At 36.1% G+C, this 461,373-nt stretch carries 464 protein-coding genes, 10 tRNA genes and 8 pseudogenes (2 of these 482 running past the window's edge); 208 read left to right on the forward strand and 274 right to left on the reverse strand.

Going from position 1 to position 461,373, the window contains the following annotated elements:
- The 7 genes from uvrB to E4N80_RS03545 all read right to left on the reverse strand — a co-directional run.
- On the reverse strand, window positions 1-487 hold the beginning of the coding sequence (uvrB, locus tag E4N80_RS03515) for an excinuclease ABC subunit UvrB (RefSeq protein WP_253700491.1). Its footprint begins 1,502 nt before the window's first position; only the first 487 of its 1,989 coding nucleotides appear in the window; its start codon is at window positions 485-487; its stop codon lies off the left edge, out of view.
- A gap of 1 nt (window position 488) precedes the next feature.
- Entirely contained in the window at window positions 489-1,958 is a 1,470-nt protein-coding gene (locus E4N80_RS03520; protein ID WP_253700493.1) for an NAD(P)H-hydrate dehydratase, read from the reverse strand.
- Window positions 1,959-1,971: 13 nt separating this feature from the next.
- Complete coding sequence (locus tag E4N80_RS03525) at window positions 1,972-3,843, reverse strand: ribonuclease catalytic domain-containing protein (protein WP_253700495.1); 1,872 nt, start codon at window positions 3,841-3,843, stop codon at window positions 1,972-1,974.
- A gap of 63 nt (window positions 3,844-3,906) precedes the next feature.
- A complete protein-coding gene (locus E4N80_RS03530) occupies window positions 3,907-5,778 on the reverse strand; it encodes a hypothetical protein (protein WP_253700497.1) in 1,872 nt (623 codons plus the stop codon).
- A 77-nt stretch (window positions 5,779-5,855) separates the two neighbouring features.
- A complete protein-coding gene (locus E4N80_RS03535; protein ID WP_253700499.1) occupies window positions 5,856-6,518 on the reverse strand; it encodes an HD domain-containing protein in 663 nt (220 codons plus the stop codon).
- 12 nt (window positions 6,519-6,530) lie between these two features.
- The gene (locus tag E4N80_RS03540) at window positions 6,531-6,803 is read right to left on the reverse strand and encodes a BrnA antitoxin family protein (protein ID WP_253700501.1); all 273 of its coding nucleotides are present in this window, start codon (window positions 6,801-6,803) and stop codon (window positions 6,531-6,533) included.
- Window positions 6,775-7,092, reverse strand: a complete 318-nt coding sequence (locus E4N80_RS03545) for a BrnT family toxin (RefSeq protein ID WP_253700503.1) — start codon at window positions 7,090-7,092, stop codon at window positions 6,775-6,777. Before E4N80_RS03545 ends, E4N80_RS03540 begins: the two co-directional genes overlap by 29 nt.
- A gap of 132 nt (window positions 7,093-7,224) precedes the next feature.
- On the opposite strand from E4N80_RS03545, the gene E4N80_RS03550 reads away from it, so the two are divergent.
- The 5 genes from E4N80_RS03550 (at window position 7,225) to E4N80_RS03570 (ending at window position 9,233) form a co-directional block, all read left to right on the forward strand.
- Window positions 7,225-7,509, forward strand: coding sequence for a type II toxin-antitoxin system Phd/YefM family antitoxin (locus E4N80_RS03550; protein WP_253700504.1), 285 nt, complete (start codon window positions 7,225-7,227; stop codon window positions 7,507-7,509).
- Window positions 7,499-7,840 carry a type II toxin-antitoxin system RelE/ParE family toxin gene (locus tag E4N80_RS03555; RefSeq protein WP_253700505.1) on the forward strand — a complete coding sequence of 114 codons (342 nt, stop codon included), beginning with the start codon at window positions 7,499-7,501 and terminating at the stop codon, window positions 7,838-7,840. The genes E4N80_RS03550 and E4N80_RS03555 overlap by 11 nt, the downstream gene beginning before the upstream one ends.
- A 149-nt stretch (window positions 7,841-7,989) precedes the next feature.
- Window positions 7,990-8,472: a pantetheine-phosphate adenylyltransferase gene (gene coaD, locus E4N80_RS03560; RefSeq protein ID WP_253697688.1), complete on the forward strand. Its 483-nt coding sequence runs from the start codon at window positions 7,990-7,992 to the stop codon at window positions 8,470-8,472.
- A 187-nt stretch (window positions 8,473-8,659) separates the two neighbouring features.
- Window positions 8,660-8,869, forward strand: coding sequence for a hypothetical protein (locus E4N80_RS03565; protein ID WP_253700506.1), 210 nt, complete (start codon window positions 8,660-8,662; stop codon window positions 8,867-8,869).
- On the forward strand, window positions 8,856-9,233 hold the full coding sequence (locus E4N80_RS03570) for a type II toxin-antitoxin system VapC family toxin (protein ID WP_253700507.1): 378 nt from the start codon (window positions 8,856-8,858) through the stop codon (window positions 9,231-9,233). The genes E4N80_RS03565 and E4N80_RS03570 overlap by 14 nt, the downstream gene beginning before the upstream one ends.
- An 8-nt stretch (window positions 9,234-9,241) precedes the next feature.
- Here E4N80_RS03570 and E4N80_RS03575 read toward each other — a convergent pair whose 3' ends face one another.
- The 3 genes from E4N80_RS03575 to E4N80_RS03585 form a co-directional block, all read right to left on the reverse strand.
- The gene (locus E4N80_RS03575) at window positions 9,242-9,889 is read right to left on the reverse strand and encodes a YoaK family protein (RefSeq protein WP_253700508.1); all 648 of its coding nucleotides are present in this window, start codon (window positions 9,887-9,889) and stop codon (window positions 9,242-9,244) included.
- A 74-nt stretch (window positions 9,890-9,963) separates the two neighbouring features.
- Window positions 9,964-10,515, reverse strand: a complete 552-nt coding sequence (locus E4N80_RS03580; RefSeq protein WP_253700509.1) for a hypothetical protein — start codon at window positions 10,513-10,515, stop codon at window positions 9,964-9,966.
- Between the two features lie 3 nt (window positions 10,516-10,518).
- Window positions 10,519-11,136, reverse strand: a complete 618-nt coding sequence (locus E4N80_RS03585; protein ID WP_253700510.1) for a V-type ATP synthase subunit E — start codon at window positions 11,134-11,136, stop codon at window positions 10,519-10,521.
- A 144-nt stretch (window positions 11,137-11,280) separates the two neighbouring features.
- Between E4N80_RS03585 and E4N80_RS03590 the strand changes: the two genes are divergently transcribed.
- Both E4N80_RS03590 and E4N80_RS03595 read left to right on the forward strand, forming a co-directional pair.
- Window positions 11,281-11,634 carry an ArsR/SmtB family transcription factor gene (locus tag E4N80_RS03590; protein ID WP_002668756.1) on the forward strand — a complete coding sequence of 118 codons (354 nt, stop codon included), beginning with the start codon at window positions 11,281-11,283 and terminating at the stop codon, window positions 11,632-11,634.
- The gene (locus tag E4N80_RS03595) at window positions 11,635-14,013 is read left to right on the forward strand and encodes a heavy metal translocating P-type ATPase (RefSeq protein WP_253700511.1); all 2,379 of its coding nucleotides are present in this window, start codon (window positions 11,635-11,637) and stop codon (window positions 14,011-14,013) included.
- 37 nt (window positions 14,014-14,050) lie between these two features.
- Here E4N80_RS03595 and E4N80_RS03600 read toward each other — a convergent pair whose 3' ends face one another.
- Window positions 14,051-14,995, reverse strand: a complete 945-nt coding sequence (locus E4N80_RS03600) for a pseudouridine synthase (RefSeq protein ID WP_253700512.1) — start codon at window positions 14,993-14,995, stop codon at window positions 14,051-14,053.
- A 61-nt stretch (window positions 14,996-15,056) separates the two neighbouring features.
- On the opposite strand from E4N80_RS03600, the gene E4N80_RS03605 reads away from it, so the two are divergent.
- The 14 genes from E4N80_RS03605 (at window position 15,057) to E4N80_RS03670 (ending at window position 30,301) form a co-directional block, all read left to right on the forward strand.
- Entirely contained in the window at window positions 15,057-15,545 is a 489-nt protein-coding gene (locus tag E4N80_RS03605) for a divergent PAP2 family protein (protein WP_253700513.1), read from the forward strand.
- Window positions 15,546-15,550: 5 nt separating this feature from the next.
- Window positions 15,551-17,008 (forward strand): hypothetical protein, encoded by a 1,458-nt coding sequence (locus E4N80_RS03610; protein ID WP_264306370.1) that lies wholly within the window; start codon window positions 15,551-15,553, stop codon window positions 17,006-17,008.
- On the forward strand, window positions 17,005-18,291 hold the full coding sequence (locus E4N80_RS03615) for an SLBB domain-containing protein (RefSeq protein ID WP_253700515.1): 1,287 nt from the start codon (window positions 17,005-17,007) through the stop codon (window positions 18,289-18,291). Before E4N80_RS03610 ends, E4N80_RS03615 begins: the two co-directional genes overlap by 4 nt.
- Complete coding sequence (locus tag E4N80_RS03620) at window positions 18,288-19,322, forward strand: RnfABCDGE type electron transport complex subunit D (protein WP_253700516.1); 1,035 nt, start codon at window positions 18,288-18,290, stop codon at window positions 19,320-19,322. The genes E4N80_RS03615 and E4N80_RS03620 overlap by 4 nt, the downstream gene beginning before the upstream one ends.
- Complete coding sequence (locus tag E4N80_RS03625; RefSeq protein WP_253700517.1) at window positions 19,315-19,806, forward strand: hypothetical protein; 492 nt, start codon at window positions 19,315-19,317, stop codon at window positions 19,804-19,806. Before E4N80_RS03620 ends, E4N80_RS03625 begins: the two co-directional genes overlap by 8 nt.
- On the forward strand, window positions 19,807-20,400 hold the full coding sequence (locus E4N80_RS03630; protein ID WP_253700518.1) for a hypothetical protein: 594 nt from the start codon (window positions 19,807-19,809) through the stop codon (window positions 20,398-20,400).
- A complete protein-coding gene (locus E4N80_RS03635) occupies window positions 20,397-20,936 on the forward strand; it encodes a hypothetical protein (RefSeq protein WP_253700519.1) in 540 nt (179 codons plus the stop codon). The genes E4N80_RS03630 and E4N80_RS03635 overlap by 4 nt, the downstream gene beginning before the upstream one ends.
- A 91-nt stretch (window positions 20,937-21,027) precedes the next feature.
- Entirely contained in the window at window positions 21,028-22,911 is a 1,884-nt protein-coding gene (locus E4N80_RS03640; protein WP_253700520.1) for an alpha-amylase/4-alpha-glucanotransferase domain-containing protein, read from the forward strand.
- Between the two features lie 50 nt (window positions 22,912-22,961).
- On the forward strand, window positions 22,962-23,360 hold the full coding sequence (locus E4N80_RS03645; RefSeq protein WP_253700521.1) for a hypothetical protein: 399 nt from the start codon (window positions 22,962-22,964) through the stop codon (window positions 23,358-23,360).
- A complete protein-coding gene (locus tag E4N80_RS03650; protein ID WP_253700522.1) occupies window positions 23,351-24,493 on the forward strand; it encodes a nucleotide-binding protein in 1,143 nt (380 codons plus the stop codon). The genes E4N80_RS03645 and E4N80_RS03650 overlap by 10 nt, the downstream gene beginning before the upstream one ends.
- Window positions 24,494-24,504: 11 nt before the next feature.
- Complete coding sequence (locus E4N80_RS03655) at window positions 24,505-26,691, forward strand: FapA family protein (RefSeq protein WP_253700523.1); 2,187 nt, start codon at window positions 24,505-24,507, stop codon at window positions 26,689-26,691.
- Between the two features lie 14 nt (window positions 26,692-26,705).
- Entirely contained in the window at window positions 26,706-27,722 is a 1,017-nt protein-coding gene (lgt, locus tag E4N80_RS03660) for a prolipoprotein diacylglyceryl transferase (protein ID WP_253700524.1), read from the forward strand.
- Entirely contained in the window at window positions 27,715-29,667 is a 1,953-nt protein-coding gene (locus E4N80_RS03665; protein ID WP_253700525.1) for an NAD(+) synthase, read from the forward strand. Before lgt ends, E4N80_RS03665 begins: the two co-directional genes overlap by 8 nt.
- Window positions 29,668-29,677: 10 nt before the next feature.
- Window positions 29,678-30,301: a DedA family protein gene (locus E4N80_RS03670; RefSeq protein ID WP_253700526.1), complete on the forward strand. Its 624-nt coding sequence runs from the start codon at window positions 29,678-29,680 to the stop codon at window positions 30,299-30,301.
- Window positions 30,302-30,314: 13 nt separating this feature from the next.
- On the opposite strand, the gene E4N80_RS03675 is transcribed toward E4N80_RS03670, so the two are convergent.
- Genes E4N80_RS03675 through E4N80_RS03695 form a run of 5 tightly spaced genes read right to left on the reverse strand, consistent with a single transcriptional unit; the run spans window position 30,315 to window position 36,486 of the window.
- Window positions 30,315-32,318 carry an ABC-F family ATP-binding cassette domain-containing protein gene (locus tag E4N80_RS03675; protein WP_253700527.1) on the reverse strand — a complete coding sequence of 668 codons (2,004 nt, stop codon included), beginning with the start codon at window positions 32,316-32,318 and terminating at the stop codon, window positions 30,315-30,317.
- 4 nt (window positions 32,319-32,322) lie between these two features.
- Window positions 32,323-33,642 carry an SH3 domain-containing protein gene (locus E4N80_RS03680; protein WP_253700528.1) on the reverse strand — a complete coding sequence of 440 codons (1,320 nt, stop codon included), beginning with the start codon at window positions 33,640-33,642 and terminating at the stop codon, window positions 32,323-32,325.
- Between the two features lie 33 nt (window positions 33,643-33,675).
- Window positions 33,676-34,491 carry a phosphoribosylformylglycinamidine synthase I gene (purQ, locus tag E4N80_RS03685; RefSeq protein ID WP_253700529.1) on the reverse strand — a complete coding sequence of 272 codons (816 nt, stop codon included), beginning with the start codon at window positions 34,489-34,491 and terminating at the stop codon, window positions 33,676-33,678.
- Window positions 34,491-35,192, reverse strand: a complete 702-nt coding sequence (locus E4N80_RS03690) for a late competence development ComFB family protein (protein ID WP_253700530.1) — start codon at window positions 35,190-35,192, stop codon at window positions 34,491-34,493. Before E4N80_RS03690 ends, purQ begins: the two co-directional genes overlap by 1 nt.
- A gap of 55 nt (window positions 35,193-35,247) precedes the next feature.
- The gene (locus E4N80_RS03695) at window positions 35,248-36,486 is read right to left on the reverse strand and encodes an HD domain-containing protein (protein WP_253700531.1); all 1,239 of its coding nucleotides are present in this window, start codon (window positions 36,484-36,486) and stop codon (window positions 35,248-35,250) included.
- A 205-nt stretch (window positions 36,487-36,691) separates the two neighbouring features.
- Here E4N80_RS03695 and E4N80_RS03700 point away from each other — a divergent pair, with 205 nt between their 5' ends.
- The gene (locus E4N80_RS03700) at window positions 36,692-37,411 is read left to right on the forward strand and encodes a flagellar filament outer layer protein FlaA (protein ID WP_253700532.1); all 720 of its coding nucleotides are present in this window, start codon (window positions 36,692-36,694) and stop codon (window positions 37,409-37,411) included.
- A gap of 15 nt (window positions 37,412-37,426) precedes the next feature.
- On the forward strand, window positions 37,427-38,173 hold the full coding sequence (locus tag E4N80_RS03705; RefSeq protein ID WP_253700533.1) for a flagellar filament outer layer protein FlaA: 747 nt from the start codon (window positions 37,427-37,429) through the stop codon (window positions 38,171-38,173).
- Between the two features lie 86 nt (window positions 38,174-38,259).
- On the opposite strand, the gene E4N80_RS03710 is transcribed toward E4N80_RS03705, so the two are convergent.
- Together E4N80_RS03710 and E4N80_RS03715 are read right to left on the reverse strand one after the other, a co-directional pair.
- Window positions 38,260-38,925 carry a DUF8091 domain-containing protein gene (locus tag E4N80_RS03710; protein WP_253700534.1) on the reverse strand — a complete coding sequence of 222 codons (666 nt, stop codon included), beginning with the start codon at window positions 38,923-38,925 and terminating at the stop codon, window positions 38,260-38,262.
- 24 nt (window positions 38,926-38,949) lie between these two features.
- Window positions 38,950-39,189: a hypothetical protein gene (locus tag E4N80_RS03715; protein ID WP_253700535.1), complete on the reverse strand. Its 240-nt coding sequence runs from the start codon at window positions 39,187-39,189 to the stop codon at window positions 38,950-38,952.
- Window positions 39,190-39,339: 150 nt separating this feature from the next.
- On the opposite strand from E4N80_RS03715, the gene E4N80_RS03720 reads away from it, so the two are divergent.
- From E4N80_RS03720 to E4N80_RS03930, 43 genes are all read left to right on the forward strand, one after another.
- Window positions 39,340-41,064: a cation:proton antiporter domain-containing protein gene (locus E4N80_RS03720; RefSeq protein ID WP_253700536.1), complete on the forward strand. Its 1,725-nt coding sequence runs from the start codon at window positions 39,340-39,342 to the stop codon at window positions 41,062-41,064.
- A 380-nt stretch (window positions 41,065-41,444) separates the two neighbouring features.
- Entirely contained in the window at window positions 41,445-41,612 is a 168-nt protein-coding gene (locus E4N80_RS03725) for a nucleotidyltransferase domain-containing protein (RefSeq protein WP_253700537.1), read from the forward strand.
- A gap of 48 nt (window positions 41,613-41,660) precedes the next feature.
- Window positions 41,661-42,068: a type VII toxin-antitoxin system MntA family adenylyltransferase antitoxin gene (gene mntA, locus E4N80_RS03730; RefSeq protein ID WP_253700538.1), complete on the forward strand. Its 408-nt coding sequence runs from the start codon at window positions 41,661-41,663 to the stop codon at window positions 42,066-42,068.
- A 19-nt stretch (window positions 42,069-42,087) separates the two neighbouring features.
- Entirely contained in the window at window positions 42,088-42,507 is a 420-nt protein-coding gene (gene hepT, locus E4N80_RS03735; RefSeq protein WP_253700539.1) for a type VII toxin-antitoxin system HepT family RNase toxin, read from the forward strand.
- Window positions 42,508-42,528: 21 nt separating this feature from the next.
- Window positions 42,529-42,948 carry a nucleotidyltransferase substrate binding protein gene (locus E4N80_RS03740; RefSeq protein ID WP_253700540.1) on the forward strand — a complete coding sequence of 140 codons (420 nt, stop codon included), beginning with the start codon at window positions 42,529-42,531 and terminating at the stop codon, window positions 42,946-42,948.
- 29 nt (window positions 42,949-42,977) lie between these two features.
- A complete protein-coding gene (locus E4N80_RS03745) occupies window positions 42,978-43,280 on the forward strand; it encodes a nucleotidyltransferase domain-containing protein (RefSeq protein ID WP_253700541.1) in 303 nt (100 codons plus the stop codon).
- Between the two features lie 26 nt (window positions 43,281-43,306).
- On the forward strand, window positions 43,307-43,597 hold the full coding sequence (locus E4N80_RS03750; protein WP_253700542.1) for a hypothetical protein: 291 nt from the start codon (window positions 43,307-43,309) through the stop codon (window positions 43,595-43,597).
- Window positions 43,588-44,175 carry a sulfatase-like hydrolase/transferase gene (locus tag E4N80_RS03755; protein ID WP_253700543.1) on the forward strand — a complete coding sequence of 196 codons (588 nt, stop codon included), beginning with the start codon at window positions 43,588-43,590 and terminating at the stop codon, window positions 44,173-44,175. Before E4N80_RS03750 ends, E4N80_RS03755 begins: the two co-directional genes overlap by 10 nt.
- A 131-nt stretch (window positions 44,176-44,306) precedes the next feature.
- Window positions 44,307-45,158: an ABC transporter permease gene (locus tag E4N80_RS03760; RefSeq protein ID WP_366797283.1), complete on the forward strand. Its 852-nt coding sequence runs from the start codon at window positions 44,307-44,309 to the stop codon at window positions 45,156-45,158.
- A 269-nt stretch (window positions 45,159-45,427) separates the two neighbouring features.
- Window positions 45,428-46,699: an ABC transporter ATP-binding protein gene (locus E4N80_RS03765; RefSeq protein WP_253700545.1), complete on the forward strand. Its 1,272-nt coding sequence runs from the start codon at window positions 45,428-45,430 to the stop codon at window positions 46,697-46,699.
- Entirely contained in the window at window positions 46,681-47,607 is a 927-nt protein-coding gene (locus tag E4N80_RS03770; protein WP_253700546.1) for a glycosyltransferase, read from the forward strand. Before E4N80_RS03765 ends, E4N80_RS03770 begins: the two co-directional genes overlap by 19 nt.
- The gene (locus E4N80_RS03775; RefSeq protein WP_301338672.1) at window positions 47,594-48,628 is read left to right on the forward strand and encodes a polysaccharide biosynthesis protein; all 1,035 of its coding nucleotides are present in this window, start codon (window positions 47,594-47,596) and stop codon (window positions 48,626-48,628) included. The genes E4N80_RS03770 and E4N80_RS03775 overlap by 14 nt, the downstream gene beginning before the upstream one ends.
- 6 nt (window positions 48,629-48,634) lie before the next feature.
- Window positions 48,635-49,729: a DegT/DnrJ/EryC1/StrS family aminotransferase gene (locus E4N80_RS03780; RefSeq protein WP_253700547.1), complete on the forward strand. Its 1,095-nt coding sequence runs from the start codon at window positions 48,635-48,637 to the stop codon at window positions 49,727-49,729.
- Window positions 49,730-50,812 carry an aminotransferase class V-fold PLP-dependent enzyme gene (locus E4N80_RS03785; RefSeq protein WP_253700548.1) on the forward strand — a complete coding sequence of 361 codons (1,083 nt, stop codon included), beginning with the start codon at window positions 49,730-49,732 and terminating at the stop codon, window positions 50,810-50,812. It begins immediately after the preceding gene.
- Window positions 50,796-52,055, forward strand: coding sequence for a glycosyltransferase family 2 protein (locus E4N80_RS03790; RefSeq protein WP_253700549.1), 1,260 nt, complete (start codon window positions 50,796-50,798; stop codon window positions 52,053-52,055). Before E4N80_RS03785 ends, E4N80_RS03790 begins: the two co-directional genes overlap by 17 nt.
- Before the next feature lie 14 nt (window positions 52,056-52,069).
- Window positions 52,070-53,047, forward strand: coding sequence for an ATP-grasp domain-containing protein (locus E4N80_RS03795; protein ID WP_253700550.1), 978 nt, complete (start codon window positions 52,070-52,072; stop codon window positions 53,045-53,047).
- A 203-nt stretch (window positions 53,048-53,250) separates the two neighbouring features.
- Entirely contained in the window at window positions 53,251-54,375 is a 1,125-nt protein-coding gene (locus E4N80_RS03800; protein ID WP_253700551.1) for an AAA family ATPase, read from the forward strand.
- A 3-nt stretch (window positions 54,376-54,378) separates the two neighbouring features.
- On the forward strand, window positions 54,379-55,071 hold the full coding sequence (locus tag E4N80_RS03805) for a DUF4276 family protein (protein ID WP_253700552.1): 693 nt from the start codon (window positions 54,379-54,381) through the stop codon (window positions 55,069-55,071).
- Entirely contained in the window at window positions 55,064-56,047 is a 984-nt protein-coding gene (locus E4N80_RS03810) for an ATP-grasp fold amidoligase family protein (RefSeq protein ID WP_253700553.1), read from the forward strand. The genes E4N80_RS03805 and E4N80_RS03810 overlap by 8 nt, the downstream gene beginning before the upstream one ends.
- On the forward strand, window positions 56,044-57,075 hold the full coding sequence (locus tag E4N80_RS03815; RefSeq protein ID WP_253700554.1) for a glycosyltransferase family 2 protein: 1,032 nt from the start codon (window positions 56,044-56,046) through the stop codon (window positions 57,073-57,075). Before E4N80_RS03810 ends, E4N80_RS03815 begins: the two co-directional genes overlap by 4 nt.
- Window position 57,076: 1 nt before the next feature.
- Complete coding sequence (locus E4N80_RS03820; protein WP_366797178.1) at window positions 57,077-58,438, forward strand: sulfotransferase family protein; 1,362 nt, start codon at window positions 57,077-57,079, stop codon at window positions 58,436-58,438.
- Between the two features lie 20 nt (window positions 58,439-58,458).
- Entirely contained in the window at window positions 58,459-59,706 is a 1,248-nt protein-coding gene (locus E4N80_RS03825) for a nucleotide sugar dehydrogenase (protein WP_253700556.1), read from the forward strand.
- Between the two features lie 8 nt (window positions 59,707-59,714).
- Window positions 59,715-60,740 (forward strand): glycosyltransferase, encoded by a 1,026-nt coding sequence (locus E4N80_RS03830; RefSeq protein WP_253700557.1) that lies wholly within the window; start codon window positions 59,715-59,717, stop codon window positions 60,738-60,740.
- Window positions 60,741-60,755: 15 nt separating this feature from the next.
- On the forward strand, window positions 60,756-61,106 hold the full coding sequence (locus E4N80_RS03835) for a WxcM-like domain-containing protein (protein WP_253700558.1): 351 nt from the start codon (window positions 60,756-60,758) through the stop codon (window positions 61,104-61,106).
- Window positions 61,107-61,505: a sugar 3,4-ketoisomerase gene (locus E4N80_RS03840; RefSeq protein WP_253700559.1), complete on the forward strand. Its 399-nt coding sequence runs from the start codon at window positions 61,107-61,109 to the stop codon at window positions 61,503-61,505.
- Window positions 61,506-61,530: 25 nt separating this feature from the next.
- Window positions 61,531-62,529 carry a GNAT family N-acetyltransferase gene (locus E4N80_RS03845; protein ID WP_253700560.1) on the forward strand — a complete coding sequence of 333 codons (999 nt, stop codon included), beginning with the start codon at window positions 61,531-61,533 and terminating at the stop codon, window positions 62,527-62,529.
- Between the two features lie 221 nt (window positions 62,530-62,750).
- Window positions 62,751-63,176 (forward strand): HI0074 family nucleotidyltransferase substrate-binding subunit, encoded by a 426-nt coding sequence (locus E4N80_RS03850; RefSeq protein WP_253700561.1) that lies wholly within the window; start codon window positions 62,751-62,753, stop codon window positions 63,174-63,176.
- On the forward strand, window positions 63,154-63,486 hold the full coding sequence (locus tag E4N80_RS03855; protein WP_253700562.1) for a nucleotidyltransferase family protein: 333 nt from the start codon (window positions 63,154-63,156) through the stop codon (window positions 63,484-63,486). Before E4N80_RS03850 ends, E4N80_RS03855 begins: the two co-directional genes overlap by 23 nt.
- A gap of 62 nt (window positions 63,487-63,548) precedes the next feature.
- Complete coding sequence (locus tag E4N80_RS03860; RefSeq protein WP_253700563.1) at window positions 63,549-64,655, forward strand: DegT/DnrJ/EryC1/StrS family aminotransferase; 1,107 nt, start codon at window positions 63,549-63,551, stop codon at window positions 64,653-64,655.
- Window positions 64,643-66,058 (forward strand): glycosyltransferase, encoded by a 1,416-nt coding sequence (locus tag E4N80_RS03865; protein WP_253700564.1) that lies wholly within the window; start codon window positions 64,643-64,645, stop codon window positions 66,056-66,058. Before E4N80_RS03860 ends, E4N80_RS03865 begins: the two co-directional genes overlap by 13 nt.
- Window positions 66,045-66,368 (forward strand): nucleotidyltransferase family protein, encoded by a 324-nt coding sequence (locus E4N80_RS03870; protein WP_253700565.1) that lies wholly within the window; start codon window positions 66,045-66,047, stop codon window positions 66,366-66,368. Before E4N80_RS03865 ends, E4N80_RS03870 begins: the two co-directional genes overlap by 14 nt.
- Window positions 66,358-66,699, forward strand: coding sequence for a HepT-like ribonuclease domain-containing protein (locus tag E4N80_RS03875; RefSeq protein ID WP_253700566.1), 342 nt, complete (start codon window positions 66,358-66,360; stop codon window positions 66,697-66,699). The genes E4N80_RS03870 and E4N80_RS03875 overlap by 11 nt, the downstream gene beginning before the upstream one ends.
- 33 nt (window positions 66,700-66,732) lie before the next feature.
- The gene (locus E4N80_RS03880; RefSeq protein ID WP_253700567.1) at window positions 66,733-68,061 is read left to right on the forward strand and encodes a hypothetical protein; all 1,329 of its coding nucleotides are present in this window, start codon (window positions 66,733-66,735) and stop codon (window positions 68,059-68,061) included.
- A gap of 12 nt (window positions 68,062-68,073) precedes the next feature.
- The gene (locus E4N80_RS03885; protein WP_253700568.1) at window positions 68,074-69,063 is read left to right on the forward strand and encodes a glycosyltransferase family 2 protein; all 990 of its coding nucleotides are present in this window, start codon (window positions 68,074-68,076) and stop codon (window positions 69,061-69,063) included.
- A 2-nt stretch (window positions 69,064-69,065) separates the two neighbouring features.
- Entirely contained in the window at window positions 69,066-70,082 is a 1,017-nt protein-coding gene (locus tag E4N80_RS03890) for a glycosyltransferase family 2 protein (protein WP_253700569.1), read from the forward strand.
- Between the two features lie 25 nt (window positions 70,083-70,107).
- Entirely contained in the window at window positions 70,108-71,094 is a 987-nt protein-coding gene (locus E4N80_RS03895; RefSeq protein WP_253700570.1) for a glycosyltransferase family 2 protein, read from the forward strand.
- 40 nt (window positions 71,095-71,134) lie between these two features.
- Window positions 71,135-72,553 (forward strand): glycosyltransferase, encoded by a 1,419-nt coding sequence (locus E4N80_RS03900; protein WP_253700571.1) that lies wholly within the window; start codon window positions 71,135-71,137, stop codon window positions 72,551-72,553.
- A gap of 3 nt (window positions 72,554-72,556) precedes the next feature.
- Window positions 72,557-73,876, forward strand: a complete 1,320-nt coding sequence (locus E4N80_RS03905; protein WP_253700572.1) for a sulfotransferase family protein — start codon at window positions 72,557-72,559, stop codon at window positions 73,874-73,876.
- A gap of 2 nt (window positions 73,877-73,878) precedes the next feature.
- On the forward strand, window positions 73,879-74,874 hold the full coding sequence (locus tag E4N80_RS03910; protein ID WP_253700573.1) for a glycosyltransferase family 2 protein: 996 nt from the start codon (window positions 73,879-73,881) through the stop codon (window positions 74,872-74,874).
- A complete protein-coding gene (locus E4N80_RS03915) occupies window positions 74,868-77,576 on the forward strand; it encodes a YidC/Oxa1 family membrane protein insertase (protein ID WP_253700574.1) in 2,709 nt (902 codons plus the stop codon). Before E4N80_RS03910 ends, E4N80_RS03915 begins: the two co-directional genes overlap by 7 nt.
- Before the next feature lie 15 nt (window positions 77,577-77,591).
- Window positions 77,592-78,809, forward strand: coding sequence for a CDP-glycerol glycerophosphotransferase family protein (locus E4N80_RS03920; RefSeq protein ID WP_253700575.1), 1,218 nt, complete (start codon window positions 77,592-77,594; stop codon window positions 78,807-78,809).
- Window positions 78,803-81,517, forward strand: a complete 2,715-nt coding sequence (locus tag E4N80_RS03925; protein WP_253700576.1) for a YidC/Oxa1 family membrane protein insertase — start codon at window positions 78,803-78,805, stop codon at window positions 81,515-81,517. Before E4N80_RS03920 ends, E4N80_RS03925 begins: the two co-directional genes overlap by 7 nt.
- A gap of 60 nt (window positions 81,518-81,577) precedes the next feature.
- On the forward strand, window positions 81,578-82,552 hold the full coding sequence (locus E4N80_RS03930; RefSeq protein WP_253700577.1) for a glycosyltransferase family 2 protein: 975 nt from the start codon (window positions 81,578-81,580) through the stop codon (window positions 82,550-82,552).
- Between the two features lie 14 nt (window positions 82,553-82,566).
- Here the strand turns inward: E4N80_RS03930 and wbaP are convergent, their stop codons facing one another.
- Together wbaP and E4N80_RS03940 are read right to left on the reverse strand one after the other, a co-directional pair.
- Window positions 82,567-84,006 carry an undecaprenyl-phosphate galactose phosphotransferase WbaP gene (gene wbaP / locus E4N80_RS03935; RefSeq protein WP_253700578.1) on the reverse strand — a complete coding sequence of 480 codons (1,440 nt, stop codon included), beginning with the start codon at window positions 84,004-84,006 and terminating at the stop codon, window positions 82,567-82,569.
- Window positions 84,007-84,027: 21 nt separating this feature from the next.
- Window positions 84,028-85,185, reverse strand: a complete 1,158-nt coding sequence (locus tag E4N80_RS03940; protein WP_253700579.1) for a glycosyltransferase family 1 protein — start codon at window positions 85,183-85,185, stop codon at window positions 84,028-84,030.
- 260 nt (window positions 85,186-85,445) lie between these two features.
- On the opposite strand from E4N80_RS03940, the gene rfbA reads away from it, so the two are divergent.
- The 3 genes from rfbA to hisS all read left to right on the forward strand — a co-directional run bounded on the left by rfbA (window position 85,446) and on the right by hisS (window position 88,854).
- Window positions 85,446-86,321: a glucose-1-phosphate thymidylyltransferase RfbA gene (gene rfbA / locus E4N80_RS03945; RefSeq protein ID WP_253700580.1), complete on the forward strand. Its 876-nt coding sequence runs from the start codon at window positions 85,446-85,448 to the stop codon at window positions 86,319-86,321.
- A gap of 18 nt (window positions 86,322-86,339) precedes the next feature.
- Window positions 86,340-87,428: a dTDP-glucose 4,6-dehydratase gene (gene rfbB, locus E4N80_RS03950; protein ID WP_253700581.1), complete on the forward strand. Its 1,089-nt coding sequence runs from the start codon at window positions 86,340-86,342 to the stop codon at window positions 87,426-87,428.
- Between the two features lie 79 nt (window positions 87,429-87,507).
- The gene (gene hisS, locus E4N80_RS03955) at window positions 87,508-88,854 is read left to right on the forward strand and encodes a histidine--tRNA ligase (RefSeq protein ID WP_253700582.1); all 1,347 of its coding nucleotides are present in this window, start codon (window positions 87,508-87,510) and stop codon (window positions 88,852-88,854) included.
- Here hisS and rlmB read toward each other — a convergent pair.
- From rlmB to E4N80_RS03970, 3 genes are all read right to left on the reverse strand, one after another.
- Complete coding sequence (gene rlmB / locus E4N80_RS03960) at window positions 88,851-89,627, reverse strand: 23S rRNA (guanosine(2251)-2'-O)-methyltransferase RlmB (RefSeq protein ID WP_253700583.1); 777 nt, start codon at window positions 89,625-89,627, stop codon at window positions 88,851-88,853. The two genes, hisS and rlmB, sit on opposite strands and share 4 nt — an antisense overlap.
- A gap of 5 nt (window positions 89,628-89,632) precedes the next feature.
- The gene (locus tag E4N80_RS03965; protein ID WP_253700584.1) at window positions 89,633-91,045 is read right to left on the reverse strand and encodes an MBL fold metallo-hydrolase RNA specificity domain-containing protein; all 1,413 of its coding nucleotides are present in this window, start codon (window positions 91,043-91,045) and stop codon (window positions 89,633-89,635) included.
- Window positions 91,046-91,122: 77 nt separating this feature from the next.
- Complete coding sequence (locus E4N80_RS03970; RefSeq protein WP_253700585.1) at window positions 91,123-91,971, reverse strand: hypothetical protein; 849 nt, start codon at window positions 91,969-91,971, stop codon at window positions 91,123-91,125.
- A 92-nt stretch (window positions 91,972-92,063) separates the two neighbouring features.
- Here E4N80_RS03970 and E4N80_RS03975 point away from each other — a divergent pair, with 92 nt between their 5' ends.
- The 5 genes from E4N80_RS03975 to E4N80_RS03995 all read left to right on the forward strand — a co-directional run bounded on the left by E4N80_RS03975 (window position 92,064) and on the right by E4N80_RS03995 (window position 98,121).
- Complete coding sequence (locus E4N80_RS03975) at window positions 92,064-92,693, forward strand: hypothetical protein (protein WP_253700586.1); 630 nt, start codon at window positions 92,064-92,066, stop codon at window positions 92,691-92,693.
- Between the two features lie 12 nt (window positions 92,694-92,705).
- Window positions 92,706-93,602, forward strand: coding sequence for a tRNA (adenosine(37)-N6)-dimethylallyltransferase MiaA (gene miaA / locus E4N80_RS03980; RefSeq protein ID WP_253700587.1), 897 nt, complete (start codon window positions 92,706-92,708; stop codon window positions 93,600-93,602).
- 27 nt (window positions 93,603-93,629) lie between these two features.
- Entirely contained in the window at window positions 93,630-94,445 is an 816-nt protein-coding gene (gene murI / locus E4N80_RS03985; RefSeq protein ID WP_253700588.1) for a glutamate racemase, read from the forward strand.
- A 92-nt stretch (window positions 94,446-94,537) separates the two neighbouring features.
- Window positions 94,538-95,485 (forward strand): ribosome small subunit-dependent GTPase A, encoded by a 948-nt coding sequence (rsgA, locus tag E4N80_RS03990; protein WP_253700589.1) that lies wholly within the window; start codon window positions 94,538-94,540, stop codon window positions 95,483-95,485.
- 179 nt (window positions 95,486-95,664) lie between these two features.
- Entirely contained in the window at window positions 95,665-98,121 is a 2,457-nt protein-coding gene (locus E4N80_RS03995) for an endonuclease MutS2 (RefSeq protein WP_253700590.1), read from the forward strand.
- A 32-nt stretch (window positions 98,122-98,153) separates the two neighbouring features.
- On the opposite strand, the gene E4N80_RS04000 is transcribed toward E4N80_RS03995, so the two are convergent.
- Window positions 98,154-99,353 (reverse strand): transglutaminase-like domain-containing protein, encoded by a 1,200-nt coding sequence (locus tag E4N80_RS04000; protein ID WP_253700591.1) that lies wholly within the window; start codon window positions 99,351-99,353, stop codon window positions 98,154-98,156.
- A gap of 112 nt (window positions 99,354-99,465) precedes the next feature.
- Here E4N80_RS04000 and E4N80_RS04005 point away from each other — a divergent pair, with 112 nt between their 5' ends.
- The 6 genes from E4N80_RS04005 (at window position 99,466) to E4N80_RS04030 (ending at window position 105,630) form a co-directional block, all read left to right on the forward strand.
- Window positions 99,466-101,790, forward strand: coding sequence for an alpha-galactosidase (locus tag E4N80_RS04005; protein ID WP_253700592.1), 2,325 nt, complete (start codon window positions 99,466-99,468; stop codon window positions 101,788-101,790).
- A gap of 1 nt (window position 101,791) precedes the next feature.
- A complete protein-coding gene (locus tag E4N80_RS04010) occupies window positions 101,792-103,156 on the forward strand; it encodes a glycoside-pentoside-hexuronide (GPH):cation symporter (protein ID WP_253700593.1) in 1,365 nt (454 codons plus the stop codon).
- A gap of 68 nt (window positions 103,157-103,224) precedes the next feature.
- Entirely contained in the window at window positions 103,225-103,497 is a 273-nt protein-coding gene (locus E4N80_RS04015; protein WP_301338732.1) for a DUF4258 domain-containing protein, read from the forward strand.
- Window positions 103,498-103,500: 3 nt separating this feature from the next.
- Complete coding sequence (locus E4N80_RS04020) at window positions 103,501-103,737, forward strand: type II toxin-antitoxin system MqsA family antitoxin (RefSeq protein ID WP_002689351.1); 237 nt, start codon at window positions 103,501-103,503, stop codon at window positions 103,735-103,737.
- A gap of 143 nt (window positions 103,738-103,880) precedes the next feature.
- A complete protein-coding gene (locus E4N80_RS04025) occupies window positions 103,881-104,495 on the forward strand; it encodes a response regulator transcription factor (protein WP_253700595.1) in 615 nt (204 codons plus the stop codon).
- Window position 104,496: 1 nt separating this feature from the next.
- On the forward strand, window positions 104,497-105,630 hold the full coding sequence (locus tag E4N80_RS04030) for a sensor histidine kinase (RefSeq protein WP_253700596.1): 1,134 nt from the start codon (window positions 104,497-104,499) through the stop codon (window positions 105,628-105,630).
- 3 nt (window positions 105,631-105,633) lie between these two features.
- On the opposite strand, the gene E4N80_RS04035 is transcribed toward E4N80_RS04030, so the two are convergent.
- The 7 genes from E4N80_RS04035 to E4N80_RS04065 form a co-directional block, all read right to left on the reverse strand.
- Window positions 105,634-108,231: an ABC transporter permease gene (locus E4N80_RS04035; protein ID WP_253700597.1), complete on the reverse strand. Its 2,598-nt coding sequence runs from the start codon at window positions 108,229-108,231 to the stop codon at window positions 105,634-105,636.
- Window positions 108,228-108,923: an ABC transporter ATP-binding protein gene (locus tag E4N80_RS04040; RefSeq protein WP_253700598.1), complete on the reverse strand. Its 696-nt coding sequence runs from the start codon at window positions 108,921-108,923 to the stop codon at window positions 108,228-108,230. Before E4N80_RS04040 ends, E4N80_RS04035 begins: the two co-directional genes overlap by 4 nt.
- A gap of 193 nt (window positions 108,924-109,116) precedes the next feature.
- Complete coding sequence (locus tag E4N80_RS04045; protein ID WP_253700599.1) at window positions 109,117-110,547, reverse strand: diguanylate cyclase domain-containing protein; 1,431 nt, start codon at window positions 110,545-110,547, stop codon at window positions 109,117-109,119.
- Window positions 110,547-112,070 carry a motility associated factor glycosyltransferase family protein gene (locus E4N80_RS04050; RefSeq protein WP_253700600.1) on the reverse strand — a complete coding sequence of 508 codons (1,524 nt, stop codon included), beginning with the start codon at window positions 112,068-112,070 and terminating at the stop codon, window positions 110,547-110,549. The genes E4N80_RS04045 and E4N80_RS04050 overlap by 1 nt, the downstream gene beginning before the upstream one ends.
- Window positions 112,067-113,602: a 6-hydroxymethylpterin diphosphokinase MptE-like protein gene (locus E4N80_RS04055; RefSeq protein ID WP_253700601.1), complete on the reverse strand. Its 1,536-nt coding sequence runs from the start codon at window positions 113,600-113,602 to the stop codon at window positions 112,067-112,069. Before E4N80_RS04055 ends, E4N80_RS04050 begins: the two co-directional genes overlap by 4 nt.
- Window positions 113,586-114,521 carry a hypothetical protein gene (locus E4N80_RS04060; protein WP_253700602.1) on the reverse strand — a complete coding sequence of 312 codons (936 nt, stop codon included), beginning with the start codon at window positions 114,519-114,521 and terminating at the stop codon, window positions 113,586-113,588. Before E4N80_RS04060 ends, E4N80_RS04055 begins: the two co-directional genes overlap by 17 nt.
- The gene (locus E4N80_RS04065) at window positions 114,521-116,914 is read right to left on the reverse strand and encodes a midas domain-containing protein (protein ID WP_253700603.1); all 2,394 of its coding nucleotides are present in this window, start codon (window positions 116,912-116,914) and stop codon (window positions 114,521-114,523) included. Before E4N80_RS04065 ends, E4N80_RS04060 begins: the two co-directional genes overlap by 1 nt.
- A gap of 139 nt (window positions 116,915-117,053) precedes the next feature.
- Between E4N80_RS04065 and E4N80_RS04070 the strand changes: the two genes are divergently transcribed.
- Both E4N80_RS04070 and E4N80_RS04075 read left to right on the forward strand, forming a co-directional pair.
- Window positions 117,054-117,503 (forward strand): septum formation initiator family protein, encoded by a 450-nt coding sequence (locus E4N80_RS04070; protein WP_253700604.1) that lies wholly within the window; start codon window positions 117,054-117,056, stop codon window positions 117,501-117,503.
- Window positions 117,478-118,032: an L-threonylcarbamoyladenylate synthase gene (locus E4N80_RS04075; protein WP_253700605.1), complete on the forward strand. Its 555-nt coding sequence runs from the start codon at window positions 117,478-117,480 to the stop codon at window positions 118,030-118,032. Before E4N80_RS04070 ends, E4N80_RS04075 begins: the two co-directional genes overlap by 26 nt.
- Here E4N80_RS04075 and E4N80_RS04080 read toward each other — a convergent pair.
- Both E4N80_RS04080 and smpB read right to left on the reverse strand, forming a co-directional pair.
- The gene (locus tag E4N80_RS04080; protein ID WP_253700606.1) at window positions 118,029-118,895 is read right to left on the reverse strand and encodes a TP0183 family DNA metabolism protein; all 867 of its coding nucleotides are present in this window, start codon (window positions 118,893-118,895) and stop codon (window positions 118,029-118,031) included. The genes E4N80_RS04075 and E4N80_RS04080 overlap by 4 nt on opposite strands.
- Window positions 118,895-119,359 (reverse strand): SsrA-binding protein SmpB, encoded by a 465-nt coding sequence (smpB, locus tag E4N80_RS04085; RefSeq protein ID WP_253700607.1) that lies wholly within the window; start codon window positions 119,357-119,359, stop codon window positions 118,895-118,897. Before smpB ends, E4N80_RS04080 begins: the two co-directional genes overlap by 1 nt.
- A 73-nt stretch (window positions 119,360-119,432) precedes the next feature.
- On the opposite strand from smpB, the gene lepB reads away from it, so the two are divergent.
- Together lepB and hemW are read left to right on the forward strand one after the other, a co-directional pair.
- On the forward strand, window positions 119,433-120,134 hold the full coding sequence (lepB, locus tag E4N80_RS04090) for a signal peptidase I (protein WP_253700608.1): 702 nt from the start codon (window positions 119,433-119,435) through the stop codon (window positions 120,132-120,134).
- Window positions 120,134-121,330, forward strand: coding sequence for a radical SAM family heme chaperone HemW (hemW, locus tag E4N80_RS04095; RefSeq protein ID WP_253700609.1), 1,197 nt, complete (start codon window positions 120,134-120,136; stop codon window positions 121,328-121,330). Before lepB ends, hemW begins: the two co-directional genes overlap by 1 nt.
- Before the next feature lie 3 nt (window positions 121,331-121,333).
- Here the strand turns inward: hemW and E4N80_RS04100 are convergent, their stop codons facing one another.
- From E4N80_RS04100 to E4N80_RS04155, 12 genes are all read right to left on the reverse strand, one after another.
- Window positions 121,334-122,494 carry an HD-GYP domain-containing protein gene (locus E4N80_RS04100; RefSeq protein WP_253700610.1) on the reverse strand — a complete coding sequence of 387 codons (1,161 nt, stop codon included), beginning with the start codon at window positions 122,492-122,494 and terminating at the stop codon, window positions 121,334-121,336.
- A gap of 28 nt (window positions 122,495-122,522) precedes the next feature.
- On the reverse strand, window positions 122,523-123,179 hold the full coding sequence (gene tsaB / locus E4N80_RS04105) for a tRNA (adenosine(37)-N6)-threonylcarbamoyltransferase complex dimerization subunit type 1 TsaB (RefSeq protein WP_253700611.1): 657 nt from the start codon (window positions 123,177-123,179) through the stop codon (window positions 122,523-122,525).
- On the reverse strand, window positions 123,176-123,607 hold the full coding sequence (gene tsaE, locus E4N80_RS04110) for a tRNA (adenosine(37)-N6)-threonylcarbamoyltransferase complex ATPase subunit type 1 TsaE (RefSeq protein WP_253700612.1): 432 nt from the start codon (window positions 123,605-123,607) through the stop codon (window positions 123,176-123,178). Before tsaE ends, tsaB begins: the two co-directional genes overlap by 4 nt.
- On the reverse strand, window positions 123,607-123,867 hold the full coding sequence (locus tag E4N80_RS04115) for a DUF4822 domain-containing protein (RefSeq protein WP_253700613.1): 261 nt from the start codon (window positions 123,865-123,867) through the stop codon (window positions 123,607-123,609). Before E4N80_RS04115 ends, tsaE begins: the two co-directional genes overlap by 1 nt.
- A gap of 4 nt (window positions 123,868-123,871) precedes the next feature.
- Window positions 123,872-124,474, reverse strand: a complete 603-nt coding sequence (locus E4N80_RS04120) for a DUF8042 domain-containing protein (RefSeq protein WP_253700614.1) — start codon at window positions 124,472-124,474, stop codon at window positions 123,872-123,874.
- Entirely contained in the window at window positions 124,474-126,441 is a 1,968-nt protein-coding gene (gene fliD, locus E4N80_RS04125; protein ID WP_253700615.1) for a flagellar filament capping protein FliD, read from the reverse strand. Before fliD ends, E4N80_RS04120 begins: the two co-directional genes overlap by 1 nt.
- Window positions 126,442-126,488: 47 nt before the next feature.
- Entirely contained in the window at window positions 126,489-126,860 is a 372-nt protein-coding gene (locus E4N80_RS04130) for a flagellar protein FlaG (protein ID WP_253700616.1), read from the reverse strand.
- A 208-nt stretch (window positions 126,861-127,068) separates the two neighbouring features.
- Window positions 127,069-127,926 carry a flagellin N-terminal helical domain-containing protein gene (locus E4N80_RS04135; protein WP_253700617.1) on the reverse strand — a complete coding sequence of 286 codons (858 nt, stop codon included), beginning with the start codon at window positions 127,924-127,926 and terminating at the stop codon, window positions 127,069-127,071.
- Window positions 127,927-128,206: 280 nt separating this feature from the next.
- Window positions 128,207-129,067, reverse strand: coding sequence for a flagellin N-terminal helical domain-containing protein (locus tag E4N80_RS04140; protein WP_253700618.1), 861 nt, complete (start codon window positions 129,065-129,067; stop codon window positions 128,207-128,209).
- A 140-nt stretch (window positions 129,068-129,207) separates the two neighbouring features.
- Entirely contained in the window at window positions 129,208-129,750 is a 543-nt protein-coding gene (locus E4N80_RS04145) for a hypothetical protein (RefSeq protein WP_253700619.1), read from the reverse strand.
- A gap of 73 nt (window positions 129,751-129,823) precedes the next feature.
- The gene (locus tag E4N80_RS04150; protein WP_253700620.1) at window positions 129,824-130,825 is read right to left on the reverse strand and encodes a DHH family phosphoesterase; all 1,002 of its coding nucleotides are present in this window, start codon (window positions 130,823-130,825) and stop codon (window positions 129,824-129,826) included.
- A 71-nt stretch (window positions 130,826-130,896) separates the two neighbouring features.
- The gene (locus E4N80_RS04155; protein ID WP_253700621.1) at window positions 130,897-131,316 is read right to left on the reverse strand and encodes a hypothetical protein; all 420 of its coding nucleotides are present in this window, start codon (window positions 131,314-131,316) and stop codon (window positions 130,897-130,899) included.
- 127 nt (window positions 131,317-131,443) lie between these two features.
- Between E4N80_RS04155 and E4N80_RS04160 the strand changes: the two genes are divergently transcribed.
- From E4N80_RS04160 to E4N80_RS04175, 4 genes are all read left to right on the forward strand, one after another.
- Window positions 131,444-132,580, forward strand: a complete 1,137-nt coding sequence (locus E4N80_RS04160) for a GNAT family N-acetyltransferase (RefSeq protein WP_253700622.1) — start codon at window positions 131,444-131,446, stop codon at window positions 132,578-132,580.
- 102 nt (window positions 132,581-132,682) lie between these two features.
- Window positions 132,683-134,440, forward strand: coding sequence for an aminopeptidase P family protein (locus tag E4N80_RS04165; protein WP_253700623.1), 1,758 nt, complete (start codon window positions 132,683-132,685; stop codon window positions 134,438-134,440).
- A gap of 108 nt (window positions 134,441-134,548) precedes the next feature.
- On the forward strand, window positions 134,549-134,773 hold the full coding sequence (locus E4N80_RS04170; protein ID WP_253700624.1) for a hypothetical protein: 225 nt from the start codon (window positions 134,549-134,551) through the stop codon (window positions 134,771-134,773).
- A gap of 124 nt (window positions 134,774-134,897) precedes the next feature.
- The gene (locus E4N80_RS04175; protein WP_002668967.1) at window positions 134,898-135,641 is read left to right on the forward strand and encodes a YebC/PmpR family DNA-binding transcriptional regulator; all 744 of its coding nucleotides are present in this window, start codon (window positions 134,898-134,900) and stop codon (window positions 135,639-135,641) included.
- A 105-nt stretch (window positions 135,642-135,746) separates the two neighbouring features.
- Here E4N80_RS04175 and gap read toward each other — a convergent pair whose 3' ends face one another.
- The 3 genes from gap to E4N80_RS04190 all read right to left on the reverse strand — a co-directional run bounded on the left by gap (window position 135,747) and on the right by E4N80_RS04190 (window position 138,872).
- Window positions 135,747-136,796 (reverse strand): type I glyceraldehyde-3-phosphate dehydrogenase, encoded by a 1,050-nt coding sequence (gap, locus tag E4N80_RS04180; protein WP_253700625.1) that lies wholly within the window; start codon window positions 136,794-136,796, stop codon window positions 135,747-135,749.
- A gap of 76 nt (window positions 136,797-136,872) precedes the next feature.
- Window positions 136,873-137,715, reverse strand: coding sequence for a hypothetical protein (locus E4N80_RS04185; protein ID WP_253700626.1), 843 nt, complete (start codon window positions 137,713-137,715; stop codon window positions 136,873-136,875).
- Window positions 137,715-138,872, reverse strand: coding sequence for a hypothetical protein (locus E4N80_RS04190; protein WP_253700627.1), 1,158 nt, complete (start codon window positions 138,870-138,872; stop codon window positions 137,715-137,717). The genes E4N80_RS04185 and E4N80_RS04190 overlap by 1 nt, the downstream gene beginning before the upstream one ends.
- Window positions 138,873-139,001: 129 nt before the next feature.
- Between E4N80_RS04190 and E4N80_RS04195 the strand changes: the two genes are divergently transcribed.
- Genes E4N80_RS04195 through E4N80_RS04210 form a run of 4 tightly spaced genes read left to right on the forward strand, consistent with a single transcriptional unit; the run spans window position 139,002 to window position 143,705 of the window.
- Window positions 139,002-141,401 (forward strand): chemotaxis protein CheA, encoded by a 2,400-nt coding sequence (locus E4N80_RS04195; RefSeq protein WP_253700628.1) that lies wholly within the window; start codon window positions 139,002-139,004, stop codon window positions 141,399-141,401.
- A gap of 16 nt (window positions 141,402-141,417) precedes the next feature.
- Window positions 141,418-142,755 (forward strand): CheR family methyltransferase, encoded by a 1,338-nt coding sequence (locus E4N80_RS04200; protein WP_253700629.1) that lies wholly within the window; start codon window positions 141,418-141,420, stop codon window positions 142,753-142,755.
- A 23-nt stretch (window positions 142,756-142,778) separates the two neighbouring features.
- Window positions 142,779-143,243: a chemotaxis protein CheX gene (locus E4N80_RS04205; RefSeq protein ID WP_253700630.1), complete on the forward strand. Its 465-nt coding sequence runs from the start codon at window positions 142,779-142,781 to the stop codon at window positions 143,241-143,243.
- 21 nt (window positions 143,244-143,264) lie between these two features.
- Window positions 143,265-143,705, forward strand: coding sequence for a response regulator (locus tag E4N80_RS04210; protein ID WP_002668975.1), 441 nt, complete (start codon window positions 143,265-143,267; stop codon window positions 143,703-143,705).
- Window positions 143,706-143,732: 27 nt separating this feature from the next.
- Here the strand turns inward: E4N80_RS04210 and E4N80_RS04215 are convergent, their stop codons facing one another.
- A complete protein-coding gene (locus E4N80_RS04215; protein WP_253700631.1) occupies window positions 143,733-144,353 on the reverse strand; it encodes a helix-turn-helix domain-containing protein in 621 nt (206 codons plus the stop codon).
- Between the two features lie 118 nt (window positions 144,354-144,471).
- Here E4N80_RS04215 and E4N80_RS04220 point away from each other — a divergent pair, with 118 nt between their 5' ends.
- From E4N80_RS04220 to E4N80_RS04240, 5 genes are all read left to right on the forward strand, one after another.
- Complete coding sequence (locus tag E4N80_RS04220) at window positions 144,472-147,417, forward strand: AAA family ATPase (RefSeq protein ID WP_253700632.1); 2,946 nt, start codon at window positions 144,472-144,474, stop codon at window positions 147,415-147,417.
- 76 nt (window positions 147,418-147,493) lie between these two features.
- Window positions 147,494-147,814 (forward strand): hypothetical protein, encoded by a 321-nt coding sequence (locus tag E4N80_RS04225; RefSeq protein ID WP_253700633.1) that lies wholly within the window; start codon window positions 147,494-147,496, stop codon window positions 147,812-147,814.
- A complete protein-coding gene (locus E4N80_RS04230; protein WP_253700634.1) occupies window positions 147,811-149,400 on the forward strand; it encodes a DUF8523 domain-containing protein in 1,590 nt (529 codons plus the stop codon). Before E4N80_RS04225 ends, E4N80_RS04230 begins: the two co-directional genes overlap by 4 nt.
- Window positions 149,401-149,446: 46 nt before the next feature.
- A complete protein-coding gene (locus E4N80_RS04235; RefSeq protein WP_253700635.1) occupies window positions 149,447-151,069 on the forward strand; it encodes a leucine-rich repeat protein in 1,623 nt (540 codons plus the stop codon).
- 80 nt (window positions 151,070-151,149) lie between these two features.
- The gene (locus E4N80_RS04240) at window positions 151,150-152,592 is read left to right on the forward strand and encodes a lyase family protein (RefSeq protein WP_253700636.1); all 1,443 of its coding nucleotides are present in this window, start codon (window positions 151,150-151,152) and stop codon (window positions 152,590-152,592) included.
- A 4-nt stretch (window positions 152,593-152,596) separates the two neighbouring features.
- On the opposite strand, the gene E4N80_RS04245 is transcribed toward E4N80_RS04240, so the two are convergent.
- Complete coding sequence (locus E4N80_RS04245) at window positions 152,597-153,829, reverse strand: CapA family protein (protein ID WP_253700637.1); 1,233 nt, start codon at window positions 153,827-153,829, stop codon at window positions 152,597-152,599.
- Between the two features lie 95 nt (window positions 153,830-153,924).
- Between E4N80_RS04245 and ppdK the strand changes: the two genes are divergently transcribed.
- The 6 genes and pseudogenes from ppdK to E4N80_RS04275 all read left to right on the forward strand — a co-directional run bounded on the left by ppdK (window position 153,925) and on the right by E4N80_RS04275 (window position 159,969).
- Window positions 153,925-156,729: a pyruvate, phosphate dikinase gene (gene ppdK, locus E4N80_RS04250; RefSeq protein WP_253700638.1), complete on the forward strand. Its 2,805-nt coding sequence runs from the start codon at window positions 153,925-153,927 to the stop codon at window positions 156,727-156,729.
- 67 nt (window positions 156,730-156,796) lie between these two features.
- On the forward strand, window positions 156,797-157,177 hold the full coding sequence (gene aroH, locus E4N80_RS04255) for a chorismate mutase (RefSeq protein WP_253700639.1): 381 nt from the start codon (window positions 156,797-156,799) through the stop codon (window positions 157,175-157,177).
- A 141-nt stretch (window positions 157,178-157,318) separates the two neighbouring features.
- Window positions 157,319-157,390: transfer RNA gene (locus E4N80_RS04260), tRNA-Glu, on the forward strand.
- A gap of 568 nt (window positions 157,391-157,958) precedes the next feature.
- A pseudogene (gene rho, locus E4N80_RS04265) lies at window positions 157,959-159,224 on the forward strand (transcription termination factor Rho); the annotation flags it as partial.
- 36 nt (window positions 159,225-159,260) lie between these two features.
- A complete protein-coding gene (gene rpmE / locus E4N80_RS04270; RefSeq protein WP_253700641.1) occupies window positions 159,261-159,464 on the forward strand; it encodes a 50S ribosomal protein L31 in 204 nt (67 codons plus the stop codon).
- A 61-nt stretch (window positions 159,465-159,525) separates the two neighbouring features.
- Entirely contained in the window at window positions 159,526-159,969 is a 444-nt protein-coding gene (locus E4N80_RS04275) for an NfeD family protein (protein ID WP_253700642.1), read from the forward strand.
- Between the two features lie 42 nt (window positions 159,970-160,011).
- On the opposite strand, the gene sdaAA is transcribed toward E4N80_RS04275, so the two are convergent.
- Both sdaAA and sdaAB read right to left on the reverse strand, forming a co-directional pair.
- Window positions 160,012-160,902: an L-serine ammonia-lyase, iron-sulfur-dependent, subunit alpha gene (sdaAA, locus tag E4N80_RS04280; RefSeq protein ID WP_253700643.1), complete on the reverse strand. Its 891-nt coding sequence runs from the start codon at window positions 160,900-160,902 to the stop codon at window positions 160,012-160,014.
- Between the two features lie 19 nt (window positions 160,903-160,921).
- Entirely contained in the window at window positions 160,922-161,584 is a 663-nt protein-coding gene (sdaAB, locus tag E4N80_RS04285; protein WP_253700644.1) for an L-serine ammonia-lyase, iron-sulfur-dependent subunit beta, read from the reverse strand.
- 298 nt (window positions 161,585-161,882) lie between these two features.
- Between sdaAB and E4N80_RS04290 the strand changes: the two genes are divergently transcribed.
- The 18 genes from E4N80_RS04290 to E4N80_RS04375 all read left to right on the forward strand — a co-directional run bounded on the left by E4N80_RS04290 (window position 161,883) and on the right by E4N80_RS04375 (window position 178,820).
- On the forward strand, window positions 161,883-162,278 hold the full coding sequence (locus E4N80_RS04290; RefSeq protein WP_253700645.1) for a DUF4418 family protein: 396 nt from the start codon (window positions 161,883-161,885) through the stop codon (window positions 162,276-162,278).
- 34 nt (window positions 162,279-162,312) lie between these two features.
- Window positions 162,313-162,978, forward strand: a complete 666-nt coding sequence (locus E4N80_RS04295) for an ABC transporter ATP-binding protein (protein ID WP_253700646.1) — start codon at window positions 162,313-162,315, stop codon at window positions 162,976-162,978.
- Between the two features lie 126 nt (window positions 162,979-163,104).
- Entirely contained in the window at window positions 163,105-164,367 is a 1,263-nt protein-coding gene (locus tag E4N80_RS04300) for an FTR1 family iron permease (protein ID WP_253700647.1), read from the forward strand.
- Window positions 164,368-164,411: 44 nt separating this feature from the next.
- Window positions 164,412-165,035, forward strand: coding sequence for an iron transporter (locus tag E4N80_RS04305; protein ID WP_253700648.1), 624 nt, complete (start codon window positions 164,412-164,414; stop codon window positions 165,033-165,035).
- Window positions 165,036-165,123: 88 nt separating this feature from the next.
- Window positions 165,124-166,392 carry a Fe-S-containing protein gene (locus E4N80_RS04310; RefSeq protein WP_253701044.1) on the forward strand — a complete coding sequence of 423 codons (1,269 nt, stop codon included), beginning with the start codon at window positions 165,124-165,126 and terminating at the stop codon, window positions 166,390-166,392.
- A 24-nt stretch (window positions 166,393-166,416) separates the two neighbouring features.
- Window positions 166,417-167,694: an ABC transporter permease gene (locus E4N80_RS04315; RefSeq protein WP_253700649.1), complete on the forward strand. Its 1,278-nt coding sequence runs from the start codon at window positions 166,417-166,419 to the stop codon at window positions 167,692-167,694.
- 33 nt (window positions 167,695-167,727) lie between these two features.
- Window positions 167,728-168,864 carry an ABC transporter permease gene (locus tag E4N80_RS04320; protein ID WP_253700650.1) on the forward strand — a complete coding sequence of 379 codons (1,137 nt, stop codon included), beginning with the start codon at window positions 167,728-167,730 and terminating at the stop codon, window positions 168,862-168,864.
- Window positions 168,865-168,892: 28 nt separating this feature from the next.
- On the forward strand, window positions 168,893-169,585 hold the full coding sequence (locus E4N80_RS04325) for an ABC transporter ATP-binding protein (protein ID WP_253700651.1): 693 nt from the start codon (window positions 168,893-168,895) through the stop codon (window positions 169,583-169,585).
- Complete coding sequence (locus tag E4N80_RS04330) at window positions 169,582-170,019, forward strand: FMN-binding protein (protein ID WP_253700652.1); 438 nt, start codon at window positions 169,582-169,584, stop codon at window positions 170,017-170,019. The genes E4N80_RS04325 and E4N80_RS04330 overlap by 4 nt, the downstream gene beginning before the upstream one ends.
- A gap of 18 nt (window positions 170,020-170,037) precedes the next feature.
- A complete protein-coding gene (locus E4N80_RS04335) occupies window positions 170,038-171,249 on the forward strand; it encodes an ABC transporter permease (RefSeq protein WP_253700653.1) in 1,212 nt (403 codons plus the stop codon).
- Window positions 171,250-171,350: 101 nt separating this feature from the next.
- Window positions 171,351-172,022: a DUF2259 domain-containing protein gene (locus E4N80_RS04340; protein ID WP_253700654.1), complete on the forward strand. Its 672-nt coding sequence runs from the start codon at window positions 171,351-171,353 to the stop codon at window positions 172,020-172,022.
- Window positions 172,023-172,103: 81 nt separating this feature from the next.
- Complete coding sequence (locus tag E4N80_RS04345) at window positions 172,104-172,949, forward strand: fumarate hydratase (protein WP_002671202.1); 846 nt, start codon at window positions 172,104-172,106, stop codon at window positions 172,947-172,949.
- Window positions 172,950-172,963: 14 nt separating this feature from the next.
- Complete coding sequence (locus E4N80_RS04350; protein ID WP_002669045.1) at window positions 172,964-173,527, forward strand: Fe-S-containing hydro-lyase; 564 nt, start codon at window positions 172,964-172,966, stop codon at window positions 173,525-173,527.
- Window positions 173,528-173,534: 7 nt separating this feature from the next.
- Window positions 173,535-174,563 (forward strand): nucleotidyl transferase family protein, encoded by a 1,029-nt coding sequence (locus tag E4N80_RS04355; RefSeq protein ID WP_253700655.1) that lies wholly within the window; start codon window positions 173,535-173,537, stop codon window positions 174,561-174,563.
- A 17-nt stretch (window positions 174,564-174,580) separates the two neighbouring features.
- Window positions 174,581-175,876, forward strand: coding sequence for a citrate lyase holo-[acyl-carrier protein] synthase (gene citX, locus E4N80_RS04360; protein ID WP_253700656.1), 1,296 nt, complete (start codon window positions 174,581-174,583; stop codon window positions 175,874-175,876).
- A 79-nt stretch (window positions 175,877-175,955) separates the two neighbouring features.
- Window positions 175,956-176,144, forward strand: coding sequence for a hypothetical protein (locus E4N80_RS04365; RefSeq protein ID WP_253700657.1), 189 nt, complete (start codon window positions 175,956-175,958; stop codon window positions 176,142-176,144).
- A 24-nt stretch (window positions 176,145-176,168) separates the two neighbouring features.
- Window positions 176,169-177,233 carry a hypothetical protein gene (locus E4N80_RS04370; protein ID WP_253700658.1) on the forward strand — a complete coding sequence of 355 codons (1,065 nt, stop codon included), beginning with the start codon at window positions 176,169-176,171 and terminating at the stop codon, window positions 177,231-177,233.
- Window positions 177,234-177,344: 111 nt separating this feature from the next.
- Window positions 177,345-178,820 carry a DUF8515 domain-containing protein gene (locus tag E4N80_RS04375; protein ID WP_366797209.1) on the forward strand — a complete coding sequence of 492 codons (1,476 nt, stop codon included), beginning with the start codon at window positions 177,345-177,347 and terminating at the stop codon, window positions 178,818-178,820.
- Between the two features lie 36 nt (window positions 178,821-178,856).
- Here E4N80_RS04375 and E4N80_RS04380 read toward each other — a convergent pair whose 3' ends face one another.
- Genes E4N80_RS04380 through E4N80_RS04395 form a run of 4 tightly spaced genes read right to left on the reverse strand, consistent with a single transcriptional unit; the run spans window position 178,857 to window position 181,696 of the window.
- Window positions 178,857-179,345 (reverse strand): SoxR reducing system RseC family protein, encoded by a 489-nt coding sequence (locus tag E4N80_RS04380; RefSeq protein WP_253700660.1) that lies wholly within the window; start codon window positions 179,343-179,345, stop codon window positions 178,857-178,859.
- On the reverse strand, window positions 179,327-180,130 hold the full coding sequence (locus tag E4N80_RS04385; protein ID WP_002679190.1) for a TIGR00282 family metallophosphoesterase: 804 nt from the start codon (window positions 180,128-180,130) through the stop codon (window positions 179,327-179,329). Before E4N80_RS04385 ends, E4N80_RS04380 begins: the two co-directional genes overlap by 19 nt.
- Before the next feature lie 3 nt (window positions 180,131-180,133).
- A complete protein-coding gene (locus E4N80_RS04390; RefSeq protein WP_002671188.1) occupies window positions 180,134-180,658 on the reverse strand; it encodes a tetratricopeptide repeat protein in 525 nt (174 codons plus the stop codon).
- A gap of 3 nt (window positions 180,659-180,661) precedes the next feature.
- On the reverse strand, window positions 180,662-181,696 hold the full coding sequence (locus E4N80_RS04395) for a polyprenyl synthetase family protein (protein ID WP_253700661.1): 1,035 nt from the start codon (window positions 181,694-181,696) through the stop codon (window positions 180,662-180,664).
- A 111-nt stretch (window positions 181,697-181,807) separates the two neighbouring features.
- Between E4N80_RS04395 and ligA the strand changes: the two genes are divergently transcribed.
- The 15 genes from ligA (at window position 181,808) to E4N80_RS04470 (ending at window position 194,682) form a co-directional block, all read left to right on the forward strand.
- On the forward strand, window positions 181,808-183,751 hold the full coding sequence (gene ligA, locus E4N80_RS04400; RefSeq protein ID WP_253700662.1) for an NAD-dependent DNA ligase LigA: 1,944 nt from the start codon (window positions 181,808-181,810) through the stop codon (window positions 183,749-183,751).
- 2 nt (window positions 183,752-183,753) lie between these two features.
- Window positions 183,754-184,356, forward strand: coding sequence for a hypothetical protein (locus E4N80_RS04405; RefSeq protein WP_253700663.1), 603 nt, complete (start codon window positions 183,754-183,756; stop codon window positions 184,354-184,356).
- A 77-nt stretch (window positions 184,357-184,433) separates the two neighbouring features.
- Window positions 184,434-184,508: transfer RNA gene (locus E4N80_RS04410), tRNA-Thr, on the forward strand.
- 6 nt (window positions 184,509-184,514) lie between these two features.
- A tRNA-Tyr gene (locus E4N80_RS04415) sits at window positions 184,515-184,596 on the forward strand.
- Between the two features lie 74 nt (window positions 184,597-184,670).
- Window positions 184,671-185,117: a YkgJ family cysteine cluster protein gene (locus E4N80_RS04420; RefSeq protein WP_253700664.1), complete on the forward strand. Its 447-nt coding sequence runs from the start codon at window positions 184,671-184,673 to the stop codon at window positions 185,115-185,117.
- 29 nt (window positions 185,118-185,146) lie between these two features.
- Complete coding sequence (locus E4N80_RS04425) at window positions 185,147-186,109, forward strand: MBL fold metallo-hydrolase (RefSeq protein ID WP_253700665.1); 963 nt, start codon at window positions 185,147-185,149, stop codon at window positions 186,107-186,109.
- On the forward strand, window positions 186,106-186,297 hold the full coding sequence (locus E4N80_RS04430; RefSeq protein WP_010697328.1) for a hypothetical protein: 192 nt from the start codon (window positions 186,106-186,108) through the stop codon (window positions 186,295-186,297). The genes E4N80_RS04425 and E4N80_RS04430 overlap by 4 nt, the downstream gene beginning before the upstream one ends.
- Before the next feature lie 20 nt (window positions 186,298-186,317).
- Window positions 186,318-187,340, forward strand: coding sequence for an endolytic transglycosylase MltG (gene mltG / locus E4N80_RS04435; RefSeq protein WP_253700666.1), 1,023 nt, complete (start codon window positions 186,318-186,320; stop codon window positions 187,338-187,340).
- A 65-nt stretch (window positions 187,341-187,405) separates the two neighbouring features.
- Window positions 187,406-188,518, forward strand: a complete 1,113-nt coding sequence (locus tag E4N80_RS04440; RefSeq protein WP_253700667.1) for a glycosyltransferase family 4 protein — start codon at window positions 187,406-187,408, stop codon at window positions 188,516-188,518.
- A gap of 63 nt (window positions 188,519-188,581) precedes the next feature.
- Window positions 188,582-189,184: a phosphoribosyltransferase gene (locus tag E4N80_RS04445; protein WP_253700668.1), complete on the forward strand. Its 603-nt coding sequence runs from the start codon at window positions 188,582-188,584 to the stop codon at window positions 189,182-189,184.
- Complete coding sequence (locus E4N80_RS04450) at window positions 189,181-191,376, forward strand: chitobiase/beta-hexosaminidase C-terminal domain-containing protein (protein ID WP_253700669.1); 2,196 nt, start codon at window positions 189,181-189,183, stop codon at window positions 191,374-191,376. The genes E4N80_RS04445 and E4N80_RS04450 overlap by 4 nt, the downstream gene beginning before the upstream one ends.
- Window positions 191,376-191,972 carry a ribonuclease HII gene (gene rnhB / locus E4N80_RS04455; protein WP_253700670.1) on the forward strand — a complete coding sequence of 199 codons (597 nt, stop codon included), beginning with the start codon at window positions 191,376-191,378 and terminating at the stop codon, window positions 191,970-191,972. Before E4N80_RS04450 ends, rnhB begins: the two co-directional genes overlap by 1 nt.
- 97 nt (window positions 191,973-192,069) lie before the next feature.
- Entirely contained in the window at window positions 192,070-192,375 is a 306-nt protein-coding gene (locus E4N80_RS04460; RefSeq protein WP_253700671.1) for a YbaB/EbfC family nucleoid-associated protein, read from the forward strand.
- 17 nt (window positions 192,376-192,392) lie between these two features.
- Entirely contained in the window at window positions 192,393-192,980 is a 588-nt protein-coding gene (gene recR, locus E4N80_RS04465; protein ID WP_253700672.1) for a recombination mediator RecR, read from the forward strand.
- Window positions 192,981-192,999: 19 nt separating this feature from the next.
- Complete coding sequence (locus tag E4N80_RS04470; RefSeq protein ID WP_253700673.1) at window positions 193,000-194,682, forward strand: diphosphate--fructose-6-phosphate 1-phosphotransferase; 1,683 nt, start codon at window positions 193,000-193,002, stop codon at window positions 194,680-194,682.
- Between the two features lie 59 nt (window positions 194,683-194,741).
- Here the strand turns inward: E4N80_RS04470 and lplA are convergent, their stop codons facing one another.
- On the reverse strand, window positions 194,742-195,737 hold the full coding sequence (lplA, locus tag E4N80_RS04475; protein ID WP_010697342.1) for a lipoate--protein ligase: 996 nt from the start codon (window positions 195,735-195,737) through the stop codon (window positions 194,742-194,744).
- A 331-nt stretch (window positions 195,738-196,068) separates the two neighbouring features.
- On the opposite strand from lplA, the gene E4N80_RS04480 reads away from it, so the two are divergent.
- From E4N80_RS04480 to E4N80_RS04510, 7 genes are all read left to right on the forward strand, one after another.
- Window positions 196,069-196,386, forward strand: coding sequence for a hypothetical protein (locus E4N80_RS04480; protein ID WP_253700674.1), 318 nt, complete (start codon window positions 196,069-196,071; stop codon window positions 196,384-196,386).
- Window positions 196,387-196,513: 127 nt separating this feature from the next.
- Window positions 196,514-197,257: a hypothetical protein gene (locus E4N80_RS04485; protein ID WP_253700675.1), complete on the forward strand. Its 744-nt coding sequence runs from the start codon at window positions 196,514-196,516 to the stop codon at window positions 197,255-197,257.
- Window positions 197,258-197,723: 466 nt separating this feature from the next.
- Complete coding sequence (locus E4N80_RS04490; RefSeq protein WP_010697351.1) at window positions 197,724-198,167, forward strand: hypothetical protein; 444 nt, start codon at window positions 197,724-197,726, stop codon at window positions 198,165-198,167.
- Window positions 198,168-198,272: 105 nt separating this feature from the next.
- Window positions 198,273-199,460, forward strand: coding sequence for an RHS repeat-associated core domain-containing protein (locus E4N80_RS04495; RefSeq protein ID WP_253700676.1), 1,188 nt, complete (start codon window positions 198,273-198,275; stop codon window positions 199,458-199,460).
- A gap of 1 nt (window position 199,461) precedes the next feature.
- Window positions 199,462-200,352, forward strand: a complete 891-nt coding sequence (locus E4N80_RS04500) for a hypothetical protein (RefSeq protein ID WP_253700677.1) — start codon at window positions 199,462-199,464, stop codon at window positions 200,350-200,352.
- Window positions 200,353-200,581: 229 nt separating this feature from the next.
- Complete coding sequence (locus E4N80_RS04505; RefSeq protein ID WP_245608893.1) at window positions 200,582-200,950, forward strand: hypothetical protein; 369 nt, start codon at window positions 200,582-200,584, stop codon at window positions 200,948-200,950.
- A 222-nt stretch (window positions 200,951-201,172) separates the two neighbouring features.
- Window positions 201,173-201,742 carry a hypothetical protein gene (locus E4N80_RS04510; RefSeq protein WP_253700678.1) on the forward strand — a complete coding sequence of 190 codons (570 nt, stop codon included), beginning with the start codon at window positions 201,173-201,175 and terminating at the stop codon, window positions 201,740-201,742.
- A 58-nt stretch (window positions 201,743-201,800) separates the two neighbouring features.
- Here E4N80_RS04510 and E4N80_RS04515 read toward each other — a convergent pair whose 3' ends face one another.
- Window positions 201,801-202,058 (reverse strand): type II toxin-antitoxin system RelB/DinJ family antitoxin, encoded by a 258-nt coding sequence (locus E4N80_RS04515; RefSeq protein ID WP_010697354.1) that lies wholly within the window; start codon window positions 202,056-202,058, stop codon window positions 201,801-201,803.
- Window positions 202,059-202,239: 181 nt separating this feature from the next.
- Here E4N80_RS04515 and lipA point away from each other — a divergent pair, with 181 nt between their 5' ends.
- The 5 genes from lipA to E4N80_RS04540 all read left to right on the forward strand — a co-directional run bounded on the left by lipA (window position 202,240) and on the right by E4N80_RS04540 (window position 207,127).
- Window positions 202,240-203,091 carry a lipoyl synthase gene (gene lipA, locus E4N80_RS04520; protein WP_002682974.1) on the forward strand — a complete coding sequence of 284 codons (852 nt, stop codon included), beginning with the start codon at window positions 202,240-202,242 and terminating at the stop codon, window positions 203,089-203,091.
- A gap of 2 nt (window positions 203,092-203,093) precedes the next feature.
- Entirely contained in the window at window positions 203,094-204,449 is a 1,356-nt protein-coding gene (miaB, locus tag E4N80_RS04525; protein ID WP_253700679.1) for a tRNA (N6-isopentenyl adenosine(37)-C2)-methylthiotransferase MiaB, read from the forward strand.
- A 21-nt stretch (window positions 204,450-204,470) separates the two neighbouring features.
- A complete protein-coding gene (locus tag E4N80_RS04530) occupies window positions 204,471-205,328 on the forward strand; it encodes a hypothetical protein (RefSeq protein WP_253700680.1) in 858 nt (285 codons plus the stop codon).
- A gap of 284 nt (window positions 205,329-205,612) precedes the next feature.
- Window positions 205,613-206,464, forward strand: coding sequence for a hypothetical protein (locus E4N80_RS04535; RefSeq protein WP_253700681.1), 852 nt, complete (start codon window positions 205,613-205,615; stop codon window positions 206,462-206,464).
- 3 nt (window positions 206,465-206,467) lie between these two features.
- Entirely contained in the window at window positions 206,468-207,127 is a 660-nt protein-coding gene (locus tag E4N80_RS04540; RefSeq protein ID WP_253700682.1) for a metallophosphoesterase, read from the forward strand.
- Here the strand turns inward: E4N80_RS04540 and E4N80_RS04545 are convergent.
- The 4 genes from E4N80_RS04545 to glgA are packed head-to-tail and all read right to left on the reverse strand — an operon-like array spanning window position 207,122 to window position 212,819.
- Window positions 207,122-208,537 carry an NFACT RNA binding domain-containing protein gene (locus E4N80_RS04545; RefSeq protein ID WP_253700683.1) on the reverse strand — a complete coding sequence of 472 codons (1,416 nt, stop codon included), beginning with the start codon at window positions 208,535-208,537 and terminating at the stop codon, window positions 207,122-207,124. The two genes, E4N80_RS04540 and E4N80_RS04545, sit on opposite strands and share 6 nt — an antisense overlap.
- Window positions 208,537-210,786 carry a TIGR03545 family protein gene (locus tag E4N80_RS04550; protein WP_253700684.1) on the reverse strand — a complete coding sequence of 750 codons (2,250 nt, stop codon included), beginning with the start codon at window positions 210,784-210,786 and terminating at the stop codon, window positions 208,537-208,539. Before E4N80_RS04550 ends, E4N80_RS04545 begins: the two co-directional genes overlap by 1 nt.
- Window position 210,787: 1 nt before the next feature.
- Window positions 210,788-211,306: a DUF2062 domain-containing protein gene (locus E4N80_RS04555; protein WP_253700685.1), complete on the reverse strand. Its 519-nt coding sequence runs from the start codon at window positions 211,304-211,306 to the stop codon at window positions 210,788-210,790.
- Window positions 211,307-211,343: 37 nt separating this feature from the next.
- A complete protein-coding gene (glgA, locus tag E4N80_RS04560) occupies window positions 211,344-212,819 on the reverse strand; it encodes a glycogen synthase GlgA (protein WP_253700686.1) in 1,476 nt (491 codons plus the stop codon).
- Window positions 212,820-212,989: 170 nt separating this feature from the next.
- Between glgA and E4N80_RS04565 the strand changes: the two genes are divergently transcribed.
- Window positions 212,990-213,739, forward strand: coding sequence for an SIMPL domain-containing protein (locus E4N80_RS04565; protein ID WP_253700687.1), 750 nt, complete (start codon window positions 212,990-212,992; stop codon window positions 213,737-213,739).
- 109 nt (window positions 213,740-213,848) lie between these two features.
- On the opposite strand, the gene E4N80_RS04570 is transcribed toward E4N80_RS04565, so the two are convergent.
- Together E4N80_RS04570 and E4N80_RS04575 are read right to left on the reverse strand one after the other, a co-directional pair.
- Complete coding sequence (locus E4N80_RS04570; RefSeq protein ID WP_253700688.1) at window positions 213,849-214,316, reverse strand: hypothetical protein; 468 nt, start codon at window positions 214,314-214,316, stop codon at window positions 213,849-213,851.
- Window positions 214,317-214,355: 39 nt separating this feature from the next.
- Window positions 214,356-214,838: a hypothetical protein gene (locus E4N80_RS04575; RefSeq protein WP_253700689.1), complete on the reverse strand. Its 483-nt coding sequence runs from the start codon at window positions 214,836-214,838 to the stop codon at window positions 214,356-214,358.
- A 157-nt stretch (window positions 214,839-214,995) separates the two neighbouring features.
- Between E4N80_RS04575 and aspS the strand changes: the two genes are divergently transcribed.
- The 6 genes from aspS (at window position 214,996) to E4N80_RS04605 (ending at window position 222,096) form a co-directional block, all read left to right on the forward strand.
- On the forward strand, window positions 214,996-216,759 hold the full coding sequence (gene aspS / locus E4N80_RS04580) for an aspartate--tRNA ligase (RefSeq protein WP_253701045.1): 1,764 nt from the start codon (window positions 214,996-214,998) through the stop codon (window positions 216,757-216,759).
- A 7-nt stretch (window positions 216,760-216,766) separates the two neighbouring features.
- A complete protein-coding gene (trpS, locus tag E4N80_RS04585; RefSeq protein ID WP_253700690.1) occupies window positions 216,767-217,840 on the forward strand; it encodes a tryptophan--tRNA ligase in 1,074 nt (357 codons plus the stop codon).
- Window positions 217,841-217,957: 117 nt separating this feature from the next.
- Window positions 217,958-218,464, forward strand: coding sequence for a chemotaxis protein CheW (locus E4N80_RS04590; RefSeq protein WP_002669135.1), 507 nt, complete (start codon window positions 217,958-217,960; stop codon window positions 218,462-218,464).
- A 5-nt stretch (window positions 218,465-218,469) separates the two neighbouring features.
- Window positions 218,470-219,495: a DegT/DnrJ/EryC1/StrS family aminotransferase gene (locus E4N80_RS04595; RefSeq protein ID WP_253700691.1), complete on the forward strand. Its 1,026-nt coding sequence runs from the start codon at window positions 218,470-218,472 to the stop codon at window positions 219,493-219,495.
- Window positions 219,496-219,536: 41 nt separating this feature from the next.
- Window positions 219,537-220,406 (forward strand): NAD(+)/NADH kinase, encoded by an 870-nt coding sequence (locus tag E4N80_RS04600; protein WP_253700692.1) that lies wholly within the window; start codon window positions 219,537-219,539, stop codon window positions 220,404-220,406.
- A 37-nt stretch (window positions 220,407-220,443) separates the two neighbouring features.
- Window positions 220,444-222,096, forward strand: a complete 1,653-nt coding sequence (locus E4N80_RS04605; RefSeq protein WP_253700693.1) for an ABC-F family ATP-binding cassette domain-containing protein — start codon at window positions 220,444-220,446, stop codon at window positions 222,094-222,096.
- Between the two features lie 15 nt (window positions 222,097-222,111).
- On the opposite strand, the gene E4N80_RS04610 is transcribed toward E4N80_RS04605, so the two are convergent.
- The 3 genes from E4N80_RS04610 to cbiD form a co-directional block, all read right to left on the reverse strand.
- A complete protein-coding gene (locus E4N80_RS04610; protein WP_253700694.1) occupies window positions 222,112-223,902 on the reverse strand; it encodes a [FeFe] hydrogenase, group A in 1,791 nt (596 codons plus the stop codon).
- A complete protein-coding gene (locus E4N80_RS04615) occupies window positions 223,896-225,725 on the reverse strand; it encodes an NAD(P)-binding protein (RefSeq protein WP_253700695.1) in 1,830 nt (609 codons plus the stop codon). The genes E4N80_RS04610 and E4N80_RS04615 overlap by 7 nt, the downstream gene beginning before the upstream one ends.
- A gap of 126 nt (window positions 225,726-225,851) precedes the next feature.
- Window positions 225,852-226,943 carry a cobalt-precorrin-5B (C(1))-methyltransferase CbiD gene (gene cbiD / locus E4N80_RS04620; RefSeq protein WP_253700696.1) on the reverse strand — a complete coding sequence of 364 codons (1,092 nt, stop codon included), beginning with the start codon at window positions 226,941-226,943 and terminating at the stop codon, window positions 225,852-225,854.
- Between the two features lie 183 nt (window positions 226,944-227,126).
- On the opposite strand from cbiD, the gene E4N80_RS04625 reads away from it, so the two are divergent.
- From E4N80_RS04625 to E4N80_RS04645, 5 genes are all read left to right on the forward strand, one after another.
- Window positions 227,127-227,846, forward strand: coding sequence for a class I SAM-dependent methyltransferase (locus tag E4N80_RS04625; protein ID WP_253700697.1), 720 nt, complete (start codon window positions 227,127-227,129; stop codon window positions 227,844-227,846).
- A 36-nt stretch (window positions 227,847-227,882) separates the two neighbouring features.
- Window positions 227,883-228,704 (forward strand): glycoside hydrolase family 191 protein, encoded by an 822-nt coding sequence (locus E4N80_RS04630; protein WP_253700698.1) that lies wholly within the window; start codon window positions 227,883-227,885, stop codon window positions 228,702-228,704.
- A 31-nt stretch (window positions 228,705-228,735) separates the two neighbouring features.
- Window positions 228,736-229,398: a uracil-DNA glycosylase family protein gene (locus E4N80_RS04635; protein WP_253700699.1), complete on the forward strand. Its 663-nt coding sequence runs from the start codon at window positions 228,736-228,738 to the stop codon at window positions 229,396-229,398.
- A 261-nt stretch (window positions 229,399-229,659) separates the two neighbouring features.
- Window positions 229,660-230,721 carry a uracil phosphoribosyltransferase gene (locus tag E4N80_RS04640; RefSeq protein ID WP_253700700.1) on the forward strand — a complete coding sequence of 354 codons (1,062 nt, stop codon included), beginning with the start codon at window positions 229,660-229,662 and terminating at the stop codon, window positions 230,719-230,721.
- Between the two features lie 23 nt (window positions 230,722-230,744).
- A complete protein-coding gene (locus tag E4N80_RS04645) occupies window positions 230,745-231,383 on the forward strand; it encodes a tetratricopeptide repeat protein (protein ID WP_253700701.1) in 639 nt (212 codons plus the stop codon).
- A gap of 5 nt (window positions 231,384-231,388) precedes the next feature.
- Here the strand turns inward: E4N80_RS04645 and E4N80_RS04650 are convergent, their stop codons facing one another.
- The 5 genes from E4N80_RS04650 to E4N80_RS04670 form a co-directional block, all read right to left on the reverse strand.
- Window positions 231,389-232,375 (reverse strand): SPOR domain-containing protein, encoded by a 987-nt coding sequence (locus E4N80_RS04650; RefSeq protein ID WP_253700702.1) that lies wholly within the window; start codon window positions 232,373-232,375, stop codon window positions 231,389-231,391.
- A 20-nt stretch (window positions 232,376-232,395) separates the two neighbouring features.
- Entirely contained in the window at window positions 232,396-232,749 is a 354-nt protein-coding gene (locus E4N80_RS04655; protein ID WP_366797285.1) for a hypothetical protein, read from the reverse strand.
- Between the two features lie 94 nt (window positions 232,750-232,843).
- Window positions 232,844-233,812 carry a D-2-hydroxyacid dehydrogenase gene (locus E4N80_RS04660; protein WP_253700704.1) on the reverse strand — a complete coding sequence of 323 codons (969 nt, stop codon included), beginning with the start codon at window positions 233,810-233,812 and terminating at the stop codon, window positions 232,844-232,846.
- Between the two features lie 45 nt (window positions 233,813-233,857).
- Window positions 233,858-234,355: a PIN domain-containing protein gene (locus E4N80_RS04665; RefSeq protein WP_253700705.1), complete on the reverse strand. Its 498-nt coding sequence runs from the start codon at window positions 234,353-234,355 to the stop codon at window positions 233,858-233,860.
- A 4-nt stretch (window positions 234,356-234,359) separates the two neighbouring features.
- Window positions 234,360-234,509, reverse strand: a complete 150-nt coding sequence (locus tag E4N80_RS04670) for a hypothetical protein (protein ID WP_253700706.1) — start codon at window positions 234,507-234,509, stop codon at window positions 234,360-234,362.
- Window positions 234,510-234,846: 337 nt separating this feature from the next.
- Here E4N80_RS04670 and E4N80_RS04675 point away from each other — a divergent pair, with 337 nt between their 5' ends.
- Both E4N80_RS04675 and E4N80_RS04680 read left to right on the forward strand, forming a co-directional pair.
- Window positions 234,847-235,683, forward strand: coding sequence for a hypothetical protein (locus tag E4N80_RS04675; protein WP_253700707.1), 837 nt, complete (start codon window positions 234,847-234,849; stop codon window positions 235,681-235,683).
- Window positions 235,676-236,065, forward strand: a complete 390-nt coding sequence (locus E4N80_RS04680) for a hypothetical protein (protein WP_253694765.1) — start codon at window positions 235,676-235,678, stop codon at window positions 236,063-236,065. Before E4N80_RS04675 ends, E4N80_RS04680 begins: the two co-directional genes overlap by 8 nt.
- 234 nt (window positions 236,066-236,299) lie before the next feature.
- On the opposite strand, the gene E4N80_RS04685 is transcribed toward E4N80_RS04680, so the two are convergent.
- The 19 genes and pseudogenes from E4N80_RS04685 to E4N80_RS04775 form a co-directional block, all read right to left on the reverse strand.
- Window positions 236,300-236,569, reverse strand: a complete 270-nt coding sequence (locus E4N80_RS04685) for a radical SAM protein (RefSeq protein WP_253700708.1) — start codon at window positions 236,567-236,569, stop codon at window positions 236,300-236,302.
- A gap of 9 nt (window positions 236,570-236,578) precedes the next feature.
- The gene (locus tag E4N80_RS04690) at window positions 236,579-237,100 is read right to left on the reverse strand and encodes a nitroreductase family protein (RefSeq protein WP_253700709.1); all 522 of its coding nucleotides are present in this window, start codon (window positions 237,098-237,100) and stop codon (window positions 236,579-236,581) included.
- Window positions 237,101-237,249: 149 nt separating this feature from the next.
- The gene (locus tag E4N80_RS04695) at window positions 237,250-237,525 is read right to left on the reverse strand and encodes an ArsR/SmtB family transcription factor (protein ID WP_002678328.1); all 276 of its coding nucleotides are present in this window, start codon (window positions 237,523-237,525) and stop codon (window positions 237,250-237,252) included.
- 272 nt (window positions 237,526-237,797) lie between these two features.
- Window positions 237,798-238,199 carry a type IIL restriction-modification enzyme MmeI gene (locus tag E4N80_RS04700; RefSeq protein WP_253700710.1) on the reverse strand — a complete coding sequence of 134 codons (402 nt, stop codon included), beginning with the start codon at window positions 238,197-238,199 and terminating at the stop codon, window positions 237,798-237,800.
- 166 nt (window positions 238,200-238,365) lie between these two features.
- Window positions 238,366-239,814, reverse strand: a complete 1,449-nt coding sequence (gcvPB, locus tag E4N80_RS04705; RefSeq protein WP_253700711.1) for an aminomethyl-transferring glycine dehydrogenase subunit GcvPB — start codon at window positions 239,812-239,814, stop codon at window positions 238,366-238,368.
- On the reverse strand, window positions 239,814-241,118 hold the full coding sequence (gene gcvPA, locus E4N80_RS04710; RefSeq protein ID WP_253700712.1) for an aminomethyl-transferring glycine dehydrogenase subunit GcvPA: 1,305 nt from the start codon (window positions 241,116-241,118) through the stop codon (window positions 239,814-239,816). Before gcvPA ends, gcvPB begins: the two co-directional genes overlap by 1 nt.
- Window positions 241,119-241,304: 186 nt before the next feature.
- Window positions 241,305-241,673, reverse strand: coding sequence for a glycine cleavage system protein GcvH (gcvH, locus tag E4N80_RS04715; RefSeq protein ID WP_253700713.1), 369 nt, complete (start codon window positions 241,671-241,673; stop codon window positions 241,305-241,307).
- A gap of 58 nt (window positions 241,674-241,731) precedes the next feature.
- Window positions 241,732-242,805 carry a glycine cleavage system aminomethyltransferase GcvT gene (gene gcvT / locus E4N80_RS04720; protein WP_253700714.1) on the reverse strand — a complete coding sequence of 358 codons (1,074 nt, stop codon included), beginning with the start codon at window positions 242,803-242,805 and terminating at the stop codon, window positions 241,732-241,734.
- Between the two features lie 68 nt (window positions 242,806-242,873).
- Window positions 242,874-243,278 (reverse strand): PH domain-containing protein, encoded by a 405-nt coding sequence (locus E4N80_RS04725; protein WP_253700715.1) that lies wholly within the window; start codon window positions 243,276-243,278, stop codon window positions 242,874-242,876.
- Between the two features lie 130 nt (window positions 243,279-243,408).
- Window positions 243,409-244,770 carry a dihydrolipoyl dehydrogenase gene (lpdA, locus tag E4N80_RS04730; protein ID WP_253700716.1) on the reverse strand — a complete coding sequence of 454 codons (1,362 nt, stop codon included), beginning with the start codon at window positions 244,768-244,770 and terminating at the stop codon, window positions 243,409-243,411.
- A 103-nt stretch (window positions 244,771-244,873) separates the two neighbouring features.
- Window positions 244,874-245,149, reverse strand: a complete 276-nt coding sequence (locus E4N80_RS04735) for a helix-turn-helix domain-containing protein (protein WP_253684379.1) — start codon at window positions 245,147-245,149, stop codon at window positions 244,874-244,876.
- Window positions 245,142-245,498 (reverse strand): type II toxin-antitoxin system RelE/ParE family toxin, encoded by a 357-nt coding sequence (locus tag E4N80_RS04740; protein WP_253700717.1) that lies wholly within the window; start codon window positions 245,496-245,498, stop codon window positions 245,142-245,144. Before E4N80_RS04740 ends, E4N80_RS04735 begins: the two co-directional genes overlap by 8 nt.
- A 186-nt stretch (window positions 245,499-245,684) precedes the next feature.
- Window positions 245,685-245,757, reverse strand: a tRNA-Thr gene (locus E4N80_RS04745).
- A gap of 65 nt (window positions 245,758-245,822) precedes the next feature.
- Complete coding sequence (gene citF / locus E4N80_RS04750; RefSeq protein WP_253700718.1) at window positions 245,823-247,319, reverse strand: citrate lyase subunit alpha; 1,497 nt, start codon at window positions 247,317-247,319, stop codon at window positions 245,823-245,825.
- Window positions 247,320-247,330: 11 nt separating this feature from the next.
- A complete protein-coding gene (locus E4N80_RS04755; protein ID WP_002683023.1) occupies window positions 247,331-248,200 on the reverse strand; it encodes an HpcH/HpaI aldolase/citrate lyase family protein in 870 nt (289 codons plus the stop codon).
- On the reverse strand, window positions 248,190-248,453 hold the full coding sequence (gene citD / locus E4N80_RS04760; protein ID WP_253694748.1) for a citrate lyase acyl carrier protein: 264 nt from the start codon (window positions 248,451-248,453) through the stop codon (window positions 248,190-248,192). Before citD ends, E4N80_RS04755 begins: the two co-directional genes overlap by 11 nt.
- Window positions 248,454-248,546: 93 nt before the next feature.
- Window positions 248,547-248,825 carry a BrnA antitoxin family protein gene (locus E4N80_RS04765; protein ID WP_002679318.1) on the reverse strand — a complete coding sequence of 93 codons (279 nt, stop codon included), beginning with the start codon at window positions 248,823-248,825 and terminating at the stop codon, window positions 248,547-248,549.
- Complete coding sequence (locus E4N80_RS04770; protein WP_010697402.1) at window positions 248,794-249,006, reverse strand: BrnT family toxin; 213 nt, start codon at window positions 249,004-249,006, stop codon at window positions 248,794-248,796. Before E4N80_RS04770 ends, E4N80_RS04765 begins: the two co-directional genes overlap by 32 nt.
- 198 nt (window positions 249,007-249,204) lie before the next feature.
- Window positions 249,205-251,601: pseudogene (locus tag E4N80_RS04775) on the reverse strand (hypothetical protein).
- A gap of 154 nt (window positions 251,602-251,755) precedes the next feature.
- Between E4N80_RS04775 and polA the strand changes: the two are divergent.
- From polA to rpiA, 5 genes are all read left to right on the forward strand, one after another.
- Window positions 251,756-254,587, forward strand: coding sequence for a DNA polymerase I (gene polA / locus E4N80_RS04780; protein ID WP_253700719.1), 2,832 nt, complete (start codon window positions 251,756-251,758; stop codon window positions 254,585-254,587).
- The gene (gene coaE / locus E4N80_RS04785) at window positions 254,587-255,258 is read left to right on the forward strand and encodes a dephospho-CoA kinase (RefSeq protein WP_253700720.1); all 672 of its coding nucleotides are present in this window, start codon (window positions 254,587-254,589) and stop codon (window positions 255,256-255,258) included. The genes polA and coaE overlap by 1 nt, the downstream gene beginning before the upstream one ends.
- Window positions 255,259-255,267: 9 nt before the next feature.
- On the forward strand, window positions 255,268-256,104 hold the full coding sequence (locus tag E4N80_RS04790) for an SPOR domain-containing protein (protein WP_253700721.1): 837 nt from the start codon (window positions 255,268-255,270) through the stop codon (window positions 256,102-256,104).
- A 2-nt stretch (window positions 256,105-256,106) separates the two neighbouring features.
- The gene (locus tag E4N80_RS04795) at window positions 256,107-257,585 is read left to right on the forward strand and encodes a type I 3-dehydroquinate dehydratase (RefSeq protein ID WP_253700722.1); all 1,479 of its coding nucleotides are present in this window, start codon (window positions 256,107-256,109) and stop codon (window positions 257,583-257,585) included.
- 162 nt (window positions 257,586-257,747) lie between these two features.
- A complete protein-coding gene (gene rpiA / locus E4N80_RS04800) occupies window positions 257,748-258,467 on the forward strand; it encodes a ribose-5-phosphate isomerase RpiA (protein ID WP_253700723.1) in 720 nt (239 codons plus the stop codon).
- 49 nt (window positions 258,468-258,516) lie between these two features.
- Here the strand turns inward: rpiA and E4N80_RS04805 are convergent, their stop codons facing one another.
- The 11 genes from E4N80_RS04805 to E4N80_RS04855 all read right to left on the reverse strand — a co-directional run bounded on the left by E4N80_RS04805 (window position 258,517) and on the right by E4N80_RS04855 (window position 267,965).
- On the reverse strand, window positions 258,517-259,233 hold the full coding sequence (locus E4N80_RS04805) for a hypothetical protein (protein ID WP_253700724.1): 717 nt from the start codon (window positions 259,231-259,233) through the stop codon (window positions 258,517-258,519).
- Window positions 259,234-259,304: 71 nt separating this feature from the next.
- Complete coding sequence (locus E4N80_RS04810) at window positions 259,305-260,297, reverse strand: PASTA domain-containing protein (protein ID WP_253700725.1); 993 nt, start codon at window positions 260,295-260,297, stop codon at window positions 259,305-259,307.
- A gap of 26 nt (window positions 260,298-260,323) precedes the next feature.
- Window positions 260,324-261,292 carry a methionyl-tRNA formyltransferase gene (gene fmt / locus E4N80_RS04815; protein ID WP_253700726.1) on the reverse strand — a complete coding sequence of 323 codons (969 nt, stop codon included), beginning with the start codon at window positions 261,290-261,292 and terminating at the stop codon, window positions 260,324-260,326.
- Window positions 261,289-261,798 carry a peptide deformylase gene (gene def / locus E4N80_RS04820; protein WP_253700727.1) on the reverse strand — a complete coding sequence of 170 codons (510 nt, stop codon included), beginning with the start codon at window positions 261,796-261,798 and terminating at the stop codon, window positions 261,289-261,291. The genes fmt and def overlap by 4 nt, the downstream gene beginning before the upstream one ends.
- 102 nt (window positions 261,799-261,900) lie before the next feature.
- Entirely contained in the window at window positions 261,901-262,248 is a 348-nt protein-coding gene (locus E4N80_RS04825; protein WP_002669261.1) for a helix-turn-helix domain-containing protein, read from the reverse strand.
- Complete coding sequence (locus E4N80_RS04830; protein WP_002669263.1) at window positions 262,232-262,486, reverse strand: type II toxin-antitoxin system RelE family toxin; 255 nt, start codon at window positions 262,484-262,486, stop codon at window positions 262,232-262,234. The genes E4N80_RS04825 and E4N80_RS04830 overlap by 17 nt, the downstream gene beginning before the upstream one ends.
- Window positions 262,487-262,535: 49 nt before the next feature.
- Window positions 262,536-263,132 (reverse strand): CbiQ family ECF transporter T component, encoded by a 597-nt coding sequence (locus E4N80_RS04835; RefSeq protein ID WP_253700728.1) that lies wholly within the window; start codon window positions 263,130-263,132, stop codon window positions 262,536-262,538.
- Window positions 263,123-263,863 carry an energy-coupling factor ABC transporter ATP-binding protein gene (locus E4N80_RS04840; protein WP_253700729.1) on the reverse strand — a complete coding sequence of 247 codons (741 nt, stop codon included), beginning with the start codon at window positions 263,861-263,863 and terminating at the stop codon, window positions 263,123-263,125. The genes E4N80_RS04835 and E4N80_RS04840 overlap by 10 nt, the downstream gene beginning before the upstream one ends.
- A 3-nt stretch (window positions 263,864-263,866) precedes the next feature.
- Window positions 263,867-264,478: a biotin transporter BioY gene (locus tag E4N80_RS04845; protein ID WP_253700730.1), complete on the reverse strand. Its 612-nt coding sequence runs from the start codon at window positions 264,476-264,478 to the stop codon at window positions 263,867-263,869.
- 126 nt (window positions 264,479-264,604) lie between these two features.
- Window positions 264,605-266,272 (reverse strand): ATP-binding cassette domain-containing protein, encoded by a 1,668-nt coding sequence (locus tag E4N80_RS04850; protein WP_253700731.1) that lies wholly within the window; start codon window positions 266,270-266,272, stop codon window positions 264,605-264,607.
- Entirely contained in the window at window positions 266,259-267,965 is a 1,707-nt protein-coding gene (locus E4N80_RS04855) for an ABC transporter ATP-binding protein (RefSeq protein WP_253700732.1), read from the reverse strand. Before E4N80_RS04855 ends, E4N80_RS04850 begins: the two co-directional genes overlap by 14 nt.
- A 114-nt stretch (window positions 267,966-268,079) precedes the next feature.
- Here E4N80_RS04855 and E4N80_RS04860 point away from each other — a divergent pair, with 114 nt between their 5' ends.
- The 3 genes from E4N80_RS04860 (at window position 268,080) to E4N80_RS04870 (ending at window position 273,048) form a co-directional block, all read left to right on the forward strand.
- Complete coding sequence (locus E4N80_RS04860) at window positions 268,080-269,699, forward strand: ATP-binding protein (RefSeq protein ID WP_253700733.1); 1,620 nt, start codon at window positions 268,080-268,082, stop codon at window positions 269,697-269,699.
- Window positions 269,700-269,747: 48 nt separating this feature from the next.
- Window positions 269,748-272,285, forward strand: a complete 2,538-nt coding sequence (locus tag E4N80_RS04865; RefSeq protein ID WP_253700734.1) for a helicase-related protein — start codon at window positions 269,748-269,750, stop codon at window positions 272,283-272,285.
- 232 nt (window positions 272,286-272,517) lie between these two features.
- Window positions 272,518-273,048 (forward strand): putative signal transducing protein, encoded by a 531-nt coding sequence (locus E4N80_RS04870; RefSeq protein WP_002679344.1) that lies wholly within the window; start codon window positions 272,518-272,520, stop codon window positions 273,046-273,048.
- A 20-nt stretch (window positions 273,049-273,068) separates the two neighbouring features.
- Here the strand turns inward: E4N80_RS04870 and E4N80_RS04875 are convergent, their stop codons facing one another.
- The 14 genes and pseudogenes from E4N80_RS04875 to E4N80_RS04935 form a co-directional block, all read right to left on the reverse strand.
- Entirely contained in the window at window positions 273,069-274,730 is a 1,662-nt protein-coding gene (locus E4N80_RS04875) for a tetratricopeptide repeat protein (protein ID WP_253700735.1), read from the reverse strand.
- Between the two features lie 9 nt (window positions 274,731-274,739).
- Window positions 274,740-275,156, reverse strand: a complete 417-nt coding sequence (gene nusB / locus E4N80_RS04880; protein WP_253700736.1) for a transcription antitermination factor NusB — start codon at window positions 275,154-275,156, stop codon at window positions 274,740-274,742.
- Between the two features lie 14 nt (window positions 275,157-275,170).
- The gene (locus tag E4N80_RS04885) at window positions 275,171-276,247 is read right to left on the reverse strand and encodes an MOSP complex formation periplasmic protein, TDE1658 family (RefSeq protein WP_253700737.1); all 1,077 of its coding nucleotides are present in this window, start codon (window positions 276,245-276,247) and stop codon (window positions 275,171-275,173) included.
- Window positions 276,248-276,346: 99 nt separating this feature from the next.
- Window positions 276,347-278,149, reverse strand: a complete 1,803-nt coding sequence (locus E4N80_RS04890; RefSeq protein WP_253700738.1) for an alanine--tRNA ligase — start codon at window positions 278,147-278,149, stop codon at window positions 276,347-276,349.
- A gap of 178 nt (window positions 278,150-278,327) precedes the next feature.
- Window positions 278,328-278,477 (reverse strand): hypothetical protein, encoded by a 150-nt coding sequence (locus E4N80_RS13070; protein WP_495574015.1) that lies wholly within the window; start codon window positions 278,475-278,477, stop codon window positions 278,328-278,330.
- Between the two features lie 21 nt (window positions 278,478-278,498).
- Window positions 278,499-278,663: pseudogene (locus E4N80_RS13075) on the reverse strand (hypothetical protein); the annotation flags it as partial.
- Window positions 278,664-278,672: 9 nt separating this feature from the next.
- Complete coding sequence (locus tag E4N80_RS04900; RefSeq protein ID WP_253700740.1) at window positions 278,673-279,167, reverse strand: tetratricopeptide repeat protein; 495 nt, start codon at window positions 279,165-279,167, stop codon at window positions 278,673-278,675.
- A 44-nt stretch (window positions 279,168-279,211) separates the two neighbouring features.
- Complete coding sequence (locus E4N80_RS04905; RefSeq protein WP_253700741.1) at window positions 279,212-279,637, reverse strand: hypothetical protein; 426 nt, start codon at window positions 279,635-279,637, stop codon at window positions 279,212-279,214.
- Between the two features lie 20 nt (window positions 279,638-279,657).
- Window positions 279,658-279,927, reverse strand: coding sequence for a hypothetical protein (locus tag E4N80_RS04910; protein ID WP_253700742.1), 270 nt, complete (start codon window positions 279,925-279,927; stop codon window positions 279,658-279,660).
- Between the two features lie 97 nt (window positions 279,928-280,024).
- The gene (locus E4N80_RS04915) at window positions 280,025-280,690 is read right to left on the reverse strand and encodes a DUF2628 domain-containing protein (RefSeq protein WP_253700743.1); all 666 of its coding nucleotides are present in this window, start codon (window positions 280,688-280,690) and stop codon (window positions 280,025-280,027) included.
- Window position 280,691: 1 nt separating this feature from the next.
- Window positions 280,692-281,426, reverse strand: a complete 735-nt coding sequence (locus E4N80_RS04920) for a zinc ribbon domain-containing protein (protein ID WP_253700744.1) — start codon at window positions 281,424-281,426, stop codon at window positions 280,692-280,694.
- A 17-nt stretch (window positions 281,427-281,443) separates the two neighbouring features.
- Window positions 281,444-281,905: a hypothetical protein gene (locus E4N80_RS04925; RefSeq protein WP_253700745.1), complete on the reverse strand. Its 462-nt coding sequence runs from the start codon at window positions 281,903-281,905 to the stop codon at window positions 281,444-281,446.
- Window positions 281,902-282,615 (reverse strand): zinc ribbon domain-containing protein, encoded by a 714-nt coding sequence (locus tag E4N80_RS04930; protein ID WP_253700746.1) that lies wholly within the window; start codon window positions 282,613-282,615, stop codon window positions 281,902-281,904. The genes E4N80_RS04925 and E4N80_RS04930 overlap by 4 nt, the downstream gene beginning before the upstream one ends.
- Window positions 282,616-282,628: 13 nt before the next feature.
- Window positions 282,629-283,354 (reverse strand): RipA family octameric membrane protein, encoded by a 726-nt coding sequence (locus tag E4N80_RS04935; RefSeq protein ID WP_253700747.1) that lies wholly within the window; start codon window positions 283,352-283,354, stop codon window positions 282,629-282,631.
- Window positions 283,355-283,925: 571 nt separating this feature from the next.
- On the opposite strand from E4N80_RS04935, the gene E4N80_RS04940 reads away from it, so the two are divergent.
- The 5 genes from E4N80_RS04940 to E4N80_RS04960 all read left to right on the forward strand — a co-directional run bounded on the left by E4N80_RS04940 (window position 283,926) and on the right by E4N80_RS04960 (window position 288,288).
- Window positions 283,926-284,354 carry a DUF2141 domain-containing protein gene (locus E4N80_RS04940; protein WP_002669308.1) on the forward strand — a complete coding sequence of 143 codons (429 nt, stop codon included), beginning with the start codon at window positions 283,926-283,928 and terminating at the stop codon, window positions 284,352-284,354.
- Between the two features lie 67 nt (window positions 284,355-284,421).
- Window positions 284,422-285,759, forward strand: coding sequence for a replicative DNA helicase (gene dnaB / locus E4N80_RS04945; RefSeq protein WP_002669313.1), 1,338 nt, complete (start codon window positions 284,422-284,424; stop codon window positions 285,757-285,759).
- A gap of 71 nt (window positions 285,760-285,830) precedes the next feature.
- A complete protein-coding gene (locus E4N80_RS04950; protein WP_253700748.1) occupies window positions 285,831-286,334 on the forward strand; it encodes an OmpA family protein in 504 nt (167 codons plus the stop codon).
- Between the two features lie 39 nt (window positions 286,335-286,373).
- Window positions 286,374-287,414, forward strand: a complete 1,041-nt coding sequence (locus tag E4N80_RS04955; RefSeq protein ID WP_253700749.1) for an OmpL47-type beta-barrel domain-containing protein — start codon at window positions 286,374-286,376, stop codon at window positions 287,412-287,414.
- A gap of 136 nt (window positions 287,415-287,550) precedes the next feature.
- Window positions 287,551-288,288 (forward strand): hypothetical protein, encoded by a 738-nt coding sequence (locus E4N80_RS04960; protein ID WP_253700750.1) that lies wholly within the window; start codon window positions 287,551-287,553, stop codon window positions 288,286-288,288.
- 295 nt (window positions 288,289-288,583) lie between these two features.
- On the opposite strand, the gene E4N80_RS04965 is transcribed toward E4N80_RS04960, so the two are convergent.
- On the reverse strand, window positions 288,584-289,678 hold the full coding sequence (locus E4N80_RS04965) for a s-methyl-5-thioribose-1-phosphate isomerase (protein WP_253700751.1): 1,095 nt from the start codon (window positions 289,676-289,678) through the stop codon (window positions 288,584-288,586).
- Between the two features lie 179 nt (window positions 289,679-289,857).
- Between E4N80_RS04965 and E4N80_RS04970 the strand changes: the two genes are divergently transcribed.
- From E4N80_RS04970 to clpX, 5 genes are all read left to right on the forward strand, one after another.
- Window positions 289,858-289,937, forward strand: a tRNA-Leu gene (locus E4N80_RS04970).
- A gap of 32 nt (window positions 289,938-289,969) precedes the next feature.
- Window positions 289,970-290,041, forward strand: a tRNA-Gly gene (locus E4N80_RS04975).
- An 86-nt stretch (window positions 290,042-290,127) separates the two neighbouring features.
- Entirely contained in the window at window positions 290,128-291,483 is a 1,356-nt protein-coding gene (gene tig / locus E4N80_RS04980) for a trigger factor (protein WP_253700752.1), read from the forward strand.
- Window positions 291,484-291,507: 24 nt separating this feature from the next.
- Entirely contained in the window at window positions 291,508-292,101 is a 594-nt protein-coding gene (gene clpP, locus E4N80_RS04985) for an ATP-dependent Clp endopeptidase proteolytic subunit ClpP (RefSeq protein WP_253700753.1), read from the forward strand.
- Window positions 292,094-293,341: an ATP-dependent Clp protease ATP-binding subunit ClpX gene (gene clpX / locus E4N80_RS04990; RefSeq protein WP_253700754.1), complete on the forward strand. Its 1,248-nt coding sequence runs from the start codon at window positions 292,094-292,096 to the stop codon at window positions 293,339-293,341. Before clpP ends, clpX begins: the two co-directional genes overlap by 8 nt.
- A gap of 71 nt (window positions 293,342-293,412) precedes the next feature.
- On the opposite strand, the gene E4N80_RS04995 is transcribed toward clpX, so the two are convergent.
- The 24 genes from E4N80_RS04995 to E4N80_RS05110 form a co-directional block, all read right to left on the reverse strand.
- Window positions 293,413-293,772 (reverse strand): hypothetical protein, encoded by a 360-nt coding sequence (locus E4N80_RS04995; protein WP_253700755.1) that lies wholly within the window; start codon window positions 293,770-293,772, stop codon window positions 293,413-293,415.
- A gap of 51 nt (window positions 293,773-293,823) precedes the next feature.
- Window positions 293,824-294,423: a 50S ribosomal protein L9 gene (gene rplI, locus E4N80_RS05000; RefSeq protein ID WP_253700756.1), complete on the reverse strand. Its 600-nt coding sequence runs from the start codon at window positions 294,421-294,423 to the stop codon at window positions 293,824-293,826.
- Window positions 294,424-294,546: 123 nt separating this feature from the next.
- Entirely contained in the window at window positions 294,547-294,816 is a 270-nt protein-coding gene (gene rpsR / locus E4N80_RS05005) for a 30S ribosomal protein S18 (protein WP_080641254.1), read from the reverse strand.
- A 40-nt stretch (window positions 294,817-294,856) separates the two neighbouring features.
- A complete protein-coding gene (gene ssb / locus E4N80_RS05010; RefSeq protein ID WP_253700757.1) occupies window positions 294,857-295,363 on the reverse strand; it encodes a single-stranded DNA-binding protein in 507 nt (168 codons plus the stop codon).
- A 12-nt stretch (window positions 295,364-295,375) separates the two neighbouring features.
- The gene (gene rpsF / locus E4N80_RS05015; protein WP_002669351.1) at window positions 295,376-295,657 is read right to left on the reverse strand and encodes a 30S ribosomal protein S6; all 282 of its coding nucleotides are present in this window, start codon (window positions 295,655-295,657) and stop codon (window positions 295,376-295,378) included.
- A 144-nt stretch (window positions 295,658-295,801) separates the two neighbouring features.
- The gene (locus E4N80_RS05020; protein WP_002669353.1) at window positions 295,802-296,224 is read right to left on the reverse strand and encodes an ATP synthase subunit C-like protein; all 423 of its coding nucleotides are present in this window, start codon (window positions 296,222-296,224) and stop codon (window positions 295,802-295,804) included.
- A gap of 15 nt (window positions 296,225-296,239) precedes the next feature.
- Entirely contained in the window at window positions 296,240-298,102 is a 1,863-nt protein-coding gene (locus E4N80_RS05025) for a V-type ATPase 116kDa subunit family protein (RefSeq protein ID WP_366797230.1), read from the reverse strand.
- Window positions 298,099-298,713: a V-type ATP synthase subunit D gene (locus tag E4N80_RS05030; protein ID WP_253700759.1), complete on the reverse strand. Its 615-nt coding sequence runs from the start codon at window positions 298,711-298,713 to the stop codon at window positions 298,099-298,101. Before E4N80_RS05030 ends, E4N80_RS05025 begins: the two co-directional genes overlap by 4 nt.
- Before the next feature lie 10 nt (window positions 298,714-298,723).
- Entirely contained in the window at window positions 298,724-300,019 is a 1,296-nt protein-coding gene (locus E4N80_RS05035) for a V-type ATP synthase subunit B (protein WP_253694711.1), read from the reverse strand.
- A gap of 1 nt (window position 300,020) precedes the next feature.
- Entirely contained in the window at window positions 300,021-301,790 is a 1,770-nt protein-coding gene (locus E4N80_RS05040) for a V-type ATP synthase subunit A (protein ID WP_253700760.1), read from the reverse strand.
- A gap of 141 nt (window positions 301,791-301,931) precedes the next feature.
- Window positions 301,932-302,468: an adenine phosphoribosyltransferase gene (locus E4N80_RS05045; RefSeq protein ID WP_253700761.1), complete on the reverse strand. Its 537-nt coding sequence runs from the start codon at window positions 302,466-302,468 to the stop codon at window positions 301,932-301,934.
- A 61-nt stretch (window positions 302,469-302,529) separates the two neighbouring features.
- Window positions 302,530-305,493, reverse strand: a complete 2,964-nt coding sequence (locus E4N80_RS05050) for a ligand-binding sensor domain-containing protein (protein ID WP_366797286.1) — start codon at window positions 305,491-305,493, stop codon at window positions 302,530-302,532.
- 57 nt (window positions 305,494-305,550) lie between these two features.
- Entirely contained in the window at window positions 305,551-306,900 is a 1,350-nt protein-coding gene (gene aroA, locus E4N80_RS05055) for a 3-phosphoshikimate 1-carboxyvinyltransferase (protein ID WP_253700763.1), read from the reverse strand.
- Window positions 306,897-309,179, reverse strand: coding sequence for a tetratricopeptide repeat protein (locus E4N80_RS05060; protein WP_253700764.1), 2,283 nt, complete (start codon window positions 309,177-309,179; stop codon window positions 306,897-306,899). Before E4N80_RS05060 ends, aroA begins: the two co-directional genes overlap by 4 nt.
- Before the next feature lie 48 nt (window positions 309,180-309,227).
- Window positions 309,228-310,928: a hypothetical protein gene (locus E4N80_RS05065; protein WP_253700765.1), complete on the reverse strand. Its 1,701-nt coding sequence runs from the start codon at window positions 310,926-310,928 to the stop codon at window positions 309,228-309,230.
- A 15-nt stretch (window positions 310,929-310,943) separates the two neighbouring features.
- On the reverse strand, window positions 310,944-311,702 hold the full coding sequence (locus E4N80_RS05070) for an ABC transporter ATP-binding protein (protein WP_253700766.1): 759 nt from the start codon (window positions 311,700-311,702) through the stop codon (window positions 310,944-310,946).
- A 16-nt stretch (window positions 311,703-311,718) separates the two neighbouring features.
- Window positions 311,719-312,303 (reverse strand): hypothetical protein, encoded by a 585-nt coding sequence (locus E4N80_RS05075; protein ID WP_002669375.1) that lies wholly within the window; start codon window positions 312,301-312,303, stop codon window positions 311,719-311,721.
- A gap of 153 nt (window positions 312,304-312,456) precedes the next feature.
- Window positions 312,457-313,437 carry a formylglycine-generating enzyme family protein gene (locus E4N80_RS05080; protein WP_253700767.1) on the reverse strand — a complete coding sequence of 327 codons (981 nt, stop codon included), beginning with the start codon at window positions 313,435-313,437 and terminating at the stop codon, window positions 312,457-312,459.
- Between the two features lie 232 nt (window positions 313,438-313,669).
- Window positions 313,670-314,458: a hypothetical protein gene (locus E4N80_RS05085; protein WP_253700768.1), complete on the reverse strand. Its 789-nt coding sequence runs from the start codon at window positions 314,456-314,458 to the stop codon at window positions 313,670-313,672.
- Window positions 314,459-314,731: 273 nt separating this feature from the next.
- Window positions 314,732-319,234, reverse strand: a complete 4,503-nt coding sequence (locus E4N80_RS05090; RefSeq protein ID WP_253700769.1) for a 2-hydroxyacyl-CoA dehydratase — start codon at window positions 319,232-319,234, stop codon at window positions 314,732-314,734.
- A gap of 19 nt (window positions 319,235-319,253) precedes the next feature.
- Complete coding sequence (locus E4N80_RS05095) at window positions 319,254-320,735, reverse strand: M81 family metallopeptidase (RefSeq protein ID WP_253700770.1); 1,482 nt, start codon at window positions 320,733-320,735, stop codon at window positions 319,254-319,256.
- A gap of 14 nt (window positions 320,736-320,749) precedes the next feature.
- Window positions 320,750-321,493, reverse strand: coding sequence for a 2,3-diphosphoglycerate-dependent phosphoglycerate mutase (gpmA, locus tag E4N80_RS05100; RefSeq protein ID WP_253700771.1), 744 nt, complete (start codon window positions 321,491-321,493; stop codon window positions 320,750-320,752).
- Between the two features lie 177 nt (window positions 321,494-321,670).
- Entirely contained in the window at window positions 321,671-322,513 is an 843-nt protein-coding gene (locus E4N80_RS05105) for a metallophosphoesterase family protein (RefSeq protein ID WP_253700772.1), read from the reverse strand.
- Between the two features lies 1 nt (window position 322,514).
- On the reverse strand, window positions 322,515-323,198 hold the full coding sequence (locus tag E4N80_RS05110; RefSeq protein WP_253700773.1) for a hypothetical protein: 684 nt from the start codon (window positions 323,196-323,198) through the stop codon (window positions 322,515-322,517).
- Window positions 323,199-323,529: 331 nt separating this feature from the next.
- On the opposite strand from E4N80_RS05110, the gene E4N80_RS05115 reads away from it, so the two are divergent.
- The 3 genes from E4N80_RS05115 (at window position 323,530) to E4N80_RS05125 (ending at window position 326,856) form a co-directional block, all read left to right on the forward strand.
- Window positions 323,530-324,864, forward strand: coding sequence for a hypothetical protein (locus E4N80_RS05115; RefSeq protein ID WP_253700774.1), 1,335 nt, complete (start codon window positions 323,530-323,532; stop codon window positions 324,862-324,864).
- Between the two features lie 88 nt (window positions 324,865-324,952).
- On the forward strand, window positions 324,953-325,891 hold the full coding sequence (locus E4N80_RS05120) for an NADase-type glycan-binding domain-containing protein (protein WP_253700775.1): 939 nt from the start codon (window positions 324,953-324,955) through the stop codon (window positions 325,889-325,891).
- Window positions 325,892-325,917: 26 nt separating this feature from the next.
- Window positions 325,918-326,856, forward strand: a complete 939-nt coding sequence (locus E4N80_RS05125) for an NADase-type glycan-binding domain-containing protein (protein WP_253700776.1) — start codon at window positions 325,918-325,920, stop codon at window positions 326,854-326,856.
- Between the two features lie 49 nt (window positions 326,857-326,905).
- Here E4N80_RS05125 and E4N80_RS05130 read toward each other — a convergent pair whose 3' ends face one another.
- The 11 genes from E4N80_RS05130 to E4N80_RS05180 all read right to left on the reverse strand — a co-directional run bounded on the left by E4N80_RS05130 (window position 326,906) and on the right by E4N80_RS05180 (window position 336,021).
- A complete protein-coding gene (locus E4N80_RS05130) occupies window positions 326,906-327,502 on the reverse strand; it encodes a CinA family protein (RefSeq protein ID WP_253700777.1) in 597 nt (198 codons plus the stop codon).
- A gap of 22 nt (window positions 327,503-327,524) precedes the next feature.
- Window positions 327,525-327,941, reverse strand: coding sequence for a bactofilin family protein (locus E4N80_RS05135; protein WP_253700778.1), 417 nt, complete (start codon window positions 327,939-327,941; stop codon window positions 327,525-327,527).
- Window positions 327,938-329,572, reverse strand: a complete 1,635-nt coding sequence (gene lnt / locus E4N80_RS05140; RefSeq protein WP_253700779.1) for an apolipoprotein N-acyltransferase — start codon at window positions 329,570-329,572, stop codon at window positions 327,938-327,940. The genes E4N80_RS05135 and lnt overlap by 4 nt, the downstream gene beginning before the upstream one ends.
- A complete protein-coding gene (locus tag E4N80_RS05145; protein WP_253700780.1) occupies window positions 329,569-329,889 on the reverse strand; it encodes an HU family DNA-binding protein in 321 nt (106 codons plus the stop codon). The genes lnt and E4N80_RS05145 overlap by 4 nt, the downstream gene beginning before the upstream one ends.
- A 69-nt stretch (window positions 329,890-329,958) precedes the next feature.
- Complete coding sequence (gene rpsT, locus E4N80_RS05150; protein ID WP_253700781.1) at window positions 329,959-330,228, reverse strand: 30S ribosomal protein S20; 270 nt, start codon at window positions 330,226-330,228, stop codon at window positions 329,959-329,961.
- A gap of 66 nt (window positions 330,229-330,294) precedes the next feature.
- The gene (locus E4N80_RS05155) at window positions 330,295-331,527 is read right to left on the reverse strand and encodes a RelA/SpoT-related domain-containing protein (protein ID WP_253700782.1); all 1,233 of its coding nucleotides are present in this window, start codon (window positions 331,525-331,527) and stop codon (window positions 330,295-330,297) included.
- 82 nt (window positions 331,528-331,609) lie between these two features.
- Complete coding sequence (locus E4N80_RS05160; RefSeq protein ID WP_253700783.1) at window positions 331,610-332,659, reverse strand: flagellar filament outer layer protein FlaA; 1,050 nt, start codon at window positions 332,657-332,659, stop codon at window positions 331,610-331,612.
- 94 nt (window positions 332,660-332,753) lie between these two features.
- Window positions 332,754-333,212, reverse strand: coding sequence for a GerMN domain-containing protein (locus E4N80_RS05165; protein ID WP_253700784.1), 459 nt, complete (start codon window positions 333,210-333,212; stop codon window positions 332,754-332,756).
- Between the two features lie 14 nt (window positions 333,213-333,226).
- Window positions 333,227-334,240: an N-acetylmuramoyl-L-alanine amidase gene (locus tag E4N80_RS05170; RefSeq protein WP_253700785.1), complete on the reverse strand. Its 1,014-nt coding sequence runs from the start codon at window positions 334,238-334,240 to the stop codon at window positions 333,227-333,229.
- Window positions 334,241-334,246: 6 nt separating this feature from the next.
- Window positions 334,247-335,506: a phosphoglycerate kinase gene (locus E4N80_RS05175; RefSeq protein WP_253700786.1), complete on the reverse strand. Its 1,260-nt coding sequence runs from the start codon at window positions 335,504-335,506 to the stop codon at window positions 334,247-334,249.
- Window positions 335,507-335,643: 137 nt separating this feature from the next.
- On the reverse strand, window positions 335,644-336,021 hold the full coding sequence (locus E4N80_RS05180) for a VOC family protein (protein ID WP_253700787.1): 378 nt from the start codon (window positions 336,019-336,021) through the stop codon (window positions 335,644-335,646).
- Window positions 336,022-336,175: 154 nt separating this feature from the next.
- On the opposite strand from E4N80_RS05180, the gene nagA reads away from it, so the two are divergent.
- From nagA to E4N80_RS05200, 4 genes are all read left to right on the forward strand, one after another.
- Entirely contained in the window at window positions 336,176-337,348 is a 1,173-nt protein-coding gene (gene nagA / locus E4N80_RS05185) for an N-acetylglucosamine-6-phosphate deacetylase (RefSeq protein WP_253700788.1), read from the forward strand.
- Window positions 337,349-337,424: 76 nt separating this feature from the next.
- Complete coding sequence (guaA, locus tag E4N80_RS05190) at window positions 337,425-338,960, forward strand: glutamine-hydrolyzing GMP synthase (RefSeq protein WP_253700789.1); 1,536 nt, start codon at window positions 337,425-337,427, stop codon at window positions 338,958-338,960.
- Window positions 338,961-338,992: 32 nt separating this feature from the next.
- Window positions 338,993-340,072 (forward strand): family 20 glycosylhydrolase, encoded by a 1,080-nt coding sequence (locus E4N80_RS05195; protein ID WP_253700790.1) that lies wholly within the window; start codon window positions 338,993-338,995, stop codon window positions 340,070-340,072.
- 275 nt (window positions 340,073-340,347) lie between these two features.
- Window positions 340,348-341,646, forward strand: coding sequence for an RNA-binding domain-containing protein (locus E4N80_RS05200; RefSeq protein ID WP_253700791.1), 1,299 nt, complete (start codon window positions 340,348-340,350; stop codon window positions 341,644-341,646).
- Between the two features lie 6 nt (window positions 341,647-341,652).
- Here the strand turns inward: E4N80_RS05200 and E4N80_RS05205 are convergent, their stop codons facing one another.
- Window positions 341,653-342,684, reverse strand: coding sequence for a hypothetical protein (locus E4N80_RS05205; protein ID WP_253700792.1), 1,032 nt, complete (start codon window positions 342,682-342,684; stop codon window positions 341,653-341,655).
- A 172-nt stretch (window positions 342,685-342,856) separates the two neighbouring features.
- Here E4N80_RS05205 and pcnB point away from each other — a divergent pair, with 172 nt between their 5' ends.
- The gene (gene pcnB / locus E4N80_RS05210) at window positions 342,857-343,999 is read left to right on the forward strand and encodes a polynucleotide adenylyltransferase PcnB (RefSeq protein ID WP_253700793.1); all 1,143 of its coding nucleotides are present in this window, start codon (window positions 342,857-342,859) and stop codon (window positions 343,997-343,999) included.
- 39 nt (window positions 344,000-344,038) lie between these two features.
- Here the strand turns inward: pcnB and E4N80_RS05215 are convergent, their stop codons facing one another.
- The 7 genes from E4N80_RS05215 to E4N80_RS05245 all read right to left on the reverse strand — a co-directional run bounded on the left by E4N80_RS05215 (window position 344,039) and on the right by E4N80_RS05245 (window position 351,664).
- Window positions 344,039-344,455 carry an OsmC family protein gene (locus E4N80_RS05215; protein ID WP_253684311.1) on the reverse strand — a complete coding sequence of 139 codons (417 nt, stop codon included), beginning with the start codon at window positions 344,453-344,455 and terminating at the stop codon, window positions 344,039-344,041.
- Between the two features lie 14 nt (window positions 344,456-344,469).
- Window positions 344,470-346,497, reverse strand: coding sequence for a S1 family peptidase (locus E4N80_RS05220; RefSeq protein ID WP_253700794.1), 2,028 nt, complete (start codon window positions 346,495-346,497; stop codon window positions 344,470-344,472).
- Window positions 346,498-346,616: 119 nt separating this feature from the next.
- On the reverse strand, window positions 346,617-347,543 hold the full coding sequence (locus E4N80_RS05225) for a DUF5692 family protein (RefSeq protein ID WP_253700795.1): 927 nt from the start codon (window positions 347,541-347,543) through the stop codon (window positions 346,617-346,619).
- A 22-nt stretch (window positions 347,544-347,565) separates the two neighbouring features.
- A complete protein-coding gene (locus E4N80_RS05230; protein WP_253700796.1) occupies window positions 347,566-348,729 on the reverse strand; it encodes an iron-sulfur cluster-binding domain-containing protein in 1,164 nt (387 codons plus the stop codon).
- Window positions 348,722-350,263 (reverse strand): phytoene desaturase family protein, encoded by a 1,542-nt coding sequence (locus E4N80_RS05235; protein WP_253700797.1) that lies wholly within the window; start codon window positions 350,261-350,263, stop codon window positions 348,722-348,724. Before E4N80_RS05235 ends, E4N80_RS05230 begins: the two co-directional genes overlap by 8 nt.
- A gap of 6 nt (window positions 350,264-350,269) precedes the next feature.
- Complete coding sequence (locus E4N80_RS05240; RefSeq protein WP_253700798.1) at window positions 350,270-351,103, reverse strand: DUF5692 family protein; 834 nt, start codon at window positions 351,101-351,103, stop codon at window positions 350,270-350,272.
- Between the two features lie 93 nt (window positions 351,104-351,196).
- The gene (locus E4N80_RS05245; RefSeq protein ID WP_253684307.1) at window positions 351,197-351,664 is read right to left on the reverse strand and encodes a glutathione peroxidase; all 468 of its coding nucleotides are present in this window, start codon (window positions 351,662-351,664) and stop codon (window positions 351,197-351,199) included.
- 152 nt (window positions 351,665-351,816) lie between these two features.
- Here E4N80_RS05245 and E4N80_RS05250 point away from each other — a divergent pair, with 152 nt between their 5' ends.
- From E4N80_RS05250 to E4N80_RS05295, 10 genes are all read left to right on the forward strand, one after another.
- Complete coding sequence (locus E4N80_RS05250) at window positions 351,817-352,653, forward strand: DnaJ domain-containing protein (RefSeq protein ID WP_253700799.1); 837 nt, start codon at window positions 351,817-351,819, stop codon at window positions 352,651-352,653.
- On the forward strand, window positions 352,640-353,386 hold the full coding sequence (gene map / locus E4N80_RS05255; protein WP_253700800.1) for a type I methionyl aminopeptidase: 747 nt from the start codon (window positions 352,640-352,642) through the stop codon (window positions 353,384-353,386). Before E4N80_RS05250 ends, map begins: the two co-directional genes overlap by 14 nt.
- A gap of 13 nt (window positions 353,387-353,399) precedes the next feature.
- Entirely contained in the window at window positions 353,400-354,170 is a 771-nt protein-coding gene (locus E4N80_RS05260; protein WP_253700802.1) for an exodeoxyribonuclease III, read from the forward strand.
- Between the two features lie 105 nt (window positions 354,171-354,275).
- Window positions 354,276-354,348: transfer RNA gene (locus E4N80_RS05265), tRNA-Phe, on the forward strand.
- A 337-nt stretch (window positions 354,349-354,685) separates the two neighbouring features.
- Window positions 354,686-354,856, forward strand: coding sequence for a 4Fe-4S ferredoxin (gene fdxA, locus E4N80_RS05270; protein WP_002670897.1), 171 nt, complete (start codon window positions 354,686-354,688; stop codon window positions 354,854-354,856).
- Between the two features lie 50 nt (window positions 354,857-354,906).
- Window positions 354,907-355,323, forward strand: a complete 417-nt coding sequence (locus E4N80_RS05275) for a hypothetical protein (protein ID WP_253700803.1) — start codon at window positions 354,907-354,909, stop codon at window positions 355,321-355,323.
- Window positions 355,310-356,224: a LysM peptidoglycan-binding domain-containing M23 family metallopeptidase gene (locus E4N80_RS05280; protein ID WP_253700805.1), complete on the forward strand. Its 915-nt coding sequence runs from the start codon at window positions 355,310-355,312 to the stop codon at window positions 356,222-356,224. Before E4N80_RS05275 ends, E4N80_RS05280 begins: the two co-directional genes overlap by 14 nt.
- 10 nt (window positions 356,225-356,234) lie before the next feature.
- Window positions 356,235-357,299 (forward strand): lipid II:glycine glycyltransferase FemX, encoded by a 1,065-nt coding sequence (locus tag E4N80_RS05285; RefSeq protein ID WP_253700807.1) that lies wholly within the window; start codon window positions 356,235-356,237, stop codon window positions 357,297-357,299.
- A gap of 216 nt (window positions 357,300-357,515) precedes the next feature.
- Complete coding sequence (locus tag E4N80_RS05290; protein WP_253700809.1) at window positions 357,516-360,056, forward strand: penicillin-binding protein 1A; 2,541 nt, start codon at window positions 357,516-357,518, stop codon at window positions 360,054-360,056.
- 69 nt (window positions 360,057-360,125) lie between these two features.
- A tRNA-Leu gene (locus tag E4N80_RS05295) sits at window positions 360,126-360,208 on the forward strand.
- A 120-nt stretch (window positions 360,209-360,328) separates the two neighbouring features.
- Here E4N80_RS05295 and E4N80_RS05300 read toward each other — a convergent pair.
- From E4N80_RS05300 to E4N80_RS05370, 15 genes are all read right to left on the reverse strand, one after another.
- The gene (locus E4N80_RS05300; RefSeq protein WP_301338731.1) at window positions 360,329-362,254 is read right to left on the reverse strand and encodes an AMP-dependent synthetase/ligase; all 1,926 of its coding nucleotides are present in this window, start codon (window positions 362,252-362,254) and stop codon (window positions 360,329-360,331) included.
- 245 nt (window positions 362,255-362,499) lie between these two features.
- Window positions 362,500-362,573, reverse strand: a tRNA-Pro gene (locus tag E4N80_RS05305).
- Between the two features lie 48 nt (window positions 362,574-362,621).
- A complete protein-coding gene (locus E4N80_RS05310) occupies window positions 362,622-363,185 on the reverse strand; it encodes a chromate transporter (RefSeq protein WP_253700811.1) in 564 nt (187 codons plus the stop codon).
- The gene (locus tag E4N80_RS05315; protein WP_253700812.1) at window positions 363,185-363,772 is read right to left on the reverse strand and encodes a chromate transporter; all 588 of its coding nucleotides are present in this window, start codon (window positions 363,770-363,772) and stop codon (window positions 363,185-363,187) included. The genes E4N80_RS05310 and E4N80_RS05315 overlap by 1 nt, the downstream gene beginning before the upstream one ends.
- 24 nt (window positions 363,773-363,796) lie before the next feature.
- Window positions 363,797-364,156: a ribosome silencing factor gene (rsfS, locus tag E4N80_RS05320; RefSeq protein ID WP_253700814.1), complete on the reverse strand. Its 360-nt coding sequence runs from the start codon at window positions 364,154-364,156 to the stop codon at window positions 363,797-363,799.
- Window positions 364,156-365,391 (reverse strand): LCP family protein, encoded by a 1,236-nt coding sequence (locus tag E4N80_RS05325; RefSeq protein ID WP_253700815.1) that lies wholly within the window; start codon window positions 365,389-365,391, stop codon window positions 364,156-364,158. Before E4N80_RS05325 ends, rsfS begins: the two co-directional genes overlap by 1 nt.
- The gene (locus E4N80_RS05330) at window positions 365,388-366,611 is read right to left on the reverse strand and encodes a nicotinate-nucleotide adenylyltransferase (RefSeq protein ID WP_253700817.1); all 1,224 of its coding nucleotides are present in this window, start codon (window positions 366,609-366,611) and stop codon (window positions 365,388-365,390) included. The genes E4N80_RS05325 and E4N80_RS05330 overlap by 4 nt, the downstream gene beginning before the upstream one ends.
- On the reverse strand, window positions 366,608-367,756 hold the full coding sequence (gene obgE / locus E4N80_RS05335) for a GTPase ObgE (RefSeq protein ID WP_253700819.1): 1,149 nt from the start codon (window positions 367,754-367,756) through the stop codon (window positions 366,608-366,610). Before obgE ends, E4N80_RS05330 begins: the two co-directional genes overlap by 4 nt.
- Before the next feature lie 76 nt (window positions 367,757-367,832).
- Entirely contained in the window at window positions 367,833-368,084 is a 252-nt protein-coding gene (rpmA, locus tag E4N80_RS05340; RefSeq protein WP_002669471.1) for a 50S ribosomal protein L27, read from the reverse strand.
- A gap of 29 nt (window positions 368,085-368,113) precedes the next feature.
- Window positions 368,114-368,503: a ribosomal-processing cysteine protease Prp gene (locus tag E4N80_RS05345; protein WP_253700820.1), complete on the reverse strand. Its 390-nt coding sequence runs from the start codon at window positions 368,501-368,503 to the stop codon at window positions 368,114-368,116.
- A gap of 5 nt (window positions 368,504-368,508) precedes the next feature.
- Window positions 368,509-368,820 carry a 50S ribosomal protein L21 gene (gene rplU / locus E4N80_RS05350; RefSeq protein ID WP_002669481.1) on the reverse strand — a complete coding sequence of 104 codons (312 nt, stop codon included), beginning with the start codon at window positions 368,818-368,820 and terminating at the stop codon, window positions 368,509-368,511.
- Between the two features lie 123 nt (window positions 368,821-368,943).
- Window positions 368,944-370,281 (reverse strand): HAD-IIIA family hydrolase, encoded by a 1,338-nt coding sequence (locus E4N80_RS05355; protein WP_253700821.1) that lies wholly within the window; start codon window positions 370,279-370,281, stop codon window positions 368,944-368,946.
- 1 nt (window position 370,282) lies between these two features.
- Entirely contained in the window at window positions 370,283-370,966 is a 684-nt protein-coding gene (locus tag E4N80_RS05360; RefSeq protein ID WP_253700823.1) for a hypothetical protein, read from the reverse strand.
- A 47-nt stretch (window positions 370,967-371,013) separates the two neighbouring features.
- The gene (gene galE / locus E4N80_RS05365; protein ID WP_253700825.1) at window positions 371,014-372,033 is read right to left on the reverse strand and encodes a UDP-glucose 4-epimerase GalE; all 1,020 of its coding nucleotides are present in this window, start codon (window positions 372,031-372,033) and stop codon (window positions 371,014-371,016) included.
- A 97-nt stretch (window positions 372,034-372,130) separates the two neighbouring features.
- A complete protein-coding gene (locus E4N80_RS05370; protein ID WP_253700827.1) occupies window positions 372,131-372,517 on the reverse strand; it encodes a desulfoferrodoxin family protein in 387 nt (128 codons plus the stop codon).
- 124 nt (window positions 372,518-372,641) lie between these two features.
- On the opposite strand from E4N80_RS05370, the gene E4N80_RS05375 reads away from it, so the two are divergent.
- Window positions 372,642-372,715, forward strand: a tRNA-Val gene (locus E4N80_RS05375).
- A gap of 158 nt (window positions 372,716-372,873) precedes the next feature.
- On the opposite strand, the gene E4N80_RS05380 is transcribed toward E4N80_RS05375, so the two are convergent.
- The 76 genes and pseudogenes from E4N80_RS05380 to E4N80_RS05765 form a co-directional block, all read right to left on the reverse strand.
- Window positions 372,874-373,539, reverse strand: a complete 666-nt coding sequence (locus E4N80_RS05380) for an HD domain-containing protein (RefSeq protein ID WP_253700829.1) — start codon at window positions 373,537-373,539, stop codon at window positions 372,874-372,876.
- Window positions 373,540-373,550: 11 nt separating this feature from the next.
- The gene (locus E4N80_RS05385; RefSeq protein WP_253700830.1) at window positions 373,551-373,841 is read right to left on the reverse strand and encodes a DUF2087 domain-containing protein; all 291 of its coding nucleotides are present in this window, start codon (window positions 373,839-373,841) and stop codon (window positions 373,551-373,553) included.
- 14 nt (window positions 373,842-373,855) lie between these two features.
- Window positions 373,856-374,575 (reverse strand): HAD family hydrolase, encoded by a 720-nt coding sequence (locus tag E4N80_RS05390; protein WP_253700832.1) that lies wholly within the window; start codon window positions 374,573-374,575, stop codon window positions 373,856-373,858.
- A gap of 19 nt (window positions 374,576-374,594) precedes the next feature.
- Window positions 374,595-375,386, reverse strand: a complete 792-nt coding sequence (locus tag E4N80_RS05395; RefSeq protein WP_253700833.1) for a class I SAM-dependent methyltransferase — start codon at window positions 375,384-375,386, stop codon at window positions 374,595-374,597.
- Window positions 375,387-375,407: 21 nt separating this feature from the next.
- A complete protein-coding gene (locus E4N80_RS05400; RefSeq protein WP_253700835.1) occupies window positions 375,408-375,974 on the reverse strand; it encodes a hypothetical protein in 567 nt (188 codons plus the stop codon).
- Between the two features lie 87 nt (window positions 375,975-376,061).
- A pseudogene (locus E4N80_RS05405) lies at window positions 376,062-376,702 on the reverse strand (transglycosylase domain-containing protein).
- Between the two features lie 190 nt (window positions 376,703-376,892).
- Entirely contained in the window at window positions 376,893-377,351 is a 459-nt protein-coding gene (locus E4N80_RS05410; protein WP_253700838.1) for a hypothetical protein, read from the reverse strand.
- A 286-nt stretch (window positions 377,352-377,637) separates the two neighbouring features.
- Window positions 377,638-378,030, reverse strand: coding sequence for a hypothetical protein (locus E4N80_RS05415; protein ID WP_253700840.1), 393 nt, complete (start codon window positions 378,028-378,030; stop codon window positions 377,638-377,640).
- 316 nt (window positions 378,031-378,346) lie between these two features.
- On the reverse strand, window positions 378,347-378,838 hold the full coding sequence (locus E4N80_RS05420) for a hypothetical protein (RefSeq protein WP_253700842.1): 492 nt from the start codon (window positions 378,836-378,838) through the stop codon (window positions 378,347-378,349).
- Between the two features lie 52 nt (window positions 378,839-378,890).
- Entirely contained in the window at window positions 378,891-379,415 is a 525-nt protein-coding gene (locus tag E4N80_RS05425; protein WP_253700844.1) for a DUF1697 domain-containing protein, read from the reverse strand.
- Between the two features lie 185 nt (window positions 379,416-379,600).
- A complete protein-coding gene (locus tag E4N80_RS05430) occupies window positions 379,601-381,163 on the reverse strand; it encodes an ATP-binding cassette domain-containing protein (RefSeq protein WP_253700846.1) in 1,563 nt (520 codons plus the stop codon).
- Window positions 381,164-381,171: 8 nt separating this feature from the next.
- Complete coding sequence (locus tag E4N80_RS05435) at window positions 381,172-382,851, reverse strand: ATP-binding cassette domain-containing protein (protein ID WP_253700847.1); 1,680 nt, start codon at window positions 382,849-382,851, stop codon at window positions 381,172-381,174.
- Window positions 382,852-383,036: 185 nt separating this feature from the next.
- On the reverse strand, window positions 383,037-383,591 hold the full coding sequence (locus E4N80_RS05440; protein WP_253700849.1) for a GNAT family N-acetyltransferase: 555 nt from the start codon (window positions 383,589-383,591) through the stop codon (window positions 383,037-383,039).
- A gap of 67 nt (window positions 383,592-383,658) precedes the next feature.
- On the reverse strand, window positions 383,659-383,949 hold the full coding sequence (locus E4N80_RS05445; RefSeq protein WP_253700850.1) for a BrnA antitoxin family protein: 291 nt from the start codon (window positions 383,947-383,949) through the stop codon (window positions 383,659-383,661).
- The gene (locus tag E4N80_RS05450; RefSeq protein WP_366797289.1) at window positions 383,891-384,136 is read right to left on the reverse strand and encodes a BrnT family toxin; all 246 of its coding nucleotides are present in this window, start codon (window positions 384,134-384,136) and stop codon (window positions 383,891-383,893) included. The genes E4N80_RS05445 and E4N80_RS05450 overlap by 59 nt, the downstream gene beginning before the upstream one ends.
- 282 nt (window positions 384,137-384,418) lie before the next feature.
- The gene (locus tag E4N80_RS05455; protein WP_253700852.1) at window positions 384,419-385,093 is read right to left on the reverse strand and encodes a cytochrome c oxidase assembly factor Coa1 family protein; all 675 of its coding nucleotides are present in this window, start codon (window positions 385,091-385,093) and stop codon (window positions 384,419-384,421) included.
- Between the two features lie 157 nt (window positions 385,094-385,250).
- Window positions 385,251-386,024, reverse strand: a complete 774-nt coding sequence (locus E4N80_RS05460) for a hypothetical protein (protein ID WP_253700853.1) — start codon at window positions 386,022-386,024, stop codon at window positions 385,251-385,253.
- Between the two features lie 251 nt (window positions 386,025-386,275).
- On the reverse strand, window positions 386,276-388,165 hold the full coding sequence (locus E4N80_RS05465) for a hypothetical protein (RefSeq protein WP_253700855.1): 1,890 nt from the start codon (window positions 388,163-388,165) through the stop codon (window positions 386,276-386,278).
- 167 nt (window positions 388,166-388,332) lie between these two features.
- Window positions 388,333-388,653 (reverse strand): annotated as a pseudogene (locus tag E4N80_RS05470) (type II toxin-antitoxin system RelE/ParE family toxin).
- On the reverse strand, window positions 388,653-388,898 hold the full coding sequence (locus tag E4N80_RS05475) for a type II toxin-antitoxin system prevent-host-death family antitoxin (RefSeq protein ID WP_253700857.1): 246 nt from the start codon (window positions 388,896-388,898) through the stop codon (window positions 388,653-388,655). Before E4N80_RS05475 ends, E4N80_RS05470 begins: the two are co-directional and overlap by 1 nt.
- Before the next feature lie 258 nt (window positions 388,899-389,156).
- Window positions 389,157-389,450, reverse strand: a complete 294-nt coding sequence (locus tag E4N80_RS05480) for a type II toxin-antitoxin system RelE/ParE family toxin (RefSeq protein WP_253700858.1) — start codon at window positions 389,448-389,450, stop codon at window positions 389,157-389,159.
- 10 nt (window positions 389,451-389,460) lie between these two features.
- On the reverse strand, window positions 389,461-389,721 hold the full coding sequence (locus E4N80_RS05485; RefSeq protein ID WP_156882499.1) for a type II toxin-antitoxin system Phd/YefM family antitoxin: 261 nt from the start codon (window positions 389,719-389,721) through the stop codon (window positions 389,461-389,463).
- Window positions 389,722-390,424: 703 nt separating this feature from the next.
- A complete protein-coding gene (locus E4N80_RS05490) occupies window positions 390,425-391,054 on the reverse strand; it encodes a DUF6710 family protein (RefSeq protein WP_253700860.1) in 630 nt (209 codons plus the stop codon).
- A 247-nt stretch (window positions 391,055-391,301) separates the two neighbouring features.
- Window positions 391,302-391,559, reverse strand: a complete 258-nt coding sequence (locus E4N80_RS05495; protein WP_002672992.1) for a hypothetical protein — start codon at window positions 391,557-391,559, stop codon at window positions 391,302-391,304.
- Window positions 391,552-391,839 carry a toxin gene (locus E4N80_RS05500; protein WP_253700861.1) on the reverse strand — a complete coding sequence of 96 codons (288 nt, stop codon included), beginning with the start codon at window positions 391,837-391,839 and terminating at the stop codon, window positions 391,552-391,554. Before E4N80_RS05500 ends, E4N80_RS05495 begins: the two co-directional genes overlap by 8 nt.
- Window positions 391,840-392,271: 432 nt before the next feature.
- Complete coding sequence (locus tag E4N80_RS05505) at window positions 392,272-393,021, reverse strand: SIMPL domain-containing protein (RefSeq protein ID WP_253700863.1); 750 nt, start codon at window positions 393,019-393,021, stop codon at window positions 392,272-392,274.
- A 422-nt stretch (window positions 393,022-393,443) separates the two neighbouring features.
- Window positions 393,444-393,938 (reverse strand): annotated as a pseudogene (locus E4N80_RS05510) (N-6 DNA methylase); the annotation flags it as partial.
- Between the two features lie 32 nt (window positions 393,939-393,970).
- On the reverse strand, window positions 393,971-394,477 hold the full coding sequence (locus E4N80_RS05515; protein ID WP_253700867.1) for an HIT family protein: 507 nt from the start codon (window positions 394,475-394,477) through the stop codon (window positions 393,971-393,973).
- Window positions 394,478-394,632: 155 nt separating this feature from the next.
- On the reverse strand, window positions 394,633-395,631 hold the full coding sequence (locus tag E4N80_RS05520; protein ID WP_253700869.1) for a hypothetical protein: 999 nt from the start codon (window positions 395,629-395,631) through the stop codon (window positions 394,633-394,635).
- A 96-nt stretch (window positions 395,632-395,727) separates the two neighbouring features.
- Window positions 395,728-397,704 carry a UvrD-helicase domain-containing protein gene (locus tag E4N80_RS05525; RefSeq protein ID WP_253700870.1) on the reverse strand — a complete coding sequence of 659 codons (1,977 nt, stop codon included), beginning with the start codon at window positions 397,702-397,704 and terminating at the stop codon, window positions 395,728-395,730.
- A gap of 411 nt (window positions 397,705-398,115) precedes the next feature.
- A complete protein-coding gene (locus E4N80_RS05530; RefSeq protein WP_253700872.1) occupies window positions 398,116-398,439 on the reverse strand; it encodes an HNH endonuclease signature motif containing protein in 324 nt (107 codons plus the stop codon).
- Between the two features lie 113 nt (window positions 398,440-398,552).
- Window positions 398,553-399,239 (reverse strand): hypothetical protein, encoded by a 687-nt coding sequence (locus E4N80_RS05535; RefSeq protein WP_253700874.1) that lies wholly within the window; start codon window positions 399,237-399,239, stop codon window positions 398,553-398,555.
- A gap of 86 nt (window positions 399,240-399,325) precedes the next feature.
- Entirely contained in the window at window positions 399,326-400,768 is a 1,443-nt protein-coding gene (locus E4N80_RS05540; RefSeq protein WP_253700876.1) for an SEFIR domain-containing protein, read from the reverse strand.
- Between the two features lie 87 nt (window positions 400,769-400,855).
- On the reverse strand, window positions 400,856-401,368 hold the full coding sequence (locus E4N80_RS05545; RefSeq protein WP_253700878.1) for a hypothetical protein: 513 nt from the start codon (window positions 401,366-401,368) through the stop codon (window positions 400,856-400,858).
- A gap of 128 nt (window positions 401,369-401,496) precedes the next feature.
- Window positions 401,497-401,862: a HepT-like ribonuclease domain-containing protein gene (locus E4N80_RS05550; RefSeq protein WP_253700880.1), complete on the reverse strand. Its 366-nt coding sequence runs from the start codon at window positions 401,860-401,862 to the stop codon at window positions 401,497-401,499.
- The gene (locus E4N80_RS05555; RefSeq protein ID WP_253700881.1) at window positions 401,846-402,154 is read right to left on the reverse strand and encodes a nucleotidyltransferase family protein; all 309 of its coding nucleotides are present in this window, start codon (window positions 402,152-402,154) and stop codon (window positions 401,846-401,848) included. Before E4N80_RS05555 ends, E4N80_RS05550 begins: the two co-directional genes overlap by 17 nt.
- Window positions 402,155-402,299: 145 nt before the next feature.
- Window positions 402,300-402,980: a hypothetical protein gene (locus E4N80_RS05560; RefSeq protein ID WP_253700883.1), complete on the reverse strand. Its 681-nt coding sequence runs from the start codon at window positions 402,978-402,980 to the stop codon at window positions 402,300-402,302.
- 202 nt (window positions 402,981-403,182) lie between these two features.
- Window positions 403,183-403,596 (reverse strand): hypothetical protein, encoded by a 414-nt coding sequence (locus E4N80_RS05565; RefSeq protein WP_253700884.1) that lies wholly within the window; start codon window positions 403,594-403,596, stop codon window positions 403,183-403,185.
- On the reverse strand, window positions 403,521-404,507 hold the full coding sequence (locus E4N80_RS05570) for a phospholipase D family protein (protein ID WP_253700885.1): 987 nt from the start codon (window positions 404,505-404,507) through the stop codon (window positions 403,521-403,523). The genes E4N80_RS05565 and E4N80_RS05570 overlap by 76 nt, the downstream gene beginning before the upstream one ends.
- Before the next feature lie 105 nt (window positions 404,508-404,612).
- Window positions 404,613-404,924 (reverse strand): hypothetical protein, encoded by a 312-nt coding sequence (locus E4N80_RS05575; protein ID WP_253700886.1) that lies wholly within the window; start codon window positions 404,922-404,924, stop codon window positions 404,613-404,615.
- A 47-nt stretch (window positions 404,925-404,971) separates the two neighbouring features.
- The gene (locus E4N80_RS05580; RefSeq protein ID WP_253700888.1) at window positions 404,972-405,802 is read right to left on the reverse strand and encodes a hypothetical protein; all 831 of its coding nucleotides are present in this window, start codon (window positions 405,800-405,802) and stop codon (window positions 404,972-404,974) included.
- Window positions 405,803-405,909: 107 nt separating this feature from the next.
- Window positions 405,910-406,890, reverse strand: a complete 981-nt coding sequence (locus E4N80_RS05585) for a restriction endonuclease (RefSeq protein ID WP_253700890.1) — start codon at window positions 406,888-406,890, stop codon at window positions 405,910-405,912.
- A 143-nt stretch (window positions 406,891-407,033) separates the two neighbouring features.
- Entirely contained in the window at window positions 407,034-407,174 is a 141-nt protein-coding gene (locus E4N80_RS05590) for a hypothetical protein (RefSeq protein ID WP_253700891.1), read from the reverse strand.
- 313 nt (window positions 407,175-407,487) lie between these two features.
- The gene (locus tag E4N80_RS05595; RefSeq protein WP_253700893.1) at window positions 407,488-408,132 is read right to left on the reverse strand and encodes a hypothetical protein; all 645 of its coding nucleotides are present in this window, start codon (window positions 408,130-408,132) and stop codon (window positions 407,488-407,490) included.
- Window positions 408,133-408,239: 107 nt separating this feature from the next.
- A complete protein-coding gene (locus E4N80_RS05600) occupies window positions 408,240-409,070 on the reverse strand; it encodes an LPO_1073/Vpar_1526 family protein (RefSeq protein ID WP_253700895.1) in 831 nt (276 codons plus the stop codon).
- Window positions 409,042-409,254 (reverse strand): hypothetical protein, encoded by a 213-nt coding sequence (locus E4N80_RS05605; protein ID WP_253700897.1) that lies wholly within the window; start codon window positions 409,252-409,254, stop codon window positions 409,042-409,044. Before E4N80_RS05605 ends, E4N80_RS05600 begins: the two co-directional genes overlap by 29 nt.
- Before the next feature lie 228 nt (window positions 409,255-409,482).
- Window positions 409,483-410,703, reverse strand: coding sequence for a transglutaminase-like domain-containing protein (locus tag E4N80_RS05610; protein ID WP_253700898.1), 1,221 nt, complete (start codon window positions 410,701-410,703; stop codon window positions 409,483-409,485).
- Between the two features lie 177 nt (window positions 410,704-410,880).
- Window positions 410,881-411,453 (reverse strand): SAP domain-containing protein, encoded by a 573-nt coding sequence (locus E4N80_RS05615; RefSeq protein ID WP_253700900.1) that lies wholly within the window; start codon window positions 411,451-411,453, stop codon window positions 410,881-410,883.
- A 91-nt stretch (window positions 411,454-411,544) separates the two neighbouring features.
- Entirely contained in the window at window positions 411,545-411,988 is a 444-nt protein-coding gene (locus tag E4N80_RS05620) for a plasmid fertility inhibition factor family protein (RefSeq protein ID WP_010957068.1), read from the reverse strand.
- Between the two features lie 85 nt (window positions 411,989-412,073).
- Complete coding sequence (locus E4N80_RS05625) at window positions 412,074-412,853, reverse strand: hypothetical protein (RefSeq protein WP_002678613.1); 780 nt, start codon at window positions 412,851-412,853, stop codon at window positions 412,074-412,076.
- 102 nt (window positions 412,854-412,955) lie between these two features.
- The gene (locus E4N80_RS05630; RefSeq protein WP_436411319.1) at window positions 412,956-413,219 is read right to left on the reverse strand and encodes a transglycosylase domain-containing protein; all 264 of its coding nucleotides are present in this window, start codon (window positions 413,217-413,219) and stop codon (window positions 412,956-412,958) included.
- 344 nt (window positions 413,220-413,563) lie between these two features.
- Window positions 413,564-413,737: a hypothetical protein gene (locus E4N80_RS05640; protein WP_002690304.1), complete on the reverse strand. Its 174-nt coding sequence runs from the start codon at window positions 413,735-413,737 to the stop codon at window positions 413,564-413,566.
- Window positions 413,738-413,831: 94 nt separating this feature from the next.
- Window positions 413,832-414,476 (reverse strand): hypothetical protein, encoded by a 645-nt coding sequence (locus E4N80_RS05645; RefSeq protein WP_253700893.1) that lies wholly within the window; start codon window positions 414,474-414,476, stop codon window positions 413,832-413,834.
- 98 nt (window positions 414,477-414,574) lie between these two features.
- The gene (locus E4N80_RS05650; protein WP_253700883.1) at window positions 414,575-415,255 is read right to left on the reverse strand and encodes a hypothetical protein; all 681 of its coding nucleotides are present in this window, start codon (window positions 415,253-415,255) and stop codon (window positions 414,575-414,577) included.
- Window positions 415,256-415,449: 194 nt separating this feature from the next.
- Complete coding sequence (locus E4N80_RS05655) at window positions 415,450-416,694, reverse strand: hypothetical protein (protein WP_253700903.1); 1,245 nt, start codon at window positions 416,692-416,694, stop codon at window positions 415,450-415,452.
- 184 nt (window positions 416,695-416,878) lie between these two features.
- Complete coding sequence (locus E4N80_RS05660) at window positions 416,879-417,133, reverse strand: DUF2752 domain-containing protein (protein ID WP_253700904.1); 255 nt, start codon at window positions 417,131-417,133, stop codon at window positions 416,879-416,881.
- A gap of 170 nt (window positions 417,134-417,303) precedes the next feature.
- Window positions 417,304-417,639 (reverse strand): TM2 domain-containing protein, encoded by a 336-nt coding sequence (locus tag E4N80_RS05665; RefSeq protein ID WP_253700905.1) that lies wholly within the window; start codon window positions 417,637-417,639, stop codon window positions 417,304-417,306.
- Between the two features lie 155 nt (window positions 417,640-417,794).
- Window positions 417,795-418,115 (reverse strand): annotated as a pseudogene (locus E4N80_RS05670) (type II toxin-antitoxin system RelE/ParE family toxin).
- Window positions 418,115-418,360: a type II toxin-antitoxin system prevent-host-death family antitoxin gene (locus E4N80_RS05675; RefSeq protein WP_253700906.1), complete on the reverse strand. Its 246-nt coding sequence runs from the start codon at window positions 418,358-418,360 to the stop codon at window positions 418,115-418,117. The pseudogene E4N80_RS05670 and the gene E4N80_RS05675 overlap by 1 nt, the downstream one beginning before the upstream one ends.
- A 133-nt stretch (window positions 418,361-418,493) precedes the next feature.
- Window positions 418,494-419,072 (reverse strand): prevent-host-death family protein, encoded by a 579-nt coding sequence (locus E4N80_RS05680; RefSeq protein WP_253700907.1) that lies wholly within the window; start codon window positions 419,070-419,072, stop codon window positions 418,494-418,496.
- A 102-nt stretch (window positions 419,073-419,174) separates the two neighbouring features.
- Complete coding sequence (locus E4N80_RS05685) at window positions 419,175-419,819, reverse strand: hypothetical protein (protein WP_253700908.1); 645 nt, start codon at window positions 419,817-419,819, stop codon at window positions 419,175-419,177.
- Between the two features lie 219 nt (window positions 419,820-420,038).
- Window positions 420,039-421,079 (reverse strand): S66 family peptidase, encoded by a 1,041-nt coding sequence (locus E4N80_RS05690; protein ID WP_253700909.1) that lies wholly within the window; start codon window positions 421,077-421,079, stop codon window positions 420,039-420,041.
- A gap of 95 nt (window positions 421,080-421,174) precedes the next feature.
- Window positions 421,175-421,981 carry a hypothetical protein gene (locus tag E4N80_RS05695; RefSeq protein ID WP_253700910.1) on the reverse strand — a complete coding sequence of 269 codons (807 nt, stop codon included), beginning with the start codon at window positions 421,979-421,981 and terminating at the stop codon, window positions 421,175-421,177.
- Window positions 421,982-422,083: 102 nt separating this feature from the next.
- Window positions 422,084-423,469, reverse strand: coding sequence for a phospholipase D-like domain-containing protein (locus E4N80_RS05700; protein WP_253700911.1), 1,386 nt, complete (start codon window positions 423,467-423,469; stop codon window positions 422,084-422,086).
- Between the two features lie 98 nt (window positions 423,470-423,567).
- Complete coding sequence (locus tag E4N80_RS05705) at window positions 423,568-423,888, reverse strand: type II toxin-antitoxin system RelE/ParE family toxin (RefSeq protein WP_253700912.1); 321 nt, start codon at window positions 423,886-423,888, stop codon at window positions 423,568-423,570.
- On the reverse strand, window positions 423,888-424,133 hold the full coding sequence (locus E4N80_RS05710) for a type II toxin-antitoxin system prevent-host-death family antitoxin (RefSeq protein ID WP_253700913.1): 246 nt from the start codon (window positions 424,131-424,133) through the stop codon (window positions 423,888-423,890). The genes E4N80_RS05705 and E4N80_RS05710 overlap by 1 nt, the downstream gene beginning before the upstream one ends.
- 385 nt (window positions 424,134-424,518) lie before the next feature.
- Window positions 424,519-426,092, reverse strand: a pseudogene (locus E4N80_RS05715) (DUF6119 family protein).
- Window positions 426,093-426,879: 787 nt separating this feature from the next.
- Window positions 426,880-427,353, reverse strand: coding sequence for a GNAT family N-acetyltransferase (locus E4N80_RS05725; RefSeq protein ID WP_253700915.1), 474 nt, complete (start codon window positions 427,351-427,353; stop codon window positions 426,880-426,882).
- Window positions 427,354-427,557: 204 nt separating this feature from the next.
- A complete protein-coding gene (locus tag E4N80_RS05730) occupies window positions 427,558-428,205 on the reverse strand; it encodes a Vat family streptogramin A O-acetyltransferase (RefSeq protein WP_253700916.1) in 648 nt (215 codons plus the stop codon).
- A 214-nt stretch (window positions 428,206-428,419) separates the two neighbouring features.
- A complete protein-coding gene (locus E4N80_RS05735; RefSeq protein ID WP_253700917.1) occupies window positions 428,420-429,190 on the reverse strand; it encodes an HAD family hydrolase in 771 nt (256 codons plus the stop codon).
- Window positions 429,191-429,290: 100 nt separating this feature from the next.
- Window positions 429,291-429,629: an endoribonuclease MazF gene (mazF, locus tag E4N80_RS05740; protein ID WP_010694033.1), complete on the reverse strand. Its 339-nt coding sequence runs from the start codon at window positions 429,627-429,629 to the stop codon at window positions 429,291-429,293.
- A complete protein-coding gene (locus E4N80_RS05745; protein WP_253700918.1) occupies window positions 429,623-429,856 on the reverse strand; it encodes an AbrB/MazE/SpoVT family DNA-binding domain-containing protein in 234 nt (77 codons plus the stop codon). The genes mazF and E4N80_RS05745 overlap by 7 nt, the downstream gene beginning before the upstream one ends.
- Before the next feature lie 627 nt (window positions 429,857-430,483).
- Window positions 430,484-430,693: a BrnA antitoxin family protein gene (locus E4N80_RS05750; RefSeq protein WP_253700919.1), complete on the reverse strand. Its 210-nt coding sequence runs from the start codon at window positions 430,691-430,693 to the stop codon at window positions 430,484-430,486.
- Between the two features lie 103 nt (window positions 430,694-430,796).
- The gene (locus E4N80_RS05755; RefSeq protein ID WP_253700920.1) at window positions 430,797-430,955 is read right to left on the reverse strand and encodes a hypothetical protein; all 159 of its coding nucleotides are present in this window, start codon (window positions 430,953-430,955) and stop codon (window positions 430,797-430,799) included.
- A gap of 61 nt (window positions 430,956-431,016) precedes the next feature.
- Window positions 431,017-431,322: a hypothetical protein gene (locus E4N80_RS05760; protein ID WP_253700921.1), complete on the reverse strand. Its 306-nt coding sequence runs from the start codon at window positions 431,320-431,322 to the stop codon at window positions 431,017-431,019.
- A gap of 2 nt (window positions 431,323-431,324) precedes the next feature.
- The gene (locus E4N80_RS05765) at window positions 431,325-431,621 is read right to left on the reverse strand and encodes a type II toxin-antitoxin system RelE/ParE family toxin (protein ID WP_253700922.1); all 297 of its coding nucleotides are present in this window, start codon (window positions 431,619-431,621) and stop codon (window positions 431,325-431,327) included.
- 407 nt (window positions 431,622-432,028) lie between these two features.
- Here E4N80_RS05765 and E4N80_RS05770 point away from each other — a divergent pair, with 407 nt between their 5' ends.
- A complete protein-coding gene (locus E4N80_RS05770) occupies window positions 432,029-432,298 on the forward strand; it encodes a hypothetical protein (protein ID WP_253700923.1) in 270 nt (89 codons plus the stop codon).
- A 68-nt stretch (window positions 432,299-432,366) separates the two neighbouring features.
- On the opposite strand, the gene E4N80_RS05775 is transcribed toward E4N80_RS05770, so the two are convergent.
- The 13 genes from E4N80_RS05775 to E4N80_RS05835 form a co-directional block, all read right to left on the reverse strand.
- Window positions 432,367-433,041 (reverse strand): adenylate/guanylate cyclase domain-containing protein, encoded by a 675-nt coding sequence (locus tag E4N80_RS05775; RefSeq protein ID WP_253700924.1) that lies wholly within the window; start codon window positions 433,039-433,041, stop codon window positions 432,367-432,369.
- Window positions 433,042-433,058: 17 nt separating this feature from the next.
- Entirely contained in the window at window positions 433,059-433,586 is a 528-nt protein-coding gene (locus E4N80_RS05780; protein ID WP_253700925.1) for a Pycsar system effector family protein, read from the reverse strand.
- 214 nt (window positions 433,587-433,800) lie between these two features.
- On the reverse strand, window positions 433,801-435,084 hold the full coding sequence (locus E4N80_RS05785; protein WP_253700926.1) for an integron integrase: 1,284 nt from the start codon (window positions 435,082-435,084) through the stop codon (window positions 433,801-433,803).
- 324 nt (window positions 435,085-435,408) lie between these two features.
- Window positions 435,409-435,777, reverse strand: a complete 369-nt coding sequence (locus tag E4N80_RS05790; protein WP_002669605.1) for a hypothetical protein — start codon at window positions 435,775-435,777, stop codon at window positions 435,409-435,411.
- Window positions 435,777-436,034, reverse strand: coding sequence for a hypothetical protein (locus E4N80_RS05795; protein ID WP_253700928.1), 258 nt, complete (start codon window positions 436,032-436,034; stop codon window positions 435,777-435,779). The genes E4N80_RS05790 and E4N80_RS05795 overlap by 1 nt, the downstream gene beginning before the upstream one ends.
- Before the next feature lie 215 nt (window positions 436,035-436,249).
- Complete coding sequence (locus E4N80_RS05800; protein ID WP_253700929.1) at window positions 436,250-437,716, reverse strand: hypothetical protein; 1,467 nt, start codon at window positions 437,714-437,716, stop codon at window positions 436,250-436,252.
- A gap of 1 nt (window position 437,717) precedes the next feature.
- Entirely contained in the window at window positions 437,718-438,485 is a 768-nt protein-coding gene (locus tag E4N80_RS05805) for an outer membrane lipoprotein-sorting protein (protein WP_253700930.1), read from the reverse strand.
- Between the two features lie 104 nt (window positions 438,486-438,589).
- Window positions 438,590-439,924: an ABC transporter permease gene (locus E4N80_RS05810; RefSeq protein WP_253700931.1), complete on the reverse strand. Its 1,335-nt coding sequence runs from the start codon at window positions 439,922-439,924 to the stop codon at window positions 438,590-438,592.
- A 14-nt stretch (window positions 439,925-439,938) separates the two neighbouring features.
- Entirely contained in the window at window positions 439,939-441,459 is a 1,521-nt protein-coding gene (locus E4N80_RS05815) for an ABC transporter permease (RefSeq protein WP_253700932.1), read from the reverse strand.
- Window positions 441,460-441,909, reverse strand: coding sequence for a hypothetical protein (locus tag E4N80_RS05820; RefSeq protein WP_253700933.1), 450 nt, complete (start codon window positions 441,907-441,909; stop codon window positions 441,460-441,462).
- Between the two features lie 31 nt (window positions 441,910-441,940).
- Window positions 441,941-442,693 (reverse strand): ABC transporter ATP-binding protein, encoded by a 753-nt coding sequence (locus E4N80_RS05825; protein ID WP_253700934.1) that lies wholly within the window; start codon window positions 442,691-442,693, stop codon window positions 441,941-441,943.
- A gap of 582 nt (window positions 442,694-443,275) precedes the next feature.
- A complete protein-coding gene (locus E4N80_RS05830) occupies window positions 443,276-443,575 on the reverse strand; it encodes a HigA family addiction module antitoxin (RefSeq protein WP_253700935.1) in 300 nt (99 codons plus the stop codon).
- Window positions 443,576-443,588: 13 nt separating this feature from the next.
- Window positions 443,589-443,870: a type II toxin-antitoxin system RelE/ParE family toxin gene (locus E4N80_RS05835; protein ID WP_253700936.1), complete on the reverse strand. Its 282-nt coding sequence runs from the start codon at window positions 443,868-443,870 to the stop codon at window positions 443,589-443,591.
- A 212-nt stretch (window positions 443,871-444,082) separates the two neighbouring features.
- On the opposite strand from E4N80_RS05835, the gene E4N80_RS05840 reads away from it, so the two are divergent.
- The 5 genes from E4N80_RS05840 (at window position 444,083) to E4N80_RS05860 (ending at window position 447,195) form a co-directional block, all read left to right on the forward strand.
- The gene (locus E4N80_RS05840; protein ID WP_253700937.1) at window positions 444,083-444,526 is read left to right on the forward strand and encodes a hypothetical protein; all 444 of its coding nucleotides are present in this window, start codon (window positions 444,083-444,085) and stop codon (window positions 444,524-444,526) included.
- Window positions 444,527-444,547: 21 nt separating this feature from the next.
- On the forward strand, window positions 444,548-445,087 hold the full coding sequence (gene rsmD, locus E4N80_RS05845) for a 16S rRNA (guanine(966)-N(2))-methyltransferase RsmD (RefSeq protein ID WP_253700938.1): 540 nt from the start codon (window positions 444,548-444,550) through the stop codon (window positions 445,085-445,087).
- 150 nt (window positions 445,088-445,237) lie between these two features.
- The gene (locus E4N80_RS05850) at window positions 445,238-446,521 is read left to right on the forward strand and encodes a glycoside hydrolase family 1 protein (RefSeq protein ID WP_253700939.1); all 1,284 of its coding nucleotides are present in this window, start codon (window positions 445,238-445,240) and stop codon (window positions 446,519-446,521) included.
- Window positions 446,522-446,575: 54 nt separating this feature from the next.
- Window positions 446,576-446,884, forward strand: coding sequence for a type II toxin-antitoxin system RelE/ParE family toxin (locus E4N80_RS05855; RefSeq protein ID WP_253700940.1), 309 nt, complete (start codon window positions 446,576-446,578; stop codon window positions 446,882-446,884).
- On the forward strand, window positions 446,881-447,195 hold the full coding sequence (locus E4N80_RS05860) for an addiction module antidote protein (RefSeq protein WP_253700941.1): 315 nt from the start codon (window positions 446,881-446,883) through the stop codon (window positions 447,193-447,195). Before E4N80_RS05855 ends, E4N80_RS05860 begins: the two co-directional genes overlap by 4 nt.
- Window positions 447,196-447,231: 36 nt before the next feature.
- Here E4N80_RS05860 and E4N80_RS05865 read toward each other — a convergent pair whose 3' ends face one another.
- The 6 genes from E4N80_RS05865 to brnQ form a co-directional block, all read right to left on the reverse strand.
- Window positions 447,232-448,173, reverse strand: a complete 942-nt coding sequence (locus E4N80_RS05865; protein ID WP_253700942.1) for a DMT family transporter — start codon at window positions 448,171-448,173, stop codon at window positions 447,232-447,234.
- Between the two features lie 29 nt (window positions 448,174-448,202).
- Window positions 448,203-449,345, reverse strand: coding sequence for a PorV/PorQ family protein (locus E4N80_RS05870; protein WP_253700943.1), 1,143 nt, complete (start codon window positions 449,343-449,345; stop codon window positions 448,203-448,205).
- Between the two features lie 64 nt (window positions 449,346-449,409).
- Window positions 449,410-450,816 (reverse strand): tRNA (N(6)-L-threonylcarbamoyladenosine(37)-C(2))-methylthiotransferase MtaB, encoded by a 1,407-nt coding sequence (gene mtaB / locus E4N80_RS05875; RefSeq protein ID WP_253700944.1) that lies wholly within the window; start codon window positions 450,814-450,816, stop codon window positions 449,410-449,412.
- Between the two features lie 3 nt (window positions 450,817-450,819).
- Complete coding sequence (locus tag E4N80_RS05880; protein ID WP_253700945.1) at window positions 450,820-451,461, reverse strand: tetratricopeptide repeat protein; 642 nt, start codon at window positions 451,459-451,461, stop codon at window positions 450,820-450,822.
- Window positions 451,451-451,828, reverse strand: a complete 378-nt coding sequence (locus E4N80_RS05885) for a bactofilin family protein (protein ID WP_253700946.1) — start codon at window positions 451,826-451,828, stop codon at window positions 451,451-451,453. Before E4N80_RS05885 ends, E4N80_RS05880 begins: the two co-directional genes overlap by 11 nt.
- Complete coding sequence (brnQ, locus tag E4N80_RS05890) at window positions 451,828-453,216, reverse strand: branched-chain amino acid transport system II carrier protein (RefSeq protein ID WP_253700947.1); 1,389 nt, start codon at window positions 453,214-453,216, stop codon at window positions 451,828-451,830. The genes E4N80_RS05885 and brnQ overlap by 1 nt, the downstream gene beginning before the upstream one ends.
- Window positions 453,217-453,487: 271 nt before the next feature.
- On the opposite strand from brnQ, the gene E4N80_RS05895 reads away from it, so the two are divergent.
- Entirely contained in the window at window positions 453,488-454,252 is a 765-nt protein-coding gene (locus E4N80_RS05895; RefSeq protein ID WP_253700948.1) for an Rpn family recombination-promoting nuclease/putative transposase, read from the forward strand.
- A 211-nt stretch (window positions 454,253-454,463) separates the two neighbouring features.
- On the opposite strand, the gene lepA is transcribed toward E4N80_RS05895, so the two are convergent.
- A complete protein-coding gene (gene lepA / locus E4N80_RS05900; RefSeq protein ID WP_253700949.1) occupies window positions 454,464-456,269 on the reverse strand; it encodes a translation elongation factor 4 in 1,806 nt (601 codons plus the stop codon).
- 147 nt (window positions 456,270-456,416) lie between these two features.
- Here lepA and E4N80_RS05905 point away from each other — a divergent pair, with 147 nt between their 5' ends.
- Complete coding sequence (locus E4N80_RS05905) at window positions 456,417-457,265, forward strand: RnfABCDGE type electron transport complex subunit B (RefSeq protein ID WP_010697616.1); 849 nt, start codon at window positions 456,417-456,419, stop codon at window positions 457,263-457,265.
- A gap of 1 nt (window position 457,266) precedes the next feature.
- Window positions 457,267-458,151 (forward strand): GTPase Era, encoded by an 885-nt coding sequence (era, locus tag E4N80_RS05910; protein WP_253700950.1) that lies wholly within the window; start codon window positions 457,267-457,269, stop codon window positions 458,149-458,151.
- A gap of 6 nt (window positions 458,152-458,157) precedes the next feature.
- On the opposite strand, the gene purH is transcribed toward era, so the two are convergent.
- The 3 genes in view from purH to secA are tightly spaced (at most 19 nt apart) and all read right to left on the reverse strand, a layout consistent with a single transcriptional unit that may run on beyond the window.
- A complete protein-coding gene (gene purH / locus E4N80_RS05915; RefSeq protein WP_253700951.1) occupies window positions 458,158-459,759 on the reverse strand; it encodes a bifunctional phosphoribosylaminoimidazolecarboxamide formyltransferase/IMP cyclohydrolase in 1,602 nt (533 codons plus the stop codon).
- Between the two features lie 19 nt (window positions 459,760-459,778).
- A complete protein-coding gene (gene purN / locus E4N80_RS05920) occupies window positions 459,779-460,363 on the reverse strand; it encodes a phosphoribosylglycinamide formyltransferase (protein ID WP_002675271.1) in 585 nt (194 codons plus the stop codon).
- 13 nt (window positions 460,364-460,376) lie between these two features.
- Window positions 460,377-461,373: the end of a preprotein translocase subunit SecA gene (secA, locus tag E4N80_RS05925; RefSeq protein WP_253700952.1), read on the reverse strand. It continues 1,772 nt past the right edge of the window; 997 of the gene's 2,769 nt are visible here — the last part of the coding sequence; its start codon lies beyond the right edge, outside the window — the gene reads right to left on this strand; its stop codon occupies window positions 460,377-460,379.

Below are 461,373 nucleotides of genomic sequence, written 5' to 3' on the forward strand. Positions count from 1 at the left end.
CCTTTTCTATGGTTATGCGCAAGTCTCGCCACGATTCGGGAAGCCCCAAACCGTAAATACAGGAAACGGTGGAAACGACGATTACATCTCGGCGTTCCATAAGGCTGAAGGTTGCCGATAGGCGGAGGCGGTCGATCTCGTCATTTATTGAAGCGTCTTTTTCTATATAAAGGTCGCGTGCGGGAACATAAGCTTCAGGCTGATAGTAGTCGTAATATGAAACAAAGTATTCGACGGCATTTTCCGGAAAAAAGGTTTTAAATTCCCTATAAAGCTGGGCGGCAAGGGTTTTGTTGTGGCTTATGATTAGGGTCGGCTTTTGTACGGCTTGAATAATATTTGCCATTGTAAAAGTTTTTCCCGATCCCGTAACACCTTTGAGCGTTTGAAATTTGTCGCCTGCAATTATTCCGTCTGAAAGAGCTTTGATAGCTTCTCCCTGATCTCCTGAAGGTTTATAATCCGAAATAAGTTTAAACTGCTTCATATTATTTTACCTGCCATGCCGCTTCTAATTTTTCCAAATTTTTAATGAGCTTGCTTGCCGTTAAGCTATAGCTTGCTCCTGCATTTTGAGAAGCAAGGCTGTGGGCGAGGCTCCCCGTAATTGCAGCATCAAGAGGTTTATAGCCTTGGGCCAAGAGGGAGCATATAAGACCTGTCAGCACATCGCCTGAACCCGCCTTTGAAAGAGAGGAAGATCCTAAAGTATTGATAAATATTTTTCCGTTATGGGCTATTAAGGTATTAGCTCCCTTTAGCACAAGTACAAGCTTAGGAAATTTTTTTGAAAAACTTAAGGCCGATATAAAGCGTTTTTTTTGTATTTCTTCAATGCTTAAATTTTCCAAACCGGTGATATTTAAAAGTGAAGAAAATTCTTTTGGGTGAGGAGTTAAAACGGCAGCACTTAATTTGGGTAAGATTTTTTTTAGTTCGGCATAATAAAAGGTATCCGCATCTAAGACCATTGGCATTGATTGTGTTTCTTTCATTTTTATGATAGAAAAAAGTTCATCATTTTTTCTTCCAAGTCCTTGACCTATTGCGATGCTTGTAAATTTTTTAACATTGAATTTGCCGGCTTCGAATTTGCCGTCATACATAAAATCGGCTTTTAGGTTTTTAGGCCTTTCCCGATTTTTTCCTATCAAGGTTACAAGGCCTGCACCGAATTCCAAGACGGCAGAAGCTGCCAAAAGTGCTGCCCCGTTTTTTTCTCCTATAATTATTCCTGCATGACCGAAACTTCCCTTATGGGTGTTTTGTTTTTTTCTTGAAGGGAGAAGCATATCTTCTTTTTCGAGTAAAAAAACGTTGGGCTTTTCGTTTTGCTCATAGGAGGAGCGGGGGAGGCCTAGGTCTATAACCTCGATTTTTCCCGTAATATCTTTTGCCTCATCCGAATAAAAGGCCTGCTTTAAGGCTCCCATCGAAAAGGTCATGTTACATAGAACTGCATTGGGGCTTGCTTCTCCGTCAATGTTTAAGCCGCTCGGTATATCGCAGGCTATCTTAAATGCCTTGACCTTATTTATCTTCTCTATTGTTTTTTTATCCTCGGCTTTTAAAAGTCCTTTTAAGCCGGTGCCCAAAAATGCATCAAAAAGAATATCCGATTCGGGCAAGATGTTTTTGGCCGTCCTTATATTTAAGGCCTTTAATCTTTCGTATTGTAGTTTACATAATTCCGACTTCGGCTCTTTTAAAATTATGACATGAATATTAAAATCGTCGGATAAGATTCTTGCAAGGGCGAGCCCGTCTCCGCCGTTGTCGCCCGAACCGCAGACAATCTGTAGAGTTTTTTTTGCATCGCCTTTTTTTAAAGGAAAAAGATTTTTAATTTTTTCTGCTGAACCGCGGGCTGCGTTTTCCATTAAGATTCCGTTTTTTAAATTAAAATCTTCTTCGGCTCTTTTATCCAATTCCCTTAAAGAATAAAAAACATTTTGCATAAGTTCTTTCCCTTTACACCTGCACAAATCTTACAGTCAGATTCGGAATATCTATATCCTCGGCTTTTACATTTATGCGTTCGTTAATCGATAATTCTTTTTTTAATCTCATTTCGGTTTCATATCCGATAGACGGAATGGAAATGCGAGCAGTATTTTTTATTGTTTCTAAGATTACGGCTTCTCCTTGCCAGTCAGGGTTTTGTAATAGATAGATCAGAGTCCAATGTTGACGCGAGGCTCTTTCAGCATAGGAACAATTTTTGCCTGCAATGTCTCCCGCCGCTATCCTCATAAGAAGGTCATCGGTTTTCATCACCTCGTTTCCGTCGATAAATTTTAAAAGCTGTTGATGGGCAACCAAGTCTCCATAGCGGCGGAGGGGGCTTGTAATTTGACTGTACATTGCCATTCCGAGGGCTGAGTGCATTGCAGGAATTGTACCCACATTTCTCGGCCTCATAGCTTTTCTTTTTCGGTATTCGCCCGCAAGTCCTTCGGGAAGTTTTTTCGGTAATTCGGGAGCTTCCTGACTTACATACTGAAACGGAATATTATTTTTAAAAGCAAAGCGGGCGGCGGCCTCTCCTGCAAGGAGCATCATTTCCTTTATCATCAAAAAAGATTCCGTAAAATTATACGGGCTTATAAAAACTTTTTGGCTGTCATTGTCGGTTTCTACCTTGATTTGAACTTCCGGCATGTCTATCGAAACCGCTCCTGCCGCTTCCCGTTTTTTTCTGTTTTTTTCTGCTATTTCAAAAAGAGGTTTTAGGTTTGCACTTGTCTTTTCTTCATCGGCCTTTTCAAAACTTATACAGCTTACTTTTATTTTGGTACGCAAAATATCTACATCGAGAATTTCAGCCGAGTCATTTAGCTTAAGTTTAAACGACAGGGCATAAGAGTCATCATGCAGGCCGAGAGCAAAGGCATCGACTGCCGATTCTCCCAACATTCGGGATACGCCTTCAGGAATGTAAAGGGTCGCCCCCCGTTTCCTTGCATCCATATCGCTTTTGGAATCGGGTGTAATTATGTCGGCAGGGTTTGCAATGTGAATCCATAAGTTTTCTCCGTCAAAGCATACGGCATCGTCCGGATCGGTGCTGCCTTCGTTGTCGATTGCATAGGAGGTAAGATGAGTAAGGTCTTCGTATTTTTTGTTATGCTCGATAGGAGGCAATTCCAGCTTCGGAGAATTTAACGGATGCTTAAAGCGGGTGGGGTAGGGATTTTTTTCTATCTTCCAATAGCCCGTACTAATTAAAATCTTATGGGCCGATTCAGGAGTTTCTTTTAAGTGAGCCTCATTTAAAAGTTTTGACTTGTCGGTTTTTTCCAAGGCAAGAGCTTCTATTTCCTGCAAAAAGTGAGAATATTTTTTTAAGTCGAAATTTTCTTCCTTTTTTTCTTTTATAAATTTTGATAAGCTGCTTATAAATTCTTTCCGCTCTTGCTCTTCCGCTTGTTTTTCGGTTTCTTTTTTTAGTGCTGCAGCAGCTATGGACTCAGCTTCTTCTTTTGTTCTTATCTTAATCGGAAGGTCAGGGCTTTCTGCAATAAAAAGAGGGGAGGCCGATACTAAAAGCCAAGCCGCCCACATTTGTTCCGGATTTAAATTTTCCCAAACCAATTCGCTTATTTCAGAGAAGAGGGCTGTTCCTTCTTCAAAAAAGTCGGCGGCTTCATTAAAGTCAGGTTCGGGACAAGCTGCGGTCAAAATGTTTTTTAGCGATGAGGAGTTACTTGGAGCCAAAACGGAAAAATCTTTTTCGCGCACCTTTTTGATGCCCGTTTCCGTTTCTATTTCAAATTTTCCGTCAGCCTGTCCTTTTATAAGAGCCGGACGGTTTTTATATAAGACGATTGCATTTGTATTCATTTTTGTTCCTCAAAATAAGCCGCTTAGAATAAGCATGTTTAAAATAAGCTGCTTACAATAATTTTACAATTCAAGTTTTGTTATGGATATTTGCCTTATAAATCCGTTTAAATATAAAACCTGAATTTTGTTCGATTTATAAAAATAGTTTTCACAATCTCCTGCCGTATAAATCGGTTTACCGAAAAAACTTTCAAAAGATTTTTTTGTTTCTCCTACCCGTAAATCATTCGGTAATGATAAATTGGAATCTGCAAAAATCGAAATTTTTTCTATGTTATTGTTTGTTGCAGTTGAAATTGAAACCTCGGCATTTAAAAAATCGTAATACCACTTTTCAGAAAAATAATTATATTTTATTCCTGAAGGTTTACCCCAATATTCGATTAAATCATCTGTGGTATCTTCAAGCTTAATCTTTTTTAAAATTATAGGGTTGTATTTTTCCATAGAGAAAATTAAACTGCGTAATTGTTCGCGAGCCTTTAAGGCCTTTTCCGATTCACCTAAACCGAAAAGCATTCTTGCATAATTAAAGATAATAATTCTTTTATCTATTATAGTTCCTGAAATTAAAAAGAGCGGATCATTTTTTGTGATTGAATTATCTTTTATTAAAGATTCTAAAATGAGTTTTGCTTTTGTATAATCTTTTTGCGAAAGGTAGAGGAGGGAAGCATAATTTGTATTTGCAATAAGGCTTCCTGTTCCGCTCTCGCTCAAATATGCTTTTTCCGCAAGAGAAAGAGCTTGAGCCTTATCATTTATATTGGGAGAATAAAATAGGAGCATTGCATAGGAGGATTCCATTCCGGATTCTTGAATTGAATTTAGATAGTTTTTATAAGCTCGTACGGCTTCATCATAATCGTTTATATTTCCCGGAATCGATTCCGTTTCTTCGTTTTTTTGATCTATCAAAAGACTTTTGGGATCGAAATTTAAAATCTCATAATTTTGTTTCGCCGTTTTTGAATCTTGTGCACCTGCAGGATAGGCGGTTAAAAGTCCTTTATTTGAAATACCTGATTCCCATTTTTTATGTGCTGTTATGGCTGCCAATCTTTTAAAATACATATTGTTGGGATAGGCAGTCCGCAAGGCCGAAACTCTTTGCTTTGCATCTTCGATAGCATTTTCATCATCACTTCTGACTGCATCAAGCACATAGAAAATTTCATCGGCAACGGCTTCTGCCTCATCTTTATTTTTAAGTAAATTGCTTATACGCTGTTGCGGTGAAAAGTTATCGGTAAAAAAACTTTCAAATTTTTTTGCGTAATTAGGGTCGGCTTGGATTCTTTTTAGGTCTTCAAGATGACTGTAAAAAAGGTTTGAATCGTAACCTGCAAGTTTTAAAAGAATTAAGGTAAAGCTGTCGGCAGTTAAATTATATGATTTTAAAAGTTCGCTGTTTTTTTCTCCGCTTCTTCTTGGGTCCGAAAAATAGACCAGCTTATTGTCAAGGGCAAAAGATGCCGCTGCATGAGCTAAAAAGGCTGAAAGCATTTTTTCCCTTTCAATGTTTAAATTTTTTATTCTTCGCGGAGAAGCAACTAGATTTTCTGCAATTTTTGCTTCAATGTAGTCGAAAAGGCCTGTACTTAGCAAAATAGTTCCATCAGGATAAATTCCGCATTTTATTATTTGACTTTCTTCAATTATAAGACGCATCCTGCCCCGATAAAGCTCGTTATTTCTTATGAGCATAAAAAGCGAGGCATTAAGCACTTCCTGCCAAACTCCTAAATTTTCGCCGGATATTTCATTGATTGAGGCCGCCGAGATTTCGTTTCGATAAAAATCCATGGCCTCGGTTCGTATTTCTTTAATTGACTTGTCATTTTCTTGGGCAAAACCTTGAGTATAGCCTTTAAAAAGCGTTAAAACGAGAGTAAAACAACAAAGTTTCTGTATAAATTTTCTTTTCATCATTTGCATATAATAGCACAATATCGGATTTTTAGCAAGATTTTCGCATCGGGTTTTGTATCAATGGCAATACATATCGATTAAAACACATCCTCGCTTATTTTTAATTGCTCTTTTAGTTTTTCGTAAAACTCAATGTAAAATACCAGCCTTTCTTTCCATATTTCTTGTGCTGATTTTGTTCCCAGTTCCATGTTTAACAATTTATAAAGCTCATTGAGTCTCTTTTCAACATAATCTTTTTTGAGTGAAATATCCATATCTTTAAAATTATTTTTATGCAGAGTTTCATAAATCCTATACACATCGAATCTGTCAAGATTATCAGCGTCTCCTACCGTTAAGGCAAATGGAGTGCGCTCTCCGTCAAAATCGGCTTTATCGTCTACATGGATTGCTATTCCGTAGCATATATCGCTAATTCTATCGTCCGGCAATCCCAATTTTTTAAGAAAAGGTCGGGCAATTTTTGCCGCATTCCGTCCATGATTCAGCCAACCCTCTTTGCCGCAGAATTCTTCGCAGTAAGAAACATCATGGAGAAGACAGGCAATTATCATTTCCGTAACGGAAAAATCTTCTTTTTCTGCAATCGCTTTGCCGATATTTGCGACGCGGTAAGAATGTTCAAGCCTGTATGCTTTTTCTTCGGGATGTCCGCTTAAGTATTTACTCTCATCGAATTTTCTTTTTAGAAAAGCTTTTGTTTTTTCGATTAATATATTATTTATTTTACATTTCATGTAAGTGTTAGATTAATAATCTCCTGTAGTAATAGCTTTCCTTAAAATACTGTTTATTCTTGTCTGATAGCCTTTACCTAAAGACTGAAGTACTGCAAGAATATCGGCATCTATTTTTATCGAAATTGTTTTTTTAATCGGCGTTACATTCCAATATGCCTCATGTGCCGGTTTGAGCCTTGCAATTTGTTCTTTTGTCAGTTTTGGACTATCCTCATCATACGATATAGGATAATTTTTTATTTCTTCCAATCTTTCAGCTGTTAATTTTTTTGAAGTAATCATAATATTCCTCCCTCAAGTCTTTATCTGCTTGCCGTGCAGATATTAACCGTATTCTGTTTTTTTTCTCGGTAAAAAAGACCAACACTATCAATATTCCGTTCAAATTTCCAATTCCGTAATATCTATCTTCTTTTTCAGAATGTTCAAAATCATATCCTGTTAAAAAGGCTGGATCATCAAATACTTCCAATATTTCTTCAAAGTCTATTCCATGCTTTTCAATATTAGCAAGATTTTTCTCTTCATCCCATTCAAAACGATTATCATCACTTATAATTGTTTTCCCCATAAGTCAAATATATATTAATGAGGATATATTGTCAAGTATATTCTATCTTTCACGGCTTTCGGCAATTATTCTGCTTTCTTCTACTTGAAAAGTCAGTCTAAATATGGTAATATTAAAAGACTGGAGGCTTGTATGATCACAAATGTTCAAGAATGTATAAAACCGATTTCATATATAAAGACAAATGCCGCTGATATGATGAATTTTGTGAATGACAGAAAAGAACCGCTTATAATCACGCAAAATGGGGAATCACGGGCAGTTTTGATTGATGTTGAATCGTACCAAGAAATGAAAAACGCGTTCAATTTGTTGAAAATAATTCAACTTTCTGAAAAGGATGTAAAAGCCGGAAAAACTAAATCTGCTTCGGAAGTTTTTGGGAATTTGAGAAGGCTGTACAATATTGGAAAGTAAAGAAGTTATTGTCTCTCAATTTGCAGAAGATGATTTGAATGAAATTATAGGGTATTATTTTTCTTTAAGTCCGAATTATGTAGAGAAAATAGTTTCTGAATTTGAAACAAATGTAATGTCCTTACAGCAGTATCCAAAACGAGGAAGAATGGTGCCTGAATTGGAGCGGCAGGGAATTTTACAATATAGAGAATTAATTCAAGGGTGCTATAGAATTGTGTATGAAATTTCGGAAGATAAAGTAATAGTTCATACAATTATTGATGGCCGGAGAAATTTTGAAGATATAATAATCTCAAAATTGTCTCGTTATTATGGAAATAAAACCTAAAGCTCGCTTCAACCCGGCAAGTTAAATTATACCTTGGAAGATTCAACAATCAACATCAACAAATACACCTTGATTTTTCCTCATAAGTACGATTAAAATATTCTTTTGTCTGCTTGATTAAAGGTGCTATAATATGTTAGATTAGGTCAATGGTAAAAGCTGTTTTTGCAGGGTCCTTTGATCCGCCCACCTTCGGGCATTTAAATGTAATTGAAAGAGCTCAAAAGATATTCACCGAGGTACATGTAGTAATTGCCGTAAATAATAACAAAAACTATTTATTTTCGGGCGAAGAGCGTAAACATATGATGGAAGAACTTACCCAAAAATGGGATAATGTTTTTGTAAATACTTGGAATTCGCTGATAGTAAACTATGCCGAAAAAATCGGTGCCAATGTTTTAATCCGCGGAGTACGGAATGTTTCCGATTTTTCCTATGAATTCGATCTTGCCGTTATGAATAAGGGCTTAAACCAAAAGATAGAAACCGTATTTATGGTTCCCGACACAAAGTACTTTGTGTTGCGTTCAAGCTCCATAAAAGAATTGGCAGCCTTCAAGGGCAATCTTTCCGGCATGGTTCCTCCCATAGTCGAAAAGGCCTTAAAGGAAAAAATAGAGGAAATATAAAACCGTTTATGTTGATAAGTCTTTTTGCTCAAAAGGGTGGTTTTGGACTTCTTAATAATACCGGAAAATTAAACGGAATTAAGATAATTTAAGAGACTAAAAAATGCTCATATTTATTTGACAAAACATGGAAAAATACTAAGATTTTTGTTATAATAAAATATATAGTTCCAATAAGGAGGCAAGTATGATCTATGAAACAATATTTGAACAGATAAAATCTGTTCCTGATGAATGTCTTGCAGATATTGAGGCGTATATTGGTTATTTGCTATACCGTCACAAAAAAAATATGTATGAGACTAAACATAATGATTTATCTAAATATTTTGGAAGTATAAAAATAAATAAAGATGCTCTTGAAATACAGAAGGAAATGCGTAATGAATGGAATTGATTACATAGCAGATACAAATGCTATTATTTATCTGCTTTCAGGTAATCTATGCATGAAGCCGTATATTTCAAACAGGCTGGGTATCTCAATTATTTCGGAAATGGAAATACTTTCTTTTTCCAGTATGACAGATGCTGATGAAAAATGTATAAGGTCTTTTATAAATGATTGTATTGTTTTAGAATTATCGGAAAAAATAAAAAATCATGCGATTATGTTACGCCGCATTTGTAAAATCAAACTTCCCGATGCTATCGTTGCAGCTACAGCAATAGCGTATAGTCTTCCCCTAATTACTGCAGATAAAAGTTTTAGACAGATTTCCGGCCTTAATTTGATACTCATTGAACCGGTTTTGTTATAGAGATTTTTTTATTTTCTTTTTTTCCTCATCATAAAATAGTAAAGGCCAGCGATAAGATAAAGACAGGCAGAACTTATAAAAAATGATCCGATTTTGATAAGGCCTGCTGTAATTCCTCCGGCTAAGAAAAAAAGAATGTTGAGGCTGTAAAATAAAAAAAATCGGAATTTGTCTTTTTTGCCCCTAAGGCACATAGCTAGGGCAAAGGCTGCATCTGTAAGGTAGCCTGTTATGTGGGTGGTTCTTACAAGGATGTCTCCATAGAAGATAAACATGGCGTTTTGAACTCCGGCTGCGAAGCTTAGGGCAGATACTTTGAGGATTTGGGGTGTTTTAAACAATGCCAAACTTAAAAATATCATAGCCAGCCCCATCAGCAAAATGCCGTATCTTTTCTTTAATCCGAATTTTCTTTGGTGGAATAAAAGTCCCGAAAAAAAAGCTCCTGCAAAAAAGGCAAGAATTGCCGAAGCAATTATAAAAACTTCTGTTATGTTTTTGTGTGCAATTGAAAGGGCAAGATGACTTACATTCCCCGTATGGTGACTTATAGGCAAAGAAAAGCTGCGGATTGCTCCTACGTTTATAAAACCCGATAAGAAGGTTAAAAAGGCTATCCAGATTTTAAATCGCCGGTCTTTTAAGGTATCGGTCATAATCAACCTATCGGCATAAAATCCGGCAGCTTGTTTTAAGTACCGGATTTATAATCAGCTTATAAATAAGCGGCTTATTTTTTTTCATCGAGGATAGAGTTATATATCGAAGAATATTCTTCTTTTCCTTTTTCCATTTCGAATCTGGAGGCTCTCTCCCTCAAAAGGAGCTTAACAGCGTAGGCAAAAATTCCATCGGAAGAGAAATTTTCTGCCCCTCTTACCGTATCGGCAGCCTGAAACCTTGCATTATCCAAAAAAGTTTCGGCCTCAAGAGGATTTTGAATTGAAGCTGCTGTTCTTGCAATTTGTACTGGTGTAAAAGCCGAAGAAAGCAAAACTCTTTCGTCATAGGAAATAGGTGCTTCCCATTTTAGCTTTGCCGAGCGTACCTGTTCAAGGGCTATTCTAAGAGAACGCTCAAACTCATACCACTTATCCAAATAAGCGGAACCTGTGCTTTTTTCTTCTCTTGGAGGCTCAAGGGATAGATTTTCCAAAATTTGAGCATCTTTTTTTGAAAGAGAACGCAAAGCCAGTTCTTTAAAGGCTTTAAAGCTCATAGGAGGCTGTAGATTAGGAAAAATTGAAGGCAATTGAGCCGTCAAATAATAGTAGGAGGCCACCTTTTAAAGCTCCTTTGCCGCATTCTTTAAAATTTCGGCTGTTTTGGGGCTTAGATATGACGAAAATAAATCTGCAACGGCTTCTGCCGAGAAGTCATAATAAGCCGCTCCGTCTTTAGTACCGATTCTAAATCCTCCTGCTATCTTGCTGTCGGCTTTAAGTTCCATGCCCTTAGCAATATGATCTTTTAAGGCTGCACTTAAAGAGGATTCAAGCTCTTTAAGGTCCTTGTCTGCAAGAATTACGGATAAATTCTCGGTATTGCCGGTTTTTACCCAGCCCTTGACTGCTTCGGGAATCAGATTTTTTAGAACTGCTGAATCGTAATTTTTGGCTGTTTCAGCCTTTATAATGGCATTAAGTTCATTTAAAAGACCTTGTCTGAATGAAATAAGAGTATTTCTGCCGGCTTGATCTATTGAAGATTCGGCAGCTTTTTGGAATCTGAGAGCTTCAGCTTCAGCTTTTTTTACGCTTTCTTGTGCTTCAGCTTCGGCTTTTTCGATAATATTTTTTGCTTTTTCTTCTGCTGCTCTGATAATTTCGGCAGCTTTTTCATCGGCAGCGGCAACTCCGTCTTTTTTTATCTTATCAACAAGCTCTTGTAATTGAACTTCCATATATGTCTCCTTAACAAAGTTATGCTTTCAACATTGTAACAGAAAAACTAATTCTTAGCAAGATAGGGCTTGACAATTTTTTTAAATTTATTATAATTATAAATGAACATATGAGCATTTGTTCATATGAATAGGTGATGAAATATGATAGAAGATGATGAAATAGGTGTTTCTAATGAAGAAACTGTAGCTCATGCAAGGGCTAAGATGCCCGATGAGCAGACAATGAGCGACTTGGGAGATTTTTTTAAAAACTTTGGAGATTCTACGAGGATTAAGATTGTTTCCGCTCTTATTTCAGGGGAGCTCTGTGTAGCCGATCTTGCAGAAGTTTTGGAAATGTCGGCTTCGGCCGTTTCTCATCAGCTTAGAATTTTAAGGCAGGCTAAGATAGTAAAAAGCCGCCGAAACGGAAAACAGGTTTATTATACAATAGATGACAACCATGTCGGAATCCTATATTCCGTCGGTTTGGAACACATTAGGGAGGGCAGGTAAATGGATTTAAAAAAAGAAAACGAACACAAGCATGGACACAGTTATGAAGAACATCATGACCACCATGATCACAGCCATGATGAACATCAAGAACATGATCATCACGGACACGATCATCACGACCATCACAAACATGACCACCATGAGCATGAACATCACGAACATAGCCACGATGAACATTGCTCTTGTGGGCATGAACACCATGAACACCATGACCACCATGAGCATGAACATCACGAACATAGCCACGATGAACATTGCTCTTGTGGGCATGAACACCATGAACACCATGACCACCATGAACATGATCATCATGGACACGGCCATCACGATCATCACGAACATAACCACGATGAACATTGTTCCTGTGGACATGACCACCACGACCATCACGGGCACGATCATTCAGGCTGCGGGTGCGAACATCATCACGGCTCCTCAAAAGAGATGGTAGTGCAATTCGGTATTTCAGCCTTGTTTTTTGCCGGAGGTATTTTTGCCCGGATTTTTTTTGATGAAGCCGGAATACAAATTAAGAATTTTTATGCAGCTTTTTCGACGGTTTTATTTGTCATAGCTTGGCTGACAGCAGGCTACAAGGTCTTGTTAACTTCGGTAAAAAATATTTTAAAGGGTCAAGTTTTTGATGAAAATTTTTTGATGTCTGTTGCAACAATCGGAGCCTTTATTTTAGGCGACTGGACCGAGGGTGCAGCGGTTATGCTCTTTTACAATTTAGGCGAGGTGGTACAGCACTCGGCCGTCGAAAAATCGAGGCGCTCAATCATAGATCTTATGGACCTCCGCCCGGACTTTGCCCGCCTTTATGATTCCGATTCTAAAGAAAAACTTGTAGATCCTGCAAGCGTAAAAATCGGTTCCTTGGTTCTTGTAAAAGCAGGTGAAAAAATCCCCTTGGACGGCGTAATTTATGAAGGAAGTGCCGAACTTGATACCTCATCTATGACGGGAGAAAGCCTTCCGCGTACTGCAGAAAAAGGCAGCCCCGTACTTGCAGGTTTTGTAAACTTAACGGGGGTTATAACGGTAAAGACAACAGCTTCCTTAGAAAATACCGCTGCCTCAAAGATGCTTGAGCTGATTGAGTCTGCACAAAACAGAAAGGCTAGGGTAGAACGGTTTATTACTTCTTTTGCAAAGGTTTACACTCCGATAGTTACGATAGGAGCTGTCCTTCTTTCGGTTTTACCGCCTCTTTTAAGTGCGCTTATTTTTTCATCGCCTATTAACGGCTGGGAAAGTTTTGCTCCGTGGATTTCACGCGGCCTTGTATTTTTGGTAATTTCCTGTCCTTGTGCCTTTGTTATTTCGGTTCCGCTGGGTTATTTCGGCGGAATAGGAGGAGCTGCAAAACGGGGTATATTGATTAAAGGTGCCGATTACATAGATGCTCTTTCAAAGGCCGATGCCGTCGTCTTCGACAAAACGGGAACTCTTACCAAGGGAGTTCTAAAGGTTATGGCCTTGATGCCTGCAGAAAATGTAGAAAAATATGAGTTTTTAAGATTGGCCGCCCTTGCCGAATTTAATTCTCATCATCCTATAGCTAAAGCCGTTCAAGATTGTGCCCTAGTTAATTTGTCCGAAGAGGTAACAAAGACTTTTCCAAATGCCGAACTTACAGACTATTACGAAAAGGCTGGAAAAGGTATCTCGGTAAATTACAAGGGAAAGAGCCTTTTAGCCGGAAAAAATTCCTTTATAAGCGAAAATATAGGAAAGGAAATTCCTTTATACGGAGATGAGATAGGCGGAACTCAAGTTTATGCCGCTTATGATGGCAAGTACATCGGCTGCTTGATTTTAACCGATACGCTTAAAAATGAAGCTAGGGAAGCTATATCCGATTTAAATAAATTGGGGCTTTCAAGGGTAGAAATACTTACCGGCGATAATGAAAAATCGGCTAAAAAGATTGCAGAAGATTTGGGCATAAAAAATTACACCTCAATGCTTTTACCCCATGAAAAGGTTTCAAGGTTCGAGGAAATTTCCGATGAAGTAAAAGCAAAAAATAAAAAAGCTTCTGTTATATTTGTAGGAGACGGTATAAACGATGCTCCCGTATTGGCACGCTCGGATGCAGGTATAGCTATGGGAGGCATAGGAAGCGATGCTGCCATTGAGGCGGCTGATGTTGTTCTTATGAACGATAATCCCCGTCTTGTTGCTTCCGCCATAAGGCAGGCAAGGTTTACCAGAAAAATCGTTTGGCAAAATATAGCCTTGGCCTTCGGTATAAAAATCGGCTTTTTAACATTGGGCGCACTCGGTCTTGCAAACCTTTGGGCAGCTGTCTTTGCCGATGTCGGAGTTGCCTTATTGGCCGTCTTTAACTCTTTAAGAGCAAAAAGATAGATAGGAGAGATATGGAGCTGCACAAACCGAATCACAACTAAGTTTTTAAGTTTGTAAAATCTAAAAATCCAACAAGGTTTTTAGAGGTACCCTTAAATAAACTTTTGACCGCCCTCTTAAAGTTTTCGGGAAGGGGGGCGGTAATCTCCTTTGGCAAGTCGTCTAAAAACGGTTCCGAAAATATTAACTTATAGGCATGTAAAAAATATGTAGTTTTTTTTGACAAATCTTCAGAAAATGCTTTTTTTTGTTTTGAGCCGTATTTTTTATCGTTTAAAAGGGGAGTGCCGAACTGTGAGCATTGTATTCTTATTTGGTGTTTCCTTCCGGTTATAAGCTTAAAAAGCACAAGGCTCAAATTTTCTTTTTTTGAAAAATCAAGGATTTTTATGTGGCAAAGACATTCTTTTCCGTCGATTGTGCTTTTAAATTCGGTTAAAGAAGGACGCCCCTCAGTTATTCCTATGTAGAATTTACCTATCTTTCCTTCCTGCAGGGCTTTTGAAAAGCCTTGGGCTCCTTTTAAACTTTGAGAAAAGGCTAGAATTCCGCTTGTATCCTTATCCAGTCTATGCAGGGCTCCTACTTTAAAGGAAAGACTTTTTTCTTTTGGCGAAAAATATTTTAAAACAGCCTCACAAAGACTTTTTTTTCCATGTACAAGCTCTCCCGGCTTTTTGTTTATAAAGAGTAAATCATCGGTTTTTAATAGAACATCGGGTTTTGAAATTGAAGAATTTGTTTGGTCTTCGGAGGCGGGGGCAGTTAAGCTGAATAGGCTTGAGTCTATTGCAATTTCATCACCTTTTTGAGTCAGATAGGCTCCGTTTTCCTTTTTGCCGTTTACTTTTATCTTTCCTCTGCGTATTGCCGAATATACGCCCGAAAGAGGTATCTTTCCTAAAAATTTCCGTATTACACGGTCCAATCTCCTGCCTGAATCATCTTCGCCTATATAAAAAATCTTATTTTCTTTACTCATTTATACATTATATACCATTTACAGACTTGACAAAAGAGCTATTTTGTAGAGAATTAGAGATATGTTGGAAACGATGTATAAAACGCAGTGGATTATGTTTTTTTCCAGTCCGATTTTTTTGTCCGCTATAACAAGCTGGATGATGAGTCAGATTATAAAGACTATTTTTGCATTATTTAATGCCTCAATAAAAACCCCCATTGACTTTGTAGAGCTGGTGTTTTGGCGTACCGGCGGAATGCCTTCGAGCCATTCCGCTCTTGTAGCTTCATTAACGGTAAGTATAGGTATAAGGCAGGGGTTTGATTCGGATCTTTTTATTTTTGCGTGTTTTATGGCTCTTATAGTTATAAGAGATGCTGTGGGAGTAAGAAGGTCCAGCGGTTTGCAGGCTAAGGCGCTAAATGATCTCGGTGCAAAGTTTGCCGAAAAGAATGAGACTTATCATTTTAGGGCTGTGAGGGAAATTCAAGGCCACAAGCCCGTTGAAGCTGTTGCCGGAATTATTCTTGGTATAATTACATCAATATTGTTTGCTTATTTTGGATAAGAGCTATGAATCAGCCTAAAAAATACATCTTCTGTTTTGATATTATTGCAGGTTTTTTATTGATTTTCTCTTTTTTCTTATTAATATTTGTCCCGATGAGTTCAATGTCTACATTGTGGAAGGACTATCGTGTTCTTTTTTTGCCTATGGAAGTAGATGAGCCTGCTGTTTTACAGGCAGCAGAGGAAAGCGGAATTACAGGCATTATCTCCTCTCAAACAATAGAAAACCGTTTTTCGGATTTGGAAGAACAAGGTTATACCGGTTATCCTTTTACCGATAAGGAGCGTTATACCCAGTGGTTTATAAATGATCAGGAAAATATAAGATATATGTATATTCCTTCCGATAGACACATAACTAAGAGCTTTTTTAGATTTTTAAAGAAAAATACGGGATATTTTTTTATAGAAAACGATTCTTCTTTTTCGGTGTTTCAGTTTTTTATTGCTTTAATATTTTTTGCAGTATCTTTTTTTTATACAAGCCGTAAAAAAAACTATTTTTCTGCCGCCTTTCCATTTGTTATTTATGCAGCCTTTCAGCGGGGAATTTTAGCTCTTTCTTCCTCAATTCTAATAATGTATGCTCTTGCATTTTGGATGGAAGCTATAGGTTCTTCTTTAAAATTTACAAAGGAACAGCTTGTGTCCAGAATCAAAAAAAATCCTCTTTTAGTTTTTTTTCCCTTTGTTGCTCTGATAATTGCAAAATTTAACAGTAATATTTCGCTTGTTCTTTTTGCCTTTGCCGTATCGGCTTCAGCCTCTTTAACATACATCATTGAAAGGTTTAGTTTTTTTGTTGAAGAGAGGATTGATACACAAAAAATTCATAAAACAATACGGGCCTATGTAATGAACCCCGAATCGGTTGCAAAATTTTGGCATACAAAACATTTGTTCGCCGTCTCTTCTTGTGCCCTTTTTTTTATTGTCTTTTCAGCCTTGTTTTTATATTTCAGTTTTAATAAAACCATAAAGGCGTATCAAAATACCCTATACCTGCCTATGCCGGAAGCCTCGGTTGGAATTTCAGGCTTTTCAAAAAAAGCCTTTGATGAATTAAAAAAAATAAGGACAGGAGATGACCTTCCTGATCTTGGAAACCTTATTTCGGATACATGGAATGCAAAGGTTATTCCCTTTACCCGTCTAGGTCTTTCTCCTCAAGAAAATGACAGGGTTAGTTTTAACGATTTTTCCGTAGATGAAAACGGTGTAGTTACGGAACAAGACGGCCTTGTATTCAATTTTGATGATGAGTTTATAAAAAGCGTTATTTCTTTTAGGATAAGCCCTTCTATCGAAGACCTGCTTTACAGTCAGGGAAGGTTTATTACGGCTTCTTATGCACCTAAGAAATTTCCGCTTAACCGTTATAATAGTGCAGCATTGCTTGTTGCTCTTGTTTCGGCTATAATGCCGTTAATGATTATATTATTGAGAGTGTTTGAAAAATGACGGAATTTTTAAGATTTAAACGGGGTAAAGAAGTTTTAGAATACCCTAAGCTGCCGGCTTCGTTTGAGGGCAATGCCTTTTTACCTCAAAGAGCCTTTATACCTATAGCTTTTGATTCTAAAAAGCATCCTGAAACCCTTGTTATGAAAGGAGAGACCGTAAAAGAAGGTCAAATTATAGCCCGTACCGAGGAGCCTTTTTCGGTCGCTATATACTCTTCTATTCCCGGAATTTTATATGATTTTATTGATTTTACCCTTCCTGACGGAAAGCACATTCATGCTGCAGCCGTAAAACTTGAAGGGTCTTTTGATATTCTAGGCCGGCCCTCTGCCGATTATCCATGGAGGACGTCTTCTAATTCCGAAATCGTTAGAGCAATAGGTTATTCCGGAATTTTAAATACGGCTGATCTTTCAACAGTACCCCTTATTTATCAAGTAAGAAATGCTTTAAAAAAAGGAGAAGCCGATATCTATATAAACCTCTTCGATAAAGATCCTTCTTCAGGTATTGATTCAATCTTGTTTGATCATTTTTTTGAAGATGTTGCAGAAGGCCTAGGTATAATGGCAAAAGTCCTCAATGCATCTTCTGTAACCTGTATTCATAAGTTAGCTAAAAAAGATCTTTACAAATTAGAAAAAATTTCAGAAACTTGTGAGCCTTTTTGTAAGGTAAAGTTTATAAATGCATCAAATGATTATCCCTTTGTTCAAAAAAATTATTTTGTGAATAAGGAAAATTCTCTTTTAATAGATATTCCTACAGCTATGTATACATATGAAGTTGTAAGAACAAATAATCCTATTACTTCCGTTTATGTTCTTGTAACGGGTAAGGCTATCAATGAACCCAAGGTTTTAAAGGTTAAGATCGGGACGCCTATAGGAAATCTTATAGAAGAGTGCGGAGGCTTTAAAACCATGCCGGCTCAAATTATATTGAATGGGCTTATCGGCGGGATCTCTGCCGATACTTTGGATATACCTGTAACGAGTACCTTAAAATCGATTCATATTCCGGGGAAGGATAGTATAAAAAAACACTCTATAGAAAAGTGTATAAATTGCGGTTTATGTTTTAATTCTTGTCCGCTTTATTTGGAACCTAAAAAAATAGCCGAATCCATTGAAGCTGATGACTTAAACGAGGACATTTTAAAACAAATAAATATTTGCAGCGGTTGTGCTTGTTGTTCCGCCTGTTGCCCTTCAAGGATCCCACTGTGTTCCATTATTTTAGAGATGTCGCAAAAAATTAAAAAAGGAAATCTTTTATGAAATCTTATTCTAATCTGTCTTTGACGGCTGCTCCATTTGTGTATACACGTCTTCCCATTTTTAAAATTAATATTGTCGTTTTATCTCTTTTAGGTATCCAAATTTTGATTTTGGCGCTGAGTGCCGACCTTTATGCTCTGTTAAATATTGTTATTTCCGTTATGGGCGTATTATTTGTAGAAAATTTACTTAGATATTTGGCTTCCTCAAAATTCGGTTTATCCATCGAAATGATAATTTCAGGTCTGCTGATAGGTTTTTTTATGCCTACGGGTATAGGGTTTATTTTTGTTTTTATTTTAAGTGCTTTTTCGGTGTTTATTGTGAAAACCGTGTTCGGCGGAACAGGACGAAATTGGCTGAACCCTGTTGCTTTTGCAGTATGTGCTGCATATATTTCCCGTCCCGAGGCCTTTCCGCCGTTGATTTCAGACTTTTCACTCTTAACTGAAAAAGGCAGCTTTTTTGCCGTGATGGAGGCAAACGGCCTTTTAAAACTTAAAACTGATTTTACCGTTACCTCTGCTCTTAATTCCATTTTATTACACGGTGTAGGTGTAACCCTTCCTGAAGGCTATATAAGCCTCTTTTTAAATTCTACATCGTCAATACCAGCTTTTCGTTACAACATAGTTACATTGGTGTCGTCGATAATACTGTTTTCTATAAGAGCCGCAGATTATATTCTTCCGGCGTTTTTTTTGACAACCTATGCTATTTTAGTTTGGATTTTTGGAATGGTCCCTGTTTCAAATATTTATTTTACGGGAGATATACTGTCGGCTGTTTTAACGGGCGGCGTTTTATTTGCAGCCTTCTTTGTTATGACGGAGCCTGCATCTTCTCCTAAAACCAAATACGGAAAGGCTATGAGCGGATTTTTTACAGGAGTTTTTGCCTTTTTTATATGTGCTCATGGAGCATCGCCTGCGGGAATTTTCTTTGCCATAATCCTCGGCAATATAATATCGCCTCTTATCGAGAAACTTGAGATAAAAATACAGGCTAAAAAAAGGAGCCGTTATGAATAATTCGAGTGTGGAAAAAATAAAAAAATATCTCATCCTTTTTGTTTTCTTTATTGCATCGGGATTTATATTGTGGGGAAGCGGTTATATAATTTCAGGACTCAAAAACGATGCTTATTTACAGGATGCAGAGTATATTTTAAAAAACTCTCCGCTTTGTTCAAAATATCAAGGCTTAGAATTTATAAAAGCTTTAAATCCCTCCTCGTTAAATATGAATTTTTGTAATGCGGTTTTTGAAGTGAAGATGAAAGAAAAAAAAGGCTATGCTGCCTTTATAAATATGAGCGGAAAATACGGAATGTATCAAGGAATGTTTCTTTACTTTAAAGAGGGAAAACAATGCTTTTTTTGCGGTTTAGGAGGGGGAATTGCCGATAAACCGGCTATGTATTACGGCGTAATTCCTCTGACTATAAGTATTTCCGAACAAAAATTGGAATCTGCTTTTAAAGGTCTTGAAATAAACCGTAGGGGGGAAAAATAAATGGCTGCAAATAAAAAGTTGATCGTCTTTCTTTTCGGACTATGTCCCATAATTCCTGCTGCTTCAAATTTTGCATATGGAATTGTTTTAACCGTTTCATTGTGGGTTATCTTCTTTTTGGGAATTTTAGGAAACTATGCCGTAAAGGTGATAGATATTAACCGTTTTAACTATGTATTTGTAAGTATATTTATGATTACGGGTACGGCCTTGGTTAATGCCTTGCTGGAAGGTATATTACCTATAATACACGGTCCTCTTCAAGTATATACGTATATATTAACCTTTTCGTACATTATCTTTTTGGGACTAAAACAGTATTATGAAGACTCTGAATCGTTGGATGTGCCTATATGGTATTCGGTCTTGATTTTGAGTTTATCTGCTTTAAGGGAATTTTTTGCTTTCGGCTCGCTTTCTTTTCCTGTTTCATCCGGTTTTTTATCGCTTCGGCTGCCTTATTTTTCAAATCACCCTCTATTCCGTTTTTTAGGAACCACAGCCGGAGCCTTTATTATCCTCGGGCTTATAATATGGATTTATTTTTCCGTTACAAAAGAATTACCGACTGTTAGGATGGGAGAGGAAGAATGAACCTGATTATATTTTATGCCTTTGTATCTTCGATTGTTTTTGTATATGGAATAGGCTTGGAATGCCTTTATATCTATCTTGAAAGCCCAAAAAAAGTATACTCATTTTTTATTAAAAATGTCATAGTAGTTTTGATATCGGTCAGTCCGGTTTGGGCTTTATGCCGCTATATTTTAAATCCGCTTGGGGCCGGTTTTTTGCTTCCTGTTTTGACTATAAGTTTTTTAGAGGCATTGAATTTGATTTTTAAGCTTGTATGGCCTAAGTTTAACGGTTTAAAACCTGAAGAAAAAATTTTTAGCTGGGGACTCGTATTTTTTTGCCTTTATCAGGCTTCTACATATCGAGAATGTCTTGCTTTGATTTTTTCGGGTTTTTTTAGTCTTTGTGTGTTTTTGTTTGTTCTAAATGCAATAAAACAAAAAACAACAGATAATGAAGCTTTTACCGAATGGAAAAAAGCGTCTCTATTTTTGATAAGCATGGGGCTGGTGTTGTCGGCTTTTTATCTTACTGATTTATCGCCTTTTTTCTAATTTTTAACCGTTTTTGAAAAGCGGTGAAGGATTGACAAGGCTTTACTTATAATTTATAATTGAAACATTGTAAAAGTGTAAAGGGGTTTTTGTGGAAAAAAACAGTAAAAAAAAGTTGGAGATATGTTTTGCCGTTCACGCAGATTATAACGTAATTGATGAATTTTCAAAGGAAGATTATACTCAAGACTATAAAGATTTTTTTTCAAACTTATATGCTTCTCCTTCTATTCCCTTTACCCTTGTCTTTAGCGGTAGATTTTTGGAATGGATACAGCGTAAAAATACCTCATTTTTTAATGTTATTTACGAAATGCACAATAGGAAACAAGTCGAAATTTTGGGAAATGCCTTTTATGAACCCTTTATTTCGATGATTCCTTCATCTGACCTCATAGGTCAGATCGAGTACATGACGGATACTTTGCGTAAACATTCTTACAAGAGGCCCCGCGGCATGTATCTCCCTTATTTTGCATGGAATCCCAATATTATTTCGAATTTACAAAAATGCGGAATGGAGTATTGCCTTCTTGATTTCCGTTTTTTTATTAAGGCCGGCTTAAATGCCTTTGCTCCGGTTTGTATGGAAGATGGCGGAAAAATATTATTCGGTATTCCTTCCACTTATGAATTTGAAAATACCGATTTAGACCCTGCTGCTTTTTATGATTTTTTATGCAATTATGCAAGCGTAGTTACCGAAACAAGTGTTGTCGTATTTTTATCGAGAGAAACGGCGGTCCGATTTTTAGATAAATCAAAGGGCCAAAAGTCATGGATGGAAGAATTTTTTGAACGTATTTCTTCTCCTGACTCCGTTATTTCACTCACTCATACCGGACAAATAATTAAAAATAAGAGGATATATCAAAAGGGCTTTATATCCTCAAATGCAATATTTTCAAATCAGCTTGTAAACAGCTCCGTGAAACAGCTTTTGGCCAATAACCTAAATATCTATGCTATGTATGCAAAGATGATTTATGTTCATGGTCTTGTAAATCAGGTCCGGGGCGATAAGGCCCGCAAAAATAATTCCTTGTTGGATTTATGGAAGGCTGAAAGCGGAATACTTTTTAATTTGGATTGTAAAAATAAAAAATATAACAGAGATTTAAGGCAGTACTGCTACAGAAATCTGCTTTTAGCCGAAAAGCAGACTAGGATTCCCGGCATTTTTGCAGATTCTTTAACCAGCTTGGATTTTGATTTGGATGGTGTTAAGGAGTTTATATCCCAGCGGGAGCATCTTAATCTGTATATTCACGCTATGGGCGGGAAGATCTTTGAGATAGATGTATTTTCCGCCTATAAAAACTATGCAGACATCTGTTCCGAAGAGACCGGTTTATTTATAGATCATCTTATATCTTCTGATGAACTTGAAGCAATTAAAAGGGGAGATTTTAAGTCTGCTGTTGTCAAACCGGTTTTTTGTGAAAATCTTTATCAAGAGCTGAAATTAGACAGGGTTAAATTTGAGCTTTTAATGAAAACCGAAGGAAGTTTCCGTAGTTTTAATCAATTAGTATCCTTGCGTAAACAATACAGCTTTAATGATCATGGTGTTCAAGTTCAATATATTTTAAAAAATGAAAGTCCTTTTAATCTTTCGGCTTATTTTATGGTGGAAATAGACCTATCTGTAAGCCCTATTGAAAAAAAACTTCCGAATGTTTCCGTTTATGCAGATGATCAAAAATATGAGGCTTCTAAAGAAAAAAATATCTTTTCAAAGGTGTCTTGGATTCAAATAAACGAACCGGAAGGGAAAACTGTCTTTACGATAGAATCCAATGAGGCGGCAGAGTGTATTATTCTTCCCATATATGAAAAAATCTCTGAGGCAAAAAATCCTATTGTGGGAATAAGAAATCTGTTTTTTTGGAAGGTCGATTTAAATTCAGGATTTGAAACGGAAAAGCTTCTTTTCTTTAAAGTAGATGCAAAAAAATCGGGAAAAGAAAAATAAAGCCCTCTATCCCTCTTGACCGCAAGGCTTTACTTACGTAAACTGTAAGTATGGGACGTGTTTTGTCTTATATGCTTTATATATTGGCATTGGCAATAGAAATAGTTAGAGTTCTCTTGTTTACTTATATTGAAAAGGCTCAGCCTTGGCCGTTAAGTATTGTTGATTGGGTTGCCTTTGCTTTTTTATGTATGCCGGCAGTGTTTTTCTTTTTATTATTACATCAAGAAAAAGATTTTCACCAGCTTTTAAGGATGATTGCCGTCATTAAATTTTTGTCCATTATTGCGGCTTGGTTTTTTTTGATAAAAACTGCGAGTTTTGTAAGTCTGACTGATTGGACTGCCGATGCGTTTACTTTACAGACACGGGTAACAAGGTCGTTTTTGTATATTGATACTGTGATATTAATTTTATGCTTAAAAAGGGAGAGGTCTTTATGCAAATAATTCCTATTGCCAGCGGAAAGGGCGGTGTAGGTAAAAGTCTTATAGCTGCAAATCTTGCTATCGCATTGGGGCAGGCCGGTAAGAGGGTAGTGTTGGCCGACCTTGATTTGGGAGCGTCAAACCTGCACTTAGTTTTAGGTGTTCAAGGACGCAAAAACGGCATAGGCACTTTTTTAACAAAAGCTGCCGAATTTAAAGATATAATAATCGATACGGATTATGAAAATGTCAGGTTTGTTCCGGGAGATTCCGAAATTCCCGGTTTTGCCGCTTTAAAAATATATCAGCGTAACTCTTTGGTAAAAGAGCTTTTAAAACTCGAAGCCGACTTTTTGATTTTGGACTTAGGTGCCGGAACTCATTTGGGCATCTTAGACTTTTTTTTACTGTCCCCTCAAGGAATAATAATAACCTCTCCTTCGGTAACCTCAACTCTTGATGCCTATGTTTTTTTAAAGAATATTGTGTTTAGGATGATGTGCTCTTCATTTCCTGCAAAGTCTAAGGGCGGTATATTTTTTGAAAAATTAAAAAATGATGTTCCCGGAATGCAGCGTCTTTATATCCCGACAATAACGCAAGAGTTGATGACTCTTGACCCTGACAATACCAAAAAGTTTTTAAGCAAATTTTCTCATTTTAAGCCCCGCATTATAATGAACATGATGGATGATCCAAAGGATGCTGAAAAGGCTATGAAGATACGCCGTTCTACAAAGCAGTATTTAAATGTTGATCTGGAGCATCTGGGGGTAATATATACGGATGCGGTTCAGGATAAAGCTCTTGCTTCAAGGCTTCCGGTAATCAGGTATAAACCTCAGTCTATGATTTCTCAGGCTATATACCGCATAGCCGATAAACTTATTCAGTCTGAAGCCGAAAATTATAGTGGAGAAGATTTTCAAGAATTCTCCGATTATTCTTTTGTGTCGGCTGAAGCCGAAGCAGAAACGGACTTTAAGTCTAAGATGGAGTATTTGGATGATTTGATAGGAGGAGAGGTCTTGTCTTCGGGCGAAATGAGCGAAATTATAAAATCCCAGCAATTTGAAATAAATGTGCTTAGGAATGAAAATTTACTGTTAAAAACAAAAATAGCAAAGGCTCTTAAGCAGGGCTTTAAAGTATAGGAAAAAAGTTTATGGAAAAGGCATGGACATTAAAGAAAAATAACAGCGGAAAGTGGTTTTTAACCTTTACAGCCTTACTTGAGCCTGAAAATTGCCCCTCAGCCGATGAGATTCTTCTTGAGGCAAAAAGAAAGGGAATAAAAAGTTCATCTCTGGTAAGTAAAAAAACTATTGAAGACTATTTAAAAAAACATACCGGCTCCGGTATAGAACCCGTTTCATTGCCGCTTGAGCTTGATCCCAACTTTGATGCAAGAATTACAACAAATAACGACAAAACAGCGGCCTATCTCTATGTAAGAAAGGCTGCCGATTCCGCTAACGAAGTGGACATGTCTACTATAAACAGACTTCTCCAAAGAAGTAATATTGCAAATATCGATACGGAAAAGGTAAAAGAGGGTTTAAACGATTTTATAAATTCTTCCGATATGGAATTCTCGATGCAGATTGCCGAAGGTTCTCCCCCAAAACGAGGACCCGATAAAAAACTCATCACTCATTTTGAGCAAATACCTGACCATGAGGTACAGCGTTTGGCAGACCGTTTAAAGAGACCCGATTTACGCACTGCAGATGTAGAAAATCCTACAACAGACCAAGATTATCCTCTTTCCGAGGCTGAAACCCTTACGGTTGTCGAAAAAGGCGACCTTATCTATGAGGTTGAAGATGCCGGATTGGGAGAGGCCGGTGTTGATGTATACGGTCAATCTATTCCCGGTCTTCCGGGCAATGACCCTTTTTTCTTGGATTTACGGAATATAGTACAAAACCATTCCGAGCTGCGTGCGGGAGAAACCGGTCTTCTTTTAATTGCAAATACCGAACGAGGGTTAAAGATCCGTATAGTTCCATATAGGGATGCAAAGGTAAGAGCCGTAGTAAGCCGCGATAAGATGGAAGTTTCTCTTATTTTGCAGTCAGGGCTGGGAGCTGGAGAAAGACTTTCGGTAATAGGCGTAAAAACCGCATTAAATGAAGTCAATCTTCTCGACTCAATTTCGGATACAAAAATAAATGAAATTATAGAATCTGCAAGAAAGGTAAATGACGAATGCGAGTTTGTAATATTAAGCGGAACTCCTCCTGTCGCTCCCGAATCCTATAAACTTGAATGGTCGGTTAAATTTAATGAAGAACTTAGTACTGCAACTGTCGAGAAAGATGCCCTAATTTTAACTGCCCGTCTTTTACCTAAGGGAGAAAAGGGTAAAAATGTTTTTGGTGAGCCGATTGACCCTAAAAATGCCGAACCAACGGATTTACCCGCTAATGATGAAACGATAAAAGTTACTGAAGAAAAGCATGTTATTAAATTTTTTGCTGCAGAATCCGGAGAACTTTCTTTTTTTAACAATGCCCTTGTAATCTCTTCACTTAAAACCATCCAAAACGATATAGATACCAAATTCGGTGATATAAGTTTTCCGGGAAACCTGATTATTACCGGAGATATTAAAGATGACGTAAAGGTAAAATCAAAGGGAAAACTGACCATTACCGGTACCGTAGAAAAAGCTCTGATTTATTCTGAAGACTCTCTTATCTTAAACGGGGGTATTAACGGAAAGGGCAGGGGGACTGTTTGGGCTAAAGATAAAACCAATCTCCAATATGCGGAAAATGCAAGAGTTTTTTCGGGCGGCGATATAGAAATATCCTCGTACTGCTTTAAATGCTTGGTCAAAACAAATGGTACCGTTCATTTGACAGGCAACCCCGGTGTATTGCTAGGCGGAAGTATTCATGCCGCGAAGGGTGTTTCGGTACATGACTTGGGGGCCGAAAAAACCATAAGAACAATTATCTCATTCGGGCAGGATTACTTGATAAAAGATGAAATTGAAGTCCGTGAAAAAGAAATAGAGGATAATAATGCCGAACTTGCAAAGATCGAAAAAGAATTACAGACAAATCCTCCTGATGTAGATGCCTTAAGACAGAAAAAAGTTAAGCTTTTAAAAAGAAACAGTGCTCTTACGGTCCGCATATTTAATCTAAAAGAAAATTTTGAATTTCACATTCCTTCAAAAATAAAGGTGAAGGGTTCGGTTTATCCGGGCGTTGTTCTTGAAAGCCACGGACGCTATTTTGAAGTTATGGAAACACATCATAACGTATTTTTTGAGTTCGATGAAAAAAACGGACAAATTATATGTTCACCTATTAAAGAAGTAGAAGTTGAATTAGAATAATTAAGAGGTTTAAAATGCTTTTAGCTATACAATATCCTTCATGGCTTCATCCCGAAATTATTCCGGGTCTGCCTTTTTTACGTTGGTACGGCCTTATGTATCTTGTTGCCTTTGGAATAGCTTATTTTTTATTTTCTTATCAGGTAAAGCATGGCGAATTTGAACGATATTCCGGCAGTCAAAAGGCTATGACACAAGATGATATTTCAGACCTTTTTATCTGGGGAATTTTAGGGCTTATTTTGGGCGCGAGAATTTTCGGAACCCTGGTCTATAATCCTGAAACCTACTTAAAAGCCCCTTGGCTTATTTTTTGGCCCTTTGCAAGGGATGGAGCCGGAAATCTCACCTTTACGGGGTTTCAGGGGATGTCCTATCATGGAGGCTTTATAGGCGGCTTTTTAGGGGTCGTCCTCTGGACAAAAAAATCTAAATTTAAATTTGCGGCAGTTGCAGACCTTATGGCTGTTTCAATTCCTCTAGGCTATACCTTCGGCCGTTTCGGTAACTTTGCAAACGGAGAGCTTTACGGCCGCATAACGGCGAGCAATATAGGAATGATTTTTCCTCAAACTCCTATTTCAGACCGGTTTTATTTGGCCGAAAGCTGGGTAAGGGATTTTGCAGAAAAAGCAGGTATGCTTGTTCAGGAAGGTGCTTTAATGATAAATCTGCCCCGCCATCCGAGCCAGCTCTATGAGGCTTTTTTTGAAGGAATTATGCTTTGGCTTATCCTATGGCTCCTCCGTAAAAAAAAGCCCTTTGACGGTTTTTTGGTATGTGTTTATACATTAGGCTACGGCTTTTTTAGATTTTTTATCGAATATTTCCGCCAGCCGGATGCAAATAAGGGCTATCCAATATCCTTTGGAGCCGGAGCCTCCAATATTTATGTTTATGAATCGTGGAAAAACATATCTACAGGCCAGATTTTATGCACCTTAATGATTCTAGGTTCTCTTATTGCGATGTTAATTCTTTATTTAAAAGACAAAAATTTGCAAGACAAAAAAAGGAAAATCGATGGATAAAAAAAAAGGCTTTAATTTTTGTATTGAAGAACTCGGCTTTTACCGTATTGCGGTTTCGTCACCTAAAATTTCTCTTGCAGACATAGAAGAAAATGTAAATCTTCATCTTCAAGAGATAAAAAAAGCCGAAAAAGATGGTGCAAATCTGATTCTTTTTCCTCAACTTTCGATTACAGGGGCTTCCTTAGGTTCGGTTTTTAAACAGTCTCTTTTAATCGAAAAGGCCCTTGATGCGGTAAGACTGATAGCCGAAAAAACTAAGCAGTTTTCTATTTTGTCCGTTATCGGCCTTCCTTTTTTATATAGGGAGAGGCTTTATACCTGTTCGGCGGTAATAAGCAGCGGAAAACTTATAGCCCTTGTTCCGCATCTACCTTCAAAGTTTTTAAATTCCATTTTTTCAGATTTTGAAGATGCCCCCTGCCTGATTCCATTCTGCGGAGAAAATATTCCATTTGGAAAGGGTTTTAAATTTATCGTAAACTGTAAGGAGTCTTGCGGTTTTAATACAGGCTTTTCATTTTCTTTTGATTCTTCTTCTTGTGCAGACCTTATTTTAAATCCTCTTGCAGAGCCTTCAAAGCCTCTTGGAGCTTCTGCTATGAGACTGGAGTATAAGGCTCTTTCGGCCGCAAAAAAATCGGCCATTGCTTTTGCAAACTGCGGAATGGGAGAGTCGGTTTCGGATTATGTTTTTGCAGGCGAATGCGGTATATTTGAAAACGGAAAAGAACTTAAGTTTTCATCATTTGCAAAAGATTTTTACATATCTTCCGACATTGATACGGAATTTTTAAAAGGACAAAAATTGAACTCAAGGTTTTCGAAAACTCCTGATTCCGATTGGGAGATTTTAATCGAAAAAGAGCATTCCAATACCAAGAAGAGCTTAAACTATCATGTACAAAAAAATCCTTTTTTACCTGATTGTGATGAACTTCATAAAAAGTTTATCTATAAGAATTTCTTTTCGGAGCTTATTTTTTTTCAAAGCTCTGCCCTTGCAAGGCGGCTTCAGTTTATAGGCTGTTCAAAATGCGTTGTTGGTATTTCAGGAGGCTTGGATTCTTCTTTGGCCCTCCTTGCAAGTGCCTATGCCCTTAAACTTTTAAATATTGATTTTAAAAATCTCTATGCCGTTACCATGCCCGGTTTCGGCACAACCGAAAAAACAAAAAACAATGCTTCGGCTCTTGCAAAAACCTTAGGCTGTACACTTTTGGAAATCCTCATTGAAAAGGCTATGGTGCAGCACTTTTCAGACATAGGGCAAGATATAGATAATCATGATATTGCTTATGAAAATGCCCAAGCCCGTGAAAGGACTCAGATTTTGATGGATAAGGCAAACCAAATTGGAGGCATCATGGTGGGTTCAGGAGACCTCTCTGAGTCAGCCTTGGGATGGATGACCTACGGAGGGGATCAGATGTCGATGTACGAGGTCAACTCTTCAATTCCAAAGACCCTTCTAAAGGACTGTATACTTGCCTTTGCCGAAAATAAGATTTTTTTTGAAGATGAAAAGAAAAATTCCGCATTTTTTGAGCTTCTATCAAATATAATAAATACACCTGTAAGCCCGGAACTTCTTCCGCCTGAAAACGGAGAAATTTCTCAAAAAACCGAGGATATAATAGGGCCATACGAACTTCACGATTTTTTTATTTATCATGCAATAGGGAACGGTTTTTCGCCTAAAAAGGTTTATTTTCTTGCCCTTGAGGCCTTTAAGGATTCCCAATATTCCAAGACTGCAATTTTAAAATGGCTGAATCTCTTTTATAAAAGATTTTTCTCCCAGCAGTTTAAAAGATCATGCAGTCCCGAGGGGGCTTCAGTTACGGGATTTTCCCTTTCTCCTCGCGGAGAATGGCTTATGCCTTCCGAAATATCGGCAAAAATATGGCTGGCAGAGCTTGAATTTTTACTTAAAATAATGTAACATAACCTACATGTTGACGGCGTTTTTGAACTGGATAGGTAACTATATAACTTATTTTCCTCTTGTGGTTTTTATCGGTTTACTTCTTGGAGGTTTTAATATACCTATTTCGGAAGATATTCTTGTTGTAATGTCGGCTATTTTTTCTCAAGGCGAAAAGGCTTCTATCCCTCATTTTCTATCGGCTCTTTATGCCGGGGCGATTATAAGCGACTGTATGGTATATGGTTGGGGGAGGTTAATTGCTAAGGGGGCAATATCTATTGGGCTTTTTTCAAAAATTATAACAAAGGAAAATACCTACCGCCTTTTAAAAGCTCTTCAAAAACACGGCATTTTTACGTTTATAATTTGCCGTTTTATCCCCTTCGGAGTCCGCAATGTAGTATCGATGACGAGCGGCTTCGTAAAATATCCGTTCTATAAGTTTTTTATCTATGATTTAGTAGCTGCAATATGTAATATTACCGTCTTGTACAGCCTGGTTTACTTTTTCGGCAGGAAAGGCGGCGATTTTATGAAGGTATTTGGAATTGTAATGTTTGTCCTTTTCTTGGCTGCCGGTGCCTATCTTGTAACTTCGGGAAAACTCTTCCAATTTGCCGATAAAAAACTCGACCAAGAAAAAAAATAAAAATTATTCCGATTTAAACACTCGCTTCCAACTTTGAAGCCGCCTCTGCCCAGCTTTCCGAAAGCTCTTCAGCCCTTGCCCTTAGCTCCTCTATTTTTTTCTGAACGGCTCTGCTTTTTTCGCCGTTGGAGTATACTTCGGGGTCGGCGAGGAGGGCTTCATTTTCAGCTATTTCCGTTTCGCATTTTTCTATTTCGTTTAAAAGCCTTTCTTCTTCTTTTTCTAATTTTCTTCTTTCCGAGCGGAGGCGTTTTTGTTCCTCGTAGGATAGGTTGGCTGAAGTCTTTGAATGATTGGTGTTATCGGTTTTTCCTACAGCCCCGTTTTTATCTTCGGCCTCCTCTTGTTCGATTCGATAAAGATAATAATCATAGGTTCCCGGAAAATTCCTGATCCTTGAGGGATTTAAGCCTTCTTCGTCAGCCTTGAGCTCCAATACCCTTGTAGCAAGGTCTTGTATAAAGCCCTTATCGTGAGATACAAAAACTATAGTTCCGTCAAATCGTTTTAAGGCATCCAAGAGCACATCCTTTGAATGCAGGTCTAAATGGTTTGTGGGCTCATCCAAGATTAAAAGGTTCAATGGCTTTAAAAGAAGAAGGAGGAGGGCAAGCCTCGATTTTTCTCCTCCCGATAGGACAGAAAGGCTTTTATAAATATCGTCCCCTCGGAATAAAAAGGCTGCAAGCATATCGTAAAGCTTAGGAACAAGTTCGGTAGGAGCCGAGCGTTCGAGAAGGTCTATTATGCTTTCGCTCCCTGTAATGGTCTCAGATTCATCTTGCGAAAAATAGCCCATTCTAACTCCGGCTCCTTCTTTTAAGTTCCCTGTAAAGTTTTTATCCTCTCCTGCAAGGATACGCAGGAGGGTCGATTTTCCTGCTCCGTTTTTTCCTGCCAAAACAAGGCGTTCTCCTTTTTCGACGGTTAAATCCAAATTTTCGATTACCCTATGAAGGCCGCCGGTTTGGCTGTGGGTCGGGCTTACAGCCGGGCCGGAGGCCATGCTATACGCCTTGCTTATTCCTTCTGCCTGAAGGACTATTTTTCCCGAATGGGGTGCTGGAGGAAAGCTGAAGCGGATTTTTTTTAGGTGTTCGGGAAGCTCTATTCTTTCCATTTTTTCGAGCCGCCTTATTCTGTCTTGAACCAAGGCTGCACGGCTTTCCGTATATCTGAATTTACGGATAAAGTCTTCGGTTTTGGCTATTTCTTCCTGCTGCTGTTCATAGGCCTTTATAAGGCCTTCAACTTCTATAGCTCTTATCCTCTCATAATCGCTGTAGGTTCCCTTATATTTTTTTAAGGTTCCCTTAAAAAGCTCGTAAGTTTCGGTTACAGTTTGATCCAAAAAGTAGCGGTCATGGCTTACAAGCAAAAAGCCTCCCTTAAATTTTTTAAGCCAAAGCTCAAGCCAAGATCGGGCTTCGATATCGAGGTAGTTTGTGGGTTCGTCAAGAACAATTATGTCGGCATTTTGTAAAAGAACCTTTGCAAGGGCTATACGCATTTGCCAGCCGCCCGAAAATTCTTCCGTGTTTTTATTAAAATCCGCTGAAGAAAAGCCCAAGCCTCGTAAGGTTTCGTCAATAAGCCCCTTTTTTGAATTCCAGCCGGAATTGTCAAGCCTTGTCTGCAAGGCATGATAATCGTTTGCCAAGGCGATGAGTTTTTGTTCATCTTTTTCGGTTTTCATCTTTTCGCCTGTCTCGTCCATGGCCTTGATAATATCGTAGCCGTAGGCAAAGGCTGTTTCGGCCTCTTCCGCCAAGGTCTTGCCCTTGTGGACGATTCCCGATTGGGGAAGGTATGCTATTGACGTATCTTTTTCTGTGGCTATATCCCCTGAGTCACCCTTTATTTGACCGGCAACAATCTTCATTAAGGTAGACTTTCCGCAGCCGTTTGCTCCCGTAAGGGCGGCCTTTGTTCCGGCTGTTAAGATGAGGGTTATATCCTTTAGAATATCTCTGTCCCCATAGGCAAGAGAAATCTTTGAAAGCTGTATAAAGGGCATAGCTTTATTTTACTGCAAAGAATACGATTACCGGATCTAAACTACGGCGTGTTACAAGATTATCCTGTATGCTTGAAGCCTCTACTGCTTCAAGGCGGAGCCCTTTGGACGAAATACTGTACATAAATACAACCGGTTCAGATGTTTTTTCAAATTTAAAACTTAAAACACCATCATAGTCGCCTGAAAGTTTTTTGTCCAAGAAATGTTTTAAGCTTACTTTTCCCGAAGAACCTGCTCCCGAAGGTATAATAGATGGGGATAGTAGGTTATAACCGCTCCAAATAAATTGACCGTCAGGCAGTATTTTCAAAGAGCCGAAATTTTCCGATGTAAATTCGGATGAAGTTTTGGCGATTTTTTGGATTACAGCCTCTCTTCTTTTTATTTCGTTATTGATAATATTTTCAGGTGAGGCATTTAGGGTAATAAAGTTTTCCTGTCTGAGTTTTCCGTTAGTGTCGGAAAATTCAAGAGTGATAATATCCTCACCTCTTATCTGCATCGAAAGGTTGGCGCCTTCAAAAAGGTATTTGCTTCCGATTTTGATAATCTTTGTGTATGGAAAAGAAAGCCTTGTGTTTTGAAGTTCGACTCTTGCAATACCTGAACGCAAACCGGGAAAAAAGCCCCAAGTAAGGCTCATTTTATCGAGATCAACCTGCCTGTTGTTTATCATTTTTCGGTAATGTTCGGGATACCAAAATTCGTTTAGAATCGCCTCAAGCTCTGCATCTTTTTCTTGGGCTAAATTCGTGTTTTCGGAGGATTCGCTTTCTCTTTCATCATAGATGGTTAGATTATATGAAAAGCACCAGCCCCTTACTCCGTCCTCGGTTATAACCTCATACCATTGGCCGTCCATCGGTTTTCCGCCCTTTAAAACCGGAACTCCTTCTCCGAACCAAAGAATTTTTACAAGTTGTCCTAATTTTAGGCGGTAAACCTGATTTGAGGTATTGTCGGGGTTTGACCGCATAGGAAGACCATCCAACTTAACCCTTGCATAAGCATGTTTATGTTCGCTTAATCTTGCCTGAAACCTAACCGCATCTTTTTTTGATTCAAAAAAGGTAAGCTGCCATAACGGTATTTCAATCCTGACTGCCGTTTTTTCGTTGAGGCCTACAATGTAAACCTTTTCAATATTCGACTTGACATAAACCGGAATTACATCTCCTGCAGTAAGGTTGTATTCGGGAATTGACCAGTTTACTACACCGTACCCCAGCTTTTTTGAACATGAGCTAAAAAAAAGAGCTGATGACGCAGCAAACACTACGATAAAAATAAGCAGTTTTTGTTTTTGAAAAAAATTGTTCATGCAAATACCTCAAAATATTTCTTAAAATATTTTTTATAGAACGTAATTGACTCCGGCTTTCCACATATCAAGGCAGAGTTTTGTGCGTTCTTTTTCTTCTTCCGAATCCCTTTCTCTTATAACTACATTATTTTCGGGATGGGGCATGAGGCCAAGCACATTTCCCTTAGTATTGCATATGCCGGCTATATCTGCAAGTGACCCGTTAGGATTAAAAGGGTACTCTCCGTTTGCAGGAACTCCATTATCGGCCTCTTTTCCTCCGTAAAGGAGGGCAATCTGTCCTTTTTCAAACAAGTTATCAAGTGTTTTTTGAGAGTCGGTCAAAAAACGTCCTTCACCGTGGGCTATGGGGCAGTGTATATTGCCTCTTAGATCCTTTGTCCAAATACAGTTTGATTTTTGGGGAATCATAGTTGTAAAGCGGCACTCAAATCTGCCTTGTTTATTATAAGTTAGGGTAGCCTGTCTATTTTTATAGCCGTCCTTATTTAAAATTACCTTTCCGTCTTTTTCTTTTCCGGGGAGGATGCCTGATTTTACCAAAACCTGAAAGCCGTTACAAATACCTATGACCGGCTTACCTGCCGATACGAATTCGCTTACCTCGTCAAAAAAGTAATTGCTTAAATCGAGGGCAAAGAGTTTTCCTGCTCCCAGAGCATCCGCATAAGAAAAGCCGCCCGGAATTACAAGAATTGCATAGTCTTTCCAATTTTTTTCTTTTGATTTAAGCTTGTTTATATGTACAATTTCAGGTTCTGCTCCGGCAAGCTCTAAGGCTCTTGCTGCATCTCCATCCCTATTGGTTCCTGTTGCGTGTAATACTAGGGCTCTAGGTTTTATCATTAATCTTCCTCACTGTGTTCGCATAAGAATAAATTCTTAATTTTATAAAAATTTGAAGAATCCAAAGGAGACTTTATCATGTCTTCTGCCGTTAATTCAATATTGAATGAGAAATTAGTCGGATCGAAGCCTTCTTTTTCAGCTTTTAGGACAAAAATAAACTTTTCCGTATCTCCTGAGTTTTTTGCAGGAATTGCTTTTGGGCAAAACGTATAAGCTCCCGGTGTTTTTTCCGATATTGTATAAGGATTGTCCCAAAGTATACTGCTCTGTGGCATCAGTTCTCCGTTCATTTTAAGGCTTATTGTAACATCTTCCATAGGTTTAAAATTGCTTCCGTTTAAGATATTGCCTGTTATGGCCGGAAAGTTAAAAACGGGAGTGTTTTCTGTTTCAAATATGGGTTCATGGTCATGAGGCCTTTTTGTAGAAAGAACTTTGTGCATACCTTCAATTACCAAACTTGTAATATCAGCCATAATCTGTACTTTTTCCGTTTTTTCGAATTTTAAAAAGTGAGCGAGGCCTCTACCAGATTTTATATAGCGGGGTTTAACCCGATTGAGTACATAGCACATGGTGTCAACTCTGCATTGCATACAACTGCATGTAAGCCAGCTTTCTTGTTTTTCTTCGGCTTCATCAAATAGTTTGTTGACTTCATCATATACCAAGTCTTCCATAACATTATGAATGATCATAAATACTCTCCTTAGGTTAATCAGCATATCGGTGCCAACATATTTTACCCTATATTTAAAAAATCGGCAAGGTTGTTTGATGAAGATTTATGACTTTTTTATAAATTTTATCGGAAACAGCTATCCTTATTTTTCTTAAAGAAGGTACAAGAGTTTTTATAAATTCCTTTGAAAAGACGGTGGAGCTTTCGCTGAATACCTTCTTTTCATCTTCGATAAAAAGATCGGATTCAAAAGAAATACGTTCAGGTATATCTATAATAATATCTTCACTGCCTATTTTGCTTCCTGTTTTATTTGAAAAATATTCAGCTAAGGTTTCTTCTGCTGCTCGGCGTTTATGCAGGTCTTCTAAGTTTCCATGTTTGGGATTATCGCTTTGAAAGGCTTCCTCGGCTATTATGTGATATATTTTCCCCAACTTTAAGTCTTCTGCTAATTTTTTTTCGGGGTAATTGCTTTTTTCTAACAGTCTGAAAATGCCCTCATCATCTTGATGGTATAGGTCTTGAGGCGAGAATTCGGCTCTTTCCAGTCCTGTAAATATGGCTTTTTTCATCATAGCAGTTGCAATCCGCACATCTTTGTGCCAGTAAACCGATTTATACATAAGATATTTTGAAAACAGGATGCTTTCTACGCTTAAGATTGCCTTTGATTCTATTTTTATTCCGTTTTTTTTATCGGGGAGAAGCTGTGAAAGAATGAAATCCGTATCCTGAATGCCGTAAGGAACTCCGCAATAAAAGGCATCCCTATTAAGGTAATCCAATTTATCGGGATCTAAGACGCCTGAAAGAAGTTTTTGAAAAAAAACGGTTTCAGAGTCCTCCATACCTTTGCCTGTTATTATAGCGGCCGTCTGCTCAGGGTCTGCTCCTGTTTCGGCTGCTGCTGAACGCAGAGGTTCCTTTAAGATAAGCTCTCCCGTAAGTTCTTCATGCTCTTTTAGCTTTAATTCTTTAAGGGAGTGAGTAAAAGGAAAGTGCCCAAGGTCATGGAGCAGGGCTGCCGTTAAAAAGGACATAGCTCCTTCTTTTGAAACCCAAGAATCCGCTCCCTTTTTTAACAAAATATTGAGCATTTTTAGGGCTATGTTGTAAACTCCGATGCTGTGTCCGGCTCTTGTATGGCTGGCACCGGGATAAACAAGTTCGGCCGGGCCCAGCTGCTTTATATTATATAGACGCATAAACGGATCCGTCTTTGTTACGGCATATAATTCATCATTCATCCATATGTGTTTCCATATCGGATCTCGAATAGCTTTTGAAAAATTGTTTAATTCTGTCATAAGGTAATTGATATTTTAACATAAATTTGGTATAATGTCGATAACAGGGATTTTATATTTGAATACCCCTGTAGAAACGGATTGAATTTGCCGATACTCACTACGTGTACTTATTTTGTAAAAAATGTCGTTTTAGGTTTGACAAATAATGTTTTTTACAATATAATACAACACAGAGTTTGAAACGAAACAAAAGGAGTTATACATGAAACATGGCGGTTTAGTTTTTGCGGGCATTGCTTTAATGTTGTTGTTCGCATTTGCACCTTTAACGGCGCAGAGTAGTTCGATTAATTATCAAACTTATATGATCGATACATTTGATGATCCTGAGGGTCAAGATTGGGCATATCATGCAGTCGGCAGTAAATTTATTACTGATGGATATCCTGTTTTAAAGTATATTGACGGAATGCCTAATTCGCTTAAAGTAATGCAGGAAAATCCCGAAAAGGCTAAATTTCTTGGAATGCAAGTGAAATTTAACCGCAAAGGTGATAATTGGGTCGATATTATTCCGACAAAAAAAGGAGATAAAGGTTTAGAAGCCTATGAAATCCCCTTTAAAGGACGCATTCATCGATTGGATATGTGGGTTTGGGGGGCAGGATTTTATTACTATATAGAGATCCTCGTCCGTGACTGTGAAGGAAGGATACATGCATTACCTTTAGGCTATGTTAACTTTAAAGGTTGGCAGAATATGCATGTTACGGTGCCGACTAATATTCCTCAAGCCTCCAGGTATCTTGGAAATAAAAATAAATTGACTTTTGTCGCTTTTAGAATCAGAACATCGCCCGGTGAGAGAGTAGATGACTTTAAGATTTATTTTGATCAATTTAAAGCTTTAACTGATGCATATATTGACTCGTTTGACGGCTATGAATTGGGCGGAATCGATTTTGAAAAGCAGACTGAATAGAACGGAGGTTAAAGTATGAAAAAGCGTGTAGCTATAATTTTGTTTTTAGTAGGTTTAGTTTCGTTTTCCTTTGCTCAGCAGAATACAAATGAAAATGATTTTTCTACAATAGATGCTGCCGATCCGAATAAAGTCGGAGTTGATACGGCAGAGCAGAGGATTAAGGAAGTTTCAATTGACAAATTTGAAACCGAAGGTACTTGGTATGCAACAATGTCTGCCGATGAAGGTGTAGTACGTGCCAGACTTTTTGACGGTAATCCTCTGAACAAAAAACCGATTCCTGCTGAAGAAGGCCTTGAACTTAAAGATGATAAGGTTCTCGGCGTAAAAGTTTCTTTCTATCGACGCGGTTATAACTCGTTTGAAGTTCATGCAACAAAGGCTCTTCCTGTAGAAGGTATTGCAAAAACTGCGAGTGTTTGGGTTGTAGGCAGAAGTTATCCCCATGTAATGAAACTTCTTGTAGAAGACTTTTGGGGAAAAAGATTTGAACTTTATGTAGGAAAATTAAATCATTCCGGTTGGAAGCTGATGACTGTTGCCATTCCTCCGCAGAACTCTGCCGGAAAAACAGGTATTATCCAAAAGGATTACCACTATGGTACAAGCATGGGGCTTAAGATTGTAGGTTTCCGTGTTGAATGTGATCCGGAAGAGGCCTATGGTCATTATTACATCTACTTTGATGACCTTCGCGTTGTAAGCGACTTATATGAAGTTGATATGCGCGATAAGGACGATATGTTTGATAACTGGTAAAATTTTACCTGATAAAATTTAATTTTATTCTAAATAAAGGGTTAAAAATTTCTCAAAGAAGTTTTTTAGCCCTTTTTTTATTCTTTCTAAATCTTTTTATAAAGTTTAAACCTTCCTCTTTTGCCTTCAAAGCTCACCAGTCCCGCTTTGCTTAAAAACCAGCTGGTATAAGAGATATGGCTTTTTGCTCCGATATTTTTTATGTCTTGATTTGTAAATTCTGCGGGAAGAAGGTCTAAGACCTTTTTGCATATTACCCTCATGTTTTTATAGTCTTCAGTACTGTGGATTTCTATAAGCTTTTTATTTATTATTCCGGGGCGGAAAGATCTTCTTTTTTTAGGTCCTGTATCGGCTTTTATAACCTCGCAACTTATATATACAAGTTTAAAACTTAAGTTTTTATTATCTATCAGATGATAAAGGCCCGAAAGCTCTCTAAAAATTTGAAAAAAGGAGCCGTGTTTAGGGCTTTTTCTCCTATGTTTTGTTGAACCGTCTTGATTTATGACATGTATATAGGCATCGACAGCTATAGGGTAGATTATTAAAACCTTGTGAGAAGGTAAAAATTTTTCTAACTTTACTCTTAGAGCGCTTAGATTTGAGGTTTGTATCTCGATTACTTTTCCTGTATTGCAAAGAATATCGCAGATACTTCCTAAAAGAGGTTGTTCCGTTTTTCCATTTTTCGGGCAAAAGTGTTCTTTTAGACTTTTGTGCAAATCGCTTTCGTTATAGGTATTTATCATTATGATGTAAGTGGTTTTCGGTTTTTAAACATAGTCTAAAAGCTCTTGGGCATCAAGCTGCTCTACAACATAAATAATTTGGACTATCCCACGGTTTTCGATAGTGCGTTTACTTTGTACCTGATAAACTATCATCTTATTTGTAGGTAGTCTTTGAGGCAGTTCGTTTCCATTTATGTCTAAAAAGGTTCCTATAGATACGGGCCCCCCGATTTCTTGCTTTTCTCCGTCAGGGTAAACGATATAATATTCATACAGTGTCATAGAAGGATTTTACACTCTTTTTAAGTCCGTGTCAATTTAGCGAAAAGTTTTAATTAAATTTATCCGAGAAAAAACAAATATTAAAAAAATCGAGCTTTTCTTCCGTTATCTTATTTACATTTTTTTTTGAAAGGGATAATATTTATAATTATGAATAAATTGGCTGAATTCCTTCCCGCTTTTATGCACTTTTCACGGCTTGAAAATACAAATCTTATTTTACTTTTAGGCATAATATTGCTTTTAGGTGCCCTTGGAGGAACTGTTTTTAAAAAACTAAAGATTCCTCAGGTTGTAGGTTATATTGTAATCGGCATAATAATAGGGCAGTCCGGTTTTCAGATTTTGTCGGCACAAATAATTACTGCCTTGGATCCATTATCGAGTATAGCTTTAGCTCTTATCGGGTTTTTAATCGGAGGGGAGTTAAAAACAAAGGTAATCAAAAAGTACGGAACCCAGTTTGTCGGTATCTTGTTTTTTGAGTCCATAGTTCCTTTTATAACTGTCTCTATCGTAGTTTCCCTTGTTGCATACTTTGTTACAAGGGATTTTGCAGCATCAATTTCTTTAGGCTTGATTTTAGGTTCAATATCTTCTGCAACGGCTCCTGCGGCAACTACGGATGTTCTACGCGAAAACAGAACCAGAGGCCCATTAACAACGACGGTTCTAGGTATTGTTGCCATGGATGATGCCGTAGCTCTTGTGTTATATGCCTTTGCTTCTTCAATAGCGGCTTCTCTTTTGGGAGCTCAAACGGCGAGTTTCGGAAAACAGATTCTTTTGCTTCTTTATAATATTTTTGGCTCTATCTGTTTGGGAAGTATAATAGGCTTTTTGTTAAGTTTGATTATAAGAAATATGATGACTGATTCAGGCAGAATTTTAGGCTTTTCATTGGGCTGCCTTCTTCTTTCTACAGGTATTGCTTATCTTCTTAATCTGGATACTATCTTAGCTGCAATGGCTTTAGGCTTTTTTATGGTTAATTTTGCTCCTGCAAAAACCCGTTCCACTTTTACCTTAGTAGAAAATTTTACCCCTCCTATTTATGTACTTTTTTTTGTTTTGGTCGGGGCTAAATTGAACATTTGGAATGTAACTCCCTTTATCGGACTTTTGGCTCTTTTATATGTTATTTTACGCACATGCGGAAAGACAATAGGTGCTATTTTAGGTTCCATTCTTACAAAGGCGCCTGAAACTGTAAAGAAATACTTGCCGTTTTGTTTGTTAAGCCAGGCCGGGGTTGCAATCGGTCTTTCAATTTCGGCCGGCCATGATTTTTCCGATACGATCGGGCCTACAGTCCTGCTTATAGTTACGGCAACGACCTTTATAGTACAACTGGTCGGCCCTATTTTTGTAAAATACGGAGTAAAGAAATCCGGGGAGTGCGGGCTTGATGTTACCGAAGAGGATTTGATGGAAACATTATCGGTAGGGGATGTTGTCTTGAACGGAAAAACAATTTGTTCTCCAGATTCTCCTGCCGTTATTTCTGAAAATGTTCCCTTAAGTGCTATAATAGATTCCTTTAGCCGCAGTCCTAATTTAAATTATGCCGTTAAAAATAGTGACGGCGGTCTTGCCGGTATGATAAGTCTGGATCATTTAAAAGAAACATTGACAATGACAGCTATTTATGATTGTGTTTTTGCTATGGACATAATGCAGCCGGCTGATATTGTTTGCTCCGAAAAAACAGGCCTTAAAGAACTATATGAGCTTTATACCGAAAAAGATATCTATGCCATTCCTATAACGGGAAATAATGGAGAACCCTTAGGTATGGCTGAAAAAGATGCTGTAGATCATTTTTTGCACAGAAAAATAATAGAACTGCATAAAACGGTTTATGATGCAGACTAAGGCTGTTTTTTCAGTGTAACCTATTGAAAATCTTTCTTTTTTATTGTATTATCACGGCGTATTGAAGTTTTTCCGGCATTGGAATCTGTTTCGGCGATCTTTTGCAGGCAGCTGGTCATTTGTTTTAAGATGAGCTTTTTTATAAAAATTATAAAAAAGCAATGGTTTTCTATGCTCTTTTGAAAAAAAAGAGCTTTTTTTTATGTATAAAACCTTTTCAAGCTGACTGTAGAGATTTTTTTTAAATCAACAACCCCGACGCAGAGCATCGGGGTATGTTGTTCTCATAAGGAGGTTGCAGTCGGCTTTAATACCCTTTGTTACGACGCAGAGCGTCGGGGTATTAAACCCTCCGCACGAATAAATAATATAGAGTAGTTATGCGTTTAGATGAACTTTCGAAGAGTATTATAGTAAATACTATTTGTAATAATTTTTCTGAAGTTTTTAAGATAATTCTTTTCGGCTCCCGTGCTGATGACAATAAAAAAGGAGGAGATATAGACCTCTTGATTGAAACTCCTTTACCTTGTATCAGCCTCTTATAAAAAAAGCTGATGGTTTAATTAAAGACTGAGTTTATAATGAAGATTTATATGAATAAAGATATTCAAGAAAAGCTTAAAAACTTTTTTGACTCAAAACCTGAGATTATTCTTGCAATTATTTACGGCTCATATACTAGAGGAACTGAAGCTGAAACAAGCGATGTGGATATTGCTGTTGCTATGAGTGACGTTATGAATCTTGATGCTAGGTTGAGTCTTCAATTGGAGCTTTCAATTCTTTTAAAAAAAGAAATTGATCTTGTGGATATACGGAAAATTAAGGGTTTGATTCATTATAAGGTTTTTACCGAAGGCCTTTGTATAAAAAAGCACGAAAATGAGGGGCGGAGCTTTTTTCATAAAAATTTTATGACTGCCTTATATTGGTATGAGGATTATTACCCGCTCTATAAGCGCAGTCAAAAATATATTATCGAAAAAGCCTTTGCTCGTTAATCAACGAGGCAGGTTAAAAATGGCTGTAGATAAAAAGGTAATTAGTGAAAAACTTCAGTCCCTTGAACGCTGTTTGGAAAGAATAAAGCTGCACACTCCGCCAAGTGTTGAAATACTGAAAACAGATTTTGATAAGCAAGATCTTGTGTGTCTAAATCTTCAAAGGGCAGTTCAGATTTCTGTAGACATAGCTTCTCATATTTTGGCAGAGGAGCTTAACGAAAAAGCCTCGACAATGGCAGAGGTTTTTTTGATTCTTTCAGAAAAAGATATGATTGATAAAAATCTGGCCTTAAGCCTTGCCAAGTCTATCGGTTTTAGAAATATTGCCGTACACGAGTATGATTCTCTTGATATGGATATTGTATATGCAATTATAACAAAAAATTTAAATGTTTTTTATGATTTTGCAAAAACCGTATTAAAAATAATTAGGTAAATACTTTATAAAATTTATTCTATGATCAATACCCAAAATATCCGCTGGAAACAGCGATTCCAAAATTTTGAAAAAGCTTTTTTACTCTTAAAAGAAATTGTCGAATCGAAAGATGACTTATCCGAATATGAGGTCATTGTTCAAGAAGGTATTGTACAGCGGTTTGAATATACTTTTGAGCTCGCATGGAAAACTCTAAAGGATAAGATGGAGTTTGACGGAATTAGTTTTGAAAGAATATCGCCTAAGTATGTTTTTAAGGATGCTTATAAGAGTAAATACATAGATAATATTGATGTTTGGATTGAAATGACAAACAGTAGAAATCTTATGAGTTATACCTATGATTCTTTAAAACTTCCTGAAATATTAAAAAACATAAAAGAGTCTTTTTATCCTGAACTGTTGAAAGTTTACAATTATTTTAAGACTGAAGTGTAGTAGGGCTGCTATAAAGATCGGTATCTTTTATGAAGTTTGGATTAACGGAAGCTCAAGAAAAAATATTGACCGGTATTTTACAAAAATACATTAAAAGCGGAGAGGGAATAGTTTTCGGTTCCCGTGCAATGGGTACTAATACGGAAAGAAGCGATATAGATATAGCATTGAAAAATGTTGTTTTTTTTTCACCTTATTCGCTCGGTGATTTGATTGACGAAATAGCCGAATCGGATTTTCCTTATTTAGCCGATGTACTGATTTATGAGGATATTACAAACCCTGCTTTGAAGGAGAATATTGATATGGTAGGGAAGAGGTTGGTTATATAATTGTATACTTTGTTTTAGGTTGTTCATTGGTATGGTCAATGGCTTCTCTCTGTTGTACGCATTTAGGTATTCCGCTTACGCTTCCAATAGGTGTAAATAGTTATGAAAATACTACGCATTTTTTTAATGGTGCGTATGGATTAGGAGATTTATTAAAAGATAACGGTTATGTATTGTCTTTTGTAATGGGAGCTGATGCAGAATTTGGAGGTTTGCGTGCTTTGTTGAAAACGCATGGTAATTTTAAGATAAAGGACTTAAATTATTATCGTCAAAGTGGTAAAGTATCAAGAGATTATTTTGTGTGGTGGGAATAGAAGATAAAAAAATAATTGAATATTCAAAAGAAGAGTTAATAGAGCTTAGTAATGATGATAAACCATTTATGTTTTCTGTATTTTTAGAAGATACTCATTCTACAGGAGGATATATGGATGAGGATTGTGAAAAAAAGTATATAAATCAGATTCATAATGTGTTTGCATGTACCTCAAAAAGAGTAGCAAATTTTCTTGACTGGATTAAAGAGCAAAAATTTTATGATGATACTGTTATAATTATTTTAGGTGATCATCTTTATATGGGCGGTGATTTATATACTCAGAACAAATCCCATTATGAGAGACATGCTTATAATGTATTCATAAATACCGAAAAAAAAGCTGCTTTTAGCAAAAATAGAGCTTTTGCAACTTTTGATTTTTTTCCCACAATAGTTGAAGCTTTGGGAATTGAATATGATGGTGATGGTTTAGGAATTGGGATGTCGTTATTTTCAAATAAACCGACTTTACTTGAACAATATGGTGAAAAACAGTTAAATGAATTTATTAATTCTAAATCCTATTTTTATCGGAATGAGTTATTAAATAAGAAAAATACTCCATTGAAGTAAAAATAGGTGTATAAGCATATGCCATTTGTAATGGCATAAATATGTCGATGGTATTGGCATATAATACGGAATAGAAATCATGCCTGCATGGGAATATTTTGAATAATTTTTAAGGAACAATTTTTATGGCTATTGCAAAGACGGAAGAATCTTGGGATTTAATTATAGAACCAAAGCGTAAGCTTTTGGATATACCCATCCGTGAAGTAATAAGATATAGGGATCTGATAGCTCTTTTTATAAAGAGAGATTTTGTTACACAGTATAAGCAGACAATTTTGGGGCCCTTGTGGTACATTGTACAGCCTTTGGTGACTACGGTTATGTATACATTTGTGTTTGGAAGTCTTGCACAAATAGGAACAGACGGTGTTCCGTATCTGCTTTTTTATTTTGCCGGCACTATGTTGTGGACATATTTTACTGCATGCCTTAATAGTGCAGCGGGCTGCTTTGCCGCTAATTCTGGTATTTTTGGTAAGGTGTATTTTCCGCGTTTGACGGTACCTATTTCTACAACTGTTGGGCACATGATAAAACTAGGTATTCAGTTTGTAACCCTTATGATTTTTTATGTGTACTACATTGTTATAAAAGCACCTATACAGCCGTCGTGGTGGATTGCTGCACTGCCATTACTCGTTATTTGGGTGGGAACTGTTGGAACTGGTTTTGGAATGATTATATCGGCATTGACAACGAAGTACAGAGATTTAAATCAACTTTTGGGATTTGGTCTTTCACTTGCAATGTATGCAACGCCGATTGTCTATCCATTGTCCGAAGCACCGCAAAGGTTTTGGTGGGTCTTTTATATAAACCCCATGAGTGCTCCTATAGAGTTATTTCGTATATGGTTTTACGGTGCTGGTAACGTTCCTTCATTGATGATTATTATCAGTATTGCAGAAACAATTGTGTTTATGTTTTTGGGTCTTGTGCTGTTTAACCGCAACGAGAGGACTTTTGTGGATGTTATTTAATTCTTTTAAATTTTAACAACGCTTTGATTTGATGTGTGTGATTCATAGAATTCTAACATACAAGACTGAACTAAGAGTATATATGGAATTTTTAATAAAAAAAGATATAATTCAGGATTATACACAACTTACTCATTAAACATTTAACTATCTTTCCGCTCGATTGGTTTAGAAATTTAAAAATGATAGTAACTACGTAAGTTATCGGTATGATTTATGTGGATATAGAATTAAAGTAAAAAATGGAAATTCGCTAACGGGAAAATAACATGAGTGATATAGCAATAAAAGCTGAAAACCTTTCAAAATATTACAGGCTCGGAGTTATAAATAACGGCACATTGTTTCGAGATATTCAAACGTGGATCGCACTCAAACGAGGTAAACCAGACCCGCACTCAAAAATCGGTGAACATAAGTATGATGGAACTGATGACGGTTTTTGGGCATTAAAAGATTTAAACTTTGAAATTAAACAAGGCGACAGGGTTGGAATAATTGGAAAAAACGGTGCTGGAAAATCCACACTATTAAAAATTTTAAGCAGAATAACGGCTCCGACTGAAGGCTGTGTTAAAATACGTGGCAGGGTCGCTAGCCTTTTGGAAGTTGGGACTGGATTTCATGGAGAATTGACTGGTCGTGAGAATATCTATCTTAATGGTGCCATCCTAGGTATGAAAAAAAAGGAGGTAGATCGCAAAATAGAAGAGATTATCGACTTCAGCGGAATCAAGAAACACATAGATACTCCGGTAAAACGCTATTCAAGCGGAATGTATGTGCGGCTTGCCTTTGCTGTTGCTGCCCATTTGGATTCCGAAATTCTTATTGCTGATGAAGTGCTGGCTGTAGGTGATGCCGAATTCCAGAAAAAAGCCTTGGGAAAGATGAATGAGTTAAGCGCGGGACAAGGCAGAACGGTATTGTTTGTAAGCCATAATATGGCATCTGTCAAGAGTTTGTGTAATAAAGGAATAATACTAGAAGATGGAAAAATTAAATTTCAAAGTGCTAGTATTGATGAAGCGATAAAAAAGTATCAAAATATTAACCTAATCGAAAATAAAAAAGGCGAGTGGATAAATACTGGTGATATAAGTAATGTTTTTTTTAAACCGGAAAAAATATATATTCTTAATAAGGAAAATAAAAAAATTCAATCATTTACCAGAGATGATGAGAACATCCGATTGGTAATTGAAGCGGAAATACAAGAGATAAATCCATTAATGAATTTTGGTATTTCAATTATAAACAGCAGTAATCAATCAGTATTTACAACATGGGTACGGGATACCGAGATGATTTTTAACTTAGGTAAAAGTAAGTTCTCATTTACTATACCAAATCATTTAATGAATATAGGCAGCTATAGAGCACAAATGTCCGCTGGTATACATCATGTTTCCTATATTATACATCCGGGAAATGAACCGCTTATTAATTTTGATGTTACTGGTACAATCGGGACTAATTTTGGTGATGATGTTAGACATTGCTCTATATTACCCATTATAAAATGGAACAAGATAAAATGAAAAAAAAAACAGCGATAGTAACAGGCGGTACCGCAAATGATGTGCCTGCAATGGCTTGTCTTGTGATGAATATTAAGGATACTAATCCAAGTCTTGCAGATGAAATAGTAATTTATCATGATGGAATTTTAGAAAAAGATCAACAGTTAATTAATAGTATTTTTCCTACGCGATTTATCTTGTATGAATCACCGTTTAAAGAGGTGACAGATTTCGGTGATGTGGTAACAAAGTATTTTAGTCCAATGGTGTTTTGTAAATATGAATGTTTTAAGTTGCTTAATGATTATGAATGTGTCATTTGGAGTGATTATGATGTGGTAATAGTTGATGATATATCCGAATTAAAAATTAAAACAGTAAATGGAATTAGAATGGATATATCGAAGGGAAGTCTTGTATCAGAATCATTCAAAGGAGATATTAAATTAGTATTAGAAAATTATGACCTTACTAGGGAAGGAATAAGTATGGGAATATTTTGTCTATTCAATAATCTTTCCAATATACAAAATATTTACAATTTTTGTATTAAATACACTAAAAAATTGGCCTCTTATTTATTCTTACCTGAACAAGCAGTCATCAATTTGATGCTACAATACTTCAATATAGATGTTAGTTTGAACACTCCTCTTGGCAAGGAATATACGATACATCCAATACATGATAAAAATATAAGAGATGTTAAAATTTATCATTCATATGGACAACCAAAATTTTGGAATGGATTATACAACAAAACTTGGGAAACAAATTATAAAAGATGGAAAAGGATGGGCGGAACTCCTTATGAATACCGAACTATTAAATATAAAATAAAAGAAAAAATGTATAACTTATATTTATATAAATTATTGCGTAAGGCATATAAAAAATTAAAAGAGGTATACCATGGATGCATTTAAAGCAAATATCTATAAAGATAAGATACTTATGATTACAGGAGGGACAGGTTCTTTCGGTACCGAAGCTCTAAAACAGTTTCTTGATTCTGATTTAAAAGAAATTCGAATATTCAGCCGTGATGAAGAAAAACAAGATGAAATGCGTACTAATTACAAAAATCCAAAATTGAACTTTGTTATCGGAGATATTCGGGATTATCAAAGCATAGAACATGCTATGTATGATGTAAATTATATTTTTCATGCAGCAGCTTTAAAGGAGGTGCCTTCATGTGAGTTTCATCCTTATGAAGCAATCAAAACCAATATTCTTGGTTCAAAAAATGTATTGGATGCAGCTATCTCTCATGGTGTGGAAAATGTTGTCGTGTTAAGTACTGATAAAGCTGTATACCCTGTTAATACTATGGGTATGACAAAAGCCTTGATGGAAAAATTGGCTGTTTCAAAGGCTCGTGAAGCACAAGGACGAAAAAGCAAAACCGTTATAACTGCTACACGATATGGCAATGTTATGTGTTCGCGCGGTTCGGTTATCCCACTTTTTATTTCACAAATAAAGAAAGGAGTGCCTATCACAGTTACCGAAGGGGAGATGACACGTTTTATGATGTCGTTAACTGAAGCTATAAAACTTGTAATGTATGCATTTGAAAATGGTAAAGGTGGAGATACCTTTATTCAAAAGGCTCCGGCTGCTACTATTATGAGTCTCGCTATTGCACTTAAAGAGATATTTAGGGCTGATAATGAAATAAAGATTATAGGTTCACGGCATGCAGAAAAAATGCATGAAACCCTTTGTTCTAAAGAAGAGATGACTAAAGCCGAAGATTTGGGGGATTATTTTAGGATACCGGCTGATTTTAGAGATTTGAATTATACAATGTATCTCGATAAATATGGTGAGAAAATTTCTGAGCGGGAATATAATTCTAGTAATACAAAACGTCTTACAATACAAGAATTAAAAGATTTATTACTAAGCCTTGAATATGTACAAAAAGAATTAAAGGTCTGATGAATTATGACAACTATACCGTTAATAAAACCCTTTATCCCTCCTGCTGATATTCTTATGCCGGCTCTTGAAAAAGTTTTGTACAGCGGATATATTGCGGAAGGTGAAAGTGTTTATACATTTGAGAATTTATTTAGAAATTATATAGGCAACTTTAATACATTAGCCTGTTCTTCAGGTACGGCTGCTTTGCATATTGCATTAAAATTATGTAATGTACAAACCGGTGATGAAGTTATTTCTACGCCGCTAACTGCCGAACCGACAAACGTTGCGATCGCAATGACAGGTGCCAAAGTTGTTTGGGCGGACATAAATAAGAATACAGGACTTATAGATCTCGAATCTGTAGAATCGAAGATAACTGAAAGAACAAAAGCAATCATGCTGGTAGATTATGCCGGTATGGTTTGTGATTTAGAAAAATTTCAAAAAATTTCAAAAAAATATAATATTCCCATAATTGAAGATGCTGCACATGCGCTTGGCAGTAAATATAATAATAAGTTTATAGGAAATATATCTCATTATACTATTTTTTCACTGCAAGCGATAAAACATATGACAACTGTTGATGGCGGTTTTTTGTCTATGCAAAACATGTCTGATATGGAACGGGCTAGATGTTTACGATGGTTCGGCTTGGATAAACAAAAACCGCGTCTTGAAAATGATATAACCGAATGCGGTTATAAATATAATATGAATAATGTAAATGCAACTATTGGTATTGTGCAAATGAGATATATTGACAAAATTATTTCTTCATATATCGAGAATGGCCGTTTTTATGATACTGCTTTAAAAAATATCCATGGTGTAGAAATGATAGAATATACGGAAAAATCAGAACCTTCATATTGGTTGTATACTATAAAAGTTGAAAACCGTTGCGGTTTTATAAAACATATGGAGTCTTACGGGATAGCTGCGTCTCCGCTTCATTTACGTAATGATAGACATTCTATTTTTGCTGCCTCTAAAACAAATCTGCCTAACCTAGATTCATTTTACAGTAAAATGGTTCACATTCCATGCGGCTGGTGGGTTGATGAAGAAAAGAGAAATTATATTGCCGATGTAATAAAAAAAGGTTGGTAAATGATTCCGCTTTTTAAACCGTATATGCCGGAGCATATTTTAGAAGATTCCGAATTTAAAACTTTGATATATTCGGGAAGGTTAGTAAACGGTAGTTATAAAAAGCTTTTTACAGATGCCTTAGCTGAATTTATTGGAAACAAAAATATCATTCTTTGTTCTTCTTTTTTTGATGCACAGTCTATAATCATTAAAGTTCTCGGTTTAAAAGCCGGAGATGAGGTAATACTTTCTCCGCTTTCCTGTTTGCGCTCTTCAAGTCCATTTGTGTTTTATGGTTTGAAGGTTGTTTGGGCCGATATAGATCCAAATACAGGCACCCTTGATCCCAATTCAGTAGAGAAACTGATAACCAAACATACAAAATTGATAGTCCATAATCAACATTTGGGATATGTCGGTTATATTGATGAAATAAATGCGATAGGGAAAATACATGGTATTCCGGTGTTGGATGATTGTCTTGATGGTATCGGTGGAATTTATAAAGGAAAGAATATAGGAAATTGCGGAACAGATTTTACAATAGCATCTTTTGATCCGGCAAGATTGCCGAACGCAGTTAACGGTGCGTGCATTATTACCGAAAAAAAAGAAACTTATAACGAATGCTTAGCCGCTTCAGACTTATATATTGATCGCAGTGAATTCCGTTTAGATACGGGAGAAATAAATCCCGATTATGATATAACAAAAACAGGTTTATCGAGCTCTTTCAGTGAAGTACATGCTTATCTAGGGTATAAACAAATGCCTGATTTAAAACTGCTTTTGTCCAAGCGGTTAAAAAATGCACTGACATGGGATAAGTTCTTTCAAAATAATAAACGGTTTGGAGCTACTCCTATAGGGAATAAAGACGGTACTCCTAATTACTGGGTTTATGGTTTTAGAACAAAGGCAAAAGAACAAATATATTCGTATTTTAAACTTAAAGATTACGAAATATCTGGAATTCATTTTCCGAATCATAATTATTCAATTTTTAATAATAAGCCGGTTTTATCCGGTGTAGATGAGTTTTATAGAATATTTTTAGCATTACCATGCGGATGGTGGATAGAAAATGAAAAACAATCCTAAATATTCAATTATAATTCCGGTAAATAATGTTATTAACTATTTGCCGGGAGCTATTGAATCTATTATAAGTCAAGATTATAACAATTATGAGTTGATTATAAGTGATGACAGCTCGACCGACGGTACAGCTGAGTATGTTGATACGCTTTCTCACCATGCTATAAGAGTCATACATACTCCAAAACGTATGACTACATCGGAACATTTTGATTGGGCTTTGACACACGCAAAAGGTGAGTGGTGTATATTTGTTGGAGGCGATGACGGTTTACAGCCTTATTTTTTTATTCTTGCCGATAAACTTACGGATATAGCAACAACGAAAAATATAAGAGCAATTGTAAGCAGAAGAGCTTATTTTTTTTGGAATGGTTGTCAAGCAGAATACGGTGATAAAGCTGTTGTATATTCTGCAGAGCAAAAAGTTTATGTATGTAACTCAAAAAAAGAAGCTCTTAAAGCTTTATATGGGAAGAAAGATTATTTTGAATTACCCCAAATGTATACAACTTCGTTGTTTCATACTTCGCTTATTGATGATATACGCAAAAAGCAAGGCGGTAGGGTTTTGGCTTATGAAATAGCCGATGCCAATATGGTGGCTTTAAGCACTGTATATGAAAAACAATACTTACAATGTGAAATTCCTATAGGTTGGGTCGGTACTTCCCCAAAAACTATTTGCCGGAATGAAGATTTTGCAAATCTTGTAACAAAAAAATTGCCTAATATATGTGGTGATTATAGACTTGGTGCTCTTTCTCTTTATTTTTGGGGCGCTTTAAATAAAGTTTTTGAATTTTATCCTGAACGTACAACGTGTATCAACTCTGCACACTTTGTAAAAAAAATACTCCCCTATGTATACTTACATTTCTCAAAAGACAAGAATTTCATACAAACGGATAGGTATAGGTATTTTACCGAGGTACTTAAAATTAACAATCTTTCAATTAAGGATATTATAACTAGAGCTAAACTGATAACATTGTCTAATAACATTGTAAGATTCGCGATTACAGCTAGAAATATTCTAATTAAGATTTTATTTTTTCCATGGCGTTGTATCCGCTATATACTAAAGCGTATGCCTCTATTAAAAAAATATTTTATTCAAAAAAAATCCGGGGTATATATAGCCGTTACATGGAGTGAACAACCCGATATGACTTATGCTAAAGCACAACAGATTATACTTAAGCTGATCCATGAGAATATACATTTTGATGAAATAAAATTATAAAAAGGTGTGTAAAAATGTGGAAAAATACGATTGCAATTATTGGATCTAATGTAAACGCGGTCATATTCGCTACAAGGGCAAAAGCTTTAAATATTAAAACAATTTGTTTTGCATGGAATAATTGTCTTGATGCTAAAGATGTAGTCGATAAATTTTATTTAACTGATGTATTAGAACCGGATAAAGTAGTAGATATATGCAAAAAAGAAAATATACAAGGTGTACTCTGCGCTACTGAAAGTGCATTATATGACACGGCCTGTATTGCTTCAAGGTTAGGGCTGGTATGTAATTCTGTAGAAGTTGCAAAAAATGTAACAAATAAATTTTATGTTAGAAACAATACAAACGATTTACAGTTTATAAAAACTCCCAAGTATTTTATTGTATGTGATGACGATAATTTTGACATAGATCAAATAAAAAAATATCCTGTAATAATTAAACCGGTGCGCAGTACTGCTAAAAAAGGTATTACAGTAGTTTATTCCAATAATGAAGTTGAAGCTGCTTTAGATTATGCATGTTCATCAGTTACTAATAATGATGGGATCTTAGTAGAAGAATTTTTAGCTGATGGTGATGAATATTCCGTTGAAAGCCTTTCTTTTAATGGAAAACACCATGTGATACAGATAACCAATAAAATTTCAAGCGGACCGCCGCATTGCATTGAATTGGAGTACCACCAAGGTAATGTTTTGACTGACGATATGCACAAAAAAGTTGCGTTCGGTATTGACGAACTATTAACCAAACTCGGTATTACTTTTGGTCCATGCCATACAGAAATAAAGATTATTGGTGATAAAATCTACTTAATTGAATTAAATGCTCGCATGGGAGGGGGCGGAATTTCTTATCCATTAACGGAGCTTTCCACCGGTTATCCGTATATTAGTGCCATACTGCTATGTTCTTTGAATATTTTTTTACCGCCGCCCCAAAATAATTACAAAGGTAGTGAAAATATGCCGGAATATATTACGTAGTAAAACAAAATGAATATTTAAAAAGTATTTTAAATAATTGCGATAGAGAAGAATGGTTTTTCAAAAAAGAAGTCAATAATGCCCCATTAGTTGAAGTTACAACAAACTATGAACGTAAGAATTGGTTTATGTACTTAAGTGATCATAAAATTAAGTTTTGAGATGATTGGAATAATTAGTATATATTTTGAAGGATTAAATCTATGAGCAAAGGAAACTATTCCAAACTTACAAAAATTACCATTGCCGGTTATAAATCTATAGCGTATGATTTTCCGCAGGAAATCCCAATCGGTGATATAAACATTCTAATCGGTGCAAATGGTTCAGGCAAGAGTAATCTTATTTCTTTTTTTAGAATGCTTAATTATATGATGACAGGAGCATTGCAAACTTATATTGGTCAAAGCGGGTCAGCGGAAAATCTTTTGCACTTCGGTTCGAAAAAAACGCCGTTTATAAATGCCTCGCTTGAATTTACGAATGATAAAAATGTAAAAGATATCTACAATATGACACTGGTTAAAACCGTGCAGGATTCTTTTATTTTTTCTGAAGAAAGTATAAAATATAATGGTAAAATTTATAATTTAAACGAGGGACATAAAGAATCGTTTCTATTTACCGGTAAAGCTATGAACAAGGCCACGGAAATTATCGGATGCTTACTTTCGAAATGCAGAATATTTCAGTTTCATGATACATCAGTTTCTTCAAATATACGTACAAATTCTTTTCTTGATAACAATAAGTATTTATTCGGTAACGGCGGTAATTTAGCATCGGTTTTGTATCTTTTGAAAAATAAAGAAGTATATGAAAAGTATTATCGTAAGATAGTGTATTATATTCAAAATATTTTTCCACAATTTGATGATTTTGTGCTTGAGCCGTTACCGCTTAATCAAAATTACATTAAATTAAATTGGAAGCAAAAATCATCACTTGATTATATACTAGGAGTTGATCAACTTTCTGATGGAATAATACGTTTTATGGCTTTGGCTGTGTTACTTTTAACCCCGCCGGAACTTTTACCGAATATTATTGTTATCGATGAACCTGAATTAGGCTTGCATCCTCGAGCGATTGAAGCTCTTGCAGCTATGGTAAATGATGCGAGTCGTTATAGTCAAATTATATTAGCCACTCATTCGGAAAGGTTGCTTGATTGTTTAGATGCAAAAAATGTAATTACTGCGGATCAAGATAGATTGCATAATTGCAGTATATATAAACGGATTGATGAGGAAGCCTTACATGACTGGCTTGAGGAATATTCTCTTTCACAGCTTTGGAATAAAAATATACTGAGAGGGCAGCCTTAAATTATGACTACTATATATGTGATTTGTGAGGGGCAGACCGAAGCTGCTTTTGTAAGAAATATTCTCAATAAAGCACTTGGATACGATTGTAATACATGTATTGCTCCAATTGTTAATTCTGAAACCGATAAAAAAACAGGAAAAACTTATAAAGGTGGAATACAAAAATTCGTGAAGGTGGATAATGATATACAACATACACTAAGAAATATAAAGAAGCCTAAAGCTATCGTAACCACAATGTTTGATTACTATGCCTTACCTGCTGATTTTCCTGGTATGGTAGAAGCTGAACAAGCTGCTGATGTATATGAAAAAATTGAAATTATTGAAAGTGCACTGAAAACTTATTATTATGAAAAATATCCGTATATTAAATTTATTCCGTATATTCAGCTTCATGAATTTGAAACATTGCTTTTTACAAACATTGGAATCTTAGAAGAAGAATTTTTTGATCGAATTAATAAAAAAGAATTTGATAGTTTAGTAGATTTTGTAAACAATGAAGATAATATTGAACTTATAAATAGCGGTACTGATACGGCGCCGTCAAAACGAATAATAAAATGTATTCAATTTTATCATAAACCAATTGATGGAATGAAGATTTTGTCTAAAATAGATTTTTTAACAATTCGGGATAGATGTAAACATTTTAACGACTGGATAACAAAGCTGGAAAATAATGATTGATAAACACGGTAAACTTAAAGGAATAAAAACTATGAAAAAAAATATAAAACGAATCTTAAAGTTTGTATTAGGAAGACTGTATCGATGGTTGATGAAAGATAAAGTATGGTGGCGTAAATTTCTCTCTGTTGCTGCACCGGTATATGCAAGTAAAAGATTGTATGAGAAAGCACTCGGAAAAAAATTAAACTTAAAAAATCCTCAAACTTTAAATGAAAAATGTATGTGGCTTAAATTGAATACATATTATAGACACCCTCTTATAACGGAATGCTGCGATAAATATCGTGTGCGTGATTATGTAAAACGAATGGGCTGCGCAGAAATATTAAATGATTTGATCGGCGTATGGGACAATCCTGATAAAATTGATTTTGATAAATTACCGAATCAGTTTGTTTTAAAATGTAATCATGGAGCAGGATTTAATATAATATGCAGAGACAAAACAAAGCTGGATATTTCGAAAACGAAAAAACAATTAAAAAAATGGCTCAAAGAGGATTATTGGAAACTCTATGCCGAAACACAATATAAATTTATAAAAAAGAAAATTATTTGTGAAAAATTTCTCAATGCGGGACAGGAAAATATTCCAGTTGACTATAAGTTGTATATGATAAATGGAAATTTTCATGCTATAATGATTTGTCTTGATAGAGATAAGGATGTAAAATTTTATCATTTTGATAATAACCTACGTTATCGCCCAGATTATAATTCACCCACTTTATCGGTATTACCTACCCATTTAACGCTTATTCCTAGTGAAATTAATAAAATGATTGATTATGCTAAAATCTTATCTAAACCATTTCCTTTTGTTCGAGTTGATCTATATGGAATAAATGGCAAAATAATTTTTAGTGAATTAACCTTTCTTGTTTATGGAGGCGTCTTTTATACAAGATATGCCAATTTACCAAGTGATATTAAGTTTACTTCTATACCAAAGGAATATTTACTTACCAAATGATGAATAAACTCACAGTACTAATGCCTTCATATAACCGCTCACAATATATAAGCGAAGCGGTCAATTCCGTCTTAAACCAAAAAACTGATTTTGGTGTTAAACTTATTATAACGGACGATTGTTCGACAGACGGATCAATTGAAATAATAAAAGAACTACAAAGGCAATATCCCGAAAGAATTGAAATAATTTTATCCGAAAAAAACGAACGGCTTCTTGCTAACATTCTTAAAGCTCAAGTAAGGGTGCGGACTGAATATTTTTGTGTGCTCGACCCGGACGATTATTATACTGATGAGCTTTTTTTACAAAAAGCAGTTGATTTCCTTGATGCACATAAAGATTTTACAATTTATAGCTCTAATTGTATGATGTTGTATGAGAACAAAACCGAAAAGCCGTTTATTGAAAGTAATGTAAAAGAAGCTATATTTGATTTTAATGATTTATTGCAAGATAAAGTTATTATAACGCAAACTGCCGGAAGCATTTTTAGAAATATCGTGTATAATAATGGTATTCCCGAAATTATAAAAAATGCAATAGGAACATATAGTGAGTCTTCTTTTCGTGCAGATACGGAAAGATATATTTTTCATTTAGAAAAAGGAAAAGCTTTTTTTCAAAATGAAATAGTTGCCGTATATAGAATACATAAAGACGGTATATGGACAAAAGAAAATCAATTTCACCGTAACTTACTTGCTGCACAGGCTTATTATGATTATTTTCGATACTTCAACTATACTCATGCCGACTATTTTATACATTATTCATTGTTTTATACAAAAGAATGTTTTGAAGAATTAAAAAAAGCAATAGATAAAAACGAATTTACACAAACGATCGTTCAATCTGATATAGAGCAGCTGTTTGCCATAATAGTCGAAGATGAAAAATATTTTGACAAAATAGCTGAGGATAATGATAAACTGTATATAAAAAAATCTTTAACGGTAAGAAAACTAATCAAGTATCTGTTGCCCTACGGTTTTGTACGGCTGATTCAAAAAATAAGGAGACAATAATATGACTCCCCCCCCCCCCCCCCCCCCGATAATTATAGGTACTTCCAGTTTTGCACAATCAGGAGGTTCCGCTATTACAAATATTTTGGAAGAATTTTCTGCCTTTTCGGTTCTTAAGGGTGGAGCGGAATTTGAATGTAAATTTTTTACTGAAAATATATTTGCTTTGGAAACTGCTTTAAAAATAGGTAACGGTATAGATAAGGCTGTGAAAGCTTTTTTATATAATGCACTACAAGCTTCAAACGATATTGATTATAAAAATAATTTCGGCCCCGAATTTTTAAATTATACAATTGAGTATGTGAATTCCGTTACGGAAAATTATCTTGGAGCCTTTCATAAAGACTATGATTATGCCTTTCTTGATCCGGCTGAACATGCTATATTCTCAAAAGCGCAAAAGCTTTATAATTATAAATACGGTAAGCGCCCTTACGAGGCTTATGAACCATATCCTTGGAAGCCTGCTTATGCTCCTTTCGGTACTGTATATTATGGAAATTTTCCAAATGATTTTTATGATAAGACACAAAAATATATTGAAAAAGTATTTTCACCTCTTTATGAAAGTGGGAAAAGTTATTTACTTGCTGATTCTATTTATAGTGCCACTGAGATAACGCCACAAGAATTAATGTATTATAAAAATTCAAAGGCTCTGATTGCCAATAGGGATCCTCGTGATTTATATGTTATAAACAAGGAAATATACGGCGAGTGGTTTATTCCGACTTGGAATGTAGAAGGTTGGATTAAATATTATAAAAACAGACGACAAAGTATTAAACCTCAAAAAGAAAACAATAAAGATAGTATCTTACATCTTCAATTTGAAGAGCTTATTTACAATTATGAAGAAAGTTTAGCAAAAATTAAAGAATTTTTAAACTTAAAAGATTCGGAACATACAAAACAAGGACAAATCTTTATTCCGGAAAAATCACGAACTAATACACAAGTTTTTAGAAAGTATCCGCAGTATTTAAAAGATATTGAAAAAATAGAGAAGGAATTGCCAGAATTCTGTTATCCTTACTCCGAAACACAAATACGCCATTTTCTTCCCGAAGAAATAAAAGGTGAACACCGAGAAACTCTGGAAGATATACGTAAAACCGTTTGTATTTTTCAAAAAACCGGAAAATTGCCGTTTCCAAATAAAAAAGGAGCTTTTTTATTCTCTAAATTAAGAGATATAATAGAGAATTTTAAATATAGAAAAACATTGTTTTCAAAGATAAAAGGCATAATAAAGTTGGTCCTATTTTTTCCGTATTATCTGGTAGATTTTTATAAACAACTTAAGTTTCTTAATGAATATCAAACGAAAAACAAAGATAAGGTTGTGGAATTTAAATAAGGTTTATTAAATCAATAAATATGCCAAAGTACAATATTGCAGTAGCCGGAACCGGCTATGTCGGATTGAGTATTGCCGTTCTCCTTTCGCAAAATAATGAAGTTTATGCGGTAGATATAGTACCTGACAGGGTTAATCTTATAAATAATAAAAAATCTCCTATTCAGGATAAGGAGATCGAAGATTATCTTTTAACAAAGCCGCTTAATCTTAAAGCTACGCTTGATGCAGCTTATGCGTATTCTAATGCGGATTTTGTTATAATTGCGACACCTACTAATTATGATCCGCGAAAAAATTTTTTTGATACAAGTGCTGTTGAAGCCGTAATAAAACTTGTTATGCATTATAATCCTAATGCTGTTATGGTCATCAAGTCTACTATTCCGGTTGGCTTTACAAAAACGATACGTGAAAAAACCGGAAGCAAAAATATTTTATTCAGTCCTGAGTTTTTACGTGAAAGTAATGCTCTTTTTGATAATCTTCATCCAAGCAGAATTATTGTAGGCACGGATTTAGAAGATAAGAGGCTTACCGAGGCAGCTAAAGAATTTGCCAGATTATTGCAAGAAGGGGCTCTCAAAGAAAATATTGATACACTATTTATGGATTTTACTGAGGCAGAAGCTGTAAAGCTATTTGCAAATACCTATCTGGCTCTGCGAGTGAGCTTTTTTAATGAGCTTGATACTTATGCAGAACTGAAGGGACTGAATACTCAGTCTATAATAAACGGTGTTTGTCTTGATCCGAGAATAGGGGCTTTTTATAATAATCCCTCGTTTGGATACGGCGGTTATTGCCTTCCAAAAGATACAAAGCAGCTTTTAGCTAACTATCAGGATGTCCCGCAAAATCTTATTCAAGCAATTGTGGAGTCCAATAGAACGCGAAAAGATTTTATTGCCGATAGAATTTTGCAAAAAGCCGGATATTATGATTATTCCGATTCTGTTTCTTTTGATTTTTTCTCCGAAAAGAAAATAAGTATAGGTGTTTATCGTCTTATTATGAAATCAAATAGCGATAATTTCCGCCAAAGTTCAATTCAAGGTATTATGAAACGTATTAAAGCAAAAGGTGCTGGTGTTATCATATATGAACCTAATTTAAATGACGGGGAAACATTTTTCGGCAGTCTTGTTGTAAATGATCTTGAAAAATTTAAAAAAATGAGTGCAGTTATAATTGCAAACCGTTATGATCCTTTACTTGCCGATGTTCCAGAAAAAATATATACGCGGGATTTATTTGGAAGGGATTAGGATTTGATATGAATACGAAAATCACGGTAGTAATTCCTACATATAATAAAGCTGCTTATATTTCTCAAACAATCGAAAGTGTTTTAAGGCAAACCTATCAGGATTTTGAAATTATCATAATAGACGATTGCTCAAAAGATGATACTGAACTTGTTGTTCAAAAATACTTGTCGGAGAAAATTCGTTATTTTAAGCATGCTCAAAATTGGGGTCCCGGAGCAACTTTTAATGATGGAATAAAAAAAGCCCGAACCGAATATGTTACGCTTATTGCAAGTGATGATATTCTTCTTCCTGCTCATTTGGAACTTGTAATAAATGAATTTAAAAAAGATAAAAAAATAGAAACTGTTTTTTCAAAGTTACAGGTAATAGACGAAAACAATAATTATTTAAATAAAATCCAAGAGCCTCCTTATATTGATAAATACAAATTGTTAAACACCCTTTTTTATATTGAAAACAGAATTCCCTCGCCGGGAATAGCTTTTAAAAAAAGTTTATTTAATAAAACCGAAATGTTTAATCCGAACCTTATTCTCATGCATGATTATGATTTGAATATACGTTGTATGATGCATGGAGAAATTGCTGTTTTGCCTGAACCTACGGTTTTGTATCGGCGTTTTTCAGATAATTGCAATCTCAGCGGTGACAATAATTGGTATGCTTATTGCCACACTGCTGAAAATAAAATTATATTGGACAACTATTTAAATTTAACATATGCCGATATGATAAAAACATTTCCTGAATTGGAAAGCTGTTTGGAAAAAGATATAAAATTCAACTTTATTGCCGAAACATGCAGAAACAAACAAAAACGCTTAAGTGAATGGGCTTTCGAAAAACTAATTGAATATCTTAATGATTCCCCTGATTTTTTTTGCAGTAATGATTTGAATTTTCAATATAAGGATTATATAGATTTATATAAAGTTTATGCTGAAAAAAATATTATTAAATTAACTCATAAGCAAAAATTATTTAAGATGATAAAGAATACGGTTAAAAGACCGTTCGGAATAAAATAATTTACTACTTAAAGCATGAACATTATTAAATTGCCTAAAATTACCGATACAAGGGGTTCTCTCTCCTATTTGGAAAGCGGTAAACACGTTCCCTTTATAATCTCAACTATAAAGTTATTGACTGTTCAAAATAAAACCGAAAAGTATTTTTTTCTGAACAATAATGATTCCGAGTTTGCGTTAATTCCCTTGTGCGGCGGATTTAAATTAGCCGAAAAAGATGCTGAGGGCGAATACATTGTAAACGAGCCGGATAAGGGTATACATATAAGCGGAAAAAATTTTTTCGTTTTTGACTTCACAGAAAATACCGTTGTTTTGATTGTGTGTTCAAAACCGGATTTTAGTGCAAAACGAGAGTGTTAGATGATTGGCCCAACTGCAGATTGCAAAATAATCAATTTAACATCACAAAATAATATAACGCATCTCAATCATAAAAGTATCGTTCCATTTGAGATAAAGCGTATCTATTATCTTTACGGGGTTCCCGAAAACCAAGAACGTGGAGCGCATGCACATAAAGAGCTTTTACAGGTTTTGATTGCAGCTGCAGGTTCCTTTACGGTAGAATTAGATGATGGAAAAAATAAGAAAAAATTCTTTTTAAATAGTCCGTCTAAAGGTTTATTGATAGTTCCCGGTATTTGGAGAAATCTTACTGATTTTTCTTTCGGTTCAGTAGCATTGGTTCTCGCTTCCGAGTATTATACCGAAGATGATTATATTCGAAACTATTATGAGTTTTTAAAATACCGAAAATAAGTGAATATTAGGAATACAGTAAAAAATGTTTAAAATAGAACCTTATGAAAAAGAATACGAACAGCTTTGGGATGATTTTGTTTTAAATAAGTCGGTTAACGGAACTTTTTTACAAAGCCGAAGGTTTTTAAATTACCATCCTGAGGATAGATTTGAAGATTGTTCTCTTTTAATTTTTAATCAAAAGGACAACTTGGCTGCTGTAATTCCTGCTTGTAAGGATCCTAAGGATCCGGCTTGTTTTTTTTCTCATAAAGGTTCTACCTACGGCGGCATAATTATCGATAAAAAGCATTATTCAGGTAATAGCCTTTTGGAAATAATTGAAGTTTTTGAACAGTATTTAACGGAAAATAGATTTACTTCCGTTTATTTAAAAATAACACCGGATATTTTATCTATTGAAACTCCTGCACTTTTGGAATATCTTTTGTATTATAAAAAATATCAGCAATATTCTGAACTGAATACATATATTGATTTGGAAAATTATGATGAAGATATTCTTGCTAATTTTTCTCAAGGCAAAAGAACAAATATAAACAATTGCTTGAAGATGGAGCTGCAATGTAAAGAAATAGAATCAAATAATGAAATAAAAATATTACATGAACTTATAAGTTTAAATTTACGAAAATATGGAGTTTCCCCTGTTCATTCATTAAATGAGTTTATTGACTTAAAAGAAAAATGCATTATTGATAATATTTCCTTTTTTAAATGTGTATTAAATGATGATATAATTGGCGGCGCTGTAGTTTTTTATTTTCCAAAAACAAAAACGATACATACTCAATATTTATGTTCTAAAGAAGAATTTGCAAAATTAAGCCCGATGAGTTTTATGTATTATTCAATGATAGTTGAAGCAAAAAAAATAAATTATAAAAGAATTTCTTGGGGCGTTTCAACTGAAGATTTTGGTCATTATATTAATCAAGGTTTATTAAAAAATAAAGAATCCTACGGCAGTACTTATTCGATAAATAAAACTTTTTATAAAATGTTAGCACTGGATGTATAAATGCGAGATATAGAAAAATATGAAGCATCTTATGGATATCGGGTTTTTAACAAATGAAATCCTTGACGGTTTTTATTCCATGCAAAAATATATACCGAATCTCGGTTCCGAAATATTTGTCGAAATAAAAAGAGTATAGAGAATATGAAAAGAATTATTTTACCCGCCGACTGCGGTATCGATTACGCAGGTAGTTTCAAAAGATATGGAGAAATCATTATATGACTAATCCTATACGTTGGAAACAACGCTTCCAAAACTTTGAAAAAGCTCTTGTTGTGTTTCAAGATCGTTGTACGGATGTCGGTGAGAATCCTCATGGGTCAAAGTATTATGAAACTTGCAGAATGGCTTTAATTCAGGCATTTGAAATTATTCTCGAACTTTCATGGAAAACATTGAAGGATTATCTTGAAGCACAAGGTTATACGGAAGTACAGAATGGTAAGCGTGCAATTAGACAGGCCTTTCAAGATGGGCTGATAGATGATGGAGAACTTTGGTTAAAAGCACTTGATATTCGAAATATTACCAGTCATACCTACGATATGAATATGCTTGAGGATGGAATTGATTTTATTATTGTATCTTTCCAGCCTGCACTTATTTGTTTAAAAAATAAACTTGAAGCAGAATTGGATTCCTAACGCTATGCCCTACGGTCTTAAAGAGTATGAGATGAAAACTATTATTGAGTATCTTTCTAAATATTCAGAAATAGAAGAAGCTGTGTTGTTCGGTTCGCGGGCGGTCGGTTTATATAAAAAAGGCTCGGATGTTGATATCGCAATAAAAGGTATAAAAGTAACTCCTTTTATTGCTGCCGCTTTAAAGTCTGAATTAGAAGAAGATACGGTAATTCCATATTTTTTTGATATTGTTTCATATCCGCAATTAAGACATCATGAGTTTATACAGCATATTGATTCCCATGGAATTATTATTTATAAAAGATAGTATATGTACCATATATAAAGGTAGAATCTTAAATAAGTATAACATAACTATATAGGTTTCTTATGCATATCCCTTTTTTATCCTTACAAAAAATAACTGAAAGCTTTGAACCGTCTCTCTCGCAAAAAATAAGTGAAGTTGTAAAAAAGGGCTGGTATATTCACGGTGAGGAATGTACGGCTTTTGAAAAAAACTTTGCAGAATTTTGCGGAGTTAAGTATTGCATTGGTGTAGGAAACGGTCTTGAAGCTTTAAAATTGATTCTCCGTGCTTACAAGCTGCTTGGTGTTTTTGAAGAAGGTGATGAAATTATTGTTCCTGCAAATACTTTTATAGCTACCATTCTTGCAGTTAGTGCCGAAAATTTGACGCCTGTTTTTGTAGAACCGAATATAGATGATTATTTAATTGACATAAAAAAAATAGAAGAAAAAATAACAAAAAAAACGAAGGCTATTATGCCGGTGCATTTATACGGCAGACTTTGCAATATGGAGGAGATTACCGCCATTGCAAAGCAGCATAACTTAAAAGTGATTGAAGATGCGGCACAAGCACACGGTGCAAGCCAAGACGGAAAACGAAGCGGCTCCTTCAGCGATGCGGCCGGTTTTAGTTTTTATCCGGGTAAAAATTTGGGCTGCTTGGGAGACGGCGGCTGTGTTACAACTAATGACGACGAACTTGCAGATGTCATACGAAAGTTGGCAAATTACGGCTCAAGCGTAAAATATGTTCATGAATATAAGGGAGAGAATTCCCGTCTTGATGAAATACAGGCTGCCGTGCTTTCGGCAAAGCTGCGAAGACTTGATGAGGACAATGATCGCCGCCGTCAAATCGCAGCGATGTATAATGCCGGAATAAAAAATAAAGCTGTTATTTTACCCAAGCTGCACCAAAGAGAAGAACATGTGTGGCATATTTATTGTGTTCGGGTTCAAAACAGAAAAGCGTTTATTGACTATTTAAAAGATTGCGGAATAGAGACTGTTATTCATTATCCGACTCCGCCACATAAACAAAAAGCATATAAAGAGTTTTCTCATCTTCACTTACCGATAAGTGAAAAAATACATGCGGAAGTGGTTAGTCTTCCTATGAGTCCGTTATTAACCGATGAGGAAGTTAATTACGTAATTAAAAAAGTAAACGAATGGAAAAACTAAAAATTCTTTTTATTACTTATACTCATTCGAATGGAGGCGGAGCCGAAAAGGTTTTAACAACACTTGTTAATAATTTGGATGCGGAAAGGTACGATATTTCTATTTTTGAAATAGTAAAGTATGATGTCAAATGTGAGTCTGTAAATTCAAATATTAAATTGCTCCCATCGCTTTACCATTGTAATGATCGAGATTATAAAGTTAAGGTATTAGACTATATTCTTGAGCAAAAACCGGAAATTATCAGAGCTATGAATAATTCTGACGTATACGATGTCATAATTACGTGGAATTATCAATTACCATCATTTATGCTTCCCGCGTTTCCCGATAAAAAAACGATAGCTTGGTTTCACGGAGCTATTGATGATTTAGATATTTCAGATAATTTAACTGCTGTAAAACATAGATACGATCTGCAGAAAAACGCTTGGGGTTTTGCCGATAAAGTCGTTACGATTTCACGTAAATCGCTGCAGTCGCTGGAAACCGTTTTTCCGGAATATATGCACAAAGCGCAAATAATTCATAATGCGTTTGATGTAAAAATTTCAAAAATAAAAGCAAGCGAAAAAATTGAAGATATTTATGAAAACTGTTATTTGCCGATTATAGTTTGCGCAGGACGATTGGATAAAAATAAAAATTTTTCTCTTCTTGTAAAAACCGTTGCAAAATTGAAAAGAGAGAATATTGAATGTGTTTTATTTATCATCGGCGAAGGGCCAGAAAGAGAATCGCTTGTACGCTTAGCGGCTGAATCGGATATAACTGATTCAGTCTTTTTTTTAGGCTATAAACAAAATCCATTGCCCTATATAGGCCGGGCACAATTGTTATGTGTGTCATCACTGGCAGAAGGTTTCCCTACTGTTGTTCTGGAATCGATGGCCTTAGGTAAACCTTTTGTAACAACACCGGTAGCGGGGGCTTCTGAAGAATTGGCTGACGGTGGAAAATGCGGCTTGGTTGCCGAATGGGATATTGACGATTATGCTGAAAAGTTAAAGATACTATTAACCGATAAGACTCTTTACGATAGAATGTCGGAAAATTGTATTAAAAAAATACAAGAATTTTCTGTAGAAAATACCGTACGGCAATTTGACAATCTTATTGCCTCCTTACCGGAAAAACCGGATACAGGATCAGCCGGCATTCTTAGTAAAAAAGAAGCTTTCAAGAAAATGCGCTCTGTTTATGTTTGGTATCCCGACAAAATGCTTAACAACATAAAATTTTCGGTGGAGCGGTTTCAAACTACAAAAAAGATATACCATTTTATACTGCTTGGTTATCATATATTGCGATTTTTATTGTATATATTAACTGCTACTTGCAGAATAGTTACTGCAAAAAAACTCTTTATTTGTGCAAAGGATGGCTCTGATGAATGTATTTGAGAAATTAAGAAAAAATGGTATAAAGATTTCACAAGAAGATATTAAAATTATAGCGGAAAAATACAACATAAAAGAAATTTCCGTTTTCGGTTCTTCGATACGCGATGATTTTCATAGTGATAGTGATATAGATTTACTTATTGAATTTTATAATTCTGAAAATATTTCATTATATGATATTATTGATATTCAAGCGTATTTTGAAAAGCTCACGCAAAGAGCTGTAGATATTGTTGAGCCTGCAGGTTTGCGTAATCCGTATAGACGAAATACTATTTTAGCAACAAAGGAAATTTTATATGCAGCTTAATGAGCGTGATAAAAGTTATATATATGATATGATTGCCTATTCAGATGAAGTGATTGATATTATCAAGGATGAAAATCATGCCACATTTATCCAAAACAGAGTGAAGCGTTTAGCTGTTGAAAGGTTGATAGAAGTCATTGGTGAGGCAGCTAATCATGTCTCAGCAGAAGTTATTAAAGCAAATGATGATATTCCTTGGTCAAAAATTATTGGATTAAGAAATAAGATCGTACATGATTATGGTGAGATTCTCACTGACAGAATATGGCTTATTGCATCAAAGGCAATACCTGAATTGGTTGAGCAATTAAAATCAAAAAAATTTCTCTAATCAACATACCATAAATGTTTTTAAAGCGAAACTATGCATGAAGCACCTTTACCTATTATTTTAACGTCCACAGGATATGGTGATAGCGGAAGTTCTGCTGGAACCAACATCTTGGAAGAATTCTCTTCTGTCACAAGCTTTGGTAATAAATTCGAATGTACTTTTATTCATGAAGCGGACGGAATTTATGATCTGGAAAACGCGATTAATGAAGGACATCGCTTAAAGATCGATTTAGCTACTAAACGTTTTTTATCTCTTGCAAAGATTTTGGATCAGGATTCTGATTATCAAAAGTATTTTAATGGACAATTTTATAAGAAAACCGAAAAATATATTGAATCGATTACAGTATGCAAATGGGATGGTTCATGGCATCGTGCTTTTGAAACAAAAAAAACAGCCTTTGCAGAGAAACAGAGAATACGATTCGCCGAAGTGCTTTTTAATGCTTTGTATCGGAAAAGGCAATTCAACAGCTATGAGCCTGACGGTTGGCATCCTTCATATAACCCTATAATTGACTGTTATTATATCGATAAAAAATCTGATTTTTACGAAAAAACAAGAACATATATATCGGATCTGTTTTCCAATGACTTATATAAAAATAAATATGTTTTGGTAGACCAGCTTTTGCCGGCATATGATATCGGGAGATACTCCAACTATTTTGTTGATATCAAAACATTGGTTATCGATAAAGATCCCAGAGATTTATATGCGATGCAGATAGCTGAAAAAGGAGTCGGATATATTCCATGTGATAATGTAGATATATTTATAGACTGGTATAAGGCAACACGAGCACAACGATATAGACTTAATACGGAATGGAAGAATACAGCTCTTTTTATTCCGTTTGAAAGTTTAGTATATGAATATGAAAATTCATTAGAAAAAATAAAAGAGTTTACCGGCCTTAATACCGATGAGCATATATATAAAAAACAATTTTTTATTCCTGAAAAATCAATAGTAAACACACAGGTTTATAAACGCTACCCGCAGTTAAAAAAAGATATTGATAAAATAGAAAAAGAGCTGGAAGAGTATTGTTTTCATTTTGAAAAATATCCCCCGATACCGATTGATATCGTAAAGGATAACTATATTTTTATAAATGATATCTGTAAGGATGTAGAAAAGCTGCAATTAACCGGAAGATTATCAAAAGATTGTAGAGTAAGCCCTGTTCTGTTGATTTTTAATGTATGCAAATTACCTCTTTATATTAAAAGCTTTGGCGATAGAAAAACATTAAAATCGAAATTAAAGGGAATAGTAAAAATCGGCTTGTTCTCTGTATTGTTCCCGATTGAATTTTGCGTAAATGTGGTATTATTTTTGTTTGCAATATAAGGATACTAATATATGAAATTTTCAATCATCATGCCCGTTTACAATACAGAAAAATATTTGGAAAAATCTATTTTGTCCGTTGTAAATCAGTCTTATGCTGATTATGAGCTCATTTGTGTTAATGACGGTTCAACTGACGGCTCTACGCACATCTTGTCTGCATTTGCGGATAAAAAAGAAATAAAAATAATTCAACATGAATGCAATAAGGGCCTTTTTTGTGCCAGGAAAACAGGGGTACAAAAGGCTTCGGGTGATTATATTTTATTTTTGGATTCGGATGATTGGTTGGAATCTGATGCATTAAAAATATTGGCAAGCGAGTTAACTAACAGCAGCTCTGATTATATAGAATTTACTTATTATAAGGTTTCTGCTACTGGGCGAAAAAAAACATGGCGTTTCTCAAAAGAGGACAGGACAAAAGAAATTACTGATGTGTTATTATCAAAAGCTAATCATACATTGTGGAATAAATGTTATAATGCAAATATTATAAAACCAATTTATGATTCTTTACCGGATTTTTATGCTGTATTTAGCGAAGATTATTATCAGATGGTAATAATCGAATGTCATATTAAAACACGGAAAATTATTAATATTCCGCTCTACAATTATCGGATGACAACGGGAATAAGCAATATTCCGTATTTTGATAACCTTGAAAAAGTAAAGAATATCGATATAAGTCTTGCGAATGTCAGTCAAGAATTGTATTCTTTTTTTACAAAGACAAATAGAAGTGAATATATGCAATATGTTCGACGTTGTTTTAGCACAATTTATTTGGAAATTTTGGAGCGTACAACTTCAGGTGAGGTTATCAATATTATACAAAATCGGTTTGGTGTTGACGGTATGATAACATTGTTGATGCAGGAAATAAGTGTATTACACACAAAAATCATCAAAAATGAAGAAGAATATCGTCCGTTGCATATTTTTGCAGTGTTGCTTAGAAAGCCGTTTAACGGTCTAAAACGTTTGTTGGGAAGATGAGTATGCACGATTATTTATTTTCGATATGTATTCCTGTTTATAATACGGAACAATATTTGCCTCGTGCATTGGATTCTATAGTAAATCAAACCTTTGATGCAAAAAAAATAGAAACGGTTATTGTCAACGACGGTTCACCTCGTTCGGCGGAGTGCGATCAAATAATAACAGAATATTCAAGCCGCTTATCAATACAATATATCGTGAAAGATACAAACGAAGGGCTCTTTTTAGCCCGAAAAACTGCTATTGAGAAAGTCGAGGGAAAATATGTTTTATTTTTTGATGCAGATGATTCATTAGAAGTACATGCTTTGCAAATTTTGTCTGATAATCTTATTGATGAACCGGACTATGTGCAATTTAGGTTCTATGATGTGATTGATGGAGAGAAATTGCTGCATCATTGGATTTTGGAAGATGAAAGGGATAAGACTGTCGCTGATGTTTTACAAAATAAGACTATACATAATCTTTTCAATAAGTGCTATAACGCTCAAATGTTAAAGCGGATTTATGGACTGCTTCCCGATTCCTATGTGGTCTATGCGGAAGATTATTATCAATCAGCTGTTATAGAATATTTTTCAAATAAAAAAATATTTATTGATACCCCGCTTTATAATTATTTTAAGAATATAGGGGTTACGTCAAACAGTACTTTTAAAAATAAGAATAAAATTGTACAAATTATGAGCGGCTTCAGAACTATTGAACAAAATCTTGTTTTATTTTTTGAAAGGAATGGTGCTCCACAATATACACAATATGTAAAAAACTATATTAAAGAATTGTATATCAATTTTGCATATTGGGTTAATTCATTTCACATTATCATGTTTGTAATAAGAAAACTGCCTAATGAATATCATGCTATTAGATTAACGATATTCAAGAAATTCCTTATGCATAATATTAAAAAACTTATCAAAAATATATTACCGTATGGTTTGGTGCGTTTAATGCTTATACAAAAGAATAAAGGTTTTGCCATATTTTTGCGAAAGCAATATATGTAAATATGTAGGATAGAGAAAATTAATAATGAATGAATATGTGTTTTCGATATGTATTCCTGTTTATAATACGGAACAATATTTGCCTCGTGCATTGGATTCTATAGTAAATCAAACCTTTGATGCAAAAAAAATAGAAACGGTTATTGTAAATGATGGTTCACCTCGTTCGGCGGAGTGCGATCAAATAATAACAGAATATTCAAACCGCTTATCAATACAATATGTCGTGAAAAATACAAACGAAGGGCTCTTTTTAGCCCGCAAAACTGCTATTGAGAAAGCGGCGGCAAGATATATTTTATTTTTGGATGCCGATGATTCATTAGAAGTCCAGGCTTTGCAAATTTTGTCTGATAATCTTATTAATGAGCCGGATTATGTACAGTTTAGAATATATGATGTAATTGGCAGTGAAAAATTGCTGTATCATTCAGTTCTGGAAGATGAAAAGAATAAGACGATCGCTGATGTTTTGCAAAATAGTGCTCTACATAATCTTGTCAATAAATGTTATAACGCTCGAATGTTGAAGCAAATTTATGCATTAATGTCTCATCCTTATGCAGTCTATGCTGAAGATTATTATCAATCAGCTGTTATAGAATATTTTTCAAATAAAAAAATATTTATTGATATTCCGTTTTATAATTATTTTCGGCATATCGGTATTACATCGGATAATACTTTTAAAAGTCGAGAAAAATTAATTCGAATTATTGAAAGTTCTCATAATGTTGAAAAAAATCTGGTTTCATTCTTTGAAGAGAATGGTGAACAACAATATGCGCGGTATGTAAGAGACTATATTAGAGAGCTCTATATTAATTTTGCTTATAGAGTTCATTCAGTATGTATTATTATGTTTATAATAAGAAAACTGCCTAATGAATATCATGCTATTAGATTAACGATATTCAAGAAGTTTTTTTTGCATAATATTAAACAGCTTATCAAGAATATATTACCATATGGATTTGTGCGTTTAATAATTGCACGGAAGAATAAGATATAGTCGTACTAATTGATAAATTTAGCTACATTTCTTAATTAAAATGAATAACTCAAAGAAAATCAAACTCCTTTTTATTACATACACACATTCAAACGGCGGTGGTGCCGAGAAAGTTTTAACAACGCTTGTTAATAATTTGAATGCGGAAAAATATGAAATAGCTATACAGGAAATAGTCGGTTTTTATGTAAAACAAGAGCCTATTAGCAGTAATATTAAATTGCTTACGCCGCTTATAGATGGCACGCATGAGTCCCGTTTTAATAAACACTTTACTCAGTATTGTATTGAAAAATATCCCGTTTTAATACGTGCAATAAAGAGTTTCGATGAGTATGATATTGTTATTACATGGAATTACCAAATGCCTTCATTTATGATTCAGGCATTTCCTGATAAGAAGACGATAAGTTGGTTTCATACTGATATTTACGATTTGTCTCCAAAACTCATGTCTTTGAATGATAAATATAATTTAAAACTGCAAGATAGTGCATGGAACTATGCTGATAGGATAGTTACAATATCGAATAAATCATTACAATCATTAAAAGATATATTCCCTCAATATTTGAATAAAACAAAAATAATTTATAATGCATTTGATATAGAAAATGCAAAAATACAGGCATCAAAAGTAAACATCGATGAATGTGTGCGGTATACCTGTCCAATTTTGGCTTGCGTAGGGCGATTAGAAAAGCGTAAAAATTTCTCTCTTGTTATACAAGCTGCCGCAAAATTACAAAAAGAAAATGTATGTTGTCATGTGCTTATTATAGGAGATGGAGAAGAAAGAGGAGACTTAATACATTTAGTAAATGAGTTGCGTATGACGGAAGTTGTATCTTTTTTGGGCTACAAACAAAATCCTCTACCATATATACAGCGTGCGGATATTCTTTGCCTATCATCATTCGCGGAAGGATTTCCCACCGTTGTATTGGAATCTATGGCTTTAGAGAAACCATTTGTAACTACACCTGTTGCGGGTGCGTCCGAAGAATTGGCCGACGACGGAAATTGCGGCTTAGTAGCGGATTGGAATGCCGACGATTATGCAAAAAAAATAAAAACTTTACTAACCGATAAAGAACTATACGATAGGATGTCTACAAATTGTGTTGAAAAAGTCAAAGAGTTTTCTGTAGAGAATACAGTGCGGCAGTTTGATAATCTTATTACTTCTTTACCGGAAAAAAAGGAAACGGATTATCAGCATATTGATAAAACAGCAGCTATAAAAAAAATCCGTTCTGCTTATATCTGGTGTTCTGATTTTGCCATGCAGAGGTTACGATTTTCGATAAATACTTTTTTTGTAAAACCCACTATAAGGAATTTCGTTTTGGTCGGATACTATTTGCTCAGATTATTATTCTATATTCCTGCATTACCGATCCGTTTTTTTACACAACCGGCTCTCTTGTGGCAGCCGAAAGAACTATCAGAAGGCTAAAAAATGACTGAAATCATAACATGTACAGGTTACGGTACTACCGGAAGCTCTGCTGTAACGAACATTATTGAAGAGTTTGAAACTATAAAAAGCCTGAGCGCAGAATTTGAATGCACTTTTTTACATGAGGTAGATGGAATACGGGATTTGGAGAATGCATTGCGCGAAGGACATCGCTTAAAGTGCGATCTTGCAATAAAGCGTTTTCTTAGACTTGCGGATGTGTTGAATAAGCAGCGTCCATTCAAAAAATATTTCAACGGCAATTTTCTACGGCATTCCGAATCTTTTATCGATTCAATTTGTATTGCTCAATGGCGAGGAAATTGGCACCGAGGAACAGATACGATTAAACTTTCAAAAGAAGACTTGTTGTATTATAATTTGGCAAAACAAGTCTTTTTGAATGAGTATTCATATTCGCGGTACTCGCTCTTTGAACCGAATACATGGCATCCAACTTATCATAAAAGAAATAAATCTTATTATGCGCATTTTACCGATGCTTTTTATCATAAGGTGCAAGAATATGTTGCTAAACTGATTGCAGAAATAACGTTTCACATAAACAGCAAAAAAATTTTAATTGATCAGTTTTTCCCAGCCTCCGATATATCGGCATATTTTAACTATGCACCCGCTACAAAAGTTATCATTGTTGATAGAGATCCTCGCGATATGTATGTGTTAAATAAAAGTTCATGGGGTGAACCGTATATTCCGAGTGATGATGTTGATACCTTTATACGCTGGTATCGCGGAATCCGTTTTTCACAACAGAAAGAACGGCAAAATCAGAATGTTCTATTACTTCATTTTGAAGATCTTATTTTTAATTATGAAGCCTCATTGACCGAACTTAAACATTTTCTTAATTTTAACGATAAAGATCATGTAGAAAAACTGAAATGTTTTGATCCTGCTCAATCGATTAAAAACACTTACAAATTTAGAAATTATCCGCAATGGAAGGATGATGTTTTAAAAATAGAACATGAGTTGCCGGAGTATTGCTATCATTTCCCCGATGAGTTTACTAATAACAATGCAAACAATATAGATACAAATAAGCCGATGGAAGCTTTTGTAAAATCAGCAGATGCCGTTCAAAGTAAAAAAAACTTACCGCTTAAATATAACCACAAGTTGCCTGTATTTTTATTTGGTATAACAAATTTTGGAGAAGCATTCGAAAGTTTGGCGCATCGCAATACACTAAAAACAAAAATAAAAGGTCTTATTAAATGTGGAGTGTTTTTGTGTAGTTTTTTATTTGAGTATATGTATTCTGTATTTATATATTGTAAATACAAAAAAAGATAAAAATGAAATTCACTATTGTTATTCCCATATTTAACAGAGTACAGTACATCCCCGAAACTCTTGACAGTGTTATAAGGCAAACTTATACCGATCTGGAAATCATATGCGTTGACGATTGTTCTTCAGATAGAAGCCCAGTTCTTTTGCAAGACTATGCAAAAACTGATTTGCGTATTAAAGTACTGACTCACGCCAAAAATAAAGGGCTTTATTTGGCGCGTAAAACAGGCGTCCTGAATGCATCAGGTGATTATATTTTATTTTTAGATTGCGACGATGTATTGGCTCTTCATGCCGTCGAAGTTATTTATAATGCACTTTGTAAAAATTCCGTTGAAGTTCTTGAGTATGGATATCACTCTATTCACGCAAATGAAAACACTGTGCCCGATTCTGCCATAACGGTAGATAAACTTTTTAGCTCACTTGTGTATGATCGGTACCCCCGTGCAGGTACTGTTTGGAATAAAGCATATAAAACAGAATTGTTGAAAAATGCTTTTAGTAAAATGTCAGACTTTCATGCCGTGATGGGTGAGGATTTTTATGAATCTGTGATTATTGCATACTATGCAAAAAGTTATTCGTCGATAGACGATGTTCTTGTTATTTACAATGATGAAAGCGGTATATCAAATACACGTAAAAACCTTGCAAGTATACAAAAAGACTTGGATTCGGTTGTGGCTATTTTAAATGGTTTTAGATTTTTTTTTGAATCGTATGCCTCTGAACATAAAGCTGCTGTTTTAAACATAGAACGCTATTATATACATTATGTATATTACAATCTTATTTTACTGAGAACAAATAAAACTGACAGGCTGCCGGCAGTTCATTTATTGAAAGATTATTTTAGTGCTGAAGCGGTTGCTCCGTTTTTGAAGAAAACAAAGTCGATGGTAACACGTGATGCTGTGTTGTATAATATAAGGGCTGTAATAAAAAAGTTTATTCCCAAAATGCTTCGTGAAAGGATTAAAAAAATAGTATGCTGAATTTTTTATATATGATTTTTATTTATCCGGTATATATGTTTGTTGAATTTATATTCTTTCTAGCAAATAATATAACGGATGATTATATAGGTTTTTCTATTATCTTATTAAGCCTTACTGTAAACGTTATTTGTTTACCTATATATGATGTCGCCGAAAGATGGCAAGAAAAAGAACGTACTGTTCAAAAGAAATTAAAACCGAAAATTGCTGATATAAGAGCCGTGTTTTCAGGTGATGAACGGTATATGGTTTTGACAACATATTATCGGCAAAACCGGTATCATCCGCTCTATGCAATGCGGGGAATGTTTGCTCTGCTTATTCAAATTCCATTTTTCATCGCGGCATATAAGCTTTTGTCAGGTTTGCCGATGTTGAATAATGCTTCATTTTGGTTTTTAAAGGATTTAGGTAAACCTGACGGACTACTGTATGTTGCCGGCATGCATATAAATGCTTTGCCGATACTAATGACATTTATCAATATTATTGCTTCCGCAGTTTATTCAAAAGGTTTAACAATAAAAGAGAAACTTCAGTTGTATATTACGGCCGCTATTTTTCTTGTTTTGTTGTATAATTCACCTTCGGGTTTGGTGTTCTACTGGACACTCAATAATATATTCTCACTTTTTAAAAATATTTTTTATAGAATAAAATTAAGTAAAATTGTTTGGTATATTGTTACCGCATTGTTTTTTATTTCCCTCACAATTATCACTAGAAATCATACGGCGAAAGAGCGCCCGCGGGTTATTATAGAGTTTTTTACCATTATGGTAATATTTGTCCCTATTATATGGACGATTGTATCTAAATTCTTACTTAAAAATATTCGAAACGTTTTAGCTGACGCTCAAAGCCGTTTTTCACTTTTCTTACAAAGTTCTATAGCATTATTGCTGTTTTTAGGTTTAACTATTCCTGCAACTACTATAGCAAGTTCGCCGTTGGAATTTATAAACTTTGAAGATATTTTAAATCCTTTTACTATCCTGTTTTATACGGTAGTTCAAAGCCTCGGCTGTTTGTTCTGGTTTGTGTGTCTCTATAAGCTTTTCCGGGAAAATGTACAGAAAGCTTTTACATTTGCTTCTATAATAATCCTTGCGGTCGCACTGATCAATGTTTTTGTTTTTCAAGATGGTTATGGAAGTATAAATAATCTGCTTATGTTTTCGGATACGGGAAGGCTCCGTCATTCATTACATGAACTTATGGTGAATCTTGTTGTAATTGGAATGATTGCAGTTGTCATATTTGCGATTGTATATTCAAACCGGTTTATGAAATTTATCGAGGGGATTGTTAAGATTCTTATTTTGTCTTTTCTTGTTATTCCAGTTGTTTCTTCAGTTACCATTTACAAAGAATTCCATTCTATGAAATCCGTCGAAAATTCGGTTTCTGCTCCCAAAAAGGCCTATAGAATCAGTAAGACCGGTAAAAATATCTTTATATTTATGCTGGATCGGTCTATGAATTTTTTTATCGATCCTGTATTTGAAAATGCAGAGATTGTAAAAAAAGAATATACCGGATTTACGGTTTTTGAAAACAGCATTGCATTCGGTACGAGTACGAATTTCAGTACACCGTCCTTATTCGGCGGATACGAATATACACCGGAAAATATTGATAAACGTTCAAATGAATTGTTAGTAGATAAACATAATGAAGCCCTGAGTGTATTACCACGGCTTTTTAGCGAACATAACTGGAATGTCAGTTTTACAGACCCTTCCTGGCTCAATTATGCATGGATTCCCGATTTGTCGGTATTTGCAAAATATAATATGATTGCCAAAAACATAGACGGTAATGGACTGTATACGCAAGAATTTCTTATAAAAAAGAATGTGCAGTCTGTGCCACAATCGAAGATATACGGTATTCGCAGGAATATGCTGTATTTTTCGCTGTTTAAAATTTTGCCTATTGAAGTACGACGGATATTTTATGCAGAAGGGATGTATGGTGGTGTAGGTATTCCCATTTATTCGGCACCCTTTATGAATGCATATTCAGCCATAGAAAATCTTACGGAAGAAGTTGAATTTGTCGAAAGTAAGAATTGTATAAATATCATTGTAAATAACCTAACGCATGAGCCGCCTAAGAAAGAAACTATACAAATGATCGGGAAAGATTTTTTAATTCCATTAGCAAAAAAATATTGCCTTAATGAGACAACAGAAGAACATTTCTATGTAAATTATTTAGCTCATGAATCTTGTGCTAAATTCTTTAAATTCTTAAAGGACAACAATTGTTGGGATAATAGTAGAATAATAATTATAGGTGATCATGGTAGAGACCCCATGCGTACTAGAGATATGAAATTTATTGCCGATTTTGCTAATACCGGTTTTTCCCCTGATGCTTCGATCCCATTAATTATGATGAAAGATTTTAATTCGGAAGGGACATTAAAAAAAGATTATACATTTATGACGTTAGCTGATATTCCTGCGCTAACTACCAAAAATTTATCGTCGGAATTACAAAAAAATCCGTTTAGCGGTAGAGACTTTCTTGAAACCGAGAATAAGACTGTCGTAAAAATAATAACGGCAGGAAATTGGCACGCAAATCATCAATTAAAATCTACGCAGTTTGAAGATGCTGAGTGGGCGTTTGTAAAAGAAAATGTTTACAATCCGCATAATTGGAGTAGAATAAATTTTAATAATAATTAAGGAGGTTCAATTATTATGATCCCTTTACTATACATTGATCCGGGTACGGGAAGTATCCTTTTTTCTATTGTAATTGGTCTTATTACAACGTTGTATTTTGTGGCAAAAACGGCCTTTATAAAGCTAAAGGTCGCGGTGTATAAAGACAACGAAAAAGTTGCCGGTAAAAACAACAGTGTTGTTATTTATTCGGAAGGTACACGCTACTGGAATGTTTTTTTACCTATATGTAATGAGTTTGAAAAACATCGAGAAGAACTCGTATTTTATACTTCTTCGGAAGATGATCCTGTGTTCTCACAAAACTATACTTATATTAAAGCTGAGTATATCGGTAAGGGAAATAGAGCTTTTGCCCGGCTGAATATGCTTGAAGCCGATATTTGTTTGATGACAACGCCGGGGATGGATGTGTATCAGCTGAAACGTTCAAAGCATGTCAGGCATTACAGTCATATTCTTCATGCGCTTGATGATGCAACAAGTTATCGCCTTTTTGGACTTGATTACTTCGATTCTGTGCTTTTATCGGGTGAATATCAGATAAAAGGAATTCGCGAACTGGAAAGCCTACGTAATCTTCCACAAAAAGATTTACGTGTAGTCGGCTGTCCCTACCTTGATGTATTAAGCGAGAAAATAAAGGATTTGCCGAAAACAGATACCGGTTTTACTGTTTTAATTGCGCCTTCTTGGGGGGCAAATGGAATATTATCAAAATACGGTGAACAACTAATTACTCCGCTTGTAGAAACCGGTTGGAATATTATTATCCGCCCGCATCCTCAAAGCAAGACTTCAGAATCCGATATGCTTAAAAGATTGGAGGAAAAATATAAAGATGTCGCGAATTTTGTTTGGGATTATAATTCTGAAAACATCGATTCACTTTCAAAAGCTGATATTATGATTTCTGATTTTTCCAGTGTTATTTTTGATTATTGTTTTCTTTTTGATAAGCCATTCTTATACTGTAACAGCGAATTCGATCATCGCCCTTATGATTCAGGCGATTTAAAAGAGACTACGTGGAAGTTTTCCGTCTTAAAGGAAATAGGTGTGCAGCTTAACTCTAATAGCTTTGATCATATAAAAGAGATTATCTCTGAAACTTGTAAAAGTGAAACACTTAAAGAAAATAGATTGAAAGCTAAAGACACCGCATGGCAAAATAGAGGTCATGCAGGAGAAGCTGTTTATACATTTTTAACGGAGCTTAGAAAAACATGGTGAATTTTTTATATACAATTTTCATTTACCCCGTCTATATGTTTGTTGAATTTGTTTTTTTCGTAGCAAACATTATTGTGGATGGCAATATAAGTATGTCTATTGTGCTGTTGAGTATCGGTATTAATATGATTTGTCTTCCAATGTATAATGTTGCTGAACAATGGCAAGAAAAAGAGCGTGCTATTCAGAAAAAAATGAAAACAAAAATAGTTGACATAAAAGCTGTATTTAAAGGAGATGAGAGATATTTAATCTTATCTACATATTATCGTCAGAATAAGTATCATCCACTTTATGCGCTGCGAAGTATGTTTGCACTCTTTATTCAGATTCCCTTTTTTATTGCCGCATATAAACTTTTATCCGATTCACCCATTATGGATAAAACCTCGTTTTTGTTTTTTACCGATTTGGGTGCTCCCGATAAGTTACTGAGCTTAGGAAATATTTCAATAAACATTTTGCCTATTATAATGACGTTCGTAAATATAGCCGCATCTGCCGTTTACACTAGAGGGCTAATGCTCAAAGATAAGTTAATGCTTTACATTACAGCTCTTATTTTTTTACTTTTGCTTTATAACTCACCGTCTGGCTTGGTTTTTTATTGGACGCTTAACAATCTGTTTTCTCTATTAAAAAATATTTTTTATAAAGTAAAATTAAGTAACAAAACATGGTATATAATTGCCGTAATTGTTATGTCAATTTTAACGTGCATTACAACTGTAATGACGATTAGTGAAACTAAAAGACCTGCTGCTCTTTCAGGTCTTTTAACTGTTGCCATAGCAGTAATGCCGTTAATTAAAAAGTTATTTTGTTTTTTTGAAAAAAGGCGATTAGCATCTGTTTTTAATGACGATAAAAAATGTTTTTATGTCTTCTTATCCTCTGCTGCTGCGTTGTGTATTCTTATCGGGTTGGTTATTCCGTCAGCAACGATAGCAAGTTCGGCACAAGAATTTTCAAATTTTGGCGGCTTTAAACATCCCTTAACTGTTCTTTATTATCCGTTTACCCAAAGTTTAGGATGCTTGTTTTGGTTGTTATGTATATATAAACTATTTTCAAAAAGTGTACAAAAATATTTTGCATATACGGCGATATTGTTGCTTATGGCGGCACTTATAGATACATTCATTTTTACGGGTAATTACGGTGATATAAACAATATACTGATATTTGAGGATGCAACACGATTAGGTCATTCTATGCGGTATTTCGCTGTGAATGTATTGACAATAACTGCCGGAATAATTGTAATGACATTTTTTGTATACTCAAAATTTTCAAAATGGCTTCCCTCACTTCTTAATATTATAGTTTTAACTTTTTTGGTTATAACAGGTTTTTCTTGCATTTCAATTCAAAAATCTTACCGACGCATGCTGGCTGGAGAAATCACTGAAAAATACGATCATAAAGCATATAGGGTATCAAAAACAGGAAAAAATATTTTCATTTTGATGCTTGACCGTTCTATGAACTTTTTCATCGATCCGGTATTTGAAAATAATGATCTTGTAAGAAAAGAATATACGGGATTTACCGTTTTTGAAAACAGCATAGCTTTTGGTAGGAGTACCAATATGAGTACGCCTTCTCTTTTTGGCGGCTATGAATATACTCCTGAAAATATAAATAAGAGATCTGATGAATTGCTTGTCGATAAACATAATGAAGCGTTGAGTGTGCTGCCGCGACTGTTCAGCGAGTACAATTGGATGGTAAGTTTTACCGATCCTTCGTGGTTAAACTATTCATGGATCCCAGATTTATCTGTATTTAATAAATATAATATACGCTCGAAGAATATCGATGGAATTGGGAAATACAGTAGGGATTTTTCTAGCCTATATTTAGAAAAAACGAACGGGCAAACAAATCTTGTTGCACGTAACATGTTGTATTTTTCTTTTTTTAGAATTTTACCTTCAAAGGTAAGAAAAATATTTTATAATAACGGGGCCTATGCAAAGATTGAAAACCTCTATAATGTTCAAATGGCATTTATAGATGCTTATTCTGCTCTCGAAAATTTATATAAAGAAATTGAATTTGTATCTGATGGAGATTGTATTAATATTATTGTAAATAATACAACCCATGAACCGCCGAAAGATAGCGATATTCTGTTCATACGGCGTGGTGAGCTTATCCCTCTTGCAAAAAAATATTGCCTTAATGAATATACGGCCGAACATTTTTATGCAAACTATTTAGCACATGAATCTTGTGCGCGTTTTTTTCATTTTTTAAAAGATAATGGTTGTTGGGATAATAGCCGTATAATTATTGCCGGTGATCATGGACGGGCTTCGATGCATACAGTTGATATGAATTTCTTATCCGGCTTCGCTGGTACAGATATTTCTCCTGAAAGTCTCATACCATTGATTATGATGAAAGATTTTGACTCAGACGGGCCATTACGAAAAGATTATACCTTTATGACTTTAGCCGACATTCCGATTCTAACAACGGAAGGACTTGAGCCTGAAATGCAAAAAAATCCGTTTAGCGGTTTGCCGTTTAAATCTTCTCAAGATAAAACTGTTATAAAAGCAATGCATGGCGGTGATTGGCGTGCTAATCAACAGTTAAAACTTACGCAATTTAAAACTACGGAAGAGGATTGGGTTTACGTAAAAGAAAATGTATATGACCAAAAATGTTGGAGCAAAAAAACTTTCGTAAATGAATAGGGTATCTCTCATAGTCAAGTTTTTAGAGGTTGTCAATAGGTAAGAAGGGATTCAAAAATTATGAGCGATATATTACTTTCAATTGTTATTCCTGCATATAATGCAGAGCGATTTTTGCATGATTTACTTTCCGTTTTGGTAGAGCAAGTATTTGAATGTATTGAAAACAGTATCGAAGTTATCATTATAAATGACGGTTCTGTAGATACTACGGCAGATATAGCTCAATCTTTTTCTGAAAGGTATTCTTTTATTTCTTTGATTAATCAAGATAATAAAGGTGAATGCGGAGCTCGGAATACCGGAATAAAAAATGCAAAAGGACGTTATATTTATTTTTTGGACAGCGATGACGTTCTACCTGAGGGGACGCTGCTTTTCTTTCAGAATTTTTTATCTCAATCTAATGAATCCGATGTTTTTGCTTTTGGATATGAAGTACACCGAAATGGCATGGTATCAAAAACAGTTTTTTCTGAAAGTTTGAATAACCGTTCATTCCCTTCAGAGGTGATAAAAAAATTATTTCTTTCAAAAAAACTGCCTATTTGTATCTGTAGCATGATTTATAGAAATGCCTTCATTTCTGAAAATGCTTTGTTATTTCCTGTAGGGGTAAAAATAGGCGGTGATATGGTATTTATGGTAAATACCTTCGCAAAAGCATGTACGCTTCAGTATAGCAAACGGATATCCTTTATTTATCAAATACGCGATGATTCTGTGATGCAAGGATATAAAGGTTATAATACGGATAGGATAAAGTCATTTGCGTTTATCCGTGATGCGGTTCTAAAAAATTATGCCGACTATAGTTCTATTAAAAAAGAAGCAAATTTTTTTATTGCAAATTCATATTTATCCAATTTAGTGGCCTATTTAAAATCCAATCTTAAAGACAAGGAAATAAATAAGATTTTTCTTGACAATAAGTTTTTCTTGTATAGAAGCTTGCAAGGACGCTTTTTGAATACTGCCGCAATATATATTGCACGCTTTATGCCCCTTCGTATCTTATTTAAGCTTTTAAAATAATTGAATATTAAGTATTAATACGCACCTTTTCTAGTAACAACAACGATGAAGGTTTGTAAAATAATCCAAATATCCAGCCAGATTGACCAATTTTGAATATAAAAAGTATCCAGAAAAATTCTCTCATCATATCCTGTTGATGATCGGCCGGATATTTGCCACATGCCTGATAATCCTGGGGTGACGGAAAATATATATTTAAATGTATCGCCGTATTTTTCTTTTTCAGGTTCGGTAACAGGGCGTGGACCGACAAAACTCATTTGGCCAAGTAGAATATTAAAAAGCTGAGGCAATTCATCAAGGCTTGTTTTGCGTAAAAATTTTCCAATGGAGGTAATACGCGGATCATGCTCAAGCTTTTGATGTTCCTCCCATTCACGTTTCATTTCTGGGTTATTCTCCAGTAATTCTTTTAAACGTTTATCCGCATCAGTTACCATTGATCGAAATTTCCACACCTTAATTTGCTTACCGTTTTTGCCGATACGCTTATGTCCATAGAATATCTTTCCTTTTGAAGTACATTTTACAAGAATCGCTATGATGACTATAATCGGGAGTATTAACGGCGAAAACAAAAGTAATATGCCTAAATCGATACATCGTTTGATAAATAAATTGATGGGACGTGTCAAACGATTCGATGCGGAAAAACCTAAAATATCGCCGAAGTTTCTCACTGAAAGCGATACGAATTTTATATTTTGATAGTACGGTATTGCAATGATGTAGCGGTAATCGGAAAGAATTGAGTCCAATGGGGTATTTGCCGTATTACCTTCCGGCAATTCCATAACGATTGCTGTTGTAATATTACAGGCGTGAACACAATCTTCAATTTCTTGTGAATAAGGGAATACAGGGATTCCTTTGTATTCCTCGTAGTCTGTTGCATCGATATTGATGATTGCTGCCGGGCGGTAACTTAATGAAGGTTTATTTAATAGCCTGTCTGCTATTGTGTACTTATTTTCATTGCTTACATATATAACTACCGGAACGCCCCACCAGCTAAAGGAACTAAATGCAGTCCGTATTCCTTCCCTTAATAAGGGTAGAAACAGAGTTGCAAAAGGAGTTGCTAAAAGGAGGGCAATACTTAACATCTCTCTATCATCCGTTTCAACTGCTATGGAAAGGGCAATTCCCGTAAAACAAAAAAAAGAAGTAAGAGAGAATTTACGCACTTCGTCAGCCGGCTGAAGCATGATACCGGGATAAAGACGAGCCGCAAAAAATGCTGCAGCAAAGGCCGGAAGGTATATCCAGTAGTTTATAAAATCACGGAATACAATCAGTGAACGGTCTACTGCATTAATAGCAAAAAAGCTTCCTCCAAAGCATAGCATTATCCCGATACAGTCGAAGATCATAAATGTTAGACCGGTCGCAAAAGAACTTGTATGATTAAAATGGGTTTTAAACCAACTAGTAAATTCCGATGGCTGCATAGTGTTACACTATCATATTTTCTAAAAAGAATCAAGGAGGTCTTCGTACCAACAGCATAAATCGTCTGCTGCATGGCATATTTCAAAACCGGAATTCCGCAATAAATCCGGGTGAGGCATTTTTTGTGCATGTTCGTAGCTGAGAAGCTTTTTTGCCCATTCTTTTATGTCGGCGTGTAACGGAAAAAACTCCACCAAGGGCGTAATAGCAGTGTCTTTAGTAACAGTATCGCTCATTAGGCATGGCAAACCTACCGATTGAGCTTCTATACCCACTACCGGCAAACCTTCATAGCGGCTTGGCAAAAGAAAAACATCAAAGGCATTCAAAAAATCGGGAATGTCCCGCCGGATGCCGGTAAAAAAAACCGCTTTTTCTATATCAAGCTCTTTAACGAGAGTACGAATCTCAGCTTCCAATTCTCCCGTTCCGATTAATATCAGAGCTGCATTCTGGTTTTGCCGGTAAGCTTCGGCAAATATCCGTACAAGTAATTCATGATTCTTTTGGAATGCAAAACGGCCGATATGACCGACAATAAAACGATTCTCCAAGTTAAATTCTTTACGTATTCGGTTTCGAGCCTCTTCATTGGGTGAAAAGCATGCGGTATCGATTGCATTTTTTATGAGGCGTACTTTTCCTTTTTGTACCGTTTGCGAACCGAAAAGCCAGCGGGCAGTGTAATCGGCACATGCCGCATAATGAGTTGCAAAAGTTTTTGAAAACGGCCGTAATACCTGCTTCATAAGGTTGCGCTTCCATTCTCCGCGGCTCATTGTACTATGACTGTGTGCAATTCGTATTGGAACTTTTGCACGGAATGCTGCATAGAGAGGAAAACAACTGAGTGTGTTTAAGTGTGAATGGACAATTGTATATCCGCCTTCTGCAAAAGCGGCACGGCATTGCCGCATATTGGTTAGCATAGAGTTTTCATAAGGTTCAAGTTTGATGATACGGCCGCCCAAATCAAGAATTTCTTCATCGATGAGAGTTTTATCATAACCGTCCATAAAAAAATCAAATTGTATGCGGCTTCTGTCTATGTTACGGTAATAGTTCATTACCACTGAATCTACACCGCTGATAACGGCTTTTCCTATAACTTGCGCAACTCTAATAGGGGCTTTATGGTGAATGTTTTGTTGAATTGTTTTCTTATTTAATGGTTCCATAAAAATATTCCCGTTTTATAAAGATTGATAATATCTATATCGGTTATCGGAGATAATCGGCAAAGACTTTAAAAATAACGAGATTGCTTCTTGTATGGATATAAGTAGTTTTATTATTGCAATCTATAAATTCAGAGGCTTATTTTTATTGATTATTTTTATTTTTTTTGATATTATGCTTAGGCTTGAGTGTTTTTTGATGATGTAAATATCTTTCGGCTATAATAAGATTCAAGATCAATTTTTTGATAGAGGTTTTTATGAAGGCAATAATTTTAGCAGGAGGGGCGGGAACCCGTTTATATCCGCTTACTAAGGCTGTTTCAAAACAAATTTTACCCATGTATGATAAGCCTATGATTTATTATCCCTTGTCGGTTATGATGCTTGCCGGTATACGTGAAGTTTTAATTATATCTACACCGCGGGATATAGGCCTTTTTAAAGAGCTCTTCGGTGATGGAAATTGGCTGGGTATGAAATTTGAGTATGCCGTTCAAGATAAACCTCGAGGTCTTGCTGATGCCTTTATAGTGGGCGAAAAGTTCATCGGTGCTGATTCCTGTGCTTTGGTTTTGGGTGATAATATCTTTTATGGAAGAGGCTTCAGCAGCACTTTGACAGATGCGGTTTCATTCATAAAAAATAATGGAGGAGCTTTAATTTTCGGTTATTATGTTAAGGACCCAAGAGCTTACGGAGTGGTTGATTTTGATAATAAAGGAAATGTTTTGAGTATTGAGGAGAAGCCTCAAAATCCAAAATCAAATTATGCAATCCCCGGTTTGTATTTTTATGATAATGAAGTAATTCAAATTGCAAAATCGGTTAAACCTTCGGCCAGAGGTGAGATTGAAATTACATCCGTAAATAATGCTTATCTCACTATGGGCAAATTAAGAGTTGAAAAGCTTGGTCGCGGCATGGCATGGCTTGATACGGGAACTTATGACGGCCTTTTAGAAGCCTCAAATTTTATAGCAACAATTCAAAAAAGGCAGGGAATGTATGTTTCCTGTATAGAAGAAATAGCTTATTTACAAAAATGGATTTCAAAAACTCAGCTTTTAAATTTATCTTCTTCCTATAATAATGAATATGGCGATTATCTAAAATATATTGCGGAAAATTGTTAAATTAAGGAGTTAATCTAAATGCGAAGTTTACAAAATATACTTGTAACCGGCGGTGCGGGTTTTATCGGTTCCAATTTTATCAGAACCTTATTAAAAAAAGAAGACGCATTTACGGGTCGTATTATAAATCTTGATGCTCTTACTTATGCAGGTAATGCCGCAAGCCTTGCCGATATGGAATCCGAATTCGGCGGAAGCCGATACTTTTTTATTCATGGAAATATCTGCGATAAAGAAATTATAAATAGTATTTTTACGGAATATAATATAGACACGGTTGTTCATTTTGCAGCTGAAAGTCATGTTGACCGCTCTATTTTGGGTCCTGAGGTTTTTTTAAAGACAAATGTTTTGGGAACCTTTAACCTTTTGGAGACTGCAAAGCAATTTTGGAAAAAACCTGACGGAACAATGCGTGATGACGTTCTTTTTCACCATATCAGTACGGATGAGGTTTACGGTTCTTTGGGAACTGAAGGCTATTTTGAAGAAACTACAGCCTATGACCCTCGTTCTCCTTATTCTGCAAGCAAGGCATCAAGCGATCACTTGGTAAAAGCTTACTTCCATACCTATGGGCTGCCTGCTACTATTTCAAACTGTTCCAATAATTACGGGCCGTTTCAATTCCCTGAAAAATTGATTCCTCTTATGATTTTAAATATGCTTGAAGGTAAAAATCTTCCCGTTTACGGTGACGGTAAGCAAATTAGAGACTGGATACATGTTGAAGACCACAATGAAGCTGTAAGACTTATACTAAAAAACGGAAGAGCAGGGGAGACCTATAATATCGGCGGTGAAAATGAATGGGAAAATATAAAGCTTTTAAATAGGCTCATTCAAATTGTTTGTAAAAAGACAGGTCTTAATGAAGAAAATGTAAGAAAAACCATTACCCATGTAACAGACAGGTTAGGCCATGACCGCCGCTATGCTATTGACTGTACCAAGATAAAAAATGAACTTAATTGGAAACGTAGTTTTGATTTTGAGGCAGGACTTCAAAATACTGTCGACTGGTATCTCAATAATAAGAATTGGATAGAAAATGTCCGCTCCGGTGAGTACCGTAATTGGATAGAAAAAAACTATAATGAGAGATAGGTGTTGGCATAGTCAACATGACATAGTCAAGATTGACTTGACTCTTGCTCAATCTAAAAAAATATTGTAAAATGAGCCTATGAGTGATTTAATACAACCGAAAGTTTTAAAGGGATTTAGAGATTTTCTTCCGGCAGATGAGATTGAAAGAGCTCTTCTGATGGAACGACTGGTAAAGGTTTTTAGGGATTACGGCTTTGTGCCTATCGACACTCCTGCCTTGGAATATTCCGAAATTCTATTGAGAAAGAGCGGCGGGGAGACCGAAAAACAGGTTTTCCGGTTTAACGACAACGGCGGACGGGATGTTGCGATGCGCTTTGACTTAACCGTTCCCTTAGCCAGATTTGTTGCAGAACATAAAAGCGAAATATATTTTCCGTTTAAACGCTATCATCTGGGAAAAGTTTGGCGCGGTGAAAAGCCTCAGGCAGGCCGTTATCGGGAATTTTTGCAATGCGATTTCGATACATTGGGTTCCGATTCGGCTGCCGTTGATTTTGAAATTTTGCGTCTTATTAAAAAAGCTTTAAACGAATTAGGTGTTTCCAATTTTAAAATACACGTTTCCCATAGGGGGATTTTTAACCGTTTTTTAAAGTCTTTAAACCTATCGGAAGACAGTGAAGAAGTTTTGCGTATTGTAGATAAACTTGCTAAGATAGGGGAGGCCGAGGTTTTAAAACTCCTTACCGATATAAGCTCCGAAGAAAGTGCAAAAAAAATATTGGCTTATATTTCCGGTGTGAACAAGGAGTTAAAAAGTGAAGACTTTGAAAAAACTCTTTCTCACTTGGAAAACCTCGCAGGCGGCTCCGGCGAGGATACAAAACGCATGAGGGATATCTATGCCTTGGTAAAGGCTGTAGGTATTGAAGATTCAGTCGTCTTTGATCCTTCAATTACGCGAGGTTTGGATTATTATACCGGTGTTGTATTTGAGACCTTCTTAACCGATTTGCCATCGATAGGCTCTGTGTGTTCCGGCGGAAGGTATGATAACCTTACAGCTCTTTATATGAAGGAATCTATTACAGGAGTGGGGGCATCCATAGGGCTTGATAGGCTTTTAGCTGCCCTTGAACAGTTAGGTCATCAAAAAACAAAGGCCAGCTTTACCGATCTCCTTATTTTTTCTTTACCTGAAGATGATCAAGCTCTTTCATATAAGATAGTAAACTTTTTTGAAGCCGAAAAAATAAATGCTGAAGTATATCCTGAACCTAAAAAGATGAATCATCAGTATACCTATGCCGAAAAAAAAGACATAAGGTGGGGGCTTTTCTTAGGTAAAGATTCTTGTGTAGAAGAATTTGACAAGACCCCTCAAGGGTTTAAGATAAAATTAAAGGATATGACTAATAGAACTGAGGATGAAATACCTCTTAGCGAAGTTGTAAAAAAGATTATGGCCTCAAAAAATTAAACCTCTTTTTTCCGGCTTATTTCGTATAATAGAATACCTGCTGCGACGGAAACATTTAGGCTGTCAAGTTTTCCCTTGGTTGGGATTGACACTATTTCGTCGCAGGTTTCTTCTACAAGGCGGCTCATTCCCTTGCCTTCGCTTCCCATAATAAGGGCTGTCTTTTTTGGGAACGTTAGATCGGGAAGGGCCTTGCCTCCTGCATCTGCACCGTAAATCCAAAAACCTTCCTTTTTTAGCCTCTCTATAGTTCTTACCAAATTGGTTACTTCCACAAAGGGAACCCAGGCTAAAGCTCCTGCACTTACCTTGCTTATAATCTCAAAGCCTCCCGCACTTTTGTTTTCAGGAACTAGTATTCCGTCTATTCCGAATTGGTCTGCACTTCGTATAATGGAACCCGTATTGTGAGGATCCGTAACGGAATCAAGTATTACCACAAAGGCCGAGTCTTTTTCTGCAAGCCTTGCAAAAAACTCATCGACACTCATTCCTTTTTTTTGATTTTCAGCCTCCGTTACAAGAACAATACCCCTGTGATCCCTTAACTGTTCAGGCAAGGTTTTGGTGAGGGAATCAAGAAATTGATTGTCTTTTTTTTCAACTTTTAGATTTAATTTACGAGCCTCTTCCAAAATTTTTTTTACCCTTGGGCCTTCTTTAGAGTAAAAAATTTCAAGGTTCGGCTTCCGGTTCTTTTCTTTTTCTATTTTAAGTTTTTCTGCTCTTAAAATCTCGTCTATCGCATGAAAACCCGTAATTGTTTTTTTCATAATTTTTAGTCCAAGCTATAAATTTCACCGTATTTTACCGTTTTTACATCCTTGTAACCGTTTTCGTTTAAGTATTGGGTAAAATAAGTTTGAGCCTTAGGTTCTCCGTGAACCAAGAATATTCTTTTAAGTTTAGGATTTTCCAAGGAGTCGAGCCATTCTCTGGATTCAAAATAGTCGGCATGAGCACTGAAGGCATTTATCTGCAAAATTTCAGCTCGTACCTGATGCCATTCACCGAAGATTTTTACTTCCTGTTCTCTGTTTTGAAGTCTGCGGCCTAGGGTGTCTTCTGCCATAAAACCTACAAGCATTACCTTTGTCGACGGCTTTTCGATATTGTTTGCAAGATGGTGGGTAATTCGTCCGAATTCGCACATTCCGTCTGCACTGATTATAACCATGGGGCCGTCAATATTGTTCAATTCCTTAGACTCGGTTACACTCGTTATAAATTTAAGTGAGTTAAAGCCGAATGGATTTTTATGATGAGTTAAAAATGCCTCATGTGTTTCTGCATCATAACATTCGGGATGTACCTGAAAGATGCTCGTTGCGTTTACGGCCATGGGCGAATCTACATAAATCGGAATATTAGGAATTATTTTTTTATCTACTAAGAGATGAAAATAATAGACGATTTCCTGTGTCCTTTCAACTGCAAAGGCCGGAATAATCATCTTTCCCTTATTTTGTACAATTTCCTGTGTTTTTTCGGCAAGAAGTTTTAAAGCATTGTCGGTTTCCTCATGGCGCCGGTTTCCGTATGTGCTTTCAATAACTATATAATCTACAGGAGGAATAATATCCGGATCGCGGATAATAGCCTTATTTTTTCGGCCTAGGTCTCCTGTAAAGGCTATTTTTACCTCTTTCCCATCCGAGTCTTTGGCGGTAATTACAGCCATCGCTGAACCTAAAATATGCCCTGCATCATAGAATTCAAGCTGAACATTAGGACCTATCCATGCAGGCCTATGATATGAAATTGTTACAAACTGATTGACTGTTTGGATTACATCGGCTTCATCAAAAAGAGGCACCCATTTAAAGCTTTCTCCTTTTTTTGCAGCCTGTTTGGATAGATACTCCCTGTCCCTAGCTTGAATTCGTGCAGAATCCATCATAACAAGGTTTGCTATATCTCTGGTAGCAGGGGTTGCATATATATTGCCGTTAAATCCGTGTTTTCCCAGCAATGGTAATAGTCCGCAATGGTCATAATGGGCATGGGTTAAAATAACGGCTTCCAGCTCCTGAGTCGGAACATTAAAATCTCTATTTTTTTTGTCCGCTTCAGCTCTTTTTCCTTGAAAAGCTCCGCAGTCTATCAAATACTTGTGCCCGTCAACTTCAAGAATGTGTTTAGATCCGGTAACCTCTTGTGCAGCTCCGAGTGAGTAAAATTTAATTGCCATAGCTTAAGCATACATCATAATCGGCGAAAAATCAAGTACTGTTTTTACCTATTATATGGAGCTATCGGTATAAAGGTCTATTGCCATATGTGGTAGCTGTGTATGTATTTTATAAAGCTGAGATTTCCTAAAATAAAAAATGTAAGGCCTATACCCAGAAGGGTATAAGATGATGTGTACAAAAGAACCGAATAACCTATTAAGGCTCCCGTAAGCGAAAGGGCTGCAAATAAATATTCTTTTATGTTTTTTGTAATATAGACAAAAAAGTAATTTACACAGGCTAGAAGAGCGGCTATTAAAAATAGGTATATATATGAATGACCGGCCTTAATATCCGAAAGAAAATATCCGCTTATATGAAAATTATTTATAGGCATTGATAGACATATTAAAAAAGATATAAAAAAAAGGAAAAAGAAGACTGAAGATATCTTTCTCGTTACTATTTTATTGGCAAAGATGCCCGCCATAAAGATGGACATAATTCCGGCTAATCTGAAAAAATATACCAATCGGGATAGATTTGATATACTATCCAGCACTATATTGGAAAAACTATATAGGGGAAATACAAGCCTTATACTTTCAAAGCTTATGCATAAGGTAAACATAGCAAAAAAGGATATTTCGATTGCATGAGTTTTTTTAAATGTGAAATAGATGAAGATTAAAAAACCAAGTGATAAAAAAGGAAAGGCTAAGATACTTATTAATACTGCATAGCTGTTATAATTATTTCTTAAAAGGCTGAGTATAAATTCAGTAATTATAGAATTTCCTGCAGATTTTGTGCCTATTACCAAGGAATTATCAAGGTTTCCTTTAAGTACAATACATACAAAGGCTATTAAGGATAATACAAGAATTAAAGCTGCAATACATATGGCGACTAGGCGCGCTCTGTTTCTTCCCGCAATTGTCATATTAAAGCAGTATACCAGTAAAAAAAATATTTGTAAAGGCAATTACTCAAAAATACTTGATATATTGGTATTTTTATGGTAAAATATTGACTATGAATTTTGTTTTTATTTTAGTTTTGCCCTTGTTTTTTTTACTCTATGCCTCATTTTCAAATGAACAGGGCGGTAAGTTTGCAGCCTTTTTATTCGGTATTTTGGGCGGAATAGCGGCATTGATAGTTGTTTCGTTTTTCTCTTTTTCGAGTCTGCAAATTTCATCTTCACTTGCCGCTCATTTATGGCGCTTTTTCTTTCAGTACTTTTTCTTAAACGCTCTTTTCGGATTGGCTTTTTTCTTTTTGATTTCATTTTCTCTTTCTGAAGAAACCTTAAGCAATAGTTTATCGGCTCTTTTCGGTATTTTTAGTGCCGTCTTTGCCTATCTATTTTACAGGAATATCAATACGCCCGACTCAACCGAGCTTATTTTATTTCTTCTTATAATAGCAGGCACAATCCTTATTTTTGATTTTCTATACTATATTTTGTCGGCGAATTTAACAATTTCCATGGATTTTATGGTTTATGCGATAGCCTTTATTTCTTTTATAATTTTCAGCCTTTTGGGCTCGTATGCTCTTGCAAATTGGTATTTATCCGAATCTTTAAATATGCATATTTTTGTTTGCGGCGGTATGTTTTTGCTTGGAGTTGTTTTAAATATTATCCGAAACAGGTTATAAGTTTTTGATTTTATGAATCTCGATTTTTTGTCTTTATCGGATAAACATAATTCGGTTGTCGTTTTGGGAGCTACGGCGACGGGAAAAACCTCCTATGCCGTAGGCCTTGCAAAAGCGCTTGGCGGAGAAATCATTTCTGCGGATTCAAGGCAGGTTTATAAGGGGCTTGACCTAGGTACCGGAAAAGACTTAAAAGAGTACGGCGATGTACCCCATCACCTAATCGATATTTGTACCTTGGAAAGGGAGTACAATGTTTTTGATTTTCAAAATGATGCTTACAAGGCCTTTGAAGATATAAAGAGGAGAAAAAAGTTTCCCATTTTTGCGGGAGGAACGGGGCTGTATCTTGATGCTCTTATAAGGGAATACGAACTCATTCCTGTTCCGAAAAATGAAGAACTGAGGGCTTCTTTGGCCGATAAGGATTTGGCTGACTTGCAAAAAGCTTTTTTTGAATACAATGTTCCGATGCATAATAAAACCGACCTTGAAAATATGGATAGGCTTATGCGGGCTATTGAAATTGCGGAATATAAAAAGACCCATCCCGATGCAGCTGAAATCTTAAATGCAAACCGCCCCGATATCCGCCCCCTTATAATAGGCCTTAAATACCCGCGGGAAATTTTAAGGGCAAGAATAAGGCTTAGACTCTTAGAGCGCATAAAAGACGGAATGATAGAAGAAACCGAGAGCCTTCACAAGGAGGGCTTTTCTTGGGAAAGGCTTGAAAGTTTGGGGCTTGAATATAAATTTACCGCCCAATATCTTCAAGGCAAAATAAAATCTAGGGAAGAGTACGTTGATTCTCTTTACCGTGCCATTTGTCAATTTGCGAAACGGCAGGAAACTTGGTTTCGCCGTATGGAAAAAAACGGGGTAAAAATAAACTGGATATTGAAGTGAGTTTTTAATATAGTGTTGGAGGGAAATTTGACTTTAAAACAAAACATTCAATATGTTTTTATAGACTCAGGCATAGGGGGGCTGCCTTATTTAAGGCATTTAAAAGAATTGGAGCCTCAAAGTTCCTGTGCCTATGTCGCAGACACAAAACATTTTCCTTATGGAGAAAAAACACTCGAAGAGGTAATAGAATTTACCGAAGACCTTGTAAAAAAAATAATCGAAAAACTTAAACCCTCCGTTATAATAATAGCCTGTAATACGATGACGGTTTCGGCTCTTTCACACTTGCGTAAAAAATTTGAGATACCCTTTGTGGGCACCGTTCCTGCGATAAAACCTGCTGCCTTAACAAGTAAAAATAAAAAAATTGCCGTCCTTGCAACTGAAAGAACGGTAAACGATATCTATGTGCAAAATCTCATTGAGGAATTCGGAGCCGATTGTAAATTTTTTATGCGTGCCGATTCCGTTTTGGTCTCTAAAATAGAGAACACATTATTGTCAGGCTCTGAGGAGGACAAGAAGGCCGGAATCCGTCCTGCGGTTGAGTTTTTTAAATCGGCGGGAACGGATACTGCCGTCCTAGGCTGTACTCATTTTCTCCATCTAAGAGATGAGTTTAAATCCGAGTGTGAGCCGGATATAAAGATTGTGGACTCTTTGGATGGGGTTGTAAATCAGGCCTTAAAAATATCTCCTCCTCAAAAATCAAAGACGGATGAGAAATTAAATAATATTCAAAAAGATATTTTTTATATCACCTCGGAAAAAACTGAAGAGAGTACAAAAAAATATTCCGCTTATGCGGAGCTCTTTAATATGACTTTAGGTTACTTCTAAAAAACTTGTTGTTTTTTAGAAGTAACCTATAAATCTAAGGAAAACATCGAAAAGCTGAAGTTTTTCGATGTTCCCTTTAAGGTATTTATAAAATGAAAGGATTGGTTTTAAAAGGATCTAATAATATTTTTTATGTTGAATGTGAAGACGGAAAATTCAGAAGCTGCTCCATTAAGGGGAAGGTTCTAAAAGATTCTGCTCTTTACTATAATCCTCTTGCTGCCGGAGATTTTGTAAATCTTGAGCCCGATACTCATTCTGATGATGAAGGCTCAATAACGGGTTTGATAGAAAGAAAAAATTCTTTTTTACGTTTAAATCAAAAACTGAATATGCCTCAGCTTTTAGCTGCAAATATCGACCTGCTTGTTTGTGTTGTCTCTGCTGCTAATCCTCCCTTCCGCCCCCGATTTGTAGACAGGGTTTTAGTGCAAGCCGAGATTCAAAAGATTCAGGTTTTAATTGTTATAAATAAGTGTGATTTAAAAATCTCGGCTGATGTAAGAGCGCGAATAGAGGACTGGAAAAGATTGGGCTATAAAACCCTTGAAGTGTCGGCAAAGGAGGGTAGGGGAATGGATAACTTAATTGAAAACCTCTCGGCTAAAACTTCTGCCCTCGTAGGACAGTCAGGAGTAGGTAAAAGTACACTCTTAAATTTTATCGCCCCCGATTTAAATTTAAAAACTTCTGCAATTTCGGATAAGTATGACCGAGGCACCCACACGACAACACAAGGAGAGTATTTTAAAATAAAGGCTCTTACTTCAAAGGGGAAAGAACATTCGATAAACATAATTGATACGCCGGGTGTTAGGCATTTTGCCATTTACGGCATCGAGCCTGAAGATACGGCCCTATATTTTCCCGAAATGGAAAAACTTATAGGCTCATGTAAATTCGGCCTTTCCTGCACCCATACCCATGAACCCGGTTGTGCACTTTTGGAAGCTCTTAAAAAAGGAAATATTCATAAGGACAGGTATACGAGTTTTGAGCTTATACATAAAGAATTACAAGAAACGGTAAAGAAGTATTAATCGTAGGATAGGAGTATGATAAACAGTTCAGCAGGAATTCTGCCTCACTGTTTATCTGCCGAGTTTGCCTTTCGGCAAACGTCGCATTATTGTATGTAGTTTTGCATAAAGCAAAACTACTTGAAAAAACTTTTTTCGCAAATTAATATTTGCTGCAAAAAGTTTTTATGGGAGTAGATATGACAGAGCATACGCTGGAAGTTTTACAGTTTTCGAGGATAAGAGAAATTATTGCCTCCTATTGTGTAACTGATGAGGGAAAAGAATTTTGCTTAAAAAAGAATCCCGATACGGATATTAAAAAAATAGAAGAAGAAAAAAAATTAGGGATTGATTTTTTAAGTCTTTTAAGGGCATATAAGGCTCCTCCAATAAAGTACAGGCCCCCTGTTCTTCCCTTTCTTGAAGGCATAGAACTTGAAGGTGCTGCCCTTGATATTGAAGGCGTTTATTCGGTCGGGCTTTTAGCCTTGTCCGTTTTTTCTTTGCATGAATGGCTGAGTCCTTTTTTAGAAAATGAAGACCTAAATGAAAACTCGATTGTTTCCTTTGTAAAAAAAATACCCGATATGCTCCATCTAAAAAATCTTGTATTTTCTTTTATAGATGAAAACGGAGAATTGCAAGACCTTCCTTCTTTGAGGGCAATAAAAAATAAGATACGCTCTATCGAGGACGACATAGATAAAACTATGCGGAATTATTTTACAAACGATGCAACCCGTCAAATGCTTCAATCCAATCTTCCTACGGTCAAAGACGGAAGACAGGTTATAGCCGTAAGATCAAATTTTAAAGGAAGGATTCCGGGTATCATTCATGAGTATTCTCAATCGGGACAAACATTTTATCTTGAACCGGAAGAAATAGTTTTAAAGAATAATGACCTTATCGCCGCTCATGCCGAATACGAGCGTGAACTTTTAAGGCTATTGCAGGACTTGACTTCCCAAATTGCAGAGCATACCGAAAACATAAAAGAGGCCTGTGAAGCAATCACAAAATTGGATTGTGTTGCCGCCGCTTCCAGATGGGCTCATTCCAATAATTGTGTTTTTGCAGGCAGTATAGATTTAGGCTTAAGCCATTCAATAGACAAGGACGGCAGCCCTGATTCAAAAGGCTCTCCTCTTGCTTTTTATCTTCATCAAGCCCGCCATCCCCTTCTTGGAAAATCGGCGGTTCCTATAGACCTAAAATTATCTAAAGATGATAGGGTGCTTATCATAACGGGACCGAATACCGGAGGAAAAACCGTAAGCTTAAAAACGGCAGCTCTCTTTGCTCTGATAAACCAAACAGGCTGGCCCGTTCCTGCAGGCCCATTGACCCGTCTTCCTTACTTTGATTTTATAGCCTGCGACATAGGCGATGAGCAGTCTATGGATCAATCCCTTTCTACCTTTTCGGCTCACATGAAAAATGTTTCCGAAATTATAAGGAGGGCAGGGGATAAAAGTCTTATAATTCTTGATGAGCTTGGAAGCGGTACGGATCCTCAAGAAGGCTGTGCAATAGCAATGGCTGTTCTCGATGATCTTTTAGAAAAAAAAGCCTTTGTCTTTGTTACAACCCATCATGGTGCCTTAAAAAATTACGGCTATAGTAAGGACTCCTGTGTAAATGCTTCGGTCGAATTTAACCAAAACACATTGAGCCCCACCTATCGGATACTAATGGGCGTTCCCGGAGAAAGCCATGCCGTTGACATAGCCAAGCGGAACGGTCTTCCTGAACATATAATCGAAAAGGCTCACACCTATTTGGGAAATAACAGGGCCGATGTTTCCGATCTTATAAAGGGCCTTATTCAAAAACATGAAGACATGAACGAATTTGAACTTCAAAAAAAAGAAGAAGAATTAAAACTTAAAGAGGATAGGCGGCGTTCCGATTTAAAAGAACTTCAGTTAAAACAAAAAGAATTGGAGCTGAAGAAAGACGGAATAAAAAGGCTCGATCTCTTTTTTGAAGAAAAAAGAAAATTTCTTGAAAACCTTGTGCGGGAACTGAGAGAGGGAGAGCTAAGCCGAGAAAAAACTTTAAGCGTCAAAAAATGGATTGACGATTTTGAAAAAGACTTGGACAAAGAACATGAGACCCTTAAACTTGAACAAACAAAGATAGATGAAAGACTTCATACTTCAAAAGAAAAAAACAAGGCTCCTCAAAATCCTGACCTCCGCGAAGGCTCAAGGGTTATAATAAAAAGCCTCAACCGTAACGGAGAGCTTATCCGTGAAGAAAAAAAAGGAAAGTGGCTCGTTGCCGTCGATAACTTAAAACTTACTATTGCCGAGGACGACATTGAGGCTTGCGAAAATCAGGAAAAGCTTAAACTTTCCAAACCCATTGTCAGCATTATAAGCGATACAAGTGCTCCTTCTTCCCGCCCTTCTTTTGAGCTCCGCCTATTAGGAATGAGGGCTGAGGAAGCTCAAAAGGCCTTGCAGGATCAGATGGATATTGCCTTAGTACACGGTATCACCGAGTTTGCCATTATTCACGGAAAGGGTCATGGAATTCTTCAAGAACTTTCTCACGACTTTTTAAAGAGAAGTCCCTATGTAAAGGCTTTCCGCTTTGCAAAGCCGGAAGAAGGCGGATCGGGAAAGACGATAGTAAGCCTCGGTTAAGTCCATGCTGCAGCTAACGCTGCTAACGTAAGCTAATTTGATTCAAAATTTTCTATTACGTAAAAATCTACGGGGAACCAATTTTCAGGAGCCGCTATTTCATCGGCTATTTCTCCTATAGGTACATGGGCCGTAGTTTCACAGCCAAGGTAATCTCTGCCGTTGTGAGTAAAACAGGTTCCGCTTCCCGGACAGTCTACTGCAGCTATGGCATGGGACTTATTCGGAGAAACCAAAAGGACGGCATCTATGTTCATCTGTTTTAGCATTAGTACCATAAGAAGAGCCCTGCTGTCGCAGTCGCCCCTTTTTTCCGTAAGAGCTTGAGGCAAATTCATAAAATCGCTTCCTTTTCTGTCTCTTTCATAGTTAAAATTTTGAACTAAAAGAAGCAGTTCCTTTACCGCTTTTTCGGCAAATCCGTTTTGATTGTTTTCATCAAAGAGAGAAGTATATACGGCAAAGGAAGCTGGAGCTATGCGGTTCCATGCGTCCCTAAAAATTACCTTATAAAAACGCTGCCAAGCTGCGATTAAATTATCATGATTTAAATACATAGTCAAAACAGAAAATTCCCTGTCAATTACCGACTTGTTTGCTTCCGCATCGGATTCATCTATCGTAAAGGATATGTTTTTATTGTTAAAAGTATACTCGATATTTTTTTCTTTTGTTTTAGGATATAGGGCTGTTGTAACCGGCCCGGGCTCAAAATAAGACATTGTATCCGTATAAACCGTGTCAAGGGAAGAAATCATGAGGTTTTCGCATTCCTTTGCCTTATCCTTGTCGGTATAGGTAAGAAGAACCAGCCAGCCGGTTTTATTGGGCAGCTCAAGGCTTAAAACCCAGCCTGAAAGCTCCTTAGGTTTATATTTTTCGGAAGGCGAATATAAAAACGATACCGACGATAAAAGAGCTTCTTTATTTCTCCATACAAAAGGAACATCTTTATGAGTTATTTTTAACTGTTTAAAAACATGTTCAGCCGCTTCTTTTGCAGTCTTAAATTGAGGCTCTTCATACAAGGCAATTTGCAAATCAACCGGCAGAATAGCATGCTGAAAAAGATATCTTTCATTTCCTTCTCTATTGGCTAAAACAAAATCCTCAGGCAGGTCGAGTGCATAGCCCCATGAAGGGGAATACATTTGTTCCGCCGAAAGAGAAACACTTAAAAAAAAGAAACAGCTTAGAAATAAAAAAAATAATAAAACGTTTTTTTTCTTCATTTTTTCCCTCATATTACCTTATAATTATAACTTATTTTTAATAATAATACTATAGTTTTAACATGAAATTTACTTTGCATATCCTAAAAAATTATGTTATACTGTTTAAGATATGATTCAATTTGAAGATGATGTTTTCTATCTGGAAACCGAGAACTCAAGCTATTGGTTCCGTATAAGTCCTTACGGACACTTGGAAACCGTGCATTACGGTAAAAAGATGGAAAGAGGCGATATACAGGGACTCATTGTAAAAAGAACGGCACAGACAGGTTCTTCCGTTTGCTATGATGAAAAAGACCCCATCTATGTGCTTGATAATATCCCCTTGCAATGGTCGGGAAACGGCAGGGGGGATTACCGTTATTCTCCTTGCGAAATAAGAATGCCCGATTCTTCTTTTACGCACGATTTTGTTTATCAATCCCATAAGATAGAAAAAGGCTTGAAACCTATGCAGACTCTTCCTTACGCCATTGACGGAAATGAAGACGCCGAAACCCTTATCATAAATTTAAAAGATATAAACGATGTTAGTCTTGCACTCTACTATACGGTATTTCCGTCCTTTAATCTTATAACAAGGCGTGCTGTCTTGACAAATAATAATGAAAAAGCCTTGGAAATACGCCGCCTTATGAGTATGATGATAGATCTTCCGGACAGGGGCTTCAATATGTTCACCCTTGACGGGAGCTGGATTAAAGAAGCTCATCTCCACAAAAAAGAAATTTCCTATGGGATGTGGGTAAACGAGTCTACAACCGGAGCAAGCTCTAACCGTCACAATCCGGGCTTTCTTGTTGCAGCTCACGGAGCAGAGGAGGATAGGGGAGAGGTCTACGGGTTTAACCTTATCTACAGCGGCAATCATTTCGGCTTTGTTCAAAAAAGCCATTTGGACCTAATCCGCATCGGTATCGGGATAAGTCCTCATTGTTTTTCTTGGGATTTAAACAAAGGTGAAAGCTTTGAAACGCCTGAGGCTCTTCTTTCTTTTTCCGATAGGGGCTTTAACGGGCTTCGTTCAAATATACACGGCTTTATAAATAAGTGTATTGTAAGGGGTGAATGGAAAGAAAAAGAAAGGCCTGTTTTAATAAACAATTGGGAAGCCGATTTTTTTAAGTTTAATCGCCGAAGTCTTTTACGCTCTGCCCGTCAGGCAAAAAAGTTGGGGCTTGAGCTTTTTGTGCTTGATGACGGCTGGTTCGGAGACCGGAATAATGATAGTGCAGGTCTCGGCGACTATCGGGTAAATACAAAAAAACTTCCCGGGGGAATTAAAAAACTTGCCGATAAGGTGCGTAAAATCGGGCTTGATTTCGGGCTTTGGTTTGAGCCTGAAATGGTAAACGAGGACAGCGATCTATTCCGTTCTCATCCCGAATGGGCCTTAAAAGAGCCCTTCAGGGAGCCGGTTAGAGGAAGGCACCAGCTCGTCCTTGACCTTTGTCTTAAAGAAGTTAGAGATTATATAGTTGAAAATGTCTCACGGATTTTAGATGAGGAGGATGTCTCTTATGTAAAATGGGATATGAATCGCCACATATCGGCAGCTTTTTCTCCTTCTTTAAAAAATCAAGGAGAGTTTTATCACCGTTATATTTTAGGCCTTTATGAAGTCCTAACGAAGATTTTTTCTCCCCGTCCTCATATCCTGCTTGAAAGCTGTTCCTCAGGGGGAAACCGCTTTGATCTTGGAATGCTCTGCTTTTCTCCCCAGATATGGACTTCGGACAATACAGACCCTGTAGAAAGGCAGGAAATACAAAGCGCTTTAAGTCTCCTATATCCTCTTTCGGCTATGGGAGCCCATGTTTCGGCCTCGCCTCATCAGCAGACCCTAAGGCAAACTCCTTTAAGCACCCGCTTTAATACCGCCTGTTTCGGGGTATTAGGTTATGAATTGGATTTAAAATTTTTAACCCATGCCGAAAAAAAAGAAATAAAAGAACAAATTTCTTTTTATAAAAAATACAGAAAAATTTTTCAGTTCGGTTCTTTTTCGGTTATAGGTACTCATAAAGATAATCAGAGGCATTGGCAATGTTCTGACGGCAGGACTGCCGTATCAGGCCTTTTTCAGATGAAGGCACGGACTGCCGACGGGCACAGTATTTTAAAAGTTAAGGGAATGAAGGAAAATGCCTTATATGAGGTTGAAACAAAACCTCAAAGCCTCTATATAAAGCGTTTCGGAGGCTTGATTAAGCATGTGCTGCCTATTTCTTTAAACCCTGAGGGGCTTGTTTTAAGAACGGTAAACAAGTATTATGCTCTTTTAGATTGTGTAGAAAAATATCGAGCCTCAGGAAAGCTGTTGGACTACGGTATTCTTTTAAATAATCAGTTTATGGGCACTTATTATAATGATAAGACTCATCTTTGGGGAGATTTCGGCTCCTGTTTATTTGTAACAAAGGAGGTCATTTAAAATGAAACAAAACAGATGGACTTTCGGCCTTGGAACTATAGGCCGAGATATGGTGTACTCTTTGATAAGCATGTACCTTATTTTTTACATGACCGATGTAATTTATGTTCCTACAAATGTATTGTGGAGTATTACGGTTATTGTTCTTGCAGCCCGCATTTTTGATGCATGTAACGATCCGATTATGGGTCTGATAGTCGATAACACCAAAACCAAGTACGGAAAATTTAAGCCTTGGATAGCCTTCGGAGCCTTGACCTCAGGGATTTTTACGATCCTTCTTTTTACGGATTTTGGGATTAAGGGAGGTGCCTATGCAGCCTTCTTCGGCATTATCTATCTTTTATGGGGTGTCGCTTTTACCACAAACGATATAAGCTATTGGTCAATGCTTCCTTCTTTAAGTGTGGATCAAAAAGAAAGAGAAAAAATAGGATCTATTGCCCGTATTTGCGCAAATGTGGGGCTTTTCTTTGTTGTTGCCGGCATAGTTCCCATTACAACCGCATGGGGTAATAAAACGGGAAGCCTTGCAAAGGGTTATTTTTTCTTTGCAATTATGGTTACCCTAATTATGTGGCTCGGTCAAATTATAACCTTAATCGGCGTAAAAGAACCTAAAATAACAAAGCCACAAAAACATACATCCCTTAAAGAGCTCTTGAGCGTTATAGTAAAAAATGACCAGCTCCTTTTAACTGCTATAGCCATGACTCTTTTTATGATAGGCTATATGACCACGACGGGCTTTGGCCTTTACTTTTTTAAGTATGCCTATGGTGATGAAGGCATGTATTCAGTTTTTGCGATTATCCTGGGTCTTTCCCAAATTTCGGCCCTGATTATTTTTCCGGTTTTAAGTAAATTTTTTGTAAGACAAAAAATTTATACGGCTTCGACAATAATGGTTTTGGCCGGCTACACCATCTTCTTTTTTGCTCCTACAAATACCATGCTTTTTATCGGTATTTCGGGAGTTTTTCTCTTTGTGGGTCAGGCCTTTATTCAGCTTATGATGCTCATGTTCCTTGCCGACTGTGTTGACTACGGCCATTGGAAATTGGGCAAAAGGAATGACAGCATTTCGTTTTCGATTCAGCCCTTTATCAATAAACTTTCAGGAGCTATCGGAAACGGCATAGTAAGCGCAGTCGTCATCATTTCAGGAATCAAAGAAGCCTCATCCGCTGCCGAGGTTACAAAGGAAGGCCTTTTAATGATGAAGACAGCCATGCTCGTCTTTCCTCTTTTTTGTATAGTCGGCAGCTACATCCTATACCGCCTCCGCTATAAAATCGACGAAAAAACCTATGCTAACATCTTAACTGAACTTGAAGAGAGGGGCGAGCTGGTTAAAAATGAGTAAAGATTGATTTTTTTGTGTAGATGTGATAAAATATTCTCATAGTGAATTAAATTTGGACGGTGTTTTAGGTGGAATATTTCTTTTCGGGACATGTTTTTAAGAGAATGACAGAGCGAGGACTTTCTCCTGTTGTCATAAGATCTATTGTTGAAACAGGAACTATCATACAGGAATATCCAAATGATAAACCTTATCCAAGTCGGCTGATTCTTGGATTTTGTGAAAATCGTCCTATTCATGTTGTTGCGGCTTACGATGCTGATGAAGATAAGGAATATATAATTACGGCCTATGAACCGGATACAAAGTTATGGTCTGAAGGTTTTACTAAAAGGAGATAATAAATGAAGTGTCAGATTTGTAAATTTGGAAAGACTAGGGAAGGATATACTCAGGTTGTTCTTACGCGGAAAAATGCAACTGTAATTTTTCGCAATGTTCCGGCTAATATTTGTGATGATTGCGGAGAATATTATCTTGATGAAAAAACCGCAGAAGATGTATATGCTAGGGCTGAAACCTGTTTTTCTTTAGGTCAAGAGATTGCAATAATTGAATATAAGCAACCTGTTTCTGCATGAAAGACGCAGTTATTGAAATTTTATCATAATTATGATAAATTAAGTATGAGAGGTTTGCTATGAATATATTTGAAGACATTCAAAAGCTTATTAGTGAATAATGTATAAAATTGAATATCTACCGTTAGCTCTTGATGATTTATATGACCTTTCTTATAGTTGAAGACGATGAACAGATACGCAAAGAAATAAAAACCTTTTTTAAGGCGGATTTCGATATTGAGGAAGCCTCCTCGATAAAAGAAGCTCTACCTTATCTTGATTACGATATTGTACTCCTCGATTTGAATCTTGGCGGAGAATCATCTTTACCGCTTATTTGCAAAATAAAATCGGCTTGTATAGTTATTTCCGTTCAAGATGATGAGCAAACCATTGTCAAAGCTTTGGAAGATGGGGCTTGTGATTATGTAACAAAGCCTTTTAGTCTCAATGTATTAAAGGCTCGGATACATGCAATCTTACGCCGGAACAATAATCAAGATATTGATTTAAAACTAAAAAACGGAGAGCCAATAATCCTCATCGACAATAAAGAAATTATGTTGACAAAAAAAGAATATCAAATAATGAACCTTTTTTTAAATAATTCAAGTACGGTTTTAACCCGCGGCCTTATTTTGGAGCACATTTGGGACAAGGACGAAGTCTTTGTTGAAGATAATACTCTTACCGTTACGATGAGCCGCCTCAAAAACAAGATAGGCAGCTCAAGGATAGAAACTGTGAGAGGAATAGGATATAGGTGGAAGGGCTAACATGTACGGCTTAAAAATACGCTTTGCCGTCTATTTTTGCTTTTTGACGGCTCTCAGTTTTTTTGCTTACAAAAGTTATCAGACAAAATATACGCTCTCTCTTTCCGCCGTCTTACAGTATCTTCCCGATGAACAAAAAATTGAAGCCTTACAAAATATAAAGACGGGAAACATAAAAACCGACATCCTTGAAAAACTCGGTTATCGGGAAGACAACTCCTTTTTTTATTTTATGCTTTGTGCCGGTTTTGTTTTGGTTTTAAGTGCCTGTCTTTTGGAAAGTTTTTTTTACAGGCGGCGGCAAAAAAAAGAAATAGAAAACATATCTTCCTATCTTGATTCACTGGAAAAGGGAGCAGGGAAACTGATAACTAAAAACGGAACTTTGCTTCATGATAAGCTCTACAAACTTTATACCGAACTTCTTTGTGAACGGGAAAATGCTCAAGCCGAAAAGCTTAAATTTCAAAAAAATCTGGAAGATATAGCTCACCAAATAAAAACACCCATTACGGCGATGCTCCTCTCTTTGGAAAACTCAAGCCTTACCGCCGATAATTCTCCGAAACGGGGTACCTGTACGGATGCCTCAATGCTAAATGCGACGGTAAATTCGATCATAAAATCGCTGTACCGTTTAAATGAACTTACCGACAGGCTCCTCCATTCGGCAAGCCTTGAATCAGGAACTAAGCGGATGAAAAGAAATCCTCTTTCCGCCTATGAAGCCTGTTTGGAAGCCTATGAAGCTTGTGAAAATCTTTTTGAACAAAAAGGCATTGCCGTTCATATTGAGCATAACGATGCTCTTATAAGTGTCGACTATTACTGGATAACCGAAGCTTTTATGAACATTTTTAAAAATGCCGCCTACTATCTTTCAAAAGGAAACTCTGTAAATGTTTTTTTTAACGAAACGCCGTTGTACACGGAAATTGTTTTTAAAGATGACGGGAGAGGAATTCAAAAAGAAGCTCTGCACTCTGTCTTTAACCGCTTTTATAAAACTCCCGATTCCAATGGTTTCGGTTTAGGCTTACATATCGCAAAATCAATTGCCGAAAAAAACAACGGCACCCTTTGCGCCTACAACGAAAACGGCGCCGTATTTAAATTCACATTTTATAAAACTTAAATTTTACCCCCTTACTTCCTCCGCTATGTTCATGCCTTGAAAGCGTTTTGCTCCAAAGCGGAAAAAGAGGTAGACAGCAACTGCAATGAGGGCGATAATGGCAGTGAGTGCCGGGTAATTCATACCAAGCAAAAAGCGTTTAAATGTAAACGAAATGCTCAATGTCCCGTACCAGAGCGTTAAACTTGCGCAAAGCGGTACGGCATACAGCACCGAACGCAGCATAAAGTAAAAGTAGTCGCGCATAAGGAGAGCCTTTAATTCCGATTTCCGTATGCCGCATGATTTAAGCAAAAATATTTCGCGGCGTCGGCGCGCAAAAAACATATTTACCGCTGCGTATACGGTGGCAAGGGTAATCAGTACGCAGACGGCACAAATCGCATATAATAAAAGAGATAACGCATCGGAAGCCGATTTATTGACCGCACGCGACTTTTCACCGTTAACACTAAACCGCTCTTCTTCCTGTATGTAATTTTTTAAAAGATTGTTATAATAGTTTTCATCGGCAAGCTGCGTGTTTTTATGTTTTTCGGTGCGGATATTCATAAAATACTGAGTAAATGTATAATCGTATTCATTTTTCGGAGTAAAATTTTCATTCAAAATACGATCCAATTCTTCTGCCGGAAGAAAAACGGTCAAATCATAATCGCTTGCTATAACGTTTTTATCGTATAAAAAGCCTGAAGGAAGTTCCCTAATGTATTTTTCAACAGTGAATTCTTTTTCCGGCATATCGTCTTCGGTATTGCCCATTCCGTAAAGAGTTATGGGAAGACTTTTTACGCTTTCGTCAAAATAGGGAATATATTGAGCTTTGGAAAGCTCATCTTCAAGATTTTTTCGGACACAGTTAAGCACTACAATACCGCGGTAGTCGCTGTGTCCCGTTAGGGTTTTAAAATCTTCAGGCAAAAGGCCTGCAAAATATACCGAGATAACCGCCTTACCGTTTTCACGTTGAAAAAGTTTCCCTTCCGCCTTTTTATAAAATCCCTTTTTTTTGAATTCGCCCGACAAAAACGCTTCGGGATACATAAATGCATATTTTTGCGTGTAAATTAAATAATCCTTTTTGTTTAATTGTTCCGACACCCGCCGAAATGGTTCGGGAACGCCCGTCCTATGTGTACGCAAAAAAAGATGCAAATCGTACAACCGTTCGCTGTGCCAATAATTATGTTCTATGTGAAGTCCCGTTCCCATAAGCAAAATAAAAAAAATGATGGTAAAAGAAAAGGTAACGAGGGCGGTGCTCGCTTTAAAAACAACAAAGTTATTTTTGCGCAATTCCTCTTCAAAATTTTTCGCCTGTCGTCTCCGTTTATCTTTTTTAAGCTCAAAGCCGCCTTTCAGTGCTTCGATGATATCCATACGGGAAAGCTTACGTGCGGGAAGACTTGCAGAAAGTGCAACACAAATAAAAACAAAGGCTGCCGTAATAAGGTTCACCACTATGCTGAACCGATAGTCTGAAATTATTTTATAAGGAGCACTTCCCACAGTCTTTTTTATAAATTCGATAATAAGATATGAAAGTATGTTACCCGGAATAAGGCTGATAAGGGCGGCAGGCAGAGCTTGCCGCAATGCTTCTTTTACCACAAGTTTTCCAAGCTGCCTTCTTGAGCAGCCGATACTTTTATACATTGCAAATATCCGTATTTTATCAAATGCCCAAATGCTGTAAATATTTTTAAGCATCAGCACAAAGACAAGAACGCTCCCCAAGGCAAGATAAAGGGGAAAAAGCGTTACCGTAAGAATTTGATTAAGTGAAATTTCTTTGCGGTCAAAGGCTCCGTACATGGAAAGCAGCATATCGTTGACAAAAAAGATATCACGGTAGTCCTTAGTTTCCGATTCAATTAAGGAGGCAAGGTCTTTTACTGTGTCATGTCCCTTCCACTTATTCGCAAAAACAAGGGCTATGTTTGCGGCTTTTCCGTCCCGAAATGCATCACCTAAAACCCGTGTTTTAATAACAGGATTTGCCGGCGTAAATGCGCTGTTGGTTTTAAAAATACCGGTAACCGTAAAAGAGCGTTCTTCTTCAGGGCGGAACACTTCATCTTGTGCAGGATATTCACCTGCAGGAACAATCCGTTCATTGCCGTCTTCGGCGGCAGTTTTCCCTGAGGCTCCCTTAAGCTTAACAATGCGCTTTCCTGCGGTTATAGTCAATGTATCGCCCGTTGCAATGCCGAACCTTTCTTTAAATTCCAAAGAAATAATCAGTTCCGTGTTGTTTTGCGGAAAGCTCCCTTCAATCAGAACATCACGGGTAAGCATACTGCCTTCCGCTTCTTCAAGCGTACACAAAATGCCCCTATATTGAATCGAAATCAAATCACGAATAAGGTACGTTTCCTTGACATTTTTATGGGCGGCAATAAGACTGCGAACTTCCCGTGTAACGGTTTTGCGCGTAACTGCATCGTAAGGAAAGCGCTCTTTGATTGAAACAATTCTGCTTGTATAAGAAGAAAAAGCTATGTTTACAAATAGTGAAAAAAATATGCCGGTCATCGTAACGGCGAGGAGGACGGCTCCGTTTTTTTTCGTATCGTATTTTTTTAGACCGATTTTTTTCATACCGCTTCATCCTTTACAATTTTACCGTCCGACAATTCCACAATCCTTGAAGCGGAAAGGGCAAGGCGTTCGTCATGTGTTACCATCAAAATTGTTTGATTGTATGTTTTATGTGCATATTTAAGAAGGCTCATAATCTCGTCGGTGTTTTTACGATCAAGGTTTCCGGTAGGCTCGTCCGCCAAAAGGAGGGCGGGAGCATAAATCAAGCTTCGTGCAATTGCCGCTCTTTGCTGCTGTCCGCCTGAAAGCTCATGCGGAAAACTGTTTAGCTTATTTTTTATGCCTAGTTTTTCGGCAAGGTTCATAAGTTTATCCTTGTCGATTTTTTGCTTATTGAAGATAAGCGGCTTATCGAGGATAAGCGGTAAGCTTATGTTTTTTTCAATCGACAAGTTCGGAATAAGATTATAAAACTGATAGACAAGTCCGACCTTCCGCCGTCTGAAAAGAGCAAGCTCATCTTCCGTGTACTGTGAAATGTCTTCACCCTGAATAAAAATCTTCCCCGAATCGGGCGAATCCACCCCTCCTAAAATATGAAGGAGGGTACTTTTGCCGCTCCCTGAAGAACCGACAATTGCAACGAATTCGCCCTTGTTTACCGAAAGGCTAACATTGTCCAATGCTTTTACCAGTGTATCCTCTGAACCGTAGGCCTTATACACATTTTCAATACGTATAATTTCCATAAAACCTCACAATAAAAATAATAAGAATTTTTCTTTCCGGTGAACACCATAACATATAAACCTTACATTTATGTGACATTTCTAAAATATTCTGAAAAAGCCAGCGTATGTACTTTTCTATTTTGCACTGATGATTTGAGACTTTTTAAGTTCGTTTTAATTGTATTTTTGGTTACAGGTACCTGATTCCGACTTAATTATCCGAAATAAATTCCCTGTATTTTTCAGGATTTACCCTAAAGGCGACTATTGGATCTTCATTATTATTTATGGCACGGTTTACCGCTGCTTGAGCTTCTTCAATCATTCTTCCGGAAGAAATAAGACGGGAGGTTCTTGTTGTGATACCTATCGAAACCGGTTCAGAGATATCATATTCATTTAATATACTCTTAGTTCCTTTGTATATTTCCTCCGCTTTTTTCATAGCTTCATCTAAGTTGGTGTCTTGAAGAATAGCTGCGAATCCGTTTTCATCGAATTCAAAAATCATATCCCTAAATTTTATAAAATCGATCAAAAGGGCTGCAATCTTTTTTCCTATTAGACTTTCGAGAGTAAAATCCTTAAGCTTCATAATAACTAAGGCTATGTCCTGTTCGGATGATGCAGCTCTTCGGAGTTCCGATTCCAGATATTCAGGCAGATATTCCTGCCAGCTTATTCCTGTAATAGGGGAATAAAGGCCTCGAACTTTTTCTATGGCTTCTGCATTTACAGTGCCGAAAGACGATGTTTTAACATCATTGTACTCTTCCGAATCAGAACTTACATAGGCAATGCCTTTTTCTTCCTTTAGAGCGGTCTCTTTGCCTGCCTCATAAGGAAATTGTTGTGTAATTTTTAAATTATCCAGATCTTCAAGGCCGTAGATGTCCTCATCTTTGCCGCTCTTAATATCTTCGACTGGTTTTAAACGGGATTCATCTTCTTCTTTTGCTTCGGTATAGTCATGAGGATAGACTTCCTCTTCAGGCTCATAATATTTATTTTCTTTAGCGTATGTTTTGGGGGAGAAGCCTCCATCGTCTTTAAAATCGTCCTCAAAGGCTCTTTTATTTATATCTGCATATACTCTGTCTTGAGTATGAGTAAGACTTGTAGAAAGAATTATGATTACGGTTAAAATTGTTACAGCTAATATTATAAAAAATGCACTTCTGATTTTCAAATAGATTACTGCCGGCTTTAATGTTGGGATAGAGGTTGTCAATATAAGCTCGGTATCATAACTTTTCATTGTTTTTACATTTATTTTTCCGCTATGATTTTTTATAAATAAGGAGGCCGGTTTTATAATCAAACTACCGCCTTCATCATAGCTTATTAGGTTGGAATCCTTGGGCCAAGAAATTACAATACTTTTAGAAGGTTTGGAAATAACAAAGGCCTTGATTTCCAGCTCTTCGGCAAGTGAATATAATCTTTGATTATATTCACTTTGGGCAAAGTTTTCCTTTTCGGATGAGATTATAATCTGTTTTGCAAAATAAGCAAATGTAGATTTGGCTTCCTCCGCACCGGTATCGGAATCCTTTATAATCCCATATACAAACCATGAAAATGTTCCTACTATAATCAATAAAGCTATTGCGGCATATATGCCAATATACATCTTTTTCATTAACTTACAGTATACTCCAGAATTTGAGATAGTACAAGTTCTACATCGGCAAAATTCGAGATATTTTTAGATAATCTTTTACTTAAATATGTAAAATAAGGCAAAAGAGCCGTTGTTAGCATATTCTTATCTTTACAAGCCTGTTTTTTTAGATGACTTATAAATTCCTCATATGGAAAGATTGAAAAGTCTTCTTTTTTCCATACAGGAGAAGAGGCGTTAAGGCCGATTGCGGTTTTAAAAAAAGCTTTATATCCGTCTAAAAGAGCTGTAGTATAAGTTATTTTTCCGTTTTCTTGCATTTTTTTTACTTCCGTTCTAAACATAAGGTCACAGAATTTTGTTTCCAAAGGCGAAGTTTTGAAAGAGTTTTTTTCAAATTGTTTTGAAAGATATGTTCCTGCTGCATATGCCTTACCGTCTGTATAAGCAAAGTCCAAGCCGAAAAATTCCAAATCTTTAAATCCAAGGGAAAGGGCTGCCGATCTTGCCGCAAGGGCGACAGTTCCGCTTCCTGTTTCCATATAAGGAAAGGGGGAGAAAAAGGAAGCATATTGAGCAAAGGGATGGGCGCTTTTTGTAAAGAAAAAAGAGTTGCCGTTTTTTAAGAATTCCCTCGCAAGAATCGGGTTTGAGCAAAGGTCAAATATACCTACGGTGTTTTTTGTAAACGGTTTAAAACAATGGGCATAAGAAATATTTTGCGGGTCCATCGTAACAAAAAAATCGGCTTCTATGCCGGCAGATATTAAAACCGGAAAGGCCGTATCTGAAGCAAAAAGAACAATGGAGTCCCTGTATTTTTTTATATTTTCCAAGGCGGATTCAAGGCTTGGCCCGGCTCCCAAAATATAGGCTTTTTTACTAGGATCCGTTTTAGGAATAAACGGTCTTATTAGAGAAGCCGTTTTTAAATTCTGCATAATATTCCGCATCCATATTTTACCGAAGGCTGCCTGAGTTGAAACATCTGCCTGTATTTTTTCTAATGAGGCTTGAATTTTCTTTTCGAATTTTGAAATTTTCTCCTTGTAAAAGTCTTCCCAAGGCCTTAAAATTTTTATCTCAAAATTGCCGTGTATGGCCGGAATATAGCTATTGATAAATTCTTTTTCAAAGTTTTCAGATTCAAATGGCGGTAAAAAAGATAGGTTCTTATTTAGAATAAGATGGGAAAAGTCTATTATTTTAAATAAGCTTTTAAAATTTGAAAAACTTGCTTCGGTTACGGCACAGTACTTTGAGTCAAAATTATTTAAAAAAAACTCTATTTGAATACCTGCCCCCAATCCGCAAAAGAGAATAAAATTTTCGTTTCCTGTAAAAAATCTCGATGCTTCTTTTAATGGGTCATATTTAGAATGAAGGAGTTTGCCGTTTTTTAGTAAAGGAAGGTCAAGTCCTGTTTTAGAGCTTTCCTTATCGGAAGAGTAATCCGACTTATCATCGGAATTTATAATATCTTCGGCAAGTTTTAAATTTATTTTTTTTAATGCTTCTATATTCTTGTCAAAAAAATTCATGGTTTAAGCCTTCTAATTTGATTTTCTAAAAAGGAGCTTATTTCATCTTCAAGTTTTAGTTTAATTTCCGCTTCATTGGGAGTATCTTTTTCTTTTAAAAAGGTCATATAATTTTGAAAAGAAATAAATTCACATAATTCTTTTTCAGGACTGCTTAATTCTTTTTCCTTTGCACTTATTTTTATTTTATCAAAAAAAGTCTTGTTTTTTATTTCCTCTTTTATATTTCGGTAAATTTCGGAAAGCAGGGCTTTTTTTTCTTTAGGAGTTTTGTGTTCTATTTGCCTTACCTGAGTATTTTTTTTATTTGTGTTTTCTTGAGCGCTTACTTGAGCTTTAAAATCTTCCCCGGCTATTGATTTTATATTCCCTAAAGGCGGAAGGCTTTTTCCTATTCTAAAAAGCCTCTCAGCCCGCGGTACGGGTATTCGGCTAAACCATTTTTCGTAAGTTTTTAAGGAGCGCAGATCAAAATTAGATATAGCTGCAAAATTGGATAGCGGATCTAAGCGGTTTGCTTTAATTTCTTTTTGTATTTGACTTTCATGGGGAGAACAATGGGAAAAGCCCTTTGATTCCTTTAAATCCAAGCCTGCAATAAAGATTTTTCCCCCGGTCTTGTCTAAGAGAAGTTCTATTGCCGTGCCGGACACCGTTCCGTTTCTTTTTGCCGGAATTGGAGCAATACCTAAACTTGTAAAAAAAAGAGTTTCAAGGCTTGAGCCGTAGCTTAAAAAAAGACAATTATTGTTTTTTAGAATATGATAAGGAATTTTTGCTTCCAATGGGAAGGCTAGGGCAGTCTCTTTAAATTTTTCATCCTTTAAGTACTTTAAATGATTAGCCGCCCAAAATCCCCCGTCAGTCGATATACATAGATCAAGCTTTATATTTCGATTTCGGCTTAAGACTGCCGGCAGGGCTGAAGCAGCAGCCATGTTAAACATTCCGTTTATATTGTTAGAATAATTATCCAAGACCTCATCTAAACTGGGGCCTGCCCCTGCAAAAAAAGAATGCTCTTTATTTTCAATATTGTTTTCACCCAAAAAATCGAGCTTGACGGGATTTTCGGTAAAGATAAAGTTATCGCCCATGTTTTTAAGCCATCTTTTTCCAAAAAAACTTCTTGTCGCTATTAGGCTCTGTATTATTTTTACTGCTGCGGATATTTCCTTCCATACCCAAGTAGCCGAATCAGGCCAAACATTTTCTGCCGGCTTCCAAGGCAAAAACAAGGTAGACGATAAAAATTCATCCGGAATATTATTAACCAAAAAAAAAGACGGATTTCCTGAAGCCGGTCTCCAAGCCTTGTCCCAGAATTTATCCGACTCCAAAAAATAATTGTCCGTGTACCTCATGGCTATCAATTTAGCTTTAGGAAATTTTTTACGCAAAGCTGACGCAAGATAGGATTCTCCTGGTTCCGTGATAACGATAATTTTAGGATTTCCCTGTATTATATCGGAAAATCTTTCAGCTTCTTTTTGCGGGTTATATGAAGAGTGTAATTTAACTTGTTTTATCATTTATCACGGCCTTAAAAAAAGTTTTTATCTCGTTTATATCTTTTGAGGTTCCTGTGTAGTCCATCAAGATTTTAGAGCAGATGTCTTCTCCATAAATCTTGGATAAGCTTGCCGTTATTTTTTGTGTATAAATATCCATAGGCATGGTTTCTGATGAGAATATTGATGTATAAAGATAATTATCCATACCTAACATTGCCATATTGGATTTTCCTATCAGGCTAAGAATTTTATTTATTATCGAATAATAAAGTTCTAGAGTATTTAAATCGCTTTGCAGTGTTACCCTATCGGTAAAAACATGTAAAAACGAGATTGTCAGTAAATGGGCTGTATTATTAAGGTTTAAGGCCGATTTTATTTTAAGCATTATTGTGTCCGTACCATACTGAAAAGGGTATACAGGTCTTGCCGTTTCTATAATCTGTTTATATTGAGCATAGTAGGGCAAGAATTCTCTTACAAGTTTATCTGCTTTTTCAAAATCAAAGGCTTCTCTATAAACATCTTTTTGTGATTTTATTAAAAACAAAAAACTCCTATTTTCTTCAACCGGATATAAAATAAGATCGGTAATGCTTATATACTCCTGAGAAGAAAAGAAATTCTTTATCAAGCTTAAATCATTATTTGTAAGAGAATATCTGTTATTTTGTTTAACTTCAAACCCTTCTATAATGTTTGAAGGTATCATGCACCTATGAAAAGTAGTTATATCCACACCTGCAGCAAAACAGAGGTTATAAAAATCTTCATTAGTTTTTATCAAAAAACCGCCCTTTTCAATGTGGAGATTTTTAAGCAGGGCTTGAAAATTGTTTTTTGCAGCAAAAAAAGGTGAATGAGGCCTTTCAGTCGGTACTTTTGGAGACCGATAAGTTTTTATGCTTACGGTCTCCGCCTTCTGCCTCAATCCCATTAGGATATCCCCAGCTCATCAAAAAGTCTTTTATAAGTATCAAAGTATTCCGACTTTGCAAACTCTTCAATTTTTTCTTCAGGTAAGCTTTCCAAGAGCTGGTCCATATATGTTAGAACAGACTTGATCTCGTCTTTTAAATGAATCGGTAAGGTTTCGGTTTTTACTTTTTGCTCTTCTGCTGCACTCTCATCAAGCTCAAGCCTTGGAATATCTTTAGCGGCTTGATCAAGTTCTTCCGGTGAAAATACCGCATCTTCAAAGTCCGAAGTCTCGTCATGGACTTCTTCAATATTTTCCGTAATGGCTTCAAAACCGCTATATTCATCTCCCAGCGGAATACTTTGTCCGTCAGGCAGTTCAAGCTCTGTAATATTCATGTCAAAGTCATCAAGAATTCCGTCGTTATCAGCGGGGGAATCTTCCAAGTCATGATCTTCTAAAGCCGGTTCTTCAGGTATATCGTCAGAAAGGAAATCTTCAATTTCAATCTCCTCGATTTTTTCATCCGGTTCATCTTCAATGCTTAGGTTTACATCTTCATCAAGATAGCTTATATCGTCCGTTAAATCATTTATATGTTTAGGTTCTACAGAATTTAATAGGGCCTCGTCGACAAAAACTTCGGGCTTATCCTTAGTATCTTCCTCAACATTATCATCATCGAGGAAAGTTCCATCGATTTCATCCAATGTTTCGGGAATTGCGTAATCTTTTTCCGTGTTTTCTTCTGTGAAATCGGCAGTTATCAATATATTATTAAGCTCATCGCCTGTAAGGGCTATTGTTTCATCTCCGTCATCATCATTAAAGAATCCTGTTTTATCACTCTCTGCTACATCACTTAAAATGCTGTCGGTGATAGTATTTTCTTGAGATGATGAAATGTTTGACTCTTCCAATTTTTGTTGTGTTTGGGCCATTTCAGATTTCATATTTGAAAGTTCATTTTTGATGTTTACTAATTCGCTTGCAATTTGAGTTAAGATTTCGGTAGCCTTATCGTTTGCAAGAACATTGGATTTTTCTGTCGCCGTTTGTACCTCGTCATTTTTTTTGCTCGAGTGAATCATTGAAATATCTTCCGTAAATTCTTCCGGTATTTCTTGGTTTCCGGAGTCCAAAAGATCGTTTTCAAGGGCTTCAATATCGTCAAAAAACATATTACCGTTTTTTTCAACTGTATTTTCCTTTTCCGCCGGTTCTCCCATAATGCTGTCCAACATTGAGTCAAAATCATCGGCTGCTTCAGCTTCTTGTGTTTTTTCTTCCATATCTGACGTAGAAGAAGAGTCAGCCATAATTTTTTCATTTTCTTTTCGGATTTCGTCTATATTACCTGCTTCTATTATGGTGCTTTCTATTACCAAGCCGTCATCCTCTTTTTTGTCTTCTTCCGTATCTTTAAATTCTTCGGCGTCTTCAAATTCGGAAATGTCGCTGAATATTTCGACATCTTCCAAGTCATCATCCGTTCCCATAGTTTTTCCTGCGATAGAGCTTATATCCGAGTATTCATCTATGGTAATATTAAGAGGAATTTCATCCGATAGTTCTTCTACGTCTTCTGCATTACTTTCATCATTAACTTCGAGCTCGTCTAAAATTTCATCAAAGTCGGAAATATCGTCGATTTTCCTTTCAGGTAAATTTTCAATATCTGAAGTTTCTTTTTCTGCTGTGCTTTCACCTGCCTCAGGCTCATCTGAGGTTATTTCAAAGCTTTCGTTTCCTTCAAAATCTATAGCATCGCTTTCCTTTGTTTCCAAATAGTCTTCGTCAAAAGAAAGATCTAGTTTTATATTGTTATCGGGCTCAAGGCTTCCGTCTTCGTTTTTATCCTCATTTTCGTCAGTTGATTCAAGGGCTTCAGCATCGCTTAAGAAGTCATCTAAATCAAGAGTTTCAAAGTCATTTATATCGGATACTGTTTCCTCTTGTGTTTTCGGCATTACGTCAAGATCGGTATCGAAATCATCCTTTTCTTCTTCATCAATTACTACGGCATCAGCTTCATCAAAAATATCGAATTCATCTCCATAAATGTCATCCTCAGAAGTAATACTTAAATCTTCAGTAGGTTCATCAGTTTTGTTGTTATCTTCATTGTCTGTAGTTTCAAAATTATTCAATGTTGTTAATTCTTCAAACTCTAATGGCTCATCCGAATTATCTAAATTTATGACATCATGGTCATCAAATTCCAATATGTCATTTTCAAAAGGATCCTCAGCATTGTCATTTTCCATAGGCGACACACTTTCATAACTGTCTTTATGTTCGGGTCTTTTTTTAACCCATACACCATACATATCGAGATTTGAATCATCTTCAAGTTTTACCGGAAAAACCGAATCATCCGGTTCTTCAATTTTGTTAAAATCTAATGCCATGCTATTCTCCCGTATAACTTATATCTATAATTATACTATATATCGACAGAATTTGTAAATAACCTAAATTATTTATGTCTAAATAAATTGCCAAAAAATTCAAGAAAAAAACATAAAATGCCGTTATATATTTTAGACTATGAAAATCTATTTTAAAGTGCTTATTCCCATTTTTATTACTGTTTTTGCATACACTGTTTTGACCGTATTTTTAGGTCCCAAGGGAATATATGCACAGCGTTTTATAGAACTCCAGCGTGATACTCTTGTAAGCCATGTCCGTTCTCTTAGGCAAACCGGAGAGGATTTAGACAGTCTGATAAGAAATTTAACCTATGATCCTGAAACAATTGCTATTTATGCCCATGAACTGGGGTATATATATGATAATGAAGGAATAATTAAGCTTGTGAACTTTAATTCGGGGTTTGGGAAGGGTTTAAATCCCGGAACAATCTTAAAAATCGAAACTCCGTATTTTCTTTCAGATTACATATGTAAAACAATAGCTGCATCTTTAGGTATAATTGTTATCATTTTTCAGATGTTGGCGGTAAGAAAAGATGGTTATTTTAAAAAAAGATCCTAAATCTTTAGAAATAGCAGCTTCTGTTTTAAAAAAAGGCGAAATTATAATAGTTCCTACCGATACCGTTTACGGTTTTTCCGGTATAATGCCTTTTACAAAGGAAAAAATCATTAAAATTAAAAAAAGAGGGGCTGAAAAGAGTTTTATCAGCCTTATTGAAAAACCTCAAGACATTTATAAATATACGGATACTCCTATTCCTGAAATCTTATTAAAGCTATGGCCGGCTCCTTTGAGCATAATAGTAAGGGATAAGGAGGGCAGGGGAACTTCGGCATTTAGATGCCCTGATGATATCTGGCTTAGAAATTTAATAGGATTGACTGGTTTTCCGATTTATTCTACAAGCGTAAACTATTCCGGAGAGCCTGTTTTAAGTGACATTAGGGACATAATAAGCGAGTTTGAAGATAAGGTTTCGTTGATAGTTGACGGAGGAGAGCAAAAAGGCTTATCCTCCACGATTGTAAACTTAACCGATAAAGAGCCTTGTATAATCAGACAGGGTGCCTTAAAAATAAGTTTTTAGTTTTTTATCCAGCGTACTTTTTTTATAACTTCATTTACCGAAACAAGGGTATTTCCGTGATAGACTATTTCGATATCTATTTTTTCTCCGACTAAAATCTTATTGTCGGCAGAAACCAGAAATTTCCATGAGGGGGTTTTTCCCATCTCTGCAGCTTTTTTGGCTATTTCATCAGGTAAATTGATAAATTGTCTTGGCAGGGGCTTTCCCGACTGATTTACCGTCAAAAAGCCTTCATCTACTCTTACTTGAAGTAAGATAGTTACTCCGCTCGAAAGAAGGGCTATTCCTCTTCCACCCCTCATAAGTTCAACTCTTTCAAGCCCTTCTTCTCCATGCCATGAGCCTGAAAGTATATCGATATTTTTTACCTCTTCTACATCTGAATCATTCCTAGAATCTGAGTCCTCCAGATTATAGATAGCCGATAAATTGACCGATTTATCAAAAATATCCGATACAAGGACCCGCGAATCCAATAGGATTAAATTAACGCTTTGATAAATTTTTGATATCCGTCTTGTGATCTTATCCGATGAATTTTTCAACATGAGTTCAAGCTGTATTCCGTTTTCCAGACCTGTAATTTTACCTGCAAAAACATAATCGAAGCGTTGTTGAGCATCCGTTTCGGTAACCGGAGTAGAGCGCATATCTACAATATCGTATTTTTTTAATTCTTTTACAAAGCTGAAAATAGCATTACTGATTGTTGCCGTTGTTTGTTCCGTTATATTTTTAGATTCAAGTTTAAAAACACCTACAGTAGGTGATGCATACAACATGCTTCCGGCTCTGACAACCGGTATAGACAGCATTAAAAGCAAAAATATTAAAAATCCGTAAGACTTTTTTATCTTCATTATTTACCTCTTATTTTTATCTCCCTTTGCATATCTCTTTTTATGTCTCTATCTTTTATGTCTGCCCGCTTATCAAAGGTCTTTTTACCCTTACAAACACCTAAAAGTACCTTAACGATACCGTTTTTAAAGTAAAATTCCAAAGGAACTAGGGTATAACCTTTTTCCTCCACCTTTCGTTTTAATCTTTTTATTTCATCCTTTTTTAAAAGGAGTTTTTTAGGTCTTTCGGGATCATGATTAAAAATGGAAGAGTAAACATACTCCGAAATATGAAAATTTTTAACCCAGACCTCATTATCTTTAATTTCGGCAAAGGCATCGGGAAAAGATATCCTTCCTTCTCTGAGAGATTTGACTTCCGTACCCTTTAAGACTAGGCCGCATTCTATTTTTTCTTCAACGGTATAATTAAAAAAAGCCTTTTTGTTTTTTGCTATGATTTTTACAGGTGTTTTCTCCATATGCACATTATATTCATAGATTAGACACTTGTCAACGATAGCGGAAAATGATATTATGCATTGAGGGATAATAATGACTGCAAAATATCGAAATTTTTCATATACGGCAAAGAGGGAATACCAAAACAAAGTTTTTTTTATTGTTTTTTTGGTGGTTTTTACTTTTCTTTCATATATACTCATAACATCATATCTGTTAAAAACTTATAGATTACAGACCGACACTATGTTTCCTGAAATTTCTATGGGAGATATGGTTTTAGTGACTCCTATCTATACTACGGCTTCAGCTAAACGCGGTGACTTGGTTGTTATCGACGATACATTATCTCAAAATAAATCTTTTTTTAAATCGGTTGTAAATGCTATTACGGGCTTTTTTACATTTCAGCTTGTAAGGCCCTTTGATTTGCAGAGTGAAGACGCTTATTCCATACGAAGAGTTGTGGGTTTACCCGGAGATACCCTGTATATGGAAAATTTTGTATTGCATATAAAAACCAAGGATTCAAGTCATTTTTTGACCGAATTTGAGTTAGCCCAAAAAAATTATGATATTGAAGTTAAGGAGATGCCGGCTAATTGGGATTCATCATTACCTTTTTCAGGAGCATATCCGGAAACGGTTCTAAAAGAAGGCGAATATTTTGTATTATGCGATAATAGGATAATCACTGATGATTCCCGTCTTTGGGGATCTGTTGAAGGAGATAAAAAAATATGCGGCAAAATTATTCTAAAATATTGGCCGTTTAAAGAATTTAAATCCTATTAATGAAAAAGGCCGGCCTTTATATACACATACCTTTTTGTCTCCAAAAATGTAATTATTGCGATTTTTTTTCGGTTCGTGCCGGCCGGTTTAAGAACATCTTATCAGGTCATTTAAGTCCATTCATTTTAAGATTGGCTGAAGATATAAAAATACAAGCGGATAAGTATTCCATAAATGAATGGGATACCGTCTATATAGGCGGAGGAACTCCGTCTCTTCTATCGCCCAAAGACATCTACTTTCTTTCATCTCAAATACTGACTGCTCAAAGAAATCCGCCTAGGGAATTTACCGTCGAAATTAATCCCGAAGATTTAACTAAAGAATTTTTATCTGCTGCAGTCCGTGGGGGAATTAATAGGTTTTCTGTAGGAATTCAATCTTTTAATGATGAGGTTTTAAGTGCCTGTAAGAGGAGGGGATGCAGAAAAATGAGCCTTTCGGCCCTTGAGCTTTTACGCAGCCAAAAAGGTCTAAACCTTTCTTGTGATCTAATTGCAGGACTAAATAAGCAGACCTTAAGCATTTTAAAAGATGATATCCAAACCTTATTACATTTTAAACCGGAGCATTTTTCACTATACGCTCTCTGTTCAAATACAAATTTAACGCCTGAAAAAGATGATGACATAGCCGGCTTATGGAGCTATGGTAAGGATATTTTGGAGAAAAATAGCTATAATAAATATGAAGTGTCTAATTTTTCATACAAAAACTTATATAAAAGTATACATAATGAGAAATATTGGAGATTGCAAGACTATATAGGGGTAGGTCCGGGAGCTTTCGGTTCGATTTTTTTTGATAGAAATACCTTGTCTGCAACCATGCATACCGATACGCATGTTCAAACACATGCTAACGCATTGAGATTCTCTGCAATTAAAAATATAGAAAAATGGATGACCTTGAAAAATAGGGATGAGGTGTATGAGTACGAAACCATTGATGAAAAAGAATTTATTGAAGAAGCTTTTATGATGGGCTTAAGACTTACCGAGGGAATTGACAGGTCTTTTTTTAAATCTAGGTTTGGTAATGATATTTTGGTATTTGCAGGAAAAACCATTTCAAAATGGCTGGATAGGAACGAGGCTGTTTTAACGGAAAAAAGATTTTATTTAACCGAAGATGGGTTTCTTTACTTGAATTTGTTTTTGCAGGAACTATTTCAAGAAATTGATATGCTGTTTTAAAATTTATACAGCCTGATTTTGGTCCTTATTTTGTTCCCATATATAACTAAATTCTTTATCTATGGTTTTGAATACTTCAATTATGGTAGGGTCAAAATGGGATCCTGCTCCATTTATAATATGCTCGATACTTTCTTTATGAGATATACCTTCCTTATAAGATCTTCTCATTCTAAGGGCATCGTAAACATCGGCTATGGCCACTATACGTGCAGATAAGGGGATCATATCGCCGGCAAGCTTATAAGGATAGCCTTTTCCGTCCCAACGTTCATGATGGCTAAGGGTAATTTCTTTTGCCATAGGAATCGGATAGTTTGCAAGAATTAGTGTCCCGTTAATTGTGTGGTCTCTCATAACTGCCCATTCTAAATCATTGAGAGAACCTTTTTTTTGCAAGATATAATCAGGTGTTCCGATTTTTCCTATGTCATGGATGGCAGCCAGAGATGAAATATTATCTATAAAGTCCGCATCTATTTGCGGAAATGAATTTTCATTAAACAAGGCTTCAGCAAGGGCTTTTGAATAATAATTGAGCCTTTCATTATGAAAGCCGGTATCATTATCCTTCAGTTTTGAGGCATTTAATAGACTTTCCATCATACCCTTATACTGGTTTAAATAAGAAGTGCTTATATCTTCAAACATAACCCAGTATCCGCTGAGTTCATTATTGTCGAATAAAGGGAAGATATTTGTCTTTGTATACATTGTTTTGCGGTATCTTGTTTTATGTCTTAAAACTCCTGACCATGAGTGACCTCTATTAGGGCTTTTTAATTTTATTAAAAGGTCATCGAGGTCGTATTTTTCAAGTGTGCTGCCGAATATGTTAAAAAAAGGTTTTTTTTCTATATTGTGATAACCTTCAAAAAGATGGTTTACGGCATCGCTTATGTATAATATCAAAAAATTTTTATCCAAGAGCATTGAGCAAACAGTAGGTGTAGCAAGTAAGTTTACAGCTTTTTTTAAAACATGGGTTTCAATTTCAGTATTGTTAAAATTTATCGGATTGTTCGAATTATCATGATAAAGGTTTTCATGCATTTCTTCTAATTCTTCTTCGACTTCATCAAGCATTTCTACTTCATCGAGGGTTAGAAAGTTTTTTTCATTAATCTTTACTTTAGATTTATTTTTGTTTTTTCTTTTTTTCATAGGTTAAAATCCTTATAATTTCAAATACCTAATACTCTGCATCGCTCTTTCTGATATATACGGGTCCCTCATGATCTTCAACTTTTTTACAATTTTTGTTTGTAAGAAAACAGTCAAGCAAAATTTTTGAAAAGTTTTCTTTGCACGCTTCTATAAATGTAATATTATTCGGCTCAAAAGATGCTCCGGCTTCTTCACTAAATTTTTCAGTACCAAAGCCGCAAATAATAGTTTTTTTGTTTTTATCAATTAGCTTAAGTGCGTCTTCAGCACTTATATCAAAAGCTTCCGAGATCGGCTTTTTGTTTTCAAATGCCTGTACATAAAAACAGTCTCTTTTTGCATCAATAACCGATAAAAATTGATTTTTATCGCCATATTTAGAACAAAGAGCCTCCAAAATAGGGATACAAAAAAAACAAGCTTCAGTTTGCAGCTGAATCGCTTTTGCTGTTGAGTAAGCAAGCCTTAAACCGGTAAAACCTCCAGGCCCTTGAGGACATACTAAAACATCTGTTTCGTTTATAGAAAAACCTGCCTGTTTTACAGCAGTTTCTATTGCAGGAATTAGTATGGCAGAATGTCTGGCTTTAGCCGGTGTAAAAACGGATGTAAATGTACCGTCATTTCCTTGAGCCGTTATTGCAACAGAGGAAAAACTTGTATCGATACAAATTATGTTCATAAAGCCTCACAAAAGTCTTCGTTATTGATGATAATTTTTCTGGAATTATCATCATTTACCATTATGCCGATATAAATAGTGTTTTTAGGTAATGCTTGTTTTACCTTTTTACTCCATTCAATCACACAAACTCCATCTCCATATAACATTTCTTCAGTACCAAGGTCTAAAAAATCCTCAACGCCTTCAAGTCTGTATACATCCATATGATATAAATGCAGACGTCCTGAGTATTCCGATATTAGGGTAAAAGTAGGGCTTGTAATATCTTCTTCAATATCCAAGCCTTGGGCTATACCCTTTGTCAGATAGGTTTTTCCTGCTGCTAAAGAACCGTCAAGGGCTAGTACATCTCCTTTTTTTAATTTTTCTCCTATTTTTTTTCCAAAATTAATAGTATCTTCTTCGGTTTTTACTGTAAATTCCATTACGGTAATTTCCTTGATTCAATTAAACGTCGGACGCAGGATTTTAACTCCATCATTATCTGTAAAACAGGATAGTCTATCTTGTCTATCATCTGTACCTGTATTTCGGTTTCGCCCGTCGGTTTATGTTCTACAAAAAATTCTACCTTTCCGTTTTGTTCTTTACCCAATATTGTATATATTGCTGTTCCGATATATTTTTGTCTGTAATATATATGTGTATCTTCTTTTTCGATATTTTTTATTTCAGAAACAATCATTTTTTTATTCTCCGCCTGTTTTTATTGATAATAAACCATTTCCCAGCTTTTTTACAAGCGGTGCCAATTCGTATTCTGCAATATCTGAAATTTCTACCGTATCGGTATCTTCGATTGCATTAATAATAGCATCCAAATTAGAAGATATTTCTCTTTGGTATTCGCTGATGGTCATCTCTCCTAACTTTAGATCTTCATTAATCTCTGCAATATCAAACAGTTTAGCTGTTTCATAGAGTTTTGCCAGATTAATAGAGAAGGTTTCAATCGTTTTTATAACTTCAACATCACTTCCTGTTTGAACCTTAATAGGAATTTTTTCAATTTCTTCCGAATTTTTTATAAATTCATCACCAAGTCCTTTTAAGATTGTCCGTATATCCTCTCCGCTTGTTGTAAACAGCTCAATATTTATTTCCATTTGATGAGGATCCTGAAAAAGCTCATCAAGTTCCTTTAAAGTTAATTCTTTTCCATTCACAAAAACTTGAGTTATAGTACTTTTTTGATTTCGGCATTCTTGTTCTATACCCCCAAGAACATCACCTATTGTGATTTCGTTTTCCAATTTTAATTTAATTTCTTGTCCGTTTAATTTGATATTCATTATTCATCCTTATTACTTTTTTTAAGAGAATCCGTAAAATTCTTCATTGTCTGGGACTGTTTTTGTAAATTTTTTAAGGTCCCGTCCATTATTCCGTATTTCTTTTTAAGCGCCAGTTCCTTTTCGGCCAGTTTTTTATCGTAGTTTTCTATTCTTTTTTGGGAAGAGTCCATCTTTAATTTTAAAGAGTCGGTTTTTATACCGAAAATGCCGCCTCTTTGTGTATACGGGTTTATGTATTCATACATTGCATGGGCAAGGCCTGAATCTATTAGAATATCTCCATCGGAATCAAAACCGAAAAAAAGTTTTACCTCTTCCATATTGTTTTTTAAGGCTTCATCAAGTTTTTTTTCGTCGATTTCAAGATATCCGCGAAGGCGCGACATGTCTATTCCGCCTGAAGAGTCGGATTTTGTGGAAATACCAAGTTGAGCGAGCATAAAGATTTTGGAATCATTTGCAGGCTTATAGGCGGTATTTATTGTTTGCCTTAAATTGGATTTTAATGTTATTAGAGTAGAATCAGCATACATAAGCCCCAATTTTTTTTGAGCATCTTCAATTTCGGCTTCTGAAAGATATGTCAGCTCTTCTATGATTTCGGGCTTATTTTGCGTTAGTATGTTTATTTGAGCAAAAACACGGTTATATTTGGCTACCAATTCAATAATCGCATTTTTGACGGCTTCTACATCCGGTTTTATGGTAAGTTTTTCCTGCTTTTCAGAAGACTCATGAGCGTGAAGTGTTACACCGGGTATTAAATCATCGATATCGTTTTTTTCTCTTTTAATTTGAATGCCTTCAAAATTGATTATAGCATCTTGTGCCGTTGAAACCGGGTTTACAGGAACATAGTCTCCGGCTGCCTTAGGATCAAATATTTTAATATTTTCGATAAAAACAGCTTTGTCGGAATTATTATTGTTTATTGCAAGAGCCTTTACGTCTCCATATTCGGCCAAAGGAATCGTAATTGTCTGTTTTTCGGCATTTTCCGAAAGAGGGGGTAGGGGAATAAGTACGCCTCTTGTTGATTCCAAGGCTAAAATATTCATATCAACCTTTGGACCTGATACTTTATTAGTTTCCATTTTAGTTTTTTCAAGGCCGTCGTTTGAAGGTTCATTTTGTACCACAATACCTCTGTATGCGATTGAGCCTATTTGTTCATAAATTTTTTCACCCGGTTCTTCTTTTTTTTGTACAACTTCTTTTGACGGTTCCTTAATTGAAACTGTAAGTTCCATGACATATTGCCCCTTGGCTCTTACAGCTTCGGAAAAATCTATTTTTTGAGAGGTTTCAGGTTTAGTTTCAATGGAAGAAACTGAAGTTTTTATTGCAGATGTATCATTTTTTTTGATAAGTCCCATTTCAATGGCAAGGGGCAGGGCATCATCTGCAAACTCCAATCTGTTTTTTGCTCCTGTTATATTGGATGAAAAGAGTAAGGACTTTGTGTCCGGGGTTATTTTTATTTCGCTTATATTTAAAATTTCTTTTGCTTTGGAGTTTACAAGGTCTATAAAACCCTTATATTTTCCGCCCTTCCAGTTTACGGATACGCTTTTTTCTCCTATTTTAAATGTATATTTTCCTTTTGGTATTTGAAGGTCCTTATTGATTTCAGTACTTAAAAATTTATCGGCTTCTGCAACTTGGACTATATTAAGCTTTACGTTTTGATCCTTAGCTCCTCTGGAAGCTGTTGCGGTAAAGGATCTTTCATTTGAAGATTCTGCTATTTTTTCTACAAAGGGATTATTAAAAGAATATAGGTCTCTTGCAGCATTCCGTACTTCAAGAGAAAATTTATTAACCTGTCTCCAGGAATCATCCTCCAATTTTAGATGTTCAAGTTTTTCAGCTTCTCTGTCTCGAGGAATTCTTTCCTTTTTCATCAAAGCTTCAACTAGCTTTTCGTATGTACTGTTGACTCCCGGTATACTTAAATCGGACATTTAAACCCCTATTTTCTTCTAAATACCTAAAAAAGGGAAATTTCCGATTAGATTGATTCATCAAATAAAAGGCCGACTGTTTCAAGTATTCTTGCCTGCAGTCTTTGTATTGCTTCGGACGGTATTTCCCTTATTACCTTGTCGGTATTTGCATCTATTACCTTAACAACGATGCGGTTTGTTTCTTTATTTACTCTAAATTGTAATTTCCGATCACACATGTCACATAACTTTTGGATTTGTGCAACCGCTTTTGAGATTTCATTCGGGTCAACCAGCGTCTTTTGATTTTCGGCTTGTTCGGTAGCTTCCTTTTGTACTATTACATCCGATGCAGCTCTCATTGAGCCGTTAATCACTGTATCACGTTTTTGTTGTAATGTTGCTTGGTGCCCTATGCCGTTTATTTCTATACTCATAAAAAACCTCCTTGGCTTTAAATAGACATCATCCGTGACATCTAAATATAGTTACAACGTTTTAAGCATCAACTCTTAGCAGTAAAAAAAAGGAAGAAGAAGGGCGCATCTTCTTTCTTCCTAAAGATTCTAAAGGCCTTTAATTTTAAGAGATGACATCCGGTTATCTCTTTCCGTATCGGCCTTTACAAGATCAAGATCTGCTTTGTTATTGAAGAAGCCTAACAATAGCTTGAGGCTGAGCATTGGCTTGTGCCAACATAGCAGTTCCTGATTGGATCAAGATCTGGTTCTTTGTATAGTCTACAATCTCCTTAGCCATGTCTGCGTCTCGGATTCTTGATTCGGCAGCCTGCATATTTTCGGAAGCAATTGCTATACCGTTATATGCCATTTCAAACCTATTCTGATATGCACCTAGGTCTGCGCGCTGCTTGTTAATCTGCTTAAGAGCATTATCAAGGGCTCCCAATGCCATATTTGCACCATCTACTGAAGACATTGAAATCATCTTGTCTTCTCCGCCTTGCTGTGCTCCTATAATACCAAGTGCTGTAGCTGTCATTGTTCCTATATAGATCTTTTCTCTTTGATCCATATTCGCACCGACATGGAGTTGCATGGGGCCTGTTACGGAATCTTGAGCAAAACGGCCTGTTAGTATATTCATTCCGTTAAACTGAGCATGGCTTGCGATTCTGTCTACTTCATCAACAAGCTGTGATACTTCGACTTGAATCTGCATTCTGTCTTCGGCAGAATAAATTCCGTTTGAGGCCTGTATAGCCAACTCTCTTAATCTCTGAACTATATCTGTAGTTTCACCCAAGTAACCTTCCGTTGCTTGAATAAAAGAAACACCGTTTTGAATATTCTGTCCAGCTTGGTTTAAACCTCTGATCTGGCTTCGCATCTTTTCAGATACGGCTAAACCTGAAGCATCGTCTCCTGCGCGGTTGATTCTTTGCGCACTGGAAAGCTTTTCGATGTTTTTTGCGAGATGAAGTTCGTTGACTCCTCCCTGTCTCTGTGCAAACATTGCACTCATATTGTGATTAATAATCATATGACCCTCCCTGAAGTCCTATAGTTCAGCATCCTTTGCTGAAAAATACTCCTGTATTTTATAATTGCATAAAATTTTGCGCCTTTTATACAAATTATAAAGACAGTATTATTAACAATTTTATTCAAACTGCTAATAATACTGTAATACAGGGCTTCATAAGGGCCGCCCATAAAGGGCATCTTTTCAAAGATCATTAGGCGTGCAGGGGAATTTCCCCTGACGCCTAACACATTATACTCTTATAATCAAAAAAATACAAGAGTATTTTACAAATTTGTTACCTTAAAAGAGACATTACAAGCTGGCTGTTGTTATTAGCCTGAGCGAGCATTGCAATACCGGTATTCGACAAGATTTGGTTCTTGGTATATTCTACCATCTGTTTTGCCATATCTGCGTCACGGATTCTGGACTCGGCAGCTTGGAGGTTTTCCGAGGCTATATCGAGACCGACAACCGTCAACTCCATTCTGTTCTGGTAACCGCCAAGGTCAGCTCTTTGCTTGTTGATCTTTTTAAGACCCGCATCGATTGTTCCAATGCTCCTGTTTGCAGCATCGGCTGTTTCGATTGTCATGATTTTTTCGTCACCGATATCTCGGATACCGAGAGCTGCAGCTGACATTGTTCCAATGTAAACGCGCATTCTCTGATCCATGTTGGCACCGATGTGGAACCACATAGAACCGGTAACAACATTTTCACCGGTTTCGCGTGCAAAGCGGCCTGTAAGCATGTTCATACCGTTAAATTGAGCTGAACTTGCAATGCGGTCAACTTCGGCAACGAGCTGCGAAACTTCGACCTGTATCTGCATTCTGTCTTCGGCAGAATAGATACCGTTTGAAGCCTGAACAGCGAGTTCGCGGATTCTCTGCATGATGTCGGTTGTTTCCTGCAAGAAAGCTTCGGCTACTTGGATAAAGTTGATGCCGTTTGAAGCGTTTGCAGAAGCTTGGTTTAAACCTCGAATCTGGCTTCTCATTTTCTCGGAAACTGCAAGACCGGAAGCATCATCGCCTGCACGGTTAATGCGTAAACCGGATGAAAGTTTTTCGATGTCTTTACCAATGTGTACATTAGTAACACCCTGCGTTCTCTGTGCGAACATCGCACTCATGTTGTGATTAATAATCATAAGATATTCCTCCCTGGAATAATGTTTTTACAAAGCATCCTTGCTTTGTTTTGAGGATAGAGAATCCTCATTATCTATCTTCGGTTTTCTGTTTCTAAAACTTTAGGCTTTTTTTAAAAAAAATTAAAAAAAATGAGGTTTTATGCTTCATCGTCTATATCTGCCGGGTCTTTTAATATATTTGAATCAAAAAGACGGGAAAGCTCTCTTTCAGAATATCGTTTTGATATTGAAAAATTATCTCTTACAATTTCAATAGTTTCTTTATCAAGGATGAGCTTTTTTTCATCCCTAAGATATACCGCAAAATCTTCAAAAACGGAAAGAGGCAGCCAAGGGAAGGCTATTTCAAAAATATTAAACCATTGGCAATAGGGAAGGGTTGTCTCTCTATTTATAAGAATACCCTGATCTTTTAGTTTATCGCGTTCTTCAGGTTTCAGGGTGAACATTTTTTGATTTAGCAGTTCACAATACTCCTGAGTAGAAAAAAGGGCTCCTACCTTCCTTATCAAATCCATTTTATAAACTGAGGGTATATCTGCTAAAATAGATGCCGTTACTATGTTCATGCCTTCAGATACGATTTCAAAAGGTTTTTTGTTCTCATTAGAGGCAAGCTCCATTGTAGATTTGATATCACCTTTTTCTAATAGCGGAAACAAAATTTCATCATTATTCAAGACTATTCTCCCATAAAAACTTTAATTATAAAAAGTATTCTATCACATTATTAAAAAAAAAACAATATAAAATTTACATTTGAGCTCCAAAGGCTTCAACAAACCTTGGGATTAAATCATCAAATTTCCCTTCTATGTACAGGCCCGAAGCCTGCTTATGCCCTCCGCCTCCAAATGATGAGGCTATCTTACTTACATCAATCTTATCCAATGACCTAAAACCTACTGAACAGTGACTTGGAGAGTCTTGGCGTACAATACAGATTGCCTCAACCCCTTCTATCGACTGAATCAATTGATACAATATATCGGAATCCCTGCTTTCAAGGCCGAATTCCTGTAAATCATCATAAGTTTCATACGAAATAACAAGCCTTCCGTCATAATATGTCTTCATCCTGTTTAGAATTCGAGAAATCAGTAGACGGGATTCAAATTTTTTACCCCCGTTTATTTTCATAAAGGTTTGTTTTGGATTGGCTCCGGCTTCAATAAGACGGGATGCCCGGGTAAAAACTTCAGCACTTCTTTCATCCAAATGTCTAAAAAATCCCGTATCCGTACAAAGACCAAAAAACAGAGCATCTGCTTCTTCTTTTGTAAGTTTTTCTCCCATTTCTTCAATTACCGACTGAATTAAATAGGTCGTAGAAGGGGCTTCCGGCATTATAAGAGAAGTATCGGATTTTTCAGTATTGGTAGCATGATGGTCGATTATGATGTATTTAAAACCGCTGAGAAGTTCTGCTATTTCACCTACGCGGTCAAAGCCTGAACAGTCAAGGATTATCAGCCCTGTGGTTTTAGGATTTATCTTATCGGAAATTTCCAATTTATCCGTAAAAAGATGTTCATACTCTTTTATTTCGGTACGTTTAAAAGGCCCTGCCGACATTAAAATACAATTTTTATTTTTTCTCTTTAAAAAGAAAGACATTGCAAGGCAGCTTCCAATACAGTCCCCATCAGGTTCTTTATGACCTGCAATTATAAAATTCTCATATGCATTTAGAAATTCCGTCAATTTTTGGGGAATTAAAGGCTTCCCGATTGTTGAGCTGCTATTGTTATGCATGTATTCCTCATAAAATTCCTCTAAGGTGGGTTTACCTTAGAGGATATAAATAGCTTAGGTTGTTTTGGATGTTAAAATTTTAGTTCAAGACTTTCTATGCCGTCAAATTTGCCGTTATATTTATTCGGATCTTTTAATACACCCCATATAGGGCTTCTTAAATCTTTTGGACCCGCTATTTTTATACGATCAAATTTTCCGTCTTTAAGATAAAAAGATAAATACGGATTAACTCTGGTGTTTACCAATTCCATCCTAGCTCGTCCGTCTTTAGGGTCAAGCCAAGATTTTGGGATAAAAACTTCTGCATGTTTTAATCCGGCTCTTCGGTAAATAATATAATAACCATCTGAATGTGTAAATATTCTTAAAATTTGTACATTCACATAGTAAACGTCCGCCTCATCGATCTTTTGTGAAAAAGCCGGGGCAATCGTAAAAAGGGAAAAAATTAGAACTAAAAAGACCAAGCTTAATATTGATTTCTTCATATATTCCTCCAGTTACCACATTATACACATAAATTATGAATTTTGCAAGCGTAAACTTGTAAAATTCTTACAATATTGACAAAGACTTATAAAAAATGCTATTTTCTTCCATCTAGGAATATAAAATATGGATAAAATTATTTTACTTGAAGTTAATAATTCAAAATTATTAAATGAATTTGCTCTTCTACCTTTTGAGCTTTATAAAAATGATAGTTCATGGGTCCCGCCCATTATAAGCGAATACAAAAAGTACGTGTCCGGAGCCGATAATTCTTTATGCGATGTAGGGCCTCACATAAAACTGATTGCTAGGATTGATGGCAAAACGGTTGGGCGTATTTTGTACGGTATTGATGAAAAATTAAATGACTATAAAAAAATGAAGGTAGGTTATATTTCTCAATTTGAATGTATTGAAGACTATGTCGTTGCCGAAAAAATGCTTAATGCGGCAAAAGAATGGTTTTTACAACAGGGTATGGATAGAATTAAAGGGCCCCTTTCTCTTCCGGGAGGGGAAGATAACCGCGGATTTATAACCGATAATTTTGAAAACCGCACCTATATAATGAATACCTATAACAAAAAATATTATAACGATTTTTTTATAAAATTCGGTTTTGAAAAATATTGGGATTGTTATGCCTATCATGCCCGCTTTGATGATGTCGATGCAAGCCGCTATGTCCGTTTAGCCCCCTTGGTAGAAAAACGGTACGGTTTTCATGTTGATAATATCGATTTAAAAAAGAATGTTGAGCGGGATGCCGGCGATATTCATTCAATTCTCCTTAATTCCGAGCCGGAAGAATGGGAAGATTTTATGCCTATGACACGCAAAGAAATAGATATGGTCTTAAAACAGCTTATTTCGTTTGCAGATGAGGAATTAATTTTTATTGCAAGGAGCGATGAAGGCAAGCCCATCGGATTTAATGTTACTCTTCCGGACTATAACGATGTATTAAAACACCTTAAGGGAAAACTTTTCCCATTCGGTATCTTTAAATTTCTTTATTACAAGCGTAAAATGAAGCGGCTTAGAACCTTTGTTCTATTTGTCGATCCTAAATATCACAATAAGGGTGTTTCGGCAGCTATTTATTCCCGTCTTTACCAAGCGGCTATAAAAAAAGGCTATCTGGAAGGTGAAGGTTCCACTATTTGGGAGTATAATATTCCTATGATTACCGATATAGAAAAAACAGGGGCAAAAAGGGATATAGTTTATAGAATTTATCAATATCATTTAAACCGGTAATGTGTCATTGATATTGTTTGCTCTTTCTAACTGTAAACGGCTTTACATAAAATATAAATAGTATTATACTCAATAATAAAATAACTTTTTAGGATGGTTTATATGACTGTAAATGATAGAATTGCCGCTTTAAGGCAAAAAATGAAAGAGCATTCTTTAAGTGCTTATTTAATCCCGTCCTCTGATCCCCATCAGAGTGAATATTTACCTGAAAACTATAAAACACGGGAATTTATCTCCGGTTTTACAGGGTCGGCAGGAACCGTCCTTGTTACAAAGGATAAGGCTATTTTATGGACTGACGGCCGGTATTTTTTGCAGGCTGAAAAACAGCTTAAAGGTTCGGTTGTTGAGCTTTATAAAATGCTTGAACCCGGTGTTCCTACCGTAAACGAGTTTTTAAAATCCAACTTAAAATCGGGTGAAAAGTTCGGAATGGACGGTAAGGTTGTTTCCGTTTCAGGCTTTGATTCCATGAAAAAAGAACTTGAAGGTATAGAACTTGTTACTAATATCGACTTAATAGGCGAAATATGGGAAAACCGTCCTCAGGCAGTTTTAAGCAAGGCTTTTATACTTGATGAAAAATATACCGGAAAATCGGCAAAAGAAAAGATTGAAGAAGTCCGCTCAATGCTTGCCGAAAAAAAGGCAGATTCTACGGTTATCGGTGCCCTGGAGGACGTCTGTTACCTTTTTAATGTCCGAGGAAGAGATATAAGATGCAATCCCGTAGTTACTGCGTATGCGCTGGTAGATAAAACAAGAGCCGTTATTTTTATTTCAGAGAAGCAATTAACGGATGATGTAAAGTCATACTTTGCTTCACAAGGTATTACGGTAATGGGATATGAAGATATATTTGCAGAAGCCGCAAAACTTACAGGAAAAGTTTACATAGATCCTGCAAGAACAAATGTTTATCTATGCAACCAAATAAAGGCTACAACCGAAAAGGGATTAAACTTAACCTCAACTCTTAAAGCAATAAAAAATGAAGTCGAACTTAAAAACTTCGATTACGCTATGGAAAAAGACGGCGCTGCAATGGTAAAAATCCTAAAATGGGTAGAAGAAAATGCCGGAAAGGGTATTACCGAATGGGATGTAAGCGAACAGCTCTTAAAATTCCGTGCCGAAGGCAAGGATTTTTTGGAAGAAAGTTTTGAAACTATTTCAGGTTATGGACCGAACGGAGCTATTATTCACTATGCTCCTTCCCCTGAAAATTCTGCCAAACTTGAAGCTAAAAGTTTCTTGCTTTTGGACAGCGGCGGTCAGTATCTAAACGGTACAACCGATATTACTCGAACCATCAAGCTTGGAGAACTTTCAGAACAAGAGAAAATGGACTATACACTTGTTCTAAAGTCTCATATTTCTCTTGCCAGAGCTAAGTTTAAGGCCGGAACCACAGGCCATGCTATCGATACCATCCCCAGAGAGCATCTTTGGGCTTATGGAAGAGACTACAAGCACGGTACGGGTCATGGTGTAGGTTATGTTCTTGCGGTTCATGAAGGACCTCAGTCGATTTCAAGCCGTTTTTTAGATGTACCGATGAAGCTCGGTATGGTAACATCCAATGAACCCGGCCTTTATGTTGCCGGAAGCCATGGTATCCGAATTGAAAGCCTTGTTGTTACCACCGATTTTAAAACGACCGACGATGGAGAATTTTATCAGTTTAAAACGATAACTCTTTGTCCCATTGATACAAGACCCATTGTCCCCGGAATTCTTTCGGATGATGATATTAAATGGCTCAATGATTATCACAAAGAAGTTTGTGAAAGGCTTATGCCTTATTTGGATGAAGAGCATAAAACTTTCTTAAAAGAAAGAACAAAGGCAATTTAAATGATAAAAAATGCTTTAAAATTGAAAAAAATCGTTTTTTTACTCGACAAAGTATGAAAAATAAGTTACAATGATATATATTGATATAAACAAAGTAAGGAGTATATTATGAAGACATTAAACTGTGATATTTGTAGAAAAGAGCTGGTAAATCCTGTTACAGGAATGACTTACTGGCATATCCGCGAATATGACGTCTGCGAAGCTTGCAAAGATGCTATCGAGTTTAAATTAAAACCCGTTATCCGCAAACATTTTCCTTATTCTCAAGACTGGTATGAACATGAGTTCATGGCTCTGATTGAAAAAGGTGTTGCTGCAAGGCGCCCATAAGCTTTGCTTTTAAAGCCCGATATGTATTTCATATCGGGCTTTTTTATTTTCATACCATTGACATATTTTGTCTTTTTGTGTAATATTAAACTCTATTTTTTTAGAAAGAGAGTAAGGAGTTTTCATGTCAGGACATAGTAAATGGGCGACAATTAAACATGCCAAGGGCGCAGCTGATGCTAAAAGAGGTCAGCTGTTTACTAAATTTATCAAAGAAATTTCAATTGCTGCAAAGATGGGAGGCGGAGATCCGGCTACTAACCCAAGACTTAGAACGGCTGTTTTAAAAGCTCGTGCTGCAAACATGCCTAAAGACAACATAGAAAGAGCAATTAAGAAGGGTACAGGAGAGCTTGGAGCTGTAAATTATGAGGAGCTTTTGTATGAAGGTTACGGCCCCGGCGGGGTTGCCGTTTTAGTTGAAGTTTTAACGGACAACAAAAACAGAACAGCAGCCAGTGTTCGAAATATTTTTACAAAGAGCGGCGGAAACTTGGGTGCAACAGGTTCCGTAGCTTATATGTTTAACAGAAAAGGTGTTATAGAGTATGACGCCGAGGTGGTCAGTGAAGAAGCAATTATGGAAGCTGCTCTTGAGGCAGGAGCCGAAGATATTGCAACTGAAGACGGTGTTATTACCGTAACAACCGATCCAAACGACTTTGCTTCGGTTCTTGAAGCTTTACAGGAAAAAGGCTTTGAATCCGTATCTGCTGCCGTTTCAATGGTTCCGGATACCTATGTAGCCTTAGATGCCGATACAACTCAAAAAGCCTTAAAGATGATCGATAAGTTGGAAGAAGATGATGATGTTCAGACCGTTTCCTCAAATATCGAAATCCCCGAAGGTTTTGAGATGCCGGAATAATCTTTGAAAATCCTTTAGTCAGCCGCTTGTCTAAAAGAAAAGCCCTTGCAGCTTAAGCAAAAACTGTAAGGGCTTTTTTCTTTTACTTAAATTCTTAATGTAATTTTACTTTGTTATAAATTTAAGCAGATCGATTACTCTGTTGGAATAACCCCACTCATTATCATACCATGAAACAAGTTTAAAGAATCTCTTTTCGCCGGGAAGGTTGTTTTGTAAAGTTGCCTTGCTGTCATAGATTGAAGAATGAGGATCGTGAATAATATCGGTAGAAACTATTTCTTCATCACAATAGGCTAAAACACCCTTTAGATAGCTTTCCGAGGCTTTTTTAATTGCCTTATCGATTTCCTCAATGGAGGTATCTTTTTCGGTGCGGATTGTTAAGTCCACAACGGAGCCCGTGGGGGTAGGAACCCTAAAGGACATACCTGTCAGTTTTCCCTTTGTAGTCGGAAGAACTTCTCCTACAGCTTTTGCAGCGCCTGTGGTTGAGGGAATAATATTTACGGCTGCAGCTCGTCCGCCTCTCCAATCTTTGAGAGAAACACCGTCTACCGTCTTTTGAGTTGCCGTGTAGGCATGAATGGTCGTCATAAGCCCTGTTTCAATGCCGAATCCTTCTTTTAGAAGAACGTGCACAACAGGAGCCAAGCAGTTTGTGGTACAGCTTGCATTTGAAACCACATGATGCTCTGATGCCTTATATTCATTTTCATTTACACCCATAACAAAGGTTTTAATGGGCTTTGAAGGATCGCTGCTTTTTCCTGGAGCGGAAATAATAACCTTTTTTGCTCCGGCTTCAATATGTTCGTAGGCCTTTTCATTTGTATAAATACCGGTGCTTTCAATTACAACATCTATTCCAAGTTCCTTCCACGGTAATTGTGTGGGAGTTAATCCCTTTCCCGATATACATTTAATTTTATGACCGTTTACTACAAGGACATCATCTCCGTCAGTGCCTATTTTGGCGTCCATCTTGCCTTGAACCGAATCGTATTTTAATTGATAGGCAAAATACTTTGCATCCGTTGAAAGGTCAACAACTGCAACAACATCAAATTTGTCTTTTCCAAGCAAGTTTTGATTTACCAAGGCTTGAAAAACAAGTCTTCCGATTCTTCCGAATCCGTTGATAGCTACTTTCATAAAAACTCCTTATTTCTATTGTTTTTATATTAACCCATATTAGGTCATATGTCAACTTTATTTAAGCTCATGCCATTTAGTTAAAATTTAACACAATACCGGCTTCAGCATTGAAAAAAAACTTTTTAACCCGGCTTCCGGCATTTGTTAAAGAAAAAGAAAATACCGAAGCTCCGAAATTAACAAACCATTCAATATCGCTTGATACTGCATGATTTACCCCTGTTTCCAACACAATATCGGCTATTTTTTCATTTAGTGATCCTGTTTTTTGAAAATGGTTTACTCTATAAATTATATTTAAGGGGATTCTTATCCCGGAGGGTTTTGAATATGATACCGTATAAAATCCTATATCGGATATTGAAATATGTGTTTCTTCCGGATTTTCAACAATACTTTTGTTTTTTTGACTTAACTTTATGGATGCAATTATGTTTGGAAATCTCCAGCCCAAGTCAAAGTGCCCGTTTTGAAGATATACGTTTTTAGTTTTTACCGATGCTAATGGAATCGAAAAATTCGTATCCAATGATGTAAAAAAACCTATCGGTAATTTAAAGGATAAGGATGTTCCTAAACCGGGCTGAAAGATTGTGCTTACATTTTTATTGTCAAATCCTGCATTAAATACACTTAACGTTGGACCGATTGCGATATTTATCATATCGGTTGTATAAGCTATTCTTCCCCAAATTATGTTTCCTATACCTAAATGTCTTTCAATAGCTAATTTTCCGTTTACATTTTTACCAAGATCTTCATTTAAAATCAACTTAAATCCGAAGTCAGGTATTTTTCCTGTATAACCATTTGAGTTAAAAGGTGTGTTTCCCACAGTTATAGATGCCGTAACATCAAGAGAAAACAAAATCCTCACGCATGTAAAGAAAACTAAAATACCCAGTATCTTTTTCATTAATACACCGCCTTTATTGATATTTGTGCCGTTATCATTTTTGATATATCTTTATAAAGCAAGGGATTTACAGGTATACGAAAATCGACTGTAAAGCCGTTTGCTCTTATGGTATAAAAAGGACTGATTAAAAAAGAGAAGGGGGTTATCATTGTGGGTTTTAAGGGATTTACCGTTCCCATAAGATGGATCCCGCCTTCCATGTTTTTTGTTTCAAGATTTCCAAAGCCTACATCAGCACTTAAACCGGTAAAAAAAGAATCTTTTAATAAGGGATCATTGATGCTTTTGGGAAGTAAAAAAACAGGAGATACAAAACAAGCTATGCTTGATCTTATCAAATCTTTTTTTATTCTTGCTTCAAATGATGCATAGAAATTTGAAGTAAAGTTTTTAACATCAATATTTTCGATTTTTATTTCCGCTATACCTACCTCGGTAAAAAAGTCATAGCTGTCATCTGCCTGAAAAAGCATTGTAAGACCTGCCCTGATTTTTGTTTTTATCACATTTTTTGGAAAGGAAGCTCCCGCAAAAAAATCAAAGGTAAAAAAGTCAAAAGCTCCGCCCATTCTAAGATCCGATTTGATCTGAAGATTATCTCCCAATTTTTCATTCCAAGTCAGGTATGTTCCAAGGTAAAAACCGGAAAAAAAAGCTCCATAAATTCCTAATCCGGTTCCTTGTACAAAATTGCGCGGGCGGAAAGCCGAAGCGGGATGATAACGTCTGAATTCGGGATCAGGCATCTTTACTTTAAGGTGTTCCTGTAAAACGGAGTCTGAACCTAAGGTGTCATATATACCGGTAAAGACAGCAAAAGAGAGAGGTTGGTTTTGTATTTTAGGAAAATTAAGGGATGCTCCTAAAAAGCGGAAATTTCCATCGAATTTCGGATCTTGAGCCTGATAAAAAAAATCTATAAGCTTGTCAATGTTTGCATCAATATTCATATCAAAGTAAAACTTATTAGACGGTTCCATCCTAAGCTTGAGCTGTATTAGAGAATCGGCGGTTATGTATGGTTTGCCGGTTAAGCCGTAAAAAGTATTAGTGTTTTCAAAGTGAGGAATTGAAAATCCTTGGGAAAAAACAAGAGAAGTCTTTATTAAAAAGAAGAACAATAAAAGTTTTATTTTTTTGCCTTTGATACTCATATTCCAATATTTTACAATAAATTAAAAAAAAAATCTAGTTAAGTTTAAAAAAAAGCTCTTATAAATAAAAAAAGTGAAAAAAAGCAATTTTCTTCTTGACTAATATTGTAAATAGTATAGAATGTATGTATGAGTGATTATCTTGATATCAATAACGAAGAACTTTTAAAAGATTTTTTCAGTGAAGCTGAACAACAGGTCGAAATACTTGAAAGCAATGTTTTGGTTATAGAGCAAAATCCTGAGGATCGTAACGCAGTCGATGAGATATTCAGAGCTGCTCATACTTTAAAGGGCGGTTCTGCTACTGTAGAGATGACAGAGTTGTCTAAATTTACTCACGCAATGGAAGATCTTCTTGATGAGATTAGAAGCGGTTCGGTTAAGGTAACCGGAGAAACTGTAGATATGCTGCTGAAATCCATAGATATAATTAAGCTTATGTTGGATGCCAGGGCTTCAGGTTCAGTATACTCGGATGATGTGTCTGATATTGTAAATCAATTAAGATCGTTTATCCCTGCAAAGCCCGATAAAAAGAGCAGCAAGGCTTCGGCTCCTAAGGTCTCTTCCGTATCGGCTCCTCCTTCTGCACCGAAAGTTAAGGCTTCGGCTTCAAGTTTGGATGTCAAGGATTATTTTTCGGAATACGAAATTCTTGAATTGGCAGAGACTATCCAAAAAGGTGAGGACTTATATGCCGTTGTAGTAAAATTTGATGAATCCAATTTAATGAATTCCGTAGGCGGTATTCAGGTTTTTGCTGCATTAAAAGACTATGGCAGTGTTTTAAAAACAGTTCCTGATTTTGATGCCTTATATGAAGACGAATTCCATGAAACGGTAATTTACTTTTTATCTTCAGCATCGGACAGCAAAATATTGGAAAAGGCAGCCTTTATAGGAGATGTTACTCTTTCTGCAAGTGCCGAAAGACTTGAAATTAAAGAGGAAGCCCATGCGAGTTCCAAGCCTGTACAGCCTGCCCCGGCAAAGACTCCCGAAGCTGGTGTTCCTGAGGTAAAAGTTTCCGAAAAAGCGGAAGAAAAAACAGTTGAAGAATCCAAAGAACAGCCTTCTAAACCTGAAAAAAAACAGGCTCAAACAAATCCGCAGGGAAGCGGTCACTCATCATCAGGTTCCATATTGCGTGTAGATGCAAACAGAATAGATTATCTTTTGAACTTGGTAAGTGAGACCGTTATAACTAAGGCTTCTTTAAATCAAAGCACCATTGAATTTGCAGAGCTTTACGATAAGTTTCAAAATTCCAGCACAATTTATAAGGATAAAACGAGAAGACTATTGGACAAGATGCCCGAATATCTTGAAAAGATTCAGCAGGGTTATGATATCAATTCTATAAAGCAAGATGTTTTAAATGAATATTCAAGCCTATTGGAAGTTTTCGGAGATTTTGACTCTTCAATGAAGGCTGCCGTTACAAAGTTTAAGTCTTCATCTCAAAATTTGGGCCGTATTTCAGGTGAACTTCAAGAAGGGGTTATGAAAATACGAATGGTTCCCATCAGTCAGATTTTCAGCCGTTTTCCGCGTGTGGTTCGAGACCTTTCAAGAGACTTAAATAAAAACGTTCAGTTGGTAATTGAAGGTGAAGATACGGAACTTGATAAATCGGTTGTTGAAGACTTGCTTGATCCTATAATGCATTGCGTAAGAAACTCTCTTGATCATGGTGTAGAATCCCCTGATGTACGCAAAAAGCTTGGAAAATCGGAACAGGGAACTCTTCTTCTTAAAGCCAGTAACGAAGGCAATATGATTGTTATCGAAGTTGCCGATGACGGCCATGGAATTGATGTTGAAGCCGTAAAGCAAAAGGCCGTTGAAAGAGGAATTTTACACCCGAATAAAAGCCTTACCGATGTTGAGGCTTTCCAGTTGGTTTTTGCTCCCGGTTTTTCGACAAGCAAAACGATTTCGAGCGTATCGGGCCGAGGTGTAGGTCTTGATGTAGTTAAGACTCATATAGAAAAATTAAACGGAACCGTTATGGTCGAATCCGAGCCAAATGTCGGAACCCGCTTTATTATAAAACTTCCCTTGACGCTGGCCATTATACAGGGACTTTTGATCAGGGTAGGGGATGAGGTTTACTCGATTCCAATCACTTCGGTTATAGAAAGTCACAGGGTAAAACCTGATGAAATTAACCGCATAGATAATTATGAAGTTTTTAATGTCCGCGATGAGGTATATAGCCTTTTAAGGCTTAACCGCCTGTTCGGTATTACATCGGCAGAGACTGATGATGACGGCTATAATTATATAGTTGTTGTCGGAACAGAAGAGAAAAAAGTAGGTCTTATGGTAGACAGTCTGATTGGTGAAGAGGCTGTTGTAATAAAGCCCCTGAAGGACCAGTTTACTAATTCTCCGGGAATTGCCGGTGCTTCTATTTTAGGCGACGGCTCCGTTTCGTTGATTATAGATGTTGCACAGCTGCTTGAACTCGGCTTAAAACAGGAAATGCAGGCTAGGGAGCGCCGCGAGGCTTCAATTTGGTAGGTTAAGGAAAGACATTATGGAAGAAATGAAAGAACTAAAGGTAAATACGGGCGTAGGCATCGGAGATGCGGATTCTCTGCATGAGCAGATGATTGTTGTAGATTTTAAGATGGTAACATTTTCTCTTGCCGGTAAGGATTATGCAATAGATATTATGCGTGTTAAGGAAATAGCAAAGGCCGGAAATTTTACCTATGTGCCAAATACATCTCCCTTTGTTTTGGGAGTATACAACCTCCGCGGCGATATTATTCCGATAATTGATTTGCGTATTTTCTTTAATATTCCGGTACCGGCCCGCAAAAAAAATCAGCCTGAAAGCATGGTTATCATAAATGTGCAGGATCAGACCTTCGGTGTTGTAGTTGATTTTATTGATAAGGTAGTGGGTGTATCCAGCAGTACAATTCAGCCCCCGCATCCTATCTTCGGTGATATAAATATTAAGTATATTCACGGTGTTGTAGAAAACGGAGGTCACCTGTATATTCTTCTTGATGTAGATAAGATATTTGCTTCGCGTCAACAAAAAGAAGAAGTTAAGGAAGATTTGTCTACTGTTACAGCAAGTGTAATAAAGGAGCCTGTAAAGCTTCAAGCCGGCCAATCTTCGGAAAATTTGGATATAAAATTTATAGGCGATACATTATCCGCTATGGGTAAATTCTATATTTCTGCCGTTAATGAAAATTGGGTTAAAGATAGGTATTTAGAGTGGAAGGATATTCGTCCTTCGGGAAGTTTGCAAATTCAATCCGAAAAAGACGCCGGAGAATTTTTATCGTCTTTCTTGTCTCCTTTTACAAAGAGTTTTTGGAGTGAGGCCTATATAAATGCTTATTATAAAATACTTCCGGAGAATACTTCTTCCGTAATTAATGTTTGGTGTATAGGATGCGGCCAAGGATATGAAGCATACAGTCTTGCTGTTCTATTAAAGATGCGTTATCCTCGTGCTCATATAAAGATTTATGCAAATGATTCGGATTTGTTGGCTATTTCGAATGCTCCTATGCTTTCGGTTCCAGATGATATTGCTTCCGGTGTTTATGAGCCCTATATTACGAAGACTGCTTCAGGAAATTTGACCTTTTCAAAAGAGATAAAGGATATGATTCTTTTTGAGTACCATGATTGTACTCATCAAAATGCCGTTCCCGATGTAGATATAATTATTGCAAGGGATGTGCTTTCTTTCTTAAATCCCAATGTTCAGAGAACAATGATAGAAGAATTTAGGGAAAAACTGAAGGATTCCGGACTTATAATTCTGGGACATAATGAGGCAATGCCTAAGCAGGACGGCTGGCTGAGAAATAGTGCCGGTGATATTGTAATTTTTACAAAAGAATAAATATAAAGGATAAGGAGAAATAAATGCGTGTAGAGTATATTAATCCGTTTAGCGAAGCTGCTTACAATATCCTGTCACAAGTTTTAAGTGAGGATATAAAGCGCGGTGACTTGTACCTAAAATCGACTTGTATGCCGGTTATGGGTGTTGCAGCTATTGTAGGTCTTGCCGGGGATGTTGAGGGCCGGGTTATATTCGATATGACCTTGGACACAGCTTTAAAGATTGCCTCTGCAATGAATAACGAGGAATTGTCGGAATTTGATGAGCTTGCTCGTGCAACGATTACGGAATTGGCTAATCTTATTACGGCACAAGCTGTAACAAAGCTTCATGACTTGGGGTTTAAGTTTGACTTAACTCCTCCGGCTCTTTTTACGGGCGATAACATGAAGATATCCAATAACGACATTGAGGCATTAATCGTTCCGATGACTGCTCCTCAGGGTAAAGTAGAAATCAACGTCGCAATTCGTGACCGAGTATAAAAAAGTTAAAGGAGTTTTATTATGATATCGAAACAAGATTTTCCGAATATTAACGAGAGAGCCCCTGAAGGCAAAAAACCGGATGGAACGCCTTACAAGATTTTGGTTGTTGATGATTCCATATTTGTTACAAAGCAAATCGGACAGATATTGAATAGTGAAGGTTATGAGGTTGTTGCTACCGCTGTTGACGGATTTGAGGGCGTTGAGAAATATAAAGAATTATGTCCCAATGTTGACCTTGTAACGATGGATATTACGATGCCTAAAATGGATGGTCTGACTGCTTTGGAGCAGATAATGGCATTCGATAAAAACGCCAAGGTAGTTATGATAAGTGCTCTGGGAAAAGAAGAGCTTGTAAAAAAAGCTCTTTTGCTTGGAGCCAAGAACTATATCGTAAAGCCGCTTGACCGCAAAAAAGTTTTGGAGCGTGTTGCCGGTGTTCTAGGTATTTCCTAGTTTATAGAAGAGGCTTGGCTGTGATAGTTAAGCCTCTTTTTTTAGTTTTATAAGCCTGTAACGCTTGTTTGCTTTTAAAATAGTATATCTATTGCTAAAACTTTTTTTGAGAGATTTTTTTAAGTTGTAAACATGATTATAGATGCTGTTTTGTTTTGAAGGAATTTTTTCTCCCCAAAAAATTGTGCTTATATCTTCATCACTTAATCCTTTTTGTCTGTTTAGAATTAAGTGTTTTAGCAAGATTCCGGATTTTTTGGGCAGGCTGTAAATATAGTCCTTATTAAGATCCGGTCTTCTTTTACATTTTGAAAGAATTATTTTGAGGATTTTTTCATTTCCTTTTATGCTTTCAGGTATTCCTGAAGAGCTCACTATATTGATATTTTTTATATTATAGCAATCTTCATGAAAATAAGTACAAATTGTAATATCCTTGTATATCTTTTTTATCAATCGAGCCTCATTCAAACTATAATGGGCTAATTCTTTTGTTGCTACAATGATAGCATCCAATTCCGGATTCAAGTAATTACATATAAATTTACTGCCGTTTTCCGCAGCAATAGTTGTAATTCCATGATTTTCCAGTTTTTCACACAAAAAGGCGAGCGTTTCTATTTTTCTATCAAAAACCAACACTTTCATAATACCTTCTTATCGGAAAAACTATTCTATCCCTTAAAAACTTTTCAATTCCTAATGACAAACAAGCAAATAAATTGTATAATCTCTTATATGTATATGTTAAAAGGATGTTCGGGTTATGTTTCTTAAAAGTCTTGAAATTTTCGGATTTAAGTCCTTTCCCGATAGAGTAAAAATTGAATTTGCAGATGGTATAACAGCCCTCCTAGGTCCCAACGGCTGCGGGAAAAGTAACGTAGTGGATGCCGTAAAGTGGGTGTTGGGAGAGCAGTCGTCCCGTACTTTACGGGCCGACAAAATGGAAGACGTTATTTTTAACGGTACCGAAAAGAGAAATCAGCTTAATATTGCAGAAGTAACTTTGACTATAAGCAATGAAAAGGGCCTTTTGAGTTTAGATTTAAGCGAAATAGCCATAAAGAGGCGGCTTTATCGATCCGGGGAAAGCGAATATTTTATCAATAACCAGCCGGCAAAACTGCGTGAAATTAGAGAGCTTTTTTGGGACACAGGTGTCGGAAAGGCTGCATATTCCGTTATGGAGCAGGGAAAAATCGACCAGATTCTTTCAAGTAAACCTGAAGAAAGGCGTTATCTTTTTGAAGAAGCGGCCGGTATAACGAAATTTAAGGTAAAAAGGCAGGATGCGGAAAGAAAGCTGGAAAAAACTCAAGAAAATATGAAACAGATTGAAGCTGCTTTGGCCGAAGTCCGCAGATCTTATGATACCTTAAAAATTCAGTCTGAACAAACGATTAAATACCGTGAGTTAAAAGATGCAGTTTTTGAACATGAAAGGGATATTCAGCTTTTACGCTTAAAAAGTTTTGTAGACGGCCTTGCTGCAAAAAAACAAAGCTTAAAAGAAGCCTCCGAAAAAAGAGATTCCATACAGGAGCAAATTGACGGTATTCACGGACTTCTTTCCGAAAATATGGATATTGTAAATGGAATGGAAGAGAAGCTTAATGCTTACCGGACAAAGGTTCTAAACCTAGCCATAGAACAAAAAGGTAAGCAGGAGCAGGTTCAAATTTACAATAAACGCCGTTCCGAGCTTAAGCTAAAGCTTAACCAGCTGGAGGCTAAGACCTCTTCAACCAAGGAAAATATTGAAAGCCTTGAGGATGATATTTCAGAAAAAAATGCCGATGTTTTTGAGTTTAAAAAACAGGTTTCTGCAATAGAAAAAAATGCCGAAGACTTTGAAAAAAACATAGACTTGGCAAGCCATAAGATTACTTCAAATAAGGAAGAAGTAAAAAGACTTGAAGACGATATAAAAAGGCTTGACGATATGAGAGGAGATATGGAGCTTGAATTAAAGTCCATAACCGAAGATATCGTTACCGAACTTGATAAAAATTTAAGATCGGCAGGTTATTCCTCGGCAAATCGCTTGGAAGCCGAAAAAGACTTGGATGGGGCTTTAAACCGGTTAAAGGTTTTAATTACGGGAAAAAAAGCTATATTTTCCGACTTTGCCTCGATAGAAAATCACTCTGCAGATGATGTAAAAAAATTCGCAGAAGATTCCGTTCAAAGTTTTTCTTCACTTTTATCCATAAGCGATGAAATTCAAAATGCTCTTGAAAAATATAAAAAATCTTCGGCCGGCTTTATTGACGAGTTTTTGGCTCCTGAAGGTATTATTACCAAAAAAAGAGCCGTTGATGCCGCTATCTTGGAAAACAGGCAATCTATCGAAAATAACCGTACTAAAATTGCCGCTCTGATAGAAGAAAACAACGAGCTTTCAGTCAAGATAAACGACTATCGCAAAACCCTTGAAGACTTGCGTGTAAACAGGGCAAAGGTAGATGCTCAGGCAAAAAATGCCGAAGATCAGGTTAAGCTTTTAGAGCGGCAGCTTTCTTCAGAGAAAAAAATACTTCATGACCTTGAAAACGAATTTTTTACCGAAGAAAAACAATTAAAGCAAGCGGAAGAAGATATTTCGGAACTTGAAGGCGAGATAAATTCTTTGGAATATGAGGGAAGAAAGATAAGTGCCGAGCTTGAAAAACTTGAAAATGAAATTTCGATAAAAAACTCCGACCTTGCCAGTAAGAGGGGAAAGGTTGATAAGCTTACCGCAGAGCTTTCAAAGGCCAACTCTCTTTTGGAAAAATTCCATTTGGATCTAGCAGGGATTGAAGCCGACATACGTAACACAAAAGAAAATTTTAGAGAAAAACATTCCAGAGAGCTTATGGAATTTGAAGAGAGGATGTTTACTCTGACCTCGTCCGTAAGTGAACTTAGGGACAGTCTTTCTTCGATTAAGCAAAAGCTTGATTCTTTGGGACGGGTAAACTTTATGGCTCCCGAAGAATTTGAAAGCGTTAAAGAACGCTATGAATTTTTAACTAAACATATAAGCGATCTTGATAAGGCCCGTGCAGATTTGCAGAGGATTACGGACGAGATTACGGCCGAATCCACCGAGCTTTTTTTGGACACCTATAATAAAATTAAAAAGAATTTTCATAATATGTTTAGGAGACTTTTTGGAGGAGGAAGGGCAGAAATACGCTTAACCGATCCGAAAAATGTGCTTGAATCGGGAATTGAAATTTTTGCACAGCCCCCCGGAAAAAAACTTGAAAATATCAGTCTATTATCGGGCGGAGAAAAATCCATGACGGCGGTAGCTCTTTTATTTGCAACCTATATGGTAAAGCCTTCTCCGTTCTGTCTTCTCGACGAAATTGACGCCGCCCTTGATGAGCAAAATGTTACCCGCTTTGTTACTACTCTTCGTGAATTTGCAAATGTAAGCCAGTACATTGTTATCACTCATAATAAAAAGACCGTTTTGGGTGCAAATGCCATGCTGGGCGTTACCATGGAAGAATCGGGTGTTTCAAAGGTTATAGCCATAAGGCTGGATAATGAATCGGATCTGGAATCAAAAACTATGGACTTGGTCGATGAGCCCTTTGTAGAAGAAGATGTTGAGCCTGAGGAAGGAGTTTATATTCCGCCTCATCCGCCTAAAAGGATAAAAACCGTAAATGATGAGGAGGAAATTTCAGAAAACGATGATAGACCTCAAGAATAAGATAACTGATATTTTTAAAAACATTCGAGATTTCTTTTCTAATAACAGGAAGGCAGTTATTATAATTGTATGTATCTTGATTTTTATCCTAATTTTAAGCCTCTTGTTGATTTTAGTTTCACAAAAGAAAGATGATACATCACATTCCAAAACAAAACAAGCAGTTTTATCATCTAAAAATTCCGATTTTAAATCCGGTAAGGTAGATACCGATAAACTGCAAATTATAGATGAACCTCTTTATCTGCCGCCTATTCAGTTTTCACGGGAACAGCGTAAAATATGGGAGAAAGAAGAGGTTGACTATTGGTATGAGCCTCCTACGGAAGAGGATATGGAGGAACTGCATAAACAGAATAAAAAAATTGCCGATAAAATATTGGAGGCGGCTCCATGAAATTGTCAATACGTTTTATATTAATGTTATTTTTGATTTTTATCTTTTTGAATTCCTGTGCAAGTACCAAAAAAACTGCAGGCGAAAGTCTAGTCGAAGATAAAAAAACTGAGGATATTGCGGTCAATGAACCCAAACCTGAAACCGGTGAGGAATCCGATACTAAGACTCCCAAGGATTCTGAAAATGTTAAGGATTCCGAAAAGATTATAACCATGAAAGTACCTGAAGCCAAATCGGTAGAATCCGTTTCCGATCCTAAGCCTGTTGCCGATAAACCGGCATTGGAGCTTATAGTTGATACGGAGGATGAAAATGAGACTGCCCCGTCAAATAATGAAACTGTCCTATCGAATGAGACAAAACTAGATTTACCTTCTGTAATTAAACCTGCTCCTTTAGAACAGCCTGAAGAAAAAAAACCTCAGGATTCGGCGCCTTTAACATCTCATCAGTCCGTCACAAACAAGTCTGATAAAAAACAAATAATAAAGCCGGCTGATGATCCTAATAAGATTACTAAGCCTGAAATTAAAAAGGAATCTTCAGAAAAACCCGTAATAAGTTCCGATAAAGCTCCTACAGCTGCAGAAACAAAACCTTCTATTCCGGAAGTTTCCGGCATATCCAATGAAGATAATTCCAATACGGATAATTTAGATAAAAACCTTGTGAACGAAGAAAAAATTAAGGATAGTGAGCCTGCCCGCGTTTTTTCGGAATTTCCAAGTACCGAACCTGATGACTCAAAAGAAGAAAAAGCTTCCCGTTCTGTAAAGCTTTATACGGGGCAGAGGCTTGAAGTTGTATACCCCGGAGAGGGTTGGGTATACTTAGGTGAGTCCACTGCACAAAAAGGCATAAAGTATCAACAAAGAAAACTTCAAAGCGGTACATCTATTTTTCATTTTGGTACGGTAAATGAAGGCACATATATTCTTAACTTTTCATACTTTGATGTTTTTTCTGATAATTTTATTTCGGATTCTATTGCCGTTCATGTCGAAAAAGCAAAAACAAAACTGAGCGATATAGTTAAAGCACCCGATTATAAGGGGACTATAAACACTCAGAAGGAAAATAAGCCGGATTTAAAAAAGGAAAATAAATATGGTGAGGATAAAGGAAAGGTTAAGGCTGATACATCTTCATCTAACACATTAGATAGAGTTTCAGCCGGAACACCTTTAAAGGCTGAGTCTTCTACTAAAAAAAATGAGAATTCCAAGGTTTATGATTCCCCTGATATTTTAACCGTAACCGAAAAACCTGAATCAAAAACAGCCGGAAAAGATTTAAAATCGGCTTCAGAGATGCTGGATATGATAAAGGGCTATATTTCGGAAGGAAATGCAGCAAATGCTCTAAATTCGGCAGAGGATTTTTTTAAAAATTACTCGGTAAGTTTGGATGAAGCCTTATTTTTACGCGGTCAAGCATATGAGTTAAACGGACCGAATAAAAACGTAAAAAAAGCCTTGGAAGCCTATCAAACCTTGACTAAAGCCTATCCTGAAAGCAAATTTTGGGATAAAGCAGATGCAAGAATAAGGTACATTAAAAAATTCTATATCGATATAAAATAAAATGAATCAAACGAAGAAAAAAGTATTAGCTATTATAAAGATTCTTATGATGACAGCTGTATGTATGCTGCCGCTGTTATGTATAAGCCCGCTTACTGCAGAGGAAACTGATGAACTACGGACACTGCAGAAAGAGGCTGAAAAAGGACTTGCCGAATCACAAAACAAGCTAGCCGGTTTATATTATGAGGGTAAGGGCCTAACGAAAAATTACGAAACAGCGGCATACTGGTATCGTAAAGCCGCCAAACAAGGTCATATATTAGCTCAGAACAATCTTGCAGATATGTTTGTAGAAGGAAAAGGTGTAGAGCAAAGTTATAAGCAAGCCGTTTACTGGTACAAAAAATCAGCCGAACAGGGACATGCCTGGGCACAAAACAACCTTGGCTTTATGTATAAGGAAGGATTGGGTGTAGAGCAAAATTATAAACAAGCCGTTTACTGGTATAGTAAAGCAGCGGAACAGGGGCTTTCTGAGGCTCAGAATAATCTTGGTTTTATGTATAAAACAGGACGGGGGATAGAGCAAAGCTATGAGTCAGCTGTTTACTGGTATCGTAAGGCCGCTGAACAGGAACTTGCCGAAGCACAGTTTAACCTTGGAAATATGTACTTTGATGGTTTAAGCCTTGCAAAAAATCATGAACAGGCCGCAGAATGGTATTTCAAAGCAGCGGAACAAGGGCTGGCTAAGGCTCAGAATAAGCTCGGCTGGATGTACCACAATGGGATTGGAGTTGAGCAAAATGATGAAAAAGCCGTCTACTGGCATCGAAAAGCAGCGGAACAGGGAGATGCCGAAGGCCAGTTTAGTCTCGGCTGGCTGTATTATCAGGGAATAGGAGTAAAAAAGGATTATAAAAAAGCTTCCGAATGGTTTGGTAAAGCTGCGGATCAGGGGCTGACTGAGGCACAAGCAAAGCTTAAGGAATTAGAAGAACAGTTACAGAAAAACACAAAGCCCTTACTAATCATTGATAAAGACGGCACGCTCACCGGACTTACCGATAAAACAAAACTGCAAGGAAAACTTATACTTCCTGCAGAGGTTAAAAAAATAGGTGAGAATGCTTTTTACGACTGTAAGGGGTTAACTGAAATCGACTTTTCTGCCTGTACAAATCTTGTCGACATAGGCAGATGGGCTTTTTTTGGCTGTACCGGCTTAACTGAAGTCCGCTTACCTGCAAGTCTTACCAAAATCGGTTACTGGGCTTTTGACGAGTGTACAGGTTTAACTGAAGTCCGTTTACCTGCAAGGCTTACCGAAATCGGTAAAGGAGCTTTTGCAGCCTGCAGAAATTTACATAGGCTGGTAGTCGCCCCGGAAAACACAAGCTATTACAGTAAGGATAATGTGATATACACAAAGAATATGAAAAAACTTATATGTGCAGCCGGAGGTATTACACAAATTTCCATACCTGATACTGTTGCCCAAATCGAGGGATGGGCTTTTGACGGTTGTACCGGCTTAACTGAAGTCCGTCTGCCTGCTAGTCTTACCGAAATCGGTGAATGGGCTTTTTCAGGCTGTACCGGTTTAATAAAGTTGGATATTTCCGCTTGTAAAAATCTTACCGAAATCGGTGAGCAGGCTTTCTATGGATGTAAAAACTTAGAAGAGATTAAAAAACTGCTCAAAGACAGTACCGGGACTCCCTAGTTCTTATGATGAATGAAGCTTGTATAAGCCGGATTTTAAACCGCTTGACTAAACATCTTCTTTAGGTCATTATATCGGACATGGAAACAAGAAGTATTTTTAAAAATATATCGCCGATAGATCATCGTTATTCCCTTCCGCAAGGAGGTCTTTATGATGAACTGTCGGTTTTTTTATCGGAAGAAGCGGGCATCGTTTATTGTGCCATGGCCGAAATGGCCCTTGTAAAGGCTCATCTTAAAATCTCAGAAGAAAAAAAAGACTCTTTACTTCCCAAACTGAGCAGCGAGCTTGAAAAAACATTGGATGATATTGCATTAAATATCGATCCTTCCGAAGTTTATGAAGAAGAACATAAGACCCAGCACAATATAAGGGCCTTGGTAAATGTATTAAAGAAAAAAGTCCCCGAAAATACAGCTCCCTTGGTTCACCTTGGGGCTACCAGTGCCGACATTCTCGACACGGCCTTTTCTATGAGGATAAGGGATGCTGTCATAAAGGTAATAATTCCTCTTTTAAAGAAAACCGAGCTTTTGCTTTGCGATATAACTGAAAGAGAGGCTGAAACGCCTCAGGTCGGGCGTACTCACGGTCAGCATGCGGTTCCGATTACCTTCGGCTATGCCGTTTCCGAATATGTAGCCCGTCTGGGTAAGTCGATTTTAAAAATGGAAGAGCTTGTAAAAGATTTACGCGGAAAATTTGCCGGAGCCGTAGGGGCTTATAATGCAGCTTCTTTAATAGTTTCCGAGCCTATGAGGTTTGAAAAAATCTATCTTGATTATCTCGGCTTAAAGCCTTCCGAATATTCTCATCAGCTTGTGGAGCCCGAATACATGCTCCGCCTCCTTCTTGAAGCCAATATTGCCTTCGGCATAATTGCAAACCTTGCAGACGATTTACGCAATTTGCAAAGAACCGAGATAGGGGAGGTTTTTGAATATTTTAGTGCAACACAGGTAGGCTCTTCCACCATGCCTCAAAAGCGTAACCCATGGAACTCCGAGCATGTAAAAAGCTTGTGGAAGACCTTTTCTCCACGCGTGATGAGTTTTTATATGGACCAAATCTCGGAGCACCAAAGAGATTTATCCAACTCTGCAAGTCAGAGGTTTATAGCCGATTATCTGACAGGCCTTGCCTTGGCCTTTAACCGCATGAATTCAATCTTAAAGGGCTTGCAGGCCGATAGGGAAAACATGCTTAAAAACCTCTTACAGGGAGGTGGAAAGGTTAGGGGAGGCGTTATGGCTGAGCCTGCTTATATTCTTTTGGCGGAATGCGGTGTTTCCGATGCCCATGAGGTAATACGCAAGATTACCCTTGCTGCCGAAAATCAAAAGATAAGTTTTTATGAAGCCTTAAAAGCCGAAGAAAAGGTCTTTGCCCTTGTTACGGAAAGATTAAAAGAGCTTAACTTTGATAAGCCCGAAGAATTTTTTGCAAACCCCGAACGCTACCGAGGTCTTGCAAACGTAAAAGCAAAAGCTTTAGCCGAAAAGTATAAGGCCTTAATGTAAGTTTTTATTTTAGCTTAGGCAAGTAAGCCCTCATAAGCTCAAGCCTTTTAAGATAGTAGGCCCTTTCTTTTTCGGGAAGGGTCTCAATCCATTCTTGGGTAAACCGTTTTATTACGGGGGCATCTTTTTCATTATAGTTTGTAATTAAAACAGGGGCTGCCTCTATTTCAGGCTGCAAGATACCGTTTATTTTTTTTAAATGTAACTGCATTATTATTGAGTCTCCCGTATATTCCCTGTAATAGGCCGGATCGGCATAGTTCACCTTCCACCTTTGACCCGAAATAAAATTTCCCATAGAGTACATAAAAAAGGCATTTTTTTTAACCTTAGGCGGTTTTGCCGGCTGCTCCTTACCTTCTTTTTTATTTACATAAAAAATATCTTCCTCTGAATTTTCATTTAAAAGTTCCACTTCGGAAAGCTCCCAATCCTGTAAAACATGGGGATGATTAGCCCAGACTACATCTATTCCTGCTTGGGCCAAAGCCTTAAACCATGTCTTTTTACTATCTAAAACCTTAAGGCCGTATTCCGCCTCATTTAGATGAAGGGAAAGAATAAAAATATCGCAAGGATTTTCTTCCCTCATTTTTTTTATGGATAAAAGAAGTTTTTCCCTTCCTGCCTTTGTGGGTTCCGAGTAATAAAGCCTGTGCTTTGATTTGCCGTGAGAGTTGACAAGTTCCGTTATAGATAAAAATAAAATTTTCCAGCCTTTTTTTTCAATTAAGACAGGTTTAAAGTCTTCATCTTCTTTGTTTTTTAAACCGGAAGAAAAAAGCTCTTTATTTTTATATTCTTCTTTTAAAGCATTAAAGCTTTTAATTGTGCCGTCAATTCCCTGAATGCCTTGATCGTTGGTGTGATTATTGGCAAAGGAAAAGACATCGAATCCCCCATCTATTGCAGCTTTAAAATAATCTTTATGTATATTAAAACATGGAAAGCTTGAAAGCGGCCTTTCCTCACAGACCGGTGTTTCTACATTTCCAAAAGTTAAATCATCATTTAAAAGAATATCCCTGACATCATCATAAATTCGATTGTAGTCTTTCATTTTAAAATTGACATCATGAGCCATAATGTCGCCTGAGAAGCTTAAAACAAGTTCGCTTATATTGTTTCCTTTTTCAGGTAATTTTGATTCCGGAATTTCAGTTGAATTACAGGAATTTAAAACAAAAACCGCCGCTGTGATAAATAAAAATAAATAATAGTTAAGATTTTTTTTCATAATTATTATAATTATACATTGACAATTGATATTATACAAGATACAATATATAAATATATTGTAATAATTGTTCAATGTTCAAGGAGGACAATGCAATGGCAAAGTCAAAATATGTATATTTTTTTGGCGGAGGTAGCGCTGAAGGTAATGGTACGATGAAGGAAGTATTGGGAGGCAAGGGTGCCGGTTTGGCAGAAATGACGGCTATAGGTCTTCCCGTTCCTGCCGGATTTACTATTACAACCGAGGTTTGCGAAGAGTATTATAAAAATAACAGAAAGTATCCTGTTGAACTAAAAGCTCAAGTCGAATCTTATCTTTCAAAATTGGAAAAAATTACCGGAAAAAAACTTGGGGACAAAAAAGATCCTTTGTTGGTTTCCGTTCGATCGGGGGCTCCCGTTTCGATGCCCGGAATGATGGAGACAATTTTGAATTTAGGTCTAAATGACCAATCCGTTCAAGGCTTGGCCGAAAAGACCGGAAATTTAAGGTTTGCCCTGGATGCTTATCGTAGGTTTATTTTGATGTATGGTTCTACGGCAATGAACATTGAACGTGAAAAATTCGATAAAATTTTTGATGATGTAAAAGAAAAAAGAACAAAAAAGCGTCTTAATCTTGCACAATCTGCAAAAGTGTCGGATACCGATGTAAACGAACCTGAATTACAGGAAGTTATTGATAGATCTAAAAAACTTTATGAAAAAGAAATAAAAGCTCCCTTCCCCCAAGATCCTATAAAACAGCTTTGGGGTTCTATAGGGGCCGTATTCGGTTCTTGGATGTCCGATAAGGCCGTTACTTACAGAAGGGTTGAGAACATTGTAGGAATCCGCGGTACGGCTGTAAATGTTATGCAGATGGTATTTGGAAACAAAGGAGATAATTCGGGGACAGGAGTCTGCTTTACACGCGATCCGAATTCGGGTAAGAACGACTTTTACGGCGAGTATCTCTTTAATGCCCAAGGCGAGGATGTTGTTGCAGGAATCAGAACTCCTATTAAGCTCGATGTATTTGCAAAAAAAGATCCCGCCGCTTATAAAAAACTTTGCAATGCCCGCAAAATTCTTGAAAAGCATTATAAGGATATGCAGGATATGGAATTTACCGTTGAAGAAGGTGAATTGTACATGCTCCAGTGCCGAACCGGTAAGAGACTTCCTGCAGCTGCCTTCCAGATGGCTGTAGATATGGTGGAAGAAAAACTTATAACCAAGGAAGAAGCAGTTAGCCGTATTAAGGCTTCGGATATTGAAGGCGTATTCTACAAGGCCTTGGATTATTCGAAGGCTGCCGATTTAAAATCCGCCCATCTTGTAGACGGTATTCCTGCCGTTCCGGGAGCTGCCTGCGGTATAATCTGTCTTTCGGCAGAAGCTGCGGAAGCTGCTTCAAAGGACGGTAAAAAAGCAGTTTTAGTCCGCCATGAAACAAGTCCCGAAGATGTAGGCGGTATGCACGCTGCCGAGGGAATTTTAACCGCAACCGGCGGAAAAACCAGTCATGCAGCCGTAGTTGCCAGAGGCTGGGGAAAATGCTGTATAGTAGGCTGTGAAAATTTAAGAATCGATTACGAGAAAAAGGAAGTTTCTGCCAAGGGCATTGTTTTAAAAGAAGGCGATTATATAACCTTGGACGGTTCAAAGGGCGCTGTTTACAAGGGCGAGTTACCCTTAATTACTCCTAAGCCTCCTGCAGCCTATAAAAAAATCATGGAATGGGTTGATCAGATACGAAAAATAAAAGTAAGAACAAATGCCGATACGCCCGAAGATGCCAAGATAGCCGTAGGCCATGGAGCTCAAGGTATCGGTCTTTGCCGAACCGAGCACATGTTCTTTAGCGATGAAAACAGGATACAGGCAATACGTGAAATGATTATTGCAGAAAACAAGGAAGCAAGAGAAAAGGCTCTAAAAAAACTTCTTCCTTATCAGACAAAGGATTTTGAGGGTATCTTTAAGGCTATGAACGGTTATCCCGTAACTATCCGCTTGATAGACCCGCCCTTACACGAATTTGTTCCTCATGACAAAGAAGGTCAGCAAAAGTTGGCCGAAAAGCTTAATATAAGTTTTGCAAGTGTAAAAAACCGTGTAGACCAGCTGACCGAAGCAAACCCGATGTTGGGACACAGAGGCTGCCGCTTGAGCATTACCTATCCTGAAATTCTTGAGATGCAGGTTACTGCCATTATAAATGCAGCCTGCACGGTTCAAAAGAAAGGAATTGCCGTTTTACCCGAAATAATGATTCCTCTTACAATCGATGCAAAAGAATTTAAAATTTTGGAAAAGAGGATTCGAGCAGTAGCTGACGATATTATAGAGAAAAAGGCTAAGGATAAAAAGCTTAAGTACATGGTCGGTACTATGATTGAAACTCCAAGGGCTGCTCTTCTTGCAGACAAAATAGCAGAACATGCTGAATTTTTCTCATTCGGCACAAATGACCTTACGCAGATGACCATAGGTATAAGCCGAGATGATGCAGGTAAATTCCTTCCCGAATATGTAGATGAAAACAAGGCCGGCGTATTTAAGGCTGACCCCTTCCAGTCATTGGATCAAGAAGGTGTCGGTATCTTGGTAGCTTCCGCTATTCAAAAGGGAAGAGGAGTCAAAAAGAACTTGGAAATAGGTGTTTGCGGTGAACACGGAGGAGACTTAAATTCGGTTAAGTTTTTCTGCAGGGCAGGAATGGACTATGTTTCCGCTTCACCCTTACGGGTTCCTATAGCAAGGCTTGCCGCAGCTCAGGCTGAAGTTGAAGCTTCAAAAACTAAGGCCGGTGTAAAAAAGCCAGCCAAGGCTGCCGCTAAAACCTCAAAGGCTTCCGAAAAAACAAAGGCAAAAACCGCTAAGAAGCCGGCTAAGAAGCCTTCTAAAAAATAATTAATTTTGAAGTACTGCACCATTGTAATAAGCGAAGGTGCAGTACTTTAATTTAGACTTTGTAAAAATGAGCTTGATAAAAAAATTACGGGCTTTACGTGGGGCCGTATGTTGCGAAGATAGTGAAGCCGGTATATCTTCGGCAGTCGTGAATCTTTACAGCCGAATGTTAAGAGAAAATTCCCTACCTGAAAAGGATATAGTTTCAATACATTTTACGGTTACCTCCGATATAAAGGCTTTAAATCCTGCATCTGCTTTAAGAAGGAATGGTTTTGCGGAAAACACGGTCCTTTTTTGTGCTTTAGAGCCCTGTATGGAAGGCAGTTTACCAAAAACCATTAGAATCTTAATTTATTATTATTCTAGGAAAAAGCCGAGTCATATTTATATGGGCGGAGCTGAGGTTTTAAGACCTGATTTGATAAGCAAGACGGATAGCAAGTAAGTTTAAGGTAAACCTCTAAAAAACTGAAGTTTTTAGAGGTTCCTAAAAGATTTTTTGAAATTTTGCTTGACATAATTATAAAAATATGATATATTCCTTTCTTGTCAATGCAATGCGTTTCAACGCGATGTGTTTTACCATGTCTCCTTCGTCTAGTGGTTAGGACATCGGGTTTTCATCCCGACAACAGGGGTTCAATTCCCCTAGGAGATGGATACCCTCGATAAAATCGAGGGTATTTTTTTAGTATCTTAAAGCTAAAAAAAAGCTTTACTTGACAAAATAAAATAAATTTGTTAGACTAAAAATCTATTCAACAGTAACAATTCATTTTACATGTCTTTTTCGGTTCCTCAAGCCGAATACTGAATTTTGGAATGATATATTTAAGTTACGAACATAGGAGAAAAATCCGATGACAATAAGAAAAAGGAAAACTTTGCCGCAAACCTCTGAGGATACCTTGTTTAATGACGGTATTAACTCTGATGGAGACTTGAGTCTTAGTCCGGCCGGCTCACAGGCTGAAGATCGGTCTGCCTCATCAAGTGAGATTCAAGCTGTTGCAGAGCAGATTGAACAGGATGCAGTTGATGAAAATCTTGAAAAAAAAGTTGTTGTCCGTTCTCGAGGACGCAAAAAAACAGAAAGTTCTTCTGATGAAGCTGAAACTAAATCGTCAAAAAGAACTAATATAACTGCAAAAAAACGCATGCCTAAAGATGTTCAAGAAGAAAAAGAAGAAGTCCCGCCCGTATCGGATCCTTCTTTTAAAATCATTATAAACGATCTTACAAAGATGCGTATGCATGATTTAAGGGATATGGCCATAAAATACGGCGTACCGGAGGATGAACTTTCCTTAATGAAAAAACAGGATGTGATTTACCACATTCTTAAAAACCATACAAATCAGGGCGGCACAATCTTTGCTTCCGGTTCTTTAGAGACCCTTCCTGACGGATACGGTTTTTTACGCTCGCCTCAAAACAGCTATTTAACCGGAACTGATGATGTTTATGTTTCTCCCAGCCAGATAAGACTTTTTAATCTTAAAACGGGAGATACGGTTTACGGTCAAATCCGATCTCCAAAAGAGGGTGAAAGATATTTTGCTCTTTTAAGGGTTGAAACCGTCAACTTTGATGAGCCTGCAAAATCACAGCGACGTATTCCGTTTGATAACCTCACCCCCCTTTATCCTAAAGAAAAATTAAACCTTGAAACAACTACTCAAGAAATTTCTACCCGAATTATGAACTTGTTTTGTCCAATAGGAAAGGGTCAGAGAGGATTGATTGTTGCTCCTCCTCGTACGGGAAAAACGATAATGCTTCAAAAAATAGCCAATGCAATTACCGCCAATCATCCCGAAGTTTATCTTATAGTTCTTTTGATAGATGAACGTCCCGAAGAAGTTACCGATATGGAACGCACGGTAAATGCGGAAGTTATTTCTTCTACCTTTGATGAGCAAGCAACCCGCCATGTTCAGGTTGCTGAAATGGTGCTTGAAAAGGCAAAACGCCTTGTTGAGCACAAGAGGGATGTAGTTATTCTTTTGGATTCAATTACCCGTTTGGCAAGGGCTTATAACCAGACGATGCCTACTTCGGGTAAGGTCCTATCCGGAGGTGTGGATTCAAACTCTCTTCATAAGCCTAAACGCTTTTTCGGCGCCGCTAGAAATATCGAAGAAGGCGGAAGTTTAACGATAATAGCTACGGCTCTTATTGAAACAGGCAGCAAGATGGACGAGGTTATTTTTGAAGAATTTAAGGGAACCGGTAATATGGAAGTAAACCTAGACAGAAAGCTTTCAGACCGCCGCTTATTCCCCGCAATCAATATAAAACGTTCCGGAACTCGAAAAGAAGAGCTTTTATTAACGGAAGCAGAGATGCAGCTTATGTGGATATTACGCAAATTCATCAGCTCTATGGATGATGCCGATATCATCGAATTCTTAATAGATAAAATGAATAAGAGCAAGAATAATGAAGCGTTCTTAAAATCAATGAATGCCGGTCTTGCACAAAAAGAATAAATATTGTATATTATAACACTACCTTGGGAGGTTTGTATGAAAAAAGATATTCATCCGAAATATGAAGAAACAACCGTTACTTGTGCTTGCGGAAACGTAATAAATACGTGTTCTACAGCCAAAGATATCAAGGTTGAAATCTGCTCGCAGTGCCATCCTTTTTTTACAGGAAAACAAAAGCTTGTTGACACTGCAGGACGAATTGATCGCTTTAAGAAACGATACAATATTAAAGACTGATTGTCTTTATAGAGCTAAGCACGGGGTTTCTCGTGCTTATGCTTTTTCTAGGAGGTAGTTTATGGGATGGTGGTCTATCTGGCTTTTGGTTGGTGTTATTTGCATAGGCTTGGAGCTTATAATTCCCGGCCTTGTTATTATCTTCTTCGGCTTTGGGGCTGTTTTTACTTCCGTTTTTAGTTTAATTCCTTTTATTAATCAAGCTCTTTGGTTTCAAATAATAATCTTTGTTGTTTTTTCGGTTCTCTCCTTGATTTTTTTGCGTAAAAAATTTACTCCTGTTTTTAAGGGTACTATTTTTTATCCCGATAAAAAAAGCGGTAAAGAAGGAGACGAATTTGCCGATGTTATTGAAACGGTTTTTCATAACAAAGAAGGCAGAATAAAGTATCAGGGCACGACATGGAGTGCACGCTCTCTTTCGGAAGAAATTCCTGAAGGCTCAATGGTGAGGGTCCTAAGGCGGGAAGGGCTTACCTACATTGTTGAAAAGGCTGAAAAATAACTTTTAAGGTCCTTTAAAAATTCGGTTTTTAGAAGATTCCTTTTATAAAGTTTTTCCGAATATTTCTTTTTGAAGTCTTTTGCCTGTAGCTGTACAGGCGAGGCCCCCTTCGGCAGTTTCTCTCAAGGCTGAAGGCATAGAATCTCCGACTTTTTTCATGGCTATTATAACCTCGTCTACGGGGATAGCACTTTTGATTCCTGCTAATGCAAGCTCTGCCGCCGTAAAGGCAAGGCTTACGCCGGAAGCATTCCGTTTTACGCAAGGAACTTCAACCAAGCCTGCTACAGGGTCGCAAACAAGACCTAAGATACATTTAAGGGCAATAGCCGTTGCATGGCCTACCATTTCCGGGGTTCCTCCGCACATTTCTACTATAGCTCCTGCTGCCATGGCTGAGGCCGAGCCGCATTCGGCTTGACATCCGCCCTCAGCTCCCGAAATGGAAGCAGTGTTGGCTATAACCATGCCGATAGCTCCGGCAGTAAACAAGGACATAACTGCATCTTCTTTTTTTACATCCTTTGTTTTTAGAACGGCTCCGATTGCACCGGGGAGAATACCGCAAGAGCCGGCAGTGGGGGCTGCAACTATTTTTCCCATTGAAGCGTTTAATTCGGAAACGGCCATAGCCATTCTTATGCCGTTAGCAAGGAGGGGGCCGCAGAGGGCTTTTCCGTTTTCAGATCTTTCGTATATTTTATAAGCATCTCCGCCCGTAAGCCCGCTTGTAGAGCGTATATCAGGGTTTGTTCCCTTTTCAATCGCTTCAAGCATTACGTTTAAATGCTCCTGCATTCTTTCAAAGCACTGTTCCTTAGTTTCTTCTAGGGCGGATCTTTGGTCTTCTAAAATAATATCCGAAATTCTTAAAGAGTTTTCGGCTGCTTTTTGTATCAGGTCTTCTATTTTTTTATACTCTATTGTTTTCATAGTTTATACCCTTTTAAAATTATACCGGCTGAATCAGGATAACATTGTAGATGTGGTCTATTTGCAAAATGTCCTCCTTTAATTCCGGGCCGACGCTTAAACCGTCCATTTGAAGGCACATTGTGGCGGTTCCGCCGCGGTAATCTCTTCCGATATGAATTTGCGAAATATTTATCTTGTGTTTTGCCGTTACGCTTGTTATGGCGGCTATTCTTCCGGGGATATCTTGATATTCTACTACCAGTGTAGGGTTTTTACCGCTTAACTCTACAGGTTTTCCGTTTATTTTAGTAATCAGAATATTTCCGCCCCCTATGGAGGAGCCTTGCACGGAAATCTCTTTTCCGTCAATACCCGTCAGCTCAATCAATGCAGTGTTGGGATGGGCATTAGGAATATCTATAGACTCAAAGCTTATGTCCAAACCTTGCTCTTTTGCAAGGGTCAGGCTGTTTCTTATACGCTCGTTTTCGGGTTTCATTCCCATAATACCTGCAGCAATGGCCCTGTCGGTACCGTGCCCCTTATAGGTGTAGGCAAAAGAACCGTGCAAATAAACTCTTGCTTTTATAGCAGGTTCTGCAAGAAGAACCCTTGTTAAATATCCGATTCTGACGGCTCCTGCCGTATGCGAACTGGACGGCCCTATCATAATCGGACCTATAATATCGAAAACATCCATATTAATCGATATTATATAAAAAAAAATTGCTGAGGTCAATATGACGGGTATATAAAAACCTTGTTGGTTTTTATATACCCGTCGAGTTTTTCATAAGGCTTTATATATCAAGAATTTATGAAAAACATCGCAAGTTGGATTTAAGGAAAACCTCTAAAAACTGAAGTTTTTAGAGGTTACCATAAATTAAATTGCAAAAAATAACATTGTTTATGTAATATAGGGTTGACATTTTTTTTTGATGTGTCTATACTCAAGATTGTATTTTAAATTTTATAAATTAATAGGAAGGGAAAATATGAAAAGATACATATTCAGTGCACTCATTATTATAATCGGTTTATTGGTTTTATTTGCTCCGTTCGGCTTTGCCCATGTATGTCATCCTAAGGCTGACGGCAGTTTTATGAAATGTCATTGGATGGGAGAAGCTGTTAGGTTGTTAGGGGGGCTGATAGCCTTATCAGGACTTGCTTTTTTTATTTGTAAAAAATCGCGCTTCGGAATATCCGTCTACAATATTGGAACCGGACTAAGTCTTATTTTGCTTGAAACCCTTGTTATAGGTACCTGTAAGCACTCAAATATGAGCTGTAATGTTTATACAAAGCCTATAGTTATTTTATTGGCTATCGCTTTGATTGCATCAAGTCTTATTTATGTTTTTCTTTCGCGCAAAGAAAAAGTTGAGTAATTTATCGAATGACTAATCGATAAAAAGGCAGCTTATGCTTTTAAAAACAAAATCCCTTTGCAAATCTTTTGCCAGAGGTAAAAATTCTTTTTTTGCAGTAAAAAATGTTGAGTTTTCCATTTCGGCTTCCGATTTTGTATTCATTGTAGGGCGTTCGGGTTCGGGAAAAACAACCTTTCTTAATTTAATATCAGGTATTTTAGATCCTACGCAGGGGCAGGTCTTTTTTGAAGATGAGGATATTTTATCTATGAGCGATACCGCTAAGAGCTTTTACCGCAATGAGTCGATAGGCTTTGTTCCTCAGTCATTGGCTTATTTGCCGAATCTTTCGGTCTTTGATAATGTAAGAGTTCCGTTTTTTTTATTTAACAGGGACGGCGACAGTGAGGGTAGGGCTTTAAGCCTCTTGGAGCTTATGGATATAGCTCATTTAAAGAACGAGATGCCCCAAAATTTATCCGGCGGAGAAATAAAGCGAATGTTGATTGCAAGGGCTCTTATGAATTCTCCTAAATTACTTATTGCAGATGAACCTACGGCAAATCTTGACAAGGAAACTTCTGAAAAGGTTATGAATCTTATAAAAAGTGTTAATAAGCTAGGTACTGCCGTTTTAATTGTAACCCATGATTCTGAAATTTTAGATGAGAATAGTACTATATATAGAATGGATGCCGGTGAATTGAGTATTCGATGATTTTGATGCTGTTCTCATTAATTTAAAAAATTTAAAAAAATATGTAAGGGATCCTTGACATTGTTTTTTTGAGTTGGTATACTTGAAATAGATTTTGTAAGCTTTAACTACATAATTGGAGTTAATATGTTTAATAAGAGTTTTAAAAGATTTTTATCGATTTTTTTGATTTTCTTTGTTTTTTTGTTTTCTGTTTCAGCCGAAGAAAAAGAAGACTTGAGCACTTGGACTAAAATAGTCGAAAAAATGGAAATACATCTGAATAATGCATACGAATTGTATACACAGGGGAAAACCCGTGAAGCTTATGACGAAGTAAATGCCGCTTATTTTAGATATTACGAATCCAAGGGAATGGAAAAGATAACGATGAGCTATCTTTCCGGTGCACGCAAAACGGCTGTCGAAAATGCTTTTTATGAGTACAGAAAAAATGTAAAAAGCGATAAGGACAGCGAAATGATAAGAGCTCATAAGGATGCCCTTATAGCGATGCTCTACCATGATGCAGCCGAGCTTGACGGCACTTCCAATGATAAGGGCGGAAGCGGAAAATCGGCAGCTGTTGCTACCTTTATTTCCTGTTTTGTGCTTATACTGCGTGAAGGCTTGGAAGCTATTTTGGTTATAGCGGCTATTATAGCTTATCTTGTAAAAACAGGAAAAAAGAAGTACATATCTTCCGTTTACGTAGGAGCTCTTGCAGGTATTCTTGTAAGTATAGTTTTAGCCTTTTTATTCGGTTTGTTGGCTGGTGCACAAAGCGGTATAGCTCAAGAGATTTTTGAAGGTATCGGAATGTTTGTTGCCGTAATAGTTTTATTCTATGTGAGCAACTGGATGATTTCAAAGTCGGAAACGGAAGCATGGGAAAGATATATTCAAAAGAAGGTTGAATCTTCGGTATCTACCGGTAATAAATGGGTCTTGGTTTTTGCTGCCTTTATTGCTGTTGCAAGAGAAGGAGCCGAGCTTATTTTATTCTTCCAAGGTGTTCCCGTTCAAGGTGCAAGCGGTCAAAGAGCTATGATTTTAGCTATTGTGTTATCGGTTATTATTTTAGCCGGTGTTTTCCTTGCATTTAGATTTTTAAGCGTAAAACTGCCCCTAAAGCCGTTTTTTACAGTAACAAGTATTTTGATGTACATACTTTGTTTTTCGTTTACGGGAAAGGGCGTTTCGGAATTGCAGGCTGCAGGTGTAGTCGGAAAGACTATAATCCCGTGGATGCAAAGTTTTGAGTTGGATTTTTTAGGCATATATGCAACCTATGAAAGTTTGATACCTCAAATAATAGTTTTAATTACGATTATTGTGTTTTCAAGTTTATATGTCAAAAAAAATAAAAAGATTCTTGCCGAATTAAAAAAGAAAGAAGGCAAAGAATAATTAATTTAGGCCAAAAAAAATAAATATAAAAGGAGAGTTTTTAAATGAAAAAAACTTTATCTTGTATTTTTGCATTGCTTGCAATTGCTTTTGTAATTACATCATGCGAAAAAAATGAAGCAGGACAGGCTATGAAACCTGCTCCTGCTGACGAGAAAATGGCTGCCCCTAAACCCGAAGAGGAAGGAGCTGCCGGTTTTGACGAGTTCCCCATCGGTGATGAGCAAGATGCCGGAATCTTAACGGTTGCAGGTGTTTATTTTCAGCCTGTAGATATGGAACCTGCCGGTAACAGTTTGTCAAAGAACGAAGCTGACTGCCACATGGAAGCCGATATTGCCGCTAATGAAAAGGGCGCAACATTGGGTTATGGTGTAGGCGACTTTGTTCCTTACTTACATGTTAAGGCTTATATCCAAAAAGTAGGTTCTTCAAAGGTACAGGAAGTTGCATTTATGCCGATGAATGCCAGTGACGGACCTCACTATGGTGCTAATGTAAAATTTGAAGAAGGCTTAGGTAAGTACAATATCAAGTTTGAAATTAAGGCACCGGGAAATGACTATCTTATCCATGTTGACAAAGAAACAGGTGTTACCGGCCGTTTCTGGACGGAACCCATCGTTGTTGAATGGAAAGATTTTGAATGGACAGGACCTCAGTGGTAAACTTGTCCAATCGGTAGTAGTATAATTTAATACTAATTACTCATTCAATTTGTAACCGCCGAGGCTTTAGCTTGGGCGGTTACTTTTGATGTTTTGGGGGTGCACCATTTTAAAATTTTATATAAGGGTTATTGAAGCAGGCATAGGCTTTGCATTAGTCCTTGCAGTTGTTTTTGCTTCATTTAGAACTCAAAGACCCGAAAAAAAACGGTATGTTGTTTTTTTAGGTATACTCACAGGATTTATCGGCAGTATTGTTTCCGCAATATTAAGATCTATTCCTAATTACATAAATAGAACTAATTTTGCTTTTTGGTCGATGATTCCCGTCAGTATATTTTTCTTAATTTTAATTGTTCTTTTACTGTTTAAAACAAAAGCGAAAAAATCTTTATTGGACGAAAATATTTTCGGTACAACCGTTTTTTTATATACGGCTGCAACGATATTTTATTATCTTCCCGTTATAATAACTCTTTCTACAACCTTGGTTAATTACGGCGAAAGTGCGGTAAGCACCCTCGTTTTATATAGACTTATAGGCTACTTGCTCGGAATAGTTTTTATTATTCTTGCAAGTCTTTCAATTTATAAAACCTTGATAAAGTTATCCGATATCGAATTAAATATTACAGTAATAGCTTCTCTTTGTATTTTAGGGATAACTCAAATTGTAGTAATAATCCAGCGTTTATATTCTTTAAGAATAATTCCGCGGAATGATTTTATCTTTTGGTTTATTGCAAGCGTGGTAAATAACGGAAACTTTTTTATATTTGCCGTCATTGTGTTTATAATGTTTGCTCCGATTCTTTTATGGAAAAAAAATATTAAAATTACCGAAGCATATAATAATAATGCCGAATTAAGAAAAATAAAAGCAAAAAAGCGTAATGCAAAAAGATGGGCTCGATTTTCTTTAAGCCTTTTATTGATTTCGGTTTTTTCTTTATCTTTTTTGCGTTTTTATGTAGACAGAGAAGTTCCTTTGTCTCCGCCTGAAGATTATACAATCGAAGAGGGTCTGGCTGTTATTTCCTTAGAGCAATTGGAAGATGATAAACTTCACCGCTATGAATATATAACGGAACAAGGAATCAGTATGCGTTTTATTGCCATAAAAAAAAGTGAAAACTCTTACGGTGTAGGCCTTGATGCCTGCGATATATGCGGTCCAAGCGGTTATTTTGAACGGAATAATGAAGTAATCTGTAAACTTTGCGATGTAGTTATGAATAAGGCTACCATAGGTTTTCCCGGAGGATGCAATCCTGTTCCGATTCCTTATATTGTACATGACGGGAATATTAAAATAAAGATATCAGACCTTGAGTCCGAGGCTCATCGTTTTAAATAGTAAAAAGTTTTTATAGGGGAAGTTATGTTTTGGAGAATGATAGCAGGGTCACTTTTTAGACAAAAAGGAAAAATGGTAATGATAGCTTTTACCATTGCCCTAGGTGCAAGTCTTTCAACTTCTATGCTTAACACAATGCTTGGTGTAGGGGATAAGGTAAACCAAGAGCTTAAAACATACGGAGCCAATATCAATGTTGCTCATAAAGAATCTTCTCTTTTAGATGATATTTACGGAGAAGAATCCGGAAACACAAAAAAATTCTTAAAAGAAGATGAATTGTATAAAATTAAGACCATATTTTGGGCATACAATATTGTCGATTATGCGCCTTTTTTAAATGTGCAAGTAGATTATGACCGAGCGGATAAACCTGTCCGTATGTCGGGTACATGGTTCGATTTTAGAATAGACTTACATACGGGGCAGGAAGTTATAACCGGAATAAGAAGAATGCGTACATGGTGGGAAGTAAACGGAAACTGGGTTTCGGATGATGATAATTCTTCCTGTATGGTAGGAAGTCTTTTTGCAGGAAGGAATAACTTAAAGGTAGGGGACGAGATAAAACTTACAGGTGCTGCAGCCTCTAAAACATTAAAGATCTCTGCAATTTTTAATTCGGGAAGCAATGAAGATGATGTAATTTTTACTACATTGCATACAGCCCAAGAATTTTTAGGAAAGGCAAATGTTTGTGAAAGCATCGAGGTAAGTGCTTTGACAACTCCCGACAATGATTTGGCAAGAAAGGCCGCAAGAAGCCCTTTAAGTTTAACGATAAAAGAAATGGAAATATGGTATTGCACCGCCTATGTAAGCAGTATCTGTTATCAGATTCAGGAGGTTATGACGGATGCGGTTGCAAAGCCGATAAGACAGGTGGCCGAATCAGAAGGTGCTATCTTAAATAAGACAACCTTGTTAATGCTTTTAATTACCGTTTTAAGTTTGATCGCTTCAGCTCTAGGTATTTCAAACTTGGTAACGGCGAGCGTTATGGATAGAAGGGCTGAAATCGGTTTAAAAAAAGCGATCGGGGCAAGTAATACGGCCGTTACCGTTTCGGTTTTAACTGAGGTTATGGTAATAGGAATTATCGGCGGTGCCGCAGGATATTTTATAGGATTGGGTTTAACGCAGATAATAGGTCGAAGCGTTTTCGGTTCTGCAATTCCGCCGGCTCCCATGGTTATTCCCATTGTGGTTCTTATCATTTTTTTGATTACCCTTTTGGGAAGTTTTCCGTCGGTGAAATATTTATTAAAGCTAAACCCCACGGAAGTTTTGCACGGAAAATAAACGTTCCCGTTTAAGGTGTTAAGGATGTAAGATATGACTAAAAATAAGATGTATTTTAAAATGATAATGAGTTCTTTATTGCGGCGCCGTTCAAGAATGTTGGTAGCTTTACTGGCTATTGCAATCGGTTCAACCGTTTTATCGGGCTTATTAACTATTTACTACGACATTCCGCGGCAGATGGGAACAGTGTTCCGCTCATACGGGGCAAATATGATATTTCTTCCTTCCGAAAGCGATGCAAAAATAAAAAAAGAACAAATCGATAAAATTAAAAAAGAAATCGACTCAGGCAAACTTGTAGGTTTTGCTCCTTATATTTATAAACCTGCAAAGGTAAACGAGCAGCCCTATATGATAGCAGCTACCGATCTTATAAGTGCAAAGAACAATAGTCCATATTGGCTGGTGCGGGGACAATGGCCTAAAGAAAAAAAGGAAGTTTTAATCGGCCATGAAATAAGTAAGGCCATAGGTTTATCTCTAGGAGATAATTTTATTGTAAACACTCCGAAACCTGACGGAGATGTAACCGTAAACGAGTTTAAGGTTTCAGGCATAGTTACAACAGGTGGTGTCGAAGAAGAGTTTATCTTTATGAGCCTTGAGGATATAAAAAATATTATAGGCTATAATGATGCCTTCGATGTAATTGAGTGCAGTATTGACGGAAACAGGGACTATCTTAATTTAATTGCCGAAAAAGTTTTAAACGATGTAAAAGGTATTACCCCCCGTCTTGTAAAGCGTGTTACCGAATCTCAGGATACGGTTTTAAGTAAACTTCAGGCCCTTGTTTGGATTGTTACCATTATTGTTTTGTTTTTGACTATGATATGTGTAACTACTACCATGATGGCCGTAGTGGTGGAACGCCGAAAAGAAATAGGCTTAAAAAAAGCTTTAGGCGCTTCAAATAAAAGTGTTGTTATAGATTTTTTGGGAGAAGCGGTTATGCTTGGGCTCATGGGCGGTATTTTAGGAATAGGGCTCGGTTACTTATTTGCAAATAATGTAAGTATAAGTGTTTTTGCAAGAGAAGTTTCCTTTCCCATAAGACTGGCGCCTTTTACCGTAATTTCTTCTATTGTTATAACTATTGTTGCCTCCCTCTTTCCCGTAAGGGCAACTGTGGATGTGGACCCTGCTCTTGTTTTGCGCGGAGAGTAATCTTAAATTTTAAGGAGAATTTGAATTTATGAATATTTTAACCTTAACCGAAATTTCTAAAATATATGGAGATCTTAAAGCCCTCGATAAAATAAATTTAACGGTTGAAGAGGGAGAGTGGCTTTCTATAATGGGGCCTTCGGGTTCAGGTAAAACCACATTGATGAACATAATCGGCTGTATGGATAAGCCTTCTTTAGGAAAAATTGATTTGGCGGGTCAGGACATTTCAAAACTTTCTTCTAAAGAATTGACGATAGTCAGGCGGGATATGATAGGGTTGGTTTTTCAACAATTTCACCTTGTAAATTATCTTACAGCCCTTGAAAATGTTATGATGGCTCAGTACTATCACAGCCTCCCCGATGAAAAGGAAGCTCTTGAAGCCCTTGAAAGTGTGGGTTTAAAAGAAAGAGCCAAGCATCTGCCCAATCAATTATCGGGAGGAGAACAGCAGCGTGTCTGTATTGCCCGTGCCCTGATAAATCATCCCAAGCTCCTGCTTGCCGATGAACCTACGGGAAACCTTGACGAAAAGAACGAAAAACTTGTAATGGAAATTTTTGAAAAACTCCATAATGCGGGAAGTACAATCATAGTTGTAACCCATGATCCTGAGGTTGCAGATCAGGCTGAACGGATGGTTGTTCTTGAGCACGGTAAAATAGCAAGAATTGAAAAAATGAGCAGGGTGAGACCCTCAATAGGAGAGAATGTATGAAAAATTATAAAATTATTTTGGCTGCACTGTGTTTTATCTGTATTTTTTCTTGTTCAAAAACGGAAACAAAGAAGAGTGTAAAATACAAAGACGGCGTTTATAAGTCTTTTGCCAATATTAAAGACGATTGGGGCGGAACAGCCGAGGTTGAAATAAAAATTGAAGATGGTAAGATTGTTGAGTGTACATTTTTGTCTTACGAAAAAAACGGCAATCTAAAAGGGCCTGAATACGGAAAGGTTGACGGAGTTATAAAAAATATGGGGCTTTATAAAATTGCTCAAGCTTCCGTTTTAAGAGCTGCGGAGTACGGTCAAAAATTGATTGAAACTCAAAACATTGATGATGTCGATGTAATAGCCGGTGCTTCAATTTCTTATAAACTGTTTAAAGATGCGGTTGAAAATGCATTACAGGATGCAAAAGAAAATTAAGGAAACCTCTAAAAAACTATGGAAAATTTACAAATAAAAAAACTGACCGTATTTGAGCTTGCAAAATTAAATATCAAAAGAAAACCTTTTAGAACTGCAAGCCTAATTATTCTTACGGCTGTTTTAGCCTTTAGTCTTTTTGCAGGCAGTTTTTTGGTAAAAAGTTTAAGGGGCGGAATGTTGTCGCTTTCGAATCGTCTGGGTGCGGATATTATTGTCGTGCCCCAAGGTTATGACTCAAAGATTGAAAGTGCCTTATTGAGAGGGGAGCCTAATAGTTTTTATTTTGATACGGAAGTCGTAGAACGTATAAAAAAAATTGAAGGGGTTGAACTTGCATCTCCCCAGCTTTTTATTGCGACCCTCTCCGCGGGCTGCTGTTCTTTTCCTTTACAGATTATAGGTATCGATTTTGATTCAGATTTTAATGTAAAACCTTGGCTTAAAAAACAGATAAAACTTCCTCTTTTGGATAATCAAATTGTAGCCGGAAGTAATGTGTCCGGTGATTATAATTCTCAAGTAAAATTTTTTAATCAGCCCTTTGTAATTGCAGGCCGTTTGACTAAAACGGGAATGGGGTTTGATAATTCCATTTTTATGACAATAGAAAATGCAAGGAAGCTTGCAAAAGAGTATGAAAGAATTACGCAGCATCCTGTTGCAAAAAATGAAAATTTGATTTCAAGTGTTATGGTAAGGATTAATCCGAGATATGACGCAGGTGAGGTAGCTAAAAAGATAAGAGAAGAATTTAAGGGAGAAGAAATTTATCCTTTAATATCGAAGAGGATGATGACAAATATATCTTCAAGTATTTCAAGCTTAAATGTCTATGTTTATATCCTTATTGTGATCCTATGGATTCTTTCATTTATCGTGTTGGCTGTTTCTTTTTCTTCGATTTTTAATGAGCGTAAAGAAGAATTCGGAATGTTGAGGATAATAGGAAGTACCAAAAAGAAGTTATTTGAACTTGCGGTTTTAGAATCTCTTATGATAAGTATGTCGGGAGCAATTATAGGAACGGTTCTTTCATGTTTGATTATGTTTTTATTTAATCAGGCAATTGTTACAGGAATGAAGATGCCTTTTTTAAACCCTTCTTTTCTTTGGACTTTTGTTTGCTTCCTTTTGACCTTTGCCCTTATTTCGGTAATCGGCCCCCTTGCAGCCCTTAAAACTATGTATAGTTTTACAAAAGAAGAACCGGCTTTATCAAAATCTTAAAAGCCGGATTTATTGCATAAAAGTTTGGCTTTATCTCAATTTTAAAAAGGCTTTAGTTATTTTTTTAAAAACCGATATTTTAGACAGATGAGAGGTGTATTATGCGTAAAGCTATGATTTCTTTTTGTTTTATTTTTTGTTCTTTTTTTCTGTTTGCAGGCGATATTGCGACCTTTGTTAATTTAGGTTTTTCGGCTGACGGAAGTAAATTTGCTTTCGGACAATACGGGTTAACCGATCAAACCTATCGTGCCTATGCAGAAATTTATGGGGTAGATGTAGCAGAAAATAAGTTTTTACCTTCAGGACGCTTTATAACAAGTCCGACATCTGAAACAGCCGATAAAGACAGTAAAAATATATTTTTAAGCCTTTTGGATAGGGCTAATCCTTCTCTTTTAAAATGGAAGATAAGCGATAAAAATGAAGGAAGAGCTATTTATGCAGCTACGGATTCTACAATAAACGAAACCACCTTGATTTTTAAAGACTTTGAAACTAATGACGAGTATAAGGTAATGTTATACAAGGATAAAAAATCCAATTTAGAAGCTTCCTTTTATATTGAAGTTGAAATCATCAAACCTAACGGAAATAAGATAAAGAAAACAGTCGGTCAAAAAGGTAAAACCAGATCAGGTGTACGGGACTACGCAATAAAAAAAGTAATTATCGATAACACAAATACAAGCCTCATTGTTGTAATCGAAAAACATCAATATGATAAACTGGGAAACTCCATCCGCTACATGGTAGAAACTATTAAGCTGTAAGTCTACTTCTTATCAATTGACAGTAATCTTTTAATGTTCTATAATTACCCCCAAGAATAACTTTTGGGGGTATTTTTGAGTATGCACATTGTAGAAGCAAAAAAAATTACGGAAGAAGTTAAGAGGATGGCTATTGAAGCCGCTTATTATCTTCCGCAAGATGTATTGACAAGTTTAAAGATGTCGCGGGAAGCAGAGAAATGGAGCTTAGCCCGTGATACTCTCGATCAGATTATAGAAAACGCCGATATTGCAAAAAATACGAATTCGCCCATGTGCCAAGATACGGGAATGGCTGTAGTTTTTGTTACGATTGGGCAAGATGTTCACATTGAAGGCGGCTATATTGAAGATGCTATAAATGAGGGCGTAAGACAGGGCTATACGGAAGGTTATTTAAGAAAATCCGTTGTTGCCGATCCCGTTTACAACAGGGTAAACACAAAGGATAATACGCCTGCCGTAATCCATTATAATATCGTACCCGGCGATAAACTTCATATTATGTTTGCAGGCAAGGGTTTCGGTTCCGAGAACATGTCCCGCCTTGGAATGTTAAAACCCTCCGACGGTCTTGAGGGGGTAAAAAAATTCATATTGGAAACTGTAGAACTTGCAGGGCCTAACCCCTGTCCTCCCATAGTTGTAGGTGTCGGAATAGGCGGTACCGTAGATAAGGTAACCTTAATAGCAAAAAAAGCCTTGATGAGACCTATGGATAGTTATAATCCAGATCCTTTCTATGCTAACCTCGAAAAAGAAATGCTTGAGAAAGTCAACGCCTTAGGTATAGGCCCCCAAGGTTACGGAGGTAAGACTACGGCTTTAAGGGTTTTAATTGAAACCTATCCCACACATATTGCAGGTCTTCCTATTTGTGTAAATATAAACTGTCATGCAACACGCCATAAGGAAGTTACTTTATAAGGGAGGAAGGAAAAATGTCTGAGATGAAAAAACTTACAACACCATTTACAAGGGAAGATTTAAAAGATGTTAAGGCCGGAGATATTGTTTTATTGAACGGCTATATTTATACAGGAAGAGATGCAGCTCACAAACGCCTATGCGAACTTTTAGAAAAGGGAGAAAAACTCCCCATAGATGTAAAGGGGGCTGTCATGTACTATGTAGGGCCTAGCCCTGCAAAGCCCGGAGAGCCCATAGGTTCTGCAGGGCCTACAACCAGTTACAGAATGGATGCCTACACGCCTCAGCTTTTAGATGAGGGGCTTATGGCTATGGTCGGAAAAGGAAAAAGAAACGATGAGGTAGTTGCAAAAATAATCGAACATGGAGCTTGTTATTTTGCTGCCATCGGAGGAGCCGCTGCCTTGATTAAAAGCCGAATTAAATCGGCCGAAGTTATCTGCTATGAAGATTTGGGAGCTGAAGCTGTCCGGAAGCTCTATGTTGAAGATTTTCCTGTAACCTGCATAATCGATTCTAAGGGGAACAACCTTTATAAACTGGGACGCGAAGAATACTTAAAAAGCCTAAATTAAAAGGTAGATGACTAATTTACAAAAAATTAACCTAGAGCTTAAAAGTCAAAAAGAAAAATTTACAGCTCTTTTAAAAGAAAATGGCCTTATTGCGGACTCCCTTGAAAGTGTTTACGGCATTTTTGATGAAGCCGACAATTTGGCCGCCTGCGGAGGGCGGGAAAAAAATATCTTAAAATGCTTTGCCGTAAAAGATGAATTTAAGGGCATCGGTCTTACCGACGAGATTTTATCGGCCCTCTTAAAAGACGCTTACGGAGAAGGTTATAAGTTCTTTTTTATATTTACAAAAAGATCAAGCGTTTCTTTTTTTACGGGGGCAGGTTTTATAAACTTAGCCTCATCGGATGATTCTTCCTTATTATACAGGGGAGAAAAAACCGTAGAGGAGGTTTTAAAGAATGAGCTCTTTCCTTATTGCCCTGACGGTATACCTTACGGTATAAGCGATGAGGGAAATGCAGCCATAGTTATGAATGCAAATCCCTTTACCCTCGGCCACAGATATTTAATAGAAAAAGCCTTAGACTATTGCGGAAGCAAGAGCCGCCTTTTTGTTTTTGCCGTTGAGACAGACAAAAGTTTTTTTTCTTTTAATGACCGTTTTATGCTTATCAAAAAAAATACGGAAGACTTAAAAAATGTAGTAGTGCTTCCTTCATCTCAATTTTTAATAAGCGGAGCGACATTTCCGTCCTATTTTTTAAAAGAAAAAAGTTTAATAAGCAAAAATCAAACTCAGCTTGATGCAAGGATATTTTTAAAATATTTTGTACCTCTTTTTAATATTAAAATCCGCTTTTTGGGAGAAGAACCATTAGATCCGAGTACCGAAATATATAATCAAACTCTATTGAATGAGCTTCCTCCTCAATGTGAGGTAAAAATAATTGAGCGTAAAAAAACTCAAAATCAGCAAATCATTTCCGCAACGCAAGTTCGAAAGGCATTTCAAAATAATAGTCTTGAAGATGTCCGATCCTTTTTACCCGAAACTACTTATAATTTTTTAAGGTCTTTAAAACAAAAAGACTAATTGATACCGGAGAAAAGATGAGTTTATCCTTATTGGAAAAAAGAGAAAAAACCGACTCCTTTGAAAAAGAGCTTTTAAGCCGTTTTCCTTTTAAAACACTTGTAGTAATCAGGGCCAATATTCCGGGCGGAAAAAAGGGCTCAATCGAATCGAATTGGATTGTATACCGCATTTTTTTGGAATGTAAAAAAAAGATGGCCCCTATAAAAATTTTTCATTCCTATACTGATGAAGAAGGCTTAATCTTTTTTTTGATTGTAGATGCTCCGCCCTTGGAAGTAAAAGCCTTGAGCATAAAAATTGAAGATGATGAATCCCTTGGCCGTCTTGCCGATATTGATGTTTTAACTGCGGAAAAACTTTTTTCGCGTAATGATTTTCCCCAAAATAATAAGAGGCGGAAATGTTTTTTATGCGAAAAAGATGCCGTGATCTGTGCGAGAAGCCGTGCTCATTCCCAAAAAGAAATAATGAATTTTATCTTAAAAAAAGTTCATGAAGATTGGTCTAACAATGGGGATATTTTTGAGCTTTTGGGTAATTTAACCGAAAGCTCCCTACTTGCAGAGCTTTGCCGTCCATTGGGCTTCGGCTGTGTTACGGCTAATTCTCAAGGCTCCCACAAGGATATGGATTTTTTACTCATGCTTGAATGTATTCCCCTGATAGGGAATGCAATTAAAAATTTAAGCGAAAAAGATTGCGAATCCTTTGAGGCCTTGCGTGAGTATGGAAAAAAACAAGAAAAAAAACTGTTCGATTTAACGGGCGGGGTAAACACCTATAAGGGGGCCTTATTTTTGCTTCTTATCTTAAATGCCTGCACATTCCGTATAATAAAAGAAAAAAAAACTTTCACCGATTTAAGCAAAGAAATTGCAGACTTTTCTCTTCCCTTAAAAAAAGATTTTGAGCTTAGAGCCTGCTCCCCGTCTTCTTTACAAGCCTTTAATAATTTAGGGAGCGGGGGAGTGAGGGGCTTAGCCCTTTCAGGCTTTGCAGAACACTTTCAAAATTGGCTTCCCCTCTATAAAAAAACTTTTTCGGAAGGCGGGGACTTTGTAAAAATTATTGTTAAGATGATTGAAAGCACCTGCGACACTACAATTATAAAACGCAAGGGCGAAAAAGCCCTACTTGATGTACAAAAAAAAGCTCAAGAATTGCTTTGTATAAAGGATAAACCGGCCCAAGAAACTTCTATAAAGGAATTCTCGGCATGGTGCGAAAAAAACAATATCTCCACTGGCGGCACCGCCGATAAGATTATCATTTTGTATAATCTGGCACTGATAAGGGAGATTTTTGTTTGACATAGCTTATAAAAACGTATATAATAATCGATGTAATTTTGCTATCATTCGGTTTGAATGGGCTTTAAGGAGTTTTTAGATGAAAAAATATTTTTTTGGTTTGGCTGTATTTACAATTATTGTAAGTACTTTGTTTACAGGATGTGAGACCCTTGAAAGCGGGAAGGGAGAAAAACAACCTTATTTTAGCGAAAAAAATGAGCAAAAGTTTCTTAGACCGGAGCGGCAAATAGGGTTTACAACCGAGGGCCTTTCAGAGAAAATATAATTTACAAAAAACGGTAAAAGGCTTATGCTTCCCGTATCTTATCAAGAAGCCGAAAAAGTTTTTGACTTTGATGAAAAAGAAATTGAAGGGTTAAATTCAAATTCCGGTAACAAATTATGGTATCGAATGAATAAGGTCTTAAACGCAAATAAAAAACAATGGCCTTTTCAGGCTGCTGAGACTAATGATTGGGGAGGTAATGTTCTTTATATTTTATACCTTGCAGATTTTATCAATGTTTATGAAGATAAGGCTCCTTCAATGGTAGATATGACAAATGCACCGGACTGGTTTAAAGAAGTATTGGCATACCGCAAAACCGTTCCTAATTACGGTAAAACCGAAAAAGATTTTAGCATTAATACATTAAATGCAAAGGTAAGAGCCGGAAACAAGGAAGTCGTTGTTTCATGGACTACAAATAAATATTTAAAAGGTGTTATTATTGAATGGTATCATGATGAGTATATGAATCGTAAAAAAATAACAATTACTGACGGAAGTACTAAATATGTGTTTAAGGATTTGCAAAATCTTAGACCTTATAAGTTTAAAGTTAGTTTTGCAGATAATTCCGGCGAGATAATAAAAAAAACATATTGGATGAGGGCTACTCCTAGAAGCGGAGATATAAATAAGGACTATATTAAAGGAACTTCCGACTTTGTAAATGCAAAATATGAGCTTTTACTTCCTGAAGATTATCATATAAGTTGTTATGACTGGGGTAGTGATGTTAATAAAATTGCCTTTTCTAAAGACGGTAAAATGATATTGGTTCCCAATAAGTTTTTAAAAGCTGAAAATATTTTTGACTACACCAAGGAAGAGATGGGATATAAAGATATTTTTTGGACCAGAATGGAAAAAGTATTAAAAACTAAAGATAAACAAAGGAGTTTTTTTGCTTCAATAGCCGGTGAAAACGGTAACGTTCTATGGCTTCTTTATTGTGCAGATTTTTTAAATATCTATCAAAAAAAGCTCCCCGGCATGGTCGATTTATCGAATGCCCCCGACTGGTTTAAAACTTTAATGGAACAAAGAAAAAACTCACCCGATTCTTATGTAAAGGATGAGTACAAATAGATTTTAAAAATGCTTCTTTCCGCCTGTATTGACAGGCGGGAAGGGATGCGGCAGGCAATGTTTCCATATCCTTTCAAGTAAGTTAAGTTCCCTATCAATTTAACCGATACTATGAACATGGGCAGGTGTAACATAAACTTTAAAAAATATATTTTTATTTTGTTTTTTTCTCTTTCTTTTTTTTCCGTTTATTCTGATGATGATATTAAGGAGTCTTATGACAGCAAATTTTTAAAGGTTGATGATGGGCTGATTCCTCTGGTTCCTTTAGATAGAGTGCCCGATTCCGCTTTGGTTAGAAGGGATATTGCAAAATCATGGCTTTTAGCGGCTCCTGAAGAAATTGCCTCCCGGCATTTACACATTGACGCGGATTCGGCCGGAAACCTTTTTAAAATAAGATCGGTATATCTAAAAGAGAAAAAGCTTCTTGCCGTAGTTATAAGCCCCATCGATACCGAGTTTTCAAACCTCGAAAAGGTTCCGCAAGGGACATGGATTTTATACCGGAATTATGAAACGGGAGCACCCGAATGTATTAAGATTTATCCGCGTGAAAATCCTGAACTTTATTTAAGCATAAGGCCTTCATCATCAAAAAATAAATCTTTTATAAGTATTTGTCTTTTTAATACTTATGTCAGAAAAGATATTTCCGTAGGTATTCCTTTTGAAAATTTATATTATTTGCCTCTTTTAAAACTAAGGGACATTACAAAGGATATGCTTCCTTGGGACATCTTTAATCCGCCTATTTTTTATAACGGTGTTGAAGCGGCATCAGATACAATTCGGGAAAGGTTAAAGACCTTGGTTTATGTGGAAGACGGAGCCTTTGACGAATTCGGTAAGCCTGTCCATTTAATGGACGGAAGGCCTCAGACTGAAGATGATATTGTAAAAGCCATTCGGCCCGATCAAAGACTTAAAGACGTAAAGGGCGGCGTAAACTGTTCAGGTTTTGCCAAATGGATAGTGGACGGAATGATTCGGCCGATAGCAGGGCAGGGTATCTTTATTAAGAGCCTTAAAACCGAAACCGATGTGCCTGACACTTATTTTACCAAGCCTTACAAAGAAAGAGAACTCCATTTCGGCCTTGAGTGGATACGTAATCTTGCGGCTGCAGCTTTAAGTTTAAACGTAAAACGTACTGTAAAGCCCATAGGTTCCGGCGTTGATGTTACGATTGAACCCTTTGCTCTTGTGCCTCCCATAAAGCAAAAGAATATAAAAGAAGATTTTGCTTCATTTAAGGGATATGAAAAAACAGCGGGTTATCAGACTTCTTATTTACAAGCTCTCCTTTATTACCTTGCCATAAGCGAGCCGGGGCATTTTTATTTAGGAGCGGTAAGCCGGACTGTAAGCCAGGCTGCAAGCCCGGAAAAAGGAAGTCCGCCTCTTAGGCAATATCATCATATTGCGGCCTTTTTCCCTTATTTTGACGTTTTCGGTAATTTTCATATTGATGTTTACGAAAGCGGAAAAGAAACTTCAATAGAGCAATTTATGAGTTTGAACGCTGATGCCTTTACAGCCTTGGTCAGAATCAGGGCTCCCCAACCCGGAGTATTCAATCCTTAAGATAAGTCGTAATGGTCTAGTCTGCTGACAGGCTGTCTATAGGCTGCTTATTATTTGAGGCAGGGCCCTATCTCCCATTTTATTTTTTAATAAAAAGGCTAGGGCAGTTCCTGTTAAAAGCCCTAAAAAAAGCCCTCCTACAATGGCTTTTTCTGTGTAAAAAATAAGGTAGGAGCTCAAACTGAAAACAAAGGCTAAAAGTAAGGGAATAATAACAGAAGAGAGGGTTTGAATCCGTGTTTGGGTTTCCTTAATTTCTACAATAACGAAGTCTCCTTTTTTTAAATTTTTTCCGCTATTGTTTAAAGCAGTAATCTTATTTCCGCTGACTGCCAAAAGCCCCTTTTCCTTGTTTTTACCGGCAAAACCGCAGCCTCCGCAAGTTGCACAGCTTTTTACCGCATAACAATCTTTTTGTTTTATGGAGCAGGCATTTTCGGTCTTTGAATTATCCAAATCTATGTTTATCTTTTCTACATTGTTTTTATCAGTCCACACTGACGTAACTATTCCGTATCTTTGCAAAGTTCCGACTCCTCAAAAATTCTTTTTATTTCTATTGCGTTCCCCTCATCATCGGTTTTGATAAAAAGGCCTTGAAGGACGGGGCGTGCCCAAGCGTCTTTTCCGAAATCGGGAAGGCAGGTACGGTATTCCCTTATTTTATCTTCAATCGCATATCCGCCGACTGAATTAAGGCTTCCTGTTCTGCCTGCATCCGTTATGTAGGCGGTTTTATTTTCTAAAATACACTCATCGGCTGTCTGCACCCTTGTTCCCGATCCGATCAGGGCTGAAACCTTGCCTGAAAGCAAAAAGCCTAGGGCTTGTTTTTCGGCAGTTGCAAAAGAGGAAAAATCTACAAAGATGATATCCGCTTCTTCTTTTAATCTGGAAACAAGTTTTTCGGTTTCAGTAAAGGGGTTTTCAGCCATTATTTTGTGATGTCCTATTCTGCCGATGACTGAAACGACGGCTATTTTTTTGTTCGGTTTTAAATTAAAAATCTTCCATCCGTTGCCGGGAGATTCCGACGGCAAATTAAAGGGGCGTAGCACATGGGGCGTTTTAGGAAGGTCATCTACCAAGTCTTTTTTTTGAAAGATTAAATCTCCTGAAGTGATACAGTCGATACCGAGTTTTTTTAAGTAGACGGCATGCTGTTTTCCAAGCCCACCCGAGCCCGTAGCCGAATTTGCATTAGCAATAACAAAATCGGCCTTATATTTTTCTTTTAAATTTGAAAGTTGTGTTTTTACAAGCCATACACCGGCCTTGCCTGTAATTTCGGCAATATATAAAATATTCATTATTTATTCTTGATAATCCATTTCTTTTAAAATTTTATTGCATCTTTCAGCCAAATCATTCATTCCCAATTCAAGATAGGTATCACGCAAGTTAAAAACCGCATCCCCCATTTCAGGGTCAAGTGTAACGGCCGATTCAAAGGCTCTCCGTGCAGCCCTATAGTTTTCTTTATTAAATAAAACCGTTCCGTAATTATTCCAAACCCTTCCGTTTTCGGGCTCCAGTTTTATAGCGCTTTCAAAGGCTCTTTCTGCCTGATCGATGTCTCCCGTTTCAAATAAAACAAGCCCTAATGAATCCCAAGCGTCAGCCTCATAGGGATTGTATTTTAAGGACTGAAAAAGAGCAAACTTACTGTCGTTTTGTCTTTTAGCGGCATAGTAGCTCAAACCTAGGTTGAGCCACATCAGGCTGTTATCGGGTTCAAGGGCAAGCCCTTTTTTTAAGCAGGCTATAGCTTCATTGTGAAAGCCCTGCATAGACATGCTCACTCCCGTATCATTAAAAAATTGAGCCGATTCTTGCATTTTCTACCTCAATATCGTGTTAAACAAATCGAAGATAAGTTCTTTTGCTTCGTTTTGTTTGTAATTATTTTGAAGCTTTATCAATGAAGCTTCTACAATTTTTTTGCCGTAATCTTCTGCCCTTTTTACAGCCTTTGAAGAACAAATAGCCGAAATCGAGGCTTCGACTGCTGGAGATTCTATGCCTTCCTTTGCAGCCTGTTTAAATAAAAGCTTTATTTTTTCGGTACCTTCAGGATTTTCTTCAATATAAAAAATTAGAGGAAGGCTTTTTTTGCCTTCAACTATGTCATCGCCCCGCCTTTTACCGGCGTTGCCTTCGGTAATATTTTTTACATCGTCCAAGATCTGAAAACCTATACCCATATCGGTCATAAGTTTTCCGTATTCTATAACCTCATTTATAGGTTTACCGGCAGCTATAAAGCCTAATTCTCCTGCCAACTTTGCAAGAGAGCCCGTTTTTAGGCTTATCATAGTTATGTATTCGTCGACTGACGGAATTATATCGGGATTTGAATGCCAGCCTATGTCCATAGACTGCCCTAAATGAAGCCTTCTTAAATTTTGCGAGTAAAACGAGTATATTTCGGCCCTTACGGATTCTGAAACTTCATAATTTATCAGGGGATTAAGGGCTTCAAAATAAAGCCATGAGGCGGAATTTAAAGCCGTATCAAGCCCGTATTTTATGTGAGCCGCAGGAGCCCCTCTGCGGGTATCGGATTTATCCTCTATATCGTCATGGACGAGGCTTGCCGTATGACAAAATTCGATGAGGGGGGTAAGGGGGTAGGCTCTTTCGGGATCGCCTTCTGCAAGTTCGCATGAAAGAACGCATAGAAGGGGTCTCCACCTTTTTCCTCCGCGTTTTACCAAATCCCTTACAGGATTGATGATATTCAAAAAAAAGCCGTCCGGCAAGCCGTAAGCTAATTCGCCGAAACTTTGAGAAATCCAGGAAGAAGTTATTTTTTCAGGCAAAAAACAATCGAGAGTTTTTTCGATATGTTCAAGCCTATTTTTTAATTCCATCATCTTTTCACAATATATCACAAAAATGGAAAATTGACAATCTATATTTGGTAATTGCCCAAATTCTTCTTTTTTGGTAAAATAAGAATGCTATAAAAATTTTGGAGCAAAATTATGGCAAAAGAAAAAAGAATTTTAGACCTTGAAAAGATTATAAAAAAACATCAAGACCTTTATTATAATGCCCAACCTGAAATTTCGGATGCGGAATTCGATGCTCTTTGGGATGAATTAAAAGCACTGGATCCTCAAAATAAACTTTTTTTTACGGTTCCGCTGGAGTCTACCGACGGTTTTGCAAAGTCGGAGCATATTATTCCTATGGGAAGTCAAGAAAAGGCTGCCGATCCGCCTTCATTTGAAGCTTGGGCCTTAAAGATGCCATTTAAAGAATATATCGTGCAATATAAAATGGACGGGGCAAGCCTTGAGCTTCAATACGAAGAAGGACATTTTGTGCGTGCCGTTACAAGAGGTGACGGAAAAATCGGGGACGATATAACCGAGAATGTGCTTAAAATGAAAGGGCTGATAAAAGATATTACTGTAAATATGGGGCCTGCCGCAGCCGATGGGGCAAAACCCTTTTCAGGCGGAATAAGGTGCGAGGTTATAATGCTCCGTTCCATTCACAAAAAATACTTTAAGGATAAGGCTAATTGCCGAAATGCCGCCAACGGGCTTATGAAAAAAAAGAACGGGGAATTGTGTGAGCACTTAAACCTTTTTGCCTATGATGCCGTTCAAGGAAGTATAGGCAATCCATTTACGGGAGATGCCCCCTTTAAAAATGAGTCCGAAAAACTCGTCTGGCTTAAAGAAGCGGGCTTTAATTGTGTTGAAGTAAAATACTGTAAAAGCATTGATGAGGTAATAGAATATAGGGCTCATGTTATGGATATCCGCCCTTCATTGGACTATGACATAGACGGCCTCGTAATCAAAAACGATACAATCGATCCCGAGGACATGAAAAGAGCCCGCCCAGAAAAACAGATAGCTTTTAAGTTCAGCTTGGAAGAAGCGGTTACCGTCCTAAAAGAAATCGAATGGAGCGAGTCGGGGGCTACCTATACCCCCATAGCCCTTATCGAGCCTGTACGCCTTGCCGGTACTACGGTAAAAAGAGCAAGCCTTGCAAACCCGAACATAATCAAGGCTCTAAACTTAAAAATCGGAAGCAGGGTAGTGGTAACCAAGAGGGGGGAGATAATCCCTAAGATAGAAGCTCTTGCAGAAAATCCTCCTAATGTTAAAGAAATAGAATATCCTGATACATGTTCCGTATGCGGTACCCCTCTTACCAATGAGGGTACAAGGCTTTATTGCCCCAACATGAGCTGCCCTAAACTTATCCATCACCGAATCGAAAAATGGATAAGCGTTCTCGATATAAGGGATTTCGGTATAACCCTCATAAAAAGACTTTTTGAGATGGGGCGTATTAATTCAATCACCGACTTATATACTCTCACTGTTGAAGAATTAGCAGGCTTAGACCGTATGGGAAAGCTATCTGCCGAAAAGGTCTATAAGGCCCTCCATTCCAAAAAAGAAATAAGCTTAACCGAATTTATTGCCGGCTTCGATATTGAGGGAATCGGTGAAACAATGGTCGAAAAGCTTGAAGAAGCGGGTTTTGATGATTTGGATAAAATCCTTGCAGCCTCGGAAGCCGACTTTGCAAATGTTTATCAGTTCGGGCAGGTCCTATCCCGTACCTTAGTAACAAACCTTTCGGTCTTAAAAGATGAAATGACCGGATTGATAGATAAGGGTTATATAAAAATTAAAGCTCCCCTTACATCGGAAGAGGGGGCTGTTTTAAAGGGCTTAAGTTTTTGTTTTACAGGGGAACTTAACACGATGAAGAGGGCTCAAGCTGAGGCCTTGGTAAAAGAAAAAGGCGGAACGGTAAAATCTTCCGTTGTAAAGGGCTTAAGTTATCTTGTAACCAATACACCCGATTCGGGTTCATCTAAAAACAAAAAAGCCCAAGAATTGGGAATAGCAATCATAACCGAAGAGGCTTTTTTAAATCTTATTGGGAAGGTATAGCCTTGTTAAAGAGAAAAAAAAGAGTTTTAATTATTTTTTTATCCGTTTCTCTTTTGTTTTTTTTAATCTTTGGGGCAGTGGAACTTTATAATTATAAATTAGGTTCTATCAAACAAAAACTGTCTAAAACAAATTTAAGTATTTATAGTACAGGAACGATGATAAAAACATTCGGACAAAATACGGAAACGGTGAGCGCCGTTATTTCTTTTTTTACACCGAGCGGAAATCTTATAAACAGTTACGAAAGAGCCTGGCATGGCTGGGAGCTTAATCTTGAATGTATAGTTTTTACCTTTGAATCAGGCTCAATAGTATTTCCTTACCGCCTTTTTTCGAATGAGTCAAAGTACGGTACCGGCGTAAAACTTTTTGATTATTATAACCTAAATGACTATCCTGCAATTTATGATTACTCTTTTTTTTCAAAAGAAGAAAGAGAGCTTATAAAGGGCCTTTATGAATATGCAGTTTTTTCTCCATATCTTCTAAAAGTTTTTTCTTATGCAAGGATAAAAACCGTAAATTTACGAAACTTTAAACCCGATACGGAATATCTTTTATATGCCGGTTCTGATGGAGAAATAAGATTTATAAAAAATTAAGGAAAAATTATCTGAATTCTGAGTAAAACCTCTTGACAAAATCCGGCATATCGAGTAGACTCGCTTTTGTTGTCTATGCCAACTTAGCTCAGCTGGTCCAGAGCACGTGATTTGTAATCTCGGGGTCTAGGGTTCGAATCCCTAAGTTGGCTTTTTATGGGGAGTTTCCCGAGCGGTCAAAGGGGGCAGACTGTAAATCTGTTGGCTATGCCTTCCAAGGTCCGAATCCTTGACTCCCCATTTTTAGGGATTGTTTTAAGTCTTTTGATAAAAAGAGCTTGAAACAATCCCTTTTTTGTTTTATACTATTGACTATGGATAAGCAATTCTGGAAAAGCGGTTTAAATTTTTCATGTACAAGGTGTTCGGCCTGCTGCCGATTTGATCCGGGATTTGTGTTTTTATCCGAACATGATCTTTCGAGATTGTTGGAATGGGCAATTATGCCTAAAGATGAATTTATAAAAGTGTATTGCCGCTGGGTTCCTAAGGATGACGGTTTTGAGTACCTGTCCTTAAAAGAAAAGCTCAATTATGACTGTATACTTTGGGATGACGGATGTAAGGCCTATACTGCCAGACCCCGTCAATGCTCGGATTTTCCTTTTTGGAATTCGATTTTAAGTTCAAAGGATATGTGGGATATAAATGCCCAATATTGTCCCGGTATGGGAAAGGGCGAATTTTATTCTGCCGAAAAAATTGAAAAGATTCTTACAAGGAGAAAAGCTGAACCTTGTATTAAACGGAGAGTAGATTAAAATCTTAAGGAAGAATTTTTGGAGTATTTATGCTTGTAAAATTTTGGGGTGTTAGAGGGTCGCTTCCGGCTCCGCTTACACCGGCACAAGTTCAAAGTAAGATTGCTGCTGTAGTTCAAAGGATAACTCTAAAAGACATCGAAAGTCAGGACTCAAGGGAAAGGTTTTTAGCCTCTCTTCCTAAATGGCTCTTTGGTACAATAGGCTCCAATACCTCCTGTGTTGAAGTCGAAACCGATGACGGTGAGCACCTTATTTTTGATGCAGGAACAGGAATAAGGGAGTTAGGAATCGATTTGATGAAGAGGCCGGACTACGGAAAAAATACGACCTACCATTTATTTTTTTCACATTTTCATTGGGATCATATTCAAGGTCTTCCTTTTTTTAATCCCGCCTATGACCCCAAAAACAAGATAATTGTTTACAGTACCCGAAAAAAAGCAAAAGAATTTTTAGAAGATCAGATGAAGTACCCGTATTTTCCTATTTCGATGTTAGGCGAAGACGGATTCGGCGCTTCTTTTGAGTTTAAATATATCGAGCCCGATCAAAAATATGTTGAGATAGGCGATACTAAGATAGGCTGGCACCGAGTACGCCATCCGGGAGGATGTACGGCCTATTCGGTAATCGAAAAAGGAAAAAAAATAATTTATTCTACAGATACGGAGCTTCGTCCTAGGGATTTTGAAAGGAATGAACAAAATGCCGAATTTTATACCGATGCCGAGATGCTGATAATTGATGCACAGTATACCCTTACCGATTCAATTTTAAAAGAAGGGTGGGGGCACTCGACTTTTTCCGTAGCCATAGATTTTGCAGCCGGTTGGAATATAAAAAGTATTGCTCTTTTTCATCATGAGCCTACCTATCAGGATAAAAAAGTATTTTCGCTCAAACAAACAGCCGACTGGTACAGGGATTGTTCCCGTGCTCCCGACATCGAAATTTTTATTGCTCAAGAAGGCAGGTCATTTTTAATATGAGTGAAACCGAATCAGTATCATATTTGTTTTCCGATAACGAATTAAAACAGCTGGCTTTATACCTCAGAAAAAATGCCGACTCTATTCCCAGAGTTTTAGAACCCTTATCCGATTTCGCTGAATCATATGTTTATGGAAGGATGACTATAGGAGAAGCAGAGGCTTTTTTTGAACAAGCCGCCTTATAATGAAAAAAGGAATTTTTTATATGAAAAATAAATCAAAGATTGTCATAATAATATTGTGTATAGCTGGCTTTCTTGCCGGTATTACATTTTTTGTTTTGTCGCTTAATAATCCCCCTTTAGAATTTTCAGAGCCGATTGTAACATTTAAAATACCGCGCGGTACTGCTGCAAAAACGGTTATCGGTGAGTTAAAAGCTAAAAATCTTATACGCTCTGAGCTTTATGCTTATGCCTATCTTAGGCTTAAAAAACTTAATTTAAAAGCCGGAACCTATCAAATAAAGCCTGAAATGACCACCCATGATATTTTGCATAAACTCACCGAAGGTTCGCAAGCCCTTAAAAAACTTACAATCCCTGAGGGTTTAAGTCTAAAAAAAACGGCTCAAGTTTTTGAAAATGTAGGTCTTATAAAAGCTGAAGACTTTATTGCGATAACGTCCGATTCAGATTTTTTAGAAAAAAACGGAATTAAGGCAAAAACAGCCGAGGGCTTTTTATATCCCGATACCTATTTTTTCGGAGAAGAGGATACTCCTGAGATGATGGTAAAAATGATTATAAAAACTTTTTTTGAAAAAACTTCATCTATTCCGAATTTTCCTAAAGATTTTAACGAAATCTATAAAAAGGTGATTTTGGCCAGCATTATTGAAAGGGAGTATCAGCTTCCTGAAGAAGCTCCTATAATTTCAAGCGTTTTTACTAACCGCCTTAAAATAAATATGGGACTTCAATCATGTGCAACCGTTGAATACATAATTACCGAAATCAAAAATAAAAAGCATCCTACCAGACTTTTTTATGAAGACTTGGAAATTCAAAGTCCTTACAATACCTACATCCATGAAGGTCTTCCGCCGGGGCCTATTTCTAACCCCGGATTTACGGCCTTAAATGCTGCCTGTAATCCCGCAAATACGGATTATTTTTATTTTAGACTGATAGATCCGGATACGGGAAAACATGTGTTTACAAAAACCATAAGCGAGCATAATAAGGCCGGAGAAGGTCTTTTATTAAAAAAAGCTGCAGGCCAATAAAATAGGTACTTGTAGAATAAAATTATCATTTATGATATAATTATTCCCGTTCGGAGGAATTTGTTTTGAAAATTGGAGTTGATGCATTCGGATGTGATCACGGCCGCTCAGGCATAGGCTCTTATATACTGTCTATTGTAAAAAATTTGCCTAAAAATGATTACGAATTCGAGCTTTTCGGTCCCGAACTTGATAAGTATACATATACATCCGACATAGATTATGTTTCTTTTACAGGTATAGATATTTCCGATACAAAACTTTCGGAAAAAATTTGGCATTTTAAAAACTTAAACTCTTTTATAAAAAAACAAAGATATGATGCCGTAATTTACCCTGCAGGAGTAGAGCTTTTACCTCCTATTTTTACAGTGCCTTCTATTTTGGTTATTCAAAGTCTTTTGTCTGCAGACCTTGGAGCTATTGCAAAGATGGGCTTAAAACGTACGCTTAAAAATGCCTCAGGCCTTATAAGTCCTACAAAATATATTCAAAACGATTTATCACAGTTTGGGGTAAACTCATCAGATATAAAAGTAATATATAATGGTATTGACGGCTCTCTTTTTAAGCCTATTACAAATGATGAAGACAGGGTTTTAATACAGCCCTTTGCAATTCAAAGACCTTATATAATTTATGCCTCCCGAATGACTCATGAGCAAAAATGCCATGTAGAATTAATAAAGGCTTTTGCCATGTTTAAAAAACAAACAGGTTCTCCTCATCGTCTCGTTATTGCAGGCTCTGATGGAAATAATTCCGAAGCTGTTCATAATGCGGTAATACAATCAGGGTTTTCTTCGGATATTTTGCTTACAGGTTATTTTCCTCATGAAAGTCTTCCTCAACTTTATTCATCGGCAGACCTTTGCGTCTTTCCTTCGATGATAGAAGGGGTCGGCTTACCGGTTATTGAGGCCATGGCCTGCGGTGTTCCTGTTGCTTGTGCAAGGGCCGGAGCGCTTCCTGAAGTTGCAGGGGATTCGGCTCTGTTTTTTAATTCAAAAAAACCGGAGGAGATTGCAGAAGCTATTTCTTCTTTAGTCGATTGCGATAAAAATACGGCAAAAAGAAAAGAAATGATAGAAAAAGGTTTTGGCTGGGTAAAACAATATAATTGGGAGACCACAGCTCATAAAACTATCGAATACATAGATTCTTTGCTAAAAAAATAACCGAAAAATATATTGAAAAATATGCCGTAAAATGATATAATCTTCTAATATCACGAGGATTTTATGAAAGAATTTTTAAATTACAATACGGTAAGAGACAACGGACTTATTCTCGCCAGAAAGATGTATGATGAAGGATACGTTCCCGATGTTATTTATGCCTCTATGAGAGGGGGTGCCTATCTGGCAAACGTAATAAGTGAATTTTTTAAAATAGCTTATAAAAATGAAAAGAAAATTCTGTATTCAACAGTTGTTGCTCACTCGTATTCAGGTGTTCATAATAACTCGGAAATTGTATTGGACGGTTGGACGCTACAGCCAAGCAAACTACCCGCCGATGCTTCTGTTTTATTGGTCGATGATATTTTCGATTCCGGTGCTACAATAAATTATCTCGTCGATGAGTTAATTAAACAAGGGCTAAAAAGAGAAAACATAAAAATTGCCGTCCATGATTATAAATATTTTCATGATAAAAAAGAACAATATGAGCATCATCCCGATTATTGGTGCCGAAAGCATGATATTTATACCGAAAAAGATAATTTATGGATTCATTATATGAGCCATGAATTAGTCGGTCTTTCTAATGAAGAACTCGAAGAAAACTATTATTCGAAAAATCCTGTTTTGAAAAATGTATTTAAAGGAATAATAAATTGAAAAAACTTAAGATTTATAGCATTCTTAAAATAGGTTTCATTCTAGCAGCGTTTAGCTTGTTTGCTTTAGATTTAAATTGCTATGAATTGGATGAACTCGAAATAAAACAAGATTACAAAAAAGACGGTGTAAACCTTGATATAAAATATCCTGAAAGCGAAGAGTCTTACGTTTTTTATAGATCTTTTAATCCCAATACTAATCTGTATAAAGGCGGTAAACTAAAAAAAGGCGAAAAACCGTTTTTTGATTTTGGAACGGAGCTTTGTGTTTGGGTACAAACATCATCAGGCTCAATGAGCAGACCTTCTCATTTGATTATTGAGCCCTTGAAAGAAAAAAAACTTTTAAATGTTTTAAGTCCTCAAGAGGGTATTTGGAGTGAGACTCAAAAACTTATAATTCAACATCCTCCTAAAACACAAATTATATATTCCGTTGATGGAAGCGATCCCTCGGACTTCGGTCTTTTATATACGGAACCTATCAACCTTGAAAAAGAAGGAAAAATAGAGCTTAGAGTAAAAGCCGTATCCGAATCGGGGAATATTACAGAGAAGATAATAAACTATGAAGTATCTCCCTCAGGCCTTCCTTCCCCTAAAATACCTGAGCCCGCTTTAAATGAAGAGCCCGATAAAGATTTAGAGTACAATATTTTAAATTGGTATTTTTTGGAATTTAATTCCGATGTGCCTATTTATTATTTGACCAAAAAAACAAATGATGATTCAACAACAGATGTTGCCCAACTTGTAAATATTTATGACGGGCCTGTTTTTATTGATAGAACTCAAGATACCATATTTTACTGGGTAAAAGCAAAAGAAGAAAAGGTAAATAAAATATTTTTACCTAAAAAACCTGTTTTATCCTCGGTACCCAAGACAGCAGTAAATAGAAATATTGAGCTTAAATTTGATGATGGGCGCTATACTTATTTTTTTGAAACAGGTGACGGCAATACTTATATTTATCCCGATAAAAATTCTTCCCAATTTAAAAAAGATGCATCTTATATTTTTGATGTAGGAATAAAAGAAGAACGTTTTTTTGATGTTAAAATAAGAGCTTTCTATGAAGACTTCTTTCATGGCGAGTTTAAAACATCATTTACAATAGATAAGCTGCCTCCCGAAAAACCTGAAGTTTCTTTTACCCCTCCCATATCGCCTACAAATTCGGATGTAAAAATAAAAATTAAATCGGTTTCAGCTGAGACAATAGTGGAAATTGAACCTCCTATTTTTACTTCATCTTCAAAGGATGAAATTGTTTTAACCGGCTCTGTAGGAGAAAAAACGGTTTATTCCGTAAATATTTATAATAAGGATGAAGCCGGTAATAAGAGTGCAAATGTCAATAAAGAATTTATAATAGATAGAAATGCCGTATATGTAGATAATAATTATAAGATCAAAAATCCCGATGGAAATCCATCAAAACCTTTTTCCTCTATTTATGAAGCCGTTGATTATATAAATAAGGTATCTTTATTGCAACAAAATAAGATAAGTTCCGAAAAATGGAAAATATATGTAAGAGGTGATTGTATTTTAAATGAAGCTGTGCTTATTACAAGAAATATAAAAATTACCTCTGCAGGTCAAAAGACCTCAATTCATTTTTCTAAAAATTCAGGTTTTGTTGTAATAGGTGCGAATTTTGAAATTGAAAACTTTAAGATTTTTAGAAGGGAAAGGACTGAAGAACCGCGTGAGGTTCCGATAATTTATGCGGATAATGCAAGTATAAAACTTAATAATGTAAATCTTCAAGCTTTTGAAGGCGGCCCTATTTTAAATTCCGTTTATTCTCATTTGGATATATCCGATACTAAGATAATTTCGGAACAGACAAAGCACTGCCTTATATTTAACCTAAATAACTCTTCAGCCGTTTTTCAAAATACTGATTTTACAGGAAAAGGGTTTTCGGTTGCAGCGATTTCCGCTTCAAATTCGATTATTGAGCTTGATAATCTAAACGCCTCTCTTAGTCCGAATTTTACTGCAAGGTTTTTGGAGGCTTGGAATTCCGAAATATCTTTAGGAAGGCTTAACCTTATCCGTTTGCCTGAAGAGGCTGCAAATAAAGATACCGCTGTTTGGTATAATAAAAATTCAAAAATGGATATTAAATTCAAACCCATTGTCAGAGGTTTTTTAAATTCAATTGAGAGAGAACCATAATGTTATGCGGTATAGATGAAGCGGGAAGAGGTCCCCTTGCAGGCCCTGTTACGGCAGCTGCCGTTATCCTTCCGAGCAGCTTTGATTTTTCAATTTTAAAAGATTCAAAAAAACTGACAGAAAAAAAAAGAGAAGAAGTGCGTAAAACCATATATGCCGACCCAAATGTTCTTTGGTCTATCGGCTGGGCATCCAATTACGAAATAGATGAGATAAATATCTTGCAGGCAACTTTTTTGGCAATGGAAAGAGCTTATGAAGGCCTTTATTTAAAACTTCAAGAATTCTGTAAATTAAACAATGATAAATTTATAGAACCGGATATTATTGTTGACGGTAACTTTATTCCCAATATTAAAAATTGTTCTTCGATTAAGGCTCTCGTAAAGGCTGATGATTCCGTTTATGAGGTTATGGCGGCTTCTATTTTAGCAAAGACTGCAAGAGATAGAATGATGATACGCTACTCTTGGATTTATCCGGAATACGGATATGAAAAACACAAGGGGTATGGAACAAAAAAACATATAGAAGCAATTAGATTTAACGGCTATAGTCCGATTCAGCGCAGTTCTTTTTATGTAAAAAATTTGTAAAAATATTTATAAATAGCTTACTTGTATTATTTATAAAAAAATGTTAATCTTAGGTGAAGTTATTTACAATAAAAAAGTATTTATGAGGAGTAACAAATTGAATCCTTTTGATATTATGAAAAATGCAAAAGAAATTCAAGCAAAAATTGCTAATATTAAATCAGACCTTGATCAAGAAGTTGTTGAAGGTGTATCGGGCGGAGGTCTTGTAAAAATCCGTTTAAAAGGCAGTTTTGAAGTTGAATCTATCTTCCTTGATCCTATAGCTGTAGATAATCGTGATGTTCCTATGCTTCAGGATTTAGTCAGGGCTGCTCATAATGATGCAGTGGCAAAATTAAAAGAACTTTTACAAAATAAACTTGGGCCCCTTGCAAGTTTTGCAGGCGGTTTACCTTTTTAAAAGAGGTATTAAATTAGATGAATGCTATTGATTCCGTTATAGACTCATTTTCCCGCCTTCCCGGTATAGGTCATAAGAGTGCTGCCCGCATCGCCTATCATCTTCTAAAACAAGGGCCTGCGGATGCCTTGCGTTTAGCGGAAGCTGTTTCTACCTTACACGAGAAAATTCATCCTTGTACTATATGCGGTTCTTATACCGAAGATGAGACTTGTTCTATTTGTGCGGATGAAACAAGGGATAGGGCAACTATCTGTGTAGTAGGCTTTCCTCAGGATGTGAATACAATTTCTTCAATCCCTGAATATCGAGGTCTGTTTCATGTTCTGGGCGGACTTATAGCTCCCCTTGAAGGTATAGGCCCCGATCAATTACATATAAGCGAGCTTATCAGACGTATTCATGAAGGCGGAATTACAGAGGTTATTCTTGCAACCAACCCTACGATTGAAGGCGATACTACGGCCCTGTACATTCAAAAAATATTGCAGGACCTGCCTGTTAATATAACGAGGCTTGCCTCAGGCTTACCTGTCGGAGGCGATTTGGAATATGCCGATCGTTTAACCCTTGCAAGGAGTTTAAACGGCCGCATTAAATTTTAATTTTTATGGGAGAATAAAAATGAATGAATCCACAATGCAGAGATTGCGCTATAATTACGAACCGAAAATCCCAAAAGTATTTGCGGAACCTTTGAGTTTGATTAAGCCGGAAATAGGAGAGGCTACACACGCACAATCTAATCAGGCGGAATTAAAAGAAATATTCCCACATACTTACGGAATGCCCATTATAAGATTTGTAAAGGGAAAATCGGAACTAGAGCATAAGCCCTTAAAATTCGGTGTCATTCTTTCGGGGGGACAGGCTCCCGGAGGTCACAACGTAATTTCCGGTCTTTTTGATGCCCTAAAAAAAGGTAATGCAAATTCCAAACTTTACGGATTTTTAAGAGGCCCTGAAGGTTTGGTAAAAGGGCGTTATGTCGAAATAAAAAAAGCCTTAATCGATAAGTACAGAAATACGGGCGGCTTTGACATAATCGGGTCAGGAAGAACAAAGATAGAAACTGAGGAACAGATTGAAAGTTCTATTCAAAACGTAAAAAAATTAAAACTGGATGCCCTTATCATAATCGGAGGAGATGATTCGAATACAAATGCGGCTTTTTTGGCAAAATACTTTATTCAGGCAAAATTAGATACCAAGGTTATAGGCGTTCCAAAAACAATAGACGGCGACTTAAAAAATCAATACATCGAAACGTCCTTCGGTTTTGATACTGCAACAAAACTCTATTCGGAGTTAATCGGAAACATTTGCCGAGACGTAAATTCCGCACGTAAATATTGGCATTTTATAAAGCTCATGGGACGCTCTGCAAGCCACATAGCCCTTGAATGTGCTTTAAAAACCCAGCCCAATGTCTGCTTAATCGGTGAAGAACTGGCCGAAAAAAAGGTTACCTTACAGCAGGTTACGGATTACATTGTGGATATAATTGTAAAAAGATCCCAAAAAGGCGAAAACTTCGGGGTTGTTTTGGTTCCGGAAGGAATTATAGAATTTATCCCTGAAATGGATGAATTGATTGAAGAAATAAATGATATTATGGCTGAAAAGACTTCAGCCTTTTCAAAGCTAAAGACCTTTGCAGGAAAAAAATCTTGGCTTCAAAAACACTTGTCCAAAAAAGCCTTTGCTCTTTTTGACAACCTTCCCGAAAACATTTCTTTACAACTTTTAATGGATAGAGACCCCCACGGAAACGTTCAAGTTTCCCGCATTGAAACTGAAAAGCTTTTGATAGATTTGGTCACCAGAAAAATAACCGAGATGAAAAAGGAAGGTACATATAACGGAAAATTCAGTACCTATGCTCATTTTTTCGGATATGAGGGGCGCTCTGCCTTTCCTTCAAACTTTGATTCGGACTATTGTTATACCTTGGGCTTTACAGCCTTTTTATTGGCTCTTAACGGCTTTTCAGGTTATATAGCTTCGGTTAAAAACCTGACTGATGAGGTAGAACATTGGCTTCCTTGCGGCGTGCCTCTTTCCATGATGATGAATATGGAAAGAAGAAAGGGTAAGATGACTCCGGTTATAAAAAAATCCGTAGTCGATCTAAACGGTAAACCTTTTAAAACCTATGAAAAAAATAGGGATAAGTGGGCTGTCGAAACCCTTTACCGATTTCCCGGAGCAATTCAATATTTCGGAGACCTTGAAGTATGCGACATACCTACTAAAACCCTCTTACTCGAAAAAGGAAATTTAAAAGAAAAGAGAAAGAAAAAATAAATTGATTTTAAAAATAAAAGCACCGATTAAAAACCGGTGCTTTTTTAATTTGAAAGTTTTTACTTAAAAAACATTCCGATAAAATCTTTTTTTTCCAGATTTCCGAAGTAGGGTGTTAAATCAGTGTTTCTAAGTTTTTCTGTTAAAACATTTTCGGAATACTCGCAGCCGTTTAAAAGTTCTTCTAGTTCTGCCTTATCGGCTGTACCGAAAAAATCCCCGTGAATTTTTAAAGAATTTATTTTCATGTTTTCAACATTAAAAAATACTTCGATACTGCCTATTGGAAAACGCTCGTAGTGAGAATATTCTGCCTTTGGAGAGGCTCCGTAATTCCATTCTTTACGGGAAAATCTTTCCTCATAAATTTTCATAACGCCTTTAAGTTCTTCTTCCGAAAGTTTATATTCTACAGGCTCTTGGTTTTCAACTTCAAAGATTGCTTTTAAAAGTTCGTCTTTAAATTGGTCAACTGTAATATCGCGTTTTAAATATGGTTTTATATTTGTTACCCTTGAGCGGACACTTTTTACGCCTTTCGATTCAAGTTTTTCTTTTCGGACAGTCAAGGCTTTGGAAAGGGCTTCCATTTCCACATTAAAAAGAATGGAGCCGTCACTTAAAACCCGTCCCTGCCAAACCGACTGAGACGCCCCTATACATTTTTGCCCTTCAATCGTAACATCGTTTCTGCCTGAAAGCTCTGCATCAACTCCGATTTTTTTTAAAGCATTTACAATCGGAATATAATATTTTTTAAAATCAATCTTTTCGTTTCCCTTTGTTTTTGTAACAAAAGAAAAGTTTAAGTTTTCGAGGTCTTGATAGATGGCTCCTCCGCCCGTAATGCGTCTGACAACCTTTATACCATTTTCGTTTATATATTTTTCGTTTATTTCCTGATAGGTGTTTTGATTTTTACCTAAAAGAATAGTGGGGCTGTTACTCCATAAAAAAACATATTCCTCATTTTCCAAAGGAAGGTTCCTAAAGCAATACTCTTCAAAAGCCATATTATATTCGGGGTCATGCGAATTGTTAACTATGTATTTCATGGAAAGCTATTATAATAAAAAAATAATTTTATGCAAGAGCTTGACAACTCAATATTATGTATGGTAGAGTTTAAATGTAGATATTATCGGAAGCTATGCACTTGTAGGAGAAGAGGATGTTTATGTGTTGGATATATTCAAAGGAAAAAAGATATTTTATATAAATCGTAATTATGATAATACTGCAATTAAATATTTACTTTTTGATTTGAAAGAAAGTAAGTTTCTTGATAATGGAGATCTTGTAATTGCTTATTATAACTTGTCTATGGAAAAAGTATATGAATTAATAAATAAGAATGATTTTATGAGGTTTTGAAGGCGTAAGATTATGAAAAAATTTGGAATATGTATTATAATATTGACTATAATATTTGTAATTCTGGCTAGAACAGATAAATATTATGCTAGTAAGAATTTACTTTTTGATACAGCAGATATTATAAATGGTAATTATTATTTAACTACTAAAGAGAATATGGAAGATGTTCAGGTATCAGTTTTACGGTGGTACTATACTAACATGGTAGTTAGTATTTTATTAGTGTTATGGATTTTAACAGGCTTATTGTTTTTATATGTAATGGGCCGACATGTATTGCCTTATTTTTGGTATAAAAAATATGATCATATATTTGATGAAACTTGATTTTTGTGTGCTGTTAGAATAAACAGTTTGGCTATATATTATTGTAAATGATGGATGGAAAAGGGAATGCACAAGTTGAAGAGAATCTTAAAGATTTCCAGTAATACCAGTAAAATAGGTGGGGTGTATGCTTAAACTTGATATTGCAATTGTAGTAAGACATCCGATACTGCCTGCTCGTGATATAAAACTTATTTTTGATATTAAAGCAGCTGCTGAACACTCTGTTAATGAAGTACGAGTTTCAGCCTCCGGTAAAAAATGCGGAAATTTCAGGGAATCTTATGTTCGCTATGATGTTGTTCCTGAAATACTAAAGGGGAATAATCATGATATTATCATTCGTGATTTGAATACATATTTTAAATCGAAAGTGAAGGATAGACAAAAACTTGAATCATTTTTGCAAAGCGGCGGGAATGTAACCTATGAAGTTTATCTGGATAAAATACATAATGAAAATATATTTGAATTGTCTCCACGGATTTTAGATGAATGTGCTGATTTAGGTATACCATTATGTTTGAGTATGTTGATGGCGAGTGAAAATATAGTCTCTAAAAATACAGATTATAAGGCTCTGGATTTTATAACCGTTTCCATTGAACAGCCAATACCAAATAATGGGGTAGTTTATTATGCACATGAGTTCTCGTTAACTGAGGATACTTATTTAGAGAATGAAATTGATATGGCTATTAGTTTTTATAAAAGACATATTGTTGATATGTGTCTATCTATAAAAAAAGAAAAGGTACGGTGTAAAATAACATTATGTCTAAAGACTTATTATCATTACGCTTTTGAACTTTCTTCCGAGATATGTAAGATATGTGCTGAGTTGAATATTGGAGTCATGGTATGTTTTTAATTAATTTATGCGACAGGGAAAGCGGTATTAACTACCTGCGGAAAACTATGGACTTCTAAGTTAGAAAGTTATATGCTGTTTTGCCGACTCTTGCTTATTTTTATATTTTGTGTAATAATAAAAACTATAAGAAGGCTTCGGAATTCTTAAGGGCAAGATGTTCGCTCCGCCCTTTTAAACAGCGGTTTTGAAGACAGGAAGGGCATAGGGAAGGGGAACAACCAACAACGTTTCGAGGTAAAGAAACTTTTATCTGACAAAAGTGTCTTTCCTTCCCTTTAACTATGTGGATCCGGATGGAAAAAAACATTTGATGGTAGGTGTTGGGGAATTTTCTAATGATCCAATAACAGAAAATGCATTAAGGAGACAATTGTAGTATAATGAAAGGCTTACACATTGATAATAAAATATTTCTAAAAAAGATAATGCAACTATTTCTGTAATTAGTGAGTAATTGGTGAATATGAGTTGCAAGATAATTATTGAACGTGATGAAATAGTAAATGGTTACTCTAAACAGTTATTAAATATTGCAAAAATAAAACATATTAATTTAGATGTTTTTTTTCAAGCCTATAAAGGTATTGAGGGGATTGTAGTGGATAGAGAAAGTATTTACTCTAACTGTATTTGTGTAGATCAAAACCATAATATAAATAATAAATGTTATGGATTTGATGTAGGAATTCTTGATATTGATTATTATTCCTTTTCTTCAATATACAATGAGATAATTTTTTCCTCATATGATTTTTTTTATAAATACAAAGAGAATCTTAATAATTTTTTTCTTTTTCCGACATATTATGAGGCTTCTCAATTTTTAAACTTTCATAAGCAAATATATGAAGAAGGAAATGATGTTGAACATACGGATTTACTTAGTATTTATAGGATATTAAAATAAATTGTATAAATAGTTGAAATATGGTATTATGTGAGAAAATAAAAAACTTGAAGGAAAGAGTAACAAGTAATTGATAAAACCGTTGAGAGGAAAATAGATAAAATAATGAAAACAAAAACTTGTCTTTATCCACAGCCTAACTCTCTCATTCCCCGGACAGCGATTGAAAGGGAGCAAAAGCAATTTATACAAATTGCTTTTGCTGTACATCTTTCCGCAGCAATTTCTGCGGAAAGATACCGAAGCGACAGCGTAGCCCTGAAAAGAGCGGTGTTCAATTTTGTTTTCTTCGTAATGCTAAAAAACAAAATTGAGCAGTCCGCCAAAACAAAACTATTACTAAACAGCCCCACTGACATGCCTTTTGGAAATAGGTGGAGCAGATACAAGGAGCCTAGTAAAAATAAAGCGGAGGCGTATCGGGTATACGTCGAGCATTTATTTTTACGTAGCGACGCAGGAGATGCCCGCATATTTTCAAAAGAAGAGACGGGGTTGTACTATTACGGAGCGCGGTACCTTGATCCGAAATATTCGAGGTGGCTATCTGGAGATCCTGCGTTAAATGATTACATACCAAAAGCACCCATTGACGATGAGGCGAAGAAGCATAACGAGAATTTACCCGGAATGGGAGGAGTGTTTAATACTGTCAATCTTCACGTTTATCATTATGCAGGGAATAATCCGATTAAGTATACCGATCCTGATGGGGAATCTGTTGTAGTAGTTACTGCTGTTGTTGTTTGGGGTGTAAATGCTTTATTATTAATGATTGGCGTGCATCATGTTGCAAGTTCAAATAAAGGTGACAAATTATATCAGCAAATAGCAAATGGCAATACCAAAGAATTCTCATCAACAGACCTATATGATTTATATAAATCAGGAAGAGGTAGAAATGTTACGTTATCTCAAGTTGGTTTATCAAGTAAGATTCAAAAAGCTGTTGCATCGAATCCAGCACTTACAAAAAATAAGGGTAGTGTTCAATCAAGATTTATTAATCAGTTAAAGAGTGGGGGAGCCGATGAAAAATTTGAAAGAACTTATGATTTTGGATCGGTTGTATTTGCTATAGGAGGAGCAACGGTTAGCGGTCAATTCGATGGTACTGTTACAAAAAATGAGAATGGAACAACGCATATTGAAGGAACAATTACTTATTCGTTCCATGATACATTTACTGATCCATACGATACATTTAATGTTACAACAGGAGAATTTAATCCCGATGGAAAACCGTATGAAATAACTGAAACTTGGACTGTAAAAATTAATGGAGATTACTAGGATGACAAAAAAACAGATTGTGATTTGTCTCCTAGCAATTACTCTTGCTATGACGGCAAGTCATTTGGTTGAAATATTTTTTTTAACAGCTAAAATTGCCCATGGATATGAGGTGCATCAAAATATTTTATTAGATCGTTGTGACTTATATGGACAAGATAGAGGTTGTATTGTAAAGGGGGTCTTGGACTGGATTGTAAAAAGAGGATATATATATGGCTTTTGTGATGAGAAAGCAGCAAGGTGGTTTATATATAATACAAAAACAAAAAAGTTATGGTTGTTTAATGTTGAAGTCGATTTCAATAATAAGCTTAATGAATTGCATTTATCTTTTACAATGAGTGATACAAGGTGGATATATGATTATTCGAATGGCATATATCGGCATTTACATCTTGATGAACAAGAAGCTTTTCGTAAATTATCTGCTCACACCAAGATTCAAAAAATATTAGAAGAATATAGATATGACAATGGTGATTTTCCGCGGTTGTTTTTGTATGATTACGCAAATATTCTTACAGAAGATTTAGAAACCAATATACCGATATTATTTACATATCTTAATCAATTTGATATGTACCCTGTGACAGAAGCAGATCAAGGTTATAATATAATTGAATGGATATTATTTGATTATTTTTATATAAACGATGATTTATTAAACCAAGATGATTTAAATACATTTTGTACAATAACACAGCGGAAAATAGATGCATATTTAAAAAAATATAAAACGATTGATAAACGGATTATTTTAGCGGAGAAGCATATCAATAGTATAAAAAAAGGTAGGTTTAATACTTTGCAGAGTACACCGCAAATGCTGTATGAAAAATATACAGCATTAGGGTATAATGATTTAATTGTTGAACAAGATTCCGATTAGAGGTTATGACGGTATAGAAGGAAAAAAAAGTATTTTTTAGATGAGAATAAGAAATAATTGCCAGCATTTAAATAATTTTCTCCATTGGACAGCGATTAAAGCGGAAATCCTTTTTGTGGTGTGTTTAAGCAATTGCGTAAAGAATTAAAAGGTATGCGTATTTTGCTTAAAGAAGAGCCCAATACTTGATCGGTTCATATTTTATTATTTTGGAGGTGTATAAAATTATATGGAAGATTTTATGGGTAATTTTATATTATTTATGTTTATTTTTGTTATGGTGAATTTAGGATCGATTGCAAAATCGGCGCTTTTGCATAATGAATCTTGGAATGAAATAATAAGGACAAATATAATTCTAAGTATAATTATGATTTTATGGTATTGGCCTGCCGTATATGACATAGAACTGAATATTTTCTTATTTTTATTTTCTTGCTTTGTATTTGGTGTAATGATGATAGTACTATGTATTATTAAGAAAAAATATGAAAAACACCGAGAAGGAGTGAATGAAGATCTTTTTTTAGTTGGCGGTATATTTATCTTTACAATTGTAAAGTATATATTTAAAATAAAATTAGTTGATTGTTTTTAATAAATATATTATAAGTGGAATCATAAATGACTAGATGTATTAGATATTTTGATAAAATTTCTGAAGAATATGTAGGTATGTTAAGTAAATTTTTAAAGATAATATATTACCAAATCCTATTATTGAGGCTTGGTATAATGCTAGTGAAAAAACTGAGTCGATTAATGATTATGCAGCAAATTAGATAGAGCATTATTATAAAACAGGAGAAATTGAGTAAAAATGAAGAATTTTTTTTTAATTTTGTTTTTTATTTTAATAATTATGGAAGTTAATACAATGTTTTCTGGAATTATTTTTTGGGATATATCTATTAAAGATTCTGATATTAAAAAATTAGATAAGAATGATATTGTTATGTGTTTAAAAGAGAAAATAAATATAATTTATGCAATAGAGGAATCAAAAATATTATCATATTTTTATGATAAGCATTGCATAGAAGTTAATTGTGATGTTAACCTCGAAGATTTGAAAGCTAATATGAAGGGATTTAATGACTTATTATTTTCATTTGTTATTGATGATATGATTGTTTTTACTGGTATAAATAGAATTGGAAGACCACCATTAGCTGCAAAAAATATGTATGATGATGAATTTATTAAGTTATTTGAAGTTAGATATATAAATAAATATTATTTAGTTTTTTCTAATACTCCATATTCAGTATTATATAGTATTAAAAGTGTAGCTAATTCTGATAATGGTAAAATCAAAAAAGAATATGCTATATTATATAATTTTTTTATTAAGAGAAAAAAGTTAAGAATGAATTTTTCGGAAAATTAGTGCTAAAGTAAAAAATTATATTATTCAAATTTTATCTCAGAGTTTTTCTTAGGCAAAACTACACCTCAACAAGTTCACGAATTGAATGCTGCCCTGTTTCCATTTGAGTTTTAGAATGTTCCAAAGCTTTTATATTTTTTTCCGAATAAAAAGAATTATCTTGAACAATTTCAAATGGAATTTTACGCTGTATTAAAGTTTGTTTTAAAAATATACGTATTGCAGTTGTAGTATCCATTCCTATTGATTCAAAAAAAGCATCCGCATCCTGTTTTAGAGTTTTATCTATCCGTGTCTGTAAAACTGCTGTTTTCATATTTACCTCTTATTAGCAATATACTACAAAAGCAATAAAAAAGCAATACTTTTGCATAAATGCTTTTCATTAAAAAGTATAAAGAAATTTACTGTGATACTGTGAGAGTAATTATAATATCTAGACTTTTTTATGATTTTAATCTATAATCAATAAAATTATGAATTTTAAGGCTGGGTTTATGACTTGTAATCAAAGAAAACCTGATTGGTTAAAAATAAAACTTCCTACCGGAGAACTTTCACAGGAAGTATCGAATACAATAAAAATACATAAATTAAATACTATATGTACCAGCGGTAAATGTCCCAATCAGGGAGAATGTTGGAGGTGCGGAACTGCAACATTTATGATTTGCGGAAATATCTGTACGCGGGCATGTAAATTCTGCAATGTGCCTACCGGTTGCCCCTTGCCCCTAAATCCTAATGAGCCGATGGAAATAGCTCAATCGGTTGAAGCTTTAAAATTAAAACATGTAGTTTTAACCTCGGTAGATAGGGACGATATAAAAGATTTTGGAGCTTCCCACTGGGTAAAGGTTATAAGAGCCGTAAAACAAAAAACACCGAATGTTACAATGGAAGTTTTAATTCCCGATTTTCAAGGCCATGAAGATTTGGTATCGATGATTATTGAAGCAAAACCGGAGGTAATTTCTCATAATCTTGAAACGGTACGCAGGCTTTCTCCCCATGTCAGAAGCAGGGCTACGTATGACACCTCTCTCAAAGTTTTAAAACAAATTGCAGACTCCGGCTTGGTATGCAAATCCGGTATTATGTTGGGGCTTGGTGAAACAAGGGATGAAATTTTAGAAACGATGGACGATTTACGCAAAATAAACTGCAAAGTTATGACCATAGGCCAATACCTTAGACCCTCTGTAAAAAATATTGAGGTTAAAGAATATGTAAGGCCTGAAGTCTTTGAAGAATATAAACAAATAGGCTTGGAAAAAGGCTTTTCTTTTGTGGAAAGCGGTCCCCTTGTTCGTTCCAGTTATCATGCCGAAAAACATGTGTTGAGCTAAATATGACTTACTTTTTTGAAACATACGGCTGTCAGATGAATCAGGCTGAATCATCCTCAATGGAACAGATTCTGCTCGAAAAGGGGTGGACGAATTCCTCCGATGTCGAACACTGCGATTTACTTATAATAAATACTTGTTCCGTACGCATAACTGCCGAAAACAGGGTTCTCGGAAGGCTGGGGCATTTTTCAGGCTTGAAAAAAAAGCGGAAATTTTTTGTGCTTTTAATAGGCTGTATGGCTGAAAGGCTTTATACAGAAATACAAAAAGAATTCCCGCTCATCGATTATGTTGTCGGAATGTTTGAACGCAATCTTCTTCCTCAAATTTTTGATGAAATTAAAGCCCGCCTTAAAGATGATAATTATATGGCGGAGTTTACTCATAACAATATCGAAGAAAAACCAGTATCGGGTTATTATTTTGCGCCTCTTTCTCATTCGCCGAAGTCCTTTCAAAGCTATGTGCCCATTATGAACGGCTGCAATAATTTTTGCACTTATTGTATTGTGCCCTATGTTCGGGGCAGGGAAGTGTCGCGTCCCGTAAATGAAATATTGCAAGAAATTACCGAGCTTTCATCAAGGGGGGTAAGGGAAATTACCTTGCTCGGCCAAAATGTAAATTCCTATAAAGGAGAAGACGGGGAGGGGAGGGTAATCGATTTTCCAAAACTTTTAAGTCTTATAGCGAAAGAAGCGGATAAAACCGATATTATAAGATGGATACGCTTTATGTCGAGTCATCCTAAGGATATGTCCGATGCCTTAATCGACACAATCGCTGCCGAAAAAAGACTTTGCAAACTTGTTCATCTTCCGGTTCAGCACGGCTCCGATACAATTTTAAAAAGAATGAACAGGGTTTACACGGTTGAACATTATAAGAACAGAATAAAACGCCTAAAAGAAACCATACCCGATATAGCCTTGAGTACCGATATTCTGATGGGCTTCCCCGGTGAAACCGAAGATGATGTAAAGGCTACATTGGATTTGATGCAGGAAATAGAATTCGATTCGGCCTTTATGTATCATTATAATCCGCGTGAAGGAACAAAGGCTTTTAATTATCCTGACAGGATTCCTGAAGAAATAAAAATAGAAAGATTGGGCCGTGTAATCGACTTACAGCTAAAAATTACGGCAAAAAAAATGAAGGCTAAGCTCGGCAAAAAGGTAGACATCTTGGTTGAATCCCATTCGAGAAATGAAAAGTCTGAACTTTTCGGGCACACCGAACAAGGAGAGATGACCGTAATTCAGGGCAATCCTCCCGAATCCTTAATCGGAAATTTTGCCCATGCAGAACTAAAAGAACTAAAAGGAAAAACATTTAGAGCAAATCTTAGATAAAAAAAAGCATGGAGGTTAAATATGCGTAAATATTTTATATCGATTTTTTTTATTTTTTGTGTTTTTGGAATTTATTCTCAAAATTATTCTTTTGAAGTAGGCGATGACATAGTTGCTTTTACACAAAAAAATCCGCCGGAATATTTTATCAGTAGAGTTCAACTCATAAAAATGCCTGACGGTTTTCAAGAAATGATCGGCTATAAGGAAGTTATCACAAAAGAAGATACGAAATTTTTGGTATCGGGAAATAAGTTGGTAGGTGTTACCCAATATGTAAATGGAAAAGAAATCTGTCTATATGATATGGTAGGTGACGGAAAAATAGATATTATTTCTCCTTATCCAATTGTACCGGCTTGGGTAATCACGGATTCGGAATACAATAAAAAAAGTTCTAAAAATAACATTGATAAATATTTGGAAGAATTTTATAAGCTTTTTAACGGTAACGAAAACCCATACACAAGTAAAAAGCTAAACAAATTAATCGATAAAACAATGCAAGCAAGTACAGATATAAAAAATGAAAACAGGGATCTTATTTACGGAATATTTTTGTATTATGGACTTCAATCAATAAAAAATCCCTTTCTGGATTTTGCAAATATGAATATGGTTGAAAACACATATAAAGAACGCTTTAATAAGGGAGTGCATCCCTTAATTTACTTATGGATGATAGAAACTTTGATAAATGTTGGAGCTGATAAAAAAGACTTAGTGCTGCTGCTTAATGATGTCTTAAATTTATATCCTGATTTTATTCCTTTTCAAGTATATTCTTGGCAGCTGGAAAAGGATAAAAAAGTAAAAGAGAACAAATATAAAAACTTAAAAAATAAATATCCAAAGCATTGGATTGTAAAACAACTATAGAATTTTTATAAATATGTATACATTTTTATACTAAATTATTAAATAGTATAGAAATAATAATACATCTTAATAAAAAATATGGCTAACTCTCGACTAAATGGACTCACAAAACACCTCTATAAAACTTCCTATAATGTATGTTCTGTCTACTTATTCGGGGTTTTAATTGGATTGGGTGGATTTTAAAAGGTTTCATCTCCTCTTTTCTTTATCTTAAAATTTTGATATACTTTCTCATATTTATAAGCCCCTTTTCATTAAAAAGGAAAAATTGGAATTTTATTATGAAGAAAAAGCTTTTATTTTTTTTGATTTTTATAAGTATACCGTTCTCAACCTTTATTACTTCTTGCAGCAATGCTAAAGAAAAAGCAACCGTTTATGAAAAAATAAAACCTAAAAGGATTATAAAAAATAATATCCTCATTGTTCTTGGAAAAGATTATTATGAGCGGAAAGATATTTTAAAATATCTTGAAGATGAATATGCTCTTGGGAGTTCCGATTCTCATGTTCAAGTTTTACCCTATTCCGATATGGTAAAAGCGGCTAAACAACCTCGTCTTAGAATGATTAACGAAAAGATTGAAGAACAAAAAACCACAATACTTATTTCCATAGGTATACCTGAAGGCGGAGGCCGTTATCTGATTCAGGCTGCGGAGAATAATCCTAATCTTTCAATAATAAGCCTTTTGCCCATGGACGAAATTCTCCCATTGGAGGCATCCTCGGATATTGTAGTTGATTTTCAAATTCCTAAAGAGATAATGAATGAGGAAAAGGATTTTTTGATAAGCGATAATGAGGTTATGCTCTTACTTGTAGCGGCAATTTTTGCCGGTGAGGATATAAACGCTCATAACAAAAACATAAAGATTTTTCCGATAGAAGAATTTCAACAGGCTTTTTTTACGGCACAAACTATTTTAGGCAAGGAACTTTTTCCTAATCATTATACAATTAAACCGTATACTGATTCCGATACGGGACTTCAATCCCACAGATATCTTTTGATTTATAAGGATTTTGATGAAGGTCAGGAAACGGCGGATGATGATAAAGAAAACTCAGAAGAAAATGAAACGGAACATGACGGCATTATAAATCCGGATAAGCTTGAAGGAGGTGCTTAACCGGTGAACTCTTTGGAGTACTTTAATAAAGGGATTTTTGCATCTCCTGAAGCTCTTGAAAAACTAAAATCTGCCGAAAAAGCACGCCTTATTTTAATTTCGGACACACACGGTAATGTAGATACTATAATCGATATTTTGGGCCGCGAGGGAAAAAAATCCGATGCTGTTTTATTTTCAGGAGACGGCCTTGCAGATTTTTTAAATTATATAACGATTTCGCAATATGAAAAAGAGCTGATGGAATGTATGCCTCCTGTAGCAGCTCTCGTTATGGGAAATTGCGATTCAAAAAAATATGTTCTAAATTTAGATGCAAGAAAAACGGGAGCGGATTTCGGCTTTAAAAAAAATCCCGAACAGCATTTGGAATTTTTTGAATTTATCTTTTTAGAGGCTTGCCATAAAAAGATTCTTTTAACTCACGGGCATGAGTTCTATGTAGATTTTGAATTAAACACCCTTTTAAATTTTGCACGGCAGCAAGACTGCTCGCTTGCAGTTTTCGGCCATACCCACGTACCATTGATTAAAGAAGCAAACGGGATATTTTTGGTAAACCCCGGTTCGGTCTCAAGACCGCGAATGGGTTCAAATAAGAGTTATGGAATTTTAACGATGAGCAAAGATAAAAAGCCGTCAATGGAATTTAAAAATTTATAAGGCCGATATTTTTTCTTCTTCCAATTCTTTTAAGATTTTTTCATCCAGTTTTATTGAAAGATTTTTTTCGTGGGACGGAAGAACTGTTCCTTTGGGGGCGTTTTTTGCTCTGCGTAAATGTTTTACCTGAGTGGTATACAAATCTGCTTGTCCGTTTTTTCTCGCCTTTGAATAAAAGACTGCGAGGTTTCCGGCCTTAATCAAAACAGACAAAGGTATACTCTTCCCTGCCCTAGCCTTTATAAAAACATACCCGCCTGCATAATCCCTTGTGTGAAGCCAAAGGTCTGCACCCTTAACAAAATGACGCAGAAGCTCATCATTTTCGGCTGCCGTTCGGCCTACTAAAATAGTCCACCCTTCCGAAAAGAATTTTAAGCCCGGAGCGGTTTTCGTATTTTTTGCTTTTTGCTGAACCGGAATTTTTTCTTTTTGAAGAATTTTTTGAATTAAATAAGGGTTTTCTTCCGTTTTAATTTTTTCTATTTTTTCTTTTAGTTTTTCTATTTCTTTTTCGGCCGATATAATATCTTCTTCTAAAGCCTCTAAACCAGAAACGGCTTTTTTATATTTTTCGTAATAGAGATTTGCATTTTCTTGGGGTGTTTTTAGAGGATCCAAAGTAATATTTATTTTTGCACCGTTTTTTGTGTAATCTTCAAGTTCTATAAATTTCATTCCTTTTTTTATCAGATGAAGGTTTGAAAAAAGCAAATCCCCTGCATTTTTTAAACTTTGAGCATTTAAAAATTCTTCCCTTTTTGTTTTAAGTTTTGATAGAGCTTTTTCGATTTTTAATATTTTAGTTCCGTAAAGGTTTTCGGCTTCGTCCAGCAGGGCTTCTTTTGAAACCTTTGGAGCATTATTAATATACCATTCTTCTACAGCCTCATTAAAAGTTTTTGTTTTGTCATACTCGCGTACGCAATAATCTTGTTTTTTACTTTTTTGAGGTTCGGGAGTCAGCCAAGTTCCGCCTGATATTTCACCCTTCTTGGGCCGTCGGTAAAAAGCATCGATTATAAGGTTATTTTCATCGGTTAAAACTATGTTTGCAGCCCCGCTCCACAGCCTTAAATATAAAAAAAAGCCCCCTGCTCCGCTTGCAATATTAAGGCGTATAATTCTGTCTTCGTTGAGTTGTTCCGCTTTTAGGATTTTTCCGCCCTTGATTCTGGATTTTAAAAGCTCCATAAAACGCATAGGCTTATCGAATTTAGGAATTTTTTTATGTGTAGAATGAAGCCGGCATGCTCCGGCATCAAGAGAAATAAAAAGAGTAAGAGGCTTATCCTTATATAAATAAAAGACCAAGGCTGTATAAGAGGGCTGAATTATTTTTTGAATAAAATAGCCCTCTAATTTCAGCTCTTCAAGAATTAGATCTATTTCTTTATTGTTTAAGGACATTAAAACCCGAATCCTTTTAAAAGATCTTTTACCTTGTTTTCAGCTTCTTTTTTTACCTCGTTTTGTGCTTCTTTTATTTTTCCTGCGGCAATATCTTTTATACGTTTTTCGGCTTCAGCTTTCTTTTTGTCTAAGATTTTTTCATAATTTTTTACGTCATTAAGAAGTTTTTTAGCCTTATTTGCTGCCGACATAAAGGTGTCAATTTCTTTTTTATAAGTTTCTTTTTGCTCATCAAGCCATTTTTGTCCTTGCTTTAAAAGTTCTGCTTTTACTTTTTCAACTTGACGGGCAAATTCTTTTTTTAAGGCTGCCGCTATCTGATTATCTACATCCGTATCGATATCAAGTGTAAAATTTTCTCCCTTATTGATTGTAAGAGTTGTTTTTACGTTTATCTTTTTTATATCTGATAGAATGTTTTGGTAGATTTCAAAAACAAAGGCCGGTTCAAATTTTTGAACGGTAAGAACGCTTTTCATGATTTCCATATTTGCATTGATGACTACATCCTTATTTTTAGAAACCTTTACACCGCCTCCGGTTTTTAAGATACCTGTAAGAGAAGGAACGGCATCTGCCGGCGAAGGAATATCCATATCCAAGCCTTCAAATGTAAAATCGGTATCGACAAGCTCATTGGTATAGGAGCGTAAATCGATTATACCCTCTGCAGTTTCTTTTAATTTTCCGTGGGCTGCATTTAAATTAATTGTAAGAGGAATACCGAGTTTATCGTAATCATTAGTTATGGCCTTAGCTCTTCCTCCGATTTCAAAAACATCCTTTTCGGGATGATGACCTGAAAGAGAAATATTCCTTATTAAGAAAGTCGGAACCGAGTCTTTTCCGAAGATAAAGGTTTTTCCGGGAAGACGTTCCATAGCTTTCGATTTTTGAGCCAATGTAAGTTCCTTTTCTTGTTTAGGTTGTTTTTGAGAGTTTTGTAGAAGCTCCATTCCTTGAACAAAATAAGGATAATATGTACCAAGAGTATTTACTATAAAAGTGTTTATAAGATCGGCAACCAGTTTTTTACCGGTATCGATATTGATAGATTTTATTTGCCCTGCAATTTTGTTTAGGCGGTTTAAGTCACTTTTAATTGACTCGCCTGCTTCCCGTGCCAGCCGGTCAACATCATTTATATCGTTTTGAACATCATTAAAAAGACGGTTTGCCAAATCAAAATCATCCTGCCCTGTTTTAACTACTTTTTGAATAATTTCGATTAATTCTTGAAGTTGTTTTACATCATTAATATTATTTATGTCTATGGCCATTAGTTTTTGAACAGACTCAATGGTGTCTACAACCTGTTTTTCTACATCGTCCTTAGTCTTAATCCATTTTTGAGCCATCGGATCTACGGAATTTATAATTTTCTCTGTAATTTCCGGAGTTTTAAAAGCGGCTTTTTCGCGTTCAAGAATTTTTCGAGGATCTATTTGATCTTGAACGGCTTTTAAACCGCTGTCAACGGATACTTGGGATTGCACTTTTTTAAGTTCAGCATTGATAAGTTCCGTTATGGGGTTAGGCTTCTTGTTGGGATCTACAGGTTTTTGTTTTTTTGGAGGCAAGGCTCCGGAAGTTGTTCTTTCGGTATTCCATGTAAAACCTTCAATCGCCATATTTTCTGCAACAAATTTTCCTCGGCTTAATTCCAAAAGGTTAAAATAAAAGTCTATATTTTGGATCTCAAATAAATTACGCATGGGCTCTTTTTTATTTGCAACCTTATATCCTTGGATTCTAAACCTAGTGTTAAACAAGTCGAAGTCTACAAGGCTTACCTCACATTTTGCACCGAAGGCAGCTTCGGAGCCTCCGACTACAATTTTTTTTGCCAATACATTTCTAAAAATATATACAAAGAATAGAACGGCAAAAACGCAGGCTAAAGCACCCAGTACTGCCGGAAAATTTACCCTTCCCTTTTGTCTGCCTATTTCCAAAGCTATTTTGTTTATTCGTTTTAATTGGGTTTTATCGTTTATCTTTGTTTTATCGAATTCGAAATACTCTTTGTTTGTTTTTTCATCGATACTTGAAACTATAAAACCTTGGATAAAATCTTTATCTGCCGGTATGAAAATCTTTTTATAGATTTTTCGATTAAGAGATCTTTTTGTATAACGTTTTTTAAAAAGTTTTTTTACCTTTTCAAGTTTTTTAGCTTCTTTAGCGGCCCTTTTGGCTGCTTTTATTTCATCTTTTTGCAATGATTCGTTATTTTTATCCGTCATATTAAAAATTGTCCTTTATATCAGATATTTTTGTTAAGTGGCGAAGAAGCGGTATCTTACCTAAAAGGCCGACACCCTTTACATTTACAGCAGGCTGCATATATTTTCTATATTTTGCTACTATAATTCTTGTTAAGATGTATACAGGAGTATACAGTATAAGTCCCCAAATTATGCCTCCTAAGACCATTGTGTTTGAAAGCTTAAAAAGAGCTACAAAAGGAATGTTTTCTAAAGCGATAAAGATGGGGCGTAAAAATGGCAGTTGAACAGCCCAAAAACCTATATTGTTTATTAGTACATCCATAAATGGGGTTACAAACCCGAATAAAATAAAAGATATAAAAAAAGCTCCTTTATTTATGCGGATAAAAATAGACAAAAAAAACAAAAACGTAAATGTTAAATTATTTTTAGGTAATATTGCCAAAAAGAGGCCTAATGCAACGGCATGAGCTATATCACCCGGATGAGCATTTGCATTAATGGCTCTAAAAAATGAAGTTACATATTTTATCATAGAAATACGGTTTTAAACCTCCTCCTTTTCGTTTAGTCTATAACATGGAAGCTTTTTTTTCAATAGCATCGGCATATACTTTTAAATATTTTTCCGCGGCTATATTCCATCCGAATTTTTTACTCATGGCCTTGGTTCTCATCTTTTTTATATGATCTTTTTTATTATACCATGCATAAGCTGCCCAGCCTACAGTATCGTAAATACTTTGAGGACTTAAATAGTCAAGCACAAAACCCGTACCCTCGCCTGTTTCTTCATTATAGTTTTCTACCGTATCTGCGAGCCCTCCCGTCTTTCGGACTATGGGCAAGGTTCCGTAAAGGAGGGAATACATTTGGTTTAGACCGCATGGTTCATATCTTGACGGCATCAAGAAAAAGTCGCTTCCGGCTTCGATTAGATGGCTTAATTCTTCATTATACCCTATATAACATCTAAAATTAGGAAGCCTTTGTGAAAGAAAATTGAGTTCTTTTTCGCACCAAGATTCCCCCGCACCTAAAACAACCATTTGAAGCTTTATATCGGAACATATCTTAAAAGCCGAACCGTACATGGGCCCGAAAAGTTCTGAAATCCCCTTTTGATCAACCAATCGGCTTATCATGCCGAATACCGGAACTGAAGCATTTATTTCGAGACCGAATCTTTCCTGTAAAACAGCCTTATTTTTTTCTTTTTCTTCAAGGGTTTTAGAATTATATCGGTAAGGAATATACTCGTCTTTTGACGGATTCCATATTGAGGTATCTACCCCGTTTAAAATTCCTGTCAGTTCTTTTTCTCTGTAACGCAAAATACCGTCCATCCTAAAGCCGAATTCCGGGCGTTTAATTTCTTCCGCATAAGAAGGAGAAACGGTTGTAAGCATATCGGAGGAAGCAAGGGCTGCTTTTAAAAAGTTTATTCTATCCCAGTCTTCAAAGCCTGTAGCATAAAAGTCGTTCCAATCAAGGCCTGTGTCGGGAAAGGTATGCTTTGAATAAACACCTTGGTAACCCATATTATGAATGGTAAAAACACTTGCCGTATTTTTAAATTCAGTATTTTTTTCGGTAAAGCGTAAAAGTACGGGAACCAAGCCCGCAGCCCAATCATGCGCCTGTATAACATCGGGAATCCACGCCTGTTTTCGGCAAACTTGAAAAGCGGCATGGGCTAAAAGAGAAAATCTTTTCGTGTTATCGGAAAAATCAGGCTCAAAAGATGAACCGTAAACGCCATCCCTGCCGAAGGTTTGTTCATGGTCTATAAAATAAACCTTTACCTTTGAAGAAGGCAGGTTCGACTCATAAACGCCTACCCAGTGTTCATAAGGCCCCAGATGAACGGCCATAGCCCCCGGAATTTGTTTTAAGTTTTTTCGATCGATTTTATAATAGCGAGGTATTATGACTCTTACATCATGGCCTTTTTCTGCAAGAGCTATTGATAAAGCTGTAACGGCATCAGCCAAGCCTCCTACTTTTGCAAAAGGAACAAGTTCGCTTGTAACCATCATTATTTTCATAAGCTTCCCCTATAAAAACTTTTCCTATATATAATGATAACATAGTTTTATTGATTTTAAAAGACTATAACTAAAAAGTCGTAACTTTATAATATAAAATTTTGTTGTTTTACTGTACTTACAAATGCTTTTTCGGCTTTTGTAAGTGCTTGATTCTTTTGGAGGCTTTTATGAAAGATTCTATTATTAAGGGCATAAAACTTATCGGCGTTTTATGTATCGGTTTTGTTTTATTTGGAGCATGCAGTCCTCAAGCAAGTGAAAAGCGTTTTGTAAGCGTTACAGGACGATCTTCTATTTCCAAATCTCCTGATCAGGTTTCAATTTCGTTTTCGGTTTTTTCTAAGGATAGGGACTTATCTGCGGCAAAAAAGAAAAATGATGCTGCAATTTTAAAATTAAAAGAACTTTTTGAAAAATATAAAATCGAACAAAAAAATATAAGTATTGAACGCGTAAATATTACCCCTCGCTACAGATATAGAGACAACGGTGATGAATATTTTGACAGCTATGAAGTGGTACAAAACATAGCCGTTCTTCTTACAAAGATTGAAGACTACGAAGTCTTTTTAACCGACCTTTTAAATACTGGAGTCGATAGAATCTATAATGTAGGTTTTTCGGTTGCCGATATGAGAAAGCTTATGGACGAAGCAAGGGTAGAGGCCGTAAAAGCAGCTGAAGAAAAAGCTCTCCTTCTTTGTAAGGCAGCCCCCAACGGCGGAAAACCTCTTTCTTTGGGAAAAATAATCAGCATAAGCGAGGAACCTACAGGTATATTCCAACGAAACTATTATAATTATGCTGCCCAAAATATGAAAGAAGCCGCCGATTATGAGGCAGCAGGCGGAAATTTTTCTCCCATGGGACAGATTGAAGTTTCTGCAGAAATAAGCGTTGTCTTTGAATTGGAATAGTTATATGGGGAAGCTCTGTTGGAGCACAGCTATAAAATATCATCCCATGTCGGATGTATATATTTTTCTTCCGTGCTCATAACAAAGCTTCCCGTTTTGATCGGTATTTTTAGTTTATTGCTTCAAAAACATATCGTTCTTCGTTTGTATCAAAGCTGTAATTATAAGATTTTAAACCTTCTACGGTAATTTCCTGTTTGCTCGGACCATAAGTAGTCGTAACACTCCTATAAATAATACCGGGCCTCGTTTTAGTAAACGAAGATTCGACGATATGGGTTCCCGGTGTAACATAAAATCCGTTTGAAAGTTTTTCTGTAAAAAATAGCGGACGCTCTCCGTCAACGCTGTTGACGGTTATTTGCCGGGCAGCACTTGCCAGATAACCGGTTACCGAACTTGTTTTACCGATATACACTTTTACGGCATTGGGATGTTCATTCAGCCAGTTTGTAACCCGTTTCTTTTCATTCTTTGTTTTAAATATTGCAAAGGCAAAATAAGCAATTAAACCTATCGGGATAATGATAAAATAATAGATATGCGAAAAACTTGCATTACTCATGATTGTGTCCATATGTTTGCTCCTTTATGATTGTTCAATTTAGCCGGTTTATCAGCTGTTGTGTTTTTCCGTTGTATTTTCGGTATCGAGCTTGGCTACGGAATCTCCGGTAATGCCTAAGTTTTCCAAAAGCTTATTAAAATGAGAAATACCGATAAGTTCGCAATCAACCAGCACTTCCTCTTCTCCCGGTCTCGTAAGATACAGTGAACATTCCGTATCGCTTCCGGCAGAAGATCGCCCGTATGTCGAGGTAACGATTTTAGCCCTGATAGCTGTTGTCGCAATATCATATACGTCCGTTTTTTTACCTTTTTTTATGGTCAGCGTTTTATCATCAACCTCTATCGTAATGATATTATTGATAATTACAAGCCAAACATATCCTGCCAAAATGGCAATAAAAACAAGAGCTCTTACTATATTGCTCGGTATAAAAAAACCGACAATAAAGCTTACAATTACGGCAAGAGCTAATCCCATAGCAGCATTTACAAGGACTCTGTAAATCCTTGTCTTATAGGTGTGTTTCATATAAACTCCTAAAAATAAAAATATTTTGTAATTATAATTATTTACCGGCTTTTGTCAATCTTTTTTTTAGATGACATCCTTATTTTTTAAAGATAAAATCTCCACGCTCTATTGCATAGCTTTTGTATTTTAACTATAATATTTAATTATGGAAAAAATGCAAAGAACCGTAACCTGCGGCGGCTTAAATAAGGATTTTGCAGGAAAAACTGTTGTTTTAAACGGCTGGATTCACCGAAAAAGGGATCACGGCGGTATTACTTTTTTAAATTTACGCGACCGTTACGGTTTGACTCAAGTTGTTGTGGACGATGATGCAAGCGAAGAATTAAAAGCTCTTGCAGTAAGCCTCAAGCAGGAATTCTGTATTGCCGTTGAGGGGCTTGTAAGGCAGCGCCCCGATTCTATGATAAACAAAGAAATGGCAACCGGAGAAATCGAAGTTAAGGCCTTAAAGATTGAAGTGCTTTCAAAAAGTGAGGTGCTTCCTTTTCAGATTGACGAAAAAACAAATGCAAACGAAGATTTACGGCTTAAATACAGATATTTGGACTTACGCTCAAAGGCTATGCAGAACCATATTATGTTGCGCTCCAAGTTTACCTTTGCTGTCCGCGAATTTTTAACTTCAAAAGATTTTTTGGAAATTGAAACCCCGACCTTTATTAAGTCCACACCGGAAGGAGCCCGCGACTATCTGGTTCCCTCCCGACTTTATCCGGGAAAATTCTATGCCCTACCCCAATCTCCGCAGATTTATAAGCAGATTTTAATGGTCTCCGGTTTTGATAAATATTTTCAGATTGCACGCTGCTACCGCGACGAGGATGCCCGAGGCGACAGACAGCCCGAGTTTACTCAAATCGACCTTGAAATGAGCTTTGCTTCCCGCGAAGATGTTTTAAGCTTAACCGAAGGAATGATGCAGTATGCTTTTAAAAAGAGCATAAACGTAGACCTTCCGAAAACATTTGAACGCATAAGCTACGATGAAGCTATCGATGTCTACGGCACAGATAAGCCCGATCTCCGTTTTGAAATGAAGATGCAGGATGCAGCATTTATGGCCGAAATCGGAAACTTTGCAGTTTTCAAAGATGCTATTTCTTCAGGCGGAGCCGTCAAGGCCTTGGTTGTAAAAGGACAGGCTGAAGCCTATAGCCGCAAAAAAATTGAAGAGCTTGAAGCCGCAGCCAAAATATACAAGGCTAAGGGCTTGGCTTGGATTAAGGTAACGGAAGCCGGTGCAAAGCTTGAAGGCGGTATTTCCAAATTCTTTGAAGGAAAGGAAGCGGAAATTTGCTCAAAACTCGGAGCCGAAAAAGGCGACTTAATTCTTTTTGTAGCCGATAAGTACAAGATTGCCTGCACGGCCTTGGGAGCCGTCAGAGGCAAGCTCGGAAAGGACTTAGGCCTTTTAAACCCTGCCGAATTTAAATTTGCTTGGATTGTGGACTTCCCCCTCTTTGAATGGAATGAGGAAGAAAACAAATGGGATCCGGCTCATCACATGTTCTCGGCCCCTCAAGAAAAATATCTTGCAACAATGGAAGAAAATCCCGAACCCGTAAAAGGCGATCTTTACGACCTGGTCTTAAACGGATATGAGGTAGCCTCCGGCTCCATAAGAATCCACAATCCTGAACTGCAAAAGCGTATCTTTAAGATTGTCGGCTTTGACGAAAGCGAGGCAGAAAAGAAGTTCGGCTTTTTAACGGAAGCCTTTAAATACGGTGCCCCGCCCCACGGCGGCATTGCTCCGGGACTTGACCGCATAGTGATGATTATGGCAGGCGAAACCTCGATAAAAGAAGTAATCGCCTTCCCAAAAAACTCCTTTGCAGTAAGCCCCATGGACGACAGCCCCAGCGAAGTAGACCAAAAGCAGCTGGATGAACTCCATTTGGTTATTAAGGAATGAGGTTTAAATGAAAAACATTATTTTGACCGGGGATAGACCCACAGGAAAACTTCATATCGGGCACTATGTAGGCTCTTTAAAAAACAGGGTAGCTTTGCAGAATTCGGGTAAATACGACGAAATTTATATTATGATTGCCGATGCGCAGGCTACAACCGACAATGCGGATAATCTTGAAAAAGTGCGTGCAAGCGTTATCGAAGTGGCTTTGGATTATCTTGCCTGCGGAATAGACCCTCAAAAATCGACAATCCTCGTGCAGACTCAAATACCGGAACTTTGCGAGCTTACATTTTATTATATGAATCTCGTTACCCTGGCCCGTCTTGAACGGAACCCTACGGTAAAAAATGAGATTAAGCTGAGAGGCTTTAACACCGGTGCCAACGCCGGCGGAAACACCGGTATCCCTGTAGGATTTTTAACCTACCCTATAAGTCAGGCTGCCGATATTACGGCTTTTTTGGCAAATACGGTTCCTGTAGGCGAAGACCAGATGCCCATGATTGAGCAAACGCGCGAGATAGTCCGCTCCTTTAATTCTCTTTACGGGGAAACCTTGGTAGAGCCCAAGGAGCTTTTACCTGCAAACAAAACATGCGGACGGCTTCCCGGAACCGACGGAAAGGCTAAAATGAGTAAGTCGCTCGGCAACTGTATTTATATTTCGGACAGCCCCGAAGAAATCAAAAAGAAGGTAATGGGAATGTTTACGGACCCGAATCACCTCCGTGTTGAAGATCCGGGGAAGGTTGAAGGGAATCCGGTATTTACCTATCTTGATGCCTTTGCCCGAAATGAGCACTTCTCTGAGTTTTGGAGCGATTATTCATGCTTGAATGAGGTTAAGGAGCATTACCGAAAAGGCGGTCTAGGCGATGTAAAAATTAAAAAATTTTTGAACAATATTTTACAGGAAGAACTTAGGCCACTCAGGGAAAAAAGAGAGGCCTTTCAAAAAGACCTCCCTTCCGTTTATCAAATACTGATTGAAGGCACCAAAAAAGCAAGGGAAAAAGCCGCAGCTACGACTCATTCTGTCCGCTCTGCAATGAAAATAAACTATTTTGAAGGAATGTGACACATAAGCAAAGCTGATGACAAGTTTTAATTAAATAAAACTAAAACATCTCCATTTTCCCCTTGAATTTTATATGTTTGTATGATAATATCTTAAATATTGGAGGAAGGAAACTATATGGCAAATGCAGGAGGCCTTAATAAAAAGGCCAAGGTCGAAAATGATGACCTTTTAAAATTAGTTACATTCCAACTCGGAGAAGAACTTTACGGTGTAGAAATTATGGACGTTGACCAAATAGTCAGGGTTCAAGATGTAAGGCCTATTCCGAATGCTCCGTATTATGTTGAAGGAATTTTTAACCTACGAAGCGAAATTATTCCGGTAATAAGTCTTCACAAGAGATTTCACATAAAAAAGGCTTCTTTAGATGAAGGCGATGAGTTTTTGGGCGGTTTTATAATAATAAAGGTTGAAAACAACAAAATCGGTATTATAATCGATAGAGTAGCCCGTGTTGTTGATGTAAAAAAAGAAGAAATACAGCCTCCGCCCCAAATGATTGCAGGTATCGGGGCCGAGTACATTAACGGCGTTGTCCGCCGAGATCCCGGTTACCTAATAATTTTGGATATTCACAGGCTCTTTAATCCGAAAGAATTACAGAAAATTACGAATTTATAAAAATTATGAAAATACCCGTTTACAGTTCCACTATAAGACGCTCCGAAATGGATGCTGTTCTTACATGTATGGTCGAGGAAAAAATAGGCCCCGGCGAGATGAACCAAAAGCTTATCAAGCAGGTTTGCGAAACATTTCAAACAGCCGGAGCCGCTGCATTTAGAAGCCCGGCCATAGCTTTAAACTATGCTTTAAAAGCCTTAAACCTTGAAAACGGTTCATCGGTTATTATCTCAAGCCTTGCACCCTCGTGGCAATATGTAGAATTAAACCGCCAAGGGTATAAACCGATTGTGCTTGATGTAGAAGCAGATTCCGTTTTTCCTTCTTTTGAGAGCATTGAAAATGCGGTTCAAGCAGGCGGAAGAGTTCTTGTCTTACATGAAACCTTGGGCTTTTTACCTGATATCGAAAAGATATTAAGCTTAAACATTCCCGTAATAGAGGATATTTCTCAAAGTGCAGGAGCTGCCTACAAGGAAAAATATGCCGGCAGTATGGGAGTCTTTTCGATTTTGGGACTGGAAGAAAAGGATATTCTAACAGGCGGAGGAGGTGCCGTATTACTTGCTCCCGAAAGGCGGAATGCAATAGTTTTAAAAAAACTTTATGACGAATCCCCTCTTACAGACCAATTGCCCGACATAAATGCGTCCTTGGCCTTTGTTCAGTTGAAGCAGATGGCCAAAAACATGGAGCAGCGTAAGGAAATGCATGAGTCCTATATCCGCTCTTTAATGCAAGGAAAACATAAAACGATAGCTCAAAAAGAAGACACGGTAAATCCGGTTTATTCTTTCCCGGTTATTTTAAATTCGGGAGTTTCGGATGTGCAAAAATATGCGGCAAAAAAGGATATAGACATAGAGCTTGCTTTTAAAAATTCTACCGTCGAATACTTAAAAGAAAGTCAAGAAAGTTTTATAAATGCATCTTCTCTTTTATTAAGATGTGTTCTTTTTCCTCTTTATCCGCGATTAGGTGCAAAAAAGTCGTCAGAGATTGCAAGAGTTTTAGCTACCCTGCCCTAATTTCTTTTATAAAATTAGGCCCGAGCTTTTAAGGAGAAATTTTGAAAAAAGCCCTTATAGTTTTAAGTATCGAAAAACCCAATGCAAAAAAGATTTGTAAAGAAATCGAAGCTTTTTTATCGGCAAAGGGAATCGATTCTTTTGTATATAAATATGACGGCATCTCCCATTCTCCCGAATTAAATGAAGACTATGACCTTGCAATAAGCCTTGGCGGAGACGGTACGGTTTTATTTACTGCCCGTTACAGTGCTCCGCGGCAAATCCCCGTTTTTCCGATAAATTTAGGACGGTTCGGCTTTATAGCAAATATTGAACCTAAAGAATGGGAAGGAGAACTTTTACAGCTCTTAAACGGAGAACAAACCTTACATAAAAGGATGCTCCTTTCAGCTTCGATAAAACGGAAAAATAAAGAAATTGTAAAATATGAAGCTTTAAACGATGCCGTTGTTTCCGGTTCGGGCATGGCAAAGCTGATAAACTTGGATATTTCCTTTAACGGAATTTCTTTCGGTGTTTTTAGAGCTGACGGGGTAATCGTTTCGACTCCTACAGGTTCAACTGCCTACTCGGCAGCTTCAGGAGGGCCGATCTTAGATCCTGATGTATCTGCATTTGTTTTAACCCCTATTTCTCCTTTTTCCTTATCGAACCGCCCCTTGGTTCTTCCATCGTCGGGTCAAATGAAGATAAAAATTCTTCCTGCAAGAGTGAAAGATATTATAGTTTCAATTGACGGACAGGAGATGGTTTCTTTACAAGAAGATGATGAGATTATAATAAGCGAATCTCCCAATAAGGTAAAAATGGCAGGCTGTTCTCCCGATAATTTTTACAAGGCCCTGCGCTCAAAGCTCGGCTGGTCTGGTTCTTCATCGCCTGCTGATTTGATGCAAAAATTGAATTGATTGACATTTTATCCCCTTTATTGTATTATGACAGCTTATGATTACAGTAAGCGATTTAAGTTTAAAGTTCGGCGACAGGCCGCTTTTTAAGGATGTTAATTTAAAATTTACAAAAGGCAACTGCTACGGAATTATCGGTGCAAACGGAGCCGGAAAGTCTACTTTTTTAAAAGTGCTTTCGGGAGAATTGGAGCATGACTCAGGTGAGTTCAGTATTACCCCCGGAGAGCGAATGGCTGTTTTAAGGCAGGATCACTTTGCCTTTGACGAATACAGTGTAAAAGACACGGTTTTTATGGGCTATCCTAAGCTCTACAATATTAGAAATGAAAGAGAAGCCATTTATGCAAAAGAAAATTTTAGCGAAGAAGACGGAATAAGGGCTTCGGAATTGGAGGCCGAATTTGCAGATTTAAACGGCTGGGAAGCTGAAAATCAAATAGAGCAAATTCTTTCAGGTTTGGGCCTTGATGAAAACTACCATGACAGAATGATGAGCGAACTGGATGAGGGACAGAAGGTGCGGGTCTTGCTTGCTCAGGCTATCTTCGGCACCCCCGATATTCTTCTTTTAGACGAACCGACAAACGGTTTAGACCTTGAATCCATAGCATGGCTTGAAGAATTTTTAATCGACTTTCCCAATATTATAATTGTTGTTTCTCACGACAGGCATTTTTTAAATACGGTTTGTACCCATGTCTGCGACATTGACTACGGAAAAATCCGCATGTATTCCGGTAACTACGATTTCTGGTACCAGATGAGCAGGATTATGCAAAGGCAGGCTAAGGACCAACAAAAGAAGAGAGAAGAGAAGATGAAGGATTTGAGGGAGTTTATCCTACGCTTTGCCTCAAATGCTGCAAAGAGCCGTCAGGCAACCAGCCGAAAAAAAGTTTATGATAAACTGGCCTTGGAAGAAATTGAAGTTACGAGCCGTAAATTCCCTTATGTCCATTTTAAGCCCAATAGGGAAATCGGAAACAATGTTGTCCGCACCGAAAAAATTTCTTATAAAACCCCCGACACTGCGGAAGAAAAGGGCATTCAGCTTTTAAGCGATTTTTCGTTTACGGTAAACAGAACCGATAAGATAGCCTTTGTAGGCCAAGAGCATAATTCAAAAACAGCCCTCTTCGATATTTTAACCGGAAAATTAAGCCCCGATTCGGGAGATGTTTACTGGGGACAGACCGTATCCCATGCCTATCTTAATAAGGACAATGCCGAGTATTTTAATAACGATTTAAATATTACCGAATGGCTTAAACAATATTCCCCTGACCAAGATGATGCCTATGTAAGAGGCTTTTTAGGCCGAATGCTTTTTTCGGGTGATGAGTCATTAAAGCCCGTAAATGTTCTATCCGGAGGCGAAAAGGTACGCTGTATATTGAGTAAGCTCATGCTTTCGGGAGCAAATGTTTTAATATTGGATGAGCCGACAAACCATCTCGACCTTGAAGCTATCACAAGTTTAAACGATGCCCTTGTGGAATTCCCCGGTGTTATTCTTTTTAACTCTCACGACCATGAATTTATTTCTTCAATCGCAAATAGAATTATCGAAATTACTCCCAACGGCGTAATCGACAGGATGATGAATTTTGACGATTATATAAAAGACGAACACATCAAAAAGCTGCGTGAAGAACTATACGGCAACACCAAAAAGATGCAGATTTAAAAATCTGTGCTATAATTACGATTGAAATCTCTCGTTTATAACATAACCCTTTCGATCCCGCTTTGGACTTCTCGGCATTTCCCATATAAAATGGTCCGTATGTAAAAGACTGTGGGCCTTGTGACTGTTCGGCTTTTCAAAGAAGTTATTGTATAAATTCTTTATGTCCTCATTTTCATGCGAATATCTTAATTTTAAATTACTGTCGATAAAATAAAGATTTTGGCCGCGTTCAAAGGCCAATTCAAAGCCGTCATGTATGGGCTGACCTCCGCCTCCTACACAGCCTCCGGGGCAAGCCATAATTTCTACAAAATCATAATGCTTTTCGCCTGCTTCTATAGAATCTATAAGCCGCCTTGTATTGGCAAGTCCGCTGGCCACGGCAACACTCAAATTATTCTCTTTTAATGTAAAAGAAGCTTCAATAATACCCGACTCTTCTTGCGAAGAATGCCTTACAACTTTAAAAGCATCCGGCGGACAATTTTCTCCCATTATGGCATAATAGGCAGTACGCAAGGCCGCTTCCATAACACCGCCTGTAGCTCCGAAAATAATTCCCGCACCTGAAGCATCATGGAAAAGTTTATCAGGTTCCGTTTCTTTAAGGGTTTCGGGGAGAATATGAGCAGACTTAATCATCCTTACAAATTCCCGTGTAGTCAAAACACAGTCCATATCATGTCCTGCATACTCGCCGTAGAAAAGCTCCATGTTAATCTCGCCTTTTTTTGCAACACAGGGCATAATTGCAACGGAAAAAATATCCTCAGGTCTTTTTCCTATTGACTCAGCAAAATACGACTTCATAACCGCACCGAACATTTGCATGGGAGATTTTGCCGATGATAAATGAGAAACCAAATGAGGATATTGGCTTTTTATAAAACGAACCCACCCCGGACAACAGGAGGTAAACATCGGTTTATCTTTTAGCTCGCCCTTAGAAAAACGTTCAAGGAATTCGTAGGCTTCTTCCATTATGGTTAAGTCGGCCGAAAAACTTGTATCAAAAACATAGTCGGCCCCCATTCGTTTTAGGGCATCAAATATTTTGTTGACGGAAGCGTCTTTTAGATCAAGGCCTAAGTGTTCTCCCCAAGCCGTACGGATTGCAGGAGCCACTTGCACAACAACAACCTTATCAGGATCTGCAACTGCCCGCCAGAATTTTTCCGTGTCATCTCTTTCCCGTAAGGCACCCACGGGACAATGAGTTATGCACTGACCGCATAAAGAGCAGTCTGCTTCAGCTATAGTCCTTGAGCCTGAAACATTTATTGTAGTTCTGCCGCCTGTTCCTTCCATTTCCCATATATTAAGACCTTGAACTTTATCGCAAACCTGAATACAACGCATACATTTAATGCACTTTTTTGAATCCCGTATAAGAGGAAAATTTTTATCCCATGGCTGAAGCTCAAGCTGTTCTTCATATAATACATCTTGAATATTAAGATCGTTTGCAAGGGTTTGTAAAGCACAGTTTCCGCTTCGTACACAGGTTGCACACTTACAATCATGTTGAGACAAAATCATCTGAACGGTTCTTCTTCTGTCAAGCCTTACCTTCGGGCTATTAGTGTATACAACCATTCCTTCTTCAACGGAGTTGTTACAAGCGGTTATAAGTTTTTCCTTTCCTTCCAATTCAACAACACATACACGGCATGCTGCAATTTCATTGATTCCCTTTAAAAAACAAAGTTTTGGTATAGGAATACCGGCCTGTGCTGCAGCTTCCATAATTGTCATGTTTTTATCAACATTTATTTTTATATTATCTATTGTTAAGTTTACCATAATCTTTCACGCCCTCCCTTAAATATTCCAAAGCCGAAGTGATCGCATTTTAGACAACGGTTCGATTCCTGACAAGCCTCTTTTTTACTCATACAGAATTCTACACCTTCAAAATCCTTAATCCTTTCTGAGGCTTCTCTCTCTCCAAGCTCAACCCTTCCGCAGGCAAGGCGGTCATCTATATTAGGTATGGGGATTTCTATATCACAGCTTATAGTGTGGCTGTAACCTAAATATTCGTCTATATTTGCAGCCATAACCTTTCCGGCGGCAATAGCCTTTATAACTGTAGAAGGTCCTGAAGCACAATCCCCTCCTGAAAATAAGCCCGGCATTCCTTTAAAACTTGCGCTGGGCATCGTAAAAAGCTTGCCCCTATCAATCGGTATACCTGACTCTTCATAATGCTGAGTTTCGATATCCTGTCCTATTGCAACAACAAGCACTTCACACGGAATAAAAATATCAGGTTCCCCCGTAGATACAACGGAGGCTCGGCCGTCTTTTATTTTGGAAATCATCTGGGGAGTAACCCAAACGCCTGTGAGTTTTCCATTCTTTACTTCGAGTTTTGAAGGAGCTTTTAGGGTCATCATTTCTACCCCTTCGGCTAAGGCTCCTTCTATTTCGGCAGGAAGAGCCGTCATATCGGCTACACGCCTTCGATAAAGACAGGTAACTTTTTCCGATTTTAGGCGGACAGCAGTACGCACTGCATCCATGGCAACATTTCCGCCTCCTATTATTGCAGTTTTTTTACCTGTTAAATCCATGCCCTTATCCATTCCTACATCTCTAAGGAATTGAACGGCAGAGATAACGCCTTCGGCATCTTCTCCTTCAAGGCCTAGTTTTTTGTCGGTTGAGGCTCCAATTGCTATAATAGCTGCATCATTATCTTTTATAAGCTCATTGAGTTCTATGTCGGTTCCTATTTTTTTACCGTAAACAATCTTAACTCCGGTTTCGAGAATTGCATCTATATCTTCGTCCAATCTGTCCTTAGGAAGACGGTAATTAGGTATACCGTAACGGAGCATTCCTCCTAATTTGGGCAGCATTTCATATACGGTTGTCTGATGCCCCATGAGCTGTAAATAATAAGCCGCGGTGAGCCCTGCAGGACCGCCCCCGACTATGGCTATAGTCTTTCCTGTAGAAGGGGCAGATGGAGGGGGCGGAACTTTTCCGGAAAATTCAACGGCAACTCTTTTTAGTCCTCGTATATTTATGGCACTGTCTACCATGTTTCGCCGGCACCTATGTTCGCAAGGATGTTCACAGATAAAGGCACATGTAGAAGGAAAAGGATTGTCCTTTCTGATAAGCCGGACGGCATCAGCATACCTTTCATCCCTGACAAGGGCAATATAGCCCGGAATATCCACATTTGCAGGACAGAGAGCTACACAGGGTACGGGCTGAGTTGTTATACAGCCGCATCTTCCGTGTTTTATATGCTCTTCAAAGTCATCACGGCAATAGATTATGCTTTTATAAACCATATCGGCAGCTTCATACCCCAGTGCACAGTCAGCTGTCTCTCTTATCGACTTTGCAGTTTCTTCGATAAGTTTGATGGTTTCCATTTCAGCTTTTCCGTTTAGAACATCAGTTAAAATATGCTTTAACTGTAAAAGGCCGATACGGCACGGCACACATTTTCCGCAAGTTTGGGCATGACACATTTCGATAAAGGCACGTGTTATGTAAACGGGACAAAGTCCGGGAGGACTTGCTTCAATTCGATGTTGAAGATTCTCATACAGTTCTTCAATTATAATTTGAGACCGGTTTTGTGAAAATATCTCAAGTCGACTCATTTGCATACTCCTTATGTCATATATATTAACCTAAGTTGAATCCACTCTCATCTTTAATTGTACAATATGTTTATTAAAATAGCAAGTTTTAATTTGATAACTTTAGAATTTTTTTCTATAAATTGTTTATTCTACAAGGCCGTACTTCATCGAATATATTAAAACCCTTATCGAAAGGCTGTCATCCTTGAGGTATTTTTTGATTCTTTCTTCGGCTCCTCTTTCCATGGCTTTAAGAATCATTTCCATCTTGTTTTCAACAAGATAGTTGAAGACTTCTTCAGCCGTTAAAAAGGCATTTACCGTTTCGATTGTTTTTTTGTCTGCCCCATGCATGGCAAGGTAGTAGACAAAGGCTTCCATGCGCGTGTCGGCGGTGCGGTTATGGGTGTTAAAAATACCTATGGAAAGTTTGGCGAATTTACCTATGTGTCCGAGTAAGGTCATGGTTTTAAAGCCTTTAGAATAGGCATAGCTTAAACTATCCCCTATATAGTTTGAAATTTTTACGGTGGGAAGGTCTATTATAGTGTTTAGTTTTTCTTTAAGGCCTTCCCCGTAGTTTCCCGGCACCAAAAGTATTTCTTTTTTTTTCGAATTTTGTAATATTCCGTCTATTTCAAGATAGATGGTTTTTTTGATGGCATCTTCGCTCATAGGATAGACTATGCCCTTTGTGCCTATAATAGAGATGCCGCCTTCAACACCGATATTTTTATTAAAGGTTTTTTTGCCGATTTCGGCTCCTTGAGGACTGAAAATTTCTACATTGAAGCCCCTTTTTGAAACCTTTAAAACTTCTTTTTCTATCATTTGACGGGGTACGGGATTAATGGCAGCCTCCCCTACTTCTCCGAAAAGACCTTTTTTGGTAATTCTTCCTATACCCTCTCCACCGTCAATAAGAACCTTCCCATCGTTTCTATAAGAGACCCGAGCATGGATGTAAATGCCGTCGGTGCTGTCAGGGTCGTCCCCCGCATCTTTTTGAACGGCGGCCTCTCCAATAGCTGTTCCGTCTTTGTCTTTATAGGAGCGGCAATGCTCTACCGGAAGGTCAAGGACAAGTCCTGCAGGCGTATCGATTTTAACCGAGGTCATAGTTTCACCGCCTAAAATCAAAGCCGCCGCCTTAGCCGCCGCCGCCGCACAGCTTCCCGTCGTATATCCGCATCTTAGCTTTTGTCCGTCTTTGTCTATATATAAATCCAGTTTCATTTTATAGATAAGATTATAGCATTTAAAATGGGTTTAGAGAAGATGGCGCTACTAAACTCCATTTATGACAATGTTAATACTTAGAAACCCAAGATATGCCTGAATCTCTTATTAAACGTATTGCTTCTTTATTTCTTTTGTAGTATTCTTAATGGGTTTTCAGGGGTATTATAAGGAAAAACTATGAATGTATATGATTTAATTGCAGAACATTACAGCGACCTTTTTCCGCTTGAAACGGAAAAACTTGAATTTATACAACACCTTTGTCCGTTGCCGGGCAGATTGTGCGATGCAGGCTGTGCAACCGGTGAACTTGCAATGGGTTTATATCAAAAGGGATATAATATATGCGGACTCGACTTAAATGCAAAGATGATTGGAATTGCAGAAAAGAAAGCTTCGTGTATCCGCAAAACAGGTGAGCTTATGTTCTATCATGCAGATATCGCCGATATTATGCAGTTCGGTAAATTTAAGGGTGTGTTGTGTTTTGGTAATACACTTCCGCATTTGCATGATGAAGATATTCTACACCGTTTTTTTAGTTCCGTGTATCGGTCATTAGAGGAACACGGCATCTTTATTGTTGAAGTTCTCAATTATGACCGCATTCTTGCTGATAAAAGAATGGACTTTAAAGATAAAGAAACGAAAGATTTTATTTTTAAGAGGCACTATGATTTTTTACCTGACGGGAATATCAGATTTACTATAGAATTTACCGATAAGTTGTGCAGTACCGTCGGTTCGGATTTTACGGTATTACATCCTCTGAAGAAGCAAATGCTTTTAGCCTTATTTAAGCAGGCAGGATTCAAATCTGTTTCAGCCTATTCGGATTACAGCTTTACGGAAAGCCGTGCAGAAGATTATGCCGTAGTATATACAGCAAATAAATAGGAGATATAATATTCTCATTTTGATAAGGAGCAGTTTATGAAAAACATAAAATATCTTTACATGGTTTTGATTTTTTTTACTATTATTGTAATAAAAGGCATGGCGGCAGAAAACAACAAAGAGTATAAAGTACTGATAGGTATGGCCCCAGATAAAGCGGTAAATCTTAAAGGAATAAAAACACTGGTAATTGATGCCGAATTTTTTTCTAAAAAAGATATAGAACAGCTTCACAAAAACGGGAATGTTAATATAATTTCTTATTTAAACATCGGCTCTATCGAAACATTCCGCGATGATTATGAAGCATTTGAAGATCTAGCTTTAGGAGACTATGAAAATTGGGATGAAGAAAAATGGATAAATGTTGCGGACAAAAGATGGCAAAAAAGAATTAAGGACAAAGCACGGCTCTTATCTCAAAAAGGCATAGACGGTTTTTTTCTTGATAATGCTGACATATATTATCATTATCAAACGCCCGAAATATATCGAGGACTTATGAGTCTTTTGTACGAAATACATAAAGAAAATAAACCTATTATAATAAACGGCGGAGATACTTTTATAACTCAAGCAATGAAGGAAAATGCTCTTAAAGGAATCATAAACGGAATCAATCAGGAAAGCGTATTTACCGAAATAAATTTTAAGAATAATACATTTGGAGTAAAACCTATAGAAGATAGAGAGTATTTTATGGACTATCTGGATCAATGTAAAACCTATGGATTTACCGTCTATTTACTGGAATACGGCCCAAGCAAAAAAATTGAAAAAGACATAAAGACGTATTGTCAAAGCAACGGATTTATCTATTACATATCCCATTCATTGCAACTCGATAAACTTTTTTAATGCGGAAAAATTATATTTTAAGGAAAATTTTATGAACAACAAAAACAATTCTGCTTCAAATAGCAGCACAGAACATGTACATCCGTTTGAGCCCTTCGTCTCTAAAAACACAAAGACACTAATATTGGGTACCTTTCCGGGAAAAGATTTTACGGATCCTAATAAAGAGAATGACAAAGAAGATTGGTATTATGGCAATAAATGTAACGAATTTTGGGAATTAATAGAATATGCTTTAGACTGTAAAGAAAATTCATTAAGAAAAATAAAAGAAAAAAAGGAAGTATTGAAAAAACACAACATTGGTATAACAGACATTGTCAAAAAAGCAAAGCGAAAAGAGGATAATAACTCAGATGAAAATCTTGAAGTTATGGAAACTAACGATCTTAACTCCCTTCTTGATAAATATAAGGACATTGATACAATTGTACTTACTTCAAAAGATATGTACACACAATTTTTTAAAAAATATTATGTAAAAACTGACGATGCCATTTTAAAACAAGATAAAAACAAGAAAATGGAAACTCATGAAGAGCAAGGTAAAAAAATAAATATCTATTATTATACTTTTAAAGAAAGACCAATCCGTGTTGTTCCATTGCATACTCCCGCAAGAAAAAATGTAGCAAATATATCAATAGATATAAAAAAAGCACTATATAAATATATACTTAACGATACTAAGTAATCTTACCCTGCCAAAAATCGGACATGGATGTCCGATTTTTAGCGAACCCCTTGAATTTTTACAGATTTTCTTTTATACTTCCCTGATTGTAAATGAGGAGATTTGATAAACAGTTCGGCAGAAATTCAGCCTCACTGTTTATCTGTCGAGTTTGCCTTTCGGCAAACATCGCATTATTGTATGCAGTTTGTAAACAAACTGCGTGAAAAAACTTTTTTCGGAAGCTGAGGCTTCCTGCAAAAAGTTTTTCTGGGAGTAGATATGGGTAAGGTAGTTATGGGGGCAGAAGCTCTTGACGGGTATTTAACTGAAGACGATCTAAGGCATCTTAACGAAATGAATACTCTTTATCAGGAAGCTATTGAAAATTTTACCGTTTTAGAAAAGGAAAACGGCGAAAAAAAGAAAAAGGCCAAAGATGAGGTTATAAGACTTTATACCGAGATGGGGCATCTTATGCAAAATATATGCAAAGAAATACCTCAACTTAAAGTTTTTTCTTTTGATACTGAACATGAAAATCATGCTGAGGCTTCAAGGGTTATTGCAAAACTCCGCTCCATAAAAACCGAGCACAGCGAATTCTTATACTATACCCAGCGTTCCTTTGAAATGCTTTTTAAACTTGCTTATAAAGGACACCAAAAAGACAAGAAAAACTATCTTGTAGTAAAAACCCCTGTAAAGAATCCTGTTCAAAACTATGCCGTTCACAAGATAACCGACATTGACCATAAAATCGAAAATACGGTTATGTGTGTTATGTTGAGAGGCGCCCTCCTCCCCTCTATGATTCTTTCAAAAGAAATTGAAGAGTATTCTTCGCACGGCTATGTAACCCCCTTTGCCCTCTTTAAGATTAAAAGAGATGATTCCCGCAAGGAAGACGATATGCAGTACATCCTTGATTTGGATAAGTCTTATTTTAACCTAAAAGATTTAGACGGAAAGGACCTTATCTTTGCAGACCCTATGAATGCTACCGGAGGAAGCCTCGTAACCGTTGTAAAACACCTAAAAAAACTGGGCGTAAAGCCGAAATCGATAAGCTGTTTTCACGTAATTTCTGCCTTAAAGGGAGCTCTGCGAATTGTGCGTGCCTTAGATAACTGCACCCTATACACCCTTTGGATGGACCCTGCCCTAAATGCTTCGGCCTATATCATGCCGGGACTCGGCGATGCAGGAGACAGGATAAACGGAACCGATACCGATGAAACACCCAGAAACATTATTCAGCTCCTTGCAGACTACGGCTCAAATATTGCGGGGCTCTACCGCTCTCAGCTGCGGCAGATAGAAAAAACCGTTTTAGGAAATTAAAATTTTTTTATGGGAGAAAAAAGGTGAAAAAAAATATTTTTATAGTTTTTTGGGGACTCTTGTTTTTTCTTTGTTTTACAAAAGCTTTTGCAAAGGGAGCCGTTGAAGAAGACCTTGCAGGAGAGTATTTTTCAATTGCTCAAGGCTATACAGAGTTAAAAAACTATTCTAAGGCTGCAGATTATTATCTTAAAGCCGAAAAGTCTGAAAAATATAAAAATGCAGCTCAATATAATTTGGCACAAGTTTATGCCCTTCAAAATGAATGGGAAAGCTGCCTAAAATATATTGAACCCCTCTATAAAAAAGCTCCCGAAAACATAAAAATATCTACAGCCTACGCCTATGCTCTGGCCTCATCCGGAAAAGAAGAAAAAGCCCTTTTAATTTATGAAAAGATTTATTTGGAAGATAAAGAAACTCCCGAATATTTCTTTAACTATGTTAGAATTCTAATTATACTAAAAAAATACGAAAAAGCAAAAGAACTTCTTAACGAATCCAAAGAAAAATTTACACAAGAAGATGATAAAAAAACTATTAGTGAACTTGAAAAAGAAATAGAAAAGCTTTTAAATCCGCCTGAACTAAAAAAAGAAGATAAAACAACAGAAAAAAAAGATTCAACGCAAGATGATAAAAAGTCTGAAGAAAAAAAATAAGAAAGCTAATCAAAGATCGGAACGGCTTCATAGCCCTCGCTTTTTAGCCGGATAACCATATCTCCCTTGCCGTCATCCTTTACTAAAACAGAAAAGAAAGCATCCACCCCTCGCTCTTCTTTTTTTATTGTTACAGTAAAACCTTTCTTTTTAAGCTCATCTGCAAGTCCTTTTGCAAAATTTTCGGTTTTAAAAAAACCGGTTTGATAAAATTTTGCAGCCGGCAATTCATTATTTTGTGCTAAGGTTTCACCTTGGCTTAATAAAACGGATTCGGAAGCTGAATCTGCAAGAGATTCTTTAAATCCTCTATTTTGAGGCATTAAATACCAAAATGTTTTAGGGCTCAAAAAAGCCTCACCTCGGACAACGGCAGCCTCAATGCTGTTAGGGAATTTTTTTACGAGGGTGTTCTCAGCCTTCTTATCCCCATCGACCCACCAAAGAGTCAAAAGCATGGCAGGATGAAATTCTGCGAATTTTGAATCGGTAACATATTTTTTTATATTTTCAAGAGAAGCCTTTTCATCCGATTTTAATTTAAGCCATTCAAAAAGAACAAGAACTTTTATATCTTCTTTAGAAAATGGAGCTTCAACGATGGGCAGCAAGCGGTTGCGGCAAAGCTCGGAGGACTCGCTTATGTTATCGGCTAAAAGATATGCCCCAAGAGCCTTGGTTAAAAAAGTTTTTCTTCCGGTTTCGGGAGAAAGCTCCGCAGCTTCAAGATAGTGTCTTCCGGCTCGCAAAAATAAATCGAACCTTTCTTCATAGTCGGCCAAAACGGATAAAGCTATAATTTTTTCTTCATTTGAAGAAATCTTTTTTATTTCAGATTCAATAAAGGAAGAGGCCTCAAAAGGAGTTTTTTTTGTAAAACCGTTTTTGATAATCTTTTGAACATTCGGAGGCAAGGAATTTTGAGCAGTCAGGCTATGCAAAAAAAAGAGAGTCAATAAAAAAAATGATATTTTTTTTATCTTAAATTCCATAAACCTTTTTATCTCTTACCTCATTTGATCTCAGAATTACTTTCAGAAATTGAAGTCTTAGACTCTTTTTTACGCTTAAACCATGATTTTTTAGGTTTTTTTAAGTCCACAGTATCTATCCCGATGCCATCGCTTGCAGTAAATGTTTCTTTTTTTTCGTTTACAGGCTTATTTTTTTTCCTTTTATTTCCAAAGAAAAAAGGAATGGTTAAGATAAGTCCGATTAAAAACGAAAAAATATTGCTTACATAAACAGGTACGTTTTCAAATGTATAAAAAATTAAAGAAATATCGCAAGAATTTTTCATATTAAAGCCTGCAAACAAGCCTAAAAATAATACTATCAATAAAAAATAAATCAATTTCCAGTTCATATAGTTCCTTTTAAGAGCATTTCCAATACTCAAAAGAATAGTATACATAAAATGTAAAAAAGAACAACAGGGGTAATAAAATCTACTTAACCGCCTAATTAACCCTGTTTATTTCCTTTCCTGCGATAAAGGCTTTTACGTTAGCGGCGGCTATTTTTATAAGCCTCTCTCTGGCCTCAAAGGTTTGCCATGCCATGTGTGGCGTAATAATACAGTTAGGAGCTTTAAGCAAGGGATTATCCTTAGCCGGAGGTTCTACACTGAGAACATCGCAGGCAAGACCTGCAAGTCTTTTTTCCTTTAAAGCCTCTGCTGCATCCTTTTCGTTTATAAGAGGACCCCGTCCCGTATTGATTATGATAGAAGTTTTCTTTATTTTTTTTAAGGACTCGGCATTTATAATTTCTTTTGTTTCCGAAGTCAAAGGACAGTTTAAGCTTATTATATCGGAAGAAGAAAAAAGCTCATCTAAAGAAACTTGTTTTGCTTCTTCTAAACCCTTAATATTTTTTTTAGAGCGATTAAAATAGATTACCTTCATATTCATAGCAAGGGCAATTTTTGCAACGGCTTGGCCTATGTTCCCGAAACCGACTATACCCATCGTCTTATCGGAAAGCTCCCTTATATCAAAACTGTGATAGCAAAAGTGAGGAGAAGCCGACCATTTTCCGCCCATAACCTCATCGCTATGCTCTTTTACATGCCAATAAAAGTGAAAAATAAGGGCAAATACAAGTTGAGCCACGCTGTCGGTGCTGTAAGAGGGAATATTCGTTACGCAAATATTTTTAGCTCTTGCAGCTTCAATATCGACAACATTATATCCCGTAGCTAAAACTCCTATATATTTAAGACGCGGCAAAGAATCCATTATTTCTTTAGAAAAAACTACCTTATTGGTAAGAACGGCATCTGCCTCCTTACACCTTTCAAGAAGTTCATCTGCACTTGTTTTATCATATATTGTAAGATTTGAAACCGATTTTAACTCATTCCAAGAAAGGTCTCCGGGATTGGAAGTAAACCCGTCAAGAATAACCAAATTTAATTTTTTACTCATAAAAACACCTCTGAATATTTATCATTCCATATTTTTTTTAATTCGTCAAGGGGTCTTTTTGGCATAAGAATGTTGATTTATAATACCTTTAAAATCTAAAAGAGGAATATCCATAGAGCGGGCATAATCGCATAACTTGCTATCACCCGAGATAAGCAAATCACAATTTTTTGCCATGAGTAAAATTACAGAATCGGTAATGCCTAAGTCATAATAAGTATTCTGCTCAATAGATTCTATGGTTTTTATATAAACTTCTACACTTTTCTTATATATTTCTTTTGATAAATTAACATATTTTTCTTTGTAATAGCCTTGAAATGTATTATTTAAAAGATTATCAACTTCTGTAGTTATGTTGGGACAAATTATAAGTTCTAAATCAGAGCCAAAATTATTCATGGTAGCTATTAAAAACTCATAATCTTCAACAGTATAAATGGAAGTACGCTTATGAGTTTTTATTTTATGTGGAGCTATCATACCTATTAAATATAAGATAAAAACATTTGTATCCAAAATAATTTTTTTAGGAAAATGCATAGCTCTATTCTGCAAACATTCTCATTTGAGCTATTTTTCCTGCATTCATATTAAAATCAATTTTCTTATAAATGCGGGTATATGGTAAATTTAAAGCCGTTGCAGTAAATAAATTTTTAGGTTTTTCTTCAGGTATTAAGAATGAAACCGTCATAGGCTGAATATAAGAGCTTTCAAGAGGATATAGTTCTTCCAGACGAAAGTCATCGATTTTAAAACCATATTCATCACGTAATTCTTGCTCAACTATGGGTAAGATGTTTTTTTACAAAACCTCCTAATTGTAAGGATAATTATATCATAAAAAGGTAGATAAGGCTATGTGTTGGATGGAGAGCTTGTAAAGTTTTATAAGTATTTTGATGCTTGAAATTATGATTTATACCTCTTTTGAAGAGTGATAAAATACAAAAAATTAAATAATTATTTCATTAAATACCTTGACCTCTATAAAATATATTCGTATTTTGAAATATGAAAGGAGTATATCTATGTATAGAGCTTTTAATGTTAAAATAACAGAGAACGAAATAGATGATTTATTAAAAAACAGTAATCAGCTTTATGATAATTTTTTTGATATAGATATTTCTAATAAATTCAATATACAGCGATCATTGGAAAATTTTTTGCTACCTAATAATGCTATTGATGTACAAAGTCTTGAACAAGACTGGTTTCCAAGTGTTGATGCTCATGTTTTTATCTCACATTCACATAAGGATATTGGATTAGTGGAAAAGTTTGAACACTGGTTATATCAGCGATTCGGTATAAAAAGTTTTGTTGACTCAAGAGTATGGGGATACGCCAATGAATTATTAAAAAAAATTGACGATGAATACTGCATTAAACAAGATACGTACTACGGATTGATATATGATTATGAAAAAAGAAATATATCCACCAGCCATGTTCATATGATATTGGCGACAGCGCTTTTAAAAATGATAGATAAAATGGATTATGTTTTCTTTTTTAATACTCCCAATTCATTGTCTACAAATAATATTAGACAAATGACTTATTCTCCTTGGATATATTATGAATTATTATTACTAAATTTTATCAGAAAAAATAGCCCCAGAAAGCTTGTTGAAGGAGAAATGAGAAAATCGTTTTCTATAGAATCTAAGAAACTAACAATGGCTTTTCCTGTTGATATTAAAAATTTATATAAATTATCAATGACTGAGTTGTCTAGGTGGGAAATGGATGTGCCAAGTGACGAAAAATATCCGAATTCTGCATTAATGAAATTAAACCTCTTATTTCCAGATATAAAACTCACAGACAATTTATCAAAAAGAGGTAGAATTTATGGATAATAAGTTAAAACATTTAGAATTTATTCAAAATGTTATCGAACGAATGAATAATAATTCCATTCAGTTAAAGACATGGACAATTTTATTGGTTGTAGGTGTATTAGCTCTCGCTGGAAAACAAGAGAGTTGGTTCATTATGTTATGTGCAATGATGCCTACAGGATTATTTTGGCTTTTAAATATACATTTCTTAAAAATAGAACGAGCATATCGTGTGTTATATGATATTGTGCGAGAAAAAAATGAAAAAGACATAGATTTTTCAATGGATATTTCTAATATCAGAGTTCCAAAAAAAACTATGCCAACAATAAGTCATTTTTATTTACCAATTATGGCGGCTCTTTTGATTATATCCTGGTGGTTATATTTCTATTCATAAATACATTATTTTCCCCGCCACGGAAAATCGGGGAATATCCCCCTCTGCAGAAATAAAAGATGCCCATATAAAAGCTTTTTCTTACTATTTGTTATGGTATTTCACGAGGCTGCCTCGTGTAGTGCTGAAACATGTGCCCTATTGTAGCTGTAATAGGGCATCGATTGTAGTACTACACGAGACCGTCTAGTGTAGTGCTGAAACATGTGCCCTATTGTAGCCGTAATAGGGCATCTATTCTAGCCGAAAATCATTTGCGGGAATATTAAAGGCATCTCCGTCCTGCAAAAAGCAGGATTTAAAAAAACTTGCGCGTTCCCCGTAATAGGCAGCATATTTTTTTATATCGCCTATAACCTCTTCGGTAGAACGCACCGAAAAGCGCATCCCCTTATACAATCCGCAAAAAAAACATCTGTTCCAAGAACAGCCTCTTGTCAAACGCAACAAGAGGCTTTGATGTTCCGACGGCGGTCTTATAGGACCGAGTTCAACATCTATCATCTTGTTTTTCTAAAATGATGAGTATTGAACTATCATGTCCATCGGATTCCGCTCATTGTCATAACGGTTAGGAGATTTTGCCGCTTCTTTTCCGTAACCGATAACCAAAATGTTTACCGGAATCAAATCATCGGGGATATTGAATTCAGCACGCACTACATCAGGCTTAAAATAAGTAATCCAACAGCTTGAAAGCCCCATATCTTGAGCGCACATCATCATGTGGTCGGCTGCGATACTCGTATCAATATCTGTCATGCTTGCTTTGTCAAAGGGGCGAACCCACGCCGCTTTTTTGTTGGCGCATACCACAATGGCAAGCGGTGCCCCGTGCGGAGTACATGCTTTTTGCAGCTTACTCATCGCCGTATCGTCATTTAAAACAAGAAAACGGCAAGGCTGCATATTTGCCGCCGTAGGAGCAATACGCCCCGCTTCCAAAATACTGTTAAGCTTTTCCGCCTCAACAGCACGCTTTTCATAACTTCTCACCGAATGTCTGCTTTTGGCGAGTTCTAAAAATGTGTTCATACGACACCTCCTTATACATAGATATTTCTCTATGTATAACATACAAAACATATAGATATTTGTCAATATATATTTTTGCTTTTTTTAAAAGTTTTTCAGAAGTTAAATCAATACATGAAAAGGAGAGAGCGCGTTATTAGCTCGGTGCATTATTTTTTATCGGTTAAGGCGTTAATTTCTTTTTGAAATGTTTTAAGTTTTTTCTTGTCGAGAGAATAATTAATCCATTTGGATTCTTTTCGAGTGAGAACAAGACCGCAGTCGGTTAATATTTTCATGTGATACGAAAGGGTCGGCTGTGTAATTGAAAATTTTTCCAAAATCTTGCAGGCACATTTTTCCCCATCGTTTAACATCTGAATTATTTCCAAACGGGTACTGTCGCTCAATGCCCTGCACATCAAAGCTATATCTATAGAACTCATAACACATATTATACAAAAAATTTAAATATTTTCTATATGGCAGTGTTTTAGCCGCAAACTTCAACATCTCTCCCTATATAAAAGAATTTATGCTAACATTGTTATCAAAAATAAGAAGAAGTCAAGGGGGTAAAACTGTCTTATGCAAAAGTATTGCCTTTTATAGTATGAAGATAATTTTTTTATACAGGGCAGCATTCAATTCGTGAAGAGCATCTCTAATCATAAGTCCTTATGTATCAATGACTTATGAAAAACATCGCAAATTAAATTTAAGGAAACCCTCTAAAAACTGATGTTTTTAGAGGCTCCCAATAATCAAAATTGCAAAAATCGCAAATAGGAATTCCCTTAGGCATATCGGAATTACTTAGCGCATTGGCATAAGTCTTTGCCTGTTCAAAGGCTTTTTTTCTGTCCTTACCCGGTGTTTTCATTTCGATAAGAATGTAACCTTTCCAAAAAAGGTCTATGTAACCGTTTGAGCCGTCTTGCAGTTTTACCTTTTGTTCAAAAACGGCAATTTTACTCCTCGGAACACCGAAGATTGCAAAAAATTCGTTTTCAAATGTTTGGGCATCCGCCTCTTCCCGTGCTGTTGCAGCCTTATCTTTCCAATTCAGCACAAATCCTTGTGCCCTTAGTTTTATTTCGTTTAATGAAAGTACAGCCATCCATATATTTCCTTATTTATAGTCTACATTAAAATAGTATTTTGTCAAGTCAACATATTTATGTGTCAATGATTTATGTTCTCGTAACCTATTAGCGAAAAAAAATCCCCCTCTAAAAACATCAGTTCTTAGAGGGGGCGTTAAAGCTGTTCAAATTTAAAGCTGTTTATTTACAACAGCAGCAAGCCTTGTACCTTAAAACAGGTTCACGGGCAGCTTTTGTTTCATCTACTCGTCCGATTGGGCGTGTGTAGGGATAGCCGTGAAGCTTTTCGGGATTTGAATAAGCTTCTTTTTTGAGTTTGATCATAACTTCGGCAGTAAAGTCCAAGGTGGACTTGCTTTCCGTTTCCGTAGGCTCAAACATCAAGGCTTCGTGTACGATGAGCGGGAAGTACATCGTCGGCGGGTGGATACCGTCGTCGATTAAGCCCTTAGCTATGTCAAGAGCACTTACGCCTGTTTCTTCCTTGATCTTATCAAGGGTAAGAACAAATTCGTGCATACAGATTCTGTCAAAGGCAACATCATATTCTTTTTCAAGCTTTTTCTTTAGATAGTTTGCATTTAAGACAGCATAGCCTGAGCTTTCCCTTATGCCCTCGCTTCCGAGTGTAAGAATATAGGCATAGGCACGCAAGAAGACAAGGAAGTTTCCGTAGAAGTTTCTAACCCTTCCGATTGAATCCGGGCGGTTATAATCCAGCTTATAGCTTCCGTCCGAGCCTGTAACTACGGGAACAGGTAAGAATTCTTCAAGGAATTTTTTACAACCGATTGGGCCGCTTCCGGGACCGCCGCCTCCGTGAGGAGTCGAGAAGGTCTTGTGCAAGTTAAGGTGAACTATATCATAGCCCATATCTCCGGGTCTGAGTCTTCCCATAATGGCATTAAGGTTAGCACCGTCATAGTACAATAAGCCGCCTGCTTTGTGAACGATTTCGGCAATTTCTTTGATATGGGTTTCAAAGAGGCCGAGGGTGTTCGGGTTTGTAAGCATGAGGGCAGCAGTATCGTTTCCTACAGTCTTTTTTAATTCCTCAATATCTACATTTCCGTCTTTATCGGAAGGAATGTTTACGATTTCGCATCCGACCATTGCGGCACTGGCAGGGTTTGTACCGTGTGCCGAATCGGGAACCAAAATCTTGTTTCGGGCATGGTCGCCGCGTTTTTCGTGATAGGCTCTGATTACCAAAAGGGCTGTGAATTCTCCGTGAGCACCTGCTGATGGCTGGAGGGAGAAAGCATCCATTCCGGTAATTTCACCGAGTTTTTTACCTAAATCGCCCATAGCCTCGATACAACCTTTCATTGTATGTTCAGGCTGCAATGGGTGAATATTGGTAAAGTTCGGAAGAGCCGCAACTTCTTCGTTGAGTTTGGGATTGTACTTCATCGTACAAGAACCTAAAGGATAAAAACCGTTATCTACACCATGAGTACGCTTGCTCAATTCCATATAGTGGCGTACAAATTCAAGTTCCGAAACTTCAGGAAGTTTTGCATCGCTTGCTCTTAAATATTTTGAATCAAGTTTATATTCGGGTACTGTCAATTTTGCTTCTGCAAATTTGTGACCCTTTACGGATTTTTCAAAAATCAATTCGCTCATTACAATACCTCCTTAATGATTTTTACGGCCTTATCAAGGTCGCATTTGCAAAGAACATCGGTTGCACACCAAAGAATAGCATCATCACAAATCTTTAAACCGCCCAAAATGCCGTTTTTTTCAAGATTTGAAAGAATTGCATCGGCCTTTCCTTTTCCGTCAGTTACGAATTCATGGAAGAATTCTCCGTTATTTTTTACGGTTAAGCCGATCTTTTTAAGCTCATCTGCAAGATAATGTGCATTGCTTACGGAAACATTTGCAACGGTTTTTAAACCTTCCTTTCCGTAGGCTGTCATAAACATAGAAGCTCTTAATGCACAAAGAGCCTGGTTAGAACAGATACTGGAGCTGGCTTTTTCGCGCCTGATATGCTGTTCACGGGCTTGAAGAGTTAGAACAAAGGCTCTTCTGCCGTCATGGTCTGTTGATTGACCGATGATTCGTCCCGGGATTTTTCGCATATTGGCTTCAATTGTAGAAAGGAAGCCGAGATAGGGGCCGCCTGCACCTAGAGGAAGTCCTAATGCCTGGCCTTCGCCTAAGGCTATCGAAGCACCGCATTCTTTCGGTGTTTTTAAGATTGCCAAAGAAATAGGATTGCAGCTCATTACAAACTGAGTTTTGGTACCTTCTACCATTTTACCGACAGCTTCGCAGTCTTCGATTGTACCGAAACGGTTCGGCTGCTGCATAACAACGGCTCCGACGCTTTCATCTAAAAGGCCCTTAATCTTTGAAACATCAGTTTTATAGCCGTCACGGGGAATCATTACGAATTCTACACCGCTGTGCTTTAAATAGGTTTTAGCAATTTCGATTGAGCTGGGCTCAACACATTCCGAAATCAAAACCTTGTTTTGTTTTCGTCCTAAGGACATAACTATGGCATCTGCGACTGCCGTGCCTCCGTCATAAACGCTGGCATTGGAAACATCCATTCCCGTAAGCTCGCAAATCATTGACTGATATTCAAAACCTGCTTGGAGTTCGCCCTGATTCATTTCGGGCTGATAGGGTGTGTAGGCAGTTAAGAACTCCTCTCTGGAAGCCATGTGCCTTACAGCAGCAGGTGCATAGTGGTTATAAGCACCGGCACCTCTTAATATCGATTTAAAGACAGTGTTTTCACTGCTTAAATTTTGAAAAAACTTTTCAACTTGTGCTTGAGTTTTCCCCTCGCCTATATCGACTTTTTTACAGCCCTTGTTATCAAAGCCGTATAAATCATCAATCGATTTTACACCGATGAGATCAAGCATCTCTTTTGTTTCCTCAGCGGAATGAGGAATATAATTTGACATACTACCTCCAATAAAAATATTTTGCAGGAAACATCAGTTTCCGAAAAATATTTTTTCAAGCAGTTTTGCAAAAGCAAAACTGCATACAATAAAGCGACGTTTGCCGAAAGGCAAACTCGGCAGATAAACAGTGAGGCACCAACTGTGCCGAACTGTTTATCACACCTCCAATAAGCTTATTTTTAATTATTTGCAGAGACCTTTGTATTTACCTGCATCCATTAATTTTGAAGATTCTCCCTTAAGTTCTACCTTAAAGAACCAGGAACCGAAGGCATCTTCATTGATTTTTTCGGGAGCATCTAAGAGGTCTTCGTTTATTTCAACAACCTTTCCTGTCATGGGGCTGATGATTTCGAAAACGGCCTTTACAGATTCTACTGTAGCACAAGCCTTATCGGCTGTAACTTCATCGCCTACTTCAGGAAGCTCGATGAATACGACATCTCCCATTTCACCTTGAGCATAATCGCTGATTCCGATAATACCGATGTTTCCTTCTTTTTTGAACCATTCGTGTGATTCCAAGTATTTTACATCTTCTTTAATTTCCATATCTAACTCCTATATTTTATTTTTAAGTTTTTACCAAAAACTTATAAAACCTTTTTAATTAGCCCTTAATTTCTTTTAAGAAACTTGTGGGCACGATTTTAGCCTTGAGCTTTTTACCGCGTACTTCGATAAAGACTTCTTCATCTTTAATGCCTCTATCGATTCTCATATGTCCGATACCGACCTTTAATGAGGGTGAAGAAGTTCCGGTTGTAACATAACCGATTTCCTTGTCGCCTAAGAAAACTTTGTCATGATCTCGGGCGATGCCTCTGTCAATCATCTTAAAGCCTTTTCGGATTTTTTTGGCTTCGTTGGTTTCGAGAGCTTTTTTACCGATAAAGTCTTCTTTTTCAAGTTTGATAAAGGGCTTTAATGTTACTTCGGTTGCCAAGGTTTCTTCGGTCATTTCATGGCCGTACAAGGGCATTCCGGCTTCAAGACGCAAGGTGTCTCGGCAGCCTAAACCGCAAAGCTCTATTCCGAATTCTTCTCCTGCTTTCATAACTTGATTGAAAAGATCTAGAGCCCATTCTTTAGGGCAGTAGATTTCGTAACCGTCTTCACCGGTATAACCTGTTTGAGAAACGATTACCTCTCCCTTTGGGCACTGGAAGGTCTTAAAGGTGTAGTAAGCGGAGGGCATTGCAGAAGCATCAATAAACTTTTTTACCAAGGCGGGAGCATTGGGGCCTTGAATTGCAAGCTGGGCAATTTCAGGCGAGCGGTCTGTGAAGGTAACGCTCTTATCCAAATGTTTTTTTACCCAGTCATAGTCCTTGTCGTGGTTTCCGGCATTTACAACCAAAAGGAATTTCTTTTGATTATAGCGGTAAACAAGGAAGTCATCTACGATTCCGCCCTTTTCATTACACATAAGGGTGTAGCGTACATCTCCGTCAGCCATTCCGCGAATGTCGTTTGTAATAAGAGCATTTACGGCGGCTTCGGCATTGTCGCCTTCAATATAAAACTCTCCCATGTGCGAAACATCGAAAAGTCCTACATTATTGCGTACTGCAAGATGCTCCTTTAAGATACCGGCAAACTGAATGGGCATTTCATATCCGCCGAACTCAACAAACTTGCCGCCTTTAGCGAGCAAGGTTTCATAATAGGGTGTTCTTTTCATCTCATCCTCCTAAATTTATTTTAATTTGTAATGGATAATGTGTAATTTTTTTGATTACAAATTATTAATTATAAATTATCTTGCAGCTTATTATAAAGCTCTTCATTTTTTTCCTTGCCTAAGCCTATAAGAATTTTTTGTTCATCGGTTGTAACCAATATATAGGGAGCTTCATTTTTTAATATACATAATTTTACAGAGCCTAATTCGTTATATCTAAAATAGCCTATTTTAATTGGTCCAAGACCTATGCCGTTTACCCGCCTTACTCCTAAAGAAGGCAGGGTTTCAAGTTTTTTGACCTCTCTTATTTCGGAAATCGGTATGCTGACACCATAAATTCCTTTAACTTTTAATAATCCATCTTCTACGGATGCACCCGCAGTTTTTATAACAACAAAGACTCCGATAAAAATTAAGAGCAACAATCCTATTGTAAAAAACATTTTAAAACTGCTTTTTTGTTCTTTCAAAACATGCCTCCCAGTTAACCATATTGTACACCAGATATAAAAGAAAAGCAATAGCAAATAGATAAAAAAATATTGCTTTAATTATAAAATCAAAAACGGCAAAGCTAAAATAAGCCTTGCCGTTCCAATATTATTTTTTGTAGATCATGTGGGTAGCCGACTTTTCGACATCTTCTACAGCCTCATAAAAGGCTTCTACTACTGTGGGATGAGGATACATGGATTTTAAGATGTTTTCCCTCTTAGCTTTGTTTGTTACAAGAGTTCCTATGGCACCTATCATATCGGTAGCCGAATCGCACATCATCTGACAGCCTACAATCCTGTCTTCTTCATTAAACAGAACCTTAATAAAGCCTACATCCAAGCCTGAAAGCACCGATTTTCCGTTTGAACCCATTGGGACTTTTCCAATTTTTACGGTAATTCCCTTGGCTTCAGCTTCTTTTTCGGAAAGGCCGACTCCTGCAATCTCCGGTGTGGAATATACACAAGAAGGAATAACATCTTGTTTTTCGTGTTTAGTATTGTTTACAATGTTGTCAACGACCAGATGACCTTGGTTTTCGGCATTGTGGGCAAGCATTACATTTCCCTTTACTGCATCCCCAATGGCGTAAATACCTTCGACATTAGTCTTCATGCAGGCATCGGTAATTATGCCCCGTTTATCGTATTCGATTCCGGCAGAATCAAGACCGATATCCTTTATTTCGGCAATTCGGCCGATACAGACGATTACGGCATCGGCTGTAATGCTTTCTTCTTTTTCTTTAAGAGTAAAGGTACAGCCGGTTTTTTCGATTTTGGTTACCATGGCACCGTTTATTATCTTTACTCCCCTCTTTTTTAGAACGAGGGCCTGCTGCATTGCAATGTCCCTGTCAAAGGGAGGAAGAATTGTTTTTTCGAGTTCAACGATGGTTACTTCCTTACCTAAATTTGCATACACCGTGGCAAACTCAATACCTATAACACCGCCGCCTATGATGATAACGCTCTTAAAATCAACAGGCTCTTTTCCTAAAATATCGTCAGAGGTCATAGCAGTTTCGATTCCGGCTATCGGAGGAGCAAAAACAGAAGAACCGGTTGCGATGATGAGGTTTTTAAATTCAAGTTCTTTTCCATTTACACTTACGGAAGATTTTGAAGTGATTTTGCCTTCCCCGTTATAAAAATCAACTCCGGCGTTTTCAATGAGTTTTTCGATACCGCCTACAAGTTTATCCACAACAGCATTTTTTTTCTCGTAGATGGCATTAATGTTGTATTTTAAGTTTTCACCTGAAAGACCGAGATCGTTTTCGGCAAAGCTTCCGAAAACCTCGGCTGTGTGAAGAAGGTATTTTGTCGGAATACAGCCCTTGTTCAAACAAGTTCCTCCAAGCCTGTTTTTTTCGATAAGAGCGGTTTTTAGCCCTGCCCTTCCAGCTTTTATGGCCGCAACATAGCCGCCCGGGCCTCCGCCCAAAACGATTAAATCATACATACTAATCTCCTAAAAAACAGCTTAAAATTTTAAGCATTATAATGTTTATCTTGTAAAGTATACACGATGATCTTAATAAAAGCAAGGGGAGAAAATTGTATCTCTATAACATTGAAATTTTCAGCTGTCTTCCAAACACATTTGCTATTTTCTCTAATGTTGAGAGTCGAACATCTTCAGCATGATTCTCCATCCTAGAAATAACACTTTTTTTTGTTTCCAATTTTTCTGCCAACTGTTCCTGTGTCATTCCCTGTTCAAGTCTCATCTCTTTGATAATAGCACCTATTTTAAACCGCTCATATCCTATTTCAAAATCTTCAGCAAATTCGACATCTCTTTTTTTCCTTTCTGCAATATATTCTTCTAAATCACTCATACTTTACCCCTCTTTCAATCTGATCTGCCATTCTTTTATTACACAATTCTATTTCATTTTTAGGTGTTTTTTGTGTCTTCTTCTGAAATCCATTTGTCAATAAAAGAAAATAACCTTGATAAAACTGACCTAAAATTCTATATATATTCCCCCCAAATTCTATTCTGCATTCATATATTTTTGTACCACTCAAATTCTTAAAATAAGTTCTAGGCACCTTTTCTTGTGTTTCAATTAATCTTAAAACCCATGTTATTTTTTGAGCAATCTTTCCAGTCTGAGTATCTATAAATTCTTTTACAGGACATTTTCCATCCTTTGTTTTATAAAATTTTATTTCTCTTTTCACATATAAATGTTAGCATTAATGTTTACTTTTGTCAAGTCTTAATATTTTTTGCAATCACAATGCATCAAATCTTTTAAAAACTTCCTCCTCCTCTTTGCGCTTTCCGCGCCCCTTGCGGTTTATTTAAAATTTTCGATGATTTAGCTGATTGTTAATGAAAAGAAAAAACTATTTAGAAATAAAAAAAGCCAACTCTCGGACTTGAACCGAGTACCTGCACGTTACGAGGGTGCTGCTCTGCCGGGTGAGCTAAGTTGGCAAGTTGATTTTTGATAAAAAAACTTTATCAAAAATCAACAAAAAAGTCAATAGGAAGAATTTTGCTTAAACCTTATTTATGACATCCAAAACGGTGCCGTCACGGTAGGTGCTTATTCCCACCACTTCGCCGGAACGGGGCTTAACTTGAGGTTTTCCCGTAAAGGATTCTGCAATTTCTTTTAATTCTTCGATAGTTTTAATTTCAAGATTTGTTTCCGCCTTCAGCTTTTTGATTAAATCTGCATGGCGAGGATTAATTGCAATACCTCTGTCAGTAACAAAGACATCGATTGTTTCTCCCGGAGTTGTTACGGTGCGGACCTTATCGACGAGACAAGAAATGCGGGCATTGAAGAGCTTTGAAACGATTATCGAAAGTTTTGCTCCGGCTGCCGTATCGGCATGACCTCCCGAACCTCCCAATATAATCCCATCGGAACCGGTGGTTACGTTTACGTTATAGTCCAAATCTATTTCGCTTGCACCAAGGATAACGACGTCAAGCTTTCCTGCAACATGGTCGGGATTGTTAGGGTTTGCATAAAGGTCGGCTGAAATCTTGTGATGATTTGCATTTTTTTCGGTAGAATCTACGGCCGAAAGGTCAAAACACTGAACATCGTAAAGATCTTCAAAAAGGCCTTCTTCAAGCATCTTTACAAAATAGCCTGTAATTCCGCCGCAGCCGAAACTTCCCTTTATGTTTTTTTCTTTCATGGCTCTGTGCATTTCATCCGCAACAGCAAGAGAAATACCGCCTGCTCCGGTCTGCATACTAAAGCCGTTCTTAAAAAGACCTGAGTGCTCAATAAGAGTGCGGCAGTCGCGGGCTATTTTTAAGCCGATCGGATCTTTTGTAATCTGAGTTGTTCCGCTTACAATACCTGCCGGGTCTCCTATTTTATCTACCTCTACTACCATGTCTACAAAACGGCCTTCAATGTCTGCTCTTTTAACCTTTGAAACTCTTGTATCGGTAACGGCTATAGTTTTTTTTGCCATTTGAGCATCGGCTACGGCATAACCTAGGGAACCGCAAAATGACCTTCCTTCGGAGCCTGAAATATTTCCTTGATCGTCTACACAGGGCGAAGCTAAAAAGGCAGCGTCTATCGTAACCTCTTTTTCTAAAATCATTCTGGGTCGTCCGCCGTGGGTAGTCATAATTACGGGCTTTTTACACTTACCGTAACTTACAGCCTTTGCAACAGGCCCTGACATATAGGAGGTCATAAGTTGGGTAACCGTTCCGTCTTCCATAAGTTCAACCAAAATTTCATGGCAGGGGAAAATCGAAGAAGCCATTACGGTCAAATCTTTGATTCCTCTTTTTTTAATTTCCCTCATTACCATATCAAGAACATAGTCGCCGTTTCTAAGGTGATGATGAAAACTTATAACCATTCCGTCATGGAGTTTAAGCTCATCAAGGGCTTGGGATAAGGTTTTCCCGAAGGCGGGTTTTACATCTTTTGTAAGCTCATATTTTGCATTTTTTTTATTTACAAAGGCTCCCTTAAAAGGATTGTCCAAGCCTTCTCTTCCAAGTATGTTATTCATATCCTACCTCCCTATTTTATCAAGCCCCAGTTTTTGGCAGAATCATAAAGAGCTTGAGCCCTCTTGATAACCGGTAAGTCGACCATCTTTCCCTTAAAGCTGAATACGCCTAAGCCCTTTTGTTTTGCTTCTTCCGCAGCCTGTAAAATAGCCTCGGCTCTTTCAATTTCGGCACTTGAAGGAGAAAATATTTTATGAATCTCTTCGACCTGACGGGGATTGATAACCAAGCGGCCCGAAAATCCTATGCTCTTACTAAAGGCCGTATCGAGCCTTAGGCCATCAAAGTCTTCTACATCCGTAAAGGGTGTATCAAGGGAATCCAAACCGTATGCATGGGCGGCTGTCGTCAAACTAAAGCGAGCGTATTCCAGTTCTTTTGAAAGACGGGTACGCTGAATTCCCATATCGACCGAATAATCTTCGCCGCCTAAAAGAAGGCCTTGAATCAGCGATGAGGCCTTGGCTATCGAATTTACATCCATAATTCCGCGGGCCGATTCTACCAGCATAAGAAAGCTGAAATTCTTAGTGATATTGTGAGCCTTTTTTATCTCGTTTATTTTTTGCTCGACCGAGTGGACGGCATCGACCGAAGCCTTAGGAATTACGATTCCGTCGGGAAGAACGGGAATAATTGCCTCCAAGTCCTTTTCCCAATAAGGGGAGTCGATGGGGTTTATTCTTACAGTGATTTCGGAATGGGTAAACTTTAAAAAGGAAAGAGCATTCCGCACCAGAGTACGGGCCGAGTCTTTTTCATCAAGGGAGACGGCATCTTCCAAATCGTAAATGATGGAATCCGCTCCCAAAATATCGGCCGATACCAACATTCCCGGATTATTACCGGGCATAAAAAGCATACTTCTTCTATTCTTCATTTGCGCGCCTCAATGCTGTTTCTACACGGGCCTTGATTGTACAATCTAAGGCACCCTTGTCTTCGATAAAGAGCTTGGCATTTTTTACTTCAAACTCATCCAATACTTCCTGCACCGTTTTTTTAATTTGTGCACCGAATTCGTTTAAAACAGAGCTTTTTAAGTCAAGTTCAAGTTTTTCGGAAGGAACAATACGGACAAGGCAATCATTTGATTGGAGTGTTCCGCAAACCGCTTCTCGTTTTATTTGCATAGATACCCCTTAAAAATTTGATATGACAAGATTATATCAATATAAAAAGAATAAGTCAATCTTGGGGAAGGAAGACGGTTTTAATATAAAAAATCAGCCGAACGCGTAAGAGCGTAAAACAGCATTGATTTTTGTTTTATAGCCTTTACCTTGAGCTTTAAACCATTCCAATACATCAGCATCTATTTTAATACTGGTTTCACTTTTTTGATGCACTTCATACCATGGTCTGAATTTAGCAAGCTCCTCTTTAGATTGTTTGGGGCAGTCATCAGTAGGTATAGACTTTGCCTTTCGGATAGTTTGTTTTTCTTCTTCGGTGAGCGGAGTTTTCTTTAAATCATCTAATGTCATAGTTACTATAGTATTCATTAAGCACATCTTCAACAAGACCAATTGCATTCCAACGCTGTTCTTCAAGGGTTGAATGCTGCTCATCATATTTTTCTATACGCTTACTGTCAAGAAATACACGAGCAGCTATTTTGAATGAAATACCGTCATGCTTTTTTATGTTAGTTTCATTTTTGATCTCATCCCATTCAAAAATCACTTCTAAACTCCCTTATAATTTATAGTATATATGCTATTGTACACATAGTCAAGAATTAGAGGGCTTTTCTAAGAAAAAAACGAAACACTATAATTTCCTTATTTTAAAGGTCAAGAGTCGAGTTTAACAGCGGAGAACGCTAAGACCGCAATTTTTTATGCAGTCTTAGCTGAATTTACCTTTGCGGTTTAATTTTATTTACTCCCACTTAAAGCCATTTGTGGTATCATGGGTCAACTCCCGTGAAAATGTTGCATTGGTATCTTTAGGTGTAACGGTCCAATTAGTTGAAGTCGTGATGTCAAAACTCAAAACCTTATTTTTATTTTGAGCTTTATCATCGGCGTTGCTCGTATCCCCATAATAGCCGTCGGAGGCGATTATTAGTTTATTGGGAACCGTACCTATGAACCTGTATGGGGCGTAGCCGTCAGCACTCTGAGATGGAGTTATTTCTGTAAAGGTTTGACTATTTATAACAGTAGAAAGAGGTTTTGTTGTTTTATAGAATATCCCTTTACTTTGTACTTCATTAGTAGCCGGGTCTCTCATTTGCCCCTTATGCTTTGTTATAAGTATGTATAAAACATCATCTTGTATTCTCAAATCGTTAATTTCTTGATCTGTATAGTCATTACCATGTTCGTGCTGTTGATTATTTGCATAAGGCCAAAAACCTTCAGAAGACTCAATAATATTTTTATATTTAAAAACGTTTATTGTATATTTATTTGTATTATATTCTGTTTTTTGAGCGGCATAAATATTTTTTGAATCAGCAGAAATACTTGTAATAGTACTTGCTGTTGCATTAATAGCAATAGTTTGTGCAGATTTTATGTTTTTCAAATAAGCACCATCTTTAAAATTAGTATATTGCCAACTATTACATATGATATAAACGTCTTTATTATTGTGATTATAACTATAATACACATATCCCTTTTGGGTATCTGAAACATCAACAGCAATAGCTGTCGGTTTTTCAGAGGCAGAAAGTGGTGTACTTCCGGAATTATTCACCATCTTTTGTTGATTGTCTTTTGTGTTATCCGTACTGTAATTGTTAGCTTTTTCATACCTTCTTACATAATAACTTGGAGTATCAAACCAAACTACATAGAGGTTCCCTTCTTGGTCATAGCAAAAAACATCTGTCGGGTAATCGGGGCCGTTATCTTGAAGAAAAGCAGTACTTGGTAATGAAGCGCTAATATTATTTTCATCAACAAGATAAAATTTAAAACCTTCAGCGCCGGAATCAGTATTCTTCTGCCACAATAAGACCTTGCCCGTACCGGGGTATTCCTTAAACCATTTATTTTCGGTTGCGTAAGAATAAAGGCTCTTGGTTGAGGTATTAAACGAGAATACTCGGTTTACGTTTTTGTCGATTCTTACACTGCCGTCTACCTTTTGAAACGTACAGCCGTCATCGGCAATCGAGATGCTTTGCTCATCATAGCCGATAAAACAAGCAGGGCCGTAAAAGTTAGCTTCACCGGCAGTAACTATGTCGTTCCCAGCCGTTACCGTATCATTAAACCCGTATTTTTGAAGCCCGCTTATTCCGGAAGAATTGTATGTATATTCAAGCATACCGCCTAATGAGTAATAAGGAGAAGATACCCCTATCGGCGGTATATTGTTTTTTGCAAATAGGATATATATTTTATCTTTTTTTACAAGGATATCCTTAAAATCTACATTAATTGGTGTTCCTGATATGATTATTTGTCCTCTTGATACGGTGGTGCTGCCGGCCTGATTGAATGTAAGACTGCCTCCTTCCGTAATAGTGAACATTTTTAAATCAGTACTGTCTAATGCAAATAGGTTATTATTATAAACTGCAATGGGGCAGACTGGGATCGTAGGAGTTCCGGCAATTACAGAACCGTCGTCTTTTATTCGATAAAGATTTGAATCTGCAGCAACATACACCTTTCCGGTTATGGGATCTTAAGCCAGGTTTACACTTGAAGCATAGGTAATCGTAGTTAATATTGGGGAACCGGAGTCAAAATTATTCGGTGTTCCGTCGCTTTCATAGCGGTTCAGTGCCCAAGTGCCGTTTTTATAGGCAATGTAGAGGCGGCCTCGGCTGTCTCTGGTAAAAACAGGCAGTGTATTTGAGCTAATATCAATTGTTTTTCCGGCTATATTAAATTCATATGTATTTGCAGCCTTTGTCGAAAAGCCCATGTTTGCCAATGAAGAGGCGTTTTTGTTTAAAAGAAGCTGTATATCGTTATTACCTTCTTTTACGGTGTGGCTATTGTGAGCCGACCAAGAAGAAGATGGGCCGTTTAGTTTTACGGTTATTTCTAACCTTGATCCTACAGGAAAATCGGCTTGAAAAAATTTAGGTTCGGAGGCAAGAATTTTTTTATAAATGGAGCTGTTCCCATCCGTTACAATATCTATTTCAAGTTCCGAATCTGCAAGATCTGGAAGTCCTGTCGAAGAATTTATTGAGCGGGCTCTACCGCCTTCCAAATCGATTGTAATGGTTCCATATTCTTCTTGAAAAAACAACGAACATGAAGTAAAAATCAAAACAAAAAACAATATAGGGAATAATATCCTTTTCATAAAAACCTCTAAAATTGATATTTTTTATCTATAATTTTAAATACACCGATCTCATAATAGCATAAAAATATAAAAAAATCAATATAGCCGCATTTAATGCTTGCATTTAAAGCCTCTTACATAGTATAATCCTTTCCCGAACGGAGGTCATTTTATGAAAGATACAATCTATGTTTTGGATGCCTACGGGCTTATTTACCGCTCTTATTTTGCCTTTATTTCAAGACCTCTTACAAACTCTAAGGGCGAAAATGTTTCGGCTATCTTCGGCTTTTTTAAAAGCCTTCATTCCATATTTACCGAATATAATCCTAAGCTCTTTGTTACTGCCCTCGATTCCCTTACACCCACTTTTAGACACGAAATGTACAAAGAATACAAGGCCACACGGGATAAAACGCCCGATGACCTCCATGCTCAAATCGACAAAATAGAAGAAATTTTAAAAACATTTAAACTGCCTGCAGTCCGCTGTAACGGCTTTGAGGCCGATGACGTAATAGCTTCCATAGCCGCCCTTGCAGAAAAGGAAGGCAGGGAATGTGTGGTTATTTCGGGCGACAAGGATTTAATGCAGCTTGTTTCAAAAACCACGACAATGCTTAAACCGGGGAAGATTAAGGCTTGGGAAGGCTTCGATGCCGAAAACGTAAAAGAAGAATGGGGCGTTTATCCTGCCGGAATGTTAGACCTTCTTTCCCTCATAGGCGACAGTGCCGACAATGTTCCCGGCATAAAGGGGGTCGGACCGAAAACGGCCGTAAAGCTCCTTGAAGAGTACAAAAGCCTCGACGGTATCTACGCAAATACAGGAAACTTAAAAGGGGCTTTAAAAACAAAAATAGAAGAAGGAAAGGAATCGGCTTATTTTTCTAAAGAGCTTATAAGGCTCCGCTTCGATGTTCCGGTCGAAAAAGACTTAAACGCCTACTCTACTTCCCAAATGGATTATGAGGCGGCCGCCCGTCTTTTTATAAGCGAAGAGCTTCCCAATATTGCAAAGCTATATTCCGAAAAAATAATTGCCGAAAAAGCCCTGTCCAAACATGAAAAAAATGAAACTTCTTCAAAAGAAAACTTAAAACAAGAGGCCGGTCTTTTTGAAAATTCGGAACAAACTTCTCCCGAAATGCTCCCGCAAGAATTAGGAACAGGAGAAGAAATCTCCCTTCCTCAAAACAAAGGTGATTACAAACTTGTAGACGAAGCGGAAGAACTTTTTAAAATACTAGATGAGGCCTTAAAACAGGGGCTTGCAGCCTATGACTGTGAAACCACAAGTGAAGATCCCCTAAATGCGGAAGTCTGCGGATTCTCCCTTGCCCTAAAAGAAGGAGAAGCCTATTATTTCCCCTTAAAGGCACCGAGCCCCGAACTGGGAGAGGAAGCTCCAAAACTCATAGCCTTTAAGGATGCCCAAAGGGCCGTAACAAAGCTCTTTGACTCGAAGATGACCCTCATAATGCATAACGGCAAATTCGATATTCAGGCAGCCCTTTCATCAAAACTTGCAAGCGGCATTTCGGCAAATCTTTTTGACACGATGATAGCTGCATGGCTTTTAGACCCTGCCCGCTCTTCTTACGGAATGGATAAACTTGCAGAAAGTATTTTAGGCGTAAAAACCATAAGGTTTAAAGACCTTGTAAAGCAGGGACAAAACTTTTCGGATATTCCATTAAAAGAAGCCTGTCCCTATGCTGCAGAAGATGCCGACATAACATTCCGCTTTTATAAAAAATTCTTACCCCTCTTAAAAAAGAATAATTTGGAAAAACTTTTTTTTGACCTTGAAATGCCTATCACAAAACTTTTAACCGAGATGGAAATAAAGGGCATCTTTTTAAAGGGCGAAGAACTTACTGCCTACTCAAAAGAATTGGGAAAAGAACTTGAAGATTGCGAAAAGGATATTTACAGACTCGTAGGCCATGAGTTTAATATAGCCTCCCCTAAACAGCTTCAAGAAGTCTTATTTGAAGAAAGAAAACTAACCCCAGGCAAAAAAACTAAGACAGGCTATTCTACGGATACTTCGGTCCTTGAAAACCTTGCTTCGGAGGATCCCGTACCTGCAAAAATCTTGGATTACAGGGCTCTTGCAAAGTTAAAATCCACATACACCGATACCCTTCCCAAGATGACGGACAAAAACGGAAGAATCCATACAAGTTTTATTCAAACGGGAACAGCCACAGGCCGCCTTTCAAGCCGAGACCCCAATTTACAAAATATCCCCATACGCGGAAACGAGGGGCGGAAGATAAGGGAAGCATTTCAAGCGGAAAAGGGGCGGGTTCTTATTTCTGCAGATTATTCGCAGATTGAGCTTGTAATCCTTGCTCATCTTTCAAAGGATCAAAACCTAGTAGAAGCCTTTAATAAGGGAATAGATGTTCACGCCAAGACTGCAAGCCTAATCTTTGCCGTAGACATAAAAGATGTAAGTCATGATATGAGACGCATAGCAAAGACCATAAACTTCGGCGTAATGTACGGAATGAGTGCATTCCGCCTCGCTTCTTCTTTAAGAATTCCCCGCAAAAGAGCTGATGAGTTTATAAAGGCTTATTTTGCCACCTATTCCGGCGTATCCGGCTTTATGGCAAATATTTGTCAAGAAGCCGAACAAAGAGGCTATGTAGAAACTATAATGGGAAGAAGGCGTTATCTTCCGGCTATAAACAGCAAAAACAAGGTAGAAAAGGCCGGAGCCGAACGCATTGCGGTAAACACCCCGATTCAGGGCACGGCCGCCGATATAGTAAAACTTGCAATGCTCGAAGTCGATAAGGCCTTAAAAAAACAAAAACTTGATGCCTCCATACTTTTACAGGTCCATGATGAGCTTATAATAGAGGCCGCCGAATCTGAAAGAGAAAAAGTCATGTCCTTCGTAAAAGAAAAAATGGAAGGCGTAATCAAACTTTCGGTACCCTTAAGGGTAAGTATAGAATCGGGAATGAGCTGGGGAGAGTTCCACTAATGGATAGTGTTTTAAACAGCAGGCAGAGCCGGCAAAGCCTTGGTTCACCCTCAGAACCGATTTTAATAGGGCTTTCAGGGCCTTCTTGTTCGGGTAAAAACACGGCAAGTACTATTTTACAAGACTACGGTTTTTATTGTATTGATGCCGATGTAGTTTCAAGAAAAGTTTTTATAGAGCATGAAAAAGAAATTTTAAATCTCTTTCAAGCCGAGGCCGAAAAACGAGGCATAAATTTAAAAAATAAAAAGGGCATCGACAAAAAAGCCTTTGCCCTCTTGGTCTTTTCGGATGAAGAACTTTTAAAAAAACATGAAGCCTTTATTCTCCCCATAATCGAAGAAAAAATATGGGAGGAAATTAAAATGGCATTTACAGAAAAACCTGAGCGCCCCATTCTTTTAAACGCCCCTACCCTTCACAAGACGAGCTTTATAAAAAAATGCCTCTTTATATTGTACATAGATGCACCTTTTATTTTAAGGCTCATAAGGGCAAAAAAAAGGGACAGGCTGCCCTTAAAAAATATATGGTTAAGATTTTCAAAACAAAAGAAATTCTTTTCTCAATACTTTTTTTTAAATGCCGATACAATAGTAGTAAAGAACTTTTGGTCTTCTGCAAGTTTAAAAAGAAAACTATTGCAGGAAGTTCAAAAAAGAGGTTTTTGAGGTTGATTTATGGAACAGAAAAAAATTTTATGGATAGTACTTTTTATTTCGTTGTTTGCTCTGATTATCTTCGGTGTCGGCTTATACCTGTATGCCCCATTCCGTAATAAAAGCACCATGACTGCGGCACAAATATCCGATTTAGGCAGAATAGAAGCAGACAAAACGGATACTAGCGTAGATCCTCTTCAATGGACTCGAAATCCCGACTCAATTCCTCCGCTTGAATCCGAGTCCCCTACCCTCGTAAATATTGCTAACAATATAACCGTTGTAAACGGTGAAGGCCAAACCGGCACAACAGAAACCTCTATTAATGTAAGCGATTTAACGAATACTCAAAAAGACGAAAAAACTGCAAGTCTACCTGAAGATCTTGCTGCAAATTTAAACACAAATCAAGAAATTGAGAAAAAAACTTCCGATACCGAAAAACAAACTCAAACTGCTCCTGCAAAGGAAGCCAATCAAAATACAGGCGTTGCTTCGGTAAAAGGAGTAAGCTCAAATACGGTTCAAAAACCTAAAACAGAAAAGAAGACTCCTCAAAAAACGGAAAAACCTGCTGTCAAAAAAAGCCCTGCTCAAAAAACGGTTTCCACACTGTACTGGGTTCAAACAGCTTCTTTGACAAGCCGCTTAAATGCAGAGGCGGCAAGAGATACCCTCACCTCAAAACACATGAAGGCGGAAATCTTTACCAAAGAAACGGCAACGGGGCTTACCCACCGAGTCAGAGTCGGCCCGTTTAAAAACAAAACCGAGGCAGAATATTGGCTTAAAAAAATAAAAGAAATTAAGGGCTTTGAAGGAAGTTATGTAACCCAAGACCGAAAAAAAAGCTGATTATGTCTACAAAGGTCTGTCTTGTTTTAACGGAAAAAACAATAGAAAAAAATCTTTCCGCACTGGAAAAGTATAAGAAGTTTATTGATATTGCAGAGCTTCGCGTAGATTATCTCAATCAAAGCGAAATACTCTATTTAAGAAATTTCCCCGAACGGGCCGGAATCCCTTGTATTTTAACCGTCAGGAGAAAGTCTGACGGCGGAAACTTTACGGGAGGAGAAGGTGCAAGAATGACAATCTTTGCACGCGGCCTTGCCTTTGCAAACTCCGACCCGATAAAAAATTTTGCTTATATAGATTTGGAAAGCGACTTTGATTCATCGGGAATCGAAGAAGCGGCAATGGCCTTTGATATTAAAATAATAAGAAGCCTCCACATTAAGGTTCCGGTAAAAAATATAGTAAAAACTATTGAAGGCCTAAGCCGTTTTGAAACCGACATTCCCAAGTTGGCTTTTACTGCAAATTGTTTAAACGATGTTTCCGAGCTTTTTAAAGCATCAAAACTGATACAAAATCAAGAGTACATCTTATCGGTTATGGGACCATACGGTTTAAGTTCCCGTATTCTATCAAAGCAATTAAATTCCCAAATTGTCTATACCTTTACTCCCGAATACATAAAGAAAAATAAACTTGAACAAGAACTTATAGATCCCGAAACTTTAGAAGACTTATACAGATTTTCAAAAATCGATAATGATACAAGTCTTTATGGAGTCATAGGCAAGGATGTAAACACAAGTTTAAGTCCAAAAATTCACAATGAAGGGTTTAAAATAAAAGACCTTAATTCCGTTTATATCCCCATATCGGCGGTATCATCAAAGGAAGCCTTGGACTTTGCCAATCTTCTTAATATAAAAGGCCTTTCGGTTACGGCTCCTTTTAAAAGTGAAATTATACCTCAAATAAATTCCATATCCGAAGCCTCTAAATTTATCGGCGCCGTAAATACCTTGATAAACGAAAACAAAAAATGGTTCGGCTATAATACCGATGTTGACGGCTTTCAACAGGCCTTAATAGAATTCTTAAACGAAAAAGACTTACGCAAATATAAGGTTGCAATTATAGGCGCCGGAGGAGCCGCCAGAGCTGTTGCAGAAGTAATAAGCTCTCTCCATGGAAAAGCCTGTATATTTAACCGCACTGCCGAAAAAGCTAAAAACATAGCCGAAAAATATAAATTTAAATGGGCTCTGTTGGATCCTATAAATATAAAACAGCTTCATGCTTTTTCGGAGCTGATAATTCAAACAACAAATGCAGGTATGGAGCCCGACATAGATATGGACCCTCTTAACTTTTATACCTTTACCGGAAAAGAGAAAGTATTTGAGTTAATCTACAGGCCTGAAACCACTAAGATGTTAAAGCGGGCAAGGACAGCAGGATGTCAGGTTTGTAACGGCTATAAAATGCTCGAATATCAAGCCTATCATCAGTTTAAAGCTTTTGCAGGAAAGGATGTATGATAAACAGTTCGGCAGAAATTCAGCCTCACTGTTTATCTGACGAGTTTTGTACATTGAGTACAAAACATCGCATTATTGTATGCAGTTTGTAAACAAACTGCGTGAAAAAACTTTTTTCAGGATTTAATAATCCTTACAAAAAGTTTTTATGGGAGATTTATAATGGACACGTCAGAACTTAAAAAAAAGATTGCCTATCATGCAATCGACTCTCTTTTTTCCGAAGGAAAAATTTTTGACGGAATGAAAATAGGGCTCGGCACCGGCTCTACAGCTATGCCGGCTGTACACCGTCTTGCACAATTATTGTCGTCAGGTAAGTTAAAAAAAATATACGCCGTACCTACAAGTTTTCAAACCTCAATCGAATGTGAAAAGCTAGGTATCCCTATTTATTCTCTAAGCTCTCAGCAAATCGGCGGAAGCTTAGACCTTGCTATAGACGGAGCAGACGAAATCGACCCCGATAAAAACCTAATCAAGGGAGGCGGAGCCGCCCTCCTCAGAGAAAAAATAATAGCATACAATTCAAAAGAATTTGTCGTCATTGCCGATGAAAGAAAAAAAGTTAAATCTATGGGAAAAGGATTTGCCCTTCCTATTGAAATTATACCTGAAGCACGTTTAAGTATTACACGGATTCTTGAAGCTCAAGGTATCAAAGTAGCTCTGCGTGAAGGTGTAAAAAAAATGGGGCCTGTTGTTACCGACAACGGCAACTTTATAATTGATGTAAGATGGCCTGAAGCAGCTGATGTAGATCCCAAAATCTTGGAGGAAAGTTTAAACAAGATTACAGGTGTAGTAGAAAACGGTTTTTTTACTAAAAACACTCCGCGAGTATTTATCGTACACCAAGACGGAAATATAGAAGATCTATAAAAGCTGAAAATCTTTACAATAATTATATTATAAAATTTATTTTCGGTTATTAAAAACCGTCATAATTTACCTTATCTTTTTCCGCATTTTCTTTATTACCGTTTTCAGCTTTATTTGAAGGCTCAAAACGCTCAAAGTCTTTTTGCATATCTTCTACAATTTTAAGTAGATTATCTTGTTTTAACAACTCCATAAAGTCTTCACATTGCGCAGGAGAAAATGCCAACCGTAAAGCAGGACAGTTTGAATTATCCTTTGCTCCTATTGCCGTTGTAGTCGCATTAGCCAAAATAAAATAAGGCCGATTTTCCGATAATAATTGATATTCAGCCCTCAATGACGGTTTAGCTTCATGTGCACCGGATCCAAAAAGCCCCCAAGACATAAGAACTTTTGTTTTGCCGAAAAATGCATTTTTATTTGCATCAGAAGGAGATAATGTCTTATTATTATAGGAATCAATATAAGACTGCATTGCATTCAACAACATCTCCCTATTTTCCCGATCCAAAAATATTTCTACTTTATCAACCATAAATCTATGTTGAATCGATACAATATTTGTACGAGGAAAAAAAGTAAATTTAAATTCGGTAGGTTTTATTTCCTTGTTAGTTCTTTTAACAACTCCACCTATAACGGTTCCCAATTCTACAGGAGAAAAATCTCCTAAAAAATTAGGATCATTTTTGGGCACTGTTTTACAAGAATCCAAAACAAGCAAAAATATAAATGCAGTTAAAATAGTCAAAACTTTTCTATTCATTCTATGTCTCCTTAATTTGTTTTATAGAATACATAGGTCTAAACAATATGAATTCTATCTTAGTTACAAAACTATTGTTTTACTTCAAACATTTGAACCTGTTTGTTTAATACGGTGAGAACAAGAACCGTACCTTGGGGAAGACCATAAGGAATACTGCATTTTCCTCCTTGATGGTTAAAACTTACAAGCTCCGTTCTTTTTCCGTCCGGATATACGGCATCGACTACAACTTTTACCGGATAAGGATATTTAGGTAAAGCAGGTGAATAAATACCGTAAATCATTTTTTCGGTGGAGTCGGGAATTTGCAGGCCTAATTCTATTTGAGAGTAAGCATCTACTGAGGAATCTGCCGGCTGGCTTTGACTGACAACTAATGGAGCATCAATGGAAGAATTAACTTCGGCTTTTATTACAAACGAAATTTTGCTTTGAGCTATTGCAGAATAAATATCTTCAAGTTTAAATCCTTCCATGTTTGGAACGGAAACTTTTTCGTTTTCAGGTCCTTTGCTCACGATGAATTCTATTAAAATTTCTTCCGAAATCTTAGTATCAGGAGAAGGATTTTGCTCCAAAATAGTACCGGCAGGAATTGAACTTGATTTGTACATAATCGGTTCTTTTATGGAAATCAGCTGTTTACGCCCTGAAGTAAAAAGAGAAGCAAAATGCTGTTGAACCTCCGATAAGGTTTTTCCCACATAATTTTCTACCCTGTCAAGAACGGCACCGCTGCTCACGGTTACATTTATTCTTTTTCCGGCTTTAACTATAGTTCCTGCAGGAGGACTTTGCTCTAAAACCTTCCCTTCATCTTCAATATTATCCGAAAATCTTAACTGAAGACGGGGATAAAGTTCTTTAACCTGTAGTTTAAGAACCGCATCTTCAAATTTTTCGCCTTCGATATTGGGAACCAAAACCTGATCAGCCGTTTTTACCGACATAAAAAACACGATTGTAGAAATAAGAACAAAAAATACAAGCATTACCAAAGAGGTAACAACTATTACTTTTCCGTTACCCTCTATGCTGTCTGCAATATCACCAAAACCCATTGATTACACCATCCATATTTTAAAATTTATGTTTCAAAACTGCCTTCCAAAAAATCAGGAGAGCCGTTTAAAAAATCCTTCCATTCAAGCTTTTTTTTTGCCTGCTTTTGTAATACCGAAACAGCGAGTATTCCATTCCCTGTTTGAATTAAAATACCGTATTTTTTATCGGTACCCAGTATTGTACCAAATTTTTTATTTTTTGTCATTTCATTTGAAGCATCTTCATATAAATTAGCTTCAATTATGCTTATTTTTTCGCCCTTTTTAAAGGTAAAGCAGCCCGGCCAGGGGGTAAATGCCCTTATTTTTCTTTCAATTTCTTCAGCCGGCTTAGACCAATCTATAAGCCCGTCTTCTTTTTTAAGCATTGAACAATAAAGAGCTTCTGCCTCTTCCTGAGGTCTTGCCTGCTTTAATTTATTTTCAAAATCAGAAAGGACTTCACGCAAAAGCGGGCAGCACTTATCGGCACAATCGGTTAAAAGGCTTTCAGTAGTTTCGGAATTATTTAATGGAATTTCAAGCTGTCCTAAAATACTTCCGCAATCCGTTTTTTGAGCAATGGTCTGAATCGTAATTCCGGTAAGTTTATCCCCTGCCAATATGGCCGCAGGAACCGGAGCACAGCCCCTCCACCTTGGTAAAAGAGAGGGATGAATATTTATTCCGCCCAGTGGGAAAAGAGCCATCGTCTTAGGCCCGAAAATTTTACCGTAGGCAAAACAAACCAAAAGATCCGGTTTTAAAGCCTCGAGTTCTTTTCTAAAATTATCATCAAGTTTTTGAGGCGTCAAAAGAGGAAAATCTTCAGGCAGAAATCCTTCTTTTATAAGCTCCTTTACTGCAAGAGCTGCATCGGAATCCTGCATCTTTTTGTTCCGCCCTGCAGGAGCCGGAGGATTAGTCAAGACTCCGCAAAGGTCAAATTCGCGAGCTATTAGTTTTAAGGCCGGTACGGCACAGGAAGGAGTTCCCGCAAAAAAGATTCTCATCTGAGGCGGATCCTTTTTTTTGAAAAAAGAGCCTTTTTATGTTCAAACTTTTCGATAGCCTCGGCCTTTTTTTCTTCACTTAAACGGTCTATAAAAAGCACACCGTTTAAGTGGTCATTTTCATGCTGAATGACTCTGGCAAGAAGCCCTGAGGCCTCTATGGTTTTTATTTTGCCGTCAATGTTTAAAAACTGAACCTTTACGGCTGAAGGCCTCATAACATCGTCATAGACCTTAGGTATGCTCAAACAGCCCTCTTCCATTAAACACATTTCCTGAGAAGTTTCGATAATTTCAGGATTTATAAAAACATACTTTTGTTCGTTTATAAATACGATAAAAAGCCTTATGTTTTCTCCTACTTGCGGAGCGGCCAAGCCTATACCGTTTTCTTTTTTTACGGTAACAAACATTTCGTCAATTAGGCTTTTGATATTTTCATCTATTTTTTCAACAGGTTTGGACACTTCCCTCAAAGTTTCCTCGCCTAAATGTAATATTTTCATAGAACATAATTATACAAAATAAGGGCTGTACCGTCAACCATGCTGTAAATTTTGGCATAAAATACGAATTTAATTGTGTTAAATTTATATAATGTATAAAAATTATATTCGTAATTGCAAATAGTCAATATTCATAGCTTGGGCTATTTTTTCCAGTGTTGCTTTTCGATTCTTTTTGGATGTTTCCATCTGACTATAGGCTGCTTGGCTTATCCCCATTTTTTCGGCAATTTCAGTCTGTGTAAGGTTTAAGTATTCACGCCATGCCTGAATGGAACTCATATCTTCCAAATGTATTTTTTTTATTACTTCATGCGGAATTGTTTCTTTTTCGTTAAATTCTCTTACCTTATGATTACATAATGTTTGAAAAACTTTAAAAGGAATAACCGCATATTCCGGTTTCCCGTCCTTTCCTGCTATAAATTGAACATCAATAAGTGTTGTCATCTCTTTTTTTTACCTCCTCGATTGATAATATATGTATTTTTTCAATGTGATTAAATAGAATCCTATATCTACCGACACGCAATCGATAATCGTATTTATGATTACTTAATGCTTTTACATTTAAAACATACGGAAATCCGGATAAAGTATCAACAGCTTCAAGAATTTGCTTTTTATCAGCTTTTTGTATTTTGTTAAGTTGTTTTGACGCTTTTCGGCTCCATCTAATCGATATCATTGTTCTATTATAAGATAATTATAAGTTTTTGTCAATTATTTTTTTCAGTTCATTCTGAGCGGTTTCGCAGTGCATACATCAGTTTTTGGCCTTTGTAAAGGGCTTCGGAAATAAAAATCGGAAAAAGTTTAAAAATTTTTAAAAGGCTTTTTTTTCCTCCCCTTGCCTTCCAAGAGTAATCCAGCTTTGTCCAAATAGAAAACAAAAGAGGAATAAAAAACAAAAAAAGAGAAAACAAAACAGCAACTTTAAAGGGTAAGATTTTTTCCAGAGCCTCTTTTAATTGGAGAGAGCTTGTGGTATTAAAAAAAAGGGAGCTTATCTGCATAAGGCAGACAAGTTTTAAAATAAGAAAAGCCAAATCTTTTATACTGCTTTCCGTTTTTATAAGAACCGAAAAAACATGGAGGCTTACAAGAAGCAGGCAATAAGGCAGAATCGGTTTTAAATCCAGTAATTGCTCTAAAAACGAAAAACCTATAAAACGGGCAAAAAAAACAAAAAATACCGAATAAAAGAGAACATAATTAGGAAAGAAAAAAATCAGGGCTGTAAACCCGAAAAGAAAAAGCAATTTTAAAAGGGGGGACATCCTATGTAAAAAGCTCGTTCCTCTACGGTACGAAAATAAGGGCCTTATATCCAAATTAAATCCTCCCTTTTTGTGTATGAAGTAAGCGGAGGCCTTATACTCCATTCTTTTAGATTTTGTCTTAAGCCCTCTTCCGCAGTCCCGTCAAAAACTTTTTTCCCCCTATGGAGAACTAAAAACCTATCGGCAAGGGCGTAGCATTTTTCAAGCTCATGGCTTAAAAGAAGGATGGTATAGTTTTCGGCCTTTAATTCTTTAACAAGGGAATTAACCTGCACTACCCCCTCATAATCCAAATTTGCATAGGGCTCATCAAAGATCATTACGGGAAACTTCATCGCCAAAATTCCTGCAACGCAAAGCCGCCTCTTTTCTCCTCCCGATAAGGAGCGGGAAGAATAATACCGCTTATCCTTTAAGCCGGTTTTTTCCAAGGCTTTATCCAATCTTTTTTTTCTTTCTTCTTGCGGAAGTTTTATATTTTTTAGTCCAAACAAAATATCTTCCTCAGGGGTTTCTCCCAATATCTGCAAGTCGGAATCCTGAAAAACTATGCCGCATCTTTCTTTTACCTCTACAAGTCCCGATGAGGGCCTTATAAGCCCTGCAATAATCGACATAAGAAGAGTTTTTCCCGAACCGTTAGCTCCCGAAATAAGAATGCTCTCTCCCTTAAAAACAGTCAAAGAAATTTCGTCCAAGGCCCTAAAATTAACCGTTCCGTCAAAAGAGCTTTGAACAAAGGTCTTACTTATATTTTTTAAGCTTATAATTTCTTCTTTCATAGTTTAAGAAGAGACCTCTAAAAAATATCTTGCCGTAACGGGACGCAGTTTATAAATTAAAGCGGAAACCAATATCATCTTGATAAAATCCCCCGGCAAATAAGGAATACAGGCAAGGCTCAAGGATTCAAAAAGCCCCCTGTTTGTAAGCTGCATAAATCTTGCTATTCCAAAAACATAAATAAGAGCAAAGCCCGAAAAAGAGGCTGCAATTATTTTTAAATAGTTTATTAACTTAATGCTCTTATTTTTACCTGAAGAAACTAAGACAAAGTCTTTTTCTCCGGGCTTTCTAAAAAAAATAATCAAAAAAGCTGCTGCCGCAAGATAGCCGATTAAAAAGCCTCCCGTCGGCCCCAAAAGATGGGCAAGCCCCCCTCTTCCGCCCGAAAAAACGGGAAGGCCGAGTAAACCGGCAATCAAAAAAAGAGCTGTTGAAGCTGTCCCGTAAAGTCCCCCTAAAAGCCCCGATGCCAAAATAGGCATCATGTTTTGAAGCACTATGGGAACGGGAGTTCCGGGAAGAGGAAATGCTATAAAACCGCTTACTGCAATAAGGGCTGCAAAAAGCGGAACAAAAACCGGCATAATCGATAGTTTAAAATTTGAGCTCATATTTTCTCCAAATCAAATTGATAACCGTAATAATAAACCAGGTTAACAATTTAAGAGGGCTGTGTCAAGCCCCCCGCATTGCCTCAGGTTAAATCTAACCGATTCGGCTTAAAACATTTTGTCAGTCTAAAACTCAAGCTGTTTTATCCTCGGAATCATTTCAAGATTTGGGCTGCGATTGCTTATTTCGATTACCGTTAAACTATCGAGAGCGGCGATGTCTTTGCGAATTTCGCCTGCGAGACCGGAATCGACGGCAGTAAAGCAATCGTCTAAAACTACAAGTTTAGTCTTACATAAAAGAGCCCTTGCAATTCCAATGCGCTGGGTTTGTCCGCCGGAAACGCCTCCCGTTAAATTACCGACTTTTGTTTCCAAGCCGTTGGGCATAGTTTCCAGATCTTTGTCTAAGCGGGTAATTCTTAAAACTTTTTGGATTTCCGCTTCGGTAATCTTTCCTTCCTTTTCAGAGCTGACACCGAGTAAAAGATTTTTACGCAAGCTTGCGTTAAAAATTTGCGGGGTCGGCGAAACATAAACGGCGAGGGGCGAAACAAAAATCACTTCGGGCTTTTCTATTATTTTTCCATTTAAGATTATTTCACCGCCGGCTTTTTTAGTAATTCCCAGCATGGACTTTATCAGAGAACTTTTTCCCGAAGCCACGGCTCCTGTAATAAAATAATATTCACCGCCGTGAAATTCGAACGATTTTTCTATTTTAAAATTGCTCTCAGGATACTCCACACAAAGATTTTTTACAACAATGGACTCAATATTATATTCTTGCGGATTTTTTATATCAAGCTGTTCATCTTCGTTTTCAGCTTTTGTATAAATATCTTGAACACGCTCCAGAGAAATTTTTGTTTGTTTTATGCTGACAAAAAAATCCGAAACAGAAGATGCAAAGTTAGAAAGTGAAACAGATAAGCTGATAAAAAAAGCAAGATCTCCCACAGAAAAACTAATAGTTTCGATGTTTAAAGCAATAAAAATCAACATTGCCGAAGTAATCAGCTGATGCCCCAATCTAAAAAGTGATTTAATTAAAGAGCTGCCGATATTTTCCTGAAGAGCGGCTTTCGCAGCTTTTTGATTTATATGAAAATAAGCATCGATAAAGTTTTGATTTTTATAATCGGTTTTTATTTCTTGGGTGGATTGTAATGCGGCCGTTAAAAAACCTGAAGTCGCCGCAGCCGCTTTGAGGCTGTTTTCACGCCAGCGTTCTACCTTTGGAAGCAGCAAAGTAATAATCCCAATATTCAAAGCAATTAAAAAGAGAGCAATAAATGTAAAAGTTACATTAACGGAAAACATTAACACAACTGTTACTATAGCAACGACTAGCGATGTAGAAAAATGCGGAAAAGATCCTGTGAGTAAAAAAGAAAGTTGATCTATATCTTCACGGAATTTATAAGCGGTTTCCCCGATTGCCTCAGAAGTATCAAACTCTTTCGGTTGTAATATAATTGCCCGAAGCATTTTACTTACAAAAAGTTTTTTTATTTTTGTTCTAAAAAGCCATCCCATATTCATAGTTATATATGCAAAAGCTGTAAACAAAAATCCGGTCGCCATCAAAATAATAATAAACCAAACACCCAATGGCAAATCAATTTTATTTTCAAAAAGAGAAAACATTTGCTTTTCGATAAATGCAGGAAACAATCCGGCGGTAAACTGAAGTAAAAAAGCCGAGACCATTGCCGCCAAGAAAAAAAACGGATGCCGTTTTATAACTTTTAAGTTAACCGATAATAAGGATTCCGGTTTAATTTGTTTCATTTCCTCCTCCTTCGGAGAGGATTGCTTTTTCTCCTTGAGATAATTTTCCATTCTCCAATAAAAATTTTACATTTGTTTTTTCTAAAGTCTCAGTTCTGTGGGCAATTATAATTGCCGTTTTGTTTTCTATAAGCTCATTAAATGCAAGCTGAATTTTTTCCTGCTCAGTGTTATCAAGTTTTGCAGTGGACTCGTCCAAAATAATAATTTTACTTTGTTTTAAGAATAATCTCGCACAAGCTAAAAGCTGAGTTTCACCACCGGAAAAATTTGCCGCTCCGTCTTCACAAATATAATCTAAGCCGCCCGGTAGAGCCATAATCTTTTCATACATTCCGCTTTTCTTTAAAGCTTCTTTTATTTGCTCATCGGAAATGCTTTCGTCAAACATGCGGATATTATCCCTAATACTTGCATAAAAAAGAACAATACTCTGACTCACATATCCGATGTTTTCAGCAAGCGATTTTTGACTGAAATCATTTAATGGAACACCGTTTAATAAAATTTCTCCGGACTGAGGTTCGTAAAGCTTTAACAAAAGTTTTACAAGAGTCGATTTTCCGCTTCCAGTCCTTCCCTGTACAGCACAATGATCTCCGGCATTTATTTTAAAACTTAAATTATCTAAAATCAAATCCCGCTCATCATAAGCAAAGGAAACATTTTTAAACTCGACACTGTATGTTTTATCATCGAGAGTTTTATTCCCGAAAGAAATATGGGGCTTTTCAATGTATAATTTAAAAACCCTATTTATCCTTGCACCAAGCCCTTGAAATGTAGTTGCATTTTGAGCGAGCATTTCAAGCGGCCATTCTAAAAGCACAAAATAATTATATAACATAAAAGTTTGACCGAGGCTTAGCTTCGCATCTTTTAGCAAATAAAACAAGATCACAACCAAACAGGATTTTTCAATAAATGTTATAGCTTGGCTTAACATCATCGTAAAAGTAAAAAGTCTATAAAACTTTTTTTCATTTTTAAAAGATGTATCATGTAAACTGTCTGAGTTTGCAAGGATTTTATCTTTTGCGTTTAAGCTGTGAAGCTCTTCTCGTCCTGTAATACTTTCCGTAACAAGGGCATTAACTTCTGCCATGTTTTTTCGCACAGTTTCAAGAGAACTAGTATCTTTTTTAGATTGACGCAACATCATAATAATACCGATAACGGAACAAAGAACAAAAATATATCCTAATAGAACGGAATTAAAAAAAACAATTATTAAAATTCCCGATAGAATAATAATATTCGAAATTACATCAAGCACAAAAGTAGAAATGTTATTTGAAAGAATTAATACATCGCCTTCAACACATTCTACTAATTCGCCGATAGGATTATTATGATAAAAAGTCATATCCAACTGCAAAAGATTTTTTAGCATATCGGAACGCAGTGCTTTAGTTAAACTCCAAGAAAGCTTTTGCATAAAAAAATTGCGGAAAGTATTTAATACCTCTACAAAAAAAACAAATGCTAAGTAAAAAAGAGCAATTACTAAAATGCTTTTTGTCCCAAGTCCGCCTGAAACTCCGTCTATAAACTTTTGAAAAAGCTGAGGTATGTACAAAGTAAGCCCAATATGAGAAAAAAAGAATAAACATAAACTCGCAAAAAGTATTTTATGCCTAAATAAAAATTTTTTAAAGTACGAAATAAACGATTTATGTGGTGTCATGATCATACAATATCCTTGTAAGGAGTCTAGCGAATTGAAAATATATTGTCAAGTCTATTCTCCCATACTTGAAGCCTCTTACAAAATAAGCTATAATGTATTAAATTCAGGAGGTAGAAGATGTCAGATATCCGCAAGTTGCCTATAGGCCTTCAAAGTTTTGAGGTTATGCGTAATGAAGGCTTTGTTTATGTAGATAAAACCGAATATGTGTTAAGGCTTGCAGCTGAAAGCCGTGTGTTTTTTTTAAGCCGTCCTCGGCGGTTCGGAAAAAGCCTTTTTCTTTCTACCTTAAAGGCTTATTTTTTAGGTAAAAAAGAGCTTTTTAAAGGGCTCTATATCGAAGATGCCGAGCAAAAACAGGCAGAACTTGAGGGCCGTGAAGCTTGGATTAAATATCCCGTTCTATATTTGGATTTTAATGGGGGGATTTATGATACAAGTGAGGGTCTTTTAAACCGTTTTCTTTCATTTTTTAACGAATATGAAGAAATCTACAAAAGCACCGGTCTTGATATCCCTGACCGCTTTAAAAACCTAATAAAAAAAATTTACGAAACAACAGGCAAGCAGGTTGTTATCCTTGTCGACGAATATGATAAACCCCTCCTTGAAACCATGATTATAAATGAGCCTTTAAACGAAGAATACCGCCGTATCTTAAAGGGCTTTTACGGAGTTATCAAAGCTTGTGATGAGTATATCCGCTTTGCCTTTTTAACGGGTGTTACTAAATTCAGCAAGGTCAGCATCTTCAGCGATTTAAACAATTTGCGGGATATCTCCCTCGAAAAAAATTATTCGGGTATCTGCGGTATTACTGAAACTGAATTAAAACAAGTGTTTAAACCCGAAATTGATGCTTTAGCGGAAGAGCGTAAGCTCAACTATGAAGAAACACTTGCTCAACTAAAAAAACGGTATGACGGCTACCTTTTTCATCCTAAAGGAGAGAATATATACAATCCCTTTAGTTTGCTAAATGCCTTTACAAAAAAAGAAATCGGCTCTTATTGGTTTTCGACAGGAACACCTACCTTTTTGGTCAGAACTTTACAACATCAAAAAGAAATATGCATCCGCGATATTTTAGAAAATGCTGAAATGGATGAAAACTCTTTACAGGATTACCGCCCCGATATGAATAACCCTATACCGATTTTATTCCAATCCGGTTATCTTACCTTAAAAGGTTATGATGAAAGAATGGGCTTGTACAAATTGGGTTTTCCCAATGACGAGGTAAAATACGGCTTTTTAGATAATCTTGTTCCTGCTTACACTTCAATCTCAAAAGATGCAAGCGGTTTATTTATAGGGAATTTTGTAAGAGCTATCGAGAAGGGCGATACCGAATCCTTTATGAAAAGAATGTACACTGCCTGTGCCGGCCTTCCTTACAGCTTGGCTTCAAAGGAAAATGTAAAGATGAGGGAAAGAGATTATCAGATAGCCTTTTACATAATCTTTAGCCTTATGGGGCAGTTTGTTCAAACCGAGGTGGTAAGCTCAAAAGGCAGGGCCGATTGCGTAGTTCACACCGATGATACAGTCTACATCTTCGAGTTTAAGCTGATGGGTTCCGGCACACCTAAAGAAGCTATCCAACAGATAAAAGAAAAAGGCTATGCAGAACCCTACAAGACGAGCGGAAAAAAGATAGTCCTAATAGGCGCGGTTTTTGCCGACGGTATTGATGAGGATACCGCCGATACTTGGGAGGCTTGTGAGTTACCCTAAATCACCATACTTGAAGCCTCATACAAAATAAGCTATAATGCTCAAGATATGAAATATAAAAATCTACCGGTATACGAACAAAAAGACAGAATATTGGAAATGCTTGAGCACAATCAGGTAATCGTTGTAGAAAGCCCTACGGGTTCAGGCAAGACTACCCAGCTGCCGGTTATTTTACATGAAGCAGGCTACAGCCGTTCAGGTATGATAGGCGTTACCCAGCCGAGGCGTATTGCAGCCCTTTCGGTGAGCGAATTTATTTCAAAACAGCTTAAAGAGCCGATGCCCGGTCTTGTCGGATATAAGATGAGGTTTGAAGATAAGACTTCAAGCGATACGAAAATAAAAATAATGACCGACGGCATTCTTTTACAGGAACTGAAACTTGATCCATGGCTCAGCAAGTATTCCGTAATCTTGGTAGATGAGGCTCATGAGCGTAGCTTAAACATAGACTTTATATTGGGACTTTTAAAACGGATAATAACGGAGCGCAAGGATTTTAAGGTTATAATTTCGTCGGCCACAATAAATACAGATCTATTTTCGATGTACTTTGACGGATGCCCCGTAATCAAAATAGATGCCATCACCTACCCCGTTACCCTGATCTTTGACCCCCCTGCGGTTAAGGCTTCTACCGATACCCAAGAAGCGGAAACGGCATTGATGGACAAGATAGCCTCGATTGTAGGACGCATTTTAAGTGAAGGACGGAGCGGTGCCATTCTGGTTTTTCTTCCGGGGGAAAGAGCTATTAAGGACTGCATTGAAAGGCTTTCAAAAGAACCGTGGTACAGAAAACTTTTTATCCTCCCCCTTTACGGCCGTTTAAGCAAAGAAGAACAAGAAAGAGTTTTTAAATCCCCGCCCTTCGGGAAAAAGAAGATTGTTATATCGACAAACATAGCGGAAACCTCCATAACGATAAACGACATTGCTGCCGTTATAGACTCGGGGCTTGCAAAACTTAACTTTTATAATCCTTTTACCTTTACCTCAAGTTTGGATGAAACCCTCATATCTAAGGCCTCATGTAATCAAAGACGAGGCAGAGCCGGAAGAACTCAGGAAGGCGTATGCTACCGCCTTTACACACGCAAGGACTTTGAAACAAGGCAGCTTTATACCCTCGAAGAAATCTACCGTACCGACCTATCCGAGGTTGTTATGCGTATGGCGGAACTGGGAATTCTCGACTTTGAAAATTTCGACTTTATTTCGCCTCCGGGTAAAAAAGGCATAATAGGAGCCATAGATACCCTAAACATGCTCGATGCCCTAGAAAGCGACCGCTCTTTAAGCAGCATAGGAAAGATGATGTGTCTTTTCCCTTTGGCTCCAAGGCAATCCCGAATCATAGTTGAAGCAATTACAAGATACCCCGACCTTGTAGAAGAGGTTTTAATCGCTGCAGCCTTTTTATCGGCACGGAGCCCCGTCATCTTCCCCGAAGGCGAAGAAATTGAGGCCCGCAAGGCTCACGCCCTTTTTGATGAACCCCTTGGAGATTTTGCCTCATTCTTAAAGGTTTTTAGAATGTACTCTCAAGCCCTCGATAAGGAAAGGTTTTGTAAAATTCACTATCTCGATGACAGAGTAATGGCCGAAATAGCCAACATAAAAGAACAGCTTGAACTCATAGTTTCGGATATGGGCGTTCCGATTCTTTCGGGCGGAAAAATGGAACACTACCTTACGGCTATAGCCAAGGGAATGATTCAGTTTGTATGCTCGGCTCAGGGAAGGGACTCTTACCGCTCCCTCACAACAGAAAAGATTTTTATCCACCCCGGCTCCTGCATGTACAAGGAAAAAGAACAGTTTATAGTTGCAGGCGAAATAGTCAGAACTTCGCGCATGTATGCCATGTCGGTTTCTCCTCTTTCAAAAAAGATAATCGAAGAGGTTGCCCCTGCCCTTTTAGAAAGAAAGGATAAAAGAGCAAAGAAAGAAAAAGACGAACACAGGGCAGAACAAAAAGAAGAAAAGAAAAAGCCGGAAGAAGAAAGCGTTCTTATCGAAGGAACTCGTTATCTTATCAAAAAAATAAAGGGCAAAAAGCATCTTATTCTTCCATGGAAAGAATTTAAAGTTACGGCCGAAGCTCTCCGCAAAAAATACAGTGAAGAAAATCAAAACGGAGCCTTGGAGCAATTAAAGGGCTTAAGGGGAAAAATAGAAATCAATAAAAGCGAGCTCCTCTCAGGCGAAAAGATGGATTTAATTTTAAATGTGGTAAATAATTTTAATATTGAACAGATAGAAAAAACCGAAGATGAAAAGCGCTTTGACAAAAATAAAAATTATTTTATTGAAGAAGATTTGGAAGCCCTTGTAAATTCCTTAAACCTTTTATTTAGAACTACAATAGCCAAAAAGACTACAAAGCAGCTGGGCTTTATAACCCTCTTTTGTGACGGTACAGGACATTTTTGGTTTAAAACTTCAAGAGGTTTTCATACGGCCTTACACGAAAGCCTTGTATCCCTTCAAAGCCTGATTGACCTTGCAGGAGAGAATTTTAACGAAGACCAAAAAATAATAGTCCGCAATATCTACGGAAAAATGAATAAGATGATTTAAGGTCAGTACTAAAAAACTTGTTGTTTTTTAGCGGTAACCGTGATCCTTTGAAAAAAATTATTGGAGGCTCGATAAATAGTTCGGCAGGAATTCTGCCTCGCTGTTTATCTGCCGAGTTTGCCTTTCGGCAAACGTCGCATTATTGTATGTAGTTTTGCATAAAGCAAAACTACTTGAAAAAACTTTTTTCGCAAATTGATATTTGCTGCAAAAAGTTTTTATTGGAGTGCTTATGTGGTGGTTAGTTGCTGTTTTGAGCGGTATTTTTGTGTTTTTATTTTTAAAAAAGTCGTGGAAAGAAAATTCGGAAGGGGTTAAATTAAACGACGGAACTGCTGCAGAAGATGAAGCCTTAGATGATGTAGTTGAAATGGAAGATGCTTTTTTTGAAGCTGTCCAATCGGGAAAAAAGGCCGTCAAATTTATGCACTTGTTCTATCAAGAAGACTTGATGATGATAAAATCATTATTTCAAAGTGAACATATTCCATACCGTGTTGAAAACGAACATGTAGCTTCGGTTCTTGTAGGATACGGAGTTACCGGCTTTAACCATACCGACTTTTATATTCTTCGTGAAGATTATGATGATGCGTTTAAAATCGTAAAAGAATATGCAGAAAACAAGCGTTTATCCGGAAAGGTTTCAGGAATGGCGGATAAAATGGGAGCTGTAATTACAGTTTTATTTGCATCAAGTTTTATACCCGATAAACATGAAACCTCAGGTATAGTTGTTTTTAAACTTGAAGAAGAAGATTAATCCTTCAAACTCAAAAACGATTAATTAAGCTCCTTTATTTTTTTTAAAAGGGATGCCGCCTGATAGTTTTTCGGATTTAATTCCAAGGCATAGCCTAAGACACTTATAGCCCTATCATAAGCCTTTCTTTCATAAAAGATTGAGGCAATCTCATAGTGCAGCATACTTTGTCTTTTTTTATCCTGTGTCATTGATGCGGCAAGGCTGTAGGCATTTACAGCATCTTCGGTTTTACCGGACATATAATACATATAGGCGGAATTTACCGTAGAAGCATAAGCATAGGCAGGAACTTGTGCAGAAGCCGCAAAAGAAGATACGGCATTTTCAAAGTCTCCGCTCAAAGCCGAATTTATTCCTGCATAAAAAGAATCTTCATATCGTTTTCCTATTTCACTAACGCTAAGACAAGCATTAAAATCTCCCGATTTAGCGAAGTACCATTTTGCATATTCTCTGATAATGGACTCCTTGCCGTATTTTTCAAGAATCTTCCACATATCGGCCTTGCCCCTTGCTTTGGAAGCATAGGTTTTATCCATTATTTGATTGTATCTAAATTCTTCTAAAATAAACCTTTGGTCAAAATCCGGAGTCTTCATAGCCCTTGCTAAAAGGTCTTCAGGCTTATATGTCATCTTGGGAGAGGTAAAGTAAGTTTCTTCCATCTTCATTGAATAAAAGCCCTTAGATTCAAGATAGGCACTAAGCTCATCTTGCGAATTTAATTCGCGTAAAGCAATATCTTCCCTAGCGTAACGGGCAATAACGGGATAAAAGCCGGGATATAAATCGATACATTCTATTAAAAGGTCTACACGCTCTTTTTCGTCTGGAGCCGTAAGAGCCAAATCATAAAACACTATGGGAGAAGATTCGGGACTTCTATCGGCCGCAGCCTGCCAAAAGGCTCTAGCCCTCTCCGTATCTCCTTGCCCGAAAGCTGCATCGGCAGCAAGCATAAGATGAAGCCGTGCATTTTCAGCCGTTTTACCTTCGCCGCCGTCTTTATCCGCATAAACAAGAGAAAAATATAAATCACCGAAAATAGAATCGAAAACACCTAGGTCGTAAACAATGCAGCTCCAAAAAAAAGGATGCTCAGGAGCAACATCATTCGGAATATTATAGCGTAAATGAGATGCCTCCCTTAAACGGCCCTTGGCTGCCAAAACAATAGCGGCATTCTTTAAAAAAACTTGATTTTCAGTTTTATCGTAAGCGGCTTTTAAAAGACTAAAATCCGAATTAAAGGAATTAAAGGCAATATCGGACAAAATTGAGGCTTCGGCACCCAATGAAGCATAAGGCGTATTTTTTAAGTTTTCACAATAAGGCAGGGCTTCAGCCGGCTTTCCTGAATCAATAAGAATCGAAGTTAATAAGGCAGAAAGCTCCGGTGAATCAGGATACTTCTTTATGCCCGTTTGAAGAGAGATTAAGGCATCGGGAATAGAATTAAGTTTTAATTGCCGTTTGACAATACTTACATAATTTGTAGTATTAACGGCCTTTTTTTGAAGGCGTTTTAAACTCTTCAAAGCCTTAGTCTGACGGCCTTCCGTTATTTGAACATCAACATTGGAAAGCCCATCCAAAAAAGCTTGTTCATTAGTTTTGCCCGAACAAGAAAAAAATAAAAAAACTATAAAAAGAATAAAAAATATCTTTAACCGCTGCATTTCTAAATTCTAAGACTTATTTTTAATACTGTCAAGTACCGCATTTACAAATTTATAAGAATCATCGGTACCGAAATCTTTGGCCAAATTTATAGCCTCATCTATTACAATGGGCGGAGGGGTATCTTTTTGATATATAAGAGAATAGACACTCAATCTTAAAATCGCCTTATCAACCGAATTAAGCCGATCTATAACCCAGTTATCCAGATTTTCCTGAATTACCTTGTCTATTTCGGTTATATTTTCGATTGTACCCAAGACCATCATCTTAGGAAAGAGATAATCGGCTTCAAGCTCGGATTCTAATTTCTCGGTTTGCTGCCAAGGAAATGTCAATAAATCGTCAAGGACGGCTCCTCCAACATCCCAAGCAACAAGGGCTTGAAAAGCGAGAATCCGTCCTCTGCGTCTTCCTACACTCATTTAAAATCTATCGATTACCACTTAAAAAGTTTATCAAGTTCCGCATCGGTTTTTAATATCTTGCAATTATCATCGGTGCGTAAATTTTCATATGTAGTTTGAATGATAGATTGAACGGCATTTAGTGCAAGTCCCTGAGAAAGAAGGGCCTTTATCTGATCATAAAGCGTAACTGTAGATGAGGGATCAGGGACATCGCTTAAAGTTAAAATTTTAGCATTAAGCTTTTCCGTTATAACAAAAAACTGTCTGCTGTCTACCCTATCCTGTATATCGAATATATAGTTTACATCTTTTGAGAAAATTTCCATTAAAGCCTCAGGAGTAGCATTTAACAACTGAGCACCCTCTGCCGTTTTAGGTATATAACCTTCTTGAGCAACATAATTACCGGCTTCAGCATTTTTTTTGATATTGGCTATCTCTTTTATGTTCTTTTTAACCTTTTTGTGCAATTCATTAATTTTATCGATTTCTTCCTTGTCTTTACCTTCTTTTTTTACGGCAACAAAAAGCATTTTCACCATATCGGGACGAACCAACTCTCCTTTTTTCATCTCATAGTATGAACGAATTTGAGCGTCCGTAGGAGTTGCCATCTTTACAATTTCTGCTTGATTTTTTGAAGCTATATAGTTTTGAATTATAAGATTATCTTTGATAATTTTTTTGAGTTCTTCAACAGTACAACCTGTTTGTTTTTTCATAAACTCGTCAAGCGATATATTTTCTTTTTGTTTTATTAATTTTGCGAATTCGCTTTCCGTTATCGGGGAATTTACTATTGTTGAAAGAGCATCGTTAAAAGCATTATCTACTTGGGAATTTGAAATCTTGATATTTTCTTTTTCGGCAGCCTGAACCAAAAGCTTGGTACGCATTAAACTTTCCAAAACAAGCTTTTTATCATCGTTTGTAGCTACACTTCCGCCTTGAGATTCGGCAAATTTTACAAGCTTTTTAAGCTGTCCAAGCGTTATAGGTTCCTTTTTTGACAGGTTTACCTGTGCAATCACCTGCAAATCATTTTGGGCAGACAAAAGGCCCAAAAAACCGACCAACATAACTGCAATAAAAACTTTCTTTTTCATTTTATCCTCATCTATTATCCCATATGGGGATGATATATTTTAAAGAAGGCAAAGCCGAACTTTGCCATATTAACAAAATTGTATGGTAACAAGTTACATTTAATGTTCAAGTACAGCTCTTATTCGCCTGACTCCTGACGAAGAAGACTGTTCTTTTTTTATCACAAAATTTCCCAAACCGCCGGTTTTTTCGACATGGGGGCCTCCGCAAACTTCGGTAGAAAAGTCTCCTATTTTGTATACCTTAACAACATCTTCATATTTTTCGCCGAAAAGAGCCATCGCTCCTATTTTTTTTGCTTCTTCTAAAGGCATAACTTCCATAGTTACGGGCAAATCGGCCTTTATAGCCTCATTTACAAGCCTTTCAACCTCTTTTTTTTCGGCTTCCGTCATTGGCTCGGGATGCGAAAAGTCAAAACGGAGCCTTTCAGCCGTTATATTTGAGCCTTTTTGCTGAACATGATCGCCTAAAACCATTCTTAAAGCCTTGTGCAAAAGATGGGTTGCCGTATGATAGGCCGTTGTCTGCTCCGAATGGTCGGCAAGACCGCCCTTAAATACCTGTTCGCTTCCGGCTCTGGATAGTTCCTGATGCTTTTTAAAAGCTTCATCAAATTCTTCCCTGTTTACGGTTAAGCCCGATTCGGAGGCAAGTTCTTCCGTTAATTCGATAGGAAAGCCGTAGGTATCATAGAGCTTAAAGGCCATTCTTCCCGGAATAATCTTTTTAGGATTTTTTAAAAGGTTCGGAAGCATTTTTTCGAATTCGGCCTCGCCTTTTTTTAAGGTTTCAAGGAATTTATCTTCTTCGGCCTTAAGTTCCGTTAAAATAAGAGTTTCATTTTCCTTTAGTTCGGTATAAAAGCCGGCATTTTGAGCGATAACGGCAGAAGCCGGAACGGATAAAAAGTTGCCGTCTATGCCGAGTTTTTTGCCGTGTCTTACAGCCCGCCTGATAAGCCTTCTTAAAACATAGCCTGCTCCGATATTTGACGGAAGTGTGGTTTTCGGATCTCCCAAAATAAAGCAGGCTGTTCGGACATGGTCGGCTATAATTCTGATAGAGGTATCGGTTTTTTCGTTATCGCCGTATTTTACGCCGCTTATGTCTTCGATAGATTTAATAATTGAGGTAAAGGCTTCGGTATTATAAACGGAAGGCTTTCCTTGAAGCATGGCAACTGTTCGTTCAACCCCCATTCCCGTATCTACGCATTTTCTTTTTAAGGGAGAATATGATCCGTCCATGTTTTTATGATATTGCATAAAAACATTGTTCCATATTTCTACATATTTACCGCAGTTACAGCCTGGGCGGCAATTTGAACCGCAGGCAGGTTTTCCCGTATCTATAAAAATTTCAGTGTCGGGACCGCAAGGGCCTGTTTCACCGGCAGGGCCCCACCAGTTATCTTCTTTGGGGAGGAAAAAGATTCTATCTTTAGAGACACCCAGACTTTCCCAAATAGAAGCGGATTCATCATCACGGGGAGCGTCTTCATTTCCTTCAAAGACCGTAAAGGAAAGTTTATCGATAGGAATACCTAAATATTTTTCGTCCGTTAAAAATTCAAAGCTATAGGCGATTGATTCTTTTTTAAAATAATCTCCCAAAGACCAGTTTCCAAGCATTTCAAAAAAGGTCAGGTGAGAAGCGTCTCCTACATCATCTATATCGCCCGTGCGCACACATTTTTGCACATCGGTTAAACGGGTTCCGGCAGGATGAGGCTCCCCCATTAAATAAGGGACAAGCGGGTGCATACCGGCAGTTGTAAATAAAACCGTGGGGTCATTTTCAGGAATAAGAGACCTCCCCGAAATTTCCACATGCCCCTTGCTTTTAAAAAAGTCTATATATTTTGAACGCAGTTCATCAATCGTAATATTTTTATTCATAGGGAAACTATTTTAAGGAATAAAAAAGAAATTGTCAATTACCTTTTGATTGATTTTTTGTCAGAGCATTTATTTTACAATGTACTGAAACCATACAAGGTAGGTAAAGAGCTTGCCGATTTTCGGCAAGCTATGCAATGACAATTAACACCGTAACTCTAAAAATTACGGCAATTTTTTAATAGCCTTTTCTTTCGAGAGCTTTCAAAGCTTTTTTAGCATCGGTATAACCATTATCAAGGGCTTTTTGATACCAGTATTTAGCTTGTTTATAATCAACACGCAGACCTCCTAAACCATACTCATAATATTGAGCCAATGCATACATTGCTTGATTATGGTTTTTATCTACAGCTTTTTTTATCCATTCAAGAGCATATTTTTCATCCTTTCGCAAGCCACCAAGTCCATGTGCATAATATAGACCAACATTAGTTATACCTAAAGCATAATCTTTGTCGGCGGCTTTGAGGTACCATTCTAAAGCCTTTTTTTCATCCTTTTCCAAACCGCCTTTACCACTCTAGTACATTACACCTATGTTAAACATAGCTTGAGCATTGTCTTTCTCGGCAGCCTTACGGTACCATTCTAAGGCCTTTTTATCATCCTTTTCTAAACCGCCTTTGCCATTATAATGCATTGAACCAATATTAACCATGGCCAAAGAAAACCCTTTCTCTGCAGCCTTATGGAACCATTCTACAGCTTTTTTATCATCTTTTTCTAAACCGCCTTTGCCAGACTCATACATTCTACCTATATTGTTCATAGACCAAACATTACCCTTTTCGGCAGATTTTTTATACCACTCGCGTGCAGTATTTTCATTTTTGAAGGCGCCGCCCCTGCCTTCTTCATATAGCAATGCTAATATGTACATTGCATCGGTATCTCCGCGTTCAGCTGCTCTTGTATATTTTTCGACGGGTGTACTAATATTATCTTTTACACAAGCTGTTAAACTTACAATAAAAGTTACAATTACGACTAAAATTAGAAATTTTATATTTTTCATATCTTTTCTCCCTATTTATTATATTCAAATTTTATAATATACCTTTATTTTTCAAGTCTATCTTTTTGTGTAAATTTTATGGTTAAGTCCTCAGTAATGCGAACCTTATATTTTGCATATACATTTCCATCAGTATCAACCATTGCAATATCATAGGGTCCGACATCTTCACTACTTAATTTGATATGGTAACCGCTATGAAAAAATTCTTCATTTTGCCATAAATTTTTACCCCAATCATCATCAGAGCTTAAAGCAATATAAAGTTCTTGGATTTCTTTGCCTGTTTCGTTGGCAATTATAAATGGTTTTGTCAAAGCTTCGTTCATTGCTTCTTTAAAACTTTCATAAACCAAATCCTGTCCAAAATTGTATAAATCCCAGTACAAAGGATTATCCATATCATCCGAAGATATCGGTGATACCCAAATGCCTAATAGCAGCACAATCAAAATAACTTTATGTTTCATTTTATAACTCCCTTTCTTTTTTATTCAAAACCGTCCTTAGTCCCCTCATCTTCAATAAAGAACCGGATCATTACACACAATATACAAGGAACCATGAAAACAAGACTTCCCATAAACCCTTCCAAGTTGTTCCACCCTTTTTCATGAATAAAATAAATAGCAATGATAGACAAGATAATACTTACAACTAATTTTATTGCAGAACTAATTTTGTTAAAATGCCTATTATCGGAAAAAATAAAAAGCAGTCCTATTAAGCCTCCTAAGATCATCAGCATAATTCCAATCATCGAAAGACTATAGTAAAACAAGACAAACCCTATAAGTATTACTATCTCTTGTATTATAAAACGAGGATTTTTTATTTTCATTTTTTTACCGCCTATTTTAAGTGTTTAGATTGCTATGACAATAGCGGCATTTTATTGCAGCTTTTTTTATCTCCTCACCGCAAAAAGGACATAATTTGTTTTCTTCTTGTTTTTCTACAACAGCATATTCTATCTTTTGTACAGATACATCATTTTGTATTTGAGGTTCCTGCAATGAGGCATTACAAAACCGGCATTTGATAGCGGATTTTTTTATATTTTCTCCGCAGTAAGGACATGATTTATATTCTCCTTCATTTTGAACAGGAATTGAAACTTGGGGTGTTACAACATTTACTATTGAAGAATAATTATTATCTTGCTGATTTCCGGTTTTAAAAACTAAAACAGCTCCTTCCAAACTTTCAGCAGATACACTTCCTTCAATACTGTAGCCTTTGCTTATTAGCCTGGCTTTTACCCATCCATTTCCGGCAGCACCGAAAACTATCGGCATAATTAAATTAAAAACAAGTATCGCAGCAGTTGACTCACCTACACTTGAACCGAATGGTAGCATGTAGTTAACAAAAATCCCAATTAAAAGCCCTATAATAGCAGGGGCAGGCAATTTTTTATAACAGGCCCAAAGCCAGTTTAAAAAAAACGCAGGCCAAGACCAACCGTTTTTTACGGCAACACAATCCCCAATGGGATTAACATAAATAGAATAATTTTTCATTTTATAACTCCTTATTTAATGAATTTGTATTTTCTAAATCGCTTCCGCAATATCTGCATTTTATTGCAATTTTTTTAATTTTCTCACTGCAGTAAGGACATAATTTATACTCGCTTTCCTTTACTTTTTCGATAACAGGAACATTCTGTACTGCTATATTTTCCTGCTTTTCTGTCTTTTTAGGCACAAGACTTGTATTGCAATACTTACAAACAAGTGCATTTTTTTCTATTTTTTCGCAGCAAAAAGGACATTCTTTATATTCTATGGTAGAAGTTTTTATCTGAGGCTTTTTCTTTAAATTTACATTATTGAAATTTTCATTGGATATGGTCTTATATTGGCCAGTTTTAAAAAGTGAAAGAGCTTGTTCTTTATTTTCTGCAAGTATACTTACTTCAAATTTATAATTTCTTTTTTGCAAATCAGATTTTATCCAATCATCTCCTGCTGCAGCAAACACAAGCGCACCTAAAATAATGAATAAACCACACACAGAGTAAAATTCAGTACTAGCAAAAGTTTCAAGATAATAGATATCCTCAATATTATTATAAACCATAAATATTATAAAAGAAGATACCAATATGTAAAACAAATAAATCATACCTTGTTTATACAATCTTTTAATAAATGCCCACGCCCATGTAAAGATAAAAGCTTGCCATAAAAAATTAGATTCAATAACTGAAACACAATGCCCCGAATTATCAGTATATATATCAAATTTTTTCATAATAAATCCTCAATTTTTTAAAATCCTTTTACCAAATAAATATTTTGGAAAAATTGTATATTACCCTGTTTTGTCCACCACCAATATTTTCCTTCATTGTTTGGAGTCATTTCAAAAATAATTTTTTGTCCCTCGAATTCGCTAAATATAACGGAATCACTGTATGTAATTATATTTTCCAACTCAGACTTTGTCATATAAGGGGCTTTTTCTCGCGATATTTCTTCCCAATCAGTCCATTCAGTTGAATTCCAAAGGCGTATACATCCATAACATACAAGTGTTTTATGAGCACCTGAACCTTCAAATTCAAAAGATTTTAAAAATAAACCTGCATATTCTGCCTTTACTTCTTTGTATCTAATACCGTCATAGTATTGAAATGTTTTGTACTCACCGGATGCTTTCTCAAAAACTCCTCCGGCAAATGCCGAAAAACTTAACAAACCTAAAAAACTAATTATCAAAATTTTTTTCATGCTTTTTTCTCCTCTAAATCGCTTCCGCAATATCTACACTTTATTGCAATTTTTTTAATTTCCTCACCGCAGTAAGGACATAATTTATACTCGCTTTCCTTTACTTTTTCGGTAACAGGAATATTCTGTACTGTTATATTTTCCTGCTTTTCTGTCTTTTCAGGCACAAGACTTGTATTGCAATACTTACAAACAAGTGCATTTTTTTCTATTTTTTCGCAGCAAAAAGGACATTCTTTATATTCTATGGTAGGAGGATTTTCATTAGGCTTATCTTCCGAATTTACATTATTGGGACTCTCCTCAGTGACGACCTCATATTTGCCGCTTTTAAAAAGTAGAATAGCTTGTTCTTTATTTTCTGCAAGTATGGTTACTTCAAATTTATAGCCTCTTTTTTGTAAATTAGATTTTATCAAAGTATTGCCTGCAGAGCCAAAAAAAATGGAGGCAATCAAATTAAAAAATCCTACAATAATAATATATGGCATTTCTGCAACATCATGATAGGGATTACCAGAAATAAACATATAAATTATAACTTGGATTACAGTTATATAAAGCAAACAAATAATGGCTTGTTTGTATAACTTATTAATAAAAGCCCAAATCCATGTAAAGAAAAAAGCACCGGCTGAAAATTCTCCGGAAGAAACTTTAACTGCAACGCAATTTCCTAAACGATTAGTATATATATCAAATTTTTTCATAATGATATTCTCCTTATATACATTGTTTATTTAAATAAGACGAAGAAACTTTCTTTGTGATAAAACAACAAATAAAACAAATGCTCCCTGCAATAATAAAACAACTTATGATAAAGCATATACAATTCAATGTTGGAATATGATTACATGAATATAAACGAATCATCCATCCTATATGAAAGATAAATAAGCCTATGTATAGAATAAAAAAAACAATTCCTATCATGATATTTATTTTAGAAACAGAAAATTGACCTCCGTTTGTTGAAAATAAGCATTTATCACATTTAGTTTCTTTTTTTAAGGATAATTTGCCAAATATCAATTCTTTAATGCTGTCGCCATATATATTTTTAATACTTTGATGATCCCAGAAAACATCAATATCGCTTATTTTTGCAATACTATCCTCATATATTTCATACCATGCTTTAGAACCTTTTGCCATCATAATCCATAACATAGAAAATATTATACCTATCACAGTAATTGCTATCGGAATAAGACCAAACACCAGCATTGGAGCCGTACAGTCAAACGAATCCTTTTTTATAAATTGATGTATAAAGATATCTTTAAAATATATTGCATATATGCTTGTTATTCCCATAATAAAAACTGCAAAAAAAATAGATCTATGCCATATATGAGCAAGTTCAATATCCCTGCCGCGCCATAAAAAATTATAAACATCCATTGCATTAGGTTTAACTTTTTCATTTTCATTTTCTTTTTTCATAACTTACAAAACTCCTTTTATTTTATAAAATATAAGTTAACATACTTTTACAATAAATAATATTTTTAGCCATAAAGATCATCATAAATCACAATCATCTTTATACCCTCCTCGTTTAATAATTCTATCAAAACACAAAAAGCCCGTACAAAATAAATTTGTACAGGCTTTTAAGTTAAAATAAATATACATAAAAACAACAAGCAAACAATTTTCAAGCTTGGTAAATATATGTCTTGTTTTAGTTGTCGAATAAAGACTTAAAGTAAAAGGATAATCCGAATTATGTAAGTTTATCGGGGGGGGGGGGGGGGGGGGGGGTAAAAAACTTAATATTATACCAGACTCATAAAATCTTGTCAATAGGTTATGAGCTGTTTTTTGAGAAATTTTTAAAAAAATATTTTTACCCTTTCTATTCATTAATGAAAATTATAACTTAAAACCTTAAACTTGTCAATCTTAAAAAACTAAAAATGTTTACAAAACAAAATATGGTTCAAACTTCCCTAATCTAAAATCATGGTAAAGATTCTTTACGGCAATGCCGAATAAGGTACGGGAGAACATGATGAAAAAAATTATTTTTATTTTTACGATTATTTTGGCGGTTTTTACAGGTCTATATTCGGAAGAAACAAAGATCGAATTTGAGGTTACTCTTAATATTACCAACATCGAAACTATCGAAGGAAAACTATTTTTGAGTATCTATCAAGATGCACAATCTTTTAAGAAAAAAGAGCCTTTAAAGACTGTCAGCGTTCAAGTAGACGGTAAGGAAATGACAATAACGGAAAAACTTCCTCAGGGAGAATATGTTTTTTTTGTTTATCAAGACATTAACGAAAACGATAAACTGGATAGAAACTTTTTAGGCATGCCTAAGGAACCTGTAGGATACGGCAACCATAATGGCGGAAGGCCCGGAGGATTTAACAAGTTAAAAATAGAAATTAAAGAAAATAAAAGCGTAGATATTAAACTTTTTAAAATTTAAGTTTTCTTTAGGCTAGATTTTAATCTTACTATCTGTTAAAATGCCCTCGCTTGAGAGGGCTTTTTTAATGGATAGTGTAAAAAATTTAAAAAACAAGCTTCCGCCTCACAATATGGAAGCGGAAAAGGCTGTTTTGGGAGCTATTTTAATAGATCCTGATGTCTTTACCTTTGTAAGACCGATTTTAGATGCATCAGCTTTTTATTCTCCTCAGCACCAAAAGATATATAAGGCTATTTCGGAATTAGACACCCAGTCTCAAAAGGCGGATATTTTAATATTGACAGACTATCTTCGCTCGGTAAATGAATTGGATTCAGTCGGAGGGGCAAGCTATATAGCATCGCTTACGGATGAGGTTCCAAGCTCTGCAAACTACGAATTTTATGCAAAAATCGTGTTGGAAGCCGCTATAAGAAGAAATTTGCTAAAAGTTTCCAATAAAATTTCTGCAGATGTATTTGATGACAGCATATCGAGCCGAACAGTCTTGGAAGAAGCTCAAAAAAGCATATTTGACCTTACGGAAGCCGGCAATTCGGCGACTTTTAAGTCTTTGGCTGAGGTCATAATGCCTACTTTGGAGGTTCTCCAAAAACTACACGAACGCAAGGGAGCATACACCGGAGTTCCTTCAGGTTTCGGTAATTTGGATAATATGACCTATGGATTTCAGGATTCGGAATTTATAATAATAGGAGCCCGTCCATCCGTAGGAAAAACAGCCCTAGCCATGACCATGGCGGCCCACATCGCTATTGACGAAAAAATTCCGACAGCTTTTTTTTCTCTTGAAATGTCGGATATGCAGCTGGTACAGCGTTTGATAGCTTCAAGAGCAAAAATAAATTCGAACAGAATAAGGTCTGCAAACCTAACGGCCAGAGATTTTGGCAAGGTATCAGAAACTTGCGGTATGCTCTATGAAGCCCCGTTTTACCTTGTGGATATGCCGAATATGAAGCTTTTGGATTTAAGAGCCATAGCCCGCCAGCTTTGTAGTCCGCCCTATAACGTAAAAATCATTTTTATAGACTATATAACCCTTATTACCGGAGAAAATGCAAGCATACCGCGTCATGAACAGATTGCCGAAATTTCAAGGTCTCTAAAAAGTTTGGCAAGAGAACTGAATATTCCCGTAGTTGCCCTATCCCAGCTGACAAGGGATGCCGAAGGGAAAAAACCGGGGCTTGCCGATATAAGGGAATCGGGTTCTCTTGAACAGGATGCCGATGTGGTCATGTTTTTACACCGTGAAAGAGCCGACACAAGCGAAGATGAAGCAAAACCTATTCCGACCGAGCTCATTTTGGCAAAACAAAGAAACGGCCCCATAGGCACTGTCCCGCTCTTGTTTTTATCCCAATATACGACCTTTGTTACCGAAGCTAAAGAAAAATGAGAAAATCTTCTTGACTATTGACCGGAAAAGAAGGATAATATACTTAAGATTATTATTTTAAGGAGGTTTCTTTGAAAAAAGTAAGAGTATTACTTTTACTATTGTCTGTTCTTTTTATGTTTTCCTGTAAGTCTGCTCCCAAACAGAAAGAAGAAAAGCCGGCTGAACCTGAAAAAACTCAAGAACAAGAAGTAGTAAAGGAAGAAACAGATAAGAAAACGGAAGAAAAAAATATGCCCGATGATTATTACACGGTATATTTTGCACCGCAATCTTATCAAATCGATCAGTTTACCGCACAAATACTAAAAGAAATAGGCGAAGATCTAAAAGCAAAAAACGTAGAGAAAATCGTCATTTATGGTCACAGTGCAAAACTGGATTCACAAAAAGATGAAGATCGTATTGCATTACAGCGGGCAATTGCTGTTGCAAGCTATTTTCAAAAAATGAAGCTGTTTGATGCGAACAATATAATCGTCGAAGGTAAAGGAGCACGTGAACCTGCCCGAAACCATTCAGAGATTACTGACCGCTTCAAAAACCGAAGAGTCGAAATTCACAGTGTTAAATAAACACTATGAAATTTTAAAAAATCATTTTGGAGGTAACTAATGATTAAAAAAATTTTTTTTGCAGCCTTATGTTCACTTTTAGTTGTTTCAGCTTGGGCACAGGCTCCTTCTATTGTAGGAACAGACTATGTCCGCCCCGCAATTCACTATGTTGAAGAAGGCACCAACTATGTAAACAGTGATGTCTTTTTTAAACTAAGATCAACCGATAAAGAAACCGGTCTTGACTTTGTAGAATTTGCCTTGAACGGTGCAGATTTTATGAGATACAAGAACCCCTTCCAACTTCTCGAAGAAGGAAAATATGATATTTCATACAGAGGATTTGATAACAGCGGAAATCTGGAATTGCCCAAAACTTTGTCGGTAATCGTAGACAATACGGCTCCTGATACAATGATCAAGACAACAGCACCTTTGTACAATGACGGTGTAGTAGTTTATTGCTCAGCCGATACAAAGTGGTATGTTTCTGCAGCCGACATAGTCGGAGGATCAGGCGTAGCAGCCGGTTACATGGGAACGGATCTTAACTCTCTTAAAATGTCCGGAAACGGAAAAGAGTCGGAGCAGACCTATGTTTCTTTAGATGGTGAAGGGCCTGTAAACCTTTATTACACAGCTATTGACAATGTAGGAAACCTTGCTCCTATTAAGTTACTCGCAGTTACTATCGACAGAACAGCACCCGTTGTAAGCATTGCAAATTCAAACCGTCTTATCAACAAGGACGAGAAGTACATGGTATTTCCCAGCGATACTGTTGTAGATGAAGAAGGCAGAGTTATTGTTTCTACAAGTGAAACCGTTTCATTTGCAGCAAAAGATAACCTTTCAGGCGTTGATGCAATTTATGTAAAAGTAAATGACGGAGAATATACCAAGTATGTAGAACCGATCAGATTTACACAAAATGCAGTTTACAACATCGAAGTTAAGGCTATCGATAATGTAGGCAATGTTTCTGAGCCTGTTATGTACACATTCTATGTTGATCAGATTACACCTAATTCGGATGTTGACATAATCGACAGGTCCGGGAATCTTATTCCGGCCACAACCCCCGCAAATGCCCAGTAAAAAAATTGAGGCAGCACCGATAAATCGGCTTCCGATATAACGATTAATCGGTTTCCGATATAATCGGTAATATAAAAAAAGCCGAAGTAAAAGGGTCATGCCCTACTTCGGCTTTTTTATTTTTGAAGATAAGGCTATGAAACTAAAAAAAATATGTTTGATAATTTTAATTCTCATAAATTGTTCATATATTTTTGGAAATACCGATTTAAACAAAACAAAAACGGAAATTGAAGCGGAATTAAACTATCCCTTAAATTTTAATCTTTCAATATCTCATTTTTTAAGATTTTACAAGGAAAATTCGGATTCAAAATATACGGAACTGGAGTTTAAGGCCTCATTAAAACCTGCAAATATTTTAGGCTCTTTTAATTTAAAATTATCCCAACTGCCTTTTGTAAATTTTATTGCAAATACAACTTTAGGTACAGGCTGGGCCTATCCTGCCCTAGGTTTTTACGGTATCGCCGAAAATAAAAACGTCAATAACTTACAAGTTATCAAACCTTTGTATTTTTCAAAGCTTTTTTTTAAAGTTCAAGGCGGGATTGAGTTCTATTTTGATCTAAACTCCAAAATAGAAAGCGAATGGGCAAACCTTATCTTAAAAACCTCTCATAATATAAATTATATTGCTCTTATTCCGTCAAAAAATACCGACTTTTGGTTTTTCGACAATGATGATGGTGAAAACAGAAACGGAGCCCGTTATACTGGAACATACTCGATAGAATACAATATGCCTCTTTACTTAAACACGATAAGAGTAGAGCTTATAAGCCATAAAAATCTATATAAGCCCCTTCCCTTTGCTAAAAATAAGGCCGAAGAATTATGGACTTTTGAATTAAAGAATGAACTTTTTTTTTAAGCCTCCGAAAAAACACGCATAAAACTTCAAGCAGTATGGAAGACAGCTCCAATCTATTATAATTACAAAGATGAAGCTCATTTTACGCAAAAAATAATCAATTCAAAAAAGAAGATAGGTATGTTTTTTGAGGCCGTTGCAATTAGTCTTATATTTAAACTATAGGGCATCTCTAAAAACTCGGTTAGTTTTTAGAGATGCCCGACGAGTATTTTTTATAAATTGTTATACTATAATAATTTATAAAAAATACGTCGCAAATAAATCTAAGGAAAACCTCTAAAAACGGAAGTTTTTAGAGGTTCCCTATAGCTTTAGCTCCCGGGTTGAAAAAGCCTTTATCCGTAATTATACCTGTACAAAGCTCATAAGGCGTTATATCAAAGGCAGGATAAAGCCCTGAGATTGAACCTCGATTTTTTCTGCTTTTCTCATCAGGCAGAATAGCCGTCCTTTTTCCCATAGCATAAAGAGCTTCTTCGGGATTTCTATATTCGATTTTTACCTCTTTTGCCGAAACATAGTTTTTATCGGGAAAGCCTATTGCGTAATAAGGAATACCAAAGTAACTTGCAGCTATAGCAATTTGAAGGGTTCCTATTTTGTTTATGATAGAACCGTCAAGGCTTATGACATCGGAAGCTGAAACACAAAAGTCAATTTTTTTTTCGCTCATTAAAAGGGCTATCATATTGTCGGTAATAACGGTTGTCTCAAAACCCATGTCATAGGCCAAAGAAGCGGTCAATCGGGCTCCTTGAAAATATGGACGGGTTTCGGCACAAAAAACCTTTATATTTTTACCGGTTTCTTTAAACCTGCGTAAATATCCTCCGACTGTAGTTTCTCCGAAACATTGGGTTAAAATTGAAGAGCCGTCCGGAACCAAATCGGCAAAAAAAGAGCCGGCTGCCGTATTTTTTTTATACCTGAGATTGTTTTGTTCCACCGCATTTTGTTTTAAGGAGGTAATAATTTCATTTGAAGACAATCCGCTTTGGATGAGTCTTTCAAAAAGGCTAAATGATTCGGCTGTAATAAGCTGCATTGCCTTGCTTGTGGTAGGACGGGCATGGGATAGAGCATAGGCTGCCTCTTTCATAAACTCAAGGTATGCCGTTTTTGAAAGATTTTTTCCTTGATAAGCAGCAAGTGCCATACCCATACCGGCCGCTGAAAATGGCCCGCCGCTTTGGGTTACCATATCGGTAATAGCCTTTGCAACTTCCATATATGTTTTACATATACAAAATTCTTTTTTTTCGGGATAAATACGCCTGTCTAAAATACGCACCTCTCCGCATTCTTCATCAAACCAAGCAACATTTTCATATTGCAAAATAAAGCCTAAGTTATAATCTTCTCTAGGCTGTTTTTTAATATCGCTCATAATAATACTATAATCATTTTAGGTATTTTTGTCATCTTTTTTTTTAAAACTATTGACAAAAATATAAAAAAAGCATATACTCCTCCCCATGAGCGAGACATTTTAGATGACTTACTCATAAAATTGCAATACTTGACATTTTTTGGGTTTATGTATATTATACACACGCTCACTGTTAAGCGAGAGTGGTGGAATTGGCAGACACGCTAGACTTAGGATCTAGTGCTTCGGCGTGAGGGTTCAAGTCCCTCCTCTCGCACAATTCCACAAAACAAAAAGTGGAGTAGAATTGCGGGAATAGCTCAGTGGTAGAGCGCCACCTTGCCAAGGTGGATGTCGCGAGTTCAATCCTCGTTTCCCGCTTCTAAAGCGATTCGGTGAACGGATCGCTTTTTTTTATACCCTTTTATATAAAGGGCTGTCTTAAAATCAACTCTAAGGAAGGAAAAATGGACTACGAAAAGAACGTAACTCTTAAAGAAAAATCACATGCGGAACTTTCAGTAAAAATCAAAAAGGCTGATGTTCAAGAAAGCTATAAAAAACTGCTCAACAAATATTCAAAAGAGCTTCAAATACCGGGATTTAGAAAAGGAAAGGTTCCCGTATCCGTACTTGAAACAAAATACGGCGATGCTATCAAGGGAGATCTTGCAGGAGACCTAATCGAAGAGTCCTTAAAAGAAATCTTTGAATCTCTTGATGAATATGAAAGACCTCTCCCCTACTCTTATCCCGAACTAAACGAAAAACCCGAATTAAAAGTTGATGAAGACTTTTCTTTTACGGTCCACTATGATGTCTTCCCCAAGGTAGAAATTAAAAAAACGGAAGGCTTTACTGTTGAAGTGCCGGAAGCAAGCGTTTCCGATGACGACATAAAAAAAGAGCTTGAAAGACTTCAAGAGCGGAATGCCCTTGTTACATCCTGTAAAGAAGGAACTTCAGCCGAAAAAGACCATATTGCAACAATCGATTATTGCGAACTTGATGATGAAGGAAAAACAATCAAGGGCACCGAAAGAAAAGATTTTGTATTTACAATAGGTTCAGGCCTAAATATCTATAAGATTGATGATGATATAATCGGCATGAAAAAAGGTGAATCTAAAGAAATCACAAAGACTTTCCCCGAGGATGATTCAAACAAGGACCTTGCCGGAAAAACAAAGAAAATCAAGGTAACTCTTACAGCTCTTAAATACAAGGATTTACCGGCCCTTGATGATGACTTTGCTCAAGACATAAATGAAAAGTATAAGAACTTGGACGAACTAAAGGCCGATATCAAAAAAAAGTTTGAAATAAGTGTAGAAGAAAAAATCAAATCTTTACAAAAAAATGCTTTAACCGAACAAATGGTAAAAGAACATACAATAGACCTGCCTGAATCTATGGTAAGAGCAGAACTTGAATCCAGATGGATGATGATGGCTAATCAATTTAGAACCACGCCTGAAGAACTTGAAAAAATGTTCGGTAAAGGCCCGCAATCAAAAGCAAGTCTTTTAGAAGGCTGGAGAGAAGATTCCGAGAAGACCTTAAAAGAAAGAGTTTTAATTGAAACCCTTCTTAAAGAAAAAAATATTGAAGTAAGCGATGACGAGATTGAGGCCGAATATGTCCGTTTATCCGAAAGAATGGATATCGCTCTTGATGAGCTGAAAAAATATTATTCCAACCCTCGCGAAAAAGAATATTTAAGCGAAGGTCTAAAAGAAGAAAAACTTTTTAAAGCTCTTTATGAAAAATCGACAATCAAAAAAGGCAAAAAAATTGCCTTTGATGAACTTTTAAAAGATTAAATTTTGCTGTTTTAAGGAAAAAAAATGAGTACACTTGTACCTTATGTAATTGAACAAACCGGAAACGGAGAACGCAGCTATGATATTTTCTCGCGTCTTTTAAAGGATAGAATTATCTTTGTAGACGGAGAAATAACCGATATGTCTGCCGATTTGGTTGTAGCCCAGCTTTTATTTTTAGAGGCCCAAAATCCCGATAAGGATATCAGCCTCTATATAAATAGTCCCGGAGGTTCTGTAACGGCAGGCCTTGCGATTTACGATACTATGCAGCACATTCGTCCCGATGTACAAACAATTTGCTTGGGGCAATGTGCCAGTATGGGCGCAGTCCTTTTGGCCGGAGGAGCAAAAAATAAACGCTATGCCCTCCCCTCATCCCGTGTCATGATTCACCAACCATGGGGCGGAGTTCAAGGACAGGCAGTAGATATCAATATCCAAGCTAAAGAAATTGTAAGATTAAAAAAACTTACCATTAAATACTTTGCGGAAAATACCGGCAAGACGGAAAAACAGGTAGCCGCCGATATGGAAAGAGATTTCTTTATGTCGGCTGAAGAAGCCTTAACCTACGGTATTATCGATACTGTTATGAATAGGAGAAAAGATGGCTAGAAATAGAATGGGCGGAGCTTTAATATGCTCTTTTTGTAATAAACCTGAAAGCTCTGAACGCTTTGTAGTTCCGGGTCCCGGAGGTATTGCCATCTGCGATAGATGTGTAGATCTTTGCGAAAGCTATATAAAATCGTATAAGACTGTCAGGCCTGTTGACCGTTCAGGCCCCATTCCAACACCTCAAGAACTAAAAGACTATCTTGATGAATATGTAATAGGCCAAGAACAGGCAAAGAGAGTTCTATCTGTAGCCGTTTATAACCACTATAAGCGGATAATGAATCCTCCTTTAAAAGATGATGTAGTCATAGAAAAGTCAAATGTCCTTTTACTTGGTCCTACAGGATCGGGTAAAACTCTTTTAGCAAAAACACTTGCACAAAAAATGCAGGTACCCTTTGCCATAGCCGATGCAACAACCTTGACTGAAGCAGGCTATGTAGGCGAAGATGTCGAAAATATTCTCCTTAAGCTTATTCAAAATGCAAACGGAGATATAAAAGAAGCCGAAAGAGGCATAATTTTTATCGATGAAATCGATAAGATTTCCAGAAAGAGCGAAAACGTTTCCATTACCCGCGATGTATCAGGCGAAGGTGTTCAACAAGCACTTTTAAAAATAATCGAAGGAACCTCAGCCTCCGTCCCCCCACAGGGCGGCAGAAAGCACCCTAATCAGGATATGCTTAAAATAGATACAACAAATATTCTCTTTATCTGCGGAGGAGCCTTTGTTGGTTTGGATAAGATAGTGGAAGCCCGCATTTCTACAAAGCCCATAGGCTTCGGTGCCGAGGTTAAAAAACTGAGTGAAAAAAATCTTACCGAGTTGTATGATCAAGTTTCACCGGATGATTTGGTAAAATTCGGGCTTATTCCGGAACTGATAGGACGAATCCCGATAAAGGTTGCCTTAAATGAACTTACAAAAGAAGACCTAACACGCATATTGATTGAACCCAAAAATGCCATCATAAAGCAGTTTCAGGCAACCTTTAAACTTGATAATGTCGATCTTCACTTTGACAAAGATGCAATCACAGCCATTGCTCAGCAGGCTATAGACCAAAATACGGGAGCCAGAGGTTTACGTTCTATTGTCGAAAAGCTCATGCTGGATGCAATGTTTGAAGCCCCATCCTTAACCGGTAGAAAAGAGCTTGTAATAAATAAAAAAATGATAGGAAGCAATTCGTCAAAGCCTAAGATAAAACTTCTTGGCGAAAAAACGGCTTAAAACTTATCGATAAAAACACCAATTCAAACTAAAAAAGACTGTCCCAAGGCAAACCTTACGGCAGTCTTTTTTTATACATTCCCCTTTGCAACTACTACGAGGAAAGAAAAAAGAACAGCCAATATTGTCGATAAAAAAAATAAAAATATATCCGTAAGGAATTTTATAATATTAATTTCTTTATAGCGTATCATAAAAAAAATTCTAACGGCAATTGCTGCAAAGGTAAAAATTATAAGTAATATACAAAGATTCATTAATACATTTAATATTATAAACAAGCTGGAGTCTAAAAAATCTTGGGAACTGCTTAAAACATAAAAAACAATAAAAGCAAGGATAGAAGCACTCAAAAATCTTATTGAGCGGTCTAAAAAGCGAATAGTAAAACGTTTATATTTGGGCTGGGGTTTTATATCTTTACTATCCATATGGGTTTAAATTTAAATATGCGGATAAAATATCCGCATATTTATAAAGTCTTAGTTTTCCGATTCCGAATTTTGAACTTCTTCAGATACGGCTTCCTCAGTAACGGAATTTTCTTCTGCTGAAACTTGTTCATCAGAAGCTTCTTCGTCCCTGCGAGGTCTTCGTCCTTTTTTCTCGGAAGCCTTAACAGGCTTTTCTTCAGCAATCTGAGCCTCAACGGTAAAGGAAATCTCTGCCGAGGTATTTTCATAAAGCTTTATAAGGGCCTTATGTGCGCCTGTGCTCTTAACGGTTTGACCGGGGATTTCGATACGTTTTCTTTCAATATCGAAATCAAGTTTTTGCAGCTCATCAAAAAGAGTTTGAGTTGTAACGGCACCGTATAGTTTTCCGTTAGGTCCTGCAGGCATAAGAATTTTAATTGAAAGAGCCTCAAGTCTTTCTTTAAGACTTGCAGCATCTTGGCGTTTTGCAGCCTTTTTAGCTTCAATTTCTTCTTTGCGTGATTCAAAATGAGCCAGAGTAAACTCATTACAAGGAACAGCTAAGTTTCTGGGGAAGAGGTAGTTTCGGGCATATCCCTTGGCTACGTTCTTAATATCTCCTTCTTCTCCGAGATACTTAACATCTTCATTTAAAATTACTTTCATATACAAGCTCCTAAAAAAAATATCCGCCCAATTCCGGGAGTCGGAAAGGGCTTAATAGTTTTATTTAATGTAAGCAAAACCATAACGCAATGAAGCTTGAGGCCGCTGCTTACATTAAAAATTCTACTCGTTCATAACGAAAGGAAGCAATGCAACAGCTCTTGCACGCTTAATTTCAACGGCAAGTTTTCGCTGGTGTTTTGCACAAGTTCCGGTAATTCTTCTGGGAAGAATCTTACCGCGTTCGGTTATAAAGCGGCGTAAAGCATCCGGTTCTTTATAATCGATTTTTAACTTTTGTGCACAAAAGCGGCAAACCTTTTTGCGGTAAAAAGATCTCCCCTTTCTTTTGTCTTCGCCTTCGCGAATATTTTCCTGCATGTTAGCTTCCATGTCTACATCATTCATTGTTTCATCTGACATTTAAATCTCCTTAAAATGGAATATTATCCAAATCTGAATTTCCCATATCCGGCTGGTAATCGTCATAAGAAGGCTCCTGTCTTCTTTGATAAGCAGAAGGTGCCTGATTTCCATCATTATACTGATTATTTCCGCCGCCCTGATATGATCCTTGGCGCTGCGGTGCGGCCTGTGATTGTCCGCCCTGACCTGCCGAGCCTCCGACAAGCTGAATATTGTTAGCTACAATTTCAACCTTGCTGCGGGTTTGTCCGTCTTGCTCCCAACGGTTTTGCCTAAGCTCTCCGTCAATAGCGACCTGTTTACCTTTTACAAGGTACTGGTTTAGGGCTTCACCCTGCCGGCCCCAAAGAACCACGTCAAAAAAACTTGCTTCTTCGCTCCAGTCATCGCCTGTTTTCCGTCTTCTATTGACCGCTATAGCAAAATTACAAACCGCAATACCGGAAGACGTATATTTAAGCTCAGCATCTCTAGTTAAGCGGCCTACCAATACTACATGATTTATATCTGCCATAAAGTCTCCTTTTTAGTCCTCTAAACGAACAAAAAGATAGGTCAACATCTGAGTGATCAGCTTAAAACGCTTGTCCAATTCAATCATCTTTGCAGGATCTGCTTCAATGTTGAAAAGCACATAACGTCCCTTTGTCTTCTTTTTGATTTCATAAGCTAAATCCCGATCGCCGAAAGGCTCTTCAGATTTGATCTGAACACCGAAATCCGCCAGAATTGAATGTAGAGCATCTATTCCCGGTTTATAGAGATCCTCTTCAACCGGAAAAACCGTCATAAGTTCATAGTTTCTCATGTTCCCTCCTATGGACACATTTCTGAGGCCCGCATTTTCTGCGAGCCGGAGTTTTCATAGAATATCAAAAAATACTATCTTAGTCAATACCCGGCATAAAACCGGCTAAGGCCTAGCATTTCATCATTCCGCATACTGTAGGCTTTAGCATTTCATCATTCCAAAGACCATTACGAAAAGAGCAACGGTTTCGCAAAGACCTACGATAGTAATGTACTGTACAAAGCCCTTTCCTGTTTCGGCCATAGCATCGGAACCTGAAGCAGAAGCTTTACCTTGAGCAATAGCCGAAGCTGCGATAGAAACACCGCAAACAAGGCCTAAGCCCAATAAAAACCAATCGCTCTGGGAGGATGTAAGCATCCTGTTCATAAGCAAGAAACCGTAAAGAGTCTGCGTAAGAGGAGCGCCTGCAAAGGCGACCAAACTGAAGGGAGCAGGCTTGTTATTTAAATAACAGCGCTTCCATGCACCGATTGTTGACTGACCTGCAATTGCAAGACCGATTGCAGAACCGATAGCTGAAATACCCAACGCAGCAGCAGCACCAAAAAAACCAAAAGTCATATCCTTCCTCCAAATTTATTCGTTAAAGGGTTCATATTTAAAGCCCGACCAAGTCAAGCCTACATGATTAGAGAATTCCAAGGTATTCAATCGAACACCGTGGACTATAACGGAAAGCACGTTCATAATATAGTTAAGACCGTGTCCGAACAATAAAAGTAAGACACCTGCAAAGATTATAAAACCTCCTAAGGCAGGGCCTGCCATCTCGTTTACGGTTGCACTTATAGCGCCTCCTGCAAGACCTACAGCCCAAAGTCTTATGTAGCTCATAATATCTGCAAATACGTTTACTACGCCCAAAAGCATATTGATAATATTTTTTAAGCTTTCAACAATAGACTGCCCTATTCCTTTAGAATAGTTTATAAAGATAAAGTTTAAAGCAAAACCCGCACCTATCGCAAGGAGCACGGTATTATTTATTGCATACTTTTGGGAATCTACAACAAGGTTTAAAACCACAAAATACATTCCGACAAGCATCGAAAGAGAGCCTACATCGGCAAGGAATTTAGGGGACTTAATGTTCCTAAATAAACTTACTACATGAGCTATCATCAGCTGGCTTAAGCCTAGGGTAAAGCAAAGCAAAATCTGGTTTTGATTGCGTACATCCTCAGGGGTAAAGTTTGCAATCGCAGGAACCGCCAAGTTTTTAAGAAAAGGCGGTACAATTTCGGTAGACATACCGAACCAGTTACAAACCAAGGTACCCCAGATAACGGTCATAAGTCCCAAATAGCCGAACATATAAAAGGCTGTAGGCACTTTTTGTTTTTTTGCCTTTGTTTTTAAAATCAAAATAATTGAAATCAAGAACAAAACGGCACCGTAACCTGCATCCCCGAATATCATTGCAAAGAAAATACCGAAAAAGAGCAGGAACCAAAGAGAGATATCAGGCTCCGTATAACCGGGAACAGTACCTAAAAAGTCGATTAAGGGAGAAATCAGATTTACAATCTTATTTCGCTTTATCTTTGTTGGAACAGGATCTTCTTCTTCAGGATCCTGAGAAATATAGGCCCAAGACTTTTCCTTTGCTAGAGAAGAAAGTTTAGTTTCATCTTCGCATGGAATATAACCCGTGAGCCAAACTAATTGAACCATCTCCTTATCATCTTGATCTCCGAAATCTATTGTCTGCATACCCTCATGCACAATTTCAAATTGAAGTTTCTTGGTGACAATTTCGTCCAAGGCACGGAGGGAGTTTAAGTAGGCAGACATCTTTGTCATTTCTTGTTTGTAAGAAGAAATCTTAGCCGTTAAACTTTTAAGTTTTTCTTTTAAGGCCTTAACGGAAGTTTCAGGCAATTTTAAAGGAATAATATCCTGAGGTAAATCAACCGGAAGAGCATTTGTTTCACTCCAGATTAAAAACCTTACCCCCGTTTTCCCCTTCCCCACTAAAATAGTTTTAATATCTTCGGAAAGGGAAGAATAAGTTTTTAATGAGGTAGTTGCAGGAAAAAGATAGACACCTTTTTCTTCCAAGAAATTAAAATCGGCAGTATTGATTTCTCCCCACTCGGCATAGGAGGCTATTTCGCCCGAAAGCCTTGCAGATTCTTCCATATTGCTCTTATAAGAAGCAGTTAGGGACAAGACGGAATCTACAAAGGTAAGGGTATCTTCTTCGCTTAAAAGAGAGGGAGGTGTTACCCCTTTTTTCTCTTTTTTGGGAAGATATTCCGTTAAAAGGCTCATAGCAAGAGTTATATCGTTTTTTTCTGACTTTAGCTCGTTTATCAAGGTACCGTTTGCAGGACGGTCTTCGATATGCAAGAGCCCTAATTTTCTTAAATCTTTTAAGGCATGACGCTGCTCTTTTTTTAAGACTAAAAGAGTTACTTTTTTCATCGGTACAATCATAGAGCTTCATCCTTATCATGAACCTTTTCCAGATTCTTTTTTGAAATCTTACCGCGAACAACAGCTGCAACCTGCTGATCGCCCAAATAAACCGTAATCTTTTTTATGTTTGCCCTAGTTTCGGGTATCTTAACCTTTTCAAAGAGGTTTACGCGCTGAGTGGTTGTTCTAAGCTCCGAATTCAATAGGCGGACTTGTTCATCAAGCACCTTTGCTTCAAGGTCTAAGCTCAAAACTTCCTGCAATTTTTCGGCAGCCGTATCAACCCAAAGAGGGGTCTTATAAAGATCATATTTAGAGCGTTCAAATTCCGCACCGGAAAAAACAGGGATACTCACTCCCGCAATATTGCCGGTTGAAGTTAAAAGCTCTTTTATCTTTACCATCGAGGGCTGAAAAACATTTTGCTCGCCGAATACCGCTACCCAGTCTTCGAATTCCCGATTAAGGGCATCCCTGTGAAGCCTTACTTCTTTAGCCCTTGCTTCGATGGTGCGGATTTCGGTTTGAAGCTGCTGTTTTTTGAGCTGAAGAGTCGGCAAGTATCTTCTGTACATTTTTAAAGATTCTTTTTGATTCTTTAGCTCATTTTTTGTCAGTTTTATCGCCATAGCCTACCCTTTAGTTTGCCGGCCAGTACTTATTTACCAAGTCGGATTTAATACCTGTTTCTTCACGGGTAAAACATTCGGCAAGAATTTTCCAGCCTAGGCTGAGGGCATCTTCAAGCGGAATGTTTACGGACAAGTCCATCATTCCCGATTCGAATTTTGCACCGTATTTTAGGAGCTTTTCGTCCCATTCGCTCATCATAAAGCCCATGGACTTCTTTTCCAATGTATCTTTATATGAGGCGTAGAGCTTAATCATATTGTCCATCAAGGCACGGTGGTCATCCCTTGTTTTACCGTTTACGTTTTGCTTTAATCGTGAAAGACTTCCGAAGGGCTCGATTCGTCCGTTTTTAAGATAGAATTGACCCTCGGTAATATAACCGGTGTTATCGGGAACCGGATGTGTTACGTCATCGCCCGGCATTGTGGTAACGGCCAAGACCGTAACGGAACCTGCGTCGGCAAAGTCTACAGCCTTTTCATAACGGGCTGCAAGCTGACTGTAAAGGTCTCCGGGATAACCTCGGTTTGAAGGAACCTGTTCCTGAATAATGGCTATTTCTTTCATTGCATCTGCAAAGTTTGTCATATCGGTTAAAAGAACCAATACATCTTTGCCTGCAATGGCAAATTTTTCTGCAACTGCAAGACACATATCGGGAATCATAAGGCACTCAACCGTCGGGTCTGCTGCCGTATGAACGAACATAGCTGTTCGGCTCAAAGCACCGGCTTCTTCAAGAGTGTCCTTAAAATAAAGATAATCGTCATATTTTAAGCCCATTCCGCCCAAGATAATTACATCAACCTCGGCCTGCATGGCTATTCGGGCTAAAAGCTCATTATAAGGCTCTCCGGAGCTTGAAAATATGGGCAGCTTTTGAGAAACAACAAGGGTGTTAAATACGTCAATCATCGGAATACCGGTTCTAATCATTCTGTTTGCAAGAATACGCTTTGAGGGGTTTACCGAAGGGCCGCCTATGGGAATCATGTTATCCTTTAAGGCAGGGCCTGAATCCCGCGGATCGCCTGAACCGTTAAAAATACGGCCGAGCAAGTCTTCGGAATAGCTTACCTGCATTTCTTTGCCTAAAAAGCGTACCTCATCTCCGGTTGAAACACCTCGGCCGCCTGCAAAAACCTGCAAGGAAACCAAGTCCCCATCAAGCTTATTGACCTCGGCAAGAGAGGCTCCGAAACGGGTTTGAACTTCAGCCAATTCTCCGTATGATACGCCGTCGGCCTTAACCGTAATAACCGAACCGTTAATCGATTCTATTTTACTATATACCTTTTTCATCTTACACCGCCTGCTTCAATAATTTTTTTGCACTCTCATCTAAGCTATCCGCTTTTTCGGCGATGTGCTTTTTAATTCCGTCTTCATGGGATTTAAATGCATCCGAGCCCCAAGGCGAGTAGTTATAGTCGATGAACATAAGTTTAAGTTTGCTGAAATAAGAGCGGGCTTCATCCTTTGAAACAAATTTAAATGAAGTACCTAAAATTTCAACCAAAATATTATATATGTGCTGCTGGCGCTCAACCGAAACTGCATCGTCTACCTTATCAAAGGAGTTTTGCTGCAAGTAAACGGCATCGAGTAAGTCGCCTTTTAAGTAAACGATAAAGTCTTCGATACTTGTTCCTTCTTCACCTACAACCTTCATCATCTGTTCAACCTCGGTTCCTCGGCGTAAAAAGCTTCTTCCGTATTTAACTTGTTCTAAGGGAAGAACGCTGGGATATTTTGACCAAGAATCGAGGGGGTGAATTGCCGGATACTTTCGGGCATCGGACCTTTCTCGTGAAAGACCGTGGAAGGCTCCTACTACCTTTAGCGTGGCCTGAGTTACGGGCTCTTCAAAGTTACCGCCAGCAGGAGATACGGTTCCTCCGATTGTAACGGAACCCTTTGAACCGTCGCTTAGGCGGACAATACCGGCTCTTTCGTAGAAGGCGGCGATATAGGATTCAAGATAGGCAGGGAAGGCTTCTTCGCCGGGGATTTCTTCCAAGCGTCCCGACATTTCTCGAAGAGCCTGAGCCCATCGGCTTGTAGAGTCAGCAAGAAGAAGAACGTCCAAGCCCATTTGGCGGTAGTATTCCGCGAGAGTTACGCCTGTATAAACCGAAGCTTCACGGGCAGCAACAGGCATTGAAGACGTATTACAGATAATTATCGTTCTCTCCATGAGGGTTCGGCCCGTTTTGGGGTCTTTAAGCTCGGGGAATTCGGTAAGAGTTTCTACAACTTCACCGGCACGCTCACCGCAGGCTGCAATAATAACGATGTCGACATCGGCATTTCGGCTGGTAGCATGCTGTAAAACGGTTTTTCCTGCACCGAAGGGGCCGGGAATACAATAGGTTCCGCCCTTAGCAACGGGGAAAAATGTATCCATTGTTCTCATCTTTGTAACCAAGGTTTCCGTCGGCTTTAAGCGTTCTGCATAACAGTCGATTGCACGTTTTACAGGCCACTTAAAACTCATGGTAAGAGGTATTATGTTTCCTCTTTCGTCCGTAACCTCGGCTATTGTATCATCTACGGTATAATCGCCTTCAGATTTTATAGATTTTAATTTATAAGTTCCATACATGTTAAAAGGAATCATGATGCGGTGGGTAAAACTGCCTTCAGGTACGGTTCCCAGCAAGTCTGCTCGCTTTAATGTGTCTCCTTCTTTAGCAGATGGAGTAAAGTGCCATTTTGCCGTGCGGGAAAGAGCGTTTAAGTAGATACCTCTTTCCAAAAAATAACCGGCTTGTTCAGCAAGCTCAGGCAAGGGATTTTGCAGTCCGTCATAAACTTGGCCTAAAAGACCGGGGCCTAACTCTACCGAAAGAAGATCTTCTGTAAACTCGACAGGATCACCGACCTTTATTCCCTTTGTAATTTCAAATACTTGAAGCTGAGCTACTTCTCCCCGAATACGGATTACCTCGCTTTTTAGTTTTTTTGAACCAACCTCAACATAGCCTACCTCGTTAAGGGTAACCAAGCCTTCAAAAGCAACGCTTATCATGTTACCGTTAATACCGACTACTTTTCCTTTTGTTTTAGTCATATCGTAACTCCAAATACTGTATAGTAAAGCATAAATCCTAATTATAAAAGTTACTTTGTAAAAATTTACGAAGTAACTTTCAGATTTTATCATATAAATGAAAAATATGCAATAAAAAAATCAAAAATCTTAAAAATAGAATTAAATTTTTTCGCTGTCATATTCTATAAGAGTCTTTACAGGTAAATCCCCGATAACCTTGCTATAATTTAAAAAGGGTAAGCCCACAACTCCGCAAAAACCTACAACCTTTGCCCCTCCCTCTTCTAAGATACTTCGGGCAGCATTTAAAGTTCCTCCTGTGGCAATCAGGTCATCTAAAAGAAGGACATTTTGACCTTTTACTACATCTGTTTTGTGAACCTCAACAGAGGCTTGTCCGTACTCAAGGTCATACGAAGCAGAGTAAGTTTCTCCCGGGAGTTTTCCTTTCTTTCTGATTAAAATAAGAGGTATTCCCATTTTATAGGCAAATGGGGCAGCAAAGATAAAGCCTCTGGCTTCAATGGCAGCAACAGCATCTATCTTTTTATCCTTGTACATTTCCGTCATCTTATCAAGGCAATAACTAAAAACTTCCGGATTGACCAAAATACCGGTAATATCATAAAAAAGGATTCCCTTTTTAGGGAAGTCCGGGACACGCCTAATCGCAGCGTCAATTATTTTATCTTTCATAAGAAACAGTCTACACCTTATTTTTGCAATGGTCAATAGGAAGATAATGTTTTTATAAGCCTTACTCCGTATACATTTTGCAGATATCTCTTCCGCTTCCCTTAGCCTTATAAAGAGCAGAATCTGCAAAGGAAAGCATAGTTTCATATGAAAGATCATTAGTAGGAACGGCAGTATAGGCGCCTAAGCTGATAGTTAAGATCTTATCCTTTGCAGCCGAATGCTCAATATTTGCATTTTTAATTTCAATACGGAGTTTTTCGGCTATCTTCATTGTTTCGGAAACAGAACTATTATAAAGCAGAACTAAGAATTCTTCTCCTCCGTATCTTCCTACAAAATCATGTTTTGCTCTCAGATTTTTTTGTAAGGTTTGAGCAACAGTTCTAAGAACATTATCTCCGGCCTGATGTCCATACAGGTCATTGTATTGTTTAAATAAATCTATATCTATCATTATCAATGATATCAGCTGCTTATTATCCAATCCCCTACGCCAAAGATCCTTACCCACCGTGTCCAACTGTCTTCTGTTCCCTACACCTGTTAATTCATCAACCGTAGATAAAACCGTAAGCTGTTTATTTGCAGATATAAGGTCTTTTTGTTCTTCTTGAAGTTTTTTATTTGCAATCTTATACTGAAAAAGCTGACGAAGCCTGCAAATTAAAAAAGTCATGCCTGCAAAAATTAAAATATAGGCAGCTATCATCGGCAACGAGAGCCAAAAAGGTTTTTCTATAATAAAAGTAAAAGATGCAGGTTCAGGATATGGATTTGAAATATCTTTTACTTTAAACGTATATTTTCCCGATTTAAGGTTAGTATATTGCACATAGTTTTTCATATTGGCATTAATCCAATTTTTATCAAACCCCTCAAGCATAAAAACATAAGAAGGTCTTGAAAGAGGAGATAAATCCATCGATGAAAACTCAAAACTTATATTATTTTCGGAATACTTATATTTATAAGTTTTTTGAAGATCTATTTTAAATGCCGGAGTCTGATTTCCGTTTATGCCTATAGTTCTTATTTTTACGGGAACCTCTTGTTTTTTAAACGATAAAAGATAATTAATATCAACGCCTAAAACACCTTCTTGTGTTCCCACAAAGCATTGATTTCCAATTGTAACAGGAACTGTTGTAAACCGTCTTTCGTAGTTATAAAAAGTATAACTGTATATAATTTCAGCATTTTGATTAAATATTGTCATACCTTTTATTGCAGCAACACATATGTAGTTATTATCCATATCGGTCATACCTGTAATAAAGTTTGCAGGGAGACCGTCATTTGCAGTATAATTCAAAGCCTCTTTTTTTTCGATATCGAATATATTAACGCCTCCATCACCGGTTCCTATCCACAATTTACCGGGAACATCCTGAAATAATGAGGTTATTCTGTCTGAAGAAATACCTTTTCTGTTATTTACATTATATCTGTATATCGTGAATTCATCGGTTGAAGGTTTATACTCGGCAAGACCTTTATTGGTTCCTACCCAAAGTCTTTTACAGGAATCTATAAGCAAGCTAAAAATAAGATTGCTGCATAAACTATTGGGATTTTTAGGATCATTTTTATATCTGTTAAGAATTCCGGATGAAGGTGAAAATTTAATAAGGCCTCCATCATATGTACCTATCCATAAAAATCCGTTATCATCACTTATAATGCTGTATATGATTCTTTCACCGTCTTCAATTATATTATCATTGTATAGATTAACTCCAACAAAGGTATCCTTTTTTTTATCATATTTACATAATCCAAGATCCGTACCAACCCATATATCCTCATTTTTATCTATGTGAAATTGAAATACGGAGTTGGAAATAATTTTAGATTCGGAACAACGATAATATTTCTTCTTTCCTGTGCTCAAATCATAATAGGTTATACCGTTATTTAAAAGGCTTATCCACAAGTTTCCGTTTTTGTCCTTACTCAAACCTGAAACCGAATTTTCTCTGCTGCTGATTTTATTTTCATGTAACAATATTAGTTTTGACCACATACGTTTAGTGTCATATATGTTTACTCCGCCTCCGTTTGTGCCGACCCATAATGAACCGTAAGTATCTACGTATATCGAAAAAATAAAATCGTTTGAAAGATTATATGAACGCTGTTTTGAAGTATATTCGGTATAAGAATATGTATTTTTATCAAAACTTATTAAACCGCCGCCCCCGGTTCCTATCAATAATATATCATCGGAAAATTTGTTTGATAAGCATGTTATTTTATTGTTTGAAAATGTAAACAGATTTCTTTTTCCGTTTTTTGGATCAATTCGAAATAGGCCTGTATTCCAAACGGACACCCAATATACTCCGTCTTCTTCAAAAATATTATTAACAATTGATTCCGTAACCGTCCTATCTTTTTCAAAAAGCCTTGAGCGTCGAAATCTTTTATTTAGCTCATCATACTCCCATACCCCCCCATGTGTACAGGCATATATCCGCCCTTCTGAGTCTTCATAAATATTGGATATTTCGTTATTCCCTATGTAAAATTCGGAAGTTTGAGAAAATTCAATAACGGAACCGTCATCTTCATTTAGTATATACAAGCCGTCCAGGGTTCCAACCCATAAGCGGTCATGAGAATCCCTTAAAAAACCGAAAACGATCGAATTCGTCATATCAAAGTGGGTAAATGTTTCGGTATCGATATTAAATCTTTCAACTCCGTAAAAGGTGCCTATCCAAAATACATCGCTTCCGTTTTCAGCCTTTATTGGGTCCTTATACAGACATTGAATTTGTGAAGACTGAATGGAATCTTTTGAAAAAGGAATATATTCATAGTTTTTATATTTAATACCGTCATAATATGCCAAACCTTCTTTAGTACCGAACCAAATCCGGCCGTATGAATCCTGCAAAATACCGGTAACAAATTTGGATGCTATGGATGAAGGTTGCGAGTAAAAAACAAAAACATCCTCGTCTGCGAATAAATTAAAAGTAAACAAAATAAGAAATAAAAGAATTATTTTTTTCTGCACATTATACATTGAAAATCCTTTATATCAAACGTCAATTAACTTGAAAATTTTAAAACATTAAAAAGAAAAAGTCAACCGTATCTTTTTTATATCTTCTAAAAAAGACGGATAACTTATATCGAAACATTCGGCGTTTTTTAGGGTAAACACAGTCCCATCTTTATCATCGATACCAAAACCCATAACGGTAAGCATCATAGCTATGCGGTGATCTTTATGAGAATCAACAGCAGCAGGCCTTAGATTTTTACCTGCGTTTCCTCTTATACGCAAAAAATCCCTTCCCTCAGTAATATCTGCCCCAAGTTTTTTTAGTTCCGAGGAAATTACTGAAAGTCTATCACACTCCTTATAACGGCAGATTTCTATATTTTTTAAAAGAGTTTCGCCTTTTGCAAAACAGGCTATAGCAGAAAGAGCCGGAACAGCATCGGGAATATCGGAACAGTCAAAGGTTCCGCCCTTTAAACTTGAAGGAAAAATTTTAAGAGTTTGCGATTCCTCTTCAAAGCGGATATCCGCATTCATCTCTTTTAAGACTTTTACTATCCTCGCATCTCCTTGAACATCATTTATATCTATGTTTTTTATGCTGATAGTTGAAGCCGTAATCAGGGCTAAGACAATGGGAAAGGCAGCACTAGACCAGTCGGCCGGAATACTTGCCGAAAAACTTAAAATCTTTTGACCTCCCGTAATTTTAAAAGTTTTAAAGTCGTCTGAAACGTCTAATTCAATACCGCAAGTTTTAAGCCAATGAAGGGTCATCTTTAAATAGGGAAGCTCCCCTGCCCTTTTTAAATTTATTTGTAAAGGAAAATCGAGTAAACCGGCTCCAAGCAGGAGACCGCTTACAACCTGTGAAAAATCTCCCTCAAGACAGATTTTTTTTTCTTCAAAGTCTTTGATTAAAAATTGTCCTCCTAAAACCCGTATGGGTGCTTTTTCAAAACTCTCAAGAAATTCGTATTTTAAACCTAACTCCTCATAAATTTCGATTAAGGGCTTTACAGGACGCTTTAAAATCGATGAATCTCCGGTTAAAATAAAATCGGAAGACATTAAAGAAAGAATGGAACCTAAAAAGTAAAAAAGAGTGCCGGAATTTCCTGCGTCAATTTTTATCGGCTTTTGTTTTTCGATTCTTTTTTTTAAACCTTCTTTCGAAGGAAAAACATTTATATCGGCAGAGAAATTAGTTTTTTGTTCTATTTTGAATCTTACACCTAAAGATTCAAATACCGATATAGCCGTTTTTGTGTCTCCGCTCATCAGGAGATTTTTTATTTGAGAAGAACCTTCGGCAAAAGATGCCAAAACAAGAGCTCTCATTGAATGACTCTTCGAGGGCGGAACCTCTATCGGTAATGAAGATACAGGTTTTGATTTTTTAATCTTTAAAATCATTTTTTTAAAAGAGCTTTAAGTTCCTTTAGGCGTTCTTGGTCGTCACAACCGGTTAAAAGCTTTATCGTTTCCTTAGCCTTTTCTTTACGGTTTGTTTGAATATAAAGGTTTGTAAGATCGAATAAAAGCACCTCGCTTTCACCGAATTCTTCGATAGCTTGTCTTAAGCTGACTTCTGCACGGGCGTGGTCGCCTTTTTTTACCGCAAGAAGAGCAATAAGCCTGTATATTCTTTCCGTAGGTTCTATATCCATAGCTTTAACCAAAAGGCCGTCAGCATCATTTAGGTAGCCTATCTGTATTGAGTTTTCGGCCTTATCGGTTAGAAGAACGGGATCTACGGGTTTAAGCTTTAATGCCTTTTGATACCAAATATCGGCTTCATCATATTGCTCATCAAAGAACAAGGCATTTGCATAAATATGAAAGGCTTCGGCCCTATTTCTTTCAGCTGCCAAATCGGCGGTTCCCGCCTCTATGTCAAAAAGAGGTGCACATTCTGTTAAGCGGCCTTGAAGACGCATAACTTCTACATAGTTTTCCAAAATAACTATCTCATCGGGGAGCATCTTTCGGGCTTTTTCAATTTCTATCTGAGCATCAAAAAAGGCATCTTCATCAATAGCACAAAGAGCTTTTAAATTAAAAACCCATCCGTTATTAGGCTCAAGGGCTTCAGCCTCTAAAAGAGGAACAGAACAGTCCTCTCCTATTAAATACAAGGACTCCGCCAAGCGGAAATGATAAAGCCCGTGTTCAGGCCCAAGCTTACAAGCCTTTTTAAAGAATTTAATAGCTTCTTCAGGATTTTCATCATGAATAAGAAGACCGTACAAATACCATATTGTAGAGTCACTTGTCTTTGCATCACATAGTTTTTTAAAATTAAGCTTAGCTTCCCATTTGTTATCTACAGCATAATAGAATTTACCGCTTAAAGCCCAGGTACGCTCATCCTCAGGAGCAATGCGCTCAAGGGCATTTATTACATCGGCCATTTCGTTATATTCTTCGGAAGCCAAGAAGAGTTTTCCGGCTTCAACATAAGAGTCGACGGCCTCAGCTTTTTTTTCCGCAAGATTCAACTCGTTTGCTTCATTGTATTTTAATAAGCCCTGATCTGGTTTTAGCTCAAAGGCCTTTGCATAAAAGGCGGCCGATTTTTCATGTTCCCCTTGGGAATTTAAAAAATGCCCCTTTAAAGAGCAAAGAAGTACCGACTTTTCAATTTCGTCATTCGGAATACTTTTTAGAATATCTCCCAATTTTTTCATATTGCCGGATTGATAGTAAAGGCCGGCAAGCTCGGCCATTATTTCATAATTATCGTGTTCAATATCAAGAGCCGATAAAAATTCTTTTTCAGCCTCCTCATTTAAACGCTGGGCAAAATATATTCTTCCGGCTAAAATATGATCTTGAATAGTGGGTTCACGGAGTTTCCATGCCTGTTTTATCTGGTAGATGGCTGCAACATATTGCCCCATAGCATAATAGGTTGAAGCAAGGTTAATATAGGCTTCAGGAGAAATTGCATCCGGATTATTGGCGGCAGAATCGGTATTTTCTACAAGAATTGGTTGAGAAATAATTTTAAACTCGTTTAAGTAAAATTTGACCTTAGGGTAGGTTTCCCAGTTTTGCCCTGCAAAGCCGATTTTTCCGGCGGCTTGAACAATATCGGAATCGAATTTACCTAACCAAGTATTGTTTACAAGAACCGTTATACTTGTTGCCGCACAGATTAATTTTATTTTAAATTTTGAGCTATCGGCATCGGTTAAGGGCTTTGTCCAGCCTAGGATAGGCATGGGAGTAGAATTAACAACAGCTTCAAGCCTTATCCATCCCTTATCGGAAATAAGAAGTGAATAAAAGGCCTTATCGCTTATGTGCCTAAAGACAAAGCCTGCAGCACAATAGCCCGCACTTGTATTTTCTTCAGGAAAGAAGTTATCTGTAAAAACAGGAAGTTCAATTTCGGCATCAAGCACAAAATCCTTATATCGAAATAAAGGGTTTAAGGCCCAAGCATAAAGATGTTTACGCTTTAGCTCCAAAGAATAAGAATGTTTACCGTCAGGGTTTCCTTCAAACAAGGACTGATATCCGTCTCCTGTTTCTTCGATAAAACGAGCTTTTACCTTTTTAGAAAAATCGGCTGCCCATATTTCTTCTTTGATTTCTTCCGTGTCTATTACCGACTGAGCTTTTTTATCCTCATACTTTTTTAGAATCTTGTTCTTAAAATAAGAAAAATATAATTTAAGTCTTTCCATAATATTTTTAAAGATTACAAAAAAAACGCATTTTAGTCTAGCAGGTAATTAAAATTCAATACTTGCAATTTTATTTGCTGCATATATTCCATAGGGCTTAATCAAAACCGCAAAGACAGCGGCAGGTATACCGCAAAAATAAATTAAGATTACCCATAGATGGGAATTCATGCTGAAAAACACTATAACAGCGGAGAGAGCCAATATAATCATATTAAAAAACATAATAAAAAGCACATTCGTATTTTGCTTCATAGCTGCAACAGGATTATCCCAATGAAGTTTAGGATGAGCCGTATCTAAAAATAAAGAAACAAGGTTTACAAGGGCCGAAAAGCAAAGAGCTACTAAAGACGATAAAACTATATGAAGAATGCCGAATTTAAATACAAAGCCTGCAAAACCCACACCTACTACTATGGCAAAAACAGCAAAAATCATAGCATGGGCTAATTTAGCATACATATAAACCGCAATATCAACCGGTAAACTCTTGATAAAAGGAATAAATTTTGCATCTCTTGAAAGAGCCGTATCTGCGATGTTGGTCATTGAACCTAAAAAGCCTGCTGCAAGGCCTGTAATTACAAAGCCCGCATTTCCTTGCATAAAATCGATTACATTGGGATGAATATTATTTAAGTTTAATCCCTTTGCAATACTTATAACAATCAACAAGATAGGCATAAAGATAATGGAAAATGGGCCGTTTAAAAGATATACAGGGGTGCGGTTCATCATTTTAAATTCCCTTTTTACATAAGCCATAAAGGGAGAAGATTTTTTTATGTTTTTATGTAAAAAACTTGAAACCTGTTTTGCTTCCAGCTTTTTTATGTTTTTTTCGTTAAAACCTATTAAGCTGTCAGTATAAAGTTTTGACATAAATCCTATAACCAAGGCCGGAAGAACTGCACAAAAAGCAATCAGCAATAGGATATATAAAAAGCTTAAAATAGAAACAGGATTACTTAAAATATAACCTACAAGTTTTACCGGCGGATAGTATGAACCGTAAGTTTGAAAGGCGGAAGCATTTGATTCAACCATTCTATAAAGAGCCTCAGGATCGGAACCCGAAGCCGATTGTATTATATAATTAAAACCTAAGGCAAGAGCCATACCTAAAATTCCGTTTACAGCCATGATAACGTTTTTATTTTTAAAAACTCGAGTAAAACGCATAATGAGGATATTAAAAAAATAACATACGGAAATCATAGGCAGAGGAATTACAAGGGCACAGATAACGGCCGATACATAAAACATAAAGGGCGGAGATTCCATATACCCGTAAATTCCCATTAAAACTGCAAAAAAAGCAAAAGAGGTAATGAGCGAATTAAGGCTGTTTGCAAAAAACTTTGATGCAAACAAGGTACGCGGCTTAATGGGCATAGACAAAAACTGTTCTTCAATTTCGCCTATGTAGTAGGTAGAAATAGTAAGCATGGATCCGAACAAAAGACTCATAAAAGAAATCAGAACCGCCGTTACTTCAAAAAGAATGCTTATATTGTTTACGGCCTTTGCCGTTCCGTATAGACCGAAAATCAAAAAGCCGAAAATAAATAAAAATTCTGCAAAAACAAATAAAAAGAGGATTGCCATTCCCAACATCTTAGCCTTGGAATTTTTTGTTACGGTTTGATCACCCTTCTTTTTTCTTTTTTGAATTTGAGCCTTAAAATTTTTAAAGTTAAAAACGGAAGCCAAATAAATTTTAACCAATCTAAAAAAAACTTTCATAATTTTTAACTCTCTTTAAGCTTCCCCGTTTCCCAAATTAAAAGAATGTTTATCGTCAACGAGTTCTAAAAAAAGCTTTTCAAGAGAAGCATTTTCTCCTCTTTGTTCCCTCAACTCCTGCAAAGAACCTTCAAACATAATTTTACCGGCATTTATAATTGCAAGCCTGTCGCAAAGTTTTTCTGCCACTTCCATAACATGGGTAGAAAAGAAAACAACCTTTCCGGCATCGGCTCTTTCTCTCATAATTTCTTTTAAGGAAAAGGCGGATTTAGGATCCAAACCTACCATGGGCTCATCCAAAATCCAAATAGGAGGGTCCGATAAGAGGCTTCCGGTAACCAAAAGTTTTTGCTTCATTCCGTGAGAAAAACTTCCTATGCTCCCGTTTAAGGCCTCATTTATTCCGAAAAGTTTAGTGTATCTCTCTATTCTTTCTTGTCTTACATCGGCAGATACCCCATAAACGTCCCCTATAAAATTTAAGTATTCTGCAGCTTTTAACTGAGAAAAAAGCTCGGGGTTATCGGTAACATAGCCTATCCTGCGCTTTGCTTCCATAGGATCTTCAGCTATATTTACACCGTCAACGATTATTGATCCTGAATCCGGATTAAGAATACCGGTTATCATCTTAATTGTAGTAGTTTTTCCGGCTCCGTTCGGCCCCAAAAAGCCGAAGATTTCGCCGTTTTTTACGTTTACCGAAATACAGTCTACAGCTTTTGTTTTAGAAGAGCCGTAGGCCTTTGAAACATTTGAAATTTCAATCATAAATTCTCCCCCCCCTTTACCTTGCCTTGCGCATTTTCTTTACTCTTTCTTCAAGATAACCGCACTCAACCAAATATTGCCTACGGGAAACCACCAAAGCCATAAGCTCCTTGTACATTTCAAAATTAACTTCCAAAGCTATAGGAAAAATATAGAGCTCGGTTTCATTGCAATAGCGTTCAATAAATTCGGAATCCGTTACGAAGCCCAAACTTATCATATTGCTTATTCTGTCGGCACATTTTAAAATTTTAGCCTTTTCCGATCCGTTTTTTATTATATTTTTTAGGTATTCGGTTTTTTCTTGACCTTTTTTCTTTGTAACTTCCAAAACAAGTTCATAAACCTGTCCCGATTCGGAATCAATACTTAAAATTTCGTTTACATTAAAATCTTCGATATCTTCGATAACATCATGGATTAAAGAAGCCTTTAAGAGAACACTGTCGATGTATCCATAGTCTATAAGAATAGCCATAGTATCTACCTGATGCCGGAACATATTGCCTCCTGCATGACGAGCCTTTCCGATTAAGGCGGTAGCAACCTGCATGTAAGGAGCAAGATAAATTCCTTTTAATACTCCTAAATCTCTTGTCAAAGCAAACTCCTTATCGCTATCAAAAGATAGCACACTATCCTTTTGATAGCACTTACCATGATAACTATGAATTATACTAAAATAAAAAGTTTAGTGTCAAGAAGGGAGAAAAATATCGAATTATGGAAAGGTCATTTATACTTCGTCATTTCTTTATGGTCGACAAACCAAGCGGAAGCCAATATTTCTGAATTTGTGATCAGGCATATCATAGCTTCGTAAGACTATTATGCACTGTAAAGCATCATCCTCATAGCCCCCCCCTCGCTTTACTCGTTTATCATTATTCAACGAGGGGCCTGAATAATCTTGTGGAAATTTTTTTCCTGTAATATTGATGTGTTCATAACAATCCCAACACCACTCCCAGACATTTCCTGACATATCATATAAGCCATAGTCATTCGGCTTTTTTAGTTTTACCTCATGGGTTTTTCGTAAACTGTTTAAATCGTACCAAGCGTAGTTTATAAAAAAATAATCTGAACTTGTTCCGGGCCATTTATAATCAGTCCCACCCTTGGCTGCCCACTCCCATTCTGCCTCTGTAGGGAGCCTAAAACCTTTTTTACTCATCTTTTGATAGGGCGTTTTTTTAGAATCAGCATCTTCCTTTGTATAAACCATATTAAAATCTTCATCACTGTAATACACACATTCAGCTTCTCCAAGACCATTTACTTTTTTAGTAAGTTCATTACAAAAGGCTATTGCTTGATACCAGGTTACATACTCTACCGGACGCCAATCCTGTCTTTCCCCTTGAGTAATATCGTCTTTATTAAAATTACTCGGATTGTTTACCATCACTGTATGCCACAATTTCTGCGTTACCTCAGTTTCTCCTATGTAGTAAGCACTTAAACTTATAATGTGAGTTTTGTTATCAACACGCTTATCATCGCCTAAGGATGCGTCAGTTTTGGCGGCTATACTTATCATCTTAAATTCCACTCCATCTACAGTATAGGTATGATTTTTAACCGCAGGAGTTATGCCCTCTCCTTCCAAGATTGCAACTACGCTTGAACCATTCGGACAACCGATAAAAAGGCTCACAGCCAACAACAGGACAGTAAAAGATACTGCCCGATTTAAGAATTTACTCTTAGGTTTCAAATTAGTTTGTTTCATAACTAATTCTCCTTATAATATTTAATTTCTACAAAAAACACAGATTCAGATAAATTTAACAATGCTGTTGTTTTTATGTTAAAAAAAGCAACTAATCAGAAATATTTTATTTAATAATACTGTAACCGTCAGTATACTTAAAAATTATAAAATGTCAAGCAAGAATATAGATCAATGCCTACTTTTGAAGGGAAGGGGTACTCCCCTTCCCTTACAGCAATTTATGCATCCATTACTCAAGATTTGCCGGCAACACCGTATTTTTCGGAATACAGATTTCAAATTCGCCGGAAATGAAAGTTTTTGTGGCCTTGTCGTATGTATAAATTCTCTTATAATACACGTTGGCATCGGTTCCTTTTTTGAATAAATCTGACGATCCTTCCCAGGTGTCTGTAACTATTTCTTTACCATCTACTACCTTGCTTGAATGACCCTTCTTAATAAAAGTTGTAACAGTTTTTGTTCCCCATGTGGTCTCATAAGAACTGAGTTTAATACTGTTAAAAAATATATTACTGTATGTAGGCATACCGGTCTTGGATGTTATTACTGCCGAACCCGATACCTTTGTACAGGTTCCTTTTACTGTCAGATCTTCAGGAAATTTAATACCTTCTTCAACCGATAATCCGGGCTGGATCTCACAACGGCTGCCGCTTTTAAGCGTAATTTTAATTGTGCGAAAGCCCATCCCTTTTAAATAAAAAATCCCCTGCCAAACATCACCGCCCATATTTTTTGCTTCAAGATAGTATTCTGGGCTTGTAAGATATTTGGCGGCCCCTACAGTTTCTTTTTTAAGAGTAACACTGTTTTTGCCTAATCCTGCAAAGTGCTTTTGAAAATTATTTTCGTTGCTCTTGATTGTCAGAACATCTCCCACCCATTCATATGTTCCATAGGAACCTAAAAGAAATTGGTCAATAATTTTTTGTCCGTCAAATTGACAGGCAGTACAAAGCAAAACCATCCCAACAACAACCGCAGCTGCTGCTACGGTAAAACTTAATTTTTTCATTTTATTTCTCCAATAAAAACTTTTTGCAGCAAATAGCAAATTTGCGAAAAAAGTTTTTTCACGCAGTTTGTTTACAAACTGCATACAATAATGCGACGTTTGCCGAAAGGCAAACTCGGCAGATAAACAGAGAGGCACCATTTGTGCCGAACTGTTTATCACACCTCCTTATCAATAACTATATATAATAATACTCAATTTATCTTATTTTATCAAGCATAAGGAGCAAGGTATTTCACACTTTATAAATTGTAAGAGACATTTCACACTTACTCACTTCGTTTCATCGGGGTGAAGGCCGGGTTTTGCGTTGGCGAGAAGGAGTTTTAAACGGTTTAGCTGGTTTACTTCGCTGGCGCCCGGGTCAAAGTCGATGGCCGAAATATTTGCCTCCGGGTAACGGCGGCGTAATTCCTTTATCATGCCTTTTCCGGTTACGTGATTAGGCAGGCAGGCAAAGGGCTGCACGCAGGCAATATTTGAAACGCCCGAATGAATTAGCTCTATCATTTCGGCAGTTAAAAACCAGCCCTCTCCGGTAACATTTCCAAGCTGTAAAATTCCGTCAACCGAATCGGCCAATCTGTATATGCTCTCAGGAGAAGTAAAACGCTTACTCTTATTTAAAGCTTTTTTTATGGGTCTTCTGTATCTTTCCATTACCCAGATACCAAGCTTTGCAATGAGACGTTTTTTAAACGAGTAATCGAGATAGGTATTTTGATAGATACCCGAAATTGAAGAATAAAGGAAAAAATCTAAAAGATCGGGAACAACGCATTCCGCCCCTTCCCTTTCAATGGTGCTGAAAATATCGTTATTTGCGGCAGGATGGAATTTAACCAATATTTCCCCTACTACACCTACACGCGGTTTTCTAATATTTTTTAAGGGTAGATTATCGAACTCGCGTACAATGCCGTTTATGATCTCCTTATATTTTCCGGCCGGCATTTTTTTTATAGCATCCTTGATAAGGACGGCATATTTTTTATATATTTCGTTTGCAGAACCGGGAACTTTTTCGTAGGGACGCGTACGGTAAAGCACCCTCATCAAAAGGTCGCCGAGACACATTGCCTGAGCCACCCTGTGCAAAACAGGAAGCTTTAATTTAAAGCCGGGGTTTTTTTCGATGGACTGGGCACTGATACCTATTACCGGAACAAAGCCCAAACCTGCATCTATGAGGGCACGCCTTATAAAGCCTATGTAGTTTGTGGCTCGGCAGCCTCCCCCTGTTTGGGTAATAGCCAGAGCTGTGGTGCGTAAATCATAACGGCCCGATTTTAAAGCTGCTATCATTTGACCTGCAACTATGATTGCAGGATAGCAGGCATCATTATTTATATATTTTAAGCCGTATTCAACGGCAGTCTGATCTATATCGGTAAGGATCTCAAGGTTATAGCCGGAATGAGAAATAGCTGCCCCTATAAGGTCAAAATGAATGGGAGACATTTGAGGAGCCAGAATGGTGTACCGCTTTTCCATCTCTTTTGAAAAAACTATCCTGTCATAGGCTGCCGATTTTTTGCTTAAAATAAGCCGGCTTCTTTTTCTTTCCTTTACGGCAGCCAAGAGGCTTCTTACCCTTATTCTTACTGCACCTAGATTAGAGCCCTCATCTATTTTTATAAGGGTGTACATTTTTCCCTTGGATTCTATTATCTCCTGCACTTGATCGGCTGTTACCGCATCCAAACCGCAGCCGAAACTGGTAAGCTGTATAAATTCCAAATCATCTTGAGTTGAAGTAAAATTTCCCGCCCTGTATAAGCGGTTGTGATAGGTCCACTGATCAACAACACGCAAGGGGCGTTCTATTTTTCCCAAGTGCGCCACAGAATCTTCCGTCAAAACCGCAAGGCCTAGGCCGTTTAGCATCTCAGGAATACCGTGGTTAATTTCAGGGTCAATATGATAGGGGCGGCCTGCAAGCACAATGCCTTTTAGATTTTTTTCCTTCATTAAACGCAAGACTTCTTCGCCCTTTTCTTCCGTTTCTTTTTTAAAATTATTTTCTTCAGTCCAAGCAGCATTAACGGCATTTCGTATCTCTTCCAAACTTATCGAAAACTTTGTACCCAATTCTTCATAAAGACGGTCTATTAAACGGTGTTTATCGTAATATGGCAAAAATGGATTTAGATAAATTATATTTGCGTCCTGCCTAAGAACATCAATATTGTTTTTTAAGACTTCGGGATAGCTTGTAACGATGGGACAGTTATAATGATTTCCTGCCCCCTCATCTTCTTTTTTTTCATAAGGGATACAGGGGTAGAAAATATTTTTTACTCCTAATCTTAAGAGGGCTTCAATATGTCCGTGGGCAATCTTTGCAGGATAACAAACCGATTCGGAAGGAATGGACTCAAGTCCCATCTCATAAGTTCCCCGTGTAGAGCGAGGAGAAATTCTAACCGAAAAACCAAGTTCCGTAAAAAAGGTAAACCAGAACGGATAGTTTTCGTACATGTTTAAAACCCTTGGAATTCCTATCTCGCCTCTGGGTGCATCATTTTTAGGAATGGGCTTATATTTAAAAAGCCTCTTATACTTCCAGTCAAAGAGGTTGGGTATATCTTTTTTGTTTACTGTTTCGTGATCCTTAGCGGAAACTTGAGATGAACATTCTTCAAGTCCGCTGTCTTTATCAAGCTCTGCCCCCCTTTCACACCTGTTTCCCGTGATAAAACGGCGTTTTACTCCGGATATGTCGAATGTATTTACCGTCAAGAGGCAGTTATTGGGGCATTTAGGACAGCGCAATAAGTCAAGCTTTACCTTAAAATTTTCCAAGCCTTCCATATCGGCAATATTTGATCTTATTTTTCCTTCGGAAAGATTTTCTTCTTGAAGGTCATGCCATTGGTCTTTTGCAATTAAGGCGGCTCCGTAAGCCCCCATAAGCCCTGCAACATCGGGGCGGACAGCCTGCCTTCCGGAAACAAGCTCAAAGGCGCGCAAAACCGCATCATTATTAAAGGTTCCGCCCTGCACTATTACCTTGCTTCCTACCTCGGAGGCATCGCGCAATTTAATAACCTTAAAGAGGGCATTTTTTATAACGGAATATGAAAGACCCGAAGAAATATCTCCTACGGAAGCTCCTTCTTTTTGAGCCTGTTTAACACGGCTGTTCATAAAGACCGTACACCTTGTACCTAGGTCTACGGGTTTTTCGGCAAGAAGGGCTTTGGTTGCAAACTCGCTTATGCTCATTCCGAGGGAGCGGGCAAAATTATCCAAAAAGCTTCCGCAGCCGGAGGAACAGGCCTCATTTAATTGAATAGAACTTATCGCTCCGTTTTTCATGCGGAGGCATTTCATATCCTGACCGCCTATATCCAAAAGGAAATCCACTCCGGGCAAAAAGAATTCGGCGGCACGGTAGTGTGCGATTGTTTCAACTTCTCCGGCATCCACACCCAAAGCGGCCTGAAAAAGGCTTTCTCCATATCCGGTAGAAACCGATCGGGCTATAAATGCCTTTGGAGGAAGTATCTTATAGAGGTCTTTTAAAACCCTTACTGCAAGCTCTACCGGGTTTCCTGCATTTACATCATAAAAACGCCATAGGATTTTTCCATCCCCATCGATTAAAACGGCCTTGGTTGTAGTTGAGCCTGCATCAAGCCCTAAAAAAACAGGACCCGAAGCATCGGAAATATCGGCTGAGGGAGCCATTTCCTTTGCGTGTCTTATTCTAAAACTTTCAAGTTCTTCTTCATTTTTAAAAAGAGGAGGAAGACGCTGAACCTCAGTCATCTCGGAAGATGCTATCTTATAAATATCTTTTTTAAATTGAGAAAGTTTTATAAAATGAGGTTTAGCTGCAGGCTCTTCTTCAAAAATAAGAGGAGCTTTGTTTTCTTCTTTTTTTAAGGAGGTTTTAAATTGAGCCTTTTTTAGATCCAATGGAAGTGCCGGCTGAAAGGGAGAACTTGAAGCCTTAGGCAGATTACCCGCCCCTGCAGCACTTAGGGCCGCTCCCATGGCTACAAAGAGCTCGGAATTTTCAGGCGTGATAATTTCGTCATCTTTAAGTTTTAAGGTTTCGATAAACCTATGCCTTAGCTGATCTAAAAAGTGTAAGGGGCCTCCTAAAAAAGCCACCTTTCCGCGGATGGGTTTACCGCAGGCAAGACCCGAAATAGTCTGACTTACAACAGCTTGAAAGATACTCGCTGCTATATCCTCTCTTTTTGCACCCTCGTTTATAAGGGGCTGAACATCGGTTTTAGCAAAGACCCCGCAGCGGGCGGCTATCGGATAAATGGTTTGAGCATTTTTTGCAAGCTCGTTTAAACCAAGAGCATCGGTTTCCAAGAGGGCTGCCATCTGGTCTATAAAGGAACCCGTACCGCCTGCACAGGTTCCGTTCATTCTTTGTTCGATATTGGCGTGCTCAAAATAGGTAATCTTTGCATCTTCGCCGCCTAATTCTATAATAACATCGGTTTGAGGAATTATCTTACGGACAGCCGCAGTAGATGCTACGACTTCTTGAATAAACGGAATTTTAAGCCAGTGCGATACGGCAAGGCCTCCCGAACCTGTTACGATGAGGGATAGCTCAACATCTTCGCCGTATTTTTTTTCGACGGCTTCAATAGCAAGCTCGCACACGGATATGATAGTCGTCCTTATATCGGCCCTGTGTCTTTGATATTTACTGAACAAAACCGTCCCGTCAGTTTCCAAAACAACTACCTTTACTGTAGTCGAGCCGACATCTATTCCAAATCGCAGCACACTCTCTCTATTCATAACACCAACCGATTTTAAATTATAATTTTATATCCATATCCTTATCCAATGGATATATGGGGCGCGGAGTTTGAGGGTAATCCAATGTTTCCAAAACCTCGTTTGAACAGCCCTTAGATTCCGCCAATATTGCCCGCTTTGCTATTTTTTGAAAACAAGGCTCCAAATAGCCCAGCTTTACGATAACTATACAATAATCCTCTGCTTTTACATCTAGGGCAGGCAAAAGCTCTTCGTCTCCAAAACCTATGTGATTTGAGGTTAAAACTATTCTTATATCTCCCATTTCAACAAGGGCTAAACGGGAATTATATACGCCATAGTTTTCTACAAGTTTTAAGACCCTTACAGCGCAAGGAATTTTTTTGCCGTTAATTTTATCCCATGTTCCGCCTATAGTTATTTCCAGGGAAGCGCCCTCCCCTGCCTCAAAGCATTTTTCAACGGCAGCCTTATCGAAAAATCCCGAATAGAGCACCTTGGTGGGAAGAGCCTTTAAAGCTTCTTTTTGTTTTAAAAGAGCCTCAAAGCACTCGGTAGAATCTCCTGTAGAACCGGCTGTAGGATTATCGCCCGAATCCGAAACAAAGACAGGACCTTCTTTATTTTGCATTACCGATTCTATAGCGGTTTTTATTGAAGTAAAAGAATCATAATGCTCTACCTTAAATTTAAAATTATGACGCTCGGCCCAAAATTCCTTAGCTATTTTTAAGGCAGCCCTATCTGCAAGGCCTTGATCGTTTAAGGCCGTCGTTACTATGGTTACGCCGTTATCCTTGCTGTCTGCCCATGGGAAGCCCAAAAGAACTGAGGCTGCAAGTAGATCTTTTTCTTTTTCGGCCTCGACGCATGAGGCGATTAAGCTTTTCATAGGCTCTGCAGCGGTTTCGCTTTTTTCGCCTGCTACCAGCATTGGAATTTTTACCCTTCCTATACAAAGTTTATTTGAAGACTCCAAAGCCTTTTTTAAAAGCTCTGCTGCATGAACTCCCGTTTCGTAACAGTCAATATGGGGGGCGGTTTTATAGCCTACAATGCCGTCACAATACCTAATCATCTCGTCAGTTACCGTAGCATGCATGTCGAGGGCTGTCGTTAAAGGAATATCGGGAAGCTTTTCACGGATAGCCTTTAAAAGGTCGCCTTCTGCAGGCCCTATGTTTTGAACCTTTAAGGAGCCGTGAAGACCTAGACAGATGCCGTCAATAGGGGCATCCAAAAGGGCCTTATCTATATAAGCTAAAAAATCTTTTTTAAGTTCGGTGTATAGATTATAATCAACCAAGCCGTTCGGCACTGCTCTTGCAACTACGGCAGGTACCGGCTCCCAGCCCCATTTTTGAATGGTCTCAATAATTCCCGTAGAAGAATAATAGGGCTTTAAACCCTTTGTTAAAACCTCTTCTCCTCTAAAAATAACAAAATCTTCAATTCCCGTAATTATAGGATTAAAGCTGTTTGACTCGTGATTTATGCATCCTACTAAAATTCGCTTCATTTTATGCTATTACCTTATTTCTTTTTTCCTTGATTTGCAACTGCATTTATTTTTGCATTAATTTTTTCTTGATCTCCAAGGTAGCGTTTACTAAGAACCTTAAAATTCTTATCGAATTCGTAAACCAATGGAACACCTGTCGGAATATTTACCGAGATTATTTCTTCGTCGCTTAAATTTTCAAAATATTTAACCAAGGCTCTGAGGGAATTACCGTGGGCAGTGATAAGAATCCTTTTTCCTTCGAGCATTTGAGGTTTTATAGTCTTTTCAAAAAAAGGAACGGCTCTGGCTATGGTATCTTTTAAACTTTCGGTTAAGGGGAGCTCTGATTTTTCAATACCCCTGTATTGTTCCTGTAAATAGGGACAGCGCTTATCTCCTTCTTCCAAAACGGGAGGGGCAATATCAAAGGAGCGGCGCCATATTTTTACCTGATCTTCTCCGTATTTTTCGGCTGTTTCCGCCTTGTTTAGGCCCTGCAAGCCCCCGTAATGCCTTTCGTTCAGCTTCCAAGTTTTTATGACAGGAAGCCATTCCCTATCCATCTCGTTTAAAATATAATTGAGGGTATGAATTGCCCGTTTTAGATAGGAAGTATAGCAAATATCGAAGTCAAAACCTTCTTTTTTTAAGTAGATACCGCCCTCTTTTGCTTCTTCTACACCTTTTTCGCTTAAATCGACATCCGTCCATCCTGTAAATAAATTAAGCTTATTCCATTCACTTTCACCATGCCTGACCAAAACCAATTTCATATAAGAACTCCTATAAAAACTTTTTTTAAGGATTATCAGATCCTTGCGGCTCTGTTCTGCAAGGAAATTTTTCATCGTATCCGCTAAAGCGGATAGCGAATTAATCTTTTCTTACTATATGAAGATAGTATCTAATATAAAGAACTGTGTCAAGAGCGCGTATTATATGTGTTTAACTTACTTATATTCTTTAACGGAAAAAGAAGAATTAGTTTCATCTATGGAAAGTTCAACCCATGAGGGGGCATTTAGAATACTTTTTACAACTAACTCTGAAAATCCACCATAGCTATACATAGGTTTTCCCGGATGATAGTGCCCGGCAAAAAAAACTTTTACTTTATTTTTTGAGAAAGTATCAATCAAAATAGCCCGTTCTTTTGGATTTAATATAACAAAGTATGGAATTCCTCCTCCATAAATTGCATAATGGGAAAATACAAATTTCGGATTCAGATCCGTCCTCATTTCTTCTACAAGATTTCTTAGCTGAGGCTCTCCCAATGTTCCATCCCCTGTATCAATAAAGTACCATGAAAACTCGTGAGTTTTAAAGCGGTAATAAGGTACATGGGGATAGATATATTTTTTCCAATGCTTCCATCCTGAGTTATGAAGGTCATGATTTCCAAGGGCTGTATATACGGGAACATCCTGTATTTTTTTTATATCTGCTACAAAAGCGGTATATAGTTTATACTCTTCTTCTTTTCCATGCTCAACAATATCTCCAACTGAAACAATAAAAGAAGGAAACTCATTTGATGCTTTTTTATTTTTTAACCAGTCAAGAAATTCTTTATCATATCGTCTTTTATTGGCACCAAAGTGAATATCCGTAAATATTACACAGGTAAATTTTTTTGAAGCAGGCAGTGCAGGAGCCAAATCTACTATTTTTGTACTTCTATCGGAAACACTATTAGATCTGTACAAAAACTCACTTAAACCATGTCCGCAAGAAAGAAAAACAAGACATACAAAAATTATATAAACAAACAGCTTTATTGTTTTTATCATTTTATACCTTCTTAGATGGAATTTTAAAAACAACCGAAATACCCATCATCACATTTGAAAGATAAGATGTAAGGGTAAACATATCCGAATATTTTACGGAAAAGAAATTATTCAGCCTAATCTCAGGCGATAAAATCCATGCCGTTTCAAGACTGAATATAGGAGTAAAAAACAAAGGATAATTATACATACTATACGAAGCTATCTTAAATGCCAGTAAAAATTTATCTTTAATAAGGCTTTCCAACTTCAGCGACAATGCTAAGGTATTATCCTTCATTAAAGGTATAATAGGCAGCTTATAAAAGTCAGTAAGCTTTAATAAATATGATATATCGAAAGAAAATAAAAATCTATCCAATTTTCCGGCAGAGAGATTAACTCCAAGCAAAAAATTATTTTCAATACAGTATCCCGTAAAAAGGTTTAAATTATATATAGCATGAACACCAAGAGAAAAGTATTTAAACCTGAGAGGGAAATATTTTCCGTATATAGTTCCGCCAATAGAATCAGATCCGGTTTTTATTCCGATCCCTGATAAAACTCCGGGAAAGTAAAAGCCATAATTCATAACGTACGAAAAAGATTCCAGCCTACCCTTTCTTGATAAATCGATTTCGGTTCCATAAGAAAACTCATGTATATTTTTAACATCGGCTTCGGAAAATAATGTAAAATTCAAAACAATAAAAATTGTAATAAAAAAAACTCTCACAATGCCTGATTTTAACATACAACAAGTAACTTTGTCAACTAAACGCATTGATAGTTAAAATTATATTAAAATACAAATAGAGGATATTTCTTTGAAATTTTAAATAAATTTAAAAGAAATATCTAAAAATTGAAGTTTTTTACGATTTTCTAAAATAAATTTATATTTTTTTTAGAAAAGTACTATTGTTTTTAGCTAAAAGCTATAATATAATGGAGGCAGGAGGAAAATTAAGTAATTTCTGAAAGCTTCCATATTTTCTATGCATGGAAAAAATATTTTTTACAAGGAGAAAATTATGGGAAAGAAGAAAAATTCTTATTACTTAAGAGATTTAGATGATTTTATTGTCGGTACCGATATGGTCAAAAGCGATACTTATGGTGCCAAATCAAGACGATCATCGCCTAGCCGGGCAATGGATCTTAATCCGATTGAGCCTAATCCAAGCAAACCGCCGGTTAAACCTAGAAAACCGGTATATGCGGATACCAATCCGATTGAGCCTAATCCAAGCAAACCGCCGGTTAAACCTAGAAAACCGGTATATGCGGATACCAATCCGATTGAGCCCAATCCAAGCAAACCGCCGGTTAAACCTAAAAAACCGGTATATGCGGATGCCAATCCGATTGAGCCCAATCCAAGTACACCGCCGGTTAAACCTAAAAAACCGGTATATGCGGATGCCAATCCGATTGAGCCCAATCCAAGCAAACCACCGGTTAAACCTAGAAAACCGGTATATGCGGATCTGAATCTAGTTGAACCTAATCCTGGTAACAGCACAAATGATGGATTAAAACCAGATAGTGGTACATTGGGATCGGGAGTCAATACGGAAGGTGATACATTGCAGAAAAATGCTGTAAAAACAAATCAGCAGCAGACTGAAGATGTTGCAGTATCTCAGAAAATAAAATCTAGAGATCTTTTGTTGAGTAAAAGAGGTCATACTGATAATGCAGCTTTGGCAGAGTTCTCGCGCACATCTCGAAAAGATATTCTTGAACTCCGTAGAAATAAACCTGCGAGTATTATTGTAGACTATGACACTCAGGGCCGAGAGGTAACTCTTGATGATTTTAATGTAGATGGTATGGATATTTCGATTAAGCGTGAGCATGACGGGTACGGAAATAAATTCGATTCGGTTCGGACTATTGAGACCGTAAAGTTAGCAAACGGGCAGGTTGTAAAGTGCAATATTCAGGACATGGTTGGAGCTAATGCAGAAAGCAAGGCCTTTGCTGATAAACATGGCGGTATGACTTTACCTGACGGTAAATATCATTTTACGGCAAAAAAACTAACAAAGCAATCAGATGGTACATATAATTCTGATTGTTTTCAAAATACATTGAGACTGCAAACTAAGGATTCAAACATTCCTAAAAATATTAGGGATGATATAAATTCCAAATACTATCTTTTTCATGCTACTGAATATAAAAAAGGTTTTATACCGAAAAACGGCGGGAATAGAATATGGATTAATCCTTGGTCTGCAGGATGTATTTCGTCCATAACAGGAGGACAGTCCACACATGATGATTTTATGAATATGCTGACAGGAATCACTCCCGAAAATATCAACATTACCATAACATCTAAACGGCATGTAGATATATAATTATTTACTAGCGACGTCTTCCGGACAGGTCTTTACGGCCTGTCCGGTTTTAAAAAATTAATTAAAAACTTTTATGAGGAGAAAAAAAATGTTTTTAAAAAGTAAGATCGGTTTATTTAAAAAAAGCTTATTTTTATGTCTTTTTTTAATCGTGGGTAGTTTTGCAATAGGGCAAAACTTTGATTTGGCAGGATTCGGATATACGGATACGGTACCATGCCCCTATTTTATCGAATTCCAAAAAGGAAACGAGATTGAAATAAGCTGGTATAATGCAAATCAGAAAAGAGTAAAAAAAATCTATACTTACAAAAAAAAGTATATAGGCCGCTTTCCCTTATTTGAATTGAATGCCGATATGCCTGAAGACCTATATGCAGGACTTAATCCCGAATCAAAAAACTATTACGGAAATAAATTTATGCTTTTAACGGGTTTGGCAAAAAAAGCTTTGGGAGAAAATAAAGACGGTATTGTAGGCCTCGGTATGCTGCCTACACGCAAGGGTAAAAAAGCTTCAGACTTTTTTTCTGATTTTCCCATGGGAGGAACAGGAGAAACACCTTATTTTTACTATGAAAATATAAGTTCTAATCTTGTCGAAAAATCAAAAGAAGGGAAAAGAGAATACAGAATAGAAAACCTATGCGACATGAGAGAAGACACTCCTTGGGTAGAAGGTGTAGACGGCTGGGGTATAGGAGAGTCCTTTGTTATAAAAACATGGAAGAGCAGTGATGATAAATACATTTTACTGATGAACGGTTATATTTCCGCTTCGAATCCTAAGCTTTACGATGAAAATGGGAGAATTAAAAAGATAATGGTTGAGGGAGTTATAAGCGGCAAGAAAAAAGAATTTACCGTAAAGGATACGCCCCATCCGCAAACTGTGGACATAAGTTTTTTACCCGAACAAGAAGATGTTAAGATTACCATATTGGATGTGTACAAGGGTACAAAATATGAAGACACTGCTATTCATTTTATGATTTTGTGGAGAACAGAGGTTATCCCATACGAATAAAAACTTTTATAAGGAGAGAAAGAAAAATGTTTTTAAAAAGTAAAATCAGTTTATTTAAAAAAAGTTTATTCTTATGTCTTTTTTTAATCGTGGGTAGTTTTGCAATAGGGCAAAACTTTGATTTGGCAGGATTCGGATATACGGACGGACCTCCGCTTGGTTATTTTATCGAATTCCAAAAAGGAAATAAGATCGAAATAAGCTGGTATAATGCAAAAGAAGAAGAGGTAAAAAAACTATACACTTACAAAAAAAAGTATATAGGCCGTTTTCCATTATTTGAATTGGATGCCGATATGCCCGATGACCTATATGCAAACCTTGATCCCCAATCAAAAGAATATTTAGGCAATAAATTCATGCTTTTAACGGGCTTAGCAAAAAAAGCTTGGGGAGAAAACGAGGATGCCGTTATAGGCCTCGGCATGCTGCCCGCACACAAGGGCAAAAAAGCTTCAGGATTTTTTACAAGATTTCCAACAGGAGGAACAGGAGAAGTACCTTATTTCAAGTATATAAATGAAAGTTCGCATTTCATCGAAGAAACAAAAGAAGGAAAAAGAGAGTACAGAATAGAAAACCTATGCGACATGAGAGAAGACACTCCTTGGGTAGAAGGTGTAGACGGCTGGGGTATAGGAGAGACCTTTGTTATAAAAACATGGAAGAGCAGTGATGATAAATACATTTTACTGATGAACGGTTATATTTCCGCTTCGAATCCTAAACTTTATGATGAAAACGGAAGGATTAAAAAGATAATGGTTGAGGGAGTTACAAGCGGCAAGAAAAAAGAATTTATAGTAAAGGACACACCCCACCCGCAAACTGTGGACATAAGTTTTTTACCCGAACAAGAAGATGTTAAGATTACCATATTGGATGTGTATAAGGGTACAAAATACGAGGACACGGCCATTCATTTTATGATTTTGTGGAGAACCGAAGTTATTCCATACGAATAAAAAACTTCAAGGAGTCTTAAGAAAAACAGTATTATATATCAATTTCGGTTCAACACTTAAAATCACGGCAGTTCCTAATCGGGACTGCCGTTCTTTCCGTTAAGGATAAAACATGCAAAAAAGCCTTATTTAAAGTTTGTTCCCTTACCTCATCCCTTGAGCCTGAAAATTGATAGGTATGAGTTTTAAAAACAAGAGCCTCTTTTTTTAAAATTTTAAAATCATGTAATTTTTTTAAATCAGAAGGTGCAGGACAAAAAAAAGCGGAAGAAATACATACTGTTCCGGGAGGATTTCCTTCAAGGGTTGAAGGGCCGGCAACTCCGCTTACCGCAATAGAAACCGCAGGTTCAGGAGCACAAGAAGCATCAAAGAAATTTCTAACGGCTCCGAAAGCCATGGCTTCTACAGTTTGCGGGCTCACCACTCCGAAAGAGCTTATCAGTTCAGGCTCTATATTTAAAAGTGAGATTTTTGCCTGAGCCGTATATACAACATAACCGCCCCAAAGTACTTCTGAAGTTCCGGGTATTTTTGTGAACTCGGAAGCTATCAGGCCTCCGGTCAAAGATTCGGCAGTTATAAGCTTAACACCTCTTTCTTTTAAAACAAAAAAAACTTTTTTTATAAGCTCAAAATCAATCACTAAAATTCCTATAAAAAAAACATCACTCACGGCTAAGCTGTTCTTTAAGCTGATCGGACTTTATAGAAAAAAAGTTTTTTTCGGGGAAGCTGTTATTTTTAACCATTCTCACAGAGCCTTCAAAAGAAACCTTATCGGCTATCCTAAGACGTCCGGCAGTAATATCCCCTTTAACGGAAGAGCCTGATTTTAGATCAACCTTATCGGCAGCCGATAGGGAACCCACAACAGCGCCTTCAACAACTATTGAAGCAGCCTTAACATACTGCACTCTGCAGTCTGCATTTTTTGAAATATACAAGGAGCCTTGAGAATCTATAGCTCCGATAAATTTTCCTTCAATCTGTAAGGTTTCGGAAAATTTCATCACTCCGTCAAAGACGGTTTCCTTACCTAAAACCGTTACACTCTTTTCTTTATATTTATTATTCCGTTTCATTTGACCTCCGATCTTTTTATAAATTTATTAAATATGATAAAGCACAAATTTAAAATTAAAGCAATTGTGCAAAGTACTCCAAAAAAATCACCCAGATAAGAGTAAACGGTTTTATACCCTTCTGTCAAGACGGTAACATCTGCAACTAAAATATCCTTGATAAATGGCGGGAGCATTTTCTGCATATTTCCATTTTGATCTATAAAGGCTGTCTGCCCTGAACTTGTTGCCCTTAAAACCGGAAGTCGATTTTCGACAGCTCTAAAAACTGCCATACTCAAATGCTGATACTGACTTACAGAGCTTTGGGCCCAAGCATCGTTTGTAAGATTTATGATTATATTAGCACCTTTTTTTGAAAAAGCTCTTGAAATATAACCTAAGGTATCTTCAAAGCAGATGGGCACCCCTATTTTTAAATTCTTAAATTCAAGAAGATTCGCTTCTTTTCCTTTTTCCCAAAAATGCGTATCATTTTCCTTTAAAAATTCGTAAAAGTCAGGAAACAGTTTTTGGTAAGGAAAGTGCTCCGTAAATGGAACCAAGTGCATTTTTCGATAAGTCTGAGGTTCAGGGGGTAAAACATTTTTCTTAGGAATAAAGAGTAAGGCTGCATTATAGTCAAGCCTATTATCCTCAAGATTATCAAAGTTGTTATCTGAAAATTTTTCATCCAAAACACCGTCATCATTTCCTATTAAAAAAGGAACATTTTGATTATCCAAAAAATACAGCAATTCCCGCACCAAAAGAGAATTAGGATTAGAGGTTGAAGTATATTTATAATGCCACCTTATCATAGGAATAAAAGCCGTTTCCGGCCAAACTACTAATTCTATATCCGGAAAATTTTTAAGAGCTTTTTCAGATAAATTTTTAAGTTCTTCATAATTATTTCTATAAACTTCCAAATTTCCAAGCCAAGGATCTCTATTAGGCTGTACAAGAGCAATCTTTGTCCTTTGAGCTTCTGAAAGATCTATCTTTGTAAAAGCTCCATATAAAATAAATGCAAAAAATGTACCTATCCAAATCATCATAGGCAATCTATATATTTTATAAACATTCTTTATATCTTTTTCTTTATAAAAGTCAAAAAGAAAGGATGCTGTACACGCTGAAAAGAAAACAAGTAAAAAAGAAATTCCCCATACCCCAAATATCGAAGATACTCGGATTAATATCGGGAAATTCCATTGAGTATAGCCCATTATTCCGTACGAGTAACCTAAAAAACCTAGGGTACTTAAATATTCAAAAGCAACCCAAGCTATCGTCTGAAAAATAAAAGAGTATCGGGAAAAATACGAATCTATTATTTTTAAAACAAAAAACAAAATAGAATAAAGAATACAGTACTTTGCAATTATTATATAAATTGCAAAGGGATGAAAAAATATTAGCCAAAAGTTAAATATAAAATACGAAAGGCTTCCTGAAAAGGCTCCCCACAAAAATGAAAACTTTAGCTTAGTTCTTTTAAGTAATAGAAAAAAAGGAATAAGAGATATATATGCAAAAATAGGGAACCCGTTTAGATTAAAATAATTAGGATGGGATAAAGCAAAAAAAACAGCCCCAAAAACAGCAAGCAAAAGATTTAAAGAAAAAAATATAAATTTATTTTTCATGATTCAATAAGCTCTTGAGTGTCGATTTTATGTAGAGCTTCTTTAAGCTCTCTTCCCGGCTTAAATCTTACCTTACACCTATCGGCAGTTAAAACTGTTTCTCCGGTCTTAGGATTACGGGCATTTTTTCGGGCATGTAAAACAGCAAAATCAAAAGATCCGAGACCACGTATCTCCACAGGGATTCCTTGCTGTAAAAGCATAGAAAGCTCATCTAAAAACAGATTAGTTATAGAATTAATCTGCTTAAGCTGATATTGAGGATTGTTTCGATAAATAGAATCTATTATGTCTACCTTTGACCGTTTTTTTTTCATCTTAAGTAAATTGGCTAAAATATAAAAAAATACCGCAATCCCAATCGGTTTTGCGGTTTCCCTTCATTTTTATTTTGCTGCAAATGAAGCATTGTACAAGAGCTGCATTCTTGACTTCTTGCGGGCTGCAGAATTTTTTGTTAAAATTCCCTTTCTGGCAGCAGAATCAAGCTGACTGGATAACTCGCGAAGTAAGGCTGCGGCACTTTCCGCATTAGCTGCATGAACAGCCTCTGTATACTTTCTAGCTGTTGTACGTACTTCACTCTTTGCAGAGCGGTTCCGCATTCGGCGGACTTCACTCTGGTTATGTCTTTTAACCGCAGATCGATTTTTCATTTAAGGTACCTCCGTAATTAAGTTAAAACTATAGTTATTGTATATGACATAATACAGCCGCTTAGATTACACCATATCAATCTTTTTTGCAATAGCTATGCGCAATTTTTTTGCATCTTCTTCGGCTAAACCAAGATCTGAGGCAGAGTCCAAGTCCTTGGCAGCTTCAGGATATAAGGCCAGTTTAAAATAGGACAAAGCGCGCCTAAAATAAACATGGGCTTGAAATTTGTTTATTTCAAGTGATTTTGTAAAATATTCAATGGCTTCATCATCTCTGTTTAAGAGAGTTAAAGCTATTCCCACATAATAATGAGAGCGGAAATTTGCAGGATTATATTTACAGCTCTCTAAAAAATCGTAATAGGCATCTTCATAATTGGCCTGGGCAAAATAGGCCATACCTCTGTGTTTAAATACAACCGACAAAACTACATCGTTAGGATTTTGTTCAATTATTTTTGTATAAATCTTTTCGGCCTTATCAAAAAGATTTTGATTATGAGCTTCAATTGCAGCTAAAATCAAATCGTCGATTGTTTCGGCAACCTTTAACTCTCCTCCATGTTCTAGATTATCATGTTGAACAAGATTAGTTTCAGGTAAAACTTGAGCCGTATATTCATCAGCCATCGAATAAAATTCAAAGCGCCTTTTTTCAAGCTCAGCATTAAGCTTGTTTTGATAATCGCGAATTTCTTGAAAAATAATATCCGCTAAACTCAAACTTGCGTTTATCGAAGCAAGCTTTCTTTTTAAAGGTTGATCAAAGGGAGAAAATTCCGATTTATATACCAATTCGTGTTCAACCTCAGCCCAAGCATCTTGAAGAATTGTCCTAAGCTGTATCTCAAAAATTAAATTTTTAGGTAAAACAAGACCTACCTTAAATTCTTCAGGTATCTCAAGCAAAAAATGAACCGATTCATACCCGAATTCTCTAAAAGTTCTTTCAGACCCCTTACGCTCTACTTCTATTATTTTAAAATTCTTTAGCAGAATTGTTTCAACTTCATTTATATCCTGCAAAAAGGGACATATTATCCTTACTCCCAGAATATCTGTAAGAACAGGAAGGTCTGATGTATCTTTTTTGGGAGGGAATTTTAAAAGTTTCAAATAATAACTATTAAAACTTTTTACCCTTGTTTTATATGTAGGAGCAGAAGTTATTTTTACTATAGAACGTAGAAACTCTTCTATGCGCACTATCAAAACATTTAAATGAGGCACATAAGAAGCATAAATCTCCCTTAATTTTTCTTTTTTAGGGAGCCAAGTCACGTCTTCAGACAACATATTTTGTTATAAAATCATTATTTTACAGGGACATCAAATAAAAGCGGCCGAGCAGTCTCGACCGCTTTATAATTTTTAGAACTTATTGTGTGTTCTTTTCGGAACCTTCTGAAGGTGTGAAACCTTCTTCTGTAGCCATCTTTTCCTGTTCAAGGAATCGTAAGACTTGAGTGTGTCCGAATTTTTCAACTTCAATCTTCTTTCTCTTTGTTTCTCTTTCTGCCTGAATACCCCAGATATCTTCATCGGCAAAGTCTCGTACTGTTGTCAATACGGCTTTGTCATAGATGATCTTAACATCTTTGAAGTATGCAATAGCATCTCCGCCGTCATGAGCGGCATCACGAGTAATTAAGAAACCTTCAAAAGCTACATGAGGAAGAGCTGTAGGGTAAACAGGATAAAGTCTTAATTCCCTAGACTTTACGTTCGCAATGTATGAAGGATTATTCCATATCATTTCTCTCCAGCCGTCAAACAAGAGATAACCCATGAAGTATCGTTTAACTACATTGTTCTGATCTCTAAGAAGAACATAAAGACCATGGGGGAAGTTCATACCATAGGTATTTACGGCAATTGATTTGATAACGCCTGTATTTCGCACAATACCGTAGCCGTCTTCAAATCTTGATTTACCGGAAGCCTTGTCTTCATCAGTGGGTTCTTGCAAGTTACCCTGATCATCAACCTGAGCCATTTTTTCGTAAGCAGGAATTAAAAATCCGGGTTTAATTTTTGCATTCGCATTGTTTGTCCACTCGGGGAACAAGATGCGAACACCCATCAACCTTTGACTGGCAAATTTCTCTCCTTCAGCTCTTACTTCAGCTTCCTTAATCGTTGAAGTAGCAATCGAAAGAGGATTCTGAGCGGAAGAATTCAATTCAACATCCCACTGCTCAAGAGCCAAAGATGTTCTCATCAAAGCTTTTTGCTCATCTGTGTAAGAGGCACCGGCTACTTTACCGTAATCCAGAACAGTTCTTCTGTTTTGTGTCATCTTACCATTAGGATCTGCGATAATATCTGCATTCAACAGTGCGAAGTCAATAATAATCGCTTCCTCAGCAACCGCAACGGCTCCCATCAAAAGGAATGCCATAGCAACAAGTATAAATGTTTTTTTCATTCAAAAACTCCTTTTATGCACTTAATTTATGCCCTGTATACTATAAGTATACGTAATAATTCAATTTTGTCAACACTTTTTTTGCTTTTTAGTGTTATTTTTTTAATAATTCGTAAATCTCTATACCCTCAACGAAGATATGAGCGGCTTTTAAGTCCTTACAGTTGGTAAATATATTTTTTTGCAAAAGAAACTTAATCTCATCGGAATCAAGCTCTTGTTTAATATCTTCAACAAAAGCTACAGGAAGATCGGCATATAAAACACCTTCTTTTACAAAGCAGGATAGCAATTTTGATCCGGCTCTGATAAAGGAATAACAATGATGATTAACCGGGCCAAGCATCAATTCTTCAAAAAAAGCGGCCTCAGGTTCCATTATATTTTGGAGCGGAACATAACGGATTTCGGTATCAATCTTTCCCGTTATGGAATTCTTAAAAAACATAACATACCGATCGTGTTTTTTATTAAGAACCGATGTAAAAAGCACAACTATTATTATAACAATCAATAAAAAAACTGCAATAATCTTTGTTTTTATGTAATTCATTACATACCTCAAAATCAATTATTTTCAAAATTGCTTATAAAAGCAGAGAGACCATTATATATACCCAAGGAGCATTTTTTCAAGTAGTCGGGAGAATTTAAAAGCTTAATTTCGGTTTTATTGCTGATAAAGCCTAATTCTATCAAAACACTGGGCATTTTGACGTTACGGACAACAAACCACTGATTTTCGCGTATTCCCCTATTGGGGCTTTTTTTCCCTATTTGAGCATCCAATCCGTCCAAAATATTTTGAGCCATTAAAATGCTTTCCATAGTAAATTCTTCTTCCATCATTGAATTCAATATGGAATGAATTTCTTTCGGAACGGCTTTTTTATCGACTACTTCACGCCTGTATTCGGGAGGCAGATACCAGACTTCAAAACCGGCAGCTTTGGAATTAAGAGAAGCATTAACATGAACGGAAACATAGAGAATACTTTCATTTTTTTTCAATTTTACGGAATTTGCCATTTTTACCCTGTCTTCAAGGGTGGGATAGATATCCTTATTTCTGGTTAAAAGAATTTTTTTGTCCGGATAAGCCTTTTTAAGCATATTGTACAGATCTAAGCTGACCTTTAAGGCGATATCCTTTTCGTATAAGACAAACGTTTTTTTATTTTCTACATAAGAGCCGACACAGCCGGGATCTTTTCCGCCATGCCCCGGATCTATCAAGATAACCCCTACCCTATAATTTTCCTCTTTTTGAGGCACGGCAAAAAATGTTTCAAGCTTTTTATACATTTCACCGCTTATAAAGGTAAGCCCGTCTTTTTGATATGGAGGCGGAGTAAAATCGGCTTTTTTATTGTCAAAAATTATAAGACTTTCCCCAATTTTGCAGCTTACCTGAGAGTTATTTTTTATAAAAATAAGTTCTTGAGAAAGCGGATCCCATGAAATATCGAGATCAAGCTTTCCTGCGGCATCGGTAACCGAAACGCCCGCAGAAAAAGCTTTTAAACAAAGAAAAATCAAGAGAAAAACATAAAAAAAAGTCTTATTTGCCCTATTTTTCATTAAAAATTAAATAGTATCAAGACATGCAATGCCGGGGAGAACTTTGCCTTCAAGGAATTCGAGTGAAGCTCCGCCGCCCGTAGAAACATGGCTCATCTTATCGGCAAGATTGAACTTATTTACGGCAGCAACCGAATCACCTCCGCCTACAATTGTAAGAGCTCCTTTTTCCGTTGCAGCTGCTACAAGACGGGCGGTTTCTTCCGTCCCCTTTGAAAAGGCCTCAAACTCAAAGACTCCTACCGGACCGTTCCAGACAATGGACTTTGACGATAAAACAATCTCTTTATAAAGAGCCAATGTCTTAGGTCCTACATCCATTCCCATAAGATTATCGGGAATATCGGTATCTTCAACTAAAACCGCTTCGGCATTGGGAGAAAAGGTTTCGGAACAGATATGATCAACAGGAAGGATTATCTTTACACCCTGTTTTTCAGCCTTATTCAAAAGATTTTTAGCAGTATCCATAAAATCTTCTTCAAATAAGGATTTACCGATTTTCTTTCCTTGAACCTTTAAGAAAGTGTAAGCCATTCCTCCTCCAATAATTAAAGAAGATGCATTTTTTAAAAGACTTTCCAAAACTGCAATTTTGGAAGAAACCTTTGCTCCTCCTATAATTGCCGTCATGGGCTTTGCAGGATTATTTAACATTGGCTCAAGGTATTTAATTTCCTTTTCCATAAGAAAACCGGCTACCCTTGTATTGACAAAGTTTGCAATTTCGGCTGTAGAAGCATGAGAGCGGTGAGCCGTTCCAAAAGCATCATTTACATAGATGTCTCCGTACAAGCTGAGCTCTTTTGCCAAAATTTGCTGTTCGGCCTTTTCCTTCGATGTTTCTTCTTTGTGGAAGCGGGTGTTTTCAAGCATGAGGATCCCGCCCTGAGGAAGAGCTTTTACCCTTTCAAGCTGTCCCATGCAGGATGGTGCAAAATCAACCGGAAGTTTAAGAAGGCCGGATAAGTATTTTGCAACAGGCTTCATTCTGTGCTTTCCGTTGATGTAAGATTCCTCATCAAAAGTTTTTCCGTCTTTTTCGGCCTTTTCCTTGGCTTTTTTTGCATCCTTTGAAGGATCACCCAAATGGCTCATCAAAACAAGGCTTCTAGCTCCTTGTTCCAGTATATATTTTATTGTAGGAAGAGCAGCCCTAATCCGCGTATCATCCTGCACTACTCCGTCCTTCATAGGAACATTAAAATCGACACGCATTATTATGCGTTTATCCTTTAAATTTACATCTTTTACAGTCTTAATCATATTGCCCCCAGATATTTTTTATTTTAAACCTTTAAATTTTATCTGCGATGTTTTTCATAAGTCATCTGATTTATAAAGACTTATGAAAAACTCGTCGGTCATATATAAAAAACCAACAAGTTTTTTATATATGACCTTTACTCATTTTCTTTCTTGAATTCAATAAAGTCTATTTCAACACCGTTAGGATCTACGGCCGTTAAAATTTTTTTACCGTCTTTTGCGGTTCTTGGAGGAGCCGTTATACGGACATTTTTAGCTTTTAGGTACTTTTCGGCTTCGCTTATCTGGTCTACCTGCACGGTAAGAGAAAGCCGGCTGCCGTTTTGCTGCTTAGGAACATCATGACTTATGAGCTCAAGATTCATTCCGCTGTCAGGTTCCGTTAAAAAAGCGATTCTTTTTCCCGGAGCTGCCGACATCATATAATTAAAAGTAAATCCAAGTACTTTTTCATAAAACTCAAGTGATTTTTCCATTTCATCCGTGCGGATGGCAACACTGTTTAAAAACATTTTTATACCTCTTAAAAAAAAGTATAACACAATCATTATCATAAGTCAATTAAGAGTATTGACATTTTAGCCGTCTATAATTTTTAATAAAAAAATATCGACAGCTGTACTTTTTTTTGTTAAACGGATATACTATACACGATGGAGAAAAGTTATGGCTGTATCGATTTGTTTACACAACGGGACACTCCTTACGGGCTTTTCCAAAATGGAAAATTGTGCCGTTTTGATTGAAGACGGAAAAATTGCCGATGTTTTTTCGGAACGCCGTTTTTTACAAAAAAAATTCGATACTTCCGTCAGAATTTTTGATGTTGAAGAAGCTTATATTGCTCCCGGATTTATCGATACGCACATCCACGGATTTAAAGGGCACGGCACCGACAACTGTTCCGTCGAAGCTATGGTTGAAATGTCCAAAGATTTGGCAGAGTACGGGGTAACCGCTTTTAATCCGACTCTCTATCCCGCCCCGGAAGAGGACATGACACACAGCATTAAAGAAATCGTCAAAGCAATGGGAAAAGAAAACGGAGCTCATATAATGGGTATCCATATGGAGGGTCCCTTTATTTCGCCCGATAAGCTCGGTGTACAAAGACCTGAAACCGTATGTGCGGTTGATATGGACCTTATGGAGCGCTTGTGGCAGGCTTCCGAAGGGCATATCGTCAATATGACCGTCGCGCCGGAACTAAAAGGTATGCGTTACCTCGCCCTTTACGGTTTAAAGCGCGGTATCATTATGCAGGCAGGACATACGAATGCCGAATATCAAAATATGGTTGAAGGTATGCAGGCCGGTATTTTACACTCCACCCACCTATTTAATGCGATGAGCCAGCTGCATCACCGCAACCCCGGAGCAGTCGGGGCCGTACTCATTCACCCTGAAATGTCCTGTGAGATAATTGCGGACGAGGTTCATGTCCACCCTGATTTGTTCAAACTGCTTGCCCGCGATAAACCGCTGGAAAAGATTCTTCTTGTTACCGACAGTCTTACTCCCACGGAGCAAGAAAAAGGACCGCTTATCGCAAACGGAGAAGAAGTTGTCTACGAAGGCGGCTGTTTTCACCGCGCTATAGACGGCGTTATTGCAGGTTCTTCTTTAACAATGATAAAGGGGGTAAAAAATCTAGTTAAATTCGGCTTTTCGGTTTCCGATGCGGTACGGGCGGCATCTTCAACACCCGCATCCGTTATGCGGTATACTAAAAAGGGTATGCTTATCCCCGGCTACGATGCGGACATTGTCGTATTCGATAAACAATTCAATATCCTCGCCTCGATTATAGGCGGCACTTTTAAAAAGAATTTATTGTAATATGGAGTTTTTTATGCATTCGTAAAAAAACTTGGTTTACTTGAAAAAAAAGCTCTTATCTGCTAAAATACTTTTTATGAAGATTACGGAAAAGATTTTAATTGTGGATTTCGGCGGTCAGTATAATCAGCTCATAGCAAGGCGTGTGCGAGATCTAAATGTTTATTCGGATATTGTGCCGGCCTCAAAGGCCCTTGATTATATAAGGGAAAATAAGCCCATAGGTATCATTTTTACCGGAGGGCCTAACAGCGTTTATGAAGAAAAAGCTCCCCTGCCCCCAAAAGAAATTTTTGATTTAAATATTCCGATTTTGGGCATTTGTTACGGTATGCAGGCCATGGCTCATTGTCTAGGCGGCAAGGTCGAAAAAAGCTTAAAAAGAGAATTCGGCAAAACATTAACAAAATTCGACACAGGTATTCCGCTCTTTAAAAACATAAAAGATAAATCTTCTGTTTGGATGAGTCATGTAGACTGCGTTTCCCGCCTGCCTGAAGGCTTTGTTTCGGCAGCTCAAACGGCAAATACAAAGAATGCGGCCATGGCAAATAAAGAAAAAAAACTTTACGGCATTCAATTCCATGCAGAAGTTGAACATTCCGAAGAAGGGCAAAATATAATCAAAAACTTTTTATACAATGTTTGCGGTGCTAAAGGCGATTGGAATATGAAAAGCTTTTTAGCCGGGGCAATAAAAGATGTACAAAATACGGTAAAAGACGGCAAGGTGCTTTTAGCCCTATCGGGAGGAGTAGATTCTTCCGTGCTTGCGGCTCTTTTAAATAGGGCTGTCGGTAAAAATCTAACCTGCATTTTTGTAGATCACGGCCTTATGCGCAAAAATGAGGGTGATGAGGTAGAGGCAGCCTTTAGGGATACTCCAATGAACTTTATCCGCGTAAATGCGGAAAGCCGTTTTTTGGGCAAGCTAAAAGGCGTTTCCGACCCTGAAAAAAAACGGAAAATAATCGGCGAAGAGTTTATCCGCGTTTTTGAAGAAGAAGCAAAAAAAATCGGAACTGTGGACTTCCTTGCCCAAGGTACAATTTACGCCGATGTAGTTGAAAGCGGTACCAAGGGTTCTGCCGTAATAAAAAGCCATCACAATGTCGGAGGCCTTCCCGATCACATAAGTTTTAAGTCCCTCATCGAGCCCTTAAAAACGCTTTTTAAGGACGAAATAAGAAAATTAGGCACGGAGCTCGGCCTTCCCGATTATTTGGTACACCGTCAGCCCTTCCCCGGCCCCGGTCTTGCCATAAGAATCATGGGCGAGATAACCGAAGAAAAGCTCGATATTTTAAGGGAAGCCGATGCTATCTGGCGAAGCGAACTTGAGCGGGCAGACATAAAAAAGGATTTAAGCCAATATTTTGCCGTTCTTACCTCAACAAAGACAGTCGGCGTTATGGGAGACTTTAGAACCTATGACTACACCCTCGCCCTGCGTGCAGTAAAAACCTCGGACTTTATGTCAGCCGACTGGGTACGTATTCCCTACGAGGTTTTGGACAAGGTTTCTTCACGTATTATAAACGAGGTGAAGGGCATCAATCGAATAGTCTACGACATAACTTCAAAACCGCCTGCTACTATTGAGTGGGAGTGATAAAGGTGGTATACTAAATAAGGAGGTTCACTATGACAACAAAAACTCTCAAAGAAAAAGCAATGGTACTCGTACCCTTCTTGCTGCTTTTGCTTTTACAGCCGGCTGTTTACGCTCAAACAAACGGCACCATGCCTAAACGCAAATTCGTCATTGCATTTCACGCAAGCGTAAATACCGACAAAACGGGCAAAAATCTGATAAAAGAACTGCCCGATTTACAAAAACGGGGAATCAACACGCTTTTTCTCGAAATAGGCTACAACTATCAATGGAAAAGCGACCCGAAACTCTATAACAAATATGTGCTTTCCGAAACCGTCGCACGCGAAATTGCCGCCGAATGCCGCAGGCTTTCCATCGACCTCATCCCCGAAATAAACTGCCTCGGCCATCAATCGTGGGAAAACGAAACCTTCGCCCTGCTCAAAGCCTACCCCGAGCTGGACGAAACGCCGGGCCTCTACCCCAGCAATAAGGATATTTATTGCCGCAGCCTCTGTTCTTCCAATGAAAAAGTCTACACGATTTTATTCGGTTTAATCGACGAGATTACAGAAGTTTTTTCGGTAAAAAAAATACACGTCGGCTTGGATGAGGTGTTTTTGATCGGCGAAGACGCATGCCCCCTTTGCCGCGGAAAAGACAAGGCCGAACTGTTCGCCGGTGCCGTGAACAGGCTCTACGATCACTGTGTCAAAAAACGGGGACTTACAATGTATATGTGGGGCGACCGCCTCATCAACAGCGAGGATGAAGAAAGCGGTTATAAGGGTGAATACGAAAGTTCGTGTAACGGTACCGACCCCGCAGTCGACCTTATTCCTAAAGACATCATCATCTGCGACTGGCACTATGACGAGCTGGAGCGCTACGGCTCCATTCCGTTTTTTTTAAACAAGGGCTTCCGCGTCCTGCCGACAAGTTTCAAGGGCATTAAAGCAGTAAACGCTCTCATCGACTATTCGCTTTTATACAAGAATAACCCTGCTATGCTCGGGCACATGTACACGGCATGGGACAATTTTACAAACAAAAATCTCTCACGGTATAAACCGATGGTCAAAACGATAGACAAATTAAAGGGAACCTCTAAAAACTTCAGTTTTTAGAGGTTTACCTTAGATTTAGCTTGCGATGTTTTTCATAAGTCATTTATACATAAAGACTTATGAAAAACTCGTCGGGCATCTCTATTCCGAAGGATGCGAAGCAAATCCAACAAGGTTTTTAGAGATGCCCTAAAGTAAATAAATTTTTTCTCTTTCTCCTCATTCTCGTCGATTCTCCCCGTTCTCGTCAATTCTCCCCAAAAATACTTGACGAGAACCAACAAACAGGTTATAATTTAGTTAAGTATAAACTTTGTGTATAAGGGGAGTATAAATTGATTTTTCAAGAAAGTGAAACCGTAGAATTAAAAGAAAAAATCGATGAAAACATTAAAAAAGTAATTGTTTCGTTTGCAAATTGTAAGGGCGGAACGCTCTATGTCGGTATTAAAGATGACGGGAAAGTTGTAGGAATAAAAGATATTGATAATTCAATGCTCCAACTTAGTAATATGATAAGAGACTCAATCAGACCCGATATAACAATGTTTGTCAATTATAAAATAACAAAAACACAGGGAAAGCAAATAATCCAAATTAGTGTTCAAAGAGGCAGTAACCGCCCCTATTATCTTGCTAAAAAAGGTTTAAGACCGGAAGGTGTCTATGTTCGGCAGGGTTCATCTTCCGCCCCTGCAAGCGATACGGCAATAAGAAACATGATAAAGGAAACGGATGGAGATAATTTTGAAGAGATGCGCTCCACAGAACAAAATTTAACCTTTAATGCTTTATCAAAGGAATTTAAAGCTAGAAATTTGGATTTTGGAACTAAGCAAAAGCAAACCTTAAAAATACTTAATCAAGACGGAATGTACACAAATACCGGATTATTGTTATCGGAGCAATGTGTGCACTCTGTAAAAGCCGCCGTGTTTGAAGGAAGGGATCAAAGCATTTTTAAAGACAGAAAAGAATTTTTAGGCTCTCTTATTCAACAATTAAATGACATTTATAATTACATAGACATGCACAATCAAACGCGATCAACCTTTGATAAGCTCCTACGTGTAGACACAAGGGATTACCCTCCCTCAGCAATACGAGAAGCACTTTTAAATCTACTGGTACATAGAGACTATTCTTTTAGTGCAAGTTCTTTGATAAGCATATATACGGATAGAATCGAATTTGTTTCAATAGGCGGACTTTTACCCGGAATCTTGCTTGAAGATATTATGCTTGGGCTTTCCGTATGCAGAAACAAAAATTTAGCAGGGGTTTTTTACCGTCTTCACCTTATTGAAGCTTATGGAACAGGCATGAGTAAAATTATAGGTGCCTACGAAAATCTTACACAAAAACCGATAATCGAAAATACTGCAAACGCTTTTAAAATAGTGCTTCCCAATATCAATACAAAATACCTTCCGCAAAATAATGATAAACTAAAAGATACGGAAATAAAAATAATTGAATTTATAAAAAAGAAAAAAAAGGTATCACGCTCCGATATAGAGCAAAAATTTGATATGAGTTCATCAAGTGTATCAAGGCTTTTAAAGAGTCTTACTGAAAACGGAATTATACTAAAGGACGGCAAGGGAAAAAACACACAATATATATCAAGTTAAATTCCCCTATTTTTTTGTCTCCGCCTTCCCGTCTTTTAACTCCAAACCTTTTTCAAATAAAAAGCTGATATAGTAGTCTTCAAGGGTGTTTTTAGGGCCTGCGCCATTGAGGCGTTTGCGGGCATCGGCATTGTTTCGGCGTTGCACATAGGAAGAGTAAAAATGACGAGGATCGGAATTATCAAAATCCAGTTTTTTATTTAAGAGCTTGGCAACATCTTCCCTACCCATTGCAGGTATTTTACAGCTTACGAGTTGATTGCGGACATAAAGGATTTCTTCATACGAGATGCCGAATAAAAACTCTTCCAGAGACTGCCCTACAATCTTATTGGATAGTTTTGCAAGCATAAAGCTTTGCCAAGAGTCATCTAATTTGGAAGAAAGCAAAAAAAGCTCGCTGGTACCCATCATTGTGCCGAATACGGGAGCTATTGTATCACGGGCTGTCCAAACTCTTGTTAGAACGGGAGCAAAAGAAGTTGTATTTTGATCCAAACGGTGTTCCCAAAGATAGGTTAAAGCATTTGCGACTTTTTCTTGTTTTTGTTCATCCAAAATATTGCTGTCTAAAATCGAAATATAAACATCTTCGGACATAATCGTAAACATGATATTCATAGTAGCCGCTCTAAGTTCTTCAATTTCTTCTTCCGAAAATGAGGAATTTAAGGCAACCTTGGTAAGAGCCGAAAATATATGGAATTTTGCAACAAGAAAACCGCGGCCCAAAACAGCCTTTGTGGGCATTGAAAGAGTACGGGCATCGGAAGGAGTTTTACATAAAGTTTCTATGAGGGTTTCTTGACTGCGTTTTTCACCTGCAAGAACACTTGTTTCGTGGATTGAAGGAAAGCGGGAAATAGCAGCCGACATTCTTTCCAAATCCATGAGCTTTTTTCCTATTTCCAAAACAGAAGACTTATATTCTCCATTCAATCGTTCAAAAGCATATTCAACCAAGGTTCTTTCGTGATCATTTAGAACAACTATGTCTGTAGAGATTATAGTTCCGAGTCCTGCATTATCTATCGTCATATTTTTTTCGCAACTTCTCCAATATGCAATTACCTAATGTTTAGAAAGAATAGTATACCATATTACAACGAATTTTTAAAGAGCTTTTTTATCTAAAAACATAGAAATTTGGTAAAAATAAGCGGTACTCATTGACATAAAGCCTTTTTACATGCAATATATTTATTCAAAAATGTTAGTTCGATACGGTCAAAATGCCGAAGGAAAGCAGGTTCGGCAGGCTTTGGTCTATACTAAGGATGAGCACAAGATTGCCCTCGAAAAAATAGACATTGAAGCCGTAAAAATTATACAGCGTTTAAATTCTCAAGGTTTTGAAGCCTACATAGTCGGAGGAGCGGTAAGAGACTTATTGATAGGTCATGTTCCAAAGGATTTCGATATTGCAACCTCGGCCGAACCTTCAAAAATACGAAAAATATTCAGAAATTCAAGAGTAATAGGCCGGCGTTTTAGATTGGTACATATATTTTTTGGGGAAAAAATATATGAGGTAAGCACCTTTAGATCAACGGAAGACGGAAGCATAGGAAACAAATTCGGCACAATAGATGAGGATGTGCACCGAAGAGATTTTACTTTAAATGCGCTTTACTACGACCCCATACATGAGCTTGTAATAGACTATGTAGACGGTGTTAAGGATATAAGAGCAAAAAAAGTAAGACCTATTATCCCTCTCCAGCTTATCTTTTCGGAAGATCCCGTAAGAATGATTCGGGCTATAAAGTATGCGGCAATGACGGATTCCGGTATTCCGTTTTTTCTTCAGCTTCAAATACGAAAAAATGCCCATCTTTTGGAATTTGTGTCCCCTTCAAGGATAACCGAAGAAATAAATAAGATTATTTTTAGCGGACATGCAAGCGATATTATAAAAAAACTTTTGGATTTTAAGCTCTATGTTTACCTGCAGCCTGGGGCATGCGCCTTTATAGATTCGTCTTCAAAATTTAAAAAAATGTATATAGAAAATCTTGCTCTTTTGGATAAGGAAGTCGATGCTAAACCTCAAATAAAACAGGGAGAATGTTTAAAATCATTACTTAAAGATTACATCAGACTGATTGCAAACCCCGAAGGGCCGCCGCAAGAAGTTTATACCTATGTTTACAAGGAATGCAGGCACTTTATTCTCCCCATGAACCCTCAAAGAAAGGAATTGGAATTTGCGGTAAAAAGTATTTTAAATGATTTGGGAATTAAGGTACCAATAGAGAGATCCCAAGTACGCCCTGCAAAACTCGGCAAACAGGTTAAGCATAGGCGCAAAAAAAGAGCTAAAAAACAAGATGCACAAAAAGATACGGATTAAAGAAACCCGTATCTTTAAGGCTCAAGAAAATTACAGATATTAAACTCTAACCAGTTTATGAGCTATCGGGGCCGGATTTTTGATTGTGGCATGAACCGGACAGCTTTCATCAACCGAAGCCATAAATTTTTCAAGCTCTTCATCGGAAGCATCGGACTTAATATGATATATTGTTTCAATATCTGAAAGTCCAGGTGTACCCGGTCTAAAAAAACCGATACATTCAACGGCCAAATAATCCAGTTTAAGACCATTTTTCTTTGCAATGACCTTTGAAGTAACACACTTACAGGCCCCCAAACCGCTTAGAAGAAGTTCAATCGGGTTCATACCTAAATCGGTTCCCCCGAAACTCAAGGGCTCATCTGCAATAATTTTCTTGCCTGATGCCTCACATTCAACTTTAAAACCTTCGCCTAAATCTATTTCGGCTTTTGTTCTAAATTCTTTTGCCATAATGACCTCCAAATTTATTTATTTTTAACGGATATTTTAAGATCCTTTTTTATTTCGGCAGCCAATTTTTGAATTTCTTCAAACCTATCCTGTTGTTTTAACTCTAAACTTATATAGTATAGTTGACTGATTTTTTCTGCATCGGATTTTTTTATATCATCCATAAAAAGAACTTCATCATAAAATGTATATTGATCTTGATTATAAGGCTTTGCATTATAAGGAGCCGCTTGATTTATTTTTTGCTGCCACTGTTCGATATTTTTTTCGGGAGCTTCCTTAGGCGGTTTTAAATTTTTTGAAAGCCCGATGTATATATAATCATCGCTTCTAGATTTTGTATACATTTGCAAGTTACGCACTTCAATACCTGGTGTATTATTTTTTAAATTGAATCCTAAAGAAATCATTAAAGTTGTTTCTTTATCACTCGAAAAGTCTTTTTTGGATATTGAAAAATCATAATCGCCGGCTTTTATCATTGTATTTTTTGAATTAAAATCAAATTTAATTGCTGCAAGCATAGGATCAATGGGATAATCTTTGGGCGACAAAGATAAAAATTCTTTCCAATCTCCGAAATTTGCATTGTATGAAGGAAGAATATAGTCGGTCATAAAACTATAATCAAGATTATGCCCATTCCTTGTAGAAGAAATAGAATCAATTCTACTTATAACGTAAATTCCTCCCGGAACAGGAAGAGAATAAGATATAACTTCCCCGTCTGCAAATGGAAGCTCCCAATAATTTACAAGCCATTTTCTACCGTAAACATCTATATGGCTTTCAGACCTTGATGCTTGTCCGTAAGATAAAACAGGAACTTTTTCTCCTGCAACGGTTCTATAAATACGTTCTGCACTTAAAATATAGTCCATATATAATTTCGGGGATTGTATAAGTTCTTTTTCGCTTACATTATCAGGTTTTTTTATCAAGGCCATTGTTGAATTAAGCATATTACCGTAAACTACTTTGCCGTTTTGAGGAAGCTTATATTCTTTTAAATCATTGGGAATAAATAATCCCCACTTTTTATTTCCCTGACGGGCTAAATGAAGGGGGAAAGAAGGAGCCCAAGCTCCATACATAATCTCTTCCGAACCCAAGGCCCTAGTAAAGGATTCGGCGCCTGAAAAACTATATTTTTTCTTCAAATCATCTATAATGCTGAGTGTAAATTTTTTATAATCAGACAGGACCGATTTTCGAACCTCTGTCAGTTTTTTGGGTAATTTTTCTTCATACTTATATTCATAAAAACTGCTTTCTTCAAGAATATGGGGCAGCCTATAAAAAATAGGGAGATAGACAGTACCTACATTTTTTGCAATATTCTTTGTCTCTGCAAAGGGAAGTGCATAGTTTAAATTTTCATTTTCGCTTTTCATGGTAATAATTCCCAAAACCATTCCATCAGGCGAAATAAGAGGACCGCCGGAATTGCCGGGACTTGCTGCAGCCGAAAACCTAAGCCACTTCCATTTTCCGTTTCTTTCTTCAAAGGTTTGGCTTGTAAGAAGACCGTTACGGATTATAATGCCTTCGCCCAAAGCATTGCCGACGGAAAAGGTCGGGGTATTTAAGTTAAATTCATTTAAGGCTGAAAGGCCTTCGCCTTTTACATGCTTATAATTTTCTGCCTCAAAAATTATAAAATCCTTTTCAACAGAGTAACTTAAAACCGATCCTACTTTATAAATATCCCCCGATACCGAACGCAGATGATACTCGTTATAAAAACTTTCTTCATAAAGATTAAAAACATGAGCAGCTGAATAGAATTTGCCGTCATCCATTAAAAAAGCGGTTCCGATAGGAATGTATTTGTCATTTCGTATTGAAAACGGAATCCTTTCCATGGGAAGTTTTTTTTCATATTCCAGCTTCCCTTCTTCCGGTTTTAAAACAATGACTTCAAATACGGCTCCGTTTATTTTTTTTAGAACTTCAGGGCTTAGAACAGCCTCCTGAGCTCCCAAAAGCTGAACAACCACCGCAAAAAATAAAATCATAAAAATGTGCTTAAATTTCATCATAACAAACATACCTCATCATACAATAAATCTACGTATTAAACAATATCATATTATCTTTTAATTAACAAGAGTATAAGAATTATAAAAAACGGCCGTACTTGGTACGGCCGTCAGTAATATTAGTTCAATTTATTTTCTGCAAGAATTGCCTTGTATGATTTTAAATCGGTAAAAACCTCTTCTTTAAGCGGATTACGCTTTGTTTTGCTTATAATGTATAGTTCGTAAGCAAATACGGCAAGGTTTGCAACCAATGCAGCAAAAGCCAATACTGTTTTTGGAGCGGCAGCCTGAGTTGAGGTAATGCCGAACCAATCCGTATATGAGGCATAATTAGCGGTAAGCGAGAACATTGCAAAGATAGCAAGAGTTTGAGCTCTATGCTGAAGCCATGCACCTTTTCGGAACAAGAATTCTGCAACCGTACATGAAACTATCAATGTAAATCCTGCATAAAAAGATCGGTTTGAGATACAGTTATAGCAATAAGAAATATTCCATAGATCGTATGCAATAATCCAAAACCATAATTGATCAGCCCAAATCATATCCCTTGATTTCGTATTGCTTATCTTTATTTTTAACCAGCCGGAAAGAGAAAGGCAAAGAAATATACCTGCAATTGCATTTATAATATTCCAAGGGCCTCCTTCCATCAAAAGACCGCCGCGTACTACCCCATGCATCGAATAGCACTCAATATCCGCATAAACCGCTTCCAAAATATTGATAACCAAAATCAGCATGGGAAAGGTAAGCATAAATTTGTTTTTTTCAAGTTTTTTTACATAGCGCAAAAGCATAAAACCTATAACACCAGCCAAGGCCGAATAAGTTTTTACCCATGCAAACCATGTTGCACCTGAACTTCCGTTTGCAGTCGTGATAGGCCAAACAAAGATAGAAAAAACAATCGGTAAAGCAACATAAAAGATAATAGAAATCCATTTGCTCCTTCTTGTCAATTCATTAAGCCCTATGAGCATGACCAGTAAAAAGACAAATCCAATTACAGTTTTTAATGTATAACCTGTAAAGAAAAACATTTTAATACCTCCATAAATAAAATTACAAAATAACTTCCAAATCGCTTATAGGATAAACTTTGCACGAATGGATATAATTAAAAAGTTCATCCGCATATCGGCTTAAAACTCCGCGAGCCGTAAAAACGGTTCCGGAAACCAAACGGATTCTGCATAAACTGCATTCACCGCTTCGGCAGCATACATTCATTCTTATACCGGATCTTTCCAGAGCAGTCAGAACGCTTTCACCGGATAAGGCAGGAATTTTCTTATCTCCGACTTTTATCGTAAAAGTTTCTTTTCCGCTTAAGTTCTCGGGCCAACCCGGTTCGTTTTGAATATCCTGCCGTGCACCGAACATTTCACGCCTTATGTGTTTAGGCAAAATACCTATTTCGGTTAAAGCCTTGCTGCAAAACTGGTTCATAATTTCAGGGCCGCAAATATAGTAGGTAGCATTTTTATAATCCGGAACAAGAGCCTTTATACATTCGGCATCGATAAAACCCGTACGGTATTTTTTACATTCGGGATCATTCGACACAACCAAAGAATAATGGAAATTCTTAAATTCGGCAGAAAGACGAGTTAACTCTTCATGATTTATAGCAAGCTCTTCATTCCGCGTTCCGTAGATAAGATAAACTTCTCTATCCAAACCGGCATGAAATATTTCCCTGCTCATCGAAAGAAAGGGGGTTATACCGCTTCCGCCTGCCAAAAAGACCTGTCTTTTGTGATGAAAAACCGGATTAAAATGAAATACACCTGCGGGGCCGTTAGCTTCAAACCTATCCCCGGCTTTTACGTTATCAATCAGATAATCGGAGACAAAACCTTTTTCCTGTCTTGCAACAATAATTTCAAAATAGCTTCTCTCTTTCGGAGAAGAAGAAAGACTGTAAGGCCTTGAAGTTCTTACTCCTTCAATTTGAACAAAGAGGTTGATATACTGCCCTGCTTCAAAAATCGGTAAAAAACCTGTTTCGCTTACAAAGCGGATTTTTTTTGCATAATTGCCGATATTTTCCGTTTCAGAAACTATGAGTTTCATAATATTGGGATGATATTGATTGATTTTTTTCTCGACAGCCGATGCGTCAACAGTAATATCCTTCCCTATTTTTTTTGAAACAGCCAATTCATTTAATATATTTGCTCCGTTTTCCATACGGCTTATAATAAGAGTTTTAAGATCACTCATTGTCCATCTCCTTTAATAATGACGAGGCAAGTTTATCGGCAAACATATAATTAGGTCCGAAACCGCAGGTATTTACCCATCCGCTTGCAAAAACCAAGTTAGGAATAACATTATCCGTTGCAGGAAAGAAAAATACCGAAGAGCGTAAATCCTGTTCATATCCGTAAATAGCGCCGGAAGGATGTCCCAGATACCTCATATGAGTTAAGGGAGTTGCAACTTCTATTTCTTCAATATGACTGCGTAAACCGGGGAAACGTTTTTCGAGCCTGTCAATTATTGTTGAAGCAAGTTCATATTTTTTTTGGTGGTATTCTTCAGGCGAAAGTTTTTCCCACGCTTCCGAATATTTAAGAGTTCCGGCCGTAATTATACTTGTACCCGGAGGCGAAACTTTAGGATCGTCTACGGTATAGCAGGTAGAAATAATCGGATCGATTGAGGTATCCAGTTTATAGGCATTTTTAAAATCTTCATTTGCATCCAAACTTGAATAGGTCAAATTAAAAGAGTCGGTAAAGCCGATTGTTTCAGGCGGACAGTCCAAGCCGATAAAACAAGTTAAAGCGGAAATACCGGGTTTATAACTTTTAAAATACGATCGGATTGAATCCGGAATTTCTTCTTTTTGTAAAAGTTTTGCATAGGTTTGAGTAGGCGAAATATTGGATATTATCTTCTTTGCTCTAAACTCTTCTCCTTCATCATCGATAACACCGCAGGCCTTTCCGTTTTCGATAATAATGCGTTCAACCTTTTTATTAAATAAAATAGTTTCGCCGTTTTCCCGAATCATCTCGGTAAGGGCCTGACTTATAACTTGAGAACCTCCCCGCACATAAAAGGGCTTATCTTCGGTGTAAATATATGTACACATCGCAAGAATTGTAAAAGGGAAGTTTTCCGGAGCGACGCCCATAAAGCACCAATAGGCAGAAAGACATAATTGCAGAGCCTTGTCCTTAAAAAACTCATCAAGAACATCCTGAGTGCTTCGTACGGCATACTTTGTCAAAGTAGGATATACGGAAGGAAATAATGTTTTGGTAAGCCATTTTTTTAGTCCTGAAGGCTCTCCTGTAGAGCCTGCACTTTTTGCCCTAAAAGAATTTATCTCTTCATTAAACTTATAAACTGTTTGATAATATCTTTTGATGTTTTCAGCTTCTGCAGGAAATTCTTTAATCAGTTTTTTTTGAACTTCTTCTTTATCTGCAGGAAGAGTAATTCCCCGTCCATCAGGCAAATTGATTTTATACAAAGACTCGATAGGAATCCATTCGATTTTATCTTCGATTCCGTAGCGTCGAAATTGCTTGCGAAGCGGGCCGGGGTTTTCCTTTGTTCCCATGGAGCTTAGCTGATGTAAAGCAACTTCAAATTCAAAACGGCCTCGGCAAAAACTTGTACCACAGCCGCCTGGGATATTGTGTTTTTCCAACACACATACCTTTTTTCCGGCCTGGGAAAGACTTGCAGCAGATGCAAGCCCTCCGTTTCCGGCTCCTATAATAATGACATCATAATTTTTCATAAAGCATTAAAATCCCTTACCGGTAAAAAACATAATAATCGGAACAGCCATTAATATTAAGTTCACAATCATTAAGATACACTGAACCTTTGAGGTTTTTATTTTTTCGCAAAGTTTTATCATTGATTCATGTTTAAATTCATTTTCAACAAAATTTTTGCACGAAATTTGAAAAACTCCTCCGGTTGTAAGAGAGTTTGCACGAAATACCAGCCAAAAGCCGGGAGTGCCTGTAATACATATTCCCAAAAGAGGCATTAGAAGGATGCCCACATGTTCAAGAGCAACGGAGGGACTAAACTCGCCGATTACAAAGAGCCAGTTCCAAATCGTATAAGCCAAAATCCAGCAAACCGTTCCCAACATAAAAACATTTTTAGAAGCAAAAAGACCTTCTCCGAAAACACCTGCTTCGGCCTTATAAATACCTGTAAGAGGTCCCATATATTCGGGCAGCCAAGAACCGGCAAGGCAAAACACGGAAGCAGCAAGAACCAAACCGGTAACAAAATTATACGGCTGTTTATTTTTTAATAAATCGGTAAAAGTTGCTTCCAAAATATTGATAACCAAAAAAATGAGAACAATTTTAACAAAAAGGTCTCCGTTCATAAAGTTAAACAAAACCAGAACGATAAGAGTTCTCATTATTATGAGGGTCGAAAGTTTGAGCCTCTCAAACATTACCATCTTGCATACAAATAACACTACTATGGGAGCAATAATGTTGATAGGAACATTTGCCCAAAGCGGAAAAAACGATGTTAAAAATGTAGCACAGGTTAAAAGTACGGTAAAAATAAACCAATTAAGATAGGCTTTATTTTTTTTTGCGTTCATATAAATCTCCTTGAAAAAGGATTATATACCAAAGTAAAAAAAAACGCAATAAATTAATTAAAAAATTATCTATAATGATTTATATAATAAAACCTAATTCAATAGTTTTTCAATATCTTTTTTTAGGTCTTCAGGTGCAACAGTCGGAGCATAGGCGGTAACCTTTTCTCCCGTTTTGTCGACTAAAAATTTGGCAAAATTCCATTTTATGTCTTCACCGTTTGAAGCTTTTTTTAAAAAAGAAAAAAGAGGTTCGGTATTTTCACCGTTGACTTCAATCTTTGCCATTATGGGGAAAGAAACCCCATATTTGCTTTGAGCAAAATTTCTGATTTCTTCGTTTGTGCCCGGATCTTGACCGCCGAATTGATTACATGGAAAAGCTGCAACAAGGAATTTTTTATCCTTGTATTCTTTATATAATGCTTCCAAACCTTGGAAGTGAGGAGTAAGCCCTCACTCACAAGCCGTGTTCACGATTAAAATAACATAATCTTTGTAATCCTTAAAAGAAAAGTCATTTCCTAAGCTGTCTTTAACTGTGTAATTATAAATTCCCATTAAATTTCTCCTTAAAAAAATTATATAAAAAAGTTATTTTCATACCCGAAATTATACGAAAGACTGTAAATAAATTCAATAGTTCCGGTTTTTCTTTATTTTTAATTTACACTAGACAAAGCGCTTAGATAAATGCTATCATCACTGGTTCTATGAAAAAAAAAGACGATAACTATGCTCTTTTAGGTATCTCCTCTGAGGCTTCGATTGCCGAGATAAAAACGGCTTTTAGAAAAAAAGCAAAACTCCATCATCCCGATTTGATTCAATATAAAACAGGAGAAGAAAAAGAAAAATCCGAGTCGGCTATGAGGCTTCTTTTAAATGCTTATCAAAACATCTTAAAAGAAAAAACGGACAGTGAAAACCCCTTTGATTATTTCGATTTTTTTTCAAAGAAAAATGCAGCCGAAAGTTTTGATTATCGGCTATGGCTTTTAAAAAAAACGGACTACGAAAGCCGTGCTAAGCTCATCTTTTTCGATCTTTTTCACGGATTGGAACAATCTGCCGTAGAAGAATACAATAAAAGAAGAAGCGAGGCGGGAGGCTTCTACCTTTCAAAGTATTTTAATAGAGAAGATTTCATGGACTGCGGATTTGTCCTTGCAGAAGAGCTTTATTTCCGAGGAGAGTATTATGAGTCTTTTTTGCTTTTAGAAGAAATCTTTTATTTGGAAAAACAAAAGCCGTACTTTAAACATTTTTTTCCCGAAGTTACCGACTTGATAAAATCCATCATAAACGATAAACTGCATAGATATGTTGAAGACGAGCTTGCCCTAGACTGTTATGAAGCGGCTTTGGAATTGGATTTTAAAAAGATAGATAGGGCTAACATTTTTAAGCGTATGTCCGAAATATATTATAGGTTTGGAGATACATACAGAGCCTCCCAATATTTAAACAAGGCAATGCAGCTTAGTCCCAAACTAAAAGGAATTAAAATTATTCAAAATCAACTGGAGAATCATTATGATTATAATTAAAACGGAAGAACAAATTAACGGCATCAGAAAATCCTGTAAGGCTCTTGCTCAACTCTTTGAAGAATTAAAACCCGTAATCAAGCCCGGAATTAGTACAAAAGAGCTGGATGATTTTTGTGTCAGTTACATAAAAAAAATCGGCGGCGTTCCCGCATGGTATTCCGAAGGATTTCCGGGTGCTGCCTGTATTTCGATAAACGAAGAGGTTATTCACGGCGTTCCCGGCAAAAGGATAGTAAAAGACGGAGACCTTGTTTCGATGGATATAGGGATAGACTTAGGCGGCTACATCAGCGATTCTTGTGTAACCTACCCTGTCGGCAATGTTTCAAAAGAAAACCTCAAACTTTTGGAGGTTACCACTAAGTGCCTTTATGCAGGGATTGAAGCATGTAAGGCAGGCAAAAGAGTTTCCGATATTTCAAAGGCGGTCTTTAATTTGGCCAGTGCTCATAATTACGGGGTCGTTTATGACTATTGCGGACACGGCGTAGGCCTCGGCGTACACGAAGATCCGAGTATTCCTAATGTGCCTGAAAGAATGAGGCCGAATCCCCGTCTAAGGGCCGGAATGGTAGTCGCAATAGAGCCTATGATTAACATGGGAACAGCCGATGTTGAGGTAAAAAAAGACGGCTGGACTGTTGTAACGGCCGACAGGTCGGTTTCTTGCCACATGGAACACACGGTAGCCATCTTTGAAGACCACACCGAAATTTTATCACAGTTATAGGAAGGCCGCTTTGATGAATTCGATTATTTCATGGAATGTAAACGGCATCAGGGCCGTAGAAAAAAAGGGCTTTTTGGATTGGCTTAATACCGAAAATCCCGATGTGCTTTGCGTACAGGAAACAAAGGCTGCAAAAGCTCAACTTAGCAAGGAGCTTACCGAACCCGATCTGCCTAACGGAAAATATTTTGCCTATTGGGCTTCTGCAAAAAAAGCAGGTTATTCGGGAACGGCTATCTTTACAAAAAAAGAACCCCTCCAAATAAGAACAATGGGCTTAAAGGAATTCGATGATGAAGGAAGGGTCTTGGTTGCAGACTTTGACAAGCTTTCGATTATTTCAGCTTATTTTCCCAACTCGCAAGACGGAGGAGCCCGACTGGACTACAAGCTGGACTTTTGTGCCGCAATCCTCGAATTCTGCGATTCTATCCAAGAAGAAGGAAACAATGTAATCCTTTGCGGGGACTACAACATAGCCCACAAACCCATAGACCTTGCAAACCCTAGGGCCAACGAAAAAAATCCCGGCTACCTCCCTGAAGAAAGAGCATGGATGGACGAGTTTACCGCATCGGGTTATACCGACACATTTAGGCATTTTTGCCAAGAGCCTGAAAAATACACATGGTGGAGCTACCGCTTTCGGGCCAGAGAAAAAAATATCGGTTGGAGACTGGATTACCACTGTGTAAATGATTCCTTTTTACCTAAGATAAAAGAATCGCTTATTTTAGACGGAGTAATGGGATCGGATCACTGCCCCGTCAAATTAATCTATTAGTTAAGGCAATTTATTGGAAAAAATTGGGCATCTTCAAAAAACTGAAATTTTTCAATGTTTCCTATTGACATAATTTGGAAAAACTGATAATATCGCCTCTGTTACGCCGTTGTAGCTCAGTCGGTAGAGCAAAGGACTGAAAATCCTTGTGTCGACAGTTCGATTCTGTCCGACGGCACTTAAAGGGATATAAGAATGTCTTATATCCCTTTTTTTATTAAAAATTATCATAAATTTTGTCTTTTTTTTACATATTTTAAATAAAAAATTTAAGTTTTTTTTATATAAACCCGATAATGTAATTAACGGTCGGGGTTACAGACGGCATTATTTTGACATCCGGATGCCGTTTTTTCTTAACCGATGATGATACGTTTTGAATCTTATTTCAAGAACGTTTAATTTAGAGATTGGCAAAAGTGCCAATCTCTTTTTTTTATGCTGCTTTTATATTGCCTTTTTTATATGTAAATGTTATAATAAAGATATGGAAATTTATGATAAGGAGTATGCAAATGGCTTATAAAATTTCTAATGAGTGCACGAACTGTGCCGCGTGCGAAAGTGAATGCCCCGTAAACGCTATCAGCGAAGCCGGCGGCAAACACGTAATTGATGCTGATACATGCATCAGCTGTGGTGCTTGTGCAGGCGTTTGCCCTGTTGAAGCAATCTCAGAGGAATAATCCGGCTTAAATAGGCGGGTTAAACCTCAATCACGAGTCCGGAGGGAGTTATGAGTTTTGGAAAAATTATTAAGGGATACGGATCCGTTTTTTTCGGTCTGTTGACCTTTTCGGCTATCGCCGGAGTGTGTATACTTGCAGGTATTGCAGTAGCCTACCCCTTGTGGCTCTTGGCTGTTGCAAATGTAAGTTTGTACACAATAATTTCCATAAGCATCTTTGTATGCGGGATTCTTTACCTATTGGTAAAAAAAGCAATCAAGGCATATAAAAAAAGCCCTCGCGGACTCATCATTTCCATCTTAAAAAAAATAACCGTAATAGGCGGTCTTATCTTATGTATCAAACTGGTTTTGACATTTAATAAAATACCGGCGTTAATTGTTCTTATTTTGATTTTTGTAATCTATGGTTTTTTAGCTTTCGGCATAGACCAATCAAAAAATAACGGTAATGAAGGCTTTTAAATTTCTATTTTCATTATTCTTTTTTTTATCGGGTTCAATTTTAAAAGCCCAGGTCCCCTACCCCCAAATAGAAAAATTAAATATTGACGATTATATCTTTGTACAATACAGCGATGATGTGGCAGAAGCACGTAAAGCCTTGGCCTCGGCTAAAACAGGAAATGAACTGCCTATAAGATTTTATACATACAAGGCGAACAGTGAAGACACCATAATAAAAATCGCAGCCCGCTGCTCTATTCCATACGATGCAATCGTTACATTAAATAGAATTGAGTCCGTTCAAACAGATATTGCAGGACGTATCCTGATTCTTCCGACAATGCCCGCTGTTTATCTTCCCGAAAAAGCCCTTTCAAGCACAGAAAAGCTCACGGAAGCTCTTTTTAAAAAGAATAAAACGGAACCGTTAAAAATAAAAATATACGGCCCGGAAGAAAAACGGGATATCTTTTGTTTTCCGGGAGAAATTTTTGACGGAACGGTAAGAGCCTTTTTCTTTATGCCTTTTTACCGTTTTCCTCTTAAAGATGCGGTTATAACTTCGGGCTTCGGCAAAAGGCAGGACCCATTTACCGGCAAGGCAAGTTATCATCCCGGAATAGACCTTGCAGCTCCCACAGGAAGTCCCGTCATGGCCTGTGCCGCAGGCAGGGTAAAGGAAATATCTTATAATAAAGTTTATGGAAACTATATTATTTTAACCCATACTGATGGAAGAGCCAGCCTATACGGTCATTTGAGCAAGGTCTATGCAAGCTTGAATGAAACCGTAAAATCGGGTACAATTATCGGTGCTGTGGGCTCTACCGGAATGTCTACAGGGCCTCATCTTCATTTTGAAATACATGAACAAGGTATACCGAAAAATCCGGCCAATTTTGTAGACAAAAAAAAATAGGACGTTATGTATGAAAGAAACTAAGTTCTTAACTGATGAATATAAAGACAAATTCGACAAGCTTGTATCTCATCCCATTCAATCATGGGTTTGGGGAGACTTTAAAGAGAGTATGGGTGCCATTCCCGAAAGAATAGGCTTTTTTGAAGACGGAAAATTAAAAAGCGGAATTCAGATTATATTTTCTAAAATACCTAAGACCAATTATACGGTCGGGATAGCCTCAAAAACAGTAATGCCGGAACAAGAACACATTGAAGCCTTAAAAGAGGCGGCTAAAAAACATAGAGCCGTGTTTATAAAGGTAGAACCGGATGTCTTTAGTCCTATACAAAAAGATAACTCTTTAGAAGCAGCTTCTTCGGAAGCATTTTTTTTAGAAGAACCTATTCAAGACAAGAAAAAATTTTTGCTGAAAAACGGAGCAAAAAACGGAAAGCCTTTTTTTGAAAAATATAATTTCCTTTTAAACATAGAAAAAACCGAAGAAGATCTTTTAGCTTCTTTTCATTCCAAAACAAGATACAATATCCGCCTCGCCGAAAAAAAAGGAGTAAGCATAATCGATAAGAGTACCGAAGAAGGCATGGAAGATTATATAAGGCTTATGGGAGAAACTACAAAAAGACAGGGCTTTTTTAATCATAACGGGGAATACTTTAGACGGATGTTCAAAATTTTTCCAACAGATAGCCTTAGAATATTTGAAGCCGTTTATAAAGAAGAAGTCTTAACCGCATGGATTCTTTTTAAATTTAACGGAAAACTTTATTATCCTTATGGAGCGTCAAGCAATAATCATCGTGAATTAATGCCTAATAATCTTATAATGTGGGAAGCGATCAAATACGGAAAAAAGTTAAATTGTTCAATTTTTGACCTTTGGGGCTGCTTAGGCCCTAATCCGGATACGGCGAATTCATGGTACGGTTTTCATAAATTTAAGGCAGGATATAATCCTCAGCTGGTAGAATACATAGGCACATTCGACTTTGTGTATAGGCCTTTTATGTATAAACTTTTTAATATTGCAGATAAAATCAGATGGATTATTTTAAAAAATAAGAAAAGATAGCTTTAAGTTTTTTTATCCTTAGCCGATAAATAAATATCGGCGGATGGTTCCCCTCCCACCCACCGTCCGCCGATAGCCTGATGGGCGGGCCGGTTTTTTAACCGGCTCTTTTTTTACCCCAAACTTTTATAATTAGGTCAGCCTTCTTACTTTGCAGGCAAAACTTACAACCTACCTACTTGTAAAAAACTTAAAATTGTGTTTTTATATATGATTATGAATAAGCTGAGCAAAATAGTATATCTATATCTTATTTTGATTTTTTTAATCCTAGCCGGAGGAGCCTTTGCCCTCGGAAAAATGATGGCAATGACGAAAAACATAAAACAAAGCGAATTATTTGTCGACTTTAATCCGGCCCTGCCGTCAAGAATATTGGATATCAGAGGAGATCTCATCACCGAATTCTCCTTGGACGAAAAGCGAGAACTTATCAATTACGGAGATGTTTCGCCCAACCTGATTGCAGCTCTTTTAGCCCGTGAAGACCGCCTATTCTATGAACATAAGGGTTTTAGAATAAAATCGATTATCAGGGCTATCATAGGACAACTTACAAGAAGGTCATTAGGAGGCGGAAGTACAATTACTCAGCAAATCGCAGGTATTCTTTATTGCGACAGAACCGATAAAAGTGTAAAAAGAAAGGTAAAAGAACTTTGGTGGGCTATCCAGATGGAAAGGCGGCACTCAAAAGACGAGATAATGATGCTCTACCTAAATGAAGCCTACTTTGGGAGCGGAACAAGCGGAGTAAGTGCGGCCTCCCGCCTTTATTTCGGACACTCAGCCTCTGAACTGACACCGGCAGAAGCGGCTATCTTAATCATTCAGCTTTCAAACCCCACAAGATACAATCCCTTTAATCACCCGAACAGGGCAAAGGAAAGACAGGAAAATGTTCTTGAAGGAATGATAAATCTCGGCTTTATATCAAAGGAAGAGGCGACGGAATCTTTTGAAGATTACTGGGCTAACTTTGACTATACCCGAATTGCTCTATCGGCATGGCTTACCCGCGAGGATAAGGCCAGATGGTTTTCGGAATATGTAAGGCGAGAAGTGGCCGACAATATGCTATACGGCACTATGAACCTTTATAAGGATGGATATACCGTACATACGACCTGCGATTTAAGGCATCAAGAAATAGCCGATAGAGAGTTTCAAAAATACATTGCGATAGCCAATGACAGGGTTTCGGCCTCAACCTCCACATCATTCAGCCAGGCGGAACAATACAGTAACCTGACAGCTCTTTTAACCCTTTGCTTTGGAATAGAATCCCTAAGTGTGGGAGAAAAACAGCTCAAAGTAAAAACTAATTCTTATTATCAAAACAAACTGAACAATACCATTGATGTACTTGCCCTAATGTGCGGTATAGACAACCTAAAAACTCTTACCAAACAATCAACAGCCAAAATGCAGGAAGTATTGATGGAAAGAGTGGTAGAAGGAACCTTTATCTCCATCGAAAATGAAACAGGATATATAACATCCCTTATCGGCGGAAGCCAATACAGTGAAAGCAACCAGCTTATAAGGGCAACTCAATCAAAGCTTCAGGTAGGAAGTACAATAAAACCATTGATATATTCTGCGGCCATTGACGAAAAGGTAATTACAGCCGCTACAAGAATGGACGACACTCCTCAAGTTTTTGAATCTGCTGACGGTGTACAATATATTCCGAACAACTATAGCGGAAAATGGAACGGTACTGTTTTGGTATATAAGGCGTTACCTCTTTCGTTAAATATTCCGGCTATAAAAACTCTTGAAATGGTAGGCTTTGATAGAGCCATAGACCGTATTGCAAATCTTATGGGAATCACAGACACTGCTGAAATAAATAAAACCTTTGAAAAGGTCTATCCTTTGGCCCTAGGAATAAGCGCCGTAACCCCTGTCCAGCTTTTAAGAGCCTTTGCAATCTTCGGAAATCAGGGACGAGCTGTAGATCCGATAGCCGTAAGAGCCATCGAAAACCGGGACGGAGTTACAATCATGGATCCGGAACTTGACCTTAGAATTGAGCAAAGAAAACGCGGAGCGGCTATACAGGTTATAAGTCCAAGCAATGCCTTTATTATGACGGAAATTCTAAAAAAGACTATTACTCTGGGAACATTATTCGGTGCTTCTTCAGGCGGCAGTAAATTTGATTATAAGGATGAAAAAACCGGAAAGATATTTAGAATGCCGATGGCAGCAAAATCAGGAACGACACAAAACTGGTCGGACTCATGGGCTGCAATATATTCTCCATACTACTCTGCTATTGCATGGTACGGATTTGATAGAGGCAGCTACTCATTAGGTACCGATAATGCCGGAGCAGCTCTTTCAGGTTATGTAGCGGCAAACTTTATGCGTGAGGTACATAAAAATAAACCCTTTAAAGACTTTGTAAGGCCAGAAAAGGGCGTAATAATGGTTGATGTATGTAAAAAATCGGGAATGCTTCCTTCAGAAAACTGCACGGATGAAACCATCACCCTGCCCTTTTTATACGGAACACAACCTACAGAGATTTGTACGGAACATACAACTGGTATAAAATTAAGGAACATCGGTATAGACAGAATTAAGGACTCAGGAATGGCTCAAGGAGAAGAAGAAATAAAAATAGACACAACGCCCATTGAAATAGATCCTTCAATTTTTATAGATCCTCCGGCAGGCAATGAGGATGTAACCGAAACTGAAAATAAAGAGGAAGATTCAACCGGATCGGGAAATCCATGGATATAAAATAAAATTAGTCTTATATTGATTTGCTATTGACTTTTTTTTGATTATCTGATAAAATCCATCACAGTTGCGGCGGTGGTGGAATGGTAGACACGTCAGCTTGAGGTGCTGATGCCTTAACGGGTGTGCTGGTTCAAGTCCAGTTCGCCGCAAAAAAAAGAACTCAAATATTGAGTTCTTTTTTTTTACATAATTGATTTTTTAACATAAAAACCCTTATAAGATTTTTTCTTATAAGGGCTTTACCAAAACGATGTACAGTTTTTTAACGCTTATTTAAAGAGCTCGTATATTTCGCTGCGATAAAGTTGGTTTATCTTATGGCGCATCATCTCGCCCTTTGCAGATAACTCCCTTCCTGCTTGGAACTCTTCAGGAAGCAGAACAATCTTGTTTATTCTTTCAAAGAGTTTAAAGCCTGTTTTAGAGTTAACCAGCTCTGCAACTTCAGCCTCATACATTTTTTGTACATTGGAATCATGTACAAGCTCTGCAACAGGCACATTCCGTAAGCCGTTATTTGCAGCCCATGATTGGAGGTTTTCTTTATGAACAACTATCAAAGCCCCCAAAGACCTTTGGTCCTGACCCAAGACAACAGCTATTGAAATTAAGGGAGACTCTTGCAGTTTTACTTCAATCGGAACAGGCTCGATGTTTTCGCCGCCCCTTAAAACTATCGTATTTTTTCGGCGTCCTTTAAGAATCAACTCTCCGTCAACCGTCTTTATTGCAAGGTCGCCCGTATCAAACCACCCGTCCTTATCGATAACTTCCGCAGTTCTTTCAGGATCCTTATAATACCCCTTTGTTACTGCATCACCTTTAACAAGAAGCAATCCCTTCCTGTTATGAGATAATTCGTTTCCGTTTTTATCGATAATTTTTGACTCAAAACATGCAAGCGGTTTACCCAGTGTTCCAAACACAGGTTTAGGCATCGGACGAACCGAAATAACGGGAGCAGTCTCGGTAATACCGTAACCTTCCATTACATTTATACGGATAGCCCAGAAAAATTCGTCAACATTGGGCGGCAAGGCTCCTCCGCCTGAAACACCGGCTCTAAAACATTTACCGAATTTCTTGCGAATTGTGCGGTAAATAAGGAGGTCTCCGATATAATACATAGGAGCTATGCACAAAAGAGGAAGAACGGCCAATATTGGATAGAGCACCTTGGTTCTTCGTTGAAAGTGTGGGCATTGACCTGTAACTCTTCGCTTTAAACGCATTGTCTTTACTCCGACTTCAATAAAGAACAAGAAAAGATAGTAAAGAGGACGGCCTCTTTTTTTCATAGCCTTGAAGATACCGTCATAAACAGCCTCCCAAATTCGCGGAACAGAGGGGAAAAGAGTCGGATTTATCTTTAACATATCTGCTAAAAGAACGCTTCCTATCGGCTTTGAATAAGCGATAGTTCCGCCAGAAATTATTATAACATATTCGCAAGCTCTCTCAAAGGAATGCCAAACCGGAAGAACCGAAATTGCTTTTTGGCCGGGTTTAAGGATAATCCTATCGGGAAGCTCCATAAGTTGAGTCATAAAGTTCCTATGGGTCATAGTAACACCTTTAGGATTGCCCGTAGTACCTGATGTAAAGATTATCGAAGCCAAATCATCGGTATCTACATTTTCGGCATATTCTTCAGGCTTAAATTTACCTTCAACTCTAGCCGATTTACCCAAATTAATAATGTCGGCATAGGTATGGAATTTTATTTTTCTTTCTTTTAGATCGAATTCTTCTTCCAGTTTTTTAAAATCAATATTATCAATACTGATTATAGACTCCAGCAGTGGGATTTCTGCCAGATGGGTAAGGACTTTTCGAATTTGAGCTTCATTTTCTAAAACGGCAAATTTACATTCCGAAAAAGAAAGAATATGGGTAATTTCCTGTTCGGTAGCATCGCAGCCTCGCGGAACATCGGCAGCCCCGATATTCATAATACCGAAACTTGCATGAAGCCATTCTTTGCGGTTGTCGGCTATAAGACCTATATGGTCTTTTGGTCTTGCCCCTATAGAAAGCAAACCTGCCGCAAAATCAAGTGCAGTTTCATAAAGCTCCTTGTAAGAAAGACTTTTAAATTCCTTATCTTCTCCCTTAAACATTTGAGCTCTTATGTTGGGATATTTTTCCGAAATCCGTTTTAATAATAACGGTAGTGATTTGTCTAGAGTTCTCATACTGTAAATGCTATCATAAATGCAAGAATATATCAATATATAAAGAAAAAATTAAGAGTATTTTGACTTGAAACAGCAGTTTCTGCAGCATATCCTTCATTTACAGGAAGTTTTAAAGGACCGGAGCCGAAGCAACAGTAAAACTGGTATTCGGATACTAAAAGATAAGAGGCAGTCTAAAAGGCTGCTTTTTTATGGGCAAAAAAAAACTTCGTTTTTAAAAAACGTAAAAAACGAAGTTTTTATCGGGCAACCCGGATTTGAACCGGGGACCCCAAGTCCCCCAGACTTGTACGCTAACCAACTGCGCTATTGCCCGTAACGACAAGTATAGTATAGTAAAATACAAAAAATGTCAATAGGTCTCTTATAAAAACAGAATGCCGAATATTGCTCCGGCTGCGACCAAAACTATAGGATGAAGCTTTTTAAAGAAGATACTTACAAAAAATAGGAGCCAAAAAAATCCGAACTGTTTTATATGTACAATGTCCGTTATTTTACCGCTTTCTTTAAAAACAGATAAATTTAAAATGGAAATATTTATTACCTGCCAACAGGCTACAGTAATCATGCCGACAGCACCTGCCCTTAAACCGTAAAAACTTTTTTTTACCAAGGGTTTTTCTTGAAATGATGAAGCAAAACGGGCTATCAAAACTATAACTACCAGTGACGGAAGAACAATGCCGGTAGTTAAAACTATACTTCCTAAAACACCGTAAAGTTCATAGCCGATATAGGTTGCCATATTAATCCCCATCGGTCCCGGCGTAGATTCCGAAATAGCAACCATTGCAAAAAAATCTTCGGAACTTATGAGCCCGCGGGGAATCAGTTCTTGCTGCATGAGGGTAATAGCAACAAGACCTCCGCCTATAGTACAAAACCCTATGTACATAAACAAAAAAAACAAACCAATCAAACTCATTAGAATTCTTCTCCCTTATTCTTTTTTAAAAGCCGACTTGATTTGATTGTTTGAAAAAACCAGCCTAAAAAGGCCGAGCCTATTACTATCCAGACACCCTGCACCTTAAAAGCAAACATTAGAACAAATGAAAGGGCTGCTATTAAAAATGTACATAGATCGAAAACCGTTTTTTTCCCAAAAGAAAAAACCGCTTTTACCAATAACACGGAAACCGCAACATTTATTCCCTTTAAGGCTTTTTGAACCCAGGCTAATTCGTTAAAATTTGAAACAAAGGCGGCTATGAGGCTAATGATTATAAGGGAAGGAAAAACAATTCCGGATGTGGAAAAAACAGAACCTATCACCCCTGCCCTTTTGTATCCGACAAAGGTGGCAACATTTACCGCTATAACGCCGGGTGTACTCTGTCCTATAGCAAAATAATCTAAAATCTCATCCTCGGTAAGCCAGCCCTTCGAATCAACCAAATCTCTTTTTAAGATGGGCAGCATGGCAAGACCGCCTCCGAATGTTACAAGCCCTATCTTAAAAAAACTTGCAAAAAGCGAGGCATAGGTTTTAAAACGATTTGCTTTGTTCATTTTTACATCTTCTTATCGTAAAGATTAGTCTTCAAGAATATTTTTTGAATCAAACCAAATTTTTTCAAGGCTGTAAAAATTACGGGCAGTTTCGCTCATAAGATGTACAACAATACCTCCCAAATCTATAAGCCTCCACTCATCGCCGTCAGGAGATTTACGCTTGGTATGATATTCTTCCAGATTGTGTTCAGGTAAAAATTCGTACACTCTTTTTTCCAAACCGCCTGAATGAGCAGAGCTTGTTACGGTGCAAATTATAAAAAAATCCGTCCAAATGTTTTTATCCCGCAAATCCAAGACAACAACATTTTCACCCTTAAAATCGCGCAATAATTTTCCAAGCTCCAAGGCCGGAGTATAAAAGTCAAAATTTTCTATCATTAGTTTTTATCCTTATCATCATTATCTTTTTTATCCTCTTTTTTCTCGACAACAAAAAAGCCGTTAAAATCCGAACCCAAAATCAGAGTAAAGTCAACATTGGTTTCACTTCCGTATTCTCCTTCGGCCGGAAGCTGCGTAGTTTGAATATTTTTACATCTTATAACCTTTGCAACAATACCAGCTACTGAAGGGTTTCCGATTCTATCTATCAAAACCGTTTCAGCCACAGGATTTTCAGAGTTGCCTATACTGACAACATCATAGGCAAAGCTTTGATAAAGTTCGGAAGTACTTTTTGCAAGGCCTTGTACATTTGTTCCGTTTAAAATTTCCAAGGCGTAGACCCGCTCAAGAGCGGAAGAATCATCGGAAGCCAATACTGCAATTGTTTGGCGGATAATTTCTTTTATCTGCTGCCCCTCCCGAAACGGAGTTAAAAGACGCTTGTCTTCAATAATCCGAACAGCTCCTGTAAGCCTCTGCGGAACCAAACGTTCGGAATCCATCTTGCTTATGGATTCAAGCAAATTTTTTAAATCGGAACCGGCAACATTCGATTGAAAATTACCGCTCAAAACCGAAAACCTTTCCTTAGAAAAAATCTCAGGAGAATTATCGCTTATAGCCCTAAAAAGAGCCAGAACAGCCTTTTGTTTTCGTGCAGCAGCTTCCCCCTCGGCATCCAAGTCATCCTCATAAACAAGAAAATCCCTTATTTTATCTCCATCAAGAGAAACGGAACCGGACGGCAAAAGAACATGCGTATTATCGTTCTCTATATCTACCGGAGAAGGAATAAATACGGAAAGGCCTCCGAGCATATCGGTAAGCATAGAAAAGTTTTCAAGATTGCATGTAAGATAAAATGGCACGGAAATACCTGCAAGTTTTTCTATTTCGGCCTTAAAACTCGATATACCCTTTTCGGTGTAGACGGCTCCTATTGCATCGGTGCGGTTTAAGGATTGAATAATCAAACCTATATTTGCCGGTACATCGAACATAGCAGCCCTTTTCGTTTCGGGATAGTAGGCCAGTATACTTATCGAAATCGGAACACCCTTGTCTTCAACCACCAAAAGAACTTTTAAAATCTTATCGGAGGAAAGATAATCTTGAACGGTATCTCTTTGCATTTTTATAAGAACTAAAACAAAGGAGGTAATTAAAACGATAAGAATTACTAAGAGGAATAGAATATTTTTTCCGGTATCCATAAGTTTTATTTTCATTTTTTAAGCTCCTTTTGTATTTGCTCATACATTTTTTTTGTTTCGGGATGAACACTTGCTCCTTTTTTTTTGATATAGGCAAGGTTCCAATCCAAGACCGCAATCATCAACTCATTAAGAGAAGAAGACTTTACCATATTCCTAAAGTTTTCGGTATCGGGACGGCCCGGTTCTATCTTATCGGCTATATAAATAATCTTTCCCAATGCATCTATCCCTTCATAGCCGAAGGTGTGAAAGGCCGCAGCTTTTAATACGGACTCATCATTGATGCCGAATTTTTTTTGTAAAACTATGGCAGCAGCCCTTCCGTGCAAAAGATTTAAGCGGGTATTTTCGACATTGTCAATTCCAAGCCCGTCAGTTTCTACAAGTTTTACCAGCTCCTCATCGGAACATTTTTTACAGATATCATGAGCAAGGCCTGTAAAATATGCAAGAGCAGGCGATACGCCTTCCTCTTTATACTCTTTTGCAAGATGACTGGCATATTCCGCAACACGCACGGAATGAGCATAGCGTGATTCGGTTAAAACGCTTTTTGCAAAATGATCTATTTCTTGTATTTTTATTTCAATATCGGAGGGAGCCGTTAAATCCGAAACACCTAAAGCTGAAACGTTTTTCTCTTTATAAAGCCCCTGCTCTATAATATAATCGTAAATTTTCTTGGGAACAAGGGAAGAAAAATCTTTATTTTGCAAAACCGCATCTCTTATTTGGGTTGACGAAATATTTAAGATTTCATTTTTAAGCTCCTTGACGGAAGCCTTTGTCTGTTCGATATTTAAGAGATCAAAAGAGCCTTTAAGGCCTGTTCTTTTCCCGATAATTATGTCGGTCTTCTTTATAATTTCTTCCGCATCCTTCCAGCGGAAAAAATTTTCTTTTAAATCGTCCCCGATAATTAGGCCTATTTTTCCTTCGATATCGGGAAATTTTTGATAAAGATAATTTATCGTATCGATCGTATAAGAAATGCCCTGCCTTTCAATCTCGTAGACTTCGCAGTACATGTAGGGTTTATCGGCAATAGCAAGGTCTATCATCTTAAGTCTATCTTCAACTTCCGTATCCTTACAAAAAATTTTAAAAGGAGAAATATAGGCCGGAACAATAGCAATCTTATCATAGGCTAATTCTTTATAAGAGTGAAAAGCTAAATTTAAATGCCCCAGATGTATGGGATTAAAAGAACCGCCTAAGATTGCCAATCTCATTTTTTAGGTTTCCTTTTACGGCTTAAGCTGACCGTTGCCCCAAAGTGTTCGTCATCATTTTTTTCTTCATAAGAAACATCATCGAGCTCTGCCGTCATAAAATTTTTATTTTGGCTGTATGGGTCAAGACTTTCTTTTTGCGGTTTTGTTTTTTGCATTTCATCGGCCAAGGAGATAAATGCTTTTTTTACCTCTCCCAAGCCCCATTCATTGTAAAGCGAAATACCTAAAATTTCCTGATCGGGGATTGCATTTTTAAGCTCAGTAAATCTTTCTTTTGTATCTGGTAAATCCAATTTTGTGGCAATTATAATTCTTTTCTTTTGAGCCAATTCTTTTGAATAGCTTTCCAGTTCTTTACAAAGAATATCGTATGCCCTTAAATAGTTATCGTCTGAAAGGTCTATTAAAAAGGCGAGACCTGCAGAACGGGCTATATGCTTTAAAAATCTTATGCCGAGTCCTATACCCTCTGAAGCCCCTTCAAGGATTCCCGGTATGTCGGCAATGATTACATCTCTTTCTTCGTCTACACGCAAAACTCCGAGGTTCGGAATTTTGGTGGTAAATGGATAGGGAGCGATTTTAGGCCTTGCATTTGTAAAATAGTCGAGAAGAGAAGATTTTCCTGCGTTGGGAAAACCGACCAAACCTATATCGGCTATTATGTTAAGCTCGACGATTATTTCTCTTGTTTCCCCTTCTTGTCCGGGAAGGGCTGTTTTAGGAGCCTGATTTGTGGAGGTCTTAAAATGACAGTTTCCCCAACCGCCGTTTCCGCCTTTGAGAAAAACAAAGCGGCCTTCTTCAGCATCTCCAAAATCCAAAATAGTTTTTCCCGTGTCAGGGTCTTTTATAACACAGCCGGGAGGAAGAGGTATTATGCAGTCATCGCCTTTTTTACCGAAACGTTGAGAGCCTTCCCCTCCTCCGCCGTTTTTTGCCTTGTACACTCTTTTATGTCTCAAATGAACCAGAGTTCTCATGTTGCGGCGTATTTCAAAGATAAGGTCTCCGCCTCGGCCGCCGTCCCCTCCTGAGGGGCCTCCCATGGGAACATACTTTTCCCGCCTAAAGGCAATGCATCCGTTGCCGCCCTTTCCTGAGGAAACTCTTATTTTAGATTCATCTGCAAATTTTACCATAATTAATCTTTTTTCCTACAAAAAAAGCCGGCAAAAACCGGCTTTCAGATTTATACATTTTAAGCTCGAAGGCAAATTATTTTGCTTCGATAGATGCGAGTTTTCTACCCTTTCTTTCATGGTAGGTAACTACACCGTCAGCTTTTGCAAATAATGTATAGTCTTTTCCGCAGCCTACATTGTTACCCGGATGGATTGAAGTACCTCTCTGGCGAACCAAAATTGAACCGGCCGATACCTCTGTTCCGCCGTAAACTTTAACACCCAAATATTTAGGATTGGAATCTCTTCCGTTTTTTGCACCGCTGCCGCCCTTTTTACGTGCCATAATAATCCTCCAAAAAAATTATCAAAATCTTACTCTATCTGTAAATCCAAACAATCGGGATATTCGGCCTCAATGGCCATTAAACCTATTGTTAAAAATTCCAGTAAATACTGCAATCTGGGCTTATCTTCCTCCGAAAAAGCTGTTATCTTTGCCGAAAGATATCCCGGATTATCAGCCCGTATCTCGGCCTTTAAGCTTGAACTCTCTTTTTGAGCCGAGCTTAAGCTTAAAACGGCCGTTTTAAGCAAAATGGTAACGGCGGCACAAACTATATTGCCGCCTTTTTCCGGCTTGCCGTCATTATCACCAAAATCAGCGTGGCTGCCACGCAGAGCGTGACCGCCGTCGGCGTGGCCTGACGACTCAAAGGCCGAAAAACAGTTTTCAGCATTTGAAAGAAGCCGAATTTTTACCACTTGTCTTATCCGACAATATTGTCAACAGTAATACAGGTATGAGCCTGTCTATGTCCTTGGGTTCTGTGGTAGTTCTTTTTAGCTTTATGCTTGTAAACAATAATCTTTCTTTCTCGGAAAGAATCGCCTACGGTTGCAGAAACCTTAGCGCCGCTTACATAGGGAGTTCCTACAGTAACCTTATCTCCATCGCTGATCAAAAGAACGGTGTCGATGTCGATTTTGCTTCCGCTTTCTGCAGAAAGCTTATCAACTACGAGCTTTGCTCCTTTTTCAGCCTTATACTGTTTGCCTTTATACTCAATAAGTGCGTACATCTTAATACCTCATAAAAAAAACTTTTGCCGGCATATTAACGGGTTTATACCGGACAAATTTAAACACTAGTGACGAAGTATAGCAAAAAACCGCATAAAATGTCAATAGGCTTGATAAATAATTCATATTAAAGAATAATCATACATAACTTCAGAATGGTTATTCCTAATCAGTTTTTTTTCTATAACACGGCCTGTAATTTTTTCGGCGGTAATCTTATAAATTTCAGAAATACAAAAATATTTATCGTTTTCTTTAATAAAACGGCGATTTTCCTCTAAAAGCCGATAATCCCAAGCAATATCCTTGTCGCTTCTCAACTCAGCAAAAAGCTGTTCATTTTCGCACCAAATCAACAATTGAAAAGTTTGCTCGGTATTATTTTTGCATCTAAAATCAATATAGTTATAATCTATGGAAGTCCCTGAACTCAAAATTTTATGTTTACCTTCCTCCGGAGCTAATGAATCCGAATGAAAATGGACTTCAATAACATCGAGAGGACTATGTAAAACCAGCTGATGTATCGTGTTTGCAAGATTACAAAGCCCTCCCCCAAGTCCGGGAACCAACTTATTATTTACGATAATTCTACCTTTTTTAAATCCTTTTCTTTTTGAAGGCTTTCCTAATATATGCCAAAAAGAAAAAACTTCACCGGAGTTTATCAATAATCCGTTAATTTTCTTTGCTGAAATATCAATATTTACGGCCTTATTTTGCTGTAAAACAATATCTATGTCTTTTCCTCGTTTAATTAGCTTAGAGCTATACTGAGATACCATTACAGGCAGAATATCAATAATTTTATCCTTCGCAAAAGGTATTTTAGAAAAAAAATCGGCAAAATACCGTTTGAGTCTTTCTTTAAAAACCGAAATTTTATAAAAAAACGGATTTATTTCACAAAAAAGCCTTCGTTTTTTAGCAGTTTTAATCTCTATATTTGTAATTCTATCATGATATTTTCCGGAAAATTTGTACAAAATCAAAATAATTTTTTCGATATACCGCGTCAATCCAATCCATTTTTCCGATTTTAACCTTATAAATTTAACTAAAATACTTGGAATATTACTTTTATTTGCACCTAAGATATCCTTAAAAATTTGATCGCCAATGACTATTGTTTCGTTATCTTTTGTATCGAGTATCTTCAAAGCCTCATAAAAAGGAGCTGTATCGGGTTTTCCGGCTTCGCAAATATAAGGACAGTCAATATCCTTGACAAATTTTTCAAGCCTTTCTTTAGAATTATCCGAAACAAAAATTACTTTAAAGCCTATTGTTTTTAAAGTGTAAAATAAGGTTTTAACTTCATTAGAAGCTTCATCTCCATGATGAACAAGGGTATTATCAATATCGAATATAAGGGCCTTATAGCCAAAACTAAAAAGTTTTTCATAATCTATGCAAAAAACGTTTTTTATATATGCGTGAGGAAAAAGATTTTTTAACATTTTATCCTTCTTTATCAATATAGGAATACACTCTTTCAATCTGCTGAGAAAAACCTAAGCCGAATTTATTTGCAAAAAAAGCGTTACCAATCGTAAATCCCCAAGGGGAATACTTTATCAGCTCATCAAGTTTCTCGAAACTATCGATACTTCCGGCAACACAAATATTTGTTTTTAGTTTTTGTAAGATATTCCCAATAAATTCATCAGAAGTATTTTTATGCCGATATCCAAGAAAATTTACTCCATAAACACCTTTGTCAATGTACTTATTTGATTCTTCTATCAGATCATCAGAAGAGCCATCCAATATAGACGGACGATTATATACCTTGCCGATATAAGGCATGTATTTTATCTTGTTTTTTTTACAAATTTCATTTATGGAATCATAATATTTTGTTCCGATTAAAATATCGCAATTAGAGGCTGCCGCATTTTTTGCAGATTCCAGCCCTTCTTCTTCCGAATATGTAACCGATTCAAGAACAGCGATTTTACCGTATTGATGAAACAGGGAAAATATGTGTTTTATCTTGGCAGCCGATAGCGGAGCTTCTTTTATTCCCCAATATTTAACTCCCAAATGCTTACACTCATTAAATAAGTCATAAGCATTATAGACTGTAAGGTCATTTTGTGTAAGCATTACTATCAAATTGGGAGTAGATTTTCTATTTTGCATATTAATTTTACATAATATACAATATTTCTATATTAAGCAACCTATTATTACACAAAGCCCTCGGGGTGTTTTTTATACCAAGCCCAGCCGTCTTTGCACATTTCTTCAAGGTTGTATTTTGCCTTCCAGTTAAGCTCTTTGTTGGCCTTGTCGGGATTTGCACAGGAACGCGGAACATCTCCTGCACGGCGTGCAGCCGGTTTTACGGGAAGATCGATACCGGAGGCTTTTTTAAAGGCGTTTACTATGTCTAAAACCGAATAACCGATTCCTGTTCCGAGGTTATATACATCAAAGCCCTTAAAACCTGAGGCTATTTTTTCCAGGGCGGCAGTATGTCCCGATGCAAGATCCAAAATGTGGATATAGTCGCGGATACAGGTGCCGTCAGGCGTGTCATAGTCGTTTCCGAAGACGTTTAGATGAGGCAGTTTCCCTAAGGCTACTTGAGCGATATATGGGAAAAGGTTATTGGGAATACCGGAAGGCAGTTCCCCTATATCGGCACTTTTATGGGCTCCTATGGGATTAAAATAACGCAAGGCAATAATACTCAAATCCTTATCTGAAAAGGCCGTATCCTTTAAAATTTCTTCGGACATAAGCTTGGTTCTTCCATAAGGATTTGCAGCAGAAATAGGAGAATTTTCAGGAATGGGGACAACCTTTGCATCGCCGTAGACTGTGGCCGAAGAGCTGAAAATAAAGTTTTTCACCTTGTGCTCTTGCATGGCAAGCAAAAGATTGACAAGCCCGGAAATATTGTTTTCATAGTATTTTAAGGGCTTTTCTACGGACTCCCCTACGGCCTTATATGCGGCAAGGTGAATTACTGCATCAATAGAGGCACTTTTAAAAAAGTTAAAGAGCTTTTCCTTGTCCTTTATATCTATCTGTACAAGCTCCAATTTTTTAGAGCATATTTTTTCCAATACGGGAATTATTTTAGGTGAAGAATTAGAAAAATTATCCAAAACAATGGGCTCATATCCTTTTTCGCATAAATCTGCAACGATGTGGGAACCTATAAATCCGGCTCCTCCTGTAACCAATACTCTTTTAATCAAAATTAACCCCTAAAAATTAAACTTACACACTCAAACACAAATAAGGCCTTCTAAAAATAAACCTTTACTTTTAGAAGGCCGACAAAAAATTTAAACCTTATTTGCCTGACCAAACGCCGTGAAGATTACAGAATTCGTAAGCTTCAATGACCTTATCATCTGAAGTTAAGGAAAATTCAACTTCTGGAGCACCTGTAACGGGTAACTCCTTAAATTGAAGGCCTTTTTCCGTCTTGAGGCATACCCAAGCTATATGATGCTCTTCAGTCATAGGATGGGCAACGGAGCCTACTTTGACCTTTACAGTGTTTCCGTTTACTTCGATTACAGGCACATGTTTTTCTTTTGCAGCATCAACACTTCCGATTTTAACGGGCGAAAGTTCTTCTCCGCAGCATGAAACCTTAGAATCAGGGCAGCAGTCAAGGCCGATAATAGTTCCTTTTTTCTCTTTACATAAAAAAAAGCTTATTTCTTTGTTCATTAGTTATACTCCTAAAATTTATGAATTTACAGAATAAAATCTGCAATACACATAATATAACAAAAAAAGGGCTTGACGTAAAGTCAAAAATACGATATTATCTGACTATATTTGAAGAATTTAAGGGCAATTAGCTCAGTTGGTTAGAGTACAAGCATGACACGCTTGGGGTCACTGGTTCGATTCCAGTATTGCCCAATTTTGTAAGTCTATATCTAGTATAGAGTTGTAGGTTTTCAATCCCCTTGGAGACTTCACTTTCTTTTCTCTTTTTGATGGACTGTCGCATAAATCATTATAAACTTTAGCAGTCGGTTTGAATTACAATTATTATTAAGCCTATTTTTTAATAAAGCTTACATATCTTTTAAATCCCATTCATTTAAAAATTCCAAAATAAAGTCTTTCATATACGATTCTCTTTTTTCTGCAATTTTTTTTGCTGTACTGGTATTCATCAAATCTTTAAGATAAAATAGTTTTTCATAAAAATGGTTAATTGTAGTCGATACATGATTTTGATATTCCTCTTTTCCCATACCCATACGGGGCCGGAAAGACGGATCATAGATTGGTCTATTACGGCTTCCGCCATAAGCAAATGCCCTTGCTATCCCTATCGCACCTAAAGCATCTAATCTATCTGCATCTTGAACGCACATCCCTTCAATTGAAGACGGTTTATTCGAATCTTTACCGATGTACGAAATTTCTGCAATAATAGAAACAATAGTTTTACATAGAGCATCGCTTATTTTTTTAGATTTCATGAATAAAACAGCTCTATCTTTATTTGCAGTTGTGTGTGGCGAAAGTTTGCGGTCATCTACATCATGTAATAAGGCAGCCAATTGAACAATAAAAATATCAGCATTTTCTTTTTCTGCAAGATAACTTGCCGTACGGAACACTCTCATTGTATGAAAAAAATCATGACCGCTAAAATCTTCTTTAAATATTTTTTCTACATATTTTTCCGCATCTTGAATGATTTTTACTTTAAATTTTTCTTCATCAGTCATAATAATATCTTTTAAATTATAATTTTATTGGTATTAACCCAATATTCTTTACAATCCGGTGTACGTTCCAATAAAAATTTATCAAAAAGTTCACGTCTCAATAGAGCATGGTCATTGAAAGTGTGCCAAGTTTTTAAGACTGCATTCACTTCAATTTCAGAATATTTTTTATCAGGATCGAATTTCCCTTGTAAATATTTTAAGACATTTATTTTATCATAAGTTTTCTTGGGCCACCTGACAATACGGCCGTTTTTATCAAGAAATTGTGAAATTTGTTCTTTTAAAATCGGTAAATTCATAAAACTATTTTTATTTAATTATCAATAATTTCCATAAAATTATTTATATAAAAATCGGCTTGATGTTGTTTATACTTTTTATCTTTATCGTATAAACAGGTTTTTAATCCTACAGCTTTTGCACCTATAACATCGACTTTTTCATTATCGCCCACCATAAGCGTTTCCGAAATTTTTGCATCCAGCGGCATCAGAGCTCGCAAAAAAATAGAAGAATGAGGCTTCATATAGGTATTTTCATAACTGAAGGTATAATTATCAATAAATATATCAAGCCCTTCTCTCTTAAAAATTTCAAGATATATTTCTTTGGGGTACATAATGTTTGAAACAACACCGATTTTACACTTCTTTTCTTTTAAAAATTTAAGGCAATCAATCACTCCTTCATTCGGATGAGCATAATTATAAAAATCAAGATAATCTTTTTTCAATATTTCAATAATTTCCTTATAAGAAACATGTATACCCAACTCTCCAAATTTTAAAAACAAGGCTTCACAAATACGGTATTCCAGTCTTTTAATTTTACGCTCTTTTTCAACATAGTCATACCAAGGTAAAATAACTTCTTTGTCTATTTTATCGGCAATAGACTGTCCATAGATACCAGAGATATGACTAGTCATGCGTTTATGGCCGGTTTTAAGTATTTCACTTTCATTCCATTTTGGATTATGGAATTCCAATAAGGTAGAACCCATATCAAAAAGATAAGATGTATATTGCTTCATATTTAACACCTAAATTAATTTAGTTTTCTTTTTTGCATATATATAATAAATGACTTGAAGAACCGAGCAGCTCTCGCTTTTCACATGTTGCTAAGTGATATTTAACAAATAACTCAAAGTCTGCATCCGACATTTTAAAATCAGTTCTTCTTTCTGCCGTTTCTAAAATATTATCTACAGCTGCCGTAGTTAAATATTTTGTATTGTGTGATTCAAAAAGCCGTTCAAATTCCACGATATCATAACCTGTAAATAACTGATCTTCAAAATGTTTCACTTTATAATTATCATCAAAGTTCATCTCGATACCTGCTGCAAGAGTTTCTCTCAGGTAATTATTATTCATAATGGCATATACTGAAAGAAAAGCCGTTAAAATTATTCCGCCTTTTTTGGTAACTCGAATTGCTTCATCTAAGGCTTTATGAACTTCTTTTTTATCATATAAATGATACATAGGGCCGAACAACAATGTAATATCAAATTGATTATCTTCAAATCTATCAAGATTTAATGCATCTCCCTGATAAGAAATAATATTTTCAATGCCGACGCTGTTGTTTTTCAGCACTTCAAGATTACTCTCTACTAATTCAACAGCTGTGACATTATATCCTTCTTTTGCCAAGGCAATGGAGTATCTACCCGTACCGGCACCAATCTCTAATATCTTCGCTCCGGTTTTTGCATACCGATGAATATAGTTCATTGTAGTGATATACTCCAACTGCCCCTGACGGCTTCTGTTTAGCCTGCTGTCTTCATCGATATCATCATAAAACGACCTTAGTATTTCTATTCTTTTACTCATAATTAGTTTCTCCCAACCCTTTTATTCATATATATTACATCTAAAATAATTGTCTTCAATTTTTATTATATCAACAATTTTTTCATATTCAAAGGCTTTTTTAAATTCATTATATATTTCTTTATTTTCAAATATATCCCCAGATGAATTATATAAAATATCCAAGTTATTATTTTTATCATAAATTATAACACTATAATTATCTAAAAACCCTGGATCCCATATAATTCCTACATAATTATCAAATATTCTTATATTTTCATTTTTTATATTATTAGCGATATATCTATCAAGTTCTTTTTTATATTTTGCAAATTCTATTTTTAAAGCAATTTTTTCAGATATCTGATTTTTTATTATTATAAAACTAAACAAACTGGAAAATAGAATCGGCAGTAAAAAAAATAATTTTCCAATTTTTTTTGTTTTTATAATATTTGTTATTGTAAATAAAACATTTAGAAGTATAATCATAATAGACAAACTAATGTATATAAGCACTCCAATAACACTTAAACTTCTAACTAGGTAAAAAGAAAATATAGATAAAAACATTAGAGCTATATTTGATACTATTATAAATATCATTTTGTATTTTAACCTCCAGGACTATCTGTCTAATATTATTTTAAATTGTAATAAGGCTTACCCCTGTTATCGGGTTTGAAAATTTTGTTATTCATTTATATAGTTAGAAATCTCATTAAATTTTTCTTTTATAAGCCTTTTATTTCCGGTTTCTATATTATACCTAGTTGGATTTGTTGTCATTAATATTAATTCTATGAATTCTTCATTACTTAAACAATTATAATCTTTATCAAAATAACATTTTGATGCATCAGCAAGCCCTATTATTCCATTTCCAAAATAGGCATTTGAAATCACATAATTATAGCAATCTTTATACTCAATATTTTTTTCAATATTTCTCATAGTTCCAAAAATTATAATTCTCCAATCCATTGTTGTAATTTTTTTATTTCTTTCATCATTCTTCAAAAAATAAAATGTTGCCATTATATATGCCATTTTATTTTTTGAAGAAGCAAAATCCATAATTAAGGGAAGTTTTTTAAATTTCGGATTTTTATTATTCGTGTAAATATAACTCATAATTTCTATTTGCTTTTCAGTTAGTTCAACTGTAGTTTCATTCTTTATATTTTCATACTTTATTTTTATGCCTTTCTTATTAATATATATATTCAAAAAAATATATAAGAATAAACAACAGAATAGCATAAATAAAAGTAAAGAAAGAAATATTTTTATAACTAAAGATCTTATATTTTTTTACTTACTGCTAATTCCATTTTGCTCCAACACCACTCCACACTATACACATAACATTATTTAAAACCGTAACTTAACTCAGCAATCTGCCGATCTTGAAAACCTTGTCATGCATTTTTTTCAATTTTCAACTTCTTTATTCTTAACCCTTCACCAAATTCCATATAATCGAATTCATCAAAATAATCTTACAAAAATTACAGGACATTATTACTTTACAGCCTTGCGAGTTTTTATAAGTTTCAACCATTTTCTTTGACGATGTCTATAAAAACAATTAGCCCAAAGCCAAACAATAAATGTTTTCCAACCTGCTCCAATTTCAACTTCATCACTATAATCCGTTGTTCCATTTCCATTATCAATCAATTTAATTCTATGATTCCATATAGGTACATTTGTATTGCTTTCGTTTGTATAAATTCCATCTTTATTAAAATTAATTACCTTAATTGTATGAGTTCCATAAGGAATAAAGCAAAATATTTTAAACAAAAATGAAAATGTCTGTCCTTCTTTCCAAACGAGTTCTTTATCTTCACCAATTGTTTTAAATGAAGCATACGGAGACGCAATATATTGTAAAGTTTTTACATCGGTTAATAGTTTAAATACAGAATCAATATCTGACGGAAAAGTACTTTTTACATACACTACTTTTGTTTTCATTATTCCCCCTATTAAAAGTATATACTCTACCTTCTGAAAAATATAATATTTCTTTATCTTTATTCCATTTAAATAAATATTCCCAATCTATCTCAGATAGTGGTCTTAGTTTAATATTATCTTCTTGAATTATATGATTATGGTTCTTATAGTTCATTAAAACCTTCCAAAGATATAAGTGCGCAATAGCGCACCTGTCTAACATACGCTTAACCTTCATTTGCGGCTTGACCGTTTGTCAGCGTTGAAGCGGTTATTAGATGCTTTTTAATATGACAAAAAATTTCTACTTCTTTTTTAATATTACAGTATACTTTATCACCGGTATAGTTTCGTCAACAATCTCATATGTGTCATCAAGCGGCTTCATGGTAAAGGTTTCATAGACACCGGATGTGTCTTCTATTGTAAAATAGAAGTTTTTCATCTTTGATTTGTAAGATGCTCTAATTTTTTTTGCCAACCAGTTACTATGTCCGGTTCCTAAATAATAACTCAATATTCGATAATAATTTCCATTTTCATCTATTCCTAAACCGCCGATTTTCGTTCCATCCGGTAAAGGGTCTCCAACAACTATTCCGTTAGAAGTAATACGCAAGTGTTTAAGCTCATCAGCCGTAAAAGAATTGGAATTGTCCTTATATATATAGATAATTACTCCTAACGGCACAGTCACATTTCCCCCGCAAGAACATAAAGGATAGAGGATTAAAAGCAATAGCATATTCACAGTAATAAATTTTATTTTTTCATATCTTGTTCTCCTAAAAGAAACTATAAGTCTTAATTATAATAACCAAGAGTTGCCGACATAGTAGTATTATTTATGTTTTACAAATCCAAGCGTAAATTGGAAAATACGCCCCGATGTTTTCTAAAAACGGCCGCCATCATTGCCATTATCAAGCATGTAATACCAATTTAATTAATAATTATCAAAAAATCTCCAAATATAATTAATCTTAATTCTTTTTCCATAACAAATGAGCTTCCTAAAACAAAGTACATATCCACGCTACTGTGGCGCAAATCGGAATATATATAATGTAATGCATAACATGTGTTTTCCAATTATATCCAAATAAATGAGGACCTACGATATCCTTAACTTCCGGATAAAAATGAGGAAAGAAATTTGAATGACAGAGAAGAACCCAATCGAAAAACACAATATCGAAAGCTTCCATCCCGTAAAGCATAATTAAAAATCTTATGAAGAACCCAATAAAATTAAAATTATTATGAATTCCGTCCCATACTCCAACTATAAATGCACCCAAAAGGATAAGAAAAGCAATCGCAATTATAATCCAGCCGATTATATGGGCACCGTGAAATCTTTCTTTTCTGTCAGGAACAGCATCATAAACCTCTTTGGGGGCTGAAGAAAAAAACTTCTTGTTTTGAACAAAAGCCACTCCTCCATACAACAAAAGAAAATAAAACACCATCAGCATAAGAGTTGTTATCATTGTTATTGCCATTTGTTATACACCTTATTTATTTGTATATATTATATTTAAATTAATTTTTTTATTAGCACCTTGCAAGATATCGAGCCGTATTAACATTTCGTACTGTCATATCTTTATATACTTTATGTGATATTATTTTATTTAAATAGCTTTTATTATAATCTTCTCGTCGAACATTCCAGATTAATGCACCCTTAACATATATTAATTGTATATATTCCTTTTTTATCGGCAATTCATCTATTATGTTTTCATTATCTATTGATTCAAATAAATACGCTACATCGGTCTTTTGATCATTATTATTTTGCCAATCATCGGGGATAGTATTTGCTATTTTTACCATCTCGGTTTTTGTCTTTACTAATATTTTTACTTCATTTCCAGTCGTTATATGTAATGCTTTTTCAATACTCGCTGTGATACTGTTTTTCTTATCATTTGACTTAAAAATAACATGTCCGGAATTGATATATGTTGAAACATTCAAAAAACCACATTGCTCAAATAACATTTTCAATTCTTTCATGTTAATTTTTACTGAGTTTCCGACATTGATACCTCTGAGCAATGCTATATAATCCATAATATTCCTTATTAATTATACTTACTAAATACTATAGTTTTATTTTTTGAAGTTATTTTTATAATTGAAAAATAACCGGTCAATCTCGCAACCGTTTAAAAGAATAGATCTAATTTGAATTTCATTATTTCCATCGGTTTGCTCAAAAGCAATACATAAGGCATATTCCATTAGCTCTATTTGTATTAGCATACCTTTATCTGATTCTGATCAATGCAATAAATTTTATCAAACAACTGAGCTGTAGATGTTCTGTTTGTAACTGCAATTACAGTCAAGTCTTTATATGATAAAAGATGTTTGACGATTTTTGTTTCTATTGCAGAATCAACACTACGAGAAAATTCATCCAGGAGAATAATTGGAACTTCAGAATTATAAACAAGACTACGAACGAGCGCTAAGCGCATATTCTCACCGTCAGAAATGGTCATTTGATTCATATCGATTTTTGTATCAAAACCATTTGGCAGACTATTAAAAAAAGTGTTTAATTCAAATTCAGTACAAAGCTTTTCAATCTTTTCTCTATTTATATTAAAATCTTTATTAAATGTTAAATTTGTTTTTAGAGAAAGATTGAATAAATGAGGTTTACTCCACACTGCTGTAACAAGCTCTGAACATGTATGAGCAATTATCTTTAAGAGTGTAGACTTTCCGGAACCATTTTGACCTGTAATAGCGACCTTTTCACCCTTTGCTATTTTTAAACATGCATTATCAAAGATAGTCTTCTCAGCTGTTTTATATTGAATATTTTGCAAATCCAAAATTGTATTATCATGTATTTGTTTCTTTTCTAAAGAGTACTCTGCTTTATTTTTTGTATTTAAAAAATCAATATGCCGCCTAACACTGAGTGAAAGAGTTTTTATATCAATAATTCCATGTATAATATTATTTGAGGTCGAAGATATTATTGAACTTACAAACATAATATTTGCAATATCAGAAATTAAAATATAATCTGAAAATGAATATAAAAATAGAACACCGAGCATTTGCATTATTAACGACTTTAACTGAGTTATCGTACTAACTACTTTTTCCAAGTTAGACATTTTTACACTGACATTTAATTCTTTTTTATTTTTTTCATCAATAAGATACGCACAAGCTTCATCTGCTGCATTTAGTTTCACAGACACAATTGCATCAAAAACATCTTGGGTTATAATTTGTGACTCTAATCCATTCTCATCAATTTCTTGTCTATAGCTTTCAAATTTTTTGCGAGAGATAAATAAAAACAAGTCTAATCCAATTGATATGGCAACTAAAAATAACGCAAATGGAGAAAACAAAAAAAGAATTGTCGATACCGTTATAAAAATTAACATATTTGAAAAAAGGCTAATCCTTGCAAAATAGAAAGAAATAATAGTTTGCGGTAAACTCATGATTGAAAAAATACCACTACCAGCTTGTGAGTTTCCAAATATTACCGAAGAATCATTGGCACATTTCTCGAAACTCTTTTGCATAATTTTTGATAATGGTTGAAACATTAAATATTTTTCGCCCAATAAATTAAGACTAATTGTCAATACTGAATATATAAACATTGTAATAGCTGTACATGCTAAATATATAAATTGATTTTGATTAGTAAATATCCTCGATACAAATGCATTTGTTACAAGAACTATGGCTGATAAAATATGCATAATAAAAATACACAGTACAATTAGTTTCTTATCATTATAATATAATTTTTTATATTTTCTAATATAGTTTGTTTTCATATATCCTCCTATTTTGCATCTTCTGTATTGCCTATTTGATTATAATAAAATTCTTTTACCTCATCAGTATTCAAGGCTTCTTGCATTGGCATATCAAGCTCAATTGTGTTTCCCTTTAAATAAATAAGCCTATTAAAATATTCTGTCGTTGTATAGTTATGACTTATTGCAATAATAGCTTTTATCTTTTGCCGTGCATATGATAGAATAATTTTTTCAATTTCCGCAGTCATTCCAGAAGTTGCTTCATCTAAAAATAGAACTTGTGGTTGTGCAAACACACAGCGTAAAACAGAAATCACTTCGCATTCACCATCAGAAACTTCATCAGAGCTAATTACACTATTTAAATCTGCAAGCCGCGGCATATACTTTAAAATCCCCATTTTTTCTAATTGGTTTTTAATTTCAGTTTCAGAAATAGAATTATTGAATTGAAGGTTTTCTAAAATAGAACCTTTTATAACATAACCTTTTACATCACAATATCCGGTGCGTTTTCTCATTGCATGTAAGTCAACGGCCGCCATGTCTACATCACCGATTGTCAGCGAGCCTGTATACGGGTAATCAACACCCATAAGTGCATTTAATAAAACAGACTTACCGGTACCGCTTCCTCCAATGATTAACACTTTTTCTCCACCATGTATATTTAAGTTGAATTTATTAATCAATGTATTTTCTCTAAGCGTAACTGAAAAATCAGTAAGTTTGTACTTAAATATTTCAAATTTTGTATTTCCGGTTTGTTCATCAGGCGTTTCAAAAAGCTCTTGAAGAGGTTCTTGAGCAATTTTTACATTTCTATAAATCTGCTTTAGCAAAAAAAGATTATACAGATTCGGTATCATAAGTGTTAAAAAATAAAAACTAATAAAAAAACTTGAATCTGTTGCATTATTAAAACAGCTATAAATTAATATAGCAAGTAGCGGAATAATGCGTTGAGAATTTACGAATACAAGTTGTTGTAATCTTTGAGTTTTTGAAACCGCATATAAGCCATTCATTGTTAAATCATCAAAATCAGTTTTAAATTTATTTTGAAAAAATGGAAAAATGTTATTTGTAGATATATCCAACGACCCTGCTAAAACATCCTTTAACTCTCTAAAAGTTTTTGGAAAAAGTTGATTTACATTTCTTTTTATATTTTGTATTTTTTTTAAATATACAAGATGAACAATGATTGAAGGCATTGAAAAAACTAAGAATAGCAGTGTGAGCCAAAAATTTTTATAAAAAAGAAAGGCAAGAATAATTACAGTTAATAAGCTTTGCGATACATTTTCAAAAAAAGCAATCGTATGCGATATGGAACTAGTAGAAAACTGATAAATTGATGATACAATATCCCCTGCGTTGTGTTCATAAAAAAATGAAAAAGGCAAACTAAAATATTTTTGTATAATTTTATTTTGCATTTTTAGTGCAGATTTTTTAAAAAATCGCGAGTTCAGCATTAGCTTAAAAACTATTTGAAATATAAAAAAAGTTAAGATCAGTCCTGCTGTTTTTAAAACTTCCAAAAATTTCAGATTCCCTAAATTTGCCTCAGCCGCAATTTTTGAAATCATATTCGAAGAAACAATCGTAAAATAAAAATTTACACAACCAAATAAAATTAAAAGAAGTAAAAAATACTTATTTAACTTAAAAATATCAGACGGATAATTTTTTTTCATAGACTTACCTTGTGTCTCCTTTAGTATAGAATTTATTAATTTCTTTTTTCGATTGATCGATAAACAAATTAAGCAATTTTGATCTATATCTCTTTTTCCTGTTATATTTTCTGTCCGAAGGGTTCAATCTAACTTCCACTTAACCTACAACAAGGTTTGCCTGCAATGTCAGGTTGAAGCGGGTGTTAGGTTTTATTATTATTTCGAGTAACTCTGTACTCTTCATCCAGCAAATACATCATTATAAAATCCGAATATTTGCCATTATTGAAGAATCCATCCTTTTGCTTACCCTCTTCTTTAAATCCTATACTTTTCCAGAACCTTAATCCTCTTTCGTTACTTCCCACAACTCCAATTGCTATTCTGTGGAAATTTAAGCTATTAAAACCATATTCAAGCATTAAGTTTGCAGTTTCTTTTCCATAACCTTTAGCCCAATAATTTCTATTCCAAATCATTAGCGAATAATCTGCCGTTCTCCATGGCATAAAAATTCTTAGAAAACCGGTTTCTCCAATTATTGAATTTGTTTCCTTATCAATAATTACAAACCAGATCCTGTCATCTGTTTTTTGACATCGATCATAAAAGTTATCCATTTCTCTTTCAGTTATTGGATATACTTCTCCAGTTAATACTCCTATTTCTCTATCGGACATTAACTCAGTCAATTTTTTAAGATCATCTTTTTGGACTGGGCGAAGTTTTATTCTCTCACTTTCCATAAAATAACTCATATCATTCCTCGCATACATTTTAAATAAATATTTTCAGCGTTGAAGCGGGTGTTAGGTTTTATAATTATCAAATCGTGTACTTATATCTTTCAGCGTGCTTGCTTAATATTTCATTTATCATTGTTTGATATTTTACATTATTTTTCTTTGCTGAAGCTTTAAAAAATGCAACACTTTCACAGTCAAGCATTATCGTAATTTTTACTTTTTCAGATTTTTCTATTAATCTGTCAGGAGGCGGTAAAAAATCATCTATCCTTTCCGATAGCGATATTGACTCAGCTACTTGTTTAGGAGCATCACTGCACTCTGTTTTCTTCTTCATATTTTCTTTTTCCTTCTCTCCAATATCCGGCACCTATTATCCTAATATTCTCATTACGCAAAGTAAAACAGACCGTCAATATTTTATCTTCAACTTTACCAAGACAAAAATATCTGTTCTCTTTATCCGAATGTCTTTCATCATATAATATAACTCTATTGTTATCAAAAAAAGCTTCCTGAGCTTCTTCAAATGAAACATTATGTTTTCTTATATTTATTTCATTTTTATTCTTATCTCATTCAAATGTCATAATATATTATACATACCTTTTGCAATATTTTCAATACATATATTTTTATTTTAGAGAAAAAATATTTTATACAGTTATACTGCTGCTTTATAATACTTGGCTTTCTAATAATATTTTTCAATCGAAGAAAACATTATAGGTCGGCTTCGCACAAACTTTTCCGCAAGCGATTAGCTTGTCAACCTAACATTCGCTTAACCTGCATTTACGGCTTGTCCGCAATGTCAGGTTGAAGCGGGTGTTAGACGCTTATTTTTCTTCTAATAAATCTATTACATCCGTGCTACCAAGCTCTTTATAAAATAAAATTTTTTGATATATCCAAATTCCATTTTCTTTCTCCGCTTTTACATAAATTCTGGAAATCCCATTTTTTCCTTTTATCTTATACATAATTGAAGCATTTCCCGTTGAATCTCCACTTACATTTATTGAACCTAATATCATTCCTGTCTGTTTATAATCATTTCCAATATATTCCATAATTTCTGAATTATTCTCGATTAATTCGATTGAATGCTTAAATGGTTCAGAATTTTTAAAAGCCATCCCTACAAATATAAAAATACCTGCTACTAATATAAAAATTATTAATAAAACTGTAAATACTGTTATTATTATTTTTTTATTTTCTTTCTTTTTTATTGTTTTTATTTCTTCTGTAGTTTTACTTGCCATCATTGTTTCTTTTCCGCAATAGGGACAAACTTTAGCTCCATTTGGAATTGTTTTATTGCATGATTCACAGATTTCTAAGGGTTTAAAAATTAACATTATTATAAAAACCCATAATCCTATTCCCGGCCAAATTCCAAGCCAAAACCAATGCGGCGATCTATTTTTCTTTTTTGCAACAATTACCCCTGCAATAATTGGTCCAATCCATAAAATAAAAAAAATAGTAAAAAAAAATCCTGTTTTCATTATTTCCTCCTAGCGGCGCTATGCACCGTCGTTCTAACATTGTTTTAAACCGCATTTTTTGCAAATGCAAAAAATTTCGACTTTGAAAACTGTGTTATGTAATTTTTATTTATTTAATAACTTTAATTCAGATAACATAGATCAATGGAATATAACATTACAGCAAATCCTCATATCTTATATATCCGCCATAAGGATTTTTGTAAACAATTTTACTAATACAATCGTTCTTATCAAAAATAAAGAACATATCTATTCCATTATCGTGATAGTCAACAGAACAGCGGTAACGTCCGTCAGAATCAACATAAAGGTCATTCCCTAAAATTTTAAAAAGAGCTTCTTTCTTCATTCCGACTTTTATACCATATAGAAGTTCAAAGTGCATTGTATCAATCTCAAATTCTCTATGATTAAAATATATCTGGCCGTTATACTTTTCGTATTCTGTTATTATAGAATCAAATCTTTTTATAAGCATATTGATTCTTGCATACTCAAAAGTATACGAATAACTATCTGTCCGTTTGATTGTTATTTCTTTTCTATTACCAAATTCTTTCTGATACACGCATTTAAAACTATCATCTGACTGGTTATATGAGAATAATGTCAGATACACTTCTCCATCTAACGGATGCCGGTATTTTACTTTAAAATCTAATTCTGTGATCCAATATGCATTTATCCAAACATTTTCATTTTCTGAAATACATGCCCAATAATCTAAAATACCATCAACAAATTTACCGGACCCCGAATATGAATAAATGTTTATAATTGAATTTTTATCTTTTTTCCCCACTATTTCAGTATCAAGACCGGGACATTTTCTTAATTGCACTCCATTATCAATTACCAATCCTTGTCTACTTTGGGCAAATCCGTTGAAACTCAAAATCAAAAACAAAAAAAGGATAGCTTTTTTCATATTTTTTTCCTCCACATTTATTTTCTGCGCCCCAGTGAGGGCGTCCTCATAACATCCGCTTAACCTGCATTTGCGGTTCGTCCGCAATGTCAGGTTGAAGCAGGTGTTAGAAGCTTTACCATTTTTTTAACCCAATCTGTATCCATTTTGATTAATCTATTTTCTTAAGATTTTCCTTAATATATCATTTTATATATTTAGTTTTTTTTATTTCTAATAGTTTTTCAATTTTATTAGCTTTCGAATTATATTCATTCTAATACATAGATAATTACTTCGTTGTTGCTTTCTCTTACTTCCGCTTTGTTTATTGTAAATTTGATGCCGTCAGCCTCAATAGAAAGTTTTTCATATATATTTCCGTTTTTTGTTCCGTTAATTTTATACGCTATATTGTAACGCGGGTCATACCATTCAAGTATTGAACGCTTAACGGCGGCTTGTCGTGAATAACAAAAACTAAGCGCATTTGATTTCAGTTTAAATGAATTCATAACAAATTCGTTAAGTCCTTTCGGATAATATTGAGAATGACCGTATAGCACTAATTCATACGGGTCGATATTAAAGCCCGTTATTTTTATTTTTGAAAAATCTACAATATAGTGAATACCGCCCGGCTTACCAAAAGAGCCGACAACTTCATCGCGGTGGTCAAATTTAGGTTTATATTCCATTACGACATCGGTATATTCTTTGCTGTTTTTTATATCTTCCGAAATTTCTTTACATTCAAGTGAAGCCGACGGTAGAATATCATATAGTTTGTCGTCAATAGTTTTTATTTCCTGAAAAATATTTTGAATCCATTCAGGAGAAAATCTGTCAAGCAATAAACTCCAATACATTCCATACATATAATATGTAGTTCCAAAATGACCTGTTGAATCACTGCGGATATCATCTATAGAATTCAACCGTCGCTTTAAGTGGTTTTGCGACGCTTTATCTTTTTTTAAGGAGGCTGCCCGATATTCGGAATATACGGCGGTACCTTCTATGAGCGTTTTGTATTTGTCATGCTGTACGGCTGTTTCCGGCAAAGACGAATGCTTTAAATACCTTGCCGCACAAGCCTTTTTAAAAAGCATAAAGGCTTTGTTGTTATCTTGTTCGTTGCAAGCGGATTTTAGATATAAGCCTTCGAGCGAAGTATACACAGCCGTATCGGTGGACATTGTTGAAGTGTCTATCGGTTCACCGATATTGATATATGATTTACCTTCATTTGCAGCTTTAAACCGTCTGCGCCACTGTTCTCTGTGGAAGGATTCGTGGATATACACAAAAAAACGGATATCTTCGTTTTCTTCGGAAAAACTTACCTTATCGGGATCATTATTCTGCTTGGAAAAAAATATCCCCTCAGGAACAAAGAGTTCAGAGATATGTATAAAAACGCCTTCAGAGTCGGTACCTCCATGGATATTGCCCAAGATTTCCCCTTTGTCTGTTTTTTTAACCGGCGGAACGGCATCGCTTTCATTTACAAAAACTTGTTTTCCGAATAGGCGTAACCCCTCTATGGGACGGAACAAATGCGGCAGTTTTTTTTCGTAAGCCAATGCCATTTTTGTTTTATCGGGGAATGTAATAAAAATACTATCGTACTTCCAGTCTTTCCAATTACGCAAAATCATATCGGCATTTTTGTCAAGAAATTCCTGCACACTCATAATAAGTGCGAATTCTTTTTTGACATATGGACTTTTAACTTCACCGATCGTTTTATACGGTTCGGGCAATGTCTCGGGAACATATTGAAAAGCCGCCGTATATATTCTGTCCCTATATTTTACCGCTATCTCCAATATATCGCCGTCGGTTTTTACGGGAAGTAAAACAGGTTTATTGCTTATATCTTCCGTAACAACCGACTCCATTTCTAATGGGTAATAATATTCTTCATCTTCATTTAAGGGAAAAGAAATAAAGATTTTAATTTCACCGTTACTATCACTTTTGTCGCTTAATGATACCGCATATTTACCGGCAGGAAACACGGAGGTTTCTAGTTCAATTTCGCCGGTTGCATTGAACGACGCAAATTTATTAAATTCTTTTGCGTTGTTATTTTTCGCTGGTACTGTATTACAGGAAAGCAATAAAGCTGTTGCAATAAAAAGACATAATTTTTTCATTTTTCTCCTCTCCAAATTAATTATAGTATTTTTTTTCTTTTTCGCACACCATAATATCATAACCATTTACGTCATAAAATTCTTGAGCTTTTTGTTATGCAAACTTTTATAAATTCTTTCAGCACTATTCTCATCGCAAACATCCTATTCATTCATATAGAATAAAATCACAAAAAATACAAACCAAACAAAATACGAACAAAATCTCTTCTTGAATACAAAATCCTTACAATTCTTATAACTTCGTCTTCAATTCTATAAAATATTGAATAATTATTTGCAAGCACGAACTTATAATCTGTAGGAAATGAAACATATTTTTCCACAGGAATTCCTATATTTGGAAAAACTGTCAAATTTTCATAAGTTTCTATAATTTTTGAAATGGTATTATGTGCTGCTATGGGATTTTAAAGTTCATTCTCTATATAATCTTTGATTTCAAGTAAATCTGCTGCCGCTTGCGGAGCAATCTTTATCTCAAACATCAAAGTCCCGCTATTTTTCTGACTTGTGTTGTGTCCAGCCATCCGTTTTGCAAAGCAGATTCTTCACCTTTCTTCAATTCAGAAAAAAGAGTTTTCCTAGCCGTTAATTTTTCGTAATCTCTTATGGAAATTACCGCATAACACCCCCTGCCATTTTTAGTAAGAAAGACCGGCGATTCATCAGCAACATCCTGCAAGACTTTATTATAATTACGCAAATCCGAAACAGGTTTTATAGCAATCATATATGCCTCTAATATTCGCAATATTTTACAAAATAATTATCTTAAAATACTTATAAACTGTCAAGAGGATTAAACTCTCATAGCTTTACTTAAAAAAACTAAGCTATTAATTGAGGTTTTAAGCTTTAATTTACAAAAAATACACCCTATTTTTCAAAGTTACAGTTTATCGTGTCGCAAGGTATCTGTTTAACATTTACTTAACCTGTAACAAGGCTTGTCCTTGTTGTCAGCGTTTGAGCGAGTGTTAGGTTTTATTTATATTAAATTATTATAATCTCTTTTTGCATAAAAAATACGCATTATTGAAACTTCTTTTTTTTCATCATTAATAAGATACAATGCAATATAATTTTTCTTAAAAAGAAACCTATGATATCCTTCTATTTGCAGAACCAAATCATTACATAAAGGATACATATACGGATTATTTTCAATGTTTGTTTTTACCTCTAAAAATTCTTCCAGCAAACTGTCAGCAGCTTTAGGATTGCAGAGCGTATCAGAAAGATATGCTACTATTTCCGACAAATCTTGTTCTGCTTTTTCCATGATCCGAACACTATAGGCCATGTTTCTCCCTTATACGGGAAACTGCATCCTCGACAGAAGAATATCTGCCGTTTTTCATGTCCTGCTTTGCTTCTTCAAGTTTACCATAAACATTGGAAAGAAAAAGATTTTTTTCATAGGTTTCCATACTCATAATTACCATGTCTCCATAACCGTTTTTCGTAACAAAGATAGGCTCTTTATCCTCATGGCATATTTGTGAAATTGCTGTAGTATTTTTTAAATCTCTTATCGGAACTATTCTTGGCATTTGCATCTCCTTGTGGGATTATTTTACCACATATTTAAGTATTTTGTCTATAAGAAATAGAGAGCTTTTTTCATCATATTCTACCTGTGATTTTAACTTTTTAACGACAAATTCTTCCATTCAATGTCAGGTTAAGGCGGATGTTATTTGATTTATTTGTTTGAGATAAGTTTTATAACTGCTTCTACAAGTTTTTGATAGTTTTCTTCTGAAAATTTTCCGACTTTTCTTTTAAAACAGAATTTATTTACTGCACCTAAAAGATGTATTATTGATACAGAATCTTTTGAGGTAACTTCCTAGTGGTTCTCCAAAATCAATAAGCCAAATCTCACCATGTGTCATTTTTTAATTCCTCCCACATGGCCTTCATTGAAGTTCTTGTTATGTCTTTTTCCAATTCAATATAATCTTCGGCAATTCGTTTTGATTTTAATGATTCCAGCATTTTTCCATTAATATGATAGTCTGTTCATACGAAAGAGAAAGCACTTGTTCTGAAAAATCTGCAAAGGCTAAATCTGACATTTTTACACCTCCATAACTTATTATAGCACTTTTTTCAAAAAATTACATTACAATTTTCCTAAAGTCTAATTTTTTTGATGCTTTCACAATAAGAAAATCCGCTTATGAAGCAAGTATTTTAACAAGTGTGTTTATGATACTTGAAAAAGTTCTATGATATTTTGTTTTGACATTGTTAGGCAATTTTCTCAAGTAAAACTTTTCCAAGAATAAATAGTTCTCCAAATTCATTTAGGAAAGGTTTATTTAATCGTTTATTCTTTTCATTATAAAAATACTTACCATTATAATCATAAGTTCTGATTATGCTTGTATAATCTATTGCGTGATTACATATTATGGTTCCTTTTCTTGCTATTCGTCCACCTGCTATAGAATGATTACCATTATTTATAAAATAGAAATTAAAAGGTTTTACCAATGTTATACTATGATTAGTATCTTCTTTCCATACAAAGTCAGGGTTTGGGATTTTTTGCAACATCCAAAGAACACTGTCCTTTCTCCATGGAAATGATAAAACAGCAGAATCATTAAGATTCATTTCATGTTCCACTGTTTCCGTTTTAACATATTTATAAAATGGATAATCTTTTTCAATCTGATAAAAATCAATAAATAACTGATCCATCCGTAAGTTTGACATTGAACAATGTTCTTTATTCAGTAATACTGAACTTATATATTTATAAATTACTAAATCACACAGATGATTTGTAATATTTTGTAATTCAGTTACATTGTAGTTTCTTATTTCGTTGTATAAATGTAAAGATGAATAAATTTCTTTTTTCTTAATTATCATATTTCCTCACGCAAACCTTCTGTCTAACGGGCGGCGGATAAGCTGCAAGAAGCGAGAAAGCCTTTAGGCTTTTGAGCTTCGCCGTCAGCTTAATCCGCATGTTGGACGGCGCTGTGCGCCGGACGACAGGCGGATGTTCCGCCGCCCGTTGAACGGACGCGCAGCGTCCGTTCAACATTCGCTTAACCTGCATTTGCGACTTGTCCGCAATGTCAGGTTGAAGCGGGTGTTAGACGCATTGAATTATTTATCTTTCTATCAGCTTTCCAGTTAAATATTTATGTAAAATACTTCCTGCAAAAACTTCATATTCCATACCTTCTTCAAAAGCTTTAGCCTTTAGATTATTCATATCTTGCTTGACAAGCATTATATCTATCTTCTCGCTTTTCATAAGCATACTTTCAGCTGCTTTTTTAAAATCATTACTAAGATCATAAAAATTTTTTACCGATTTCCATTCATCATTTTCTATAGATTCATACAACTCTTTTTCACTATTCATTTTCTTCTCCTTTCCAATCAAGATATTTCGAGGTATATTTTCTACTTGGAAAAATAGTTTTCAAAAAACAAACATCGTTTTCAAATACACAAGGAACTACATATACATATTTATCAATTTCTACAAGAAGCAAAAGTTGATTTGGATATTTTTCTTTATTTGGATGCTCTAAAATATCCAATAAATTATCTTGCTCAATTGCCACAATAATCCGCCCAAACGATATATTTCTATCTCTTTTAAGCATCATATTTTTTTCATTATTCCAATCGAATATCATACTATAAATAATATATCACTTTTTCAATCTTTTAACAATAAATCTAATACTACAAATAAACTTTATTTTTTATATTTACATAACAATATTAAAATACAAAAATTAAAGTTTTACTTTTCTTAATAACTCAATTATTACAATTACTATGACCGTCCAAAGGATGTATATTTAGTTGATTTCCTTAATAAGTTTTAAAATTCTTAGATAAAAGTTTATTTTTCCTTACTCAAGGAGCTATTATAATAAAACATAACTTTACTCAAAATAACTAAGCTATTAATTCGGATTTTAAGCTTTAATTTACAAAATTATACCCTTTATTTTTCAAAGTTACAGTTTATCGTGCCGTAAGGCATCCATCTAACTACCGCTTAACCTGCATTTGCGGCTCGTCCGCAATGTCAGGTTGAAGCGGGTGTTAGATGCTCATTCCTATTGTATTCCAAATTGTAATTTCATTGTTATTGTTGCGGTCTTTTGTTTTGATGTAGTATTAAAAGTTCCCGCCCAAGAATAATCTTCATTTGAATTTCTAGCTATTATTTGAAATACACCCATATTCGCATTCTTCAATCGTCCTAGTTTAAATCCTGATTTACTCGCTATTGTTTCTGCTCTAGTTTTTGCATTTTCAGTTGCATGTTCAATTAATTCTTTTTTCAATTCAGCCAGTTTCGTATAATAATATTGCGGTTTAGATGAATAGAATTCAACCCCCATATTGATTAACTCTGTAATTTCTCGTGAAATAGTTTCTATTTTCTCTACTTCGTTTGATTCAATCTTTATATCTTGCATTAAGCGATATCCTTTAAAAAGACGTTTTTGGTTTTTATCCATGTCATATATTGTTTCATATTCCTTATCAATTACTACTGCTGAAAATAAATATTCATGCGTTGACACATTTCGCTTTTTTAGAAACTCTATTATTTTATTTTGATCAAGATGCAATCGCTCATACGCATTTTTTAAATCAATATCAATCTGTGAAAATGAACCAGACCATACAATCAAATCAGCTTCAAAATCTTTTGTTCCCAAGCCTGTTACTTGGATTACTTCAGTCTCTTTATTTCTTTCCAAAAATGTCTTTGATAAAATAATTAATGATATAATAATTGTAAATATAATCATAGAAAGTTTTATAATTTCAATCTTTGATTCATTTCTTATTTCCATACCATACCTCCTATTTATAACAAAATATTTACACCGCGAAAGCGGTGTCCATCTAACTGCCGCTTAACCTGCAAACGGGCATAGTCCCGTTTGTCAGGTTGAAGCGGGTGTTAGATTTTCTTTTCAAAACCAAAACATAATTTTATCTCAATTTTTTATGCATTATTTTCAAATACATATTTAAAAATAGTCTACATTTCTTTTGTTCAAACTATTTTTAAATTTTAGATTTTTACTTTTTATTCCTATCCGTATAAGTTCTCCCGCTCTTTTTTTTCCGGAGCAACTTATTCTACTTTATTTCCTAGTTTTAATCTACCCTTAACGATTAAGCCGAAAATGTGTTAGGTTTTACAAAACCAAGGTTAACACATTTCTCCAACGCTCATTGCAAAACAATGTAATTTTAATGCTTATATAAGTCATTGTTTTCGAATTTTCTCTTGAAAATAATTGATAAAATCATCTAACTTTTCTGGTAATTTTATTATTTTATGAATTCTATTTTTACTCAATAACTCTTTAACCTTCTTTTTAGATTCTTTTTCCAGTTTTTTATCTGGAAGTATAATTGCGGCTAAAGTACCATTTTTTACATTATTGAGGGTATTCTTTAAAATATCTAAACAACCGTATTTTGATTCGAAAGGAGGATTCATCAAGATTTTATTGATAGGTTTGGAAGTAATCCAAGAATCAGCTTCATATGTTCTGGAATCTAGTAATTCTAAATTTGTTTTACCATCCTTGTGTATTAGCATATTAACACAAGCTAATGTAAATATTTGCCTATCAAATTCTATTCCAAATAATCGTTCTGCTTTTATTTCTTTAGCTTTATTAGTGTCTACTCCTCCAGCTTCTTCAATCATATTACTCATCGCTTTAACTAAAAAAGCGCCTGAACCGGGTGTAAAATCATTTACAAGGTGGTTTTAATCATATGAGATTAAAAGTAATAAGATACTTTCTTTTTCAAAAATAGAAACAAAGCATCTATTTCACTGCTAGAAAGCAAACTACTTTTATGATTTAAATAATGGTGGCCAAACTCATTATCTGAATATTGCTTTTCTAATATACTGACTGGATTTGAATATCTTGGTCTAATATGAAAATGTAAATATGGCTGCGGATTATCAGACTTATAGGCATCATTCATCAAGCATGTCCAATTAAACATAGTTGCATTTAATTCCACTTTTAACATTAATTCACATGAATTAATTATATTTTTCAACGAAATCCACTGATTAATCGTTAAATCACATAAGCTTTGTATATGTTCCTTAGAAAGGACAAATAATCTTCCTATATAATCCTGCTTATCTGATAAAAACACTATCCATTCTGTATTTTCGAATAATAACCATTTTTTGTCATTCTTATTTAATTTGCAAAGTTCACAATCATTCTCAATAACAGGTATAGACTCTTTTTTTATCATATCACTCATTTCGCTGGCCTTTCTAAATTCATTTCAATTTTTGTTTTTATTGTCTATAATTTATAAGTATTTTATCCTTTCGCGCCGATAGGCGTCAATCTAACATTGTTTTAACCCGCAACGCAGCTTGTCTGCGTTGTCGGCTTTGAAAACGGTGTTATGTGTTATATTGAAAAATGGTTTTTACATTCATCGGAAAATTTTACTCTTTGGAACATAATATCATTAAATTCTTCTGTCGAAGTAATTATTTTTTTTGTATTTTGATTTTCATTAGTATCAAAATAACTTCGTTCGATAATATCTAAGTCCATAATTTTATTTAGACCTTTTATTGATGTAAATTCCAATATTAAATTTTCAAGAAATTCACATACATCTGTATCTGTACAGTGATTCGCATATATATAATTTAGAGATGAAATTCCTTTTTCACATAATTCTGTCCATTCCCAATCAAAATCATTTTTTAGATTTTTATGGACAATTGCAATTCTTATATCATATAAAAAACTGATATTATCATAGATGATAGTACGATTTGTTGTTTTTCCATTCTGATCAAAATCAATTTCTGAACATACTTCTTCTAAATTTTTTCTAAAAGTTTTATTCTTTCCTATCAAAATAAAATAATTCTCTATACTTGTTATACATGCTCTTACACAGTTTTCAAAATCATTATTTAAGAATAATGTCATCGAATCCAAAAAATCTCTTAAATAGACTTCTAGTTTATCTTCAGAAATATTTTTTGGAACAATATTCAATTGACTTTGATAGCAAATTAATGTATTTTCCTTTTCTGCAGAATTTAAAGAAATCGAAAAAATATCTCGGAAGGTAATAGGTTTTAATAATAAGTATCCTTTTGAATATTTCTGCTTATAAATTTCGTTGTTTATTTTGGGTAATAAAGCTGCGAAATAACCAATAAAATATTTTAAATTTAGTTTATTTTCAAAAAACTCAATTATCATTTTATTTGGAATTTTTCTATCATATGTAATAGATAGTAGACTTTTATCATTATAGCACTTTATTTTCCCAAACTCATTTTCAAAGTTAATTTCATCAATAGTCCAATTTATAAATAGTTTAAATTCAATTTTAACTTCTTTTTTTTCAGACGTTATATATTCTTGACCACTCATAATTTTCATTTCGTAATACTCCTTTTCCAACGCTCTGCGTTGTGCACATAACATTCGCTTAACCTGCATTTGCGGCTTGTCCGCAATGTCAGGTTGAAGCGGGTGTTAGGTTAACTCTTTTCCCAATATCGTTCTTGGAGAAGTTCTACCAAAATCGCTAATATATCTTGTTGCTGACACTCTTAAATAGTTATCAGATCGTGCTTTTAATCCCATTCTTAATGCTTCAATACCATGTATCCAAATATATGAACTAATGATTAATCGATCCGGATAGGAATCTGTCGAAGATTTTGTTCTAGTAATTGCTACATAGAACAATCTTCGTTGCTCCTCAATAATTCTCAATTCTTCATTTGTATCTTTAGGAGATTCTGAAAAAAAAGGAATTAGCTCATCAATCATTGAAACAAGAATAACTAATTTTGCACTTAATCCTTTAGATGCATGTAAACTCATAATTCGAACATGGTTTATTTCTTCCGGGCTATCAATTTCAGCTATTGACTCACTCAGCTCTTTAACAATCTTGCCGAGCCATTCACTAAACAGCTCTTCTGTAAAAACCTCAGGATATGGATATTTATTAATTGCTCTTTGATAAATACCAATTATTTCGTAAAAATCTATTTCATCTTGATCACTATTAATAAAGTATTCCAAAGCATTAACAGCATCTTTTTTTACTTGCTCTTTAAATTCCAGTAATGACTGTAGTATTTCTCTATATTTATTTGTTATTGTTGAAATTCCTTTAAGCACAATCTTCCCTTCAATAACTTCATCCAGAATATTCTTAATATTTTTTTTACTTTCATTAGCGTATTCCTTTAATATTTCATATTGCTTTTCCCTATAATCTGCTGATCCTGATCCCAATAAGTATCTCAGTGAGATTGGATCATTAGGGTTTGCTAAAAGATATAGCGTTGAATAAGCCATCCTAACATTTAAGTTTTTAATTACGCTTTCCCTAAAATAAGATTTTACTGGGATTTTTTCACTGATTAATTTATCTCGTAGTCTATATCCAATATGCCTCCTTGGAGCTAAAATCAATACATCACCAGGATTAATCGTTCCACTTACTAATTCGTTTTTAACAATCCTGCAGATACCCTCAATTTCTTTATCATTATCATTAAACTGAACAATTTGAACTATTCCATCTTGATTAGCTTCAAACGGAACAAGCGCGCCAAGACTTCTGTTGGAATTTTTAGATATCAATTCTGATGCCATTCGTGTTACTATTTTTGGACACCTTCGTATTGTATCAAAAGCTATATCTTGAAATTCTCCATATATACTATCAATTTGTTTTATCCCTTCGGGATGTGCTTTTTTAAAACTATATATTGATTGATCATCATCTCCAACAATCAATATACTAGCATTACCTTTAACTAAATGTATAAATTCTTGTTCTGCTTTATTTAAATCCTGATATTCATCAACGAGAATTGTATCAAACCTTCCAATTTCCGGGCTTGCAGGATTATTTCGAAGATAATTAATAGCAATTGGTATAACTTCACCAACTAAAACAGAATGATGATATGTTAACCATTGTATAATTTTATTTTGAAATTCCTGTTCAATCTGATTTCTTGGCAATCCAGGATCATCTTGTTGCATATTAGCCCAAGCTGATAGATATAAATCTAAATATTCTTTTTTAGTTTTTATATCAGCATCTGGAGGGTATTTTATGTCTCTAAATGCAGGCTCAATTTCATGATCGATTATCATTCTAGGATTTCTACCGGTAAAATCTTTTACATTAGCTTTTGTAATTATTGACATAGCATGGCTATGAACAGTACATGCAACGACTTTATCACTTCCTGGCAACTCAATGCTAGATATTTCTTTTCTAAGATCAGCAGCTGATGTTCTTGTGAAAGTGATAGCTAATATTTTCTTAGGGTCCATACCTTCCTCTATTAACCTAGAAATACGCCTCTTAATTGCAAAACTTTTTCCTGATCCTGGTCCTGCTAGTGAACGAATTACTCTTTCGTTACTAATCGCCAGATTATATACAGGAGAACCTTTATCTAGTGAATCATTCCATGCCATTTTATCTCCTACGCACCGTGTAAGCGGTGTCCATCTAACATCCGCTTAACCTGCACTTGCGGCTCGTCCGCAATGTCAGGTTGAAGCGGGTGTTATGTTTCTTCTTCTATTCTTTATCAGATACTATTATAATAGAATCTAAACCATCAGCAAGTTTTATTATAGTCAAATATAATGAATTTAATGAGATACTTTTATAATTCAATACAAAAGAAAATTATAGGGCAACAAAACAAGAAATGTTATTTATTTTATATCTCTCTTATTTTTACAACATTAGTATTTTAAATACTAAATGGGTCATTATTTAGTAATGTACAAAGTACCATAAACTATAATTAATTATATATGTGTTTATTGTAACAAGCTGTCACAATAAACACATATAAGTAAACAGCATAATCAAATATTTTATACTTCTAGCTCTTTACCTGTTGAAGCATCAATATTTTTGTTTCCATCACTATATACCGCTTTTGATAGTCTATCATCTTGCCTTGATGCATTGTTCTTCCAATGTAAAGGGCGAAGATTTCCTATATCGTCAGTACCATTTTTTGATATTGGCGTTATATGATCGATTTCCCAACCATATTTTGAATTTCGGTTACCGTATTCGTTTTTTTTAATCCATGCAGTACATTGATCTTTACGATATCCTTGTTCTTCATTCGAATTGCTACTCTTTGTAGCTTTAGCCCATACAGCTTCGATTTGGTCATCAGTCCACGACATAGTGTTTACTCCTTATAAAACATATTTATGCATTATAATGCATTCTATTTTTAGCGCCCCGAAGGCGTCCACCTAACATTCGCTTAACATGCATTTGCGGCTCGTCCGCAATATCAGGTTGAAGCGGGTGTTAGGTAATCTTTCTCTTCTTTATAATATCTATTTTTAAATAATTCAAGTATTTTATTCTCATCGGTTAGAGGTTTAATTACCGTATTAAAATAGGAATCTGCAAAAATTTCATCAATTGGAATTTTAAAGTTCCATTTCATTGCCATAATTGTATTTATGGTAGTGACTTCATGAATATTTTTTGAAAACCATATCCATAGATTTACCGAATTTCTTAATTTTTTATATCTATCCATTATTTCATTTTTACAAATTTTTAGTTTTTTATTTTCTTTAATTAATTCATCAACAACTACATTTAATTTTTCGATTGCATTTAAATTCATCATAAATCCAGAAAAATCTTCCACAAAATCCATATATTTTAAATCAATGTAAACTTGGTATAAATCACCTTCAATAATTTCAATATTTTCTTCTAAAGTCGATTTGAAAAAGGAAATAAACTGCGAACCTTCATAATCGCTTTTGAGATCATGACTACCGCGAAACTGAGTTTCAGCCATAAACCAAATTTCAGCCATAGATAATATTTTTAAATGCACTTTTTTTAAATACTCAGACTTCTTTTTAGTTGAGACCATTATTTTTGACATAGAGTAAGTCAGTAAAACACCAATAATTATTCCTATGACTCCAATTAATGCTCCAATTATCGTTGAATCCATATTTTCTCCTTTTTGTGGAAAATCGTTCTGTTAATATTCACTCTAGTAAATTTCATGCTAAAGCTTGAAGTGGATATTAGGTATAATTATTTAGTTCCCCATAATTTTTGATCTATTAATGATGTCAACTTTGGAATTCTATTATAATAATCGGTATACAGTTTATCATAAAGGAAATAGCCATTATCTATTTTTTCCTTAAGAAGATTCAAATTATCAATTCCAAAAACAGTAAGAACACTCTTCGATTTATCTTTATAAATAAGGTTAATAAGGAATGTTAGTTTGCATTCACCTAAATACACAGTAAAACGTGGGAAATATTGATTATATTGAGATGTAAATGTACGATAGTAATGTAAAACCAAGTCTGCTTCTATGATATCTGAGAAAGATAAACTGGGAAAAACTCGATTTTTTAGTATTTCAACAACTGGCTGTAAAAAAGACTTCCCAGTAATTGATTGAAAATATTCTGGTATTATATGTAAGCTTTCAAATTTATCATAAATGGTTTCAATATTTTTTTCTAGTCCACCATACATCCAATTTATAGCATTATCTTTTATCAAAACATTACTTAAAAATTTATTTGCAAGATTATACCTATTAAATTTTAATAGAATAGCCATTGAACTTATTATAAGTTCATAAAAAAACAGTACATAATTATCGTATTGCCCCAGTGTCCATGATGAATTATCTTTGTTAGTATTTGGTCTATAAAATTTTTCAATATTTCTAAAAAACTGAAAAAACTCATCGAAAGTTTCTATACTTTCATCATATATGGCTATGTTTTTTAATACATTTAATAAGCTATTTTTAACAGGAGTCATTGCAGTAAATGAATCAAATGCAACCTTCCCAAAATCATGCTGACCATGATATTTCTCATTGATTTCTGCATTAATTAACTCGCTTTGTATTATTTCTATATAGTCTCTTACTTTTATAATCCTACTTTTATGATTCTTTTCAAGAGAAGTGATTAATTCTCGCTCCTTGATATTTATATTTGATATATTTTCTTTATCTTCAAAAATCCATAAAGGTGCAGTTCCAAGCTTAGGTTTTTGAAACTGAGGACGTTTATAAATTAATCTAAGCAGTTCTTCATACCGATACTCATAATTTTCATTCTCTGATAAATCAATGTAAATTCTGTTATTAAGATATATCGGTAGGTACGGTCTTCCACTATCGTCTTTTTCAATTACAATAGGAATAAATTTAGTTTGGTCAACTTTATTATACAAATCTGAACTAATAATCTGTGCTTCAGTCCCTACTCCACCTTTCCTCTCATCGGATTTTTGTTTGTATTCTCGATTAAGCATTATCAGTACATGATCGATACTACTATCTTGAATCATCTGTTCCATAAATGCATATTTATCCTGACCAGCAGAAAGATCCCACTTGTCAATAATCGTTTCAACACCATCAGACATTAATCTTTCAGCCAGTAATAATATTTTTGAAGTGTACTCATTATTTGTCCAAGCGTATGATATAAATACTTTCATATTTTATCTCCACTGCGCGAAGCGTCAACCTAACATTCGCTTAACCTGCGTTTGCGGCTTGTCCGCAATGTCAGGTTGAAGCGGGTGTTAGATGTTTCCATCTATTTTATTGGCTTTTAAAACTGCATGTATCATATCATCATTTTTATACTGCTCGCCTAATTCTTTTATATTCTCAACAAACTTTTTATTATCTTCAATATATTCATTAAAAGAATACACCTCAAGATTTCCTTTTGCATAACAATAAAATATGTCATTATATTTTTTACACAATTTGAAAAATAACTTATAGTTTTTTGTTTTAATTAAATAATATAATAAATGCATTACAGGGTGTATAATAGTATCCATTATCATATACCGCCATAATTCAAATGAAAAACCTGTTGGCAAATCTTTTCTCTGTAAATCCGCTTCTGTATACAATAGCACAATATTTTTATATTCATTCAGTTCAAAGATTAGTTTCTTCTGTAATTCTGTAATATGCTTATTCTTATTTTTTATATAATTTTGTTTATTGAATATATCGATATTACTTATTTCTTGAAAATCTTGGTTATGTACAATAGCGTTTAGTTTATTTTTTGAAAACATAATCTATTCAAAACGATGCGAAATGACATCTTTATAATTCCAATCATCGTAATTACCGACAAATTGTTCGCTTTTGTAACCACTTATAAAATCAGCAATATCTATTTCTATTTTATTGATTTCTGTTATTATTTCTTTAATTGTCTTTTTTTCTTTTTTTCTGTATCCATAATTTTTATCAGCTGGTTCTTAAATTCAGGAATAATGTTTTTTGCAACATCCCACACAATTTCATAATCAACGGAAAAATAACCATGAATGAGTTTATCTCTCATACCGGCAATATTTTTCCATGGAACTTCTTTATATTGAATGATTATATCATTTGAAATGTTTTTAACAGCTTCTCCAACAATTTCAATACTCCGTGCAAATGCCCGTTGCGTTTTTTCATCTTTTAGAAACGCCTCTTTTGTCATAGTATCTGTTTCAGATTCCAAAAAAGTGATTTCATCAAAAATATGATTAAACAAATCTTCATTTGATCGATACATATTCAACCTCATTGAGTATTCTCTGACCAATATACGGACTTAAACTTTCTATGGTTAATAAATCTATTTTTGTATTCAAATTATCTTCCAAGTAATAAACTAAATTTATAAAGTTATTATAATTTTTTTTATTAGCATGAAATTCTACTAATATATCAATATCGCTATTTTTATTTTGTTGATTATGTACATAAGAACCAAAAAGACCTATTTTTTTTACGCCATAGGACTGGAGAATGTTTTTATTATATTCTAAGAAATTAAAAATATCTTTTTTTTCTTTAGGTTTCATACCTCTATTATACCTTCTTTTTAATATTAAATCTAGATTTATATCTAAAAAATTCAGCTCGTGCAGTAGCACGAGTCCATCTAACATTCGCTTAACCTGCATTTGCGGCTTGTCCGCAATGTCAGGTTGAAGCGGATGTTAGGCATTATTGTTTATATCCACTGAGCTCCATTATTTGGGATAAATACCTCCAATAATTTTCTGCACTTTTTTTATACTTTTTAATATTTCTCTCATCTAATTTATATTTAAATTTTTCATTAAAGAATAGATAGTTGAAAAAATGATATACAAGTTTTTCTTCTTCTTTTAGTTTCGAATATTCTATTTTTTCTAATAGTGATTTATCTTCTAAAAAAATATATTTCTGAATTCCAGGATCTAAATCCATACAATAATAATAAAATCTTTCATCAAATGTTGTAGGATCATTTTTCGTATTTCCCCAAACTAACCATGGCCATATATCAAGTAAAAACTTATTAATTGGTTGTTGCTCATATTTTCCATAATTAAAAGAACCCCGATTCCAATCATTAGTAACTAAATCACCATTTTTATTGAAAACTGCCTCTTCACCAGTTTCTTTTGTATAGACTACATTGTCATTTTCATTTCTCATTTTATGAATATTATTTTCATAAGCAAATTTTAAAATATAATTTATTATAGATATATTTTCTTTTGAAATTTCTTTTGTAATATCTATATTTAATTCTTTTAATCCGTCTTCCAGATATTTTTTTAAATCAATTGTATTTTTTGAATCTTTGAATACAGAAATAATATTTTTTTCTGCAAAGATATTTGAAATCAACAGTAACATTAATGTAATTAAAATAAATTTTTTTTTTCATTTTCTCTCCTACGCCGAAGGCGTCAGCCTAACATTCGCTTAACCTGCATTTGTGCCTTTGCTGACGCGCATAGCGGCAGCAAAGTTGGCGCAAAAGTTGCATAAAAAGGGAGCCACAGGCGACCATCCAAGCAACTTTCGTGACAAAACAAATGTCAGGTTGAAGCGGGTGTTAGGTATTTTCTGAATTAATGTATTTTGTTTTTATATACCCTATAAAACAATCAACTTCAACTAAATCTTGAAACTTATATTTATCCCTTAGTACGGAACTTATTAATCTAAATCTTGTATATTTAGTAGCGAGACTTTCGCCATGTTTTTTATTTTCATGAAGTCCAAAATATTCTAACACTTGATCACTTGCATTATTAAAAACTGGACATTTTTCCGGATATAAAATATTTAAAATTGAAGATGTAATTGCTCTTCCTATACCATGTATATTATCTTCTTCTCCTTTATTACATACTAAGTTATACCTCTCAAAAATCGATTTTTTTTCGTCATTTAAAACTGATAAATATCTATTAAAATCATCAGATTTTTCAGATAGTAAATTTTTTTCAACCCAAATAATGTCCATAAATTAGCAGATTCTTCAAAAAAATTATGGATTTCATTTTTTGTCACTTTTCGTTTTAATATTGGATTCCATTTCTTATAAAAATCATTTCTCTGTTTTAACCAATTATTCTTTTCAGTTGACTTAAATTCTTCATAAAATTCGAATAATTGCTTTTCTTTTTCGAAAGAAAAAAGATCTTTAGTTAAAGCATTTGTAAAATTATGCAACTTTTGAAGATTTGTTGACCACTGCAATTTTATCTGTTTATCTTTAAGAAATACAACATCAATAACATTATTTTCAACTCCTATAATTGTTCCAATTCCAAATTTATTATGAAATATCCAATCATCCAATTGAAAATCATTAACAGAATCGACAGGTTTGTAATCATTAAATATTTCTGAATTTATAAATTGATTAAATTTATCTACTTTTGGTGAATTCTCAGAATATTTAGCTTTATATTCATGAAAAAGTTTTGAGTCTATATCAAAAAGATATGAAGATGATTGTAAAATTTTATAATAGTTCTGAAAATCCTGAAATATGTTTTTATTTGAATAATCTTTTTTTATTAACAACGAAGCTTCATAATTTTTTTCAAAACCTCCTAATGTCATATTTGAAGAACCTACAATTAAGAATTCTTCATTTCTAGATTTTATATAATAACATTTTGGATGAAAAACGGATTTTTGATTGTGAAAGATTTTTATACTTTCAAACAATTGATCACATTTTAAAATTGCCTCTGGATCTGAAATAAAAAAATCAATACCACAAATTATTGAAATATTCTTATGGGGTATTTTTTCAAAAAAAGGAATACTAGTTTTTTTTATAAATGCTGTTATTATAACTATTTCATCAGATTTCATCATTATATCTTCAATTTTTTTATTTAATTCTTTATATATAAATTCCATTTTTAGATTTTCCTACCTTCTGAGATATATTGCAGCCTCAACCTAACATTGTTTTAAACCGCAAACCAGCTTGACTGGTTTGTCGGTTTTGAAAACTGTGTTATGCTATAATATTACATATGGTATTGATGAATATGTATTTCCCAATAATAAATCATCTAACTGACTAATATTTATTTCTTTATTAGTATCAATTTTCTTAATATTATCGAAAATTTTCTCCATCTCCCATCCAGAAGCATATAATAAACGAGCACATTGAATCTGGTCATATGAAAAATGATGCTTTTGATTTGTGATAGCACTTATTCTAAAATTTATGTCATTTGCCCACAATTCTGCAAGTTTTTCATTTTTAAAATTCGAATTTTTATTTTTTAAAATTTGTTTTAAATTAACATTTTCCATTTTTATCATTTCGGATTCAAATATATCGGCATCTATTTCTTTTTCAATTTTATATCCTATTTTTTTGCATGTTCATGAAGAAACTTTAAACCTGCCCTTCCTCCAGGAATCATATTTAGTCCCTTAGAAAATATAGGATAAAGTGAAATTTTTTCAACATTTTTCTCTTCAATTTCCATTGCCTCATCTTCTGTTATACCAGCACGGTCTATAATATGCTCAATAGCACCGATCTCAAAAAATTCTCCTCGTAAACACCGATGAAATCTAAAATAAGACTGATTATGACTTGAATTAATATGTTCTTGATATCTTTTTTTCCAATTTCTTTTGGTTATTCCAATGTATTTATAAGAATTTTCATTAATAAAATCTGTACAATTATTTTTATTCAATGAATATCTAAATTTAAGAATTTCTTTAGGCACAACGTTATGTTGATATACTTGATAATAGTTACTATTGTTTATTTTTTTTTCATTATACCCAAGAATGTAAGCCAAAGGAACTACAAATGTTTGCTCAATACCTTTATGATAAAAACGCAAAATTAAATCAGAAGTTGGTAATATATGAGTATCTTCTCTTTTTATATATTTTAAATCACTTGTCCATATTTTGTAATTTTTAGATTTTTCTATAGTTGATATAGTTATATCTTCATTTTCTGGAAAAAATATATAAACATTAAATTCAGGAAATTCGGAAATAGTTTGACTTATTTCAAGTTTCTCTTCATAAAAAGCATTACTTTCAAATTCGAAACATTTTATTAAAGTTGCAACATCAGATTTAGAAAGAATATTTAACTCTTTTTCAATTGAAAAATATACTTGCTTATTTAAAGGAAATAAAATTTTTTCAATTGCACAAATATTTAAATGCATATTTCATCCTTACCACGCCATTGGCGTGTGAGCATAACTAACGCTTAACCTGCATTTGCGGCTTGTCCGCAATGTCAGGTTGAAGCGGGTGTTAGGTTATTATATTTTTATAACAAAGAATCTATGAATAAATCTATAAGTTCAGCACCATTAATAAGTATTATATCATGCTCATCTGCTAATTCTTCAGCCGCTACATTAAATTCACCTAATGTTATTGCACAGCCTTGAGCCGATTCTGTTCGATCTTCTTTCATTATTTTAATAAGCTGTTCTACAGCTTCTTTACCAGATTTCCCTTGGTGTCTTTTTATTTGAACATATAAAGCATCCGATCTCAATATAAATGGATCATTTATGTCATCCTGTGGGGAAAATATCAAGTCTACATCTCCACCATTTTTATGGTGATTACGCCTAATAAACTTATATCCATAAGAAATAATTACCTCCTTACATATATTTTCAAAACTAATATTACTATTACTAGGGCTTATTTTATTAAATTCCTCTTTAATATTTTTCCGTATTTCTTTCTTAATATTTTCGATGTAATCTCCTAACTGTGAATAATCTAATATTGAAGTTGTGTCATTTTCTAGACTATCAAGTAAGTCCACAAATATTTCTTTATACCTAAAAAGAGGGAAAATAGGTAATCGCATCCACCCCAGTTTCGCATACCAATTGTGGACTTTAACATTATGTATATCAAGATTTCCATCAAGACCATAAATTTTTTTAGTTTTTATACAATGATTTAAGTGTACGGTATCATTATCTTTATAGGAATAACATTCAGGAAAATTTCCATCGATAATGGCTATAATGAATTTTCCGTTCTCTGGTAAATGCGGTACGATGATAATATCATTATCTTTAAAATTACGTATTTTCATTATACTGTTAAACTTACGCGATGTCATAGTCGAATAGGTGTTTTTATATTTTTCGAATAAATTACCAGACTCAAGCATACTTAAATTAGTTGAGCCTCCACCCCATCCCATAGACAATGTATTGTTTTTTAAACGCGTTAATATTTCTTCTCGATTATTGCGATCAATCCTAAAATTATACACACTCATAATATTCTCCATATCAAGAAATCATGTGCTTATCGTAAAAGCCATGTAACAAAAACATTTTGAAACAATTCATCTTTTACTTATTCATATTTACATAAGAGAATTAGATTCTACCTAATTCTCCTTATGTCCAGTCCTAAAAATTAAATATGTTTTTCACTTTTTTTAGAAAAGTCTTTGTCATAAGTAGCAAGCCAGCCATTTTTTTCAAAGTTGATACTTATTCCAACAACACTTTTAAAACTACCTACTTGATTTTCATGAATTTCTTTAATTTTTTTCATATTCTCATCATAGGTAGTAAACCATCCATTTTTAAGAAAAAGAATAAAATTCATTCCAATTCCCTGTAGTTCCCCTACTTAGTTTTCATGAATTTCTTTAATCTTTTTACCATTGTCATCAATTACTTGATACCAACCATTCTTTAATTGTACATCTGAAATAGCCATAAAAATCCTCCAAGATGTTATTTGATTTGCGAACGAAATAAATGTTATAGGCTGGTTCCGCACCTGCCTGCCTTTAGGCAGGTCAACCTAACATTCGCTTAACCTGCATTTGCGGCTTGCCCGCAATGTCAGGTTGAAGCGGGTGTTAGACGCTTTTATCTAAGTCCCTCTGTAAAATAAAATCTATCAATAACTCTATCGCAAAACTAATAATAAAATAAATTAAAGAAACTAATATAAATACAATAATAAATTCATTTAAATCCATTACATTAGTTTTATCAAATAATAAAAAAGGTAGTAAACTTAACCACAAAAAAATCACTCGATAAATACTTAATGAAGCGTTTATTCTAAATCCGTGTAATTGTTTTTTGTGCTTTATTATCGCTACAATTATATATGATAATCCTTGCAAAATAAACCAGTAATACATTAAAGGCATATGCAGAAAAAATCTTTTTGTTGAAAATATTAACTCAGGCAGTGTGAAAAAGTCAGGTTTATACGTAACCATACAAAGATAAGTAAGATAATAGTGAACAATTATCACGATTATTGAAAATATTAATTTCTTTCTATTAACGATTTTTTTAAGGTAAAATAAAAATTCAATTAAAAATAAAATAAATATAACAATCCATTGAAAAAATACCGTATCTCCGTTAAGAGCCAAATAATACAGCATAAAATCAACTCTTAAAGCAATTACCGCTAGCAATATTCCAACTATTATAAAAAGATTATGTATAAATAAAATTAAATTGAAACCTTTATAAAAGCTATTCATTTTTTCCTTTTTTGTTGTCTTTGGGCAATCCGTCTAACTTCCGCTTAACCTGCATTTGCGGCTCGTCCGCAATGTCAGGTTGAAGCGGGTGTTATGCACTTTTTTTGCTACAAATTTATTAATATACTTGGACTAAGATCAGGAAGCTCTTGTTTTGCAATAAGGAACCCTATTGAACTTCCAACTGGATTAATTACATATTGAACGATTTTATTAGAATCATAATAGTTAAGAACTTTTTGAAGAAAGGGCATTTTACCAGCTTCAAAAGCAGGTTTAATATCATTTCCAAAAAATGTAGGATATTTTCGCTGAATAAAGCTAATTCCAGTGTCACCAGCAAATTGATTAAAAGAGAAAACACCTAAAGATACTAAATGTTGCTTGTTGGCATTGGTCATTAATTCAAAATTATTCATATTTCTAAATAATATTTGTGTAAATAATTCAACTAATTGAAAATTTTCAATCTTGAAACTTAATATATGAATATAAAAACTAGTTAATATCATTTGCATTTGATATTTATTTAGTCTGGGAATAATCTCTGATGCATAACTAAATAAGTTATTTAATAAATCATCATCACAAACCAAAGCTGTTTTAACTGATTCCGCAAGTATTGATAAATCTATTTTTTGTCCATAGCGTATTGAATTTTTGATACTTTCATTTAGAACATACTGTCCATTTGGTGTTTTAAGATTCTCTTGTACTCTTGCTTCATCTTCTTTATCTATCTTCATTATTAAAGTATCAACATATAATTTAAGATTTTCTTTAGCTTTATCTGAAGCTTCTTTGACTAATGCAGGAAAGTTCAATCTATATAAATCAGTACAAATTTCTTTTATTTGGATATAATCATTAACAGTTACATTTCCATTAGCTTGAATTGCCAAACTATTTTCACTTACCTTCTGGGTTTGTAATCCCATTTCTTACCTCTTTTCCAATATTTATATTTCCGCCAGCTTGAATTCCAATAGATTCTTTTGAAATATTTTGCTTTTGCTGATGATTTTTTTTAATCTCTTTTTTTACCAATAGGCCAATAATAAACACACCGACGCCCGAAAAAAACCAAGGTACTGCATTAATAAAAAGATCAAGTGTTTTCAATGTTGAACTCCTAAACTATAATATTTCGGCGCGAAGCGTCTGCATAACTACCGCTTAACCTGCAACAAAGCTTGTCCTTGTTGTCAGCGTTGAAGCGGGCGTTAGAACTTAGCTTTATTAAGCCTTATTTTAAAATTAAAAATTTTGATTACACAACATACCATAAATAAAAATCTCATTTCAACTCAATTACGATAAAATTAAACAGTATTGTATGTAATACATAGTTTATTTGCCGCTAATTTTTTCTGAATATGAATCTAAGTCAGTCGCAAGAGCAGCATCAATTTGTTTTGAACTTATAATTCCTGTTTGTAAAAATTCCTGCCAACATGCTACCGTTAATTTAGCTATCGTATCTGTTACATCAAATTCAGCAAGCGGAAAAGCAACTGTCCAAAAGAAATCCTGACCATGTAAAGTTAAACCCAGTTTCATTATTTCTACCTCTTGCCCAAATGGAACACCTAACATAGAGCATAAACGAGGTTCCATAGATGCTATTTCATCTGAAATACTTGATTTAGCCATAATGATATTTTGCCATGTATTTGTCAAAGGACTTTCACTCCAAGAACTTGGATCAAATGCAGTCCATACACCGCCATCGTAATACTCTACGATACGATGCATTTCTAGGCGGTAAGAGTTTGTCGGAATTGTTGCTATCATACGACAAGGAATTTTTTGTGCCCGCATAAATGCTGCCGCAAGATTTGCATTTGAAGTGCAAATATAATTCATTCCACTTTTCAAAATTCCCAAGGCATCAAGACTCATAGATGGCGCAACATTTTCCATATTTGCAATAAAGTTTCTTATATTTAGGCAGTATTGTTTTAGTCCATCATCTTCGTTTGTAGTACATAATCCTGTTGCCAAATCAGTAATTTGCTTAGAATCAGATTGTACACATGGTGATGCAACAGTAAATAGTTCAGGGTCTATATCATTCTCTTTTATTACCAGTGGAGTAATTAAAACAACTGCAGACCAATCAATAGTAAGTTCGGTATTCTGGTCAGCATTAAATACTAAGCTTAAAAAAGCATTTCCGTCTTCTCTCACTTGCAATCGGCTTGATGATAAAGCCGATTCAGGTTTGACACTTAAACTATAAAAAATGGGGACTTGCTTGTCCACAAGTTGCGGTATCGGTAGCAACACATCATAGCTACCCTTTTGGTGAGCAATTAAATTTACACCACCGAGCACACCAACAAGACCATTTCCCTTCATTGCGCGTTTAGGATAGACAGTATGAATTCTTTTGAGTTCTTCATAAACATTTGATGTTATCGGTTTTAGTTCTACGGCTACTTTTTTAAAACTATCTTTTGTTTCATATTTTATAACTTGTTTATCTTGTTGCCTCTTACAACTTACCATTTGAAACGGCAACAGAGTAATCAAACAATATAACAGTATAATTTGATACTTTAACTTCATACTCCTCTCCTTCAAATCTATTCTATATTTTTAAAAAAATAAAGCAAGTATTTCATGCAAAGATATTTTTATTTTCTATATTTTCTCTTTGCGCGTGAGCGTCATTCTAACATTCGCTTAACCTGCATTTGCGGCTCGTCCGCAATGTCAGGTTGAAGCAGGTGTTAGATGATTTTTTTATGTATTTTTATTCTTTTTCCATGTTATATAATCTTTTTTTATCTTCATATCTTTTAGTTTATTCCACGCTTCCAAAGCATCTTCTCTTGTTGCATTTTTTTCATTTGCCAGATAATCACTTATAAAGTTATTAAATTTACAGGACGGGATTTGCGGAAGTTTTCCTTCAGTTTTATTTAAACGAATATATTCACAAATGACATCATTATACGTTATTTTTTCGCCATGAGAAAGTTTATTTTCTATCCAGCGATTAAGCCAATATTTTGCTCCTGATTTTATTTTCAGACCAGGTGCTCGTTTATCCAGTTCAGTATTTATAAATTTCCATGTTTCTTTTGTGTTTCTAAAATTGTCAACAAAACTATTTAAATCCAATATATCTACATTACAACTTTTAATCTTACTGCTATTTTTTTTACTCACAATTCCTGTTTGCAAAAATTGAGAAATCATTTCTTCAAGCTGCTCCTTTCGAGTTTTTGAATCAAATGGAATTTTTAGCGATTTTGCCAACTCTTTAAGCTCACTCATATACCAATATTTATTCTCAAATTCTTTTATTGTCATAATCTGAAGCCCCTGATTATTTTTAGCACTGTTAGACAATATTTTTTCATTACTTCAAAACATCTATCATATTTCCTAGCTAATTTTCATTTTATATTTCATCGTTTTTTATAAAAAAATATGAATCAGCATCATCTAATAATAATTTTTTAGATATACTGAAAACTAAATATTTTACATTATTAGCTAATAAGAAATTTGTTCTTGTTAAACCATTGCACAGTGTAGGTATGATATCGTTATTATTTTCTATTTTAATATCAATATTTACAACAGGAACAGGGTTATTCTCTCCATGAGCAAATCCTTCCTTCGCATCTTGATATTTACAATCATCTTTTTTATCTTTAATATTTGCTACTATTTTTTGTATTTTAAAATTAGTTTTTTTCCACTGTCTGTCGAAATAAGTAGCTTCAATAATTATAAATAATTTTTCACATGAGCTCATATAATATTTTTTATTTCCAATAAGTTCAAAAATAATACGGCCATTTGCATTTCTATAAATATTTAAACCATCTATTTTTTTCATATTTTATTCGCACCGATAGGTGTCCATCTAACATTCGCTTAACCTGCATTTGTGGCTTGTCCGCAATGTCAGGTTGAAGCGGGTGTTATGTGTTAATTTTCAATTCCTGAAAACTTTTTTTATAAAATGAATTAAAATCTTTTACTTCATAAGAACCATATATTTTTATATAGTAATTAAAACTATTTATATATTCATCTCTTTTAAAATCTTTTATCTTATTTACACCCAGCAAATTTGATATGAATATTTCAAAACTCATAATAAATTCTTCAATGTCATTAATTTTTATATTTTTTAAAAATTCTTCATTTTTATATAATTCTAATACTTTTTCACTAAGATCTTTATCGCAAAGCAAAATAATTGTAATAAAATTAATTATATCAATATTTTCAAAAAGTAATTTCTCATATTCATTTGCTTTATTACTTCCCAAGTAGAATAATTCCTTAAGGCATCTAGAAGCTAATATAGGATTTTTTTTATAATATTCATTAATAAATGCTTCTTCTAAGTATTTACAGTTACTTTTCTTTCTCATTTTTGCAAATACAAAAATAGACCCTTCTTTCTTTATTAAAAAATCAGAATACAGATACTCTGAAAACTTTTGAGAAAAACCAATTTCATCCAATTTTGAGTCTATATATTTAAAATCTTTATCATTAATATTTAAACTCACATATAAATCAGAAAAGAATGCAACAAAATTTTGAAATGTAAATTGATTTTCATATTTTTGTTCTATATCAATTAAATTATATAAATCAAACGGGATATTTTTTATATCTTCCTCAGAGAAATATTCATAAAATTTCTCTGCATTATACAATTCACTGGAAAAAATTTCACTTATGCCCATATATTTTCCTATAATTCAACATCGTGCACCAATGGTGCATCCACATAACATTCGGTTAACCTGCAAACGGGCATAGTCCCGTTTGTCAGGTTGAAGCGGGTGTTATGTGTTTTTTTTTAATTTCTTATATATTTGATTAACTTTTTCTTCTGAATATTGTTTTATTTCTTCATTAGTAAAATCATATATAACAGGATTTGTTAATAATAAGCATAAACTAATAAATTCTTTTTCTGATAATTCACTATATTTCTTATTATAATAACATTTTGCAGTATCAATAAGACCATATTTTCCATTTCCAAAGTAAAGTCTTGAAAAGATATAATTATAACAAATTTTACTATTATTTTTTTTATTATATATCTTTTAGTAGCCAGTTCTATAATATTTCTGTTTATTGATAATTGTTTCTTAAAATCATTTAAATATGTACTCGCTGCAACTAAAGTAATTTTATTATTAGATGTAAATGCATCATATATTAAAAAGAAATAATTAGTAAATTCATATTCTCTTTTCTTATTAATTATATAACTAGCTATAGCCATTTGACCTTCATTTAATAAAACAGTAGTTAAATATAAAAAATTTTGTTGATTTACTTTTTCTTCTTTACTTTTTACATAAATATTTAATCCAATATATAAACATAAATATTATTAAAATTAATATAATTACAACAAATTTAATAATATTTAAGAATAGTTTCATCTTTTATCCTTGTTATTTTTTCTAGCTATTTTGACTTCTTTCTTTATTTGCTGTTTTTTTATTAGTTCTTCAACTTTATAATCAGGATTTTCTAAGTCACACATTTCTATTATTTCCTTTTTAGATTTATTTTTAAATATTTTATAAGTTGTATGAATGCTTTTTGACATTTTAATCTTTTACCTCCAACGCTTTGCGTTGTGCACATAACATTCGCTTAACCTGCATTTGCGGCTTGCCCGCAATGTCAGGTTGAAGCGGGTGTTAGACGCTTTTATCTAAGTCCCTCTGTAAAATAAAATCTATCAATAACTCTATCGCAAAACTAATAATAAAATAAATTAAAGAAACTAATATAAATACAATAATAAATTCATTTAAATCCATTACATTAGTTTTATCAAATAATAAAAAAGGTAGTAAACTTAACCACAAAAAAATCACTCGATAAATACTTAATGAAGCGTTTATTCTAAATCCGTGTAATTGTTTTTTGTGCTTTATTATCGCTACAATTATATATGATAATCCTTGCAAAATAAACCAGTAATACATTAAAGGCATATGCAGAAAAAATCTTTTTGTTGAAAATATTAACTCAGGCAGTGTGAAAAAGTCAGGTTTATACGTAACCATACAAAGATAAGTAAGATAATAGTGAACAATTATCACGATTATTGAAAATATTAATTTCTTTCTATTAACGATTTTTTTAAGGTAAAATAAAAATTCAATTAAAAATAAAATAAATATAACAATCCATTGAAAAAATACCGTATCTCCGTTAAGAGCCAAATAATACAGCATAAAATCAACTCTTAAAGCAATTACCGCTAGCAATATTCCAACTATTATAAAAAGATTATGTATAAATAAAATTAAATTGAAACCTTTATAAAAGCTATTCATTTTTTCCTTTTTTGTTGTCTTTGGGCAATCCGTCTAACTTCCGCTTAACCTGCATTTGCGGCTCGTCCGCAATGTCAGGTTGAAGCGGGTGTTAGGCATTATTGTTTATATCCACTGAGCTCCATTATTTGGGATAAATACCTCCAATAATTTTCTGCACTTTTTTTATACTTTTTAATATTTCTCTCATCTAATTTATATTTAAATTTTTCATTAAAGAATAGATAGTTGAAAAAATGATATACAAGTTTTTCTTCTTCTTTTAGTTTCGAATATTCTATTTTTTCTAATAGTGATTTATCTTCTAAAAAAATATATTTCTGAATTCCAGGATCTAAATCCATACAATAATAATAAAATCTTTCATCAAATGTTGTAGGATCATTTTTCGTATTTCCCCAAACTAACCATGGCCATATATCAAGTAAAAACTTATTAATTGGTTGTTGCTCATATTTTCCATAATTAAAAGAACCCCGATTCCAATCATTAGTAACTAAATCACCATTTTTATTGAAAACTGCCTCTTCACCAGTTTCTTTTGTATAGACTACATTATCATTTTCATTTCTCATTTTATGAATATTATTTTCATAAGCAAATTTTAAAATATAATTTATTATAGATATATTTTCTTTTGAAATTTCTTTTGTAATATCTATATTTAATTCTTTTAATCCGTCTTCCAGATATTTTTTTAAATCAATTGTATTTTTTGAATCTTTGAATACAGAAATAATATTTTTTTCTGCAAAGATATTTGAAATCAACAGTAACATTAATGTAATTAAAATAAATTTTTTTTTTCATTTTCTCTCCTGCGCCGAAGGCGTCAGCCTAACTAACGCTTAACCTGCATTTGTGCCTTTGCCGACGCGAAGCGTAAGGCAAAGTTGGCACGAAAGTTGCGGTGCCGTATAGGCACACAGCAGGCAACTTTCGCGACAAAACAAATGTCAGGTTGAAGCGGGTGTTAGGTTTTCTTTTGAATTCCAACAATTTTCCAAAACCCATTGTTAAAACTCGGGATAGCAACATCATCCGTTTTTGATTCATATATTAATCTAAATGTTAATGAGTTTGAATCTGTATCTACATATACTTCAGTTATTGCCGGTGCTTCATTAACTATCTTTGTAAAATGAAATACCTTATAAGCCATATTACTATATTCTTTCTTTATACTAGGTATTTTTGCTTGACCTGAATAAAAATAACGTTTCCAGAATAATTCCGAAAGAGCTTTGTAATTTCTCTTTTCGAGGTATCGAAAAAATTGAAGCACGACATATTCCGGTCCATCTTTCTCTATTTTAGATGGATTTGCATTGATGAATTGGATATCTTCGACTGAATATTGCTTCGCTTTCCATTTTTCCAGTTCTTCTTTTACAAGATTATTTTTCTTTATTCTTAATAAGATATCCATGAAATCTGGAGGAATATTATCAGCTATAAACTTACTATGTCGTTCTTTTTCAGAGAGCTTTGCTTGTGCCCAGTCGCGAATTACAAATAAATAGTGCCAGCATTTTAAAGCAACTTTTTTATTTGCATATCCTAAATCAAGTCCATGAAGTATACCATTTCTATAAGGTTCTTCTATTTCATCAATACGTGTTTTGAATCGTCCTTTTCTAAATACACTTTGAATGACTTCAAGTCCATTATCAATAGTAGTTATTGAATCCCATGTATCCATATCCTTATTTTCAAAATGAAATCCTTTACCAACAACATCATTTACAATACCATCTATCATCATCAAAATAATAGGTATCATTGCATAGAATCTATTTTCTTCATAATCCATAAAAGCCGATTTAATAAGAGGTAGTCTTATGGATGTTATTTCTATACGATTAAGCAATTGTATTTCAAATTTTATTCTTTCATTATTGTAATAGTTTGAAAATCCAGCTATTGCATCAGCAAGGTTACCATTCTTAGCCAGGTCAATTTGAGTTTGCATAAAATCGGTATCCATTGAATCATATGCAATCCAGCCATATTCTGAGAAAAATAAATTAAATTCGTCTGGAATTTTCTTCATTTCGATTATTTTCTCTTTGAGTTCTTTTACTTGATTTGCTAAATCTTTGACTTTTTTACTTCCACCAAATAAAAAAGGAATAAATTTAGCAACTTTTAATAGAGCTTCAAAACCATATATTTGCTCTTCTAACTTATTAAGTGACTCAGTATCGGAATATTTCATACCTTTTCCATTTTAAATATAAATCTAACATTCGCTTGACCTGCATTTGTGCCTTTGCCGATGCGCATAGCAGCGGCAAAGTTGGCGCGAAAGTTGCATAAAAAGGGAGCCGTAGGCGACCGCCCAAGCAACTTTCGTGACAAAACAAATGTCAGGTTGAAGCGGGTGTTATGTTTTCCTATTCTTATGGAATATTTCCAGCACATAATCTATAGATGTAATATAATAAATTAATTATTAATATACAAATACTTGCCTTCTCACAGACTTTATTCTTTTCTCCAAAAAACATTAATACTGTTGCAATACATAACGGAACTCCCATTATATTATAATAACAATAATTTCTTATATCGCTTTTTAATAAACTAATTATTGCCCGTGTAACGCCACATGTCGGACACGGGCAACTAAATAATGCTCTTATTATACAAGTCATATTTGCAAAATCAAATATTTAACCTTGACAGGAATTCAGTATAAACGAAAAAAATAAGGCGTTTTACATAATTCTTGTCTGGAAAAGATATTTCACTGTCTCTCCTTCCTCATAGATATCCGCCCATTGTGTTTTTTTATACTGAACCCCTGAAATCAGGTCTTATTGGATTATAATATTTGCATTAATGCATTATAATTATATTCCTTCGTCTTTCCACTAATTTGTATCAGATCTATTAACCAAAGGACTCCACATAACCCTGCTGTCAATAATTTTAGAATTCCCATTCCGGTATTGCCAAGCATAAATCTATCAACTCCAAATTCACCAAGGAAAATGCTTATAAGTAACATCGTTGTGGGATCTTTCATCTCAACTGAACTTATTGTGGCATATCTTGAATCATCTATGGTTACCATTTTTTCTCGAATAATTGCTGCTTTTTCACCAGGCAATTTCTTCCCATTTGCTACAAAAAACATATCAATTTTATTTGCGTCCATTTAGGACCTCCTATAAATTTATTTTTAGATCGAATAAATGTTATAGGTCGGTTCCGCACAAATCTTTCCGCAAGCGGTTAGCTTGTCAACCTAACATTCGCTTAACCTGCATTTGCGGCTCATCCGCAATGTCAGGTTGAAGCGAGTGTTAGACGCTATTTGCTATTCTCTCCAAACAAAATACGAACAAAATCTCTTCTTGAATACAAAATCCTTACAATTCTTATAACTTCGTCTTCAATTCTATAAAATATTGAATAATTATTTGCAAGCACGAACTTATAATCTGTAGGAAATGAAACATATTTTTCCACAGGAATTCCTATATTTGGAAAAACTGTCAAATTTTCATAAGTTTCTATAATTTTTGAAATGGTATTATGTGCTGCTATGGGATTTTAAAGTTCATTCTCTATATAATCTTTGATTTCAAGTAAATCTGCTGCCGCTTGCGGAGCAATCTTTATCTCAAACATCAAAATCCCGCTATTTTTCTGACTTGTGTTGTGTCCAGCCATCCGTTTTGCAAAGCAGATTCTTCACCTTTCTTCAATTCAGAAAAAAGAGTTTTCGTAGCCGTTAATTTTTCGTAATCTCTTATGGAAATTACCGCATAACACCCCCTGCCATTTTTAGTAAGAAAGACCGGCGATTCATCAGCAACATCCTGCAAAACTTCATTATAATTACGCAAATCCGAAACAGGTTTTATAGCAATCATATATACCTCTAATATTCGTAATATTTTACGAAACAATTATCTTAAAATACTTATAAAATGTCAAGTGGTATAAAGTTGACTTAAGCATCTTCTTCATTATATCTTCTCTAAAGTTTTATTTTATCATCAAGTTCTACCTACCTGATAATAAAATATTCTCTTTTTCTTCTATTGTTTTTATAATCGCATCATAATTTTCTTTCTTTCCCAATATTTCTTTTTTTAAGAAAATATACCTTCCATTTGAGAATTCTAAAATATAAAATTTTTCTGATTCAGAGTTTGTAATATAATCTTGTAAGTTATACCTAGAAATCGTACCAAGACTTACTGTTTCAATATAACTATCAGTTACTTCTATAATTGTTTCAATATTCTCAGAAATGTTATATCTCTTTAGTACTTCGGCATCATATTTTTTTAATTTTTTTGCAACACGAGCTTTGTACTCTCTCTCTAAAAAAATTAGGCCAATCATAGAACGAATAATATAGAAAATACCAAATAAATAAATGAAATATCGAAAATTATCATTTTTTCCGGTAGTTCTCATAAAATACCCCATTACTAATGTTCCTATTCCAATTATAATAACAACAAACCAGCCTATTTTTGTTTTGCGAAGTGTCTTTTTTGTTATTCCAATTAAATTATACATTTCGAGTGCAATATCTATTCTATCTTGTTTAGAAGTCGTTTCTTTAAGTAACATATTTTTTCTCCTTAGCACGCCAGCGACGTGTCCGTATAACATTGTTTTAAACCGCAAACGGGCATAGTCCCGTTTGTCGGCTTTGAAAACTGTGTTATGTGATTATTTATGTTTATTATAGAAATTTACAATATCAGAATCATTAAATCGAGTTATCAATCTTTGATTTAATTTCAAGTCTTTTAACGAAATTGCAGTTATCCCACAGAATTTCTCATTTAAGAAATAAATTTCAAAATTTTTATTTTCAAATTCTTCTGTAATGTAATAATCGATATTATATCCAGCTAAAGTAATAGAATATAAATGAATATTTTTATATTTTCCTTTTTTATGAACCAATAATAAATCAGATGTATAAGTATTGCCAAGTTTAACTTTCGATATGTGAATAGGAAATTTATACCAAGGAATAGGATTTTTTGAAAATATTATTTTTTTTATAATTTGATTATATGGTCCCAAATCATAATTTAAAAATTCTTCTCTGCCAGAGATTGATGCTCTCCACAGAATAGATAATAAACACTTTTTTATTTCATCATAGTTATATTTTTCGATTAGTAGTATATTATTTGAGATTTCTTTGGCATTTAAATTTGTATAATTTTTTGAAATTATATCATTAAAAAACTTAGCTGTAATAGTTTCTTTTGTTGACAGTAATTCTTCACAATCATAACAAAATAATTCTTCGCGAAACCCTTTTTGTTGTATTTTAGTTTTATTTTCATTATCTTCAGACACTACTACAAATTTATGATCATTTGTGTAAATATATTTATAAAAAACTCCGGAATTATATGTGATTGTTGCAAAGTTTTTGACAGATTACAATTAAAACAATTTTCCATTTTATACTCCTTCGCTGCCCAAAGGGCAGTCCACATAATGGCGCGCAACATCCATCCAACATTCGCTTAATCTGCAACAAGGCTTGTCCACAATGTCAGGTCGAAGCGGGTGTTAGGTGCTGCTCTCAAATCTAATTACTTGCTTTCTTGCATCAACGTAAGCCATTACTCCAAAAGGAATAATACATTTTGGAGACGCATGTCCTATATTTACATTATAAACAATCGGTAGATTTGAATCTTCTACTATTTCAATTAGAATTTTTTTATAATCTTTATAATAAGCTTCATCCATAGGTTTTCCAACTATAATTCCCTTTATTACGGAAAAGATACCTGTTTCTTTTAGTTTTATCAGCATTTTTTTATATAACTTAGGATGAGTTTTCTCTTCACTTGATTCAAGAAGCAGAATTTTATTCGTCCAATCGTCTAGTGTTGGGAATAAATTATATTTTTTACATAAATCCACTGTGTCAGAATATCGAGAATTATCAAACATATCATAAATGGATTCTATACAGCCGCCTAAAATTTGTCCATTAAATGTTGCACTACCTTGTAAAAGTTCAAAACCTAAGTTTTTATGTTTGTTTTTAGGGACACCAATCTGGGATTCATCAAATGATTTTCTTTCTTCATACCAATATTCACTTGGTTGTATTTCCCTTATTGTTCCGGTACGAATCAATTCTTCAAAATACTTACTCGTGTATGGAAGCATCTCATTATCAAGCTCACAAATATCAGGAAGAAAGGCCTGACCATAAAAAGTATTTAATCCTACTTTATGGAGCATAAAATGATTCATTGTCGTATCTGAATAACCTAAAAAGATTTTTTTATTATTTTCAACAACCTTTTTTAGCTCATCATTCTCAAAAAAATAAGGTAAAAGGCGGTATGTATCATCTCCGCCTATTGCGCATAAAATCATATCTATAGATTTGTCACTCAAAGCATTTAACAAATCGTTAGCCCTTAATTCAGGATGTTCAGACAAATAAGTTATTCCTTTTAAAGCATTTTCAGTAGTAACGACTTCAAGGCCGTAATCATTAAGTCTTTTCATTCCAATTTTTACTTCATGCTGAACAAAAGATTCTCCAAGAATTCCTCTTGAAAGACTTATTATTGCTATCTTTTTTATCAATTTTACCCCCGCGCCCCCCCCAGTACGGGGCGTCCACATAACATTCGCTTAACCTGCATTTGCGGCTACTCCGCAATGTCAGGTTGAAGCGGGTGTTAGGTGTTTTCCTTTACATAATTCAAATAAAAATTTATAAAATCATCTTTATTATAAGTTTCAGTTTTATTCATAAACATTATATTAATAAATTCTAACTTTGCATTTCCTAGAATATATGTTTTTGTTTCAATGTGTTTATTATAATTTTTAATAAGCATATTCTTTTTTATTTTTTCAGCAAATGAATTTACACATCTACTTTTATCTCTTGTTAATTTTGATAAAATTTTGTATTTTAGTAATCCATCTCGACTAAAAAAAGGTACGACTAGACTATCTAAATATTCTAATAATGTAAGATTAGCAAATTCATTATTCAGATTTAAGATTTTTGAATAGAGATTTTTCCTAATTCTAATTTCATAAGCATATAACCACGTAAATTCCATTATATAATCATATAAAAGTAGCGGATCATTTTCTATTACAAAAAGAAAATACTCTTCCAGTAGTTTTTTACATTTTATTCTATGAATATTTAAAGTATCACAGATTATAATCAATGCTTCTCTTCGTCTGGTATATGAAGAATCAAATAGCATTTTTTCACAAAATTTATAAATACAATCATTTTCATATTTTTTTAATATTAATTCTCGATATTTATGTGAATGAGTTACTGAATCACAAATAAATGAACAAGGACTTTTCCATTCATGAATAGCATCATTTTCATAACATTTTTCGAAGAAAAGATTTATATCTTTAATTTGTAACAAGTCCTTGCATACCTCTTCCAAATATTCATCTGTAAGATAATATGTATATTCTTTTACTTTTTGTATTAATTCATTCTCTTCCAATATTTTATCCTATTTTTACCCTTATACACCTAACATTGTTTTAAACCGCAACGCAAGCAACGCCTTGCGTTGTCGGCTTTGAAAACTGTGTTAGGCGATATGTTAATCAGAGAATAGAGTAACATTAAATCCTAAAGCTCTTAATCCTTTATTTACACGATTATTTCTTAAATGTGTAATCTCAGGCCGTCCCCAGCCAACTAATTCACCAACAATACTTCTTCCAAAATGGTCTATGCGATATTTGGGATTATATATTGTATTATAAACACGTTCTTCAAGATTAACTGTATCTTCAAAAAGCAAATATTTCATAGTTTCTTGAATAGTTAAACCGCTTGATGTTCTTTGTTTCAAAATCCACTCCACGTAGTAATCCACTCGTTCTTCCATGGATGCCTTAAAATCTGAGGGTAAACCAAAATCAGAATTTTTCATCTGCCGTGCATGATTTCTAGCTGCATGATTTTGATTAAAAACAGTAATTAATTCTTCTTTTGTCAAGTCTCTATTTCTTAAATTTGAAAGTATTACTTTATTAGATTTATTCCATTCGTTAATATGCACATTTTCATTACTTGGCGGAGTTGATAACGTTTTCCACCATTCAATGGCTTGTTGAATTGCTCCATCCGGATCAGATTTATTTTTTTCATATTCGGTATTAACTAACTCAGAACTTTTTAAACCTTCATCTTTTTCTTTCAATAAATAAGAATAATAGTATGCATGCAAAACTTGATCTGTTATTATTGAAATATCTGCAGTTGTATCTACCCAACTTGGTTGTTTTATATTTCTTATTTTCTCATGTATTATTCTCAAATATTTTTGTGTTTCTCTCCATTCTTGCAAGAAAAACAACTTTTTTTTATCATTATTTTTCTCTTTATCATTTTCCCAGTCGTAAACTCCATGTTTTAAGATAAACAAGTGGGAGAATCTTTCCTCAAATAAATTATCAAGGTTTTGTTTTATAAATCTTCGATGTTCATTCTCGATTTTTGACTCTTCTATATATTTTTCCATCAATTCTGCATCTTCCATAGTAGCAGGAATGCTATTCTCTCTTAGAAAGGAAAAATACTTTTCAATTTCTATCTTATATTCTTCGGTTAATTCATCCTCTGGTATGAAAATGCCTGTTTCAACATTATAATACATAGCATTTTCAGTTAAATTATGAGAGCCGATATAAACTCCATATCCATGAAACCAAATCAATTTTGAATGAAACAACTCTGCAAAAGGAAAAAACTTAATATATGGAGATTTTATCGCGTCTTTAACGATTTCTAACTTTGAGGAAATATCAGAATTGAACAAACCCCACCAATCAAGATGTATTTTTTTCTTATTGCAAATTTTCATCAAAGTATCGTCTTGAGTATAAGCTATAGATGCTGATATTTCTGTTACATTATCAGGAATATCTTTAATTAGAACAGCGAATTTCCTAGTTGTTTTATAGTCTAAAAATAATTTCATATCCCTCTCCTTGCGGTGCAGAGCACCGTCAACCTAACATTCGCTTAACCTGCATTTGCGGCTCGTCCGCAATGTCAGGTTGAAGCGGGTGTTAGACGCTATTTGCTATTCTCTCCAAATAAAATACGAACAAAATCTCTTCTTGAATACAAAATTCTTATAATTCTTATAACTTCGTTTTCAATTCTATAAAATATTGAATAATTATTTGCAAGCACGAACTTATAATCGGTAGGAAATGAAACATATTTTTCCACAGAAATCCCTATATTTGGAGAGAACGCCAAATTTTCATAGGTTTCTATAATTTTTGAAATAGTATTATGTGCTGCTATGGGATTTTGAAGTTCATTCTCTATATAATTTTTAATTTCAAGTAAGTCTGCTGCCGCTTGCGGAGCAATCTTTATCTCAAACATCAAAGTCCTGTCATTTTTCTGACTTGAGTTGTGTCCAGCCATCCATTTTGCAAAGCAGACTCTTCGCCTTTCTTCAATTCAGAAAAAAGAGTTTTTGTAGCTGTCAATTTTTCGTAATCTCTTATGGAAATCACCGCATAACACCCTCTGCCATTTTTAGTAAGAAATACCGGCGATTCATCGGCAACATCCTGCAAAACTTCATTATAATTACGCAAATCCGAAACAGGTTTTATAGCTATCATACACACCTCTAATATTCGTAATATTTTACGAAATAATTATCTTAAAATACTTATAAAATGTCAAGAGGATTAAACTCTCATATTTTTTACCAATTGTGAATAAAGACCTCTCCATGACCGTTCGAAAGACTTATAACTCGTTGATTTCCTGAATAAGCTCTAAAATCCTTAGATAAACATTTTATTTTCCTTATCCAAGTAGCTATTATAATACAGCATAACTTTACTCAAAAATAAGCTACTAATTTGGGTTTTATGCTTTAATTTAGAAGAATATATCACATTTTTCAAAGTTAAAGTTTATCGTGCCGTAAGGCATCTGTCTAACATTGTTTTAAACCGCAAGCTACAACAGCAACTTGTCGGCTTTGAGAACTATATTAGGTCACTTTTTTTCTATCAATGCAACACTTACTTTGTAATTAAATGCTTTCAGTGTAATTACAGATTGCCTTAGATTTAATAAAGAAAAGAAAGGAAGGGCTTCTTCAATTGGTTTTCTACCTTTGTTTATAATTGCTATTATAATTTCACAATCACTAGCTTTAAATGTATTGTCAACAGGAATAAATGATAAATCATAATTCAGTTTCTTCTTGGCTTTCTCTCGTATAGCTTTTCTAAATCCTTCGTCCTTTATTAGCGATTCAGCAGATATTCTACATTGAGAGAATAAGTGACTTAAATTAGCAGAATTATGTTTCTGCTTTACATGTATAAATTGCAATGTTTTTGTTAATATATCACATGGCTCTATTTCCGTTCTAGCCGAATCACATTTAACTGTCATTTTATCAAGTACATAACAATCTTTGGTGTTCATAAACTTATTATTATATTCCCCTTCTGTTTTTACATCACAATTAGGGAACTTAAAAGAAGATAATGGAATTGTTTTTACATAATCAATAACTGTCTTAACAAAATTAGTTTCAATCTTGTACCAACGACCTAAAGTAAAAATATACTTGCTATTTTTATAATCGGTCTCATATGTTAAACATTTATACACAGACCATTTAATAGTTAGGTCGTTTGAAGCAAGATTCACATAGATTCTTTCTTTTTTCAATTCATCATAATCATTTAATTGTGCTACGTTGTTAAGAAAATGCTCAATATGAAGTTCTGAAGTCAAAGCATTCTCATCATAGTTTTTTTTATAACAAAATCCACTAATATCATCCCAGTCCATTACCTTATCTGGTGCAAGAATCATTTTTTCGGAATTTTTTGAATTCAAATCAGATATAAGCATTTTTCGTAATTCGTTAATCAATAGCTTGTTGCGTTCTTCCCTAAGATTATCAACCCAATCAAAGTCTTTTTTATACTTAGAGGAAGTATAATGATGGAGCATTATTCGCGCCTTTTTTTCTAGATCATGAACAGATTGCTCCGCATTAATAATTATTCCATCACGTCCTGCAATTTGCTTGGCAAACCTTTGATTCTTTGGAACACCGGTAACAGACCTCGACAAATCATTAAGGATATCTATTCCAAATGTTTCTTTTTCAGACCCTATACTTGTCTAAATTCTTGATTGAACAGTTAGTGCTTCAAGCTTCGCAGTATCTAAACTTCTTATTTGTTTCGGATCTATAGCATTAATTGCAATTCTAAATCCAAAATCATTTACAATTAATTCATCCCTAAGTAAACACCTTCCATAACCAAAAGTGAATGCAAATATCCTACTTTTTGTCTTTAGAAAAAGAATTGCTCTTGTTGATTGGTTTTTAATTTGATCAAATGGTGATCAGAGGCTTCTTCAAGAAACTTAACCCATCTAGGTGGTTTTTCTTTCGATTCGCCAATGATTATTACACCTTCATATTTAATTTTACTGTTTAATTTATAGTTGTTATAAGTAAAATCATTGCGGAGACAATCTTTGAAAGATGAAACTCTTTCTTTGATTAAGTAGCAAGTAAGATGCCATGTTTTCTTTTTCATTTTTCCTCCTCACGGTGTATAGCACCGTCAAGCTAACATGCAGTTAAGCTGCAAAACGTACCGGCGTCTAGCCGGCCGCTCTTCAGAGCGGGTTTTGTCAGTCTTGAACTGCGTGTTAGACGCTTTTATTTTAATTATATCATTTATATTAACAATTATGCTTTTATACCTTACTTTATTTTGCTTTTTCTTACTATACATTCATAAATAAAAAATTTAAAATTTTACTATATGGATAAATTTTATATAACTTAATAGCTTTATATTATAAATAAGCTTTATTTTTATACTATTACATAACAATATTAAAACACAAAAACTAAAGTTTTATTTTCCTTAATAAATAATTATTATAATCACCACGACCGTCCGAAGGACTTTTATTTTCTTGATTTACTTAGCAAATTTAAAATACTTAAATAAAAGTTTTATTTTTTTTAACAAGTAATTATTATAATTACCATGACCGTCCGAAGGACTTTTAGTTCATTGATTTCCTTAACAAGTTTTAAAATCCACAGATAAAAGTTTTATTCCATTATACAAGTAGATATTATAACAAAACTTTACTCAAAAAACTAAGCTTTTAATTTGGGTTTTACGCTTTAATTTACAAAAACACACCCTATTTTTCAAAGTTACAGTTTATCGTGCCGAAGGCATCGGTCTAACATTCTTTCGACCTTTCTTATAAACTATAGTATATATTTCTATTTATAAGCAATGGCTTGTAATGTTTTTGCTTTTCATTATTCCAATTGAATATCATAAGTAAGTAATCAAAATATCAATTTTCAAGTTTTTTAACAACAAATCTGATATATGTATGAAATCCCATAGCATTATAAAAATATTTTGCATCTTCATTCAATTCCCAATGGGTTAGCTCTATCTGTGTTGCTTTTTTCTGAATTGCAAATTTTGCAATTTCATTTATAAGGCCTCTACCGATACCTTTTCGCTTATACCCGGGAAGTATGCTGATTTGATCGATATGTACTCCTTTGTATGCTTTTCGAAAAGGATTTTCCTGATAGTCTCGAATATAAAATAGGGCATAGCCGACATCTTTTCTAGCATAAGAGGCAATAAAACAAAACCAATTTTCCTCTTGTAATTGTTTGTTCAGAAATTCGACTGTTTCATTATATGAAAAAGGTTTAAAATATTCAGGATATAGTGTATAGTGAAGCTCTTGTGCCGTTTTATTCATTTCGGCAATATATTCAGCATCTTTTGATAATCGAAAATTTAAATCCATAATAATAGTATCCTCTTTTTGCTATAGTTTTTGTGATCATCTTATTTTTTTAACGTGCGAAGCATCGCTCTAACATTCGCTTAACCTGCATTTGTGACTTTCCGATGCATATAGCAGCGGCAAAGTTGGCGTAAGACTTGCGGTGCCGTAAAGGCACATTAAGCAAGTTTTATGACAAAACAAATGTCAGCGTTGAAGCGGGTGTTAGGTGATTTTCATATCACTAATTTCTCGTAATTTACTTACATCATTTGAGGTAAGTATCTCGAGATTTGCCGTTATTTTTTCTATTGGCCAATCCCACCATTTTATACTTTCTAAAAGATCAATAATTTCATTATCAAATCTTTTTCGTATTAATTTTGCAGGATTTCCTCCAACGATTGAATATGGTTCTACATCTTTTACTACAACAGAATTTGATGCAATTATTGAACCATTACCTATCTTTATTCCGGGCATTATTAAAGAATTATAACCAATCCACACATCATTCTGAATTACCGTATCACCTTTAATTGGTAACTCTTCCATTTCTGGTGTTACTTTTTCCCATCCATTTCTAAATATTGAAAATGGATATGTTGTGAAACAATTCATTTTATGATTTGCACCATTCATTATGAACTTAACATCTCGGGCAATGGCACAAAACTTTCCAATAATTAATTTGTCTCCAATGAATGGATAATGATACAGAACATTATTTTCAAAGTTTTCTGAATTTACTGGATCATCGTAATACGAATAATCGCCAACGATTATATTTTGATTAGTAATTATATTCTTAATAAAACATACTTGATCAAACCCCTTCATAGGGTGTATTTCATTGGGTTGGGGACCGTACATATAAAACTCCTATAATTATTATGGTGAAGATAATTTATATAAATCTTATATGTTCATTTCTGGCCTTTTCTCCTCTTGATTATTACAGATATATATTTACCACATTTATCTTTAATGTGTAAATAATCTTCTTTCTTGCCCGCCGAAGGCGTCCACCTAACATTCGCTTAACCTGCATTTGCGGCTTATCCGCAATGTCAGGTTGAAGCGGGTGTTAGGTGATAATTCCTTTTTCAACAAGAAATTTAGCAACACCATCGTTATCATTTGTCTCAGTCACGAATTTTGCAATTGTTTTCAATTCACTAATTGCATTTCCCATTGCCACGGCATTCTTACAAAATTTGAACATTTCAATATCATTGTAATCATCACCAAAACAATATATATCATTAGACCTGATTTTATATTTTTTAGAAATCTCATTAATTGATTTCTCTTTTGATGCATTCTTATCCATTATTTGAATTAATGTCTTTGAATCCGTCTCTATTACATTACAAATGTTATTAAACTTTTCATTTAAATAATTTAAATCTGAATAAGAATTTATCAATATCTTATTCGGATTTTTTTGAAGTAACTTAGTCTCCGTAATAATTTCAGGACCATCATCTACAGAATAAAAATCCTTAAAATCAAAAGTGGAAGACGAAAACCATGTATCATTATCTTCGATAGAAACCACGGCACATTTATCATTTTCTTTTATATAATAAAATACTTCCTTAAAGACATCTTTTTCTATAAAATGTGAAAAAGTTATACCATCAAAACAGCGAACAAGAGCACCATTATAATAAATATTATCTGTTGGAACTCCAAGTTTTTTAATCTTAGAATCTATGCTTCTAGGAGGGCGAGCTGTTGCTATTACAATTTTATGACCGGCTAAATACAGTTTTTGAACAGCTTTTTTATTAGATTCAGATATTTCCTTTTTAGAATTTAATAAAGTTCCATCTAAATCAAATGCAAATAACATTTTTCCTCCAAGCGCCCCAGTGCGGGCGTCCACCTAACTTCTCGCTTAACCTGCATTTGCGGCTTGTCCGCAATGTCAGGTTGAAGCGGGTGTTAGGTGATTACTCAATCAACAACTTTATATTATCTACAACAGCATTTATCTCTTCTTCTGTTGTTTTTTCTATAAAATCACAACTTCTTTTTTTATAATCAAGGTTCTTTACTTGGTCGCTAAGAATACAGCCATTTATCGAATGATTATCCAATACAATTTCAAAAGGATAGCCTTTTATATGGCTTGTAATAGGACAAAATAAAGCAAGTCCGACTTTTTGATTGTATCTTTTTTGAGAAATGCAAATTGCAGGACGACGACCTTTCTGCTCATGTCCTGCTTGCGGATTAAAATCAAGCCAAACTAAATCGCCTCTATCGGGAACATAATTTGAATTCACCATTCTTCGTCACCTACTGAATAACCTGTAGAGATTTCCGAATGAACATTTTCAGAAGTAACCATTGCCAGCATATCATCAAGAGTTTTTTCCTGAGGAAGAATTACGATTTTTCCTTTTTCTGCGATTACTTCTATTTTGCTTCCATTCTTTACATTATTATCTTTTGCCCAAAGAGAGGGTATTCTAAATCCGAGACTATTACCCCATTTCTGAACTACAACCTGCATAATAAACCTCCATTATTTTTTAGTATATACATTGTATAGTTTTTTGTCAAGTTTTTTTTTTCAAAAAAGCGGGCTTAATCCACTGCCTAAATCGTTCATATTTGAAAACTATGACTTTCATGCCATATTCTTCAGCTGCTATATAATACATATAACCAATTATCCCTCCCCTCCGAATGCAGATTTTCATAAGATTACTATTCCATCAGCACCAATTATCTTCTGTATTATCACAAGTAATCTAAGTCAATTCAATATATTGTTCAGAAGGGATATACTCCATTTATCACTGTAACCTTTGCTTTAGCGATTAGAAATCCTGTACTTTGGCAACTACATAGGATAAATAGACTTATTAACTGGGAATATATTTCTTCATTTTTACCTCAAGCTGCCCGAAGGGCAGTCCACATAACATTCTTTATGCCTATCATTATAATAACCCAAAATACAACTTTTTACAATATGTTAATCTAATATTTTAGAGATTTTCAAACTGTTTAACTGAAAGAGGCTGCAATAAAATCAATTCTGTTTTAAGTCAGTCGATTTCAATCGGTTATGATTTTAATTCCATAGGTTCATATAATCTGAAAAATTATTTAAAAAAGGCGTGAAAAAAGACTTTTATGAAAATTGTATGTCTAATTTCTTTTTCTTTTTTGTGCAGTCTTTAAGATACAAATTGATTAAATTTTGATACGGTATTCCTGAATTTTCAGCCATATTTTTAAAATATGCAATAATATCGTCATCAAGACGTATTGTTATCTGCTTCTTTAGCCTATCAACATAAGGGTTTTTAATAGCTTTTGAAAAATCATATTCTTCTCTCATAATTGCCCTCCATAATATTTTCTTTAATCTTCTATCGTCCAATCCTCAATTAATAACCCTTCGACATTTGTGTGTTATCAATGTTCCGCTATAAAAAAATACTTCACATTGCCTCCAGCTTTGTATCAGCAGAAAAATCCGGTTCAGCGGATATATTCATTTCGATATCTTTGCCGCTTCCAAAATATTGCCAGATATTTTTTTTATTTGTGTCATCTCTAAGGTCGAAAGGAAGTCCATTAACTGCAACCGTTTTTTTCATATTAATATTATATATTTAAATAAGCCGTTTGTCAATTTATAGTAATTTATAAAGATTTTTTTCACTGCCTTGTAATCCGATTTTGTTCCATAATTTTTTTATAATCAAAGTTATGTTCACGTGCATAGCTGATAAATTCTTTTTCTTCTTCCGTTACCCTAATCTGAAATTTTAATGGCGAGCCGAGCTTTTGTTTTCTGTCGGCTCCGGGCCTTTTACCTCCATGCCCAAAATAAATTTCATAATAATTATCACCTGACAATTCTTTATATTCCGCCTCAGAAATTATTTTTTCATCAAATTCTACCTGTGATTTTAACTTTTTAACGACAAATCCTTCCATATCTTTTACAAAAACATAATCCATAGCTATTCTCCTTTCAATCTAGTTTTAGCAAGCCTTATTACATCATCAGGTGCTCTACGGCTTTTTTTTACATATATTAACCCTATAAGAATAATCGCATTTTCTTTATATTTAAACAAAGCTCTAACATCATTACTTTTAATTTCAAAAATACCGTTTCTTAAAAATCTACGTTTTACGAATTCTATACCGATAGTTTCAATAATTTTAAAATCTCTATCTAATATTTTTCTTTGAATGTCTGTTAATTCCGAATATTCTTTTTCTGCTTCAGGAATTTTTTCTACTTTAAACTTCATACTTATAATTATACAGTATTTATCTTGATTTTGTCAACAAATTCATTTTTTGAAAGTATATGAAAGAATATATATCAATAGTACTGTATTTTAAAATATTAAATTGTAATATGTAAAAAAATGTATAATATTCGATTAAACAGCACACAGCTTAACTGTGAGTCTACTTTGAAACTATATTATGAATTTTCTTTTGACTAAGGAATTCATATACCTTGCAAAACATTTGAAAATAAATTTCATGAACATCAAAAATAGTTTCATTTCGTATTTTTTCATCATATGTCATAAAAAAATATTTATGATTTTCATTCCAATAATTCCATTCATCATTTATATCTAAATATTGTTTTTCAATACAATATTTAAAAACAGAATGTGCTGTATTTAGGTTAATATTTTCAGTATTGAAAATTATTTTTTTTAATTCAAGAAAAGCGGAATTATACAAGCAATCACATAAAAAAAATACTCCATACATTTTAGATGCTTCAACTTTTCCAGAATTTATAGCAAATTCTATATATGGCAAATCACTTTTACCATCATATCCAAAAGCATTTTTTAATTCTCTAAAAAAAACAAAATATTCTGACTCTTTTTTATTACCTTTATATTTTATTGTTAAAGGTGATTCAATGTTATGCTTTTTTAAAAGAAGAACTAAAGAACTATAACTACCGCTTAATCTGCATTTGCGGCTTGTCCTTGTTGTCAGCGTTGAAGCGGGTGTTAGGTGAGTATTTTAATATTGAACAATATGTACTGTTTTTTGCTTAATACCTTTTAAAATAATGTTTGCTTCACCTGGTTCCCAATCAATAAGATAGTCATTCATAGAATTATTTACACGATTACATAGCGGTGTATTTGCCATTAATAATATTTGATTTTTTTCTGCTATATTTTCTAATCGATAAGCAATCGTCAAAGGATGCCCTATGCAAGTATATTCTTCATATATTTGTTCAATACCTGTTTTGCAGAAAAACAACTTTCCAGTACCAATTGCTGCTTTAACTTCAAAATCAGTATTATACAAACTTTCAATACAGTCTTTACAGCAACAGAAACAATTATCAGAAGCAGCTTTGTTATTATATATTTCACCAAATATTTTTGAAAACACAACTATTATTCCATCTCCCATAATTTTATCAATTTCTCCATTATACCTTTGAACATTAGGTAATATATATGAATAATATTCATATAAGTAATTCTTAACTTCTATCGGAGTAAAATTCATGATTTTAGATGAAAAATTATAAATATCTATATATGCAACAGCTGAATATGCTTCTCGATTATTAATTTTATCAATATTTTTTTTCAAGTTGAAGTTTTCTTGTAAAGATTCAATACCTATATCGTTACAAAACTTTCTATAAATATTATTACGAGCTCTTTTAGTAAGCATTCAATACTCCTTTTAATTTAAATTATCACTTTCACCATAAAAATAAATAATAACAGTGCCGCCAAAGATAAAAATATTGATGAGAGTTTAAAGCATTTATATTTAAAAACAGCAATATTTGAATTAATAATTATCTGCTTTAATAAATCCTCATCTAATTTTAGTTCTCTATCCTCTAATTTATATTCATCTATGAGTACCTTTTTATATTCATCAAAACTATATTTTGACACATCACCATAAAACAGTAGATTGTCAGATTTATTTATTTTTTTATTCTTGCCAAATGTAAGTAGTTTTTGAGATATCTTAATATTTGGAAATATCGATAATATAGAGACGAATAAAGCAATGACATACAAAATGATAAATATAATTACTCCATATTTAGGTAACATTTTAGTTTTTTCTATCGAAGTTAATATGACTATTACTAAGGAATTTATTGAATATACAGAAAATAGATAGGAATTCTTCTTTTCTGCAAATTCCAACCAATGATTAACATTTTCAAAAATAAATTTTAACAAATCATTTTCTTTCATAAAACGGAACCTCTTCAGATAAATATATTTACTTCCGCCGAAGGCGTGCACCTAACATCCCTTCGACCCTTCCTCACTATAGCATAAAAACCAATAATTTGCAATCTAAACTGCTGCAAAACAAAAAAACACATCTTTCTACCATAAAATACAAATCAGATAAATAGATGGTCGGCAGATTAGGCCTATCCTCACTAAACGGATAAAAGAAAGATCACATCCTGTCGATAGGGCTTTGAATGCCTAGTCCGCCGCGGTTTAAGACATGGGTGTAAACCATAGTGGTTTTAACATCGCTGTGGCCGAGAAGCTCTTGTATGGTGCGGATATCGTAGCCGGCTTCAAGCAAGTGCGTTGCAAATGAGTGGCGGAAAGTATGACAACCTATCGGCTTTGGGATGCCGGACTTTAAAACCGCTTCATGCAGAGTTCGCTGAATAACCGAAGGATCGATATGGTGGCGCCCTTGCTCGCCGGTTTCTTTGTTACGCCATCGGCGTGCTTGAGGAAACACCCACTGCCATGCCCAAGCCTTACCGGCATTGGGATATTTTTTTGCAAGAGCAAACGGAAGCGGCACCGAACCGAAACCTTCCTTGCAGTCTGCCTCATGTATAAGGCGGACTTTTTCCATATGTTTTTGAAGCGGAAATTTAAGAGAAACAGGAAGTACGGTTTTACGGTCTTTCGCACCCTTTCCGCAGTGTACCGTAATTTCGTTTTTCCCAAAATCAATATCCTGAATCCTTAACCGCAAGGCTTCCATAAGCCGCATTCCGGTTCCGTAAAGCAAACGGATAAGAAGCCCGTAATCGTTTTCAGGCAAAAGAGAAAATATCTTTGCAGTTTCCTCACGAGTCATTACGGCAGGCAGCTTTTTGGGCTTTTTAGCACGGACTATATTTTCAGGAGTCCTTATAGTTAAGCCTAATATATTTTTATATAGAAACAAAATAGCCGCAAGAGCCTGATTTTGGCTTGAAGCGGCAGCCTTTTCTTTGACTGCAAGGCGGCTCACAAAGGCATTTATTTCCGTATCGGAAAGAGTTTTAAGATTTTTATCCTTATTTTCATGAATAAAGCGGCTTATCCAATAGCTGTAGGCCTCCATTGTACGCTTGCTGTAGTGTTTTGCAGTAATAACTTCTTCCAACTTATTTAAAATGCACTGAACATCGGTTGCAGTATGATTATTCCTTTCTCCAATAATTTCAGTATTAAAAGGCTCAATATCATGAGGCTTGTTGCTATCATTAGGTTCACAATTTTTAAAGATAAAGCCGGAATCTGCCCTGCAAATCCCTTCATTATAAAGGTTGTTTAATAAAATATCACAAGAATTACGATCTGCAGGTATAATCCAGAAATATCCGGACGGTTTCCAAGCCCTGTTAGGTACTTTTTTTATTGATTGCAGAATTTTAGAAAAATCATCTCCCGCAGCTTTAAAACGTACCGACAAACGCTCTTTTTCATAAGGCCTAATTTCAATAAACATAAAAACCTCCTTAAAAAAGCACAATACACATTTTTTATAACATAGTTTACCCATGGTCTATTATGATGATTCATACTCCCATCCTAATAAACCGAGATAAAAATTTATGCACGGCTATTCAATTCCAATATTTTAAACAGCACAAAGCATAAAAAAAATTGTAAGAAAGTGCCGACTTCATGCAGCCGAAACATACTATAAGCGGCAGTTTTCTTATGTATAAGTTAATTATTGCATATTTTTATAGAATATGCAAGTATTTAAGATTTTTTGGGTATTAGAGGAAGAGAAATATTTCTAACTTGTTGTATAAAATTTTACTGACTATTTTTCAATTGAAGAAAGAGTGATTTTATTATAAGCATTTTTTTTATCATTTGGATGAGGTTCCAATCCTATAATTGTAATATCACCTCTATTCGGACCATATACCCAAAATATTCTTCCTGCTGCAGGTTTATTATTTTCTAAATAAGATTCCCATACTTTTATTTTATAACGCCTTGTTAATGATTCTATCTCGTGAGATTGTAAGCCCGGATAATGAGGATCATTTGAAAGTTTTTTAAAACAATTAATCAGTTTTTTAAATAATTCTTTTTCGGCTTTGCTCAATGTGTTTGAATTGTATTTTTTTTCTAAATTTTCCCAAATTTGTTTCATTTCAGGTATTCCCATACGAATTTTGAACATCAATGAACATCTCCGTAAACAGAAATATCTATAGGATCTGAAACATCCCCAAAATTAAAATTTTCCATACTTTTATCCATCATACTTAATGTGTTAGAAGAAACAGTAAAAGGCTTTGTTAATTCTCTAGGCTCAAGTACAATTGTTCCATCAGCAAATTCTTTAACATTAAAATATTCGAATAAAGTATTCCTTAAAGTAATTCTTTTTTTTGAGTCAATTCTTGCATCATATGATTTTACCGGTATTGCCTGCATATCATACCTCCAATAAAAGTGGGATTTCCCACCGATATTTTAGCACACATAATCAAAAAAAACAAGCCAGAACTGCGGACATCCGAGTCCGAGCCAAGCCGGCAATAGGCGAGTCTAGGACGCGAAGCGAATGAAAATTAACCGGAGGCGTATCTTTGATACGCTGAGGATTAATTTTTATGAAGCGACAAAGTCATCGGCCGCATATTGCCGGCTTAGAAGGTGCCGCCGCCTAGGCGGAACGAAAGACTATACCTCACCTCACCCTTCGTCTTTGAGCTGGGACTTAATGGATAGCTAAAAGAAGGGCCGGTGCTCATACTGGCAAATTTATATATTTTCCAGTTGAGGGTGAGCTTTGAAAAACCTTCAAGTTCCGATATAGCAAATTGCTGAAAAAGGTTTAGACTCAACTTATCGGTACCGAGTTTATTTTGGCTGATATTAAGAGCTATGTAGTGTTGACCTATATTTCCCATAGCAAAAATATCACCTGAGGCAAGGACTGAAGGATGAGTGTAATCCTTGTTTTTTATGTGCACAGCAGCCTCTGAAAGAATATCTTTAGCGGTATCCGTATTAGAGTATCCGAATCCGTTATAAAAATATTGTAAAGCGATACTGGTATTAGTGTCGGCATTTGAATAAGAACCGCCTAGTGTTGCCTGAAAAAAGGGCTTACTTTTTTCGGTATAGGAACTCATATCGGCCTTATAATAGGTATAGTCGCTTCCCCAGGCAAAAACGCCCTCGCCGAAAACTGCAACCTTTCCTGCAATGCTGCCCGAAACGGTGGTAATAAGACGAGGGGCTTTTTCGTATTTGTACCAGCCTCCAAAACCCAACTCCCAGTTGCCGACAACAAACTCGCCCTTTGCGGCTCCTGCCGTGTATTTGGGATCATAGCCGTCTCCCTGTCCCGGAGGCAATAGGTAGAGCCAGATATTGTGCTGGGTTTTGGGAATTATTATATGGGTTCTTAAAGAAATCCCCCCTTCCCTATCGGCTGTAGGATCTTGAGGATCGATTCTTGAAATATTTATAACATCGGCCGGACTATAAAAATAACCGGTTCCCCATTTTACCGCATGTTTTCCAAAACGGAAAAAGGCAATATTTTTAGCGGAAAAATCCGTGTAAAGCTCTTGAATTTTAATATTTGGAACTCCGCTTACTTCTACAAAAGCAGGTAACTTAAAACCGTAAAATGCAGGAGGTATACTGGGAGCAGGGGGGATAATTGCAGCCCCTTGTCCGGATAAACTTTTTTCAAACGGAAAACCGAAAAGAAATTTTCCGTAAAGTTTTAAGTTTTCATTGGGACGGGCATCAAAAAAAAGGCTTCCGTTTAAGATTGTGTTAAAGGTTCCCTTTCCGTCTTTAAAAGATTTCAGGTAATCATCCTTCTTTGAATAGGGGTCAACCCAAGCATAATCTATTCCCATTGAAGAACTTAAACTTCCGCCTATTCTCATTTTTTTTGACTCAAGGCTAAGAGTTGCCTTTTCAAGATCAGCCTTAAACTTTAAACCGCTTTTATTTTCGGAACTGGCCTCTTCGGCGGATATAAGGGTATCTTCATCTCCGCCGAAAAGCTCATTTTCCAAATCGGAAGAGTTTTCTTGAGCAAATACAAAAAAAGGAATAAATAAAACAAAAATAAAAATTACAATCTTTTTCATATTAGTTTATCTTCTCCAAATAAGCCTTGGTAAAAACGACATCATCAATTTTTGCAGTGCTGAAGTCTTGAAATATCTGCGTTGTTTTTTCTCCCTTGATAAGCTCATTTATATATATTTGATGTACGGGAAGCGGCAGACCTTCAACATTTGCGTATTTAGGTATAAGAGTAGTTCTCATGTGTTTTCCGCTTGCACCGTAACTTTCTATTTTTAAAAGGAGGTGTTCATCTTTTCGCACAAAGAATTTTTCTTGAGCATAAGCAGCATCCTTTTCGAGGGCCTTAGCGGTTACCGCATAAACCTCATACTTACCCACTTTTCCTTCTTCAATTTTAAGAATTTCCCAAGCTTGCATAAATTTGGACTTTTTATTTACATCGGATAGCTTTGTATCGCTGTTTGCCAAATTTCTTTTAAGGGAAGAATGAGTAAACTGATGGGCAATAGGATCATAGAACCAAAGATTATCCTTTTCCTGTAAATAACCGTTTCCCTTATCGGCTTCAGGTGCCAGCTGAATAAGAGTTGTTTGGTCCTTAGTATCACGCCTAAAGAGTTTAAACTGAACGACTTCCTTAGGCTGATTAGGTTTTTCGACAATCAGTGTGAGCGTACTTGTAAAATCTTTTTTAAAATTTCCCGTGTCGAAAACTTTATCCATAATTTTATACATTTCCTCCATTGAGGGAATCTCTGCGAATACTGCAATGCTTACAAAAAAAGCAATGAGTATAATCAATAATTTTTTGTTAATAAAATATTTCATACATTCTCCTATAACACGATATTTTGTGCAAAGCACAAAACTCGAAAGATAAACAGTAAGGCTGAATTTCTGCCGAACTGTTTATCGAATCTCCTATAGAAAACTTATTTTCCCGACCTTAACGCTTCGGCAGGAATCATATTAGCGGCTCTCGAAGCCGAGCCCCTTACAGTCAGCAGGGTTAAACCCAACATTATCACAAACTTTAAAAAAACTAAAAGAGCGGATAAGTTCCACGCAAAGTATCCGTTTTTGGTAAAAATCGAAAAAGATGAATCTACAGCAATCGGAATAAACGAGATAATCTGCATTACAAGAACTGCAAGGACAAAACCGCATATGGCTCCGAATAAGGATAAAAATGAAGCTTCTGCAAGGAATAGCCGCCTTATATGCTTTCTCATAACACCGCAAGAGCGCATAGTTCCGACTTCCCCCCTTCTTTCATGTACAATAATTTTAAAGGTATTTGAAATACCTATCATCGTAATAACCAAAAGCACAATCAAAATACCGAAACTTATACCGTTTAAGGTACTCATGAATGTAACCATCTGCGGAGCAAAATCGTAAAAAGTAGCTATGCCGAATTTGGTTCCCTGCCACTTTCCTTCTTCAAGCTGCTTAAATACATTGCTTGCAGGCTGTGAAGGGCTTATAGTTCTGGCAAGATCCCTGCTTGTAACGGGACTCGTTTCTGCGATTTTTCTTTCGAGCTGTTGTGCATAAATTTCCTGCATATCTGGATTTTTTAAAAAAAGCGAATATACCTCTACACTGTCTTTTTCCATCTCTGCAATTTTTTGCAAATAATCAAAATTGATATAATTTGTGATTCCGCCGAATGGAGATCGATTTACTGCAATACCTTCTACTTGAAGTTCAATAACCGTAAGCTGACCTTGCGAGGTCTTAGTTTCAAGCAAAATAATATCGTGTAAGTCTATATTTAATGCTTGGGCTACGGATTCGGAAAGAAGAATTGCATTTTCTTTTTTCATGGCCTCCCAGCTTCCTTCCTTAAAAAGAATACTGTCATGTAAAATTTTTTCTTCATCGAATTTGCAGCCGTCAATTTTAGAGGTAACTTCTTTTCCTTCAAAGATCAGCTTACCTGATGCACGGCTCCGTTTTATGATGTACGTAGTTTCTATTCCTAATTCTTTTACGGTCTTTTCTATAAACTCAACATCGTTTGTGTCCATATAAATTTGAGCAGGATCATCCGCCGATTTATCGGGAGCCTTTTTTGATCCTATTATATAGACATGGCCTCCTACGATTTTTGAAATTTCTCCGGCCATACTGTTCATGGCTCCGGAAGTCATGCCGTCCATAAAGATAACGACAAAGAAAGCAAAGGCTATCGCAAAAACCAAAAGAATACTTCGCCTTTTTTGTCTGTTTAAATTCCTAAACGCTATTTTTAATATATTCATAATCCATTTCCTTTTTAACGGTTAATTGCTTCAAGAGGACTTATCTTTAAAGCAAGCCTTACCGGATACCAATTTGCTGCAAGACCGGCCAAAAGCATTGCAGCCATTGTCCAAATAGCAGAACCGATCGAAATACTTACCCTAATCTGTTTTCCGCCGAACATAGCGGCAAGTATATCTCCAACCCTAATGTCAAAGGCATTCACAACGGCTGCCGCGATAAGAGCAAGAACCAAGCCGATAAGAACACCTATGCAAGACATAAAAAAAGATTCCGCAAAAAATATCTTTCTTACAAAACCCTTTTTAGCTCCTATAGCCCTCATTGTTCCTATCTCGGAGCTTCTTTGCATAACGGCGACAACCAATGTATTCATTATGACGATTAAAACTACAACGGAAAGAATAGCCAGCATTGTAATAAAAAGAATTCTTGTTCCTTCTATTGCTCCATAATATGTTGCCATTCCGCTTTCCCAACTCATAGCTTGAGCACTTATTTCTTCTTCCTTAAACCAATCATTTAAGGTTCTTATTATGCTTTGAGTCTTTGAAGAATCTTTAAGCTTTATTACGATATGATGCCAAGCTTCATTGTCGGCTAAGTTAAGCCGATCGCGCAATTCGGTACTTCCTAAAAGATTTTCATAATCAATCTTTGCGTTTGAGCTTTGCACTGTATCTATAATATCCGAGTCCGAATCATCCGAAAAAAGTTCATCTTCTGATTTTTCGGAAAGACTTAAATCGACGGAATCGGGAATGGCCGCTGCAACTCTTGCGCCCATTGTCATATCGGCAAGTATACGGGTGGTATCTACATCAAAATAGGCTATGCCGTCTATTGCCGTATCGGGATGAGCATAATCAAAAAATCCCGTTATGATAACTTTTTGCTGTCTTGCCTTTCCGGCAAAGGCCGTTACCAAAATCTCGTCTCCCAAGTTTAAGGGTCTGTCATAATATTTTTCAAACTTTTCTTTTAAATCACGCGGAACCAGAGCAAACTTACCGTTTGATGTTTTAGGATATTCTCCTTCATAAATATTAATCGTATCAAAAAGATTTTTATAACTTTCAGGTTCAATTCCTAGAATCTGTGCATAAGGAAAAAAGGATCGGTTCTTGTCTTCGGCTTCCCATGAATCGGGTAAATCAAGAGCTTTAAGCATACCGCTTGCAAAAACGGACGGAGTAAGGCCTTTTACCTCAGGAAGGCTTTCAACCTTGGACTTAACTTTTTCAAAAGGAACCAGATAGGGCATCTTAGGTGTATCCATGCTGACACTGACTGTCTGAAAAACGCCCAAGAGTTGTACCATTATGCTATCTTTTTCAGGCTTACCTGCAATTAAAACATCGCCTGAAAAATCGCTTATACACACCTCTTGAGTTTGCTGCAATGAAAAATTTAAGATACCGAAGCCTAGGATAACCAAAAAAGTTCCTATTCCTATAAGCGATAAGGTAATAATCATCTTTGCTTTACTCGCAAAAAGATTTTTTACCGCCATTTTAAAAATTGTCTTATTCATTTACTTTTCTCCCATTAATTTTTCAGGGTGTGTTAGAACCTCATAATCTTCATCAGAAAGTTCCCAAATTAAAGACTTTACTACAGGAATATCATCCATATATGCCAGCTTATAGTTTGAAAATATGTACATATTTACACTTGACTCATCTCTATTTTTCAACACATAGCGATATAAAACTTCAACATCTTTTGGCTTGTCCTTAAAAATATCAAGAGGATTTTCACTACCTGCTTTTCCGGCACCTTCCCCGATTATCTCAGCCAAAATAGTCCGTTCCTTTTCTTCGCTAAACGTAAATAAGAGTTTATCATCTGCATCATAAACAAGGATAACTTCTTTTCCTTTATAATCAGCTTCCGCAGAAAGATTGTTATTATTTTCTTTTGCCGTACATGAAACCAGCAAAAGCAACAAAAAAACAGTTACTATAAAAATTTTATTTTTCATAATTTTAACCTCACAAGTTCAATCGAATGTTCTAAACAGCAGTTTTTGTATCTTCGAGGATTTGACCGTCCAAAATCTTAATGCGGTGGTCCGTCATATCTACAATCTTTGCATCATGTGTCGAAAAGATAAAGGTTGTTTTAAGTTCCCTGTTTACCTCTTTCATAAGCTCTAAAATCTGAATACCCGTCTTTGAGTCAAGGTTTGCAGTAGGCTCATCGGCTAAAACTATTTGAGGTTTAGTAGCCAAGGCCCTTGCGATGGCAACCCTCTGCCTTTGACCTCCTGAAAGCTCGTTAGACTTATGATGCTTCCATTCGTTCAAACCTACCTTATCGATTAAATAATTAATCCATTCGGTTTGTTTTGCTTTACTCTCTTTTGCTCTTCCAAACAAAAGAGGAAATTCTATGTTTTCGTATACGTTTAAAACAGGAACAAGGTTAAAGGATTGAAAAATAAAGCCCAAATACTCGTGGCGGAGTACGGTCATTTTTTTATCCAGTCTGTTGGGAACCTTAACCTTTTTGTTTTGCTTTTTTAAAAGAGAAGCAAAATCCGATTCCTTATAAATACTCTCATTGTTTATGATGAGCTCCCCGCCAGAGGGCGTATCTATTAAACCTATCATATTAAGAATGGTCGATTTGCCGGAACCCGAAGGCCCTGAAATTGAAACGAACTCGCCTTGCTCGATGGCAAAATCGATGCCTTTTACGGCTTCAACTAAAACCTTTCCCAATGGATAGGTCTTCTTTAAGTTTTTAACCTGTACAATATTCATACAAAACCTCCAAAAAAAGTTGTACATATTATAGGTAATATGTAAAAACTTTGTTAGATTTTTACATATTACCGGCGAGTTTTTTATAAGTCATTGAATATATAAATACTTATGAAAAACATCGCAAATAAATCTAAGGAAAACATCGAAAAGCTGAAGTTTTTCGATGTTCATAATATCATAAAAAATTAAAAGAAGCATTTACTAAAGCTTACATTTTAACTTTCTGCCTTACATTTCTGTAAGTTTACATATTTTTTGCCCGCTTTACCAGTGACAAAAGTCATGTTTGAGGCGGTAAATAGTCACTCACTTAATTTAACCGCAAATGGTATAATGAGTTATCTAGCTAGATAGTCTACATAAATTCTAACTTTTGTCAATACACTTAGATAAAATTTTAATTCTTAAAAGCTATATTTATTTCATTTTAACCGTAAAGGCCGCCAAGCGTTGAGCTTACGCTCAACTCCGCAAAGAATTTTAATAGAATCTTGATAAGCAAAATCCTCAATTAACCTTTGCGTCCCCTGTTGTATCTGTATTTGCAGCTTGTCCTTGTTGTCAGTGTTGAAGCGGGCCTTATGCTATCTGCTTGCACTTTGGAATTTTCTCTAAATCATTTACGAGTTTTAACTCTGCTTCTCTTAGATCCAATTCATTCTGCATATTAAGCCAGAATTTAGAAGTCGTCCCAAAGTATTTAGAAAGCCTCAATGCCATTTCAACAGTTATTTTTCTTTTTCCGTGAACTAAATCCAAAATTGAACTGGAAGAAACACCTAAATCTTTTGAAAGTCTATACGGAGTAATATTTAAAGGCTCGAGAAACTCTTCTAGTAAAATTTCACCGACTGTCGGTAATTCAAATCTTTTATCCATGACACACCTCCGTTTAGTGGTAATCCACAATCTGTACTTCATAAGCTTCATTATTTAGAAACTTAAACTGTATTCTCCATTGATTATTTATTCTTATGGAACAATAGTCCTTTAAATCTCCAAAAAGATGCTCAAATCTATTTCCTGGAGGAATCCTTAGATCATCCTCTTTTTCCGCTGAATTAATTATCAATAATTTAGCAAATACTCTCTTATGTATTTCAGGCGGAAGCTTAGCTGATTTATTGCCTTTCCAGATTTTTTCTCTTTCTGAATCTGCAAAAGATTTAATCATAGTTATATTATCTGTTATTAAGATATATCTGTCAAGTAGCTATATCCAATAGAGTTGGATATTTCATTTGTATATATACATCAAGAGAAAAAAAGGGAATTTGACGGAAGGTTTAAGTCAAAAAGAGACTAAGAATTAAAGCCCTTTCCGTATCTTCCCGAAAATAAAATAGAGCTGTAGTTTTTTTAGTCTATTTTGAGAGGGGAAATAAGATGCTTCATAAGATTGTTTTTCAGGATAATTTGTTTCAAATAACCAGAATGTTGGACGTAATAAAGGACGGTCTTAATTTAGACCTTTCCGAAAGTATTTTTGCAGATAAGATGATGAGGGATATTTTATTTTTTGATGCGGCTCTTCAAAAACTCTTTAATCAGATAGAGCCTCAATCCCACTTGCCCGATTATATAGATACAATGAACTGTCTTTATTTTTGCATCAAAAAATATATGAGCGTTTTGAAGCTTATCCTAACTGAAAAGCTTGGAAGCGAATCTATTTTTAACACGGAAAAAATCCGTATTGAAGGTATTTACAAAAAGCATCAGGATTTTCTCGGCAAAATAAATATAGATATTTCCGATACGAATGTTGAAAATGAAACCTACAACATAGTTTCCCAAAATGAACTTTCAGAGTTATTGAACTTAGGATAGGTCTGTGCTATAATTATTCTCATGAGAATAACCGGCGGCAGTTTAAAAAACAGACAGGTAGAATGTCCCAAGGGGATAATACGGCCTGCAATGGACAGGATGAGGGAGTCTGTTTTTTCCATACTTGGAGACCTTTCAGGTCTTTCTTTTTTAGACCTTTTTACCGGATCAGGGGTCTGCGGTTTGGAAGCCTACTCGCGCGGAGCCTACCCCGTCTACCTTGTAGAAAAAGATGCCGATAAATTCCCCGTTTTATTAAAAAATGTTTCAATGGCAGATAAAAAGCTTGAATGTAAAAGGATGCCTGCAGAAACATTTATAAAAAGAGCAAAAGAATCCTTTGATATTATCTACCTCGACCCACCCTTCCCCTATAAATTTCACATAGAACTTCTCGAAAAAATCGAAGAATCAAAAATATTAAAAGAAGGGGGCCTTGTGATGATGCACAGGCCATCCGAAAAGGCTATGCCTCAAACAATAGGCTCTTTGTCAAAAAGCGATGAAAGGATATATGGAAGATCCATCGTGGACTTTTATCGTAAAAAAATTTTAGATTGATAATCCTTACAAAAAGTTTTTATGGAGGTTCGATAAACATTTCGGATTGAAATACAAGCCGAAATGTTTATCTTCGAGTTTTGTGCTTCGCACAAAACATCGTATTATTGTATGCGGTTTGTAAACAAACCGCGTGATATGGAGGAAATGATGTTTAAGTTAAAAGAAAATTTTTTACTTGGGGTTGCTACGGCTTCTACCCAGATTGAGGGAGGAAGGGTAAACTCCAACTGGAACGATTTTTGTAACCGCAAAATGACAAATGACGGCTCCGACGTCGCCCGTGCAAATATGCACTACGAAAAGGTTGAAGAAGATACCGAACTTTTAAAAAAGATGGGAATTCAGACTTACCGCATGTCCTTAGAATGGGCACGCATTGAGCCTGAAAAGGGAAAATTTGACACTAAAGCCCTTGACCACTACAAGGAAGAATTGAGCCTTTTAAAAAAAGCAGGCATAAGGCCCTTAATAAGCCTATACCACTTCAGCCATCCCATGTGGTTTGAAAATTCGGGAGGCTTTACAAAAAAAGAAAATGTCGAAGTTTTTTTAAATTATGTAAAGACCTGCATAAGCGAGCTTGGAAGCCTTTGCAGCGACTATGTTACAATAAATGAGCCCAATGTCTATGCGGTTCAGTCCTTCTTCTTAGGCCTTTGGCCGCCCGAAAAAAAATCGATTGCAAAAACTCTAAAGGTTATGAACGTCCTAATAGCCGCACACTGCAAGGCCTACGATTTAATCCATGAAATACGCAAAGAAAAAGGCCTTACGGACACAAGGGTGAGCTTTGCCCACCACATGCAGGCCTTCCATCCAAAGTATAAAAATAGAAAAGCCGATCAAAGGGCGGCAAAAAGAATAAGCAAAATTTTCCAAGACGGAATTATGGAAGCCTGTTTTAAGGGAGAGTTTTCATTCCCCTTTAAAAATATCCTAAACATAAAAAAGAAAAACTATGTCGATTTTATAGCTATCAACTATTATTCAAGGCAGGCAGTAAGAGGGCTTTCTTACAAGGCCTTTGAAAACACGCCTAAAAACGATTTAGGCTGGGATATTTATCCATTGGGCCTAATCGAGTGCGCTCAAATCTGCTATAACTGCCTTCCCCTTCCGATAGTCATAAGCGAAAACGGAACCTGCGACAATAAGGATGAGTTTAGATGCCGCTATATCTATGATCACCTAAAACTTATAAGCGAATCTCCCCTCCCCTTTGAGGCCTATTATCATTGGTGCTTTATCGACAATTTCGAGTGGAAAGAAGGAGAATACGCCCGTTTCGGCCTTGTTCACTGTAATTATGAAACTCAAGAAAGAACTATCAAAAAAAGCGGAGAATTCTACAGCGAAATGATCAAAAAAAGAGGAGTCGATAAACCGATGGTAGAAAAATATGTTGAACCTTGCAAGTATAATGTAAAGTAATGAAGTACAATGCCTAGACTTGACAGTCTGTTGTTTTTAAACTACAATATAGATATGCGAACGATAAAAAAAACTGAAGTATTTGACACATGGCTTTCAAAACTAAAAGACGAAAAAGGAAAAGCCAAAATTACCGACAGGATAATGCGCCTAAAAAGAGGAAATAAAGGAGATCATCGCATAATTGATAAAGATATCTACGAGCTGCGTATACACTTTGGTCCGGATTATAGAATATACTGCACAGACAAGAATAACGAAATTATTTTGTTATTGATCGCAGGAGATAAATCTACCCAACCAAAAGACATTAAAAAAGCTCAACAAATGATAAAGCTATTAGAACAAGGAGATACAAAATGAAAATTACTGACTTTGATCCGGCTGATTATTTAAATACAAAAGAAGCAATGATAGAATACCTAAATGAAGCTCTTAAAACCTCTATCGAAGACAACACCCCCGAACACTTTACGGAAGCCCTCGGAGATATAACACGAGCGCAGGGATTTACAAATGTTGCAAAACATACGGATTTAAATCGAGAGCATTTGTACCGATCCTTATCAAAGAAAGGCAATCCTACATTTTCGACAATACTAAAACTCTTAAACTTCTTGGGCTTGGAAATAAACATAATAGATCCGCAAACGGCAAAGCCGGCATACTGCTAATTTAGTAAGAACTAAAAATATACATAGTTTTGCGGTTTACTTCTTCTTTCTTAAAAACGAAAGCTTTGTTTCGGAGATTATAATTGCAATAAAGATACAGGAACAACCGAGGGCTAAAGCAGGCGTAAATCTTTCGCCGGTGAGCATTATCGAAAGAAAGATACTGAACACGGATTCAAGAGAAAAAATAAGGGCCGCCGTAGCCGGAGGCGTATTCTTTTGCCCCACAGCTTGAAGCAGGACGCAGAGGGCCGTACAAAGAACGGTTAAATAAACAAGCGTAAAAACAGACTGATAATTCCAAACGGTATTGGAATTATCTTCGAACAAAAGAGAAAAAATAAGGGCATAAGTTCCTGCAAAGGCAAATTGAGCTATCGTTATGAGAGGAGCATCGAGGTCTTCCATAAATTTGGGAAGGAGTACTATGTACACGGCAAATATAAAACTGCTTATAAGGGAAAGAACATCTCCCCAGTTTACCCCCTTTTGGCTTTCCGAAATCAAATCGGGCATCGAAATTGCGAGGATTCCTGCAAAGCAAAGAAAGGCAGCAAAAAGATTGAATTTGTCCGGCCTCTTTTTTAAAACCGCAGCGTTTACAAAGGGAACAAGAACACAATAGGTTGCCACCAAAAAAGAGCTGCGGCCGGGAAGCCCCCATGCAGTAGTAATTGCAATGGCCTGCAGAGAATAACCGGCAAACATAATCAGACCTAAAACCACTCCGGCCTTTAAATAACGCTTATCAAGCTGCTTTAAGCGCTTAAAGAACACGGCACAAAGAATCAGACAGGCAGGCAAAAAGCGGCAAGCCAATAAGAAGTTGGGTTTAAAAAAATCGTTTGTGCTGCTTACTGCAACAAAGGTACTTCCCCACAAAAGGGTTGCCGAAAAAAGAGCAAGCCGTGAAAGGATTTTAGTACGCCTGCATGCAGAAACTTCAATACTGCTTTCGGCCTTTATTTCACAAGACATAGGAATTCCTAAAAATGATAGACTTAAAATCAATATTCAAATGAAAAAGCAAAGTCTAAACCTAGTTTTTGTTTTTCCCAAGGCTTATTACCGAGCTCTTTTAAAAAGGCAGAAAAATCTATCTGAAAATAGGTAAAATCAAGACCGACTCCCAAATGAGGGTAAAGCTCATGCATACCCAACCTAAAACTCAACACCTTATGAAAAACTATTTCGGTTCCAAAGGCTAGGTTTAACAAAGGACTTTTATTTTTGTTAAAAATCGGCTCGAGAATATTTTGATAATCAAGATAAAATGACCATGACGAAACGGTAGTCCACATATCGTCAAAAACCGGCATTGAACCTATGCCTGCACTCAAATTAGGCAAAAGCGTTTTATACTGTGTTTTACCTGCCGTAATTGCCTTTTTATAATCGGAAAAATTATTATAGGGGGTTAAAAAGACAGGAGTATAAGCATCTTTACAAGCAATACCTAAAAAAAAGTAGTTATCATACTTATATAAAAAACCTGCATCCAAACCGATACCGCTGGCTAAAACAATATTTAAATCCTTAAAGCCTGAATTCACAGCCAAAGCCATATCTGCCTTACTCTTATTAAAAGCATAAGAAAATGTTTGGAAAAAGCCCTTCATCTGAAAACCCAGCGATACCTTATTCACATCATCGTCATAAAGACAGATACCGTAGCCTCCGGTTACTAAAAGCTCTTCTCCCATCAAAAGTTTTTTCGTTATGGTATTTTCGATATCGGCATGAATAATGGACCTATTAAAAATACCTACAGCAAAATTCCTATCAGCTAAGCTGAGTGCTAAAGGGCCTGTAACAGAAAAGTCAATATACTTACTATCACCTGTGTAAAAATATTCCGTAAAAGCTTTTAGTTTTTCAGAAGCAAAGATTGAACTAAAACTACCAAAACTGTCTTCATTTGCATGGAGAGCAATCTTTCCTGCCGACCAACGTTTCTTCAAAAAAGGAAATATAGCCGGGTTTGTAAACAAGGTCTCGGTTCCGGCCTGATATGTTGTAAAAGGAACTCCCAATCCGCTTATACGGGGAGAAACATATGAGGGAGTTACCGGTTCCGGCATAGAAATCTGTGCAAAACACGCCGAACCAACAATTATACACAAAAACAAAAACGCAATTACTTTCTTCACTTTTACCTCCGCTCAAATTCCCTATATCTTTATTAGACTTTATGTCATTCTATCATAAAACGAATTAATCCGCAAGATATGCAATTCCATCATTTATGACAACAAAAAGTCCCTCGCCGCCCTTATAATTTTCGGCTTTCTTGTTCAATTTTAAAGAAAGACCTAGATAATTTTCGGTTACAATCCTCAAATCTTCATTGTTTTGAGGTTTTTCGATAACGCCAAAAAACAACTTTCCGTTACAAGAGGTCAAATAACTTTGATAGTTTTTTTCGCTCAATTCCGAAAGAAGCGAAGCCCTTCTACCTGCTTCCCTTTCAGGAACTTTGGGTTTCATCAAAAAAGCCTTTGTTCCCGGGCGGGCCGAAAAAGGAAAAACATGGATACCGGGAATTTTTAAATCCTCACACATCTTAAATGTTTGTAAAAAATCCTCTTCTGTCTCGGAAGGAAAACCGGTAATAATATCGCATCCGATAAAAGGATTATCCTTTACCTTGCGCAAATTATCTACAGCCCTTCTGATGTCGGCCTCCCTATAAGGCCTATTCATAGCCTTTAAAATTTTATCGCTTCCCGACTGTACCGAAAGATGAAAATGCGGGCAAATTCTTTTATTTTCTACAATTTTTAAGATGCCGTTATCTACACATTCGGGATACATGCTCGAAATGCGGAGCCTTATTTTTTTTGTGTTTTCCAAAAGCATGGCCAAAAGATTTGCAAAGCCTCCATAGGTTTCGTCCCTATATTGGGATAGGTTTACGCCCGACAAAACAACCTCTGCAGCTCCGTTTTTTTCTATTTGAACTATCCGCCTTACGGCTTCTTCAGCAGGCAGGGAAACGGAAGTACCGCGCGCAAGCCTTATTCGGCAATAGGCACAAGCATTATTACATCCGTCTTGTATTTTTAAACTGGCTCTGGAATGAAAAACAAAAACGGGAGAGCTAAGCTTAAACATTGATTTTCTTCTTTCCGTTTCCTTTATTAAAAAAGATTTATCCAGCCGGTCTTCTTTTGAATATATTTTATTTCGAAAAATAAGAAGATTTTTTTTAAGATTAACGGTATCTTCTTTTAAATCTTTATTTTTAAGGCAGGAGCCTTTTAAAAACTGAGGAAGACCATCAAGCTCATCTTTTTTTTTGCCTGAAAAGGCTATAATTCTTTTATGTATTTTTTCGATAGAATCGGCTTCAAGCTCTGCATAGCAGCCTGTAACAAAGATTACGGCATCTTCATGCTCCTTTAGTAAAAGACGGATAAGACGGCGGGCTTTTTGTTCCGCCTTTCCCGTAACCGTACAGGTATTTATTATACACAGTTTTACAGGCAAAATTGAAGTCTCTGATTCTTTTGAAAACACGTCAAAACCGCATTCGGCAAAACGGACGGCAAGAGCCTCGGATTCCACCTGATTTAAGCGGCAGCCGAGCGTTTCTATTCTAACCGAAAAAAAATTACTCATAGATTAAAAACGCTGCAACACCCTTTCACGCCCCTTTTGAGCATCAACAAGGTTTTTGTTTAAACTCAAGGCCTTATTATAGGCTTCAAGGGAATAACGGTATTCTTTTATCTGTTCTCGGGCATAGCCTAAACGAACCCACCAAAGACTGTTAAAGGAATCAAGGGTTACGGCTACGGAAAAAGCAATGTCGGCATGCCTGTACTTTGCCATTCGTAAATATATTTCTCCCATAAAATAATAGGAAGAAGGAATACGCACTCCATTGGGAGCATAAGAAATATAATCTTGAAAAAGTTTAAGGGCTTCGGAATTTTTACCCAAATAATAACAGGCCTCAGCCTGAGTTGCTATAAGGCGGGGATCTGTTTGTGCAATTTTACGTCCGGCTAAGGTCATATCATAGGTTTTTTGGTATTGGCCGTCAGCCAAAAGAGCCCATGTCATTACAACATAACTATCCAAATTATTGGGAGACTGCTTAATTTCGGCCTCGCAGACGGCAATAGCTTCGGCATAACGCCCGTTCTTATACAAGACCAGAGCATCAGGCTTATTTTGAGAAAAAACAGGAGCCCAACACAGCATAAAAAAAACAAGAGTAAACTTAAAGATAAAATTAATTTTTGTTTTTTTATCTTCCAAATTGCTTATCCTTTGTCATGGTACAAATACCGTTAAATACACATCCGCTTTCAAGAACGACTTCCGGAGCCGTAACATCGCCTATAAGTTTTCCGCAAGAAAAAACATGCACCATAGTATCGGCCAAAACATTACCTTCAACAGCTCCCTTGATAACAACCCTGTCAGCCCTGATATTGGCCTTAACAACAGAATTTTCATCAACGGTTACATCGCTTGTAGAAACCAAAAAGCCTTCCACATTGCCCTTGATCATAAACGGTTTTTTACACTCTATCTTACCGCTAAACTGAATATCAGGAGCTAAAACCGTATCGTAATCTTCTTCATCCAAATCCAATAAATTAACTTTGTCTATCTCAGCCATTATTCATCCTTTTTTTGAGATTCACTCTTCATTGAGGGAGCCTTTTCGGTCTTTTGCATAATAATATAACCAAAGCCTAACAAGAGAGAAAGGCCTAACGCAGGAAGGAGCCATGGGAAGCCTATACCTTCAAAGGGAAGAGTCTTTAATACATTGATGGTAGTATTAAAACTCATACCCACTTGATCCATTGCCGGAAAGGCTTCAAGCTTAATAAGCAAGTTATTGATAAGTTCTTGAGCCGCAACCCAGCCTTGAAGGATACTTATCGAAAGAGTGCCTATCACTGCACCATGGAAAAAGTACTTGTTAGGTATAAATTCTGCAAACAAATTTAAAACTATCAAAACAATTGCTACAGGATAAATAATTTCCAAAATAGGACCGGCAATAGAGATAATGTTATCTACACCGAAGTTTGAAAGAAAAAAACTTACAACACAGATAATGATAACTGTAGCTCGGTAGCTTATATCGTCTTTAAATCTTTTAGAAAAATACTCTCCTGCAGTTGCTGTAAGACCTATTGAGGTGGTTAAACAGGCTAAACCTATTGCTAAGCCTAAAACTATCCGTCCTCCCCTTCCCCATAATATCTCGCTGGACTGAACTACAATTTCGGTTCGCGAAAGATTATCGGATAAAACGGCACTTCCTGTTGCTCCGACATATACAAGGCCTCCGTAAACAATACCTAAGCCTATACATGCAATAAGCCCCGTCCAGATTGTCATCTTTAAAAGAGATTTTTTTTCCGTATAACCTTTTGCGGTGATACTCGAAATAACTATTGTAGCCAATATCATGGAGCCTAGAGCATCCATAGTTTGATAGCCTTCTTTAAAACCTCTTAAAAATATCTTATCGACTGAAGGATCTGAGGGTCTGCCTATGGGAGTAATAAAGCCTTTTATAACCAAGAGGCCTAAAACGGCTATCAAGGCAGGCGTTAAAAACTTTCCTACCCTATCGATAACATTATTAGGGGTTAAAACAAAGAAAAGAGTAATCGCAAAAAATATAAAGGACGATAAAACAGAGCTTATCCCGAAGTTGGGTCTGATAGCTATTTCATAAGTAGTGGCTGCAGTTCTTGGAATAGCAAAAAGAGGCCCTATTATAAGCATAACAAAGATTATAAAAAAAGTTCCGAATAATTGGTTTATATTTTTAGTAAAATTGGAAAGTTGTCCGCCGCATTTTCCCATGGATATGATACCCAAAACGGGCATTCCGACTCCCGTTACCAAAAAACCTAAAAGAGAAAAAATCCAGTCCTTTCCCGATAAGTGTCCCAACGTAGGCGGAAATATCAAGTTTCCGGCTCCTAAAAACATAGCAAATAAAGCAAAACCTATAACAATAATATCGGTGGTCTTTTTGCTCATAAATTGTTCCCATCCTTAAAAAATTATTTATTAAAACAACAAGCGATTATATCATTATTTGTGGAAAAGAAAAAGGGGGTCGATGAAAAATGTACGTCCATGCACATTTTTCATCTTAGAGTTTGCAGCAAGCGCAAACTCTCGAAGTTTGGAACCACGGACATCCTGAGTCCGATTTTTGCAATTTAATCCAATTTATAAAAATACTTTTCTAATTTACTATTTTTTTCAAATAATTCTTATAAATATAATGAGGAGGCGAGATAAACAAATGCTGAAAAAATTTGAAGATTTAACATTACAGGATGACTTTATGTTTTGTAAGGTCATGCAAAATCCGGATTTGTGTAAAAAGCTCATCGAGATGATACTGACCGATACAATCGGCAAAATTGCATATATCTCTATACAGCATAATATTAACACCTATGAACAGGCAAAATCCGTAAGGTTTGATGTTCTTGTACAAACTGAAAACGGTAAATTTTATGATGTGGAAATGCAGGTGAGTAACGAGAAGAATATATCTAAAAGAATGAGGTTTTACCAAGCAGCTATAGATATTTCGTTCTTGGATAAAGGGAATTTCTATAACGATTTAAATGAAAGCTTTATAATTTTTATCTGTTTATTTGATGTTCTAGGCAAAAATAGATCTATTTATACCTTTGAAAATATTTGTCTTGAAGATAAAAACATATCTTTACAAGACGGCACGAAAAAGGTTATAATAAACGCAGAGGCATTTAAGGATACTAAAAACAAAGAATTAAAAGAATTTTTAGAATATCTTAAAACAGGTAAAACAAAAAGCGAATTTACAAGGGAGATAGAAACTATGATACAAGCAGTCAAAAATAATGAACAGGCAAGACAAGAATATAGATTAATGTCTACTTTTGAGATGGATGCTAGGTATAAGGGTATTTATGAAACTAAGCGAGAAACGGCTAAAATATTAAAACAGTTGGGTGACTCTTTGCAAAAAATTATGCAAGTTACAGGTCTTACCGAATCCGAAATCGAAAAACTGTAATTTCACCCAACCTCCTTTGTATTCATCTCAACCAAAAAATAAACCATAAATTTGGTAACAATGCGGGTTCTTAGTGATTGCAAGCCGGCGTAGCAATCCAAGCCCTAAGCGGAATTTTGGCGAAAGGAGGGGTCATAGGGGAGGTACAACCAACGAAGTTTCGAGGTTAAACACCTTTCTTCCGAAAAAGGGGTTCTCTCCCCCTAATAATTTAATCTTCCTTAGTCTTCAATACTGCTAAGAATGCTGACTGCGGGAGCTCTACATCGCCTATCATCTTCATGCGTTTTTTTCCTTCCTTTTGCTTTTCGAGAAGTTTACGCTTTCGGGTGATGTCGCCTCCGTAGCATTTGGCAAGAACGTCCTTACGCAAGGCTGAAATCGTTTCTCTGGCTATTATCTGACTTCCGATAGCTCCCTGAATCGGTATCTTAAACTGTTGACGAGGAATTTCGTCTTTAAGTTTTTCGCAGACAAGGCGTGCCTTATCATAGGCACTCGGTTTATATGCAAGCTGGGCAAGAGCATCAACGGGCTTTCCGTTAATTAAAATATCTATCTTTGCCAAGTCGGTAGGACGGGTTTCTATAACCTCGTAATCAAAGGAAGCATAACCGCGGCTTATACTTTTAAGCCTGTCATAAAAATCGAACAAGACCTCGGCTAATGGCATCTCGTAGGTCATCTCAACCCTTTTTTCATCCAAGTAAGTCATATTGGTCTGCACTCCCCTTTTTTCCATACAGAGGGACATAACATTTCCAAGATAATTTGTAGGCGTTATAAGCGTTGCCTTTATATAAGGCTCTTCAGCCGAGGCTATAAGTCCCTCGTCGGGATAATCGGCCGGGTTATCGCAAATAATTTCTTCTCCCGTACGCATGGTAAGTTTATAGCGTACCGAGGGAGCCGTAAAAATAACCGACTGATCGAATTCCCTTTCCAACCTTTCTTGTACGATTTCAAGATGAAGAAGTCCTAAAAAGCCGCACCTAAAACCGTGGCCGAGGGCAAGGGAAGAATCTTTTTCCCATGTCAAACTTGCATCGTTCAGTTTTAATTTTTCAAAGGATTCGCGGAGCTCCTCATAATCGTTTGTATCTGTAGGATAGACGGAAGAAAAAACTACGGGCTTTACTTCTTTAAAGCCTGATAATGGAGCCTTGCATGGAGCAGAGGCATCGGTGATGGTATCTCCTACACCTACATCCGAAACGGTTTTAATACCTGCAATTATATAGCCTACTTCTCCTGCCTGCAATGAATCCTGCTTTACAAGATCGAGGACAAAGGTTCCCGTTTCTTCTACCTTGTATTCGCCTCCCGTATTCATAAAGCGGATAGTCATTCCGGGTTTTATCATTCCTTCAAAAACACGCACATGGACTACAACTCCCCGATAAGGGTCGTAGTGACAGTCGAAGATAAGAGCCTGTAATGGATTATCCTTTGAACCCTTTGGCGGAGGAAATGTTGTTATAATAGCTTCAAAAAGGACATCGATATTTTCGCCTGTCTTTGCAGAAACGGCCACAGCCGCATCGGAGTCAAGTCCCAGGTCATGGTCTATCTGATGTTTTGCAGCATCTATATCGGCCGCAGGTAAATCAATCTTGTTTATGACCGGAAGAATTTCCAAATCATGCTCAAGGGCAAGATACATATTTGAAAGGGTTTGGGATTCAACGCCCTGAGTAGCATCAATTATTAAGATGGCTCCCTCGCAAGAGGCAATGGCACGCGAAACCTCATAGGAAAAGTCTACATGCCCGGGAGTATCTACAAAGTTTAAAACATAGTTTTTACCATCCTTAGCCGTATAAGGAATTCGGACGGCATGGCTTTTTATGGTAATGCCCCGCTCCCGCTCTATATCCATATCGTCGGTCATCTGATTGCGGTGATAGCGCTCATCGATTATTTTAGTCTTTTCGATAAGCCTATCGGATAAGGTCGACTTACCGTGGTCTATGTGAGCTACAATACAAAAATTGCGTATATTTTCAGGATTTAACATAGGGCTCATTATAATGAAAAAATAAGATTATGTCAATTTTCAAATTTTACTTGTCATATTTCCTAACCTATTTTTTAAACCCATTACTTGCACAAAATGTAAAAATATGGCATTATATAAAAGAAATAAAGTTTTATTGGAGTATGCATGAATATTATTTTATTGACCTTGGCCGTATCGCTGGTATTATCTCTTTTGTTGGGCCTTTTGTTGGGCTTTTTTAAGAAAATCTTTTATGTAGAACCGGATAAGACGGCTGCAGCCGTAAGAGAGGTGCTTCCGGGAGCAAACTGCGGTGCCTGCGGTTATCCCGGCTGTGACGGATTTGCAGCAGCAGTTGCGGCAGGAGATGCACCCGTAAACGGATGCCCTGTAGGAGCAGCCCCTGTTGCCGAGGCCATAGGAAAGATAATGGGAGTTGATGCCTCGGCTTCTGCCAGAGTTGCGGTTTTAACCTGCCAAGGCTCTCACGATGTTTGCCGAGATAAGTGCGACTATGTAGGCGTAAAAACCTGTAAGGCCGCAAAGATTTCGATTAACGGAACAAAGGAATGTGATTGGGGTTGTATAGGCCTTGGCGACTGCGAGCGTGCATGCCCCTTTGATGCCATTCATATCAAAGAAAACGGACTTCCTGAAGTAGACTATGATAAGTGTACGGGCTGTGCTGTCTGTGTTGCCCAGTGTCCGCAGCATGTTCTAACGACAGTTCCTATCAATCAAAAAGGAGCTATAGCCCTCTGTTCATGCAGAAACCCGCGTAAGCCTCAAATTATGAAAAACTGTAAACGAGGCTGCATAAAGTGCATGAAGTGCGAAAAGAATTGTCCTACGGGAGCTATCAAGGTAATAGACGGAATACCCAAGGTAGATTATACCCTTTGCGATTCCTGCAATAAGTGTGTTGAAGGCTGCCCGACAAAGGTACTTATGCTTACCGAAAACAAGGTAAAGTTTAACTCTTGCACATCTTGCGAAGGATGCCAAAGCGCATAAAATGAACAGCGGAGTTGTAACGATAATAGGCCGCCCTTCAGCCGGAAAGTCTACATTTTTAAATACGGCTTCAGGTGAAAAGGTTTCGATTGTCTCATCAATTCCGCAAACCACCCGAAATGCAATAAGGGGTATCGTAAACACTACCAAGGGACAAATAGTTTTTATAGACACCCCCGGCTACCACAAATCCGAAAAAAAATTAAACCTAAAACTTCAAGAAATTGCTAAAACCCGCTTAGAAGAAGGAGACGCTGTTTTATATCTGATAGACCTTTCACGGGAATTCGGAGAAGAAGAAAAAAATATCTGCTCTCTTCTTATTCCCCTGCAAAATAAAACCGTAATAGGCCTAAACAAAGCCGACCTCAAATCCTCAAAAGCTGAACTTGTAAAAAAAGAGCTTTTAAGTCTCTTGCCAGATATTCCGCAAGAAAGAATCTTTGAAATTTCCGCCCTAAAGGATGAGGGCATAAATGAAATTCTTTCCCTCCTCATAGAACTCCTCCCCGAAGGAGAAGCCCTCTACCCTGAGGACATCTACACCGATCAGGATGTAGTCTTTAGGATTACGGAGATTATAAGGGAACAGGCCATTCTTCACACAAGGGAAGAAATCCCTCATGCCCTCTATGCAGGGGTAGAAGATGCCGAAATGCGTAAAAACGGCAAAGAGCTCTGGGTTCGAGCCTTCCTCTATGTCGAAAAAGAAAGCCAAAAGGCTATGCTCATAGGCAAGGGAGCCGCCGTAATCAAGAGCATAAGGATAAAATCCATGGCCGAACTGCGTAAAATTTTCCCCTACAAGGTTCAATTGGATCTTCAAGTCCGCGTAAACAAAAACTGGCGGCAAAAAGATAATATAATAAAAAAAATCTCGTATTAAAAATTTCTAATGCTTAAAATGCCTTACGCCCGTTATCAGCATGGCCATTCCGTGTTTGTTGCATTCTTCGATGCTTAAGTCATCGCGGATTGAGCCGCCGGGCTGGATTACGGCTTTTATGCCGGCTTTTGCAGCTTCCTCGATTGTGTCGGGAAATGGAAAAAAGGCATCGGAGGCTAGGACAGAGTTTTTAACTCTTTCACCGGCTCTTTCGATGGCTTGGCGGGCTGCATCTACTCTGTTGGGCTGACCGCAGCCTATACCGACGGAACAAAAACCTTTTTGGGGATTTGACAAGTCTATCGGGGCCGCGAGCAAAATGGCATTGGATTTAACCATAGTGCAAGCCTTCATGGCAAATTGTAAAAGAGACCTTTCTAAAGGCTCAGTCTTTCTTTCCGCTGCGTCTTTATATTCAGTACCTTCGGGGTCTCCCAAGTCTTTTTCTTGCTTTAAAAAACCGCCCAAGACAGACTTATATTCATACGCTTCTTTTTCTTGAAGAATGGGAGCTTCGATTAAGCGTAAGTTTTTTTTGCCGGATAAAAGTTCTTTTGCTTCTTCGGTAAAAAGAGGAGCTATGATGCACTCAACAAATAAGGAGCCAAGGGCTTCAACCGAAGACTTATCGAAAGGACGGTTTAAGGCGATTATACTTCCAAAGGCCGAAACTGGATCGCAGTCGATGGCTGCCCTTAAAGCAAGAGAAACTTCCGAATTAGGGGAAGCGGAGGAAGAGCTTTTTAAAGGTTCTTCATTTATTTCGGCAAGGCCGCAGGGGGTAAGGTGTTTTACCACAACGGCCGCAGGTTTTGTAAACATAGAAACTGCCCTCCACGCAGCGTCGGCATCGAGGATATTGTTATAGGAAAGAGCCTTTCCCTGTAAGACCTTTCCTCCCAAGGGGCCGGCCTTAGGCTCGTTTGTATAAAGCCAAGCCTTTTGATGAGGGTTTTCCCCGTAACGCAAATCCTGCCCGGGATAAGCACACAGGGTAAGAGAGGTTTTTTCTTCCATACCTTCGCTAAGCCGGCTTAGCCCGCTAAGCCAAGAAGTTATTGCAGCATCGTAGCGGGTACAAAGGTCAAAGGCCTTTATTGCCAACCTTTTGCGTAAGGAAAGAGGAATCTCTCCCGTCTTTTCAATTTCGGAAGAAACTTCGTCATAATCGTCCGGGTCGCAGATAATTGTAACGCGGGAATAGTTTTTTGCAGCTGCCCTTAAAAGAGCTACACCGCCTATGTCTATGTTTTCGATACAATCGCTTTCAGTTGAATCGGGGGAATTAATAGTTTTTTCAAAAGGGTATAGGTTGGCTATCACAATGTCTATGCCGCTAAAGCCGAGCGATTTTAGCTCTGCCCTATCCTCTTCGGTATCTCGGGCTAAAATCCCGCCGTGAATCATAGGGTGAAGAGTTTTAACCCTCCCGCCTAAAATTTCAGGAGAAGATGTGTATTCCGAAACTTCTTTTACTTTAATACCGGCCTCTTGTAAGGCCTTAGCCGTTCCTCCTGAGGCAATAAAATCATAACCTGCCGCTTTTAAGCGGGAAGCAAAATCCTTTAAACCAGTCTTATCGGAAACCGATGCCAATACCAATCCCATAATCTTCTCTCCATGCTTATCAAACCTTTGATAAAAATTTTAGCGTTTTTATTACAAGAGCATGTTCCGCCTCATGCACTCTTTTTTCAAAATCTTCAAGTCTGTCTCCCTTAAAAACCGGAACTTCCTCAGTAAAAATTACAGGCCCCGAATCGACTCCTTCATCAGGAACAAAGTGGGTCATAATCCCGCAGCGTGAGATTTCTCCTTTCATAAAAGCCTCGTACTGCCTTTCGATAGCCTCCGTCCCAGGAAATGTTCCGGGCAGGGCAGGATGAAGATTTATAAGCCTATCCTTAAACGAAGATATAAAGCTGTCAGTTAAAATTCTCATCCAGCCTAATAACAAAACATAATCGGGCTTAAACTCCTTAACCTTTTCGGCAAGGAGAGCATCATATTCATTTCGAGATGAGCCTTTTTTAAAAGGAAGATAAATAGTCTTTATTCCCTCCCTTTCGGCACGGCTGAGAGCAAAGGCTTCTTTTTTGTTTGAAACCACAGCCTCAATCTTATAATCAATGGAGCCGTTTTTTATTCCGTCAATTACGGCTTGAAGATTAGACCCGTTTCCCGAAACCAGCACCGCAAGTTTTTTTTTCATTCCAAATTCCCAATTACCCGTTTTTTCCGCAGCAGTGTTTGTATTTTTTTCCGCTGCCGCAGGGACAGGGCTCGTTTCTTCCGACCTTTGGAACGGTACGCACAACCTGAGCATTTTCAGGACGGCTTCGTGAAGAAAGGGCTGTGGGTCCCATTCCCTGCCCTGCACCCGAAAAACTTCCCATTGAGTTGTGCTGAGCATTTCCCTGAATGGAACGCATTTGGCGTGAAGCATGGGCTTCTTCTTCCGTGCTGATTTGAACACGGACAAGACGGGAGGCTATTTCGATTCTTATGTCATCAAGCATGGAATAAAAAATATCGAAGCCTTCAAGTTTGTACTCGGTTAAAGGATTTTTTTGTCCGTAGGAGCGAAGATAAACAGCCTCACGCAAGGACTCCAAATTTTCAAGATGGTCGAGCCATTTTTTGTCGATAGCCTGCAAGTATTGATAGCGGATAAACATGTTTAGGTTTTCTTTACCCGCAAGAGCTTCTTTTTCTTTAAGCTCCTTTGTAAAATGCTCTACAAATTCGTTTATCTCTTCTTCATGATTCTTTTTATCGATGTTTGCAAAATCTTCTTCGGTCAGAGTATAGGAAAACTTTTCTCTAAAGATATCTTTTATAAGACGGGCTCTTTCTTCTTTTTCGGCCTTTGAGCTTGAACTATACTCATCGAATTTTTCGCTTATAAATTCTTCGAGGGTTGCATAAATACGCTCGATAAGATTTTCGTCTGCAAGGATTGCATTTCGTTGCTCATAGATAAAGGAGCGCTGTTCGTTCAATACATCGTCATATTCCAACAAATGTTTTCGAATATCGAAGTTGCGGTTTTCTACCTTTGTCTGAGCCTTTTCGATGCTCTTATTTATCCAAGGATGCTCGATGGGTTCCCCTGCCCTCATTCCTATCTTGGACATAACATTTTTTAAGTTTTCGCCTCCGAAAAGCCTCATCAGGTCATCATCGAGGGAAAGGAAGAATTTGGAGCGTCCCGGATCTCCT

It is taken from the genome of Treponema denticola (assembly GCF_024181605.1).
GTDB lineage: Bacteria > Spirochaetota > Spirochaetia > Treponematales > Treponemataceae > Treponema_B > Treponema_B denticola_B.

Coding starts and splice junctions, on each gene's coding strand:
- E4N80_RS03520 (WP_253700493.1), bottom strand. CDS start 1,958: ATGCAAAATGTTTTTTATTCTTTAAGGGAATTGGATAAAAGAGCCGAA.
- E4N80_RS03525 (WP_253700495.1), bottom strand. CDS start 3,843: ATGAATACAAATGCAATCGTCTTATATAAAAACCGTCCGGCTCTTATA.
- E4N80_RS03530 (WP_253700497.1), bottom strand. CDS start 5,778: ATGATGAAAAGAAAATTTATACAGAAACTTTGTTGTTTTACTCTCGTT.
- E4N80_RS03535 (WP_253700499.1), bottom strand. CDS start 6,518: ATGAAATGTAAAATAAATAATATATTAATCGAAAAAACAAAAGCTTTT.
- E4N80_RS03540 (WP_253700501.1), bottom strand. CDS start 6,803: ATGATTACTTCAAAAAAATTAACAGCTGAAAGATTGGAAGAAATAAAA.
- E4N80_RS03545 (WP_253700503.1), bottom strand. CDS start 7,092: ATGGGGAAAACAATTATAAGTGATGATAATCGTTTTGAATGGGATGAA.
- E4N80_RS03550 (WP_253700504.1), top strand. CDS start 7,225: ATGATCACAAATGTTCAAGAATGTATAAAACCGATTTCATATATAAAG.
- coaD (WP_253697688.1), top strand. CDS start 7,990: ATGGTAAAAGCTGTTTTTGCAGGGTCCTTTGATCCGCCCACCTTCGGG.
- E4N80_RS03565 (WP_253700506.1), top strand. CDS start 8,660: ATGATCTATGAAACAATATTTGAACAGATAAAATCTGTTCCTGATGAA.
- E4N80_RS03570 (WP_253700507.1), top strand. CDS start 8,856: ATGAATGGAATTGATTACATAGCAGATACAAATGCTATTATTTATCTG.
- E4N80_RS03575 (WP_253700508.1), bottom strand. CDS start 9,889: ATGACCGATACCTTAAAAGACCGGCGATTTAAAATCTGGATAGCCTTT.
- E4N80_RS03585 (WP_253700510.1), bottom strand. CDS start 11,136: ATGGAAGTTCAATTACAAGAGCTTGTTGATAAGATAAAAAAAGACGGA.
- E4N80_RS03590 (WP_002668756.1), top strand. CDS start 11,281: ATGATAGAAGATGATGAAATAGGTGTTTCTAATGAAGAAACTGTAGCT.
- E4N80_RS03595 (WP_253700511.1), top strand. CDS start 11,635: ATGGATTTAAAAAAAGAAAACGAACACAAGCATGGACACAGTTATGAA.
- E4N80_RS03600 (WP_253700512.1), bottom strand. CDS start 14,995: ATGAGTAAAGAAAATAAGATTTTTTATATAGGCGAAGATGATTCAGGC.
- E4N80_RS03605 (WP_253700513.1), top strand. CDS start 15,057: ATGTTGGAAACGATGTATAAAACGCAGTGGATTATGTTTTTTTCCAGT.
- E4N80_RS03610 (WP_264306370.1), top strand. CDS start 15,551: ATGAATCAGCCTAAAAAATACATCTTCTGTTTTGATATTATTGCAGGT.
- E4N80_RS03615 (WP_253700515.1), top strand. CDS start 17,005: ATGACGGAATTTTTAAGATTTAAACGGGGTAAAGAAGTTTTAGAATAC.
- E4N80_RS03620 (WP_253700516.1), top strand. CDS start 18,288: ATGAAATCTTATTCTAATCTGTCTTTGACGGCTGCTCCATTTGTGTAT.
- E4N80_RS03625 (WP_253700517.1), top strand. CDS start 19,315: ATGAATAATTCGAGTGTGGAAAAAATAAAAAAATATCTCATCCTTTTT.
- E4N80_RS03630 (WP_253700518.1), top strand. CDS start 19,807: ATGGCTGCAAATAAAAAGTTGATCGTCTTTCTTTTCGGACTATGTCCC.
- E4N80_RS03635 (WP_253700519.1), top strand. CDS start 20,397: ATGAACCTGATTATATTTTATGCCTTTGTATCTTCGATTGTTTTTGTA.
- E4N80_RS03645 (WP_253700521.1), top strand. CDS start 22,962: ATGGGACGTGTTTTGTCTTATATGCTTTATATATTGGCATTGGCAATA.
- E4N80_RS03650 (WP_253700522.1), top strand. CDS start 23,351: ATGCAAATAATTCCTATTGCCAGCGGAAAGGGCGGTGTAGGTAAAAGT.
- E4N80_RS03655 (WP_253700523.1), top strand. CDS start 24,505: ATGGAAAAGGCATGGACATTAAAGAAAAATAACAGCGGAAAGTGGTTT.
- lgt (WP_253700524.1), top strand. CDS start 26,706: ATGCTTTTAGCTATACAATATCCTTCATGGCTTCATCCCGAAATTATT.
- E4N80_RS03665 (WP_253700525.1), top strand. CDS start 27,715: ATGGATAAAAAAAAAGGCTTTAATTTTTGTATTGAAGAACTCGGCTTT.
- E4N80_RS03670 (WP_253700526.1), top strand. CDS start 29,678: ATGTTGACGGCGTTTTTGAACTGGATAGGTAACTATATAACTTATTTT.
- E4N80_RS03675 (WP_253700527.1), bottom strand. CDS start 32,318: ATGCCCTTTATACAGCTTTCAAAGATTTCTCTTGCCTATGGGGACAGA.
- E4N80_RS03680 (WP_253700528.1), bottom strand. CDS start 33,642: ATGAACAATTTTTTTCAAAAACAAAAACTGCTTATTTTTATCGTAGTG.
- purQ (WP_253700529.1), bottom strand. CDS start 34,491: ATGATAAAACCTAGAGCCCTAGTATTACACGCAACAGGAACCAATAGG.
- E4N80_RS03690 (WP_253700530.1), bottom strand. CDS start 35,192: ATGATCATTCATAATGTTATGGAAGACTTGGTATATGATGAAGTCAAC.
- E4N80_RS03695 (WP_253700531.1), bottom strand. CDS start 36,486: ATGACAGAATTAAACAATTTTTCAAAAGCTATTCGAGATCCGATATGG.
- E4N80_RS03700 (WP_253700532.1), top strand. CDS start 36,692: ATGAAACATGGCGGTTTAGTTTTTGCGGGCATTGCTTTAATGTTGTTG.
- E4N80_RS03705 (WP_253700533.1), top strand. CDS start 37,427: ATGAAAAAGCGTGTAGCTATAATTTTGTTTTTAGTAGGTTTAGTTTCG.
- E4N80_RS03710 (WP_253700534.1), bottom strand. CDS start 38,925: ATGATAAATACCTATAACGAAAGCGATTTGCACAAAAGTCTAAAAGAA.
- E4N80_RS03715 (WP_253700535.1), bottom strand. CDS start 39,189: ATGACACTGTATGAATATTATATCGTTTACCCTGACGGAGAAAAGCAA.
- E4N80_RS03720 (WP_253700536.1), top strand. CDS start 39,340: ATGAATAAATTGGCTGAATTCCTTCCCGCTTTTATGCACTTTTCACGG.
- E4N80_RS03725 (WP_253700537.1), top strand. CDS start 41,445: ATGCGTTTAGATGAACTTTCGAAGAGTATTATAGTAAATACTATTTGT.
- mntA (WP_253700538.1), top strand. CDS start 41,661: ATGAATAAAGATATTCAAGAAAAGCTTAAAAACTTTTTTGACTCAAAA.
- hepT (WP_253700539.1), top strand. CDS start 42,088: ATGGCTGTAGATAAAAAGGTAATTAGTGAAAAACTTCAGTCCCTTGAA.
- E4N80_RS03740 (WP_253700540.1), top strand. CDS start 42,529: ATGATCAATACCCAAAATATCCGCTGGAAACAGCGATTCCAAAATTTT.
- E4N80_RS03745 (WP_253700541.1), top strand. CDS start 42,978: ATGAAGTTTGGATTAACGGAAGCTCAAGAAAAAATATTGACCGGTATT.
- E4N80_RS03765 (WP_253700545.1), top strand. CDS start 45,428: ATGAGTGATATAGCAATAAAAGCTGAAAACCTTTCAAAATATTACAGG.
- E4N80_RS03770 (WP_253700546.1), top strand. CDS start 46,681: ATGGAACAAGATAAAATGAAAAAAAAAACAGCGATAGTAACAGGCGGT.
- E4N80_RS03775 (WP_301338672.1), top strand. CDS start 47,594: ATGGATGCATTTAAAGCAAATATCTATAAAGATAAGATACTTATGATT.
- E4N80_RS03780 (WP_253700547.1), top strand. CDS start 48,635: ATGACAACTATACCGTTAATAAAACCCTTTATCCCTCCTGCTGATATT.
- E4N80_RS03785 (WP_253700548.1), top strand. CDS start 49,730: ATGATTCCGCTTTTTAAACCGTATATGCCGGAGCATATTTTAGAAGAT.
- E4N80_RS03790 (WP_253700549.1), top strand. CDS start 50,796: ATGAAAAACAATCCTAAATATTCAATTATAATTCCGGTAAATAATGTT.
- E4N80_RS03795 (WP_253700550.1), top strand. CDS start 52,070: ATGTGGAAAAATACGATTGCAATTATTGGATCTAATGTAAACGCGGTC.
- E4N80_RS03800 (WP_253700551.1), top strand. CDS start 53,251: ATGAGCAAAGGAAACTATTCCAAACTTACAAAAATTACCATTGCCGGT.
- E4N80_RS03805 (WP_253700552.1), top strand. CDS start 54,379: ATGACTACTATATATGTGATTTGTGAGGGGCAGACCGAAGCTGCTTTT.
- E4N80_RS03810 (WP_253700553.1), top strand. CDS start 55,064: ATGATTGATAAACACGGTAAACTTAAAGGAATAAAAACTATGAAAAAA.
- E4N80_RS03815 (WP_253700554.1), top strand. CDS start 56,044: ATGATGAATAAACTCACAGTACTAATGCCTTCATATAACCGCTCACAA.
- E4N80_RS03820 (WP_366797178.1), top strand. CDS start 57,077: ATGACTCCCCCCCCCCCCCCCCCCCCGATAATTATAGGTACTTCCAGT.
- E4N80_RS03825 (WP_253700556.1), top strand. CDS start 58,459: ATGCCAAAGTACAATATTGCAGTAGCCGGAACCGGCTATGTCGGATTG.
- E4N80_RS03830 (WP_253700557.1), top strand. CDS start 59,715: ATGAATACGAAAATCACGGTAGTAATTCCTACATATAATAAAGCTGCT.
- E4N80_RS03835 (WP_253700558.1), top strand. CDS start 60,756: ATGAACATTATTAAATTGCCTAAAATTACCGATACAAGGGGTTCTCTC.
- E4N80_RS03840 (WP_253700559.1), top strand. CDS start 61,107: ATGATTGGCCCAACTGCAGATTGCAAAATAATCAATTTAACATCACAA.
- E4N80_RS03845 (WP_253700560.1), top strand. CDS start 61,531: ATGTTTAAAATAGAACCTTATGAAAAAGAATACGAACAGCTTTGGGAT.
- E4N80_RS03850 (WP_253700561.1), top strand. CDS start 62,751: ATGACTAATCCTATACGTTGGAAACAACGCTTCCAAAACTTTGAAAAA.
- E4N80_RS03860 (WP_253700563.1), top strand. CDS start 63,549: ATGCATATCCCTTTTTTATCCTTACAAAAAATAACTGAAAGCTTTGAA.
- E4N80_RS03865 (WP_253700564.1), top strand. CDS start 64,643: ATGGAAAAACTAAAAATTCTTTTTATTACTTATACTCATTCGAATGGA.
- E4N80_RS03870 (WP_253700565.1), top strand. CDS start 66,045: ATGAATGTATTTGAGAAATTAAGAAAAAATGGTATAAAGATTTCACAA.
- E4N80_RS03875 (WP_253700566.1), top strand. CDS start 66,358: ATGCAGCTTAATGAGCGTGATAAAAGTTATATATATGATATGATTGCC.
- E4N80_RS03880 (WP_253700567.1), top strand. CDS start 66,733: ATGCATGAAGCACCTTTACCTATTATTTTAACGTCCACAGGATATGGT.
- E4N80_RS03885 (WP_253700568.1), top strand. CDS start 68,074: ATGAAATTTTCAATCATCATGCCCGTTTACAATACAGAAAAATATTTG.
- E4N80_RS03890 (WP_253700569.1), top strand. CDS start 69,066: ATGCACGATTATTTATTTTCGATATGTATTCCTGTTTATAATACGGAA.
- E4N80_RS03895 (WP_253700570.1), top strand. CDS start 70,108: ATGAATGAATATGTGTTTTCGATATGTATTCCTGTTTATAATACGGAA.
- E4N80_RS03900 (WP_253700571.1), top strand. CDS start 71,135: ATGAATAACTCAAAGAAAATCAAACTCCTTTTTATTACATACACACAT.
- E4N80_RS03905 (WP_253700572.1), top strand. CDS start 72,557: ATGACTGAAATCATAACATGTACAGGTTACGGTACTACCGGAAGCTCT.
- E4N80_RS03910 (WP_253700573.1), top strand. CDS start 73,879: ATGAAATTCACTATTGTTATTCCCATATTTAACAGAGTACAGTACATC.
- E4N80_RS03915 (WP_253700574.1), top strand. CDS start 74,868: ATGCTGAATTTTTTATATATGATTTTTATTTATCCGGTATATATGTTT.
- E4N80_RS03920 (WP_253700575.1), top strand. CDS start 77,592: ATGATCCCTTTACTATACATTGATCCGGGTACGGGAAGTATCCTTTTT.
- E4N80_RS03925 (WP_253700576.1), top strand. CDS start 78,803: ATGGTGAATTTTTTATATACAATTTTCATTTACCCCGTCTATATGTTT.
- E4N80_RS03930 (WP_253700577.1), top strand. CDS start 81,578: ATGAGCGATATATTACTTTCAATTGTTATTCCTGCATATAATGCAGAG.
- wbaP (WP_253700578.1), bottom strand. CDS start 84,006: ATGCAGCCATCGGAATTTACTAGTTGGTTTAAAACCCATTTTAATCAT.
- E4N80_RS03940 (WP_253700579.1), bottom strand. CDS start 85,185: ATGGAACCATTAAATAAGAAAACAATTCAACAAAACATTCACCATAAA.
- rfbA (WP_253700580.1), top strand. CDS start 85,446: ATGAAGGCAATAATTTTAGCAGGAGGGGCGGGAACCCGTTTATATCCG.
- rfbB (WP_253700581.1), top strand. CDS start 86,340: ATGCGAAGTTTACAAAATATACTTGTAACCGGCGGTGCGGGTTTTATC.
- hisS (WP_253700582.1), top strand. CDS start 87,508: ATGAGTGATTTAATACAACCGAAAGTTTTAAAGGGATTTAGAGATTTT.
- rlmB (WP_253700583.1), bottom strand. CDS start 89,627: ATGAAAAAAACAATTACGGGTTTTCATGCGATAGACGAGATTTTAAGA.
- E4N80_RS03965 (WP_253700584.1), bottom strand. CDS start 91,045: ATGGCAATTAAATTTTACTCACTCGGAGCTGCACAAGAGGTTACCGGA.
- E4N80_RS03970 (WP_253700585.1), bottom strand. CDS start 91,971: ATGACAATTGCGGGAAGAAACAGAGCGCGCCTAGTCGCCATATGTATT.
- E4N80_RS03975 (WP_253700586.1), top strand. CDS start 92,064: ATGAATTTTGTTTTTATTTTAGTTTTGCCCTTGTTTTTTTTACTCTAT.
- miaA (WP_253700587.1), top strand. CDS start 92,706: ATGAATCTCGATTTTTTGTCTTTATCGGATAAACATAATTCGGTTGTC.
- rsgA (WP_253700589.1), top strand. CDS start 94,538: ATGAAAGGATTGGTTTTAAAAGGATCTAATAATATTTTTTATGTTGAA.
- E4N80_RS03995 (WP_253700590.1), top strand. CDS start 95,665: ATGACAGAGCATACGCTGGAAGTTTTACAGTTTTCGAGGATAAGAGAA.
- E4N80_RS04000 (WP_253700591.1), bottom strand. CDS start 99,353: ATGAAGAAAAAAAACGTTTTATTATTTTTTTTATTTCTAAGCTGTTTC.
- E4N80_RS04005 (WP_253700592.1), top strand. CDS start 99,466: ATGATTCAATTTGAAGATGATGTTTTCTATCTGGAAACCGAGAACTCA.
- E4N80_RS04010 (WP_253700593.1), top strand. CDS start 101,792: ATGAAACAAAACAGATGGACTTTCGGCCTTGGAACTATAGGCCGAGAT.
- E4N80_RS04020 (WP_002689351.1), top strand. CDS start 103,501: ATGAAGTGTCAGATTTGTAAATTTGGAAAGACTAGGGAAGGATATACT.
- E4N80_RS04025 (WP_253700595.1), top strand. CDS start 103,881: ATGACCTTTCTTATAGTTGAAGACGATGAACAGATACGCAAAGAAATA.
- E4N80_RS04030 (WP_253700596.1), top strand. CDS start 104,497: ATGTACGGCTTAAAAATACGCTTTGCCGTCTATTTTTGCTTTTTGACG.
- E4N80_RS04035 (WP_253700597.1), bottom strand. CDS start 108,231: ATGAAAAAAATCGGTCTAAAAAAATACGATACGAAAAAAAACGGAGCC.
- E4N80_RS04040 (WP_253700598.1), bottom strand. CDS start 108,923: ATGGAAATTATACGTATTGAAAATGTGTATAAGGCCTACGGTTCAGAG.
- E4N80_RS04045 (WP_253700599.1), bottom strand. CDS start 110,547: ATGAAAAAGATGTATATTGGCATATATGCCGCAATAGCTTTATTGATT.
- E4N80_RS04050 (WP_253700600.1), bottom strand. CDS start 112,070: ATGAATTTTTTTGACAAGAATATAGAAGCATTAAAAAAAATAAATTTA.
- E4N80_RS04055 (WP_253700601.1), bottom strand. CDS start 113,602: ATGATAAAACAAGTTAAATTACACTCTTCATATAACCCGCAAAAAGAA.
- E4N80_RS04060 (WP_253700602.1), bottom strand. CDS start 114,521: ATGGGATTGAGGCAGAAGGCGGAGACCGTAAGCATAAAAACTTATCGG.
- E4N80_RS04065 (WP_253700603.1), bottom strand. CDS start 116,914: ATGGCATTAGATTTTAACAAAATTGAAGAACCGGATGATTCGGTTTTT.
- E4N80_RS04070 (WP_253700604.1), top strand. CDS start 117,054: ATGAAAATCTATTTTAAAGTGCTTATTCCCATTTTTATTACTGTTTTT.
- E4N80_RS04075 (WP_253700605.1), top strand. CDS start 117,478: ATGGTTATTTTAAAAAAAGATCCTAAATCTTTAGAAATAGCAGCTTCT.
- E4N80_RS04080 (WP_253700606.1), bottom strand. CDS start 118,895: ATGAAGATAAAAAAGTCTTACGGATTTTTAATATTTTTGCTTTTAATG.
- smpB (WP_253700607.1), bottom strand. CDS start 119,359: ATGGAGAAAACACCTGTAAAAATCATAGCAAAAAACAAAAAGGCTTTT.
- lepB (WP_253700608.1), top strand. CDS start 119,433: ATGACTGCAAAATATCGAAATTTTTCATATACGGCAAAGAGGGAATAC.
- hemW (WP_253700609.1), top strand. CDS start 120,134: ATGAAAAAGGCCGGCCTTTATATACACATACCTTTTTGTCTCCAAAAA.
- E4N80_RS04100 (WP_253700610.1), bottom strand. CDS start 122,494: ATGAAAAAAAGAAAAAACAAAAATAAATCTAAAGTAAAGATTAATGAA.
- tsaB (WP_253700611.1), bottom strand. CDS start 123,179: ATGAACATAATTTGTATCGATACAAGTTTTTCCTCTGTTGCAATAACG.
- tsaE (WP_253700612.1), bottom strand. CDS start 123,607: ATGGAATTTACAGTAAAAACCGAAGAAGATACTATTAATTTTGGAAAA.
- E4N80_RS04115 (WP_253700613.1), bottom strand. CDS start 123,867: ATGATTGTTTCTGAAATAAAAAATATCGAAAAAGAAGATACACATATA.
- E4N80_RS04120 (WP_253700614.1), bottom strand. CDS start 124,474: ATGAATATCAAATTAAACGGACAAGAAATTAAATTAAAATTGGAAAAC.
- fliD (WP_253700615.1), bottom strand. CDS start 126,441: ATGTCCGATTTAAGTATACCGGGAGTCAACAGTACATACGAAAAGCTA.
- E4N80_RS04130 (WP_253700616.1), bottom strand. CDS start 126,860: ATGAGTATAGAAATAAACGGCATAGGGCACCAAGCAACATTACAACAA.
- E4N80_RS04135 (WP_253700617.1), bottom strand. CDS start 127,926: ATGATTATTAATCACAATATGAGTGCAATGTTTGCACAGAGACAGGGA.
- E4N80_RS04140 (WP_253700618.1), bottom strand. CDS start 129,067: ATGATTATTAATCACAACATGAGTGCGATGTTCGCACAGAGAACGCAG.
- E4N80_RS04150 (WP_253700620.1), bottom strand. CDS start 130,825: ATGCATAACAATAGCAGCTCAACAATCGGGAAGCCTTTAATTCCCCAA.
- E4N80_RS04155 (WP_253700621.1), bottom strand. CDS start 131,316: ATGAAGAAATCAATATTAAGCTTGGTCTTTTTAGTTCTAATTTTTTCC.
- E4N80_RS04160 (WP_253700622.1), top strand. CDS start 131,444: ATGGATAAAATTATTTTACTTGAAGTTAATAATTCAAAATTATTAAAT.
- E4N80_RS04165 (WP_253700623.1), top strand. CDS start 132,683: ATGACTGTAAATGATAGAATTGCCGCTTTAAGGCAAAAAATGAAAGAG.
- E4N80_RS04170 (WP_253700624.1), top strand. CDS start 134,549: ATGAAGACATTAAACTGTGATATTTGTAGAAAAGAGCTGGTAAATCCT.
- E4N80_RS04175 (WP_002668967.1), top strand. CDS start 134,898: ATGTCAGGACATAGTAAATGGGCGACAATTAAACATGCCAAGGGCGCA.
- gap (WP_253700625.1), bottom strand. CDS start 136,796: ATGAAAGTAGCTATCAACGGATTCGGAAGAATCGGAAGACTTGTTTTT.
- E4N80_RS04185 (WP_253700626.1), bottom strand. CDS start 137,715: ATGAAAAAGATACTGGGTATTTTAGTTTTCTTTACATGCGTGAGGATT.
- E4N80_RS04190 (WP_253700627.1), bottom strand. CDS start 138,872: ATGAGTATCAAAGGCAAAAAAATAAAACTTTTATTGTTCTTCTTTTTA.
- E4N80_RS04195 (WP_253700628.1), top strand. CDS start 139,002: ATGAGTGATTATCTTGATATCAATAACGAAGAACTTTTAAAAGATTTT.
- E4N80_RS04200 (WP_253700629.1), top strand. CDS start 141,418: ATGGAAGAAATGAAAGAACTAAAGGTAAATACGGGCGTAGGCATCGGA.
- E4N80_RS04205 (WP_253700630.1), top strand. CDS start 142,779: ATGCGTGTAGAGTATATTAATCCGTTTAGCGAAGCTGCTTACAATATC.
- E4N80_RS04210 (WP_002668975.1), top strand. CDS start 143,265: ATGATATCGAAACAAGATTTTCCGAATATTAACGAGAGAGCCCCTGAA.
- E4N80_RS04215 (WP_253700631.1), bottom strand. CDS start 144,353: ATGAAAGTGTTGGTTTTTGATAGAAAAATAGAAACGCTCGCCTTTTTG.
- E4N80_RS04220 (WP_253700632.1), top strand. CDS start 144,472: ATGTTTCTTAAAAGTCTTGAAATTTTCGGATTTAAGTCCTTTCCCGAT.
- E4N80_RS04230 (WP_253700634.1), top strand. CDS start 147,811: ATGAAATTGTCAATACGTTTTATATTAATGTTATTTTTGATTTTTATC.
- E4N80_RS04235 (WP_253700635.1), top strand. CDS start 149,447: ATGATGACAGCTGTATGTATGCTGCCGCTGTTATGTATAAGCCCGCTT.
- E4N80_RS04240 (WP_253700636.1), top strand. CDS start 151,150: ATGGAAACAAGAAGTATTTTTAAAAATATATCGCCGATAGATCATCGT.
- E4N80_RS04245 (WP_253700637.1), bottom strand. CDS start 153,829: ATGAAAAAAAATCTTAACTATTATTTATTTTTATTTATCACAGCGGCG.
- ppdK (WP_253700638.1), top strand. CDS start 153,925: ATGGCAAAGTCAAAATATGTATATTTTTTTGGCGGAGGTAGCGCTGAA.
- aroH (WP_253700639.1), top strand. CDS start 156,797: ATGAGCTTGATAAAAAAATTACGGGCTTTACGTGGGGCCGTATGTTGC.
- rpmE (WP_253700641.1), top strand. CDS start 159,261: ATGAAAAAAGATATTCATCCGAAATATGAAGAAACAACCGTTACTTGT.
- E4N80_RS04275 (WP_253700642.1), top strand. CDS start 159,526: ATGGGATGGTGGTCTATCTGGCTTTTGGTTGGTGTTATTTGCATAGGC.
- sdaAA (WP_253700643.1), bottom strand. CDS start 160,902: ATGAAAACAATAGAGTATAAAAAAATAGAAGACCTGATACAAAAAGCA.
- sdaAB (WP_253700644.1), bottom strand. CDS start 161,584: ATGGATGTTTTCGATATTATAGGTCCGATTATGATAGGGCCGTCCAGT.
- E4N80_RS04290 (WP_253700645.1), top strand. CDS start 161,883: ATGAAAAGATACATATTCAGTGCACTCATTATTATAATCGGTTTATTG.
- E4N80_RS04295 (WP_253700646.1), top strand. CDS start 162,313: ATGCTTTTAAAAACAAAATCCCTTTGCAAATCTTTTGCCAGAGGTAAA.
- E4N80_RS04300 (WP_253700647.1), top strand. CDS start 163,105: ATGTTTAATAAGAGTTTTAAAAGATTTTTATCGATTTTTTTGATTTTC.
- E4N80_RS04305 (WP_253700648.1), top strand. CDS start 164,412: ATGAAAAAAACTTTATCTTGTATTTTTGCATTGCTTGCAATTGCTTTT.
- E4N80_RS04310 (WP_253701044.1), top strand. CDS start 165,124: ATGTTTTGGGGGTGCACCATTTTAAAATTTTATATAAGGGTTATTGAA.
- E4N80_RS04315 (WP_253700649.1), top strand. CDS start 166,417: ATGTTTTGGAGAATGATAGCAGGGTCACTTTTTAGACAAAAAGGAAAA.
- E4N80_RS04320 (WP_253700650.1), top strand. CDS start 167,728: ATGACTAAAAATAAGATGTATTTTAAAATGATAATGAGTTCTTTATTG.
- E4N80_RS04325 (WP_253700651.1), top strand. CDS start 168,893: ATGAATATTTTAACCTTAACCGAAATTTCTAAAATATATGGAGATCTT.
- E4N80_RS04330 (WP_253700652.1), top strand. CDS start 169,582: ATGAAAAATTATAAAATTATTTTGGCTGCACTGTGTTTTATCTGTATT.
- E4N80_RS04335 (WP_253700653.1), top strand. CDS start 170,038: ATGGAAAATTTACAAATAAAAAAACTGACCGTATTTGAGCTTGCAAAA.
- E4N80_RS04340 (WP_253700654.1), top strand. CDS start 171,351: ATGCGTAAAGCTATGATTTCTTTTTGTTTTATTTTTTGTTCTTTTTTT.
- E4N80_RS04345 (WP_002671202.1), top strand. CDS start 172,104: ATGCACATTGTAGAAGCAAAAAAAATTACGGAAGAAGTTAAGAGGATG.
- E4N80_RS04350 (WP_002669045.1), top strand. CDS start 172,964: ATGTCTGAGATGAAAAAACTTACAACACCATTTACAAGGGAAGATTTA.
- E4N80_RS04355 (WP_253700655.1), top strand. CDS start 173,535: ATGACTAATTTACAAAAAATTAACCTAGAGCTTAAAAGTCAAAAAGAA.
- citX (WP_253700656.1), top strand. CDS start 174,581: ATGAGTTTATCCTTATTGGAAAAAAGAGAAAAAACCGACTCCTTTGAA.
- E4N80_RS04365 (WP_253700657.1), top strand. CDS start 175,956: ATGAAAAAATATTTTTTTGGTTTGGCTGTATTTACAATTATTGTAAGT.
- E4N80_RS04370 (WP_253700658.1), top strand. CDS start 176,169: ATGCTTCCCGTATCTTATCAAGAAGCCGAAAAAGTTTTTGACTTTGAT.
- E4N80_RS04375 (WP_366797209.1), top strand. CDS start 177,345: ATGAACATGGGCAGGTGTAACATAAACTTTAAAAAATATATTTTTATT.
- E4N80_RS04385 (WP_002679190.1), bottom strand. CDS start 180,130: ATGAATATTTTATATATTGCCGAAATTACAGGCAAGGCCGGTGTATGG.
- E4N80_RS04390 (WP_002671188.1), bottom strand. CDS start 180,658: ATGCAAGAATCGGCTCAATTTTTTAATGATACGGGAGTGAGCATGTCT.
- E4N80_RS04395 (WP_253700661.1), bottom strand. CDS start 181,696: ATGATGGAATTAAAAAATAGGCTTGAACATATCGAAAAAACTCTCGAT.
- ligA (WP_253700662.1), top strand. CDS start 181,808: ATGGCAAAAGAAAAAAGAATTTTAGACCTTGAAAAGATTATAAAAAAA.
- E4N80_RS04420 (WP_253700664.1), top strand. CDS start 184,671: ATGGATAAGCAATTCTGGAAAAGCGGTTTAAATTTTTCATGTACAAGG.
- E4N80_RS04425 (WP_253700665.1), top strand. CDS start 185,147: ATGCTTGTAAAATTTTGGGGTGTTAGAGGGTCGCTTCCGGCTCCGCTT.
- E4N80_RS04430 (WP_010697328.1), top strand. CDS start 186,106: ATGAGTGAAACCGAATCAGTATCATATTTGTTTTCCGATAACGAATTA.
- mltG (WP_253700666.1), top strand. CDS start 186,318: ATGAAAAATAAATCAAAGATTGTCATAATAATATTGTGTATAGCTGGC.
- E4N80_RS04445 (WP_253700668.1), top strand. CDS start 188,582: ATGAAAGAATTTTTAAATTACAATACGGTAAGAGACAACGGACTTATT.
- rnhB (WP_253700670.1), top strand. CDS start 191,376: ATGTTATGCGGTATAGATGAAGCGGGAAGAGGTCCCCTTGCAGGCCCT.
- recR (WP_253700672.1), top strand. CDS start 192,393: ATGAATGCTATTGATTCCGTTATAGACTCATTTTCCCGCCTTCCCGGT.
- E4N80_RS04470 (WP_253700673.1), top strand. CDS start 193,000: ATGAATGAATCCACAATGCAGAGATTGCGCTATAATTACGAACCGAAA.
- lplA (WP_010697342.1), bottom strand. CDS start 195,737: ATGAAATACATAGTTAACAATTCGCATGACCCCGAATATAATATGGCT.
- E4N80_RS04480 (WP_253700674.1), top strand. CDS start 196,069: ATGAAAAAATTTGGAATATGTATTATAATATTGACTATAATATTTGTA.
- E4N80_RS04485 (WP_253700675.1), top strand. CDS start 196,514: ATGCTTAAACTTGATATTGCAATTGTAGTAAGACATCCGATACTGCCT.
- E4N80_RS04490 (WP_010697351.1), top strand. CDS start 197,724: ATGAGTTGCAAGATAATTATTGAACGTGATGAAATAGTAAATGGTTAC.
- E4N80_RS04495 (WP_253700676.1), top strand. CDS start 198,273: ATGAAAACAAAAACTTGTCTTTATCCACAGCCTAACTCTCTCATTCCC.
- E4N80_RS04500 (WP_253700677.1), top strand. CDS start 199,462: ATGACAAAAAAACAGATTGTGATTTGTCTCCTAGCAATTACTCTTGCT.
- E4N80_RS04505 (WP_245608893.1), top strand. CDS start 200,582: ATGGAAGATTTTATGGGTAATTTTATATTATTTATGTTTATTTTTGTT.
- E4N80_RS04510 (WP_253700678.1), top strand. CDS start 201,173: ATGAAGAATTTTTTTTTAATTTTGTTTTTTATTTTAATAATTATGGAA.
- E4N80_RS04515 (WP_010697354.1), bottom strand. CDS start 202,058: ATGAAAACAGCAGTTTTACAGACACGGATAGATAAAACTCTAAAACAG.
- lipA (WP_002682974.1), top strand. CDS start 202,240: ATGACTTGTAATCAAAGAAAACCTGATTGGTTAAAAATAAAACTTCCT.
- miaB (WP_253700679.1), top strand. CDS start 203,094: ATGACTTACTTTTTTGAAACATACGGCTGTCAGATGAATCAGGCTGAA.
- E4N80_RS04530 (WP_253700680.1), top strand. CDS start 204,471: ATGCGTAAATATTTTATATCGATTTTTTTTATTTTTTGTGTTTTTGGA.
- E4N80_RS04535 (WP_253700681.1), top strand. CDS start 205,613: ATGAAGAAAAAGCTTTTATTTTTTTTGATTTTTATAAGTATACCGTTC.
- E4N80_RS04545 (WP_253700683.1), bottom strand. CDS start 208,537: ATGTCCTTAAACAATAAAGAAATAGATCTAATTCTTGAAGAGCTGAAA.
- E4N80_RS04550 (WP_253700684.1), bottom strand. CDS start 210,786: ATGACGGATAAAAATAACGAATCATTGCAAAAAGATGAAATAAAAGCA.
- E4N80_RS04555 (WP_253700685.1), bottom strand. CDS start 211,306: ATGATAAAATATGTAACTTCATTTTTTAGAGCCATTAATGCAAATGCT.
- glgA (WP_253700686.1), bottom strand. CDS start 212,819: ATGAAAATAATGATGGTTACAAGCGAACTTGTTCCTTTTGCAAAAGTA.
- E4N80_RS04565 (WP_253700687.1), top strand. CDS start 212,990: ATGAAAGATTCTATTATTAAGGGCATAAAACTTATCGGCGTTTTATGT.
- E4N80_RS04570 (WP_253700688.1), bottom strand. CDS start 214,316: ATGGACACAATCATGAGTAATGCAAGTTTTTCGCATATCTATTATTTT.
- E4N80_RS04575 (WP_253700689.1), bottom strand. CDS start 214,838: ATGAAACACACCTATAAGACAAGGATTTACAGAGTCCTTGTAAATGCT.
- aspS (WP_253701045.1), top strand. CDS start 214,996: ATGCAAAGAACCGTAACCTGCGGCGGCTTAAATAAGGATTTTGCAGGA.
- trpS (WP_253700690.1), top strand. CDS start 216,767: ATGAAAAACATTATTTTGACCGGGGATAGACCCACAGGAAAACTTCAT.
- E4N80_RS04590 (WP_002669135.1), top strand. CDS start 217,958: ATGGCAAATGCAGGAGGCCTTAATAAAAAGGCCAAGGTCGAAAATGAT.
- E4N80_RS04595 (WP_253700691.1), top strand. CDS start 218,470: ATGAAAATACCCGTTTACAGTTCCACTATAAGACGCTCCGAAATGGAT.
- E4N80_RS04605 (WP_253700693.1), top strand. CDS start 220,444: ATGATTACAGTAAGCGATTTAAGTTTAAAGTTCGGCGACAGGCCGCTT.
- E4N80_RS04610 (WP_253700694.1), bottom strand. CDS start 223,902: ATGGTAAACTTAACAATAGATAATATAAAAATAAATGTTGATAAAAAC.
- E4N80_RS04615 (WP_253700695.1), bottom strand. CDS start 225,725: ATGAGTCGACTTGAGATATTTTCACAAAACCGGTCTCAAATTATAATT.
- cbiD (WP_253700696.1), bottom strand. CDS start 226,943: ATGAAACTGGATTTATATATAGACAAAGACGGACAAAAGCTAAGATGC.
- E4N80_RS04625 (WP_253700697.1), top strand. CDS start 227,127: ATGAATGTATATGATTTAATTGCAGAACATTACAGCGACCTTTTTCCG.
- E4N80_RS04630 (WP_253700698.1), top strand. CDS start 227,883: ATGAAAAACATAAAATATCTTTACATGGTTTTGATTTTTTTTACTATT.
- E4N80_RS04635 (WP_253700699.1), top strand. CDS start 228,736: ATGAACAACAAAAACAATTCTGCTTCAAATAGCAGCACAGAACATGTA.
- E4N80_RS04640 (WP_253700700.1), top strand. CDS start 229,660: ATGGGTAAGGTAGTTATGGGGGCAGAAGCTCTTGACGGGTATTTAACT.
- E4N80_RS04650 (WP_253700702.1), bottom strand. CDS start 232,375: ATGGAATTTAAGATAAAAAAAATATCATTTTTTTTATTGACTCTCTTT.
- E4N80_RS04655 (WP_366797285.1), bottom strand. CDS start 232,749: ATGAACTGGAAATTGATTTATTTTTTATTGATAGTATTATTTTTAGGC.
- E4N80_RS04660 (WP_253700704.1), bottom strand. CDS start 233,812: ATGAGTAAAAAATTAAATTTGGTTATTCTTGACGGGTTTACTTCCAAT.
- E4N80_RS04665 (WP_253700705.1), bottom strand. CDS start 234,355: ATGCATTTTCCTAAAAAAATTATTTTGGATACAAATGTTTTTATCTTA.
- E4N80_RS04670 (WP_253700706.1), bottom strand. CDS start 234,509: ATGACGGTTTCATTCTTAATACCTGAAGAAAAACCTAAAAATTTATTT.
- E4N80_RS04675 (WP_253700707.1), top strand. CDS start 234,847: ATGTATAGAGCTTTTAATGTTAAAATAACAGAGAACGAAATAGATGAT.
- E4N80_RS04680 (WP_253694765.1), top strand. CDS start 235,676: ATGGATAATAAGTTAAAACATTTAGAATTTATTCAAAATGTTATCGAA.
- E4N80_RS04685 (WP_253700708.1), bottom strand. CDS start 236,569: ATGATAGATGTTGAACTCGGTCCTATAAGACCGCCGTCGGAACATCAA.
- E4N80_RS04690 (WP_253700709.1), bottom strand. CDS start 237,100: ATGAACACATTTTTAGAACTCGCCAAAAGCAGACATTCGGTGAGAAGT.
- E4N80_RS04695 (WP_002678328.1), bottom strand. CDS start 237,525: ATGAGTTCTATAGATATAGCTTTGATGTGCAGGGCATTGAGCGACAGT.
- E4N80_RS04700 (WP_253700710.1), bottom strand. CDS start 238,199: ATGGCTGTACTTTCATTAAACGAAATAAAACTAAGGGCACAAGGATTT.
- gcvPB (WP_253700711.1), bottom strand. CDS start 239,814: ATGAGCGAATTGATTTTTGAAAAATCCGTAAAGGGTCACAAATTTGCA.
- gcvPA (WP_253700712.1), bottom strand. CDS start 241,118: ATGTCAAATTATATTCCTCATTCCGCTGAGGAAACAAAAGAGATGCTT.
- gcvH (WP_253700713.1), bottom strand. CDS start 241,673: ATGGAAATTAAAGAAGATGTAAAATACTTGGAATCACACGAATGGTTC.
- gcvT (WP_253700714.1), bottom strand. CDS start 242,805: ATGAAAAGAACACCCTATTATGAAACCTTGCTCGCTAAAGGCGGCAAG.
- lpdA (WP_253700716.1), bottom strand. CDS start 244,770: ATGTATGATTTAATCGTTTTGGGCGGAGGCCCGGGCGGCTATGTTGCG.
- E4N80_RS04735 (WP_253684379.1), bottom strand. CDS start 245,149: ATGAGTGATTTAGAAGAATATATTGCAGAAAGGAAAAAAAGAGATGTC.
- citF (WP_253700718.1), bottom strand. CDS start 247,319: ATGAATAACATACTTGGAAGAGAAGGCTTGGACAATCCTTTTAAGGGA.
- E4N80_RS04755 (WP_002683023.1), bottom strand. CDS start 248,200: ATGAAGAATAGAAGAAGTATGCTTTTTATGCCCGGTAATAATCCGGGA.
- citD (WP_253694748.1), bottom strand. CDS start 248,453: ATGCAAATAAAACGAGAAGCGGTTTGCGGAACACTCCAATCAAATGAT.
- E4N80_RS04765 (WP_002679318.1), bottom strand. CDS start 248,825: ATGAATACTATAGTAACTATGACATTAGATGATTTAAAGAAAACTCCG.
- polA (WP_253700719.1), top strand. CDS start 251,756: ATGAAAGATACAATCTATGTTTTGGATGCCTACGGGCTTATTTACCGC.
- coaE (WP_253700720.1), top strand. CDS start 254,587: ATGGATAGTGTTTTAAACAGCAGGCAGAGCCGGCAAAGCCTTGGTTCA.
- E4N80_RS04790 (WP_253700721.1), top strand. CDS start 255,268: ATGGAACAGAAAAAAATTTTATGGATAGTACTTTTTATTTCGTTGTTT.
- E4N80_RS04795 (WP_253700722.1), top strand. CDS start 256,107: ATGTCTACAAAGGTCTGTCTTGTTTTAACGGAAAAAACAATAGAAAAA.
- rpiA (WP_253700723.1), top strand. CDS start 257,748: ATGGACACGTCAGAACTTAAAAAAAAGATTGCCTATCATGCAATCGAC.
- E4N80_RS04805 (WP_253700724.1), bottom strand. CDS start 259,233: ATGAATAGAAAAGTTTTGACTATTTTAACTGCATTTATATTTTTGCTT.
- E4N80_RS04810 (WP_253700725.1), bottom strand. CDS start 260,297: ATGGGTTTTGGTGATATTGCAGACAGCATAGAGGGTAACGGAAAAGTA.
- fmt (WP_253700726.1), bottom strand. CDS start 261,292: ATGAGAATCTTTTTTGCGGGAACTCCTTCCTGTGCCGTACCGGCCTTA.
- def (WP_253700727.1), bottom strand. CDS start 261,798: ATGAAAATATTACATTTAGGCGAGGAAACTTTGAGGGAAGTGTCCAAA.
- E4N80_RS04825 (WP_002669261.1), bottom strand. CDS start 262,248: ATGACAACACTTATTGATGTTCAATTTATAGCAGGAAAGGACGGGAAA.
- E4N80_RS04830 (WP_002669263.1), bottom strand. CDS start 262,486: ATGATATCGATTAGATGGAGCCGAAAAGCGTCAAAACAACTTAACAAA.
- E4N80_RS04840 (WP_253700729.1), bottom strand. CDS start 263,863: ATGAAAGAAGAAATTATAAGCTTAAAAAATATAAGTAAGACCTTTGTT.
- E4N80_RS04845 (WP_253700730.1), bottom strand. CDS start 264,478: ATGAGCTCAAATTTTAAACTATCGATTATGCCGGTTTTTGTTCCGCTT.
- E4N80_RS04850 (WP_253700731.1), bottom strand. CDS start 266,272: ATGAAACAAATTAAACCGGAATCCTTATTATCGGTTAACTTAAAAGTT.
- E4N80_RS04855 (WP_253700732.1), bottom strand. CDS start 267,965: ATGATCATGACACCACATAAATCGTTTATTTCGTACTTTAAAAAATTT.
- E4N80_RS04860 (WP_253700733.1), top strand. CDS start 268,080: ATGTCAGATATCCGCAAGTTGCCTATAGGCCTTCAAAGTTTTGAGGTT.
- E4N80_RS04865 (WP_253700734.1), top strand. CDS start 269,748: ATGAAATATAAAAATCTACCGGTATACGAACAAAAAGACAGAATATTG.
- E4N80_RS04870 (WP_002679344.1), top strand. CDS start 272,518: ATGTGGTGGTTAGTTGCTGTTTTGAGCGGTATTTTTGTGTTTTTATTT.
- E4N80_RS04875 (WP_253700735.1), bottom strand. CDS start 274,730: ATGCAGCGGTTAAAGATATTTTTTATTCTTTTTATAGTTTTTTTATTT.
- nusB (WP_253700736.1), bottom strand. CDS start 275,156: ATGAGTGTAGGAAGACGCAGAGGACGGATTCTCGCTTTTCAAGCCCTT.
- E4N80_RS04885 (WP_253700737.1), bottom strand. CDS start 276,247: ATGAAAAAGAAAGTTTTTATTGCAGTTATGTTGGTCGGTTTTTTGGGC.
- E4N80_RS04890 (WP_253700738.1), bottom strand. CDS start 278,149: ATGAATAAAAATATTACGATTGATGAACTGCGTTCAAAATATATAGAC.
- E4N80_RS13070 (WP_495574015.1), bottom strand. CDS start 278,477: ATGTATGCATTGGCTCAATATTATGAGTATGGTTTAGGAGGTCTGCGT.
- E4N80_RS04900 (WP_253700740.1), bottom strand. CDS start 279,167: ATGAAAAATATAAAATTTCTAATTTTAGTCGTAATTGTAACTTTTATT.
- E4N80_RS04905 (WP_253700741.1), bottom strand. CDS start 279,637: ATGAAACATAAAGTTATTTTGATTGTGCTGCTATTAGGCATTTGGGTA.
- E4N80_RS04910 (WP_253700742.1), bottom strand. CDS start 279,927: ATGATTGGAATTATGCTGATGATCTTAGGAGGCTTAATAGGACTGCTT.
- E4N80_RS04915 (WP_253700743.1), bottom strand. CDS start 280,690: ATGAAAAATTATTCTATTTATGTTAATCCCATTGGGGATTGTGTTGCC.
- E4N80_RS04920 (WP_253700744.1), bottom strand. CDS start 281,426: ATGAAAAAATTTGATATATATACTGATAATTCGGGGCATTGTGTTTCA.
- E4N80_RS04925 (WP_253700745.1), bottom strand. CDS start 281,905: ATGAAAAAAATTTTGATAATTAGTTTTTTAGGTTTGTTAAGTTTTTCG.
- E4N80_RS04930 (WP_253700746.1), bottom strand. CDS start 282,615: ATGAAAAAATTTGATATATATACTAATCGTTTAGGAAATTGCGTTGCA.
- E4N80_RS04935 (WP_253700747.1), bottom strand. CDS start 283,354: ATGAAAAAAGAAAATGAAAATGAAAAAGTTAAACCTAATGCAATGGAT.
- E4N80_RS04940 (WP_002669308.1), top strand. CDS start 283,926: ATGAAAAAAATTATTTTTATTTTTACGATTATTTTGGCGGTTTTTACA.
- dnaB (WP_002669313.1), top strand. CDS start 284,422: ATGGATAGTGTAAAAAATTTAAAAAACAAGCTTCCGCCTCACAATATG.
- E4N80_RS04955 (WP_253700749.1), top strand. CDS start 286,374: ATGATTAAAAAAATTTTTTTTGCAGCCTTATGTTCACTTTTAGTTGTT.
- E4N80_RS04960 (WP_253700750.1), top strand. CDS start 287,551: ATGAAACTAAAAAAAATATGTTTGATAATTTTAATTCTCATAAATTGT.
- E4N80_RS04965 (WP_253700751.1), bottom strand. CDS start 289,678: ATGAGCGATATTAAAAAACAGCCTAGAGAAGATTATAACTTAGGCTTT.
- tig (WP_253700752.1), top strand. CDS start 290,128: ATGGACTACGAAAAGAACGTAACTCTTAAAGAAAAATCACATGCGGAA.
- clpP (WP_253700753.1), top strand. CDS start 291,508: ATGAGTACACTTGTACCTTATGTAATTGAACAAACCGGAAACGGAGAA.
- clpX (WP_253700754.1), top strand. CDS start 292,094: ATGGCTAGAAATAGAATGGGCGGAGCTTTAATATGCTCTTTTTGTAAT.
- E4N80_RS04995 (WP_253700755.1), bottom strand. CDS start 293,772: ATGGATAGTAAAGATATAAAACCCCAGCCCAAATATAAACGTTTTACT.
- rplI (WP_253700756.1), bottom strand. CDS start 294,423: ATGAAAGTAATTTTAAATGAAGATGTTAAGTATCTCGGAGAAGAAGGA.
- rpsR (WP_080641254.1), bottom strand. CDS start 294,816: ATGGAAGCTAACATGCAGGAAAATATTCGCGAAGGCGAAGACAAAAGA.
- ssb (WP_253700757.1), bottom strand. CDS start 295,363: ATGGCAGATATAAATCATGTAGTATTGGTAGGCCGCTTAACTAGAGAT.
- rpsF (WP_002669351.1), bottom strand. CDS start 295,657: ATGAGAAACTATGAACTTATGACGGTTTTTCCGGTTGAAGAGGATCTC.
- E4N80_RS05020 (WP_002669353.1), bottom strand. CDS start 296,224: ATGACTTTTGGTTTTTTTGGTGCTGCTGCTGCGTTGGGTATTTCAGCT.
- E4N80_RS05025 (WP_366797230.1), bottom strand. CDS start 298,102: ATGATTGTACCGATGAAAAAAGTAACTCTTTTAGTCTTAAAAAAAGAG.
- E4N80_RS05030 (WP_253700759.1), bottom strand. CDS start 298,713: ATGGCGATAAAACTGACAAAAAATGAGCTAAAGAATCAAAAAGAATCT.
- E4N80_RS05035 (WP_253694711.1), bottom strand. CDS start 300,019: ATGAAAAAGGTATATAGTAAAATAGAATCGATTAACGGTTCGGTTATT.
- E4N80_RS05040 (WP_253700760.1), bottom strand. CDS start 301,790: ATGACTAAAACAAAAGGAAAAGTAGTCGGTATTAACGGTAACATGATA.
- E4N80_RS05045 (WP_253700761.1), bottom strand. CDS start 302,468: ATGAAAGATAAAATAATTGACGCTGCGATTAGGCGTGTCCCGGACTTC.
- aroA (WP_253700763.1), bottom strand. CDS start 306,900: ATGATTTTAAAGATTAAAAAATCAAAACCTGTATCTTCATTACCGATA.
- E4N80_RS05060 (WP_253700764.1), bottom strand. CDS start 309,179: ATGGAAAGACTTAAATTATATTTTTCTTATTTTAAGAACAAGATTCTA.
- E4N80_RS05065 (WP_253700765.1), bottom strand. CDS start 310,928: ATGAAAGTTTTTTTTAGATTGGTTAAAATTTATTTGGCTTCCGTTTTT.
- E4N80_RS05070 (WP_253700766.1), bottom strand. CDS start 311,702: ATGATTGAAATTTCAAATGTTTCAAAGGCCTACGGCTCTTCTAAAACA.
- E4N80_RS05080 (WP_253700767.1), bottom strand. CDS start 313,437: ATGAAACAAACTAATTTGAAACCTAAGAGTAAATTCTTAAATCGGGCA.
- E4N80_RS05085 (WP_253700768.1), bottom strand. CDS start 314,458: ATGAAAAAATTAAGTTTTACCGTAGCAGCAGCTGCGGTTGTTGTTGGG.
- E4N80_RS05090 (WP_253700769.1), bottom strand. CDS start 319,234: ATGAATAGAGAGAGTGTGCTGCGATTTGGAATAGATGTCGGCTCGACT.
- E4N80_RS05095 (WP_253700770.1), bottom strand. CDS start 320,735: ATGAAGCGAATTTTAGTAGGATGCATAAATCACGAGTCAAACAGCTTT.
- gpmA (WP_253700771.1), bottom strand. CDS start 321,493: ATGAAATTGGTTTTGGTCAGGCATGGTGAAAGTGAATGGAATAAGCTT.
- E4N80_RS05105 (WP_253700772.1), bottom strand. CDS start 322,513: ATGATAAAAACAATAAAGCTGTTTGTTTATATAATTTTTGTATGTCTT.
- E4N80_RS05115 (WP_253700774.1), top strand. CDS start 323,530: ATGGGAAAGAAGAAAAATTCTTATTACTTAAGAGATTTAGATGATTTT.
- E4N80_RS05120 (WP_253700775.1), top strand. CDS start 324,953: ATGTTTTTAAAAAGTAAGATCGGTTTATTTAAAAAAAGCTTATTTTTA.
- E4N80_RS05125 (WP_253700776.1), top strand. CDS start 325,918: ATGTTTTTAAAAAGTAAAATCAGTTTATTTAAAAAAAGTTTATTCTTA.
- E4N80_RS05135 (WP_253700778.1), bottom strand. CDS start 327,941: ATGAAACGGAATAATAAATATAAAGAAAAGAGTGTAACGGTTTTAGGT.
- lnt (WP_253700779.1), bottom strand. CDS start 329,572: ATGAAAAATAAATTTATATTTTTTTCTTTAAATCTTTTGCTTGCTGTT.
- E4N80_RS05145 (WP_253700780.1), bottom strand. CDS start 329,889: ATGAAAAAAAAACGGTCAAAGGTAGACATAATAGATTCTATTTATCGA.
- rpsT (WP_253700781.1), bottom strand. CDS start 330,228: ATGAAAAATCGATCTGCGGTTAAAAGACATAACCAGAGTGAAGTCCGC.
- E4N80_RS05155 (WP_253700782.1), bottom strand. CDS start 331,527: ATGTTGTCTGAAGACGTGACTTGGCTCCCTAAAAAAGAAAAATTAAGG.
- E4N80_RS05160 (WP_253700783.1), bottom strand. CDS start 332,659: ATGAAAAAAACATTTATACTTGTTGCTATGGCATTCCTTTTGATGGGA.
- E4N80_RS05165 (WP_253700784.1), bottom strand. CDS start 333,212: ATGAATTACATAAAAACAAAGATTATTGCAGTTTTTTTATTGATTGTT.
- E4N80_RS05170 (WP_253700785.1), bottom strand. CDS start 334,240: ATGAAAAATAGGGCAAATAAGACTTTTTTTTATGTTTTTCTCTTGATT.
- E4N80_RS05175 (WP_253700786.1), bottom strand. CDS start 335,506: ATGATTAAGACTGTAAAAGATGTAAATTTAAAGGATAAACGCATAATA.
- E4N80_RS05180 (WP_253700787.1), bottom strand. CDS start 336,021: ATGTTTTTAAACAGTGTTGCCATCCGCACGGATGAAATGGAAAAATCA.
- nagA (WP_253700788.1), top strand. CDS start 336,176: ATGGCTGTATCGATTTGTTTACACAACGGGACACTCCTTACGGGCTTT.
- guaA (WP_253700789.1), top strand. CDS start 337,425: ATGAAGATTACGGAAAAGATTTTAATTGTGGATTTCGGCGGTCAGTAT.
- E4N80_RS05195 (WP_253700790.1), top strand. CDS start 338,993: ATGACAACAAAAACTCTCAAAGAAAAAGCAATGGTACTCGTACCCTTC.
- E4N80_RS05205 (WP_253700792.1), bottom strand. CDS start 342,684: ATGACGATAGATAATGCAGGACTCGGAACTATAATCTCTACAGACATA.
- pcnB (WP_253700793.1), top strand. CDS start 342,857: ATGTTAGTTCGATACGGTCAAAATGCCGAAGGAAAGCAGGTTCGGCAG.
- E4N80_RS05215 (WP_253684311.1), bottom strand. CDS start 344,455: ATGGCAAAAGAATTTAGAACAAAAGCCGAAATAGATTTAGGCGAAGGT.
- E4N80_RS05220 (WP_253700794.1), bottom strand. CDS start 346,497: ATGATGAAATTTAAGCACATTTTTATGATTTTATTTTTTGCGGTGGTT.
- E4N80_RS05225 (WP_253700795.1), bottom strand. CDS start 347,543: ATGTTTTTCTTTACAGGTTATACATTAAAAACTGTAATTGGATTTGTC.
- E4N80_RS05230 (WP_253700796.1), bottom strand. CDS start 348,729: ATGAGTGATCTTAAAACTCTTATTATAAGCCGTATGGAAAACGGAGCA.
- E4N80_RS05235 (WP_253700797.1), bottom strand. CDS start 350,263: ATGAAAAATTATGATGTCATTATTATAGGAGCCGGAAACGGAGGGCTT.
- E4N80_RS05240 (WP_253700798.1), bottom strand. CDS start 351,103: ATGAACGCAAAAAAAAATAAAGCCTATCTTAATTGGTTTATTTTTACC.
- E4N80_RS05250 (WP_253700799.1), top strand. CDS start 351,817: ATGAAAAAAAAAGACGATAACTATGCTCTTTTAGGTATCTCCTCTGAG.
- map (WP_253700800.1), top strand. CDS start 352,640: ATGATTATAATTAAAACGGAAGAACAAATTAACGGCATCAGAAAATCC.
- E4N80_RS05260 (WP_253700802.1), top strand. CDS start 353,400: ATGAATTCGATTATTTCATGGAATGTAAACGGCATCAGGGCCGTAGAA.
- fdxA (WP_002670897.1), top strand. CDS start 354,686: ATGGCTTATAAAATTTCTAATGAGTGCACGAACTGTGCCGCGTGCGAA.
- E4N80_RS05275 (WP_253700803.1), top strand. CDS start 354,907: ATGAGTTTTGGAAAAATTATTAAGGGATACGGATCCGTTTTTTTCGGT.
- E4N80_RS05280 (WP_253700805.1), top strand. CDS start 355,310: ATGAAGGCTTTTAAATTTCTATTTTCATTATTCTTTTTTTTATCGGGT.
- E4N80_RS05285 (WP_253700807.1), top strand. CDS start 356,235: ATGAAAGAAACTAAGTTCTTAACTGATGAATATAAAGACAAATTCGAC.
- E4N80_RS05290 (WP_253700809.1), top strand. CDS start 357,516: ATGAATAAGCTGAGCAAAATAGTATATCTATATCTTATTTTGATTTTT.
- E4N80_RS05300 (WP_301338731.1), bottom strand. CDS start 362,254: ATGAGAACTCTAGACAAATCACTACCGTTATTATTAAAACGGATTTCG.
- E4N80_RS05310 (WP_253700811.1), bottom strand. CDS start 363,185: ATGAGTTTGATTGGTTTGTTTTTTTTGTTTATGTACATAGGGTTTTGT.
- E4N80_RS05315 (WP_253700812.1), bottom strand. CDS start 363,772: ATGAACAAAGCAAATCGTTTTAAAACCTATGCCTCGCTTTTTGCAAGT.
- rsfS (WP_253700814.1), bottom strand. CDS start 364,156: ATGATAGAAAATTTTGACTTTTATACTCCGGCCTTGGAGCTTGGAAAA.
- E4N80_RS05325 (WP_253700815.1), bottom strand. CDS start 365,391: ATGAAAATAAAACTTATGGATACCGGAAAAAATATTCTATTCCTCTTA.
- E4N80_RS05330 (WP_253700817.1), bottom strand. CDS start 366,611: ATGAGATTGGCAATCTTAGGCGGTTCTTTTAATCCCATACATCTGGGG.
- obgE (WP_253700819.1), bottom strand. CDS start 367,756: ATGGTAAAATTTGCAGATGAATCTAAAATAAGAGTTTCCTCAGGAAAG.
- rpmA (WP_002669471.1), bottom strand. CDS start 368,084: ATGGCACGTAAAAAGGGCGGCAGCGGTGCAAAAAACGGAAGAGATTCC.
- rplU (WP_002669481.1), bottom strand. CDS start 368,820: ATGTACGCACTTATTGAGTATAAAGGCAAACAGTATAAGGCTGAAAAA.
- E4N80_RS05355 (WP_253700821.1), bottom strand. CDS start 370,281: ATGTTAAAAAATCTTTTTCCTCACGCATATATAAAAAACGTTTTTTGC.
- E4N80_RS05360 (WP_253700823.1), bottom strand. CDS start 370,966: ATGCAAAATAGAAAATCTACTCCCAATTTGATAGTAATGCTTACACAA.
- E4N80_RS05370 (WP_253700827.1), bottom strand. CDS start 372,517: ATGAACAAAGAAATAAGCTTTTTTTTATGTAAAGAGAAAAAAGGAACT.
- E4N80_RS05380 (WP_253700829.1), bottom strand. CDS start 373,539: ATGACTGATGAAGAAAAATTTAAAGTAAAAATCATTCAAGATGCGGAA.
- E4N80_RS05385 (WP_253700830.1), bottom strand. CDS start 373,841: ATGAATTTACCGATTTTAAAAGAACAAATTTCACAATTTCTTGATAAA.
- E4N80_RS05390 (WP_253700832.1), bottom strand. CDS start 374,575: ATGAAGCAATATACATCTTATCTTTTTGATATGGGTTCTACCTTATTG.
- E4N80_RS05395 (WP_253700833.1), bottom strand. CDS start 375,386: ATGAGTAAAAGAATAGAAATACTAAGGTCGTTTTATGATGATATCGAT.
- E4N80_RS05400 (WP_253700835.1), bottom strand. CDS start 375,974: ATGATATTTATAATAGTATCAAATATAGCTCTAATGTTTTTATCTATA.
- E4N80_RS05410 (WP_253700838.1), bottom strand. CDS start 377,351: ATGAAAACAAAAGTAGTGTATGTAAAAAGTACTTTTCCGTCAGATATT.
- E4N80_RS05420 (WP_253700842.1), bottom strand. CDS start 378,838: ATGGCAATAACAATGATAACAACTCTTATGCTGATGGTGTTTTATTTT.
- E4N80_RS05425 (WP_253700844.1), bottom strand. CDS start 379,415: ATGGATTATATAGCATTGCTCAGAGGTATCAATGTCGGAAACTCAGTA.
- E4N80_RS05430 (WP_253700846.1), bottom strand. CDS start 381,163: ATGAAAACAAACTATATTAGAAAATATAAAAAATTATATTATAATGAT.
- E4N80_RS05435 (WP_253700847.1), bottom strand. CDS start 382,851: ATGAAAAAAAATTATCCGTCTGATATTTTTAAGTTAAATAAGTATTTT.
- E4N80_RS05440 (WP_253700849.1), bottom strand. CDS start 383,591: ATGAGTTATTTTATGGAAAGTGAGAGAATAAAACTTCGCCCAGTCCAA.
- E4N80_RS05455 (WP_253700852.1), bottom strand. CDS start 385,093: ATGAAAACAGGATTTTTTTTTACTATTTTTTTTATTTTATGGATTGGA.
- E4N80_RS05460 (WP_253700853.1), bottom strand. CDS start 386,024: ATGAAAAAAGCTATCCTTTTTTTGTTTTTGATTTTGAGTTTCAACGGA.
- E4N80_RS05465 (WP_253700855.1), bottom strand. CDS start 388,165: ATGAAAAAATTATGTCTTTTTATTGCAACAGCTTTATTGCTTTCCTGT.
- E4N80_RS05475 (WP_253700857.1), bottom strand. CDS start 388,898: ATGATTGCTATAAAACCTGTTTCGGATTTGCGTAATTATAATAAAGTC.
- E4N80_RS05480 (WP_253700858.1), bottom strand. CDS start 389,450: ATGGAAAAAGCAGAACAAGATTTGTCGGAAATAGTAGCATATCTTTCT.
- E4N80_RS05485 (WP_156882499.1), bottom strand. CDS start 389,721: ATGCCAAGAATAGTTCCGATAAGAGATTTAAAAAATACTACAGCAATT.
- E4N80_RS05490 (WP_253700860.1), bottom strand. CDS start 391,054: ATGATAATTAAGAAAAAAGAAATTTATTCATCTTTACATTTATACAAC.
- E4N80_RS05495 (WP_002672992.1), bottom strand. CDS start 391,559: ATGAATAGTGAAAAAGAGTTGTATGAATCTATAGAAAATGATGAATGG.
- E4N80_RS05500 (WP_253700861.1), bottom strand. CDS start 391,839: ATGATATTCGATTGGAATAATGAAAAAAATATGATGCTTAAAAGAGAT.
- E4N80_RS05505 (WP_253700863.1), bottom strand. CDS start 393,021: ATGGAAATAAGAAATGAATCAAAGATTGAAATTATAAAACTTTCTATG.
- E4N80_RS05515 (WP_253700867.1), bottom strand. CDS start 394,477: ATGAGTGATATGATAAAAAAAGAGTCTATACCTGTTATTGAGAATGAT.
- E4N80_RS05520 (WP_253700869.1), bottom strand. CDS start 395,631: ATGAAAATTATGAGTGGTCAAGAATATATAACGTCTGAAAAAAAAGAA.
- E4N80_RS05525 (WP_253700870.1), bottom strand. CDS start 397,704: ATGGCATGGAATGATTCACTAGATAAAGGTTCTCCTGTATATAATCTG.
- E4N80_RS05530 (WP_253700872.1), bottom strand. CDS start 398,439: ATGTCGTGGACTGATGACCAAATCGAAGCTGTATGGGCTAAAGCTACA.
- E4N80_RS05535 (WP_253700874.1), bottom strand. CDS start 399,239: ATGGATTCAACGATAATTGGAGCATTAATTGGAGTCATAGGAATAATT.
- E4N80_RS05540 (WP_253700876.1), bottom strand. CDS start 400,768: ATGAAAGTATTTATATCATACGCTTGGACAAATAATGAGTACACTTCA.
- E4N80_RS05545 (WP_253700878.1), bottom strand. CDS start 401,368: ATGTTTTCAAAAAATAAACTAAACGCTATTGTACATAACCAAGATTTT.
- E4N80_RS05550 (WP_253700880.1), bottom strand. CDS start 401,862: ATGTATCGATCAAATGAAGATTTGTTTAATCATATTTTTGATGAAATC.
- E4N80_RS05555 (WP_253700881.1), bottom strand. CDS start 402,154: ATGAAACCTAAAGAAAAAAAAGATATTTTTAATTTCTTAGAATATAAT.
- E4N80_RS05560 (WP_253700883.1), bottom strand. CDS start 402,980: ATGTTACTGTTGATTTCAAATATCTTTGCAGAAAAAAATATTATTTCT.
- E4N80_RS05565 (WP_253700884.1), bottom strand. CDS start 403,596: ATGGACATTATTTGGGTTGAAAAAAATTTACTATCTGAAAAATCTGAT.
- E4N80_RS05570 (WP_253700885.1), bottom strand. CDS start 404,507: ATGGAATTTATATATAAAGAATTAAATAAAAAAATTGAAGATATAATG.
- E4N80_RS05575 (WP_253700886.1), bottom strand. CDS start 404,924: ATGATAAAAATGGAAAATGTTAATTTAAAACAAATTTTAAAAAATAAA.
- E4N80_RS05580 (WP_253700888.1), bottom strand. CDS start 405,802: ATGCATTTAAATATTTGTGCAATTGAAAAAATTTTATTTCCTTTAAAT.
- E4N80_RS05585 (WP_253700890.1), bottom strand. CDS start 406,890: ATGAGTGTGTATAATTTTAGGATTGATCGCAATAATCGAGAAGAAATA.
- E4N80_RS05590 (WP_253700891.1), bottom strand. CDS start 407,174: ATGAAAAAAATTAAAGAAATTCATGAAAATCAAGTAGGTAGTTTTAAA.
- E4N80_RS05595 (WP_253700893.1), bottom strand. CDS start 408,132: ATGAATAGCTTTTATAAAGGTTTCAATTTAATTTTATTTATACATAAT.
- E4N80_RS05600 (WP_253700895.1), bottom strand. CDS start 409,070: ATGGGATTACAAACCCAGAAGGTAAGTGAAAATAGTTTGGCAATTCAA.
- E4N80_RS05610 (WP_253700898.1), bottom strand. CDS start 410,703: ATGAAGTTAAAGTATCAAATTATACTGTTATATTGTTTGATTACTCTG.
- E4N80_RS05615 (WP_253700900.1), bottom strand. CDS start 411,453: ATGACAATAAAAGAATTTGAGAATAAATATTGGTATATGAGTGAGCTT.
- E4N80_RS05620 (WP_010957068.1), bottom strand. CDS start 411,988: ATGAAAAAAATAGATGGTTTAAATATTTATAGAAATGCAAATGGCCGT.
- E4N80_RS05625 (WP_002678613.1), bottom strand. CDS start 412,853: ATGGGCATAAGTGAAATTTTTTCCAGTGAATTGTATAATGCAGAGAAA.
- E4N80_RS05640 (WP_002690304.1), bottom strand. CDS start 413,737: ATGTCAAAAAGCATTCATACAACTTATAAAATATTTAAAAATAAATCT.
- E4N80_RS05645 (WP_253700893.1), bottom strand. CDS start 414,476: ATGAATAGCTTTTATAAAGGTTTCAATTTAATTTTATTTATACATAAT.
- E4N80_RS05650 (WP_253700883.1), bottom strand. CDS start 415,255: ATGTTACTGTTGATTTCAAATATCTTTGCAGAAAAAAATATTATTTCT.
- E4N80_RS05655 (WP_253700903.1), bottom strand. CDS start 416,694: ATGAAATATTCCGATACTGAGTCACTTAATAAGTTAGAAGAGCAAATA.
- E4N80_RS05660 (WP_253700904.1), bottom strand. CDS start 417,133: ATGACTTGTATAATAAGAGCATTATTTAGTTGCCCGTGTCCGACATGT.
- E4N80_RS05665 (WP_253700905.1), bottom strand. CDS start 417,639: ATGGACGCAAATAAAATTGATATGTTTTTTGTAGCAAATGGGAAGAAA.
- E4N80_RS05675 (WP_253700906.1), bottom strand. CDS start 418,360: ATGATTGCTATAAAACCTGTTTCGGATTTGCGTAATTATAATGAAGTT.
- E4N80_RS05680 (WP_253700907.1), bottom strand. CDS start 419,072: ATGTTACTTAAAGAAACGACTTCTAAACAAGATAGAATAGATATTGCA.
- E4N80_RS05700 (WP_253700911.1), bottom strand. CDS start 423,469: ATGAAATTATTTTTAGACTATAAAACAACTAGGAAATTCGCTGTTCTA.
- E4N80_RS05705 (WP_253700912.1), bottom strand. CDS start 423,888: ATGTTTGAGATAAAGATTGCTCCGCAAGCGGCAGCAGACTTACTTGAA.
- E4N80_RS05710 (WP_253700913.1), bottom strand. CDS start 424,133: ATGATAGCTATAAAACCTGTTTCGGATTTGCGTAATTATAATGAAGTT.
- E4N80_RS05725 (WP_253700915.1), bottom strand. CDS start 427,353: ATGGATTTAAATTTTCGATTATCAAAAGATGCTGAATATATTGCCGAA.
- E4N80_RS05730 (WP_253700916.1), bottom strand. CDS start 428,205: ATGTACGGTCCCCAACCCAATGAAATACACCCTATGAAGGGGTTTGAT.
- E4N80_RS05735 (WP_253700917.1), bottom strand. CDS start 429,190: ATGTTATTTGCATTTGATTTAGATGGAACTTTATTAAATTCTAAAAAG.
- mazF (WP_010694033.1), bottom strand. CDS start 429,629: ATGGTGAATTCAAATTATGTTCCCGATAGAGGCGATTTAGTTTGGCTT.
- E4N80_RS05745 (WP_253700918.1), bottom strand. CDS start 429,856: ATGCAGGTTGTAGTTCAGAAATGGGGTAATAGTCTCGGATTTAGAATA.
- E4N80_RS05750 (WP_253700919.1), bottom strand. CDS start 430,693: ATGAGAGAAGAATATGATTTTTCAAAAGCTATTAAAAACCCTTATGTT.
- E4N80_RS05755 (WP_253700920.1), bottom strand. CDS start 430,955: ATGAAAAAAACGGTTGCAGTTAATGGACTTCCTTTCGACCTTAGAGAT.
- E4N80_RS05760 (WP_253700921.1), bottom strand. CDS start 431,322: ATGGATTATGTTTTTGTAAAAGATATGGAAGGATTTGTCGTTAAAAAG.
- E4N80_RS05765 (WP_253700922.1), bottom strand. CDS start 431,621: ATGAAGTTTAAAGTAGAAAAAATTCCTGAAGCAGAAAAAGAATATTCG.
- E4N80_RS05775 (WP_253700924.1), bottom strand. CDS start 433,041: ATGCTTACTAAAAGAGCTCGTAATAATATTTATAGAAAGTTTTGTAAC.
- E4N80_RS05780 (WP_253700925.1), bottom strand. CDS start 433,586: ATGAAAGAAAATGATTTGTTAAAATTTATTTTTGAAAATGTTAATCAT.
- E4N80_RS05785 (WP_253700926.1), bottom strand. CDS start 435,084: ATGTTTATTGAAATTAGGCCTTATGAAAAAGAGCGTTTGTCGGTACGT.
- E4N80_RS05790 (WP_002669605.1), bottom strand. CDS start 435,777: ATGTTCAAAATTCGTATGGGAATACCTGAAATGAAACAAATTTGGGAA.
- E4N80_RS05795 (WP_253700928.1), bottom strand. CDS start 436,034: ATGCAGGCAATACCGGTAAAATCATATGATGCAAGAATTGACTCAAAA.
- E4N80_RS05800 (WP_253700929.1), bottom strand. CDS start 437,716: ATGAAAAAGATTGTAATTTTTATTTTTGTTTTATTTATTCCTTTTTTT.
- E4N80_RS05805 (WP_253700930.1), bottom strand. CDS start 438,485: ATGAAATATTTTATTAACAAAAAATTATTGATTATACTCATTGCTTTT.
- E4N80_RS05810 (WP_253700931.1), bottom strand. CDS start 439,924: ATGAATATATTAAAAATAGCGTTTAGGAATTTAAACAGACAAAAAAGG.
- E4N80_RS05815 (WP_253700932.1), bottom strand. CDS start 441,459: ATGAATAAGACAATTTTTAAAATGGCGGTAAAAAATCTTTTTGCGAGT.
- E4N80_RS05820 (WP_253700933.1), bottom strand. CDS start 441,909: ATGAAAAATAAAATTTTTATAGTAACTGTTTTTTTGTTGCTTTTGCTG.
- E4N80_RS05825 (WP_253700934.1), bottom strand. CDS start 442,693: ATGAATATTGTACAGGTTAAAAACTTAAAGAAGACCTATCCATTGGGA.
- E4N80_RS05830 (WP_253700935.1), bottom strand. CDS start 443,575: ATGGATAAAAGATTTGAATTACCGACAGTCGGTGAAATTTTACTAGAA.
- E4N80_RS05835 (WP_253700936.1), bottom strand. CDS start 443,870: ATGATTAAATCTTTTGCAGATTCAGAAAGAGAAAAAATCTGGAAAGGC.
- E4N80_RS05840 (WP_253700937.1), top strand. CDS start 444,083: ATGCTTCATAAGATTGTTTTTCAGGATAATTTGTTTCAAATAACCAGA.
- rsmD (WP_253700938.1), top strand. CDS start 444,548: ATGAGAATAACCGGCGGCAGTTTAAAAAACAGACAGGTAGAATGTCCC.
- E4N80_RS05850 (WP_253700939.1), top strand. CDS start 445,238: ATGTTTAAGTTAAAAGAAAATTTTTTACTTGGGGTTGCTACGGCTTCT.
- E4N80_RS05855 (WP_253700940.1), top strand. CDS start 446,576: ATGCGAACGATAAAAAAAACTGAAGTATTTGACACATGGCTTTCAAAA.
- E4N80_RS05860 (WP_253700941.1), top strand. CDS start 446,881: ATGAAAATTACTGACTTTGATCCGGCTGATTATTTAAATACAAAAGAA.
- E4N80_RS05865 (WP_253700942.1), bottom strand. CDS start 448,173: ATGTCTTGTGAAATAAAGGCCGAAAGCAGTATTGAAGTTTCTGCATGC.
- mtaB (WP_253700944.1), bottom strand. CDS start 450,816: ATGAGTAATTTTTTTTCGGTTAGAATAGAAACGCTCGGCTGCCGCTTA.
- E4N80_RS05885 (WP_253700946.1), bottom strand. CDS start 451,828: ATGGCTGAGATAGACAAAGTTAATTTATTGGATTTGGATGAAGAAGAT.
- brnQ (WP_253700947.1), bottom strand. CDS start 453,216: ATGAGCAAAAAGACCACCGATATTATTGTTATAGGTTTTGCTTTATTT.
- E4N80_RS05895 (WP_253700948.1), top strand. CDS start 453,488: ATGCTGAAAAAATTTGAAGATTTAACATTACAGGATGACTTTATGTTT.
- lepA (WP_253700949.1), bottom strand. CDS start 456,269: ATGTTAAATCCTGAAAATATACGCAATTTTTGTATTGTAGCTCACATA.
- E4N80_RS05905 (WP_010697616.1), top strand. CDS start 456,417: ATGAATATTATTTTATTGACCTTGGCCGTATCGCTGGTATTATCTCTT.
- era (WP_253700950.1), top strand. CDS start 457,267: ATGAACAGCGGAGTTGTAACGATAATAGGCCGCCCTTCAGCCGGAAAG.
- purH (WP_253700951.1), bottom strand. CDS start 459,759: ATGGGATTGGTATTGGCATCGGTTTCCGATAAGACTGGTTTAAAGGAT.
- purN (WP_002675271.1), bottom strand. CDS start 460,363: ATGAAAAAAAAACTTGCGGTGCTGGTTTCGGGAAACGGGTCTAATCTT.